At 38.0% G+C, this 461,373-nt stretch carries 436 protein-coding genes, 6 pseudogenes, 6 riboswitches and 2 other annotated features (2 of these 450 running past the window's edge); of the genes and pseudogenes, 206 read left to right on the top strand and 236 right to left on the bottom strand.

What is annotated here, in order from left to right:
• Window positions 1–266, bottom strand: the 5' portion of a protein-coding gene (locus tag ACY3XC_RS07305; protein WP_464867970.1) for a hypothetical protein. Its footprint begins 1,195 nt before the window's first position; only the first 266 of its 1,461 coding nucleotides appear in the window; it begins with the start codon at window positions 264–266; its stop codon lies off the left edge, out of view.
• A complete protein-coding gene (locus tag ACY3XC_RS07300) occupies window positions 253–906 on the bottom strand; it encodes an IS607 family transposase (protein ID WP_464867969.1) in 654 nt (217 codons plus the stop codon). Before ACY3XC_RS07300 ends, ACY3XC_RS07305 begins: the two co-directional genes overlap by 14 nt.
• A gap of 111 nt (window positions 907–1,017) precedes the next feature.
• Here ACY3XC_RS07300 and ACY3XC_RS07295 point away from each other — a divergent pair.
• The 5 genes and pseudogenes from ACY3XC_RS07295 to ACY3XC_RS07275 form a co-directional block, all read left to right on the top strand.
• Window positions 1,018–1,206 (top strand): annotated as a pseudogene (locus ACY3XC_RS07295) (GIY-YIG nuclease family protein); the annotation flags it as partial.
• 402 nt (window positions 1,207–1,608) lie between these two features.
• A complete protein-coding gene (locus ACY3XC_RS07290; RefSeq protein ID WP_464867968.1) occupies window positions 1,609–2,940 on the top strand; it encodes a CoA-disulfide reductase in 1,332 nt (443 codons plus the stop codon).
• Window positions 2,941–3,236: 296 nt separating this feature from the next.
• Window positions 3,237–3,521: a hypothetical protein gene (locus tag ACY3XC_RS07285; protein ID WP_464867967.1), complete on the top strand. Its 285-nt coding sequence runs from the start codon at window positions 3,237–3,239 to the stop codon at window positions 3,519–3,521.
• Between the two features lie 97 nt (window positions 3,522–3,618).
• Window positions 3,619–3,990 (top strand): hypothetical protein, encoded by a 372-nt coding sequence (locus ACY3XC_RS07280; RefSeq protein WP_464867966.1) that lies wholly within the window; start codon window positions 3,619–3,621, stop codon window positions 3,988–3,990.
• Window positions 3,991–4,363: 373 nt separating this feature from the next.
• A complete protein-coding gene (locus ACY3XC_RS07275; RefSeq protein WP_464867965.1) occupies window positions 4,364–4,924 on the top strand; it encodes a CBO0543 family protein in 561 nt (186 codons plus the stop codon).
• Window positions 4,925–5,344: 420 nt separating this feature from the next.
• Here the strand turns inward: ACY3XC_RS07275 and ACY3XC_RS07270 are convergent, their stop codons facing one another.
• Both ACY3XC_RS07270 and ACY3XC_RS07265 read right to left on the bottom strand, forming a co-directional pair.
• Window positions 5,345–6,523, bottom strand: coding sequence for an alpha/beta fold hydrolase (locus ACY3XC_RS07270; RefSeq protein ID WP_464867964.1), 1,179 nt, complete (start codon window positions 6,521–6,523; stop codon window positions 5,345–5,347).
• 452 nt (window positions 6,524–6,975) lie between these two features.
• Entirely contained in the window at window positions 6,976–7,338 is a 363-nt protein-coding gene (locus ACY3XC_RS07265; RefSeq protein ID WP_464867963.1) for a hypothetical protein, read from the bottom strand.
• A 351-nt stretch (window positions 7,339–7,689) separates the two neighbouring features.
• Between ACY3XC_RS07265 and ACY3XC_RS07260 the strand changes: the two genes are divergently transcribed.
• The 4 genes from ACY3XC_RS07260 (at window position 7,690) to ACY3XC_RS07245 (ending at window position 10,553) form a co-directional block, all read left to right on the top strand.
• The gene (locus tag ACY3XC_RS07260; RefSeq protein WP_464867962.1) at window positions 7,690–7,953 is read left to right on the top strand and encodes a hypothetical protein; all 264 of its coding nucleotides are present in this window, start codon (window positions 7,690–7,692) and stop codon (window positions 7,951–7,953) included.
• A gap of 24 nt (window positions 7,954–7,977) precedes the next feature.
• Window positions 7,978–9,567: a GMC family oxidoreductase gene (locus tag ACY3XC_RS07255; RefSeq protein ID WP_464868051.1), complete on the top strand. Its 1,590-nt coding sequence runs from the start codon at window positions 7,978–7,980 to the stop codon at window positions 9,565–9,567.
• 526 nt (window positions 9,568–10,093) lie between these two features.
• Complete coding sequence (locus ACY3XC_RS07250) at window positions 10,094–10,228, top strand: BA3454 family stress response protein (protein ID WP_152597475.1); 135 nt, start codon at window positions 10,094–10,096, stop codon at window positions 10,226–10,228.
• Between the two features lie 166 nt (window positions 10,229–10,394).
• Window positions 10,395–10,553, top strand: a complete 159-nt coding sequence (locus ACY3XC_RS07245) for a hypothetical protein (protein ID WP_193747801.1) — start codon at window positions 10,395–10,397, stop codon at window positions 10,551–10,553.
• Between the two features lie 237 nt (window positions 10,554–10,790).
• On the opposite strand, the pseudogene ACY3XC_RS07240 reads toward ACY3XC_RS07245, so the two are convergent.
• Window positions 10,791–12,007, bottom strand: a pseudogene (locus tag ACY3XC_RS07240) (IS110 family RNA-guided transposase).
• 409 nt (window positions 12,008–12,416) lie between these two features.
• On the opposite strand from ACY3XC_RS07240, the gene ACY3XC_RS07235 reads away from it, so the two are divergent.
• A complete protein-coding gene (locus ACY3XC_RS07235) occupies window positions 12,417–12,971 on the top strand; it encodes a DUF3231 family protein (RefSeq protein ID WP_464867961.1) in 555 nt (184 codons plus the stop codon).
• A 239-nt stretch (window positions 12,972–13,210) separates the two neighbouring features.
• Here the strand turns inward: ACY3XC_RS07235 and ACY3XC_RS07230 are convergent, their stop codons facing one another.
• Window positions 13,211–13,393, bottom strand: a complete 183-nt coding sequence (locus tag ACY3XC_RS07230; RefSeq protein WP_464867960.1) for a hypothetical protein — start codon at window positions 13,391–13,393, stop codon at window positions 13,211–13,213.
• Window positions 13,394–14,835: 1,442 nt separating this feature from the next.
• On the opposite strand from ACY3XC_RS07230, the gene ACY3XC_RS07225 reads away from it, so the two are divergent.
• Window positions 14,836–15,528 carry a hypothetical protein gene (locus tag ACY3XC_RS07225; RefSeq protein ID WP_464867959.1) on the top strand — a complete coding sequence of 231 codons (693 nt, stop codon included), beginning with the start codon at window positions 14,836–14,838 and terminating at the stop codon, window positions 15,526–15,528.
• 785 nt (window positions 15,529–16,313) lie between these two features.
• Window positions 16,314–18,113 (top strand): group II intron reverse transcriptase/maturase, encoded by a 1,800-nt coding sequence (gene ltrA, locus ACY3XC_RS07220; protein ID WP_464867958.1) that lies wholly within the window; start codon window positions 16,314–16,316, stop codon window positions 18,111–18,113.
• A gap of 250 nt (window positions 18,114–18,363) precedes the next feature.
• On the opposite strand, the gene ACY3XC_RS07215 is transcribed toward ltrA, so the two are convergent.
• The gene (locus ACY3XC_RS07215) at window positions 18,364–19,170 is read right to left on the bottom strand and encodes a hypothetical protein (RefSeq protein ID WP_464867957.1); all 807 of its coding nucleotides are present in this window, start codon (window positions 19,168–19,170) and stop codon (window positions 18,364–18,366) included.
• Between the two features lie 390 nt (window positions 19,171–19,560).
• Here ACY3XC_RS07215 and ACY3XC_RS07210 point away from each other — a divergent pair, with 390 nt between their 5' ends.
• Window positions 19,561–19,722, top strand: coding sequence for an IS3 family transposase (locus ACY3XC_RS07210; protein ID WP_464868050.1), 162 nt, complete (start codon window positions 19,561–19,563; stop codon window positions 19,720–19,722).
• A 373-nt stretch (window positions 19,723–20,095) separates the two neighbouring features.
• Here ACY3XC_RS07210 and ACY3XC_RS07205 read toward each other — a convergent pair whose 3' ends face one another.
• Window positions 20,096–21,298: an MFS transporter gene (locus ACY3XC_RS07205; protein WP_464867956.1), complete on the bottom strand. Its 1,203-nt coding sequence runs from the start codon at window positions 21,296–21,298 to the stop codon at window positions 20,096–20,098.
• A gap of 24 nt (window positions 21,299–21,322) precedes the next feature.
• The gene (locus ACY3XC_RS07200; protein WP_464867955.1) at window positions 21,323–22,093 is read right to left on the bottom strand and encodes an MBL fold metallo-hydrolase; all 771 of its coding nucleotides are present in this window, start codon (window positions 22,091–22,093) and stop codon (window positions 21,323–21,325) included.
• A 129-nt stretch (window positions 22,094–22,222) separates the two neighbouring features.
• On the opposite strand from ACY3XC_RS07200, the gene ACY3XC_RS07195 reads away from it, so the two are divergent.
• The 18 genes from ACY3XC_RS07195 to ACY3XC_RS07110 all read left to right on the top strand — a co-directional run bounded on the left by ACY3XC_RS07195 (window position 22,223) and on the right by ACY3XC_RS07110 (window position 39,876).
• Window positions 22,223–22,639 (top strand): Lrp/AsnC family transcriptional regulator, encoded by a 417-nt coding sequence (locus ACY3XC_RS07195; RefSeq protein WP_464867954.1) that lies wholly within the window; start codon window positions 22,223–22,225, stop codon window positions 22,637–22,639.
• A 552-nt stretch (window positions 22,640–23,191) separates the two neighbouring features.
• Window positions 23,192–24,088: an RCC1 domain-containing protein gene (locus ACY3XC_RS07190; RefSeq protein ID WP_464867953.1), complete on the top strand. Its 897-nt coding sequence runs from the start codon at window positions 23,192–23,194 to the stop codon at window positions 24,086–24,088.
• 217 nt (window positions 24,089–24,305) lie between these two features.
• Window positions 24,306–24,890, top strand: a complete 585-nt coding sequence (locus tag ACY3XC_RS07185) for a hypothetical protein (RefSeq protein ID WP_464867952.1) — start codon at window positions 24,306–24,308, stop codon at window positions 24,888–24,890.
• Between the two features lie 450 nt (window positions 24,891–25,340).
• Window positions 25,341–25,451, top strand: a riboswitch (TPP riboswitch).
• A 114-nt stretch (window positions 25,452–25,565) separates the two neighbouring features.
• Complete coding sequence (gene thiM, locus ACY3XC_RS07180; RefSeq protein WP_464867951.1) at window positions 25,566–26,375, top strand: hydroxyethylthiazole kinase; 810 nt, start codon at window positions 25,566–25,568, stop codon at window positions 26,373–26,375.
• Between the two features lie 18 nt (window positions 26,376–26,393).
• Window positions 26,394–27,200 (top strand): bifunctional hydroxymethylpyrimidine kinase/phosphomethylpyrimidine kinase, encoded by an 807-nt coding sequence (thiD, locus tag ACY3XC_RS07175; protein ID WP_464867950.1) that lies wholly within the window; start codon window positions 26,394–26,396, stop codon window positions 27,198–27,200.
• Window positions 27,201–27,210: 10 nt separating this feature from the next.
• Window positions 27,211–27,870, top strand: a complete 660-nt coding sequence (gene thiE / locus ACY3XC_RS07170) for a thiamine phosphate synthase (protein WP_464867949.1) — start codon at window positions 27,211–27,213, stop codon at window positions 27,868–27,870.
• A 24-nt stretch (window positions 27,871–27,894) separates the two neighbouring features.
• Window positions 27,895–28,000: riboswitch (TPP riboswitch) on the top strand.
• Between the two features lie 80 nt (window positions 28,001–28,080).
• Entirely contained in the window at window positions 28,081–28,590 is a 510-nt protein-coding gene (thiW, locus tag ACY3XC_RS07165; RefSeq protein ID WP_464867948.1) for an energy coupling factor transporter S component ThiW, read from the top strand.
• Window positions 28,591–28,613: 23 nt separating this feature from the next.
• A complete protein-coding gene (locus ACY3XC_RS07160; protein WP_464867947.1) occupies window positions 28,614–29,699 on the top strand; it encodes a LuxE/PaaK family acyltransferase in 1,086 nt (361 codons plus the stop codon).
• Window positions 29,696–31,144, top strand: a complete 1,449-nt coding sequence (locus ACY3XC_RS07155; protein WP_464867946.1) for an acyl-CoA reductase — start codon at window positions 29,696–29,698, stop codon at window positions 31,142–31,144. Before ACY3XC_RS07160 ends, ACY3XC_RS07155 begins: the two co-directional genes overlap by 4 nt.
• 11 nt (window positions 31,145–31,155) lie before the next feature.
• A complete protein-coding gene (locus ACY3XC_RS07150) occupies window positions 31,156–31,896 on the top strand; it encodes an ABC transporter ATP-binding protein (RefSeq protein ID WP_464867945.1) in 741 nt (246 codons plus the stop codon).
• Window positions 31,893–32,642: an ABC transporter permease gene (locus tag ACY3XC_RS07145; protein ID WP_464867944.1), complete on the top strand. Its 750-nt coding sequence runs from the start codon at window positions 31,893–31,895 to the stop codon at window positions 32,640–32,642. Before ACY3XC_RS07150 ends, ACY3XC_RS07145 begins: the two co-directional genes overlap by 4 nt.
• Window positions 32,643–32,658: 16 nt before the next feature.
• The gene (locus ACY3XC_RS07140; protein ID WP_464867943.1) at window positions 32,659–33,675 is read left to right on the top strand and encodes an ABC transporter substrate-binding protein; all 1,017 of its coding nucleotides are present in this window, start codon (window positions 32,659–32,661) and stop codon (window positions 33,673–33,675) included.
• A 14-nt stretch (window positions 33,676–33,689) separates the two neighbouring features.
• Window positions 33,690–34,460 (top strand): 3-oxoacyl-ACP reductase, encoded by a 771-nt coding sequence (locus ACY3XC_RS07135; RefSeq protein ID WP_464867942.1) that lies wholly within the window; start codon window positions 33,690–33,692, stop codon window positions 34,458–34,460.
• 329 nt (window positions 34,461–34,789) lie between these two features.
• The gene (locus ACY3XC_RS07130; protein WP_179159576.1) at window positions 34,790–35,467 is read left to right on the top strand and encodes a FadR/GntR family transcriptional regulator; all 678 of its coding nucleotides are present in this window, start codon (window positions 34,790–34,792) and stop codon (window positions 35,465–35,467) included.
• Between the two features lie 16 nt (window positions 35,468–35,483).
• A complete protein-coding gene (locus ACY3XC_RS07125) occupies window positions 35,484–36,653 on the top strand; it encodes a trans-sulfuration enzyme family protein (RefSeq protein WP_464867941.1) in 1,170 nt (389 codons plus the stop codon).
• Window positions 36,654–36,719: 66 nt separating this feature from the next.
• Complete coding sequence (locus tag ACY3XC_RS07120; RefSeq protein ID WP_464867940.1) at window positions 36,720–38,045, top strand: ABC transporter substrate-binding protein; 1,326 nt, start codon at window positions 36,720–36,722, stop codon at window positions 38,043–38,045.
• Between the two features lie 65 nt (window positions 38,046–38,110).
• Window positions 38,111–39,043 (top strand): carbohydrate ABC transporter permease, encoded by a 933-nt coding sequence (locus ACY3XC_RS07115; protein WP_464867939.1) that lies wholly within the window; start codon window positions 38,111–38,113, stop codon window positions 39,041–39,043.
• Window positions 39,043–39,876 (top strand): carbohydrate ABC transporter permease, encoded by an 834-nt coding sequence (locus tag ACY3XC_RS07110; RefSeq protein ID WP_464867938.1) that lies wholly within the window; start codon window positions 39,043–39,045, stop codon window positions 39,874–39,876. The genes ACY3XC_RS07115 and ACY3XC_RS07110 overlap by 1 nt, the downstream gene beginning before the upstream one ends.
• Window positions 39,877–40,108: 232 nt before the next feature.
• Here the strand turns inward: ACY3XC_RS07110 and ACY3XC_RS07105 are convergent, their stop codons facing one another.
• Window positions 40,109–41,365: a YeeE/YedE family protein gene (locus ACY3XC_RS07105; protein WP_464868049.1), complete on the bottom strand. Its 1,257-nt coding sequence runs from the start codon at window positions 41,363–41,365 to the stop codon at window positions 40,109–40,111.
• Between the two features lie 868 nt (window positions 41,366–42,233).
• On the opposite strand from ACY3XC_RS07105, the gene ACY3XC_RS07100 reads away from it, so the two are divergent.
• The 4 genes from ACY3XC_RS07100 to ACY3XC_RS07085 all read left to right on the top strand — a co-directional run bounded on the left by ACY3XC_RS07100 (window position 42,234) and on the right by ACY3XC_RS07085 (window position 46,621).
• Window positions 42,234–42,572, top strand: coding sequence for a TIGR04076 family protein (locus ACY3XC_RS07100; protein WP_464867937.1), 339 nt, complete (start codon window positions 42,234–42,236; stop codon window positions 42,570–42,572).
• A gap of 5 nt (window positions 42,573–42,577) precedes the next feature.
• Window positions 42,578–43,624 (top strand): aldo/keto reductase, encoded by a 1,047-nt coding sequence (locus tag ACY3XC_RS07095; protein WP_464867936.1) that lies wholly within the window; start codon window positions 42,578–42,580, stop codon window positions 43,622–43,624.
• Window positions 43,625–43,683: 59 nt separating this feature from the next.
• Window positions 43,684–45,138 carry a Na+/H+ antiporter NhaC family protein gene (locus ACY3XC_RS07090; protein WP_464867935.1) on the top strand — a complete coding sequence of 485 codons (1,455 nt, stop codon included), beginning with the start codon at window positions 43,684–43,686 and terminating at the stop codon, window positions 45,136–45,138.
• A gap of 268 nt (window positions 45,139–45,406) precedes the next feature.
• The gene (locus ACY3XC_RS07085; protein WP_464867934.1) at window positions 45,407–46,621 is read left to right on the top strand and encodes a metallophosphoesterase family protein; all 1,215 of its coding nucleotides are present in this window, start codon (window positions 45,407–45,409) and stop codon (window positions 46,619–46,621) included.
• Between the two features lie 366 nt (window positions 46,622–46,987).
• On the opposite strand, the gene ACY3XC_RS07080 is transcribed toward ACY3XC_RS07085, so the two are convergent.
• Entirely contained in the window at window positions 46,988–47,737 is a 750-nt protein-coding gene (locus tag ACY3XC_RS07080) for a response regulator transcription factor (RefSeq protein ID WP_464867933.1), read from the bottom strand.
• Complete coding sequence (locus ACY3XC_RS07075) at window positions 47,712–49,484, bottom strand: sensor histidine kinase (protein ID WP_464867932.1); 1,773 nt, start codon at window positions 49,482–49,484, stop codon at window positions 47,712–47,714. Before ACY3XC_RS07075 ends, ACY3XC_RS07080 begins: the two co-directional genes overlap by 26 nt.
• Window positions 49,485–49,708: 224 nt before the next feature.
• Here ACY3XC_RS07075 and ACY3XC_RS07070 point away from each other — a divergent pair, with 224 nt between their 5' ends.
• The 16 genes from ACY3XC_RS07070 (at window position 49,709) to ACY3XC_RS06995 (ending at window position 65,354) form a co-directional block, all read left to right on the top strand.
• On the top strand, window positions 49,709–51,058 hold the full coding sequence (locus tag ACY3XC_RS07070; protein WP_464867931.1) for an ABC transporter substrate-binding protein: 1,350 nt from the start codon (window positions 49,709–49,711) through the stop codon (window positions 51,056–51,058).
• Between the two features lie 60 nt (window positions 51,059–51,118).
• Window positions 51,119–52,057, top strand: coding sequence for a carbohydrate ABC transporter permease (locus ACY3XC_RS07065; protein ID WP_464867930.1), 939 nt, complete (start codon window positions 51,119–51,121; stop codon window positions 52,055–52,057).
• A gap of 1 nt (window position 52,058) precedes the next feature.
• Window positions 52,059–52,895 (top strand): carbohydrate ABC transporter permease, encoded by an 837-nt coding sequence (locus ACY3XC_RS07060; protein ID WP_179159585.1) that lies wholly within the window; start codon window positions 52,059–52,061, stop codon window positions 52,893–52,895.
• 46 nt (window positions 52,896–52,941) lie between these two features.
• On the top strand, window positions 52,942–53,298 hold the full coding sequence (locus tag ACY3XC_RS07055) for a cupin domain-containing protein (RefSeq protein WP_221827469.1): 357 nt from the start codon (window positions 52,942–52,944) through the stop codon (window positions 53,296–53,298).
• 39 nt (window positions 53,299–53,337) lie between these two features.
• Entirely contained in the window at window positions 53,338–54,423 is a 1,086-nt protein-coding gene (locus ACY3XC_RS07050; protein WP_179159587.1) for a Gfo/Idh/MocA family protein, read from the top strand.
• Between the two features lie 15 nt (window positions 54,424–54,438).
• Window positions 54,439–55,353: a sugar phosphate isomerase/epimerase family protein gene (locus tag ACY3XC_RS07045; RefSeq protein ID WP_464867929.1), complete on the top strand. Its 915-nt coding sequence runs from the start codon at window positions 54,439–54,441 to the stop codon at window positions 55,351–55,353.
• Window positions 55,346–56,581 carry a Tm-1-like ATP-binding domain-containing protein gene (locus ACY3XC_RS07040; RefSeq protein WP_464867928.1) on the top strand — a complete coding sequence of 412 codons (1,236 nt, stop codon included), beginning with the start codon at window positions 55,346–55,348 and terminating at the stop codon, window positions 56,579–56,581. The genes ACY3XC_RS07045 and ACY3XC_RS07040 overlap by 8 nt, the downstream gene beginning before the upstream one ends.
• Complete coding sequence (locus tag ACY3XC_RS07035; RefSeq protein ID WP_464867927.1) at window positions 56,574–57,419, top strand: phosphoenolpyruvate hydrolase family protein; 846 nt, start codon at window positions 56,574–56,576, stop codon at window positions 57,417–57,419. Before ACY3XC_RS07040 ends, ACY3XC_RS07035 begins: the two co-directional genes overlap by 8 nt.
• Before the next feature lie 143 nt (window positions 57,420–57,562).
• The gene (locus tag ACY3XC_RS07030) at window positions 57,563–58,486 is read left to right on the top strand and encodes a DMT family transporter (protein WP_464867926.1); all 924 of its coding nucleotides are present in this window, start codon (window positions 57,563–57,565) and stop codon (window positions 58,484–58,486) included.
• Between the two features lie 136 nt (window positions 58,487–58,622).
• Window positions 58,623–60,980, top strand: coding sequence for an FdhF/YdeP family oxidoreductase (locus ACY3XC_RS07025; RefSeq protein WP_464867925.1), 2,358 nt, complete (start codon window positions 58,623–58,625; stop codon window positions 60,978–60,980).
• 29 nt (window positions 60,981–61,009) lie between these two features.
• Window positions 61,010–61,825 (top strand): formate dehydrogenase accessory sulfurtransferase FdhD, encoded by an 816-nt coding sequence (fdhD, locus tag ACY3XC_RS07020; RefSeq protein ID WP_464867924.1) that lies wholly within the window; start codon window positions 61,010–61,012, stop codon window positions 61,823–61,825.
• Window positions 61,826–62,095: 270 nt separating this feature from the next.
• Window positions 62,096–62,416, top strand: coding sequence for a ribonuclease E inhibitor RraB (locus tag ACY3XC_RS07015; RefSeq protein WP_464867923.1), 321 nt, complete (start codon window positions 62,096–62,098; stop codon window positions 62,414–62,416).
• 25 nt (window positions 62,417–62,441) lie between these two features.
• Complete coding sequence (locus ACY3XC_RS07010; protein ID WP_464867922.1) at window positions 62,442–62,888, top strand: DMT family transporter; 447 nt, start codon at window positions 62,442–62,444, stop codon at window positions 62,886–62,888.
• A gap of 567 nt (window positions 62,889–63,455) precedes the next feature.
• Complete coding sequence (locus ACY3XC_RS07005; RefSeq protein WP_464867921.1) at window positions 63,456–63,908, top strand: hypothetical protein; 453 nt, start codon at window positions 63,456–63,458, stop codon at window positions 63,906–63,908.
• A 53-nt stretch (window positions 63,909–63,961) separates the two neighbouring features.
• On the top strand, window positions 63,962–64,567 hold the full coding sequence (locus ACY3XC_RS07000) for a hypothetical protein (protein WP_464867920.1): 606 nt from the start codon (window positions 63,962–63,964) through the stop codon (window positions 64,565–64,567).
• A gap of 217 nt (window positions 64,568–64,784) precedes the next feature.
• Complete coding sequence (locus tag ACY3XC_RS06995; protein WP_464867919.1) at window positions 64,785–65,354, top strand: dihydrofolate reductase family protein; 570 nt, start codon at window positions 64,785–64,787, stop codon at window positions 65,352–65,354.
• 164 nt (window positions 65,355–65,518) lie between these two features.
• Here ACY3XC_RS06995 and ACY3XC_RS06990 read toward each other — a convergent pair whose 3' ends face one another.
• Complete coding sequence (locus ACY3XC_RS06990; protein ID WP_464867918.1) at window positions 65,519–65,869, bottom strand: hypothetical protein; 351 nt, start codon at window positions 65,867–65,869, stop codon at window positions 65,519–65,521.
• Window positions 65,870–66,182: 313 nt separating this feature from the next.
• Between ACY3XC_RS06990 and ACY3XC_RS06985 the strand changes: the two genes are divergently transcribed.
• The 6 genes from ACY3XC_RS06985 (at window position 66,183) to ACY3XC_RS06960 (ending at window position 71,889) form a co-directional block, all read left to right on the top strand.
• Window positions 66,183–66,989, top strand: coding sequence for an RQC-minor-1 family DNA-binding protein (locus tag ACY3XC_RS06985; RefSeq protein ID WP_464867917.1), 807 nt, complete (start codon window positions 66,183–66,185; stop codon window positions 66,987–66,989).
• A 191-nt stretch (window positions 66,990–67,180) separates the two neighbouring features.
• Window positions 67,181–68,740: a spore germination protein gene (locus tag ACY3XC_RS06980; RefSeq protein WP_464867916.1), complete on the top strand. Its 1,560-nt coding sequence runs from the start codon at window positions 67,181–67,183 to the stop codon at window positions 68,738–68,740.
• A gap of 118 nt (window positions 68,741–68,858) precedes the next feature.
• Window positions 68,859–70,052 (top strand): Ger(x)C family spore germination protein, encoded by a 1,194-nt coding sequence (locus ACY3XC_RS06975; protein ID WP_464867915.1) that lies wholly within the window; start codon window positions 68,859–68,861, stop codon window positions 70,050–70,052.
• Complete coding sequence (locus ACY3XC_RS06970; protein ID WP_464867914.1) at window positions 70,049–70,273, top strand: hypothetical protein; 225 nt, start codon at window positions 70,049–70,051, stop codon at window positions 70,271–70,273. Before ACY3XC_RS06975 ends, ACY3XC_RS06970 begins: the two co-directional genes overlap by 4 nt.
• Before the next feature lie 43 nt (window positions 70,274–70,316).
• The gene (locus tag ACY3XC_RS06965; protein ID WP_464867913.1) at window positions 70,317–71,426 is read left to right on the top strand and encodes a GerAB/ArcD/ProY family transporter; all 1,110 of its coding nucleotides are present in this window, start codon (window positions 70,317–70,319) and stop codon (window positions 71,424–71,426) included.
• A 235-nt stretch (window positions 71,427–71,661) separates the two neighbouring features.
• A complete protein-coding gene (locus tag ACY3XC_RS06960) occupies window positions 71,662–71,889 on the top strand; it encodes a hypothetical protein (protein ID WP_464867912.1) in 228 nt (75 codons plus the stop codon).
• Window positions 71,890–72,011: 122 nt separating this feature from the next.
• On the opposite strand, the gene ppsA is transcribed toward ACY3XC_RS06960, so the two are convergent.
• Window positions 72,012–74,636: a phosphoenolpyruvate synthase gene (gene ppsA / locus ACY3XC_RS06955; RefSeq protein WP_464867911.1), complete on the bottom strand. Its 2,625-nt coding sequence runs from the start codon at window positions 74,634–74,636 to the stop codon at window positions 72,012–72,014.
• 515 nt (window positions 74,637–75,151) lie between these two features.
• On the opposite strand from ppsA, the gene ACY3XC_RS06950 reads away from it, so the two are divergent.
• From ACY3XC_RS06950 to ACY3XC_RS06940, 3 genes are all read left to right on the top strand, one after another.
• Entirely contained in the window at window positions 75,152–76,264 is a 1,113-nt protein-coding gene (locus ACY3XC_RS06950) for an FtsZ/tubulin family protein (protein ID WP_464867910.1), read from the top strand.
• Window positions 76,265–76,477: 213 nt separating this feature from the next.
• The gene (locus ACY3XC_RS06945) at window positions 76,478–76,675 is read left to right on the top strand and encodes a DUF6199 family natural product biosynthesis protein (protein ID WP_179159613.1); all 198 of its coding nucleotides are present in this window, start codon (window positions 76,478–76,480) and stop codon (window positions 76,673–76,675) included.
• Window positions 76,676–76,930: 255 nt separating this feature from the next.
• Window positions 76,931–78,715 (top strand): acyltransferase family protein, encoded by a 1,785-nt coding sequence (locus ACY3XC_RS06940; RefSeq protein WP_464867909.1) that lies wholly within the window; start codon window positions 76,931–76,933, stop codon window positions 78,713–78,715.
• Window positions 78,716–78,790: 75 nt separating this feature from the next.
• Here the strand turns inward: ACY3XC_RS06940 and ACY3XC_RS06935 are convergent, their stop codons facing one another.
• Window positions 78,791–79,096 carry a hypothetical protein gene (locus ACY3XC_RS06935; protein ID WP_464867908.1) on the bottom strand — a complete coding sequence of 102 codons (306 nt, stop codon included), beginning with the start codon at window positions 79,094–79,096 and terminating at the stop codon, window positions 78,791–78,793.
• A 446-nt stretch (window positions 79,097–79,542) separates the two neighbouring features.
• On the opposite strand from ACY3XC_RS06935, the gene sstT reads away from it, so the two are divergent.
• The 3 genes from sstT (at window position 79,543) to ACY3XC_RS06920 (ending at window position 82,387) form a co-directional block, all read left to right on the top strand.
• A complete protein-coding gene (gene sstT, locus ACY3XC_RS06930) occupies window positions 79,543–80,781 on the top strand; it encodes a serine/threonine transporter SstT (protein ID WP_179159616.1) in 1,239 nt (412 codons plus the stop codon).
• 144 nt (window positions 80,782–80,925) lie between these two features.
• Window positions 80,926–81,029: riboswitch (TPP riboswitch) on the top strand.
• Window positions 81,030–81,136: 107 nt separating this feature from the next.
• On the top strand, window positions 81,137–81,823 hold the full coding sequence (tenA, locus tag ACY3XC_RS06925) for a thiaminase II (protein WP_464867907.1): 687 nt from the start codon (window positions 81,137–81,139) through the stop codon (window positions 81,821–81,823).
• 126 nt (window positions 81,824–81,949) lie between these two features.
• Entirely contained in the window at window positions 81,950–82,387 is a 438-nt protein-coding gene (locus ACY3XC_RS06920) for a universal stress protein (protein WP_179159618.1), read from the top strand.
• A gap of 46 nt (window positions 82,388–82,433) precedes the next feature.
• On the opposite strand, the gene ACY3XC_RS06915 is transcribed toward ACY3XC_RS06920, so the two are convergent.
• Window positions 82,434–83,018 carry an HAD-IA family hydrolase gene (locus tag ACY3XC_RS06915; protein WP_464867906.1) on the bottom strand — a complete coding sequence of 195 codons (585 nt, stop codon included), beginning with the start codon at window positions 83,016–83,018 and terminating at the stop codon, window positions 82,434–82,436.
• A 221-nt stretch (window positions 83,019–83,239) separates the two neighbouring features.
• On the opposite strand from ACY3XC_RS06915, the gene ACY3XC_RS06910 reads away from it, so the two are divergent.
• From ACY3XC_RS06910 to ACY3XC_RS06885, 6 genes are all read left to right on the top strand, one after another.
• Window positions 83,240–83,674: a hypothetical protein gene (locus tag ACY3XC_RS06910; protein ID WP_464867905.1), complete on the top strand. Its 435-nt coding sequence runs from the start codon at window positions 83,240–83,242 to the stop codon at window positions 83,672–83,674.
• 382 nt (window positions 83,675–84,056) lie between these two features.
• Entirely contained in the window at window positions 84,057–84,389 is a 333-nt protein-coding gene (locus ACY3XC_RS06905) for a heterocycloanthracin/sonorensin family bacteriocin (RefSeq protein WP_464867904.1), read from the top strand.
• Window positions 84,390–84,567: 178 nt separating this feature from the next.
• On the top strand, window positions 84,568–86,487 hold the full coding sequence (locus ACY3XC_RS06900) for a putative thiazole-containing bacteriocin maturation protein (protein ID WP_464867903.1): 1,920 nt from the start codon (window positions 84,568–84,570) through the stop codon (window positions 86,485–86,487).
• The gene (locus ACY3XC_RS06895; RefSeq protein WP_464867902.1) at window positions 86,484–88,430 is read left to right on the top strand and encodes a TOMM precursor leader peptide-binding protein; all 1,947 of its coding nucleotides are present in this window, start codon (window positions 86,484–86,486) and stop codon (window positions 88,428–88,430) included. Before ACY3XC_RS06900 ends, ACY3XC_RS06895 begins: the two co-directional genes overlap by 4 nt.
• 23 nt (window positions 88,431–88,453) lie before the next feature.
• Window positions 88,454–90,028 carry a SagB family peptide dehydrogenase gene (locus tag ACY3XC_RS06890; protein WP_464867901.1) on the top strand — a complete coding sequence of 525 codons (1,575 nt, stop codon included), beginning with the start codon at window positions 88,454–88,456 and terminating at the stop codon, window positions 90,026–90,028.
• A gap of 113 nt (window positions 90,029–90,141) precedes the next feature.
• Window positions 90,142–91,062, top strand: coding sequence for a patatin-like phospholipase family protein (locus ACY3XC_RS06885; protein ID WP_464867900.1), 921 nt, complete (start codon window positions 90,142–90,144; stop codon window positions 91,060–91,062).
• A 168-nt stretch (window positions 91,063–91,230) separates the two neighbouring features.
• Here the strand turns inward: ACY3XC_RS06885 and ACY3XC_RS06880 are convergent, their stop codons facing one another.
• Window positions 91,231–91,791 carry a MerR family transcriptional regulator gene (locus tag ACY3XC_RS06880; protein WP_464867899.1) on the bottom strand — a complete coding sequence of 187 codons (561 nt, stop codon included), beginning with the start codon at window positions 91,789–91,791 and terminating at the stop codon, window positions 91,231–91,233.
• Window positions 91,792–92,050: 259 nt separating this feature from the next.
• Here ACY3XC_RS06880 and ACY3XC_RS06875 point away from each other — a divergent pair, with 259 nt between their 5' ends.
• The 3 genes from ACY3XC_RS06875 to ftsZ (ACY3XC_RS06865) all read left to right on the top strand — a co-directional run bounded on the left by ACY3XC_RS06875 (window position 92,051) and on the right by ftsZ (ACY3XC_RS06865) (window position 97,365).
• Window positions 92,051–92,221, top strand: coding sequence for a hypothetical protein (locus ACY3XC_RS06875; protein WP_179159627.1), 171 nt, complete (start codon window positions 92,051–92,053; stop codon window positions 92,219–92,221).
• 173 nt (window positions 92,222–92,394) lie between these two features.
• Window positions 92,395–95,565, top strand: a complete 3,171-nt coding sequence (locus ACY3XC_RS06870) for an ATP-binding cassette domain-containing protein (protein WP_464867898.1) — start codon at window positions 92,395–92,397, stop codon at window positions 95,563–95,565.
• Between the two features lie 549 nt (window positions 95,566–96,114).
• Complete coding sequence (gene ftsZ / locus ACY3XC_RS06865; protein WP_464867897.1) at window positions 96,115–97,365, top strand: cell division protein FtsZ; 1,251 nt, start codon at window positions 96,115–96,117, stop codon at window positions 97,363–97,365.
• A gap of 80 nt (window positions 97,366–97,445) precedes the next feature.
• Here ftsZ (ACY3XC_RS06865) and ACY3XC_RS06860 read toward each other — a convergent pair whose 3' ends face one another.
• Entirely contained in the window at window positions 97,446–97,682 is a 237-nt protein-coding gene (locus ACY3XC_RS06860) for a hypothetical protein (protein WP_464867896.1), read from the bottom strand.
• Between the two features lie 315 nt (window positions 97,683–97,997).
• Between ACY3XC_RS06860 and ACY3XC_RS06855 the strand changes: the two genes are divergently transcribed.
• The 4 genes from ACY3XC_RS06855 to ACY3XC_RS06840 all read left to right on the top strand — a co-directional run bounded on the left by ACY3XC_RS06855 (window position 97,998) and on the right by ACY3XC_RS06840 (window position 100,312).
• Window positions 97,998–98,900 (top strand): TIGR01777 family oxidoreductase, encoded by a 903-nt coding sequence (locus ACY3XC_RS06855; protein ID WP_464867895.1) that lies wholly within the window; start codon window positions 97,998–98,000, stop codon window positions 98,898–98,900.
• A gap of 46 nt (window positions 98,901–98,946) precedes the next feature.
• On the top strand, window positions 98,947–99,096 hold the full coding sequence (locus ACY3XC_RS06850) for a putative holin-like toxin (protein WP_464867894.1): 150 nt from the start codon (window positions 98,947–98,949) through the stop codon (window positions 99,094–99,096).
• A gap of 321 nt (window positions 99,097–99,417) precedes the next feature.
• Window positions 99,418–99,555, top strand: coding sequence for a hypothetical protein (locus tag ACY3XC_RS06845; RefSeq protein ID WP_464867893.1), 138 nt, complete (start codon window positions 99,418–99,420; stop codon window positions 99,553–99,555).
• 340 nt (window positions 99,556–99,895) lie between these two features.
• On the top strand, window positions 99,896–100,312 hold the full coding sequence (locus ACY3XC_RS06840; protein WP_179159633.1) for a DUF1284 domain-containing protein: 417 nt from the start codon (window positions 99,896–99,898) through the stop codon (window positions 100,310–100,312).
• Window positions 100,313–101,032: 720 nt separating this feature from the next.
• On the opposite strand, the gene ACY3XC_RS06835 is transcribed toward ACY3XC_RS06840, so the two are convergent.
• Complete coding sequence (locus ACY3XC_RS06835) at window positions 101,033–101,728, bottom strand: response regulator transcription factor (protein WP_464867892.1); 696 nt, start codon at window positions 101,726–101,728, stop codon at window positions 101,033–101,035.
• A 145-nt stretch (window positions 101,729–101,873) separates the two neighbouring features.
• Between ACY3XC_RS06835 and ACY3XC_RS06830 the strand changes: the two genes are divergently transcribed.
• From ACY3XC_RS06830 to ACY3XC_RS06810, 5 genes are all read left to right on the top strand, one after another.
• The gene (locus tag ACY3XC_RS06830) at window positions 101,874–102,818 is read left to right on the top strand and encodes an alpha/beta hydrolase (RefSeq protein WP_464867891.1); all 945 of its coding nucleotides are present in this window, start codon (window positions 101,874–101,876) and stop codon (window positions 102,816–102,818) included.
• A gap of 46 nt (window positions 102,819–102,864) precedes the next feature.
• The gene (locus ACY3XC_RS06825) at window positions 102,865–104,505 is read left to right on the top strand and encodes a flavin-containing monooxygenase (RefSeq protein WP_464867890.1); all 1,641 of its coding nucleotides are present in this window, start codon (window positions 102,865–102,867) and stop codon (window positions 104,503–104,505) included.
• 532 nt (window positions 104,506–105,037) lie between these two features.
• Complete coding sequence (locus tag ACY3XC_RS06820; protein ID WP_464867889.1) at window positions 105,038–106,135, top strand: NAD(P)H-dependent flavin oxidoreductase; 1,098 nt, start codon at window positions 105,038–105,040, stop codon at window positions 106,133–106,135.
• 210 nt (window positions 106,136–106,345) lie between these two features.
• On the top strand, window positions 106,346–106,942 hold the full coding sequence (locus tag ACY3XC_RS06815) for a copper resistance CopC family protein (RefSeq protein WP_464867888.1): 597 nt from the start codon (window positions 106,346–106,348) through the stop codon (window positions 106,940–106,942).
• Between the two features lie 155 nt (window positions 106,943–107,097).
• Window positions 107,098–107,679 carry a cupin domain-containing protein gene (locus tag ACY3XC_RS06810; protein WP_464868048.1) on the top strand — a complete coding sequence of 194 codons (582 nt, stop codon included), beginning with the start codon at window positions 107,098–107,100 and terminating at the stop codon, window positions 107,677–107,679.
• Window positions 107,680–107,791: 112 nt separating this feature from the next.
• On the opposite strand, the gene ACY3XC_RS06805 is transcribed toward ACY3XC_RS06810, so the two are convergent.
• Window positions 107,792–108,004 carry a hypothetical protein gene (locus tag ACY3XC_RS06805; protein ID WP_464867887.1) on the bottom strand — a complete coding sequence of 71 codons (213 nt, stop codon included), beginning with the start codon at window positions 108,002–108,004 and terminating at the stop codon, window positions 107,792–107,794.
• A 149-nt stretch (window positions 108,005–108,153) separates the two neighbouring features.
• Between ACY3XC_RS06805 and ACY3XC_RS06800 the strand changes: the two genes are divergently transcribed.
• Together ACY3XC_RS06800 and ACY3XC_RS06795 are read left to right on the top strand one after the other, a co-directional pair.
• Complete coding sequence (locus tag ACY3XC_RS06800) at window positions 108,154–108,447, top strand: RNA polymerase alpha subunit C-terminal domain-containing protein (RefSeq protein ID WP_464867886.1); 294 nt, start codon at window positions 108,154–108,156, stop codon at window positions 108,445–108,447.
• 66 nt (window positions 108,448–108,513) lie between these two features.
• Window positions 108,514–109,359 (top strand): alpha/beta fold hydrolase, encoded by an 846-nt coding sequence (locus ACY3XC_RS06795; protein ID WP_464867885.1) that lies wholly within the window; start codon window positions 108,514–108,516, stop codon window positions 109,357–109,359.
• Between the two features lie 71 nt (window positions 109,360–109,430).
• On the opposite strand, the gene ACY3XC_RS06790 is transcribed toward ACY3XC_RS06795, so the two are convergent.
• Window positions 109,431–110,402 carry an NAD(P)-dependent alcohol dehydrogenase gene (locus ACY3XC_RS06790; RefSeq protein ID WP_464867884.1) on the bottom strand — a complete coding sequence of 324 codons (972 nt, stop codon included), beginning with the start codon at window positions 110,400–110,402 and terminating at the stop codon, window positions 109,431–109,433.
• Window positions 110,403–110,563: 161 nt separating this feature from the next.
• Here ACY3XC_RS06790 and ACY3XC_RS06785 point away from each other — a divergent pair, with 161 nt between their 5' ends.
• From ACY3XC_RS06785 to ACY3XC_RS06730, 12 genes are all read left to right on the top strand, one after another.
• On the top strand, window positions 110,564–110,971 hold the full coding sequence (locus tag ACY3XC_RS06785) for a RidA family protein (protein ID WP_464867883.1): 408 nt from the start codon (window positions 110,564–110,566) through the stop codon (window positions 110,969–110,971).
• Between the two features lie 221 nt (window positions 110,972–111,192).
• Complete coding sequence (locus ACY3XC_RS06780; RefSeq protein ID WP_464867882.1) at window positions 111,193–111,642, top strand: GNAT family N-acetyltransferase; 450 nt, start codon at window positions 111,193–111,195, stop codon at window positions 111,640–111,642.
• Between the two features lie 153 nt (window positions 111,643–111,795).
• Window positions 111,796–111,945 (top strand): hypothetical protein, encoded by a 150-nt coding sequence (locus tag ACY3XC_RS06775; protein ID WP_464867881.1) that lies wholly within the window; start codon window positions 111,796–111,798, stop codon window positions 111,943–111,945.
• Window positions 111,946–112,116: 171 nt separating this feature from the next.
• Window positions 112,117–112,359, top strand: a complete 243-nt coding sequence (locus ACY3XC_RS06770; protein WP_464867880.1) for a hypothetical protein — start codon at window positions 112,117–112,119, stop codon at window positions 112,357–112,359.
• 253 nt (window positions 112,360–112,612) lie between these two features.
• Window positions 112,613–113,113: an N-acetyltransferase family protein gene (locus tag ACY3XC_RS06765; RefSeq protein ID WP_464867879.1), complete on the top strand. Its 501-nt coding sequence runs from the start codon at window positions 112,613–112,615 to the stop codon at window positions 113,111–113,113.
• A 190-nt stretch (window positions 113,114–113,303) separates the two neighbouring features.
• A complete protein-coding gene (locus tag ACY3XC_RS06760) occupies window positions 113,304–113,888 on the top strand; it encodes a hypothetical protein (protein ID WP_464867878.1) in 585 nt (194 codons plus the stop codon).
• Window positions 113,889–114,311: 423 nt separating this feature from the next.
• Window positions 114,312–114,971, top strand: a complete 660-nt coding sequence (locus ACY3XC_RS06755; protein WP_464867877.1) for a DUF429 domain-containing protein — start codon at window positions 114,312–114,314, stop codon at window positions 114,969–114,971.
• Between the two features lie 45 nt (window positions 114,972–115,016).
• Window positions 115,017–115,880, top strand: coding sequence for a PhzF family phenazine biosynthesis protein (locus ACY3XC_RS06750; protein WP_464867876.1), 864 nt, complete (start codon window positions 115,017–115,019; stop codon window positions 115,878–115,880).
• Between the two features lie 24 nt (window positions 115,881–115,904).
• Window positions 115,905–117,158: an MFS transporter gene (locus ACY3XC_RS06745; RefSeq protein ID WP_464867875.1), complete on the top strand. Its 1,254-nt coding sequence runs from the start codon at window positions 115,905–115,907 to the stop codon at window positions 117,156–117,158.
• Between the two features lie 175 nt (window positions 117,159–117,333).
• The gene (locus ACY3XC_RS06740) at window positions 117,334–117,474 is read left to right on the top strand and encodes a hypothetical protein (RefSeq protein ID WP_464867874.1); all 141 of its coding nucleotides are present in this window, start codon (window positions 117,334–117,336) and stop codon (window positions 117,472–117,474) included.
• A 71-nt stretch (window positions 117,475–117,545) separates the two neighbouring features.
• Window positions 117,546–117,806, top strand: coding sequence for a DnaA N-terminal domain-containing protein (locus ACY3XC_RS06735; protein WP_464867873.1), 261 nt, complete (start codon window positions 117,546–117,548; stop codon window positions 117,804–117,806).
• 21 nt (window positions 117,807–117,827) lie between these two features.
• Entirely contained in the window at window positions 117,828–118,004 is a 177-nt protein-coding gene (locus ACY3XC_RS06730; protein ID WP_464867872.1) for a hypothetical protein, read from the top strand.
• 253 nt (window positions 118,005–118,257) lie between these two features.
• Here ACY3XC_RS06730 and ACY3XC_RS06725 read toward each other — a convergent pair whose 3' ends face one another.
• Window positions 118,258–120,570, bottom strand: a complete 2,313-nt coding sequence (locus tag ACY3XC_RS06725; protein WP_464867871.1) for a thiamine pyrophosphate-dependent enzyme — start codon at window positions 120,568–120,570, stop codon at window positions 118,258–118,260.
• 18 nt (window positions 120,571–120,588) lie between these two features.
• Complete coding sequence (locus ACY3XC_RS06720) at window positions 120,589–121,599, bottom strand: 2-oxoacid:acceptor oxidoreductase family protein (protein WP_464867870.1); 1,011 nt, start codon at window positions 121,597–121,599, stop codon at window positions 120,589–120,591.
• A gap of 385 nt (window positions 121,600–121,984) precedes the next feature.
• Here ACY3XC_RS06720 and ACY3XC_RS06715 point away from each other — a divergent pair, with 385 nt between their 5' ends.
• Window positions 121,985–122,455 carry a hypothetical protein gene (locus tag ACY3XC_RS06715; RefSeq protein ID WP_464867869.1) on the top strand — a complete coding sequence of 157 codons (471 nt, stop codon included), beginning with the start codon at window positions 121,985–121,987 and terminating at the stop codon, window positions 122,453–122,455.
• A 93-nt stretch (window positions 122,456–122,548) separates the two neighbouring features.
• Here ACY3XC_RS06715 and yeiL read toward each other — a convergent pair whose 3' ends face one another.
• The gene (gene yeiL / locus ACY3XC_RS06710) at window positions 122,549–123,211 is read right to left on the bottom strand and encodes a transcriptional regulator YeiL (RefSeq protein WP_464867868.1); all 663 of its coding nucleotides are present in this window, start codon (window positions 123,209–123,211) and stop codon (window positions 122,549–122,551) included.
• A 136-nt stretch (window positions 123,212–123,347) separates the two neighbouring features.
• Here yeiL and ACY3XC_RS06705 point away from each other — a divergent pair, with 136 nt between their 5' ends.
• The 3 genes from ACY3XC_RS06705 (at window position 123,348) to ACY3XC_RS06695 (ending at window position 126,512) form a co-directional block, all read left to right on the top strand.
• Window positions 123,348–124,499, top strand: coding sequence for an MFS transporter (locus ACY3XC_RS06705; protein WP_464868047.1), 1,152 nt, complete (start codon window positions 123,348–123,350; stop codon window positions 124,497–124,499).
• A 386-nt stretch (window positions 124,500–124,885) separates the two neighbouring features.
• Entirely contained in the window at window positions 124,886–125,626 is a 741-nt protein-coding gene (locus tag ACY3XC_RS06700) for a TerC family protein (protein ID WP_464867867.1), read from the top strand.
• A gap of 73 nt (window positions 125,627–125,699) precedes the next feature.
• Window positions 125,700–126,512 carry a VOC family protein gene (locus ACY3XC_RS06695; protein WP_464867866.1) on the top strand — a complete coding sequence of 271 codons (813 nt, stop codon included), beginning with the start codon at window positions 125,700–125,702 and terminating at the stop codon, window positions 126,510–126,512.
• A gap of 136 nt (window positions 126,513–126,648) precedes the next feature.
• Here ACY3XC_RS06695 and ACY3XC_RS06690 read toward each other — a convergent pair whose 3' ends face one another.
• A complete protein-coding gene (locus ACY3XC_RS06690; protein WP_464867865.1) occupies window positions 126,649–127,350 on the bottom strand; it encodes a Na-translocating system protein MpsC family protein in 702 nt (233 codons plus the stop codon).
• Between the two features lie 143 nt (window positions 127,351–127,493).
• Between ACY3XC_RS06690 and sda the strand changes: the two genes are divergently transcribed.
• From sda to ACY3XC_RS06675, 3 genes are all read left to right on the top strand, one after another.
• Entirely contained in the window at window positions 127,494–127,640 is a 147-nt protein-coding gene (gene sda, locus ACY3XC_RS06685) for a sporulation histidine kinase inhibitor Sda (protein WP_464867864.1), read from the top strand.
• 319 nt (window positions 127,641–127,959) lie between these two features.
• On the top strand, window positions 127,960–128,448 hold the full coding sequence (locus ACY3XC_RS06680; protein WP_464867863.1) for a GNAT family N-acetyltransferase: 489 nt from the start codon (window positions 127,960–127,962) through the stop codon (window positions 128,446–128,448).
• Between the two features lie 100 nt (window positions 128,449–128,548).
• A complete protein-coding gene (locus tag ACY3XC_RS06675; RefSeq protein WP_464867862.1) occupies window positions 128,549–128,971 on the top strand; it encodes a DUF1801 domain-containing protein in 423 nt (140 codons plus the stop codon).
• A gap of 78 nt (window positions 128,972–129,049) precedes the next feature.
• Here ACY3XC_RS06675 and ACY3XC_RS06670 read toward each other — a convergent pair whose 3' ends face one another.
• Window positions 129,050–129,886, bottom strand: coding sequence for an RMD1 family protein (locus tag ACY3XC_RS06670; RefSeq protein WP_179159663.1), 837 nt, complete (start codon window positions 129,884–129,886; stop codon window positions 129,050–129,052).
• Window positions 129,887–130,054: 168 nt separating this feature from the next.
• Here ACY3XC_RS06670 and ACY3XC_RS06665 point away from each other — a divergent pair, with 168 nt between their 5' ends.
• Entirely contained in the window at window positions 130,055–130,189 is a 135-nt protein-coding gene (locus tag ACY3XC_RS06665; protein WP_256989159.1) for a hypothetical protein, read from the top strand.
• Window positions 130,190–130,229: 40 nt separating this feature from the next.
• Here the strand turns inward: ACY3XC_RS06665 and ACY3XC_RS06660 are convergent, their stop codons facing one another.
• A complete protein-coding gene (locus tag ACY3XC_RS06660; protein WP_464867861.1) occupies window positions 130,230–130,955 on the bottom strand; it encodes a cell wall hydrolase in 726 nt (241 codons plus the stop codon).
• 295 nt (window positions 130,956–131,250) lie between these two features.
• On the opposite strand from ACY3XC_RS06660, the pseudogene ACY3XC_RS06655 reads away from it, so the two are divergent.
• Window positions 131,251–132,046, top strand: a pseudogene (locus tag ACY3XC_RS06655) (MFS transporter).
• Window position 132,047: 1 nt separating this feature from the next.
• On the opposite strand, the gene ACY3XC_RS06650 reads toward ACY3XC_RS06655, so the two are convergent.
• The 3 genes from ACY3XC_RS06650 to ACY3XC_RS06640 all read right to left on the bottom strand — a co-directional run bounded on the left by ACY3XC_RS06650 (window position 132,048) and on the right by ACY3XC_RS06640 (window position 133,253).
• The gene (locus ACY3XC_RS06650) at window positions 132,048–132,518 is read right to left on the bottom strand and encodes a divergent PAP2 family protein (protein WP_179159666.1); all 471 of its coding nucleotides are present in this window, start codon (window positions 132,516–132,518) and stop codon (window positions 132,048–132,050) included.
• 144 nt (window positions 132,519–132,662) lie between these two features.
• Window positions 132,663–132,920 (bottom strand): HPr family phosphocarrier protein, encoded by a 258-nt coding sequence (locus tag ACY3XC_RS06645; protein WP_179159667.1) that lies wholly within the window; start codon window positions 132,918–132,920, stop codon window positions 132,663–132,665.
• 90 nt (window positions 132,921–133,010) lie between these two features.
• Complete coding sequence (locus ACY3XC_RS06640) at window positions 133,011–133,253, bottom strand: glutaredoxin family protein (protein WP_179159668.1); 243 nt, start codon at window positions 133,251–133,253, stop codon at window positions 133,011–133,013.
• A 178-nt stretch (window positions 133,254–133,431) separates the two neighbouring features.
• Here ACY3XC_RS06640 and ACY3XC_RS06635 point away from each other — a divergent pair, with 178 nt between their 5' ends.
• A complete protein-coding gene (locus tag ACY3XC_RS06635) occupies window positions 133,432–134,154 on the top strand; it encodes a TerC family protein (RefSeq protein ID WP_464867859.1) in 723 nt (240 codons plus the stop codon).
• Between the two features lie 56 nt (window positions 134,155–134,210).
• Here ACY3XC_RS06635 and ACY3XC_RS06630 read toward each other — a convergent pair whose 3' ends face one another.
• Window positions 134,211–134,981, bottom strand: coding sequence for a class I SAM-dependent methyltransferase (locus tag ACY3XC_RS06630; RefSeq protein ID WP_464867857.1), 771 nt, complete (start codon window positions 134,979–134,981; stop codon window positions 134,211–134,213).
• A gap of 168 nt (window positions 134,982–135,149) precedes the next feature.
• Between ACY3XC_RS06630 and ACY3XC_RS06625 the strand changes: the two genes are divergently transcribed.
• Window positions 135,150–136,028 (top strand): proline iminopeptidase-family hydrolase, encoded by an 879-nt coding sequence (locus tag ACY3XC_RS06625; protein WP_464867855.1) that lies wholly within the window; start codon window positions 135,150–135,152, stop codon window positions 136,026–136,028.
• A 60-nt stretch (window positions 136,029–136,088) separates the two neighbouring features.
• On the opposite strand, the gene ACY3XC_RS06620 is transcribed toward ACY3XC_RS06625, so the two are convergent.
• Window positions 136,089–136,637: a hypothetical protein gene (locus ACY3XC_RS06620; protein ID WP_464867853.1), complete on the bottom strand. Its 549-nt coding sequence runs from the start codon at window positions 136,635–136,637 to the stop codon at window positions 136,089–136,091.
• A 369-nt stretch (window positions 136,638–137,006) separates the two neighbouring features.
• On the opposite strand from ACY3XC_RS06620, the gene crcB (ACY3XC_RS06615) reads away from it, so the two are divergent.
• The 6 genes and pseudogenes from crcB (ACY3XC_RS06615) (at window position 137,007) to ACY3XC_RS06590 (ending at window position 144,305) form a co-directional block, all read left to right on the top strand.
• Complete coding sequence (gene crcB, locus ACY3XC_RS06615) at window positions 137,007–137,393, top strand: fluoride efflux transporter CrcB (RefSeq protein ID WP_464867851.1); 387 nt, start codon at window positions 137,007–137,009, stop codon at window positions 137,391–137,393.
• Window positions 137,390–137,746 carry a fluoride efflux transporter CrcB gene (gene crcB, locus ACY3XC_RS06610; RefSeq protein WP_464867850.1) on the top strand — a complete coding sequence of 119 codons (357 nt, stop codon included), beginning with the start codon at window positions 137,390–137,392 and terminating at the stop codon, window positions 137,744–137,746. Before crcB (ACY3XC_RS06615) ends, crcB (ACY3XC_RS06610) begins: the two co-directional genes overlap by 4 nt.
• Window positions 137,747–137,865: 119 nt before the next feature.
• Window positions 137,866–138,993: pseudogene (locus tag ACY3XC_RS06605) on the top strand (NADH-dependent flavin oxidoreductase).
• Between the two features lie 195 nt (window positions 138,994–139,188).
• The gene (locus tag ACY3XC_RS06600; RefSeq protein ID WP_464867849.1) at window positions 139,189–140,526 is read left to right on the top strand and encodes an MDR family MFS transporter; all 1,338 of its coding nucleotides are present in this window, start codon (window positions 139,189–139,191) and stop codon (window positions 140,524–140,526) included.
• Window positions 140,527–140,951: 425 nt separating this feature from the next.
• Window positions 140,952–141,203: a binding site (T-box leader), on the top strand.
• Between the two features lie 92 nt (window positions 141,204–141,295).
• Window positions 141,296–142,567, top strand: a complete 1,272-nt coding sequence (ilvA, locus tag ACY3XC_RS06595; RefSeq protein ID WP_464867848.1) for a threonine ammonia-lyase IlvA — start codon at window positions 141,296–141,298, stop codon at window positions 142,565–142,567.
• A 148-nt stretch (window positions 142,568–142,715) separates the two neighbouring features.
• Window positions 142,716–144,305, top strand: coding sequence for an amidohydrolase (locus ACY3XC_RS06590; protein ID WP_464867847.1), 1,590 nt, complete (start codon window positions 142,716–142,718; stop codon window positions 144,303–144,305).
• 40 nt (window positions 144,306–144,345) lie between these two features.
• Here ACY3XC_RS06590 and yyaC read toward each other — a convergent pair whose 3' ends face one another.
• Entirely contained in the window at window positions 144,346–144,948 is a 603-nt protein-coding gene (gene yyaC, locus ACY3XC_RS06585; protein ID WP_464867846.1) for a spore protease YyaC, read from the bottom strand.
• 210 nt (window positions 144,949–145,158) lie between these two features.
• Between yyaC and ACY3XC_RS06580 the strand changes: the two genes are divergently transcribed.
• Complete coding sequence (locus ACY3XC_RS06580) at window positions 145,159–145,620, top strand: flavin reductase family protein (RefSeq protein ID WP_464867845.1); 462 nt, start codon at window positions 145,159–145,161, stop codon at window positions 145,618–145,620.
• An 86-nt stretch (window positions 145,621–145,706) separates the two neighbouring features.
• Window positions 145,707–145,937, top strand: coding sequence for a hypothetical protein (locus ACY3XC_RS06575; RefSeq protein ID WP_464867843.1), 231 nt, complete (start codon window positions 145,707–145,709; stop codon window positions 145,935–145,937).
• Window positions 145,938–145,963: 26 nt separating this feature from the next.
• On the opposite strand, the gene ACY3XC_RS06570 is transcribed toward ACY3XC_RS06575, so the two are convergent.
• Window positions 145,964–146,506, bottom strand: a complete 543-nt coding sequence (locus ACY3XC_RS06570) for a GbsR/MarR family transcriptional regulator (protein ID WP_179159718.1) — start codon at window positions 146,504–146,506, stop codon at window positions 145,964–145,966.
• A 272-nt stretch (window positions 146,507–146,778) separates the two neighbouring features.
• On the opposite strand from ACY3XC_RS06570, the gene ACY3XC_RS06565 reads away from it, so the two are divergent.
• From ACY3XC_RS06565 to ACY3XC_RS06550, 4 genes are all read left to right on the top strand, one after another.
• A complete protein-coding gene (locus ACY3XC_RS06565) occupies window positions 146,779–148,065 on the top strand; it encodes a quaternary amine ABC transporter ATP-binding protein (protein ID WP_179159719.1) in 1,287 nt (428 codons plus the stop codon).
• A complete protein-coding gene (locus tag ACY3XC_RS06560; protein WP_179159720.1) occupies window positions 148,035–148,886 on the top strand; it encodes an ABC transporter permease in 852 nt (283 codons plus the stop codon). Before ACY3XC_RS06565 ends, ACY3XC_RS06560 begins: the two co-directional genes overlap by 31 nt.
• A 1-nt stretch (window position 148,887) precedes the next feature.
• Window positions 148,888–149,772 (top strand): glycine betaine ABC transporter substrate-binding protein, encoded by an 885-nt coding sequence (locus tag ACY3XC_RS06555; protein ID WP_464867841.1) that lies wholly within the window; start codon window positions 148,888–148,890, stop codon window positions 149,770–149,772.
• A 197-nt stretch (window positions 149,773–149,969) separates the two neighbouring features.
• Complete coding sequence (locus tag ACY3XC_RS06550; RefSeq protein WP_464867840.1) at window positions 149,970–151,238, top strand: S8 family peptidase; 1,269 nt, start codon at window positions 149,970–149,972, stop codon at window positions 151,236–151,238.
• A gap of 43 nt (window positions 151,239–151,281) precedes the next feature.
• Here the strand turns inward: ACY3XC_RS06550 and ACY3XC_RS06545 are convergent, their stop codons facing one another.
• Both ACY3XC_RS06545 and ACY3XC_RS06540 read right to left on the bottom strand, forming a co-directional pair.
• Complete coding sequence (locus ACY3XC_RS06545; RefSeq protein ID WP_464867839.1) at window positions 151,282–152,193, bottom strand: EamA family transporter; 912 nt, start codon at window positions 152,191–152,193, stop codon at window positions 151,282–151,284.
• 157 nt (window positions 152,194–152,350) lie between these two features.
• Window positions 152,351–152,755 carry a hypothetical protein gene (locus ACY3XC_RS06540; RefSeq protein ID WP_464867838.1) on the bottom strand — a complete coding sequence of 135 codons (405 nt, stop codon included), beginning with the start codon at window positions 152,753–152,755 and terminating at the stop codon, window positions 152,351–152,353.
• A 178-nt stretch (window positions 152,756–152,933) separates the two neighbouring features.
• Between ACY3XC_RS06540 and ACY3XC_RS06535 the strand changes: the two genes are divergently transcribed.
• The gene (locus ACY3XC_RS06535; RefSeq protein ID WP_464867837.1) at window positions 152,934–154,526 is read left to right on the top strand and encodes a long-chain-fatty-acid--CoA ligase; all 1,593 of its coding nucleotides are present in this window, start codon (window positions 152,934–152,936) and stop codon (window positions 154,524–154,526) included.
• A gap of 92 nt (window positions 154,527–154,618) precedes the next feature.
• Here the strand turns inward: ACY3XC_RS06535 and ACY3XC_RS06530 are convergent, their stop codons facing one another.
• Both ACY3XC_RS06530 and ACY3XC_RS06525 read right to left on the bottom strand, forming a co-directional pair.
• Complete coding sequence (locus ACY3XC_RS06530; RefSeq protein ID WP_464867835.1) at window positions 154,619–155,236, bottom strand: RraA family protein; 618 nt, start codon at window positions 155,234–155,236, stop codon at window positions 154,619–154,621.
• A gap of 128 nt (window positions 155,237–155,364) precedes the next feature.
• The gene (locus ACY3XC_RS06525; protein ID WP_464867834.1) at window positions 155,365–155,556 is read right to left on the bottom strand and encodes an aspartyl-phosphate phosphatase Spo0E family protein; all 192 of its coding nucleotides are present in this window, start codon (window positions 155,554–155,556) and stop codon (window positions 155,365–155,367) included.
• Between the two features lie 182 nt (window positions 155,557–155,738).
• On the opposite strand from ACY3XC_RS06525, the gene ACY3XC_RS06520 reads away from it, so the two are divergent.
• Complete coding sequence (locus ACY3XC_RS06520) at window positions 155,739–156,335, top strand: class I SAM-dependent methyltransferase (protein WP_464867832.1); 597 nt, start codon at window positions 155,739–155,741, stop codon at window positions 156,333–156,335.
• Window positions 156,336–156,364: 29 nt separating this feature from the next.
• Here the strand turns inward: ACY3XC_RS06520 and treR are convergent, their stop codons facing one another.
• From treR to treP, 3 genes are all read right to left on the bottom strand, one after another.
• Entirely contained in the window at window positions 156,365–157,081 is a 717-nt protein-coding gene (gene treR, locus ACY3XC_RS06515; RefSeq protein WP_464867830.1) for a trehalose operon repressor, read from the bottom strand.
• A gap of 12 nt (window positions 157,082–157,093) precedes the next feature.
• On the bottom strand, window positions 157,094–158,761 hold the full coding sequence (gene treC / locus ACY3XC_RS06510; protein WP_464867829.1) for an alpha,alpha-phosphotrehalase: 1,668 nt from the start codon (window positions 158,759–158,761) through the stop codon (window positions 157,094–157,096).
• Window positions 158,762–158,840: 79 nt separating this feature from the next.
• The gene (gene treP, locus ACY3XC_RS06505) at window positions 158,841–160,265 is read right to left on the bottom strand and encodes a PTS system trehalose-specific EIIBC component (RefSeq protein ID WP_464867827.1); all 1,425 of its coding nucleotides are present in this window, start codon (window positions 160,263–160,265) and stop codon (window positions 158,841–158,843) included.
• A 480-nt stretch (window positions 160,266–160,745) separates the two neighbouring features.
• Here treP and ACY3XC_RS06500 point away from each other — a divergent pair, with 480 nt between their 5' ends.
• On the top strand, window positions 160,746–161,156 hold the full coding sequence (locus ACY3XC_RS06500) for a VOC family protein (RefSeq protein ID WP_179159730.1): 411 nt from the start codon (window positions 160,746–160,748) through the stop codon (window positions 161,154–161,156).
• A 154-nt stretch (window positions 161,157–161,310) separates the two neighbouring features.
• On the opposite strand, the gene ACY3XC_RS06495 is transcribed toward ACY3XC_RS06500, so the two are convergent.
• The 6 genes from ACY3XC_RS06495 to ACY3XC_RS06470 form a co-directional block, all read right to left on the bottom strand.
• On the bottom strand, window positions 161,311–161,703 hold the full coding sequence (locus ACY3XC_RS06495; protein WP_464867826.1) for a thiol-disulfide oxidoreductase DCC family protein: 393 nt from the start codon (window positions 161,701–161,703) through the stop codon (window positions 161,311–161,313).
• A gap of 110 nt (window positions 161,704–161,813) precedes the next feature.
• A complete protein-coding gene (locus tag ACY3XC_RS06490) occupies window positions 161,814–163,004 on the bottom strand; it encodes a M14 family metallopeptidase (RefSeq protein WP_464867825.1) in 1,191 nt (396 codons plus the stop codon).
• Window positions 163,005–163,162: 158 nt separating this feature from the next.
• Window positions 163,163–163,834: a DUF2642 domain-containing protein gene (locus tag ACY3XC_RS06485; RefSeq protein ID WP_464867824.1), complete on the bottom strand. Its 672-nt coding sequence runs from the start codon at window positions 163,832–163,834 to the stop codon at window positions 163,163–163,165.
• Window positions 163,835–164,006: 172 nt separating this feature from the next.
• Window positions 164,007–165,182 (bottom strand): hypothetical protein, encoded by a 1,176-nt coding sequence (locus tag ACY3XC_RS06480; protein ID WP_464867823.1) that lies wholly within the window; start codon window positions 165,180–165,182, stop codon window positions 164,007–164,009.
• Window positions 165,183–165,245: 63 nt separating this feature from the next.
• Window positions 165,246–165,791 carry a hypothetical protein gene (locus ACY3XC_RS06475; protein ID WP_464867822.1) on the bottom strand — a complete coding sequence of 182 codons (546 nt, stop codon included), beginning with the start codon at window positions 165,789–165,791 and terminating at the stop codon, window positions 165,246–165,248.
• Between the two features lie 153 nt (window positions 165,792–165,944).
• Window positions 165,945–167,012, bottom strand: coding sequence for a CotH kinase family protein (locus ACY3XC_RS06470; protein WP_464867821.1), 1,068 nt, complete (start codon window positions 167,010–167,012; stop codon window positions 165,945–165,947).
• 707 nt (window positions 167,013–167,719) lie between these two features.
• On the opposite strand from ACY3XC_RS06470, the gene ACY3XC_RS06465 reads away from it, so the two are divergent.
• Both ACY3XC_RS06465 and ACY3XC_RS06460 read left to right on the top strand, forming a co-directional pair.
• Window positions 167,720–168,904 carry a hypothetical protein gene (locus ACY3XC_RS06465; protein ID WP_464867820.1) on the top strand — a complete coding sequence of 395 codons (1,185 nt, stop codon included), beginning with the start codon at window positions 167,720–167,722 and terminating at the stop codon, window positions 168,902–168,904.
• Window positions 168,905–169,138: 234 nt separating this feature from the next.
• The gene (locus ACY3XC_RS06460; RefSeq protein WP_464867818.1) at window positions 169,139–170,494 is read left to right on the top strand and encodes an arsenic transporter; all 1,356 of its coding nucleotides are present in this window, start codon (window positions 169,139–169,141) and stop codon (window positions 170,492–170,494) included.
• A 195-nt stretch (window positions 170,495–170,689) separates the two neighbouring features.
• On the opposite strand, the gene ACY3XC_RS06455 is transcribed toward ACY3XC_RS06460, so the two are convergent.
• The gene (locus ACY3XC_RS06455) at window positions 170,690–171,280 is read right to left on the bottom strand and encodes a VanZ family protein (protein ID WP_464867817.1); all 591 of its coding nucleotides are present in this window, start codon (window positions 171,278–171,280) and stop codon (window positions 170,690–170,692) included.
• A 222-nt stretch (window positions 171,281–171,502) separates the two neighbouring features.
• Between ACY3XC_RS06455 and ACY3XC_RS06450 the strand changes: the two genes are divergently transcribed.
• The 11 genes from ACY3XC_RS06450 to ACY3XC_RS06400 all read left to right on the top strand — a co-directional run bounded on the left by ACY3XC_RS06450 (window position 171,503) and on the right by ACY3XC_RS06400 (window position 181,354).
• Complete coding sequence (locus tag ACY3XC_RS06450) at window positions 171,503–172,177, top strand: helix-turn-helix transcriptional regulator (RefSeq protein WP_464867816.1); 675 nt, start codon at window positions 171,503–171,505, stop codon at window positions 172,175–172,177.
• A gap of 30 nt (window positions 172,178–172,207) precedes the next feature.
• Window positions 172,208–172,855: a GTP cyclohydrolase I FolE gene (gene folE / locus ACY3XC_RS06445; RefSeq protein ID WP_464867814.1), complete on the top strand. Its 648-nt coding sequence runs from the start codon at window positions 172,208–172,210 to the stop codon at window positions 172,853–172,855.
• A 6-nt stretch (window positions 172,856–172,861) separates the two neighbouring features.
• Window positions 172,862–173,062, top strand: a complete 201-nt coding sequence (locus ACY3XC_RS06440) for a CDGSH iron-sulfur domain-containing protein (protein WP_464867812.1) — start codon at window positions 172,862–172,864, stop codon at window positions 173,060–173,062.
• Window positions 173,063–173,227: 165 nt separating this feature from the next.
• Entirely contained in the window at window positions 173,228–174,028 is an 801-nt protein-coding gene (locus tag ACY3XC_RS06435; RefSeq protein ID WP_464867811.1) for a hypothetical protein, read from the top strand.
• A 193-nt stretch (window positions 174,029–174,221) separates the two neighbouring features.
• Window positions 174,222–174,941, top strand: a complete 720-nt coding sequence (locus ACY3XC_RS06430) for a YebC/PmpR family DNA-binding transcriptional regulator (RefSeq protein WP_179160850.1) — start codon at window positions 174,222–174,224, stop codon at window positions 174,939–174,941.
• Window positions 174,942–175,008: 67 nt separating this feature from the next.
• The gene (locus ACY3XC_RS06425) at window positions 175,009–175,644 is read left to right on the top strand and encodes a pentapeptide repeat-containing protein (protein ID WP_464867810.1); all 636 of its coding nucleotides are present in this window, start codon (window positions 175,009–175,011) and stop codon (window positions 175,642–175,644) included.
• A 127-nt stretch (window positions 175,645–175,771) separates the two neighbouring features.
• Entirely contained in the window at window positions 175,772–176,527 is a 756-nt protein-coding gene (locus tag ACY3XC_RS06420; protein ID WP_464867809.1) for a GTP cyclohydrolase II, read from the top strand.
• Window positions 176,520–177,623, top strand: a complete 1,104-nt coding sequence (gene ribD, locus ACY3XC_RS06415) for a bifunctional diaminohydroxyphosphoribosylaminopyrimidine deaminase/5-amino-6-(5-phosphoribosylamino)uracil reductase RibD (protein ID WP_464867808.1) — start codon at window positions 176,520–176,522, stop codon at window positions 177,621–177,623. The genes ACY3XC_RS06420 and ribD overlap by 8 nt, the downstream gene beginning before the upstream one ends.
• A 1-nt stretch (window position 177,624) precedes the next feature.
• Window positions 177,625–178,197 (top strand): 5' nucleotidase, NT5C type, encoded by a 573-nt coding sequence (locus ACY3XC_RS06410; protein WP_464867807.1) that lies wholly within the window; start codon window positions 177,625–177,627, stop codon window positions 178,195–178,197.
• Window positions 178,198–178,423: 226 nt separating this feature from the next.
• Window positions 178,424–179,902 (top strand): SulP family inorganic anion transporter, encoded by a 1,479-nt coding sequence (locus tag ACY3XC_RS06405; RefSeq protein ID WP_464867806.1) that lies wholly within the window; start codon window positions 178,424–178,426, stop codon window positions 179,900–179,902.
• Window positions 179,903–180,199: 297 nt separating this feature from the next.
• Window positions 180,200–181,354, top strand: a complete 1,155-nt coding sequence (locus ACY3XC_RS06400; RefSeq protein ID WP_464867804.1) for a glucose-1-phosphate adenylyltransferase — start codon at window positions 180,200–180,202, stop codon at window positions 181,352–181,354.
• A 117-nt stretch (window positions 181,355–181,471) separates the two neighbouring features.
• On the opposite strand, the pseudogene ACY3XC_RS06395 reads toward ACY3XC_RS06400, so the two are convergent.
• The 3 genes and pseudogenes from ACY3XC_RS06395 to cccB form a co-directional block, all read right to left on the bottom strand.
• Window positions 181,472–181,798, bottom strand: a pseudogene (locus ACY3XC_RS06395) (hypothetical protein); the annotation flags it as partial.
• A gap of 15 nt (window positions 181,799–181,813) precedes the next feature.
• On the bottom strand, window positions 181,814–181,981 hold the full coding sequence (locus ACY3XC_RS06390; protein WP_464867803.1) for a hypothetical protein: 168 nt from the start codon (window positions 181,979–181,981) through the stop codon (window positions 181,814–181,816).
• 138 nt (window positions 181,982–182,119) lie between these two features.
• Window positions 182,120–182,479 carry a cytochrome c551 gene (gene cccB, locus ACY3XC_RS06385; protein ID WP_464867802.1) on the bottom strand — a complete coding sequence of 120 codons (360 nt, stop codon included), beginning with the start codon at window positions 182,477–182,479 and terminating at the stop codon, window positions 182,120–182,122.
• Between the two features lie 165 nt (window positions 182,480–182,644).
• Between cccB and ACY3XC_RS06380 the strand changes: the two genes are divergently transcribed.
• Complete coding sequence (locus ACY3XC_RS06380) at window positions 182,645–184,780, top strand: heavy metal translocating P-type ATPase (RefSeq protein WP_464867801.1); 2,136 nt, start codon at window positions 182,645–182,647, stop codon at window positions 184,778–184,780.
• Between the two features lie 41 nt (window positions 184,781–184,821).
• Here the strand turns inward: ACY3XC_RS06380 and ACY3XC_RS06375 are convergent, their stop codons facing one another.
• The 7 genes from ACY3XC_RS06375 to ACY3XC_RS06345 all read right to left on the bottom strand — a co-directional run bounded on the left by ACY3XC_RS06375 (window position 184,822) and on the right by ACY3XC_RS06345 (window position 191,782).
• Window positions 184,822–185,226, bottom strand: a complete 405-nt coding sequence (locus ACY3XC_RS06375) for a VOC family protein (RefSeq protein WP_464867800.1) — start codon at window positions 185,224–185,226, stop codon at window positions 184,822–184,824.
• Between the two features lie 148 nt (window positions 185,227–185,374).
• Window positions 185,375–185,698 carry a hypothetical protein gene (locus ACY3XC_RS06370; protein WP_464867799.1) on the bottom strand — a complete coding sequence of 108 codons (324 nt, stop codon included), beginning with the start codon at window positions 185,696–185,698 and terminating at the stop codon, window positions 185,375–185,377.
• Window positions 185,699–185,764: 66 nt separating this feature from the next.
• A complete protein-coding gene (locus tag ACY3XC_RS06365) occupies window positions 185,765–186,931 on the bottom strand; it encodes an MFS transporter (RefSeq protein WP_464867798.1) in 1,167 nt (388 codons plus the stop codon).
• A 261-nt stretch (window positions 186,932–187,192) separates the two neighbouring features.
• Window positions 187,193–188,830, bottom strand: a complete 1,638-nt coding sequence (locus tag ACY3XC_RS06360) for a PhnE/PtxC family ABC transporter permease (RefSeq protein ID WP_464867797.1) — start codon at window positions 188,828–188,830, stop codon at window positions 187,193–187,195.
• Window positions 188,823–189,584 (bottom strand): phosphonate ABC transporter ATP-binding protein, encoded by a 762-nt coding sequence (locus ACY3XC_RS06355; protein ID WP_464867796.1) that lies wholly within the window; start codon window positions 189,582–189,584, stop codon window positions 188,823–188,825. The genes ACY3XC_RS06360 and ACY3XC_RS06355 overlap by 8 nt, the downstream gene beginning before the upstream one ends.
• A 13-nt stretch (window positions 189,585–189,597) precedes the next feature.
• On the bottom strand, window positions 189,598–190,506 hold the full coding sequence (locus ACY3XC_RS06350) for a putative selenate ABC transporter substrate-binding protein (RefSeq protein WP_464867795.1): 909 nt from the start codon (window positions 190,504–190,506) through the stop codon (window positions 189,598–189,600).
• 352 nt (window positions 190,507–190,858) lie between these two features.
• A complete protein-coding gene (locus tag ACY3XC_RS06345) occupies window positions 190,859–191,782 on the bottom strand; it encodes a DNA-3-methyladenine glycosylase family protein (RefSeq protein ID WP_464867793.1) in 924 nt (307 codons plus the stop codon).
• A gap of 68 nt (window positions 191,783–191,850) precedes the next feature.
• Here ACY3XC_RS06345 and ACY3XC_RS06340 point away from each other — a divergent pair, with 68 nt between their 5' ends.
• The 6 genes from ACY3XC_RS06340 to ACY3XC_RS06315 all read left to right on the top strand — a co-directional run bounded on the left by ACY3XC_RS06340 (window position 191,851) and on the right by ACY3XC_RS06315 (window position 196,804).
• Window positions 191,851–192,366 (top strand): methylated-DNA--[protein]-cysteine S-methyltransferase, encoded by a 516-nt coding sequence (locus ACY3XC_RS06340; RefSeq protein ID WP_464867792.1) that lies wholly within the window; start codon window positions 191,851–191,853, stop codon window positions 192,364–192,366.
• Between the two features lie 105 nt (window positions 192,367–192,471).
• Complete coding sequence (locus tag ACY3XC_RS06335; protein ID WP_464867791.1) at window positions 192,472–192,612, top strand: hypothetical protein; 141 nt, start codon at window positions 192,472–192,474, stop codon at window positions 192,610–192,612.
• 115 nt (window positions 192,613–192,727) lie between these two features.
• Entirely contained in the window at window positions 192,728–192,931 is a 204-nt protein-coding gene (locus ACY3XC_RS06330) for a spore germination protein (RefSeq protein ID WP_464867790.1), read from the top strand.
• 108 nt (window positions 192,932–193,039) lie between these two features.
• Window positions 193,040–194,551: a spore germination protein gene (locus ACY3XC_RS06325; RefSeq protein WP_464867789.1), complete on the top strand. Its 1,512-nt coding sequence runs from the start codon at window positions 193,040–193,042 to the stop codon at window positions 194,549–194,551.
• A 25-nt stretch (window positions 194,552–194,576) separates the two neighbouring features.
• The gene (locus tag ACY3XC_RS06320) at window positions 194,577–195,683 is read left to right on the top strand and encodes a GerAB/ArcD/ProY family transporter (RefSeq protein ID WP_464867788.1); all 1,107 of its coding nucleotides are present in this window, start codon (window positions 194,577–194,579) and stop codon (window positions 195,681–195,683) included.
• A gap of 2 nt (window positions 195,684–195,685) precedes the next feature.
• Complete coding sequence (locus tag ACY3XC_RS06315) at window positions 195,686–196,804, top strand: Ger(x)C family spore germination protein (RefSeq protein ID WP_464867787.1); 1,119 nt, start codon at window positions 195,686–195,688, stop codon at window positions 196,802–196,804.
• 53 nt (window positions 196,805–196,857) lie between these two features.
• Here the strand turns inward: ACY3XC_RS06315 and ACY3XC_RS06310 are convergent, their stop codons facing one another.
• Window positions 196,858–198,168 (bottom strand): nucleobase:cation symporter-2 family protein, encoded by a 1,311-nt coding sequence (locus ACY3XC_RS06310; protein ID WP_464867786.1) that lies wholly within the window; start codon window positions 198,166–198,168, stop codon window positions 196,858–196,860.
• Window positions 198,168–198,761 carry a xanthine phosphoribosyltransferase gene (locus tag ACY3XC_RS06305; protein WP_464867785.1) on the bottom strand — a complete coding sequence of 198 codons (594 nt, stop codon included), beginning with the start codon at window positions 198,759–198,761 and terminating at the stop codon, window positions 198,168–198,170. The genes ACY3XC_RS06310 and ACY3XC_RS06305 overlap by 1 nt, the downstream gene beginning before the upstream one ends.
• A 115-nt stretch (window positions 198,762–198,876) precedes the next feature.
• A riboswitch (purine riboswitch) is annotated at window positions 198,877–198,978 on the bottom strand.
• Between the two features lie 210 nt (window positions 198,979–199,188).
• Between ACY3XC_RS06305 and ACY3XC_RS06300 the strand changes: the two genes are divergently transcribed.
• Window positions 199,189–200,187 (top strand): NAD(P)H-dependent flavin oxidoreductase, encoded by a 999-nt coding sequence (locus tag ACY3XC_RS06300; RefSeq protein WP_464867784.1) that lies wholly within the window; start codon window positions 199,189–199,191, stop codon window positions 200,185–200,187.
• A gap of 21 nt (window positions 200,188–200,208) precedes the next feature.
• Here ACY3XC_RS06300 and ACY3XC_RS06295 read toward each other — a convergent pair whose 3' ends face one another.
• On the bottom strand, window positions 200,209–200,496 hold the full coding sequence (locus ACY3XC_RS06295) for a hypothetical protein (RefSeq protein ID WP_464867783.1): 288 nt from the start codon (window positions 200,494–200,496) through the stop codon (window positions 200,209–200,211).
• A gap of 263 nt (window positions 200,497–200,759) precedes the next feature.
• Between ACY3XC_RS06295 and ACY3XC_RS06290 the strand changes: the two genes are divergently transcribed.
• Window positions 200,760–201,950 (top strand): glycine C-acetyltransferase, encoded by a 1,191-nt coding sequence (locus ACY3XC_RS06290; protein WP_464867782.1) that lies wholly within the window; start codon window positions 200,760–200,762, stop codon window positions 201,948–201,950.
• 58 nt (window positions 201,951–202,008) lie between these two features.
• A complete protein-coding gene (locus ACY3XC_RS06285) occupies window positions 202,009–202,986 on the top strand; it encodes an L-threonine 3-dehydrogenase (RefSeq protein ID WP_464867780.1) in 978 nt (325 codons plus the stop codon).
• 317 nt (window positions 202,987–203,303) lie between these two features.
• On the opposite strand, the gene selD is transcribed toward ACY3XC_RS06285, so the two are convergent.
• Window positions 203,304–204,356: a selenide, water dikinase SelD gene (gene selD / locus ACY3XC_RS06280; protein ID WP_464867778.1), complete on the bottom strand. Its 1,053-nt coding sequence runs from the start codon at window positions 204,354–204,356 to the stop codon at window positions 203,304–203,306.
• Window positions 204,357–204,563: 207 nt separating this feature from the next.
• Here selD and ACY3XC_RS06275 point away from each other — a divergent pair.
• A pseudogene (locus ACY3XC_RS06275) lies at window positions 204,564–204,749 on the top strand (Rdx family protein); the annotation flags it as partial.
• 98 nt (window positions 204,750–204,847) lie between these two features.
• Here ACY3XC_RS06275 and ACY3XC_RS06270 read toward each other — a convergent pair.
• Window positions 204,848–205,240, bottom strand: a complete 393-nt coding sequence (locus ACY3XC_RS06270) for an Hsp20/alpha crystallin family protein (RefSeq protein WP_464867777.1) — start codon at window positions 205,238–205,240, stop codon at window positions 204,848–204,850.
• A gap of 96 nt (window positions 205,241–205,336) precedes the next feature.
• Between ACY3XC_RS06270 and selA the strand changes: the two genes are divergently transcribed.
• Window positions 205,337–206,743: an L-seryl-tRNA(Sec) selenium transferase gene (gene selA, locus ACY3XC_RS06265; RefSeq protein WP_464867775.1), complete on the top strand. Its 1,407-nt coding sequence runs from the start codon at window positions 205,337–205,339 to the stop codon at window positions 206,741–206,743.
• 110 nt (window positions 206,744–206,853) lie between these two features.
• On the opposite strand, the gene ACY3XC_RS06260 is transcribed toward selA, so the two are convergent.
• Window positions 206,854–206,994 (bottom strand): small acid-soluble spore protein P, encoded by a 141-nt coding sequence (locus ACY3XC_RS06260; protein WP_179160818.1) that lies wholly within the window; start codon window positions 206,992–206,994, stop codon window positions 206,854–206,856.
• Between the two features lie 111 nt (window positions 206,995–207,105).
• On the opposite strand from ACY3XC_RS06260, the gene ACY3XC_RS06255 reads away from it, so the two are divergent.
• Window positions 207,106–207,378, top strand: a complete 273-nt coding sequence (locus ACY3XC_RS06255; protein WP_464867773.1) for a hypothetical protein — start codon at window positions 207,106–207,108, stop codon at window positions 207,376–207,378.
• Between the two features lie 46 nt (window positions 207,379–207,424).
• On the opposite strand, the gene sspO is transcribed toward ACY3XC_RS06255, so the two are convergent.
• Window positions 207,425–207,574: a small acid-soluble spore protein O gene (gene sspO / locus ACY3XC_RS06250; protein WP_045521763.1), complete on the bottom strand. Its 150-nt coding sequence runs from the start codon at window positions 207,572–207,574 to the stop codon at window positions 207,425–207,427.
• 355 nt (window positions 207,575–207,929) lie between these two features.
• Between sspO and acnA the strand changes: the two genes are divergently transcribed.
• On the top strand, window positions 207,930–210,641 hold the full coding sequence (acnA, locus tag ACY3XC_RS06245; protein WP_179160816.1) for an aconitate hydratase AcnA: 2,712 nt from the start codon (window positions 207,930–207,932) through the stop codon (window positions 210,639–210,641).
• 339 nt (window positions 210,642–210,980) lie between these two features.
• Window positions 210,981–212,687, top strand: a complete 1,707-nt coding sequence (gene abc-f / locus ACY3XC_RS06240) for a ribosomal protection-like ABC-F family protein (protein ID WP_464867772.1) — start codon at window positions 210,981–210,983, stop codon at window positions 212,685–212,687.
• A gap of 85 nt (window positions 212,688–212,772) precedes the next feature.
• Here the strand turns inward: abc-f and ACY3XC_RS06235 are convergent, their stop codons facing one another.
• Window positions 212,773–213,804, bottom strand: a complete 1,032-nt coding sequence (locus tag ACY3XC_RS06235) for an NAD-dependent epimerase/dehydratase family protein (RefSeq protein ID WP_464867770.1) — start codon at window positions 213,802–213,804, stop codon at window positions 212,773–212,775.
• A 144-nt stretch (window positions 213,805–213,948) separates the two neighbouring features.
• Here ACY3XC_RS06235 and ACY3XC_RS06230 point away from each other — a divergent pair, with 144 nt between their 5' ends.
• The 9 genes from ACY3XC_RS06230 (at window position 213,949) to ACY3XC_RS06190 (ending at window position 220,403) form a co-directional block, all read left to right on the top strand.
• Complete coding sequence (locus ACY3XC_RS06230; RefSeq protein WP_464867769.1) at window positions 213,949–214,737, top strand: class II aldolase/adducin family protein; 789 nt, start codon at window positions 213,949–213,951, stop codon at window positions 214,735–214,737.
• Window positions 214,738–214,874: 137 nt separating this feature from the next.
• Complete coding sequence (locus tag ACY3XC_RS06225) at window positions 214,875–215,408, top strand: redoxin domain-containing protein (protein ID WP_464867768.1); 534 nt, start codon at window positions 214,875–214,877, stop codon at window positions 215,406–215,408.
• 151 nt (window positions 215,409–215,559) lie between these two features.
• A complete protein-coding gene (locus ACY3XC_RS06220) occupies window positions 215,560–215,691 on the top strand; it encodes an FbpB family small basic protein (RefSeq protein ID WP_034672833.1) in 132 nt (43 codons plus the stop codon).
• 73 nt (window positions 215,692–215,764) lie between these two features.
• A complete protein-coding gene (locus ACY3XC_RS06215) occupies window positions 215,765–215,908 on the top strand; it encodes an acid-soluble spore protein N (protein ID WP_045521758.1) in 144 nt (47 codons plus the stop codon).
• A 137-nt stretch (window positions 215,909–216,045) separates the two neighbouring features.
• Window positions 216,046–216,261 (top strand): small acid-soluble spore protein Tlp, encoded by a 216-nt coding sequence (tlp, locus tag ACY3XC_RS06210; protein ID WP_464867767.1) that lies wholly within the window; start codon window positions 216,046–216,048, stop codon window positions 216,259–216,261.
• A gap of 118 nt (window positions 216,262–216,379) precedes the next feature.
• Complete coding sequence (locus ACY3XC_RS06205) at window positions 216,380–218,725, top strand: AAA family ATPase (protein WP_464867765.1); 2,346 nt, start codon at window positions 216,380–216,382, stop codon at window positions 218,723–218,725.
• A 4-nt stretch (window positions 218,726–218,729) separates the two neighbouring features.
• Window positions 218,730–219,158: an acyl-CoA thioesterase gene (locus ACY3XC_RS06200; RefSeq protein ID WP_464867764.1), complete on the top strand. Its 429-nt coding sequence runs from the start codon at window positions 218,730–218,732 to the stop codon at window positions 219,156–219,158.
• Between the two features lie 24 nt (window positions 219,159–219,182).
• A complete protein-coding gene (locus tag ACY3XC_RS06195) occupies window positions 219,183–219,473 on the top strand; it encodes a hypothetical protein (RefSeq protein ID WP_464867763.1) in 291 nt (96 codons plus the stop codon).
• Between the two features lie 18 nt (window positions 219,474–219,491).
• Window positions 219,492–220,403 (top strand): Gfo/Idh/MocA family protein, encoded by a 912-nt coding sequence (locus ACY3XC_RS06190; protein ID WP_464867762.1) that lies wholly within the window; start codon window positions 219,492–219,494, stop codon window positions 220,401–220,403.
• A gap of 49 nt (window positions 220,404–220,452) precedes the next feature.
• On the opposite strand, the gene ACY3XC_RS06185 is transcribed toward ACY3XC_RS06190, so the two are convergent.
• From ACY3XC_RS06185 to plsY, 5 genes are all read right to left on the bottom strand, one after another.
• A complete protein-coding gene (locus ACY3XC_RS06185; protein WP_464867761.1) occupies window positions 220,453–220,746 on the bottom strand; it encodes a HesB/YadR/YfhF family protein in 294 nt (97 codons plus the stop codon).
• 70 nt (window positions 220,747–220,816) lie between these two features.
• The gene (locus ACY3XC_RS06180) at window positions 220,817–221,572 is read right to left on the bottom strand and encodes a lysostaphin resistance A-like protein (RefSeq protein ID WP_464867760.1); all 756 of its coding nucleotides are present in this window, start codon (window positions 221,570–221,572) and stop codon (window positions 220,817–220,819) included.
• A 41-nt stretch (window positions 221,573–221,613) separates the two neighbouring features.
• Window positions 221,614–222,765, bottom strand: coding sequence for a CapA family protein (locus tag ACY3XC_RS06175; protein WP_464867759.1), 1,152 nt, complete (start codon window positions 222,763–222,765; stop codon window positions 221,614–221,616).
• A gap of 461 nt (window positions 222,766–223,226) precedes the next feature.
• Entirely contained in the window at window positions 223,227–223,403 is a 177-nt protein-coding gene (locus tag ACY3XC_RS06170) for a hypothetical protein (protein WP_179160802.1), read from the bottom strand.
• Between the two features lie 114 nt (window positions 223,404–223,517).
• On the bottom strand, window positions 223,518–224,105 hold the full coding sequence (gene plsY, locus ACY3XC_RS06165; RefSeq protein WP_179160801.1) for a glycerol-3-phosphate 1-O-acyltransferase PlsY: 588 nt from the start codon (window positions 224,103–224,105) through the stop codon (window positions 223,518–223,520).
• Window positions 224,106–224,263: 158 nt separating this feature from the next.
• Between plsY and ACY3XC_RS06160 the strand changes: the two genes are divergently transcribed.
• The 6 genes from ACY3XC_RS06160 (at window position 224,264) to ACY3XC_RS06135 (ending at window position 232,851) form a co-directional block, all read left to right on the top strand.
• Entirely contained in the window at window positions 224,264–226,003 is a 1,740-nt protein-coding gene (locus ACY3XC_RS06160; RefSeq protein ID WP_464867758.1) for a glycosyl hydrolase family 18 protein, read from the top strand.
• Between the two features lie 257 nt (window positions 226,004–226,260).
• On the top strand, window positions 226,261–226,782 hold the full coding sequence (locus tag ACY3XC_RS06155; RefSeq protein WP_464867757.1) for a sensor histidine kinase: 522 nt from the start codon (window positions 226,261–226,263) through the stop codon (window positions 226,780–226,782).
• Between the two features lie 106 nt (window positions 226,783–226,888).
• The gene (locus ACY3XC_RS06150) at window positions 226,889–227,302 is read left to right on the top strand and encodes a CoA-binding protein (RefSeq protein WP_464868046.1); all 414 of its coding nucleotides are present in this window, start codon (window positions 226,889–226,891) and stop codon (window positions 227,300–227,302) included.
• Window positions 227,303–227,581: 279 nt separating this feature from the next.
• Window positions 227,582–229,561: a DNA topoisomerase IV subunit B gene (gene parE, locus ACY3XC_RS06145; RefSeq protein ID WP_464867756.1), complete on the top strand. Its 1,980-nt coding sequence runs from the start codon at window positions 227,582–227,584 to the stop codon at window positions 229,559–229,561.
• The gene (gene parC, locus ACY3XC_RS06140) at window positions 229,558–231,996 is read left to right on the top strand and encodes a DNA topoisomerase IV subunit A (RefSeq protein ID WP_464867755.1); all 2,439 of its coding nucleotides are present in this window, start codon (window positions 229,558–229,560) and stop codon (window positions 231,994–231,996) included. Before parE ends, parC begins: the two co-directional genes overlap by 4 nt.
• A 96-nt stretch (window positions 231,997–232,092) precedes the next feature.
• On the top strand, window positions 232,093–232,851 hold the full coding sequence (locus ACY3XC_RS06135) for a hypothetical protein (protein WP_179160796.1): 759 nt from the start codon (window positions 232,093–232,095) through the stop codon (window positions 232,849–232,851).
• A gap of 302 nt (window positions 232,852–233,153) precedes the next feature.
• Here ACY3XC_RS06135 and xerS read toward each other — a convergent pair whose 3' ends face one another.
• Window positions 233,154–234,239, bottom strand: coding sequence for a tyrosine recombinase XerS (gene xerS, locus ACY3XC_RS06130; RefSeq protein ID WP_179160795.1), 1,086 nt, complete (start codon window positions 234,237–234,239; stop codon window positions 233,154–233,156).
• Window positions 234,240–234,457: 218 nt separating this feature from the next.
• On the opposite strand from xerS, the gene ACY3XC_RS06125 reads away from it, so the two are divergent.
• Both ACY3XC_RS06125 and ACY3XC_RS06120 read left to right on the top strand, forming a co-directional pair.
• Window positions 234,458–234,754: a hypothetical protein gene (locus ACY3XC_RS06125; protein ID WP_464867754.1), complete on the top strand. Its 297-nt coding sequence runs from the start codon at window positions 234,458–234,460 to the stop codon at window positions 234,752–234,754.
• 81 nt (window positions 234,755–234,835) lie between these two features.
• A complete protein-coding gene (locus tag ACY3XC_RS06120) occupies window positions 234,836–235,096 on the top strand; it encodes a DUF2533 family protein (protein WP_179160793.1) in 261 nt (86 codons plus the stop codon).
• 36 nt (window positions 235,097–235,132) lie between these two features.
• Here ACY3XC_RS06120 and ACY3XC_RS06115 read toward each other — a convergent pair whose 3' ends face one another.
• Genes ACY3XC_RS06115 through ACY3XC_RS06105 form a run of 3 tightly spaced genes read right to left on the bottom strand, consistent with a single transcriptional unit; the run spans window position 235,133 to window position 238,753 of the window.
• Complete coding sequence (locus ACY3XC_RS06115; protein ID WP_464867753.1) at window positions 235,133–236,221, bottom strand: Ger(x)C family spore germination protein; 1,089 nt, start codon at window positions 236,219–236,221, stop codon at window positions 235,133–235,135.
• Window positions 236,214–237,293, bottom strand: coding sequence for a spore germination protein (locus tag ACY3XC_RS06110; protein WP_256989260.1), 1,080 nt, complete (start codon window positions 237,291–237,293; stop codon window positions 236,214–236,216). Before ACY3XC_RS06110 ends, ACY3XC_RS06115 begins: the two co-directional genes overlap by 8 nt.
• Before the next feature lie 11 nt (window positions 237,294–237,304).
• Window positions 237,305–238,753, bottom strand: a complete 1,449-nt coding sequence (locus ACY3XC_RS06105) for a spore germination protein (protein ID WP_464867752.1) — start codon at window positions 238,751–238,753, stop codon at window positions 237,305–237,307.
• Between the two features lie 120 nt (window positions 238,754–238,873).
• On the opposite strand from ACY3XC_RS06105, the gene ACY3XC_RS06100 reads away from it, so the two are divergent.
• Both ACY3XC_RS06100 and ACY3XC_RS06095 read left to right on the top strand, forming a co-directional pair.
• Entirely contained in the window at window positions 238,874–239,713 is an 840-nt protein-coding gene (locus ACY3XC_RS06100) for a DUF2935 domain-containing protein (RefSeq protein ID WP_464867751.1), read from the top strand.
• Window positions 239,714–239,789: 76 nt separating this feature from the next.
• The gene (locus tag ACY3XC_RS06095; RefSeq protein ID WP_179160857.1) at window positions 239,790–240,155 is read left to right on the top strand and encodes a carboxymuconolactone decarboxylase family protein; all 366 of its coding nucleotides are present in this window, start codon (window positions 239,790–239,792) and stop codon (window positions 240,153–240,155) included.
• A 51-nt stretch (window positions 240,156–240,206) separates the two neighbouring features.
• Here the strand turns inward: ACY3XC_RS06095 and ACY3XC_RS06090 are convergent, their stop codons facing one another.
• The 5 genes from ACY3XC_RS06090 to ACY3XC_RS06070 all read right to left on the bottom strand — a co-directional run bounded on the left by ACY3XC_RS06090 (window position 240,207) and on the right by ACY3XC_RS06070 (window position 245,885).
• On the bottom strand, window positions 240,207–241,391 hold the full coding sequence (locus tag ACY3XC_RS06090; protein ID WP_464867750.1) for a DHH family phosphoesterase: 1,185 nt from the start codon (window positions 241,389–241,391) through the stop codon (window positions 240,207–240,209).
• Window positions 241,392–241,402: 11 nt separating this feature from the next.
• Window positions 241,403–242,314 carry a CBASS cGAMP-activated phospholipase gene (locus ACY3XC_RS06085; protein WP_464867749.1) on the bottom strand — a complete coding sequence of 304 codons (912 nt, stop codon included), beginning with the start codon at window positions 242,312–242,314 and terminating at the stop codon, window positions 241,403–241,405.
• A 254-nt stretch (window positions 242,315–242,568) separates the two neighbouring features.
• Complete coding sequence (locus ACY3XC_RS06080; protein WP_464867748.1) at window positions 242,569–244,305, bottom strand: aromatic amino acid hydroxylase; 1,737 nt, start codon at window positions 244,303–244,305, stop codon at window positions 242,569–242,571.
• Window positions 244,306–244,331: 26 nt separating this feature from the next.
• Window positions 244,332–244,628 (bottom strand): 4a-hydroxytetrahydrobiopterin dehydratase, encoded by a 297-nt coding sequence (locus ACY3XC_RS06075; RefSeq protein WP_464867747.1) that lies wholly within the window; start codon window positions 244,626–244,628, stop codon window positions 244,332–244,334.
• 153 nt (window positions 244,629–244,781) lie between these two features.
• The gene (locus ACY3XC_RS06070) at window positions 244,782–245,885 is read right to left on the bottom strand and encodes a metallophosphoesterase (RefSeq protein ID WP_464867746.1); all 1,104 of its coding nucleotides are present in this window, start codon (window positions 245,883–245,885) and stop codon (window positions 244,782–244,784) included.
• Between the two features lie 180 nt (window positions 245,886–246,065).
• Here ACY3XC_RS06070 and ACY3XC_RS06065 point away from each other — a divergent pair, with 180 nt between their 5' ends.
• Window positions 246,066–247,217, top strand: coding sequence for a glycoside hydrolase family 18 protein (locus ACY3XC_RS06065; RefSeq protein WP_464867745.1), 1,152 nt, complete (start codon window positions 246,066–246,068; stop codon window positions 247,215–247,217).
• Window positions 247,218–247,259: 42 nt separating this feature from the next.
• On the opposite strand, the gene trhO is transcribed toward ACY3XC_RS06065, so the two are convergent.
• The 4 genes from trhO to ACY3XC_RS06045 all read right to left on the bottom strand — a co-directional run bounded on the left by trhO (window position 247,260) and on the right by ACY3XC_RS06045 (window position 250,243).
• Entirely contained in the window at window positions 247,260–248,207 is a 948-nt protein-coding gene (trhO, locus tag ACY3XC_RS06060; protein WP_464867744.1) for an oxygen-dependent tRNA uridine(34) hydroxylase TrhO, read from the bottom strand.
• A 146-nt stretch (window positions 248,208–248,353) separates the two neighbouring features.
• The gene (locus tag ACY3XC_RS06055) at window positions 248,354–249,133 is read right to left on the bottom strand and encodes a DODA-type extradiol aromatic ring-opening family dioxygenase (protein WP_464867743.1); all 780 of its coding nucleotides are present in this window, start codon (window positions 249,131–249,133) and stop codon (window positions 248,354–248,356) included.
• Window positions 249,134–249,152: 19 nt separating this feature from the next.
• Window positions 249,153–249,572, bottom strand: coding sequence for a DoxX family protein (locus tag ACY3XC_RS06050; protein WP_464867742.1), 420 nt, complete (start codon window positions 249,570–249,572; stop codon window positions 249,153–249,155).
• A gap of 26 nt (window positions 249,573–249,598) precedes the next feature.
• Window positions 249,599–250,243, bottom strand: a complete 645-nt coding sequence (locus ACY3XC_RS06045) for an alpha/beta hydrolase (protein WP_464867740.1) — start codon at window positions 250,241–250,243, stop codon at window positions 249,599–249,601.
• A 198-nt stretch (window positions 250,244–250,441) separates the two neighbouring features.
• Here ACY3XC_RS06045 and ACY3XC_RS06040 point away from each other — a divergent pair, with 198 nt between their 5' ends.
• Complete coding sequence (locus ACY3XC_RS06040; RefSeq protein WP_464868045.1) at window positions 250,442–250,969, top strand: helix-turn-helix domain-containing protein; 528 nt, start codon at window positions 250,442–250,444, stop codon at window positions 250,967–250,969.
• A gap of 42 nt (window positions 250,970–251,011) precedes the next feature.
• Here the strand turns inward: ACY3XC_RS06040 and ACY3XC_RS06035 are convergent, their stop codons facing one another.
• From ACY3XC_RS06035 to ACY3XC_RS05925, 23 genes are all read right to left on the bottom strand, one after another.
• Complete coding sequence (locus tag ACY3XC_RS06035) at window positions 251,012–251,950, bottom strand: MBL fold metallo-hydrolase (RefSeq protein ID WP_464867739.1); 939 nt, start codon at window positions 251,948–251,950, stop codon at window positions 251,012–251,014.
• A 91-nt stretch (window positions 251,951–252,041) separates the two neighbouring features.
• Window positions 252,042–253,196: a thiolase family protein gene (locus tag ACY3XC_RS06030; RefSeq protein WP_464867738.1), complete on the bottom strand. Its 1,155-nt coding sequence runs from the start codon at window positions 253,194–253,196 to the stop codon at window positions 252,042–252,044.
• A 45-nt stretch (window positions 253,197–253,241) separates the two neighbouring features.
• Window positions 253,242–254,009 (bottom strand): 3-hydroxyacyl-CoA dehydrogenase, encoded by a 768-nt coding sequence (locus tag ACY3XC_RS06025; protein ID WP_464867736.1) that lies wholly within the window; start codon window positions 254,007–254,009, stop codon window positions 253,242–253,244.
• 21 nt (window positions 254,010–254,030) lie between these two features.
• Window positions 254,031–255,167 carry a CaiB/BaiF CoA transferase family protein gene (locus ACY3XC_RS06020; protein WP_464867735.1) on the bottom strand — a complete coding sequence of 379 codons (1,137 nt, stop codon included), beginning with the start codon at window positions 255,165–255,167 and terminating at the stop codon, window positions 254,031–254,033.
• A 193-nt stretch (window positions 255,168–255,360) separates the two neighbouring features.
• Window positions 255,361–256,929: an AMP-binding protein gene (locus ACY3XC_RS06015; protein WP_464867734.1), complete on the bottom strand. Its 1,569-nt coding sequence runs from the start codon at window positions 256,927–256,929 to the stop codon at window positions 255,361–255,363.
• 40 nt (window positions 256,930–256,969) lie between these two features.
• Window positions 256,970–258,190: an iron-containing alcohol dehydrogenase gene (locus ACY3XC_RS06010; RefSeq protein WP_464867732.1), complete on the bottom strand. Its 1,221-nt coding sequence runs from the start codon at window positions 258,188–258,190 to the stop codon at window positions 256,970–256,972.
• Window positions 258,191–258,236: 46 nt separating this feature from the next.
• Window positions 258,237–258,983: a carboxymuconolactone decarboxylase family protein gene (locus ACY3XC_RS06005; protein WP_464867731.1), complete on the bottom strand. Its 747-nt coding sequence runs from the start codon at window positions 258,981–258,983 to the stop codon at window positions 258,237–258,239.
• A gap of 37 nt (window positions 258,984–259,020) precedes the next feature.
• The gene (locus tag ACY3XC_RS06000) at window positions 259,021–260,253 is read right to left on the bottom strand and encodes an ABC transporter substrate-binding protein (RefSeq protein WP_464867730.1); all 1,233 of its coding nucleotides are present in this window, start codon (window positions 260,251–260,253) and stop codon (window positions 259,021–259,023) included.
• 391 nt (window positions 260,254–260,644) lie between these two features.
• On the bottom strand, window positions 260,645–261,664 hold the full coding sequence (locus ACY3XC_RS05995) for a zinc-binding dehydrogenase (protein WP_464867729.1): 1,020 nt from the start codon (window positions 261,662–261,664) through the stop codon (window positions 260,645–260,647).
• Window positions 261,665–261,714: 50 nt separating this feature from the next.
• The gene (locus ACY3XC_RS05990) at window positions 261,715–262,125 is read right to left on the bottom strand and encodes a MaoC/PaaZ C-terminal domain-containing protein (RefSeq protein WP_464867728.1); all 411 of its coding nucleotides are present in this window, start codon (window positions 262,123–262,125) and stop codon (window positions 261,715–261,717) included.
• A 14-nt stretch (window positions 262,126–262,139) separates the two neighbouring features.
• Window positions 262,140–262,538 (bottom strand): FAS1-like dehydratase domain-containing protein, encoded by a 399-nt coding sequence (locus tag ACY3XC_RS05985; protein ID WP_464867727.1) that lies wholly within the window; start codon window positions 262,536–262,538, stop codon window positions 262,140–262,142.
• A 43-nt stretch (window positions 262,539–262,581) separates the two neighbouring features.
• A complete protein-coding gene (locus tag ACY3XC_RS05980; RefSeq protein WP_464867726.1) occupies window positions 262,582–263,172 on the bottom strand; it encodes a TetR/AcrR family transcriptional regulator in 591 nt (196 codons plus the stop codon).
• Window positions 263,173–263,272: 100 nt separating this feature from the next.
• The gene (locus ACY3XC_RS05975; RefSeq protein WP_464867725.1) at window positions 263,273–263,980 is read right to left on the bottom strand and encodes an ABC transporter ATP-binding protein; all 708 of its coding nucleotides are present in this window, start codon (window positions 263,978–263,980) and stop codon (window positions 263,273–263,275) included.
• On the bottom strand, window positions 263,973–264,740 hold the full coding sequence (locus ACY3XC_RS05970) for an ABC transporter ATP-binding protein (RefSeq protein WP_464867723.1): 768 nt from the start codon (window positions 264,738–264,740) through the stop codon (window positions 263,973–263,975). The genes ACY3XC_RS05975 and ACY3XC_RS05970 overlap by 8 nt, the downstream gene beginning before the upstream one ends.
• A 2-nt stretch (window positions 264,741–264,742) precedes the next feature.
• The gene (locus tag ACY3XC_RS05965) at window positions 264,743–265,702 is read right to left on the bottom strand and encodes a branched-chain amino acid ABC transporter permease (protein ID WP_464867721.1); all 960 of its coding nucleotides are present in this window, start codon (window positions 265,700–265,702) and stop codon (window positions 264,743–264,745) included.
• Window positions 265,703–265,705: 3 nt separating this feature from the next.
• Window positions 265,706–266,572: a branched-chain amino acid ABC transporter permease gene (locus tag ACY3XC_RS05960; RefSeq protein WP_179160765.1), complete on the bottom strand. Its 867-nt coding sequence runs from the start codon at window positions 266,570–266,572 to the stop codon at window positions 265,706–265,708.
• Between the two features lie 42 nt (window positions 266,573–266,614).
• Window positions 266,615–268,243, bottom strand: coding sequence for an AMP-binding protein (locus ACY3XC_RS05955; protein ID WP_464867720.1), 1,629 nt, complete (start codon window positions 268,241–268,243; stop codon window positions 266,615–266,617).
• Window positions 268,244–268,311: 68 nt separating this feature from the next.
• Window positions 268,312–269,523, bottom strand: coding sequence for a CaiB/BaiF CoA transferase family protein (locus ACY3XC_RS05950; protein WP_464867719.1), 1,212 nt, complete (start codon window positions 269,521–269,523; stop codon window positions 268,312–268,314).
• A 17-nt stretch (window positions 269,524–269,540) separates the two neighbouring features.
• Entirely contained in the window at window positions 269,541–270,323 is a 783-nt protein-coding gene (locus ACY3XC_RS05945) for an enoyl-CoA hydratase/isomerase family protein (RefSeq protein ID WP_464867718.1), read from the bottom strand.
• Between the two features lie 15 nt (window positions 270,324–270,338).
• Window positions 270,339–271,625, bottom strand: coding sequence for a dihydrolipoamide acetyltransferase family protein (locus ACY3XC_RS05940; RefSeq protein ID WP_464867717.1), 1,287 nt, complete (start codon window positions 271,623–271,625; stop codon window positions 270,339–270,341).
• 3 nt (window positions 271,626–271,628) lie between these two features.
• A complete protein-coding gene (locus ACY3XC_RS05935) occupies window positions 271,629–272,606 on the bottom strand; it encodes an alpha-ketoacid dehydrogenase subunit beta (protein ID WP_464867716.1) in 978 nt (325 codons plus the stop codon).
• 12 nt (window positions 272,607–272,618) lie between these two features.
• Complete coding sequence (locus tag ACY3XC_RS05930; RefSeq protein WP_464868044.1) at window positions 272,619–273,596, bottom strand: thiamine pyrophosphate-dependent dehydrogenase E1 component subunit alpha; 978 nt, start codon at window positions 273,594–273,596, stop codon at window positions 272,619–272,621.
• Between the two features lie 22 nt (window positions 273,597–273,618).
• Complete coding sequence (locus ACY3XC_RS05925; RefSeq protein WP_464867715.1) at window positions 273,619–274,764, bottom strand: acyl-CoA dehydrogenase family protein; 1,146 nt, start codon at window positions 274,762–274,764, stop codon at window positions 273,619–273,621.
• A 182-nt stretch (window positions 274,765–274,946) separates the two neighbouring features.
• On the opposite strand from ACY3XC_RS05925, the gene lpdA reads away from it, so the two are divergent.
• Window positions 274,947–276,335: a dihydrolipoyl dehydrogenase gene (lpdA, locus tag ACY3XC_RS05920; RefSeq protein ID WP_464867714.1), complete on the top strand. Its 1,389-nt coding sequence runs from the start codon at window positions 274,947–274,949 to the stop codon at window positions 276,333–276,335.
• A 97-nt stretch (window positions 276,336–276,432) separates the two neighbouring features.
• Window positions 276,433–277,011, top strand: coding sequence for a TetR/AcrR family transcriptional regulator (locus tag ACY3XC_RS05915; RefSeq protein ID WP_464867712.1), 579 nt, complete (start codon window positions 276,433–276,435; stop codon window positions 277,009–277,011).
• Window positions 277,012–277,104: 93 nt separating this feature from the next.
• Here ACY3XC_RS05915 and ACY3XC_RS05910 read toward each other — a convergent pair whose 3' ends face one another.
• Window positions 277,105–277,353 (bottom strand): hypothetical protein, encoded by a 249-nt coding sequence (locus ACY3XC_RS05910; RefSeq protein ID WP_464867711.1) that lies wholly within the window; start codon window positions 277,351–277,353, stop codon window positions 277,105–277,107.
• Between the two features lie 142 nt (window positions 277,354–277,495).
• Between ACY3XC_RS05910 and ACY3XC_RS05905 the strand changes: the two genes are divergently transcribed.
• A complete protein-coding gene (locus ACY3XC_RS05905) occupies window positions 277,496–278,863 on the top strand; it encodes an aldehyde dehydrogenase (RefSeq protein WP_464867710.1) in 1,368 nt (455 codons plus the stop codon).
• Window positions 278,864–278,911: 48 nt separating this feature from the next.
• Here the strand turns inward: ACY3XC_RS05905 and ACY3XC_RS05900 are convergent, their stop codons facing one another.
• From ACY3XC_RS05900 to pruA, 9 genes are all read right to left on the bottom strand, one after another.
• On the bottom strand, window positions 278,912–280,519 hold the full coding sequence (locus ACY3XC_RS05900; protein ID WP_464867709.1) for an amidohydrolase: 1,608 nt from the start codon (window positions 280,517–280,519) through the stop codon (window positions 278,912–278,914).
• 38 nt (window positions 280,520–280,557) lie between these two features.
• On the bottom strand, window positions 280,558–281,889 hold the full coding sequence (brnQ, locus tag ACY3XC_RS05895) for a branched-chain amino acid transport system II carrier protein (RefSeq protein WP_464867708.1): 1,332 nt from the start codon (window positions 281,887–281,889) through the stop codon (window positions 280,558–280,560).
• Window positions 281,890–282,123: 234 nt separating this feature from the next.
• On the bottom strand, window positions 282,124–283,494 hold the full coding sequence (locus tag ACY3XC_RS05890) for a sigma-54 interaction domain-containing protein (RefSeq protein ID WP_464867707.1): 1,371 nt from the start codon (window positions 283,492–283,494) through the stop codon (window positions 282,124–282,126).
• A gap of 161 nt (window positions 283,495–283,655) precedes the next feature.
• The gene (locus ACY3XC_RS05885) at window positions 283,656–284,348 is read right to left on the bottom strand and encodes an amino acid ABC transporter permease (RefSeq protein WP_464867706.1); all 693 of its coding nucleotides are present in this window, start codon (window positions 284,346–284,348) and stop codon (window positions 283,656–283,658) included.
• A 43-nt stretch (window positions 284,349–284,391) separates the two neighbouring features.
• Window positions 284,392–285,186 carry a transporter substrate-binding domain-containing protein gene (locus ACY3XC_RS05880; protein WP_464867705.1) on the bottom strand — a complete coding sequence of 265 codons (795 nt, stop codon included), beginning with the start codon at window positions 285,184–285,186 and terminating at the stop codon, window positions 284,392–284,394.
• Window positions 285,187–285,208: 22 nt separating this feature from the next.
• A complete protein-coding gene (locus ACY3XC_RS05875; protein WP_464867704.1) occupies window positions 285,209–285,931 on the bottom strand; it encodes an amino acid ABC transporter ATP-binding protein in 723 nt (240 codons plus the stop codon).
• 239 nt (window positions 285,932–286,170) lie between these two features.
• Window positions 286,171–287,445 carry a Glu/Leu/Phe/Val family dehydrogenase gene (locus ACY3XC_RS05870; RefSeq protein WP_464868043.1) on the bottom strand — a complete coding sequence of 425 codons (1,275 nt, stop codon included), beginning with the start codon at window positions 287,443–287,445 and terminating at the stop codon, window positions 286,171–286,173.
• A 58-nt stretch (window positions 287,446–287,503) separates the two neighbouring features.
• On the bottom strand, window positions 287,504–288,706 hold the full coding sequence (locus ACY3XC_RS05865) for an ornithine--oxo-acid transaminase (protein WP_464867702.1): 1,203 nt from the start codon (window positions 288,704–288,706) through the stop codon (window positions 287,504–287,506).
• Window positions 288,707–288,718: 12 nt separating this feature from the next.
• The gene (gene pruA / locus ACY3XC_RS05860; RefSeq protein WP_464867701.1) at window positions 288,719–290,263 is read right to left on the bottom strand and encodes an L-glutamate gamma-semialdehyde dehydrogenase; all 1,545 of its coding nucleotides are present in this window, start codon (window positions 290,261–290,263) and stop codon (window positions 288,719–288,721) included.
• A 206-nt stretch (window positions 290,264–290,469) separates the two neighbouring features.
• On the opposite strand from pruA, the gene ACY3XC_RS05855 reads away from it, so the two are divergent.
• Both ACY3XC_RS05855 and ACY3XC_RS05850 read left to right on the top strand, forming a co-directional pair.
• Window positions 290,470–291,894 carry a sigma-54 interaction domain-containing protein gene (locus ACY3XC_RS05855; RefSeq protein WP_464867700.1) on the top strand — a complete coding sequence of 475 codons (1,425 nt, stop codon included), beginning with the start codon at window positions 290,470–290,472 and terminating at the stop codon, window positions 291,892–291,894.
• A gap of 99 nt (window positions 291,895–291,993) precedes the next feature.
• Complete coding sequence (locus tag ACY3XC_RS05850) at window positions 291,994–292,368, top strand: hypothetical protein (RefSeq protein WP_464867699.1); 375 nt, start codon at window positions 291,994–291,996, stop codon at window positions 292,366–292,368.
• A gap of 47 nt (window positions 292,369–292,415) precedes the next feature.
• On the opposite strand, the gene ACY3XC_RS05845 is transcribed toward ACY3XC_RS05850, so the two are convergent.
• From ACY3XC_RS05845 to ACY3XC_RS05825, 5 genes are all read right to left on the bottom strand, one after another.
• Window positions 292,416–292,688: a DUF1292 domain-containing protein gene (locus tag ACY3XC_RS05845; protein WP_464867698.1), complete on the bottom strand. Its 273-nt coding sequence runs from the start codon at window positions 292,686–292,688 to the stop codon at window positions 292,416–292,418.
• A gap of 85 nt (window positions 292,689–292,773) precedes the next feature.
• On the bottom strand, window positions 292,774–293,298 hold the full coding sequence (locus tag ACY3XC_RS05840; RefSeq protein WP_464867696.1) for a type 1 glutamine amidotransferase domain-containing protein: 525 nt from the start codon (window positions 293,296–293,298) through the stop codon (window positions 292,774–292,776).
• A gap of 85 nt (window positions 293,299–293,383) precedes the next feature.
• On the bottom strand, window positions 293,384–294,247 hold the full coding sequence (locus ACY3XC_RS05835; RefSeq protein ID WP_179160748.1) for a DUF3307 domain-containing protein: 864 nt from the start codon (window positions 294,245–294,247) through the stop codon (window positions 293,384–293,386).
• Window positions 294,248–294,267: 20 nt separating this feature from the next.
• Window positions 294,268–295,047 (bottom strand): hypothetical protein, encoded by a 780-nt coding sequence (locus ACY3XC_RS05830; protein WP_464867695.1) that lies wholly within the window; start codon window positions 295,045–295,047, stop codon window positions 294,268–294,270.
• A 107-nt stretch (window positions 295,048–295,154) separates the two neighbouring features.
• Window positions 295,155–297,431 carry an ATP-dependent DNA helicase gene (locus tag ACY3XC_RS05825; protein ID WP_464867693.1) on the bottom strand — a complete coding sequence of 759 codons (2,277 nt, stop codon included), beginning with the start codon at window positions 297,429–297,431 and terminating at the stop codon, window positions 295,155–295,157.
• A gap of 124 nt (window positions 297,432–297,555) precedes the next feature.
• Between ACY3XC_RS05825 and ACY3XC_RS05820 the strand changes: the two genes are divergently transcribed.
• Complete coding sequence (locus ACY3XC_RS05820) at window positions 297,556–298,296, top strand: YqcI/YcgG family protein (RefSeq protein WP_464867692.1); 741 nt, start codon at window positions 297,556–297,558, stop codon at window positions 298,294–298,296.
• Between the two features lie 19 nt (window positions 298,297–298,315).
• Here the strand turns inward: ACY3XC_RS05820 and ACY3XC_RS05815 are convergent, their stop codons facing one another.
• The 14 genes from ACY3XC_RS05815 to ACY3XC_RS05750 form a co-directional block, all read right to left on the bottom strand.
• Window positions 298,316–299,557 carry a glutamate-5-semialdehyde dehydrogenase gene (locus ACY3XC_RS05815; RefSeq protein WP_464867690.1) on the bottom strand — a complete coding sequence of 414 codons (1,242 nt, stop codon included), beginning with the start codon at window positions 299,555–299,557 and terminating at the stop codon, window positions 298,316–298,318.
• Window position 299,558: 1 nt separating this feature from the next.
• Complete coding sequence (gene proB / locus ACY3XC_RS05810; RefSeq protein WP_464867689.1) at window positions 299,559–300,677, bottom strand: glutamate 5-kinase; 1,119 nt, start codon at window positions 300,675–300,677, stop codon at window positions 299,559–299,561.
• A gap of 354 nt (window positions 300,678–301,031) precedes the next feature.
• A complete protein-coding gene (locus ACY3XC_RS05805; RefSeq protein ID WP_464867688.1) occupies window positions 301,032–303,281 on the bottom strand; it encodes an AAA domain-containing protein in 2,250 nt (749 codons plus the stop codon).
• 136 nt (window positions 303,282–303,417) lie between these two features.
• Window positions 303,418–304,773, bottom strand: a complete 1,356-nt coding sequence (locus ACY3XC_RS05800; protein WP_464867687.1) for an aminotransferase — start codon at window positions 304,771–304,773, stop codon at window positions 303,418–303,420.
• A gap of 16 nt (window positions 304,774–304,789) precedes the next feature.
• Window positions 304,790–306,256 (bottom strand): CoA-acylating methylmalonate-semialdehyde dehydrogenase, encoded by a 1,467-nt coding sequence (locus ACY3XC_RS05795; RefSeq protein WP_464867686.1) that lies wholly within the window; start codon window positions 306,254–306,256, stop codon window positions 304,790–304,792.
• A gap of 134 nt (window positions 306,257–306,390) precedes the next feature.
• Window positions 306,391–307,665: a PucR family transcriptional regulator gene (locus ACY3XC_RS05790; RefSeq protein WP_464867685.1), complete on the bottom strand. Its 1,275-nt coding sequence runs from the start codon at window positions 307,663–307,665 to the stop codon at window positions 306,391–306,393.
• Window positions 307,666–307,739: 74 nt separating this feature from the next.
• The gene (locus ACY3XC_RS05785) at window positions 307,740–307,958 is read right to left on the bottom strand and encodes a hypothetical protein (RefSeq protein WP_179160738.1); all 219 of its coding nucleotides are present in this window, start codon (window positions 307,956–307,958) and stop codon (window positions 307,740–307,742) included.
• 29 nt (window positions 307,959–307,987) lie between these two features.
• Window positions 307,988–309,457, bottom strand: coding sequence for an NCS1 family transporter (locus tag ACY3XC_RS05780; RefSeq protein WP_464867683.1), 1,470 nt, complete (start codon window positions 309,455–309,457; stop codon window positions 307,988–307,990).
• A 160-nt stretch (window positions 309,458–309,617) separates the two neighbouring features.
• Entirely contained in the window at window positions 309,618–311,036 is a 1,419-nt protein-coding gene (hydA, locus tag ACY3XC_RS05775) for a dihydropyrimidinase (protein ID WP_464867682.1), read from the bottom strand.
• Between the two features lie 15 nt (window positions 311,037–311,051).
• Entirely contained in the window at window positions 311,052–312,338 is a 1,287-nt protein-coding gene (gene preA / locus ACY3XC_RS05770; RefSeq protein ID WP_464867681.1) for an NAD-dependent dihydropyrimidine dehydrogenase subunit PreA, read from the bottom strand.
• 78 nt (window positions 312,339–312,416) lie between these two features.
• Complete coding sequence (locus tag ACY3XC_RS05765; RefSeq protein ID WP_464867680.1) at window positions 312,417–313,781, bottom strand: NAD(P)-dependent oxidoreductase; 1,365 nt, start codon at window positions 313,779–313,781, stop codon at window positions 312,417–312,419.
• A gap of 555 nt (window positions 313,782–314,336) precedes the next feature.
• The gene (locus ACY3XC_RS05760; RefSeq protein WP_464867679.1) at window positions 314,337–315,026 is read right to left on the bottom strand and encodes an oxidoreductase; all 690 of its coding nucleotides are present in this window, start codon (window positions 315,024–315,026) and stop codon (window positions 314,337–314,339) included.
• A 69-nt stretch (window positions 315,027–315,095) separates the two neighbouring features.
• Window positions 315,096–315,569 (bottom strand): branched-chain amino acid aminotransferase, encoded by a 474-nt coding sequence (locus ACY3XC_RS05755; RefSeq protein ID WP_464867678.1) that lies wholly within the window; start codon window positions 315,567–315,569, stop codon window positions 315,096–315,098.
• Between the two features lie 123 nt (window positions 315,570–315,692).
• Complete coding sequence (locus tag ACY3XC_RS05750; protein WP_464867677.1) at window positions 315,693–317,222, bottom strand: DHA2 family efflux MFS transporter permease subunit; 1,530 nt, start codon at window positions 317,220–317,222, stop codon at window positions 315,693–315,695.
• A gap of 187 nt (window positions 317,223–317,409) precedes the next feature.
• Here ACY3XC_RS05750 and ACY3XC_RS05745 point away from each other — a divergent pair, with 187 nt between their 5' ends.
• Window positions 317,410–318,333: a TetR/AcrR family transcriptional regulator gene (locus ACY3XC_RS05745; RefSeq protein WP_464867676.1), complete on the top strand. Its 924-nt coding sequence runs from the start codon at window positions 317,410–317,412 to the stop codon at window positions 318,331–318,333.
• Window positions 318,334–318,491: 158 nt separating this feature from the next.
• Entirely contained in the window at window positions 318,492–318,830 is a 339-nt protein-coding gene (locus ACY3XC_RS05740; RefSeq protein ID WP_464867675.1) for a hypothetical protein, read from the top strand.
• Window positions 318,831–318,876: 46 nt separating this feature from the next.
• On the opposite strand, the gene ACY3XC_RS05735 is transcribed toward ACY3XC_RS05740, so the two are convergent.
• Both ACY3XC_RS05735 and ACY3XC_RS05730 read right to left on the bottom strand, forming a co-directional pair.
• On the bottom strand, window positions 318,877–319,362 hold the full coding sequence (locus ACY3XC_RS05735; protein WP_464867674.1) for a PaaI family thioesterase: 486 nt from the start codon (window positions 319,360–319,362) through the stop codon (window positions 318,877–318,879).
• Window positions 319,363–319,419: 57 nt separating this feature from the next.
• Complete coding sequence (locus ACY3XC_RS05730) at window positions 319,420–320,289, bottom strand: cation diffusion facilitator family transporter (protein WP_464868042.1); 870 nt, start codon at window positions 320,287–320,289, stop codon at window positions 319,420–319,422.
• A 201-nt stretch (window positions 320,290–320,490) separates the two neighbouring features.
• On the opposite strand from ACY3XC_RS05730, the gene rluF reads away from it, so the two are divergent.
• Window positions 320,491–321,207 (top strand): 23S rRNA pseudouridine(2604) synthase RluF, encoded by a 717-nt coding sequence (rluF, locus tag ACY3XC_RS05725; protein ID WP_464868041.1) that lies wholly within the window; start codon window positions 320,491–320,493, stop codon window positions 321,205–321,207.
• Between the two features lie 111 nt (window positions 321,208–321,318).
• On the top strand, window positions 321,319–323,133 hold the full coding sequence (gene pepF / locus ACY3XC_RS05720) for an oligoendopeptidase F (protein ID WP_464867673.1): 1,815 nt from the start codon (window positions 321,319–321,321) through the stop codon (window positions 323,131–323,133).
• Between the two features lie 65 nt (window positions 323,134–323,198).
• On the opposite strand, the gene ACY3XC_RS05715 is transcribed toward pepF, so the two are convergent.
• Window positions 323,199–323,771, bottom strand: coding sequence for a hypothetical protein (locus tag ACY3XC_RS05715; protein ID WP_464867672.1), 573 nt, complete (start codon window positions 323,769–323,771; stop codon window positions 323,199–323,201).
• A gap of 483 nt (window positions 323,772–324,254) precedes the next feature.
• On the opposite strand from ACY3XC_RS05715, the gene ACY3XC_RS05710 reads away from it, so the two are divergent.
• Complete coding sequence (locus ACY3XC_RS05710) at window positions 324,255–325,961, top strand: hypothetical protein (protein ID WP_464867671.1); 1,707 nt, start codon at window positions 324,255–324,257, stop codon at window positions 325,959–325,961.
• Between the two features lie 83 nt (window positions 325,962–326,044).
• Here ACY3XC_RS05710 and ACY3XC_RS05705 read toward each other — a convergent pair whose 3' ends face one another.
• On the bottom strand, window positions 326,045–326,914 hold the full coding sequence (locus tag ACY3XC_RS05705; RefSeq protein WP_464868040.1) for a DUF1259 domain-containing protein: 870 nt from the start codon (window positions 326,912–326,914) through the stop codon (window positions 326,045–326,047).
• A 186-nt stretch (window positions 326,915–327,100) separates the two neighbouring features.
• Window positions 327,101–327,538 (bottom strand): universal stress protein, encoded by a 438-nt coding sequence (locus ACY3XC_RS05700; RefSeq protein ID WP_179161327.1) that lies wholly within the window; start codon window positions 327,536–327,538, stop codon window positions 327,101–327,103.
• A 186-nt stretch (window positions 327,539–327,724) separates the two neighbouring features.
• Here ACY3XC_RS05700 and ACY3XC_RS05695 point away from each other — a divergent pair, with 186 nt between their 5' ends.
• Complete coding sequence (locus ACY3XC_RS05695) at window positions 327,725–330,427, top strand: cation-translocating P-type ATPase (protein WP_464867670.1); 2,703 nt, start codon at window positions 327,725–327,727, stop codon at window positions 330,425–330,427.
• A 53-nt stretch (window positions 330,428–330,480) separates the two neighbouring features.
• On the opposite strand, the gene ACY3XC_RS05690 is transcribed toward ACY3XC_RS05695, so the two are convergent.
• Complete coding sequence (locus ACY3XC_RS05690) at window positions 330,481–331,527, bottom strand: VanW family protein (protein ID WP_464867669.1); 1,047 nt, start codon at window positions 331,525–331,527, stop codon at window positions 330,481–330,483.
• Window positions 331,528–331,759: 232 nt separating this feature from the next.
• Window positions 331,760–332,332 (bottom strand): DNA-3-methyladenine glycosylase I, encoded by a 573-nt coding sequence (locus ACY3XC_RS05685; protein ID WP_464867667.1) that lies wholly within the window; start codon window positions 332,330–332,332, stop codon window positions 331,760–331,762.
• A 225-nt stretch (window positions 332,333–332,557) separates the two neighbouring features.
• Between ACY3XC_RS05685 and ACY3XC_RS05680 the strand changes: the two genes are divergently transcribed.
• Window positions 332,558–332,968, top strand: a complete 411-nt coding sequence (locus ACY3XC_RS05680; protein ID WP_464868039.1) for a CHRD domain-containing protein — start codon at window positions 332,558–332,560, stop codon at window positions 332,966–332,968.
• An 85-nt stretch (window positions 332,969–333,053) separates the two neighbouring features.
• Here ACY3XC_RS05680 and ACY3XC_RS05675 read toward each other — a convergent pair whose 3' ends face one another.
• The 14 genes from ACY3XC_RS05675 to ACY3XC_RS05610 all read right to left on the bottom strand — a co-directional run bounded on the left by ACY3XC_RS05675 (window position 333,054) and on the right by ACY3XC_RS05610 (window position 352,026).
• Window positions 333,054–335,006, bottom strand: coding sequence for a TRAP transporter permease (locus ACY3XC_RS05675; RefSeq protein WP_464867665.1), 1,953 nt, complete (start codon window positions 335,004–335,006; stop codon window positions 333,054–333,056).
• Entirely contained in the window at window positions 334,993–335,511 is a 519-nt protein-coding gene (locus ACY3XC_RS05670) for a DUF1850 domain-containing protein (protein ID WP_464867664.1), read from the bottom strand. Before ACY3XC_RS05670 ends, ACY3XC_RS05675 begins: the two co-directional genes overlap by 14 nt.
• Window positions 335,512–335,587: 76 nt before the next feature.
• The gene (locus tag ACY3XC_RS05665) at window positions 335,588–336,580 is read right to left on the bottom strand and encodes a TAXI family TRAP transporter solute-binding subunit (RefSeq protein WP_464867663.1); all 993 of its coding nucleotides are present in this window, start codon (window positions 336,578–336,580) and stop codon (window positions 335,588–335,590) included.
• Between the two features lie 155 nt (window positions 336,581–336,735).
• Window positions 336,736–337,716 carry a proline dehydrogenase family protein gene (locus ACY3XC_RS05660; protein WP_464867662.1) on the bottom strand — a complete coding sequence of 327 codons (981 nt, stop codon included), beginning with the start codon at window positions 337,714–337,716 and terminating at the stop codon, window positions 336,736–336,738.
• Window positions 337,717–337,878: 162 nt separating this feature from the next.
• Complete coding sequence (gene ftsZ / locus ACY3XC_RS05655; RefSeq protein ID WP_179161319.1) at window positions 337,879–339,021, bottom strand: cell division protein FtsZ; 1,143 nt, start codon at window positions 339,019–339,021, stop codon at window positions 337,879–337,881.
• A gap of 289 nt (window positions 339,022–339,310) precedes the next feature.
• Entirely contained in the window at window positions 339,311–340,231 is a 921-nt protein-coding gene (locus ACY3XC_RS05650; protein WP_464867660.1) for a DUF1002 domain-containing protein, read from the bottom strand.
• A 139-nt stretch (window positions 340,232–340,370) separates the two neighbouring features.
• A complete protein-coding gene (locus ACY3XC_RS05645; RefSeq protein WP_464867659.1) occupies window positions 340,371–341,918 on the bottom strand; it encodes an NAD(P)H-hydrate dehydratase in 1,548 nt (515 codons plus the stop codon).
• Window positions 341,919–342,315: 397 nt separating this feature from the next.
• The gene (locus tag ACY3XC_RS05640) at window positions 342,316–343,146 is read right to left on the bottom strand and encodes an IclR family transcriptional regulator (RefSeq protein ID WP_464867657.1); all 831 of its coding nucleotides are present in this window, start codon (window positions 343,144–343,146) and stop codon (window positions 342,316–342,318) included.
• Between the two features lie 71 nt (window positions 343,147–343,217).
• Window positions 343,218–345,395: a malate synthase G gene (locus ACY3XC_RS05635; protein ID WP_464867655.1), complete on the bottom strand. Its 2,178-nt coding sequence runs from the start codon at window positions 345,393–345,395 to the stop codon at window positions 343,218–343,220.
• Between the two features lie 45 nt (window positions 345,396–345,440).
• Window positions 345,441–346,889, bottom strand: coding sequence for an FAD-linked oxidase C-terminal domain-containing protein (locus ACY3XC_RS05630; RefSeq protein WP_464868038.1), 1,449 nt, complete (start codon window positions 346,887–346,889; stop codon window positions 345,441–345,443).
• A complete protein-coding gene (locus tag ACY3XC_RS05625; RefSeq protein WP_464867653.1) occupies window positions 346,879–348,231 on the bottom strand; it encodes a (Fe-S)-binding protein in 1,353 nt (450 codons plus the stop codon). Before ACY3XC_RS05625 ends, ACY3XC_RS05630 begins: the two co-directional genes overlap by 11 nt.
• A gap of 1 nt (window position 348,232) precedes the next feature.
• Window positions 348,233–349,549 (bottom strand): FAD-binding oxidoreductase, encoded by a 1,317-nt coding sequence (locus ACY3XC_RS05620; RefSeq protein WP_464867652.1) that lies wholly within the window; start codon window positions 349,547–349,549, stop codon window positions 348,233–348,235.
• Between the two features lie 274 nt (window positions 349,550–349,823).
• On the bottom strand, window positions 349,824–350,606 hold the full coding sequence (locus tag ACY3XC_RS05615) for an NAD-dependent protein deacylase (protein ID WP_464867651.1): 783 nt from the start codon (window positions 350,604–350,606) through the stop codon (window positions 349,824–349,826).
• Between the two features lie 226 nt (window positions 350,607–350,832).
• Entirely contained in the window at window positions 350,833–352,026 is a 1,194-nt protein-coding gene (locus ACY3XC_RS05610) for a MalY/PatB family protein (RefSeq protein WP_464867650.1), read from the bottom strand.
• A 242-nt stretch (window positions 352,027–352,268) separates the two neighbouring features.
• Here ACY3XC_RS05610 and ACY3XC_RS05605 point away from each other — a divergent pair, with 242 nt between their 5' ends.
• The 3 genes from ACY3XC_RS05605 to ACY3XC_RS05595 all read left to right on the top strand — a co-directional run bounded on the left by ACY3XC_RS05605 (window position 352,269) and on the right by ACY3XC_RS05595 (window position 355,520).
• Window positions 352,269–353,876: a ribonuclease J gene (locus tag ACY3XC_RS05605; protein WP_464868037.1), complete on the top strand. Its 1,608-nt coding sequence runs from the start codon at window positions 352,269–352,271 to the stop codon at window positions 353,874–353,876.
• 248 nt (window positions 353,877–354,124) lie between these two features.
• Window positions 354,125–355,252 (top strand): CAP domain-containing protein, encoded by a 1,128-nt coding sequence (locus tag ACY3XC_RS05600; RefSeq protein WP_464867649.1) that lies wholly within the window; start codon window positions 354,125–354,127, stop codon window positions 355,250–355,252.
• 73 nt (window positions 355,253–355,325) lie between these two features.
• A complete protein-coding gene (locus tag ACY3XC_RS05595; protein ID WP_095246793.1) occupies window positions 355,326–355,520 on the top strand; it encodes an alpha/beta-type small acid-soluble spore protein in 195 nt (64 codons plus the stop codon).
• A gap of 51 nt (window positions 355,521–355,571) precedes the next feature.
• On the opposite strand, the gene ACY3XC_RS05590 is transcribed toward ACY3XC_RS05595, so the two are convergent.
• On the bottom strand, window positions 355,572–356,426 hold the full coding sequence (locus tag ACY3XC_RS05590; RefSeq protein WP_464867648.1) for a dimethylarginine dimethylaminohydrolase family protein: 855 nt from the start codon (window positions 356,424–356,426) through the stop codon (window positions 355,572–355,574).
• 98 nt (window positions 356,427–356,524) lie between these two features.
• Here ACY3XC_RS05590 and ACY3XC_RS05585 point away from each other — a divergent pair, with 98 nt between their 5' ends.
• The gene (locus ACY3XC_RS05585; RefSeq protein WP_464867647.1) at window positions 356,525–356,893 is read left to right on the top strand and encodes an SET domain-containing protein; all 369 of its coding nucleotides are present in this window, start codon (window positions 356,525–356,527) and stop codon (window positions 356,891–356,893) included.
• A gap of 104 nt (window positions 356,894–356,997) precedes the next feature.
• On the opposite strand, the gene ACY3XC_RS05580 is transcribed toward ACY3XC_RS05585, so the two are convergent.
• Window positions 356,998–357,501, bottom strand: coding sequence for a response regulator (locus ACY3XC_RS05580; protein ID WP_464867646.1), 504 nt, complete (start codon window positions 357,499–357,501; stop codon window positions 356,998–357,000).
• 84 nt (window positions 357,502–357,585) lie between these two features.
• Entirely contained in the window at window positions 357,586–358,620 is a 1,035-nt protein-coding gene (desA, locus tag ACY3XC_RS05575) for a Delta(5) desaturase DesA (RefSeq protein ID WP_464867645.1), read from the bottom strand.
• Window positions 358,621–358,843: 223 nt separating this feature from the next.
• On the opposite strand from desA, the gene ACY3XC_RS05570 reads away from it, so the two are divergent.
• Window positions 358,844–359,239, top strand: a complete 396-nt coding sequence (locus ACY3XC_RS05570; protein ID WP_464867644.1) for a hypothetical protein — start codon at window positions 358,844–358,846, stop codon at window positions 359,237–359,239.
• A gap of 71 nt (window positions 359,240–359,310) precedes the next feature.
• Window positions 359,311–360,648 carry an NAD(P)/FAD-dependent oxidoreductase gene (locus tag ACY3XC_RS05565; protein WP_464867643.1) on the top strand — a complete coding sequence of 446 codons (1,338 nt, stop codon included), beginning with the start codon at window positions 359,311–359,313 and terminating at the stop codon, window positions 360,646–360,648.
• Window positions 360,649–360,750: 102 nt separating this feature from the next.
• On the opposite strand, the gene ACY3XC_RS05560 is transcribed toward ACY3XC_RS05565, so the two are convergent.
• On the bottom strand, window positions 360,751–361,668 hold the full coding sequence (locus ACY3XC_RS05560) for a ketopantoate reductase family protein (RefSeq protein WP_464867642.1): 918 nt from the start codon (window positions 361,666–361,668) through the stop codon (window positions 360,751–360,753).
• Between the two features lie 124 nt (window positions 361,669–361,792).
• Between ACY3XC_RS05560 and ACY3XC_RS05555 the strand changes: the two genes are divergently transcribed.
• Window positions 361,793–362,608, top strand: coding sequence for a S1C family serine protease (locus ACY3XC_RS05555; protein ID WP_464867641.1), 816 nt, complete (start codon window positions 361,793–361,795; stop codon window positions 362,606–362,608).
• A 59-nt stretch (window positions 362,609–362,667) separates the two neighbouring features.
• On the opposite strand, the gene ACY3XC_RS05550 is transcribed toward ACY3XC_RS05555, so the two are convergent.
• The 6 genes from ACY3XC_RS05550 to ACY3XC_RS05525 form a co-directional block, all read right to left on the bottom strand.
• Window positions 362,668–364,014, bottom strand: a complete 1,347-nt coding sequence (locus tag ACY3XC_RS05550) for a multi antimicrobial extrusion protein MatE (RefSeq protein ID WP_464867640.1) — start codon at window positions 364,012–364,014, stop codon at window positions 362,668–362,670.
• Window positions 364,015–364,175: 161 nt separating this feature from the next.
• Window positions 364,176–365,714: a DUF4145 domain-containing protein gene (locus tag ACY3XC_RS05545; RefSeq protein WP_464867639.1), complete on the bottom strand. Its 1,539-nt coding sequence runs from the start codon at window positions 365,712–365,714 to the stop codon at window positions 364,176–364,178.
• A gap of 125 nt (window positions 365,715–365,839) precedes the next feature.
• The gene (locus ACY3XC_RS05540; protein WP_464867638.1) at window positions 365,840–366,310 is read right to left on the bottom strand and encodes an aminodeoxychorismate lyase; all 471 of its coding nucleotides are present in this window, start codon (window positions 366,308–366,310) and stop codon (window positions 365,840–365,842) included.
• Window positions 366,300–366,680 carry a hypothetical protein gene (locus tag ACY3XC_RS05535; RefSeq protein WP_464868036.1) on the bottom strand — a complete coding sequence of 127 codons (381 nt, stop codon included), beginning with the start codon at window positions 366,678–366,680 and terminating at the stop codon, window positions 366,300–366,302. Before ACY3XC_RS05535 ends, ACY3XC_RS05540 begins: the two co-directional genes overlap by 11 nt.
• A 221-nt stretch (window positions 366,681–366,901) precedes the next feature.
• Entirely contained in the window at window positions 366,902–367,405 is a 504-nt protein-coding gene (locus ACY3XC_RS05530) for a DinB family protein (RefSeq protein WP_179161296.1), read from the bottom strand.
• Window positions 367,406–367,727: 322 nt separating this feature from the next.
• A complete protein-coding gene (locus ACY3XC_RS05525) occupies window positions 367,728–368,042 on the bottom strand; it encodes a hypothetical protein (protein ID WP_464867637.1) in 315 nt (104 codons plus the stop codon).
• Between the two features lie 468 nt (window positions 368,043–368,510).
• Here ACY3XC_RS05525 and ilvB point away from each other — a divergent pair, with 468 nt between their 5' ends.
• The gene (gene ilvB / locus ACY3XC_RS05520) at window positions 368,511–370,169 is read left to right on the top strand and encodes a biosynthetic-type acetolactate synthase large subunit (RefSeq protein ID WP_464867636.1); all 1,659 of its coding nucleotides are present in this window, start codon (window positions 368,511–368,513) and stop codon (window positions 370,167–370,169) included.
• A gap of 121 nt (window positions 370,170–370,290) precedes the next feature.
• Here ilvB and ACY3XC_RS05515 read toward each other — a convergent pair whose 3' ends face one another.
• The 19 genes from ACY3XC_RS05515 to ACY3XC_RS05425 all read right to left on the bottom strand — a co-directional run bounded on the left by ACY3XC_RS05515 (window position 370,291) and on the right by ACY3XC_RS05425 (window position 388,819).
• Complete coding sequence (locus ACY3XC_RS05515) at window positions 370,291–370,695, bottom strand: PaaI family thioesterase (RefSeq protein ID WP_464867635.1); 405 nt, start codon at window positions 370,693–370,695, stop codon at window positions 370,291–370,293.
• Window positions 370,696–370,831: 136 nt separating this feature from the next.
• Window positions 370,832–371,677 (bottom strand): 3-hydroxybutyryl-CoA dehydrogenase, encoded by an 846-nt coding sequence (locus ACY3XC_RS05510; RefSeq protein ID WP_464867634.1) that lies wholly within the window; start codon window positions 371,675–371,677, stop codon window positions 370,832–370,834.
• Window positions 371,678–371,707: 30 nt separating this feature from the next.
• Window positions 371,708–372,484 carry an enoyl-CoA hydratase/isomerase family protein gene (locus ACY3XC_RS05505; RefSeq protein WP_464867633.1) on the bottom strand — a complete coding sequence of 259 codons (777 nt, stop codon included), beginning with the start codon at window positions 372,482–372,484 and terminating at the stop codon, window positions 371,708–371,710.
• A 22-nt stretch (window positions 372,485–372,506) separates the two neighbouring features.
• Window positions 372,507–373,289 (bottom strand): enoyl-CoA hydratase/isomerase family protein, encoded by a 783-nt coding sequence (locus ACY3XC_RS05500; RefSeq protein WP_464867632.1) that lies wholly within the window; start codon window positions 373,287–373,289, stop codon window positions 372,507–372,509.
• Window positions 373,290–373,327: 38 nt separating this feature from the next.
• Window positions 373,328–374,515: a CaiB/BaiF CoA transferase family protein gene (locus ACY3XC_RS05495; protein WP_464867631.1), complete on the bottom strand. Its 1,188-nt coding sequence runs from the start codon at window positions 374,513–374,515 to the stop codon at window positions 373,328–373,330.
• A gap of 33 nt (window positions 374,516–374,548) precedes the next feature.
• Entirely contained in the window at window positions 374,549–375,316 is a 768-nt protein-coding gene (locus tag ACY3XC_RS05490; RefSeq protein WP_464867630.1) for an SDR family NAD(P)-dependent oxidoreductase, read from the bottom strand.
• 12 nt (window positions 375,317–375,328) lie between these two features.
• Entirely contained in the window at window positions 375,329–376,117 is a 789-nt protein-coding gene (locus ACY3XC_RS05485; RefSeq protein WP_464867629.1) for an enoyl-CoA hydratase/isomerase family protein, read from the bottom strand.
• A 27-nt stretch (window positions 376,118–376,144) separates the two neighbouring features.
• Complete coding sequence (locus ACY3XC_RS05480) at window positions 376,145–377,053, bottom strand: acyl-CoA dehydratase activase (RefSeq protein WP_464867628.1); 909 nt, start codon at window positions 377,051–377,053, stop codon at window positions 376,145–376,147.
• 110 nt (window positions 377,054–377,163) lie between these two features.
• On the bottom strand, window positions 377,164–378,468 hold the full coding sequence (locus tag ACY3XC_RS05475; RefSeq protein ID WP_464867627.1) for a 2-hydroxyacyl-CoA dehydratase subunit D: 1,305 nt from the start codon (window positions 378,466–378,468) through the stop codon (window positions 377,164–377,166).
• A 39-nt stretch (window positions 378,469–378,507) separates the two neighbouring features.
• On the bottom strand, window positions 378,508–379,662 hold the full coding sequence (locus ACY3XC_RS05470) for a 2-hydroxyacyl-CoA dehydratase subunit D (protein ID WP_464867626.1): 1,155 nt from the start codon (window positions 379,660–379,662) through the stop codon (window positions 378,508–378,510).
• Window positions 379,663–379,705: 43 nt separating this feature from the next.
• Window positions 379,706–380,476, bottom strand: coding sequence for an SDR family NAD(P)-dependent oxidoreductase (locus ACY3XC_RS05465; protein ID WP_464867625.1), 771 nt, complete (start codon window positions 380,474–380,476; stop codon window positions 379,706–379,708).
• Window positions 380,477–380,527: 51 nt separating this feature from the next.
• Window positions 380,528–381,667, bottom strand: a complete 1,140-nt coding sequence (locus ACY3XC_RS05460) for an acyl-CoA dehydrogenase family protein (protein ID WP_464867624.1) — start codon at window positions 381,665–381,667, stop codon at window positions 380,528–380,530.
• A 31-nt stretch (window positions 381,668–381,698) separates the two neighbouring features.
• Entirely contained in the window at window positions 381,699–382,937 is a 1,239-nt protein-coding gene (locus ACY3XC_RS05455; protein WP_464867623.1) for a thiolase family protein, read from the bottom strand.
• Between the two features lie 77 nt (window positions 382,938–383,014).
• Window positions 383,015–383,635, bottom strand: coding sequence for a TetR/AcrR family transcriptional regulator (locus tag ACY3XC_RS05450; RefSeq protein WP_464867622.1), 621 nt, complete (start codon window positions 383,633–383,635; stop codon window positions 383,015–383,017).
• Between the two features lie 172 nt (window positions 383,636–383,807).
• Window positions 383,808–385,460, bottom strand: coding sequence for a class I adenylate-forming enzyme family protein (locus ACY3XC_RS05445; protein WP_464867621.1), 1,653 nt, complete (start codon window positions 385,458–385,460; stop codon window positions 383,808–383,810).
• 529 nt (window positions 385,461–385,989) lie between these two features.
• Window positions 385,990–386,595 carry a TetR/AcrR family transcriptional regulator gene (locus ACY3XC_RS05440; RefSeq protein WP_464867620.1) on the bottom strand — a complete coding sequence of 202 codons (606 nt, stop codon included), beginning with the start codon at window positions 386,593–386,595 and terminating at the stop codon, window positions 385,990–385,992.
• A 208-nt stretch (window positions 386,596–386,803) separates the two neighbouring features.
• Complete coding sequence (locus ACY3XC_RS05435; protein ID WP_464867619.1) at window positions 386,804–387,556, bottom strand: GNAT family N-acetyltransferase; 753 nt, start codon at window positions 387,554–387,556, stop codon at window positions 386,804–386,806.
• 37 nt (window positions 387,557–387,593) lie between these two features.
• Window positions 387,594–388,283 (bottom strand): NUDIX hydrolase, encoded by a 690-nt coding sequence (locus ACY3XC_RS05430; RefSeq protein ID WP_464867618.1) that lies wholly within the window; start codon window positions 388,281–388,283, stop codon window positions 387,594–387,596.
• Window positions 388,284–388,321: 38 nt separating this feature from the next.
• Window positions 388,322–388,819 (bottom strand): hypothetical protein, encoded by a 498-nt coding sequence (locus ACY3XC_RS05425; protein WP_464867617.1) that lies wholly within the window; start codon window positions 388,817–388,819, stop codon window positions 388,322–388,324.
• Between the two features lie 240 nt (window positions 388,820–389,059).
• On the opposite strand from ACY3XC_RS05425, the gene ACY3XC_RS05420 reads away from it, so the two are divergent.
• On the top strand, window positions 389,060–389,887 hold the full coding sequence (locus ACY3XC_RS05420; RefSeq protein WP_464867616.1) for a formate/nitrite transporter family protein: 828 nt from the start codon (window positions 389,060–389,062) through the stop codon (window positions 389,885–389,887).
• Between the two features lie 50 nt (window positions 389,888–389,937).
• On the opposite strand, the gene ACY3XC_RS05415 is transcribed toward ACY3XC_RS05420, so the two are convergent.
• From ACY3XC_RS05415 to ACY3XC_RS05375, 9 genes are all read right to left on the bottom strand, one after another.
• Window positions 389,938–390,906: a ribose-phosphate diphosphokinase gene (locus tag ACY3XC_RS05415; RefSeq protein WP_464867615.1), complete on the bottom strand. Its 969-nt coding sequence runs from the start codon at window positions 390,904–390,906 to the stop codon at window positions 389,938–389,940.
• Window positions 390,907–391,374: 468 nt separating this feature from the next.
• Window positions 391,375–395,208, bottom strand: coding sequence for a hypothetical protein (locus ACY3XC_RS05410; protein WP_464867614.1), 3,834 nt, complete (start codon window positions 395,206–395,208; stop codon window positions 391,375–391,377).
• Window positions 395,205–397,373, bottom strand: a complete 2,169-nt coding sequence (locus ACY3XC_RS05405) for a hypothetical protein (RefSeq protein ID WP_464867613.1) — start codon at window positions 397,371–397,373, stop codon at window positions 395,205–395,207. The genes ACY3XC_RS05410 and ACY3XC_RS05405 overlap by 4 nt, the downstream gene beginning before the upstream one ends.
• 23 nt (window positions 397,374–397,396) lie before the next feature.
• A complete protein-coding gene (locus tag ACY3XC_RS05400) occupies window positions 397,397–400,756 on the bottom strand; it encodes a tubulin-like doman-containing protein (RefSeq protein ID WP_464867612.1) in 3,360 nt (1,119 codons plus the stop codon).
• A 25-nt stretch (window positions 400,757–400,781) separates the two neighbouring features.
• Window positions 400,782–403,004, bottom strand: a complete 2,223-nt coding sequence (locus tag ACY3XC_RS05395; RefSeq protein ID WP_464867611.1) for a vWA domain-containing protein — start codon at window positions 403,002–403,004, stop codon at window positions 400,782–400,784.
• Window positions 403,005–403,216: 212 nt separating this feature from the next.
• Entirely contained in the window at window positions 403,217–403,969 is a 753-nt protein-coding gene (locus tag ACY3XC_RS05390; protein ID WP_464867610.1) for a hypothetical protein, read from the bottom strand.
• A 202-nt stretch (window positions 403,970–404,171) separates the two neighbouring features.
• The gene (locus ACY3XC_RS05385) at window positions 404,172–405,986 is read right to left on the bottom strand and encodes a LysM peptidoglycan-binding domain-containing protein (RefSeq protein WP_464867609.1); all 1,815 of its coding nucleotides are present in this window, start codon (window positions 405,984–405,986) and stop codon (window positions 404,172–404,174) included.
• Between the two features lie 278 nt (window positions 405,987–406,264).
• A complete protein-coding gene (locus ACY3XC_RS05380) occupies window positions 406,265–406,966 on the bottom strand; it encodes a lysophospholipid acyltransferase family protein (protein ID WP_464867608.1) in 702 nt (233 codons plus the stop codon).
• Between the two features lie 138 nt (window positions 406,967–407,104).
• Window positions 407,105–408,811: a 2-isopropylmalate synthase gene (locus ACY3XC_RS05375; protein ID WP_464867607.1), complete on the bottom strand. Its 1,707-nt coding sequence runs from the start codon at window positions 408,809–408,811 to the stop codon at window positions 407,105–407,107.
• A gap of 55 nt (window positions 408,812–408,866) precedes the next feature.
• Window positions 408,867–409,086, bottom strand: a binding site (T-box leader).
• Window positions 409,087–409,301: 215 nt separating this feature from the next.
• On the opposite strand from ACY3XC_RS05375, the gene ACY3XC_RS05370 reads away from it, so the two are divergent.
• The gene (locus ACY3XC_RS05370) at window positions 409,302–409,655 is read left to right on the top strand and encodes a DUF1516 family protein (RefSeq protein WP_464867606.1); all 354 of its coding nucleotides are present in this window, start codon (window positions 409,302–409,304) and stop codon (window positions 409,653–409,655) included.
• Between the two features lie 64 nt (window positions 409,656–409,719).
• Here ACY3XC_RS05370 and ACY3XC_RS05365 read toward each other — a convergent pair whose 3' ends face one another.
• The 7 genes from ACY3XC_RS05365 to ACY3XC_RS05335 form a co-directional block, all read right to left on the bottom strand.
• Complete coding sequence (locus ACY3XC_RS05365; RefSeq protein WP_464867605.1) at window positions 409,720–410,178, bottom strand: GNAT family N-acetyltransferase; 459 nt, start codon at window positions 410,176–410,178, stop codon at window positions 409,720–409,722.
• A 57-nt stretch (window positions 410,179–410,235) separates the two neighbouring features.
• Window positions 410,236–411,504, bottom strand: a complete 1,269-nt coding sequence (locus ACY3XC_RS05360; RefSeq protein WP_464867604.1) for an MFS transporter — start codon at window positions 411,502–411,504, stop codon at window positions 410,236–410,238.
• Window positions 411,505–411,773: 269 nt separating this feature from the next.
• Window positions 411,774–412,757: an NAD(P)-dependent alcohol dehydrogenase gene (locus tag ACY3XC_RS05355; RefSeq protein WP_464867603.1), complete on the bottom strand. Its 984-nt coding sequence runs from the start codon at window positions 412,755–412,757 to the stop codon at window positions 411,774–411,776.
• A 177-nt stretch (window positions 412,758–412,934) separates the two neighbouring features.
• On the bottom strand, window positions 412,935–414,458 hold the full coding sequence (locus ACY3XC_RS05350; RefSeq protein ID WP_464868035.1) for a malate:quinone oxidoreductase: 1,524 nt from the start codon (window positions 414,456–414,458) through the stop codon (window positions 412,935–412,937).
• A 233-nt stretch (window positions 414,459–414,691) separates the two neighbouring features.
• Window positions 414,692–414,883 carry a twin-arginine translocase TatA/TatE family subunit gene (gene tatA, locus ACY3XC_RS05345; protein ID WP_464867602.1) on the bottom strand — a complete coding sequence of 64 codons (192 nt, stop codon included), beginning with the start codon at window positions 414,881–414,883 and terminating at the stop codon, window positions 414,692–414,694.
• Between the two features lie 19 nt (window positions 414,884–414,902).
• Entirely contained in the window at window positions 414,903–416,618 is a 1,716-nt protein-coding gene (locus tag ACY3XC_RS05340) for a GMC family oxidoreductase (RefSeq protein ID WP_464867601.1), read from the bottom strand.
• A 49-nt stretch (window positions 416,619–416,667) separates the two neighbouring features.
• Window positions 416,668–417,423, bottom strand: a complete 756-nt coding sequence (locus tag ACY3XC_RS05335; protein ID WP_464867600.1) for a gluconate 2-dehydrogenase subunit 3 family protein — start codon at window positions 417,421–417,423, stop codon at window positions 416,668–416,670.
• 110 nt (window positions 417,424–417,533) lie between these two features.
• Between ACY3XC_RS05335 and ACY3XC_RS05330 the strand changes: the two genes are divergently transcribed.
• Window positions 417,534–418,259, top strand: a complete 726-nt coding sequence (locus ACY3XC_RS05330; RefSeq protein WP_464867599.1) for a hypothetical protein — start codon at window positions 417,534–417,536, stop codon at window positions 418,257–418,259.
• Window positions 418,260–418,737: 478 nt separating this feature from the next.
• On the opposite strand, the gene argH is transcribed toward ACY3XC_RS05330, so the two are convergent.
• The 4 genes from argH to ACY3XC_RS05310 form a co-directional block, all read right to left on the bottom strand.
• Window positions 418,738–420,261, bottom strand: a complete 1,524-nt coding sequence (gene argH, locus ACY3XC_RS05325; RefSeq protein WP_464867598.1) for an argininosuccinate lyase — start codon at window positions 420,259–420,261, stop codon at window positions 418,738–418,740.
• A gap of 214 nt (window positions 420,262–420,475) precedes the next feature.
• Complete coding sequence (locus tag ACY3XC_RS05320; protein WP_464867597.1) at window positions 420,476–421,000, bottom strand: CBO0543 family protein; 525 nt, start codon at window positions 420,998–421,000, stop codon at window positions 420,476–420,478.
• 104 nt (window positions 421,001–421,104) lie between these two features.
• A complete protein-coding gene (locus tag ACY3XC_RS05315; RefSeq protein WP_464867596.1) occupies window positions 421,105–422,055 on the bottom strand; it encodes a ribonuclease H family protein in 951 nt (316 codons plus the stop codon).
• A gap of 265 nt (window positions 422,056–422,320) precedes the next feature.
• Window positions 422,321–422,884, bottom strand: coding sequence for a class I SAM-dependent methyltransferase (locus ACY3XC_RS05310; protein ID WP_464867595.1), 564 nt, complete (start codon window positions 422,882–422,884; stop codon window positions 422,321–422,323).
• A 170-nt stretch (window positions 422,885–423,054) separates the two neighbouring features.
• Between ACY3XC_RS05310 and ACY3XC_RS05305 the strand changes: the two genes are divergently transcribed.
• Entirely contained in the window at window positions 423,055–423,882 is an 828-nt protein-coding gene (locus ACY3XC_RS05305; protein WP_464867594.1) for an MBL fold metallo-hydrolase, read from the top strand.
• A 404-nt stretch (window positions 423,883–424,286) separates the two neighbouring features.
• On the opposite strand, the gene ACY3XC_RS05300 is transcribed toward ACY3XC_RS05305, so the two are convergent.
• Both ACY3XC_RS05300 and ACY3XC_RS05295 read right to left on the bottom strand, forming a co-directional pair.
• Window positions 424,287–424,994: a DNA alkylation repair protein gene (locus tag ACY3XC_RS05300; RefSeq protein ID WP_464868034.1), complete on the bottom strand. Its 708-nt coding sequence runs from the start codon at window positions 424,992–424,994 to the stop codon at window positions 424,287–424,289.
• Window positions 424,995–425,098: 104 nt separating this feature from the next.
• A complete protein-coding gene (locus tag ACY3XC_RS05295) occupies window positions 425,099–425,401 on the bottom strand; it encodes an MTH1187 family thiamine-binding protein (protein ID WP_179159808.1) in 303 nt (100 codons plus the stop codon).
• Window positions 425,402–425,446: 45 nt separating this feature from the next.
• Between ACY3XC_RS05295 and ACY3XC_RS05290 the strand changes: the two genes are divergently transcribed.
• Window positions 425,447–425,800, top strand: a complete 354-nt coding sequence (locus tag ACY3XC_RS05290; RefSeq protein ID WP_464868033.1) for a hypothetical protein — start codon at window positions 425,447–425,449, stop codon at window positions 425,798–425,800.
• Window positions 425,801–425,848: 48 nt separating this feature from the next.
• Here ACY3XC_RS05290 and ACY3XC_RS05285 read toward each other — a convergent pair whose 3' ends face one another.
• The 13 genes from ACY3XC_RS05285 to gucD all read right to left on the bottom strand — a co-directional run bounded on the left by ACY3XC_RS05285 (window position 425,849) and on the right by gucD (window position 438,488).
• On the bottom strand, window positions 425,849–426,520 hold the full coding sequence (locus tag ACY3XC_RS05285) for a TetR/AcrR family transcriptional regulator (protein WP_464867593.1): 672 nt from the start codon (window positions 426,518–426,520) through the stop codon (window positions 425,849–425,851).
• Window positions 426,521–426,645: 125 nt separating this feature from the next.
• Window positions 426,646–426,801 carry a hypothetical protein gene (locus ACY3XC_RS05280; RefSeq protein WP_464867592.1) on the bottom strand — a complete coding sequence of 52 codons (156 nt, stop codon included), beginning with the start codon at window positions 426,799–426,801 and terminating at the stop codon, window positions 426,646–426,648.
• Between the two features lie 83 nt (window positions 426,802–426,884).
• Window positions 426,885–427,565: a hypothetical protein gene (locus ACY3XC_RS05275; protein WP_464867591.1), complete on the bottom strand. Its 681-nt coding sequence runs from the start codon at window positions 427,563–427,565 to the stop codon at window positions 426,885–426,887.
• 33 nt (window positions 427,566–427,598) lie between these two features.
• Entirely contained in the window at window positions 427,599–429,554 is a 1,956-nt protein-coding gene (locus ACY3XC_RS05270; RefSeq protein ID WP_464867590.1) for an oxidoreductase, read from the bottom strand.
• 20 nt (window positions 429,555–429,574) lie between these two features.
• Window positions 429,575–430,318, bottom strand: coding sequence for a (Fe-S)-binding protein (locus ACY3XC_RS05265; protein WP_464867589.1), 744 nt, complete (start codon window positions 430,316–430,318; stop codon window positions 429,575–429,577).
• Between the two features lie 2 nt (window positions 430,319–430,320).
• Window positions 430,321–431,598, bottom strand: a complete 1,278-nt coding sequence (locus ACY3XC_RS05260) for a 4Fe-4S dicluster domain-containing protein (protein WP_464867588.1) — start codon at window positions 431,596–431,598, stop codon at window positions 430,321–430,323.
• Window positions 431,599–432,447, bottom strand: coding sequence for a hypothetical protein (locus tag ACY3XC_RS05255; protein WP_464868032.1), 849 nt, complete (start codon window positions 432,445–432,447; stop codon window positions 431,599–431,601).
• Window positions 432,422–433,444: an electron transfer flavoprotein subunit alpha/FixB family protein gene (locus ACY3XC_RS05250; RefSeq protein WP_464867587.1), complete on the bottom strand. Its 1,023-nt coding sequence runs from the start codon at window positions 433,442–433,444 to the stop codon at window positions 432,422–432,424. The genes ACY3XC_RS05255 and ACY3XC_RS05250 overlap by 26 nt, the downstream gene beginning before the upstream one ends.
• 80 nt (window positions 433,445–433,524) lie before the next feature.
• Window positions 433,525–434,256 (bottom strand): cupin domain-containing protein, encoded by a 732-nt coding sequence (locus ACY3XC_RS05245; protein WP_464867586.1) that lies wholly within the window; start codon window positions 434,254–434,256, stop codon window positions 433,525–433,527.
• A gap of 80 nt (window positions 434,257–434,336) precedes the next feature.
• Entirely contained in the window at window positions 434,337–434,762 is a 426-nt protein-coding gene (locus ACY3XC_RS05240) for a Rieske (2Fe-2S) protein (RefSeq protein WP_464867585.1), read from the bottom strand.
• A gap of 24 nt (window positions 434,763–434,786) precedes the next feature.
• Window positions 434,787–435,914 carry an amidohydrolase family protein gene (locus ACY3XC_RS05235; RefSeq protein WP_464867584.1) on the bottom strand — a complete coding sequence of 376 codons (1,128 nt, stop codon included), beginning with the start codon at window positions 435,912–435,914 and terminating at the stop codon, window positions 434,787–434,789.
• A 74-nt stretch (window positions 435,915–435,988) separates the two neighbouring features.
• Complete coding sequence (locus tag ACY3XC_RS05230) at window positions 435,989–436,927, bottom strand: DMT family transporter (protein WP_464867583.1); 939 nt, start codon at window positions 436,925–436,927, stop codon at window positions 435,989–435,991.
• Window positions 436,928–437,021: 94 nt separating this feature from the next.
• A complete protein-coding gene (gene gucD, locus ACY3XC_RS05225) occupies window positions 437,022–438,488 on the bottom strand; it encodes an alpha-ketoglutaric semialdehyde dehydrogenase GucD (RefSeq protein WP_464867582.1) in 1,467 nt (488 codons plus the stop codon).
• Window positions 438,489–438,966: 478 nt separating this feature from the next.
• Here gucD and ACY3XC_RS05220 point away from each other — a divergent pair, with 478 nt between their 5' ends.
• Together ACY3XC_RS05220 and ACY3XC_RS05215 are read left to right on the top strand one after the other, a co-directional pair.
• Complete coding sequence (locus ACY3XC_RS05220; RefSeq protein WP_464867581.1) at window positions 438,967–440,532, top strand: glycine betaine uptake BCCT transporter; 1,566 nt, start codon at window positions 438,967–438,969, stop codon at window positions 440,530–440,532.
• Window positions 440,533–440,797: 265 nt separating this feature from the next.
• Window positions 440,798–441,229: a DUF192 domain-containing protein gene (locus ACY3XC_RS05215; protein WP_464867580.1), complete on the top strand. Its 432-nt coding sequence runs from the start codon at window positions 440,798–440,800 to the stop codon at window positions 441,227–441,229.
• 91 nt (window positions 441,230–441,320) lie between these two features.
• Here ACY3XC_RS05215 and ACY3XC_RS05210 read toward each other — a convergent pair whose 3' ends face one another.
• Window positions 441,321–442,592, bottom strand: a complete 1,272-nt coding sequence (locus ACY3XC_RS05210) for an L-lactate MFS transporter (protein WP_464867579.1) — start codon at window positions 442,590–442,592, stop codon at window positions 441,321–441,323.
• 52 nt (window positions 442,593–442,644) lie between these two features.
• Complete coding sequence (purT, locus tag ACY3XC_RS05205) at window positions 442,645–443,814, bottom strand: phosphoribosylglycinamide formyltransferase 2 (RefSeq protein ID WP_464867578.1); 1,170 nt, start codon at window positions 443,812–443,814, stop codon at window positions 442,645–442,647.
• Between the two features lie 208 nt (window positions 443,815–444,022).
• Window positions 444,023–444,124: riboswitch (SAM riboswitch) on the top strand.
• A gap of 77 nt (window positions 444,125–444,201) precedes the next feature.
• On the opposite strand from purT, the gene ACY3XC_RS05200 reads away from it, so the two are divergent.
• The 4 genes from ACY3XC_RS05200 to ACY3XC_RS05185 all read left to right on the top strand — a co-directional run bounded on the left by ACY3XC_RS05200 (window position 444,202) and on the right by ACY3XC_RS05185 (window position 447,488).
• On the top strand, window positions 444,202–445,329 hold the full coding sequence (locus ACY3XC_RS05200; protein WP_464867577.1) for a 5-methyltetrahydropteroyltriglutamate--homocysteine S-methyltransferase: 1,128 nt from the start codon (window positions 444,202–444,204) through the stop codon (window positions 445,327–445,329).
• Window positions 445,330–445,435: 106 nt separating this feature from the next.
• A riboswitch (guanidine-I (ykkC/yxkD leader) is annotated at window positions 445,436–445,534 on the top strand.
• Window positions 445,535–445,600: 66 nt separating this feature from the next.
• Window positions 445,601–445,942 (top strand): DMT family transporter, encoded by a 342-nt coding sequence (locus ACY3XC_RS05195; RefSeq protein ID WP_464867576.1) that lies wholly within the window; start codon window positions 445,601–445,603, stop codon window positions 445,940–445,942.
• Window positions 445,942–446,256 carry a DMT family transporter gene (locus ACY3XC_RS05190; RefSeq protein WP_464867575.1) on the top strand — a complete coding sequence of 105 codons (315 nt, stop codon included), beginning with the start codon at window positions 445,942–445,944 and terminating at the stop codon, window positions 446,254–446,256. The genes ACY3XC_RS05195 and ACY3XC_RS05190 overlap by 1 nt, the downstream gene beginning before the upstream one ends.
• 218 nt (window positions 446,257–446,474) lie before the next feature.
• Entirely contained in the window at window positions 446,475–447,488 is a 1,014-nt protein-coding gene (locus ACY3XC_RS05185) for a TDT family transporter (protein ID WP_464867574.1), read from the top strand.
• 161 nt (window positions 447,489–447,649) lie between these two features.
• On the opposite strand, the gene ACY3XC_RS05180 is transcribed toward ACY3XC_RS05185, so the two are convergent.
• The 7 genes from ACY3XC_RS05180 to ACY3XC_RS05150 all read right to left on the bottom strand — a co-directional run bounded on the left by ACY3XC_RS05180 (window position 447,650) and on the right by ACY3XC_RS05150 (window position 452,834).
• Window positions 447,650–448,072 (bottom strand): hypothetical protein, encoded by a 423-nt coding sequence (locus ACY3XC_RS05180; protein ID WP_464867573.1) that lies wholly within the window; start codon window positions 448,070–448,072, stop codon window positions 447,650–447,652.
• Window positions 448,073–448,130: 58 nt separating this feature from the next.
• The gene (locus ACY3XC_RS05175; protein WP_464867572.1) at window positions 448,131–448,631 is read right to left on the bottom strand and encodes a DnaB-like helicase C-terminal domain-containing protein; all 501 of its coding nucleotides are present in this window, start codon (window positions 448,629–448,631) and stop codon (window positions 448,131–448,133) included.
• Window positions 448,632–448,660: 29 nt separating this feature from the next.
• Window positions 448,661–449,374 (bottom strand): DnaB-like helicase C-terminal domain-containing protein, encoded by a 714-nt coding sequence (locus tag ACY3XC_RS05170; RefSeq protein ID WP_464867571.1) that lies wholly within the window; start codon window positions 449,372–449,374, stop codon window positions 448,661–448,663.
• Window positions 449,374–450,333, bottom strand: coding sequence for a DnaD domain protein (locus tag ACY3XC_RS05165; protein WP_464867570.1), 960 nt, complete (start codon window positions 450,331–450,333; stop codon window positions 449,374–449,376). Before ACY3XC_RS05165 ends, ACY3XC_RS05170 begins: the two co-directional genes overlap by 1 nt.
• A 138-nt stretch (window positions 450,334–450,471) precedes the next feature.
• Window positions 450,472–450,738, bottom strand: a complete 267-nt coding sequence (locus ACY3XC_RS05160) for a hypothetical protein (RefSeq protein WP_464867569.1) — start codon at window positions 450,736–450,738, stop codon at window positions 450,472–450,474.
• A gap of 174 nt (window positions 450,739–450,912) precedes the next feature.
• Window positions 450,913–451,698: a YibE/F family protein gene (locus ACY3XC_RS05155; protein WP_179159838.1), complete on the bottom strand. Its 786-nt coding sequence runs from the start codon at window positions 451,696–451,698 to the stop codon at window positions 450,913–450,915.
• Window positions 451,695–452,834: a YibE/F family protein gene (locus tag ACY3XC_RS05150; protein WP_464867568.1), complete on the bottom strand. Its 1,140-nt coding sequence runs from the start codon at window positions 452,832–452,834 to the stop codon at window positions 451,695–451,697. The genes ACY3XC_RS05155 and ACY3XC_RS05150 overlap by 4 nt, the downstream gene beginning before the upstream one ends.
• Before the next feature lie 347 nt (window positions 452,835–453,181).
• Between ACY3XC_RS05150 and ACY3XC_RS05145 the strand changes: the two genes are divergently transcribed.
• A complete protein-coding gene (locus ACY3XC_RS05145; protein WP_464867567.1) occupies window positions 453,182–454,093 on the top strand; it encodes a LysR family transcriptional regulator in 912 nt (303 codons plus the stop codon).
• A 215-nt stretch (window positions 454,094–454,308) separates the two neighbouring features.
• On the opposite strand, the gene ACY3XC_RS05140 is transcribed toward ACY3XC_RS05145, so the two are convergent.
• Window positions 454,309–455,349, bottom strand: a complete 1,041-nt coding sequence (locus ACY3XC_RS05140; protein WP_464867566.1) for an NAD(P)-dependent alcohol dehydrogenase — start codon at window positions 455,347–455,349, stop codon at window positions 454,309–454,311.
• Between the two features lie 625 nt (window positions 455,350–455,974).
• Here ACY3XC_RS05140 and ACY3XC_RS05135 point away from each other — a divergent pair.
• Window positions 455,975–456,385, top strand: coding sequence for a MerR family transcriptional regulator (locus tag ACY3XC_RS05135; RefSeq protein ID WP_179159842.1), 411 nt, complete (start codon window positions 455,975–455,977; stop codon window positions 456,383–456,385).
• A gap of 88 nt (window positions 456,386–456,473) precedes the next feature.
• Here the strand turns inward: ACY3XC_RS05135 and ACY3XC_RS05130 are convergent, their stop codons facing one another.
• From ACY3XC_RS05130 to ACY3XC_RS05115, 4 genes are all read right to left on the bottom strand, one after another.
• On the bottom strand, window positions 456,474–457,385 hold the full coding sequence (locus tag ACY3XC_RS05130) for a nucleoside hydrolase (RefSeq protein WP_464867565.1): 912 nt from the start codon (window positions 457,383–457,385) through the stop codon (window positions 456,474–456,476).
• Between the two features lie 15 nt (window positions 457,386–457,400).
• Window positions 457,401–458,306, bottom strand: coding sequence for a ribokinase (gene rbsK, locus ACY3XC_RS05125; RefSeq protein WP_464867564.1), 906 nt, complete (start codon window positions 458,304–458,306; stop codon window positions 457,401–457,403).
• A gap of 67 nt (window positions 458,307–458,373) precedes the next feature.
• On the bottom strand, window positions 458,374–458,892 hold the full coding sequence (gene paiA / locus ACY3XC_RS05120; RefSeq protein ID WP_179159845.1) for a spermidine/spermine N(1)-acetyltransferase: 519 nt from the start codon (window positions 458,890–458,892) through the stop codon (window positions 458,374–458,376).
• 25 nt (window positions 458,893–458,917) lie between these two features.
• Window positions 458,918–459,370 carry a MarR family winged helix-turn-helix transcriptional regulator gene (locus ACY3XC_RS05115; RefSeq protein WP_464867563.1) on the bottom strand — a complete coding sequence of 151 codons (453 nt, stop codon included), beginning with the start codon at window positions 459,368–459,370 and terminating at the stop codon, window positions 458,918–458,920.
• A gap of 109 nt (window positions 459,371–459,479) precedes the next feature.
• On the opposite strand from ACY3XC_RS05115, the gene ACY3XC_RS05110 reads away from it, so the two are divergent.
• The gene (locus tag ACY3XC_RS05110) at window positions 459,480–459,920 is read left to right on the top strand and encodes a GNAT family N-acetyltransferase (protein WP_464867562.1); all 441 of its coding nucleotides are present in this window, start codon (window positions 459,480–459,482) and stop codon (window positions 459,918–459,920) included.
• A gap of 185 nt (window positions 459,921–460,105) precedes the next feature.
• Here the strand turns inward: ACY3XC_RS05110 and ACY3XC_RS05105 are convergent, their stop codons facing one another.
• Complete coding sequence (locus ACY3XC_RS05105; protein ID WP_464867561.1) at window positions 460,106–460,627, bottom strand: ECF transporter S component; 522 nt, start codon at window positions 460,625–460,627, stop codon at window positions 460,106–460,108.
• Window positions 460,628–460,933: 306 nt separating this feature from the next.
• Here ACY3XC_RS05105 and ACY3XC_RS05100 point away from each other — a divergent pair, with 306 nt between their 5' ends.
• Window positions 460,934–461,373: the 5' end (the start) of an endo-1,4-beta-xylanase gene (locus ACY3XC_RS05100; RefSeq protein WP_464867560.1), read on the top strand. Its footprint extends 793 nt past the window's final position; the window shows 440 of its 1,233 coding nt (coding positions 1–440); its start codon is at window positions 460,934–460,936; its stop codon lies beyond the right edge, outside the window.

Genomic DNA, 461,373 nt, shown 5'->3' with positions numbered 1-461,373 from the left:
AAGGGCAACAATTCCCTTTGCGAGGAAATGGAAGCTTCTGCTTCAAGAAACGCATCCCTCATATAGCGGGAGTTATTTAGAAATAGTGGCTTCGCTTTCGCAGCGGCATTCTTTCGATCCAATCCATCAAAGATGCGTTCGCGAATAAATCGTTTAGCGGATTGAAATTTACGCATGAGTTCGTCCAGAATCATTGATTCACCTACCGGTGGATTTGAGATACTCCCTGTGAATGTAATGGGCTGTTCATATTCACTCTTTGACATCCTGATCCTCCTTCTCCAACTCTAAAAGCGTCTTTTTCATTTTCTTAGAACCTCTTCGTCCATATAATCTAGCGGAAAATGATGTCATGATTGAAATAAGGTCTTCGACCATTTCCTCATTAAGCTCTTTTTTTTCCTGTTGTTCAACTGTGATAATTTCAACCCCATGTGACCTACAGTAAACTTCCAAATAATTGTACCCAAATCTGGCAAACCGATCTTTATACTCGATAACTAAATATTGAATCGGTTCTTTATCAATAATAGATAATAATTTTTTTATTCCTTTCCTGTTTTCATTAATTCCACTGGCAACTTCTTTTATTATATGTGAAATGGACATTCGGTTGTCTAAGGCAAAAGAGGTAAGCCTTCCTACTTGGCGATCTAAATTTCCTGTTATCTCTTGTTTTTTTGTAGAAACTCGCGCATAAATGACACAAATGGATTTTAATTTTATATTCTCAGATTCGACAGCATCCAAGCCAATTAGCTTTTCTAAATCGCTTTTTAGATACCTTCGGTGACCGCCGCTTGTTTTATAGACTTTAATATTACCCTGTTCTTCCCAACGTAATATGGTGGTTCGAGTAATATTTAAAAATTCCCGCGCCTGTTTCTGCGATAAAAAAATAGACATAGAGAATCACCTCTACATCTATTTTACTACTATTCAGAATCCTTTTTACAATATGTTTTTGTACATATTATTACACTTTTTTATATTTTATTTACAGCTGTTTTTACCACCAATAAAGAGCTGCAAAAAGAATGGAACCAGTACGGAAGAGATGCTTTCAAGATAGACATCCTAGAAAAATTAAAAAAGGATGATAGGCCCTATTTTAACGAAAAAGAAGCTTTATTGGCACTTGAAGAAAAATGGCTAGAAAAGTTACAACCATATGGAGAACGTGGTTATCACCAAAAAAAGTCTTAATTTGTGCAGCCCTTATATCTTATCAATATCTTTTTCATACTGTTTAATATATTATCCTTATTGCGCTAACGGGTAGCTTGAGTTGATATACAAGTAGGGGGTGAACAGTTTAGTTGACGGAATCGAGTCCCAAGGGTACGACGTTCCCCGACTACCGTAATAATAAAACCATAAACAAAAAGGTCAACCAGAAAATCTGGCTAACCTTATATTAGGACTGGTGATTTAGTTTAACAAAGAAAATACTAAAAGTCGGTTCCTTTACAGGAATTCTACTTTTATATATTGAATTTACTAAGCGTTGTAAATCCGCATTCCTGACGCTACCCCTATATGGGGATAAATCTTTCTTCATGTTTAAAAATCAGTAATAAATGGAAAATAAAGAAAGGAGGGATGAGTATGAAAGTGCTTATTATTGGTGGAGATGCAGCAGGGATGAGTGCTGCAATGCAAATTGTACGAAACAGTTCTGGACATGAAATCACTGTTTTAGAAAAGGGTGGAGTGTATTCGTACGGACAATGTGGCCTACCTTATGTGATCAGTGGGAAGATTGAGTCAACAGATAAGTTAATAGCACGTACACCGTCTACTTTTAAAGAGAAATATGGCATTGATGCACGAGTATATCATGAAGTCCAAAAGGTTGACACGAAAAATAAAATGGTAAGTGGAATAAACCATAGTAATGGTGAAACGTTTAGCTTTCCGTATGACCGCCTTCTTATTGCAACCGGCGTAGGCCCGGTCATTCCAAAGTGGGAGGGTGTTAAACTTCCAGGTGTCTTCACATTAAAGGCAATTCCTGATGCAAAGACAATCATGGATTATCTTGAGAAAGATATAAAAAATGTGACAGTTATTGGTGGCGGATACATTGGACTTGAAATGGCTGAAAGTTTTGCGGAGCTCGGCAAGAAGGTAACGATCATTGAAAGAAATGAGCAATTAGCAAAAATATTTGATAAAGAAATGGCAGAACTTATCCATGAAGAAGCATTGAAGCAAAACATTGTGTTAAAAATGGGTGAATCTGTTGAAGCATTCCGTGGTAGTGAGCATGTTGAATATGTGAAAACCGATAAAGGGGAGTATGAAACAGATTTAGTATTAGTCGCTATAGGTGTGAAGCCAAATATTTTATTTTTAGAAGGGACTGGAATCAAAACAAGTGTTAATGGTTCTATTCAAGTAAATGCGTATATGCAAACAAGTATTAAAGATATCTATGCTGCAGGAGATTGTGCAACACAATATCATCGAGTAAAAGAAATGGAGGATCATGTCCCATTGGGAACACATGCCAATAAGCAAGGTCAAATCGCCGGATTAAACATCGTTAATATACATAAAACATTTAAAGGTGTTGTAGGCACTTCAATCATAAAATTTTTCGATTTAACTTTAGGGAGAACAGGAATAACAGAAACAGAGGCAAAAATGCTGAACATTCCATGTGGTTCTGTAACAATTAAATCAACAGATATCGCTGGATATTATCCTAATAATAAAAAAATGAAATTGAAACTTGTCTATCATAAAGAAACATATAAAGTTCTCGGTGGGCAAATTATTGGGGAAAATGGGATCGACAAACGAATCGATGTTCTAGCAACTGCAATATTCCATTCGATGACAACCGATGAGCTGCTTGATTTAGATCTTGCGTATGCACCTCCATATAATGGTGTATGGGATCCTATTCAGCAAGCAGCTAGAAGAGTAAAGTAGCTTTAATACTAACTATTAACTATATAAGGTACAATCGGGGTGCTTTTCCTTAATAACAATCTTCAGCAATCAGGCGCATTTCCTAATAAGGAATGTGTCTCTTTTTTTTTTCAGATTTAAAGGATATTAAGTAGACCAGGAAGAATACCACTAGAATTATGTGAAATATTACACTTAAAGTAACGAAGCAGGTTTGTTCAAGAAAACACTGAAAGCGCAAGGTTAGAAAGTGGTCGAAGCAACACAAGCCCTTTTGGCATAACATAGATCAGATACAAAATAAGGGAGTAGATCTTATGATTAGTAATATTGAGAATGGTGGGAATGACTCTAATTCTGTTGATATCTTACAATTAGTTGGACAATGGTTAACTACAACAGAAGATGCAATTTTCCTTCTTTGGCAAGCAATTGCATTAGAAAATGATAAGGTACAGCAAATTCTAGACCAAAAAGAGAAAGAACTACAAGAATTGCAACTACAACAAACCCTACAACAAATGACACAGACACAGGAAAAAATAAGACTTTTACAAAAACAAATAGGAAATAGAGCTAAACAGGATCAACGATTAGGTTAACAGAATGACTGAAATAAGAATAGAAAAGATTATATGATACCTCTCAATTTTTTATTTATAGTAAATAATAATGAGATTTATATATGGGGTGAAGTTCATGAATAAGAATAAAAGAATTTACAGTACCACTTCTGTCCTTCCTACAGACAACAATAACGCTAATGATTCAAATTCAACTTTAGGTAAATTTGAATATAAGCCACCTAACAATACTGGGGTAATCCTAGGTATAATTGCCGGTACATTGACTACAGTGGCAGACGCTTTGGCGACTATTGGAGCAATCATTCAATTAAATATAGATGTTTCTGCCGATTTTCAATCACAAATAAATGATTTTAAGTCAGATCAAGAGAAGGATAAGATGCAGAAAGAGATTGATGATCTCAAGGGACAGGTGAAAGAGATTGATGATCTCAAGGGACAGGTGAAACAGCTTGAGAAATTAATTAAGAGTAACCAAAATTAAGAGGTTACTCTCTTTTTATTTATTTTCTTGATTTTGTATGGCTTGTCCAGAGTTTCATATTAACACCAGAAAATACAATATTCGAAGTGGGGATTCTTGCAAAACCATAAAGAGAAATAGAAGAAGAAAAAGATTTTGAATTTAGGGGTGCGATGTTTACCAGGCATTGCTTTAATGTTTGATTAACGAAGAAGATTGTGAAGTATTTTACTTAAAGTAACGGGTGCGTTTATAGAACAAGGGATTGCTGCGACGGTCCTTTTTTGTTTTTTAGCTAACGTAAGCAGGTTAGTGCAATAAGGGAAATCGAAAATACATTTGAAGGAATTTGGAATAATAACAGGAACAACAAATTAAGGAAGGGTTCATTCGAATGAATGGTAGAGTGTTTTTATTTAATGATGTACAAGATAAAAGGTTGGATTTTTTAGCGTCATATCATGATTTTTGGACAGAACATGCCTTTTTAACTTGGCAATGGTGGTTTCTATTGATAACAACCATTTTAGTGTGGATTTTATGGATGAAGAAAGTTGATAAAAAGCGAATTCATTTGATTTTAAATTATGGGTTAATTATTGGAATCATTTCACTAATATTTGATATGATTGGAACTAATCATGGTGCGTGGGCATACCCAATTCGTTTATATTGGTCGTTTATCCCTCCTTTACTACCTTTTGATTTGACTTATATACCCGTAGTTAATATGCTAATATACCAAAGATATGGGAAAAAATGGACTAACTATCTTACAGCTAATTTTATTACTTCTGCTATAATATCTTTCGTCATTGAGCCGTTTTTCCAAGGTATTGGAATTTATGTTACTTACCATTGGAAACATATTTATTCTTTTCCAATTTATATTTTATTGGCATGTTTTGTAAAAGTTGTGGTTGAATTTATAAATAAAAAGCAAACCCAAGAGTAAATATTTTGATTTAGTAAAAAAACACATTTTAACAAAATTGCAGATATAAAATTATAGTAAAACCAGTGTATTACTGTAAATAAAAGCAATCCATTAATGCTTTTATATATTGTGAAGGAGTACACTTAAATTAACGGGTGCAAGAGTTGAAGAACGAGGATTGCTGCGGTGATCCTTTTTTTGTATTAAGCTAACGAAGCAGAAGAGTTTAATAAACGAATAATTAAATGGAAAACAGAAAGCCGAAACTCCTGAAATTGCAGGGTTCCGGCTTTATTGGCTATAATCTTCCGTAGGATAAAAATACCATGTTATTTGATGATCCCAAGTTTATCACTACCATCAGGTCTCAGAAAACTGATCAACGATACTGGGTACAAGACTCGGCTTCAACCCGAAGGTATTTGGCTCGGAACTCAATTATATCTTAACCGGTTCTTTTACTTCATAGATATCTCCATTTTTATCTCGATAGTAGCTTCCTTTTTTTCTATTCTTGATTTTACCTTTCTTCAGCCACTCACTGGAATACTGGAACAAAAGCTGGGCATTTGTTTCCCACATTATTTGATGTCCCGCGCAAGCAATTTTAAACATCAACTTATTATCATCAGGGATGTCGGAGTAGAGCTTTTTGACGTTAAACGTTGTCGCTGGCACTCCTGTATCCTGCATCACTGTTTTATCATTCTCACCGTAGATAATGCATACGGGCACCGACTGACCAAGGGTTCCATGGCTTACGGCTTCAGTGTTCCAGGACCAGTGGGTGAAGTTTCTGAACCGCAGTACGCCTTCCGTGCGTTGGACATCTGGTTTTCCCCAGCTTCCGCCAATCTGGTCGATTTCCATAAGCGAGCTCCACACAATATCCACCATCCCGTCTTCCCGCTGGTTGGGACAGTTAATTATTTCATTATCCCAATAGGTCTTAAAATCCTTTTTTGTTTGCACAGTCATCGGGACTCCTGGTACCGGAAGGGTTGCTGGTGCATTTGTTAAGCCGTTGGGTGGGTAGATCGGCGCACTGAAAAATATGGTCTCCACCTTGTCCTGGTGTTGTACCGAATAGGGACCGACCGCGAACGCACCTGCTGAATTACTAATGAAAGCGACCTTGTCCACATCTCGATTTTTAATGATCCAATTGACAACTGTGTCTAACTCGTCCCATTCACTCTGTGAGCTAATGGGTACAAACGGGTAGCTTGAGTTGCAAAACTGATCCTCCGGTATCGGGTTGGGCATCAGAATTTGTCCTTGCTGCAGCCTGCTAGTGTTGCATGGATCTTCCATTTGAGGGATTGGAGATAGGAGGGATCCTTGGAGATCGAACATAAGCACGTCAAAGCCTTCTTGCGCCAACGATTGAGCCCAGCTGTAGTTGTAGTTATTATGTTGCAAATCAAATGTCGTGATCGACGGGATACTCCTTCCATGAACCATTAGCACACATTTCCGTCTTCCATGAAGAGGGGTGCCGTCAACCTCCCGTACAAATAGCTGGACATCTTTACCATCTGTTGCTGGCGCTGTCGACCGATGCGTGATTCCGAAGTCATTACGGATAATGTTAGTTGGACTTGAATTTATTTCCATAATATTTTTCTCCTTAATAATATTGTTTTTTGATGGGGTAACTATCACTTCGAAAATTCTTTACGCTATGATGCAAGGCTTTGATTTTGCCTCATTACATTCGATAATAGATTATGACAAGTTAACCGTCTGGCTGTATTGCTAAGAGTTTATTTAAAATCAATTTTCAAGCATGATATTTGTGATTATTCCACATGTTTTCTTGTACTAGGAACACAAATTCTTGTCATGTTCAACGATATATCTTAATCAAAATCTTTCCCGTCTTGATACGGTCATCCCCAAATATATTATTAGGAATTGATTTTAAATTATTCTTTTTTTGTTCTTCCCTCTTCCTTATACGAACGGGAGGTTAGTTGAACAAGAGTTCATTTAAGGTTTAAAACAGGGATTATAAAAAAAGAAAGCACCATTGATTCAAGTGCTTTCATCGAGAACATTATTAATGATTAAATAGGATTTGGTGGAAGGAATGGAATGGGGCGTAGAGAAGTTACAATATCGCTATTCGGTTTCAGGTGAATCTGCATGTTTGCTTGTTGAGCCGCTAAATCGGCTGTGATTGCGGCGAAGCTGTCTAAGACGTCAGATGTCGTCGAACCGAATGTAACTGGTCCTTTGATAGCCGCAGTCAGTGTGTTCCAGCGCGTGACAATGGGACGGATTGGGTCGGTGGGTGTATAAAGATTGAGCGCTGCGCGGTGTGGTACAGTCGCCGACACTACTCTCGGCGTCTGAATAACGCCATCAACGTTGTAGGTCAGTATGCCAGTGCTAGGAGCAAATGAGACAAGCGTGGCAAATTGGTTCATATTGGTTCCTCCTTTTATTAAGATTCTATTTATCTTATGCTTGTACTACAAATCAGTATGGATACTTATATCAATAGAAATGTAAAAAAGGCATTACGTAAAAAACCCTGCACAATCGAAAAAAAATTGAGAAGGGTGTGACTGGATTAAGTTCAGTATGACAGTTTCTTAACCATTTTCATTCTTTTTGGTGCAGCTCTGCTGCATGGGTGGCTAAAGAATTTAAAAGTATTTGCTATTCTTTATTGGAGTAATAGTCAGTTTTGAAAAAAAAGGCAATTAAACTTAATGATCTTGTCCACGCACATTTAAGTGAAAATGCATCTTCTAAGTATGAAAGGAGATGAATATATGTCGACAAAGAAGCATAAAAAAGCTGAATCTGATAAATCCTATATATTTGATTATATAGTCATTGGTGCAGGAACTGCAGGAGGAATAATTGCTAAAGAACTAACCGATGACATAAAAACTTCCGTCTTGGTACTTGAAGCAGGAACGAATATGACAAAAGAGAAGAGCAGTCCTTCACTTGAGAGAGCACTAATCTTATCTAGTGATAATAAATCCTCATTTAATATTCTGTCTAAATTGGAGCCAGCTCTTGGACGTTAACTTCGATTATCAGGAGGCAGATTAATAGGGGGAAGCTCAGAACATAATGCGATGTATGCGGTTCGTGGAAGTAGCGACCTTTATGATGAGTGGGCAAATCTACTTCAAAATCAAGGAGAACAATGGAGTTATGAGAATATTCGTGATTTGTTCATAAAAAATGAAACCTATACCGGAATGACACAAGAGTCTGACGAACGAGGAAAAAATGGTCCGATATTTATTAGACAACAAATCATTCCGAATGATGGACTCATAAAAACTTTAGCCAAAGCTACATCAGATATTTTAGGAATACCAATTGTTAAGGATTATAATACTGGCATAAGGGATTGTACATTTTATAAATCACAGGTTACTCAAAAAGAAGTAAACGGTATGTTCTTTCGTTCATCTACTGCTACAGGATATTTAAATAGTAGCATAGTATCACAAGGTAACCAAATCAACCCGGATGAATTTGGAATTGGTAAGAGGAAGTTGGTTATTTTTTCTAAATCAACAGTGAATAGGATTCTGTTTAAACAAAGAAAAGGGATAAACATTGCTGTCGGTGTAGAATATGTTAAAGATGGTGTGTCACAAATATCTTATGCTCGAAAAGGAATCATTGTCTCTGCAGGCAATTTTTCTTCAGTTATCCTACAGCGTTCAGGAATCGGAAGATCTAACGAATTGGCGGAAGCCGGGATTTCAACATTAATTGAGAGCCCAAATGTAGGTCACAACTTTCAAGCTCATTATTCTGTTGGTATGGGTGTAGAAGTTGAAACAAATAGACTTTTAGAAGTATTATCTGCTGATCCTAACACACCAATTGCACTTGGTGCGTTTAAACAGGTGAATGGTTCTGGACGCCGGCTTCAATTACTTGGGGTACCAGTACCACTTTTTGTCCCAGTTCAAGAGGTGCTTATTAATAATTGGGGTTTTGACCCAAATAGATTCAGCAATATTATGAGTATTGGAATAATCGACCTGAATCCTAAAAGTAGGGGTTCGATTACAGTAGCACATAGCGATCCCGAAGCGTATCCTTCGGTTACATTTAATCCACTCGAAAATCAGGATGACTTGAAATTCATGGTGGATCAATATATTGAAACATTCAATATTATAATGAAGGCTCGGGAACTAGACCTAGATGGACTGTATAAGGTTGTATATCCTCCTGAAAATATATTCCATTTACCAAATGAAGAAGAAAAGAGAACCAAGCTTGCTGCATATGCCAAGGCTTCTTATACGAGTTTTGACCATTTTGGAGGACAATGTAAAATGGGGAAGAACATTCAAGAAGGAGTTGTCGACGGATTTCTGAATGTTTTTGGTACAAGAAATCTAAAAGTCGCTGATCTTTCGGTTGCTCCAATCTTGCCAGACGGCAATACTTCCATATCTGCTCAAATGATAGGGTTAAATGCTGTGAGGTTCATTGAAAATAATCCCCATGCTTACGTTTTTGAAGATGATGAATTTGAGGATATTGAAAGTAGCACCATAATAATCATCCACCGCATTCACATCAAGATGAAAGTAGTGACAAAAGCAGTAGTTAGCATTAAAAAAAACAAGGAAAGACCGTTTCTAGCGTTCTTGGTGGCGGTCTTTTAGATTGGGATTTTTTAATGCATTGAATGAGACATATACATAGCTGAAATTGGATAGACTTGTTTGACAATTGTTAGTTTGTGAAAAATTACACTTAAAGTAAAGGGTGCGTTAGTTTAATAAATAAGTAAGAAAACCATCTTATCTAAGGTGGTTTTTTAACTTTGTGGTTATTTAATTTGAAGGATTAAAACAAAAAGGTAATTTAAGATCGGTATCAGGAGCCAGCCTTTTTTAGTTTTTATATTTCGACATTTTTCTGCATTCTAAGAAGTGTAACAAAATTCATAAGAGATTAGAATCATAAAAAGTTTGTTGATTTTATTGACTTTGCCAGTCAATACAGTTGCTAGTGAGTATATTAATTTTTGTTAAGTTGAGAATTTGTCAAATCTTGACCTTTTTTTTAGCTTTAATAACTTTCGCATTATTTGTAAAATATAAAAAAGTCAAAAAGCATTTGTAGGAATAACTAAATGAAATTGGATTTTTTAGTGAAGTGAGAATTATAAAAAGGGGAAAGAACAAAATGTACAAGTATACAATCTATGTAACACATAAAGGTAAAGTTTATCAAACCAACGTAATAGCTACAAAAAACCAAACAGAAGAAGAAGTTTATCGTATAGCAAAAGAACAAGTTCTTAAACAATGGGAAAGTTAAATAAGGGATCCTGGGATTAAAAGGATTTCGAATGGGACTTCCACTTGAAGAATAGATTTTGTATAGCTTCCTTTACTTGAATATCCCGCTGCCAATAGCGGCTTTGAAGGATTTTATGAAGAATACTAATTATATATAAATTATAATAAGAGGAGTTGGTGGGTTTATGAAGAATATTAATAACCTTACTATAGAGGAGTTGGAAAGACGTATTGCTCATTTTGAGGATCGTCTTACGGATTTTATTATTACCGAGGATCAAAGAGAGTTAATCAAAGAAAGCTTAAGGGAACTAAAGAACGCTAAAGAGCGCAAGGCTTCCTAAACTTTTTAAATAAAATAATACATATAAATTAAAGAGCATTATCTGTGGAACATATATAGATTTTTATTAATTTTTTCACCATTTGGAGAGAAAAATGTATAAAGTTCTTATTAAGCTACCATGAAAATTAACTTCTGTGACATCCGAAAAATGGCAATACTTAAATAGACGCAGCTCATTCATCTTTTTAAAAGGGGAGAGCGTCTGATCTTTGGTGTCTATATACTTGTTTATGGATTAGGAAGCCTCTGTTATTGTAACTGTATAACCTAAGTTTTCTAGTCTTCGAACCGAATGGCGTACAATTGAAACCTGTCTTTTTTTATCAAAGTAGTCTTCGCCTAAGTCTACATACATTTCTTTTCTAGTTAACAGGTAATATGCGATCCGCAATATCGCATGGGCAACTACTATAGCTGATCTTTTCTTGCCTTTTCGTCCTGCTGTTCGACGATACAATGCACCAAGATAGTTTTTTGAACCCCTGACTGATTGAGCTGCTTCAGTTAATGCTGATCTTAAATACTTATTTCTTTTTTTAGTTTTAGTTGATTTTCTTTTCCCAGCACTTTCATTATGTCCAGGTACCAGAGCTGCCCATGAACAAAGATGAGCCGCAGTTGGAAATTGTTTTTTAACATCAGTACCGATTTCAGCTAGGATTTGTTCAGCCATTCTTCTGGCGATTCCAGGAATCGAATCCAGTCTTCGATATCTTGTTCATAAGAGCTAACTCTTTTGGCTATCTCTTGATCTAACATTTCAATTTGCTCAGTTAGGAAATCAATGTGAGTTAAAATCGTTTTGAGCATTAATCGTTGATGTGGATTAACATAGCCCTGAAGTGCTAATTCAAGTTCTTCTTTTTTCTTTTTCATTGTACGACGAGCGAAGTTTGCTAGTTTCTCAGGATCATCCTCGCCATCAGCTATAGCTCGAAGCATATCCTTTGAGGAAACACCCATAATATCAGATACAACTGAACCGAGTTTGATAGTGGCTCCTTCTAAAACTTTTTGAACCCGATTATGTTGTCTTGCACGTTCTTCTATAATACTACGGCGATAACGGACAAGTTCTCGCAGTTCCCTTTGAGTCCGATTTGGAATGAAACTAGCTTTGAGTAAACCATGGCGAAGAAGTTGTGCAATCCATTCGGCATCTTTAATGTCGGTCTTACGACCTGGGAGTGCCTTCATGTGTTGGGCGTTCACAACTAAAAACTCAATTCCTTCAGATTCTAGTAAATTAACAATAGGTTTCCAATAAACACTTGTACTTTCCATTGCGACATGGGTGCAGTGATGTTCCTTAACCCAGTCTATTAACTTGAGTAGAAAAACTGTTTTTGTAGAAAACGTTTGAATCTCCTTTCCATCAGGTGTCAAAATACACGCAGTGATATTATCCTTATGAACATCCATACCACATGCTCTTTCAATGATTACATCCATTGAAGTTCTTCCTTTCTAGGCTTGTAAAATTGGAGGCTGGTACAACAATCAGAATAAGGATTAATCTACCATGAGTGCTTCCCGTAAGGGAGCGACAGTTTGTGATGCACCATGGTCGTTGGAGTCAGACTAACGGATGGGCTCTAACGCACCAAACTTAAACGACCTTCCTCTCCCAGCCTTAGAACAAGTATGGACACATTCAATACATTTTCATTCTTTGTGGTGAAGAGCTGTTTTTTAGCGATTCATGGATGGCTAACGGGTAGCATTACTTTAAGAAAAGGATGCCTTATTATTTGTTACTTTTTTCTTTTTTTAGGTTGAAATTTTGCTGGTGTCGCCCTCTGAATATAAAACCTTTCTATACAAACAATATTTGTATAATACCAGCTCAGGAGGGATTCGTATGGTAAATATATTGGAAACAGTTATTGATGCCATGAAATCACTGACAGTTCAAGACGAAGACCAACCACTTCATGTCGGAGAAGTGATGTCATGCTGGATTTACTTAGCAGGACTAGAATTAGCTAAAGTATCTGTTCAATCAGGTATAAATACCACAACAGATGATGAACTAAAAGCAATACTTGAAGAAGATATGAAATTAGGAACCAGTCAAAGGGAACGACTCCATGATTTCATGATTAAGGAAGGAATTCCTCTACCTCCTACACCTGAAGATATGCCAATATCTGACCCTAAAAGTATTCCACTTGGAGTTAAATTAACGGATGATGTCATAGCAAATGAATTATCTTTAAAAATTGTAAGTTTAATTATGCGTTCTGCTGGTGCTGCATCCGAATCGATTCGTACAGATGTTGGTTTATTATTTATTCAGTTTCAAACAGAAAAATTTGCCTTCGCAACTAGATTAAAACATTTAATGCGTAAACGCGGATGGATTAAAGTGCCACCTTTTTACGTTCCACCTGGTTCCCCACAACCCTTAAGTTAGGGGGAGTGTAGATAGTACATTAGATAAACGTGAACAATTAATAAGAAGCTAATTAACGAGTCCGATTCTTCAATATGAAGGTCGGCTTTTTCCTATACCACAAGAAAGTTTGTGAAATTTTGTACTTAAACTATCGGGTGCGTTTCTGTAATGCCTTTAATTAAAATTATCATGGCTCCCTCTTTTGGGGAAGTCGTTTTTAATAAGCGTTTAGCCCCAATCGGAAAGGGGCTTTTGTATCACCTTTTCTTCAATATGTCACCAATCCTTATTAATTGAGTAATGATAATAGAAAGTAAAATAATAAGAACTAGACCTATTGGAATAACACCTGTTCCATCTTCAAATAGCATAGCGAGTAAAAAAAGTATTACAACACTTCCAATTGCAATTAGGATTGTCATTGAAATATATTTCCCCATAAAAAAACCTCCATTTCTATCTAGTCAATTCCACTTTATAATAATTCAGTTATTAAGACTATATGTATCTTTTTTTTACTTTAGCTAGGATTATTGGTGGGATATTTTTATTCTATTTTAGGAATTGAAATACCATTCATCTAAATTTTATGGCTTCCACATTTGGGAAAGTCTTTTTTTATATCCAAGTAACATAACCAAATATAAAAGATTGTGAAAATCTGTACTTAAACTTAAAGGCAGGATAGTTCAATAAAAATTCACATAGTCCACTAAATAACCAGCAATTGTAATTTTTACAAATGTTAAAATAATTTAAAGACCTAAATTTATCGGGGGGATTAATAGTGAGATTATTTATACAATTTTTCCCTTTACTGTTTGTTTAGGGGTATTAAATTATATGTTTTTATCAAAAAGTTTTGGGTTAACGATTATTCTTTTAATCTGTGGAATAGTTGCAGCCATTGTTAATTTAATAAAAAGAAAAAATAGAACAATTGCTATTTTAAGTATTTTTGTTGTTATTGGATTACTGACAATATTTACACACCTAGTTAATTCGGGGGTATAACAAACATAGTTTATCCAACTAACGGAGCAGATATATACAGTATCAACTCAAAAGATGTTTTAAGAATGCACCTTTTATCATTGTTTACATGTATTCATAGATACGGGATTTAATAACTTGAATTAAGCCCTTTTTGAATAACTATTAATCCTGGGATTAAGCAGTCCCCTCATCGGGCAACAAGTCTATCTTTCATCCCTACCGCGCTTTCGCTTACTAGCCTTGAAGTTTAGTGTGGAAGGAGTACACTTCCACACTAAACTTCAAGGGCGTATCTTCCCCGTGTAAGACAGCTCTATTTCCATATCTTTGAATACGTTGAATACGGTAGAAATTCATACTGTATATAAGAAGCAGTTTAGTTTAATAACAGTTGAATAAATTGGGGAAAATCCATATATGAAATGTCTTTTTAGAAAGGTCTTTAAAATGAGATTTTTATATTGGTTAGTTAAGGTAGTCTGGTATTTAGTATTAACCGTTATAGCAACTACTTTCTGGAAAGGTTTCGGTTGGTGGTTTTTAATAATTTGTGCAATCGTATTGATTCTGGGGGATGAATTGATAAGAAAATCACTTAAAAAGTAACATCCAGGGAGAATCATAATGGAAAACTTAGCGGAGAAGCCTGACAATTTGAAGGGACAAATGAGAGGGAATTTTTGGCACCTTTGCCCATGATTATTATTGCATTAGGGAATAGCTAAGTTAATGAATTTACAGGTTCTTGAGTAAAATAAGAAATAAAAAAGCCTTATCGAAAGTTACCAAGTAATCATCGACACAGGCTTTTTTTAGTAAAACAAAGTCATTTACTCGCATTTTGAATATTGGCAACACTTTAGCGTAAGTAGGAGGAATCAATAAAATGTTATCAACAATCTTTGGGATAATTTTAGGCTTAGTTAGTTTGCTTGTGATCCTCTTTGCTCTCATTGGATTCGGTGGTGATGTGATAAAAGGGAAAGGAAAAGAGATCATGTGGGCATTGATTTTCCTCATTGTTGTAGCTGGTCTTCTTGCCTGGGGTTCAGTTGCTTTATTGACAAAAGAAGAATCCAAAAATGAACCAGTCAAGCAAGAGGCGGTCAATGAAGAAACGGATGCAAAGGATAAAGAAGAAGCAAAAGCCAAAAAAGAGTCGGACGAGAAAGCTAAGATAGAAGCAAAAGAAAAAGCTGAGGCAGAAGCTAAAGCCAAAGCTGAAGCAGAAGCCAAAGCTGAAGCAGAAGCAAAGAAGGAAGCTGAAAATTTAGTAGCAGTCGTACACCTTGATGATGTGAAAGACCTTCCTAAGTACACAATCGAGACGTACAAAAATGGCGACGAAATGCCAGCGGCTAACGGTTCGACAATGAATTGTACTTACCCGACATGTTACAGAGTCACATTTGACGTAAATGGCTCAGGACAGAATCCAACAGCTGAATACAACTCTTTAAGAACGAAGCTGGAAGACCGAAGCATTTTGGACAATAGCTATGACGGACCAGAGCTGGCAACGATAAAAGCGGATTACTGGACAAAAGATGGCATGATTACTGCAAGGTTTTATAAGTGATTATAGGTTGAACTTACCTGGGCGAACATTAACAAAGTATCGCCTTTTTGTTTGACTAACGTAACAGATTGTGAAGTAATGTACTGCGCGAAACGTTTCCTTATAAGTGCAAAAACACGAAATAGGAGAATTGCTATTAAGCAATTACAACTGATTAACTGAAACTTGGAATGAAAGCCGTCATGTTGAGCTGAAACGAGTTATCTGATCCTCCTACATGCACATAATGATAGTAGTTAGAATGTGTATGAAGCTAGGTAAAGTCGGCTGAAATGAACCTAAGTTGCTTACCCAGAATATGGTTTGTGATAGGCCGGGATGCTACAAAATATCTACGGTGAGAATGTCCAATTGGACTGACGAACTTGCGGATGTACGGGTCTAGAAATTAATACGCTCGAAAGGCGTATGCTGCGAACGCAGTGTCAAACACCGAAAAGTACGAGTAGTGTATAGGAACTTCGGGATATCTAACAAATGAGGATATAGGTTGGCAGGCTTAAAGTGAGCACCTACGGATATATGTAAAGCTAGGTTAATCGGTACGTTGTAATTAAGAAACATCTACTATTAAACGACTACTATCGGGATGGTGTCTATAAGATAATTATTTATCGAAGTGACTTTATTCTTGCGAAAGTAGGGACACAGTACCGTTGAACCGTGTAACGAACGTGGAGTGATAGTCCCAAGTCTTCTCTTTGAAAACTAACATAACTAAATGAAACTCACATGGTCGAGTAAGATGATGGGATTTTCCGCAAGGAAGGAGAAACAATCCATCGGTGAGTACAGCTTTACGACATGCAGAATATTACGGTATGCAAGACATATTTGATGACCTTTATGAGCGAAGTAAAAACAATGCTACAAAGGGTTTAAGGCTATATGAACATATCATATCAAAAGACAATATCTTATTAGCCTTTCGGAACATTAAAGCGAATACAGGTTCAAAAACAGCTGGAACTGATGGCATCACGATTGACCAATACAAGATTGAAAACGCTGATGAATTTATCGAGGAAATTCGAAAAACATTACAGAATTATAAACCTCAAACGGTACGAAGGGTTGAGATACCAAAACCTAGTGGCAAGAAACGCCCATTAGGAATTCCAACCATGAGAGATAGATTAATTCAACAGATGTTCAAACAAGTATTAGAGCCAATATGTGAAGCTAAATTTTATCACCATTCATATGGTTTTAGACCAAATAGGTCTACTCATCATGTAATGGCTAGATGTCAGTTCTTAGTCAATAATGTGAAGTTGCATCATGTAGTAGACATTGATATACAAGGTTTCTTTGACAACGTGAACCATTCAAAGTTAATTAAACAAATATACAACATAGGCATACGGGACAAAAGAGTTTTAACGATTGTCTCGAAAATGCTAAAAGCACCAATAAAAGGCGTAGGTGTTCCAACTAAAGGAACCCCGCAAGGGGGAATATTATCTCCTCTTTTATCAAACATTGTTTTAAATGATTTAGATTGGTGGATAGCTAACCAATGGGAATGCTTAAAAACGAAACAAACTTATACACCTTGCGGTAAATTAAGGGCGTTAAAGAGAACGAATCTCAAACAAATGTATATCGTCAGATATGCAGATGATTTCAAGATTTTCACGAATTTCCCTAAGTTAGCTATCAAGATATACCATGCCACCAAAGGATACCTAAAGAATCAATTAAACCTTGATATATCAACTGAAAAATCAGCGATTACTAATCTTAGAAAGAGAAAATCTGATTTTCTAGGTTTTTCTCTCAAAGCAGTAGCCAAGCGTAATAAGTATGTAGCCAACACACACGTTATGGATAAAAAGATGAAAAATATACTAGAAAAACTTAGATGTTTAATTCGCAAAATCCAAAATAAGCCAACGCCACATACTGTCATGGATTATAACGCTTATATTCTCGGAATTAAAAATTACTTCAAGGTTGCGACTCATATTAATATAGATTTTGGAAAAATATCCTATCTTCTATTGAAAACCATGTATAATCGTCTAAAGCCAATTGGCAAATATGGAAAACCTATTAAGCCATCAGACACATACAAGAAACTTCATAAGAATAATTTCAGAACATATAAAATTGCGGGTGCATATTTATTTCCTTTAGGAGATATTCAAACAAGGAATGCCATGAACTTCAGCCAAGATATATGTAACTATACAAAAGAAGGAAGGCTTAAACTTCATCAAAATCTTAGAGCCGACGTTGCCATAGAAATTAACAAAATGTTACAAATACCTTACGGCAAGGACAATTTAGAAATTGCAGATAACAGAATTTCAAGGTACTCAATGCAATTAGGTAAATGTGCAGTAACAGGGGAATTTTTAATATCTAATCAGGTACACTGTCATCATAAGATACCTCGACATATGGGAGGTACAGATGAGTTTAATAATCTTGTAATCGTACATAAAGATGTCCATAGATTAATCCATGCTACAAGTGAAAAGACGATTGAACGATATAGGAATATTCTTCAATTAGATGGAAAACAATTGAAGAAGCTAAACCAATTTCGTAAAGTTTGTAATTTAGTTACTTTAGTTTAAAAGAATAAGATGGAACGCCTAATGCGGTGAAAGCCGCACGTTGGGTGTGGAGCAGGGGAAAAGGTGGAGATTACATCAAATCCTTACCTATTGCTATTAAAGTAAAGAAGCAGTTTAGTTGAAGATGTAATTGGAATATTTATGAAGTTTTGGATTTCATATTTGTTAAAATATCACAAAAAAAAAAGAGTGCAAGTCTTAATTCTTACACTCTTTTGATTTGTGATAATTCTTGCCTTTTATTACTTATTTAACAAGTAGCAACAACTATGTCTACAGGGAGTGGTTGTGGTCCTTGGGAATAAGTCACTCCAGTGAATGGATTCTGGATAGTAAGTGTAACAGTATTTGAAATCTGATCAATGAAGAGGAGATATGGTACATTAGTGCCACTGATAGTTCCAGCCCCTGTCCCAGCTGCATTTCCTAGACCACTTACCAGCAAACCACCCGCCCGACACTCTACAGCAAATGTTCTAGCTGTAAATGTTTGTCGGAAATTTGGTAAAGTAATAGGTGTGGTCTGTGCTGGTCGATTAAAATCGTAAAAGAAATTATTACCTTCTGGTGAACAACCTCCACAAATGTCAGCAAAAACTGTATAGGTAGTGTTATTAGTTACTATGATACCAGAAGGACTTGTTGGTGGAACAATTGGAAAAGCAACGTTACTAAAACCAATATCGATGGGAGTAGTTAAACTACAAGGACAAGCGGGGGTGGTATCCTCTGCTGGCAAACCACCTAAAAAGTCTAATACATCCTCAGTTTTAAACTGAAGCAGCATTTCCTTTTTAATTATGGTTTGAAGCATTCTTTCTGCACTTCGATTGGCTTCTAATAATTGATCTAAATCTTCTGCAATTAGGTCCTCGTTTACAGCTCCACCAGGAGTAAGCGGCGACCCTAGAGCTGCTTGAAGCTTTTCTGCTTCAGCATTTATCATATGAGCTAGTCCTAGTTCTTCAAAAGCAATTGAAGCCAAAAGTAATGAAAGTACCTGGTCATTTGTAATCGAAATGTTGGGTGTAATATTAGGGATTATTGGAAAAGACAATATTATTCACCTCCTTAGGTATTAAGTTGTAAAAGAATCAGTAGAACAAAGGCTTGTACAACCTTTCTTCTTTACCATTTTATTCAATTAAGTTTTGAAAGACTGTGTAATTGTCCAAGTTATTCTACTAAACAAAGAAAGGGCTACAACAACACAGTAGACACTTAAACTGAATATGGGACTGTGATTTGTTTCACTTAAACTATAGGGTGCTTTTGTTTAACAAAGGCTGCTACGGTTTTTATTCCATTAACAGAGCAAAAATAGTTCAAAAAACCCCTTCTTGAATATATAGAAGATAATGAAATTGGTGGCCATAAAAAGGAAATCCTCGTTGTGGGAGAAGACTTTCAATCATGCTATAAAGAGCATATTCAAAAATATCCAACCATGGTAGGGTTTGTAAGAGGAAAACACTTTACTAGTTTGGAAGAATTAACAAGTGAACTTAGGGACTATGTTCATTGGTTTAACCATATTCGATTTCATAGAACATTAGGCAACCTAAGCCAGATTGAATACAAACTTGGACACCTAAACAAAACTGACTAGTTTAGTGTTGACATTCCAAAAGCCTTTTCCTTGTTCAACGAAGGAATCGGTTAGTACAATAATCCTTTCATTATTTTTGGGAAGTTAGGTTACGAAAAAATTTTAAAGCTTGAAAGACTATTATTCAGCCCAATTTATTATAATAGTTATATCAATATCAAATACTCTAAATTAGTCAGGTATTGTGTTAGGCATAAACGGATGACCAGAACTGTATCCTCTCAAGCGATTGGGACAAGAATTTCATCTATAATGTGGAAAAACAGTTGATAGAAGGAATTATAAATATAAATCACTTTCTTAGAATTGTTAGAGAAATTATATTCTAATGTATAAGGCCTTTACATAATGGATGTCCTTAATCAAACATTTATCAACTAGATTCAGCCGCACGCATCCGATACGTTTGTTCTTTTTTGCCGTGCATGTAGTAATAGAGGACAGATGTTGCAACGCCAATAATTCCTAAAATTGAATACAAGACGCTATAACCAGTTGCTGGAATGACAAGACCAAGTAAATATGGCCCAAATCCAGCTCCAGCCTCAAAAAATATTAAGAATGTGGCAGTTGCGATTCCTACTCGGTTAGAAGCGACTGAATTAACTGCGATTACCTGTGAGGCTGACTGAAGATTACCGAATCCCAGACCAATTAATGCAGCTGCCAAAAGAAAGGTTCCACTGTTATTCGCAGAACTAAGTAGAAACATTCCAGCTCCGAAGATGATAAAGGCTGGGTACATAATAACGTTTGCCCCTTTTTTATCCATTAATCGGCCGGTGAACAGACGTGATATAAAGACAGCTGCTCCATATGCAACAAAGAAAAAGCTAGCAGTCTCTCCTAAATCGATTTCGATTGCATATATACTTATATACGTAAGAATGCTTGAGAAACAGAATGCAAGCAACAGGATAATGACAGAAATAGGAAGTGCCCTTGGCTCGATGAAGCTAGATAGCTTAAATTCGAACTTCACACGTTTCGTTTCTGTCTTTTTTAGTATAGGGGCATTATAGAAGAAGGCCGTTGCTAAACTAACAATCCCTAATAGAAGACAAAAGCTAAAAATCGTATCAAAACCGCTATGCTGAGTCATATAGAGGCCAATGAACGGCCCGATTCCCGTTGCCAGTGTTGCAGCCATACTAAAGTAGCCGATTCCTTCTCCTTTCCTTGAGGCTGGAAGGGAGAAGACAACAACTGTACCAATAACTGTACTTGCTATACCAAGTGTAAAACCGTGGATAAATCTGGTCAGTATAAGAAAAGTAATCCCATAATCTATGAAGTATAACAATGTAGTTAATGTGAAAAAGGTCAACCCGATCGTTAAAATTCTTTTTGGTCCGGTTGACTGCATAATCAAACCAGTTATTAAGCGACCCAATAAAGTACCGATGATGAAAATACCAGCTACAAGCCCTCCTTTGCTTGCAGTGGCATCAAATTCATCGATAGCATATAAGACGATAGTCGCATTTAATAGGAAGAACATTAATGTTAAGAAAAAATTGATTGAGGAAAGAATAATAAAATTCTTCGTCCAAAGTGCAGGTCTAGTTTGTTCCATTATTCTCTTTCCCTTCCTATAATCTTAAAATAAGTATGATTCTCCGTCATCTGGAACCAATACATTGGAAGAGATTCCTTCTTTATGAATAAAACCTTTTAATTCATTTCTTGATAATGTCCAATGGTTAACAGCTTCCATGTGAACAGAAATAATTTTTGCGACAGGAGCGGCTTTATACACTTCATAGATATCATCTTTCCCCATTACTAGAGAACCACCTTGAATGAATTGATTATCTCCAGCATTGACGACAATGACATCTGGTTTATGTGTGTCGATTTCTTCTTTTACGCCTTCATACCACACAGTATCACCAGCAATATATAATGTTTTCTCGGTTGGGTGTTTAAGTACGACGCCACAAACTAGACCAGCAAGCTTTAAGATTTCGCCTCTTCCGTGCTCGCCTTTTGTTTTAATTAATTGGATACCCTCAAAGACTGTATCATCTTGTAAAGCCTCTACATTTTGAAAACCAGCGTTTCGAATTCCAATGGCATCAGCTTCATTTTGGGAAAATATTTTAATTTCTTTTGGCAATAATTCTTTAGCTGCATCATCCCAATGATCATCATGCAGGTGAGTTACGATGACTGCATCTACGTCAATAATATTTTCAATGGATATTGGTAAGCTAACTAAAGGGATACTTTTGTCGCCATCTGGTGCATTTGAAGCTGGATTTGGCATTGGAGGGTAAGCTCCTTTTTCAGCTAACATCGGATCGATTAAAAACCTTTTCCCTGCATATTCAACAATGATCGTTGCATTTCGAACTTGTTTTATATTCATATATATTTACTCCTTTTGTTTAAAGTTTTGATTGAACAATGTATAGTTTAAAACATGTCCTATTGACGGATACATAGATTAAATAAGGTCTTTTGGCTATTTTACTTTATTATTAAAGGAGTTAAACAAATGTTAGATAACACGGATAAGCAGATCCTAGATGAACTATCCAAGAACAGTCGGATTACTATGAAAGAATTGAGCGAGAAAATCCATTTATCAGGACCGGCTACTTCAGCAAGAGTTGCAAAATTAGAAGATAATGGAGTGATTGAAGGTTATACGATTAAAGTTAACCAATGTAAATTAGGGTGTTATATATATGCTTTTATTACGATCATTACTCAAAGCACTAATCATCAACCTTATCTTTCATTTATAAAAACACAAGATAGATACATAATAAATAACTACAAAATAAGCGGGGATGGTTGTTATATACTTGAATCTAGATTTCCATCCAACGAACTATTAGATCAATTTTTGCTAGACTTAAACAAATATGCAAACTATAAATTGTCCATTGTTATAAATAAAATGGGATAGTTGAAGTCACTATATGGTTGGTTCTTTCCTTCAAAAAAGGTGAACAATTTTGAGTGTGAAAAATCCAACTTAAATGGGTGCTTACGTTGATAGAGAAGGATGAAAAACAAACTGAGCCATTTACTGCGCAGAACAACGATACTATTCAATAGAAAATGATATTCCACAATCAGCGTGATTGCGGAAAACCAAAAGCCTAAATCCTCGATAAAAATAAGAAGGATTTAGGCTTTTTACTTCAAAATCGTTGGCGTTTTCTATTGGTAAGTAGTAAATTTCTTTGCAACTGCTGGTAATAAACATGGCAGAGATTTTACGAATTTACATGGAATCATACTTAAACTACTAAAAAGGATAAAATGTAGATAATATTATTATAAAAGAAGTCTTACTCAATTTGGCTAGATATATAGAATAAACACCTAAAATGACAACTAGAAACGGTTTATTTTTCACATAAACATATGGTTGCTTAGATTTGCGGAGCAATCGGAATGTTACATATAATCGTCAGGAAATTACAGGAATGATTTAATTCATGGAGGTAAAACTATGGATTTTATACCACCGAATGAGACGTTGTTAAAGGTGAAATGGGACCGAAAAGGAACCATAGCGGCGGGGCGTCGACATACAGTTGGGCTTAAGTCAGACGGTAAGGTGGTTGCTGTTGGTGATAATAAATTTGGTCAATGTGATGTAAGAGGCTGGCGCGAAATTGTGGCGGTCGTAGTAGGTAATGTTCATATGGCAAAGAATACAGGTAATACTCATACCATTGGTCTTAGATCTAACAGGACAGTGGCGGCTGTGGGGTGGAATAAGCATGGCCAATGCGATGTAAACGATTGGCGCGATATTGTAGCGATAGCGGCGGGCTGGGCTCATACCATTGGGCTTAAATCGAATGGCACGGTAGTGGCGGTTGGACGAAATAATGATGGTGAATGCAATGTAAGCAGCTGGCAGGATATTATGGCGGTCGCTGCGGGCGACTGGCATACTCTCGGTCTTAAATTGGATGGTACGGTAATTGCCGCGGGGAATAATCGGTATCGCCAATGCAATGTAAGTGGCTGGTCCACTATCGTGGCGATTGCGGCGGGTTACCTTCATACCATTGGTCTTAAATCAGATGGAACGGTGTGTGCTGTGGGATTGAATAAACATGGCCAATGTAATGTAAGTAGCTGGCGCGATATTGTGGCGATGGCAGCGGGTAGTAATCATACCATCGGCCTTAAATCGGACGGTACCGTGGTAGCTGTGGGTTGGAATAAGTATGATCAATGTAATGTAGGGGATTGGCATGATATTGTGGCGATCGCGGCAGGCTGTGCCCACACTGTCGGGCTTAAGTCAGACGGTATGGTGGTTGCTGTGGGTGATAATGAATATGGCCAATGTGATGTAAGTAGCTGGAGTGGCATCCAACTCCCCGGAAATTAAATCCCTGAAATTTCTTACATTTTTAAATAATCCAAAGGAAAAGATACATTTTTGTTGAATTTAATGTTCTCCAAGGTTAAACCCTATCCAGTGGCAAACCTTATAATATTAAATGCAAAAAAGACCATAAGAACCTTCCCCATGGTCACTTGGATGTTATAATTAGTACATCTGAAAGTACAAGCATAACTATATGATGATTTAGGAGAGAAAAATATTGTCAAAAGAATTGTTAAACAAACATACCGCAGGGGTTTTGGGTGCTGTGATTAAGCAGCCACATTGGCAAAAGGATGAGCTTACTAGCAGACTTAAACAAGTATTAGACGAAATGAGACATAACGCAGGATCACAGGAAGTATACCTAGAGTCGCTCTTAAGAAACGTAACATTTCTATTCGAAAACACCAATCGTGCACTTTCTTTATTAAAGGTCTGTGTGGAAGAAGAAAAGTTTATGACCCAGGAAAACTTTCAACAAGCCATGTTAGAGGTTCCTAAACTAGTAAATGAGACTAATTTCTTGGTTGAAAATATGCCTCGTTTTAAGGAACTTGTCTATAAGGGTTCAACGCTTGAAGAGCAAGCAGCTCATGGTGAATTGGTTTACTGTGAAAGCAAGCTTGTTAACGATATGGTTATAGATTTTATCGGAACCTTCCTGCATCCGAATAACAAGGACTTTATGAGCAACCTTATGGAGTATGCTTCTGATGTAGTCGTGGAAACTGTCATGCAATTTTGTAAAGCTTATTCCGGTCTCATGTTAAAAGAAATAAACTCAAATGAAATGGTCCAATAAAGTTTGTGCTGGCACCACCCGGTAACAAGCAAAAGGAAAATAAGCGGAGATTTTCCGGTTAAATGCAAAATGGAGCTCGTTTCGGGATAAATAAACGGAGTTTTTCCGTCTAAACAAAGCAAAATCTACCTTTTTCGTATTTTTTGGGCTAATAGACGGAATCTCTCCGTCTATTTAAGTCTTTTTTGATAATTATTACCTATTAAGGGGAAATTCTCCGCTTATTTATCAGCTTGGGTGCAAAATCCAACCAGATCCCAGACCGCAGTGCAGACCTCTTGATCCTAGATGCGGGAATCAGCCGCTTTTTATCGACCAGCGTAGTATTCATAACAGCGCTGCAATTGACAGCTAAGCCCGATAGAAGTCTCGCTTCATAATCGTATTGGTGAAAAATACTTTACATTCTGAAACCAGAAGACTATCATAGAAACTAATTGTATAAGATTTTTTCATTACTAGGGGTGCCCTGTCGTACGGGCTGAGATAAAAACGGTAAGTTTTAGACCCTTTGGACCTGATCTGGATAATACCAGCGTAGGAAAGTAGCCAAGTGAAATTACCTTTTTCTCTAACTATTTAAGCCAGGTCCAATTATCATGGATCTGGCTTTTTTGTGTTTAAAAGAATGATAGGAACATTTTTAACAAGGATTCATAAGGAGGAGGTACTGCAATGAATAGCAGCGATTTAAGTTTCATTTTACAAAGAGTCAGAGAGGAAAACCCGCTTGTACATAATATTACGAATGTTGTTGTGACAAACTTTACAGCCAATGGGCTCCTTTCCCTTGGGGCATCTCCGGTTATGGCTTATGCTCCAGAAGAGGTAGCGGATATGGTATCTATCGCTCGTGCCCTTGTCCTGAATATCGGGACATTAAACAAGGAAGTGGTCGGCTCGATGATACTCGCCGGAAAAAAAGCAAACGAGCTAGGAATTCCGGTTATCTTTGACCCGGTTGGAGCAGGTGCTACTCGTTTCCGAACGGAAATGGCGCAAAGGATACTCAACGAGGTGAACATCTCTGTATTGCGCGGAAATGCCGCAGAAATTGCCAATGTCCTAGGAGCAAAGACGGAAATCAAGGGCGTAGATGCTAGTGAACAGCAACAAGGAAATAGTCTGGATTTAGCCTTATTGGCTGCAAAAAAGCTGAATACGATTGTCGTGATAACAGGAAAAGAGGATGTACTGACAGACGGCGAGACGACCTATCTGGTTTCTAATGGGCATCCGCTGTTAACAAAAGTGACCGGTACCGGCTGTTTGTTAACCTCTGTCATCGGAGCATTCGCAGCTGTGGAAAGGAATCTTTTACTCGCAGGATTATCTGCGGTTACCTTTTATGGCATTGCTGCGGAAAAAGCAGTAGAAAAGGCGGGTGACTTAGGACCAGGCAGTTTCCAAATCGAATTCTTAAATCAACTCGCACAGGTTTCTTCAGAAGATATTCATCAATTCGCTGCATTTAAAAAGTTATAAGGGATAGGAGTGAGCAAAATGAAAAAGGTATTAACCATTGCGGGTTCAGACAGTGGCGGCGGTGCAGGAATTCAGGCAGATTTAAAGACGTTTCAAGAGCTAGAGGTTTTCGGTATGTCTGCTCTAACAGCTGTAACGGCCCAAAATACGTTAGGGGTCCAAGCTGTCTTTCCGATGACACCTGAGGCAGTCATTCAACAAATACAATCGATTGGGGAAGATATTGGTACGGATGCTCTTAAAACAGGAATGCTGTTTAACGCTGAAATCATTAAAGCTGTTTCAGAAAAAATCAACTACTATAAGTGGAATAATGTAGTGGTGGATCCTGTTATGATTGCGAAGGGCGGCGCGTCGCTGCTACAAATCGAGGCCATTTCGGCCTTGAAACAATATTTGTTACCACTTGCGATGGTGATTACACCGAATATTCCTGAGGCAGAAGTTCTGACCGATCTTTCCATTCGTACCGAGGAAGATAAGAGAGAAGCGGCTCAAAAACTTTATAATCTAGGGGTTAAGAATGTGGTTATCAAAGGCGGGCATGATGAAGACCAGAACGAATCGACTGATTTATTGTTTGATGGAAAGAATTTTACAACGTTTACAAGTACAAGAGTGAAAACAAAGAACACACACGGTACAGGCTGCACTTTCTCAGCGGCTGTCACAGCAGAACTTGCCAAAGGTTTACCTGTTGGTGAAGCGGTTTCGAAGGCGAAGAATTTTATCCAGGCAGCGATTGAAGATCAACTTCAAATTGGTCAGGGTCATGGACCAACCAATCACTGGGCATATCGAAAAAGAAATGAAATGAATAGGTAGGAGAGCAGCCATGATGATTAACAATCAGGAATCCATCAGAGAAGCATTGAAGGTTTACTTTATAATGGGAAGTCCAAATTGCAAAGGCAAACCAGCCCAAGTTTTAAAAGAAGCGATTGAAGGTGGAATTACACTTTTTCAGTTCCGCGAGAAGGGGATTGGTGCGTTAACGGATGCTTCAAAATATGAACTGGCCAAAGAACTGCAGCACATCTGCAAAGAGCACCAAATTCCTTTCATTATTAATGATGATATCGAATTGGCCATTACGTTGAATGCGGACGGAGTGCATATTGGTCAAGAAGATGAAGATGTTGTGAATGTTAGAAAGAAAATTGGCGATAAAATCATTGGTGTTTCCGTCCATAGCTATGAAGAGGCGATGGCCGCATTAGGAGGGGGTGCCGATTATTTTGGAATCGGTCCTGTTTATCCGACGAAAACAAAGGAAGATGCCAAACCCTCAAACGGAACGAAGCTAATCCAAGAATTGCGAATGAAAGAAGTAACCATTCCGATAGTTGGAATTGGCGGAATAACGGCGGAAAATGCCGGGGCTGTTATCAAAGCAGGTGCCGATGGTGTATCGGTTATTACTGCGATCAGCCATGCGGATGGTGTAACAGAAGCGGCTAAAGCCTTAAGGAAAAACGTATTAGAAAGTTTATAGGTAAGTATTTTATTAACCATTACATACCTGCACTGGGGGAGCCGGAATTGGCTGAGATTAGACAGAATCGTCTTAAACCCCTGAACCTGATCTGGATTGCACTAGCGGAGGGAAGTGAAGGATACATGATTACCGCCATTTTGCCGGTAATGGTATATCTATGAACCTGACTTCCCCCATTGATATTAAAAACTTGGAGGGATTTTTTTTATGAGAAAAACACATAAACTCACTTTAACCGCGATGTTGATTGCGATTGGAACACTTTCTAGTAATGTCTTATTTATACCGATTGGCTTCACAAAAGTGTTTCCGATTCAGCATTTCTTGAATGTTTTGTCTGCCGTTCTATTAGGCCCGATTTATGCAGTCGCACAGGCATTAGGTGTCTCAATCTTACGAAATATTATGGGAACTGGATCAATCTTTGCTTTCCCAGGCAGTATGGTTGGTGCCTTATTGGCTGGGCTCCTCTTTATGAAAACCAAAAAGATCTACATGGCATTTTTCGGTGAGGTCATCGGTACGGGCATCATTGGAGCCATGCTAGCCTATCCGATTGCCACACTCCTACTAGGTCAAAACGCAACAGTATTTGGATTTATTCCGTTATTTATTTTTAGCTCGATTGCGGGTGCACTCATTGGCTGGATGATTCTTTCGATCTTCTTAAAGAAGAAGGTTGCCATCTTTACACAAAATGGAACGTCAGTGAAATAATCTACTGGAAAGGAATTACCTATATGGAACAGCAGCAAATCATCAACGATTTACTTTCGATTCTTCAATCAGACTCGCTTGGAGATGAAGATTTTAATCAAATGGCTTTACAGAGCTTTGCCTACCAATATACCAATAACCTTCCATTTCGGAAATTCTGTCAGCAAAAAGGGAAAACCCTTCGCACGGTTAAATCATGGAGGGATATTCCAGCAGTGCCGATTAATGCTTTCAAAGAAGTTCCGCTTAGCTGCATACCACCTGAAGAGGCTGAACGCTTTTTTATGACGAGTGGCACCACAAAAGGCGTAAAAGGGAAGCATTTTCATCCTACGCTCCAAGTATGGAATGCTTCGATGAGACTGAATTTTAAAAAACGTTTTATGTACGGGATGGAGAAATTTCGCATGGGTATTCTGTTCCCAACCGAAGAAGAAATGCCAAACTCTTCATTAGCGCGGTACTTAGCCCTAGCAAAACAGGAGTTTGGAACAGCACAGAGTCAGTATCTATTAACGGAAAATGGGATTAACCTTACTCTGCTCATACAAGAATTGGAGCAGGCGGAGCGATCAGGTGAGCCGTATGCTTTATTAGGAGCGTCGTATAGTTTTGTTCATCTGCTTGAGGAACTAGAAAAACAGGGACGCCATTTTCAATTGCCGCCGGGAAGCAGGGTTTTAGATACAGGTGGATTTAAAAATCAATCAAAAGAATGGGACTTAGATGACTTTTATCATCAGATTTCGAGTTTACTAGGAGTACCTAGGATCGATTGTATCAATATGTATGGCATGACCGAATTAAGTTCACAGCTGTATGATTCAGGAAATGAACACGTTCCTTCAATTAAATCGGGTCCTCATTGGCTGAAAACGAGAATTATTCATCCGTTAACGGGGGAGGAAGTGAGCGAGGGGGAGCGTGGAGTGATCGTGCACTGTGATCTTGCCAACTTCAATTCTGTCACGACGATTTTGACTGAAGACGTAGGAATGAAAGTAAAGGATGGATTTCTTCTCTTAGGCAGAGCGCAGGGAACAGAAGCGAAGGGCTGTTCCATTGCCGTAGAGGAATTTATCCAAGCAGCGAAGGGACCATTGCGATGAGAGAAAGAGTCGGATATCTTCCTGATATCGGGGAAGAAGTGATTGCAACTAAAATTCTCATTTTTAAGGGAAAGAATCAGCAGCTTGAAGTGGAAGCGCCCCTTCTGTCTACCTCTCAAATGCAAAAAGTTGCGAAAAAGGTTAAAAAAGCAAGTGAAGAAGTACTGAAATCGATGACCATCACTGAGATTATTTCGATCATTGACCAGGCTGTCGAAGTCATGCTAGACAGGAATTCACCTTTCAGAAAAAAAGCAGAACAGCTGTTACCGATTGTTACAGGTTACGATGAAGAAATGATCCGACTTGGTTTCACTTCCTTTTTGAAGAAATTTCGAAAGCAGGAGCTGCAGCGTTTCGTTGTCGAGGACTTAGGTAATCCCTTGCTGCTGGATGATTTTCAGCCTCGGGTAAAAAGAGGATTTTCCAAAGCTGTTGGGCCTGATTTAATCCTCCATATTTGGGCTGGAAATGTACCGGCACTCCCGTTGTGGAGTCTGATTTCGGGTTTATTGGTGAAGTCAGGTAACATTGGCAAGGTATCAAGCTCTGAGCCGTTGTTTGCAGGTTGGTTTGCTCAGTTACTGGTCGAAATTGCTCCTCAATTAGCTGATTGCTTCGCCGTTGTTTGGTGGAAGGGAGGAGACGAGGACATAGAAAAGGAGATGTTCGCGTTACCAGATGTAGTGGTCGGTTATGGAAGTAATGATTCATTGGAATCGATGAGTCGAAGAATTCCTGCCTCCACTCGCTTTCTTCCCTTCGGTCATAAAGTGAGTTTTGGAATCATCGGCAGCACAGCCCTTGATTCACGAAAGGCTTTAACGACGGCTCATCATGCAGCATTCGATATCATACAATTTGACCAGCAGGGCTGTTATTCTCCCCATATTTTCTATGTGCAAAAAGGGGGGAATGTCTCACCTGCTGAGTTTGCCCAGTATATGGCTCATGAACTTGAAAGCTTTGAAAAGAGATACCCAAGGCGGACTCTTGCATTAGAAGAAATGACAGCTGTAACGCAATGGCGTAATCAAGAAGAAATAACGGCCTTTACAAGTCCCAATAAAGTAGTCTTTGGGCAAATGGACCATCATTGGACTGTTGTTTATGAAGAGAATGCACCTTTCACTCCCACCTGCTTGAACCGTGCCGTGAAGGTCATTGCTTTTAATGAAATAGAAGAGATTATGACGAGCATCAAGCCCTATCGCCAGTTTCTTCAGACGGTTGGTGTGGCAGCTGCACCGAAAGAACTTTTTCGCTGGGCTCGAGAGTTAGGGAAGTCTGGTGTCACTAGGATCAGTGCATTGGGAAAGATGACTTCTCCTGAGCCAGGCTGGCATCACGACGGCCGTTTTAATTTACTTGATCTTGTTCAAATCGTTGATATTGAGCAGTCAGCAGAAGAGTATGCGGAAAATTTTGCTCCATATATCGATTAGGAGGGTGTGCAATGAGTTTCTTGCGTTTACAGGATGTTCACTACAGCTATGGAAACAAGCACTTGATTGTCGATGCTGTAAATTTAGAGTTAGAAAAAGGCAAGTTTCATAGTTTACTGGGGAAAAGCGGCTGTGGTAAAACGACTTTATTAAAGCTGGCTGCTGGTTTATTGGTCCCTGACAAGGGTTCCATTCAATTACAAGGTATGCCGATCAAGCCTTCAGAAAAAATAGGATTTGTCTTTCAATCCCCAACGCTATTGGAATGGAAAACAGTCATCGAAAATGTCCTTTTACCTGTCTCTCTTAAACGCAAAGTGACAAAAGAGGATGTTGAAGCAGCGGAAACACTTTTAGCGTTAATGGGTCTTTCTAATTATAAAAAGGAATTTCCAACTATGCTCTCTGGCGGGCAGCAGAGTCGTGTTTCCATTGCCAGAGCGCTGATTCAAACCCCGTCCATGCTATATTTGGACGAGCCGTTTTCAGCTCTTGACGCTATTACAAGAGAAGAGCTTCAAAATGATCTCCTGCGGCTTTGTGAACTCCATCAAATGACTGTGTTATTTGTTACTCATGATATTTCAGAAGCGGTCTATTTGTCGGACCGGATTGCGGTGATGGATAAAGGAAGAATTATTTATGATTTGTCAGTCGATTTACAAGGACGTCAAGATGCTGAAATTAGATATTCTCAACCTTTTAATCAATTATGCTTGCAGATTCGTACGGCCATTAGTGGGGGAAAATGATGAAAAAAGTACCGATTTATTCCTGTTTATTATTCATCTTGATTCTATTCATTTGGGAAGGAATTGCTTCGCAAATGAATGAACTGATCCTTCCAGCCCCGTCTGTTGTTGTCACCACGCTTCTAGAAGGATTAAAAAGTGGTTATTATACCCCGCATCTGATTCGAACAAGTCTTGAGATTGTCATAGGATTGTTTCTTGGGAGTTGTTTGGGAATGGTCGCTGGGATTTTGATGGGGGAGGTCGAGTTCCTCCGCAAGCTATTATTTCCCTATGTGATTGCTAGTCAAGCTGTTCCGAAGCTTGCCCTCGCACCACTATTTATTCTTTGGTTTGGTTTTGGGATGACGTCAAAGGTCGTAATCACAGCTTTAATATGTTTTTTCCCGTTAATGGAAAATACCGTCACAGCAATTCAATACACCGATCGACAAAAAATTGAGCTGTTTCGGGTGCTTGGCGCAAACAGATGGCAAATCCTATTTAAACTAAAAATACCGGCTGGATTGCCGAGTATCATTGCTGGTTTTCGTGTTGCAGCTATTCTTGCTGTGGTTGGTGCCGTAGTTGGTGAATTTATCGGCGGCAGTGAGGGATTAGGTGCCTTAATTATCGCTTCACAAGGGATGATGGACACACCCTTGATGTTTTCGGTATTGATATTGGTCACCATCCTTGGAACTTTTCTTTATCAAATCACTTATTTAATCGAACAAAGATTATTGAGATATAAAAAACAATCATAGGAGGGGAGTTTTTCAAATGAAATTAAAAGCAATGATTACTGTCGCAGCCATTATTCCACTATTGATGCTGGTTGGTTGTGCGTCAAAAAATACTGACAAGCAAGCCGCTAAAAAAACACAATTAGATAACGTAACAGTGGCAAGCTGGAGCCAGCCGATTTCAGAACAAACGAATTTGCTTGTTAATGAGGAGAAAGACTTCTTTAAGGATCAGGGGTTGAAGGTTGAATTCATCCCAGGTGCCGGAGGAGGAGACGCGATCAAAAATATACTTTCAGGACAGGCCGATATTGCTTTCACAGATCCAGGGTCGCTCTATTTTGCATTAAATCAAGGGGCAAAATTAAAGGTTATTTACAATATTTATCCGCAAAATGTATTTAATGTTGTTTCTTTAAAGGGAAGCAATATCCTGAAACCAGAGGATCTTAAGGGGAAAAAGATTGGCGTCTACAGCCTTTCAAGCGGGACAAGACAAAATCTGCTTGTGCTGTTAAACCAAGCTGGTCTTTCCGAAAAGGATGTCACGATTGTTGAGACGGGTCTATTGAATTTTGCTCCGCTGATCCAAGGTCAGGTTGATGCTACAGCTGCAACCGACACTGGCTTGGTGACCGCAAAGGAAAAGGGTCTTGTCGATGTAAATGTAATGGAAGTAAAAGATTATCTGAATGTCCCTAGTGATATCTTTGTAGTAACGGAACAAACGTACAACGAGAAAAAGGACCTGCTGAAAAAGTTTGTAGAAGGCTATCAAACGAGTGCAGAGTGGATGATCGACCAGCCAGAGGATGCGGCTGAGTTAGCCGTTAAATATGCCATTGATGGCAAGGATAAAAACCATAATTTAGAAATCATCCAACTACGAAACCAAGCTAGTATATCAGAGGCAACCAGCGTAAGAGGTTTGGGCGCTTTAGAAGCAGAAGTGTTACAGCAGGGTGCTGATACATATAAAACGCTGGGACTAATACAAAAGGATTTACAAATGGCAGATGTGATCGTTGAAGACTTCATCCCTAAACAGAAATAGGAGGCAGGCCGTATATGAGGAAATTTGATCATAAAACCGTCTTGGTAACAGGTTCGAGCAGGGGGATCGGTGCTGCCATCGCTAGAGGTTTTGCCGCAGAAGGAGCAACCGTTATTGTGAATTACCTTCAAAATCAGCAAGCTGCAGAAAAAACCGTTGCCTCCTGCCTTGAGCTTGGCGGTGATGCTTGGGCGATTCAGGCAGATGTAACGTCTGAGTCTGCTGTTAAAGGGATGATGGAGGAAATTGAGCTTGAAGTTGGCAAATTAGATGTAATCGTAAATAATGCCTTTAAACCATATGTGTTTAATCCGGATAAGCGAAAAATGTTCTCGCAACTAAAATGGGATGATTATCAAGAACAAATCGATGGAGCACTAAAGGCTGCCTACTATGTATGCCAGGAAGGTATCCCTTTGATGAAAAAACAAACAAGAGGCAGTATTGTTAATATCGTGACCAACTTGGTGGAACGGCCAATCGTTCCTTATCATGACTATACTACGGCTAAATCAGCATTAATTGGGTTTAGCCGAAATTTAGCAGTTGAATTAGGTGCCTTTGGAATCAGAGTTAATTGTATTGCACCTGGAATCGTGTATCCAACCGATGCAAGCCGTGAAACAAAGGAAGAAGTAAAGGAAATGATCATTGCGCAAACCCCGCTAAGAAGAATCGCTACTCCTAGCGATATCGTTGGTCCCGTACTGTTCTTAGCATCCGAATGGAGTTCATTTATGACAGGACAAACACTGTTTGTCGATGGCGGGTTGGTCATGAGTTAGTGGGATTTTGTGCCTGTCACCAACTCAAGGGTGGGTCTGCACACGCCCAAACAGAAAGGGGGTGATGCTGGATGACAGTTTTAACTAATAATAGACCTTCTGCTCTTCTATATTGAACTGAGTGTCTCTGCCTTATGTATATTACGCTTAACCCTTGCCCCATACAGCAAGGGTTTTTACCTATAATTGGAGCTTTGGCACCAGCAAAGTCTGTCGGATTTTGACCAAAAGATAGAATTGACTTATTTAAATATTCAGAATAAACTTAACCTATCCGATAGGTTGACAGTCATAGAGCATGAAAATCTAATTCTTAGAAGGTGACAGTCATGAAGAGTATTAAAAAGGTGTCAATGCATGAGATGATCGCGGCTGAAATCAAAAGATATATTCGCGAGCATCAATTAAAGAGGGGAGATAAACTTCCTTCCGTAGCCGAATTAACATCTATCCTTGGTGTGAGCCGTTCGAGTATTCGCGAGGGCTTACGGTTCCTTGAAGGCTTTGACATCATTGAAGTTCAAAATGGAAAAGGAATTTTTGTTAAAGATGGTGATGCCTTAAAGATTGAGGCGAAAATCGACGTGGAGCAGGAAAAAAACTCTCTATTACATATAAGTGAGCTGCGAAGAGCACTAGAGGGGAAGGCGGTGGAGTTAGCAGCCATCAGGGCCTCTGAAGCGGAAATTGAAGAAATGGATCGGATACTAACAGAAGTCATTGCCCTAAAGGATGCAGGACTAGACTCATCCGAAGTGGATTGGGAATTTCATAAAGCCATTTATCGGGCGTCACATAACCCGCTATTAGAGAGTGTCGCTGAATCAGTCTCTGACACGTTTAACCGGCTTTGGAGCAAACCTTTTGGTATTGTTCATATTTTTACAGATACGATCCCTTTTCACAGGACCATGTTGGATGGGATTAAGGACAGGGACCCTGCTTATGCGTTACAAGAGTTTAATAAATTTATAGACATAGTGGAAGATACTCTACGAAAAATATAAGAAAGAAGGAATAGGCATGACGACACAGTCCTCAAATGAACATATTGTCACTCATATCGGTGATGAATATGAGCGGTTTCATGGAGCAGTGGTTCCACCCATCTATCAGAATTCGCTGTTTGTATTTGAAAACTTCGAGCAGCTGACAGAAGCGATGAAAGATGAGCAAAGCAGTTATCTGTATTGGCGCGGCACCAATCCAACGGTTGAAATTGTGGAGAAGAAAATGGCTGCGCTGGAAAAAGGGGAGAGGTGTAAGTTGTTTTCTTCAGGGATGGCCGCCATCTCATCAGCGATCTTAACCTTTATACAAGCAGGCGACCATGTTTTGAGTATCAGCAATATATACGGTCCTACAACGAAGTTCTTTACCTATCTTGAAAAATTCGGCATCTCTCACACGAATACCCTCAACACAGACCTCGAGGCAATACAGTCATTGATTCGCCCCAACACCAAAGTAATCTACCTTGAAAGTCCGACGACCATGTCCTTTAAGCTTGTTGATTTGAAGTCAATTGCATCTCTTGCTAAACAGCGTGGGATTAAAACCATTATTGATAATACCTGGGCTACACCTATTTTCCAAAATCCTATTACCTATGGAATTGATATTGTTGTCCATTCTGTTTCGAAGTATTTAGGAGGGCATAGTGACCTTGTTGGCGGCGCCTTAATTACGAGCAAGGAGATCATGGATCATCTTTTTTATCATGAATATCAGCTGTTTGGTGGTGTCATGCCGCCTTATGAAGCATGGCTTTTAATGCGCGGGCTCCGGACGCTGCCAATTCGGATGAAGGCACATCAGGAAAGCGGGTTGAAAATCGCTTCGTTTTTAGAAGAATCTCCTGCTGTCAAAGTGGTCAATTACCCTGGGTTAGAAAGCTCGCCAGACTATAAGCTTGGAAAAGAGCAGTTAAAAGGTTATACAGGTTTGATGAGCTTTGAGCTCAAGAATAACACGTACGAATCGGTCCGAAAGGTGATTAATAGCCTAAAACATTTTCAAATCGGTGTTTCCTGGGGTGGATTTGAAAGTCTCGTGATTTCACCAAACTATGGCTATAACGTCGAGCAATTAGTGAAAGGCAGGTTGGATCCGGGGTTGATACGAATTTCGGTCGGTTTAGAGAATGTCGATGAGTTAATCGAAGATTTAGAGGCAGCATTAAAACTAGTTTAACCATTGGTATAAAAGGGGACTGCCCTTTTGTATATAACCACAAACATTTCAAGGGGGAGTAATGGTATGCATCATCTCAAAAAGGGATTTTGGGTTCTTGTTTCATTCATGTTGTTTGTTGGCATCTTAGCAGGCTGCACAAGTTCAGAGGTAGATAACACTAGCGAGAAAGACGATAACAATGGAAAAGTCACATTAAGGATGATTGAAAGTATTACGAGTCCAGCCAGGACGACACTCTTAAAGGAAATGATCGCTAAATTTGAAGAGGAAAATCCGAACATTAAAGTTGAATTGATTTCTCCTCCTTTGCAAAGCGCTGATGAAAAAATCACACAAATGCTGATGGCAAAAGAGGATATTGATGTATTAGAAGTGCGTGAGCAGACGGTTAAGAACTGGGCAGCAAATCAATTTATTGAAGACCTATCCTCCTTTACAAGCAAGTGGGAAGACTGGAATTCGTTAACGGAAACGATTAAGCATGGAGCAACAGCTGTTGACGATAAACCTTATTATATCCCTTATGGTGTATATGAAAAAACGTTATTCTATCGGAAGGATTGGTTTGAAGAAGCTGGAATTGAGGTTCCGGAAACGTGGGAAGAGTTAGTAGACGCAGCCATTAAATTAACCGACCCTTCAAAGAATCGCTATGGCTATAGCTTCCGAGGCGGTGCAGGCTCTTCGGATTATATTGAATTTATGACATGGTCATTCCTCGGGGAAAAGATTGCGAAAAAGGATGCGTATTTCACAACTGATGGTAAGGTCATGTTTGATACACCAGAAGCCATGCAGGTGCTCGATACCTTTGTTGAAGTATATAAGAAAGCGTCTCCTCCTGATTCGATCAGCTGGAGCTACCCGGAAATGGTTCAAGGCTTTACTTCCGGAATGACTGCAATGTTAATTCAGGATCCAGAGGTCATTGTAACCGCTGAGGAAAATATGAAAGAAGGAACATGGGATACAGCTTCACTGCCTAAAGGAACTCCATCAGGGGTGGCGCAGCAGTCGGCAGGAACAGCAGGCTGGGGAATTGGTGCATTCTCCAAGCATAAGGAAGAGGCATGGAAGCTTGTATCTTTCTTATCAAGTCCTGAACAAAATTTATTTTTCGCCAAGGAAAACTCACTTATTCCGATTCATTTAAGTGCCGGTGACGACCCCTATTTCAAAGAGGGCTACTTTAGCTCTTACATTGAAATGAATACAAAGCCAGAAGAATTCTTAATCGCTGACCGTCCTGTCCACTATAAGGGATATGCTGAATACCGTGCCTTGGCTGAAAAGGACATACAAGCTCTGTTATTAGATAAGGTATCAAAAGAAGATGTATTAGCTAAGTGGACTGATTTTTGGAAAAAGGAAAAAGAAAATCATAAATAAAGAAATGGAGGGCAGTGGGAAGAACTGCTGCCCTTGTTTCTTTTTTGGAGAGGAGAATATGAAACTTGAAAATTCAAACTGAAACAGTTACAGAAAGAGGCCTGCCATTGTTTCGTATGTCAAAACATGGTCTTTTCATATTCCTTTGTTTACTCCCAGCCATCATACTTGTTTCTATCTTCACCTATTATCCCTTGTTAAAAGGGGTGATCATGGCATTTCAAAATTATTCTGCCTATGATTTAATGAACATTAAATTTATCGGTCTAGAAAACTTCAAAACAATAATGGCCGATATAGGATTTAAAGAGTCACTCGTTAATAGTTTCTATTGGGTCTTTTTCTCGTTAATTCCTCAATTCTTCATTGGATTTATCGTAGCATTGATGTTGAGAAGGAAGTTCAAGGGCAGAGGGGTTTACCAAGCATTTATCTTTTTTCCGTGGGCGATGTCGGGTTTTTTAATCGGATTGATTTGGCGCTGGATGCTAAATGGACAAGGCGGGGTGATTAATGACCTGTTGATGAAGTTTGGAATCATTGATAGCGCTATCCCTTTCTTGGCCGACCCCACCTGGGCTATGGTTTCTGTTATTGTTGCAAATGTCTGGTACGGGATTACCTTCTTTGCGATTATGATTTTAGCTGCCTTACAATCGATCCCTGAAGAGTTGTTTGAAGCAGCAAAGATTGATGGTGCCGGCTATTTCCAACAGCTTTTTAACATTACCATCCCATATATTTTGCCAACACTGATTGTCACAACGTTGCTAAGAGTTATTTGGATCTTAAATTTTCCTGATTTAATCTACTCCCTTACAAATGGCGGACCTGCGGGTTCAACACATATTCTATCGACCTTTATGCTGGAGAAAATCATGTATGGACAAAACTACGGACAAGCTGCTGCTGTTGGGGTTATTATCATTTTTATTTTAATTTTCTTTTCAATCTTTTATCTGCTAGCAACGAAATTCAATAAAGCGGGTGATTTTTAATGATGAGACGAGTAAACTGGAAAATGTTGGTTAAGGGTGTTTTCTTATCCATATTTCTTGTCTTCACGGTATTCCCGCTGTATTGGATTTTCGTTACTTCATTAAAACCGTCGAATGAAATGTTTACATTTCCGCTCCAATATTGGCCGAAAAACGTTACATTCGAAAACTATATCAATATCATTAAGATTTCAAACTTCGATGTTTATATTATGAATAGCTTGATTCTCTCCTTGGTTTCAGGCGTTATTTCCTTAATTATTGCTACACTTGGAGGTTATGTTCTAGCCCGGTTTGAGTTTAAAGGTAAAACGCAGGTCATCTTTGCTTTCTTCATTACCCAAATGATTCCCTTATTTATAGGGCTGGCACCATTATATTTGTTAATGTCCAAGCTGGAGCTGATTAATCGACTGCCTTCGTTAATGCTCATGTATACGGTGATGATGGTGCCGTTTTGTACGGTAATGATGAAGGGCTTCTTTGAAAGGATTCCGTCAAGTTTGGAGGAGGCAGCCATGATTGATGGCTGTTCACGGATAACAGCGCTATATAAAGTAATCATTCCTGTCATGCTGCCAGGATTGGCTGCAACATTCATTTTCGCATTTGTGCAGTGTTGGAACGAATTGTTTCTTGCGGTTATGTTCATCGATAAAGAAGAGGCCAAAACGATTCCAGTGGCCATGAACTCGTTTATTACGAAATTTGATATTGATTGGGGATCGATGTCAGCCGCAACCGTATTATCTGTTATACCAACACTGCTGTTGTTCGCTTTTGCTCAGAAGTATATTGTTGAAGGGATGACACAAGGTTCTATTAAGGGGTAGTCATCTGTACTATCCCTTGTTGTATGTAGTTTCAGTTTCTTGGGTAAGTAATACATTAAGAGCCTTAATAAGAACACCCGATTTACTACTGGAAAACAATTGGCGGGGATCCAGAATAATATGATCCATTAGAAAACAAAATTATGCCACTTGATAGAGTGACTTTAAAATAGAATAGATAGACAAGGAGATAAAAGTGCCAGGACCAATAGGGTCCTGGCACTTTTATCTTTTAACAAAATGTATCTTTTGAGGATGGATTTTTCAATCCAAACATAGGTCGAATAAAGAGGGCTGCGAAAGTTCCGATCAACGCCATGATCATCCAAACCCATCCATGAAGGCTGAAAGATGAGATCCCACCGAAGTAGGCTCCAATGTTACAACCGAATGCAAGACGAGAACCATATCCCATCAATAGTCCACCAAGAATCGAAGCTCCGGCTACACCCGGCTTTATTTTCTTTGGTTTAAAAGTACCTTGGAACGATGCTGAAATAAATGCACCTAAGATAATTCCAAAATTCATCACACTAGTAGAATCAGATAAAACGGAATTTTTCAATGCCTCGCTGTTTGCACCTGTAAAATAACCCCAGCTTGTCACTTCGACGCCAAAAGCATTTAACGTTTTGCCGCCCCAAAGTGCGAAAGCAGAAGTGATTCCCCATGGTGTTCCTCTTACTGTTAAGGTTAATGCATTAAGGATGGCTAATACAATGGCAGCTGCTAATAATGGCCAAGAACCTCGAATAACCTTTTTCCACCCTGTTGTGGTCGGCAGTGGCTTCATCATTGGCGGATTTTTCTTTTTAGCAATCTGAATCGTGATCCAATAAATAACGGCAAACAGGATCAATTGAACCAGCCATGCCCCAAAGTATCCAAGCCCTGTTGATGTGGCTAAAGAAATAGGTGGAAGTGTTGGTGTTTCCTCCATCCAGAAGGAAAAATGATAGGCACCTAAGGTCGAGCCAGTAATAAAAGCAAAAAGGGTCAAGACCATAGAGGAGGTACCCCCGCCTAGATTATAGAGTAATCCCGAAGCACATCCATTTCCAAGCTGCATGCCTATTCCAAATAGAAAAGCACCGAATAAAACGGGTATGCCTACAGGTGAAACATATCCAGCAGGAGTACCACCGGTAAAGCTAAAACCAGTACTTAGAATAATGGCAAATAATGTAGTCGAGAGGGCAAACATTAGCATATGTGCTTGCAGTCCCTGAACATTTCCAATAGAAACTAATCGGCGGAACGCTGACGTAAAACCAAAACGAGCGTACAGTAGCGCTGCTCCAAGCATCAAACCAATGATGAAAAGAACACCTTGTGTCCAATTTGCTGAATAAACAATCGCTGCTAATAGGAGAAGGGCTGCGATGATGCCTGACAAAACTAGCTTTAGCTGAACAGAATTAAGGCTTGTAACAAAAGTTGCTGATTTTTGATTCCACGATGTATATTTCGTCTTTGTTGTTGCATCCAATGTTGTTTGCGACAAGTTATTCACCTCATAACCTATAAGTTTAGTGTGTTTTATGGATACCCCATTATATAAACAAATTTTTAAAAAGTAAATGGAAAAACTAAGGAACAAGGCAGGAACATGTCGTTACTATTGCCTATGAGATAGGAAAGGTTTAATTACTAGTTTGGTTATAACAGTTCCTCAATGATAGTTAATACTCTAGTAGAAAATAGAATAGTAGCATAGGTACAAAGTTGTTTCCGGAACCCATGCAAAAATAGTGTTAAATTGTTTTAATATTAGCATTATTATTGACACTTCAAAACTAGGATGATATCATTTTCTAAACCAAAGACGAGGGAGTAAAACTGTTAAACGATCTCTCAGCGAATCCGGGATGGTGTAAGCCGGACAGACACGAGACAGCAAATGGGCCTCCGAGGGCGAAGTGAAAGATAGTTTATTTAGTAGCTTAGACGCAGAGCCAGCGTTATAGGGCTAAGAGTGTGTAGGCACTCTATTGAGTGGGTATGGTGATACATATCAAACAAGGTGGTACCGCAGGTTATAACACTTGTCCTTGAATTTTTATTTAAGGCAGGTGTTTTTTTTGTGCAGTTAAAACTGAATGTTGATTTCATTGTGTTTGAAAATAGACGGAAGATTTCCGTCTAAATTGAAAAAAGGCCATATTACCTTAAAAATAAGCGGAGTTTTTCCGGTTATAAGATCGAAATCTTTGGAATTAGTCGTATTTAAAGCAGCTAACCGGAATTTCTCCGCTTATTACTGCTACTTCATCTACATCTATATACATTAACCGGAAATTCTCCGCCTATGAATTCTCATAGCTTTACAAAAATCAATATAGAAAGGAAAAGGTGCTATGGATGATAAATTTACGCTCTATAACTTAAAGGTAGAGGTGGTAGGTACAGATAAACCAATGGTATGCAGTCATACGGAAGGTGACTACTTCTTAGTTGTAGGGGAAAATCTGATTTTCCCGGAGACGAATTCATTTTCTATGTATGCCTTAAGCGCTATTTTGCCATTACTGCCTGCAAAGCAGCGACCATTACATAATAATGACTGGATGTTGTCTGATAGTTTGATAGCCTGCCCAGATCCAAACTGTGGGGCAAGATTTAAAATAACTCGTACTGAAACGAAAACATTTAGTCATGCAGAATGCACAATAGAACCTATACATAAAGGAGAGTAACTACAGTGGCAGAACGATTACAATTAGCAAAAGATTATAGTATTAGCAGAGTGATCAACGGGTGTTGGCAGCTATCGGAAGGCCATAGCTTACAAGCAAAGTTAGATATGCAAGATGTTAAAAAGGCCTTCCATATGCTGGCTGAAAGAGGATTTACGACATTTGATTGTGCAGATATCTATACGGGTACAGAAGAACTTCTCGGTGAATTTTTAACGGAACTTAAAGAAGGGAGCACCCTTTCTCCGCATGATATTCAAATTCATACCAAGTATGTACCGGATATCAATTTGCTTAGTGAGGTCGATTATAATTACACAGAAAAGATCATTGACAGAAGCCTCAAACGTCAAAAACGAGATGTGTTGGATCTTGTTCAGTTTCATTGGTGGGATTACAGTGTGCCTGGATATATCGAAAGAGCGAAAGATCTGTTGAAACTTAAAGAAAAAGGAAAAATACGTAATATTGCTGTTACAAACTTTGATACGAAGCATTTGCGCGAAATCGTTGATGCCGGTATTCCTATTGTGTCTTGTCAAAATCAATACTCGGTTTTTGATAGACGTCCAGAAAAAGAATTACTAGATTATTGTAAGAGCAAAGGAATTTCCCTGCTGTGCTACGGTACATTATCTGGCGGATTGTTAGCGGAAAAATGGATTGGCCAAACTTCGATTCAACCCGAAACGCGCTCTCACGTTAAATATTTTCAGGTGATTGAAGATACCTTGGGCTGGGATGGCTATCAGGAATTGTTGGTATTGCTGCAAAGAATCGCTAAAAAGCATTCTGTCAAGGTTTCTCAGATTGCTACAAAATATATTTTAAATCAACAAGGTGTCGGGGCATCTATTATTGGAGTTAGAAATAGCAGACATGTTGAATCAAATACGCAAATATTTGGTTTCGAACTTGATCGTACCGATATCGAAGAAATAAAACAATTCTTAGACAACTATCCAATAGTAGACGGAGAACCGTTTGAGTTAGAGCGTACGGTTGATTCGAAATATCGTAATATTATGAAGATGAATTTAAATGAAGAATAAATGAAAATGGATGTTTAGTTGAGAATAGAAAGTTTAGTATAGAAGAGGAGAGTTCTGGTATGAATAAAAGACTTGAATTTAGAGGTGGCTGGGGCGCTGCATTTATTCCAGTCGTGATATTTTTGTTTTTCTGTATCTTGTATTTTATTGTGTTTAAAGCGTTTGAAATGTATGCACTCGCCATGGGGGCTTTCGTCGCACTGATGGCAGGTTCTGTTTTTGTGAAAAAGGGTAACTATGATCGTTTCTGGGATTCAGTCTATGATGGCGTAAAGGAAGCTGTACCGATTACCATTCTGCTATTTGTGATTGGGATGTTCTCGGCACTGATCAAAGAGACGAATATTTCGGCAGGTTTCGTATGGCTTGCCAATGTGCTCGGCGTGGATGGAGGTTTATTCACCGCATTTACATTCTTAGCTGTGTGTGTCATTGCGACTGCTACCGGATCATCGATTGGAACCATGTTTATCTGCTTCCCTATTTTCTATCCAGCAGGAGTATTGTTGGGCTGTGACCCTGCTATCCTTGCGGGCGCCATCGTCAGTGCTACTATTTTTGGAGATAACCTGGCACCCATTTCAGATACCACCATCATCTCTGCAGGAACGCAAGAATTTACAAAAAAACAAGGCTTTGCTGACATCGGCGGCTGTGTTGCCTCACGACTGAAGTATTCCTTGGTCGCAGGTGTGATCTCGTTTGTTCTGTTCTGGATCTTCGGCGGCGGCGGTACGGTAGGAGCGGGCGCAGCCGAAATCCTCGAGGCAAACATGAATCCAACTACTCTTGTCATGCTGGTACCAGTCGCCATCATGTTAACGGTGGCAATTATAACACGCAATATCTATAAAGCTATTACTATAGGGATCGTTTTAGGAACCATCACGGCATTAGCATTTAACCTCTTAACTTTTGATCATGTTATTTCCGTTGCAGATGGTGCACCAGCAGGATTCCTAACGGGCGGTATTAGCAGTATGATGGCAACGGTCACGCTGGTCATTTCCGTTTACGGTATCATGGGTGTACTAAACGGTGCGGGTGTGCTTGAAAAAGTCACAAATGGCATCCTTAACAGCAAAATGGGCCGAACAGTACGTGGTGCTGAGTTTGCGATGATGTTAGGCATCTCGTTTACCACGTTGATTTTCGGCGGTGTGACCAGTGCATCGATGACCACCTTTGGAAAAGTACAGAATGAGATTGGCAAACGTGTTGGTCTCCATCCTTACCGCCGAGCCAATCTACTCGATGGTTTTGCAAATGCCATCGTGCTCGTTGTCCCGTTCTTGAGTGTTTTTGTGTTCCTCGGTGCTTTATTGTCGGATGGCTATGATTTTATTCCGCCTCTATCCCTGACACAAGTCAGCAGCGGTATGATTTATTGCATGGTACTGTTCTTGGTTCTATTGTTCTCGATCATAACGGGATGGGGCCGCCAATTTGAAGGCTCAGAAGGGAAAGCGGTTAGCAATCCCCAAGAACATACCAAGCAAAGTGCAGTTATGTAGAGGGAGATTTTATCAGCACTCAAAGTCATGTTTCTGGTGTTAATAAGGATTTACGGGTAAAGAGCTCATTCGTGTGAGCTCTTTTTGTTATGGACTTAAATATTCCACAATCTCAGGTCAAATTGTTCAAAATTAAAACATATGCAATCTTTACCAAATTTACATTAATAATTTACATAGTAGAAACACAGAATCAAAACTTCCTTGTTACTCTTTTTATAGATGTACTTTTTATTATATTTTTAAAAAAGGATGTGGAGATTTAATTATGAGTAAATATGACTTGAAAATGGGATTGGACAGACGGCGCTTTATCAAAATTGGCGGGTTGAGTACATTGGCATTAACACTAGGGTCAGCGGGTATTCCGACTAATATGTTCACAGATACCGTACATGCCGCAGCAAATGAGGATATCAAGCTTCAATTCAAACCGGACGGAAAATTTAAAATTGTTCAGTTTAACGATAGCCAAGATGATGAAAACATTGACCGTCGTACGATTGAGTTGATGGAAAAAGTCCTTGATACTGAAAAACCAGATTTTGTTGTCCTTAACGGTGACAACATTACAGGCGGTTGTGATACACCTCTTGAGATGAAACAAGCGATAAATAATGTGGCACAACCTATGGAGAAGAGAGGGATAAAGTGGGCGATTACATATGGAAACCATGATGAGGACTCCACTCCAAAAAGTGGCCTTAATGAAGAGGACATGCTCGAAATTTACATGTCTTATAAATACAATTTGAACAAGGCGAGTGTAAAAGATATTACTGGAACCGGGAATATGAATCTCCTTATCAAAAATTCCAAAGGTACAGATGCTGCTTTTAATCTTTGGTTGCTTGACAGTGGAAGATATGCTCCTAATACTATTGCTGGTCAAGACTTTGAGGGATATCCAACCTGGGACTGGCTGCGTTTTAACCAAGTAAGCTGGTATAGCGAAACCTCTAAAAACTTAGAGAAACAATGGGGTCACAAGGTTCCTTCGCTTGTATTTATTCATATTCCGCTTTGGGAATATCGTTATATGTGGTTTGCGAGTGTAGATAGTAGAACGGACGAAAACCACGCTAATGCTGTGAACAAGCATAATATTGTCGGAGAAAGAAATGAAGAGGAATGCCCAGGCCCGATCAATAGCGGCATGTTCTCAGCAATGCTTGAGAGGGGAGATGTCAAAGGTGTTTTCTGTGGCCATGATCATGTAAACACCTACATGGGTAACTATTATGGCATCCTGCTTGGTTATGCCGGAAATGTTGGTTTTGGTACATATGGTCTTCCGGGTGCAGATCGAAATAGATTACGCGGTGCAAGGGTTTTTAATTTGGATGAAAATACTGCAGATGTGCTGGTAGAAACACATATGGTGTTTGCAAAGGACTATGGTATCGATCTGAAAGCCAATGACCAGAGCATTTCTCCAGGTCCAATCGATGTAAGCAAAAAGAAAGAAAAAGTAGTTAAATAGTTTGACTTAAAACGGCTGGTAACAGTTCCTAACCGTTTTATTTTCGAGGTGACACACTACCGGCGAGGGAAGGGAAGTAGCCATGACGTCCTAATTTTTTTCCTGGATAGTGTTTCAACAAGATAAACAGCACAAGTAAACCCCTTTGATTTTATCCATCAAAGGGGCTTTGTATTGGTTTTTTCGTAAAAATAATAAGTTAATTGACTTGAAAGGTTCTGAAATTCATTTTTTGTGTTTGTCGTTGGTTTTCTTTTTGCAATGGGATCGCTTGTCTTCTATCAACCGTTACAGATAGCTATCATATATAAACAAGATAAACCCCGATTAACTTTCGGGGTTTATCACTTTTCTTCGGATTTATACCTATTCATTAGTAAAGTATTGTTTCCGAAATTCATTGGGTGTCATGTTGTATAATCTTTGGAATGTTTTTGCAAAGGATTTAGGATCCTTATATCCCACAAGAGTGCCAATTTCATATATTTTTAGATTAGGGTTTTTGGTTAATTCACATGCTTTCTCCATACGAATCCTTGTTAAATAATTTAAAAAAGTTTCGCCCGTGACAGATTTAAATACTTGACCAAAATAGTGATCGGTAAGATGTAAACGGTTAGCAATTTCCTTTAATGTTAACGGTTTCATTAGATTAGACAATATGTAGGATTGCGCACCTAAAACCAGTCTTTCATGATAAGTGGTTGGGTCGTTATCAGATTCTGGCTCGACCTTTTTGGTAGGGTTCATGTCCGCCTTAATTCTATCAATTGCATCCATAAGTTCATCCGTATCGATTGGTTTTAGAATATATCCTTTAGCATTGTATCTCATCGCTTTTTGAGCGTAAGAAAACTCCTCGTATCCACTCATAATGATCACATGTATGTTCGGTTCCTTTTCATATATATGCTTGGTTAACTCAATACCATCCATTTCAGGCATACGGATATCCGTTAAAATAATGTCCAGTTTCTCTTTTTCCATCCAAAATATAGCCTCTTTCCCATTCTCGGCCGTGCCAACCACATCGATATTTCGCTCATGCCATTCATCCAATGATTTCAAACTATCCGATATAAGCCAGTCATCATCTACTATTAACATTTTGAGCATCATATACCTCCATTGGGATTGAAATGGTAACGGTTGTACCCATATTTACCTCACTATCTATTGTAATACCAAAAGAACTGCCGTAATGCGAATGAATTCTTGTTTGTACATTGTAAAGCCCGATTTTATTCTTATATTTCGCGAGGTTTTCGGAGCTGAATTTAAGCTGGTGACGAATCTGTTGTAGCATGAAAGAATCCATTCCGACTCCATTATCTTTAATTGTAAATAAAATGGTTGAGCCTCTGTTTTCCCCGATAATCTCTATATTTCCGGATGATTTTAAGGGGTCAATCCCATGAATGATCGCATTTTCAACGATAGGCTGCAGAATCCATTTCACCGATAGATATTCATCTAATATTGGATCGATAGAGATACTGTAGTTTAATGGTTCTCTCATCCGTACCTTTTGAATCTCTAAATAACTGACGATATAATTGATTTCCTTTTTGATTGGGATTTTTTCTTCAAATGAACTTATACTAGATCTCAGTAGTCTTCCAAGTAGCACAATCAGACGGCTAATTTCAGGTTCTCTTTTTTTACGGGCCAAAGAATTAATCGTTTCTAAGGTGTTATAAATAAAATGGGGATTAATTTGTAATTGTAATGCGGTAATTTCTGCTTCTTTCTTTAATTTTTCTTCGTGTTTAACTGCTTGAATTAATTTTTTTATTTCCCCAATCATCGTATTAAAACCTTTTCCGAGGTCACCTATTTCATCCTTTGAATGGACAACAAACCTTTCATCAAGGTTTCCTGATTCCACTTTTTTCATCACTCTGCCAAGATTCTTAATAGGTGTTGAAATTCGATGGGATATAAATAAGGATGCAAGTAAACAAATGAATGCAGTTGTGATCGTAATAATCATTGCGATTTTTTTTATTTCATTGACTTTTCCATAAAATGCATTTTTCTCAAAATACTCTGATACGTACCATCCTGTTTGTGGGAAATACTTCGTGAAAACAATAAATTCTTTTCCAGAATGATTTTTAATGGTAGATCCAGATGTAGATGCTGCTACGTCCTTATATTCCAGATTAATCTCTGGTTCTAATACATAACCATGACTGTCATGAATAAAGGTACCCGAACTATTAAAAGAACTGCCTCCATCATTACGTAGAATGTCTTTTAACAGATCTTCTTTAAAATCGATGATAAGAAATCCGAATGACTTAATCTTTCGATCCCAAACTTTTTTAACATAAGAATAAACCTTTTGCTTCTTATCTAAATTCGAATAGGGTTGAACGTGCAGGTCTGTAATTTGTGGAGTGACATCATTGTTTTTTTCTATTTCTTTGATCCATGGAAGATTCTTGAAGTCCTTATTTTTAAATTGTAAATCATGAGAATACCCATAATTGTAAATAAAGCCATTGTTGCTGACGATCATGATTCCTTCCGTTTCTGGTCTTATATTTTGAATACTTAAAAGTAATTCATCAAGCTCAATATAATATTTTGGGTGGTCTATTGGATTTGTGTTTGTGAGAAACTCAGAAAAAATCTTACTTTGAGTAATCCCTTGATCCATTCGTTCCAAGTCCTTCATGAATGCTGAAAGAAAACTCATCTTTTGCTCCAATACATCATCTGCATGATATCGTAAATTTTCATATAAATTATTGGAATATTTATCATAAGCAAACCAGCCAACAATGCCCATTGGAATAAATGAAAAAAGAACAAATGTCATAAATAGCTTTAAAAAGATAGAGTTAATGAATTTCATTATTTTCCCCCGAATGATAGACAGTATTGTCATCTATGAAATATTAACCACGATTCACCCCCCTTTTAACCACCTCACACACCATTGAAAGAAAGTTTAAATCATTTAGAATTATTAATATATTAACGTTACTTATATTCTATGGAAAGGAGCGTGAAATGTAAAATAATAATTTACTATTCTGTTACAATGAAAACTAATATGAAAAAGGGATGGGGATGTTTATGAAGGGGAACAAACATAAGATTTCTTTTTTACTAGTGTTATTGATGATTCTTACAACAGCGTGTCAGTCTCCGACATCATCAAGTCAAGATCAAACAAAAACAGATTCAAAGGAAGTAAAAAACGAATCAGCAAGTGGGAATAATCATGTACTTGATCTATTAATACCTAACTACTATAACGATGTTGAAAAGCAGCAATGGGCTAGCGTTGTTGAAAAGTTTAAGGAAATTAATCCTGATATAGAGGTAAACATTACAAATGGGGATGTACAAGTAGAGTCTGGAAAGCTTCCTACTCTCTTACAATCAGGGATCGAACCTCCGGATGTTATCTTAATGAATGCAGGTCCAGGAAGGGTATCGATTCTATCAGATGTAAATCTAATCCAACCATTAAATAAACTTTACGAGAAGAATAAGTGGAAGGATGACCTTAGAACCTTTGCATATGACCTGATTTCTAAAGGGGATAACATTTATGAGGTTCCTCACATGATTGATGCAATTGGAATGTTTTATAACAAAGATATTTTTAAACAGAATGGTGTCGAAGTTCCTACTAATAAAGACGAATTTTTGAAAGCGCTTCAAACTCTTAAAGATGAGGGCGTTGCACCCATTACAGTTGGGGCAAGAAATGGGTATGCGATTGGTTGGATTTTCGGAGTCATGATGGAAAGTGTAATGGGAACAGAACAAGTAGTGGAATTATTCTATGGTGATGGAAAATGGAATGACCCTAAAGTCGTAGAGGTTGCTGAAATGATCTCTGATTGGGTTGATAAAGGCTATATAACGAAAGAATCTGTTACACAAACCCAAGCCGATTCAAAGTTTAGATTTTTATCGAAACAAGCTGCCATTGAAGCTGAAGGTACGTACCTCATTACGGATTTAGCGGATCAAAAGCTTGAGGAAAGTGTAAATATGTTTATGATGCCATCCTTTGTTGATGGAGATGTCGCGCAGCCGGTCGGTGGAATTGGATTAACATGGGTAGTTCCTACAAAGGCGAAAGACGTAGAATATGCTGAAAAATGGATGGACTTCATTCTATCTGAAGACTATAGCAATATCGTATTAAATTTACCTGACTATAACTTTATCCCAGCTTCTAAGGCTTCAGAAAGCATTGAACCTGTTGGTGACGTATTAAAATCTGCAATGAAATCAATTGAAGATGGTTCTGGGTATAATCCAAGTGTGTTTATGGGAGTAGAAGCGAAGGAAGCTTATTACCAAAACCTACAAGGGCTTGTTGGTGGATTAGTTACACCACAAGAGGCAATGGACAACATTGAGAAGGGTGCAGAAAAAGACCGCGCGAATGGATTTAGTTTAAAATAACGGTTTGAGAATGGGACTTGGTCGTGTGAACAGGTCCCTACGAAGAAGGGAGGTCATTACATGACTCAATCAACGCCATTAATAGAAATGGATAAAAAAAGTGTAGTTGCTGTCAATAGTAAAACAAAGTTGAAGATCAAGAAAGCCATAACAATCGCATCTTTTCTTCTGCCAGGATTGATATTATATGCCGTTTTTATGTTATATCCGATGATTGACGCTGTTCGATTTAGCTTCTTCGATTGGGATGGAGCATCACCAAGCATGAACTTTGTAGGAATCGAAAATTATGTCCAGCTGACAAAGGACGACGTTTTCTTAAAATCATTAGGTCATAACCTATTGTGGGTGGTACTAAGTCTTACTCTCATGGTGGTTCCTACCTTAGTGTTGGCGGTATTAATCAGCAGGGTGAAAAAGGGAAAAATGTTCTTTAGGGCAGGATTTTACCTGCCAAGTGTTCTATCCTTAGCCGTTGTTGGAGTACTTTGGTCGAAAATCTATGATCCAATGATGGGACCCATTAATGTCTTTCTGAAATCAGTTGGGTTAGAGAGTTTGGCAAAAAACTGGCTAGGGGAACCGTTATTTGTAATTCCTGCTCTCGTCATTGCAAGTACATGGGCGTTCTATGGATTATATTTAATTCTCTTCCTTGCAGGTCTTCAAAGTATTGACTACAGCCTATATGAAGCAGCAGATATTGATGGTGCTGGCCCGATCAGTAAGTTTTGGAATATTACCATTCCAAGTTTGAGAAATACCTTAAATGTTGTCATCAGTATGGTCATCATCCACGCCCTTAAAGGATTTGCATTAATTTGGATCATGACCCAGGGCGGACCATTCTATATGAGTGAACTTGTATCGACATATGTGTATAAAGCTGCATTCAGTATGAACAAAGTGAGCTATGCAACAGCTGGTAGTGTGGTGTTGGGGATTATTGTAATCGCATTCACAATTGGCTTTAACTATTATCGAGAAAGGACTGAATAGTATGGGTACGCGATTAAAACAGCTAAAAGGGTCCCAGGTAACTCTCTGGATTACATTGTCAGTTTTGTTGCTTTTCATCACATCTCCTATCTTTTACGCGGTATTAGCTAGTTTTAAATCGAATATGGAGATCTTTAGTTCGCCTTTCTCATTACCTAAATCATGGAATTTCGATAATTATATCGGTGCTTGGAATTTAGGAAACTTTAAAACTTACTTTTTAAATAGTGCATTTATCACAATTGGTGGCATGGTACTCGTTGCACTTGTAGCAGCACCAGCAGGTTATGCGTTTGCACAGCTTACTTTTAAAGGAAATAACCTACTCTTTTATTTAGTCTTATTGGGTATGGCACTGCCTGTTCAAGCCATTATCATTCCAATCTTCTTTCAACTTAAATCTATGGGAATGGTAGACACTTTAACTGGCGTAACCTTAGTGTCTGTCGGACTTGCACTTCCGTTTTCCATCTTCCTCATGAGGAATACATTTCGGGATGTTCCGAAGGAACTTCGGGAATCTGCTGCCATTGATGGTGCAGGGGAATGGAGAACGTACTGGTCGGTTATGTTACCTTTAGCAAAACCAGGACTTGTTGCACTCCTTATCTTTACTTTTATGAATATTTGGAATGACTTCTTACTTCCGCTTGTCCTATTAATATCACAAGAAAAATTTACGATTTCATTAGGTCTTTATTCTTTCCAAGGAGAACAATCTACTAACTTTGGATTAATCTTTGGAGGCACTGTTATTAGCATGATCCCAAGTATTATTGTGTATCTGATCTTCCAACGTTCCTTTGTTGAGGGAATGGCTAGTGGAGCAAATAAATAATACTTGTAGTTTCATATAAAAATGAAAACAAAAGGAGAGATTTTTAATGGCTACGATTACTGACTTAAATGAGGCAAAACACTTAATTCAAAACGACTGGGGTTCCATTCAATGGCTATGCGGCCAGGAAATCGATCCGGAAGCTGAAATGACTTTTGGAATGGTTTATATCAATGCTGGTGTTTCAAACCCACGACATATCCACCCGAATTGTGAAGAATTTATATTCGTCTTATCTGGAGAGTGCGATCATTCTTTAGGTGATGAAACGTATCATCTTAAACCTGGAATGATGCTGCGTATCCCAAGAAATGTCCCTCACAATGCTACGGTTACTAGCTGGGAACCATGTCGAATGATCATCGCGTATTCGGCACCTGATCGACAAACGATTGGTGAGTAAGACTGACGAAAAATTGTAATCAAAAAAGGAGACCAAACAATGGAACCAATTAAATTTAACTATGAGTATAGTAACAAACTTCGTATAGGCTTTATCGGCTGTGGTGCACATGCCTACCGTAACGTATATCCTACGTTTGATTATGCACCCATTGATCTTGTTGCTGTTTGTGATTTAAATCAAGAAAGAGCGGACCTTTACAAGACCCGTTTTGGAGCAAAAAGTGCTTATACCGATTATATGGAGATGATCAAAAAAGAAGACCTCGACGCCGTATTCATTGTTCTGAATTTTGATAAGAACGGTCATCCTATTTATCCAAAAATCGTTCCAAATATCCTTAAAGCAGGTCTGCCTGTATGGATGGAAAAGCCACTTGCTTATACGGCAAAAGAAGGCGAAGAATTATTAGAGCTAGAGGCTAAGACTGGCCAAACGGTTCTGGTTTCGAATAAACGCTACTTCTATCCAACTTTCGTTAAAGCAAAACAAATCTTAGAATCTAGTACTTTTGGAGAAGCGGCATCGGTTTCAGGAAGATATCCATTAACATTATCTCCGTTTGAAGAGAAGCTTGGAGAAAGAACTGGACTTCATTGGTTCTTGGATATTTGTCACCCAATGTCAGGCATTCATTACTTAATGGGTGATGTGAAAGAAATGATGTTTATCGAACACCAGCCAAGTGGGAATGTTCAAACTCTATTAAAATTCAAGTCCGGCGCGATCGGTAATCTAGATCTGCCTTCTACACAAGCGGACACGAGTCCATTTGAACGCTATGAAATTATTGGAAACAAGGAAAATGTCGTCATTGATAATGCAATCCGTCTTGCTTATTACAGGGGATCGAAGGGCAGCGGAGAGTACGGAAAGGCTCCCCATTACATAGGGGATAATCCGTTAGAGGGTCCAGTTCATTGGGAGCCAGAATTTTCTCTAGGGCAGCTTTATAACAAGAACCTATTCTTACAAGGAATGGTTCAAAGTGTAAATCATTTTGCTCATGCGGTATTGAATGATAGAAAAGTAGAACGTGCAACATTAAGCGATGCAGTTCATTTAACTAAGATTTTTGATGCTTATAAGAATAATCGTTCTGGCAACTGGATCACAATTGAGTAAATGGGGGGATATAAGATGAATTTTAGCATTTTTACAGATATGTTAGGAACGGAATCATTTCAAGAGTCATTGGACCATGCAATTAGCTTAGGTTTTACGAATATAGATTTAAGAGGAAAACTAGATGGATCTACCATTGACGATATCACTCCCGAAAAAGCGCGGGTAATAAGTGCGCTCATTCAAGAGAAAGGTTTACAGGTTAGCAGCCTTAGCTCTTGGGCAGTTAACTCCTGTACGTTCTCTGGACCGCCTAAATATGATAATCATGATGAAGATCACCATAAGCAAATGGGAGAGGTACTTAACCGTTTATTTGACTTAGCTGATATTTTTTCTACTAATTTTATTCGTATTTATTCCCTTTACCGTCAAGAGGATTTCAATCTACTTTCAGATGAAGAGAAAGATACGCAATATCGTCATAATGCAAACGTGATGTTAAGACATGCTGAACAAGCTAAATCTAGAGATAAAATCCTTTTAGTAGAAAATGAACCACCAACATTAACTAACAGTTGTAAAGAACTTGGAATTCTAATGAACTATACGAATCATCCGAATTTAAAGGTTAATTGGGACGTATTGAATGGATGGAGAGCAGGGGAGTATCCTACTGTTGAGAGTTATGAGCATATAAAAGGTCATGTTTATCAAACTCATTTAAAGGGTGCATACCGATTAACAAATTCCATTACAGTAGAAAATCCTACGGGTACTTTCGGTAATTTTGCCATCGCTGGAAAAGATGATTATGACCATAATCTAGTAATGAAGGCCATTTCCGAAAATGATCCTCAAGCCATCTTAACCATTGACACCCATTATCCGTCATTTTATGTACAAGATCGAATTGGTGAGGTAGAAGTTGTACGTCAAACAAAGGAATTCTTCGAAGGAATCGTAGCAAAGGAGGGTGCACATGAGTAAGAAAATTGTTTTAGTAGGTTCATTGGATACAAAGGAAAATGAGTTTCTATATGTCAAAGGAATTATTGAAGAAAATGGACTTGAAACAATTTTAGTGAATACGGCTGTGTATCCTTCCTTTACCGAAGGAGATGTTTCGAATGAGGAAGTCGCGAAAGCTGGCGGCTCCTCATTGGAGGAGTTAAGAGAGAAGAATGATCGTGGTACCGCTGTTACCGTTATGGCGAATGGTGCAAGAAATGTAGTAAATAGATTAGTAGAAGAAGGCAAGGTTGGTGCTGTGTTCGGAATGGGAGGAACAGCTGGAACTACGGTAGGCGCAACAGCCATGAAGGATATTCCAATCGGAATTCCAAAGCTATTAGTTTCAACCGTTGCTTCTGGAAACACCAGACCTTATGTGGGTGAGAAGGATATTATGATGCTGTATTCTATTGTGGATATTGCAGGCATTAATAGTCTTTCTTCACTCATCTTAAAGAATGCAGCCAATGCACTTAGTGGCATGGTTAAAGGAAATACAATTAGTATAGAAGTGGAAAAAAAGCCAATGATTGGTGCAACCATGTTCGGGGTTACGACACCATGTGTGAATCAAACAAGAGAAATCCTAGAGCGAAGTGGATATGATGTTCTCGTATTCCATGCCACTGGAGCTGGTGGGGACTCCATGGAAGCATTAATAAAGGAAGGTTTCATTAAAGGAGTTGTAGATATTACAACAACTGAATTAGCTGACGGACTTGTTGGTGGAATCTTTCAATCTAGTGAATCCCGCCTTGAAGCTGCCGGTCAAGTTGGAATTCCACAGGTAGTTTCAGTTGGAGCATTGGATATGGTTAACTTTGGTCCTCCAGAAACAGTTCCTGAGCAATTTAGGGATCGGAAATTCTATCAGCATAATTCAACCACTACGCTCATGAGAACAACGATAGAAGAAAATCGTAAACTGGGTGAAATCATCGCTCAAAAATTAAATAAAAGCACATCACCAGTTATCCTTGTTTTTCCAAAAGGCGGCGTTTCCCTATTAGATTGTGCGGGGCAGCCATTCGATGGTCCAGAAGAACGTGATGCGTTATACAACGCCATTAAGGAAAATTTACATGAGCATATTACGTTTATTGAAGTAGAAGAGGATATCAATCATCCAAGTGTTTCTGAATTACTAGCAGCAACATTATTAGAACAAATAGGTGCAAAGAAAGGAGATGCGACACATGTCTAAATCGAGAGTGGAAGTTATTCAAAAATTAAAGCAAAAAATACAAAACAACGAGGTTATTATTGGTGGAGGAGCAGGTACCGGCCTTTCAGCAAAAAGTGCAGAAGCAGGTGGCATTGATTTAATTATCATTTATAACTCAGGTCGATATCGTATGGCTGGTCGTGGGTCGTTAGCTGGATTAATGCCATATGGCGATGCTAACCAAATTGTCGTGGAAATGGGCAATGAAGTATTAACAATTGTTGAAGATACTCCCGTATTAGCTGGAGTTTGTGGTACAGACCCATTCCGAAATATGGATGTATTCCTAAAGCAACTGAAGGAACAAGGGTTTACTGGGGTACAAAACTTCCCTACAGTTGGACTTATTGATGGCCAATTCCGTCAGAATCTAGAAGAAACAGGGATGGGGTATGACTTAGAGGTTGATATGATTCGCAAAGCTCACAATATAGGACTCGTCACTTCTCCTTATGTTTTTAATGAAGAAGATGCGATTAAAATGGCAAAAGCAGGAGCAGACATTTTAGTGGCTCATGTCGGTCTTACGACCAAAGGTGCCATTGGTGCACATACAGCCATGGATATTGATGATGCTGTTGAATTAGTTCAAAAGATTCTCGATGCTGGGAAATCAGTGAATCCAGATATTATTGTATTGTGTCACGGCGGGCCAATCTCTGAGCCAGAAGATGCAGCATATGTATTAAGGCGAACAAACGGAGTTTCTGGATTCTTCGGAGCTTCTAGTATTGAAAGATTACCAACGGAACAAGCCATTTCTGGTCAGGTAAAACAATTCAAAAATATTAATCTAAGTTCAAAGGTTCAAGCGTAAGTGAATAACTAAAGTACGATTTAACTCGTCTCTATTATTCTAATCAATGACCATTGTAATCTCGTATTTTTGTGCGTAATTGCAGTGGTCTTTTTATGGGAAATTGGTAAATGAGGAAGATTTTTTAGAATGGGGATTAATGAATGAGGCAGAACTATCTATACTTATTATTAATAGCCATGATGGCCATTTGGGGGTTTAACGTAATTGCTGTAAAAATCGTAGTCTCTGAGTTTCCACCTGTAACAATCACAGCATTTCGTGTATTTATTGCGTTTCTTGCACTAGTACCATTCATCTTTTATAAAAAATTGTATCGTAAATTAACAAGGAAAGAATGGTATTACGTAATTGGTATTTCTACTTTTGGTATATTTGGTTTTCAATATTTTATGTCTGTTGGATTGAATAATACAACTGCAACAAATGCTGGAATTATTCTAGGAGCATCACCTATTGCAACCGCAATTGCAGCAGCGATTTTTCTCAAAGATAAATTAACCAACCAAAGGGGATTGGGTTTTGTATTAGGTTTTATCGGGGTTACCGTTATTATTATGGCAGGAAGCAATGAAGGCTTTGCAATTTCAATGGGTGATTTGTATTTGTGTGTCGCAGTAATTGTGCAGACGATTAGCTTTGTATTGATCAAGAAGGCATCAGAAACTCTTAATACTACTTATATGACTGGAATGACCCTCTTAATAGGTTCATTTATTATATTGATTATTGGATTTATCACTGAACCCAACGGAATCTCTCAAATCCCAGGGGGAAGCGGTGTTGCTTGGGGATTATTAATTTTCTCTGGTTTTGTTGCCACTGGATTAGGCTACTTAATTGTGAATTCTGCCATCCAACAGGTTGGAGCTGGAAATTCTGCCATCTTCCTAAATCTTTCTCCATTTTTCTCAGTGATCTCTGCCTATTTTGTTTTACATGAAATTATTTATATGTCCCACTGGGCTGGATTTGGTTTAATCGTAATCGGTGTACTACTAGGTGCTGAAATCGGGCAAGTCAAACCAAACAAAGAAAGTACAGTAGGAACCACCATAAAGGCATAGTATCTTAATTGGTACCTGACATCGAACTAGTTAAAGACTATCCACCTCGGAGAATTACCCTAAGCATAAGAGGGACTCCTTGGTGGTTTCTTTATTGGATTCGTTAAACTTTAGAAAGTTTAAGGAGGAAATATAAATGGGAAATACACTACATCCAGGACCACAAAAAAAGAAAAAATCACCTGCTCCTGAGCATTGGGTAAGTCCTATTCCTTTTGGACTCGGAAAAATAAAGCCAAAACATATTCGTGATACGATAAAAATCGCTTGGGATAACCAAGATAATTTAGGCTATGCAGCCAATATTATAACAAAAGGTGTTTGTGACGGATGCGCACTTGGTGTGTCTGGTTTATATGATCAGACATTGGAGGGACTGCATGTTTGTACGACACGTATGAATGTACTTAGGTTAAATACAATGCCTGCCATTATGCCTGATATTCTTCATGCGGATATTGAGGAATTAAGAAAATATGATAGCACTGAGCTCCGTAAGCTTGGTCGGATACCCTATCCGATGATTCGCAGAAAAGGAGAACGGAATTTCTCCAGGATTAGTTGGGATGAAGCTATGGATTTCATAGCGGACAAAATGGAGAAGTTAAATCCAAAGCAATATTCGTTTTATTTAACTGCTCGTGGAATTACCAATGAAAGCTATTATGTTGCCGCAAAGGTAGCACGTTTTCTTGGGACCAATCATATTGATAACGCTTCCCGTATTTGTCACGCACCAAGTAAGACGGCCTTAAAACGTTCGATTGGTGTAGGGGCTTCCACCTCTAATTATTTGGATTGGATCGGAACCGATGTCTTATTGTTTTGGGGGAGTGTGGCTTCAAACTCTTCACCTGTATCTTCAAAATACATGCTTGAAGCAAAGAAGAAAGGCACCAAAATCATCGTTGTAAACCCATACCGGGAGCCAGCAATGGATAAATATTGGATTCCCTCAAATCCTGAGTCTGCACTATTCGGAACGAAAATTGCCGATGATTTCTACCAGGTCAATATCGGCGGCGATATTGCTTTTATGCACGGAATTATGAAGCATTGGTTTGATATGGAAGAAAATGAATATGGATCCGCAATAAATCATCAGTTTGTTACAGAACATGTGAATGGGTTTGAAGAACTAACGAATAAAGTAAAAGAGCAATGTTGGGAAGAAATTATTGAATCTTCAGGCGTTTCAAAAGGACGGATTATTGAATTAGCGGAACTATTAGCAAACAGCAAAAACGCTGTCTATGCTTGGGCCCTTGGACTAACTATGCACTCTTTTGCAACAGACAATATATCACAAGTGGCAAATTTGGCACTGCTTCGTGGCCATTTAGGGCGTAAAAATGCAGGTCTCATGCCATTCCGCGGACACTCAAGTGTTCAAGGGAGCGGCGAAATGGGGGCAGATCCATTCGTGCTGCCTGGTGGTGGTTGGGATGCCAAGAATGTAGATAGGATCGAAAAACTTTGGGGATTTGATCTTCCGAAATGGCAGGGAGATATCGTTGGGGTGACATTGGAAAACATTGTGCTTCCCGAAGACCATGAACGGAAAGTGAAGCTTTATTACTTATCTGGCGGTAACTTCTTAGAGACGATGCCGGACCCAGACTTCATTGAATATGCCTTATCAGAGCTTGATGTTCGGGTGCACCAAGATATTATTCTAAATACCTCCACATTAGTCGATGCCAAGGAAGCAGTTATCGTACTCCCAGCGAAAACCCGTTATGAGCAAGAGGATGGCGGGACCAGCACGTCTACTGAACGTATGGTTTATTACTCACCTGAAATTACAGGTAACAAAAACAAAATCGAAGAAGCACGTACTGAATGGAAGGTATACATTGACCTCGCAAAGCGAGTAAAGCCTGTGACTGCACACTTGGTTGAATTTGCCGATGGTTTTGCGATTCGAGCAGAGATTGCGAAAGCAAACCCAGATTACGATGGAATCCAACACTTGAAAAAGCAAGGGGATGTATTTCAGTGGGGCGGTGCTTGGTTATGTGAAGATGGAATTTGTCCAACGCCAGATGGTAGAGCAAACTTAATTCCAGTTGAAATTCCTGATCTAAAAAAAAAGCCAGAACAGTTTATTATTACTTCCCGCCGGGGCAAACAGTTTAATTCGATGGTTTATAAAGAAGTTGACCCATTAAACGGTGCAGGCCGCTATGATGTACTAATGAGTCCTGTTGATGGTCAAAAATTAAGTATCGCTGAGGGAGAAGGAATCGTTGTTTACAACGGATTTGGTATCTTCCAAGGTACTGCGAAGTTCGTTGATATTGCACCTGGGAATTTAGAAGTACACTTCCCAGAAGGTAACTTCTTGCTGCCGCGGGGCAGGTACGAAAAGTTTGCAGGCATCCCAGATTACAATATTACGGTAAATGTTGAAAAGGCCGAGAGGTATAACGCTCGTAAAGACACTCAATATCTAGAAAAGCCAATTGCGGATCTTGAAACGGAAATTAGTTAAGAGGAGAAACATAGAAAGGGGGCACAATATTGTTAAAGGAAATTACAACTTCTCAAAACATTGTCAGATACAATGGACAAAGCTTTTTTGAGGAAGAGGATGACATTGCGGTTGAAACAGCATTAACAATTATTCTAGATGGTAATGAGTTTGCCACTATGGTTTGTACTCCATCAGAATGGTACGAATTGGTGGTCGGTTTTCTTGCATCCGAAGGTGTTATTCGCTTTTATCAAGACATCGAATCCCTCCACATCGATGAAGAAAGGGGATTCGCATATGTTGAACTTTTGAAAAAACATTGTATTCAAAAGGATTTACACTCAAAGCGATTTATTGGTTCTTGCTGCGGAAAAGGACGGCAATTTTACTTCCATAATGACATGAAGACCGCAAAGACAGTGATGACGAAATTGACAATTACACCGGAACAATGCAGGGACCTAATGAAGCAGCTGCAGGAGAGTTCATCACATTTCCAACAAACCGGTGGTGTTCATAATGCTGCATTATGCACCAGTGATGGAATCGTTGTATCTAGAACAGATATTGGACGCCATAACGCCCTAGATAAACTATTTGGTTATTGTATAATGAATCGAATTTCATTAAAGGATAAAATCATTGCCTTCAGTGGTCGAATTTCTTCTGAAGTTTTATTAAAGGCAGCTAAGATTGGTGTTGGAATTATCCTCACTAAATCGGCTCCTACCAATTTAGCCTTAGATTTAGCAGAGGAACTTGGCATTACGGCAGTTGGGTTTATACGGGGAAACGGATTCAATGTATACACCCATCAGGAACGGATTCAAGGGTTTGAATATAATCGGTCATCTTCTGTCTAATATGTATTTATCCGTTCTATTTGAATACAAAAGACGGCACTTTTATATTCATAGAAAGTCTCGCATTCGTATATTTCTATGTAACGGTGCGAGTATAATGGCACCGTTTTTTTTATTTGGGTTTTTAACAATCCTTGAATATTTTGTACTTCCCGAAATGCCGTTGTTGCTTTTATTTTTTTTGAACAATAAAGATTTATGGTTGGTCGAAAAGAAATAAGTGAATTATAATGAAAAGAATAAATGTACTAGAATATGGAGGAAAAACGAATGAAATTTCCAAATGATGCTGATGGAGATGCTTTACATAGTCTTTATAAAGATGGATTAGATTTTAAAAAACAACAATCAGTGGACTTTTTTGTTGCTGTGCCTGATAAAGCAACAGGTGAAGAATTAACGCAAGTACTAAAAGAAGAAGGATTCAATTGTTTCTTAGAGCAAGACGACGAAACGGAAGAGTGGGCATGTTGTTGCTCTAAAAGAATGTTATTAAATTATAAAGAATTAATTAAAATCCAGAATAAATTAAATAACTTAAGTAAACCACATGGTGGGTATTCTGACGGTTGGGGCGTTTTTGTAGACTAAAAGGCTTAATCAAGGTGGTAAAAAGATGCAGATGTTTATTTACTTATTATTAGCCATCATTGGCGGGACTTTTATAGGAACACAAGCGGGGATAAATGGTGTTTTAGGCAAAAAAATTGGCGTAATTGAAGGCAGTTTTGTTTCGTTTTTTATCGGAACAGTCATTCTCTTATTACTTGCTATTTTTCTAGGTAAAGGAGATTTATTAAAAGTAACAACCGTTCCGAAATGGCAGCTATTAGGTGGAGCCCTTGGTGTTGGATATGTAACGATTATGGTCGCCGTAGTACCCAAAATTGGAGTAGCCTCAGCTATTACAGCTGTAATTGTTGGACAGTTATTAATAAGCGTGACACTTGATCACTTTGGGGTCTTCATCAAACAACCGATACCCATTGATTGGTACCGCGTTACAGGTTTAATTCTATTACTTATCTCGCTATTTTTGATATTCAAGGGGAATATTAAATAGTTTTGTAAAGATGAAATAATGCTTGAAGAATTATTATCGCAAGTACTGCATGCCCATTAGTTTAAGATTCTTTTATGATTAACGAAATCGTCCCTAGTACTCCACATACTTGGGATGTTTTTATTGTGCGCTCCTAAGACCGTTCCTTTGGCTCTATAATTCAGTATTTTGTCATTTTTTCTCTTACTTTGTGGGAGGAATTAATGATAGATTTATTATGGCTGTACCTAATACGAAAGGAACAGCTGTAATTGAAAGGAGGCCAAAAGAATGGGCTAGGATACGTATTTATTTGCTTCAAAAAAGATTGGGAGCAGGTATAATCGTCTATTGATTTTTTCTATAAGGTTTGACATTCCACAAGTTCTAATTTCAACTCGAAATTTCTCCTATTTTCTATCATATTTCAGATTTTCCTTCCGTTGTTATGAACCAAGTCTATTATTTTTTGAATTCCAAAAATACTTATTTTTAAATCTAAATATGTAAAAAAGGAATATTTTTCAATGGCATTATATTGGAATTCTTTTACTTAACCGATTACCAAACAAAATTGGAGGTTTTGTCATGGAGGAAACACAGAATAGTATTCTTTCAGAACTACAACATTTAACTAAGAATCAACAAGAATTAATGATAGGGCAGAAGGAACTAATAGGTCGTATAGAAAATTTAGAAAAAGGTCATAAAAAGTTAATGACAGCCAGTACCAAAAATACGAATAAAGTTTATGAAGAAATAAAAATTTGGGAGCAACAATTAAAGGTTCGGATAGAAAATTTAGAAAGTATTAAAGAGATTTTTTCTTTGGGGCAAAATGAAGTAAAAGAATTAATTTTAAAAACGACAGCGTATATGTCAGAACGGATGTCTGTTTCGGAAAGACTGATGATGGAAATTGAATGGTTAAATGAAAGTGAGCGCCAAGAGCTTCAGAATAAAATCAATGAAAAAAATATATTAAGAAGAGGCAATACATGGTCCGAGGATTGGGATGATGATCCGTATAATGATTACTAAAGTAGAATCAAATTTTGTTTAATTGAATGATCTTAAAAAACGGAGGTTTTTTTATGGAAGAAAAACTAAATATTATTATATCAGAACTAGGAAATTTAAATAAAAGCCAGAAAGAGTTAATAACTCGTGCAGATAAAATGGAAAATGGCCAGAATCAATTATTGAACCGTACAGAAAATTTGGAAAAAGGTCAAACTGAATTAATGAGTCGCACTGTAAATTTAGAAAAGGGGCAGATGGAATTAATAGACCGCTCGGGAAATTTAGAAAAGGGAATGACCCAATTAGTAGGTAGAACAGAAAATTTAGAAAAGGGAATGACCCAATTAGTAGGTAGAACGGAAAATTTAGAAAAGGGAGTGACCGAATTAATAGGTCAAACAGAAAATTTGGAAAAAGGGCAATTGGAACTAATTACAGGTCAGAAACATTTAACTACTCGAATAGAGAATGTAGAAAAAGGTCAGGACAAATTATCAACCGGACAAAATGAAATAAAAGACTTAATTAAGCATACAACTACTCTTATAACTGAAAATTTCACATACATTAGAAAGGATATGAAAGCAATCGCATCGGATGTTAACTCAGATGTTGAGCTTTTATTTAAAGAGATGGCTGATGTAAAGAGAAAAGTAAATAAACTAGAACAGAAATAACCCCTATTACTTCAGAAGATGAGTATTAAGAGGATGACTCATTTAAGCCATTCAATGATCATTATGGGCACCTATGAGAGGACCTTTTGAGACATTCTTAAGAAAGAAATCAGCAATTTAGTAAAAAAACGGAGAAATATTCCACATCTCTTTGAGCTATCTATATAAGGATTTGGAGCAAGGAATAATAGTGAAATCACGAATAGGAGCAGGAATTATGTCTATTGAAGTAAAACAAAGAAAAATAATTTTAGATTTAGCTGTTACGTTAGATGGTTTTATTGAAGGGAAAAATGGAGAAATTGATTGGTGCATTATGGATTCGGAAATGGGGTTTACTGATTTCTTACATCAAATTGATACTATTTTATATGGGAGAAAGAGCTACGAGTTATGGGGGCAATATACACCAGAAACAGAAGTGGCGGAAGCGGAAAGAGAATTGTGGGAGTTAGTACATAGTAAACAGAAATATGTGTTTTCCAGAACGCAAAAAGGGACAGATGATAAAGCAATATTTATAAATGACCAGATTCTTGAAGAAATCAATACATTAAAGAATAAGCCTGGTAAAGACATCTGGTTATATGGAGGATCCAGTCTAATTTCTACTTTTATTAAATTAGGGCTTGTGGATGAATTTAGATTATCTGTTCACCCTGTAGTTTTGGGAGAAGGAAAACCGCTGTTTATGGATTTACAAGAGAGGGTAAATTTGAAATTGGTTAACACCAAATCATTCTCATCAGGCGTTGTCCAGCTAATCTATCATTTGAATAGGGATTAATTGCATTACACCTATACATTTTAGATAAGGGTTGGTGATTTTATTGGAAACAATCCAATCTATGTTTAAGCATTTACATTGGGCTAATCAACGAATTCTTGAAACCTTACAAAACGGTAAAAGAGGTATCGATTTCTTACGATGCCTCTTAAACATAACAAGTATTATTTTTGTATTGCTTCTACATTCGGTGTTTTAATAAATGAAAATTTAATTAAACCAAGGATTAAAAATAACATACTGATTGCCCAAAGAACCCCGGATATACCAAGACGCAACGATATTTCTTCCGATGCCATTGGATGATTTACATCAAAACTGATTACACTTATGGCTTGGCTGACAGCCCAGCTGAAGAATAGTAAAAATCCTATTACCAATGTATAGGCCATGCGAAATGGTTTCCGTTTTTTTGAAAACAACAATACTAAAACGACCATAAACGTAACACCTATTATGATAGAGAAACCACCTATTAACATTCCCATTGTTTCCTGTTCCATCGGCATTCCCATTTACACCCCCAAATTACCATTATTGTTAATATTAACATAAAATTCCATTTGAGACCCTTGTAGAGAAATAGGAGACTAATATAAAAATTGAGGACCTTTATAGGAATTTAATGATAAAATTAATTACTAGAATAATTAGGGAGTGTGAAACACTATTGGGTTAGTAGCTGGATTCATAGTTTAATAATTAAAAAAGGGTTTTCCACTGGCGATTACAGGGTAAAATCCTTTTTGTCTTCCGGTTAAAACCATATTATCCCGGCAATACATGTAATAGAAAATGACATGATTTTAGATAAAATGGGGGAGAGGAATGGGTAAAAAAGTAAAGAGAGTTGGATACGAACTTAATGCTAATGGAATAGAGTCTTTGCCTGATAGTGAAATTAAATCAATTTTACGGGGAGCAGACGATTTGATTATGAGCGGAGGCCGTGCGATGCTTGCTAAAATCTTAGCGGGTTCAAAGGACAAAAAGCTTCTAGAGCTAAAATTGGATCAAAGTCCTGTATACGGAGCATTTAAAGGTATTTCTCAAAAAGAAATTCTTGCAAAAATTGACTGGATGATTTTGCAAGATTATTTAGAAATAGAATATAATTACAGACTTCCACTGCTTGTTTTTACGGAAAAGGGCTGGGATATTGAACGGGAGATCTATGCAGACGAACTAATGGCAAAGTTGATAAAAGCTGCCGAAAATCATACATATGAATTTGTCGAAACATTAAAAGAGCGAAACAGGGGTATGATTCTCTTGTTGTTAGATAAAATTGCAGAATCAGGCAATAGGGAATTAATCACCATACTAAAAGCATGGCAAATGATAGAATTTAAAAAGGTTAAAGCAAAAATCCAGGAAGTTATGGAAGTATTAGAGAATGGAGAAGATCAACCTAAAACGGAACATAAACAAGAGGTTATCTCGTTTGGGGCAAATAAAAAATGGCTTGCCATCCCAGCGGCTATTCGCAAAAAACTTGAACGTAATGTTTGGTGTAGTCATTGTACGGATGTTGTACAAATTGTAGACTATGTCGTCAAAAATTCACCACCAGGGATTGTCTTAGAAGGTAAATGTCGAAAATGCGGCAAGGATGTCGCAAGATTTATCGAATAAAAAATGAGTGCCAGTGCCAATCAGTTGATCGGTGCCAGGCACTCATTTTAGTTTAAAAAACCATAAGAACCGTCCCCATGGTCCCTATTTATATTTTCCTTTTAAGGTATAAAATTCCTTTTAAATACAAACCTATAAGATAAGGTTTTAAAACGATTTAACGGGGAAAAAGGGTGAAGATGATGAGGCGTATGAGATGGAAGCTTTCGAAAGCTAAAATGGCGACTAACGCCTCAGCAGAGAGAACAATTACTCAAAAACAGGATCTGCTAGCTGATAACTTAATAGGAAATGAAAACAGGCTAAGATCTATTTATAAAGATTGTTCAGATGTTATCTTTCGCTCTTTTTTCATAGGTAGAAAAGATAAGGCACTTTTGATTTATATTGATGGTCTGTCGAATATACAAGAATTAGATGACAATGTTCTTTCTCCACTGATGCAGATAACAGAGGAGGAATTGTTTAACATAAAGAGTTTAATTGAAACAAAAATATCTGTATCCAGTGTCAAAGAAGTCAGTACATTTTCTGAGGTCCTAAAAGAAATTTCCTCAGGAAATCCAGTGATACTGGTAGATAAGAGGAAAACAGGTTTTTCACTCGGACTCCCTAAATGGGAGACGCGTTCAATTGAAGAAGCGTCAGCAGAGATGGTTGTCAAGGGACCTCGTGAAGCATTTGTTGAAACTTTAAGGGTAAATACATCGTTACTCCGAAGAAAAATAAGAAGCCCCGAACTAAAAATTCAATCTATGGAAATTGGCCGTTACACCAAAACAAATGTTGTGATTTCCTATTTAGAGGGAGTAGCGGACAAGGAATTAATTGAAGAAGCAAAAAACCGATTAAGCCGGATAGACATTGACGGAATATTGGAAAGTGGCATGATCGAAGAATTTATAGAAGATAACCCGTATTCCCCTTTCCCACAGGTTTTGTCAACCGAGCGTCCAGATGTCGTGATCGCGGCTTTACTTGAAGGGCGTGTGGCTATACTCGTTGACGGAACTCCCTTTTCAATCATTTTGCCTACGACTTTATATTCTTTGTTGCAATCAGCTGAGGATTATTATGGACGATTCATGATTGGGACTGTGATACGCTGGCTTCGTTACCTTTTCCTAGTGATTTCTTTACTTTTGCCCGCTTTGTATGTAGCCGTGATCACCTACCACCAGGAGATGGTTCCGACTACTCTTTTGATTAGTATGGCTGCTTCACGTGAGCGGATTCCATTTCCAGCTCTCGTTGAGGTATTAATCATGGAGATCACATTTGAAGCACTTCGTGAAGCTGGACTAAGACTTCCTAAGCAAGTTGGAGCAGCGGTAAGTATAGTAGGGGCACTCGTTATAGGAGAAGCATCTGTTTCTGCTGGAATTGTTTCTGCTCCGATGGTGATTGTCGTCTCGATTACAGGAATAGCTTCATTTACGATTCCACGCTATTCAGCTGCTATCGCGATTCGAATGCTGCGCTTTCCGATGGTTTTATTAGCTGGAACACTTGGACTACTTGGTATAATGCTCGGGATTATTACCATTATCATTCACTTATGTACGCTGCGTTCTTTTGGTGTACCATACCTTAGCCCAATGGCTCCAATGCAAGGCGGGGAGTTGAAGGATGTTCTTTTTCGTGCACCATGGTGGAAGATGAATTCAAGACCTCACTTTACTGGGAAGCATAACAAAAATCGACAATCCCCTGGGCAGAAGCCTGAACCAACTAAAGGGGACGAAAAATAGTGAATTGTGTCTTTCATGAATGTATGAGGTGAAACAAGATGATTGAAAAAGGAAGAATAAGCTCTTTGCAGATGGCTATCATGATGCTGCCGACTATTATTGCTACGGGCATTTTCTTATGAATAAAATGTTTTTAATCAAAGCAAAGAAAATAACGATAATCTTTACTATCTGGCTTTTTCCCCTTTTGCTTACAGGCTGCTGGGACCGTGTAGAAATCAATGATTTAGCACTTGTGTTGGCAACAGGAATTGATATAAGCGAGGAAGGAGAAATTGAGCTTTCCGTTCAGTTGGCCATTCCAAAGGCAATGGGCGGAGGGCAGGGATCAAGTGGTGGCCAAGGGGGGGATCAGCCGACGACAGTTGAAAAAGTAACTGGCAGAACGATTTTCGATTGCCAATCCAAGCTTCAGGCAAGTACTTCCCGCCGTCTTTTTTGGGGACATAACCGAGTGGTCATTATTGGGGAGAAATTAGCTGAAATTGGGATTCAGAAACACATAGATTTTTTTGCCCGTCACCCAGAACCGCGGCTTAGAGCGTATGTATTTGTCAGTAAAGGCAAGCCAACTGATATTTTGAAAATAGTACCTGATTTTGATGACAGTTCATCTGAAGTCGCAAGAGAAATAGCAAAATTTGAGATTGGAATGAGCGTGACCTTGAAAGAATTAATAGAGATGTTAAGTGGGGATGCAAATACGGCACTTCCTTGGATTGAAGTTGAAAAGGAAGTTCAAGGGAAGGGAGGGGTACAAGTGTATGGAACGGCTGTTTTTAAGAAGGATAAAATGATTGGTCGAATGGATGAGGAGCTATCACGAGGGTTATTATGGCTAAGAAATGAAATTAAATTGGCTGCCGTAACCATCAAACCAGAAGATGCTGAAGGTCAGATTTCATTTGATCTCCTTCGTTCTCGTACGGAGTTGATCCCGAAAATTGAAAACGATAACTGGAAAATGACGATTAAGGTTACAACAGAAGATGATGCAGTGGAAAATGAAACGAAGTTAAATCTAATGAATCCAGAGGTTGTGAAAAAGCTTCAAAAACAAATGGAAGCTGAAATCAAAGAGCGAATTCGCTTGGCACTTGAACAGGTTCAAAAAGAGATGAAGGTTGATATTTTGGGTTTTGCAGAAATATTTCACCGTCAATATCCAGATCAGTGGTCAAAAGTAAAGGATCAGTGGGAGGAGAAATTTCCGGAAATAAATATTGAAATTCAAGCGAAGGCGTATATAAAGAGACCTGGTTTGTCCACTTCACCTCAGGGGATATCGGAAGAAGAGGTACGAGAAAAATGAATATAGCGTCAGTATTCGGGATTACTGTTGTGGTTATTCTTATGGCATTATATGAATGGCCGAAAATGGAAAAAAACAAAAAAAGGGAAAAACGGACCTTTATAGCGTTAACGATGGCAGGATGGCTGTTGGCTGTCCTTCTCGTTTATTTTCCGGATATGCCGGGACCCAATCAATTTATTGATAAGATTTTTAGGCCTCTAGGAATGCTGCTTCAATAATATGTAATAGAAATTTTATTACCTTAATGAATAGGTGAAGAAAATGATTGAAAAAGGAAAGATTTCAGCCCAACAGATGGGAATCATGATGTACCCTGTAATCGTTGGGACAGGAATCATATCTGTTCCGGCAGCTACGGCGAAATATGCCCATAACGACCTCTGGCTCTCGCCGTTTTGGGCATCCTTCTTAGGTTTTATTCCAATTTATATCGCCTTTCAGCTACATAAGTTTTATCCAAAGCAAACCATTATTCAATACAGTGAACAAATTACTGGAAGAATCCTTGGTAAGATTCTCGGATTTATATATTTGGTCTTTTATTTACAAATGAATGGCGGGGGGATTAGAATTTATTCGGAGTTCATTAATGGAGCTTTTTTACCAAAAACACCGCAAATTTTGGTTAGTTTAACGATGGTTCTCGTTTGTTCCTTTGCCGTACGGGGAGGGATAGAAGTATTGGCTAGGGTTGCCCAGTTTTTCATTCCACTTTATGTATTATCTATAGTAATCCTTATCATATTGCTTCTTCCTGAATTAGATTATAAAAATATGCTGCCAATTTTGGAAAATGGGCTTATGCCGTCATTAAAGGGATCTATCGTACCAGGCGGATGGTTTGCTGAATTTTTACTCGTTGCATTTCTATTTCCCTATTTATCTGACACTGAAAAAGGAAGAAAATGGGGAAAAATCTCTGTATTTTCTGTCTTGATCACATTTATCGTAACAAACTTTCTTATTCTTTTTCTATTTGGGGGAACTACATCAAGGTATTTATATCCACTATTCTCAGCATCTCGGTATATTAGTGTTGCTGGCTTCTTGGAACATCTAGAGTCAATCCTCATGGCGATGTGGGTAGCGGGGACGTTCATCAAATTCTCAGTCGTCTTATATGCCATTGTATTATGTGCGGCTCAATTGCTGAACCTATCCGATTACCGGCCAATTGTATTTCCATTAGGTTTTCTGAATATATTGTTCTCCATGTGGGGAACTCCTAACAAAATGGTTGAAAGCGAGTATAATTTTATCGTATTCCCTATTTATTCTTTTTTTGTACAAATCCTTATTCCACTAATGCTGCTTATAATAGCAGTTTTACGGAAGAAAAGGTATCCTACTTCCAGGGGTTCTGGGAGTTGAACGTGGAAAAGTGAAATGGAATAAGGTCTTTCCCCAATAATGAAATCAAAAAGATTTTCCGGGGATCTGAGTGCCAGTACCAATCAGTTAATCGGTGCCAGGCACTCATTTTAGTTTAAAAAAACCATTAGAACCGTCCCCATGGTCACCCTTGGTCACATGGTCATGAAACCTTATTCTGTTGAATATAATTTAACAAGTTGTGATGGTGTAATAGGGAGGGACGGTAGGTAATTTGGATAAGTTAAGATATAGGCAATTGAAGGCATTTGTAGAATTAGATTATAAGGGCAGACATGATGATATTCCTCAATTCCATTTTCATCGAGAAGATTTAAAATGGTTATTTGAAATGGCAGAAAAAGCAGCGATTTATGAGCGATCCTTAAGAACAATCGCACAAGATAATGGGAAGGAATCTAATGAATTAATTGAAATGGCAAGTAAGGCATTAAGAATTTAGAGGCACTTTTTAAGGTTTAAAATGAAACAAAACATGCAGCATTTAGTATCATTTCAATAGCAGCACCGCTCTTGGTAATCACATGAGCGGTGCTATTATTTTATATTAGACTTATTCAGCGATTACAATATTTCGATATACCCATCTGTTCCATGTACACGAATTCGCTGCCCATCTTTTATTAGTTTGGTAGCATTTTCCACTCCAACAACTGCCGGTAAGCCATATTCACGTGCGATAACTGCTCCATGGGTCATCAGTCCGCCAACTTCGGTGACGAGACCTTTTATGGAGACAAATAACGGTGTCCAGCCAGGGTCTGTAAAAGAGGTGACTAAAATATCTCCATCTTCTAAATCAGCATCTTCCATGTTTAAAATGACACGTGCCCGGCCCTCTATTACTCCGGAAGAAACAGGCAGACCTACGAACGACTGTGCTGGAAGATTTTCTCGTTTGTACTGACCTGTAATGATTTCACCATCAGACGTGATCACACGTGGGGGAGTTAGTTTTTCATAAAATTTATACTCGTCTTTTCGTTTGTTGATAATCTGTCTGGTCGCAAGCTCTGCTTGCTGCTCGACCATGCAACCCGGGTAATCCAGTTTGTTTGTACGTACGACTTCTTGAAGCTCTTCAAAAGTGAGATAGTAGATATCTTCTTTTTCATGAATAAGCTTGGATTGTACGAGTTGTTCGGCTTCTTTCAGTAAAGCCTGCTTATAAACGAAGTAGCGATTAATCATCCCGTATTTAGGATATTCACGATATCCGATGGAATTCCGTAGCAGTCGAATCATTTGTTTTGCCTCTTCGGCTTTATGATCACCATCCGGTAATTGCTTCAATCGATCTACTATCTCTTGTTCTTTTTCCAAAGCAACTTGCAGCCCTTGCTCAAATTTTCGTTTGCCAGCACCAGGCTTATCTGTTTTGATGTTACTCAGAATCAATGGGACAAGTGTTGAAGGTTTTTCACTCCAACGTGTTTTCGTCAGATCGATTTCTCCTGCACATCGCATTCCGTATTTCTTGAGATAAGCGATTATTGCATCTTGGCTTTCCTGTCCACCCTCAAACTTGACCAGGTCATCCAAAAAGGTATCATCTTTTACCTGCTGTAAATAAGCAATTACTTCTGGATAAGGACGAATCACATCTGCAACATCCAATAACGCCAGACCCATTTCCGAAGTAATATTGTTTGATACAGATAGAGAAAGTGTGTCTGCAGCGTTTTTTTCACCTAACCACTCGTTCATTTTTTCATTGATCCATGATGAAGCATTGAAAGCAGCCATGATCACAGCAGAACTTTGAGGGTCAAATAAAATCTTCTTTAATTGCTGGATATCTTCTAGAATGAAATCTAATAAATCCGTTCCTGATTTCGTTTGGATGTTTTGTTTTAACTCATCTATTGATGCTTGATTGCTCTTAACTAAATCAGAAACGATGGTCGGAATGTTTTCTATTTCTGCCAGCATATTTGTATTGTTTCTGCTTGGACTCGGTGCTTTTCTATCATTTGATACTGATTTTACGAAATCTCCGCGCTCTAAAAGTGTCATCAGTGCGTCTTTTATGAGCGGATCGTATTGACCCAGGGTATTTACTACCATTTCCAGCATAGGTGTGACATCAACAAACAATCTTCCACCAGCTGTACGCATCGGTGCAGGAGTCGTTAACAGGTAAAAAGACAATCCCAATGGACTCATGGGGTCGGTCATCATTTGTTGATGGCCAACAGAAACATAGACGTGCTTTTCTTGATCGTTCACTTCGGGAATGGGGTATAAGGTAGTAATGGGACGACTCTGGACGATATAAAAGGTATCATCAACCAAACACCATTCAATATCCTGTGGGCTGCCGAAATAAGCTTCGATTTGTCTTCCGATGCGTGCCAATTGTAAAATTTGATTTTCGGTAAGTGTTTGAGTTTTTTGTTGATCAGGGTTGATCTGTTTTGTCTCTGTTCCGCCTTCTTTTACTCCATAGATAGCCGCTTTTTTAGCTGCGATCCTCTTATCGACGATTTTATCTTCCTGTACTTTATAACAATCGGGGGAGACCAAGCCAGCGACCAATGCTTCTCCAAGTCCGAAACTGGCATCGATGGATAGAATTTTTCGGTTTGAAGTAATCGGGTCAGCGGTGAATAATACTCCTGATGCCTGTGGGAAAACCATTCTTTGAACGATAACAGATAAATAAACCTGTCTATGGTCAAATCCGTTCTGCATACGATAGATGACCGCACGATCCGTAAACAGAGATGCCCAGCATTTGCTGATATGCTGCAAGATTGCTTCGGTTCCGATGATATTTAAATAAGTGTCTTGCTGGCCAGCGAACGAGGCGTGTGGTAAATCCTCCACAGTCGAACTAGAACGCACGGCATAAGCATGTTCATCGCCAAACTGGGAGAGATAGTGAGTAACTTTTTTCACAACATTGGATGGAATTTCTACTTTTATAATGAGTTGTCTAATCTTCCTGCAGATTTCACCTATTTGATTTCGATCCTCAACTTTTAACAGTGTTAGTTGATCCAACATTGCTTGAAATGTTTCGTTTTGTTCGATGGCTTTCTGATATCCCAGTGTTGTTACACAAAATCCTTCTGGTACTTGGATTCCTTTAATTTTTGATAATTTTCCTAAATTTAACCCTTTGCCGCCAACGAGCGAAAGCTGTGTATTTTCCATTTCCAGAAAACCAAGAACCAATGAACTCATTCTACATCTCTCCTAAGTAATCGTTTTACTTAATTCGAATCAATGATTCCTCCAACCAAATCTAAAGTTCTATTGCATTTTAGCAGTAGTAAAGTGGAATAAACAGTCTATTTTGCCCATATTTTATCTGTTATAATTAAAGTAGGAAGAGTTCAATCTTCAAAAAAGTAAAGTAAGATCATCCCCGGTCATCGGTTCGAATCTGATTAATAGGTCTTCAACAAATCGGACACTTTAATGAAATACTAAAGCCTAATTTCTCACTTAAAATACCGAGAAATTAGGTTTTTTTATATTTGGATTTCCTTATCGTTGTAAATCCGCATCCTGATACTACTCCAATAGCGCATGACTTAGATATGACAAATAAAAAGGGCAGGGACCAATTTTGGTCATAATATGCTCATCTAAATAGTAAAAATGGTATGAGGATTGTTTTTCCAACTCCATATTTGGTTAAAGATTCTTTTAAATTGTACAACTTAGATTATTAGTTTACTAAGGAGGCGTGTTTCGTGAAATCAATTGGAATCTTGGGTGTAGGTCAAGCAGGCGGGAATATTGCAGAAATTGCATCAGCCTTGAATTTTCCAACAGCTCTCATTAATACGAATCAAAGAGATGGTGTTGTAAATACTCGAGTAGAAAAAAAGTTTTTTGTTCCAGGATACAATGGTGCCGGTCAGGATCGTTCATTAGGATTACGTGCGCTTCAAGAAAATTATAAGGAGATTATTGATTTTGTTAACAGTTCCTTTAAAAACATCAAGCTTCTATTAGTGGCTTTTTCAACAGACGGGGGCACGGGTTCAGGTATGAGTCCGATGTTAATTGATCTGTTAATCGATCAGCTGCCTGGTATCAAAGTGGGAGCGATAGCGGTTATCCCTGAACGGAATGTATTAGCGGGAAATCGCATTAATACCGCGGAGTGCATCGAGGAACTTTCCAATATCGAAGGCATTTCTTCTGTATTCCTCGTCGATAACGATCAAATGCGTAAATTGAAACCACAATCCAGTAAACACGAAATTTACCTTTCTGCTAATCTTCAAGCTATAGAGTCTATTAACCATCTTCTGAAAATAACGAAGAAGAGTTCCTTCTTTGGCAATTTTGATGAAACAGACTTAATGAATATCCTTGGATCCAGAGGTGTTACGATTATTTCTTCCGCTCCCATTACGGAAGCGAAAAATACCTCGGAGGTATCAAAGAAAGTACAGGTTTCATGGGAGAATTCAATTTTCTGCCCTGTTGAATCACAAGGAGTCATTCGTGCTGGGCTAATCTATGAAGGGCCAGAGAGTATTTCAAAGCTGATAAATGTACCGTCCATCTTTGAAAGAGTGGGGGAACCGCTGCAATTATTTGAAGGAACCTATATCTCGGAATCCGACCCTACCATCACAACTATACTTGCTGGACTATCCTTCCCAACTCGCCGGATGCTCGCCGTAGAGGAATCAATAGAAAAGAATAAAGAACGCTTACAGGACCTTGTAAAAAAGGAAAATACTCAAAATTACGAGTCTGGAATCCGTTGGGCCTCCAACTTAAAACTGATCAAACAGGAAAGAAAGCCAGTATCGATCACTTCCAAATTAAATAAGTACCAAAAGAAATAACCATGAGTCAAAAGAATCACAAGACAGTCGCCGAAAGATATTTTTTAAATATAAATATTAAGCATTTAAAATGTGGTAGATTTTCAAAAATTTGATGTCAGGCACCAGTCAATTTATTGATTGGTGCCTTTTTCTCTTTTTATAAAGAGATGAACGTAACAACTTGTTTTGGCGTATGTTTTAGTATGAGGGAGATAAAGGGGGAAGTAATAATTGTTAGCGCTTGGAATATTTCTAATCATTATAGGTGTTAGTATGGTTATTGAACCTTCACTTTTTTGGTTATTGACCGAAAGGTGGAAATCCAATGATGGCACAGAGCCTTCCAGGTTGTATAGTTTGTCAACCATGTTTGGCGGTATCATTATTACGGTTGTCGGTTTCTGTTCGGTTATTGTCGCTTTCCTTTAACCATTTTTACCTCTTAGTAAAAAAGAAAGACCTCCGGGCTTATTAGCACAGGGGTCTTGTTCATTTTTTTAGTGCCATTTTCCCGAACTGTATAAAAGTGTGAGAAATGTTCCTATAGCCCATGCTTAAAATTCATAGACTTTTACTTAAAAGCATACTCATTAATAGTAATCGACCCTTAAGGCGGAATAGAAAATGTACATGTTTTTCAACGTATACCCATCTTTTTTCTAAAATGAATTTGGAGAGGATGCAATGTCAATCTCAAGCAACAATAAACGCAGATATATGCCGGGGATTGATGGACTTAGAGCTGTTGCTGTCATGGGTGTTATTCTATACCATCTCAATATCCCTTGGTTTCAGGGCGGGTTTTCAGGTGTAACGGTTTTCTTTGTTTTGTCAGGTTACTTGATCACAGACATTCTTATTGATGAATGGAATAAAACGAATAAAATTGACTACCTTCGCTTTATGATTCGACGTTTTCGCAGACTGGCTCCTGCCGTATTGGTGATGATTTTTACCGTTACCTTATGGGTGATATTTTCGAATCATCCTTCGTTCGACAAATTACGTTCAGATTTTTTGCCTTCGCTTCTTTATATGACAAATTGGTGGTACATCTTTCATGAAGTTTCCTATTTTGATAGCTTCGGTCCTGCATCACCCTTTACTCATCTATGGTCTCTGGCCATTGAGGAGCAATTTTATCTAATATGGCCGCTGCTGATGATTCTTGGTTCTACTTTTATAAAAAAGAAAAGGTTTCGTGTGCTGGCTGTACTGGCCGGGGGCGTCATTTCAGCTTGGTTAATGGCATTCCTTTATATACCTGGAGAGGATCCTTCCCGTGTCTATTATGGAACAGACACAAGAGCTTTTTCACTTCTTCTAGGAGCAGCACTTGCTTTCGTTTGGCCAAGCCAGAGATTATCTAAAACTTTACCAAGGCATGCTAGTATCGTTCTTGAGATTGTAGGAATAACAAGTTTATTGCTGATTATCACACTATTTGTGATTACATCGCAATTTGACCCGTTTCATTATCAGGGCGGCATGCTACTTTTATCAATCATTACCACTTTAGAAGTAGCGGCATTAGCTCATCCAGCTAGTAAGCTCGCAAAATGGCTCAGTGTAAAGCCTCTCCAATGGATGGGGGTTCGATCCTATGGCATTTATTTGTGGCATTACCCGATTATTATCTTAACAACACCGATTGTGAATACAGATGGATTAAACCTTTGGAGAATCATCTTACAGATATTTTTCACATTGATACTATCAGAGTTATCCTATCGATTTGTGGAAGTACCGATTCGGGAGGGGAAGTTAAAAACGCTTCTTACAGGTTTAAAAGGTCTGCCAATCAATCATCAAAGGATCGTTTTAGGAAGCTGTGCTGCATTGATTGCATCATTTGTAGGAATATGTGTGGTATTTGCTTCGAAAACAACTGTCGTGGTTCCGTATCAAGAAGCCTTAATAATAGAAGCATTCAAAGAAATAAAATTTAACGAAGATCCAGCCAAAGTTCCTGTGCCTGAAGAGGAAATAACGAAACCAGAGCCTGATTTGAAGATCATTACGGTTATTGGAGACTCGATTCTTCATGATGTCGCTCCATACTTTAAAAAACATTACCCCGAAGCGACAATTGATTACCGTGTCGGCCGGCAAATGTCAGAGGTGCCGGAGGTGATTAGAATGCTTGCGGGAAGTGGGCAATTAGGGGAGTATGTATTTATCCAGCTTGGCACCAATGGGTCTTTTGTTAAAACAGACTTAGTAAATTTAATCAAAGATCTGGAAAATAAAAAAGTATATTTAGTAAATTGCCGCGTACCTAGGCCATGGGAAACGAACGTGAACCAAACCTTAGAAGAAGTTGTTAAAAGTGTACCCAATACTGTTCTCGTAGATTGGTATAGTGCCAGTGAGGGTCATCCAGAGTATTTTGCACAGGATGGCGTTCATTTAACGAGAACAGGCGGAGAAACATACGCTAACCTACTAGTCGAACAAATGGAAGAGTAACCATAATACGTCCAAGTATTAACATCAAAAAGAACCTCAGAACTGAAGCTGAGGTTCTTTTTGATGGAAAAATTCCTATTTCTTTTCGACTTTTACTAATCCTTTACCTACATTATCTTTTTCAAAATACACAGTGACCATATCATCAACTGTTATTTTTACACTTGAATCAATGATTTCAGCTGAAAAAACAATCTTGGTTCCATCTTCACTCTTTCCGTAGTATTGATTGTCGATAATTTCCGTAATTTTATAATCAACTATTTTGTATTCAGAGGAATCATTGCTTTGATTGATCACTGGGCTGGTTTGGGATTTTACTATAAATAATACGAATAATATGGTTATAAGAATGGCAAGGACGATGACTCTTTTTATCATTTTAACTTAACCTCCTTTATGTATTTTATGAGATGGGGGGAGAAAGTAAATCCTCCCATTTTCCTCTAGACTTTCTACCTATTCCCAAAATAATTTCTATAATATGGCAACACAGGGTGATAGATAGTTGGTGCATTTGTTAAAAACGAACATTAAAAGTTTATGAAATGCTTACATACATTAAAAAACGAACGATATATCAAAAATAATAGTTAATATTCACATTTTATTGATTTTTGACGTTACACTTGTTATACTAATCTTACAAATTAGCTATTGTAATATATCTAAATATTCATTATAATTCTATTTGTTAGAATTTATAATTTCCAAGAGGGGAAGAGGATACCTTAAATTGTTATAAATAGATGGGCGAATTGTCAGCTCACTGATGGGTACTTTGTAACGGTGATAAGTGGTCTAATACGAGATGGAGGGGTACATCTATGAAAAATTTATTAAAAAAGTGGAATCAAATTAGTCTGGTAAAACAAATATCTATTGGTTTATTGATTGGTATTATCCTGGCGGTTGCGATTCCAGAAGTGGCAAAACCAGTAGTCATTTTAGGCTCATTATTTGTTGGTGCTTTAAAAGCTATTGCACCAGTATTGGTACTCTTCCTGGTAATGTCTGCTATTGCTCAGCATAAGAGTGGTCAGCAAACGAATATGAAATCGATAATTTCCCTATATCTATTAGGAACGTTTCTAGCTGGATTAATTGCGGTTGTTGTAAGCTTTATTTTCCCTGTTAATATCACACTTACGAAGGGTGCCGAGGATTTGGTGGCTCCGGGCGGTGTGGTAGAAGTTCTCAAAACTTTACTGCTGAATGTTGTTGATAACCCAGTTAATGCCATTGCAAATGCAAATTATATCGGTATTTTAGCATGGGCAATCGTCCTTGGTTTAGCTTTAAAAAATGCTCCTGATTCGACAAAAACAATGATTTCTAATTTTTCAGATGCCGTATCCAAAATGGTTACATGGGTTATCAAGCTTGCACCATTAGGAATCATGGGTCTAGTGATTGATTCCATTACAACAAACGGACTCGAGTCTCTATTAAGCTATGGAAAATTACTTGTTGTTTTGATTGGATGTATGCTCTTTGTAGCGTTCGTTGTCAATCCGCTCATCGTATTTGTGAATGTCCGTCAGAACCCATACCCGCTTGTATTCAAGTGTGTAAAGGAAAGTGGAATTACTGCATTCTTCACACGCAGCTCTGCGGCCAACATTCCGGTAAATATGAAATTGTGTGAAAAACTAGATTTAGATAAAGATACTTATTCCGTATCCATTCCATTAGGTGCAACAGTCAATATGGCTGGTGCTGCCGTTACGATTTCTGTTTTAACACTAGCTGCTGTTCATACACTAGGTATTCATGTGGACATTCCTACAGCCATTATCCTAAGCGTATTAGCTGCTGTAGCTGCTTGCGGTGCTTCAGGTGTTGCGGGCGGCTCACTATTATTGATTCCTTTAGCATGTAGCTTATTTGGAATCTCCAATGATGTTGCGATGCAGGTAGTGGGAGTAGGCTTTATCATCGGAGTTTTACAAGATTCTTTTGAAACAGCACTTAACTCCTCTACAGACGTTCTTTTCACAGCAACAGCTGATTATAAGAAAAAGCTTAAAGAAGGCAAAAGAGTAGATATCAAAAAAGTAGCATAATGATTATCCCTTTTGTGCAGACAGGCAGGAACCTGTCTCACAGAAGGGATTTTTTTATGGATAAAGTGGATTATCTTTTAAGCTTAGATGTAAATTGATTGACTTTACTGAAAACTGAGTGTAGAGTGAAAATTAAATTAATAGGAAGACCACTAGGGGAGCCGATTTGTGGCTGAGACAAGAGTTATCTTGGACCCTTTGAACCTGATCTAGTTCATACTAGCGTAGGAAAGTGGAGTCTGTGTTTGGATAAATCATTATTCAGCCGCTCCATTTTTGGGGCGGTTTTTTCGTGTTTTGATCTTCAGCCGCCCTTTCGTGTCTTCTCTGTTAAACCAATAAGGGGGATAATATTATGAGTTTTTCAGCAGAATTAAGAAAAGAAGCAAATCCAATCTTTCAAGCGATTTTTGACCATCCTTTTGTTCAGGGAATTGCCAAGGGGGAATTAAAAAGCGAGCAATTGATTCATTATGTGAAACAGGACTTTGAATATTTGAATTCTTTTATACGAATCTATGGAATTGCAGTCTCCAAATGTGAGAGTCGTGAAGAAATGGAGATGTTTAATAAGCAGATTTCTTTTATCTTAAACAGTGAAATCCATCCACATAATAACTTTTGCCAAGTAGCGGGTGTTCCTTACGAGGAATTACACGGATTTCCATTATCTCCATCAGCACATCAGTATATCCGTCATATGCTAACAGTTGCACACGAAGGAACATTAGGGGAAATTCTTGCAGTGTTATTGCCGTGTCCGTGGACGTATTGGGAAATTGGGAAGAAATTATTAACTGAGGTGAATCCAGATCCTTCACACCCTTTTTATGAATGGATCAGTTTTTATGGTACTATTACCGATTCGATAACCATTAAGTTTTGTGCCCGTCTAGATGAGTGGGCAAAGGGAGCAACAGAGAGGGAAAAGGAAAAGATGAAGGAACATTTCTTAATCAGTTGTCAGCTTGAATATATGTTTTGGGACATGGCCTATAAACTTGAAGAATGGCCAGTGAAAATGATGGAATCGGTGAAATAATGTCCTGTACAGAGATTTTTTATTTAATTGGAACAAAGTTGTCACTATCTCGGCACCACAAATAAAAATGACAGACGTATAATAAAAGTAGGAAATAAAGTTATTATTCTTGAGAGGATGAGAGTAATGTTAACGGATTATTCAAGAATCGTAGTAGCATATGACCATTCTGATTTAAGTAAAAAAGCATTGAAAATGGCAATGAATCTGGCAAAACAAGATATGAAAATTGAATTAGTAGTTTTTATGGTCACACAGCCTGTAAGACCAATGGTTTACACATATGGTTATGCATTTGAGGCAATCCAGGACTCGCAGCGTGAGGAAGTTAATGCCATACGTAAAGAAATTGACGAAGAAATTCAATCGCTGCCGAATAAGACAAAATCAGTGGTAATGGAAGGTAATCCTGGAGTAATGATTGTTGAGTTTGTAAAGCAAAATGATGCCGATCTTGTCGTAATGGGAAGCAGAGGTTTAAGTGGACTGAAGGAACTATTCTTGGGAAGCGTCAGCCATTATGTCGTACAAAAGGCACCATGCCCAGTGTTTATTGTAAAATAAATCACTATTATAAAAAAAAGCTTGTAGAAAAGTCGATGAGACCATTCTACAAGCTTTTTTTATTGAGGATAGAAGCAATAAAATCCTCGTAGGTTTCTAAATGAACATCAGCTTCGATGTTTTGATTTTGAAAGGCAACTGTTTTAATCCCTAATTTTCTTGCCGGAAGTAAATCTAATTCCCTATCTCCAACTACCAAATCAATTTGATGATTTTTCAAGACATATTCGTAAGAAGAAGGGTGAGGTTTTCTGTCAAATCCTTGTTCTTCAACGGAGACAATTTCTTTAAAGTAGCGGGTTAAGTGATATTTCTCCAGAAGATAGATCGTAGATTCCATATCACGATGGGTCACAATAATATTGTTATCAGCGGCTGATAAAACTTCCTCTAAATGCTCAAAAGGCTTACTGTGTTCTTTTGAGTACTGTTTATCAATACGCTTATATTCTGCTCGTTTATCCTCATCAATCCCATAATGTTTAAAGGCAGTTAAAGAATCTATCTTTAGCCATTTTAAAACTTCAACAGCTTCAAGGTCCTGCTGACTTAGTTCTATAAAACCCTCAACCAGTGCTGGATATGTATCAAAAAGTGTTCCATCAAAATCCCATAATATATTCAATTTCATCCTTCACTCCAATCGTCTAATCCTAAACACTTTCAAAAATATTACTGTATCATGATTTTATCGATAATTCCAATTTGACACCTAGGAGTGAATCGTTTTATTCTATCTCTATTAAAATTTGATTAATTGCTTTAAAGATTTAAAAATTATGTGTAAGATTGATAAGTATAGAGAAAATTCAAAATACGATGAAGTAGTTCTTAAAGGGAAGTGTACATAACATGCTTAAAATCTGGAACATCGAGAAAATCATTGAAGATACATTAAATATGCACCATTTAGAGATAGACTATGAAATTAATAATAAACTACCTGTACCTATGAGTTACAACGTTTCAACCAATACGATTAAATTTAATTACCTTCAAGTTAACGGGTATATTAGCAAAATCAGAATGAAAGAGACAGATGAAAATCTTGTGAAAATAATTCTGTATCATGTAATTGGTTATTACTTGGATTTTAAGAAAAATAAACATGATCTTAAGACTCTCAAGTATGGTGAAGACGATGAAATAGCAAAGTTAAAAACTCAAATAGAGATGAATGCTTGGATTTATGGGAGAAAATTGGTCCCGGAGGATCTCTTACAGTCTTATGATCAAGTAAGAGAATTAGATAAAGCGCTAATAAACGGTCAATTAACGAACATTTAATAGAGCTGAGGGACGGAAAGATGCTTTTTCGTACCATTGTCAAAAAATGATAATTGATTCAAAATGAATAGGTGCAAATAACATTATTATGTCAACTAATTGAAAATCCCTTTTGTGTAGACAGGTTAGAACTGTTTACACAAAAGGGATTTTTTTTCGAAAAAGTTTTATTCTTTTTCGATAATATTACTGAAAGATAGAATATGCGAATGGATTTTTCAACGAAACCTTTATAATTAGGCTTTTGTAATGGTAGCAATACCCACCTATTGTACATATTTTGTGGGGAAGGTAATGCAGTGTATTTACCTATTTATAAGTTTGTTCTTTGCCCATTTCAATTAGCTGCGGCCTTTTTTAAATATATAAGGAGGTAATAAAAATGAATGATTTCCATAGTCAACTCCAGGGATTAAATCTTGGCGATTTCCAAGCGACCCAAGCAGTTCCTTATGACCAGACCCCATACTATAATGATCAGGATCGAATTTTCCTAGGTGTGGGTGGTTTTGGCCGTTGTTCTAGCTGTTTTAGTTGCTTTAGCTGTTTCAACTGCTTTAATTGCTTTAGTTGTTTTAACTGCGGAGGCCATCGTTGCGGCGGTCATCGCTGTGGAGGACATAACTGCGGAGGCGGTCACCGGTGTGGCGGCGGAGGCGGTCATCGTTGTGGCGGTGGCGGCGGTCATCGTTGTGGTGGCGGAGGCCATCGCTAAAGCGGGTGCTCGTTTTCAATCTATAACGAAAACTCCAATTGCATATGAAGAGGAGAAGAGTCCCTACAATGGATGTAGGGGCTCTTCTCTACAACCATTAACATAAGGGACAAATTGAGATACATAGGATGATAGTGATGATAAATATGAGAAAAAGCTTCGGCTAAGGAGGAACGTAATGACGAATATGAACCCTTCTATGCGTTTGAAAGTGAAAAGGGACACGTTTTTTCTCCCTGATCCAAACAGTGGTGTGTTTTTTCGGAACAATGTAAGTTCGTTCCGTATGGAAGGCAGTATGATTGATCAATGGGTTGAAAAGCTGATCCCCATGTTTAATGGCGAGTACACCTTGGAGTATTTGACTAACGGTTTGCCGGTGGCTTATCGAGATAGAGTGTTTGAAATTGCAGAAGCCCTTTATCGAAATGGGTTTGTTCGAGATGTGAGCCAAGACCGTCCGCATCAATTGAAAGAACAGGTTCTAAAAAAGTATGCTTCACAAATTGAATTTGTGGATAATTTGCTTGATTCGGGTGGGTTTCGATTCCAGAACTATCGTCAAGCAAAAGTGTTAGCAGTAGGTTCCGGTCCTTTTTTTGTTTCGTTGGTTGCGGCGTTACTTGATTCCGGATTGCCCAAGTTCCAAACGTTGATTACTGACAGTGTTCAGACCAATAGACAGAGGTTGATGGAACTCGTGGCACATGCCCGGAAAACAGACCCTGATGTGGAGATCGAGGAGGTCACTCTAAACAAGCAGGGGGAAAGTACTTGGGAGGAAATAGTGAAACCGTTTGATTATATTTTATATGTGTCAGAACAGCATGATGTAGAGGAACTCCGACTTCTACATAGGGTTAGCAAGGAAGAGAAGAAAGTGTTTCTCCCTGCTATCTGTTTAGAGCAGGCGGGTTTAGCGGGTCCGTTAGTACATGCAGACTCAGAGGCCGACTGGGAGTCTGCTTGGCGCCGTATTCACCAAGGGGCTCTCTTTAGAGAGCAGAAATTTTATGGTTCTTCTTCGACACCCTTAGCCATGCTTGCAAATGTCATCGTATTTGAGTTGTTTAAAGACGTTACGGGTGTGACCGAAAAGGAACAGAAGAATCAATTCTTTCTTCTAGATTTGGAAACGTTAGAAGGAAACTGGCATTCGTTTCTGCCTCATTCACTGGTGACAGGACAAATATCTTCCAGATTGGTTGAAGATTTAGATATGCGATTAGAACAAGCAACCGAAAGAGGAGATCCGGGTAAGTTACTCCTATCCTTTAACCATTTGACCTCTAAGGTATCCGGAATTTTTCACATTTGGGAGGAGGGTGATTTAAAGCAGCTGCCATTGGCTCAGTGCCGAGTTCAGCCAGTCAACCCATTGGCAGAAGGGCCAGCTGATCTATTGGGTGATATTGTCTGTACAGGTCTGACACATGAGGAGGTAAGAAGGGAAGCGGGTTTGTCCGGAATTGAAAACTATGTATCACAACTAGTCGGATCGCTCGATCTACCTCCGGACGTGAAGGTGGGCGCAGGTGAAACATTCTCGGAAAGTGTTTGCCGGGGATTACAAAGATTCTTGGACGAAGAGTTGATCAAACAAAGCCTTGCAGAGGATTATTCCGTCTTCCCGGTGCAGGTAAGTACGGTAGAAGATGAACGCTGTCAGTATTATTTGCAGGCACTGAAGACGTTGCGGGGAGCACCGACTATAGGAATCGGCGAGGAAGTGTCTGGATTCCCGGTTGTGTGGATTGGTACCCATGACGGATGGTATGGCAGTGTCGATTTGAATATCACAATGGCATTACGAAATGCACTGCAACAGGCAATTTTCAATGTGCAAAATGAAGAGGAATTCGTTATGGCACGATCACTGGAGGTTTCGTCCGTGATTCTGGATGAAAAAGTACCACTAAGCATTAAAATTCCTGCGTGTGAAGAGAGTATACAATCCAAAAACTTGCTGAATGCTATGGAAATCTTGGGACGGAACGGAAAGCAGTTGTTTGTATATGAACTAGAACTAGAACCATCTTTGAAAGAGGGATTGGCAGGGATATTTGGGGTATTGGTTCAAGAGGAGGGGTTAACGTGAGTGCTGTCATGTTGGTTGTAGGAGAAGGACTGCTGGCAGACCACATATGTGAAGAACTTTCCTCTCAATACTTGGTATTTCGCCAAACTGATTTCGGAGCAATCGTACCCGGAAGGATTGATTTGGCATTGGTGTTACATGATGCATGGAATCCCTCTGTTCATCAAAAAGCAGAAGAGGTGTTTCATCGAACCCACACTCCCTGGCTGAGAGGTTTTGTTTCTTTTGGAGAGGGCGTAATTGGACCACTTGTTCGCCCGGGTATGCCAGGGTGTTCTCAATGTACAGATCTGAGGCGTCTTATGACAGGACACGACCGGATAGAGATGTGGGAAATACAAAAGAAGTTGCAGGGAACAGGTGGAATGCAGGGGGAACCTTGGGCCGCACGTATGAGTCTTTTTCACATGGCGCACCTAGTAATGGAAGAAATCCAAAGAATTATCCAAGGTAATCAGGCCCAATCTGAAGGCAAGGTATGTTTTATCAATCTGAAAACATTGAAGAATTCCTGGCACAAGTTTCTGCCCGTCCCCTTGTGTCAGGTTTGTAGTTCATTACCTGATGATACACCAGCGATGGCTCGGATTTCTCTGCAGCCAAGTCCGAAGGTTACGAGGGACAGTTATCGCAGCCGTTCGTTGGATGACCTGAATGAGGTTCTCGCTAATGACTATCTTGATCAACGCACAGGCCTTTTGAATGATAAAATGGTTAACCTTGTGCACACATTTGCTGATGTAAGTGTAAATTTGCCTTTATTCGAGGGGGATGAACGAACAGCAGGCCGAACGAACTCATTCACGGTTAGTGAATTAACGGCCATTTTAGAAGGGTTGGAGCGGTACTGTGGACTTGAACCCCGTGGAAAACAGACCGTGGTTCATGACAGTTATAATCATTTGAAGCATCAAGCACTCCATCCGATTGAGGTTGGTGTGCACGCAAAAGAACAGTATGAGAGAGCTGGTTTTCCATTTACAGAATTTGATCCAGATCGCCCAATTGATTGGGTATGGGGATATTCGTTTTTGCAAGAGCGTCCGATTCTGGTTCCAGAGCTGCTTGCCTATTATAGTTTGGGCTCGGGATCACGAGGATTTGTCTATGAAACTTCCAATGGATGTGCGCTGGGCGGAAGTCTAGAAGAGGCCATTCTCTACGGTATTTTGGAAGTAGTGGAACGTGATTCGTTCCTAATGACTTGGTACGCGCAGATGTCCCTCCCGCGTCTTGATCCAGCCTCCATTGAAGACCAAGAGCTTCAGTTAATGATAGAACGGATGCGTGCCGTCGCGAAATATGATCTATATTTGTATAACTCAACGATGGAGCATGGAATACCAAGTATTTTGGCCATAGCGAAAAACAGAAAAGAAAAAGGGATGAATCTTATCTGTGCGGCCGGATCTCATTTGGACCCGGCACGAGCGGTGAAAACGGCGGTTCACGAATTAGCTGGTATGATGCTGTCTTTGGATGAGAAATTAGAGGCGAACCAGGAAGAATATGTACGAATGCTGCACGATTCTACGTTGGTGCAGCAAATGGATGATCATGGAATGCTGTACGGTTTGCCGCAAGCAGAAGAGCGCCTGCATTTTTTGCTGGACGATCGTCGTCCATTGCGATCATTTAATGAGGAATTCCATTGGAAGTCAACACATCTAGATCTTACCGATGATCTTCAGGATATCATTCAAGTGTTTCGTAGTTTAAATCTCGATGTCATTGTGGTTGACCAGACGACACCGGAAACGGCTCGAAACGGACTGTATTGCGTAAAAGTGCTAATTCCGGGGATGCTGCCGATGACATTTGGACATCACCTTACACGCGTAACAGGGCTGGATAGGGTATTCAGGGTCCCTATGGAACTTGGATATTCGCAAGAACCGCTGACACCTGAACAGCTTAATCCACATCCGCATCCGTTTCCATAAGCGCATCACTAGGGGGATAGAGTATGAGTCTAGATGAGTTTTTGCACAATTTGCATTTTGATATTGAGAAGGCAAGCATAGCTAATTGGGAAGTAGATTGGGAGGATAAACCACTTCCTTATAAACTATACCGCGGAATGCCTGTGGTCCCATTATCTCTAGAAGTACCATTGACACTTGATGAAATAAAGCAGCCCTTCATGCCTGACCTGCGTAAAATCGGGCATTTTCTTTGGTATGTTTACGGACTTACTCAATTTAGCCAATCAGTCTTTAGCTTGGATGCTACAGACCATTCAGACGTCATGCAATCGTACAGAAGGTTTGCTCCCTCGGGTGGTGCGTTGTATCCAAATGAATTATACGTATATTTAAAAATCGAGGATTTGCCAATTGGGGTATATCATTACGATGTGGCACATCATCGCTTAGTATTGCTGCGGGAAGGAAATTTTGATTCCTATATAGCTAGGGCTCTTGGGAATCGCTGTGACATTTCAACGTGTTTTGGGACCGTTTTTGTATCGACTATGTTTTGGAAAAATTTTTTTAAATACAATAACTTTTCCTACCGTCTCCAGGGATTGGATGCAGGCGTGTTGATGGGACAGTTGTTGGAAGTATCGAAACGGTTTGGCTTTGAATCGGGGGTATACTTCCAATTTCTTGATCGGGCCATGAATCATTTGCTTGGTTTATCTGAAAAGGAGGAGTCCGTCTATTCGGTCATCCCCCTATCAGTTGAACCTACCATATGGTCAGCAAACGGGAGTGAAAAAGACAGAATAGTTTCTGCTGCGGAGTTGTCCCGAGAATTGCCACAGATTCAATCAAACCACTACGTCCGTTCACAGAGGGTTAAAGAGTATCCAATGTTAACGAAGTTAAATGAAGTATCCATGCTGGATTCTACAACTTTGTTTCCGTTGATCGACGTCAAGGAGAATGGGAGTTGTGAGGGTGAAGGTGTAGCTCTTCCACATGCACAGAGGCTGCCGTATGATTTTGGGTCTGTTTGTCGAAAGCGATTTTCTCCAGACATGGATTTCATTTTAGGAAAGGTAAGTCAACTCGAACTAGCAAATCTTCTATACGAGGCGACGGATTCTTTTCTGTATCGAAATGATTTGGATACTACTCATCAGAAGCACGAGTCACGTGTCTCACTAAATGTCTGCGTGTATAATGTTGAAGGAATTTCTAATGGTGCGTACAAATATAACAGCACTGCCCATGCATTACTTCAGGTTCATCCTGGAGATCATCGACTCCTGCTGCAATCTGGTATGTCGTTAAATAATGTGAATTTGCTCCAAGTACCACTCTGCATACATGTCACAGGAGTTAAGGATTACTATAAAACTACTCTCGGATACAGAGGATATCGAATCCAACAAATGGAGGCAGGTATGCTCGTGCAACGATTACTCTTATCGGCAGGAGCCAGTGGAATGGGAGGGCACCCGCTCCTCGGATATGATTCCAACCTGTGTGATGAACTTTACAAGATGGAATCACAAGGAAAAACCCGCTTAATCCAAATTCCAATCGGTCCCTATCGACAACGCCCTTGGCTAATGGGAGGGTTATATAGCTAATAGCTTTACTAATTCCAAAGTCGCGATTATCCTTTAATTTAAGGACGTTGATTATTGTTCCCTGGACTCTAAAGTAAAGTGAAATTTAAGAATCTTATAGAGGAGGTAAATAGTTGAAGGCAGATGCTGTTTTTGAAGGTGGTGGAGCCAGGGGAATTGCATTTGTTGGAGCGATTCAAGCGATGGAAGAGGCACAGGTAGAATGGCAAAGAATAGCTGGGACATCAGCAGGAGCCGTAATCGCTGCTCTTTTAGCAAGCGGCTATAAAAGCTATGAGATTAGAAAGCATCTTCAAGAACTTGATTTTTCAAAACTTCGCGGCAGGACGATCTTGAATCGAATTCCCATTTTTGGCAGCTTACTTGGACTAGTGTTTAATCTTGGAATCTATAAAAATGATTATTTGGAAACATGGATGGATTCACTTCTTTTAGAAAAAGGAATTAAGACATTTGCAGATCTTCCAGAGGGAAAGTTAAAGATTATTGCTTCAGATGTATCGAATGGCCAAATGCTTATTTTGCCAGATGATTTAGATCGTTATAGGATGACGCCTTCAGATCTAAAAGTTTCAACTGCCGTTATGATGAGCGCTTCTATACCATTTTTCTTCCGTCCAGTTATTTGGAAATCAAAAGACCGTAAAAAATCCTATATTTTAGATGGCGGCTTACTTAGTAACTTCCCAATATGGATATTCGATACGGATAATCCTCGGTTTCCAACCTTTGGCTTTCGTTTTGTGAAAGATAAAGTTAACATAGATGCCGTTATTCCAACCCCGCTTCACCTTTTCAAAAATATATTTAAAACGATGCTTCAAGCCCATGATTTACGACATTTAAACGAAGAAACAAATGAACGTACGATTAAAATTTCGTCTGGGAACATCAACACAACTGATTTTGAATTGAATGAGGCTGAAATTGATTTTCTCTATAAATCAGGCTATACTTCCACAAAAAACTTTTTGGCAAAGTGGGATTTTGAACAACATAAGATCAAAAGAATGCAAAGTGCAATAAGGAATTAATGAAGTATCACCATAAGCAAAACTCCAATTTACAACATTAAGGAAATACCAATATTAAAAGCCCAATTTCTTAGCATTAAATTGAGAAAGTGGGCTTTTTTCACTACTCCAGAAAAGGTCCAATATATCAACCCAAAGTCTGATTTGTGCCTAATCACTTTATGACAATCATTTCCACCATTTCCACCATTTCTTTTGATGGGCTGCTGCAATTTGCTGTCTTGTTTCTTCCAACATCATTTTGCTATTTTCCACCAACAATTGCTCTGAACGTTCTGTATACTTTACTATTTGGTTGATCTTTTCCTCTAGATAAGCCTCCCTTACGGCTTTCTCCTTCAGAAGCTTGATTAAATCCATGTTAATTTGCTCCAAGTGTTCAATGCGATCCAACAGCTCATCTAGGTTATTATTCTGAATCTGAGTTATTTTATGTTCAGGTGGATTATGTAATGGTTCTTCTTGCGTAGGTGCTTCCGTTTTATTTTCTTCAGAAATCGCTGCCATAACAGCCTGTGCTGAAAGTTCCAGCGTCATATCCTCTTGCTTACTGATTTCAATTAATTTACGGATAGCGGTAATATCCTTATCAAAATATCCTCTGTGGCCTCTATGATTGCGGTGAATCTGATATCCGTGTCCTTCTAATAGAGTGGCATACTTTCGTAATGTATGGCTATCGATTCCAAGCAATTCTTGTACGTGACTTGGTGAATATATTTCCGACAAATCAATACACCTCCGCTATTAGACATCTTAATGTAAGTCTCTTTGCAAGATACAGCCATTATACCAAGCTATTTTTAATAAATTGTCGAACCAGCAGATAGTAAACGATTTGTAATTAGACTGTTAACTCCTCTTAATATAAGAAACAACGAATCAAAAAAAATTTCATTCCATTTAATTTTTCGTGATGTATATCACATCGGAGCAGTGTAGGTATCCCTTAAAATAAACGTAAGTTACTAACAAAGGGGGAAATAAAATGTTTCTTACTTGGTTGATGTGTATCGGTTATTTTATAGGTTCCTATTATATTACCGTTGTTATTTTTGATAAACTTAAAGAGAGAGATGAAGCTGATTTAGCTCAGTTAGAATCTCAACTCCAAAACATGACCTTGAATACTACACAATCTTTGAATCAAGCAGTTTAGTTTTACAAAGGTAAAACAAATATAATATAAAAAGCCAAAAGGCATCTGATATATTCAGGTGCCTTTTGGCTTTTCTTATAGAAAATTGAAAACGTTTTTACTATAACTACTGTATTAACTAGCTGGTATGCTATTATTAATAAATGAAATTGAGAGAATGGAGAGGGCAGCTATTGAAAATTAGTTCATTAATTGCAAACAATATTAACAAATTGGATGCAGTAATACCTGAAGATCGTTCATTAGGGATTGCGGGTTTGTCTGGCTCAGGGAAAACGACTTTTTGCCAAACCATTGGAGAGGAATCCAAGAAGCGTCTTGTTTCCTTATTGCCCAAGGCTGAATATCAGTATCTATTTTCCACTATTATGGAGACGAACTTCAGTGCAATCAAGATGGAAGATATGCCTTTAGTGCTATTCCTCGGAAAATCATCGATATCTTCTAATCCACGTTCCACGATTGGAACACATACGGGTGTATTTAAAGAGATACGCGAGAGTTTTGCGGAAAAATACAATCTTTCTCCAGAAGTTTTCTCTTTTAATAATGCATTGGGCTGGTGTCCAGATTGTAAAGGACGCGGTACCACCAAAAATGTCGAATGTCCAAAGTGTAAGGGCAGACGTTATAATCAAGAAGTTGAGCAGTATAAGCTTAAATTATTCGAACAGCCACATAGTATTTCCGACATCAACAACTTAAGCATTGAATCCATTCTTTCATTAGCTGAAGATTTACGTCTTAGTGAAGGAAAAATACATATTCTCAAAAATATTGCCAATATGAATATCGGCTACTTAACCTTAAACCGGATCATGGGTACCTTGTCTGGCGGAGAAATTACCCGGCTTTACCTGGCTGAATTCATGGCTGCAAGTGAAAATACAGTTATTATTATTGATGAAATCTCCGTGGGACTTGATCACGAAACATTACTGAAAATCTTAGATCAGTTAAGACAATTAGGCTTTAAAAATCAAATTTGGCTCATTGACCATTCTGACACGGTGCTTGATGTAAGTGACGAACAATTATTCTTTGGTCCAGGCAGTGGTAAATACGGAGGTAAAATTGTCGAAGAATCCCCACGTCCACAACCAATCGTTTGGGAACGAAATCCAGCACCGCCAACAGAATACTACCAATTTAAAGATCTTTACTTCCGTAATATTCAAATGGCTGAAATTCAGATTCCCCAAAATAGACTTGTTACCTTTACAGGTGAGTCTGGAAGTGGTAAATCCACGCTGGTCAATGAGTGTATTGCAAAAGATTTTCTAAAGCGATATCCAAAAGACAAATTGGTGATCGTAGGGCAGGATCGAAATCAATCGATTACCAGCCGTTCAACCGTTGCGACCTTTCTTGATATAAAAAGAAAACTGACAAAATACAGTGAAGATATTGATGATATTTTTCAGCGTTCGATTGAAGATATCATTGATGAACTGCCGAATGAAGATATCGCTCATAAACGCTTGAGCCTATTAATTAAACTGGGCCTTGGTTATTTGACCTTAGAGAGAAAAACACAAACATTATCGACAGGTGAATTTCAATGTGTTCATTTAGTATCTGAACTGTTTGCTAACACTAGAAACCCACATACACTGTTTATTTTCGATGAGCCTTCAAAAGGTTTATCACAAAACATCTTAAACCAATTTATCGATAGTGTTAGGGTCATTCTGCAGGATGAATCTGTCTCCATCATGATGATCGAACACAATTCCTATATGCTTGATAGCTCAGATTATATTGTTGATTTTGGAAAAAGACAGCTAGAGCCAGTTCATCATCTGGATGTTTTAAGTCATGATGATTATTATCTTCAAAAGTCTAGTGATGATCTTGCTGCTTCATTCCAAATATCTTCAACTCTCACTATTCAAAAGGGCATTAACTATGTAGAGGAAAATCATATTGCTTATTTTAAAAATGCAGAAAACGTTTATAAGGGCGGCATTTTAAAAAGCTTATCATCCATGGCCCGTCTGATTTATGGTGAATACGAAAGTGATACCATTGCACCTGTTATCGCCATCGACCTTGAAAGACACTTGTATAGTCAATATAGTTTCCTCTATGAAATTGGCGGCTTGATTAATCATATCGTCGCTTCACATCACGCTAATAAAGATACAAGAAGCTTTGATTTCTACAATCAAGATAATCATTGCCCATGCTGTTCGGGTCGCCGGGAAATTGAAAAGTTTGATATTGATGTTGTGATCCAAGATAAAACCGTGCCTTTCTGGGATGGATTATTACATCCAGACGTGATGGAGGTTCTAAAATGGTACCAATATCCGAAATTGGAATTCCTTTTTGATGAGATTAAGAATGAGCTTGGTCAGGATATTAGTAAGAGCTTTAATGAGATGACAGAAGCGGAAAAGCATACTTTTTTATATGGGTATTGGGAAAAGTCCTTTTACGATAAAGCTGGCAAGGCTTCAAGAACCTGGGAAGGCTTTAATCTCATAATTGGCCGGTATATGTTTATTTCGAAATCGATTATAAAAGAGCAGATGAAAGAATCGAAAGAGATGATTACCTGTCCAGTTTGCCAAGGAACCGTTTTAAATCATCGTAAGAAACTAAAATTCAGCGAAAACGATATTCGAGAAATTATCCAAATGCCACTTGATCAGGCTATCAAAGCAGTAGGGAAGTTACCAGAACTTGAAAAGCTTAAAGCTATTGTTGGTGGAGAGATGGTACTCACTGAAGATGTATCCTTATTACCTAGAGAAACACAAGTAGCATTGAAGATGCTTGAACTCGAACTAGCAAGCTTCGTTGGTTACGAAGTGGTTTTACAAAACGCCTTACCGTTTTGGGACAAGATAAAAAACAATATCGAAGCCATATGCAGCAATAATCTCGTTACCATTTGTGATTTCGAAGCTATTACCGAAACCAGAGAAAGTATTATTGATAAATATTTCACCAATGGCAAATACAAGAAACTAACGTATGTCTATGAGGCGTTTGGATACAAGAAAATTGTTACCCAAATTAATAAAATTAAAGCCGCTCATAAATGTCCTTTCTGTAATGGAAAAAAGGTTATTTCCGAGGATGGCCTTCATGATGGAGTCCACAAACTATCGGTTCCATGTGTAAGCTGCCATGCGAGCGGGATCAATGACGAAGGCCAAAAGGAAATCGTCGAAGGTATCGATGTCCAAACATGGCTCACAGGTACAGTAAAAGACGTTGTTGCAGAAAACTTACTTACCGAGGAAGTTCATGACATTCCCATTTTCAATCGTATCCGCGAGTTAAATAAACGAGATATGATGGCCGTTTACCAAGCACTCGAGCAAAATAATTAAAGGGAACATGGTAAAAAACTCATTTGCACTTTGAGGCAAATGAGTTTTTATCATTTATTTAATAAATAAATCAAAACCGATTGTAATCAACCATCCCACACAAAGAGTAACTGAAAGATATGTACCAACATAAAGTAATAATTCCGCCATACATCCTCCTTCTCTTCATTTTCCTATTTCCACTTAGACAAAGTCATTATATCAAGGCGTTTTTAAAAATTTGTCGAACCAAGGGACAGCAATCTATTTGTAAATAGACTGTAAACTTTCCTTAATAATAGAAATAGTTTGAATATAAACAGGACCAAACTCCCCCGAAAAGGAAAATTATGACTGCTTTTATCAATGTTGAGGAGTGTGCTTTTTCCCATTTTTTAGCCCTAAATAATAGGTAACACTTAACTAGACAATGAAATTAATGTTCCGTAGACTAAACACTATATCATTTTTCTACTAATTTTTTTGGGGGTACGGGTATCTAACCTCCTAATCTACTAAACCAATATTAGACGAAGGTTAGTAGTATTTTGATAACAGGGAGGAAAGAGAATGTTAGAATTTGACACAAATATAGACCATTTAGCCAATATTAAAGTTATAGGTGTTGGTGGAGGAGGCAATAACGCTGTCAACCGCATGATCGAGGATGGGGTTGGGGGAGTAGAATTTATTGCTGTCAACACTGATTCACAAGCCATTAAACAATCAAGTGCAGCGATCAAGATGCAAATCGGTTCCTCTTTGACCAGGGGTTTAGGAGCAGGGGCAAACCCGGAAATAGGTAGAAAAGCGGTCGAGGAAAGCAAAAATCAAATCGAAGAAGTCTTAGCTGGAGCCGACATGGTTTTCGTTACAGCTGGAATGGGCGGCGGTACTGGAACAGGTGCAGCACCGGCCATCGCTAGAATTGCAAGAAAGATGGGAGCACTGACAATCGGGGTGGTAACACGTCCATTCAAGTTCGAAGGCTTCAAGCGTGCAAAAAACGCTGAAAGTGGAATAAGCGCCATGAGGGAAGCGGTGGACACCTTAATTATCATTCCCAACGATCGATTATTGGAAATTGTAGATAAAAAAACACCGATGATTGATGCCTTTCGTGAAGCGGATAATGTCCTGCGTCAGGGTGTACAGGGGATTTCCGATTTAATTGCAGTTCCCGGTTTAATCAACCTCGATTTTGCAGACGTAAAAACGGTCATGTCCCATAAAGGAACGGCCTTAATGGGAATTGGGATTGCGAATGGCAGCAATCGTGCTGCAGAAGCAGCAGAGAAAGCCCTAAACAGTCCATTACTGGAGACATCTATCAATGGGGCTCATGGTGTCATAATGAACATAACAGGCGGCAACAATCTAAGTCTGTTTGAAGTGCAGGAGGCAGCCGAAATCGTGGCTTCCGCTTCCAACGAGGAATTAAATATGATCTTTGGTTCGGTCATTAACGAAAACCTAACAGATGAAATTATTGTAACCGTTATTGCTACTGGATTCACGGAGCAAGAGAATACCGATTTACATAAACCTGCCCAGGTACCAGTGGAAGAAAAGTCGATTACTTATCAAAGAGAACAAAACTATGATTATCATCAAAGAGAACAGCACTATGAACCTCATCAAAGAGAAGTAGAATATGAACCTTATCAAAGAGAACAAGACTATGAACCTTATCAACCTGAACCTATCAACTATGTAGAAGAGGAACAGCCTTATAAGCAGCACTCAGAAGAACAAGATGATTCTAGTGATATTCCAACATTCTTACGTAACCGAAAAAAGCGCTTACGTTCTTTTCGATGATTGAACCAAATTGAATTTGCACTTAAAAAAACGCTTGGATTTTCCAAGCGTTTTCATATACCGTTTTTTTACTGATAAAATTACGCCATTGGCAGGCTTTTAAATTTTGTAACTGTCTCTACAAATTCTTCTTGACCATCAATAACCTTATACACCCTAGCCTCATCAAAATGAACGGTCTTCCAAGAGCGTAACTCACCATCTCGATATCCTCTAGCCATGAAGTTTTCCAATGACTTCTTTGTAGCTCCTTGATAGTAGGTTTTTCCGATAAAAGCACCTTTAAAATATTTGTGAACCATATACGTATCAAACATTCGTGTATCCTCCTATTTTTTAACAGAGTAATTATTTACTAGAATAATTCGTTTATGAAAAGGTAATTAAATATATTTGCAACATCGCTATGTTGTTTACAAGAGGAATAATATCATCAAAATTAGTGAGAGTCTGTGAATATTTTGTGAAACATTTCACGAAAGGTGTGGTGTTTTTTTCCAGAAGTATAAATAACCAGATGCATGGACAATTCGAGGTTTTTATACATGCGATTATTTTTGGAAATTCTGAAAATATATAGTTAGTAATGGTATAATTTTCTAAATAGTAGAGAGTTATTATGGAGGGGAAAAATGAAAATTGTCGTTGCTGGAGGATCTGGTTTCATTGGTCAGACGTTAACACAATTGCTGCTAGCTGAAGGGCATAGTGTTGTAATATTAACTAGGAAGGAAAGAAAATCTTCCGGAAAGATTGAATTTGTAAGGTGGCTGGATGAAGGGGCTTCACCTGAAAAAGAAATAAGGCATGCAGATGCGTTTATTAACTTGGCTGGTGTGTCCATTAACGACGGAAGATGGAGTAAAAGCCATCAGAAACAAATCTATGAAAGTAGGATGACTGCAACAGATGAGTTACTTAGAATCATTTCCTTACTTCAAGAAAAGCCTTCAGTCCTGGTAAATGCCAGTGCAATTGGGATTTATCCATCCTCAAAAAATGCTGCCTACACTGAAAATTCATTGGAAACGGCAACTGATTTTTTAGGGAGGACCGTACAGGACTGGGAAAACAAAGCTCAGCAAGTAGAGAAATATTCCATTCGTGCAGTATTCATGAGATTTGGTGTGGTTCTTGGTAGGGAGGAAGGTGCGCTGCCACTTATGGCGATGCCGTATCGATTATTTGTCGGCGGAAAAGTGGGTACAGGTGAACAATGGGTATCTTGGGTGCATGTTACGGATGTAGTACGCGCTATTCTCTTTGCAATTACTAGTAACCATTTAAGTGGACCGATCAATGTAACAGCTCCAAATCCACTTCGAATGAATGAATTTGGAAAAAGTATTGGTTCTGTATTACATCGACCACACTGGCTTCCCGTACCTTCATTCGCTATGAAAATAGTGCTGGGGCAAAAAAGTGCCCTTGTTCTGGAAGGGCAGCATGTTATCCCTCAAGTTTTACAAGAGAACGGGTTTGAATTCAAGTTCCCAACACTCTGCTTTGCCTTAGAGGATTTACTTCAAAAGTAAGTTACGAATGTATGTTCTTATTTGGTATGATTTATGCTATACTTAAATGGCAATAGGTAAGGTTGTCTCAAAGGCGGTTGGCAAGCTCCCATCGGAAAGGGGGTGTTGCTGTTTGACGATTTTCGAAACGTTCATGATTATGATTGGTTTTGCTAGTTTAATCGTAGCCATCCTGACGTTTGGTCAAAAAAAATAATCCACCCTTGAGTTTTGGAGGCTCAGGTGGATTATTTATTCTCATTAACAAGTCGACCCTTTTGCGGGTACCGTCTATTGCAGGACCTGACATGTAGCAGCATGTCGGTCTTTTTATTTTATGTTCGTACTTATATTTATATTATAACGAAATATAGGAAAAAAGAAACATAAATGAATATTTTTGATGAACGGAGAATCTGCAGAATACGCCTCTTTCTAAATTTTTCAATCAATTAATTAAAATTTCATGCACATTTTTGAACTTTCAACATATAGTAACTCTTGTGAGAATTTTTTTAATGGAAGGAAGAAAAAACATATGAATAACGATGTAATTAAACAATCTACTAAAATCGAGAGTAATGCAGGAGGAAATGGATATAAGGTTATTGAAATTAACGTAACTGATCCATCTGAAAATTCTTTTGCGGTAGTTACTCCTGTTAAAATGAAATAGGAGACTACATTAAAACCTTAAGAAAAAAAGTTTTAATGCCAGCTTGTACAGGATAGTCAGGAGCCTGAGAAACCGGAGCACAAGCTTCGATGGAGGCGTCGTGGGCATCGGTAATTGAACAAGCTAATAGAATTCAATAAAAGAAATGGCTCAGTATAGAAAAATGAACCATTTCTTTTATTACATAAACAGGTACAAAACACTGTACAAATTTGAGTACATATTCGGCTTCAATTTCAGGAAACCGAGGAGGAAGTAGTAAAAAATCAAAAGTACCAAGTTATAACAATATCTCATTTATTAAATAGTAGATTATGAGGAAAAAGAAGGGGTGGAAGTTATGTTTAAGCTGCGAGGTCACCATCTGTTTTGCTTACTTGGTTATAGGGGAATGGGATATTCTGAAGAATATGTCATCAATATGACGCATTTGCATCAAACTTTAAGAAACAATCCCAAGACGTTAATTAAACTAGTAAAAGGACCTGATCAGTTGTGCGAAAAATACCCCAACTCAGGTAAATACCACTGCCAAGATGCTAGTATCTATGAAAGAGATGCGGCCATTTTAGAGAGAATGGGCCTTAAGATCGGACAAATTTTGAAATGGGAGGACATTGAGTCAGGTATTCGAAATTTTGTCGTTCCCGCTGATATTCAAATTGTTTGTGAAACTTGTTCCTGGCGGTCATATGGAGTTTGTGAGGAAGGTATCCAAGAGATTCATTCTGGGAAGAGCTTGAGGGAAGTGAAATAAGCCCTTCCCGTTGACTTAAGCCCCAGTTTGTATTTTAATTGCTTTAGTCTAAAAGAATAAAATGGAACGCCTAATGCGGTGAAAATCGCACTTTGGGTGTGGAGCAGTGGAAAGATGAGGATTACTTCAATGTATTACCTATTGCTATTGTCTCTGTTAAAACTGAATGTTGATTTCACTGTATTTTTTTAGTTAGGTGGTTTCGCAAAGATTGTTTTTTTTATTATTGGTTAATAACGTTTTTTGCTTAAGTCGCCCTGGTTCGCACACCATGACTCTTAAAATCAACGAACTTGTCTGAAGTTACCACAGGTTCGGACACCAGGACTATTAGATTCATCAAACTTGTCTGAAGTTGCCACAGGTTCAGACACCATGACTCTTAGATCCATCGAACTTGTCTGAAGTCACCTCAGGTTCAGACACCAGGACTCTTAAATTCATCGAACTTGTCTGAAGTTGCCACTGGTTCGGACACTATGACTCTTAGATTCATGGAACTTGTCTGAAGTCGCATCTGGTTCGGACACCATGACTCTAAAGTTCATCAAACTTGTCCGAAGTAGCGATTAATTTAGAGTAATTTGTACAGAAAGCAACAAAGTTTACGAAAAGAGCCTTGAGTTAATAGTTAAACCTCTACGAACACAAAATTTTTTGTAGTCGTAGAGGTTTAACTTTTCAATATAAAAATGATTCTATTAAGTAAACGCTTCCACCCTAAGAAATAATCCCTTTTCTTAAAAGTACACCCACCGCATGGGAACGGTTGTGAGCACCAAGTTTTTTGATCGCAGATTTTACATATTGTTTTACGGTTAATTCACTAATATCCATCGTGGCTGCCATTTCCTTCATGCTTTCTCCCCACGAAATCTTCCTCATTACCTCTAATTCTCTTTTGCTTAGGTTTGGTGATTCTTTTAATTCTTCGGACTGCTCCATATATTTTCCAACCATTCTCCCATAGTCAGTGAGTGAGGAGAGGGTTTGTTCGTCTAGTAATGCATCCTCGGAAAATTCCGTCGTACAAATATAGCCAATGACGATTGAACTGAAACTAATCGGGACAACAGCCATAGAGTTTATATTCGACGTAAGAATATACTTACTGCTTGTTTGTTTTAAAAATTCAATTCCAGAACAATACTTCGCTTTCCTCTCTAAAATCGCAGTATGGATGATAGGCAAAGTACGAACATTATCGCGAATTTCGTTAATATAGACGATGCCGGTTGAATTTAACATTAAAACTCCTTCCCCAAGATAACCTAATGGAGAATAGCGAAATAGATAAGCATTTCGTACAGGGTAGAGAGACATGTAGACTTCAAGAATCTTATACAGTTTTTCTTCATGACATGCTGCTTCTTCAAGTTGTACAATCTTTTCCATCAAGGTATGCTGCGATGGCAAACTATCATCTCCTTTTGGGGGATTGGACACCTATAAAATTAGGAATATTCAAATTATACAAAAGATTGTAACATTTAGATAGTACTAATAGGTGCTAATCCCTAAAAAGGATTTAAATCTTTTTACAAGGAAAGGATGATGACCAATGGCAAATTTAAAACCACAGTCCCTTATGTATTTAGAAGCGTTTAAGCAAATGCCGCCGATTGCTTCATTAGAACCACAAACAGTCAGAGATATGTTTGCTATGGCACCCCCAGTAGAGGTAGAGCTTGCACCCCTTGCGAAGATTGAAGACAGACTTGTCCCAGTTGATGGTGCAGAAATAAATGTCCGAATTTATACCCCGGAAGGTCAAGGTCCATTCCCGATTTTTGTTTATTACCATGGCGGAGGATGGGTAATTGGTGATATTGCTATATCGGATGCTAGCTGCAGAATGCTTGCGAACAAAACTGGGAGAATTGTGGTTTCAGTAGATTATCGCCTTGCACCGGAACATAAGTTTCCTGTTCCTGTTGAGGATTCATACGCAGCTCTGCAATGGGTAAGTGAAAATGCTGCGTCCTTAAATGGAAACGCTTCCAATATTGTTGTAGGTGGTGATAGTGCTGGAGGTAATCTTGCTGCTGCTATGACCTTGAAATCAAGAGATGAAAATGGACCTGCTATTGCTGGCCAGGTGCTAATTTATCCAGTAACTGCACTAAGCTATGATTCTCAATCCTATCAGGACTTTAAAGAAGGATTTGGTTTAGATAGAGACCTAATGATTTGGTTTGGCAATTATTATATCCGAAACGAAGAGGATGCAAAAAATGTTCTTGTTGCACCGATTCTTGAGGAGGATTTACGTAAGCTGCCACCTGCTTATGTACTAACAGCAGAGTTTGATGTCTTAAGAGATGAAGGGGAAGCCTATGCCGAGCGGCTTAAGGAAGCTGGAGTTACCGTTGAGACTTCACGCGAGGAAGGCTTAATCCATGGATTTTTCACAAATATGGCTGTTTTCCCTGATGATATCAAAGGTGCAATCGATAAATTTGCGGCATTTTTAAGTAAAGTTGACCAAGAGGTAAGTAGAGTCTAATTTTCATAGAAGAAAAATCTGAACCTTAATTTAGGAGGGAATGCTTTTGACATCTGCAAAAGAGACTAATTTTGATGCGGTAGTAATTGGTGCAGGCTTTTCAGGAATGTATATGCTTTATCGTTTACGTGAATTAGGATTATCGACTCGTGTTTATGAAGCAGCAGATGGGGTTGGCGGCACCTGGTATTGGAACCGTTATCCAGGAGCACGCTGTGATTCTGAGAGTATCTATTATAATTATACTTTTTCCGAAGAGCTATACCGAGAGTGGACATGGTCCTCTCGATATCCAGAGCAGCCCGAAATCTTAAAATATCTTAACTTTGTCGCTGATAAGTTTGAGTTACGACCTGATATTCAGTTTAATACTCGCGTTCATGCAGCCCAATATGACGAAGAGAATAAGATTTGGCAGATTTCTCTAAATGATGGTAGCACTGTTACTGCGAAATACTTTATTACTGGAGTGGGTTGTCTTTCTGCTTCGAATCTTCCTAAATTTAATGGCTTAGAAAACTTCAAAGGAGACTATTATCACACTGGACATTGGCCACATACAAAAGTTGATTTCACTGGCAAAACAGTTGGTATTATTGGGACTGGTTCGAGCGGAGTTCAGGCGATTCCTGCTATCGCAAAAGAGGCTGCCCATTTAACTGTTTTCCAACGGACACCGCAGTATAGTGCTCCAGCGAGAAATCATCCGTATGATCCTGAGTATATACGTCAAGCAAAAGAAAATTTCCAAGAAATCAAGCGGCAAATGCGCGAGTCTACTGGAGGAGCGCCTGGTGACATACCGACGAAATCAGCGCTTGAGGTAACACCTGAAGAACGTCTGGAGAAATATGAGGAAGCATGGCGAATTGGCGGTCAAGGAATTTTCACCTCCTACTATGACATTACCGTCAATGAGGAGGCAAACAAAACGGCTTCCGAATTCATCCGTTCAAAAATTCGCGCGATTGTTCAAAAGCCTGATGTTGCTGAAAAGCTGATGCCTTCGTATTACTACGGAACAAAGCGGCCAATCATCGACACCGATTACTATGAAACCTATAATCGAGATAATGTTTCTTTAATAGATGTTAAGAAGAATCCAATTGAAGAAATTACAGAAAAAGGGCTGCGTACGACTGAAGGCGAGTATGAGGTTGATGTCCTTGTTTTTGCTACCGGTTTTGATGGCATGACAGGTCCATTGTTAAAAATGGATATCCGTGGTAAAGACGGAGTATCATTGAAGGAAAAATGGAATGGGGGAGAAAATACAAGAACCTACCTAGGTGTTGCGAATGCCGGATTCCCTAATTTCTTCATGATTACCGGACCAGAAAGTCCTTCCGTTTTGAGTAACATGCCGGTTTCCATTGAGCAGCATGTAGAGTGGATCTCCGATTGTATTGAATATATGTGTGAAAATAATATGGAAACAATTGAAGCAAACGTTGAAGCCGAGGAAGCCTGGAGTAAGCATTGCGGAGAGGTCGCAAATGCAACGCTCTTCTCAAAGGCAGATTCCTGGTACACTGGTGCCAACATCCCTGGAAAGACGCGTAGATTTTTAATCTACTTAGGTGGTGTCGGAGCATACCGCGAGAAATGTGCTGAAATCGCGGCCAATGGGTACGAAGGCTTTCATTTTGAAAAAGCTCCGGCTTCTATTCAAGGTAGTATTAAATAGAAAGATTTGACGTAATGAGATTGTAGTTCGTACAATCCTTCATTTAAATTATAGTTAATGAACGAATCGAACGGGCCCATATATGATGGTCTCGTTTTTTCTTTGTAAAAGCTAAATGTTGATTTTACTGTGTTTGGAAAATAAGCGGAGAATTCCCGCTTAAATTGTGAAATAGCCATTTTTACCTTCATAATAAGCGGAGTTTTTCCGCTTATGGTATCCAAAATCATTGGATTTTGTCTAATTTAAAGCAGTTAACCGGAATATTTCCGCTTATATCTGCTTCTTAAGGTTCCTTTATATACATTAGCCGGAAATTCTCCGCCTATGAATGATCAACCATACACGAAAATCAACAATGAATAATAACACAGCCTTACTTTTAATAAAAATCATTTTGATATTTATTGTATAAAGCTGTTAACCTTACCATTATTTTCACTAATATAGTAAACTTATATTATGTTTATATTTGATGCACTTTACGAGAGCTTTTTTAATAAAAAATAATAGTTTACTAGAGGTGTAAGGGATGATTAAGAATATAATGACAAAGCTTCTAAAAATTGAGTTTCCGATTATCCAAGCCCCTATGGCAGGAGGCGTAACATCTTCAAAATTAGTGGCGGAGGTTTCAAATTCCGGAGGCCTTGGAATGATTGGGGCCGGCTACATGACACCGGGCCAAATCCGTGAGCAGATCAGAGAAATAAAGCAGTTAACATCCAATCCATTTGGCATAAATCTTTTTGTTCCTAACGAATTTAGTTGGACTGAAAATGAAATAAAAGCAGCATCTCAACTTTTACAGCCCATTTGTGAGCAATTACATATTGACCAAAATGATAGAATGGAAATTCCAACATCTAATCATTTATTTGAAACATTTAATGAACAAATCAAAATTGTCATTGAAGAAAAACTCCCTGTGTGTTCATTTACTTTTGGTGTTCCTTCCATTGAAGTGATCGCTGAGTTAAAATACCATAACATTATTCTAATGGGAACAGCAACCACTGTGGAGGAAGCGCTAGAAATTGAAAAGTTAGGGATGGATATGGTTGTTGTCCAGGGCAGTGAAGCGGGTGGTCACCGGGGGAACTTTAGGGGTGAAGACCAAGCGAGTTTAATAGGTTTAATGTCATTGATTCCACAGGTTGTTGATCATGTTAGTATTCCTGTGATTGGTGCTGGAGGAATTATGGATGGGAGAGGGCTGATGGCCGCCCTATGCTTGGGAGCAAAGGGCGTTCAAATGGGTACAGCTTTCTTAACCTGTATAGAAAGTGGAGCTCATAAAGTTTATAAAGAAGCCATTCTTCACGCAAAAGAAGACCAAACGGTGTTAACACGATCTTTTTCAGGCAAATGGGCAAGAGGAATTAATAATAAATTTATTGCCGACTTGAAGAATCATGAAGAGTCTTTACCCAATTTTCCTGTTCAAAATACTCTAACCCAACATATTCGAAAAGCTGCTTCTTCCCAAAATAACCCAGACTTCCTTTCACTCTGGTCTGGTCAAAGTCCTAGATTAGCCAAAAATCAAACTGTTGAAGCTTTAATGAAAGATATTATATCTGAAGCAACAAATATAAATAAACACCTTACTAATATAACAGTTGATTAGTGATTCTAACGACGTGCGATTGTTCTATATGGACATTCGCCTTTTTTTATCTAGACAAGGACTATCTGTGAAACTTTTGTGAAATTGTTCATAGGCATTAAAACTACATACTCAACGTGTTAATATGAATATGCTAGGATTCAAGTACTAGTTTAGTCATAAATCGATTATATTAATTACATCATGTATAAGAACGAAAGGAGCCTTACCTTGAAAAAAATCATTTTATTCTTGTTCTGTACCTTGCTGATTCTACCTTCATTTGTAAGTGCACACACAAGTTTATCTTCATCTAATCCATCAGAAGGACAAGTTGTAACAGAGAACCTTGAACAAATTATTCTTACGTTTGGTACTTCTATCGAGGAATTAAGCACGATGGATTTGGTTAGGGACGGAAATAAAATTCCATTAGAGGAAATCAAAGTTGAAAATATGCAATTGACTGGAACACTTGCAAAACCATTAGAGAATGGCTCTTACATAATCCAATGGATGATTGTCGGGGAAGATGGCCATCCGATAAAAGGTGAAATTAATTTTGTTGTTCAAATGGATCAAAATGCAGTAGAGGCAAATCCTGTTACTCCCGAGGAGAGCGAAGCAAATCTAGAGGATGACAGTCAGACTGATCAAATAGAACAAAATAGTGAAGATCAAAATACAGCATCAGACACAGTAGAGAAAACGGACGAGCAAAATGATAACGACTCACCAACCATGTTAATTACAGTTTTTATTATCTTAATTGTGATATTTGGAATTGTACTTTTATTTTTTACCGGGAAGAAGAAGCGTAAATCATAAATATACATCGTTTATGATTAACAAAAATTTTATATCTTTAAAGACAAGGAATTTATATTTCTTGTCTTTTTTATTGTGATACTCAATCTATACGTACATTTCGTCACAAAAGTGAATAGAATACCTAGATTATTATTTTGAAGGGAATGAGCAAGATGTACTATGTTCCTTATACCTACCCATATCCATATCAAAATCCGTATTATGTGAACGTGCCAATGTATGACTATGGAAGGCAAGATTTGTATTGGGGTTATCTGAATGAGTTAGATTATGCAAATCGATATCAGTATTGGCAATCTATAAATCAGAGAAATATAGAAATTAAAGATTATGGGAAACAACCATTTGTAGTGAATATTGAGGAAGCTACTAAACAAAACAGTACATTTCGAACAACTTTATGGACAGGGAGTTATCTGCAGGTTACTTTGATGAGTATCAACATGGGGGAGGATATTGGATTAGAGATGCACCCCGATGTTGATCAATTCCTACGTATTGAAGAGGGTCATGGAATCGTTCAAATGGGTGATTCAAAAGATAATTTAACTTTTCAAGCAAAAGTATCTGATGATTTTGCCATCATGGTACCTGCAGGCAAATGGCACAATGTAACCAATACAGGGAATACACCACTGAAACTTTATTCGATCTATGCTCCACCTGAACATCCATTTGGGACTGTTCATAGGACGAAGGCAGATGCAATGGCTGCAGAAGAAAATCATGAATAACAATTAGGATTTTAACTAAATAATCCGATACTCAAATAAATGAGGCGTTGATTCAAGATGAATTGACGCCTCATTTATTCGTACTAGTTTCGCATGCAAAAAAAACACCCGATTATTCGGATGCATATTTGATGATTCCATGTAAATAAACGGAGTATTCCCGCTGTACACATTCTCTTAACTTAATCTTTCCTTCACTTTCTAATTCTCCAACCCATTTCTCAATCTTTTTTTCATCTTCTTTAGTGGACTTCGGAATCTCGGTTGAAAATAAATTACTTTGACTGGCATTGCGAAGATTTTTTAATAAATCAACTTTATTCATTGGGCCAACCCCTTTATCTATTAATTCGACATAAAGGACGTTTTCTCCTTTGAATTCAACAAGAATATTTAGAGTCGTTTCAATAGGAAAATTTTATGAGAATGGTATATGATGTACTTACTTAAAAACTGAGGAGGAAATTTTGTAAAATGACAACTTCAGAAAAAACTTTAAGAGTTTGTGTCAAAGGACACAAGTATTACAAGAGTAGTGATTGTCCAACCTGTCCGACTTGTGAGGAAGAACGAAGACCTGAAAGCGGATTTCTTTCAATACTCTCATCACCAGCAAGACGAGCATTGGAAAACAATGGAATCACTTCTATGCAGGACTTATCAACCTATACTGAAAAGGAAATTTTGAAATTTCATGGAATGGGGCCAGCTTCTTTACCTAAACTTAGGTCAGCATTAAAGGAAGAAGGCTTATCCTTTAAAGAATAAACAAATAAGGAAATTGCTTCTATTTAGGTTTAAAGGCAAAAGGTCACTCAAAGGGGAGAGGTCAAAATGGAAAATATCATTTTAGAGTTGAATGGGGATAGGGTAAGTTATTTTGTGGATGGAAATAGTAGAAATCCAACGATTGTCTGCCTGCACGGATTAGCTGGCAGTGCAAATTATAGTTTCGCAGAACTAAGTAAGAAATTATCTAATCATTTCCATCTGATTTTAATTGATCAACCCGGGCATGGGAAAAGCACATCTTTTAAGAATGAAGAAGACTATTTATTTTCGAATTTGGCCTCATGGTATGAAAAGGTATTTGATTCCATATTGGACAAACCATTTTATATATTAGGACATTCATGGGGAGCAGATGTAGCCTTACATTATGTTAAAGATTTTCCTGACAAAATTAAGGGAATTATTCTACTTGATGGTGGTTTTACTTTTCCAGAATTTCAAAAGGAAATGACATTTTCTACAGCCTATGAAGGATGGAGCACCTATATCGATAATGCCAATTATGGTAATTGGGAAGAGATTCTCGCAGAGTACAGTACATACACAAAGCGTTGGAATGCTGCCATTGAACAGTCACTAACTTCCATATTCTCTAAGAAAGAAAAGTATGAACTCATCGCCTCGAAATTTACTATTTTATCCATCATAAAGGCATTTTTTAAAGAACCTTTTTCAACTACATATCCTTATATTAGATTGCCTATATTATTAATTCATGCAACAGAACCAAAAGAATTACATGCAGCAAGGGAAAAAGGAATAGCCCAATTAAAGAAGGATATTAAAGAGACTACTATTATTAAAATAGAGGATACCAGCCATATGATTCAATGGGATAACGCAGAGGAAGTTAGTTCTGAAATAATAAAATGGGTGAATAACCAATAAGCAAAACTTCTCAATCCATGATAGAAACCCCCAGAGAGATTACTTTGGGGGATATTCCTTCTTGAAGGTATTTATTCCACTGTAATGATAACTTTTCCTTGAGCATGCCCTTGTTCAAAGTATCTAAATGCTTCGGGAACCTCACTTAATGTGTACCGTCTATCAATGACAGGTTTTACTTTACCGGATTCCATCATCTCTTTCAGTAAAATAAGATCCTTTTGATTAGCTCTTTGTAAAAAGGTCCCCATTTTTTTACTCGAGGTCTTTGAAATCCAAGCTCCCACTGTCATAGCCTGAAACATTTGAAACCCGGAACCTCCAACGTGAACAAATATCCCATTAGGTTTTAAGGCACGCTTATAATCCGAAAGGGGTTGGTGACCATTAACACCAAGAATTAGGTCATAGGTATTCTTACTTTCCGTAAACCTTTCCTTTTTGTAGTCAATGACGTGATCTGCTCCAAGCGATTGCAAAATATCTAAATGTCTTGTACTACAGACACCTGTAACCTCTGCCCCCAATGCTTTGGCAATCTGTACGGCAAAAGTCCCCACACCACCAGAAGCACCATTAATTAATACCTTTTGTCCTGATTGAATTTTGCCTTTATCCCGGAGACCCTGTAAGGCAGTGACTCCTGCCATCGGTGCAGCCGCCGCTTCTTCAAAGGACATATTGACTGGTTTTAAGGCTAATGCCATTTCAGGAACTGCCACAAATTCAGCATAAGCACCCCAGCCACTGCTGGACAAATCTCCGAACACTTCATCTCCAGGTTGAAATTGGCTAACATCTTTGCCAACTGCTTCAACCGTCCCAGCTACGTCACCACCGGGAATGGAGTATTTTGGTTTTAGAAGACCAAAAGCTAAACGGGCCAAGAATGGTTCTCCCTTTAAAAGAACCAGGTTTCCAAAATTCACTGATGCTGCATGAACTTTGACTAATACTTGATTGTCATTAGGAATAGGTTTTGCAACCTCTGATACTTTAAGAACATCTGGTGGACCATATTTTTTATATACTATCGCTTTCATAAATGCCCCTCCATTGAAAATATTAGCTTTTAAAAAAATATCTCTGGAAATTTAAACACCTAGCTAAATAGATATTCCAGTTGGAGGACTTTCACTACATAATCCATGTTAATTTGTTACAATTACACTATAGAAATTAGAATATAAGGAGGAAGGTCAAAATGACCAAAAAAATATCACTCATTCATTCTACCAATTTAGCCCAAGTCGATTATGCCTACGCAAGTCGAATTCCTGTGGGAATGGATATTCTATTTCTAGCTGGAGCCTGTCCGCTTACAAAAGAGGGAATCGTACCTGAATCAAGTGATTATGAAATGCAAGCAAACCTTTGTGTTGAGAATTTGAAAGAGGCATTGAAAGAATGTGGAGCCTCATTGAAAGACGTTGTCTATACAAGAGTTCTTGTTGCTACTCAAAGTCAATCAGATCTAGTAACCGCCTGGGATACGATTCGAAAAGAATTTGGTGATCATGATGTTCCAAGTACTTTATCTGGGGTTACGGTGTTGGGATACAGAAATCAATTGGTAGAAATTGAGGCAGTAGCTGCAGTAGATAAAAAATAAAGGCTCTTTTCGTAAACTTGTTGCTTTCTATACAAATTACTCTAAATTAATCGCTACTTCGGACAATTTTGATGAACTTTAGAGTCATAGTGTCCGAACCAGAGGCGACTTAAGCAAAAAACGTTATTAACCAATAATAAAAACAACAATCTTTGCGAAAACAGCCAAAATAAAAAAAGGGGAACGGAATCCGTTCCCAACAAAATTGAGGGGATCGTATTATGCAGAAACACAAAATCATCATTACTCAGTTTGATCCGAAGTATGCAGACCAAACAGTACAAATGTGGAGAGAGAGCAAAGAAAAGGCTATTGGTCAAAAGGAAATTCACAGCTTTGAAAATCACGTAAACTTTTTAAATCATATATTGACTAAACACTTTCAAATAGATTTAGCGTTAATGGATCATAAAGTAGTTGGTATGATTGCCTATAATCATACTGAAATAAGTCAGCTATATATACATAATAGTTACCAAAGTATTGGAATAGGCCAAACATTACTAGAAATAGCCAAACGTAATTCAGAAGGAAGATTAACATTATATACATTTGAAGTGAATAAAATGGCACAACGATTCTATGAAAAACATGGATTTAAAATAATTGGCAAAGGGCATGAAAATGAAGAAAATTTAGCAGATATTCTATATGAATGGAAATCCACTTAAATCGCTATCATTTCGCCTTAGGACTATCGCTATTTTCTAATTATTCACTATTATTTTCCTATTCCGCCTATTATGGAAGCGCTTTTATGTGAAGTGATTCACATGTATAATAAGAGTATAAGAAATCCATTAACCGTATCTGGAGGAATCAAGATGCTAACAGAACTTTTTCTTGAATTCAAAAACTGGTGGTTTGGCGAGGCAATGTATAATGAAGAAATTGAAGAATTTGAACGGATTGAATCCAAGCATACAAGAGTTCATCATGATGAAGATATTTATGAAATGATTCGAATACATTAAATGAAATAGATTACTTTCCAAAGAAGACATCTAGTTTAGAAGTCTTCTTTTTTTATATTCTTAGGTCAATAATATTCATAATCTGTTTGAATTTAGAGTGATTGAAGTCCATATACCTATGCTATTCTTAATCTACTAGGTAATATAATTTACATCCTTGGAGGGTTAAGAATGAGTTGTGGTTGTTCCTCACATATTAGAGATGGAAAAGACGTCGTTGATCATGTAAAAAGTAAAGGGAAAGATAAACTTGCTCCAACAGTTGCACATAAGATTAACTGTAAGTGTGGAGAAACGTTTATGTTAGAAACAGTTGTTATGAATTGCCCAAAATGTGAAATGACCTATGCCGTAACACCTTGCGGGTCAAGTGATAGTAACAATATCAAGCTTGCTGGCATAAAATACGCTTAAAAAAATACGATCATTTTAAACTTAAGGTTGCGGCACGCAGCCTTTTTTTTATGCTCTAAAATAGCCTGATGATGAGATTCATTTTTAGAAATCATTGGCATCACCTTTTTTCCATCGTATAATCTTCATTATATTAACAATTTTTGAGTATACAAGCATGAAATGATAACAGAGGGATAGGATAGAACAAATTATCTTCATTTCTACTTACTTTTGAATATTTCTACAAATTTTTCCGATGGAGGTGTTAAGTATGTTGAAATTTGAAGAACTTAAATCCATTGAGACCCATATAGATTCACTCTCTGAACTTTTGGTTAAGGTGGTGGATGGCGGGGCATCAATAGGCTTTTTACCGCCTATGAAGCTATCAGATGCGAGAAAATATTGGCAAACTGTATTAAAACCAGATACTATATTATTTATCGCAAAAATAAATAATGAAATTGTCGGAACTATCCAACTTCATTTATGCACAAAGCAGAATGGTCTTCATCGAGCTGAGATAGCAAAATTGATGACAGGTCCCAATTCTAGACGTAAAGGAGTAGCGCGTTCCTTAATGAAAGTAGCTAAAGAAAGAGCGATTAATGAAGGAAGGACTTTACTAGTCCTGGATACAAGGGAAGGGGACCCTTCCAATTTCCTTTATCAATCACTTGGATATATTCAGGCAGGAAAAATTCCTAACTTTGCCCTTTCAGGTGAAGGAGAGCTGGATACCACCGTTTTATATTATAAAATTTTAAACTAATATTTAATGTAATCCTTATGAAAAATCCCCCTGGATATATTAATATCTGGGATTTTTTTTGCCCAATATAACATAATTTTTAGAAATATCGCCATAATATTTACCTCAATTTCCTTAATATGTATATATAATAAATGTGAATGGAGTTGTTCTGGTTCTAAAAACATTAATTTAAGGGTGGAAATCAAAAATGAAGTATAAAAAGGCTGTCAGTCTGCTAGTTTATGGCATATCTATTTTAGCTATAATTGCTACAACTGCAGGAATCTTTTCAAAAAGCGGTCCTGGCGAATATGAGCATATTTCTATACGCGGTGAAACAGTCACGATTTTCGGTAAAGGTATTTATCAGGATATGTCAGCGGATGTAGCAATTCAAGGAATCGCACAGGATGTTGTTACATTGTTCATTGCCATCCCATTCCTTTTGACTGCACTATATTTTGCAAGAAAAGGTTCATTAAAGGAGAGAATAATGCTTTCAGGATCGCTGCTCTATTTCTTCCTGACCTACCTCTTTTATTTAGCTATGGCGATGTTTAATCCCTTGTTTTTAGTATATGTCCTGTTATTATCAGCAAGTTTCTTTGCACTGACCTTAACGCTATTTTCACTATATTTTGAGAATCTTAGTAAGTATTTTCATCCAAGGCTTCCTGTTAAGTTTTTAGGTGGATTTTTAATTTTTAATGCCGTAGTTATAGGTAGTTTGTGGCTGCAGGTTGTTCTTCCTCCCCTTTTTAAAGAAGTGATTCCCATCGATTTAGATCATTAAACAACCCTAATTGTTCAAGGATTTGATTTAGCACTATTTCTGCCAATCTCGTTTATTTCAGGCATCTGTTTGATTAAACGGGCTCCTATTGGGTATTTATTAGGGCCAGTATATTTAGTTTTTTTATCATTATTAATGACCGCTCTTACAGGTAAGATTACTGGAATGGCTCTTGTGGGAGTTAACGTGTTTCCTGCGATATTTATAATCCCTCTAATCAATTTAACGACGATTCTTTGTATAATCATTTTCTTTAGAAATATGAATTATAAAGTAAACCGAGATATTGAAATGAATTTATAGGTAATAGATTGAAAATTGTTGGATTTATTCATAAGATGGTGAAATAATAGCTGCTGTTTGCTAGAATTAGTGAATAGCAGCTTTTTTTATTAATACCAAAATTGAAAGAGACGATATTCCATGAGAATTATAGGTATTGATTTGTCTGGTCCGAGTAATCACAAGGATACAGTTTTAACAGTATTTGAAAAACAGGGTAGCGAACTAAAATTTATTAAATTAATGAGTAATATCGGAGACCTAGATATCTTGGAAGAAATTAAGATTCAAAGTAAATTAGATGAAGTCATTATCGGAATGGATGCTCCCTTGTCATATGAGGATGGAGGCGGAGACAGACAAGGGGATAAGCTGCTGAGACAGTTTATTATTTCGCTGGGAATGAAATCTGGCTCCATCATGCCTCCCACTCTCAATCGAATGGTCTATCTTACATTGAGAGGGATTAAACTAACAAGAGAAATTGAAAATATGAAGACTTTTTATCCAATCTCCATTGTAGAAGTTCACCCAGGTGCCGCCATTGGATCAAGACTTACTAAAGAAGATTTGCACTATGTTTTGAAATATAAAGAAGACTTGCCATCGAGAGGTTTTATTCGAAACTGGCTGGGTGAGCAGCAATTAAGGCAGCTTCCTAAATCTATTGAGGAAGAAAGCCATACCATCGATGCATGTGCAGCTGCTTTAAGTGCATGGCATTGGCGGGACCCATTATTCAAACCGAAATGGCTGCTTCCTGCAAATCCACCGCTACATCCTTTTGATTATTGCTGTTGATCTTGTTTTTTCCATAATTGAGCTAGTCTGAAAGGAGTCATGATGGTGAAATATTATATTGTTGATGTTTTTGCCGAAAACAAATATGAGGGAAATCAATTGGCTGTTTTCATGCCAGAGGGGAAAATGGAACCAACCGAAATGAAAAAAATTGCTCGAGAAATGAACTTTTCGGAAACAACCTTTATTATATCGGGCTTACAGGAAAATGGAGGTTATGATGTTAAGATTTTCTCTCCTAATTCTGAATTACCTTTTGCAGGGCATCCAACCCTCGGAACAGCCTATGTTATCAAGAACTTATTAGACCGTTCAGATAGTAGTAAAATTAAACTTAATCTACCTGTTGGACAAATACCAGTTGTTTTTGAAGATCAATACGCCTGGATGACCCAAAACCAACCTGAATTTGGAGCTAATGTGGAGATTGATAGAATTGCAGCTATACTACAAATTAATAGAGAAGATATTAATGCTGATTATCCGATTCAAGTTGTATCAACCGGATTACCAAGTGTAATTGTCCATTTGAATTCATTGGATGCTGTAAGTCGGTGTAAAATTTATCATCGAGCCTATGCAGACCTTTTGAAGGATATGGGAGATGTTAATTTACTGGTTTTTACAACTGAAACTGCAAGTCCAGAAAACGATATAAATGTTAGATTATATATGCCTATACCGGGATATCTAGAAGACCCAGCAACAGGAAGTGCTAATGGAAATTTAGCAGCTTATTTATTGGAACATAACTTTTTTAATTCCAATGAAATAAACTATCGTGTCGAACAAGGTGCTTTTATTGGCAGGCCATCGTTACTAAAGATAAGTTCCAAAAAGACCGATGACCACTATATCATCCAAGTCGGCGGGCAAGTGATTGTAGTTTCGGAAGGTAAGTGGTATTAATCATCAAGTGAAGGGATATATACTATGCAAACATTGCCACAAACACAACCGGTAAAGAAATACATACCACTTTCGTTTTTTGTTATTTTTCTTGGGTACCTCGTTTTTGGGTTATCTGAGAATATCAAAGGACCAGCAATACCACAAATGCAAATCGATTATGGAATCGATGAATTGCAGGTTGGTTTTCTGCTGGCCATCAATTCTATTGGTTTTCTAATAGCTTGCAGCTTTACTGGTGCTTTTTCATCAAAAGCAGGCATTAAGCTTACGAGTCTGCTAGCCTTTGGAACTATGGCTATTTCAGGTGTTTTTATTTACTTTTCTAGTAATTTTGCCATTTTTTCCGTTTCTTATTTCATTATGTATTTAGGTAACGGGATGTTAGAAATTGCGTTGGCGATTTTGGCGGCAAGAATTTTTACAAAAAATACTGGTTTTATGATGAATCTATCTCATTTCTTTTATGGACTTAGTTCGACGGCTGCTCCATTGATGGCTGCGGGCTTGATGGGTGTGACATTTTTCGGGGGGCAAGAGCTAGGATGGCAGGGAATGTATTTTTTCATGCTCTCCTTGTGTATCATCCCTATGATCCCTGCATTTTTTAGTACACTTCCAGTTGATAAAACAACAACTCATGAACGCCTGCCTATTAAGATGTTTTTAAAGGATCGGGTAGCTTGGTTCATTATTATCATTCTTTCATTTGGAGTAATCGTAGAACTTTCGATTGCTGGCTGGCTTGTTAACTTTCTAGAGAGATCATTTCAATGGAGTTCAACGGCGGCGTCTGGCATGCTATCCATCTTTTTTCTTTGTTTTATGGTAGGAAGGTTAATTTTAGGTTTTATCACCGATAAAATTGGATTTATGATCTCAATCATTGTTTTTTCCGGTCTTGCTGGAATTACGACCATTCTGGCCACATTATTCGGCCCTTCAGGGGTATGGTTATATGGTGCAGCTGGCTTTGGGATTGCACCCGTATATCCGACGGTAATGGCGCTTCTCGCAAAAAGATATCCTAATGGGATTGACGCTGCGATTACCGTTACGGTAACCATTATGGGCATTGTAGTAGTCATCAGTAATTTATTCTTAGGTGCGCTGATTGAATTTTTTAAAAGATGGTTTACCAGTTTACAAGGAGCTGAAATGGGCTTAATGAGAGGATTTCAAGCTGGATTTATCTTCATTGGAGTCTGTGGGTTATTGTGCTCTGTTTTTAGTATTATTTTGTATCGGTATTTGAAAAAGAGAAATGAAGTGATGTAAACGAGGTAACCATGGGTTGCCTTTTTTAGTTGAAGGGGCGGAAAATATGATGGCAAAGCAATCAGGAAACGATAGAAACTGGACTGTTCGAAGTTGTACTAATTCCTGTTAACACCCAATAAAAAATTTTTGTATAATATAATTGTATCTATATATTTCAATGGTGAATTCAGAATTGTATGATGCATTTTTTTCTAGATTAGATAACGTCGTGTCCGCAGCACCTGAAGGTTGGGGATTTAAGGAAGCTTTATTGGATTCCTATTATACGATTGAATGGGTTATTGATGAAGAGGATGAGAAGGATGAAGAATAAATTTTGTTGAAAAAGTGGGATAATGTATGGTAAAAAGCAAGAAAAATTCGAGTAATAAGGAGTTGTGGTAAATGGATTTATGGACTAAAGTTCTATTGAATATTAGTGAAGAAATTTCCAAACCAAGTTTTGATACCTGGCTGTCAGGTACCATTGCAAAAATCGATGATCATGTCATAACTGTTATAGCTAAAAACAAATTCGCTGCCGACTGGTTAAAGTACCGCTATGAAAACTTAATTTCTAAAACAGTCAAGGAACTTACTGATGAGATTTATGATTTTAAATTTTCTTATATTGGGGAAGAAATAAAATTTATTTCAGCTAAATAGGTGAAGGCAACACCTAATTACATGGTTATTAGCAAAGGATTTTTAAAAGATGTTTATTACTGCCAAACAATAGAAGAGGTTAAACAAATCCTTGAAGAAAACTTATCGCCAGAAGAAATTGAAAAGAATATTCAACAAGAACGTGTTAGAATTTTCAAGATAGAAAACGAGATTAAGATGCTAGAAGTTAACATTTAAAATTGGTGTTGATAAAGGGATTACCTACTCAGAGGGGACCTTTGTAAACCATCATAATGGTGACCGAATATTTGAGGAGACGGAGATTTGGGTAAGAATTAATAGAGGATTGTGCCCCAATATAAGAGGATATAAGAATTTGGGTAACAATAAACTCACTATTGTACCTGTAATTGAAAAATATGTGTAATTTGGGTAACAATAAATCCTAGAATTAAAAATCCCAAGTGATTTGCCATCACCTGGGATTTTTTTATAGATATGGACTCTCATGCTTCGCTTTCAACATATTCCAACGGCGGTCTACTTCCTTATCAAACATCTCCAGCATGTCTTTGCTATTTTCATTGAGTAAGTGTTTCGTTTTACCCATTAGCTTCAGCCATTCAGATACAGCTAATCTTTTATTTTTTTCCTCGGGGTTATAGGTAACAGTTGTAATGCCATGCTCCACTTCATAAAGAGGGAAGAAGCAGGAGTTAACCGCAGCCTCTACGATTGTTTGACCTAATTCATCCTTTGATTTCCAGTTCAATGGGCAGGTAATTAAGATTTTTCCATATACCAAGCCTTCGTTATTCGCATACCACTGTGCTTTCGCGGCTTTCTTTAAGAGGTCCCGGTCAAATGCTTCTGTCCCCGTAAATACATATGGGATATGCGTAGCAGCCATGATTTGAGCGGTATCCTTGTGATGGAATGGCTTTCCATTTTGGAAGCCGCCAATATTCGATGTACTCGTCATATGTCCCATCGGAGTAGAGTAGGAGAGCTGACTGCCTGTATTCATGTAACCCTCATTATCATACTCAAGGATAATCATTTTATGATTACGTAAAGCCGTTCCAATTGCAGGGCCCATACCAATATCCATTCCACCGTCACCGGTAACCATAACAAAGGTAAAGTCATCACTTAGACCTAATTCTGCCAACTCACCGCGTCTCTTTCTTTCATGGAACATTTCTACCAGACCGGAAAGGGTAGCAGAGCCATTTTGGAAAAGGTTATGGATGTAGGTGGCTTTATGAGAGCTATATGGGAAGCCTGTTGTTACTACCATCGCACAACCTGTATGGAATAAAGCGACAATATCTCCTTCAATTCCTTTAAAGAACAATTCCAATCCAGAGAAGATGCCGCAGCCTGGACAAGCGCCGTGACCAGAAGCAAGACGTTTTGGTTTCTTCGTTAGACTCCGCATTGGCGGAATTTTCACTTTTAGTTCACCGGTTTTTTCATCAGGAGTTACCGTAATTAACCCCGTGTTCAAGTCTTCTTTTTTCATGGGATTTAGAACACGTTTTGGAGCAAATTCTGGGTCCCCTGGATTATGCCCAAAGTAGTCAAACTGCTTTTCTGCAAAGCCTTTTTCCGCAGCATCTATAGCCAATTGGAAAAAATGTTCAGCATCGTCTGCATAAAAGTCTTTTCCGCCTAATCCGTAGATGCGGTTGATTACTTTTGTATGTGCATTACCAACGGTTTGCAAGGCAGCTCTTAATTCGAGCGCCATATTGCCGCCATGTGCTCCGTATGAGTCTGCACGGTCACCGACGGTAACGGCCTTAATGTTTTTCAAGGCTTCCGCTAATTGTTTTTGAGGGAAGGGACGGATCATATTTGGAGAAATCACCCCAGCTTTTATCCCCCTTATGCGAAGGCGGTCGACCACGTCTTTACAAACCTCTGCCGCTGAATTCAGCATAAATACTGCCACCTCAGCATCTTCCATACGATATAAATCAAGGATTGGATATTCCCGACCGGTTAATTCTGCATATTCTTTTGAAATTCTTTCAAAAACAACCTCGGCATTGTACATCGCTTCAGATTGTTGATAGCAGTTATTAATATAGTCCGGTTCATTCATATAAGGACCGATGGTAACAGGATTCTCACGGTCTAAGGCATGAGGGAAGTTCGTAGGATTCTCCCCGATAAATTTTTGAACATCACTTCTATTTTTTATCACCTGTACCCGGCGTTTTTGGTGGGAGGTGAAATACCCATCGAATGAAACGATAACAGGCAGTCTAACGGCTGGATCTTCTGCTAGTTTTATCGCAATAATGTTCATATCATAGACAATTTGTGGATCACGTGCCATCAAGATTGGCCAACCGGTATTCAAACCAAAATATAAATCAGAATGATCTCCATGGATATTTAATGGACCGGATACAGAGCGGTTAACTAAATTTAATACCATTGGAAATCGGGTTCCGGATTGAACAGGGAGCTGCTCTAACATATAAAGAAATCCATTAGCGCTCGTTGCGTTAAAAACTCGTCCGCCTCCAGTAGAAGCCCCGTAACATATTCCCGCTGAACCATGTTCTCCATCTGCAGGAATCAAAACGATATCATGTTCGCCTCTAGATTTCATCCCATCGAGGAATTGAGCAACCTCTGTGGAAGGGGAGATAGGGAAATATCCCATTACATGGTAATTAATCTGATGTGCTGCATAGGCAGCCATTTCATTGCCAGATTCAAAGACAAAACTTTGCTCAACACATTCTTTTTCAGTTTTGAGCTTTTCCTGGTTTATTTCAATGGACATAAGATCCCTTCCTTTCCATTAGTTTTGAGTGACTAAATCAAATAGATGGGGTACACGGTTTTTGTCTGCATAGCCGTCATTGTATTCTCTTTCCCCTGAGAGCGCTTCCACAGGGCAAGCCGTTACACATTTTAAACAGCCTTTACAGTATTGATAGTCAATACCACTGAGGAACATTTGTGGACGGCCTTTTTTGTCTGGTTTTTCCTCCCAAACAAAGCAAAAGTCTGGGCAGGCTGTATCACATGCAGCACAATTAATGCATTTATCCTCGTGAAAATGGGGGAGCATCCCAGCGCGTGAAATACTTAAATCCTTTAACATGCTGTTACCTGGATTTAGAATCATACCGCCGAGTGCCTGAGTTTCATATCCAAGCACTGGTACTGGTCTTGAAAAAGGGATAGGTTCCACTCCATCATCCGGAAGGTAGGTTTTGAATTCTACTTCATCAAACCCACGGTCAAACGTCCGAATATTTGGCTCAACCAGGTGTGGATATTTTTTTTCAAAGGTTCGCCGAATCGTTTGTTTCATCGAATCAGGGTCTAAAAAGTCCAAAATCCGATAAAGTGCACCCAGCATAGCGGTGTTGGCTTTTGTTTGTTCATCTAAAGCGATTCCAGTTGCATCAATAATGGCAATGGTACCGCCTGTAATTTTCATGAGTTTCTTAAGTTCGTCAGGGGATTTTTGTGAGTTTACTAGGATTGTACTGTCTGGATAGATCCCGCTTGTACAATCGATGGTCTTAAACAGGGCATCATGGAAAATGCCGACAACATGAGGGCGTTCTATTGGTGTGGTGTCTCGAATGTTTGTTTCCGGTGCACAGAAACGAATGTGTGCTTTTACTGGAGAGCCTTTTTTCTCTGAACCGTATGATGAAAAACCGATTCCATTTAGTCCGTTTCCAACAACTCCATCCTCGGAAAGCATTTTTCCTGCCAGATTAGCTCCTAAACCGCCAATCGACTCAAGACGGATTTCAAAAAAACCTAGATCATTTGTTTTTTGCAATTTTGACAAATGTATTCCCCCTATCTGTAAAACGGAGTTTAGTATAGAATATTATAAATATTCTATATATTAAGTTATTTCTATTGTAACAGGGCACAAAAACAATTACAACAGATATTTCTAACGAAGGGTATTACCCCTAATGGTGTTGGAGTTGTTGTTTGAATACAATGTTTAAATTGATGACGTGATATAGTACAGAAAGAGTTTTGTTATATAACAACCAGATTGGTGAGGAGGGTTTTAAAGATGATCATAATAGGGGGAGTTGTTTCTAGGTCACTTGAGCCCAGTTCATACATATACTGATTTAAGTTAGAATAAATATTTCTCCAAACCTGTTGTGATATCCGTGTTTTCGGTAAGAATTTACTACGAACAGGAGGGGATGTTAGTGAAATTTACGATTCAGTATATACCCCTGAGTAAAATCAAGCCAGATGTATCACTAAAAATTACTGAACACGTAAAGAAACTGCAAAGATTGATGTGGGACTGTATGTTTGTTTTGGTCGTCAGAAAAAATCGAAAAGATAACAACTACACAATCATAAGCGGGCAAGAGCGTTATGAATCGCTTCGAAAACACACAAAAAGTATTTATGCTCCATGTATCGTTGATAAAAGTACTCCTTCCGGAAGATTAACTTGGTTTCATCGTTTAAGAAGGAAACAACCGCTAGATGATTTTCCGCTAATGCCATCAAGCTGGTCCATCGTACGGTCCTTTTTAAAGCAAGAACCTCGTTTTAAACAATTATCCCGATCCCAACAAATTAGAGTCCTTCTTTTAGCTGCACACTATAAAAAAACGGTTATCTATTCAATGAAAATGACCGTAGATGATATTTTGAGAGACCGTTAAATTCCAGCATTTAGAAACTGTTCTTTTTATAAAAAGTCGATTCCCTATAAAATAGAGATCGACTTTTTTTACTTACTGGTACTAATGAGGAAATTAAACTTCTTTTGCTAATTCTTGCAGCCGTTCTTTGTCTCGAATCTTGTAGCAGCGTGATTGTTTTTCGATGATATTTGCATCGCATAATTGAGATAATACATGAAGTAGATGGCGGTAGGAGACACCAAGATATTCACATACTTCTGTGTGTTTTTCCTTGTATAAATCATGGTCTGCTGATAAAAGGATGAAGGCAGCAAGCCGGTTAATCAGCGGAAATGCTTGATTCTGCGCATACCTAGATGTAAACATCGTCTGCTTTTTACTTAAAAAAATGCATAAATATTTTAAAAAAGTGGCGTCCTTTAATAGTTTATCTTTACAGGCATGTATGGGTATGGCATGACAAACTACCTTAGTTGCTGTTTGAATACCTTTCGAATAACGTTCCGCATTTAATAATTCAATTTCTCCCATGAAGGTTGGAGCATGTAAAAAATTAAGGAGTGACACTTTACCATTTTTTTGAGTGACATATAATTTCGCCTTTCCCTCAACGAGATAGAACATATAGTCAGGATAGGATCCCTCCTTAAAGATAAATTCACCTCGTTCAAACTGACACACCTGGATAAAAGGGGTAATCGGAAAGGAAAAGAGCGATTCAATAGGATATTTTTCAATATAGAAACTTCGCATTGGTTCGATTAAAAACTGCATTTCTACCTCCGTAAAAAATATGAGATATCTCATATTATTGTAAGTATTTACGTGCTATGATGCAATGGATACGGAGGGGTCAAACTTGAATAATCAACAAACACTTAAACATTTAACAAATCCAAGAAAGTTAGTAATGAGTAATCAACGCTGGATGTCACTGAACTTTTTTGTATTTTTCTTAACTTGGGGAATATTCTTACCTTATTGGACTGGATGGCTCGTACAAGCAAAAGGACTCAGTGTAACCGAAGCGAGTATCATTATGGGATTCGGCTTATTAGCACGAGGGGTATCATCGCTGTTTGCTTTTCCACTAGCATCTAAGTTTATGAGCAGTCAAACCGTTGTTTTTGTTCTGACAGCGAGTTCACTTGTTGCTGCAATCCTTTATATACCTTCTTCGTCCTTTGTCACACTTTTGGTTGTAACGTTGTTTTTTAGTGCCGCTTTTCCACCACTGCTTCCTGCTCTTGATACAGCAGCAGGAAACTTGGTCCAACAAGGTGACGTTCATTATGGAAAAAGTCGATCGTATGGTTCTATTGGCTTTATTGTTTCTGTGCTCATCATTAGTATGGTAACGGGGTTTTTCGGGGAACAAGCTATTCTAACTAGTATGGTAATAGGGCTTTGTTTGATGCTATTCATGCACCTGTTGCCGACACCTGCAGTATTAGCAGTAAAGCCGACTGTGAAGGAGCGCAAGGGGTCACTTACATTCAAAGGTTTATGGCAGATAAAAAGTTTTCCGATAGTTCTACTTATTGTCATATTGCTGCAAGGGGCACATGCTTCTTATTATAATTATGGTTATATTTATTTGCAGGATTTAGGTGTGAATAAATTTTACATCGGAATGATCATTAATATTGCAGTTATATTTGAAATTATTTACTTTTTGAAGGCAGATCACATCTTAAAAAAATGGAAGCCTTCATCATTATTAATTCTTGCTGCTACAGGATCCACTTTACGCTGGGTTCTCGTATTTGTATTTCCTAATGTATGGATTTTTATGATTTCACAAAGCTTGCATGCACTTTCTTTTGGTGTAGCTCATTACGCGTTTATGCTTTATATCACGAAAAATTTACCAAAACAGCAAATACCGAATGCACAAGGAATTTATTCAGCACTAGCATTAAGCTTTAGTACGGCAGTTTTAACACTGATAGGAGGCTTTTTATACGAAGTCTCACCTACACTTTCGTTTTTATCAATGATCATCTGTACGGTACCAGCGATATTTATTTTATTAGCGACCCGAACAAAGTATCAATATTAACAAATACACCTCCCATTACTTCAAATGGGAGGTATTTTTATTAAAGTAAATCTGCTTATCCGAGAGTATTTTCTGTTATGTGAGAGTAAATCTGCTTATCCGAGAGTAATTTTCGTTATGTGAGAGTAAATATGTTTATCCGAGAATAAATTTAGTTATGTGAGAGTAAATCTGCCTATCCGAGAGTATTTTCTGTTATGTGAGAGTAAATCCTCTTATCCAAGAGTAAACCTCCGATTATTCAATTGCATTTCGTTCCCACGTGTAATATTAAATTTATTTATGTAATGGAATTTTTTATCAATGAATTTGTGCAAAATAGTACTAATATAGAGTAAACATAATTTATACTATTATTACGCTGCAAACTTACATAGGGGGATAAAATGGAATTTTCTTTGTTAGTAGAGTATGGATGGGTTTTACTTATTTTGATTTTGTTAGAAGGCCTATTATCTGCAGATAATGCTTTGGTATTAGCGATTATGGCGAAGCATTTGCCAGTGGAACAGCAAAAAAAGGCGATAAATATTGGGTTATTATTAGCCTTTGTATTTAGGATTGGTGCTATTTTTATTATTTCGTTTTTGTTTCATGTTTGGTGGATTCAAGCGATAGGGGCTGCGTATTTAATCTTCATCGCATTAAAACATTTGCTTAAAAAGGATCATGGCGGTAAAGAGAAAGCAGGAAAAAGTTACCGAGCTACTGTAGCTCAAATTGCATTAGCCGATATAGCCTTTGCAGTTGATTCAATTTTAGCTGCAGTCGCTCTTGTTATCGCCTTACCCGGTACGCCAATGGGCGAAATCGGAGGAATGGATGGCGCGCAATTTATTGTCATCTTAATCGGTGCAATCGCTGGATTAATCGTGATTCGATTTGCAGCTGGATTCTTTGTTAAAGTCCTGACACAACGCCCTAGCCTCGAAACAGCAGCGATGTTACTTGTTGGCTGGGTCGGAGTTAAGCTGTTAATGCATACCCTTGCACATCCAGCATTACACATTATTCCTCATGATTTTGTAGAAGGACCGATTTGGAATACCATCTTTTGGTCTGTTATGCTCCTTATTGCATTAGGCGGCTGGTTTTTATCTGGTAAGAAAACAGGACAGTCTACGTAAGGAACAACATTATACAGAAATGGCTTGGAATCATATCAAGCCATTTTTTTATGTATTTGGAAAGGGGAGCAATATGACATTATCATTTGATCATTTAGTTTGGTTTAAACATAAACCTGAAAATGCGATACAACCTCTATCAGAACAAGGAATCCGAGTGGTTCATGGCGGCCGTCATGAATCATGGGGAACCTATAATACACTCAGTTATTTTGATTTAAGCTATATAGAATTTTTGGGGATTGAACAGTTATCAATTGCTGAACAACATGATGAGAATCGATTAATTACCCAAATTGTTCAGCAGCTAGCTAAAGAGAATCGAGAAGGTCCTGCTAAAATAGCGATTCGTACAGATCGGATAAACGAATTAGCCACAAAGCTAAGAAAAGAACGTTTTACCGTACATGGTCCACTTCCAGGAAAACGTGTAACTGCAAGCGAAGAAGAGATCAAGTGGAATCTTCTTTTCATCGAGGACCAACCTAATCAGCTTTCATTTCCATTTTTCATCCAATGGGAAAAAAGTGATGAGGAAAGATTGTCTTCGTTTAAGAAAAAAGGAATGGCAGGAAGGCATACTGGCGAAAATTCAAAACTTGAAAGTGTTGGATTTGTTGTAAGGGATTTAGAAGAAACGATAACAACTTGGGGGAAGTTATTAAATCTAACCCCGGGTGAAGAATTCAGGAACGATGTCTTACATGCACGCTGTCAAACATTAGAATTACCTGGAACCCATCTCTTATTCTGCACACCGCTTGGAAAAGGACCAGCAGAAATAACTTTACAGGAAAGAGGGGAAACACCTTTTCTAGTGAGCTTAAATGAAACCAACCAAATCAGCTTTTTTAAACTGTTACATGGCTATTGGAGATTTAAATAGTTAGACCATTCATAATTCTCAGTTTGAAATGGATTCTCATAAAAATAGGATCATGGAAATATTCATGAATACAGCAAAAATGTAATAAAAAAAATCACAGTGCACTTTGCCTCTGATTTTTTTCATCGCTATTATATTATTTTGTTGGATTGGTGACCAAAACAATAACACTCTTATCTAAATCAAAGTCCCAGTCGACAAAAATATCGATGACTTTGGTATTCAAGATCCCTTCAAAATGGTTATTGTTATGAAGCAATCCTTTTTCGAGCGTTCGCTTTGCTAACCTAAGCTGTTCTCGCATTCCTTGTCTGATTAACTGCTTTTCAATTCTAACCAATATTCCATTACGTATAATAAGAACAGTCCGATGATTCAATTGGCAGGCATAAATCTCTTCGGGCTTCTTTTCTGATTCGGAGCTTAAATTAATAATCTCTGTAATCAGTTCAGCTTTACCTGTAAATTCTTCTTTAATAGGTGCATTGATAGCCGTTAAATCATTACATATCCCTGTGAACATCGCGGATTTATTATGTAAACCCCAGTCATAGTAAAATTCTCGTATTTCCATACCGGTAACAATCTTTATATAGGCTTTTATTTCAGGAATCAGTGTTTGCATAACTAAATCCCTAGTTTGCTGAACACTTTCATCTTGTTTTTGATTCATAAGTACCTTTTCTGTTGGAGATAAGAAATTCCGAATATAGAAAATAATAAAGGTTTTACCTAGTGAAACGTGCACCGATTCTGGACCTTTACCAAAATTGTCTCGAAGGATTTTACCAATGTAACTGCTTAGCTCGGTTGTTTTTTTATATGTTTCTGTTTCCATAATCGTGTCTCCTTTTAAAACTAGGTCGTATACCCTAGGTTACCCTTTTTATTGGAAATAATTAGCATGGTTTGTACCTTCGAATAAAAATATAATGTTAGTAGGTGAAGGGACAGAAAGCCATTCGCTTTGAGGAGTAGGATATGTTTTCAAGCATGGGCAACAAGGTTTTAATAGACACATACTATAGTGCAGTAAGGCTAAAGCTAGACGAGGATTTTATAAAATTGTTAGAAGAAGAAATAGATAGAAGAGGGATACAATTAGATAAGGTTGAAAGAATGGTATAAACCATAGCTTTTTGACTTACGATTATTTGAACCTTCTTCCAACTGTAAATAAGTTGGAATGCAATAAGACCAGCGAATGGCTTCTTGCTCTTCACTTCTTTTATTGAAAAAGTGGCTATAAAAATATCAGACTACTTATACTTTTTAAAAAGATAGGCATTAGTCTAGCTTTTTCTTATAGTAATTTTGATTAAGTGGTTATTTTCCCTAATATCTCATTTAATAGTTTTGTATAATTCTATATAATGAGAATTAGTAAAAAAATATTAACTGGACAGAGAAAATCTGAAAATATATTTTTGATAATGGAGTGCTAGAAATGTTAATTATCCGTAACGTAACGATGAATGATTTACCTGACCTTGTAATTATTGAACAAATTTGCTTTCCTATAGAAGAAGCAGCAACGGAAGAAGCGTTTAAAAAACGTATTCAATTAATTCCAGATAGTTTTTTTGTGGCGGAAGAGTGTGGGGTGATTGTGGGTTTAGTCAATGGCCCAGTGATTGAAACGGAATTTATTACAGATGATCTGTTTGATGAGATTAAGGCAAATCCAGCATTTGGCGGGCATCAAACGGTTTTAGGTGTAGCAGTGACTCCTCATTTCCAAACCCGGGGTGTGGCAACAGCATTACTAGGACATCTTGAAAATGATGCATTATCAAAAAAACGTGAAAGTATAACATTAACTTGTAAAGAAGATTTAATTCAATTTTATGAAAATTTAGGGTATAAAAATAGGGGTGTTTCAAAATCAGAGCACGGCGGGGTAACATGGTACAACATGATTAAAAAATTGCAATAATGCAGTTTTTATAAGTTGAATATGAACTTATTACATATGGAGATTTCACAGAAATCCAAAGTAATAATTGGAAGACTTTTTAAGGAAAGGCGTGAAACATATGTACGAATTAAAAACAAAAGAAACGGACAATAGTGTCATTGAATTTATCGAACAAGTGGAGAGTCCTAAAAAACGTGAAGACGCATACAGATTATTGGATATTTTCACGGAGACTACCGGATTTGAAGCGAAAATGTGGGGCCCAAGTATTATTGGTTTTGGATCCTACCATTACAAATATGAATCTGGTCATGAAGGTGATGCGCCGCTAGTCGGCTTTTCCCCGAGGAAAGCCAAAATTAGTTTATACTTTGCACCAGGTGAACCAAAAAGGGAAGAATTATTAAAACAGTTTGGTAAACACACTACAGGGAAAGCGTGTGTGTACGTTAATAAAGTTGCAGATATTGATGTAGATGTTTTAAAAGCATTAATTAATGAATCCGTATCCTTTTTAAAAGAAATGTATTCTTCCATATAACGCAGATGAGTCCCTTATTTACAATCCTAGCGATTGCAGAAGAAGGGACTCTATTTCATTTTCCTTAAAGAGTCATTATCAAGGAAGTAAGCCGGCTATTCCTAATAGTGAAAGAACAATTTCAAATAGGATGAGGATGACAATAATCCATTCGACGAATAGTCCGCGAATCGAGTGACTGATGGTCGAAAATCCATCCATTATGTTGTAAAGAATTTCCGTTTTACTTTTCAAGATTTTATACCGATCATTTAATTCGAAGAACTCCAGCATCCTGTCATAAAATTCACCTGCTGTACTGCTTGTCCAAGTGATATCAGGCTTATCAAGAATCATGATGTAAGCAAGGGTATTATACTCGTGACGGATAATTTTAGCCGTCGTTCTAGCTAATTCCTTATTTCCAATTCTCAGCTTGCCTTTCTCCAGACGGTCAATCATCGTTTCGAGTTTATCATTAATTTGACCCAGCTGTTCCTCGGTCTTTTCCAATGCCACCGATTTTGCCAGGACAGTAGAAATTAATTCAGGATAGTAACTTTCATATTCAGGAACGACCACATACTCGTCTGTTAACTCAATGCTTTCGGTTTCCTTGATGTGCAAGCTGTAATCATCGCTATATCTGTCTACACTTTTGACATCAATGTCCGGCTCGAAGGAGTGGAGGTAGTTTAAAAAAGCGGTTACTTCATTTGGAGTAGAATGATTAATGAAAACAATGCTGCCAAAGGAAAAAACAAGGACCATTTGAGATTCGTCTACATTTTGGAAGAGGATTGATTTTAATATATCACCTTTTAAAATTAACGGCTCCTCCCAGGTGAATTTCTTCGGTATCCCACAATGAATGGCAATTTTGTTTAAATCTATTTCATGTGTTATCGCAAAGGCTTTAAAGGTTAAATCTCTCATATTCACCACTCTCTTCTTTTTTATTTAGTATATGAACCATAGTGTTAAATTAATGAAGGGTTAGTGAAAAAAGTAGCTATGTATATGTTACATACATAGCTACTTTTTAAATACAATGTAATACTTTCTCCGTAAACACAAATAATAAAATATAAAGGAGAGATGTTGATGGATGAATTAAAGGACTATGTTGCAGCTGACTTGTCATCAAATTTAGTGAGTGAAATCAAATCACTTGAAGAAAAGCTTAGCGACCAAGCGAATAAAGAAGTAGTGGTTATTGCTTACGAAAAAGACAAATAAAAACAAAAAAAGAGCCGTTTAAAAATGACGGCTCTTTACTCTATTTTGCAAATACATGATTTCCAACTGTTTTTACTACTTCACGGGTAGTGATCCATGTATCCGTTGCGATATCTGGATTATAAAAATATACGCTATCATTCAATCGATCTTGTCGAGTTAATGCTTCTTCAACTGCTCGAATTGATTCATCTGATGCTTGATTATTAATTTCACCATTTTGAACGGGTGAAAAGGCATAAGCGTCACCGACTACTTCATTGATTACTCCTGATATTGTATTTGGAAATTCAGGTGAATCCACTCGGTTTAATACCACAGTTGCAACGGCTACTTTTCCTTCATAAGATTCACCTTTTGCTTCTGCCTCTACTAATCTTGCAAATAGATCTTTCTCTTCATTTGAAATAGAAACCGCTGGTGTTTCTGGATCTTGTTCTGGTTCTGTTTCTGGATTTACTACTTCAGGCTCTGATGTTTCCTGTTCAGTAGTAACGGCTGCGTCCACCTTTTTTTCTTCAGATTGTTTTTCAAAAAGGTCCGGTTTATAGGGAATGAATTCTTTTTCGTCATCGAATTCACTATTTTCTTGTTTCATTTCATACATGATTGGACCATATGCATAAGCTTGTCCAAGTTCAGTTAGGCTGTCTACATTTACAACTTGATATTCCGTAATCGCTTCAACTGTAGGATTGTGTACTCCTATAAATGCAAATGTAGCTACACAAGCTACCGCAACTTTTTTAAAATAAGTGTTTTTCATGTGTGCTACCTCCTGTTGTTTTGTATGATATAACACTAACATGGGCAGGCACACGTTATACAGAACGATAAGGTTACATTTCTTTATAGTTTGATGAACAACATTACAGTAGAGGTGACAATATGACAATATGCCTATTATCCTGTCATATTCAACCCATTTTTGCGGTATAGAGGAAGATCTTGGAACCAAGGGGAGGGTTCTTCCGGCCTTGGTATTTCGGAAATGAAAATATATAGGCATTGTGATACGATATACCATATTAAATTAATAAATATATTGGAGATGGATTTACATGCTAATTTGGAAGCGTAATTTGTGGGTGCTATGGATTGGGGTATTTTTCACTTCAGCTAGTTTCTCCATGGTTTCCCGTTTTTGCCTATTTTCCTGCTTCAAATTGGTGTGCATGAACATACAGAAGTTTGGTCGGGTCTGTTATTTAGTGCTGCTTTTTTTGCCGGAGCGATTGCTTCTCCGTTCTGGGGGAGAGTGGCAGATAAATATGGAAGAAAGCCGTTGCTGATCCGAGCAGGATTAGCTTTATTTGTTGTTTATACGTTAACTGCTTTTGTTACAAATCCATATCAGCTATTAGGGTTACGAATTACGCAAGGATTGCTAAGTGGCTTCATTCCCGGAGCCATTGCTCTTGTCGGAACCAATACCCCTAGCAACAAAGTTGGATATGCATTATCTATGATATCCTCCGCTTCAGCATCTGGGGGAATTGTTGGTCCTTTATTAGGTGGAGGAATTGCTTCCTTAGTAGGGAATAGAGTGGCGTTTGGCAGTGCAGGAATGTCATATTTGGTATCTTTTTCTGTGCCGTATTCCCAGCACTAAACGGCCTGGTGGTTAGGTCAACACCAAAAGATTTCCGCGGCCGGGCATTTGGTTTACATCAAACCTCTAACCAGATAGGCGGGATGATTGGCCCGATAATCGGCGGAATCCTCGGTGGTTTTTTTCCTGTTCAAACGGTTTTCGTTGTAACGGGTATTTTACTTCTCGCTGCAACAGGTATGGCTTATTGGAAGTCTAATGATTTAAATCGCGAGCTGAAAACGAAAGTCGTAACCGAGAAGTAATTTAAAAAGGATATAAATAGTATGTAATGAAGCCAACAATGATGCCAGTTATTGCACCAAAAAAGACCTCTGTTGGCTGATGCCCTAGTAATTCTTTTAATTTTTCTCTAGACTCCGGTTTCTTTAAATTGGGGTCTTTTAGCGTTTCAATCAGACTGTTAAAATCAGATAAGAGGGTGTTTAGTATTTCAGCATGATATCCTGCATGCCTTCTAACACCCATCGCATCGTGCATAACGATTGCGGAAACCACAACACAAATAGCAAATTCAGTTGACTTAAATCCTGACATCAATCCAATAACAGTCGTTAAGGAAATAATCATGGCAGTATGAGAACTTGGCATTCCACCAGTACTAAACATTAAATTCCATCTTAATTCCTTTGAGGCTATAAAGTGGATCGGAATTTTTACGAATTGGGCAATGAACATCCCTGAAAATGCAGCCAAAATAGGACAGGATAATAACATAATAACCCCCTAGATATTTATGTATGTTCTCTATTATAGTATCAAATAATCGCTTATTTAACCGGAAGAGTTATGAAGAAAATGGGACCAAGGGGAAGGTTCCTCTGGCCGAAAAAGGCCAGGAGAACCTTCCCCTTGGTGTTTTTAATTTAATGTTTCAATTGTCGCTATTAATTGTTGCATTGCTTCTTGATCATCAGAGCCCGAAGCTTCTAAACTAATCTCGGCATTGTAGGGGATAGCTAAAGATAAAACGCCCATTATCGATTTACAGTTAACTTTATGACCATTGTAGGTAAGGTAAATATCAGACTCGAATTGTGACGTTACCTGAACCAATTGGTTTATTGCGCGACTGTCTAAACCTGACTTTCTGTTTAGTTGAATTGTTTTTAAGACCATTGAGGAAACACTCCTTATCATTCTGGTTAATTCACACTCTTTTATGTATGAAAGATTCAATCCAAATATGACAGCGTCCCCTTGGTACTGCTATATCCCTAGAATTTCACTTAATTTCTCTTGATCAAAACCCAAAACAACCTGTGATCCATTTTCATCCTCAACGACAGTAGCAGGTGTTGCAGAGGCCCCTAATTCAACAATTTCATCAAGGTACGCAGGATTTTCTCTGATATTTCTATCCTCAAATTCAATCCCATTATCCTTTAACCATAATTTTTCAGCAGTACAAGGACCGCAGCCTTCTTGAGTGTAAATCACAACTTTACGCATATCCATTCCTCCTTAAATCATTATATTTACCATCTTAAACTTTTCATTAATAAAAGTCTCATTTCATGTTTATCATCATGTAGTGTTCATATAATCATTTACTTAACATACATATACAGTAAGAAGACAAGCTGTTGTATATATTGAAAAACAATGAAAAGGAGATAGGAACAAGGGGATGGAGTTCTTACAAGAAATCATAACGAATTATGGTTCATTTTTATCATTAGATGCCTTGGTAGATGTATTAACAGATCCCGCAAGTTGGGGAATCATTGGCACCCTGGTCATTCTAGAAGGGTTATTATCAGCTGATAATGCGTTAGTACTTGCTGTTTTGGTAAAGCACTTGCCTGAAGAACAACGAAAGAAAGCACTTTTCTATGGTATTATAGGAGCTTATCTATTTCGGGTAATTGCGATTGGAATTGGTGTTACTTTAATTAATATTGGCTGGATCAAGATCGTCGGCGGTCACTATCTCCTTTGGCTGGTCCTCCAACACTTTATTAACAAAAGAGATGGAGAGGATGAGATTCAAACCAAACAAGTGGGTTTTTGGAGCACAGTCTTAACTGTAGAGCTTATGGATATCGCGTTTAGTATCGATAGTGTGATAGCTGCGTTTGGTGTATCAAATCAAGTTTGGGTCCTTTTTTTAGGCGGAATTTTAGGAATATTAATGATGCGTGGTGTAGCACAATTATTCCTAGCGTTGATTGAAAGAATACCTGAATTTGAAACCACTGCATTTATCTTAATTGGAATTATTGGATTAAGAATGATTGCAGCAGCCTTTGGTTTCCAAATGCACGAAGTTATCTTCTTTAGTATATTAATCGGAATCTTTATAGGGACATTCCTTGTACATTTTTTGAAAGGAAAGCTGACAACTAGATAAAAGTATGGTGAAAATGACTATCATGTTGCGAGTACTATTGATAGTCATTTTTTTATTTATTTCAATCCCATTACACGAATTCTTTTGTAATCAGCTATCCATTTACCATCTATATATAAAATTTCTTTTAATTTGTTCTCCACCTTTGTTATTATACTCTCGGTTCTTTCGTCATCAATACCTTCAAAAAAAGTATTTCCAAACATTTTAATCCAATTCCTTAATCCATTTTCACCATCTAATGGAGTTGGCCTATCAAAGTGCTCTGCAAAGGTAACCCTGAACCCTGCTTCTTCCATCAAAGATGTATATTCACCAATACTAGGATAATACCAAGGGATTTGTTCCATGTTAAATTCAATTCCTGATTGATTTATTTGGTTAATAATTTCATTGGTAATAATCTGAACATTTCCTTTACCTCCAAATTCAGCAACAAATCTTCCACTAGATTTTAAGCTGCGATAAATGCTTTGCAAACCAAATTTTGGCTGTTTTACCCAATGGAGAGTTGCATTAGAGAACACTGCATCAAATTCCGATTTGAACCCTAAATCTGTCACATCTCGTACGACAAATTTTATTTCGGGGTATTTCACTAATGCTTGGTTAATCATATTTTGTGAATTGTCTATCCCGACAACATTTCCTCCAATATCATACATTTTTTTTGCCAAATCACCTGTCCCACAGCCAAGATCAAGTATTTTCTCTCCTTCTTTTAAAGCTAATAAATCAATAAGATTATTTCCGTACTTTGAAACAAATGAGTGGTTTTGATCATATAGAGTGGCATTCCAATTGTCTTTGTTGCTTTGAGTTTTCAATTTCGATTTCTCCTTTATCTATTAAATTTGTAGTCATGAGGTATGCTCAAACATTCTAATAAAAAAATTATTACTGAATGATTAAAAAGTTTTCTAAATTATTATAAAATAAGATAATACTAAAAAGTTGTTATTTACACTTTTTTTACAATTAAGGGGGCAGGGTTTATGCGTGAAGAGGGATACATAAAGGTAACTGGCGGAAGAGTTTGGTATCAAAAGTTTAATAAAAATTCAGGAGGGACTCCGCTCATCATTTTGCATGGAGGTCCAGGTTCATCAAGCTACTCATTAGAAGGTTTACAGGCACTCCAAGAAGATAGACCTGTTATTTTATACGATCAATTAGGCTGTGGAAGGTCAGATCGCCCGACTGACACATCCCTATGGCAGCTTGACCGCTTTGTGGAAGAATTAGCGCAGGTAAGAGAAGCTTTAAATTTAGACGAAGTACATATTTTAGGTCACTCGTGGGGTACAACCCTAGCGGCCGCATATTGTTTAACAAAACCAAGCGGGGTAAAGAGTGTTATTTTTTCAAGTCCTTGTCTTAGTGCTCCGCGTTGGGAACAGGACCAGATCGAAAATCTTAAAAAACTTCCTTTAGAAGTCCAAGAAACAATTAAACAATGTGAGGAAAATGGAACCACCGATTCAGAGGAATTTAAAGCTGCCATTCAGGAATTTAACAAAGCATTTGTTTGTCGGGTACAGGAAGAACCAGACCCTGAATGGGTTAAAAAGGGAGCAGGATATCGAAATCCGGAAATCTATAATATTATGTGGGGTCCATCTGAATTCAGCGTAAAAGGTAATTTAAGGTCTTTTGATTGTACTTCCAGATTGAATGAAATAAGCTGTCCTATCCTATTTACATGTGGAAGATATGATGAGGCAACACCTGAATCAACGGAGTACTTTAGTAGCCTTGTACCAAATGGGGATTTTCATGTTTATGAGAACAGCGCCCATATGCCTTATTTTGAAGAAAAAGAAGAGTTTTTACAAGTTGTAAGAAATTTTTTTAATAAAATCGATCTTGATTAATTTTTAAAAAAATCCACCATATTGGTGGATTTTTTAGTTCAATGTCTAATTTACTAACTATTACTCGTTCATTCCATCCCGATCTATAGCTTCGACTTCTTCTACTGCTATTTGTAATTCCTGATCTATAGCCTCGACTTCTTGTTCTGCTACTTGTAAATCATCCTGATCTAAAGCTTCTACATCCTGTTCTATAGCTTCGACAACAAGATCTACTGCTTCAACATCATCATTTTGAAGTGAAACGGCAGATTGTTGTGCCGGATACCGAAATAAGTCTACATCTTGAACAATAGATGGATCATAATACACAAATTCAACTTGCTGGTTATTATCAATTTTCTGTTTTTTAGACTTCGTATCCCTAACATAGATATCTGAAGATTCATCCTTACGATACTTCTTTTTTTTAAAAGACTTGTCCTTATAACGGATGTCTGGAGATTCATCCTTACGGGACTTCTTCTTTTCGAACTGCTTGTCCTCAACATGGATGTCTGAAGATTCATCCTTATGGTGCTTCTTCTTTTCGAACTTCTTGTTCTCAACATGGATGTCTGAAGATTCATCCTTATGGTGCTTCTTTTTATTCTTTCCCTTAGGTGACATTCGATTACTCTCCTTATTTATTTTTGTTTGCAATCATATTAATGGTGTAAATAATGGAATTTCTTTTGAATCGTTTTCACTATTCGCACCTTTAAATTGAAATTTCCATTATCAGCATATGCATCTGGTTAATAAGATTCCTGCACTATTCGTCCAAAAGTACACAAGAAAAAGGCTAAAAAAGAAAAATATGGTATAATTCGGTGTAGATGTGTAGAATTTCGAATGGCTGGTGGATAAAATATTCGGACATTCTCTGACATAGGTACCAGTGAGTAGCGTGGAGGAACTGCTTTACCACCAACATCAAGCTTGGGCTGTTAAAGAGGGTTTAAAGCATTTTCTTCATTTGAAAGAAGGCTGAAACGATTGAAACTATTATCCGTTATGCTTGGTGGATTCTTTGGAGCAATAACTAGATACAGTATCGGGGAATGGATACAAACTGCTAATGGATTTCCTCTGGGAACCTTATTAATAAATCTCTTAGGTTGTTTTTTACTTAGTTGGATCCTAACTGTGATAACGATAAAGAAGCCTATTAGTGTCAAATTTACTTTATTTATAGGTACGGGGTTTATCGGTTCATTCACCACTTTTTCTACTTTTTCAGTTGAGACCAATCTGTTATTTCATAATGGGCTTGTTGTTTATGGGGTCATTTATATTTTAGTAAGCATTATTTTCGGAATATTGCTTGCTTACCTTGGCTTTAAATTGGCTTATATTAATGTAGAAAAAGGGGAAACACATTGATTTGGTTAATCGGTATAGGCGGTTCTTTTGGGGCAGCCGCTCGATATTTATTGGGTAATTTTATAAATAGAAAAAAGAAACTCAGTCCATTCCCACTGGGGACTTGGGTAATCAATATTACGGGTTCCTTTCTATTAGGGGTATTGGCCAATCTTCATCTGTCGAATGATATCAGTGATGGGGTATGGTTTTTTGTTGGGATCGGGTTTTGTGGAGCTTACACCACTTTTTCAACGTTCGGTTATGAAACGTTAACTTTATTACAATCAAATAAAAAAGTTTTGGCAGGTATATATGTTTTATCATCCGTATTTGTAAGTATCTTAACAGCGGCGATAGGTTTTATTATATAGTTGGGACTTCGTCTCTGCGAGAGTAGAACGTTGTAGACAAAATGAAAAACGGTTATTTTCTATAAAGTTAACTGAAAATAAGAGAGGGGAAAATGGCAATCTAATTTGGGGGTACAGAACTGTTGAATTCTAAATATGGACCATTATTTAAGTCATTTACATTTAAAAATGGAGTAAAAATAAAAAATCGAATCGTAATGGCACCAATGACGAATTGGTCATCGAATCCTGATGGAACTGTGACAGAAGCAGAAGTCAATTATTATGCAAGGCGCTCCGGCGGAGTAGGAATGGTCATTACCGCATGTACATATGTTACTGCGAATGGAAAAGGATTTCATGGTGAATTTGGCGGGGACAGAGATGAATTAATTCCTAGCTTACAAAAGCTAGCGACTGGAATTAAAGAGCAGGGAGCTACAGCCATTTTACAAATTTTTCACGGCGGAAGGCAGGTACCACCTGAATTAATTCCTAATGGTGATGTAGTTAGTGCAAGCAGTATCCCTGTAGAAGGAGTCGGAAAGCCTGTACCAAGAGAGTTATCTGAAAAAGAAGTAGAATCCATTGTGCTTGACTTTGGTGAGGCTGCCCGACGAGCGATTGAAGCAGGTTATGATGGTGTTGAAATCCACGGCGCAAACGGCTACTTAATTCAACAGTTTTTCTCTCCTCATTCCAATCGCCGAGAAGACCGCTGGGGAGGCAGTCTCGAGAAGCGCTTAACCTTCCCGTTAGCAGTAGTCGATGAAGTATAGAGAGTGGCAGCTGAGCATGCAAAGGTCCCATTCATTGTTGGTTATCGCTTTTCACCGGAAGAGTCCGAAACTCCAGGCATCACAATGGCCGATACACTTGTCCTGCTGGATGCTCTTGCAAAAAAAGACTTAGATTACCTTCATGTTTCTTTACAAGATTTTTGGTCAACTCCTAGGAGAGGGGTGGATGATACCCGTTCGCGAATTGAAATTATTCAAGAACGAGTTGGTGACGTTGTGCCTGTGATTGGTGTTGGGTCTATTTATACTCCGGATGAAGCTCTAAAAGCTATCCAAACAGGGGTTTCACTGATTGCTTTAGGCCGGGAGCTCATTATCGATCCAGATTGGGTGCAAAAGATTGCGGAAGGTAAAGAGACAGAGATTGTTACAAAGATTAACAAAGATAACCAGGAACAGTTAGTGATCCCAGATCCACTGTGGCAAGCTATCATTCATACACCTGGTTGGTTCCCGGGAGTTAATTAATAGAAAGAGTTCATCCCTAATTTGGATGAACTCTTTTACTGTTTATATTCAACATTATAGGTTCATCAGAATGAACTGATAGTATCCTATTTTGGTTCGGACTTTAGATAAAAATGTATGTGAAAGATTAACCTTTTGTTTTATAGTATAAGTGTAAAAAAATAGAAATTAATACTATCTTCCAGGAGGAGCAAAATGAATAAGAATGCATATGTCTTTATAGGGCTAGTTATTACAACTCTCATATCAGCCCTTGATACAAATATCATGCAGACTGCAAGTCCAACCATCGTTAATCAACTCGGCGGCCTAGAATTGTTTTCTTGGATATTTGTTGTCTATATGTTGGTTAGTACCATCACTGTTCCTCTTTACGGTAAATTATCAGATATGTATGGTCGAAAAAGACTATTAATGATAGCAGTAGCTTTATTTACAATTGGTTCCATCCTATGTGGAATCGCAAATTCTATGGTCACGCTAATTATTTATCGTGGTATACAAGGTTTAGGTGCTGGTGGAATGATCCCGCTCTCGATGATTATTGTAGGGGATTTGTTCACCATTGAAAAACGAGGGAAAATACAGGCTGTTTTTAGCGGTATATGGGCATTATCTTCCATCATTGGCCCTATATTAGGATCCTTTTTTGTGGAAGCTTTGACATGGAGATGGATCTTTTTTATTAATATTCCCATCGGTATTGCAAGCATCCTTTTTCTACTGCCATATAAGGAAGAAGCAGAATACAAAAAGGCGCATATCGATTATAAAGGTTTCTTCCTTTTCGGAATTTCTATTACGCTTTTATTATTATCAACTAGCTTGAGCAAACCTTTCTGGTATATCATTGGCGGTGTACTTGGATTCATCCTATTTGTTCTTGTCGAAAGGAAGGAGAAACATCCATTTCTTCCGGTTGCCTTATTTAAAAACAAAGGGCTATTATCGACGAATCTTTTCATGTTAATGTATTGTCTCTCCTTCTATGGGACATCAAACTTCATTCCATTGTATTTGCAAGAAGGTAATCAAATGAGTATTTATAAGAGCGGGTTAATATTGTTAAGTATTGCCGTTGGCTGGATGTTTGGCAGTACTCCGGCAGGAAAATGGATTATCCGCTATGGTTATAAGGTTTTGTTTATCATTGGCAGTATTGTAACCACCATTTCAGGTTTAGCACTCTATTTATTTATCCAAGATTTATCCTATATTGGTTTATTTCTCCTATTAACGATACAGGGATTTTGCTTTGGATTATTGTTTGCCCTAGGAACGATAGCATCTCAAGAATTTACAGAAACCAATATTAAAGGGATGTCTACGTCCCTGCAAATGTTTTTAAGAAATATCGGAACTTCGGTTGGAGTTACAATTATGGGATTGCTTATTAACCATGCCGCAACCCTAATTATAGGAATGAAAAATGTATTTCTATATGCCCTTATTTTGAGTTTCATTACCATTTTCCTTAGCTTTCGAATTCCGGAGAAATCATCATCTATAGGAGAGACTGCATTGACAAAATAAGCTTGAATAATATATTAGAACAGATAAATAATAGTCTTAGTGTTAACATAACACTAATCTTCAATGTGGAGGGATATACTTTGAATATACTCTTTAGCATACTAAGAGCTTTAATGCTTTTCGGAATTAGATTAACCTACTTCATTAATTATCTTCAGTCAAAGTTGAATTTTATGTTAAGGAAGCAGGTCAAGCTGAGCCCAGTGTATTCATAAAGTATTGTCTGTTTCGCATTGTCGTAAGGAAAGGTGAGCATAGCCCTATGCTTGCCTTTTTTAAATGAAAAAATGTCCATTATACCACTTCCAATTCCAGTGATGCTGCATATTTTTTATGTAAGCGCTTTAAAAATTAACAAAATAATTAAAATAGTCAAATAATATTGACGAAGCCCATTTACAGTGATAATCTTATTAATAATTTAAAAAGAATCAATGACGAGAAGAGTAGGATTTGCTGTTTGTCCCTAAGAGAGTCGACATTTGCTGAGAGTCGATGGCAGGGCTTATCTGAAAATCATCTCCGAGATGTGTAGCTGAAAATCTGAAAGTAAGCTATACCGGAATAATCCGCCGTTACATGGGACACGTATAATCATAATACGTTGATCGAGAGCCGCAGCCTGGTGATTTTTGCTGCGGAAGTAGGGTGGTATCGCGAGTTAACTCGTCCCTATTCAAGGGGCGGGTTTTTTGTTGTTTACAAAAACCTATAAGAGCCTTTCTAAAATGATGGCAAATTTTTTAAAAAGAATGAGGAGGAAAGTGAAATGAATCAACAAGTTGACCAAAAAGAAAAAGCCTTTCAAGTAGAGGATATCATTATTGCAAGCCACACCATTAAGGATGTGATTTCGCCAACTCCTCTACAGTATAATCACTTATTATCAGAGCGATATGGCTGTCATATTTATTTGAAGAGAGAAGACCTGCAAAGTGTTCGTTCCTTTAAAATCCGCGGTGCTTATAATCGCATCAAGAAGCTGACAGAGGAAGAATTAGAAAATGGGATTATCTGCGCCAGTGCTGGAAACCACGCACAAGGTGTCGCCTATTCTTGCAATCATTTAAAAATTAATGGAAAAGTCTTTATGCCAAGTACCACGCCTAAGCAAAAAGTGAATCAAGTGAAATTTTGGGGTAAGGAAAATGTAGAAATTGTTTTGGTTGGAGATACCTTTGACGACGCTTATGAAAAAGCGATGGAATGCAGTCAGGTTGAAAATAGAACGTTTATCCACCCGTTCGATGATCCAGACGTTATTGCTGGTCAAGGGACCGTAGCAGTAGAACTGTTGAATGAATGCCCAGAAAAAATCGATTACCTATTTGCGGCAATTGGTGGTGGAGGCCTTATCTCGGGTGTTGGTACGTATATGCAGCATTTCTCACCTGAGACAACATTAATTGGTGTCGAGCCGCAGGGAGCCGCAGGAATGAAGGAGTCGATTTCAAAAGGTGAAGTAACTTCATTGAAAGAAATTGACCCATTTGTTGATGGTGCAGCGGTGAAGACTGTCGGTTCAATGACCTATAATATCTGCAAAGAGTTCGTGAAGGATATTGTTGTTGTTCCTGAAGGAAAGGTTTGTACGACATTACTAGCACTTTATAATGAAAATGCGATCGTCGTTGAGCCTACAGGTGCGTTGTCAATTGCAGCGTTAGATGAATATGCCGACGAAATAAAAGGGAAAACAGTTGTCTGCATCGTCAGTGGAGGTAACAATGATATCGGTCGTATGCAGGAAATTAAGGAGCGCTCGAAGCTCTATGAAGGACTGCGACATTATTTTATCGTCCAATTTCCACAACGCCCAGGTGCATTACGTGAGTTTCTCGATGATGTTTTGGGACCAAATGATGATATCAGCCATTTCGAATACACTAAAAAGAACAATCGTGAAACCGGACCAGCTTTAGTCGGGATTGAACTAAAAACCAAAGAGGATTACGTTCCATTAATGGAACGGATTAAAGCAAAAGGATTTGTCTTCCGCGAAGTTAATAATGATAGTACCTTGTTCCAAATGCTTGTATAAAAACAAAGAGCCCGCTAATGGGCTCTTTATTATTTTTCATTACTACCTTTCTAGCCGCTGCTCAAATTCTATTTATTTCATAGCACTTTAAATGAATTTTCATTTATAATTGATTCAAGATAATAATAAATTACAAGGTGGGGGCTATGTGTCGAAGACAATATACACAAATGGGTTAATTTATACGCTGGACACCAATCAACCTGTGGTTGAGTCGGTTGTGGCAGAGAATGGCAGGATTATAGATTTAGGTTCACATCACGAGATGAGCTTACAATGGGGAAGAGCTGGAGCAAGAGTAGTCGATCTCCAGGGGAAAATGGTTACCCCTGGACTGATAGACAGCCACTTACACATGTCAGGTGTGGCATTTAATTTTTTGGACTTAGATTTAACAGGGGTTACATCGAAATCGGAAATGCTCGATAAAATAAAGCAAAAAGCGGATAGTGTTCCTCCTGGAAAATGGTTAATTGGTATGGGCTGGGATGAGAATCTATTTACAGAAGGATCTATTCCTACTATTGAAGAACTAGATTATGTGGCACCACATTGTCCTATTTACCTAAAAAGAATTTGCCACCATGCATTTTTAGTAAATAGTAAAGCACTGGAAATGAGTCAGTATCATCCTTTGATTGAAGTACCGAAGGGCGGCAGTGTTGTATTGGATCCACATACAAAAAAGCCTACAGGAATGCTTTTGGAATCTGCTTCACAGATCGTAACCAAACATATCCCAGACAAAACGTATGATGAATTAAAAAATGGTTTGGGTCATGCGATGAAATTTGCTATCAAAAAAGGCTTAACCAGCGTACATACCAATGATCCTGCCTACTTAGGCGGACTTGAGCAAACCTATCGTATGTATGATGAATTAATTAATCAGGAACAAAAAGGGCTCCGCTGCAATCTTTTAGTTGATTATCCTTACCTGCCTGCATTAAAGGAAAAAGGAATGTTTGCTGGATACGGGAATGAGAAATTGCAAATTGGTGCCATTAAAATATTTGCAGATGGAGCATTTGGACGAAGAACAGCTTTGCTTTCGGAGCCTTATCATGATGATCCAAGTCAATTTGGAGAAGCCATGCAAACGCAGGAAGTTCTTTTTAACATTGTTAAAGATGCAAGGGAGCAATCCATGCCAATTGCTGTTCATACGATTGGTGATAAGGCGTTGGAAGATGTTCTCGATATCCTGGATCAATTTCCAAAGGTGAACTATCGTGATCGGATTATCCATACTTCGTTAGTCAGGGAAGATTTAATCGCACGATTAGCGGATCCAAGTATCGTTGCAGATATTCAGCCGCGATTTGTTGTGGGGGATTATCCATGGATAATCGACCGGATAGGGAGGGAGCGAGAAGCTTATTTATACGCATGGAAATCCCTGCTATCAAAAGGGGTTATTTGTGCGGGCGGCTCTGATGCACCCGTTGAGCCTGTTGATCCATTGCTTGGTATTCATGCTGCGGTTACTCGGACAACACCTGGGAAGCCTGACATATGGAATGAAGATCAGAAAGTTTCGATGCTTGAAGCCGTAAAGTTATTCACAATCGGTGGAGCCTATGCAACAAATGAAGAAGCAAAAAAAGGTACCCTTTCAAAAGGAAAGTTAGCGGATATGACGGTGTATTCTAAGAATCTCTTTACATTGGAGAATCCTGATGAACTTTTAGATACGAAGATTGAAATGACCATTATCGATGGGGAAATTCAAGCATAAAAAGGAAAGAGCATCGATGTAGATGCTCTTTTACTTATTGTCACCTAAAAGTGAGAATCGGTTGGTCTGCAGGATATTTGAAATATTGCCTAATCGTAAGTGATATTCCTTTTGCAATTGAAGTAGCCATTGTATAAATAAGATTTAGGTCTGTACAGAGGAGCGAATTTTTTAAAGCAGGATCATTCTCAAGGACGACGCCTGTTATACTGCAATTTCCGATGGGAGGAAGATTATTTCCAAGACCAATGCCAGGAACTATGGGTCCTTCATTGACCACAATTGAGTTCACCATTTCTTCACTGCCAAATACACTATCAACGGCAAGAACAAAACTATTTTTTCGAAATGGGAAGGTGGTTACATCAGGAACGATTCTTGTCGCATCTAATGGAGACTGAAGGTTTCCCAAAACAGTTAAGTGTTCAGGATAACTGTTCTTTAGCAGAGTTCCTACAAAAGGGCCAAGGCTGTCACCACTAATTCGGCTAGAGCCAATCCCCATTACATAAATATGCTGTGTTCCCTCTGGAATAAGGGAATAAAGTGCCTGCCTGATGAAAAGAGGTGCTAATCTATGATTATACGGAATAACTATATTGTGTGGAGAACGTAAACTGATACTAACAGAGCTGCTACCCATATTTTGAACACCTCACCATCGTTTATATCTTCAAATTCTTCATTCCTATCTGATTTTCCTTCTATAATTATTAAAAAACAGAAATGCAGTCAATATATTAGACACTAGTTACCAAAGATAATAAGATTAAGAAAGAATGTTCGTTTATAAGTTACTAGCTTACTAGATGAGCAATCAGAGATTTGTAAGAGAGAGTAGGGGTGTAGAGAAATGGATGATCGTTTTTTTCGAAATGCAATGGGGAAATTTGCGACGGGGATAACCGTTGTTTCAACTGAAGTTGATGGTGAGGCACATGGAATGACAGCGAATGCTTTCGTATCTGTCTCGTTAAGTCCTAAACTAATCCTTGTATCAATTGATAAAAGAGCAAGAATGTTACCTCTTATCCAACAATCCAAAAAATTTGGTGTAAGCTTTTTATCTGCTGATCAACAAACAGAATCCATGCGGTTTGCCGGGCAAATCAAAGAGGAAACTCCTTATAATTTTGAACAATTCGGCGAATTACCTGTTATCGAAGGGGCACTTGCAAACCTGACTTGCAGCCTTTACAACGAAGTTGAGGCAGGGGACCACATTTTATTTATCGGTGAGGTTACTGATCTTAAGGTGAACGAAGGGGACCCGTTATTATATTTCGGAGGCCAATACCGCAAATTAGAGGCATAACTTACTTTGAGAAAGCTGTCCATGGCAGCTTTTTCTTATTGTGGTTCTAGTACAATATTGTACAATAGGAACAGGAGGGATTGACCTTGTTTAAAAAGTTACGAATTACATTAGGAATTGTTGTTTTATTATTAGCTGGATTCGGATTACTGACAAAAAACTTCGTGGCACAGCCTTTCATGATGCTGGGGTTAAGTGCCTTTATTTTGGTCGGCGGATTAGACGAACTGAAACAAGGACGAAAACGCCGTGGATATATAAGCATTTTTCTATCTGTATTTGTTTTAGCCATCTTAGTTCAATCTTTCACTTCATAAAACGATGTAAAAAAAACGGAGGAATCTTATGATTTCTCCGTTTTTTTGGGAATAAATTCAAAAATCTCTTTGGATTCAAAACTATCCACTAATCGGTTGAGCCATTCATAATATTCTATTGCAGAGGTTAGTTTATCAAAATCTATGTTTGCTTGGTCTTTTACATTTGTGTCCACACGTTCATCATCAAGCAGGGATTGAATTTCACTTAGAGATTTCTGCATAGCGCTTATATTTAGGGATATCCCTGCGCGCCACTTTATGGTAAAGAAATCGATGAAGGTTTGATACCAATCTGGCTCCGCCTGATAGAGGTCTTTCCTGATCCCTTTTTTCCAAACCTTTCCCACCATCTTTAACTCCAATAAGCTTCGGACAGAGGTACTCATACTCGTCTTACTCATTCCAAGCTCTTCCTTCATTTCATCAAGTGTCAACGGACCTTCCTGAAAGTACAATGCCCCATATAATCGGCCAATTGATTCGGTAACTCCATATAAATTCATATTTTTAGAAATCGCATCAATTACCCGTTCACGCGCGAGTTCTAGCTCTTTTTCACCGTTCATCCTGTCATCACACCAATCTTTATACGTGTCCTTTTATTAGACTATCATGTTTCAATAAAAAGTAAAGAATCCACATAGGGAGGATATGGAAGCATTTTAGAGGAATATTAAGGATTTTATATGTGCAGTACGTACAGTTTTTTCTGTACGTACTTTACGAGCGAATATGGCAAATTACCAACTTTGCCCTTAATGTGAAATTGGCACTATAATAGGTAGGTAAGACCAGAAAGTGGTGTTAACTAGCAACATAGATAGATAGGGGTGAACAAATGACTAATAATCCAATAAAAATAAGGGTTCAAAATGTCACAAAAGTATTTGGAAAGTCCAAAAAAGCCATTCAACTTTTAAATGAAGGTGAATCGAAAGCGACTATTCTAAAGAAAACCGGAGCAACGGTTGGGGTTAGTAAAGCAAGCTTTGAGGTGGAAGCTGGTGAAATCTTTGTCATTATGGGCTTATCTGGAAGTGGTAAGTCAACGCTCGTCCGGATGCTAAATCGACTCATCGATCCATCAATTGGGGAAGTGTATATTGACGGTGAGGATATTGTAAAAATGAACAAAGAACAATTAAGAGAGGTTCGCCGCAAGAAAATTAGTATGGTATTTCAAAAGTTTGCACTTCTTCCTCATCGAACCATCCTTGAGAACGTGGAGTATGGCTTGGAGGTCCAGGGGATTCAGAAAGAAACGCGCTCACAGCAAGCGATGAATGCATTAAAGCTGGTTGGGCTTGAAGGGTATGAACATCAATATCCTCAACAATTAAGCGGCGGCATGCAGCAAAGGGTTGGATTAGCAAGAGCATTAGCAAATGATTCGGACATTTTATTAATGGACGAGGCTTTTAGTGCATTAGATCCATTAATTCGAAAAGATATGCAGGATGAACTTCTTGACCTTCAGTCAACAATGAAGAAAACGATTGTATTCATCACGCATGATCTAGATGAGGCACTAAGAATTGGTGACCGCATTGCCTTAATGAAGGATGGTGTAATTGTTCAAATTGGAACGCCTGAAGAGATTTTAATGAACCCTTCAAACGACTATGTTGAGAGATTCGTAGAAGATGTTGACTTATCTAAAGTCTTAACTGCTGGTCATGTCATGAAACGAGCGGAAACAGTTTCGATTGAAAAAGGTCCGCGAGTTGCGCTTCAAATCATGAAAGACCTAGGAATTTCGAGTATTTATGTCGTTGATAAGAAGAAAACCTTACTTGGGGCGGTAACGGCCTCACAAGCAAACAAGGCAATCGATTTTCGACAAGACTTAACAAATATTTTAAAAGAGGATGTAACGACTGTTTCACCAGATACGTTACTAACCGATTTATTTGAAAAGGTCTCAGTAGCCACGATACCCGTTGCGGTGGTAGATGAAAACAATAGGCTAAAAGGGATTCTTGTCAGAGGAGCAGTCATCGGCGCCCTGGCGGGTAATAGTCAGGACAATAACCAAATAAATACCGCAAAGTCTGAGGCAGCGGCAGGTCAATCAGTCAAGGAGGTGAAAATAACATGGAACAATGGCTCCCGAAACTCCCAATAGCTGTTTGGGTAGATGATTTTGTTAATTGGCTGACGACAAACTTAGAAGTAGCTTTTGATGGGGTCACCACCATTTTAGAGTCGGTAGTAGAAGGGATGGTGGCAGGATTTGGTTTTATACCATCCTATGTATTTATCATTTTATTAACGCTCCTTGCTTGGAAGGTGTCGAATAAGGGGATTGGTCTCTTTACATTAATTGGTTTATTTCTAGTAGATAACCTTGGATACTGGGAGCCAATGCTTGAAACACTTGCACTTGTGTTAACCGCTGTTTTTATCTCGATTTTATTAGGGATTCCTATGGGTATATGGGCTTCACAAAAACAAATGGTAAAGAACGTTGTGGTGCCTGTTCTTGACTTTATGCAAACGATGCCTGCTTTTGTCTACTTAATTCCTGCTATTTTCTTTTTTAATATCGGTGTGGTTCCAGGAGTAGTGGCATCCGTCATTTTTGCTATGCCGCCGACGATCCGTTTAACTATCTTGGGTATTCAACAAGTACCGGCGGATATTATTGAAGCAACAGAAGCATTTGGTTCAACCACCGCTCAAAGATTACTAAAGGTTCAATTGCCACTGGCAATGCCAACAATTATGGCGGGGATCAATCAAAGTATTATGCTCGCCTTATCAATGGTGGTTATCGCTTCCATGGTCGGGGCACCAGGTCTTGGTGCAGATGTTTACCGTGCCGTCACACAAATTCAGATTGGTAAAGGGTTTGAGGCAGGGCTATCCATAGTCGTGATTGCGATCATTCTCGACCGAATTACTCAAAATATCGGAAAAAGTAAAAAACAAGGGGGAACTGTTTAAAATGAATAAAAAATGGATGGTTACGTTATCGGCAGCTTTATTAACAGTAGGTCTTGCAGCTTGTGGATCAGATAAAACAAGTAACGAGGCAGGAACAGTAGGGGAAAAGGTAGATTATGAGATTATTGGGATTGACCCAGGTGCCGGTCTAATGAAGGCTTCCGCTAAAGTCGTTGAGGAATATGCACTAGAAGATTGGACTCTTGTTGAAGGATCTAGTGCCGCGATGACGGCTGCATTAAAAAAGGCTTATGAAAAAGAAGAGCCAATTATTGTTACCGGCTGGACACCACATTGGAAATTTGCTTCCTTCGATTTAAAATACTTAGAGGATCCAAAAGGGGTTTTTGGTAAAGACGAAAACATTCATAGTATTGCTAGAAATGGTTTAAAGGATGATCATCCAGGTGCCTATCAAGTTCTGGATCAGTTTACGTGGACACCTGATGATATGAATGTTGTGATGAATAATATCGTAAACGGAGAAGATCCTGAAGTTGCAGCAGCTAAATGGGTTGAGGAAAATGCTGACAAAGTGGCTGAATGGACAGATGGGGTAAAGAAAGTTTCTGGAGAAAAAATCAAGCTCGGTTACGTTGCCTGGGATAGTGAAATTGCCAGTACAAATGTCATCGGTAAGGTGTTAACGGATTTAGGCTATGACGTAACACTTACTCAGGTTGAAGCGGGACCGATGTGGACTGGTGTTGCAGATGGAAGCTTAGATGCTCATGTGGCTGGATGGCTGCCTTCAACACATGCCGATTACTATGACAAGTACGAAGGTGAGTTCGAGGATTTGGGAGAAAACCTTAAAGGTACAAAACTAGGACTAGTGGTTCCTGCTTATATGGATATTGATTCAATTGAAGATTTAAAAGAATAGAAGATTTAGAATGGAAGGGACCCTCAAAAATGGGGGTCTCTTTATTCGTTATAGGCACTAAAAATTTAGTAATTACCCCGTATTATTTCCCAACTTCCTATGATAAATGATATATTGATTAATTTGAAATTTCTAAATAAACTCAATATTACAGCCACTAAAAAGCTGTACATAGAAAAATTGAGAGGGGAAATAAGATGAGAAAGAAAAAAAGGATTGCCTCTGCATTACTAGCACTTACAATGGGAGTTTCACTGTTTGCCTCAGCTGCGTATGGTGAGGTAACAGACTCAAAGGAAACTTACCGGGTCATTATTAAAGGACCAAGCTCTGATAAGGAAAAAGCAAAAGAAAGTACGGGAGTACGATGGGATTTCGGTTCTGAAGGCTATTCTACTACGGTGAATGCGAAGCAATATCAAGCATTATTAAAAAATAAGAATTTAACAATAGAAAACGTACCAGAAGTTCATTTGGATCGAATTGAAAACGCTTCAAAAGATAAAATCGGTACAACCGCTATTACATCCCTGCCAAGTGACCGGACACCGTGGGGTATGCAAGCCATTTACAATGATCCAAATATTACAAGTACATCTGGGGGAGCTGGGATTAAAATAGCAGTTTTAGATACTGGCGTTTATATTAATCATTATGATTTAGTTGGAAGTGGTGAACAATGTAAAGACTTTACCCAATCTTCCTCAGCACTAGTAAATGGAACTTGTACGGATCGAAACGGACACGGTACACATGTAGCAGGAACTGCACTTGCTCATGGAGCATCAGACGGGTTAGGCGTATACGGAGTGGCACCGCAAGCTAAACTTTGGGCATATAAGGTATTAACTGACAGTGGATCTGGATACTCGGATGATATTTCTGGAGCGATTCGTCACGTTGCAGATGAAGCCGTAAGAACAGGCTCAAAAGTAGTTCTTTCGATGTCACTTGGCTCCAGCAGTAAAGACACGATGATTGCTAGTGCAGTTGATTATGCATATAACAGGGGAGTTCTAGTGGTTGCTGCTGCAGGAAATGATGGCTATGCTTCAAATACAATTGGATATCCAGGCGCATTGAAAAATGCTGTTGCCGTTGCCGCTCTAGAAAATGTTCAGCAAAATGGCACTTACCGAGTAGCCAATTTCTCTTCACGCGGAAATCCTTCAACAGATGGTGATTTTATCATCCATGAGCGTGATGTAGAGATTTCTGCACCGGGTGCTGCCATTGAGTCAACTTGGTACGATGGGAACTATAATACCATCAGTGGAACTTCAATGGCTACCCCGCATGTATCAGGGTTAGCTGCAAAAATCTGGTCCTCTAATTCGTCTTGGTCTCATACTCAGCTTCGCTCCGAGTTACAAAGAAGAGCAAAATTATACGATATTAAAGGTGGATACGGTGCAGCAACAGGGGACGATTATGCTTCAGGATTTGGTTTTGCGAGAGTAAGATAATCATAGAAAAAAAGCCATCTGAAATTTAGATGGTTTTTTCAAATTACCGTTTTACTGCGGCCAATATAAATATTGTTATAATGATAGAAAATGCCCCCAACCATTCAATTGGACTAAAGGGAACATGAAGCCAAGCCACTGCAAGGAATGCAGCCGATAGTGGTTCAATACACGCTAAAAGGCTGGCTTCAGAGGCCTTTATGTATTTCAGGCTTTGCATAAAGCACAAGAATGCGATTAAGGTACCAACAATAACAACAAAAGCAACCGCAATAAAAGAAGTGAGTGACCAGTGACCTTCAAATCTCCACGGAGGATGAATAAAGCACATAACAATACCACCAAGCATCATTCCCCAGCCAACGGTTAAAGTCGTACCCCGTTTGGACAGCAGGCTGACAGGAAATAAGGTATAAAAGGCAAGCGCAAAGGCAGATAAAATTCCCCAGCCAAAGGCAGGACCAGAAATTGCAAGTGTATGGATATTTCCTTTTGTTACTAGCAAAAATGTTCCACCCAGCGCTAAAACAATCGCAATCACTTCATGTTTTACAGGTAATGTCTTTGCCCGGAAGCATAAATATAAGGCGATGATAACCGGTGCAAGGTATTGTAATACTGTAGCAGTAGCTGCATTTCCGTGTTCGATTGCTGCAAAGAAAGTATATTGTACCCCAAGCATTCCAATGATTCCAAATGCTACTAGTTGAAAGATATCTTGTTTGCTTTTCCAAATACTCCATATATTTTGTTTCCCAACAGTATGAGAATAAAAGAGCAAGCCCATTCCAGCCAATAACAAACGAACGACCACGAGCCAGCTTGAACTAAAACCTTGCTGATGAAAAAGAAATTGAGCGACTGTTCCAGATACACCCCACGCTGTTGCCGCAATTAACACTAAAACAATTCCTCTTGCCCTCGGGTACGACATAACAGCACCCAGTGTATTCATAAAAATCCCCTCCAAAAACAACCATTCTATAAATTTAGCAAAAAAATCAATCGTTTAAAAGGGGGGAATGGATAAATTTGTAGGGAATTCCTCCAATATTTAAGATTTTTCAAAAAAGAAAGGCCACTAACCCATACATGGCTCATGGCCTTCCCGTTTATCTTGGCGTTAACGTTTTTACTGAAATGGCAGGGGAATAGGAGGTAACAATACATCCCTCTAGATTCTTTTCATCTAACAACCCTAGTTGAAGTGCAGACTTAATTTTGACATCATCCGGTTTCTTTACCACTTGAACGAGATCGGTCATTTGTAATTCCTCTAGCCTTTTTACCGTTACTTCTTCATTATATTTTTCAATTTTCCTCATTTGCCGCTGCAGCTTATAGCCATTTATCGTGATTTCGGCCTTATTATTGGGACCGACAAGTTTATTAAAGTAATCATGAAAAGTGTCCTTTAATTCATTCAATTCCAAATCGATTTCCTTTTTCTTTTTGCTAAGCTCATAATATTTAACCAACATTTCATCTGTAATGAAGGAATCATTCTGTTTAACCAAGATTCTCTCCTCCTCATCGAACGTATATTCTAATTTATTAGCCTTCAAAGGGAATTAGTACGATTAACTCTCTACAATATTTTTAAAAAAGTTACTATTTATGGCATTTTTTTCAAAATATAATATGATAGAATAGTATTAGTTGGAAAATTCAAATTACTAAATTGGGGTGAAGAGAATGAACGTGCCATTAGTACTAACTCATTTCCTAGATCGAGCGGTTGCTCAATATGGAGAAAAGACAGCTGTATATTGTGATGAACGGGTATTTACGTACAAGGAATTGAATGCAAGAGTGAATCAGCTTTCACGTGGTTTACGTGATTTAGGTGTTGAAAAAGGAGACCGTGTAGCCTATTTGGCACCGAATACGGTTGAAATGCTGGAAGGATTTTATGGGGTATTTCAGCTTGGAGCGATTATGGTACCCTTAAACATACGGTTAATTCCAGAAGATTACTTATTTATCTTAAATCATAGTGAGTCAAAGATCCTTTTGGTTGATCAAGACCTCTATCATTTAATCACCCCAATCAAGGACAAGCTAACCACAGTTGAACATATCATCGTTCAGTATAAAAATAAGGAAACTCCAGAGGTAGATTACGATAGCTGGTTAGCAGGATATTCCGGTGCAGCCATTGAGCGGGCTGATTTAGATGAAGATGATGTTTGCAGCTTGCTTTATACAAGTGGTACAACCGGAAATCCAAAAGGAGTCATGCTGACGCACCGAAACAATTATTTGCATGCTCTGAGCACGATGCACCATTTGCGTGTTAGTGATAAAGATGTTTATCTGCATGTTCTTCCGATGTTCCATGTAAATGGCTGGGGTTCACCTTTTTATTATACTGCCAATGGTGCTGCCCATATTTGTTTAAAAAGAGCCACACCTGAAGCCATATTTAAGGCAATTGAATCCTTTAAAGTGTCTGTACTGCACATGGCGCCAACGGTGTTAAATTCACTTTTACAATATTACGAGAAAACTAGACCAACGATTGAACAAGATGTACGCGTTGTCATCGCAGGTTCTGCACCACCGCCAGCGTTTGTTACCCGTGTGGAAAAGGAACTAGGCTGGGAATTTATCCAAGTATACGGGATGACGGAGTCTAGCCCATTGAGCTTAATTTCTACCATTCGAACTCAGCTTTCACACTTACCTTCAGAGGAGAAGTCTAAAATTAAGGCGAAAGCAGGAGTCCCAATGATTGGCAGTGATGTAAGAGTTGTCGATGAGAATGGAGATGAAGTAACCCAAGATGGAACGCAGATTGGTGAGGTTGTAACACGAGGTCATGGTGTCATGTTAGGTTATTGGAAAAATCCAGAAGCAACGATGGAGGCAATCAGAAACGGATGGCTGCATACTGGTGATATGGGAACAGTTGATGAATATGGTCATATCGACATTGTCGATAGGAAAAAGGATATTATTATTAGCGGCGGGGAAAACATTTCATCCATTGAAGTAGAGGGGGCTCTATATGAGCATCCTGCTATTCTAGAGGCAGCGGTTATCGCAATCCCACACGAGAAATGGGGAGAAACACCACATGCATACGTCGTTTTAAGAGAGAATGAGATTGTCAGTGAAGAGGAGATTATCAAGTTCTCTAGAGAAAAATTAGCCCATTTTAAAGCAGTAACAGGAGTTACCTTTGTTAAGGAGCTTCCCAAAACAGCTTCAGGAAAAATCCAGAAGATTCACCTCCGTAATGATTATTGGAATGCGAAGGGGAAAAGTGAACGGTTTGTTAATTAAAAAATTAACAAGGAGAAGGGGGCTTGAGAAATCAAGCTTCTTAAAATAGAATACTAGTAAAGGTATTGGTTCGTAACAGAACCAATACCTTTTTATTTTGATAGTAATTGATCGAGGTGTTTCCGTATTGCTTCAGGATTTCCGGAAATACTTTTTTCTCTCGTTTCATCTTTTTTCATTTTATCTAAGGATTTAAGCAAAATCTCTTGTTCTCTTGCTTGAGGAATCACAACCACTCCATCTGCATCTCCTACAATGATGTCACCGGGGTTTACAGAGACACCACCACATGAAATCGGCACATTCATTTCACCGATACCCGCTTTATAACTTGCAGCAACTGTCGTGCCCCTAGAGAAGACAGGGAAATTTAGAGCTTTAACTCCTGCAATATCACGGATTACACCATCCACTACTAAACCGCCAATTCCCAATGTCTGTGCCATGCCCACAACAAAATCTCCAGCGATTGCTCTGTACTGGTCTCCCTTGGCATCCACAACTAAAATATCACCAGGTTTTGCCTTTGAAATAGCTTCTAGAACCGCGAGATTTTCACCAACAGGAATCTTTACTGTGAAAGCTCTACCGGCAGCCTTGTACTCTTCTTTAAGTGGTTTAATAGCGGGATGAAAATTAGTCAACCCATCCATGGCATCTGATATACAAGTGGTTGGAACACTAAGAAATTCCTTAATAATATTTTCCATTATCATTTCTCCTCCCACTTATAGTCTATGTGTATTTATTATCACATTGTGCATAATTCCCCTGACTTCAGGCATGGGGATATAAGCATATCACTTGACCTTTCAATCGATTTGAAATAAACTGCACATTAAATGCCATTCAATTCATTCAGATGAAAATCAATTGAGATGTAAATGGCTAAATATTGATCAAGCTTTTGGCTGGCCTCAATTGTTTTTTGACTGCATAATCCTTCATTTAGACCTATCATGACCATTTCTTCTCTAAGTATTTCAATTTGATCACTTAGTTCGTAAGGGCATAGTTTTATAGGCATCATTTTATCACTTCCATATTTAATATTTATACACATATAATTGTAATGATGTTAAATATATACAATATATCAATAGTATAAGAAAAAAGGACTAATTTAACAGTGAAACTTCTCACATATCATAGGATATTTATCTACATTAAAACAAGATTTAGGCAGATAGGATTTTACTTTTGGAGTTGGAAATGATGAGTAGTAAATTTGCAAAATGGTATGATATCTTTATGAGTCCCTTGGAACAGAGAAAGTTTAAGAGGATTCGGAGTGAGTTACTAAAAGGTGCGAGTGGGAAGGTGCTTGAACTTGGTTCGGGGACAGGAATTAATTTTCCATTGTATGACAATGTTGATACAGTTATTGCCATCGAACCAAGTCAGCCTATGATTGACCAGTCCTTATCAAAACAGAAATCGGCTGTAGTTCCTATAGAAATCGTTCATGCAAGCGCGGAGAATCTGCCCTTTGAAGATTGTACATTTGATACCGTTGTGGCAACATTGGTATTTTGTACAATTCCAAATGTTGAAATGGCCATTAATGAGGTAAAAAGAGTATGTAAACCAGATGGGAAAATCCTCCTGTTCGAACACGTAAAAATGGAAAACCCTGTGCTTAGCAAAATGCAGGAAAGCTTAACACCATTTTGGAAAAAAGTCTGTGATGGCTGCTGTTTGAATAGGGAGACATTAAAGGCATTTACGAATCAGGGATTGGAAATAGAGAGAGTTGAACATTTTTATAAAGATCTCTTTGTTGTGGCTACATTAAGAAATAGACAATAATGAAAAACCTCAAATTGCTTTGAGGTTTTTTACTGTGATCTACGTGCAAAATCAACAAAACGAAATTTGTCAGGTCGATGCCTTGATTCTGTATATTGAAAAAGGGAGGCATCCTCTAAATAAACATAGTTTTTAATCACAACGATATTGTGAAAGCCTTCTAAGTCTAAAAATGAACGATCTTCTGCAGTTGGTTCCTCGACGACAATTTCCTTTTTTGCAAAACTAATCTTCAAGTTTAATTCATTCTCCAGAAAGGCATAAATTGAGTCCGCACAAATTTCCTCTGTAATAGAAGGAACAAATTTAGCTGCTAGATAATCTTTATCAAGAATGATTTTCTTGCCGCCAATTTCCCGCGTTCGAACAACCTTCCACACTTGATCTTTACCGGAAAGCTGAAGTTGCTGCTTAAGATAGGCATCAGGCTTGATAATTAACGATAATTCATTGACAATCGTTCGTGGCTTTTTTTCCATTTTGTCTGCAAGTTCCTTAAAGCTAACCAAGCCTGATACCGGAAAATCAAACTTATTAATATCAATGACAATCGACCCTTTGCCCCTGACTTTTTGGATATAGCCATTTTGTGCAAGCAGGTTTAACGCTTTTCTAATCGTTTCTCTAGATGTATCGTACTGTTCCTTCAATTCATTTTCAGAGGGGAGAAGGGAGTTCGGCGGGATTGCCCCGCTTTTAATTTGATCCACAATCGTATTAAAGATAATTTGATACTTATTTGTCATAAAAATCTCCCATTATTTTTTCAAATGATAAACAATGGACTCGTAAGGTCGTAACTGTATTTCCTTCCTAAGTGGTGCTGAGTCCTCATAATTTGAGAGTAACACACAGTTTGACAAACCATCAATGTCTAACTTTCCTTGAAGCGCATAAGTTGTGTCTTTTCCATAAAAATTATTTATAACCAACAGCATCTCATTTTCGGTTTCTCGAACAAAAGCAAAAATGGATTTATGGTCTTCAGAAATCATTTCGTAATCGCCATTCGTGATGACATCATACACTTTTCGTAATCGAATGAGTTCTTGATAGTGATAAAAAATGGAAGTTGAATCCATTATCGCTGTTTTAGCATTAATTTCTTTATAATTTGCCGCAGTTGGAATCCACGGGGTGCCAGTAGTAAAACCAGCATGTTCACGATTATTCCATTGGACAGGTGTACGAGAATTATCCCGTGATTTTTGCTTTAAAATCTCGATAATTTCGTTTTCCGCCACTCCCTCATTTTTCTTAATTTCAAAGATATTAAGTGACTCGACATCACGGTAATCCTCAATCTTGTCGAACTTCGGATTGGTCATCCCGAATTCTTCCCCTTGGTAGATATAAGGAGTTCCTTGCATCATATGGAGAGTCGTCGCAATCATTTTTGCTGATTCTTTATGGTACTGTTGAACATCCCCAAACCTTGAGACCGCACGGGGCTGATCATGGTTGCACCAGAAGAGGGCATTCCAGCCGCCGCCTCTAATCATTTCAATCTGCCAATCTGACAGAATGTTTTTCAATGCTTGGAAATCAAAATCCGCCTTCGTCCATTTGTCTCCATTTGGATAATCCACTTTTAAATGATGGAAGCTAAACGTCATATCGAGTTCTTCTTCACTTGGATTTGTGTACCGAATGCAATTATCGATGGACGTAGATGACATTTCGCCAACTGTCATGATGTCATATTTTGAAAATACTTTTTCGTTCATCTCATGAAGGAACTCATGAATTCTGGGTCCGTCGGTATAAAATTTACGTCCGTCACTGTCATCTTGAGGGAATTGTTGGTCCTTTGATATTAAATTAATCACATCCAACCTGAATCCATCGACACCTTTTTTCAGCCAAAAGTGCATCATTTCATATAATGCTTCACGGACTTTTGGATTTTCCCAGTTTAAATCCGCCTGGGTCACATCAAATAAATGGAGGTAGTACTGTCCTGTTGTTTCATCCCATTGCCAGGCTGATCCGCCAAATTTTGATTCCCAGTTAGTAGGAGGGAGGCCGTCTTTACCATCCTTCCATATATAAAAATCGCGGTATGGATTGTCTTTTGAGGATTTTGCTTGTTGAAACCACTCATGTTCAGTGGATGTATGGTTGATGACAATATCCATAATGATTTTGATTCCGCACTTGTGTGCTTCTGCAAGAAGTTGGTCAAAGTCAGCCATCGTACCATATTCTTCTTGGATGTTGTAATAGTCGCTTATATCATATCCATTATCTCGCTGGGGGGATTTATAAATAGGAGTAAGCCAAAGAACATCTACACCTAGCTCCTTTAAGTAGTCGAGCTTTTCAATGATTCCTTGGATATCACCGGTACCATTACCGGATGTATCATTAAAGCTTTTTGGATAAATTTGATATACTACTGCTTTTTTCCACCATGATGTTGACATGATACACACCTGCCTATATTTTTTGAGACGCTAATATGGAAAAGGAGGGAGATGGTCTCCCTCCTAAAAAATTGGAGTATTACTTTTTAAAAGAAAATTTGTTCATACCAGTTTTTGCAAAGATTACCGTTAAAATGAACGGAAGTACAATCGCAACCAACATAGCAATTGCAAACATCATCATATGCTGCGGCTGAATAGAAAGGAACCCAGGAAGTCCGCCAACACCAATAGAGTTAGCCATTACGTCACTACCTACAGAAATAACTGCCGCTGCTAGAGAACCGATCATAGCCGCAAGGAAAGGGAAGCCGTATTTTAAGTTAATACCGAACATTGCTGGTTCTGTTACTCCTAGGTAACAAGAAATAGCAGCTGGAATCGATACTTGTTTTTCTTCTTCATTCTTACGATTGATATAGATCATGGCAAGTACAGCAGAACCTTGTGCGATATTTGATAATGCAATCATTGGCCATAAATTCGTTCCGCCGAGCTCCGACATTAATTGAAGATCAATCGCATTTGTCATATGGTGTAAGCCAGTGATTACAAGAGGTGCATAAGCAAAACCAAAGATAGCAGCAAATAACCAGCCAAATGCAGAAGTTAAGCTTGAATACACTACATCAGAAATCCATGAACCGATTGTCCAACCGATAGGACCTAAAACGATATGTGCGATCAATACAGTTGGTATTAATGCTAAGAATGGAACCACAATCATTGAGATTGAATTTGGAACCATTTTTCTAAGTCTTAATTCTAGGAATGAAAGTACAAATCCGGCCAAAATAGCAGGGATTACTTGCGCTTGATATCCAATCATTTCGATTTCGGCAAAGCCAAAATTCCAAGTTGGAATAGTTTCTGCACCAGCAACGCCATAGGCATTAAGCAATTGAGGAGAAACTAAGGTAATACCAAGGACGATACCCAGGATAGGCGTAGCACCCATTTTTCTTGCAATGGACCATGTGATTCCGACCGGAAGGAAGTGGAATACCGCTTCGCCAATCAGCCATAAAAAAGCATGGACACCAGCCCAGAATTGTGAAACTTCAACAATGGATTTTGTCCCATCTTCAAGTAATTTAATATCACCAATAACATTTCTAAATCCTAGTATTAAACCACCCACAACAAGGGCAGGAATTAATGGTGTGAAAATGTCTGCTAGATGAGCAATCATTCTCTGCAGCCAATTCATATTTTGCTTTGCTGCAACTTTTGCTTCATCTTTTGTTGTTTCACTTACCCCAGCTACTTTAACAAAATCATTATAGAAGGTAGAAACATCATTGCCAATGATTACCTGGAATTGTCCTGCTTGGGTAAAAGTACCTTTTACGGGTTTAATAGCTTCAATTTTCGTTACATCTGCTTTGCTTGGATCATTTAATACAAAGCGCATTCTGGTTACACAATGGGTAACGGCTGCAATGTTTTCCTTACCCCCAACGTGTTCGAGCAGTTCTTTCGCTGACTCTGTGAACTTCGTCATTACTTTTTCCCCCTGTAAGAGACTTGCAGTCTCCAATTTCTTTATATAGTTTATTATTTCCTTGTATTTACAGGTTGATGTGTACGATTGCAACCTAATTCATAACATGTATATACAAGTTTTTTGATTACGTTTTCATATTAACTTGTATATACAAGACTGTCAATAAAATAATTTTACAATTAATAAAAATGGTAAGTTATGATTTACTTATTATAGGAGGTTTTATTACAAGTTCATAACTTTTAAACTTTAACGCTTTAAACTGTTGAAAGAATTTTCAAAAAATGCTATGATGTACTTGTTTAAATTCTTCTGAGTTTAGACCTCCTAAAACTGGGGCTTAGCCTTGACCACTAAGCTCATCTTTTGCCTTTGACAACTGTTCAAAGGTATTTTTTTTGAATTTTGAATAAAAACTCTATTTGGTGAAAAACTAATATATTGTTGCTTATTAAAATTTTTAGGAGTGTGTTTAATGTGAAGGGACAAATTACGCCATATTTATCTTTTGATGGGAATGCGAAACAAGCTTTGGAGTTTTATAAAGAAGTATTAGGGGCTGAAATAATTGGTATCCAAACATTCGGTGAAGCTGATTATCCCACACCGCCAGAAGCGGCTAATCGTGTTATGCATGCAAAGCTAAGCAAAGGTGACATCTCACTTATGTTTTCAGATACCTTCCCAGGTAAGTCGGTTGTTGTGGGGACCAACGTTTCACTAACGCTTGAGCCTGAAAGTGAAGAGGAGATTCAAAGTCTGTATGACGCTCTGAGGAAAGGCGGAAAGGCACTTATGGAGCTGGAGGATACGTTTTGGGGTGCAAAATATGCAAGTGTTCAGGATCAGTTTGGGGTTATTTGGGAATTGAATTATCAAAAGTCTTAATTACAAGCACTTTTCGAAGTGCTTTTTTGTTTGCAAAAAAAAAAGAAAGTGGTGGGGCCACTTTCTAAAGGAGGTATTGTATCATGGGTTAATATAATATATGTACCTCTTAGTACAGGCATGTAGTGAACATGTCCCTATTTATAAATTTTTTTTAATCTAAAAACCTTTTTTTCATTTCCAAGGCAGGCAGCATACAGGTATCCATTTTCCCAAACCATTTGTAACGATTTTTCGCCAAAATGTCATATAGGAAATCTCTAAAAAAGGGAGGGAGGACTTTAAAGATTGTTAGGTATTTCCAGTTACCATCCAGGTATTTAGAAATGCGTAATGCTGCACTCGATTTTATATAAACTTTTTCATTTTCAATGACGATCATACTGTCAATTTTATTACTAATCCCGTATTTATTTAAAAGCATCTGTCCGGTTTCACTTTGGAGAGAAGCGAACTTAAAATGAAAATTTGAATCCCTTTTGATAATGAATTGTACACCGCTATTACAAAGGTTACATACCCCGTCAAATAATACGATACTTTCCATATGTCACCCATTTCCTTTTTGACAGATTCCTTTATTACATTATATAAAAAATCCTAAAACAATTTCAAAAATGAAGACCCATTTCAAATGAGAAATAGGCCTTCCTTCATTTACATATACAATCCAGCCAAGAATATCCCTAGTGTCTCCTCATAGATCTCGTCAAATTGGGAGAGAGGGAGGGGGTTGGTTCCACTGCCGAGCTCGACGGTAAATCCAGGCCGACGCCAATCTTGTATGAACCAATCCTTATATCCAGCATAACTCTCAATGGTTTTAACCGGAGTGTACCCACTGACTCTAGCAAACTCGTTAACTAGAATTTCGGATTCCGGCGGTTCAAGGTTTTCGAATCCCCAGTAAATGACTTCACCCTGGGTATGAAAGGCCAATACTCGTGCAAAATCGCGTTTCCTCGTCAAATCAGCCATCGCAATGGCTTCAGGCTCCGATAAAGGGTGTTCACCTACATAATCCCTTGGCCCAGGTTGACTAGGATTCCTAGCTTTCTCTAATTCCCAGCGGGCAGGGAACTGGTCATTTAGATCAACGCCTCTAATATTGGCTTTCCAACCTGAAAAATCAGTACTGCCCCGATTAAGTTCTATCACTCTATTTCTCCACGTTTCATTTTCAGGAGGACCATTCATGACAAGACTAACACCATCAGGATTAACCATTGGTACAAGAGATAGCAGCGTTTGTTGGTATAAAGGTGAGGTAGATAGACCACGAATGGAGCTTCCATTCGTAAGTGATAAACAGTAATCATTTAAAAACGTCATTAAGATAGGAGTGGTGATCCATTCATTTGCATGAAAAGAAGCATTATAATGAACTCTTTTACCGCCATTTCCAATAAGAACTTCGGGAATACGATTGCCAAGGACTGAATTTCCGGCGTTTGTTACACGGAGAAAGGGGTAAACATTCTGCAAACGAGCTACATCATTTATCATTCTGCTGAAATCATAATGCTGCTTTCCTTGTACCAGCCTCCAGGTTATCCTAAGCGGAACCCTGATGTTTTGCCCAACAGACAGTCGATTCGGATTTATATTAGGGTTAGCAAGCAGCAGGGCATCAAGTGAAAGATTACGCCTTTGGGCAATCCCCCAAAAAGAATCACCACGTCTAATCTGATAATTCTGTGCAGCAAAACCGGGAATTCGAATCCGCTGTCCTGCTGTAAGCTGGCTTGGTTCAATATCTCGATTAGAATCGATAATCAGCTGAAGATTTATTCCATACAGTTGGCTGTAATACCATAAAGAATCTCCTTGCCTCACATAGATATCCATGTAATCCTCCTGATAGTTATAATTGTATTATTAAGAATGTATGCATCCATGGTGAGCCTTTATGTAAGATATCATGCTTTTCTAAGGTCGTACCACGAACAAATAAAGAGTGTCAGGGACACTCTGTAGGTAGTTATGTGGAGAGCTAAACTTATTGTTTACGTCATATGGACGGTTTTGATATGCTGAAGATTTAAATAGACCGGGTTTCCTTTAGCTGTTGTCAATTCAATGAAATTATTTTTTATTCCCGTGATTTTCCCCATGACATTCTCAGTTTCCCCAATATTAAATACAATTAATGTTCCAACTAATTTTTCAATCTGGACTTCAAAAGAACGTGCGAATGTTATGTTAGATGGATTAACTGGCAAATTCGCATTGCTTAAACCATAGGGACGCTGGTTACTTGTGTACGGAATTAACCATTTTAAGTGATTGAGGGAGATAAACATCGTTTTGTAAATAGGGGAGTAGAAAACAAAATAATTGTTCATAATGCTGATAATGTAACCGTGAACGGCTTGTTTACTGGTCACATAAATTTCTGTGAAAATCCCCTTTGCTGCTGTAAGTGTTTTTCGTAATGAAATTTCCTCGCTAGGGTTAAATATAGGAGATTGGTCATCTGATAGAGTAATGATTTCATCAATTTCCTCTTTTTTTGGAAACTTCCAATTTTGAATATGAACGGTAGGGATGTATAAATAATCGTAACCATTGTAAATAACCCACAAGTCACTGCCGATGTCGATTAAGATTCCGCTGATAGGCTTATTTCCTGAGATTTCTAGTTTTATATAGGTACCAATATGGTCTTTTATTTTCATTTAATCACATCCTTTCTAGTAAAATGATTCTACAATAAGAGAGGGCCGCATAATGGAATCTACTAGGATAGATGCCCTGCTCTTTATTGTAAAGTTTCTGATGGTATTCGGCACTGGAATAGAGAATTTTGGTTTACGGATAATCATTTGCTGCCATATGGTAGGGGAGTGATTAAATACGTTTTTGTGATTGATTCCGATTTGGCCACCCAGAAAAGATGGATCTGCGGTCAAAATCACGCATTGCTGGTTCACCAGAAAAACGAGATGCCCCAACTTCTTGTGCCTTAGGTTTTTTATCCTCATTTTTACTTTCTACTTGGTTTCTTTTTGTCTTTTCTATTTTCATTAGAGGATTCGTATCAATCGTTTCTTTTACTTGTTTCACTTTATTAATTAACTCCTGTGAAGATTTCGCACTTACTTCATTTTTCGTTACAGGTTCAGATTTCTTTTGCTCGCGAACAGGTTGTTTTACTTGGGCCCTTTTATCAACAATGGAACCAGCTGGTTTTTGGATACTTTCTTTATAGTTCTTAACGATGTTTTGAATAACCACTTCTGATTTTTGATTTTTAACTTCCTCTTGATGCGTTTGAGGTAATTCAGTTTTTGACCATTTACCGTCCATATGGCTGTTTTGTCTTACATTTTGAGGAATGCTCTCATGTGCATTTTGCTTTTTTTCATCTTTTACAATTTTCATGTCATTGCTAATCATTGCGATTGGTAATGAGTTTTTAATAGGTTCTGTCCAAACCCTTTTTTCCGTTTCCGGTTCTATTATATTCATTACTACCGGTTGCTGAGGTGTTGATTCCTGTTTCTCGAAAACTTGAGTTTCCACATAATTGTCGTTTGTATCTTCTGTTTTACTATCGGAAACAGCTGATTCCGTTTCATTTTTGTTTTCCTCTTGTTTTTCTTCTTTCCGAAAGCCTTTTAATATATTTGAAATGTGAGAGATTTTGATTAAAATTCGGTCTTCGCCATTAATCAAGGTAACGAAGTCAGCATCGACAATACTTAAAACGCCGGCAAATGATTGCTTATTTAAGCACAGTATAGATACCCATGAATTCTTTAATGAGCTTAATAAGTCCGCTAAACTCTGAGTTTGCATAAATTCAGTGGTGATGTCTTCACCTTTATACTGTTTCGTATTTTTAGTTATCGCCTGAATTTTGTCAATGCTATAGTAATAGACGTATTCATTTTCATCTTCAATGATAATATGATCGGTCTCTACGCCCATTAATTTTCCTTTTATAATTTCTTCACCAACGTAAAGATTCACATTAAAGCCTTTTAGTAAATCAACAGTTGATGAAAAATTATCTGATCCCATTTAAAGTTCCTCCTTAGGGTAAATTTGTCGCTTCTCTTTAGAGAAGCGACAAGTGTTTATTTGTCATTGTCTTACTTGTGAATTTTCTGCACGGACAACTCTTTGTCTCACTACTTGCTTTTCTGTTTGAGACATTGTATTTTGCTCAGAACCTTGATCTTTACTTTCTTCTTTGTTTTCACTTTCGACTTTTAATCCATAACTAATGTTTCGGATATGCCACATAGATACGCGGACAACTTCCTCTTTACTAATTAACGATAGAAAGTCCTTATTTATTTCGCTAATAACACCTTCTAATTTTTCTGGACCTCCACGGTTAATTCTAACCCATTGGAACTTTAGGCTGTCTAAAAGACCCTGAAAGTTTGCAGCGCTTTTGAATTCAAAATTCTCAGGAACCTCAATTCCAGCATCCATTGTATCCTTTGAATTTTCGGTTACACTTTTGACATGGTGAGTATTGTAATAAATCACCCCGTCATCCTTTGTTAACACTACTAGGTGATCGTCAAGGACGGCCATTAATTTCCCAATCCTTGATTCTGGACCTCCTCTGTCAACCTTGATCGTCTTCCCCACTAAAGACTTCCACATGTCGTTATTCACAATATTTATCCTCCTTTAAATAAATAAACTTTTACACTGCATTTATATGTGTCACGGTGTGATGTTGTACTAAACGACGAGCCTTTTTTCTTATCTTTTTGAAAAAATAGGCAAAAAAAAGGTATATGAATTTCATATACAGTGTTAAATAGGTCATAAAAATGCCAGCTCTTTTTTTAAATAACCATTTCTATTCATAATAAACGTTAGAATGACATCAATTTCTTTATCAAAATATTCCTCGTCCATATTTATATAGGGATCTTTCCTAATAAACGGCTTCAATTTTTGAAACTGTTCTTCAATAATCGGTTCCAATGTTTCCACATTAAAGTGATTTTCTAAGATGGAAGACATGATTTCCTTGTATCTTGATCTATATGGGTAAATATGGAGAAGCCTGCCAGTCAAGGTATTATAGCCACTAATGGGAACAAAATCGTGTTCAAGCATTCTTCCATGAAGGTCTCTTCCCCAGGTCCCATCATAGTCCCAAGGGGTTATTTCAAACAGGTTGTTTTTGGTATTTAGATAAAGAGCATAGTTATGGATAAAGCCATCAAAGTTCTGTGTACATACAACACCGGCAAGCCATCTTAGGTATTTCTCAATATCCAGGATTTTCCCAACTTCCTTTTCAAACTCCTCATTAGGAAAAGTGTTAATCATTTCGATGAAGTCTTCTAACAGAGATAAATCTTTTGGTTCTCCATATTTTATCGTGTATCCCTCATCTAAACTGGTTTTTAGTTCGTTCTCAGGCGAGAGTAAGGAAAAGTTTGCAAAATAATTAGTGGCATATATGATGGGTCCAACTGGAAGATTTCTTTTTTTCAAAAGATGTTGATCAAAAGATTCCAGTTCTAAATAAATTCCTTTACAAAAACCATTTATATAAAGAAGTACGTGCTTAGAGTGTGGCGAAATTACACCAATAGTATCGAAAAAATCAAGAGAGAGCTTATTGCGGCTTAGTGAAATATCATCGTATTCTGCATTAAGATGAATTTCATGCGCTCCATTGAAGAGATAAGGGTTTTGAAAAATAATATTATAGGACTTTTTCTTCTTCTTTCTAATAACATTTCCCCGGTAGGTGATTCCGATCTTGTATTGATTATCGTCAATTTTTAAGACTGCAGGGAAATGCTCATTCTCCCAAATATCATCTTCCATTTTCTGAAGCCATTTTGGATTAATGAAGATTTCGTATTTTAACACGTTAATACTCCTATACATACATTTTTTCTAGATAGTATGCAGCTCCCCAGTTGAATGTGCAGTACAAACATCCAATATTTTGATATAGGACAAATGTGGACAGGTAAATATTAGTGAAATGAATTTTAAAAATATATGTTTGTCTATATCAAGGTCTACATTATTACCATAAATTAGAAGTGAATATAATATTTTTATGGAAAGTGGTGGAAAAACCCAGATGAAGAAGGACATGAATCAGATGCTGTCAAAAGCTAAGGATAATGGCGTCGTTTTATTTCTAAATAACAATCCAGATGAGAAGCAAGACAAAAAATGTTTCTGTGAGGATTCAGATTCAAGTGGCAGCAAAGGGTCAGACGGAAGTCGGGGGTCTAAAGGAAGTAAGGGCTCAAGTGGCAGTCATGGGACTTGCGGCAGTAGAGGCAGCAAGGGATCTGATGGAACTAGAGGGTCCAAGGGTTCACGCGGTTCGGGTGGAAGTAAAGGATCCAAAGGCTCGCGCGGTTCGGGTGGGTCTCGACGAAAGAAAGGTCCTAAAGGCCCGAAAGGTCGAAAAGGTCCTAAGGGTCCTAAAGGAAGAAAAGGCAAACACAGTTCGGGTGGAAGTAGAGGATCTAAAGGCTCGCGCGGTTCGGGTGGAAGTAAAGGATCTAAAGGGACACGTGGTTCTAGCGGCAGAAAAGGATCTAACCGCGGTTATAGTTATGGCGGTAAAAACTCTGGTGGAACGAAAGGCAGCAAAGGATCTCGCGGAAGTAAGGGCAGCAGAGGTTCCAGTGGTTCCCATGGATCTCGTGGCGGCAAAGGTCCTAAAGGCCCTAAAGGTCCTAAAGGTAAAAAAGGACGTCGTGGTTCAGGTTGCAGCAGAGGTTCCAAGGGCTCACGCGGCTCTGGCAGAAGTAAAGGTTCCAAGGGCTCACGTGGCTCTGGTGGAAGTAAAGGTTCCAAGGGCTCACGTGGCTCTGGCGGAAGTAAAGGTTCCAAGGGCTCACGTGGCTCTGGCGGAAGTAAAGGTTCCAAGGGCTCACGTGGCTCTGGCGGAAGTAAAGGTTCCAAGGGCTCACGTGGCTCTGGCGGAAGTAAAGGTTCCAAGGGCTCACGTGGCTCTGGCGGAAGTAAAGGTTCCAAGGGCTCACGTGGCTCTGGCGGAAGTAAAGGTTCCAAGGGCTCACGTGGCTCTGGTGGATGTAAAAGTGCATATGGCGGGTATGGTTATGGTGGCAAAAAAGGATCAAAGGGCAGTCAGGGTTCTAGCGGTAGCAAAGGATCCAAAGGATGTAAAAGCTCACACGGTTCCAAAGGATCAAAGGGCAGTAAAGGATCGCACGGTAGCAAAGGACCCAAAGGCAGGAAAGGATCGCACGGCTCCAAAGGGTCTAAGGGCAGTAAGGGGTCTAGCGGTAGCAAAGGATCCAAAGGATGTAAAAGCTCACACGGTTCAAAAGGATCAAAGGGCAGTAAAGGATCGCACGGTAGCAAAGGACCCAAAGGCGGGAAAGGCTCGCACGGCTCCAAAGGGTCTAAGGGCAGTAAGGGGTCTAGCGGTAGCAAAGGATCCAAAGGCAGTAAAGGCTCACACGGCTCCAAAGGGTCAAAAGGCAGTAAAGGCTCACACGGTTCAAAAGGGTCCAAAGGCAGTAAAGGCTCACACGGTTCAAAAGGGTCCAAAGGCAGTAAAGGCTCACACGGCTCCAAAGGGTCAAAAGGCAGTAAAGGCTCACACGGCTCCAAAGGGTCAAAAGGCAGTAAAGGCTCACACGGTTCAAAAGGATCCAAAGGCAGTAAAGGATCGCACGGTAGCAAGGGCTCAAAAGGAAAAAAATAATATATCTCAAACCGGTACTATCGGAGTACCGGTTTTTTGTGGCTGCCAGAAAATCGTAAGATAGTTGCCTATTAAGGCACCCTCTAGGCATTGGTTTAGCTACTAAAAGTTAGGCGTCTATCCGACCATTATTTTAATAAAATTTCTAGATACCTGCTGATTTACATAAATTCAAGATATTCGTTTAGTTCAAGCCCCTAAGGAACTACGTATGATAAAGCAAAGGACAAGAGAAGACAGAAAAAGGAGAAATCTTAAAATGAAATTTTAGACAATTGAAAGGAGAGAAATAACTTATATGTATCATCCATCGACGGTGATCATTACTATACTTGCCTTTTTTCTAACAATGTTGATGATATTCATCCGTCCGAAAAATATGAATGAAGCAATTCCAGCAACCATCGGTGCTATAGTGGTTTTATTTAGTGGCAGTGTGTCAATACCAGATTTACTTGATATCAGCTCTAAAGTAACCGGAGCTGCCGTTACGATTATTGCAACCATTGTAATGGCAATCGTACTTGAGAGTTTCGGCTTTTTTAAATGGACGGCTGCACTTATGTTAAAAGTATCAAAGGGTTCAGGAATGAGACTGTTTTGGTACACATTACTACTTTGCTTTTTAATGACACTATTCTTTAACAATGATGGCAGTATTTTAATTACCACTCCAATATTAATCTTAATACTTAAACATTTGGGACTAAAAAAACAACAAATGATTCCATACCTTTTAAGTGGTGCATTAATCGCAACTGCTTCAAGTGCACCTATTGGTGTTAGTAATATAGTAAATTTAATCGCACTAAAAATTATTGGAATGGATTTATATCTTCATACAGCAATGATGTTTGTCCCAGGAACAATAGGGTTGTTATTCTTATCCTATTTATTATTTCTTGTTTTTAAAAAGGACATTCCGAAAGAACTACGGTACCATTCCTACTCCATTCCACTACATCAAAAAAACCGCTATCACCCTTTGAAGAAAAACTCTGAAGAGATATTTGACAAGCACAAAAAGCTCATGATTCAGATGCTCATATTTGTTTTTATTATGCGAATCAGCCTTTTTGTTGCCTCATTCATAGGAATATCTGTTTCTTTAGTAGCAGTAGTGGGATCAATTATCCTTTTAGTTTGGAGATGGGTCCATATCGGTGTAAGTCCTAAGGATATGCTTTTTAAAACACCATGGCATATACTAATATTCGCATTCAATATGTATATCATCATTTATGGCCTTCATAATATTGGTCTCACTGCCATCTTGGTTAATCATTTAAGTGAACTTGTGCAAGGCAGCTTGTTACATGCAAGTATCACAATGGGAACTTTGACAGGTATATTATCAAACCTTTTCAATAACCATCCTGCATTAATGGTTGCCACTATAACACTAACTGAGATGGGATTGGATCCACTTACACTAAAAACAGTATACCTAGCAAACATTATTGGCAGTGACATAGGTTCATTATTACTCCCAATTGGCACATTAGCAACTTTAATATGGATGCATATCCTTAGGGAAAATAAAATACAAATAACTTGGATGGATTACTTACGAGTCACAATCATTGTTATTCCTCCAGCATTAATCTTTACCCTTATTAGCTTGTATTTATGGCTGTTACTTGTATATGTATAAAAATCATACTAGAGGATTCACCTTTTGTTGGTGCAAATTTTCTTGAATGGTTGGGAACAAGTATAGTAAACGATTACATCATAATGATTGTAAAAAGTTATACGGATAAAATTCATATGTATCATTTGAGTACCATGTTAAAAAAAGGCATACCAAATAGAGCTAACAGGACTTTGTGGATGGTCCTGTTGGTTTTTATTTTTGAATGTAGACTTTAAATATCTTTGTAAAAAATGGATACAACAGATAACCAATGAAAAATCCAAGTACATTTAAAATGAGGTCATCAATATCCAGGCTGCCTCTCAGAGTAATATATTGCAGTAACTCTATCAATGAAATAACAAGTATAGGAATATAAACCAATTGGAATATCGTGCGAACTTTCATTTTCAGAAAAATTCCAAATGGTATGAACAAGCCAACATTTGCCGCCAAATTATAAAAGGAAATCAATCCGTTCACTTTTCCGGATAAATAATAGATGATGGTGGAAAAGGGCACAAGGTTAATAGCCTGATAGATTTGGTCACTAGGTCGAAAAAATAGCAAAATGAATAAAGCAAGAGAGTAGAGTAATAATAGAATACGAACTTTTGAATAGGGAAGATCTAAGGTTTGTTTGCGAATAAATAAGACTAAGCAGAATACTGCCATAACTAAACAAAATAAAATAACACCTAAAACGACCGGGTGAAGATAGTCCATTAATTGGAAAAGTACAGGAGACAATATAAGAAATAGTGTAATAGATACAATCAAGGATAATAGAAATGACTTTTTCATTGAACGGACCTCTTTAACGATTTCTTTCATTATATCACCCATTCCATTATTCAAGGAAGGATAGTGGCTACCCAAGATATTAAAATACACGTTGAATCAGTCCTTTCAGCCGAAAGGGCTTTTTTGATTATCCAAATTAATCAAATTTTCCAATAAAAAACTTGAACTATTATATACGTCCTTGAATATATTTATTCAAAGGTGAAAAAGGATGGGTTGTTGATGAGTATCCTCGTTAATCATTTGTCAGAACCGCGCCGTAAAATCATTGGCCTGTTAAAAAATAAAGGTTCGTCGACGAATAGCGAGCTCGCTGGAAGTTTGGATATTAGTGGCGAAGCCGTACGTCAACACCTCGTACAACTAGAAAAAGAAGGGTGGGTTACACGCTTTTCTGAGAATAACGGTGTTGGTCGTCCTTTATGGCAGTACCGCTTAACCACAGCAGGGGAACATCTATTCCAAAAAAATTATGATCATTTAACGATTGAGGTTTTCGATACATTAACACTTTTAGGAGAAGATGTACTAAAAAACTTGCTATCTGCGATGATTGCGGAAAGAATTCACCAGTGGGAACCAAAGTTAACAGGATTAAGTACGATCGAACGCCTAAACGTATTAAAGGACTTTTATAAGAAAGATGATTCTTTTATGGAAATTGAAAATAAAGATGATTCTTATTCCCTTATTGAGCGTAACTGTCCATTCCATAATGTTGCCATGAAGCGGCCAATACTTTGCAGTGTAAGCGTTTCTGTTTTAACGCACTTATTAGGGTGTTCGGTAAAGAGAGAGAAGCGACTGCAAAATGGTGACGGATGTTGTGCTTTTCGGGTTCTATTGAATGAACCGATTTCTGAAAACACATCACGTATCATCATAGAGGATGAGTAATCCTACAAATCAAAAAGGGATGATGTGGTCATGAAGAGTGAGCAGCTGCTTATTTTATGTGAAAAGTTTCCACATTTATTTAACAAACAAACAGTGGAGGAACATGGTAACTTAGCCAATGTTACTGCCTTTGCTGAAGCAATAAAACAATTAATTACACTTTGCGGGGATGACCCAGAGCGTAATGGATTACAGGAAACTCCATATAGAGTTCTTAAAGCCTTCCTTGAGTACACGGAAGGATATCATGAAGACCCTAAACTTCATTTAGAAAAAACTTTTGATATCCGCCATAAGGGGCTTATTCTAATAAAAGATATCGAGTTTTATTCTTTATGCGAACATCATTTTTCTCCATTCTTTGGAGTTGCACATATTGGCTATATCCCAAAGGAGAAAATAACTGGACTTTCCAAAATGGGGCGTTTGGTGGAAGGCTATGCTAAAAGATTTCAGGTCCAGGAGCGACTTACCACACAGATAGCAGAAGCCATTGAAGAAGTATTAGAACCAGAAGGAACAATGGTTGTCGTAGAAGCGAAGCATATGTGTATGTGCAGCAGAGGAATTAAGAAGGCGAATACTGTTACCACAACATCAAGTATTCTTGGTATCTATGAAAACCGACCAGATCTTCGGGCTGAATTTTATTCACTTATAAAAAACGCAAGGGAGTAAGGATATATGGAAAATAAGATCAAAATTTCTGATAATGGTCCATTGGAAGTAAGCGGTGATTTTCAATTATTTGATTCAGAAGGCAATGAGTATACGAAAAAGGCAAAAGTTTATCTTTGCAGGTGCGGACTGTCCAATAAGAAACCATTTTGTGATGGGTCTCATAAAAGAGAGGGATTTGAAAGCAGCCCAAGAGCTTCAGGATAATAATTAAATAATTAGAACCGGATGACATCCATATGATGTCATTCTTTTTTTGAATTTAAATCTTCATTAAGAGCCTTTTTTCAAAAAAATTGACGACGCAGGAGTTTGTCTTTAACCTTTATAACCTTAATTAAATACTATAGTAATAAAAGGCAGGTGAGTAACATGTATTTGGTTGGCTTTTATTCACCAAAGGCGAAATCAGGTGTTACGGAATTATCCTTATCCATTTATCATTGGCTTAAAATGAATACTGATTTATCAGCTGCATTTATTTCATATGGGACATTAGAAAAGGAAGGTCTTTCTGAAGAGGTAATCCATGATTTTTCTAAATTGACACTTACAGAACAAAAACGAATCGTAAAGAAAATGAAGAAAGAGTTCGATATTATTATCTATGATGCTTCGAGTCAGCTTTCTGAAGGAGTATTAAAGCTTTTGCCAATTGTGGATAGATTATTTGTTATCGGTGAAGAAAATACAGATTTTGCTGTCAAACTCCATCAAATCATCCAATTTAACAAAATTTTTGATAAAAGTGTAAAGAATTTCATTCAGCATTTAAAAGGCAATAAAACCTTTATTATTCGTGAAAATAAGGAAGGTCGTGTCATAGGCTTTAATTACACGAAAAAAGAAACAAATGATATTGGTCAAATGGTATACAGAGATTATGTAACGAGCTATATAGAGGAAAAATTTATTGAAAAAAATGAAAAAATCTATAAAAAGATTAAACTAATTCCAAAAGAGACTTTGTTTCGTGGCTTATACGAGCTTGGAATTGATTTTGAGAAAGCATTACTTTTTCACGAATATGTTCTTTTACGGGAAGCATTAGGACAAAATTATCATGAAGCACTCGAAAATCTTTTCCCTCTATTAATCAATTCCTCCTTTGAAGAAATCCTAGAAAAGTTTCAAAATGAAATCAAATTTATCACAAAACTAAAATTATCCTAAAAAAGTCAGGAACCGAATTTCCTGACTTTTTTATCGTTACAATTATAAAGTATGCTTATTACTACTTAACAAATGGTCCAAATACGGTATAATATTATTTGCAATAACCTATGATTTTAGAAAATGGTTGAAGATGCAATCTATTTCTATTACTATTTTTATGTAGAGTCAATATTGAAAGTGAGTGGACATTATGGGCCGTAAATGGAACAATATTAAAGAAAAGAAAGCCTCAAAGGATGCAAATACAAGTCGTATTTATGCAAAATTTGGCGTTGAAATTTATGTAGCAGCTAGAAGGGGTGAACCGAACCCTGAATCCAATCAAGCTTTAAAATTTGTATTAGAACGTGCTAAAACGTACAATGTACCAAGACATATTATTGACCGTGCGATCGACAAAGCTAAAGGCGGTTCAGAAGAAAGCTACTCTGAGCTTCGTTATGAAGGTTTCGGTCCTAATGGTTCAATGGTTATCGTTGACGCTTTAACCAATAACGTGAACCGTACAGCATCTGACGTTCGTGCTGCATTTGGTAAGAATGGCGGAAACATGGGAGTCAGCGGCTCTGTTGCTTATATGTTTGATGCCACAGCGGTTATTGGTCTTGAAGGAAAAACAGCTGATGAAGTTCTTGAAATCTTGATGGAAGCTGATGTTGACGTTCGTGACATCTTAGAAGAAGATGAATCCGTTATCGTTTATGCTGAACCAGAACAGTTCCATGCTGTGCAGGAAGCATTTAAAAATGTGGGAATCACTGAATTCTCTGTCGCAGAATTAACAATGCTGGCACAAAACGAAGTGACTCTTCCTGAGGATGCACAAGCAAAATTTGAAAAAATGATCGATGTTTTGGAAGATCTTGAAGATGTTCAACGAATTTATCACAATGTCGATTTAGGTGAATAGTATTTATGCAGACCTTTGTTTTTACAAAGGTCTTTTCTATTAGATTATTGGTAAGGATGGTTTTTAAATGGCAAACACTTTTAAAATTCAACAACCCAAAATACCAGATGATTTAACATCTACAAGTTTTCAACCAATGGAAGAGCCTTATTATGAAATGAGTATCATAAGTGATTGTTCCATTATGAGTGAAGAAATACATAGAATACGTTTCGAACAAGTCATTTTTAAAAATGTTACTTTTACAGATGTTGCTTTTAAAAGTATCGAATTAACTGATGTTATTTTTGATCACTGTGATTTATCCAATACAGATTTTAGTGATGGAAGTATTCATCGTGTTGAATTTAAAGACTCTAAAATCCTTGGCCTTAATCTTTCCGATGCCTCACTCGGAAATGTTTTGTTTCAAAATTGCAATGCAAATTTGATATCGTTTGGGTATTCCAAACTTAAGCAGGTACGTTTTGATTCTTGTTTACTTCGCAATGCTGACTATTATGAATCCAATTTTAATAAGGTGGCATTTAAAGAATGTGATTTAAATGAGGCCAATTTTGAACAAACTCCTTTGAAGGGGATTGATTTAAGTACCTGTACCTTTGATCAAATAAATGTTTCTTTAAAAGATATAGCTGGCTGTGAGGTTACAGCACACCAAGCCTTAGGATTTGCACGATTATTAGGATTGATAATAAAATAGGAGTTATTAGGGAGCTCGTTAGATTGCTCCCTCTTTAGGGTTATAAGAAAGTTAAACACATCGTGCCCGAGGATAAGCATGAAATAAAAATGAATATGACAAACTAATAAAAAAAGGGGATCAATAAATGAAACAAGGTCTGGATTCTAAGGTACTTTCAGTATTAGAAGATAAAATCCAATTAATTAAAACGAATAAAGGTGCAATTTATTTAGTTGGACCTATAAAGCTTCCTGTTAATTTATACGGAGAAACAGTGGAGTTCAAATGGTACTGCTGGTTAAATTGTAATGAGGTTACAGAGGATTTCGAAAGGATTATCGATAAATTATCATCTTCCAACTTAGCTGAATTTCAACAGTCAAGTGTCTTAGTATATGGGGACTTTGAATATGGTGAGGATGCGATTATTCGTATGCATTCCATTTGTCACACAGGTGATATTTTTGGCAGTAAGCGCTGTGATTGCGGCTACCAGCTTAAACAATCGATGAAAATGATTCAGGAACATGGAACAGGTGCATTGTTCTATTTAGCTAACCACGAGGGAAGAGGAATCGGCTTATTTAGTAAAGCAATGGCCTATGTGTTACAAGAAAACGGATATGACACCGTAGAGGCGAATGAAGGACTTGGATTTGTTGATGACTCAAGAAATTACAGTGACGCCATTCAAGTTCTAAAGGCTATTCGTCAAAAACCAGTAACCTTAATGACAAACAATCCCAAAAAGTTAAATGCATTAAAAGAAGCTGGTTTAGAGGTTTCAGGACGTCAGCCTTTATGGGGAGATATTTCTGAATATAATGAGAAATATTTACAGACAAAAATTAAAAAGTCAGGTCATCTAGAAGAAGATAAAAGGACTTATTCAAATGACTAATCATGAATTTTATATGGATTTGGCCATAAAAAATGCGCTGGCGATGAAAGGCCAAACGGACCCGAATCCATTGGTCGGTTCAGTAATTGTAAACGATAACCGTGTAGTAGGAATAGGTGCTCACTTGAAGGCTGGAGAGCCGCATGCTGAGATCCACGCAATTCGGATGGCTGGCGAAAAAGCAAAAGGCGGTACCATTTATGTGACACTGGAACCATGTTCCCACCATGGAAGGACAGGTCCTTGTGCTGTAGCGATTGTAGAAGCAGGAATTAAAAAGGTTGTGATTGCAACCCTTGATCCAAATCCGGTTGTTTCAGGAAATGGTGTGAAAATCTTAAAGGATGCCGGAATCGAAGTTATTGTAGGTGTCCGTCAAGAAGATTCACAAAGGATGAATGAAGTTTTCAATAAATTTATTGTCGAGAAAAAACCATTTGTTACATTGAAAGCAGGAATCACGCTTGATGGGAAAATTGCCACGCATTCCTTTGATAGCAAATGGATTACTTCTGAAGAAGCACGAAGAGATGTCCATCATCTTAGAAATGAAAACATGGGCATCCTTGTTGGCGTTAACACGGTCATAAAAGATAACCCAGAGCTAACCACCCGGATACCGAATGGCCGTAATCCTATTCGAATCGTTTTGGATTCAACTTTAAGGATCCCTTTGGAATCGAAGGTGATTACAGATAACCTGGCTGAAACATGGATATTTACAAGCGAGAATTTTGACAAAGAAAAGCGAAAAGTTCTTGAAAACTCTGGAGTTACTATTTTTCAAACTACCGGTTCTAAACATGTTAATCCAACTGAAGTTCTTCAAATATTAGGTGAAAAACTTGTTTCCTCTGTTTTAATTGAAGGAGGAGGAACGGTTAACTGGTCATTTTTAGAAAATAAATTAATTGATAAAGTTGTCCTATATATCGCTCCGAAAATAATCGGCGGGCACAACGCTCCATCTTTCTTAGCGGGAGCAGGAATGGATAAAATGAAAGATGCCGTGCAATTATCCAATTTATCTGTGCAGCAAATAGGCTCTGATTATAAATTTACTGGATATCCGATATATGCTCACGAGGGGCTTTGATATGAAATTTGGTTTTGATATTGATGATACTTTAATCAACCTGAGAGAACATGCATTTACGATTTATAAAAAAAAGTTAAACAAGAATGTACACATTGAGGAATTCCACGCTTTAAATAGAGTTGAAATTCATGAACCCTTTGGATTAAATGACGAACAGGGAAAAGAAATGTGGAACAGTTCATTAGAAGAGGTCTATTTTACAAATTGTCCTCCTTTTCCACATGCAGTCGAAACGCTTCAGGAACTTGTTGAGAAGGGGCATGAGGTTTACTACATAACCGCGAGACCGAAAGAACATGGAGAACGGACGAAAAAATGGATGATTGAACAGGGTTTCCCTGTTCGGGATGACCGTTTTTATTATGGAATGCTGGATCACGAAAAGGTTCAAATCATCAAAAAATTAGAGCTGGATTATTACTTTGATGATAAAGCTGAGGTATTAGATACTCTTTCACATGATTCCTTAAAAGTGTTTGTAAGGGACCAGTCCTATAATCGACATTTACACTATCCCCGAATAGTAAATTGGACAGACTTAAATGAAGTATTAAAAAATGAGCTTGAATAGAGAAGACAGAAGGGCATTTCAGACCCTTCTGTTTTTTACTTTTCACAGATTCAGGCAGAAAATTAGAGAAAAGGAGAGTAAAACGAAAAAAAAGATGAATGTGTGCGTTTACATTCAATTTCACAAATTTGTCACAATCATTTATACTGTGATTTGTTCACAACGGCCCTGACTTTCATGAGAGTTGAAAGTCAACAAAAAATATAGAATTGAATAGAGGTGCTTCATGAAAAGTTACACACTTAAAGAACAATGGTTCGGAAATATCAAGGGGGATGTATTATCCGGAATCGTGGTCGCGATGGCATTAATACCAGAAGCAATTGCCTTCTCACTTATTGCTGGCGTGGACCCAATGGTTGGATTATATGCATCATTCTGTATTGCAGTTGTCATCGCATTTGTAGGAGGTAGACCGGGGATGATTTCCGCTGCAACGGGTGCAACTGCTTTGGTCATGGTGACGTTAGTTGCAGATTATGGGTTGCAATATCTGCTTGCTGCAACCATCCTAACGGGCGTGATTCAAATCGTCATGGGTGTTCTCAAATTAGGACGGTTAATGAAATTTGTACCGCGTTCCGTTATGATTGGATTCGTAAACGCACTCGCCATCTTAATTTTTTCTGCACAATTAACACACTTTGCTGGAGAATCTTGGGCAATGTATGCGATGGTCGCCGGAGCCTTAGCCATCATTTATATCCTTCCACGTTTTACCAAGGTGGTTCCATCTCCATTAGTGGCGATCATCACCATTACCGTAATTGCAGTAATGACTGGCAGTGGTGTACGTACGATTGGTGATATGGGGGAATTAACGCAGACTCTGCCATTTTTCTTAATTCCAGATATTCCGTTTACTTTTGAAACATTAAAAATCATTTTCCCTTATTCACTATCCATTGCCATTGTTGGGTTAGTGGAATCATTATTAACAGCTTCGATTGTAGATGATATGACGGATACAACAAGTGATAAGAATAAAGAAGCAAGAGGACAGGGAATCGCAAATATTGTTTCCGGATTTTTCGGCGGTATGGCTGGCTGTGCCATGATTGGTCAATCCGTTATTAACGTGAAATCTGGAGGTAGAGGCAGGTTATCTGCGTTAGTAGCTGGTGTCTTTTTAATGGTCTTAATCATACTTTTAAATGATTTCTTAGTTCAAATTCCAATGGCAGCATTAGTTGGTGTGATGTTCATGGTTTCCATCGGCACATTTGATTGGGGAGCCTTAAAAAACATCCGCAAAACTCCAATCTCTGACACAATTGTTATGATTGCGACCGTAGGGACGGTTCTTGTGACTCATGATTTATCAAAAGGTGTTCTGGTAGGAATTTTATTAAGTGCCATTTTCTTCGCTTCAAAAATTTCAAAAGTAAAAGTATCCACATTAGCTTCAAAAGGTTCACATAAAAAAGTCTACACTGTCTCAGGTCAATTATTTTTTGCATCTGTAACAGAATTTGTGGAAAGCTTTCATTACAATGAGAATGTAAAAGAAGTAACGATTGATTTAACTCAAGCTCATTTATGGGATGATTCGGCTGTAGGGGCCATTGATAAAGTAATCATAAAATATCATCAGAATGGCATAAAAGTTCAGTTAATAGGTCTAAATAAAGAGAGTAATAAATTGATAGAAAAGTTAGCAGTTCATACTAAGCCAGGTAATCTTGAAAAGGCAGTCGGACATTAAAATAAATAAAAACACGCTGATTGATACAAAATCAGCGTGTTTTTTTGCGATAAAATCCATTCACACAATTTTCATATTTTTCAATTATTACATCGTTCATATTCGACATAAACAGTTTGTATTTGTTGCTTGTCAATGACTATTTCCTGATTATTTTTGATAGATAAAAGAAATAACGTCGAATAAATGATTAACCGGTCGCAATTTATAGATATTTTCCATTTAACACTGGTGCTACAATGAGGGCAAGTAAGTATTACATAACGGAGATTGTTTTTAGAAAAAGGAGGGAACCCCATGCCAAGAAAACAATGTGTTGCCATGTTGCTGGCAGGAGGGAAGGGAACACGGCTGAAGGAATTAACTCAGAATTTAGCAAAGCCAGCTGTCCCCTTTGGAGGCAAATACCGAATTATTGATTTTGCACTTAGTAATTGTAAAAACTCTAGCATTGATACAGTTGGAATCCTTACACAATACAAACAAGAAACCTTAAAGAATTATATTGCGGATGGTGAAAAATGGGGCCTTAATCGAAAAATTGGCGGTGTTGCTATACTGCAGCCTACTAAAAAGGATAATGAAGATAACAGCTATGAAGGGACCGCACATGCCGTTTACGAAAACCTCCGCTATATTGAAAATCAAAACCCGGAATTTGTACTCATTCTTTCTGGTGATCACATTTATAAAATGGATTACAGTCAAATGGTAGAAGAGCATAAGCGATCTGGTGCGGATGCTACCATTTCAGTCATTAAAGTCCCATGGAGTGAAGCCAGCAGATTCGGTATCATGAATATTGATCCTGAGTCAAATCGGATCATCGAATTTGAGGAAAAGCCTGTTCATCCAAAGTCTAATCTAGCTTCCATGGGGGTTTATTTATTTAATTGGCCAATATTAAAGGAATATCTGGAAATCGAGGAGTGCAATCCATTTTCTTCAAAAGATTTTGGTAAAGATGTTATTCCATCTATGATTAAGGATAACTGCCATTTACATGCGTATCACTTCAATGGCTACTGGAGGGATGTTGGTACCGTCCAAAGCTTTTGGGAAGCACATATGGACCTTTTATCGGTAAATACGAACCCGATACTTAAAAATGAAGAATGGATTATTTATACGAACGGAATGTGCCATCCACCTATGTATTTGGATGGCAATGCTTCCCTGCACCAATCCATCATAAATGAAGGCTGCAAGGTTTATGGAAAGGTTGAAAATTCTGTGCTGTTTTACGGTGTGATAGTAGGCCATGGGGCAATCATTAAGGATTCCGTTATTTTACCTAACACGATTATTGGTGAAAATGCTGAGATCTACCGCTCAGTTGTTGGAAGCGGGAGCATAATTTCTGCAAATGCAAAAGTAGGATCTTCAACACCATTTAGTGAAATCACTTTAATAGGAGATAACCAAACGATCAAACCACTCGTTTATAAGTAATGGTAATGCGGAATCTACGAGGATTTCGCATTTTTTATTGCTATTAAAGGGAAAATTAGATATATCTACACAAATTTATACAGGCGGCCACAATCTGAGATTGTGGCCGCCTGTTGTTTATTTTAGTTTATTATATTCATTTTTAATTTCTTCAACTGTTTTCTCAATTTCCTCTCCCCAGTGATCGTTCACAGTTTTAAAAACGACCTTTCCATCTTTATCAAGCATCCCGTAACCTCTATATGCAACATCACCATTTTTCATACCCATGAAATCAATTAATTCCAAATCAGGATCAGAAACAAAGGGGAGGCTCTTACCATAAATACTTTCTAATTCTTTGTATAATTGAAGTTGTTCCTCAGGTAAATCTTTGCTAAGTACATACATTTCTACATCCATGCCTTCTAATTTATCGATATTTTCATGCAACTGAACTAGTTGCTGGTGGCAGAGTCCTCAGGTGTAGGAAGTAATAAAAAAGAATACCGTTGGTTTTGTTAAGGGAAACGTTACTTCCTTCTGATCCTGGTTATGTAATGTGATGGGCTCGTTAAGTGTCTTTTGTCCACACGCTGTTATAAGCAGCATCGAAATGAGGGCCAAGACCATTAATTTAAACTTCATATTTTTCTCCTTACCAAATTTTATTGTGATTAACTACTTTATTGTAGTGTAAACTATTTTATCAATCAAATAATTACTCTTATCGTTATTCGCTCAAAAAAAACCAGATTGGAATTTCCATTCTGGTTTTTCCCTGCTTTATTTTTTCTCTGCAAGCCATGAAGCAACTGCAGCTGCGTCGTCCCCCTTAAGGAGTCCTCCAGGCATACCGCCTTTACCATTTTCAATAATATCTAAAATTTCATCTTTGGAGTATTGTGAGCCGATTTTATCTAGATCAGGAGCTCCTCCACTTTTTAAATCTCCACCATGACAAGAAGAACAGCTTTGTTGAAATAGAGCCTCTCCATTACCTGCATCAGCGGTTTGTTCCTGTTCATCGTCTGCTGGTTCCTCAGTAGGTGTTGTATCTTGTTCAGTTTCATCATCACCGCCTCCACAAGCTGTAAGAAAGCCTATAAAAGCAACACAAATTAAACTATAGAGCAGTTTTTTCATTTTATTCACCTCCATAAAATAGTTTTTCTTTTATTGCAGCCGAATATTCTGCTTTAATATTAAAAAATTCGTTTTTTGATGAAAACATTCAAACAATTGTTTGACCGTTTTCATCAAAATTGTATATACTAATAATCAAATGAACGTTTGAATGAGGTGGGAATCATGAGTAATGCGTTAGAAAAAGAAAATGAAAAAACGGTTTATCGTGTCCAAGGATTCACCTGAGCAGGCTGTGCCACTAAGTTCGAAAAGAACGTAAAACACCTGGATGGTGTTTCTGATGCAAATGTAAACTTTGGTGCAGCAAAATTAACCGTTTATGGACTTACCACCATAGAGGAAATAGAAAAAGCAGGAGCCTTTGAAAATATAAAGGTTGTTCCAGAGAAACAAAAAGTAGTAGAGAAGAGAGTACCGTTTATACAAAAACATTCAACTGTCATCATTTCTTTCGTTTTCTTACTGATTGGATGGTTTTCAGGACAAATGAATGGGGAAGAGAGCATCCCTTCGATTTTAGCGTATGGTGTGTCTATTTTAATTGGCGGTTATCGGTTATTTAAAACAGGGATTAAGAACTTATTCCAATTGGAATTTGATATGAAAACCTTGATGACCATCGCTGTCATAGGTGCTGCATTTATTGGAGAATGGGGTGAAGGAGCAACCGTTGTTATCCTCTTTGCAATAAGTGAAGCGCTTGAATCGTATTCAATGGATAAGGCACGGCAATCGATCCGATCCTTAATGGATATCGCGCCAAAGGAAGCATTCATTCGAAGAGGAAATAAGGAGCTCACAGTTGAAGTGGAAGACATTCAAATTGGTGACACTCTAATTGTAAAACCAGGACAAAAAATCGCCATGGACGGGATTGTGGTTAAGGGTTTATCTGCCGTAAATCAGGCCGCCATCACTGGTGAATCTGTCCCAGTTGCTAAATCAATAGATGATGAAGTCTTCGCTGGAACGCTAAATTCGGAAGGGTTACTTGAAGTTAAAGTTACCAAACATGTTGATGACACAACGATTGCGAAGATTATTCATCTCGTTGAGGAAGCCCAAGCGGAAAAGGCACCATCACAAGCGTTTGTAGATCGCTTTGCTAATTATTACACACCTATTATTATGCTAGTCGCATTAGGTGTCGCTGTGGTTCCACCATTATTCTTTGGTGGTGAATGGGATAAATGGATTTATCAAGGTTTAGCCGCTCTTGTGGTTGGCTGTCCCTGTGCATTAGTTATATCCACCCCCGTTGCGATTGTAACGGCAATTGGAAATGCTGCTCGAAATGGTGTTCTGATTAAAGGCGGGATTCATTTAGAAGAAATGGGAGCAATCAGAGCCATTGCCTTTGATAAAACAGGAACGCTAACGGAAGGAATTCCAGTTGTTACTGATTATCTCCCCCAGCAGAATACAGATGCTAGCGAAGTATTAACCATTATTGCAGCTTTAGAAAACGGTTCTCAACATCCATTAGCTTCAGCAATCATCAAGAAAGCAGAACAGGAAAATCTGCCTTATAGAGAACTTGCTATAGAAGACTTCTCCTCCATAACTGGTAAAGGGTTAAAAGGTAAGGTCAAAGGAAAAATCTATTTTGTAGGAAGTCCAAAGTTATTTGATGAAATCTTACTAGATGGAATTCCAGCATATTTGAAAAAGACCATTTCCAACCTTGAAAATAAAGGCAAGACGGTCATGCTTGCAGGCACTGAAACAGAAATCTTAGCTCTCTTGGCGGTTGCAGATGAAGTAAGAGGAAACAGTAAATCCGTCATAAAGAAACTACACTCTTTAGGTATTCAAGAAACCATTATGCTAACAGGTGATAATACTGGGACTGCAAACGCAATAGGAAGTGAAGTAGGAGTCTCAAATATAAAATCAGAGTTGCTGCCACAAGACAAATTAGCCTTCATTAAAGAATTAAGAAACAAATATGATCGTGTAGCAATGGTTGGAGACGGAGTTAATGATGCACCAGCATTAGCTGCTTCCACTGTTGGAATAGCGATGGGCGGGGCAGGGACGGATACTGCACTTGAAACGGCCGATATTGCTTTAATGGCCGATGACTTAGGTAAGCTTCCATTTACGTTAAGACTTAGTCGAAAAGCTTTGAATATCATTAAGCAAAATATTACATTCTCCTTAGGAATTAAGCTTGTTGCATTGCTACTAGTCATACCTGGCTGGCTTACACTCTGGATTGCTATATTTGCAGATATGGGTGCTACCCTGATTGTCACATTAAATGGATTAAGACTTCTCAAAATCAAAGACAAATAATTTAGGGCTTCCCAAGTGATTGGGAAGCCTCTTGATTATTTCTAACTAACAGTAAACATCCAGGTTACTCCAAATTTGTCTTTCACCGAACCATGAAGTTTCGCGAAAAATGTTGGTTGAAGATCATGAAGAGTGTTTCCGTCTTCTTTAAGTACGTTCCAAGCTCTAATCGCATTTTCCTCAGAATTAAGCTCTATACTAATACAAACTTTCCCAGCATCTTGTAAATCCTGCCTATAATCGGAACCCAGAATATAGCCGTTTTCGGTTATTTTCATTTCAACATGTAAAACAAGGTCTTTATCATTTTCAGCGATAGGGAAATCAGGGCTTGGTGGCATATCCCCATATTTTTGAATAGTAATGATTTCTCCATCAAAAGCTTTTTGATACCATTTAAAAGCTTCATCGCATTCTCTGTTAAACATTAAATAGGGTTTAATCATTTTTTAGTCTCCTTTAGTAATTACAATAATTTTTACCTTATACTCCAATTATTATAATCGAACATTAGTTCGATTATCAAGTATTATTTAGGTTTTCTTCGTTTAAATGGTAAAAAAAGAATAAGCTGTCAATGTTACTTGACAGCTTTTAAGGTTCATCCCAATAGCGGACACTTTCTGTTTTCGATGTAGGATCTCTTTTAATTACATTTCCTTCTTCATCATAATAAACTTCATATTCCTGATAGATTTCCACGTAATACCCGTCCATTTGTTTAACACTATCAAGCCTATTCTCCAAAACCGGTACATCGGTTGGCGGTTCTACGTCAACAGGCTGTGCCACAGCTGGTTCACTGGTGGAATAGGAATAGCCGCTATGGATAAATGAGTACGGCGAATCAAGATAGCCTACCAGAGCAACAATGATACATAGGAATAAAAACGTCGTGAAATGAGAGAGTATTTTCATTCATCTCAACTCCTTTTAACAAGTACATCCTCGTAACCTATCTTATGCATGTCCTAATTACATATGCTAGTTTGTTTTTAAGACTAAAACTTTTGAACGATAAAATTGATACACGATTAAGGCTATGACTGAAATAATTGCACCAGATATATAAGGTAAGCCGATAGAAAGTGAAAATAACCAACCGCCGAGGGGAGGTCCAACAATTCTGCCTAATGAATCAAAGGAGGAAAGCAGTCCAGTTGCACTTCCATGACCAGAATCTGTAGTTTTGGTCAGCAGGGAAGAGACACTTGGGCGAATGACGCCGTTTCCAATCCCAAAGATAGATAAAAATATAGCAGCAGTTGCAAAACTGTTTACTAGAAGGATTAAAGCAAAACCAACCGCCGAGACAATAATTCCACCTTGTATCACTTTACCTTCACCGTATTTCTTTGTTAATCTGCCAACCAAACCGCCTTGTACCATCGCACCAGCAAATCCCATAATCATGAATATATAGCCTAATTGTATCGCTCCTAGTCCCGCTTTTTTTGCAGCAAAATAGGCAAATGTCGCTTCTAAACCAGAAAGAGAAAGAGAGATTAACAACTGTAATAAAAACAATATGGATGCAGGACCAGTAAATGCTTTCCATCGTGATTGTGTTTTACTTTGGTTCATCTCAGTACTATTTTTTTGTAAGGATTCTTTCAATAAAAAGAAAATAATGACTAAGGTTATTAATGAAGATGCCCCAGCTAAATAAAAAGGCATACTCATGCTTGTTTTAGAAAATATTCCACCAATGGCAGGGCCAAATACAAAACCGAGTCCAACTGCTGCCCCTATAATGCCCATCCCTTTACCACGATTTTCGGGGGTCGTTATATCAGCAACATAGGCCATTGCAGTTGGCATATTAGCAGATGATAACATTCCGCCAATAATACGCGCTGCAAATAACATCCAAAGCTCTGTAGCCATCGCCTGCATAAAGAAGGATAACGATAAACCTGCAATGCCCATCATCATGATTGGCTTACGTCCGATTCGGTCGGATAATTTTCCCCAAAATGGTGCAAAAATCAGCTGCATGAGTGAATAAACAGCCATTAATAATCCGAGTTGTGTAGGGGATGCCCCCATCTCTTCTGCATAAAAAGGCAGAACAGGGATGATGATTCCAAAACCGATCATCACTAAAAACATGACTAAAAATAAAATAGGTAACGCTCTTTTTGTTTCCAAATACTCCAACTCCTATATGATCTAAACACTTCAAATCCATATGTATAATATTGATTAAATTTTGGGTGCTATGCTTAGAATAATAGAAAACATGAATCCAATACAAGTAATTCAATTTTTTATTTCATTTAATTTTGCAAAACAGCCAAAAGGAATCCATTTAAGCAGCTATCATTTAGATAGTAACGAACTAGCAGTTACTAGCAATTGATTAGCAGAGAAAACAAAAAAATAAGCACAAGCCTGAAATGACTTGTGCTCTTATTTAACTGCTTTTCGAGTAGTTTCTGACGCAAAATCTGCAATGATGACGAGAATCATATAAAAAAGTAACAATAAGGTAATTTGTGTATAGTCAAAATAACTCATCGCAAGTTTAAACTCCATCCCCAGACCGCCAGCACCAACAAAACCAACGACAATGGTCGTTCTCATAATTACTTCCCATCTATAGAGAATATAAGTGAGAAATCTAGGCAGGACTATTGGTAGAATTCCATAAAATAAAATTTCTATTTTTGAAGCTCCAGCGGTTGCTAGATTACGGATAGGTCTTGGATCCATATCTTCGACAACCTCTGCCCATAGTTTACCGAGAATACCAAAGTTGTGCAGGGCCAAGGCAAATGCTCCGGGTAGGATACCAGGTTTAAAAATGAAAATAATCATCATCGCCCAGACTAATTCTGGAACTGATCTTGAAAAGATATAAAAAAGGCGGATAACAGCATATAGAATTCTGTTATACCAGTTCCTTTGTAACGTAAGACTTCCATTAGCTATATTTCTTGCGGCTGGAATAACGGTAATGAAAGCGACAACCGTTGCAAATCCTATTGCCATGATACTCATTTCAAGAGTCTCCATTGTCAGCTTCAACGCTAATGCCCAGCTTTCTCCATTAAGGAATGCTGGGTTATCTTGATTGATTCCAAGGAGTCCACCGAAAAACTTACTAGCATATTCCAGGTTTTTCTCTGATAATAATTCTCCTAAATTAGCTTTTTCACCAATTGTGATATAAAACCAGGAAGCGGCAATTAAGATAAGTGCAAATTGGACGGAAAGCCATCCTGAATTCAGTCCTTTTCTTCGTTTATGCTCCGTTAATTCTTTTCGAACCAAACTACTCCAACCATCAACAAAAATCACGAGAGCGATGAGGAAAAAGACAAATGTCCAAACGGAATCATACTTCAAATCTGCAAGTGCTAATTGGATTTGAAAACCGAGACCGCCAAGGCCAACAAAGCTCATAATTGCTGAGGAACGAATGGCGCACTCAAAACGGTACATTGTATAACTGATAAAATCAGACCAAACCAATGGGAAATAGCCATAGGTAAGTGTTTGCAGGCGGGTGGAACCTGCTGATAGTAAGGCAAGAATAGGCTGCTTTGGAACATCATTTAACATATCTGCAAATATCCGCCCTAGAATCCCACCGTAAGGAATCGCAAGTGCCAGGATTGCGGCATAGGGGGATAGTCCAACTGCTGCCACAAAAAGCCAGGCCCAGATTAATTCATGAATCGAACGAGTAAAACCTAAAATTCCTCGAAAAAAAACGATGGAAATAATGCGCGAGAACCTGCTTGAAGTTAATGTTCCAGAGGCTAATACACCAACAATCAAAGCATAAACAATAGCTAGCGACATCCCTGCAACAGCATACGCAAGGGTAATCCAAGCAGATTCTAATCCGACTAATAAAAGTCCAGGGTCCAAATTTGGCTGGATTAGCCCTTCAATTATTTGCAGCATCGTAGGAATCCCGCCAGCATGGTAAAGATCTGAATTCCATTGAATAGAGGTAAGGCTCCAAGCGAAAACCGTAATCAACAGTAGAGTAAGAATGAATCTTTTATGCAGCCTAAGGGAGGGGACTAGCTTAGTCATCTGAATCCTGCTCCTTTAGTTGATATAATTCATTTAATAATTCATCGGTTACTTCTTCTGTTGGCAAATCAAAAAATATTTCACCATTTTTGAGAGCAATGATTCTCTTAAAGTATTTTTTGGCGTATTCTACTGAATGCAGGCTGGCAAGTAATGTTTGATTTTCCTCTTTAACGATTTTTGTCAGCATGTTGAGCACATCATCTGCCCGTGCAGGGTCGAGAGAGGCTACTGGTTCATCTGCAAGAATGATTTCTGGGTTCTGTAGCATTAATCTTGCCATTGCCACACGCTGTTGTTCACCGCCTGACAGAGTAGCCGTTATTTCGTAAGGTTTGTTATCTAAACCGACTCTTTCAAGTGCTGTTAATGCTGCTTCTTTATCCTGGGGGACAAGCAGGGAAAATAACGATTTGAATAGACTCCACTCTGATAATTTACCAGCGAGGACATTATGAATAACGGCAAGAGGACCAATTAAATCGAACTGCTGACGAATGACACCTATTTTCTTGGCAAACCTTTTGCCTCGTTTATATTCTTTGAGGTGTTTACTGTCAATGAGGAGTTCGCCGTCCTCAAGTGATAAAAGTCCCGCAATCGAATTCAATAAAGTCGTTTTTCCAGCACCGCTAGGTCCAATTAAGGCAACCAATTCACCTTGCTTGATAGAAAAAGAAAGGGAAGATAAGGCTATCTTCCCCTCAAAATATTTTGATATTTTTTTAGCTTCAATCATCGTTTTAGATGACATGTAACAACACCTACTACTTAATAATCTCTAATTCTTTGGCAACCTTTTCAATCTTTTCATAGTTCTCATTTTTTGTTTCAATAAATTTGTCAGTCTGGAACAAATCAGCAATCTCTGTAGTGTCGCCTGGCATAGAAAGTAATGATTCTTTTACCTTTTGCTTAACATCACTCCCAAATACCTCTCCAACATTGCTATTAATTGTCCAGTTATAATCATAATAATCTGGTGTAGTATAGAATACTTTCACTTTGTTTGTATCTACTTTTCCTTCTTTTACAGCTGCTTCCCACACAGAAATGTTTAACGCACCAGCTTGGAAGGAACCTGATTCGACTAACTTGTATGTTGTATCATGGGAGCCGGAGAAGTTAGGCTTTCCATTAAAGTCAGTATTCGCATCAATGCCTTCTTCAGATAAGAAAAAACGCGGCATTAAATGTCCTGAGGTAGAGCTTTCACTGCCAAATGTGAAGGATTTTCCTTTTAAATCGGCTAATATATTAATACCTGAGCCTTCTTGGGTAATGAATACAGATTTGAACTCAGCGTCACGTGGTCGTTGAACAATGGACTCTGCATCAGGCACTAGGTTTCTTGCCTGCACGCTTGTTAAACCGCCAAACCATGCTAAATGTATTTCCCCACGTTGGAATCCTGTGACGAGTGCTGCATAGTCAACAGAAGGTACAAATTCGACTTTCATTCCCGTTTCTTCGCTTAACTGTTTTGCAACAGCTTCCATTCCTGTTTGTAGGAAGGCTGCATTTTGATCGGGAATCGCACCAATTTTAAATACTTCCTCGGTTTTTGTATCTTTATTTTCTTCATTACTTTCTTTTGCTATTTCTTCAGTTTGCCCACAAGCTGCCAATGAAAGAACAAGCATAAATAAAATAATACCAGATAACCATTTTTTCATAAAACTATCCACCTCAAGTATTCTCTAGTTTATTACTGTGATTTTTCTTTGCCTACTTGATTATAATGAATAGTTTCCTTCTATTAAATTCATTTTATCTATTATGTAAATTAATATTAATCTATATTTTCTATAGGAAAATATTAGGTTAATAGGGTCAATACCTTGAAAATAAAGAAAACTCCCGCACAACATACGGGAGTTTAATATTTATTAGGAATTTATCGGTTGTGACCATTCTTCGACATTCCAAACTTCTTGTTACCCCATCCTCATAGAAATCTGGCTCGTGACAAACCAGAACGACACTATTTACAAGAAAAATACTGTAAATATATTGGAAATAAAATGATTAATAAAGAAATCTCCATAAATAGAAGGTTGCGTACGATTCCCAATTTGTCCAATTTACTGCTAATTCCATAATTTCATCTTTGGTGGGTTTTAATTCTTTACCAAGACGAAGTTTAATTGCATTGTGCAGACCAACATCATCAATTGGAAAAGCACATGAATACCTCAAACATCGCATTAACACATAATTTGCGGTCCAAGGACCAATACCTCGTATTTTGACTAACGTTTTCTCGGCTTGCTGATGACTTCCTACATTTAATAATAATTCCTTCGTTAATGTTCCTTGGACCATTAGCCCCGCAACCCCAATGAGATATTCTGATTTCTTTTTTGTCATCCGTAAGCTCTCTAATTCCGAAGGTGAAAGTGTCGCTATATCCTTTGGGGAAGGGAATATCCAATAGGTGACACCATCATGAATAATACTTCGACCGAATTTTTCAACTAAACGTCTTTTTAATGTGTAGGCAAAAGATAGGTTAATTTGCTGCCCAAGGATGCCCCAGCAAAGAGCTTCAAATAAATCAGGAATTCCAATAATCCGCAGGCCATAGTAGGAATCAACAGCTGGACCAAGTAGTGGATCCTCCTTTGCCAATGTATAAAAGGGACGTAAATCTCTATCTAAATCAAACCATTCTCTAACATAACGAGCAACTTCTGCACGAATTGCTGTGGTAGTCGGTTTACTTTCTCCCAAAAATCGTATGTTTAAATAGTTGTCATCTACAGAACTAACTTCAATAATTAGTGTTTCTTCTCCAATTTGAATAGCTTTACTAATACGATTATTCTGGATGTGAAAGAGGCACTCGTTACTGTTTCTTGCTAGATAATTTACATTTTCATTAAAGTTGAATTCTTTCGGTAAAACCAGTTTTAATTCCCCGCAGTAATCCGCCCATGTTTGGATCACCATTAAAATCCTCCTCTTTTCAATGCCTTAATAAAGTTATACCATAGAAGATAAATAACAATGGAGGGTTTATGATGAAACCTACACTATATTGGACAAGGCTGGTTTATGAAAATTGGAAACTATATATGGCAGCAACTTCTAAGGGACTCTGTTACGTTGGTTCGCAGGATAAACCATTCGAGGAATTGGAGGTCTGGGTAAACAAGCATTATCCAGAAAGTCCATTAGTTCAAGATGATATCGTCATGCAGCCATATGTTGCTGAGTTTAAAGAATTTTTCCAAGGTGGACGAAATTCTTTTACCATTTCTCATGAATTAATAGGAACAGATTTTCAGACAAAAGTGTGGAATGCACTTTGTAAAATCCCTTACGGTGAAACGTGGACTTATTCCGATATTGCAAATGCAATTCAAAGGCCATCCGCAGTCCGAGCTGTGGGCACTGCAATTGGGGCAAATCCAGTCCTCTTAACGGTACCGTGTCATCGAGTTATTGGGAAGAACGGTAAACTTACTGGTTTTCGTGGTGGATTGGATATGAAGGAACAGCTTTTAAAAATAGAAAAAGAAAATGCGAAATAAGCAACAGGGATTTGACCATTAAAAATGGAATAGATGTGGATGAAAAAGGCATGATATTCTTGGACATACTATTTTTATGAACTAAGAAAAAGAGGTGCTTATTTCATGGAACAAATCCAGGAAGTTAGATTTTGCGAAAATTGCAGCAGAGACACCGTACATATGGTAAGAGAAGACCCACTAGAAATCGAGTATATTTGCAAGGAATGCAACGATCATCAAGAATTGTTTAAATCATTTTTTTAAGAACCATCAGGAACAATGAAAGAGCCTGATATATATTAAGGCTCTTTCATTGTTTGTTATGAACCCTACACCTGCGCGTACATAAAATAAAAGTAACACCAAGGAGGGGGTTACTTTGGTAACGAACCATAATAATGTTTCAATCGGGACGATTTCTGGCGGCATTGTTAACTTTGGCGGAGCTATTTACATTTCGCCCATTTCCATTACCAAAACCATCGGCGGCTCTGGCGAAAACAACACAAGCCCCGATTCTGAAATGGGTTCAGAAATGGATTCCGAAAATGAGCCGATAATGAAATTTCCAAAGCGATGCTAACGTATGCATCGCTTTATTTTTTTGTAAAAAAGTGACGTGGTATAAAGCGGTTTATTTGGTAAATAATACATTAAGCGAATGTCTTGAGACGGTAGAGGGTGCTGCAAAATGTTCTTTAAAAAGAAGAATTCACTATCACAAGAGAAAAAGAAACAAGTTAATAACGAGTATTCAATTCCTGCAACAAGAGAATTGATGTCAGCTGAATTTAAAAAAAGACTTCAGCATAGTGCAGATATTTTGGAGAATGAAATAGGAAGTTCACGGATTACCCTATTCTCCATTGGTTCCTTAATCGATAAAACTATGCTGCATCAGGATATTATAGATCCTATCAAAGACCTAACCACCAATTCAATTCAAATCGTTATGGAGCATTTATCAGTTGGTGAGATAGAAAAATCAAATCAGATGGACCGGGTGGTCAATTCTGCTTTAGACGGAACTGTAATCATATATTTAGAAGGAGATCCATCCGTACTATTAGCAAAAATCCCTTCAAAAGTGGGACGTTCTTTAGCATTTGCCCAAAATGAATCTCAGGTTATTGGTCCGCAGGTTGCATTTAATGAAAGCTTAATGACAAATATATCTTTAATTAGAAATTATATTAAAGATACATCATTGTGTATTGAAGATATGAAAGTAGGGGTTCATACTAATAAATCGGTTTCAATCGTCTACATAAATGGTATTACTTCTGAACAAATGGTTGGGATAGTAAGGCGTAGGATTCAAGAGCTAAAAATAGATGGACTTCTTGACAGTTCGATGCTAGAACAGCTTATCGCAGAGAACTCATTATCGTTATTCCCACAAATGGCGTTAACGGAGCGTCCTGATCATGTATGCGATTGGCTGCTTAAGGGGAAACTGGCTATCCTTGTTGATGGCAGTTCATTAGCCATTGCTGGTCCCCAGTCATTTATGGAGTTTTTTCAAAGTATGGAGGATAGTAATGTAAATTGGCAAATTGCAACATTCTTACGACTATTAAGATTTACCGCCTTATTTCTATCCGTTTTCTTTACAGCTATTTATGTTGCTGCCCTAACCTTTCACTATGAGATCGTCCCACAAAATTTGTTGTTTACACTTGGTGAATCAAGGGCAAAGGTGCCATTTCCACCCATTATAGAAGCGTTTCTTTTAGAATTTATTATCGAATTATTGAGGGAAGCTGGTGCCCGTCTACCGACAAAAGTGGGACAAACGATGGGGATAGTTGGTGGTATCGTAATTGGAACAGCTGCTGTAGAAGCAGGATTTACAAGCAACATCCTCATTATCATAATTTCCTTAGGCGCTCTTGGTTCATTCGTTACACCAAGTTATACAATGGGGAATGTAATAAGGATCCTCCGATTCCCTCTCATTATTTTAGCAGGATTCTGGGGTTTTTATGGAATTATGTTCGGTTTTTGTTTTTTACTCCTGCACCTTTTAAGACAAACAAGCCTTGGAAGTCCTTATCTTGCACCATTTTATCCGCCTCGTTTTGCTGATTGGAAGGACAGTATCATTCGATTACCATTATCCTTCACCTACAAAAGGCCGGACCTAACTAGGGCTGAAGATGAATTCAAATATGACCCTGTAAAGGCAAAAAAACATAATTGACCTTGGGTAGCGGGTGTGTGACGGTATGAAAGTTCAATATCAAGCAAAGCCACAATATATTATAAGTACCTTTATACTTTTTTTTATTATCCACTCAACCCAAGTGGGGATAGGAATACATGGATATCAACGGGTTATTTTCCTGGAGGCAAAGCAAGACTCCTGGATATCTGTCATTCTAGCCGGGATTTTCACTCATCTAGTAGTATTTGTTATTATAAAGACTTTACAAATATATGGACCAACAGATATTTATGGCATCCATAATGAAGTGTTGGGAAAATGGATTGGAAAGATCGTTAATAGTTTATATATCCTTTATTGCTTATGGGTATTTGTTGTTATTTTAATTAACTATATTGAGGTTATGCAAACATGGGTTTTTTCCACCGTACCTACATGGTTATTTTCAATCTCTATCCTGTTATTGGTTATATATGGGGTTACAGGCGGTTTTCGAGTCATTGTGGGAGCGTGTTTTTTTAGTATTTTGCTTTCATTCTGGATAGTTAGTCTCATTGGTTATCCTTTACGTTTTGCTGAATTTCACCATCTTCTACCGGTTTTGGAATCGAATATTCCATCGATTCTAAAGGGGGCTCAAAAAATGACTTTTACCTTAATAGGGTTTGAGATTCTGTATGTTGTTTACCCATTCATGAAGGAACATGGGAAAGTTCCTAAATATGCTCATTTAGGAATCGCTGCAACAAACATCTTGTACTTAATCGTTATGCTCATAAGTATCATCTATTTCAGTCCTGGACAATTAGAAAATACGATTTGGGCAACTCTTTCTTTATTTAAAATTGTAAAACTTCCTTTTATCGAGAGAACGGAGTATGTAGCCGTTTCTTTTTGGCTTCTTATTATCCTCCCAAACCTAATGCTATACTTGTGGGCAGCTCTTCGCGGTGTAAAGCGCACTTTTGAAAAAAAAACGAAAGGTGTCATTTGGTTTTTTAGCTTTGTTATTTTCCTTGCCAGTTTGTTTATTAATACACGCACTAAAATCAATCATTTTAACGACTTTTTTTCCAGCATCGCCTTTTATATTTCGTTTTGTTATCCCTTTTTTCTTTATAGTTTGGCTTTGATAAAGAAGAAAATGACATCCCTAAAGGAGAAATAAAAATGAGGAAAAAAAGGTGGCTTGGGAATTGGATATTTACCTTTTTATTGATGTGTGGCTGTGCAGAACCAAGAGTACTAGAAGAAGTTGGTATTGTTACTACTTATGGCCTTGATCTTGGAAAAAATGGCACTATTTTAGGAACGGTGGTTGGGTTAGAAATTGATCCTTCAGCGCCTAACGAAGTTGTTAATATAGAAACTGAGGCATTTTCAATAAGGGGTATTCGTAACAATGCAAATAGAAAGACCTCTAAAAGGCTGGTCTCGGGGCAGCTTCGTGTAATTATAAACGGTGAAGAGTTGCTTAAACAAGGAAACACAGGGATAGCAGAATCTGTGGCAAATGACCCATCCGTAAGTGATATGACATACTTGGCGATGGCAGACGGGACAGCTCGTGATTTATTAAATGTAAAAGCTAAACATATTCCTGATATTGGAAATCATCTATTTAAGCTCATCGATCAAAACACAAAAGGAAAAATGATGCCCTCAGCTACCCTGCAAGAAGTTTTACATAACCATTACTCAGTTGGCAAAGAACCTATTATGCCAATTTTAAAAAAAGAAAAGGAGGGTATTGGATTTTCAGGAGTAGCTTTGTTTAAGGGAAGTAAATTAGTTGGAAAAGTAAGTACTGATCAGAGTTTTTATCTAAACTTGATCATTGATAAATATAAAAGCGGAATCAAAGATGTTGTGATAAATAGTTCAAAATTAAAGCCCAGGAACCGTCGACTAAATAAGACCGTTGCTTCTATCGATTCCCTCGCCAGCAGTAGTGATATTAAGCTAATCAACAAAGAAAAAGTGGAATTTGATCTAGATATTAAACTTACTGCAAGGCTGCTTGAAGTTACTAGTCAAATTGATCTTGGTAATCAAGAAAATATTAAGCTAATCGAGAAGGAAATTACGAAGAGTATGATAGAGAAGATTGAGAAACTTATTGCTTATTGTCAAACAATAGATTCTGATGTATTTGGACTAGGAGAAATATATAGAACTTCAATAAGGTACTCAAAACTTACAGATGAAAAATGGTATAAAATGTTTAAAGAGGCTAAAGTTAATGTAAATCTAGATTTTACTGTGAAAAGAACGGGGCTTAATCAGTAAAAAAGCTGCCTGTAGTTCATATTGAACCAAAAGCAGCTTTTTTAAAATTACTCTTATGCAGCACTCTGACTGCTTGGATTTGTTGTTTGACTTTTCTTAGTAGGTTTACCAACATTAAACACAATATTTAAGAAAATGGCAGTCAAACTTCCAGCTACAATCCCATTATTGGTCAGTATTTTTACACTTTCGGGCAGCTGTGCGAATAAATCAGGAACTGCGGTAACCCCAAGTCCCATCCCCACAGAACAAGCAATAATTAAGAGATTTTCTTGTGAAGCAAATTCTACTTTACTTAACATCTTGATTCCGTAAGCAATCACCATTCCAAACATTGCCACCATGGCTCCACCTAAAACAGAGGTAGGAATAACAGTGGTTAAAGCACCAATTTTTGGAACGAAACCTAGGATTATCAACATTGTGCCCATGGTATAAATAACATTTTTACCTTTGACACCAGTAAGCTGTAAAAGCCCAACGTTTTGTGAGTAGGTAGTATAAGGGAAGGCATTAAACAGGGCTCCAAGCATAATTGCAAGACCTTCTGCACGATAACCCTTGGTCAAATCACTTTCTTTGAGTTTTCTTTCAGTGATATCACTAAGAGCAAAATAAACACCTGTTGATTCTACTAAACCTACAATTGCAACCAGTGTCATGGTAATAATCGGTGTCCATTCAAAGGTAGGAGTACCGAAATAAAAAGGTTTTACCATATGGAACCATGAAGCATCACCAACTGCTGCGAAATTTACTTTTCCCATTAACGAAGCAATGATTGTACCACCCGCTAACCCCAAAAGAATCGAAATGGAGCGAATGAAGCCTTTTGTAAAACGATAGAGTAGAATAATGAATAATAGCGTTCCAAAAGCTAGGCTTAAATTTGAGAGGCTGCCAAAATCAGGGCTGCCTTGTCCACCAGCGATGTTGTTCATGGCTACAGGGATAAGCGTAATACCGATAATTGTAACAACCGAACCCGTAACAACAGGAGGGAAGAACTTAATTAATTTACTAAAGAACTTCGCGATAATCACAACAATTAAACCAGAAATAAGGATGGAACCGTAGATGGCTGATATCCCATATTCTCCGCCAATCGCAATCATTGGACCAACCGCTGTAAACGTACATCCTAAAACAATCGGTAAGCCAATTCCGAAAAAGCGATTCTGCCAAACTTGTAAAATGGTCGCAATTCCGCACATCATAATATCAATCGAAACTAAATAAGTTAGTTGTTCACCAGTTAAATTTAATGCGCCGCCGACGATAAGAGGGACGATGACAGCTCCTGCATACATCGCTAACACGTGTTGAATTCCTAAAGATGCGATTTTGAACGGATGTTGTTTCATTAGAACAATTCCTCCATATTCTCAAGTTTAAACGTTACTTCCCCGTTGGATAGTGAGGCGATTCTTGCTAATGATTCCACCCTTAATCCTAGCTCTTTCAATTTTGCTGCGCCAGGTTGGAAGGACTTTTCAATGACAATACCAATGCCAGCAACCTCAGCGTTTGCTTGATTGACCATTTCTACTAAGGCAAGTGCAGCCTGACCGTTAGCAAGGAAGTCATCGATAATTAACACCTTATCGTTTTCATTAATAAACTTTCGCCCAATCGCAAGTTCACTCGTTTCGTTTTTAGTAAATGAATGAACACTTGCTGTCAGTAAATCATCCGTTAACGTGACTGATTTTCTTTTTCTCGCAAAAACAACAGGAACATTCATATATAATCCGGCCATAACAGCAGGGGCAATTCCAGAAGACTCAATCGTAACAATTTTTGTAATTCCTTCATCTGCAAAAAGCTGGGCGAATTCTTTACCAATTTCATTCATCAAGCTTGGATCTATTTGATGATTTAAAAATGAATCAACCTTTAACACATTTTCATTAAGGACTCTGCCGTCCTTTTTAATCTTTTCTTCTAGTAATCTCATGTTTATCCCCCTAAGAAAAAATAAAAAAGCCCAAATGTCATTGCTCACATCAAAATTTGAGTGAGGCAATGACATTTGGGCTTTATATCCAAAATGTATGGAATATAAAAAAGCGCCGTAAGCATTACCCACTCATAGTCGGATTGATAACGGCAATCCGGTAGAAACTTGCAGGCCATATCCCTGCGATTATATGAGTGAAACTTTTAAATTTATTCTCATTATACCATGGTGAAAAAGGATAGCAATGGTTTTTTCACCAAAAGACGAACGAAATAATTTTTTACAAGCTTATCGTTCGTGTTGTGAAAGCGCTTTATTATTTATTCTAAAAGCTCTCACTCCACGATTGAATAACCATTCATTTTCCGTTACTATTAAAATAGGAATTTTATTCAGAAAATTCTAAACTAAAAGGAGAGTAGACATGCAAAAAACAATCCCTGAAAATTGGTGGAACCAGCTAAAACTGCCTGTTATCTCTGCACCTATGTTTTTAGTGTCGGGCCCAGAACTAGTGAAAAATTGTTGTATAAATGGTGTTATTGGGTCATTCCCAGCTCCAAATGCAAGACCGATTGAGGTACTTGATCAATGGATGGGTCAGTTAAACGAAGAATTAGAACAAGCAAGGACAGCAGATCCAGAGCGTAAAATTGCACCATGGGCCATGAATATGGTTGTACATAGTACCTATAGCCGTCTTCAGGATGAATTGGCGTTAATAAAAAAACACAAACCGCCATTAGTGATCACTTCTTTAGGGAGTCCAAAACATGTTGTTGAAATTGTACATGAATATGGAGGACTGGTTTTTTCTGATGTCAGTGATCTAAAGTTTGCCCGAAAAGCTGCTGAAACAGGTGTTGACGGTTTGATTTTAGTAGCAAGCGGTGCCGGTGGACACAGCGGACAAATTAACAGCTTCGCTTTTGTTGATATGGTCCGCACCTTCTGGGATGGAATTATTGTGCTGGCCGGTGCTATCTCAACTGGTAAGGGGATATTAGCCGCACAGGCAGCTGGAGCTGATTTAGCTTATATGGGAACACGATTTATTGTAGCAACCGAAAGTATGGCACAGGATGATTACCGTGAAATGCTTGTGAAGTCGACACAGGAGGATATCATTTTAACAGATGCTTTTTCTGGAGTTAAGGCAAATATGCTCATTCCAAGTATCGTTAAGGAAGGGCTGGATCCAGAACAACTGATTAAAAAGGAAAAAGTGGATTTTGATGGATTACAAGGTAAGTCAGATGCCAAAGCGTGGCGTGATATCTGGTCCGCAGGCCACGGTGTAGGAGCAATTGATAAAATTGAATCGGTATCAGATATTATCATTCGCTTAGAAATGGAATACCAAGAAGCGCTGGAAAGAGTTAACCAAACTTCTGCGAAATTAAGCAGATTAACTTTAAAATAACAAAAAGAACCTATCCCCATACTAAAGGGAAGGTTCTTTTTTCTTGACCATTTTAACTACTTTATAGCCTGGCTTTACTTTCACTCGTTTTGTTTCTTTATCTGTTTTCACCTGATATAAGGTGAATTTTTTTGGTATGTGCTCGAGCAGTTCTATTTTTTTGATATTTTCTTGACGGTAGTATTTTTGAATTTTACGAATTTGTTTTTGTTGTTTCTCTCCAAAAAGCAAATCATAAAGGTAAATGAAAATAAAGACAAAAACACCACCAACGATAATGGTGTAAAAAAAAGATGACAATAGCTCCACGTGGTACATCCTTTCTATGGTTAAACAAGAGTATGCCTTCATTATACATTTTTTCCTCCATTTGAAAATAACCTGAATTCGAATTGGATAACCTAAAAATGAAAATTTTTTTATAACGAATGTCCTCTAGGTATGCACATTATGATAAAATCGTGATAAAGTATATTAAAGAAATCCTTTTACACTGGTATTTATCGAACACCAAACTGTCCGCCTGAGACGGACAAATGTTTTTCTATTAGCGACAATAAGGGGGAATATATGTGTCAAGTACGATTTTGGAGCAATTTTTAAATGAAAACCTTGAAGATTTAAAAGGAAAGGGTTTATACAATGTCATCGATCCATTAGAAAGTCCAAATGGTCCAATGATTACAATAAATGGTAAACAATTAGTCAATCTTTCTTCTAATAACTATTTAGGATTGGCAACAGATGAACGATTAAAGCAAGCTGCAGCGGAGGCAATTGAAAATTACGGTGTAGGAGCCGGAGCTGTTCGGACGATTAACGGAACTCTAAAGCTTCATGTTGAGCTGGAAGAGAAGTTAGCAGAATTTAAACATACCGAAGCAGCAATAGCTTACCAGTCAGGCTTCAATTGTAATATGGCCGCCATTTCAGCTGTTATGGACAAAAACGACGCCATTTTATCCGACGAATTAAACCATGCTTCCATTATTGATGGCTGCCGTCTATCAAGAGCGAAAATTATTCGTGTAAACCATTCGGATATGGAAGATTTGCGGGCAAAGGCGAAGGAAGCAAAGGAATCTGGTCAATTCAATAAAATCATGGTTATTACCGATGGTGTTTTCTCAATGGATGGGGACATTGCTTTATTACCTGAGATCGTAAAGATTGCGGAAGAATTTGACCTCATTACATATGTAGATGATGCACATGGATCAGGTGTCCTCGGTGATGGAGCGGGAACCGTTAAGCATTTCGGCTTGTCTGATAAAATCGATTTTCAAATTGGAACTCTTTCAAAAGCTATTGGTGTAGTAGGTGGCTATGTTGCAGGGAAGAAGAATCTAATTGACTGGTTAAAGGTTCGGAGCCGCCCATTCCTTTTTTCAACATCGTTAACTCCTGCGGATGTGGCAGCAAGCAAGAAATCGATTGAAATCTTAATGGAAAGCACCGAGCTTAACAAAAAGCTTTGGGAAAATGGAGATTATCTCAAAAAAGGCTTAAAGGAATTAGGCTTTAATATTGGAAACAGTGAGACTCCAATTACTCCATGTATTATTGGTGACGAGGCATTAACGCAGCAATTCAGCAAACGTTTGAATGAAGAGGGAGTCTATGCTAAGGCGATTGTATTCCCTACGGTGCCAAAAGGAACAGGACGTGTTCGTAATATGCCAACAGCTGCACATTCGAAAGAAATGCTTGATGAAGCCATTGCTATATATGAGAAAGTCGGCAAGGAAATGGGCATTATTTAATCATAGAAACCCTTAAATGGGCTAGATATTATGACAAATGTGAAGAGGACGGAGAAGAATGAAACGAATTTTAATTACAGGTGCATTAGGGCAAATCGGTTCTGAGCTTACGATGAAATTACGGGAAACGTATGGTCCGGATAATGTTATTGCTACTGATATTAAAAAGAATGACAGCGAGGCAGCAGAGAGCGGTCCCTTCGAAATTGTTGATGTAACAGATTTAAATAGAATGGGTGAAGTAGCAAAGAAATATAAAGTGGATACGGTTATGCACTTAGCCGCATTACTTTCTGCTACTGCAGAGGCAAAGCCCGTTTTAGCTTGGAATTTGAATATGGGCGGTTTGATGAATGCACTAGAAACAGCGAGAGAGCTTAATGCACAATTTTTCACTCCAAGCTCAATTGGTGCATTTGGTCCTTCAACACCAAAGGATAGCACGCCACAGGACACGATTATGCGTCCGACCACAATGTATGGAGTAAACAAGGTAGCTGGCGAGCTTTTAAGCGATTATTATTATCAAAAATTTGGAGTCGACACAAGGGGACTACGTTTCCCGGGCTTAATTTCTTATGCGGCACTGCCTGGCGGGGGAACTACAGACTACGCGGTTGAAATTTACTATGAAGCCATTAAGAATGGCCGGTATACATCCTATATCGACAAAGGGACTTACATGGATATGATGTATATGCCTGATGCCCTTAATGCCATTATCGATTTAATGGAAGCGGACCCATGCAAGCTTATTCACCGCAACTCGTTTAATGTAACGGCAATGAGCTTCGACCCAGATGAAATTGCAAATGAAATTAAGAAACATATACCTAGTTTTGAGCTGACGTATCATGTTGATCCTGTTCGTCAAAAAATTGCTGACAGCTGGCCAAATTCAATCGATGCTATTGCTGCAGAAGAAGAGTGGGGCTTTAAATTCGAATATGATTTAGCGAAAATGACAGAAGATATGATGAATAAACTAACAAATAAACTTACTGTGAACAAAACCAAAGTGAACGGAATCCAATAATTGATTAGATAGATGACCTGATTTATTGGGTTATCTATTTTTTTGGTTCGAATATGAGAGGTTTACCCATTAAATTGTTGAACCTGTACGCTTTTTTGTAGAACCTGTATGTTTTTTGGTAGAAACTGTACACTTTTTTGTAGAACCTGTACACTTTTGTATAACCAGTATGCTTTTTTGCAGAACCTGTACACTTTTTTGCAGAAACTGTACACTTTTTCGTAGAACCTGTACACTTTTTTGTAGAACCTGTATGCTTTTTTGTAAAAACTGTATGGTTAAAAAAACAAAAAAACAGCGAAGCAAACGCCACGCTGTTATCTTTTTGCATAAATTAATTTCTCTTTTTTCTCGGTAACCCTGCCTACAATGGCGGCATGGTGTTTTCCAACAGAATGAAGGTCATCCACATATTTGATCGCTTCATCTTCACTAATGGATACGAGCAGCCCCCCAGAAGTGATAGCATCACATAGTACTAACTGTTCCTCGACGGACAGGTCCTCATAGTCTACATCGTTAAGTGTCCATTTATGATTGGATTTTGATCCCCCTGGAACAACTCCATCTCTCGCTAACTCTAATGCACCTTCAAGAATTGGAACTTTAGAGTAGGAAATCTCAAAGCTCACATCGCTTCCGCGTGCCATCTCACTGCTATGTCCTAACAATCCAAATCCGGTTACATCCGTGACTGCATGAGGATGATAGTTCATTAACATTTGTGCAGCCGTCTTATTTAATTCTGCCATTGTTTCTGTAACCATTTGTTCTTGTTGAGGTGTTACCACACTCCGCTTAATCCCGGTAGTGATAATTCCAACGCCAATCGGCTTCGTTATTACCAATACATCTCCAGGCTTCGCTCCAACATTCTTCCATATCTTATCTGGATGAACAATTCCCGTAACAGAAAGACCAAATTTAGGCTCTTGATCGTCAATAGAATGACCTCCAACCGTTAGGGCACCTGCTTCCTTTACTTTATCTGCCGCACCGCGGAGAATATCTGAAAGCATCTCTGCACCAAGCTTCTTTATTGGATAGCCTACTATATTTAAGACTGTTTTTGGTTCGCCGCCCATTGCATAAACGTCACTTAATGCGTTAGCCGCAGTAATCTGTCCAAACATATAGGGATCGTCCACAATTGGGGTAAAGTAATCGACCGTCTGAATTAAGGCAATCGAATCCGTTAGTTGGTAAACACCTGCATCATCAGAAGTTTCATGCCCCACTAGTAACTCTGGTACAGGGTCTTGCTTTGGTAAAAGGCGCAAAACTTGCGCTAGGTCCTCAGGACCAATTTTACATCCTCAGCCTGCTTTAGTTGATAAAGAGGTTAGGCGTATTTTCTCTTGCTCAGTCATAAATCCACCTCCATTTATTAGTATAACTGTTTCCATTTAAAATCGCACATACTAGATAAAAGCAAAAGATTTGCAAGGAAAAACTCCTTGAGATAAAATGTTTTTACTATAGAGAAGTAGGAAATTAGAATTACATGTCAGGGAGGGGTAAAAATGAACAACTATCACGTAATTGTAGAATTTTGCATGCAATGAAACTATGCACCAAAAGCCGCGAGTTTCGCGGAAGAACTTTTTACACACTTTAACCGAAAGATTGGAAAAATGGAATTAATCCCTGTTTCAGGAGGAGCATTTGAAATAACTGTCAATGGGGAAAAGATTTATTCCAAACTAGATACAGGTTTATTCCCTGACACTGAGGATATCATTAATACAATATCAGAAAAATAAAAATAGCCCTCATATCAAAATTAGATATGAGGGCTTATTGTTTTCTATAATGATATTATGTTAACTGAATGATAAAAAATCATGCCATAAGATGCAACTTAGGGCAGTGTGATATAACAATTTTTTCCTAAACCTTTTTCAGATTTTGATATGAGAACCTCTAAAATTCCATTAATATAATGGGCTGTTACTTTTTGATTTATAACCTGAAAGGGGAACTGGATAGTACGAACTCTATTATGTTGATTAGAAGGAGTGGAAGGTTTATCAGCCGTAATAACGAGCTTACTTTCCTCTATATAAACTTTAATTTCAGAGCTGTTATATTCGTTTAGCAACGCCTCAACAATCCATTCTTGATCTGTTTCGTATAGATCGATTCGAAATTGAGTCAGATCATCCTGTGTAGTTAGAGGATCAAGGCAGTAGTTTTCCAACCACCTTTCCACAAGGTCAAAATCAATTGGCGGTATATTTTTTTTGGATTTCATAACGATCCCCCTTGCTCGGTTTATTTTATTCATTCAGAATGAAAATGTGAAATGTTATAATAGGAACAAAGTAGGAATAGTAAAGGAGTTTTTTCCGTGAAAGAATGGTTACGTTCAATTCCAGCTGTCCATGAATTGCAAAATCATGAACAGTTCGAAGCTCTCCTCAAGGAGAATCATCTAGATGTTACTCAACTGACAAAACAATTAAAAGAGGCAATCGATCAAATTAGGCAGTTACTATTAAATGGGGACTGGAATGGTACAACTCCAGGCACCAATCAATTTATAAATGAAGTTTTTCAACTATTAGAAGTAAATATAAAAAAACAATTTTCTTATACAATCGAAAAAGTAATCAATGCGACTGGAACGATTCTTCATACAAACCTTGGAAGAGCGAGGCTAAGCAACAATGCTATCAATCATGTAGTGGAAACCGCACAAAATTACTCCAACCTTGAATATAAGCTAAACGAAGGAGAGCGTGGTTCCAGACACAGCCATGTAGAATCTCTGCTTAAAGAAATTACTGGTGCTGAAGCAGTAATGGTCGTCAACAATAATGCTGCTGCCGTTTATCTTGTTTTAAGAGCGCTTGCAGAAAATAAAGAAGTTATTGTATCAAGAGGTCAGTTAGTAGAAATTGGCGGTTCATTCCGTATTTCCTCTATTATGGAAGAAAGCGGAGCAAAATTAATCGAAGTCGGAACAACAAATAAAACTCATTTATATGATTATGAAAAAGCGCTTAATCCTGAAACGGCGATTGTCATGAAAGTACATACAAGTAATTTTAAAGTGATTGGTTTTACCAAATCAGTGGAAACAGAAGATCTTATACAGCTTACAAATCGTGCTGAAGATGTTATTTTTTATGAAGACCTTGGCAGCGGTGCACTATTTGATTTTAGAAAACATGGAATCGGTGAAGAACCTGTTGTGAAAGAAGTCATTGAAATGGGAGCAGATCTTGTAACGTTTAGTGGGGATAAACTGCTTGGTGGACCTCAGGCTGGAATTATTGTTGGGAAAAAGAAGATTATTGATCGATTAAAAAAACACCAATTAGCCCGAGTAGTTCGGGTCGATAAAATGACTTTAGCCGCACTAGAAGGGACGTTAATTGATTATGCACGCGGGGAACAAGGATTCCAAAACATTCCCACCATCCGTGATTTATTGGTTTCTATTGATGAATTAGACGAAAGATCGCAGAGGTTTGTTACAAACTTGTTACAAGGTACAGATTATTTTCAGGCGAAAATTTTTCCTAGTACAAGTCAGGTTGGCGGGGGAACGATGCCTGATGTTCAACTTCCAACCATGGTCATTTCTTTAAAACACCGTTTACTTACTGCAGAACAGGTAGGAAGAAAATTGAGAACACAATTCAAACCAGCGATTATCGGACGAATTCAAAAGGATGAGTTTATCCTCGACCTTAGAACCGTAACAGAGGATGAAGAACAGCTTTTGCTTCAATCATTAATACAATTATAAATCTAACCCCCTCTACGGTCTAGAGGGGGTTAGAACTATTATTTTGGTCCTATCTAGATCTCGGTCACATCGCTGTTCTATTTGTCTAGCTGCAGGCGCCTTCCGCTTTTCTACATATCATGGTGTGAATTATGTTTTGCACGTGTATGGTTGCGATTCTTTACTTTTTTTGATCCACTCATGGGCTCAGGCTGGCCAGATATCTTTGGCTGATTTCTTCTCATATCCTTGCCGTCGTTTTTGTTCACCATTTTTCATCCCTCCTATAATGTTAGGATGTAATGCTGCAGACATTTTATGCTGAATATTTTTTGTTCAAGGTGCGCAATTTAACGTTATAAATGTTGGAGGGGAGTGATATCGTGACTCAAAAATTTCCGTACAATAAGGATAAGCAGCAAGCTTTTCAAGCTGCTCAGCAGGGATATGAAGAGGCCCAAGGACTTGCAGCAACCATTATTAGTGATAGTGCAAGTTACGGACATCAATTGAAGCATTTAAAAGAAGAAGTGAACGAAGCCTATCAGCAAATTGAAAATGCACTTGAAGTTGCTTCCGAACACCAACGAGCACAACTTGAGCGTTTTCAACAGGATTTGCAAAGCATCGTAACAGAAGTAAATCTTCCTGAATAAAACCAAGGTTAAAAAGCAGGGGGAGAGCTCCTGCTTTTTTAACTGCCTATTGATTCTTTTTTCGTTTTTTATTATTCATTTTTTCCTTAATGGTTAGAGGTTCGTTTGCCATTTCTTCGTTAAAACCTGCACCCTGCCCCTGGCCTTTAGCAGCATTCGCACCAGGAATTACATGATTTGACTTTCTTCTTTGCATCCCAATCACCTCCTAGGAGAATTCAGTAGAATTCTCTTCGATAGTGATAATATTTCCTTTTAAGGGAAAATAAATGACAACAAAAAAGTTTTTTGAGATAATAAAAGCGTTAACAATTCTAATCTTTAACATTTTCCTGTTATACGGCCTTATAAGATTTTTCTAAATATTTCGAACACTTTACATAAAAAACATAAGAAAAACTTATCACGTACAATAACTTTCTTGTTATTTACTTATGTAAAAGGTTGTATTAAGATTAGAATTGTGAGAAAAGTAGGAATGAATAGGAATATTCAAACTTTTCGACTTTTCGTTAATTTAGTTAATGTATGACGAATGAGGGGGCTTTACAATGGTGAAAAATGACGTATTTAACGCACGTACTTCTTTTGAAGTTAACGGTAAACGCTACCACTATTACCGCTTAAGTGCACTTGAAGAGGCTGGTATTGGCAAGGTTTCTAAATTGCCATATTCCGTAAAAGTATTACTTGAATCTGTGCTTCGTCAATACGATGGCCGTGTCATCGCAAAGGAGCACGTTGAAAACTTAGCAAAATGGGGAACAGATGAGCTTAAAGAAGTGGACGTTCCATTCAAGCCATCTCGTGTAATTCTACAAGACTTCACTGGAGTTCCAGCAGTCGTTGACCTTGCTTCATTAAGAAAAGCAATGGCGGACCTTGGCGGGGATCCAGATAAGATTAATCCAGAGAAAACTGTTGACCTTGTAATCGACCACTCTGTACAGGTTGATGCTTACGGTTCAGCTGACTCATTACGAGTAAATATGGATTTAGAATTTGAACGTAATGCAGAGCGTTACCAGTTCCTAAGCTGGGCTCAAAAATCTTTTAATAACTATCGCGCTGTTCCACCTGCAACGGGTATCGTACACCAAGTTAACCTTGAGTACTTAGCAGATGTTGTTCACGTAGCAGAAACGGCTGACGGCGAATTAGAAGCATATCCAGATACATTAGTTGGAACTGACTCGCATACAACGATGATTAATGGTCTAGGCGTTCTTGGATGGGGCGTTGGCGGTATTGAAGCAGAAGCAGGAATGCTTGGACAGCCTTCATACTTCCCAGTACCTGAAGTTGTTGGGGTTAAGTTAACAGGTGAGCTTCCAAATGGCGCTACCGCAACTGACCTTGCTCTAAAAGTAACTCAAGTACTTCGCAGCCAGGGTGTAGTTGGCAAATTTGTTGAATTCTTCGGTCCTGGAGTATCTGTACTTCCATTAGCAGATCGTGCAACAATTGCGAACATGGCTCCTGAATATGGTGCAACATGTGGATTCTTCCCAATTGATGATGAATCACTAGCTTATATGCGTTTAACTGGCCGTGAAGAAGAGCAAATCAATGTTGTCGAACAATATTGCAAAGCAAACGGATTATTCTTTGATCCAACTCTAGAGCCTGTTTATACAAATGTAGTTGAAATTGATCTTTCTATTATTGAAGCAAATCTTTCAGGTCCTAAGCGTCCACAAGATTTGATTCCACTTTCAAAAATGAAAGAAGAGTTCGTAAAGGCAGTTTCTGCTCCACAAGGAAACCAAGGCTTCGGCTTACAAGCGGATGAGCTTGAAAAGTCAGCTGTTGTTAATTTCCAAAACGGTGACGAAACAACAATTAAAACAGGTGCCGTTGCAATTGCTTCTATCACTAGCTGTACAAACACTTCTAACCCATATGTATTAGTGGGTGCAGGTCTTGTTGCGAAAAGAGCAGTTGAACTTGGAATGGAAGTTCCTAAGTTTGTTAAAACTTCATTAGCACCAGGTTCTAAGGTTGTAACTGGATACCTTCGTGATTCTGGATTACTTCCATATTTAGAGCAAATCGGCTTCAACCTTGTTGGGTATGGCTGTACAACATGTATCGGTAACTCCGGTCCATTAAAAGAAGAAATTGAAAAAACAATTGCTGAAAACGATCTATTAGTTACATCTGTACTTTCAGGTAACCGTAACTTTGAAGGACGTATTCATCCGCTTGTAAAAGGTAACTATCTTGCTTCACCACCATTAGTTGTTGCTTATGCTTTAGCTGGTACAGTGAACATTGACTTTGCTTCTGAATCAATTGGTAAAGACAAAGATGGTAACGATGTATTCTTCAAAGATATTTGGCCATCAACTGCTGAAGTAAATGAAGTGGTGAAACGCACCGTTACTCCTGAACTATTCCGCAGTGAATATGCAAATGTATTCGGAGATAATGAGCGTTGGAACGAAATCAAAACTAGCAATGAGCCATTATATACTTGGGATGAGGATTCCACTTACATTGCAAACCCGCCATTCTTTGAGGGGTTATCACCTGAACCGGGTACTGTTGAACCATTAACTGACCTGCGTGTAGTAGCAAAATTTGGGGACTCTGTTACAACTGACCATATTTCACCTGCAGGAGCAATTGGTAAGAACACTCCAGCTGGTAAATATTTATTGGAAAAAGGCGTTCAGCCACGTGACTTTAACTCATACGGTTCTCGTCGTGGTAACCACGAAGTAATGATGCGTGGAACATTTGCAAACATTCGTATCCGTAACCAAATCGCACCAGGTACAGAAGGTGGAGTAACTACTTACTGGCCAACAGGCGAAGTGACACCGATCTATGATGCTTGCATGAAATACAAAGAAAACGGCACTGGACTTATTGTACTTGCTGGAAAAGATTACGGAATGGGCTCTTCTCGTGACTGGGCTGCAAAAGGTACAAACCTTCTAGGCATTAAAACAGTTCTTGCTGAAAGCTTCGAGCGTATTCACCGTTCTAACCTGGTGTTAATGGGTGTTCTTCCACTTCAATTTAAAGATGGCGAAAGCGCTGAAACACTTGGTTTAACTGGAAAAGAAACAATCGATGTCCAAGTTGGAGAAGACGTAAAACCACGTGATTTACTAAAAGTTACTGCAACTGACGAAAATGGCAACAAGAAAGAATTTGAAGTACTTGTTCGCTTTGATTCCGAAGTTGAAATTGATTACTACCGTCATGGCGGTATCCTTCCAATGGTACTTCGCGAAAAATTACAAGAAGCATAATACTCAAACCACCATGCAGCTTTTGCATGGTGGTTTTTTAGATGGGAAATGATTGACAATTTCGGTTTAGGTAAAATACAATAAAAATAACAAACGTAAAGGAATGATAAAGAGGAATGAAGTTATAATCTTATTTTTTCAGCACATTTATTCGAATAGCGAAAAATGGTGAACCTGAAGAATAGGATTAGTCTATCCTTTTTTAGTCCTGAACGTTTATATTTCAATCAAACATCGTTAGTAAAGGCCTTTATAGGTTTATTAACGTATGCTTTTTATGATTGCGTAAACGACATGACTCAAACACTCTCTTCAGGTTCAATGGAAGGGAGTTTTTTTATGAACAAAAATAATTTATCGATAATAAAAGCAACTGGAATAGAAATGAACTTTAATCTAAGGAAAATCCTAGACAATATTTCTTTTGATATAAAAAACGGAGAAAGAATTGGTCTCGTCGGTTATAATGGCACCGGCAAAACAACATTGGCCAATATCCTTACTGGTAAGCTCATACCAGATAAGGGTTTCGTTGAAAAATCGCCGGAATTAAAGATTGGTTACCTGACGCAGTCCATTGATTACGAAGGCAATGAATTTCAAAATTCTCTATCAGCTGAGGGAGAAATCTTGCAGCACTCAAGTGAATTAGGACTGAAAAAGGTTTATGAATGGGAAGAGAAGCGTTTAAACCATTTAAGTGGTGGTGAAAAGTTGAAACTCGCATTATCAAACGTGTGGGCTTCCAAACCAGGATTCTTAATTCTCGATGAGCCAACCAACCACCTAGATTTTAAAGGGATAGAATGGTTGATTGAAGAGTTAAAGAAATTTAAAGGACCCGTGCTGATAATTTCTCACGATCGTCATTTTTTGGATAAAACGGTGACACGGATTTTTGAGATAGAGAATAAAAAGATTAACTTTTACAATGGTAACTACAGTGATTATCAGAAGGAGAAGCAGCACAGGCTGGAAACACAAATGCACCATTATGAGGTACAACAACGCAAAAAAGAAGACATAGAAATGCAAATGGAGCAATTATCTTCATGGTCAGAGAAAGCTCACAGAACATCAACAAAACAAGGCAGAGATTATGGACATAAAGAATATCACCGAGTTAAGGCGAAAAAACGTGATGCCCAGGTGAAATCAAAAATGAATCGTCTCCAGAGCGAGCTTGAAAAAAACAAGGTTGACAAACCTCTTGAGGAGAAAAAGGTCAGATTTCAGTTTGATACGAAAGGAAATAGAGGTAAAAGTATTATTGAGGCAAAGAGTGTAACAAAGACGTTTGAAGCAAGATCCCTATTTCAAGATTCTCATTTTTATATTAATCACGGAGAGCGTATTGGTTTATTAGGAGAAAACGGCTGCGGTAAAACAACCTTAATTAAGATGCTCCTTGGTGAAACACCAGTTACTAGCGGTGAGCTTTGGAAAAGTGAATCTTTAAAGGTTGCTTACCTAAGTCAGGATGTTGACGACTTACCAGCTGATAAAACTGCCTTAGAGGCATTAGGGTTTACTGACCGAGAAAACATACTCAAGGCGAGGACATTATTTGCCAATCTCGGATTAAAAGAACAGTTTATTACGAAGCCCATCAGAACTTTGAGTCTCGGAGAGAGAACAAGAGTGAAGTTAGTTGACATGCTTATGAAGGAATATGATGTTCTAATCTTGGATGAACCAACCAATCATTTAGACTTACCAAGCAGAGAGCAGCTAGAAAAAACACTAAATGAATTCACAGGTACGATTATTACCGTTTCGCACGATTACTATTTCTTGAATAAGCTTTGTGATAAGCTCCTGGTATTTGATAATCAGAGGATAAAGCGTTTGGAAATGAAGCCAGAAGAGTACTTTAATAAAAATAGCGGAGAACCTATTAATGTTAAAGAAACGTTAATGATAATAGAAAATAGAATTTCTTTGATTTTGGGTGAACTATCACTAATTGACCAAAAAAATCCTAAATACGTAGAATTAGATCATGAATTCAACGAACTATTAAAGCAAAAAAGAAAATTAATGTAAAATATGCATAAGAATAGCCCCTATTGAAGGGGCTATTCTATTATATCTGCGATAAATCAGATATATTTGCGTTCATCGATACTTCTTATTTTCTAGACCACAATTCAAGCAATTCTTTTTCACGATCTGCACGCATTCCAGATTTCCATTCGTTCTCAGACAGATTACGCTGCTTTTCCCATTCATAAATTTCCGCTAAACTTTCCTCAATAGGCCGGAAGCTGAGTCTGCTTTCAATTGCTTTCGAAATATTAACGGTAAAGGCGCCATTCCAAGGTTCTTTAAGCTCCGGTTCAAGTGGGAAATCTTCCGGCACCCAAAGCGGCATTTCCGTCCATGGGGCAACCTTATTATCAAGTAGAAATTTTTCAGAAGCCCAAACGACTTCAGCATTAGCTCCTGTTATCTTCATGCAAGTATCGAGAAAATCGTTCATGGTAAGGTTATAATCTGGTCCGGTTGCATTAAATGTTCCTGCTGTCTCATTCGTCATTAACTTTAATATCCAATTTGAAAGGTCTTTATTATCAATCACCTGTACAGACCTGTTTGGATTACCTGGCGCTAATACTTTACCGCCTGCGGCAATTCTATGTATCCAATAGGGAATTCTGTCGGTATAATCGTTAGGTCCGATTAATTGACCAGCACGAATATTTGCAACACGCCCAGGCATATTATTTTCGGCAACAACTTCACATAAAGCCTTAAATTGCCCGTAATACTCATAATATGCACCATTTTTAGAAAGCTCATCGGCTTCCCTTAATGACATATCATAAACAGGATAAGATTCATCGAAGTTTTCCTGAATCCAATCTTTGTAAACAGAAATACTTGAAATAAACGTGTAATGCTTTACCCGGTCTTTTAGTAGTTCGGTGGACTTTAATACCGAGGAAGGAATAAATCCACTTGTGTCTAATACAGTATCCCAATAGCGGTTTTTAAGTTCGTTTAAGTCACCAAAACGATCACCAGTAATAATATCTACATCTTTAAACCCTTCATTTTGATTACCACGATTAAATATAGTCACCTCATGGTTTTGCCTTTGAGCAGCCTCGACAAATGTTCTACCTAAAAAGCGACTTCCCCCTAAAACAAGTATCTTCATAATCAAACTCCTCTCCGTGATTTCATATTAACAAATTTTCGTAAGATTGTGGTAATTTAATCTAAGCATAAAACTCTACTATCATTTAAGAGAAGGGTATACTATAATTAAACAATTGTTTTCATAACGGAAAGCAGGGTTTAGATGATTATCGAGATTAAATATAAAAAACTAATATGTGATATCGGAAAACGAGTATATGAAAAAGGGTTCATTGCAGCGAATGATGGAAATATTTCTGTCCGTATTGGCGAAAATGAGTTTTTAATTACACCAACTAATATAAGTAAAGGCTTCTTAACCCCTGATATGATTATAAAAGTAGATAGTAAAGGGAATGTCCTCGAAGGTGATTATAAACCTACTTCGGAAATGAAAATGCACCTGCTTGTTTATCAAGAGCGTCCGGATGTAAACGCAGTTTTACATGTTCATCCCCCGTATGCAACTGCCTTTGCTATCGCAGGAATTTCTTTAGATCAGGCCATTATGCCCGAAGCTGTCGTATCCTTGGGGACAATCCCATTAGCCCAATATGGGACACCATCAACGGATGAAGTACCTAAGGCAATCAAAACACATGTCTACGAACATCAAGGTGTATTATTAGAAAACCATGGTGCCCTGACATGGGGGAAGAATTTAGAAAACGCCTATTATTTAATGGAATCTTTAGAGTTCACAGCAAAAATTAATTGGATCTCTAGACTATTAAAAGGTGATCGTGAACTTTCCAAAGAAAATGTCGCTAAGCTTATTGATATTAAAACCATGATGGGATTAAAAGGTGTTTCCCCAAAGGGTGTTGATGTCCCTGAAGGAACGAATGCAAAGAAAGTGACCTCCGTGAATGAACAGACATTATCTGAAAGAGATATTAACCTGATTGTAGACCGGGTAACAACCAGTGTCCTTAACGCCTTAAATAAGTAATTTGATTTGCTTTTCTAGTATAGTTTTACTAAACTGTTTTTAAATTGTCACATATTTGGCGGATACAACCTTTATTTCAACTGACTTTATAGTGTAAAATCAATGTAGCATATTATTGAATCAAGGGGGTTCGGGATATGGTCAAAAAAGTAATTGCTGTTGTTGTGTTAATAGCCTTACTTGGAGTTGCGATTGTGCAGGCTATGGATAAAAAGGCTGAACCCGATATTGCAAGTCAAGAAGCTGCGAATATGGGTGGATTAAAAGTCGGGGCAAAGGCACCTGATTTTGAACTTAAAACCTTAGCGGGAGATACCGTTAAACTATCTGATTTAAAAGGAAAAAAAGTTATGCTCAATTTCTGGGCCACTTGGTGTCCGCCATGTAAAGCAGAAATGCCAGCCATGGAGGAATTTCATAAAGAAGCTGGGGATGAGGTTGTTATTTTAGCCGTAAACATTGACCCACATTTAGATGTAAAAGCTTTTGTAGATGAAAATGGTATTACGTTTCCGATTCCTTTAGATGCCGAAGATAAAGTAAACGAAACGTATCAAGTCCTATCCATTCCAACAACGTATTTTATCGATACAAAGGGCAATATTGGAAATAAATATATCGGGGCCATGAATCTCGATGCAATGAAACAGTATACAAAGGATCTGAATTAGACATTGGATAAACGAATCCAATGTCTTTTTATGTTCTAACAAAGTAACGCTTTAAAGCATATTTTTCTTGTAATTTTCAAAAAGTTGTAATAATTGAAACCGTTTCTGGGCATAATAACTGTTAGAATAGGTCATAAGGAAGGTGATATACATGAGAAAGCCTAGAAAACGTTCCTTTGCAGAACTTGTATCCGAAAATAAAAGTCAACTTTTGAAAGATAGAGCTGCGATGGAAAAAATAGAAATGCGTTTAGAAGAAAAGCGACTTGGAAAAGCCGAGTAATGTAAACTCACATAGATTACCAATCATGTTCCTCCTTTAAAGCGGGCAAAATGTTTAAGGAGGAGGGATAAACATGAGTAATCCGAAAAGGGATAGTAAACACTTTGCTCCTAACCATATTGGAACAAAAGATAGGGGTTTTGGAGGAAACAAAGGGAAAACCCATCAAGATACATCTGGTAAGCATGCGCAAGTCATCCAAACTAAAGGTGAATAAATAAGTGGTTAAGACTCGTCAGGCAGTAGCCCGCGGGTCTTTTTTGTGATTTTTTCCAAGCAAAAATTTCTGTGATATTTTTTTCACTTCGATACAAACTATATCTGTAACACGACACCACCTAGGAGGGAAATTCTATGACCTATAATAACAAACCGAAGCCAGACGACCGTAGTGATAATGCTGAAAAGCTTCAAGCAATGATACATGATACACTAGAAAACATTGAAGCTGCAGAAGATTCAAAGGCATTCACTGATAGCGAAACACAACTCAAGCAGATTGATGCGAAAAACGAAAGACGCCGCGAAAGCATCGAATCCTACCGCGCAGAAATAAAGGATGAAGTTTAAAGTAAGTTCAAGGACCTGTTAATTCGTACAGGTCCTTTAATTATTGAATCTTTGAATTTCGTGTCGATGGACAGGTTGTGGTAAGATAAAAGGGAAATTTTGAAGAAGAAGTGATCCTATGATACGACAACAAACAAGTCCACCCATTAACCAAACCGAACAGATGATTCAGTGGGAAACAGAACTGAAGGAACATGGGTTTATTGCCAATGAAAATGAGCTGTTAACTGCTATAAGAAGCCAATCAAACCCCATACTTTTATCAAGAATGTTAACAATGGCCGCATTTTCGCGACTTGCCCGCAAGAACCAGGATACATTAGCTTTTGCCTGGTTACAAAAAGCATTAGAAATACATCCAGAGAATGAGATGGCAAAGTCCTATTTCATTCAATACGATTGGAAAAAGAAAAAAGACATTTTAGATATCCTAGATTTCCCTGCAATAAGAGAAACAGATAATCGAACAGCAAAGAAAAAAGTTGCTGAACAATACATACAAATTTGCAAAACCTTCCTAGCAGAAGCAGATGATCATGTAGAGGACCTTACCGAGAAGAGACATCTTGCTGAGGAAATGAGAAACGAACCACTTTCTCTTCAATATAAAAAACTCGCTGATTTACTTACTGCTGCAATCGAAGTTAACGGAAACCTTTTAAAGGCTGCTGAGGAATATGAGGAATCGATTAAGGGTGTTTTTCATACGGCAACCTATTATGAGGATTTAAAATTACATTTGTCCAGCCTCGAAGATATCAAAAAAGACTGGCAACATCTCTTTATTGTCGAAGAAGACGTCCAACAGGATTCAGAAAATGCCTTGGATCAATTAAATGAAATGATCGGGATGGACATCGTAAAAAAGCGCGTCAATGATTTTTACCAGTTTCTAAAATACCAAAAGAATCGAAAAGAGCTTGGATTCCAAACGAAAGATGAATTAAGTCTTAATATGGTGCTGACAGGAAATCCAGGAACAGGGAAAACAACCATCGCACGTTTATTAGCTAAAATCTATCATGAGCTTGAGGTGCTGCCTCGCCCTGAAGTGATTGAGACCGACAGATCACAGCTCGTAGGAGCTTTTGTAGGTCAAACAGAGGAAAACGTACGCGCGGTTGTGGAGAAAGCGATTGGCGGGGTTCTGTTCATTGATGAAGCCTATAGTTTAAAACGGGAAGGGCAAACTGGAAATGATTATGGACAAACAGCGGTTGATACCCTTGTTTCATTAATGACGGGAAAGGAATACGGTGGGAAGTTTGCCGTCATTATGGCGGGATATCCTGATGAAATGCGTATTTTTTTAGATGCAAATCCAGGATTAAGAAGCCGATTTCCTCAATCGAACCTCATTCATTTACCTAATTATTCCAATGGGGAATTACTATCGATTGCTGAAAAAATTGCCTCAGAAAACGATTATATTCTTACGGAAGAAGCGAAGATTGAAATTAACCATCGCCTTGATCAAGAACGGGTGGATGATACTTTCGGTAATGCGCGATCCGTTCGCAATATTGTGTTAGATGCCATTTTTAAAAAGGGATCAGATCATCCGCAATCAAATGAGGATATTCTTGCTTACACGCTTTTAGATAAAGAGGATTTTGAAAAAGAACAGATTGAAAATCGAGAATCTCCGTTTGAGAAATTAGAGCGATTAATTGGCTTGAGCGAACTAAAAGGTGAATTAGAGACACTGGTTTCCTTTGTTAAAATGCAGCAGTTTAGAAAAGAAAAAAGGCTACCAGCCGTACCAATTCAGCTTCATTCCGTTTTCACTGGAAATCCAGGCACTGGTAAAACCACAGTGGCTAAAATATATGCTGAGCTCCTCCGTGAATGCGGAATGTTAAAAAGAGGTCATTTGATTGTAGCGAGCAGAGCTGATTTCGTGGCAGGTTATGTGGGTCAAACAGCAGGCAAAACAAAGAAAAAGATCCGCGAGGCTCTTGGCGGAGTATTATTTATTGATGAAGCCTATTCACTCTTAAGCCAAACAGCAGGTGATTTTGGTAAGGAAGTAGTCGACACTCTTGTTGATGAAATGACCAAGCATAATGAAAATCTTGTTGTGGTCCTTGCAGGTTATCCAAATGAAATGGACCGGTTATTAGAGAGTAACCCTGGGTTACGTTCGAGATTTAAGAAATTCTTCCTGTTTCCTGACTATTCAGCTAAGGAGCTTCTGGCAATTATCGAGACCTATGTAGAAAGCTTCCAATACCAATTAAGTGAAGGGGCAAGGGCTCTTTTGAAACAAAGTATTGAAAATCATACCTTCAAGGGGAACGGAAGATTTGCTACTAATTTGGCTGATGAAATGATACAAGCACAAGCAATGAGGCTTATGGGAGTAACAGGGGAAGAGGATTTATTAGAAAAGGCCATCCATATTGAAAGTGAAGATGTGGAAAAGGCGCTTACTAAATTTCAATTGATTAGGGAAGAGGAATAAAGAAATGGACAATGTATTTATTTCCACAAGAGAAATTCAACTTTTATATGCAGATACGGACATGATGGGCGTCATTTATCATGCCAACTATTTAAAGTATTTTGAACTAGGGAGAAGCGGGCTGATTGAGGATCTTGGTTATAGTTATGTGGATATGGAGAATGCAGGATATTTCGCGCCTGTATATGACATCCAAGCTACCTATAAAAAACCGTTACGCTACGGTGATAGAGGCTTTGTAAAGACGTGGATTGAAAAAAATGACGGGCTAAAAACAGTCTATGGGTATTCCATCATAAATGGAGACGAGGAAGTATGTGCGCATGGGACTTCGACTCATATTGTAGTCAAAAAGGACAACTTTAGACCGATTGCATTCAAGAAGGCGTTTCCTGAATGGTACTTGAAGTATGAAGAGATAAAGAAGAAGTAAACGTAAGAGTTTTGGGGTGATGATATGGCATTTGGAATCAAAAGACAGGAAGTAATAGAATGGAAACAAAAAATTGATGAGGGTGAAATCGCATTCTTAACCCATTATTGGCTGGATGATCGCTTTCCAGGTTGTAACACCGTTACCAAGGTAGGCTGCCTTGACCTAGAAAAACTTGCTGAATGGGGAAGAAAATATGGGTTACAAAAAGAATGGATTCATCACCGCCGTGACGGTTATTCCCATTTTGATTTAATTGGAGCAAGACAAAAAGAAATACTAGATAAAGAAGGATTACATCACCATATTTGGTGATAGCAGGGAGATGAAACCATGTTAAAGTTAGGAGTCATCGGTCTTGGGGATATAGCGAAAAAAGCTTATTTGCCTGTTCTTAGTAAGCAAGCTGATGTGGAATTCTATCTTTTCACAAGAAACACTGACGTTTTAACGGAAATAAGTAATCAATACCGATTTCCACACATTCATTCAAGTCTTACTTCACTAATAGAAAGTGGAATAAAAGGAGCATTTGTCCATTCGTCAACGGAATCTCATGAGCAAATTGTAAGAGAGCTCTTAGAGAATGGTATCCATGTCTATGTCGATAAACCTATAACCAACCACTTGGGATCAACCAAGGAACTCGTGGAACTTGCCGAGAGAAAAGGTCTTATCTTAATGACTGGATTTAACAGACGGTTTTCCCCATTTTATCAAGCAATGACAGAAATTGCTCAACCAAATATGGTTATTTTGCAAAAAAACCGCCACGCACTGCCCAGCGATATTCGCTCATTTGTCTATGATGATTTTATCCACGTCTTAGATACGGTACGGTACATTATGAAAGGCGATATCCAAGAAACAATCGTTAATGGAAGAGTAGATAATGGGATGCTTTACCATGTAGTTGTTCAATTTATTTCTAAGGACATGACAGGTATCGCGATTATGAACCGAGACAGCGGGGCAGTAGAAGAAAGATTAGAAGTAATGGGACCTAACGAGAAAAGAATTGTCCATGATTTAGATAAATTAACGATTTATCGTGATCATAAGGAAATCGCACTTTCTTTTAACAATTGGGATTCTACCCTATTTAAAAGAGGATTTGAACAGATTGTTAAAGAGTTTATTAATGCGGTAGGAACTAACTGCTTTCCATCTGTTACTGCCAGGGATTCCTTACAGACACATGAAATATGCGAATTTGTTGTTCAACAGCTGGAGAGCAGGCAATAGAATAAGCACACATGAAAGTACCATCATTCATGTGTGCTTATTTTTTTGATTATGCTTTTTTATAATCTAAAACAGGCTCTTCATATTTTGCATGATACTCAATGACTAAATCATGGTCATCAAAGTACCATAAGTCTTTTTCTTCAATATAAAAAGTAACTCCGTCTTCAGTTGTTTTTGCTCCAATATCAACGGGTTCGTCATTTGATATACCAAGTGAAAACCCACTTTGTACGGTACTGCATCCGCCATATCGTACATAGAAACGTACAAAATCACCTGTTTTAAGATTTAGTTCTTGTTTGTACCACGCTGCTGCATCACTGCTGATTTGGATTTTCATTTGTTGCTCCTTTCAAAATACCTATGTTGTTATTATATAATAAAGCAAATGCAAATATCGATGATGTTGCTTATAAAGGAAGTTGAAGCCAGTCATTTAGGTAAAAGAAAATTAATACAAATGAATGAGCAAAAATAGATGGCAAGATGCTTTTATATTTAATGGTTAAACGTGCAAATAAGAACCCTAAAATGAGATATAACAGAACAACCGCCGTAGAAAATCCAAATATAGTTGTATTCATCGCAAAGGTAATACTTGTAAATAGCATAGCAGATGTTTCATTTGTTATCTTAATTAATTGTGAGAGCAGAATACCTCGCCACATCACTTCCTGTAGTGAAGCATGAATAAGAGAGAATGTAAAAAGAGAAAGGAACATGTTTAAATCTGATCCACTAATATTAATAAATATGAAAGTGAGACCGACAGAAAGAAGTAACAAAATAATATAGAAATGCTTATTGGTGTTTTTTACCTCTGGTTTATTAAAAAAGAAGCTAATTTTTTTATTGAATTGCTTGATAACATAACATATAGATAGGATAGGGATAAGGAACAATACCTGGTTTATAATTACCCTATAGAATGGAATGTATTGATACCCTTCAATAAATTTATCCGTATAAAAGAGAAGTAGATTTCCACCAAAAAAGGAAATCATCACCCATGCAAATAAACGCTTTTCTTCCTTCAGGAAAGCGAGCAATAGGAATAGGCCAAGGAGAAACCAAGTAAATAGACTATAGTAGCCTCTTGTGAAGAAATAAATTAAAACGATAAACAATATTGATAATATATATCCTTGATAGTTAAATTGTTTCATTTGAAACTTCCTTCCAATTAAAACGGGTTAATGGCCCCGTATTAACGGAGCCATTGGGTCATATGGTCTTTAATTTCCTGGTATTTAGCAGCAGCATTTTGCAATCCAAAGGAACCTGCATTTTCTAATGGTACAACTTGATAATTTTTACTACCTTGGCTTGAAACATAGGTAGGATAAAAAGCCGGATTTGTTAATTCAATTGTTTTCCCTGTATTCGTAATATGTTTCGTGATTTCAACCGTTGCCATGCCGCCAATATCTTTATAGTCTCTTACTTGTCCTGAGATAAAGTTACCCAATGAATATATAACCAATGACTTTCCGCCATCTTCAGTATTAATCCATTCCATAGGCTGAAGGACATGGGGATGAGAACCAAAAATGATATCTACTCCTTCGTTCGCAAGGAAATTTGCCAAATCCTTTTGCTCATTGGTCGGAATTCGTTGGTATTCATTACCCCAATGGATACTCATAATCACAACATCTGCTTCCTTCTTAGCCCGCCCAATTTCATCATTCATAAGATCTCGATTGATAAGATTAACTAGAAAGTCCTTGCCATCTGGAATGGGTATTCCATTTGTTCCATAGGTATAAGATAGAAATGCTAATTTTATACCATTTTTATGTATGATTCTTAACTTTTTGCGGTCCTCTTGATTTAGAAAGCTTCCAACATGGGGGAGTCCAATACTATTTAAATAATCGACAGCAGAAAGAATTCCTCTTTCTCCTTTGTCTAACGTATGGTTGTTAGCGATTGAAACAATATCAACCCCCGAATGAACGAGAGCATCTGCGACCTCATGTGGACTATTAAACGTCGGGTAACTTGATACACCTATGTCAACTCCACCTAACATACTCTCTTGATTAGCTGTTAGAACATCCGGTGATTCCAATATGGTTTTAACATGTTCGAAGATAGGGTTGAAATTATACTGCGTTCCATTATACGCATCCTGATAAACGGTATCATGAATCAAAATGTCGCCGATGGCACCTACAGTAATCCTTTCTGTCAGAGTCCTGCTCATAACAGGCTGCAATCTCTGTGTATGTTCCTTTGCAGTGTGTTTTTTTTCTGTTGCATTCTGTTTATTACGCTGTTCAATTAGGAGTACAGCAGCAACAAGAATACACATAGAAATGATCATAACAGACGAAATAATGGCTTTCTTTTTCATAGCTTCTCCTTACTAATCTGTTTTGAGGCAAAATATTTTCAACCATTCTACCAATACTATAATATAATTATGTGCTATTTTTCGACTTTTTCCTGCAATTTATGAAAAAATATTAAGGAAGTGATAGGTTTGTTCAAGATTACGGAGAGTGCCCGCAGCATATTGGAAGGAATTATCCTGAGGGAAAAGCAATCTCCAAATGAGGAACTACTCGTTCGGTTGAGCATGGGGATTGGCTGAGGAGGTCCCAAACTAAATCTGTCTCTGGAAGAGCGGAAAATTACTGGTGATCTTCTATTTGAATTTGAAGGGCTAAATATTCTCATTCATGAACAGGATTATGTTTACTTTGACCATACTAAACTTGATTATGTAGAGGATGTTCTGGGAAAATACTCATTTAAATTATTAAAAATATAAAAACGGAGTTTCGAAAAGCGGAACTCCGTTTTTTCTGCTGTTTATTCATCCATTTCTTCAAAAAAATCAATTAGCTCATCAAAATTCCTTGTTACCTTGTATGGAAATTTTTCTGGGAGATCATCCATTAAACACTGATAAAATTCAACCACAAATTCTTGATATGCGGCGTCTGAAACGTCCGTTGAAAACATATAGGTTTGATTAAGATCAGACATAAAATCCCCTCCTTGAGTACCTTTACCTTTATTTTACATTAGAATAAGGAAAGAAAATGACTGGAAATATGAAATTTTCATGAAAAATGGCTTTAAGGAACCATTTAAGATTCCTTAAAGCCATTTAATTTTAGGTTCCGTTTTATTCATGATTCGCTTAATATTAGCACGGTGTCGATAAATGACAAATGAGGCCAAAAGTATTACTGCAATAAGAAGGGGAAGGTCTCCATCAATTGCAGCATAAATCACAGCACAAATGCCAGCAAGCATGGATGATAATGATACATATTTAGTAATGTAAAGACTGGCAAAAAAGACAACGAAAATAGTTAAAAACATAAGTGGTGCACAAAACAATAATACGCCGCCAGATGTTGCTACTGCTTTGCCGCCTCTGAATCCAGCAAAGATGGGATAAGTGTGTCCAATAACAGCAAAAACACCAGCGAGTAAAGGATTGATTTCATCAAGTCCAAACAGTACAGGTAAGGATGCCGCTAAAGTACCTTTTAGGATATCAGCCACAGTAACAGCTAGACCAGCTTTTACTCCTAAGGTTCGAAAAGTATTGGTTCCCCCTAAATTCCCACTTCCATGCTCACGTATATCTGTTTTATAAAAAACTTTCCCAATGATTAAACCTGACGGAATGGATCCTAGCAGATAGGCTAGTATCAAGACTAAAATAATTTGAACCATCAACGATTTCTCCTTCTATAAATAATGCATGTCCTGTTATTTTACCATGTAATGGTGAAAAAACACTACTACCGCTTTTAACTAATTCAAAAAGTGCTAAAAAAATTCCTTCTCAATTTTTATTTAATACCGTACGATAGATGTGAGGGGGAAGAACTTTGGAACAAATTGAATACCGTAAGAAGAAATCATTATCACCAAAATGGATCCTGGGAGGATTGATGATCGCAATTTTAATGATTGCATCTTCTATTCTTTTTTTATTATATCCGTTTGCCTCTAAGGAAAGATTAACTTATTTTACCGAAAAAAATCCAATCCTTTTTGAAGGAACTCAAAAGGGAAATGCACTACTAGAGGGGAATTCTATCTTTCTCCCACTTACATTTATGCAAGAGCACATAGATCATTCTATTATTTTTGATGAAAAATCTAAGTCCGTCATCATTACGACAACAGACAAAGTCATTCAAATGCCTACAGATTCCTTAACTTTTTTTGTAAATCAAAAACCAGTGGATTTGCAGGTATCACCGATTATTTCAAAGGAAGGTCAAATATTTGTGGCGATCGATCCCCTGCTTTCCTATTATCCTATCCAATATACAGTTTTAGAAGATACGGGTGCGGTTTGGGTACAAAAAGATGGTGATCAATATATACAAGGAGAAATAACGTCAGAAGATGTTCACCCTGAAAAATTGAGATTACGAACAGAGCCATCATTACAGTCACCGTATACTGCGGAAATGTCTAAACAAGAAACCGTCATGATAGAGTCCGAGGAACAGGATTATTATTTAGTGAGAAAAGAAAATGGATTAAGTGGGTACATCCACAAGAAATATGTTAAGAGAAACAAAGAAGTTACGATTACAATCTCACAGAAAAATGAAGTATTAGAAATTCCTAAAATTAATGGACCGATTCAATTAACCTGGGAAGCCGTTTATAGCAAAAATCCAGATCATACGCTAATTCCTGATATGCTGGGTTTGAATGTAGTGTCTCCAACTTGGTTTTCCTTAACTGGAAACGATGGAAGCATAAAAAATTTAGCTTCTTTAGAATATAGTAAATGGGCACAGTCAAGGGGTTATCAGGTATGGGGGTTATTTTCGAATTCGTTTGACCCAGTGCTCACACATGAGGCATTAAAAGATTTTGAAACAAGGCAAAAGATTATCGTACAGCTGCTTCATTTCAGTCAAATGTACCAATTACAGGGAATTAACTTTGATATAGAAAATGTAAAGCAGGAAGACGGGCACTTAGTCACTCAATTCATGAGGGAAGCAACACCTTACTTACACGAAGCAGGCTTAGTCGTTTCAATGGACATAACCTTTTATGCAGGCGAAAATAATAACTGGTCTTCTTTCTATGAAAGAAGTAAGCTCGCTGGTATTGTAGATTATCTGATTATTATGGCTTATGACGAGCATTCTGGTTCATCCCCGGTATCTGGAAGTGTTTCAAGTCTCCCTTGGGTGGAGAAAAATCTACAAAACTTGTTGACTGAGGTTCCAAAAGAGAAGCTTATTCTAGGTGTGCCATTATACACCAGGCTTTGGAAGGAACAACAAAAAGCGGACGGGTCGACGGAGGTTAGCTCTCAGGCTTTGTCCATGATGAAGGTGAAAGAATGGCTTGCTGAGAAAGGCCTGCAGCCTGTTTATGATGAAGAAAGCGGTCAAAACTATGTAGAGTATTACGCGGAGGATGAGAAGGCTACCTATAAAGTTTGGATGGAGGATGAATTATCACTATCTAAACGCGCAAACCTTGCTTCTACTTACCAGCTAGCTGGAGTAGCTTCCTGGTCTAGAAATTTCGGTGATCAGACTGCTTGGACAGCAATAAATATGGACCCTAATAAAGCATTAACACAGAAATAGACCGGCATGGCTGGTCTATTTCTTTTTGTTTTCATTTAAAATAATATTCTGTCTAAGATAAGAACAATTAGAGTCTAATTTATTACAAATATATGGAGAATTTTCAAACCCTTTCAATACCGATTGAAAAGATTTGCTATCTCGAAATATAATTTAATTATAAACTTTTTAGAAAATGTCATTAAACACCGATCAAGTCAACTGTGGACTGATCGGATTTCTTATATTTATCTAAGTAATATAAAAGGGGTGATAGTATGTCACGAACTAATTATGATGTTCGAAAGCTCTATCAAACGAACAAAGAAAAATGTCCTTTTTCTGTTTCAGATTCAATTGAAGAAGCGCTGTCAGTTTTTTTCTCTATCCTTAGGAACCAAGATATTCATGTAGATTTCGAATATCGCGGCCTGCAAATTGCCTACGGAGTTCCCAGTGAATTCAGTCAAATTGTATTACATATTTTAACAAGTGCAAGAGAAGCTTTTGATAGGAATCATATCCAAAGTCGAAAAATGAAAATACAGATTTGCACGAAAGAGGACCTTATAGTTGTGAAGTTTACTGATAATGCAGGTTGTATCGATTCTGCACAAATCTCAAGGTTATTCGAACCCAATTTCACCACTAATGAGCATGGAACTGGTAATGGTCTTTATATAACGAAAATGATTATTGAAAAGATGAATGGTTTCGTAAAGGTTGAAAATACTGAGGATGGAGCAAGATTTAGTCTTTCTATTCCAAAATTTTCTTCCGAAAATTATGCAGCACTATAACAATAATGCTTCCGACCTCTCGGGAGCTATTATTTTTTATAAACAATCTAATTATGTTATAGTTAGAGTAGATAGTAAAATTAAGGAAATAAAGGAAGTGTATTTAATGGCAGTCGAAAATCCATCATTAGAGGAAATAGGCGCAATTTTAAAAAAATCTAAACGTATCGCTGTTGTTGGTTTAAGTAATAAACCAGACAGAACCTCTTATATGGTGTCAGAGGTGATGCAAAAAGCAGGTTTTGATATTATTCCTGTGAATCCAAGTGTTGATGAAGTGCTAGGCGTGAAAGCGGTTGCTTCTTTAAAAGACATTGAAGGACACATAGATATTGTCAATGTTTTCCGCCGTTCAGAACAATTGTTTGATGTAGCAAAAGAATTCGATGAAATCGATGCAGATGTGTTTTGGGCTCAGCAAGGCTTAGTAAATGAAGAAGCTTATGAGTTTTTGAAAGAAAAAGGATATACAGTGATTATGGACCTTTGTATAAAAGTGGCACACGCTTTAACAAAATAATCATTTGCTGGAAAAAAGCTGCTAAAAAATTAGCAGTTTTTTTCTTTTCTTGACTAAAAATACTGTTACATAATTATGTTGTTTTAAATTAGACATTTGCCAAATCGAAATAAATCGCTAAAATAAAGCATAGACGCTGAAAACATGTGGTACAATTAAAGCGGCAAACATTCGTTCTAAATTATGGAAATCAACTTTTACACGAATGATAAAAATTACTCATAAAGATAGCAAGTAGAAAGTGTTTTTTCTTTTGTAGGGAATGAAAGGGGTATTTTAGTGGCAAGTAATCAGAAAGCTTTTGAATATAATGATGATGCCATACAGGTACTAGAGGGACTGGAGGCCGTCAGGAAGCGACCAGGAATGTACATCGGGAGCACTGATACACGCGGATTACACCATCTTGTATATGAGATAGTCGACAACTCTGTCGATGAAGCTCTCGGAGGATTCGGGGACCAAATCATTGTAAAAATTCATAAAGATAATTCAATAAGTGTAATGGATAAAGGACGCGGAATGCCGACGGGCATGCATAAAATGGGGAAACCAACTCCTGAAGTCATTTTAACAGTCCTCCATGCTGGGGGTAAATTTGGTCAAGGCGGTTACAAAACCAGCGGTGGTTTACATGGTGTTGGTGCCTCAGTCGTGAATGCATTATCCGAATGGTTAACTGTAACGATAAAAAGAGATGGTTTTGTTTACGAACAACGCTTTGAAAATGGGGGTAAACCGGTCACAACCTTAGAGAAAATCGGGAAAACGAATCAATCAGGTACAACGATTCACTTTAAACCGGACCCGACCATCTTTTCCACGACCACTTATAATTTTGAAACATTATGTGAGAGGTTAAGAGAATCGGCCTTTCTTTTAAAAGGGTTAAAGATTGAAATCATCGATGACCGAAATGACTTTCATGAGGTTTTTCATTATGAAAATGGAATAGAAGCCTTTGTCACTTACTTAAATGAGGAAAAAGATGTCCTTCATCCGGTCATTAGTTTTGAAGGAAGCCACAATGGGATTGAAGTGGAATATGCTTTTCAATTTAATGATGGCTATTCAGAGAACATGCTTTCATTTGTAAACAATGTCCGTACGAAAGACGGCGGAACGCATGAAGTAGGTACGAAAACGGCGATGACTCGTATTTTCAATGAGTACGCCCGAAAGGTTTCCCTTCTAAAAGAAAAGGAAAAGAATCTTGAGGGTGCAGATATTCGTGAAGGATTATCCGCGATTATTTCTATCCGAATTCCTGAGCAGTTATTACAGTTCGAGGGTCAGACCAAGGGGAAATTAGGAACGAGTGAAGCTAGATCGGCTGTAGACGCAGTGGTTTCTGAACACCTTACGTATTTCCTTGAGGAAAATCCAGACATTAGCTCGTTATTGATTAAAAAGTCGATTAAAGCTTACCAAGCCCGAGAAGCAGCAAGAAAAGCACGTGAGGACGCTAGAAGCGGTAAAAAACGGAAGCGTTCGGACGCTCTATTATCTGGAAAGCTTACACCTGCTCAATCAAGAAACCCGCAAAAGAATGAGATTTACTTAGTTGAGGGTGACTCCGCAGGCGGTTCTGCAAAACAAGGCCGTGACCGACGCTTCCAAGCTGTACTTCCACTGCGTGGTAAGGTCATTAATACTGAAAAAGCGAAGCTGGCCGATATTTTTAAAAATGAAGAAATCAATACGATTATTCATACCGTTGGGGCTGGAGTAGGTTCTGATTTTAATTTAGAAGATGTGAATTATGATAAAGTCATTATCATGACGGATGCCGATACAGACGGTGCGCACATCCAAGTGTTACTGTTAACCTTTTTCTATCGGTATATGAAACCACTCATTGAAGCAGGTAAAGTGTTTATCGCACTGCCTCCATTATATAAAGTGAGTAAAGGAACAGGTAAAAAAGAAATCATCGAGTATGCCTGGAACGAGGATGAACTTCAAGGTGCAATTAAAAAAGTTGGCAGAGGCTATATAATCCAGCGCTATAAAGGTCTTGGCGAGATGAATGCCGACCAGCTTTGGGATACAACGATGAATCCAGAGACACGGACATTAATACGTGTGAAAATAGATGACGCGGCAAGAGCAGAGCGACGAATCACTACTCTAATGGGTGATAAGGTTGACCCTCGCCGTAAATGGATTGAAAGCAATGTGGCCTTTGGTTTAGAGGAAGATGATAGTATTTTGGAAAATGAAAATATTACGGTCGCTGAGGAGGAATCTGAAGAATGAGCTCAAATGAGATATTCCGTGACTTACCTTTAGAGGATGTAATTGGCGATCGTTTTGGCAGATATAGTAAGTATATTATTCAAGAACGTGCCTTACCAGATGCAAGGGATGGCTTAAAACCAGTACAACGCAGAATACTGTACGCGATGCACGTGGAAGGTAATACACATGAAAAGGGCTTCCGTAAATCAGCAAAAACAGTAGGTAATGTAATTGGTAACTATCACCCACACGGTGATTCATCTGTTTATGAGGCAATGGTGCGGATGAGCCAGGACTGGAAGGTTAGAAATGTCCTCGTCCAAATGCATGGAAACAACGGAAGTATGGACGGAGATCCTCCTGCTGCGATGCGTTATACGGAGGCTCGTTTATCTGCCATTGCTGCAGAGCTGCTTCGTGATATTGAAAAGCAAACAGTCGATTTTATTCCTAACTTCGATGATACTTCAAAGGAACCTACCGTATTACCAGCCATGTTTCCAAATTTGTTGGTAAACGGGTCAACAGGGATATCTGCTGGGTACGCAACCGATATTCCACCACACAATCTCGGAGAAGTCATTGACGGCGTCATCATGCGAATGGATCATCCAGATTCAACCGTTGATGAAATAATGACCGTCATTAAGGGACCGGATTTTCCCACTGGAGGTATCATTCAAGGGATTGAAGGTATTAAAAAGGCCTATGAAACTGGTAAAGGGAAAATCATTGTTCGCAGTAAAGCAGAGATTGAGGATTTACGCGGCGGCAAGCAGCAAATTGTCGTGACGGAGATTCCGTATGAGGTCAATAAAGCAAATTTAGTTAAGCGAATCGATGAATTTCGTCTCGACAGAAAAGTCGAGGGAATATCAGAGGTTCGTGATGAAACAGACAGAACTGGCCTCCGAATTGTCATTGAATTGAAGAAAGATTCTGATGCAAATGGTGTCCTGAACTATCTTTATAAAAATAGCGATTTGCAAGTCACATACAATTTTAATATGGTTGCTATTGCAAAAAAACGTCCAAAATTATTAGGAATTCGTGAAATGTTGGACGCTTATATTGAGCACCAAAAAGAAGTTGTGGTTAGAAGAACAAAATATGAACTAGACAAAGCAAATGAACGTCAACATATCGTTGAAGGATTAATGAAGGCCTTATCCATCCTTGACGAAGTGATTGCGACAATCCGTGCATCAAAAGATAAACGTGATGCTAAAGATAATTTGATTTCAAAATTCGCATTCACCGAGGCTCAAGCGGAAGCCATCGTTTCATTACAGCTCTACCGTTTAACCAATACCGATATTACCGCACTTCAAAATGAAGCGGAAGAATTGGCTAATAAAATTGCAGAATGGACTGCCATTTTATTAAGTGAAAAAAAACTATTATCGGTTATTAAAAAAGAATTAAAAGACGTCAAAAAGCGATTTGCTGACGCTCGTCGTTCTAAAATAGAAGCTGAGATAGAAGAATTGAAAATAAACCTTGAAGTTACTGTACCAAGCGAGGATGTCATCGTAACAGTTACAAAAGAAGGCTATATTAAACGTACAAGCCAGCGTTCTTACGCTGCTTCAAATGGGCAAGACTTAGCGATGAAGGACTCTGACCGGTTATTAGCTCAGCTGGATGTGAACACCAAGGATGTAGTCTTGTTGTTTACGAATAAAGGGAATTACTTATACTGTCCTGTCCATGAACTTCCAGATATCCGCTGGAAGGACATTGGACAGCATGTTGCCAATATCATTCCGATCGAACGGAACGAAGATATTATTCATGCTATTCCGGTAAAAGATTTTGAGATTGATGCTTATCTGGTATTTGTCACAAAAAATGGAATGGTCAAGAAAACAGAGCTTAAGCAATATAAGGCACAGCGATATTCGAAGCCATTAGTAAGTGTCAATCTTAAGGATGATGATCAAGTCATTGATGTTCATCTAACCGATGGAACAAAAGAATTATTCTTAATATCTAATTTTGGCTATGCACTTTGGTTCCACGAAGAAGAAATTAGTATTGTCGGCGTCCGTGCTGCCGGTGTAAAAGGTATTAATTTGAAGGATGGAGATGTTGTTGTTGGCGGGAAGGTACTTTTTCCTGACACTAAGGAATCCATTGTCATTACCACTCAACGTGGTTCTATGAAACGAATGAAGCTGAAGGAATTTGAAAAAGCAACACGAGCTAAGCGCGGCGTTGTTATTTTACGAGAATTAAAAGCAAATCCTCATCGTGTAGTTGGTTTTGTCGTTGCGAATGACGAAGATACAGTCTTCATTCAAACCGAAAAAGGCCACACGGAAACGATCGTAACATCTGAAATTCGCTTTAATGATCGTTATTCTAACGGATCTTTTGTCCTTGATGAAAACGATAATGGAAAAGTAACAACCATTTGGAAGGTAGAAGGTCCAACGAAAGGGGAAGAATAAAATAATATCAAAGACTCCCAAAATTCCGGGAGTCTTTTTCATGTTTTTACCAATATTGGGGCATACTACCTGTATCAGATTTTGGAGGGGAAAAGAATGAAAAAAGAATTACTACTCGTTGCTGCTGCATTTTTTCTCATGTCTGTTACTGCCATAACCGGTGTTCATGCCTTCGAAGAAAAAGCTAAAACAGTTACCATTTCAAAACATGAATCTGACATCACTGGAGATGGAACCAATGAAAGTATTCAGTTAATAGGTGTTCCTTATCAAGGTGAAGAAGATTATTTAAAAGAGATTTATATTGATATATCTACTACGGATGAAAAACAGTACAGAATTCCACTAGAAAGTGGATCGAAAGCATCTTTAAAGCTGGTTGATCTTAACCAGGATGGAGTGAAAGATTTATTTTCAAATGTATTAACAGGGGGAAGCGGAGGCATAACTCTGAATTATTTATATACATTGAAGGATAATTTGAAAAAAGAATTAAAGGTTCCAGAACCATTAGAAATGGCCAGTACCTTTGAAAATGGCTATAAGGCGAAAATAACCATTATGCAAACAGGTAAAACCTATGAATTTGATTTAAAGGATCGAAAAAAATATTATAAAAAACTAGGACTTTATTATAAAGGACGATTAAATGAACCAACGGAATTAACCGTAAATTCATTTCATACGTTAAAGCCAGTTAAATTAGCTACAGGCGAAGTTGTATTAAATGGAGTACAAAGAATTACAGGGCTTGCAAATGCCGATACGATTGCTTTTGTGGAGTCAATATGGAAATATGGTGATAATAAATGGAATCTCAATACCACGAATGTGCAGAGTAATGAAGAAAAGTAAGCAGAGCAGGGGGGCAAAAAATCTTAAATACTCGTTTATAACACAAATGACACAGGGAAACCTGTGTTTTTTTTGTACCTTTTGGGGTTATGATGAGTTTTTAAAAAGAACTCACGAACAGGCGGCTAGAGCTGGAAATGGCAAAAAGGGATTCGTAATAAATTTTTAAACTTAAATTTTCATTCCGTCTCATTAACTTAAGTATACTTGGTATTTGAGATATAATTGAAATTTGTTACCATAATAATATTATGTAAACTAGAAAAAATTGAAAAAGTCAGCAGCTAATACTGCTGACTTTGTTATGATTGTTCTTTCGGCATATCCATTTTATCGACGGCAATTTTTAAATCGTCATTCTTAATATGGGTGTAAATCATCGTGGTTTGAATGGATGAATGCCCTAATTGCCTTCTTAATTTTGGTACATCGTTAATTTCAGCGTGATATCTTGTTGCAAATGAATGTCTTAGTTTATGTACTGATAACGACGGTTTACCAAATGCAGCTGCATACTTTTCTATTAATTTTTCAACTGCTCGTGCGGAAAGTCTTCGCGATTTTCCTTTTGGGCCTATTGGTGCTGCGATAAATAAAGCTTTATTATTCTTATCAACTTGGTACTTAACTGTTCTAACAGATAGATATGCTTGCAGATCAGCCATAGCAACCTGACTAAAGAACACGAATTGCTCTTTATTTCCTTTTCTTATTACTCTTACACAGTACTTTTTGTAGTCAATATCATCTAATTCAATGCCAATTAACTCTGACAGACGAAGTCCCGAGCCTAAGATTAATGAAACAATTGCCGTATCACGTTCTTTATTTAATTGATGAAAGTTATATAGTTTTTTGTTTTCTTTATTCAATTCACTATAATCATTTGCTACAAATAAACGAAACTTTTCGTATTCATCACCAAGAAGAATTTTGCCTTCCATTTTAGCAGCTTTTGTTTCCATGCTGTCTTTTACTTCATTAAATTCAATTTTCGCCATTACATTACGGTTCATATAAGGCTTTAAATCAGGGGTTTCGGCAATGTTCTGGAGATAATTAAATAGGGACTTCAGTGCTGATAACTTCCGATTAATTGTTAATTCTTTATTATTCAGTTCGTAATGCAGGAAATTTAAAAAACTTTCAACCTCAATAACTGTCATTTGCTCTAATCGATTTAATGGAATATCTTTTGGAGCTCCAATAAATAATTGCTCACTGATCATCCAATTAAAAAAGATTTTGTAATCATGGCAGTAATTAAACAAAGAGGCCGTTGAAAGCTTTCGTAATTTATGATTGATATATTCATCAACATACCAGGGCAAGTCGGATAAGAGGGACTGCAGCTTTTTAAAATTTTCTTGTTTTGACTGATTTACCATAAAATCACCTCACTACTATATTTTACTAAATCACTATAATTACGTCAAATTTATATTTTACGTAATTAAGTAAAATGATTAAATTACTTCATTATTTATCAATCCTTGTCTTTTGTTTTCTATATCAGACTCTTCCCTTCAATCTTTTGAAATTCCTTTCTGTTAATCATGTAATTCCTTTATAATATATTTATGTTGATATTAAAGGAGTTTTTTTAATGAATAATAAAGAATTAGAAGAAAAAATAATTCAGAACTATCAAGGCGAGGAAAAAATGATGATTCTCGTATTTGCACAATGGTGCATCAATCATGATTTAAATCCTGAGGAATTGTATTTGCGTGCATACCCTAATCAGGCTCCTAACATGGCTTTAAAAGATGCAATGGAATTAGTGGTTTCAAAAGATGAAGCTGGAGAAATTGACGATGAAACACTACTTGGTGTCTTAGCATTGTTTGGAAACGATGACCTTGCGTTTGTTGTGACCGAGGAAATTGCTAAAATGAAATGAGCTCTTGAATAAAAAACTGAAGTCCTCCATCCTTTTGAATTATGATATGATAAAAACAGTTAACATTTGAGGAGTGAAAACATGAGTGTACATAAAGACTTAATTAAACATGCGAAAAATCAAAATCAGAGTTACCAGGAGTTTCAAGCTTTGGATGATCTGCGTGAACAATATATTGAAGAAGCTGTTGAATTATGTAAACAAGGGAAACCTTTTACAACAGACAAGATAAATGAAGTAACAAATAAAATGAACAGAATTAATTTACGAATCATTTCACTTAGAAAAAATGTTACCGTTGAGATGGTTCACGAATATGTAAACTCATTAGAAAAAAAATAATCCACTCTCTTGGTGGATTATTTTTCTATCCCCTCCCTACTTCCACTTTCCTGAACCGTTTAAGATAACATTAGCTTCGACATTTATGTTCATTTCCTGGTAGGCTTGATACTGATTTAATGCTTTCCATTCATGGAATGTCATTTTATTACGTACATATCGATTAATTCCAAGAGGGTCTACCTGGAGTTTCTGCAATTTTAATATCAGTTCCTTTCCTTCCTGATTAATTTTCTTAGTAATAATGTTTTCAATTTTTTTTTGTATTTTTGGATCGGAAATGTCCTCTTTCCCCGTATATTCTATAACATCCCCTATTAATTCTATATATATATATGCCTTCTTTCTTGTTGCGGGCACTTCAATACGGTGATTATTTAGCTCGTAATTAAGCATGATTGAGGCTTCACCTTCCTCTCCTACATCGATTTGTTCGACAAAAACACCTTTTTGCATTTCTTCTCGAAAAAGGAAAAGATATCGGGCTTCAGAGGGCTTAAGTATTTCAACAAGTTTATCCTCGTGGAATAAGCCAATACCATTATAGGCAATGTTATTTTTCTCAATTTTAAAGACTGGCAGAATTGGGTCTATTCCGTCATCATAATAATCTCTAATAAATTGATAGATATTATAATTTGTTCTAAAATTTTCTCTATTCAATTTTGTTAAAAACTGCTCTAGGTATGTTGCATTTTGTCCTTCGTTTTTTATCTGCAGCATGAGAACTTCACTTGCTTCCCCTTCAGCTAAAGCCAACTTTAATCGAGTACCGATACTTGGATCACGAACTAGGGAATGTAAATAAGGCAGCATCCCATCTTTAGCCAATTTCTGCCCAAACATGGAAACACGAACCTGGCCGCTCTCTAGTTTAAAATTAGTCTTAAATCTTACTTTTTCTCTAGCCTCTTTACTTGATTTTTCTTCCACCAGGATTGTTTTTCGATCATAGTTGCCGTCTTTTGTTATGATTGGGAAAGTAACCGTTAATTTTAAGGGATTACTTTCGTTCTCCGTGAGATCATAGCCTACCGCATTTATAAGTGCTAAATCATCTATTATCCGTTGCTCGGCACAGCCAGTTAGTAAAGTGATGATTAAAACTCCAAATAGCTTATTCATTGGCTGGGTTCCTGTTCATTTTTTTCGTGAGTAATACCGTTAGTAATAAAAATATTGGTACTAAAAATGCAATTGCAGAAGCAGCATAGGTAATATACAATAACCATTGTTCTACGTCTTTGATAACCTTTGGTATAAAAGACACAAAGAAACCTATTATTAATATGCCAATAAGAATAAAATCAGATTTTATCCTTTTAAATTGGTATTGCAATAGTTCTTTTGCACCCCATAAGTACATGACGGTCGTCATTAGTACCTTTAAACCAAAAACTGAAAAAGTAAAATTTTCTACCCTTTCAAGGACAGGAAAAGAGATATACCCCAACAAGGTTACTACCGGGTACATTTCCCTTAACAACTGCTCAAAACTGAAAAAACCAAAACTGACGAAGGTCACTCCAAAATATATAAGTGATGTAATTGTATTTCCTGCTAAGAGTGATATTAATCGTTTTCTCTCGATCATATGGATAAATAAAATGGATAGTTCATAGCCTAATAGGGCTGTAAAAATAGACATCCCACCATTCAGCACATCTGTTTCACCTTTAAAAATAAATGGAGTTAGCCGGATAAAGCTAAATTCTGGCAGGTGGAAAGCTAATAAAAAAACAGTCCAAACGGTGAAATAAAATAAAACAACCGTTGCTTTTGCAATTTGATAGAGCTCTTTTCTTAACAACATATATATTAATATAAAGCCCATTGAAAGGAAGTAAATAAGGGACACATTTTGGTAAAACAACATTTTAAGGATCATTGAAAACTTAACCATGACAAATACTCCTAATAGCATCCATACTAAGGCAATAAACAAGCAAAATGGCAGTGTTATCCACTTTGGAAAAATGGCTATGATTCCAAACATTGACTTCCCTTTACTTAATTTAAAGACGAGCCAAATGAGAATAAGATTGAGATTTACAATAAAAGAAATAATGATAAGTCCAATCCACCCGTTGGTCCCAAAGGCTTCGGCAACAAGGCGGGGTAAAGAAAATAATGTAACACCAGACTGGATTAAATAAATCAAAATCGATGCTTGAAAGGGTGATAACTTTTCTTTCATTGACAATATCGTTAACCCCTTTCAGCTTTTTTTTTAAATGGTCCCCTTATTAATGAATATTTAAAAAATCGAGGGTACATAGGCGATATCGGTAATAGGTAGGGAGAGTTTAAATTGGTCAGGCAGCTTAAATGGATAATCAAGATCCCCATACCAAAAATAATCCCTAAGTTCCCCCAAAATCCTGAAAGTATAATAAACCCAAAACGCACAATTCTAATCGATGTACTTAATAAATAACTGGGTACCACAAATGACGCGATGGCAGAAGCCGCTACCACAATAATGAGGATATTGCTGGTAATCCCTGCCTGCACAGCTGCCTGCCCGATTACAATACCGCCAACAATACCGATTGTCTGTCCAACTTTTGTAGGAAGCCTGGCTCCTGCTTCTCTCAACAGCTCTAACAGGAATTCCAAAAAAAGAGCTTCAATCACAGGTGGAAATGGAACTTTACTCCGCGACTCCAGCAGTGTTGGAAGTAATGCCTGCGGAATCATTTCGTAGTGATAAGTTGTAACCGCTACATAGAAGGCCGTAAATATCAGGGTAACTAAAATGGCGATATACCGTGTAACCTTAATAAAAGTACTGACAATCCATCTTTGCCCGAAATCATCCATTGATTCCATAAATTCAAAAAAACTTACAGGAGTGCAAAAAGCAAACGGGCTATTATCCATTAAGCCTGCAATTTTTCCATCAAACAATTTATACGCAATTACATCTGGTCTCTCTGTTGTATAAAATTGTGGAAATGGTGAATTAGGATGTTCATCAATATATTGAACGAGCATATTCGTATCTACAATTGCATCGTTTTTTATTGAAAGAATTCGTTTTTTAATTTCTTCTATATCATCATGGGATGCTTCACCTTCGATATATAGTAAATAAACCTTCCTTTTCGCCTTATTTCCTACGTGTAATTTGATTGTCTTAAGTTGTGAACTCATCACTCTTTTTCGAATCAGTGATAAATTAACATCAATTGATTCAACAAATGCGTCATGCGCACCTAGAATAACAGATTCCGTTTCAGAAGGTGCAATAGCACGACCTGTATCTTCAATAAAAGGGAGCTCATATGCATGTTTTTCAGTAAATAGTATTCCATTGCCAGATAATATCGCTTCTTCAACCGAATTTATATCTGAAAGTTCCTTAAATCCGGAATGATTTAAAAAGGTCTGTAACTCTTCTAGTGTGATATTTCGAATGGTTGCTAGAAATTGCTCATACTGGTCTTTATTAATCAAATAGCTAAAGTAATAAATTTTTACTGTTAGATGTGGAAACTCTGTGACACATAAATCAGAACTACTGTTAAACTTGGATATAAATTGCTGATAGATTGAATCGACACCTACTATTGGTGCATCCTTCAAATCCGTATTTCCTTTTTGTAACTTCTGCAGCTTGAAGTCCTTCAAAAAGCGATTGCGATCTTTGCGCATTCGCACCCGCCCCATCTTTTTCTTTTATTTTTTGCTAACAATGGTAATTTATTCATTTTATCGAAATTTTCTTAATAACTTATAAAAGGAATAAAAGAACTTATATACAGGAGGTTATCGGTGAAAAACTTAAATCCATTTACTCCATGGGAAGAGCATTATTTTTGGGTAAATATACTTTTAGATCATGCCATTTTTATAAGGGATTATTTGTCACCAGTAGAGGTAAACCTTGTGAAAGAAGCCGTAGACTATATTGGAAGATTTGCAGAGGTAAGAAACCGACTAGAGCAAATTCCAAAACCGAGTCATGTAGGATCTCAGGAATTGGTTGAATTCTCCAAATTATCCGGTCTGGTTTCCTATGATTATTACCGGTTTGAAGGAAAGCTCCTTAACCTGCAATTAAATAATAAAATACTCATTAACATAACCCCAACGTATTTTAACGGGACATTAAATGAAAACGGTGAATATTTAAGGATTCTACAGTACTACATGAATGGAACAGATTATCCTCCCCTGCCTTTAGTGGATTTATTGGACCTATGGCTAGAAGATCAGATTGGCCACGCTGCATTATTAAATCGAGGTCTTGATGGTATAGAGCTTATTCTTCATGAAAAAGTGAACACACTGAGTAAACTTTTTTCTGCACATATGTTAAAAAATGATGCGATAAAAGGTTATTTACGGTTTATGCCTCCCCACTTTCCTATACAAATTGCCTTTGCGCGTGAAGTCAGTAGTACTGTCCTAGCATTTAACCTATTAGTGGAGAACGTCATTACACTATATAAAGGAAAAGAAGTTTTAAATGCAACAACGATTCGGTTCTTAGAGCACCATTTTCCTGAGTCCTGTTATTTTTTAACGAAGCTTAGTGCCTTTGTACCTGAAATGGAAAGACCCCCTTGCTCCTTAACAGCCTATTTTAAAAACTACCACAACAACTTTTAATGTTGGTTAATCCCTTCTTTGTTTGCTCATACTAATTTTGGATTCATGATAATTAGAAATGGAGCTGAACATAAAGATGGAATTTGAAGCTAGAAATAGTACTGAGGCAGCCCTTCACGAGTATAAAGCAGGCTTAGGTGTATTTACTCAGAAAATGCCTGAATTTGCTAGACACTTCAATGCTTTTACAGAAGAATGCTTTAAGGAAGGTGCTTTATCACAGCGTGAAAAACAATTAATTGCATTAGGCATTAGCTTATATACTCAGGATGAATATTGTATCATCTACCATACAAAGGGTTGTCTTGATCAAGGCTGTTCAGAACAAGAAATTCTTGAAGCTGTAGGAGTAACGGCGGCATTTGGCGGCGGAGCTGCCATGAGTCAGGCGGTTACACTGGTACAGGAATGCATCACGGATTTAAATCAACTGAAACAATAATATTCTTTTAAAAAGCCCCACCTTAGAACATTTGTTCTAAGGTGGGGCTTTTTAGTTCTTATTTTCTCTTACCTCTTTCATGAGGTACTTAACAAAATCATCGTCTTTTACTAGCCAGACTTCATAATTTCTTTTTAAGTAACTTTCCCCATCTTCAAAATTAGCAAAGGTTTGCTCTATTCTATTTTGATTTCGTTCAATTGCCCATTCCTGGTCATTAAACTGATAGAGCAGGTAGATATCTTCCCTTCTATTTTTATACAGAGTGCCAAAAGAGGAGTCTTTCAGGTTATAGCGATTTCGTCTGGCATCTTCCGGAACTGGTTCTAAATGAAAGGTTTCAGTCACAAAGTTTTTATAGGCTTCTTCGGTTAATGAGCACCCAGATGCCTTTGCATGTCCGCCTCCTCCATATTGCCCTGCCACAGCGGAAACATCCACATGATCATGTATAGTTCGAAAACCCATTCGTTTTCCGCCAATATTTAATATCGCTATGTAATCAAGATGAGGGTATTCTTTCCCCAATTCATTCCCTAGCTCTGAGTGATAGGATTCAGCGTAGACCACACCTGCATAAAGTCCATCTATTTCTGTCTGAACCAGCTCTCTCCTTTTCCTGCGAATATAGCGATCAATTTTATCCTCTTCCATATCTAATATTTTCTTTTCAAACTCATCAAAGTGAAAGTGTTCACTTGTCTGAAGCCGTGTGATCATTTTTTCCTCAAATTCATCCATTGAGACAAGGAAAAATAAAGCATTCAGACGTTGGGCATCGTGATTTTCATTTTTTTCCCACTCCCACGTATCATATTGTCTCACTAGCTCGACAAATTCAGTTATGGCGTCTGACACTTCAATGTGCTGATGGGAAATAAGATAATGATACAAAAGTGAGGTTGCTGATGTTAATTTTCCTTCCTCGTCCTCGACAACCACATGACCCCATGGATAGTCATTGTAATGCAGTGCGGTTTTATGATGATCTATTAACTGTACTTTTCCACCATCTTGATAAAACTCATTAATCCGCTGTTCATTTTTTTCATTAACAGACAAATCGGTAATAAACAAAAAAGTATTTTTATCCTCGTTATCGAAAAACCATTCTACCTCTCGATTTAAACCAGAAATGGAATTGTAGCGAACCTTTACATCTTCACCAAATGCTAGTTTTGCTAGAATTCCACATCCCACACCATCAAGATCATTATGAGACAACAATTTATACATGACCTTCACCTCTACTTTCCTATAAATGAAAGGATTTCATCTTTCTGCTTTTGAAAAACACTTCTTCCTAAGTCACTTAGTACATCCATATACTTTATCTCATCAAAAGGAACTTCCTCTCCCAATTCTTCATTTATACGCAGGTATTGATCCCTTAGTAGCAGCTGGCAATGATAGGATACAGATTCTGAGGACAAATGAAGAGCTAAATCAAGAAGTTTCGGTGTTACCTTCATTGATGGGAAATGGAATGGGAGCCATTGTCTTATCCCCCAATACTTTTCATTGTCGTTTGTAAAATCAATAGTTTGTAATCCTGTTCCAATCGATAATATGTTTATTTCATCCATAGTTTTTTTAAAATAATGAATAGATTCGGTAAGGCCTACTAATGAAGGATTATTCGCCCATAAACCGCCATCAATGGATAAATATTGATCACCTATTTTGTTTGGAGGAAAATAAACAGGTGCTGAGCATGATGAAAGGACAGCATCCCAAAGTTTAATCGACAAATCTTCACTTTCGGGATGACCATAGTTTGAGCGGTGAATAAACGGTTTTCCATGAGTAATGTCCACTGCTGGAATAAGAAGCGGTTTGGGAATATCCTCCATTTCCACTTCACCAAATGCTTTTTTTAAAAGGTGTCTTAGTGATCGGTCACTATAGACACTTTTGAAAAGCCCAACCTTTGCCTGTCTAGTAAAAATCTTTTCACCATAGTACTTGTAACTTTCATATACTTCTTTCATATTTTTATTTAGCGAAACAGAAGCGGCGATGATTGCCCCAGTACTTGTACCAGCCACTACATCAAATAGTTCTCCAACTGGATGACTCACTTCTTCTTCCAATGCTTGTAAAATGGCTATAGCAAAAATACCTCGAATTCCACCGCCATCTATACATAGTAATTTCATTACATTTCACCTAAATTTAACCTTCTTTTTACTACAGTTTGCCCTTCCTTCATTCCACTTATCACTTGTCACCTATTATATTTCTTTTTTGTTTGCATTAATAGTTTCCTTTGTTTGGGCAATCGCAGAAATCACTGAGCCGACAGCTTGGATCCAGGCCCCGAAAAGCTCTTTTAGTTGATTCTCCATAGAATTTTCCGCCCATCGATTCAACCTTTTATAAGTATATTCAATGGGCGGAAGGTTGTTAATTTTTATTCCGTCATGACCTTGGTTAACATAAGCCCTCTCTCAATTAACACAGGGTATTCGTCATGTATAAGCTTTATCTCTTCAAGCTGTTCTTTGAGCAACAACTGTTTTTCTGGCAACAGATTATTTTTTACCAATAACTCCATTATCTCAATTCTTAATAACCAATCTTCCTGATAATCTGTTGTTAATTTTTCAATCACTTCTGTTATAACAACTTCAATGTCAGAATCAGTATTTTCACGGATATTTCTAATTTTCCCATACAATTGTTCCAGCTGAGATAATTCTCTTTTAGCCAGCGGTTTCGACTCTACTTCTTCCAAATCCGCATAAAATTGCTCAGAGTCCGCTGCACCGGCAAAAACAGAAGATATTTTCTCTCCAACCGCCAAATCGTACGTACCCCATTCGGGCTGGAATAAAGTTTGATCAGCGAAGGAAACCGTACAGTCTCTAAAAGAGATGAATAGGAGATTGTCTTCTTTTCGAATCCAATGTACTGGAGCTCCCACTACCTTAACTCCACTCTCATACTCAAGGGTACATTCTTTTCCAATCTCTATTCCAATTTCTCCAAGCTCGGCATCAGTAAGCTTCTCAAGAGGTTTTATCACGTTTACGATTCCTCCAATTGGTGCTCCAAAGCCATCGTGGTGTGTCGTTTTACCGTGTCCTTTCAATTCAGTATGGTTATATGCCAATGCTGATGGACCCTCTGTTTGGATGTATATCGCTTCACCTTTTTCATCCTTTATGATGATACGTAATGTACCGGTTAGCTGCAGCCCTGAGCTATATTGAACCGTAGCCGTATGATTCGAACGAAGTGCTTTCTCTAAGCCCTCTGTCCCTCCAATTTTAAAGGCCATGGTTTCCGAAAATTTATTCACAGCATCGATTAATTGATCAAAGCTGTCACATACAAAAAGCTGTGGCTGTGGTTTGGTAATATCAAAACCTGTTTCAATAACGCGTTGCAGGTTAAATGGTAGTTTCTTAACTGAAGCTGTTAAGCTGCTTCTTCCTTCCGAAACAGAAGAGAGAAGGCCAGCACCATAGATTTGTGGCTGGTTGACACTGCCAATTAGGCCGTATTCAACCGTCCACCAATATAAACGTGATATTTGTTCTGCTTCTGATAATTCCGTTACAGCTGACTGTTTTTCTTCAAAGTTGGCTTTAGCTTCTTCGATTTCTTCTTTTGTTGCTTTTCCACTTTCTAATAAATTCGAATAGGTACGCACTGCTTCAAATAATTCATGCTCCTCACTTGTGGCCAATGCTTTTGATCCAATTTGTCCAAATAGCTTTACATATTCAGAGAACTTCTCTTCACAAAGGATTGGTGCGTGACCTGCTGCTTCATGGATGATATCTGGTGCTGGTGTATATTGAATGTTTTCTAGTTTACGAATGTCTGAGGCAATCGGCAGGATACCATGTGCCTGAAAGTCGAAAAAAATAACGCCTGGTATAAAACCATCAATATTGGCAGCCCCCCAACCGAAGGGTTTTAACGCTTTGTTCATATCCATTACATTGGGTATTTTCTCTACGGATATCCCTGAAGCCTTTAACCCGCCAACATATGCTTGATGGGCAGTATCCTTTAAATAGTTATGGTTTTGTCTCATCACATAGCGCCATACAGCATGATCGATCGGAGTATATTTTTCATATTGTTGATCAACTACGTATTTTTGTAGGTGTCTTGGAACTTTCTTTACTTCTCCCATTTAGAAATCTCTCCCTTAGAAGGAAATTAACCTTTCATTTGTAAATAATACTCATCATACTTTGTTGCTAAATCAAAATCCAATGCGGTTAAACCCCTTGCATTCCATGAGGAAATCCTTAAAGTAACGACCTTATAGTCTATTGAAATAAATGGATGGTGGTTAACCTGCTCAGATAGATTTGCGATTTGCTGGACAAAATCGATTCCTTTTAAATAGTCGCGAAAACGATACTTTCGTTCAATCCATTTTTCATCCGTTAATCTCCAGTTTGGAACGGAGGATAACTTTTCCTGAACCTCAGAAGGGGTTAGTTTTTCCATTCGCTTCTCTCCTTTATGGCAATAAAGCGCTTTTATAAAATTTGCAGTCATCAATAAATATTATTCAAATAGAGAATAAAAAAACACTGTCAGTTTGTCTTTTATATCTAAATGTAAAAAAATCCACCTGAAACAGGTGGATTCCTACAATTTTTATCTTGAGGGATTAAACGTAACGTTAATTTGAACAATTTCTGATCGTGTTCCAATTCGGATAGGCAGTCCCCATACACCATAACCCGAGGAGACTATGGATTGCAGCTCCCCTCTCTTCAGATAGCCCCAATCATTTTCAAAAATCATATTCGTAATCAGATTTCCAGGTGCCACCTGTCCTCGATGTGTATGGCCAGATAGAATCAGATCCACTCCATTTTTTTCAGCGATATCTAAATCATAAGGCTGATGTTCAAGAAGGAATACGGGTTTTTTAACATCGACCTGCTTCATTAATGCAGGAAGCTCAGCTCTAACAACATCCTGATATCCCCGGTCTTTTCTGCCCACTAGGACTATCCCTTCAGGAAGGTTCAGCACCTCATCATCTAATACCTTCATTCCACTATTATTAAAAATCTTCACTAAATCTACATCATCACGATCATGATTTCCTAAGGAAGCATACACAGGCGCTTGTATTTGTTTTAGAATCTCTGGAATACATTCTTCAAGAAAAGGTGTGATATCGTCATCGATAATATCCCCTGGAAAGAGGACCAGATCAGGTTTTTGTGAATTTATATATTCTACTAATTTTTTTGCCTGCCCGCTGCCGGATAAATCCCCAAAATGCATATCTGAAGCCATAATAATTTTCAAGCTTTGTTTCCCTTCAACCTGTTTCGGGATATTAATCTGATATGTTTTCGCTTTAGGGCTGTAAGCATTAAATATTCCAAAAAAGAAAGAGCAAACAATCACAACAAGTACGGTGTATCCTGTCCTTTTAACAAACTTTTCTTTCTGTATTTTTGTAAATCTTCTTAAAAATACCGCTAAATTAGCTAAGGGAAGCAGCAATATTAAAAAGTAAAATAACGACAGCCACGCTGCACCAAGCCAAGTAAAAAATAAACTCTCATCTAACCATCGTGAAAAAACAAAAGAATAAGCAAAAATAACAAGGACAACCCAGAATATTATTTTTATACTCTTTCGATCTCCGCTAATGTTTTTTAACCATACCCAAATATTGTACCCAATATAAAAAATCAATAAATTATATAGTAAGATAATTCCTACTCCAACAGCCCACACAGAAGTGAATCTCCTTTACACTAGAAGTCTTACTACCATTAGACAATATTTGAGCTTAATTAACAATAAATTTGGTTTCAAGTTTACCAATTATTTGCAAGGCGGATATTACCATCTCTCCTTCCTCTCTTTTTTTGATACAATTTTAAAGTATGAGAATAATAGGGAGGAAAACAATCTATGAAAAAAAGCAAAATCCTCCTAGCCCTGGTAATCTTACTTACCTTTACAGGGGGAATATTTACAGGAGTCATATATTCAAAAAATAAAACAGAACAAGCGTCGCAACTGCTTAAAATAGAAAAAGCTTCAGAATCAAATATAACCCTCGAACAAAAAGCAATTCCAGAGGAGAGTTTAGAGGAATCTAAAGTGTTATTAGGTTATGTACAGGATTTTCGTGATCCCAATGTGGTTGATTATTCCAAACTAACACACGCAATCTTCTCGTTTGCTCATCCAACACCCGATGGAGGAATTTTGCTAAATGGCGATTCGGCCATCAATAATTTACGAGCCATGGTTAAGGAAGCTGACAAACACAATACAAAAGTAATCTTAGCGGTTGGCGGCTGGTTTCATATAAATGGCGGGGAATCCTATGAACCATTTAAAGCAGCCATCAGCAATCCTGATTCTAGAACGAAACTAGTAAATGAACTTACTAGTATGGTAGATCGTGAACATCTAGACGGTATCGATATCGATTTCGAACATCCTCGTTCAAAAGCTGATGCAGCAAACTTGGCAGCATTTGCAAAGGAACTTAGCGCTCAGCTTCATCCAAAAGGTAAAGAACTATCAATTGCTGTTTATGCGAAAATTCATGCGGTGACAGGCACCGAAATGGGCTTTGTCGTCTATGAACCATCAACTTTCCAGCATGTTGATCATGTCAATATCATGGCTTATGATGGTCAGTGGGATGGCGGCTACAATGCGGCCAATTTATCTCCTTATCCGTTTACGGAGAAAATAGTAAACTATTGGGCTAATTTGTTTGATCAAAACAATCTGCCGAAAGAAAAGCTTGTTTTAGGTGTTCCTTTTTATGCTCAGCCTGAAGACCCCGCTATTAAGCAGGTTTCTTATGCTGCTATTATCAACAGTGATCCCGCTAATGCTGCGAAGGATACGGTAAGTATGAATGGAACGACTTATCATTATAATGGTGTTGAAACGATTAAAAAGAAGACGAATTTAGCACTTGGACACGGCTTTGGCGGCATGATGCTGTGGGAAGCTGGCCACGACAGCAAGGGAGCTCATAGCTTAACAACCGTAATATTTGATGAATTAGTTAAATCAAGCGATGTATTGGCTAAGAAATAACAAAAGGCTGCACACCCATACTTTGAGCGTGCAGCCTTTCTTTTATGTTTGGAGGTTCAGTAATCTTTCATTTACTTCTTCTTCCGTTAACCCATGCTGAGCAACATATCGATTTCGCGGATGTGTTCTGCATTCATGTGAACAGCTGCGTAAATGACGGTGTTCGTTTTCTTCAGAACTTAAGATCTTTTTGTTACACTCAGGATTTGCACAGTTCACATAACGCTCACAAGGCTCCCCAGTGAAATAATCCTTCCCAACAACCACATGCTCCTTTTGATTTACAGGAACGCTGATACGCTCATCAAACACATAGAGCTGACCATCCCATAATTCTCCTTGAACTTCTGGGTCTTTTCCATAGGTAACAATTCCACCTTCTAATTGTGATACATCTTCAAAGCCTTCATTTAGAAGCCATCCTGAGAATTTTTCACAGCGAATGCCGCCTGTGCAATAAGTAAGAATCTTTTTCCCTTCAAATTCTTCCTTATTTTCTCTAATCCAGTCAGGCAAATCACGGAAATTTAAAATATCCGGGCGTACAGCACCTCTAAAATGGCCTAGGTCATATTCATAATCATTCCGAGCGTCAATCACAACAGTATCTTCTCTTTGCATAGCTTCGAAAAACTCTTTCGGTTTTAAATGCTTTCCTGTGGTGACATGTGGATCAACATCGTCTTCTAGGCGTAAAGTAACAAGCTCTGGTCGAAGACGAACGCGCATTTTTTTGAAAGCATGCTCAGTTGCTTCATCAATTTTAAAGATGGTCCCTGCAAATAGCGGGTGCTCATCCATCCATTTCATATAGGCGTCTGTTTGCTCAGGTGTACCTGACACAGTACCGTTAATACCTTCTGCTGCTATAATAATCCTGCCCTTTAAGCCTAAGTCATTACAGTACTCAAGATGCTCTTGCTGCACTTCTTCTGGATTCTCTATCGTGACATATTTATAATACAATAACACTCTAAACTCTTGATTCATATTTACCACCTTATTAACTTTTATACATTACTTATATTATTAACCGAATAATTATATCAATAATCCTCCCTATATTTCAATTGATAAGAATTATTCTAACTTGTAAAAAAATAACACTAACGTTGAGTTAGTGTTATTTTTAACTATCAGCCAAATTGCCATACGCTATGACTGAGGTTTCCATATCTGTAGCTGCGATGTAATAACTTCGCTTCTTTGTTATCATCTGCTGCCCCCATGGCGTAAAAAATTGGAACAAAGTGTTCGTTTCCATATGGAGGTACAGCATATTGTGCATTCGGAGCAAGTGAATCGTATTTAAACAAGGAATCTGTATCCCACGTATGAAGATGATGGGCTAACCAATCATCGAACTCCATTGCCCATTGGTCGATTTGTCCATTGTCTGCAAAATTCACGGCTCTCAAGTTATGAACCGTTCCTCCGCTGCCAATGATTAAAACATCTTTATCACGCATTGCAGCCAGTGATTTTCCAATTTCATATTGTTCTTCCGGAGTAAGAGCAGGATTAACAGACATTGCTATAACAGGAACATCTGCATTTTGGTAAAGTAAACGAAGTACAACCCATGCCCCATGATCCAAGCCGCGTTTCGTTTCTACTTCAAAAGGAATTCCATTTTCTTTGAATAAATCAATTATTTCATTAGAGATTTCCTGTGAACCTTGCGCTGGATATTTAATGGTATATAGCGCTGGGTCGAATCCGCCGAAATCATAAATGGTGTCATATTGATCCACTTCGCTTACTTTTTGTGCTCTAGACTCCCAATGGGCTGAAAATAAGACAATCGCCTTTGGGCGAGGTAAAGACTTTCCCAGTTGATTTAAAAATTGAGTGTACTCGTTGTTTTCAACCGCAAGCAATGGTGCACCATGAGCGATAAAGAGTGATGGCATCATTGTACTTTTCCCTCCTGTATTATAGTGATTGTGGTGTGTTTTTTTGACCTTTAAATAGCACTTTATCTAAAGCGAACATTTTGCTGTCATTAATCGCAATAAATAATGCCATAACTAGTAATGCTAAATCTAATTCCCAGCCAGCACCTTGACCATTACCTAAAAATCCGACTGCTAATTTCCCTTTGACAATTGCTCCAAGCATTAATAATACCAATAATGCTGATACAATTCTGCTTCCTAAACCAACCAATAATGCAAGTCCACCAACCATTTCTAACACAGCAACACCATAGGCAAGAACACCTGGTACGCCGATGGAATCAAACCAGCCAACGATATTTTCAATTCCTCCTTGGAATTTCACTAATCCATGAACAAAAAATGTAACCCCTAATACTAAACGTAAAATTAATGTACCTGCTTCGAATTTCTTCATTATTTTTCTCCCTCTCCTTAAATAAATTAGTTTTCTATATCTTTTAATAACCAGTTTGTAAAATCTTGATGGTTTTTCAATGAAACACTATGTCCTTCTGGATAGGTGTTAAACGTTACTTTAGCACCTAATTGACGGAAATATTCGTTATTGGCGACTCCCCATTCGAATGGAAGAACTTGATCCATTTCCCCGTGTGAGATAAATAGTGATACTTCATCCACAGGCTTGATAGTATACTCTTCTTTTACGAAAGCAGGAATATAACCACTTAGTGCAACAATACCTTTTATTTTACTTCCTAATGTTAAGCCTAGCGTCATGGCTAAAATCGCACCTTGACTAAAACCTAACAAGTATAAATGTGATGTATCTAGTGGATACTGTTCGCAAGCATAGTCGATAAAACTCGTAAGCTTACTTACTCCTTCATCGAACACTTCCCGGTGTGGTTTGCCGTAGCCTTGAATCGTGAAGTAAGCAAAGCCTGGCGGCTGCGAGAGATGACCTCGAATACTAAAAATGTAAAACTGTTCTTCTAATCCGTTTACCAAAGACAGCATGTTTTGTTCATTACTGCCTATTCCATGCATGATAAACAACGCAGGATATTTTTTATCAGGATGGATCTCTTTCGGGCGGCGAACTTCATAAATCATAGGTGCATTCATATATATCATTCCTTCCTTCAAGTATTTTAATAGTTAATAAAGATTCATATTAATAAACATATACTCAAAAAAATAAAATGTTTTTAGATATGAACATTTGTTGCTTATAGGATAACAGCGAATCTTGTGGATTGTCAACATTATTTTTGCTAATATATAAATATGTTCTATATTAGGAAACCATAAAGGGTGATCAAACTGGATATCGGTGCAAAAATTCGTGCAATAAGAAATCGAAAAAAAATCACAATAGCTCAAATGTGTGAAGGGACTGGCCTATCAAAAGGATTTATCAGTAATGTAGAAAACAATAACACCTCTCCCTCTATTAGTACTCTGCAAACCATTGCCAGCTATTTAGAAATTCCTTTACCCTACTTATTATTAGAAAAAAAACAACATTTACGCGTGGTTAGAAAAGATTCTAGGACAACGACTACGTTTAATCAGTTAAAAATTGAGAATATATCTTCAATGGGTGGTTTAAGCTTAAGGAGTGTGGAGTTTCCACCAGGAGCTTCAATTGGGGACGCACATGCGCATGAAGGGGAAGAATGTCATTTAGTGTTAGAAGGTAAAGTATTAGCGGAGCAAGGAGAAGATTCTGTAACTTTAGAAGAAGGTGACTCCTTCAGCTGGAACGCAAGTGTTCCACACACAGTGAAAAATATCGGGGATTGTAAAGCGGTTGTGTTGATTGCAGTATACTCAAACAAAGAACAATAATGTTTAAAGGCAGGGTGTCCATTATCGGGACACCCTTTGATATTAAATACTCTCGTAATACCATGTACCATCCTGAAGAAACTTTTTACATTGGTGGTTTAAATATAAATACTCCAAGTGAGCAAGTGTTTCCCCAACAGCAAAGCGAGTTTCATGAATATTCAAATTTCGAAACAACTGTTGATTAACCTCATAAATGGTTGCTGGCTGTTTAATAGCATCATACGTCTCCGCTATTCTTTCAAGATGATGTACCAATAATTCTTCAATTCTTTTATTGGCATTTCTAAATGGCTTCCCATGAGAAGGAACACAAAAGTCAACGTCCAAAGCTTTAATTTTTTCCAACGATGTCATAAACGATTGTAATGGATTTCGATTACCACGGAACCAGTATGAAATATTTGGTGAAATTCTTGGTAAAATATGATCGGTTGAAAAGAGGATACTTTTCTCCTTATTAAACAAAGTGATTAGCCCATCAGAATGACCCGGTGTAAAAATAACTTCATATTCGTATTTGCCGAATACGATTTTCATTCCTTCTTCTAGGTAATGTTGAATAGTTGGGTATGGTTTTACTTGCGGGTTAAAGCTTTTTTCATCAGTCGTTAACACCTGTGATAAATTTTCAGGAAGCCCGCATCTATCATAGTTTTCATTTACAACAATTAAAGAATCTGGTTCCCAATATGTTAATCCAGCTTCTGCTTCCATTTCAGACATCCACACCTCAGCATTTGTAAGCTGTTGGAGGGAACCGGCATATCCAAAATGATCGGGATGGTAATGCGTTAGAATGATGTCGGTAACATCATGTTTTCCTATGATAGGTCTCCAACTATCCCTAGATACTTCATTATTTAATCCTGCATCGATGATAGTCCATCCTTTTTCCCCTTCTGCTATAAAGCAATTTACATGATTTAGCCGAAAAGGCAGCGGGATGGTGACTTGTGTTACACCTATTTCATTTAACAAAAACTCTTCTCCCCTCTCTAATTTTCTAGTAATCTGCAAAAAGGAATAAGCAGCAAAAAAGTCTCTTTGCTACTTACTCCCTCCCTACTTCTCATTCAGTAATTCTTTCAATAATCGTTCCATTCGCCATACCGCCGCCTTCACAAATTGCCTGTAATCCATAACGGCCGCCTGTTCTTTCTAATTCATGCATCATTGAGATCATCAATTTTGCACCTGTTGCTCCAAGTGGGTGACCTAGGGCAATGGCTCCCCCATTTGGATTTAATTTCTTTGGATCTGCCTTAATCTCCTCTAACCAGCACATTGGTACTGGTGCGAACGCTTCGTTTACTTCGTAGGTATCCATATCCTCAATGGTCAGCCCAGCTTTGGCTAAAACCTGTCTAGTCGCCTCAATTGGACCAGTCAGCATTAATGTTGGATCAGATCCTACTACGGAACGTGCAACAATACGGAATCGCGGTTTAAGTCCTAATTCCTCTGCTTTTTCCCGGGACATTAATAACACAGCCGCAGCACCATCACTCATTTGGCTGGCGTTTCCTGCATGAATTTTTCCATCTTCTTTAAAGACTGTTTTTAACGCTGCTAATTTTTCAATCGTAGACCCTTTACGCGGTCCTTCATCCTGTTTCACAACAACTGTACTTGCGTCCTCAAGTGTTACTTCCAAAGGCATGATTTCTCTGTCAAATCTACCTTCTTCTTGTGCGATTAGTGCACGATTATGGCTTTCAACTGAAAATTCATCTAACTGAGTGCGTGTAAATCCCCATTGATCAGCAATTCTTTCCGCAGATAAGCCTTGGTGAATCATTTCATATTTAGAAGTAAGTGTTTCACTCCAACCTGACTGCTTACGAGTTGCACCTAGTGGAACTCGTGTCATACTTTCAACTCCGCCTGCAATGACAATATCCATATCCCCACTGAGAATGGCTTGGGAAGCAAAGTGAATCGCTTGCTGGCCAGATCCGCACTGACGATCTAATGTAGTTGCTGGTACATGAATTGGGAAATCTGCCATTAACGTTGCTGTACGCGCAATATTCAGGCCTTGTTCTTCCACCTGGGAAACACAGCCTAAGATTACGTCCTGGACGATTCCTGGAGAAATGCCAGCACGATTTACTAATTCCTTTAATACCTTTGCTGCCAGTTCATCTGGACGGACTGAACTCAATAGTCCTTTTCTTTTGCCAACCGGTGTACGAACACCCTCTACAATCACAACTTCACGCATTTTATCTTCCTCCAATTTGAAATAAATTTTGAAAAAATTTTTGATCTATCTTGGAGCCATGCGAATGGCGCCATCTAAGCGGATGGTTTCCCCATTAAGCATGACATTTTCGATGATAGACTGAGTTAATTGTGCATATTCAGAAGGGCGGCCAAGTCTTGATGGGAATGGTACCTGCGTTTCCAAGGCAGCTTTAGCCTGTTCAGACAATGAACCAAAAAGTGGTGTTTCAATTAATCCAGGTGCGATCGTCATGACTCTAATACCGGATTTCGCTAAGTCGCGTGCAATTGGCAATGTCATTCCTACCACCCCGCCTTTAGAGGCACTGTATGCAGCCTGACCGATTTGACCATCAAAAGCTGCAACAGAGGCGGTATTGATGATCACCCCTCTTTCTCCTTCTTGATTCGGCGAATTATTTACCATTTGGGCAGCAGCAAGCCGGATTACGTTAAAGGTACCGATTAAATTAATTTCAATTACTTTTTTAAAATTATCAAAACTATGCGCTTGATTTCTGCCTACTGTTTTTTCAGCAACTGCAATACCTGCACAATTCACAACCGTATTGATACTGCCAAATTGAGCAATCGCAGAATGGATGGCATTTTGAACATCTTCCTCGCTCGTTACATTTGTTTTGTAGAAAACAGCATTTCCCCCTAATTCTTCAGCCAAAAGGATGCCTCTTTCTTCTGAGAGGTCCAAAATAGCAGCTCTCCCGCCGTTTTTAACAATATTTCGGACTGTTGCTTCTCCAAGTCCCGAAGCACCGCCTGTTACCAAAGCAATGGAATCTTGTATTTTCATATTCCTATCCCCTTTCTCCCACTAATAACCTAGTTCCTTCAAAATTTCCTTTGAATGTTCCCCAAGACCGGGTGCATGCCGTCTTGTACGAATAGTTGAATTTGATAGTTTAATGGGATTACCTATTTGTTTGATTACTCCCATTTCTGGATGTGTGATATCTTCAATCATTTGACGATGTTTAATTTGTGGATGATCTGCGAGTTCTTCTGGAGTTAAGACTGGGGAGATACAGGCATCAATACCCTCAAAAAGCTCAAGCCATTCTGTTAATGTTTTTTGATGGATGGCTGCTTGAACTTCCTTCTTCATTAAGCGCTGCTGTTCTAGGGGTTCATCTAGTTGGTCAATTAGTTCTTGCTTACCGATTACCTTACAAAAATTCTTCCAAAACTTATATTCAAGTGCTCCAACGGAAATAAATCGATCATCTCTTGTTCTATAAATCTCATAACATGCTTTCCCGCCGTTTAAGGTCAGTTCCCCGCGATTCGGCATTTCACCGGAAGTCCAATAGTTTGGCAGAATCGTATGCATCCATGAAAGAGCACCATCTAGCATGGAGATATCAACAAATTGACCCTTGTTCGATTTCTTTGCATCGATAATAGCTAATAGGATACCAATAGCAGCCATTAACGCTCCCCCTCCAATATCACCTATTTGAACGGATGGGATAAGCGGCTTTTCATTCGGTTCGCCTTGTAAATGTAACAGTCCTGAGTAACTCAAGAAATTTATATCGTGTCCTGCCTCTTTTGCGTATGGACCAGATTGTCCATAACCGGTTATCGCACAATAAATCAGTTTTGGATTATGTACCTTCAATTCCTCAAACCCGAGCCCCAGTCGATCCATAACCCCAGGACGGAATGATTCAATCAGGACATCCGAAGTTTTGATTAAAGAAATAAAAGCCTCTTTATCTTTTTCGTCTTTAAGGTCAAGGGCAATGCTGCGTTTATTGCGGTTTAGCGAGATAAACATAGCACTTTGATCATCGTTTACCCTTGGTTCGTACCAGCGGGCATAATCTCCGCTTTTAGGGTCTTCCACCTTTATCACGTCTGCTCCGTAATCAGCAAGCAATAATGTGCAATAGGGTCCGGGAAGAAGCCTTGTGAGATCAAGGATTCGAATACCTTCAAGAGGTAACAAACTATCATCTCCTTTTTATTCAAGTACCTAATAAATGATACCGTTTACATCTATATTAAATAATAACAATTTTCAAATAATTTTACAAATGACTAATCTTTTTAATAAGAAATTTGAGAGATTAAAAAAAGAGGTGTCTTTAAAGCTGTTATACAAACAACTTCTAAAGACCACCTCTCTCGTCAATGATTAATTACTTTTTAAGAATTTTTTCATTATCCCAAGTCTCTGAAGTAATCCCATTATTTCCAAACTTGCGCAATTGGACTTTTTGAATTTTCCCTGTAGCGGTCTTTGGCATTTCTTTTACAAACTCAATATAGCGTGGAACCATGAATTTCGCCATATTAGACACGCAATATTGATAAAGTTCATCTGCTGTTACTTGTATTCCTTCCTTTAAAACTACAACAATTTTCACATCGTCCTCTGAAAGTTCTGACGGGACAGCTATGGCTGCACATTCTAGGACCGCAGGGTGTGCATTTATGATGCTCTCAACTTCGAATGATGATATATTCTCTCCTCTTCTTCGAATCGCATCTTTCTTTCTATCAACAAAGTAATAATATCCTTCTTCATCACGGTAGCCAAAGTCACCAGTATGGAACCATAGATTTCTAAAAGCTTCTACAGTTTCCTTAGGCATATTATAATATCCTAGTGAAAGTGTATATGGTTTTTTAGAGCGTACAACAAATTCCCCGGCAGTACCCACTGGCACTTCATTATCAAAATCATCAACAAGTTTAAGTTCATAGTTCTCATTTGCTTTTCCACATGAACCCGGTTTAAATTTCCCATATTCAAAACTTGTCAAAAAGGCTGTCTCTGATGCTCCGTAAACCTCAACTACCTTTGCACCAAATCGTTCCTCGAAGCGATCAGACAAGGCAGAAGGTCCTATGTAGACTGATCGCAATTTATGGTTCTTATCATTTATATTAGGCGGTTGATTTAATAAAATTGGAATCATAGCGAATATGACGTGGCCAACTGTTGCATTAAAATATCTTACATCATCCCAGAATCCACTTGCACTAAACTTTTTCACTATGGATATTTCAGAACCAGCTACTAAAGTGGCCATTAGACCAAGTTGGTGGGCAATCGTGTGAAAAAGCGGAAGTGGTGTATATAAACTATCTTCCGTTTTATAAGCGTTCACCTTCAACCAATCTGTAGCGACTAGAAGGCAATGTCTATGAGTAACTAAAACACCTTTTGAAGGCCCAGTAGTTCCAGATGTAAACATAATAGATTGAATATCTGTATAATGTAATTTAATATCTAATGGGTTACAGTCACCATTGAGTAGATCTTCAAAGGAAATTACCGGAAGGTTATCACTATTATTTATCTCGCCAACAACAATGATTTTTTCCATTTTTTCAAGACCGTCAAAAACGTTTTTAACTTCCTCAAAATATTTTTCCTCAACGATTATGAATTTTGAATCGGATTGATTCAATTGATATTGAAGTAATTGTTTTTTATGCGCAGTATTAATGGGTACCTCTACTCCACCACATTTTAATATACCAAATGCAGAAAATACAAACTCCTTACCGTTATCCATTAACATTGCCACTTTGTCGCCTTTTACAATTCCAAGGTCTTTTAAAGAGTTGGCAACGCTATTAGTGATTTTGTCAACTTGATTATAGGTAAAGGTCTCATCGCGAAATCGCAAATAAATTTTATTAGGGTACTGTACAGCTCTTTCAGTTAATAATTCTCCTACTGTTCCTTGGTAATACATAGTATCCTCCTATCTTTCTATGAATTTCTCTTTTTAATTATTACCATGCCTTTTCTAGCAATTCGATGACATCTTCCCTGCCATTTATTTTTCTAGGATTTGTTGCAACAATAAAGTCTTCTAAAGCGTCTTTTGCTAATAAATCAAAATCTGTTGTTTCTACAACTGTATCTCGGAGTCTCCAAGGTAAATCTAAGTTCTTAATAAATTCTCTTATAGCAGGAGCCGCATTGCTTGCAGCAATCTCGTCATTTTCATCATATTTTGCAGCACCAATCACTCTAGCAATCATTGCTTGTCTCTCTTTTGTAACATCCAAATTATATTCCATAACAGTAGGTAGCATTACACAGGAGGTGACACCATGTGGGACACCACATCTACCTCCTAGTTGATGCCCAATTCCATGGCTTAACCCTAAATTAACATTTGCAAGTCCAGAAATAGATAACCATGCACCCATTTGACAATAGCTTCTAGCATTTAAATCAGTTGGGTCTTCTTTACATTTTGGAAGATAGGTGGTTAATAATCGTAATGCCTCTTTACCAAGTGCATCCGTAAATGGCATATGATCATTAGAACAAATCGACTCTACTGCATGATCTACAGCTCTAATTCCGGTAGAAAGCCAGAGCCAATCTGGAGTATGAAGTGTCAATACAGGATCATGTATTACTGCAACAGGTGTTAACTGCGGATCAATGGCACCTACCTTAACCTTTGTTACTTCATCCGTCATGCCTGCTATGTGAGTAAATTCTCCAGCTGACAATGTTGTTGTAATCGCAATATGCGGAAGTGGTTTTGATGATAACGGCCTAAAAGTTAACTCACCTGTTTGATAATTAAATTGTATTGGATACTCATTTAACTTTTCGATTGAATGGATTTCTTCAGCTAGCACCATTGCTACACTTTTTGCAGCATCAACAGGGCTTCCTCCTCCAAAACTAATAATGCCATCCGCATTTGTCTTACTCATATCCTCCGCAATATCCAATACCATTCGTTTAGGGACATGCGCTTTGCATTCCGAATAGACTCCTGCAACATTATCAACACCGATAATATTCTTTAACCTTTCAACAAGTGGAGTTTTATTTGCTATTGTGTTCCCCGTAATAATATACGGGTTCTTTATTCCATTTATTGCAAGAAGTTGAGGCAGTTGTTCTACAGAATTTTCTCCAAAGACCACATTGTTCATTGGCAGTAATAAGAAATTACCTTGTAATGTTTTTTCTAGAACTTTCTCCAATATGTTGCCTCCTCAAATTGAATATTGTTATTTTTTAGTAAATTTTCTATTTTGCAGCTGTTAACCTATCTAATTCTTCAATCAAAATAGGCATACCTTCTTTAAATGTACCCATTCCTACTTCAGCCGCTAATTGATAGACCTCTAGAATTTCTTCTTTTGTTGCCCCATATTTTAATGCATTTTGAACATGAACTCTTAACCCAGGTGTATATAAATGTGTAGCAGATGCATCCCCTGCAATATAAATGAATTCTTTTTGTTTTGGTGTTAATGGACCTTTTTTCCACGGAATTGTAGAGAACTTAATATAAACTTCAAAGAATTCGTCATCTAGTAGAAGCAGACCATCCCAAAAGGCATTCCAATAGCCACGTCCTTTAATAAATTCCTCTTTAAGTTTACTCTTACGTTCATTAAGTTCAGTATCGATAACTTCATTCTTATTAATCTCTTCAATAAGAAGAGGGAGACCTTCAAGAAAAGTATGCATCCCTATTACACTTATAAGCTGAAATACTTCCAAAATTTCTTCTTTTGTAGCGCCAAATTGCATAGCCTTTTGAACGTGAGTTTTAATTGCTGGTGTGTACAAGTGTGAAGCATTAGCATAAACAGATAAATAACAAAGCTCTTTCGTTTTAGGATCTAGTGCACCTTTCTTCCATGGGACTGATGTAAATTGTAAGAAAGCTTCAAAAAACTCTGGGTCTTGATCTAATAAACCATCTAATGAATCATCCCAATATCCACGAACTGATTTAAATTTCTCTTTTAACTCTGATTTTAGCATTTATAACTCCTCCAATTTCAAAATAGAATAATTATTCCTAATATTTAATTTTCTTTTCTTTTACATCATAAGTAATTGGTTTTGTAATCGGTACGATATTGCCATCTTTTGCCTCTGTAATATAGATGGTTGTATTACCAAAATGGCTGTCAGAAGTATAGGTTATCGCTGGATAGAGTGAACCTTCCCAATTATCAAGGGTTTCAAGTTGTTTTTTCAAATTATCACGAGTTAATTCATCACCACTACGCTTAGCAGCTTCAACAAAAATTTGTCCCATTGCCCATCCCCACATAGCAAATCCACTTGTTGACGACTTCGGAAAATCTTTCTTATACTGATCTACAAAAATTTTCATGTCAGGATCTTCTGAAACTGCAGGAGTAGGAATAGAAGTGGTGCTAATTGTTCCCGTCCAAACATCTTCACCCACAAGATTAAATAAGTTAGGATCATCTCCGCCCGTTGAAGAAGCAGCATAAAGTACATCTTTCAAACCCATTTTATGCAATTCCTTTTTTAAATTTGCGGTAGTACTTGGTCCAGAACCCATTACAACTGCGTCAGGATTAGATTCTTTTACTTTCTGAGCAATCCCGCTAAAATCTGTATCTGTTGGAAGGTGAGGTCCTTCTCCTACAACTTCAACATCAGGATAACGTTCTAAAGCTCGTGCTATGCCATCCAATGTTTCTTTACCTGCGTCATTATTTAAATAAGAGACAAAGATTTTCTTTACTCCTTTTTCCTTAATTAAATAGTCGACGAGGATATCGATTTCGACTGTATAATTCACTACGTTACCAAAGATATTTGGATCAGTAGGATTAAATAATACTTTTGATCCTGAAGTTACTCCTATTAGTGGAAGATTTCGTTGCTTTAAGTAAGGAACAATCGCCATCGTTTGGATAGTCCCCACATTTCCAACTAATGCAAATACCTTATCATTTTCTTCCAAGCGCTTCGCATTCTGAACGGTTGTTTTAGCCTCAAACTTATCATCATAAGCAATTAACTTAATTTTCTTACCGTTTACGCCCCCCTCTTCGTTTGCGTAATTGAAGTAAGATTGCAGCCCTTGTCTAACAGCGTCATAAACACCATAGGCCCCAGATTGAGCTCCAATCTGACCTACGATTATTTCATTTTCTGAAACCCCCTGGCTGGTTTTAACAGAGGAACTTGAACCTTGACTCCCTCCAGCTCCACATGCAGTTAAGAGAAGAAGAGTTACAATTAGTAACCAAACAATATTTTTCTTAATCATTCATGACCCTCCTCTATTCATTTTGGATTAGGATGTAAATTTCCTTGTAGAACACAACATTTGAAACGCTTTCATAAAATTTTATTAACGTGGATGTAATTCGTATGGTGGAATTATTACTAATTCAAAGAGGTGAAATTTTTAACTTATTTGGGTTACCGTGATGAGAGGAAATACTAAGTAGAACTACTATTAGAACTAAAGACCTCCTTTTTAAATCACTGTTCAATTTTTGATGCATGATTTTTTTTCTTAACATGAGGTTAGTATAATTCATCTAGTATCTTCTGGTCAATTATTTTTTTGAAAATTTAAACTATTATAAAAAATAGTTTCCATATTACTTTCTTGCAATAGAATCTAGTGAAGTTTCATTATTTTATCTGCAAAATCATGAGGGGATATTTAAAATGATTTTTCCAAATTGTTTTCCATCGTACATTCTTCTATGTGCTAAATCAATCTCTTCTAAGGGGTAAACGATATCTAGTGAAGGTTTTAAATTGTTACACTCATATAACTTTAACATTGCGGCAAATTCTTCAGGATTCCCCATCATGGTGCCCATAATCGTTAGCTGCTTCATAAAAATACGTGGCATAACAAGATTACTTACCGGACCTAATGTTGCTCCTAAAGAAACAATTCTGCTGCCTGGATTAGCAAGACTAATTAATTCATTAAATGTCTCTCCTCCAATGCTATCAACAGATAGATCAGCCCCATCAGACATTACTTTTAATTTTTTCACCCAGTCTTCAGAATGATAGTTTATCCCTCCGGCCGCACCAAGTTTTATAGCTTTTTCTAGCTTTTCGTCACTACTAGAAGTAACAAATACATTCGCACCCTTTGCCACAGCTATTTGCAATGCAAAAGTTGCCACGCCACCCCCAATACCCGGAATGATAACACTATCACCTTTCTTAACTTTCCCTTTAGAAACTATTGCGCGATAGGCCGTTATCCCTGCCAAGGGGATAGCGGCAGTCTCTTCCCAGGATAAATTTCTAGGTTTTGGAAAGACATTTTCTGAAGATATTTTAATATATTGAGAGTAAGTTCCATCCAATGGCAAACCTAAAACTGAAAATGATGGTCCATGGACAGCAGGATTGTCTCCCCAATTGATTGTTGGGTTAATGACTACTTCGTCTCCTAAATTAAATCCTTTAACTTCCTCCCCTAATTCCACAATGATTCCAGCCCCATCAGATCCGATAATCGAAGGAACTTGAATGTTTGGGTAAAGCCCTAGTCGTATAAAGACATCACGCCTGTTTATAGCTGCTGTAATTAAGCGAATTAGAACATCATTTGGACCTAGTTTTGGTACTTCAATATCTTCATAAAACAGCTCTGCCATTTTTGTTCCTGGTTTAACTTTATCCTTTAAGATCATTGCTTTCATGTTCGTTCCTCCTTTCATCGTTAATCTAATTCTCCAAGTTTAGGAGAACATTATTCTACAAAATGTTCTCTATCTTTCTGTAATTTTTTCACTTCAAATTTTGCTTTCACTTTAACTTCACCATCTTCGTTACTTGCAGTTGCTTCACAGATCCATCTATCCTCTGCTTCATCTATAATACAGCCCTTAACCGTAATTTTTTCACCTGGTCTGGTTATAGATTGAAAACGGACCCAAAATTTTGCAAGTTCATTTGATGAAAACCAGTTTCCAATTGCTTGACCAATAAACCCCATAATCATCATTCCATGTGCAATCACATCACCGAATCCAGCCTTTTCTGCATATGGAACAACTGTGTGCAGCGGATGGAAATCCCCAGACGCGCCTGCATATCTAACAAGCTGAGTGTGTGAAATTTCTTCTTTTTCGAGAGGTTCAAATTGGTATCCTACTTTCATTAAAATCAAACCTCCTATTTCATTTCGATTATGGTGGTTCTGCTAATTAACACCAGTTCACCATTTTGATTAGTAAATTCTCGTTTAACAATAATAAAGTTCTTATTGCTTTTTATAAAATGATCCTCAACCACTCCGTTTACCGTCAATTCATCGCCTGGTACTATTTCCCCTAAATACTCATACTCTTGTTCACCGTGTAATAGTTTATCTTCTTTCAAACCCAGTTGTTTAGGTATAGGGTTTTGACTTAATCTAAATTCAATGACGGTAGGAAATGTAGGTTGAATTCTTTCTCCTTGTAAAAAGTCATATTGATTGTCATCAATTGCTAATGCAAGTTCTCTAATTTTCCCCTTTTCAATTGGGAATGAATAAGGCTCTAGTTCACGACCGATTAAATTTGTAGACATAATCCACCCTTCCTTTAACTAATAAGACCCCTATTTAGATGTTTTATAAAAGTATTCTAAGTATATAATCAGCATGGATGTTGGCTATTTCTTCCGGCTTCATTTTACCGTCAGGTTTATACCATGATTGAATTGAATTCAGAGCGCCTAGAATGATCAACCTTGTCATTTTAACGTCAACTTTTTGAAATCCACCATCATTAATCCCTTCTAGGATTAACTCATCAAAAATATGATTATACTCATCACGCTTTGCTAGAATTTTTTCCAAAAACTCACTTGAAAATGTTTGATCCAGCTTACCTGCAACATTAAACATTGCTTTTTCATTAATTTCAAAAATGATATAATCAATAATTACTTTTCTCATTTTCTCTATAGATGTAAGATCGCTATTTTTAATCTCTTTTATTTTTTCAATGCTTGGATCTAATATCATTAAGTGACATTCAAACAATAACTCTTCTTTATTTTTGAAATAATAATACATAGACCCTTTTGTCATTAAGAGCTGCGAGGCAATTTCCTCCATTGTTGTCTTTTCATACCCTTTTTCTGATATTATCGATGAAGCAGACCTTAATATTTCATTTTTCTTTTTCGCCATTTTTTTCTGCCGTAGACTTGTACCCATACCTATCTCTCCTTTGTTCTTGAGGACATCAAAATAATAATCGAAATACCTTTAAGGCAATTTTCCTTTTATTTAGTATAATACAAAAATAATAATACCGTCATGCAGTCCCTAAATAAGATTCTTTTACTTTTGGATTTGAAGCTATTTCATGTGAAACTCCCTCTAGTGTAATCCTCCCATTTTCAAGAACATAAGAATAATGTGATATGGACATCGCCATGTTAGCATTTTGTTCAACCAGCAATATCGATTTTCCCTCATTATTAATTTCTTTAATAATTTCAAAGATTTCTTTTACTAAAATTGGAGCTAGACCCAGCGAGGGTTCATCTAAAAGTAGAACAGATGGATTTCCCATTAGTGCCCTGCCAATAGCCAGCATTTGTTGTTCTCCACCACTTAATGTCCCGCCTTTTTGATCTAGCCGGTCTTTTAATCGTGGGAAATAGGAAAATACACGTTCATAATCTTTTTTAAAATTCCCCTTATCTTTTCGATGATAAGTCCCTATCTTTAAATTTTCTTCAACCGTGAAATCAGGAAATATTCGACGGTTTTCTGGGCAATGTATGATTCCAATCCGAACAATTTCACTAGCAGATTTTTTTAGTAAATTGACCTTGTCCATTTCAAACTCTCCCTTTGTTACAGGGATCAGTCGTGAAATTGCCTTTAATGCTGTCGACTTCCCAGCCCCATTTGCCCCTAGGAGGGAGACGATTTTTCCAGGAGGAATCGTAATATTAACTCCTTTTAATGCATGAACGGGTCCATAGTGGACATGTATATCTTTTAGCTCAAGCATGTGTTTTAACCTCCCCTAAATAGGCTTCTATTACTTTTGGATTTTGAATGATATCTTTTGGAAGTCCTTCAGCAATTTTTTCTCCAAAATTAACAACAGTAATATAGTCAGATACTTTCATGACTAATGACATATCGTGTTCAATAAGCATCACTGTATAATTCATTTTTTCCTTCAAAAACAAGATAAGTTCACTTATTTTTTCTGTTTCATAAGGATTCATTCCTGCAACAGGTTCATCAAGCAAAATGATTTTTGGTTCCGTTATGATGGCTCTTCCGATATCGACCATCTTTTGGAATCCAAACGAAAGATTCTCTAATTTTTCGTTTGCCAAATGAGAAATACCAAGTAGATTCATAATTTCATTTGCTTTTTCAACCGCTTCCTTTTCTGAATTCCTAATTGACTTCAAGTTAAATGCCAGTGCAAAGATGTTTTTATTAAGCAAAGGATGAAGTCCTGTTAGCAAATTTTCAAGAACTGTCATTCTCGGGAACAACTCGACATTTTGGAAACTTCTGGTTATTCCTAAGGGTGCCATTTTATGGGGTTTCTCTGAAAGAATAGAATTGCCGTTGAATATTATTTCTCCAGATGCTGGTTTATAAAATCTGCTGATACAATTAAAAATGGTTGTCTTTCCTGCACCGTTTGGACCAATTATCGAATATATAGTCTTTTCCGGTACCCGAAAAGATAAATTATTGATTGCTGTTAAGCCCCCAAAACGGACAGTAACATCTTGAAATTCCAGCATTGTCACACCACCTCATTTTTGATTTCAGGTGTTTTTAATTGGACTGTATTTTTTTTGAATTGAAGAAAGGAAACCAAGCCATTCGGCTTAAACATCATTACTATGACAACAGCAATACCTATTACAATATTGGTTATTCCAATATATGAATCTGAAAAGTGAGGCAAAATGGAAAATAGTATAGCACCTATAACAGCCCCAGAAATTGAACCTAGTCCGCCTACAACAATCATGGCTAATAGTAGGAATGAAGTCAAAATTGAAAAATCATCAGGGCTTATAAAACCATACCAGTATCCATTCATGCCACCTGCAATTCCCGCAAAAAAAGCACTGATTGTAAACATTATGGTTTTATAAAAAGCTAGATTCACCCCAATGGACTGAGCTGCAACCTCACTATCCTTAATCGCAATAAATGCCCTCCCCATTCGACTGTATAGGATATTTTTCATTAGCCATATACAAAAAACAGAAATAAAGCCTAAAGAATAGAAGAAAAATAGTTCATTTTGCATAAAAGGAGGTCTTGAGACCATCAATCCAGTATATCCACCAGTTAATCCTTCCCAGTTTAAAGCTATTTCCGGAATAGATAATCCAAAGCCTAATGTTGCAACAGCTAAAAAGTGACCACGGAGACGCACAGCAGGCAAACCAATTAAAAAACCAACTATTGCTGTGATTCCACCTGCTATAAGTAAAATAAGAATAAATGGAAGATTTATGGAATTAGCTAGAATTGCCACTCCGTATGCTCCGATTGTTAAAAAACCTGCATGGCCAACTGAAATTTGACCACCGAACCCAATTAATAGATTTAAAGCATTTGCTGTTACGATAAACGTACATGCAGTTATAAAGATTGTAAGAAAGTAATTAGATTGTCCTACTAAAAATGGAAAAATAATAATCACAACTAACGCAATTAGCCAAGGCCATATATTTCCTATTCTTTTCATAGATCACACCTTCTTCACAGTTTGTTTTCCACCAAATATACCCTGCGGGCGAATGTATAAAATGATAATGATGAGGAGGAAGGTGTATACAATCTTCATTTCCGGAGAATAGTAGTAGCTGACTACATTTCCGAATACTCCGACAATTAACCCTCCAATGATAACCCCTGGCATAAAAATAAAACCTCCTAATACAGCTGATGCAAAAGCCATAATCAGGATTTCAAACATCATTGTTGGACTTAAGAAGGTTAACGGGGCAGTCATCATTCCTGCTACGCCGCCTAAAACTGTTCCGATAGCCCAGGTAGACATAAACACAAGCGGCACTTTTATTCCCATCAATCTTGATGCAGTTAAGTCTTGTGCAGAGGCTCTCATGGCAAGACCAATTTTAGTAAAATTAAATAAAACATATAAAACTCCCATCAAAAGCAGGGTAGAAACAATGATAAAAATGTCATTTCTTGTAATTAGCACCGACCCTAGCGAGATTACCTCATCACTAAATGGTGTTGGAAAACTTTCAGGTTGATGTCCCCATAGTAACCCTGCAACCCCATTGATAATGAGAAAAAGACCGAGAGTGATCACAATTTGATTTAAATGATCAGCAGATTGAACGCGATTCATAAAAACCGCATAAATTACTGCTCCTAAAAGGAGGGAGATTATTAATGCTCCAATAAAAGATGTAAAATAGGAGAAGTTATACTTAGTAAGGAGACCAAAGCTAATAAATGTAGTCAGCATAGCCATTTCTCCTTGAGCAAAATTAACAACCATTGTGGTTTTATATATTAATACTAAACCAAGAGCAGCGAGTCCATAGATACAGCCCATTATTAATCCACTCATAATAATTTGCATTCTAATCTCTCCTAAAAAAGTAATATGAGAAGTGCTAATTCATCATTGTAGTTGTACAATCCCTTTTGAAGTCACCCTCATTTTTCCGTCTTTTTCGCAATCCCATGACCTTAACAAAGAACCCTTAACATTATTCTCTCGCAAAGAAGTTTTTAATATTTTTCCTGTAGGAGTTCTCGGTAATTTATCATAGATTTCTATATATCTTGGTACCATGATATGGCCTGAACATTGAAAACAATATTCTACTATATCTTCGCATGAAAGATTAGAACCTTTATTTAATACAATACATGCTTTAATATCATCTTCACCTATGGGCGATGGAACAGCAATTACCGCAGATTCGGCAATATCTTGGTGGTTATTTAACATGCTCTCCATTTCAAAAGATGAAATATTTTCACCCTTTCTGCGAATTGCATCTTTTATTCTATCGAGGAAATATAAATTCCCTCCTTCATCCTGGTAGAATCGATCCCCAGTGTGGAACCACAAATTTTGCCATGCTTCAACTGTTTTATCTGGTTTATTATAATAGCCCTTCATGACAATGTGGGGAAGCTTTGGTCGAACTAACAGCTCTCCTGCTTGCCCAGGTTCGCAAGGATGGTCATACTCATCTACAATTAAAATATCTACAAATTCCTCCAAAGGTTTTCCACATGAGCCTGGGCAATCTTCATCCATTTCTGTTGCGGTAACTGCATTCCATTCCGTTGAGCCATATGCTTCAATAAGCTTTAATCCAAATCGCTGCTGAATTTCTATATAATTTTCTTTCGGAGCAGGTATTGCATAAACTGCCCGTACAGGATTATCTGCATCATTTTCACGAAGAGGCTGATTATAAAGCATTGTCATAACTCCTCCAACTGCAGGAAATAGGGTAACTTCGTGTTCACGTATATCATTCCAAAATTGTGAAGCACTAAAGTGATTTTTCAATACCATTTTTGCACCTGAAATGATACAACCAAGGGTAATAAATCTTGCAGCAACGTGATAGAAAGGGAGAAAATTCAGTGAAATATCTTCAGACGTATATCTCATGATATCGGCCTGAAACAATCCCATAAAATACAAATGGTGGTTAGAAATTAAAACACCCTTTGAGGGCCCTGTGGTTCCAGAGGTATAAATAATGCAAGCCGAATCATAATGGTTTACTGGGTTTCTACTAATTTCTTTGTTTAACTCTATTAATAAATTTTGTTGATAAACCAATAATTCATCCCAATTGTAGGTTTTCCAGAGGTTGTTAACTGTAAATTGTTCTTTTCCATGAAATATTACTGTTTGTATTTTTGTTATACCAATTGCAATCTTTTGAAATTCATCATAAAACTCTTCATTGAGAAAAAGGAATTCTGCACCTGAATCATTAATTAAATATAATAATGTGTCACCTTTATAGATAGTATTTATAGGAATTTCAACCGCCCCTATTTTTGCGAGAGCAAACCATAAATACAAATTGTCACGACATGTTGGCATTAATACCCCAACATGGGAGCCTTTTCTAATCCCTATTCTTAATAAATGTGAAGCCAACAGATCTACATTTTGTTTCATAATTTGATATGAAATCTCTTCTTTACCTTCTATTAAATCAAGAAAAAAGGGACTGCTTCCTCTTTTTTCTGCACTAGACTCCAGCAAATTAATCAAAATCCGCTCCTGATATGGAGTAGATTCAGCATAAGTGTGCAGCATCAGAATCCTCCTCAAACTTAGGATTAAATAATAATACCTTTACGAACCAATTCAGCTATTTCCTTTTCCGAAAAATTATGTTCCTTAAGGACTATTTCTGTATGGGACCCTTGTTTTGGCGGTGAGAAATATTTTTTTGTACTATTCTCAATATCGGAACTTTGTAAACCATAATTTATTGGCAAACGCATTTTCGGGAAAGTACCTGCTCCTTTATCTTCCAGAGAAATATATTCCATCAGATTTCGATTTTGAAAGTGAAGATCATTTAAAGCTTCCTCTGTGTTTAATACAGGAGTTACACAACAATCAACCTTGTCAAACAAAGAAATCCAATTTGTCAGTGTTTTTGTTTTTATTTTGTTTTTAAGCTCAACATATTTAGAATTTTCATCATTTGCACTAGAAAAAGCTTCATTCCTTAATTCAGGCATTTCCAAAGTCTTGCAAATTTGTTCCCAAAATTTATCCTCCACTGCACCAAATGATAAGTAACGATTGTCTGCAGTTTCATATACATGGTAACAAAGGACTCCGCCACTCAATAACTCTGATCCTTTTTTGCTTATTCTTCCAGTAGCCAGATAATCAATGTAAGGATTCAGCATCCAACTAGAAATGACGTCATACATAGAAACATCTATGTATTGTCCCTCGCCTGTCATTTGTCTGTGATATAGAGAAGATACAATTCCCAGTTTGGCAGACATTCCTGAACCTAAATCTGCAAATTGTGTTCCCGGAATGGCAGGTGAAGAGCTTTCCTGATTTCCATTGACATCAAGAAATCCAGATAAACTTAGAAAATTGATGTCATGACCAGCCATTTTTGACCTTTCCCCTTGTTGGCCAAATGCAGAAATAGAACAATAAATAATATCTGGTTTTATCTCTTTGATTGAAGAATAATCTATTCCTAATTTATCAACCGTCCCAGGCCGGAATCCTTCAATGATAATATCCGCCTTTTCGACCAATCGAAAGAATATTTCCTTTCCTTCTTTTGTTTTCAAATCAAGTGCTATGCTTTTCTTATTGTAATTAGTAGTGAAAAAATAACTGCTGAATTCTGGAGCATTTTTAAGTGAGGGACCAATTTCACGCAGATAATCACCTGCGTCTGTATCCTCAATTTTAATAACCTCGGCCCCAAGTTCGGCAAAGTATTGTGTCGCATATGCTCCTGGTAACAGTCGTGTTAAATCAAGTATCTTAATACCTTCAAATGAAATCACAGTTATATCCCTTCTTTTTATCTGCCATTGAATTGTGGTTTTCTTTTTTCCAGGAATGCCCGCATACCCTCTTTTTGGTCTTCAGAGCTAAAAAGAAGGGCAAATTCCTGAAGTACATATTGTATTCCTTTATCAAAATCCATTTCAGCTGCAACATTGACGGATCTTTTTATGGCTGCGAGAGATAATGGACTTTTTTCAGCTAGTTCATTTGCAAAAGCTAATGCTTCAGTGAATGCTTCACCATTCTCTACTAGACGGTTTGATAAACCCCATTCGAGTGCTGTCTCTGCATCAATTAATTTTCCTGTCATAAGGATTTCTTTTGCTCTAGCTCTCCCAAGCCACCGTGTCAGCCTAATTGTTGCTCCAGCACCTGGAATGACACCAATATTTACCTCTGCTAAACCGAATTTTGCCGTTCTATCAGTAATAACAAAATCACAAGCAAGGGTTAACTCAGTCCCACCAGCAGGAGCATATCCATGTACCGCTGCAATCACTGGTTTTTCTATTGATTCAATTTTCTTAAACATTGATATCCATTCTTGTGTTTTTTCTCTTACAACTAATGATGTATCATTTGACATTTCATCAATATCCGCCCCAGCACTAAAAGCTTTTTCCCCTGCACCTCTAAAAATAATGGCTCTAACTTCGGCATCGTTTTCTGCAGCTTCAAGTGCAGCAGTTATTTCTCTAATCATCCCCATATTCATGGCATTATTTAACTTTGGGCGATTTAACGTAATAATGCCTGATTTCTCAATCTTATCGTATAAAATAAATTCATAATCCATATTGTTCTTCTCCTTTTAGCGCATTAACAAAAGTGTAGGCGAATTAATAATTCTTTTTATCGACTTAATAAATAATCCTGCGGCTTCACCATCAATCATTTGATGATCAACAGTTAAACTATAAGGGCAACACCGGCCAACCACAATTTCATCCTTATCATTAACAATAGGCTGTTTCGTGACCGCACCTATCCCCAAAATTCCAAGCTCTTTTCTGTTTAATATCGGTGTCCCAAATTCTCCGCCATAACTTCCTACGTTCGTAAGTGTAAATGTACTTCCAGATAAATCTTCCATTGTTAATTTATTGTTTCTTGCATTTTCGGCGATCTCTAATAATTCTTTGTGGATGAGAAGTAAACTTTTTTTGTTTGCATCTTTAATAGAAGGAACCAGTAAGCCTTTCTCTGTCGAAACTGCCACTCCAATGTTTATGTTCTTCCAAATTATTAACTCATCATTTTCAACGGTGCCATTCAAGTGTCTGTGTTCCTCTATGGCTAGTGCAGCAACTTTAATAAAAATTGCTGCCCACGATGGTTTTAGTGATTGAGCTTCTAGGTCCTCTTTCATCTGCTGGAAGTATGGCCACATTTTATCAAGTGAAATTGATCCCATTAATGTCATTTGGGCTGATTGCTGAAGACTTTCTGACATATTACGCGCAATTGCTTTTCGAATAGGGGTTAATTTTTCCCTTGAATAAACAGTCCTTTCATGCGGTGCATAATCTATTTCTGGAATGGATTCAGCAATATTAAGTTTTTTGTTTTTACTTGCTTCCAAAACATCCCTTGATATAATAGCTCCATTCGGCCCTGTTCCAGAAACCGTTTCTAGTTTAATACCTAGTTCGCGTGCAATTCTTTTTGCAGCTGGCGATCCTATGATTCTATTAGACTTTTCAGGAGTAACATGAATAATTTGAGAAGTCATTTTTTTCCTTCTAGCAGCAGGAGATAAATGTTCATTAGGAGTATGAGCCGTTACTACTTCAGGATTTTTGCTTTTAATAGGTTGTTTGCTAACAGGGGGTAATTCTTTATTATTGTGTTCCTCTTCAATAACATTCTCAGCAATAATGTATCCAATTGTATCCGTCATATTTGCAGTTTCACCTGGTAGTAACATTATTTTTAACATCCCTGAAGCGGGGGCTAGGATATCAGTATTTACTTTTTCTGTCTCTACTGTGGCAATTATTTCATTCTTTTCGATAAAAGCCCCTTCTTCTTTCTCCCAAGCTGTTAATACAACTTCACCATCTTCTACACCGATTTTTGGAATTGTAATTTCAATCATGATTTATTCTCCCTTCATCACTTGCTCCACAGCGGAAATTAGCTTTGCTTCAGATGGTAAAATAAAATCTTCTCCGCGGCCAACTGGAAGAGGGACAAATTTTGATGTTACTCGTTTGATTGGAGCATCTAAATAATATAGAGCATGTTCTGAAATGAGTGCAGCAATTTCAGAACCGAATCCAAATGGAGCAGGAGCTTCGTGAACAATCACTAGTCTGGATGTCTTTTTCAAAGATTGAATAATCATCTCTGAGTCAAGCGGCATCACTGTACGCGGATCGATAATTTCAATATCAATCCCTTTTCCCTCAAGTTTTAAGGCTGCCTTTTTTGCCAAATGAACCATCGATCCTAGGGCAACAACCGTTACATCCGAACCTTCTCTAACAATCTTTCCCTTTCCTATTGGAACAAGGTATTCTTCATCTGGGATTTCTTCCTTTAGGCTCATTAGTGATTTTTGCTCAAGAAAAATGACAGGATCGGGATCACGAATTGCACTTTTTAATAGCCCTTTTACATCATAGGCGTTAGAAGGGTAAACAACTTTTAGACCAGGTACGTGACCGAACATACTTTCAAGTGACTGGGAATGATGCATTCCTGTTCTGAATCCACCTCCTGCAAGTGTTCGAACCACTAGTGGAATATTCACTTGACCTCCGTACATATATCTCATTTTGGCAGCATGGTTCATAAGTTGATCCATTGCCAGATAGATGAAATCCATAAACATAATTTCAATAACTGGACGAAGCCCTACTGCCGCTGCCCCGACGCCTAAACCAGCTATTGCCTCTTCACTAACTGGTGTATCCTTAACACGTCGTTCTCCATATTTCTCCAATAACCCTCTTGTAAGACCAAAGGATCCTCCAGTGTCAGCTACATCTTCACCAATAATAAACACCTTTTCGTCTCTACCCATTTCTTCATCTAAAGCCTGGGTTATAGCCCATCTATAATTTATTTTTGTCATTTTCATTCTCCCTTAAAATAATGAATCGTCAGCATAAACATTTCTTAACAAAAATTCTTCATCAGGGAATGGGCTTGCTTTTGCAAATGCAATTGCCTCATTTATTTTTAGTTTTATATCATTTTTTCCTTTTTCCAAATCCTCTACTGTTACTATTTTTGCGGAAAGGATTTCTTCTTCTATCTTTTTAAGTGGATCACGTTTTATCCAACTTTCAATTTCTTCTTTTGTTCGATAAACCTGAGGGTCACCTTCATAATGGCCACGCCATCGATACGTCTTAAATTCTATTAAGCTAGGACCTTCTCCCTTTCTTGCTTGACCAATTGCTAATTCAAGGTGGCTATGTACAGCTTCAACATCATAGCCGTCGACCGTATATCCTGGTATTCCATAGGCTTCAGCCTTTTTACCAATGTCTTGCTGTTTCATCCCCTTTGAAATCGGACTTAATTCCGCATACAAGTTGTTTTCGCAAATAAACACGATTGGAAGATTCCAAGTAGCTGCAAAATTTAAACTTTCATGAAATGCCCCTTGTGGCACAGATCCATCTCCAAAGCTGCAAATCGTAATATTATTTGAGCTTTCATAGTATTGCTTAAAAGCCGTTCCAAGGGATATTGGCATCCCAGCACCTAAAATGCCTGTTGAACCAATTAGTCCTTTAGAAAAATCAGCAAGATGAGCTTCTCCACCTACACCTCCACATAATCCATCTTTTCTTCCCATTATCTCTGCTAATAGTTTTCCGGGATCGACCCCTCTTGCTAAGAAATAGGACTTTGATCGATGATAAGGAATGATATAATCTTTATCAGTGAGTAAGGTGCATAGTACAGAACCTACAAGTTCTTGACCAACTCCTGAGTGGAGCCATCCATCTATTTCGCCTTTACTAAATAAATCTATCGTGGCTTCTTCAAAAGTTCTTGTTAAAAAGGCATTTTCATATATCTCGAGCAACCGCTTCTTTGATAACGTTTTCATTTTAATCAAGAGTTTCCCACCTTTAACATCCCATTTTTCTGGCAATAAAAAGCTTTTGAACCTCGCTTGTACCTTCTCCAATTTCCATCATCTTAACATCTGCATAAAAACGCGAAATTGGATATTCAAGAGTAAAGCCATATCCTCCATGAATTTGAAAAGATTCATCTACTACTTCTACTGCAACCTTACTAGCAAATAGCTTTGCCATTGAAGCTATCTCTTCTACGTTATTTTGCTTTTGGTCTCGGGCACATGCTGCCATGTAAGTCAATGACCTAGCTGCATTGACCTTAGTTTTCATTTCTGCTAATTTAAATTGAATTGCTTGGAGTTTGGAAATAGGCATTCCGAATTGTACACGTGTCTTAGCATGATCTAATGCCATATTTAAAGCTCCCTCAGCCATTCCAACACTACATGCGGCAAAAGCAAGACGACCAACATCCATTCCAGTAAGCACGTGACGAAGTCCTTTTCCTTCCTCACCGAGCATGTTTTCTAATGGAATTTCACAATTTTCAAAGAATATCTCCCTTGTATCACCATGTTTCCAACCAATTTTCTCAATTTGTTTTCCAACAATTAAACCTTTAGAATTTCTTGGAACAATAAAGGTACTAAACTTCTTTCTGCCATTTTCTTCACCGGTAGCGGCTAATACAATCATTCCATCACTAAGTTTTGTACCTGAGTTTGAGATAAATGTTTTTGAGCCATTTAAAACCCAGTTTTCACCTTGTATTTTTGCAGTCGTTGTTGCGGAAGCAAGATCTGACCCTGCTCCTGGCTCAGTCATCGCTATGGATCCAATAACCTGTCCTGAGGTTAGTCGAGGCAGCCATTCAGCTTTTTGTTTTTCGCTGGCAAAACGAGAATAGACTTCAATTACTAAATTTTGAACTTGTAAGATAAGTGGAATAGTTGAATCATATTTTGCCATTTCTTCGAGAGCTAGAACATAAGAAACAGTGCTAACTTTGTTACCGCCATATTCTTCTGGAGCAAAGAAACCAGCAAATCCCATATCTATTAACTGTTGTAGGATTTCATAGGGAAACTCACCTTTTTTAAAAAGTTCTCCGACCTGAGGAGCAATTACTTCCCTGCCAAATTCATCAGCCGTTTGTTTAATCAGTTTTTCTTCCATTGAAAGTTCAAAATTCAATTTATTCCCTCCTAGTTAAATTAATTAAATATTTTCAAAATTCATACTACATCATCTTTCAATTTTTGTCTATAAATTTATTTTTTGAACGACGGTTGATTTTTTTGAAAATTCAGTGTTATAATTCGGATAATATACTGGTGAATAATGGTTACATTTTCTGTGAGAAAGGTAGATGGGTTATGAGTGGGAAAAATCTTGATACAGTTATTATTGGGTCTGGACCTGGAGGCTATGTAGCAGCTATTAGAGCCGCGCAACTTGGACAGCATGTAACAATCATTGAGAAAGACAAAATAGGTGGGACCTGCCTAAATTCCGGTTGTATTCCATCAAAATCATTGATTACAATTGCAAAGAAATGGGCTGACTACAAAAAGCATCAACAAATTTTTAATAGTCTAGACAATTCAAACAAGATTAATATAGAAGAGCTTCAAAAATATAAAAACAAAACCATTACGAAACTTCAAAGAGGAATCTCACATCTCCTTGAAAAAAACAAGATTGAAATAATAAATGGTGAGGCAATGTTTACTAGTAATTCTTCCATATCAGTCAATGAAAATGGTGTAACATCAACGTATTCTTTCAATCATTGCATTATTGCCACTGGATCTGAACCTAGAGAACTACCGAGCTTCCCCTGGGGAAATAAAATTCTCTCCTCATCACACGTACTAAATTTGCATCATCTTCCTGAGGATATTGTAATACTTGGTGGTGGATATATTGGGATTGAACTTGGGTGTGCTTATGCTAATTTAGGTGTAAAGGTTACAATCATTGAGGAACAGGAGGATATCCTTCTGTTAGCAGATTCAGATATCAGAAAAGTATTAAAACAACAGTTAAAGAAAAAGAATATTAAACTATTATCCAGTGCAATTGCAATGGAATATCAGGAGGAAGGACAAAAGGTAACAATCACAGTGCAAACAAAGGATAGTACTTTACAGATAAATGCAGATTATCTCATAGTATCAGCCGGGAGAATTCCTTGTACGTATTCACTCGGACTTCATAATACTAATATTGATTTATCTGAGAATGGGTTTATTAATGTGAATCCTTCCATGAAAACCAGTGTACCTTCCATCTTTGCTATTGGGGACATTGTAAAGGGTCCAGCTCTTGCACATAAAGCTTCCTACGAAGGAAAATTAGCAGCGGAAGTAATCAGTGGTCATCATTATTCTGTGGACTATAAAGCAATCCCTCTAATTATCTTTTCAGACCCTGAAATTGCATTGACTGGACAAACTGAAAGCAATGACACCACACAAGAATATACGTTTCCAATGGGAGCAAATGGTCGTGCCCTAACTTTAAATCAACCAGAAGGCTTCATTAAAATGTTTTGTCATAAAGAAACAAGACAAATAAAAGGTGCCGCTATTATTGCGCCAAACGCATCAGAAATTATTTCTGAAATAACGGTTGCAATTGAAGCAGGCTGGACTGTAGATGATTTATCTTTGGTCATCCATCCTCACCCAACTATTAGCGAAGCTATTATGGAAGCATCCGAACTTGCAGCTGGTTTGCCCATTCATGTCCCTAGTATGTAGGAGGATTATTTATGATAACAATCGGTTGGAGGCTAGTGGTAAATTATTACTTTTATGATTTATCGAATCAAATTCAGAAAATATTAGGTACTTCACTATGAAGAAACTTATATTAGAAGAATCAATTAGTTTATTTAATAAATTGGGTTATCAGTCTACCTCTGTTGAGAAGATTGTATCCTCACTAGGGGTCACAAAGGGAACTTTCTATTATTATTACAAATCGAAATACGAATTACTTTTTGATATTCATCGAATTCATATTGACCAATTGCTGGAAAAACAAATAGAAATTTTGAATAATTCTCTACTTACACAAAAGGAGAAATTGATGTCTATTATCGAATTACTTATATACAATACTCCTGATGAGCAAAGTCTTCAAAATATAGTTTATAGAGAAATGAGGCACTTAAAAGTACAGGATTTACAATTGATCAAGGAGAAAAGAGAGGAATTTGCAGCTAATATTAGAATGATTGTTGAAAATGGCATAAGAGTAAATGAATTTAGGGAGAATACCCATTCCTTATTCGCAACTTTTTTGTTACTTGGAATGTGCAATTGGACCTACAACTGGTTTGGACCAGAGAGTGCCGTAAAGGAAAAAAATATCATTAATTCATACTACGAGATTATTACACGAGGAATTAGTGAAAGTTCAATTTCTATTTAATAATTTGCCTATTTTTTTCATGGCACTTCAATAAAAAATCAAACTCCCTCCTTTTGCTAACAAGGTGGGAGTTTGATTTTGATATTTAGAATTTTAACCTATTTTTTCTTCATTATCTGAATTTAATAGCGCTCTTTTATTAGATGTAATTGGGGTAAGATTGGATCGTTTTAATAAATAGTTTAAATGATCCAGCGGCATTGACCCGTACCCTTTACCGTCTTCAAGTGTAAATTGAATCGTAATCCCATTATTGGTGGTTACGGTTAATGAATCCGCAGAGTTAAAATTCCCCTTAATACTTTGAGAAATTTGATATTTCATTCCTGTTTCAATAGACATTTGCTATCTCCTTCGCAAGTATTTAGTCATAGTATTCTCCGATTATTATTATCCATACAAAAATATTCCATTTTGCCTCATTCAAATCTGGTTATTAAAAAAAGATGTGATAGAATATCATTATCTGTGAGGAGGTGTGAGTATGGAAGGTTTTAGTCATTTATTGAAGGCACAGCGGGATTTCTTTCTATCAGGAAAAACAAAAGATGTATCGTTCCGAATAGAAGCATTAACTTCATTAGGAAACTTGATTCGCTCACATGAAACGGAAATAATGGCAGCACTTAAAAAAGATTTGAATAAGAGTGATTTTGACTCTTATATTAGTGAAATGGGTATTTTACTCGAGGAAATCCGCTTTACTCTCAAACATATTAGAGAATGGACTCAGCCTAAAAGAGTTAAAACAGCCCTCCCTCAAATGGGTTCTAAGGGCTATATTTATTCTGAACCTTATGGGGTTGCATTGATAATTTCTCCATGGAATTATCCTTTACAATTAGCCATTGCTCCTCTAATTGGTGCCATTGCAGCTGGGAATTGTGCTGTACTAAAACCCTCTGAACTAACACCAGAAACTTCAAAACTTATGGCAGAACTTATCAATAAAACATTTCCTGAAGAGTATGTTGCAGTCATCCAAGGTGATGCCGTTACCACTCAGACCTTATTAAAAGAAAAATTCGATTATATCTTCTTTACTGGAAGTGTTTCTGTCGGAAGGGTCATTATGGAAGCGGCCGCAAAGCACTTAACCCCAGTTACCTTAGAATTAGGCGGAAAAAGTCCTTGTATCGTCCATCATGACGCGAATCTTAAATTAGCTGCAAAACGGATTGCCTGGGGCAAGTTTATCAATGCTGGTCAAACATGTGTAGCTCCTGACTATTTATATGTTCACAAAGACATTAGGGATGAATTTATAAAAATCTTCAAACAAAGTATTAATGAGCTATATGAAGATATCATTAAAAATGGGGAATTTACGAGAATCGTCAGTGAACGTCATTTTAAACGCGTATCTGACTTCCTTTCAAGTGGAGAAATTCTCCATGGCGGTAATTATTCTATCGATACTCTTACCATTGAGCCGACAGTCCTTGGCAGTGTCACGTGGGATGATCCGGTAATGCAAGAGGAAATTTTTGGGCCTGTCCTCCCTGTCCTTGAATACGATAATGAAGCATCAATGATTCATAAAATTAATGAACACCCTAAGCCATTAGCTCTTTATATTTTCTCTGAAAGCAAAGAATTCCAAGGAACCATCTTAGATTCTATCTCGTTTGGCGGCGGCTGTATAAACGATACCGTCATGCATCTTAGTTCTCCCTATCTTCCTTTTGGCGGTGTAGGTGAAAGTGGAATTGGTGCCTACCATGGCAGAGGCAGCTTCGATGTCTTCTCCCACCAAAAGAGTATCTTAAAACAAACAACTACCTTTGATTTACCATTTAGATATCCGAATAGAAAAGATGCACTTAAACAAATTAAACGCTTTATTAAATAATGCCGTGCAAAAAGCCTTGCAGGTTGCGTTCTGCAAGGCTTTTTCACATTATTTATTTGATACTCCCTCAAGCTGATAGACTAGTTCTCCACCCATGTAGGTTTCTAGCACTTTTATTTCATCAATCTTTTCTGGAAGTAATTCAAGAATATCTTGATCCAATATGATAAAGTCTGCCTGATAACCCGGTTTCAGCTGTCCGATATTTGGAATTCCAGAAATCTCCTGTGCCGCTCTTGTGTATAGGGTAATCGCTGTTTCAATATCGACCTTTTGTTCCTGACCTGTATCAGTTCCATCATAGGCTTTTCGAGTGACAGCTGACTTGAGTCCAACGAATGGATTAACAGGATCAGCCCATGCCGTCGCCGGTGCATCCGATGAAAAAGCTACCTTCACTCCTGCCTGTAACATCGCCTGAACAGGATAGGTACTCTTTGTGCGCTCTGCTCCCAAGTTTTTCAAATAACTCTCAATTTCGGCATAAAGAAAAATGGGCTGAGTTACAAACGCAATTCCAGTTTCCGCTGCTCTTTGAAGGGCAAGCGGTGTCGGCATTGCTGCATGCTCAATTCGAATCGACGGAGTTCCCTTTAACCATCCTTTAGTACCATAGAAAGTATCAACAATTAGATCAATTGCCTGCTCACCCATTGCATGTACAACCAGCTGTACATTATTTTCTACGGCAGCCTCTTTGGCAGCCAATAACTCTTCCTTCGTCGTCATCTGAATACCATAATTTTCTCCACCACCTAAAAATGGTGGATTTACCCATGCCGTTTGTCCTGAAACACTTCCATCTGAAAATAATTTAATACCGCCGATGTAAATTTGTCGTTGATTATCCGTATTTTCACTCGTTAAAATGGTCTGTCCTTTTAAATCCTCCCATTCATAATGAATAACCGTGCGTTGTTTTAATCCCTTCTCCACTGCAAGATTATACATTTCATAGTAATCAACAGGCTCTGCCTTCCCCATAAGTTCAGAAATCGCAGTTATTCCTTTTGATAATAAGATCGGACTTAATTCAGCTAACAATTCAGCATTTTCTCCGATCGTTTTTGCCGGCATGATGTTTGTGACTAAGTCTTTAGCATTTTCACGTAATACCCCTGTCGGTTCACCATTTTCATCACGATCAATTTTTCCGCCTTGTGGATCTGGTGTATCCTTTGTTATTCCAGCTAATTCTAAAACCCTGCTGTTCACAGCAATAATATGTGCACATGTACGAGTAATAATAACAGGAACATCCGCTGCAGCTTCATCTAAATCCCAGCGAGTGGGTGAACGCCCCTCCAGCAATTTACCTTCATCATACCCCCAGCCTTCAATCCATAAATCTGGACTCTTGGCAGCACGTAAATTTCTTATTTTTTCCTTTAACTCAGCAATTGAATGCACATTAGGAGCAGTACAAGCAACTTGCTTTGATGCACTTGCCAAGTACAATGGATGTAAATGAGCGTCAATTAGACCTGGAAGGACACAACTTCCATTCAGATCAATACTTTCCCCATCTATTTTTTCTAACTTGGACTGGTCACCCGTCCATACTATCTTGCCATCGCGTACCACCATCGCATTTACAATGGGCTGCTCTGAATTAGAAGTAAAAATTTTTCCATTAATAAAAGCTGTCGTCAGCATATATTTCTCCTCTCGTGTTCCCTAAATGTTTTTTAAACTTAGTCATTGTTTACTGGGTTAATGTCGAGACTTATGCCTTCTTTTTTAGAAAACAAATTATGGACGAATGCACCTGCAAAGAATCCAATGACAGCTGGCAGCAGCCAAGCAAAGCCAAATCCACTAAATGGTATCCTTGAAATCCACTCATTTGCAAATGAAACGTTCATACCAAAGGCTCCTAATGTTTCAAATACACTAATTAATAATGTTAAGATAACAGAACCTTTATACGCGCCTGCATTTGGAATATATTTACGAAATATCCCTAAAAAGACTAGTAAAATAGAAATAGGATATAACCCTAAAAATAATGGAAGGGAAAAGTTTATAATATTTTCAACACCTAGCAATCCCACAGAAACACCAGAAATACAAACCAATACGACCCAAGTTTTGTACCTTACTTTGTTATTAGTCAATTGGCTGAGGAAGTCTGCGATAGCAGCTGTTATACCAATCGCTGTTGTCAAACACGCTAATGACACTGCAACCGCAAGAGCGATTGTACCGTAATCACCAAGCAATTGATTAATAAGGCCAGTAAGTAAAGCTGTACTTTCAATGTCTGATGGAAACAAATCACTGCCTGCTGCTCCTAGGTATAATAAACCTCCGTAAACAATTAAAAGTCCTATACCAGCGATAACTGTTCCGTTTATCACAATTTTTCTCATATCAGTAGATTTGGTATACCCTTTACCGACAATGGCTGCGATAAAAACTGATGCACATAATAGTCCGGTAAATACATCACCAGTCTGATAGGCTCCAATAAAAGAATGACTAAAAGAATTTTCGAGGTTCGTATTAATAGGTGTACCTATCGGATCAAAAGTTCCTTTCAAAACAATAAATAGGAGAATGGCGAATAATCCCGGGGTTAGAAATCTCCCTACTTTATCTAATAGATTTGATTTATCCATTGCAAAATAATAGGTGAGGGCGAAGAAAACAATCATCGTACCTGACACCGGAAAATCAGGAAACAGTGTTTGGACACCAATTTCATGTGTGGTAGCGGCAGTACGAGGTACCGTAACGAGCATGGCAATAAAAATCATACAAATAAGGTTAAATGCCTTATGGAACCATGGACTTATGGGGTTGGTTAAGTTTTCAAATTTCCCCCCTGCATTTAATACTGCAATAAGAGCTAATAATGGAAGGATAATTCCAGTAAGAACAAAACCTACTAAAGCGATGGACCAGTCAGACCCCGATGCAAATCCAATCGAAGGCGGGAAAATTAAATTCCCTGCTCCAAAAAATACGGCAAAAAAAGCAAAGCCAAAAATAATACTGTCTCGCAGAATCTTGTTTGTTTTCATCAAATACTCCCCTTTGTTGTCTTTAGATTTTTAAAATAATTTTCAAACCTTCTCTCCACCCTAAAATAAGTTATTAGAATATATTAATTATTCCTTTATTTATAATTATGCAAGTTCTATACCAAGATATTAAAAGGGCAGAAATCTAACTTATCCAACAGGGAAATATGATAAAACGTCCTTAAAGTAAAAATATTTTTACTGCATTCGTAAAAATATTTTTACTTTAAGGATTTAGCTTAGTTGGTATTTGTCTATTTTATATTTTAATAATTGTTTAGAGATTCCAAGCTTTTTTGCTGCCTCTGTTATTTTTCCGTTTACGTGATTCAATTCGCGGCTTATTAGATCTTTTTCATACTGTTCAACTGCATCTTTCAAAGATTGATTTGATTGATCATTTCCTTTTTCTGACCGAATCTTAGTAAAATCTCTAATTCTTTTAGGGATATCATCAATGGAAATGGTATTGGCAGTTGTGTTATTAAATGCCGTTTCAACCGCATTTTTTAGTTCCCGTACATTGCCTGGCCAGCTGTAACCATTAAAACACTCACGGACCTCTTCCTGCACACCTTCAATTACTATATTCATATTGTTGTTATAGAAATTAATAAAGTAGGATAATAATATTTCTATATCTTCTTTTCTCTCGTTCAATGGGGGTAAATCTAACTGGACAACTCCCAGCCGATAATAGAGATCTGCACGTAATCTTTTCTCAGAGACTAGGAAATCAGGATCCTCATTTGCTGCCGAAATGACCCTTATGTTTACCGTAATGTTTTTATTTCCACCGATTCTTCTAATTGTTTTTTCCTCTATCGCTTTTAATAGCTTTACTTGTAGAAAAATATCTAATGAATTTACTTCGTCTAGAAACAAGGTTCCCCCTTCTGCTTGTTCGAATAAACCTGGCATATCAGCAGCCCCAGTAAAACTGCCCTTAACCGTACCAAATAAGGTGCTTTCCATTAAGTTTGGGGGAATAGCCCCGCAATTTACAGAAATAAACGGACTGCCGTACCGATCACTTAAATTGTGAATGGCCTGTGCGACCATTTCCTTCCCAGTACCCGTTTCCCCGTAGATTAATACTGTTGAATTGGATATCGCAATTCTTTTCATTTTATTTTTAATGTTTTCCATCATTGGGTTGACACTAATGATGTCATCAATGGTATAGTACGTATTATTTCTTCGGTACACCTTGTGGTGTGCTAATTTATCTAGTGATTGGATGTTATCCTTCGTGTAAAAATGTTTAGAGAATTCAATAGCTCCAATAATTTTTCCGTTTTCTATAATTGGGTAGGTTGAATTGACAGTTATTAATATATTTCCATTTTTGGTTACTAGTTCTTGTTTAACATTGGATACAGCCTCACCATCTTTTAACACCTTCATGATGGTACTTGTTTCATTTGTAAGGTTTTTATAAAACGCTGTGATATGATTTCCCATAAACTCCTCTGGTCTAAGACCCATTTGTATGAGGACATTCAGATCGACGACATCGTAAAAAATGATTACACCTTGATCATCAACAACAAGAATATTGTCAAAATCGGTTAAGTTCTTAAAATAATCTATATTTATATTCAAAAGAGTTCCCCCCCCCATTTACAAGCCATATTAACACGAATAATTATTTCGATTTGTTTGAACATTCGAGATATTTACTATTCCAGTATATCGTAAAAACAACAATATTAATATACACAAAAAAACAGTAGATTCCGTTTAGAAATCCACTGTTTAATCCTCTAACTTTCTAACGTAATTCCTTTCGTTCTTTTAATACTGCGTTTCACTGTTTTCTCAGGATCGTATCTTTTTTCTAATTTACCAAAGATAAATGTAAACAATCCCACAAGAACAAGGTAAAATAAACCCGTCACGATATACGTTTCTAATGGTCTAAAGTTGGATCCTGCAATTGACATGGTTGCTCCCCATAAATCAGTCATCCCAATATAGGCAACAAGTGCTGATTCCTTGAGCAATAGAATAAACTGATTTCCAAGTGCTGGAATGGCTCTTTTGAATGCCTGCGGCAGGATGATTCTTCTCATTGCCAATTTGTAGTTCATTCCTAGTGAACGAGCTGCCTCCATCTGCCCTTTATCAATGGATTGAATGGAACCTCGGAAGATCTCAGAAATATAGGCACCGTTATGGAATGCTAATGCAATTACTCCTGCCCAAAATTGCGGTAAAGTTAATATCGAAGAAATTCCAAAATAAAGGATACAAATTTGTACAATCATCGGTGTGCCGCGAACTAGAATTAAATACCCCTGTGCAATGAAGTTAAGTAGTTTACTATTTGAAATGCTAAAAAAGGCAAAAACAAGACCAATGATACTCCCTAATAAAAGAGAACTGACCGTCACCTTTATTGTTATAAGCAGTGCTTCAAATAGTGCGTTATAGTTTGATAGAAAGATCTCTAGCATGTGAACCACATCCAGTCGAAAAATTTACTGCCAATCATAAATTTTATTCCTCTGTTTCCATTAGATCATATCCAAACCATTTTTTTGAGATTTCCCCGTAAGTACCATCTTCTATGATTTCTTTTAATGCAAGGTTGATTTTCTTCGTCAATTCTTTGTTGTCTTTGTTTACAGCAATTGCTTGATTATCGACTTGCATCAACTTATCAACCGGCTTAACTTTTAGGTCTCCTTGAGCAGCTGCTACTTTTCCAAAAATATCATCAACAATTACGGCATCCACACGGCCAGTAGCTAAATCCATCAACGCAGTCATATCACCTTGAGAATAGGCCATTACCTTATCTGCATCTGTTAATTCTTTGGCAAGCTTTTCATAGATTGTTGCAGGTGTTACCCCAATTTTCTTACCCTTTAAATCTTCTTTTGTCTTAATGTCATTATTATCATCTCGTACAAAGATTCTAGAGCCTGATTTGTAATAAGCATCCGTGAAATCAACTGCCTTTAAACGTTCTTCTGTTACGGTCATACTTCCAAGAATGGCATCAAACTTTTCATCTCTCAACCCCTGAATGATTGTCTCAAATGGAAATGTAATCGCCTTCGGTTTCATATCCATTTTTTCCGCTAAAGCTTCACCAATTTCAACGTCAAAACCTGTAAGTTTATCATCTTCTTTATAATTGAAAGGCTTAAATAAACCGCTCATGGCATAGACGAACTCTTCTTGTTTTGGTGCACTGTTTGCTTCTTCTTTTTTAGAACCACATCCTGCAAGGACGATAGAAACTAGTAAAAGGGCTGCTAAAATACTACTAAGACTTTTCTTTTTCATTTAAAATACCCCCAGAATTATTTTATAAGATACTACTTAAAAACTGTTTTGTTCTTTCGTTTTGCGGATGATCGAAGAAATTCTTAGGGTGTTCCTGCTCTAAAATCTGCCCGTCATGCATAAAGGCAACTGAGTCTGCAACTTCACGTGCAAACCCCATCTCATGTGTAACCACAACCATTGTCATCCCATCATTTGCCAGCTGTTTCATTACTTGCAGGACCTCACCAACTAATTCGGGATCAAGTGCTGATGTAGGTTCATCAAATAACATGATTTTTGGTTTCATAGCCAGAGCCCTCGCGATGGCTACCCTTTGCTTTTGCCCTCCAGACAGACTATCAGGATAGACATCCGCTTTGTCTCTTAAACCGACTTTATCAAGCAGGGTGTACGCATGCTTTTTGGCTTCCTCTGCATTCACTTTTCTTACATAGACAGGTGCTTCAATAATATTTTCCAGGACTGTTTTATGAGGAAACAAATTAAAGTGTTGAAAGACCATTCCCACTTCTTCACGAACCTTATTTAAGTCTGTTTTAGCTGGTGAAATTTGTTCACCTTGGATCTGTATTTCCCCCTGATTTAATATTTCTAAGAAATTAATGCACCGAAGCAATGTACTTTTCCCTGAGCCGCTGGCACCAATTAAAACCACCACTTCTTTCTCCCTGACGGTTAAATCTACTCCCTTTAAAACGGTTAAATCTCCAAAGGATTTAACTACTTTTTTTAGTTTTATCATCTCTTGACCCCATTTCCTTCCCCCGCATATGTACATATTGAAGGTTTTTACACTTCAATTATTAATGCAATTTTTGTGCCAATTTTCTAAATCTTTAGAACTGTGTATTTAATAGCCTATTATCTGAATCTAGGTGAAATCTAGTAAAAGATATTTTACTTACTGTAAAAAATTTTACTATCTAAATAAAAAAATACCCTTTCCTACTAATAGGAAAGAGTATTTTGATAGATTCAATATTAAACCCAGCCTCTGAATTGGGATGCTTCTGCTACTCTCTTAATCCCAATCATATATGCTGCTAAACGCATATCAACTTGATGAGTCTGAGACTGTTGATAAATTGTGTCAAAAGAACTAACCATTACCTTCTCAAGCTTTTCCATGACCTCTTCTTCAGACCAATAGTAACCCTGATTGTTTTGTACCCATTCAAAATAAGAAACCGTAACCCCGCCTGCACTTGCAAGAATATCCGGAACAAGAAGAACTCCACGCTCTGTTAAAATCTTAGTTGCTTCAAGAGTGGTCGGTCCATTTGCCGCTTCAACTACAATACTCGCTTTAATGTTAGCAGCATTCTCTTCAGTGATTTGGTTCGAAATCGCAGCAGGTACAAGGATATCACAGTCTAATTCAAGTAATTCCTGGTTGCTGATTGTGTCCGTAAACAGCTGTGAGAATGTACCGAAACTATCTCTTCTATCAAGTAAATAATTGATATCAAGTCCGTCTGGATCGTAAACTCCGCCGTATACATCGGAAACAGCGACAACCTTTGCACCAGCGTCATACATAAATTTAGCTAAGTAGCTGCCTGCGTTTCCAAAACCTTGGATGACCACTCGAGCCCCGATTAACTCTTTTCCTTTTTTCTTAACCGCTTCGTTTATACACATAGTCACACCACGGGCAGTTGCGGTTTCACGTCCATGAGAGCCACCTAATACAAGAGGTTTACCAGTAATAAATCCTGGAGAGTCAAACTCACGGAGACGACTATATTCATCCATCATCCATGCCATAATTTGTGAGTTGGTATAAACATCCGGTGCAGGAATATCTTTTGTTGGCCCAACAATCTGACTAATCGCACGAACATAACCTCGGCTTAATCTCTCAAGCTCTCTGAATGACATCTTTCTTGGGTCACAAATGATACCGCCTTTACCGCCGCCATATGGAAGGTTCGTAATCCCACACTTTAAACTCATCCAAATCGATAAGGCTTTTACCTCCGCTTCATCCACATCAGGATGAAAGCGAACGCCGCCCTTTGTTGGTCCAACCGCATCATTATGCTGTGAACGATATCCGGTAAATACTTTTACCGTGCCATCATCCATTCGCACCGGAATTCGGACGGTTAATAAACGAATCGGTTCTTTTAATAATTCATACATTTCGCTATTGTACCCTAACTTCGTTAATGCTTCTTGTATGACGGTTTGCGTAGAGTAGAATAAGTTTAAAGATTCTTTTTCCTTTTGCTGCTCTTTTGACATTTCATTCATCACAGTCTTAACAGACATGCCTGACACCTCTTAGTTTAGTAATATGGAAATAAAGTTCTTAAGCTAAAACCTTTGCGATTTTCTCTACTGCCCAATCAATTTCTTCCTTTGTAATGATAAGCGGAGGCGCGAAGCGAATAACGGTATCATGTGTTTCTTTACATAATAAACCCTCTTCTTTTAATTGCTCGCAGAAAGGTCTTGCTTCTTCTGTCAGCTCCACACCAATAAATAAACCTCTGCCTCTTATTTCTTTAATCATAGGATTATTGATCGTTTTTAATTGGTCTAGGAAGTAGTTACCTAATTCAAGTGAACGTTCTGCAAGTTTTTCTTCCTCGATTACTTCTAATGCTGCAAGTGATACTGCACAAGCGAGTGGATTTCCTCCGAAAGTAGAACCATGTGAACCTGGATTAAATACTCCCAATATATCAGAATTGGCAACAACACAAGAAATCGGGAATACTCCGCCACCAAGTGCTTTTCCTAAAATTAACATGTCAGGGTTTACTTCTTCCCAATCTGTCGCAAACATTTTTCCTGTACGCGCCAAGCCGACTTGAATTTCATCTGCAATAAATAATACATTGTTTTCATTACATAAGTCAGACGCTGCTTTTAAGAATCCATCCGGAGGTAAAATGATTCCCGCTTCACCTTGAATCGGCTCAATTAAGAATGCTGCCGTATTAGGTGTGATAGCTGCTTTTAATGCTTCAAGATCTCCATAAGGAATTAGATTAATTCCAGGAAGCATCGGTCCAAAACCGCGCTTATATTCAGGATCAGAGGATAATGAAACAGCACCCATTGTCCGTCCATGGAAGTTGCCTGTACAAGCAATAATTTCAGCTTGATTCTCAGCTATTCCTTTTACATCATAGCCCCAGCGGCGTGCAGCTTTAATGGCTGTTTCTACTGCTTCTGCACCAGTATTCATTGGAAGTGCCATTTCTTTGTTCGTTAATTTACAAATTTTTTCATACCAAGGACCAAGCTGATCATTATGGAATGCGCGTGACGTTAATGTTACTTTATCAGCTTGGTCTTTTAATGCTTGAATGATTTTTGGATGACGGTGTCCTTGGTTTACCGCAGAATAGGCACTTAGCATATCCATATAGCGGTTTCCTTCTGGACTTTCAACCCAAACTCCCTCCGCCTTAGAAACTACGATTGGCAGTGGATGATAGTTATTAGCACCAAATTTTTGTGTTTGCTCAATAATTTCTGTTGTTTTATTTAAAGTAGTATTCATTCTGTTTCCTCCTTATAGCGTTTCAGATGTTGTTTTAGCTTGCATGTGAAGAAGTAAATAATCAGGTCCTCCAGCTTTTGAATCGGTTCCTGACATGTTGAAGCCGCCAAATGGCTGGTACCCAACAATAGCTCCTGTACATGTACGGTTGAAATAAAGATTTCCTACATGGAATTCCTCACGGGCACGTTCAATATGCTCACGGTTATTAGAAATTAAGGCACCTGTTAGTCCGTAGTCTGTGTTATTAGCAATTTTCATCATATGGTCGAAATCACGAGCTTTCGAGAAACCAACAACTGGTCCAAAAATCTCCTCTTGCATGATTCGAGAATTTTCATCTAAATCTGCGACAATCGTTGGTTGAATATAGTAACCCTTGGAGTCATCGCCTTCTCCACCAGTCATTAATTTTCCTTCTTGTTTACCGACTTCGATATAATTCATGATTTTCTTAAATGATTTTTCATCAATCACTGGACCCATATAATTAGATAGGTCTTCTGGGTTACCAAGTGTAAGTGTCTTTGTTAACGCAACAGCTTTTTCAAGTACTTCGTCATAAACATCTTGATGAACAACCGCTCGGGAGCCTGCTGAACATTTTTGACCAGAGAATCCAAAAGCGGAGTAAACAATACTAGCTGCTGCTAATTCTAAGTCAGCCTCTTTATCGACAACAACCGTGTCTTTACCGCCCATTTCAGCAATCACGCGTTTAATCCAAATTTGCCCTGGATTAACTTTTGCAGCTCGTTCATTGATTCGGCAGCCTACCTCACGGGAACCAGTGAAGGATACGAAACGCGTTTTTGGATGATCCACTAGATAATCTCCAATTTGAGCTCCGCTGCCAGGTACAAAGTTTAATACTCCCTTTGGCAATCCAGCCTCATGCATAAGCTCTACAAATTTTGCAGCTACAATTGGTGTTGAGTTTGCAGGCTTGAGAAGAACCGTGTTTCCAGAAACAATAGCTGCAACGGTTGTTCCAGCCATAATTGCCAATGGGAAGTTAAATGGTGAAATAATGATCCCCACGCCTAGTGGAATGTAGTGATATTGATTGTATTCACCATCACGGCTTTGAACAGGAAAACCTTCTTTAACACGCAGCATTTGACGACCGTAATACTCGATAAAATCAATCGCTTCAGCTGTATCTGCATCCGCTTCCTTCCATGGCTTTCCAGCTTCTTTTACAAGATAAGCAGAAAATTCATGTTTACGGCGACGTAACATAGCTGCAGCACGGAATAGGATGTTGGCACGGTGTTCAGGCTTCCACTTTTTCCAAGATTCGAATGCAGCTAATGCCGTTTGCATTGCCTTTTCCGCAAGTTCTTGGTCTGCCATGGAAACACTGCCGATGACTTCTTCTTTATTTGCTGGATTAATAGATTGAATTTTTTTATCAGTTGTAATAGATTCTCCGCCAATCACAACTGGATATTCCTTTCCTAGCTGAGATTGAACGTAGGAAAGAGCTTGTTGAAATGCTTGTTTATTTGTTTCATCTGCAAAATTAGTAAATGGTTCATGCGTATACGGTTTCATTCATTTTTCCCCCTTGATGTTTGTTCAAAATATAATAATGCAAGTATCGTGCCAAATGTAAAATGCTATATAAATAAGGTTTTTATATTATTTACTGCAAAATATTTTTGCGCAAAATTATTAATTACTTCGAAACGCAAAAATATTTTGCACTGTTTAGCATTTTCTGTTTTAATAGAAACATAAACAATAAGGGGAATACTCTCATGGAAAATATGAAAATGACCATCCAATATTTGCAATATCTTAATTCGATGTATAAAAGGATTTTGGACGAAGTGGATGTTGGGGTCCATGCAGTAGATGCTTCGGGGAATACGGTTATCTATAATAATAAAATGGCCCAAATGGAATCGATGGACATCCTAGATGTTATGAATAAAAATTTATTAGACGTCTTTATGTTTAAAGAAGATCAATCTAGTACACTTGTAAAAGCGCTCCAAGATAGAAAAGAGACAAAGAATGTTAAACAAACTTATTTTAATAACAAAGGCCGTGAAATTACCACCAACAACAATACGATTCCTATTTATGAAAACGAAGAGCTGCTGGGTGCAGTTGAAATCGCCAATGATGTGACAAAGCTGGAACGTTTAATGAAAGGGAATATCACACGTAAAGGAAATACAAGATACACCTTTGATAGTATTACAGGAAACAGTACAGCTATTAAGGAAGTGATTGAAGGTGCCAAGCGTGCAGCACGGACCTCTTCTTACGTCTTAATTGTGGGAGAAACTGGAACTGGAAAAGAATTGTTTGCACAGAGTATTCATAATGCAAGCAGCCGATTTTCCGGCCCTTTCATATCTCAAAACTGCGCGGCATTGCCTGATAATTTAATAGAAAGTCTTCTATTCGGGACCAAGCGCGGTGCCTTTACTGGGGCGATTGATCAGCCAGGATTATTTGAACAGGCAAATGGCGGTACCTTGTTACTGGATGAGATTAATTCACTTACTCTAAATCTTCAGGCTAAATTGCTTCGTGCACTTCAAGAAAAAACCATCCGCCGGGTCGGGGATACAAAGGATACCCCAATTGATGTTCGGGTGATTGCAAATACCAACGAGGACCCAATTGATGCAATAACCAATAATCATTTGCGTAAAGACTTATATTATCGTCTTGGAGTTGTTACTGTCTTTATTCCGCCTTTAAGAGAGCGTAAAGAGGATATTCCACCCCTTGTCCAACATTTTATCAAGAAATACAATGACCGTTTTCAAATGAATGTAAAGGGCTTATCAGAAGAGGTGAAACAATCATTTTGGGAGTATGATTGGCACGGGAATGTTCGAGAGCTTGAACATATTATTGAAGCGGCGATGAATATTATTATGGAGGATGAAGAAATCATTGGATACTCGCATCTCCCGTTTCAATATCGCAGCAAATTGCATGTAAGAGAAAGGAACACTCCTTCTGTCTCCGTGGATATGTTTTTGAAAGAACGAACCGATATGACAGCTTCACTAAAGGAGCAAATGGAATACTTTGAAAAGTCCTATATTGAACATGTCTGGAAAAATAATGATTACAATATTTCAAAAACTGCAGATGTACTAGGATTAAGCCGTCAAAGCCTTCAATATCGGATGAAAAAACTGAAAATAAAGCAAGATTAACAAGATATTCTAAAAATGTCGGAAATTATTCAAAGTATTTGAAGGAAAATGTCGATAAATAAAGGAATATATAAGTAGACCAAAAAAGGAGGAGAATGAATGAAGAAAATTTTATCCGTTTTATTTATGAGCTTGGTTGTTTTATTGATTTCTACAAACGCCGGGGCTTCTGTACAGGCAGAAGAAAATCATTTGTGTGAATGTATAACTGAAGAAATTACCGGTGTAGAAAAGAATATTATAGTGTCGAACCTATTAAAAAGTAATCAGTTTAAAGAAGCGAAAAATTTTATTATTAATAATGGATTTTTATGGGATGGTGTACATTCAGTTGAGGTGATAAGAAATATTACTTGGAATGGTGTAATCATTATAAGTATACCTATATTTACAGAAGATGGTGTAGAAATGACAGCAGGTTTTATAGAAGGTAATTTTATGGGTGTGTTTCCATCAGAAACACATGTTGAATAACTTTTATCAAGAAAAGCTGGCAAAAGCCAGCTTTTCCTTTTTATTGATTATTCTTCTTCCTCATCCATAATCTCATCAAAAGCAGTAGAAACTTTATCAAATTCCTCATCGCTTTCGATGGCCATTAAATCTCCATCCTCGTCGACTTTTAGAAAGAAAATATCAATGTCGTCTTCCGTTTCTTCTTTAATATCTTCGACAAATCCTACCGCCACATAATTGGTACCTTCTATATTGATGGAAGCCAGTACTTCTACTTCCTGCTCCTGCTCTGTTTCATCACTAATCGTAAACACTTCGCCTACTTCAATATTAGCCATGTTATATTCTCCCTCTCATTTTAAGAATAAGCATTTCATTCAATCAGTATCTCTAAAAAAGCTGAAAAAAATGCCTAGAGATCACTTATTTTTGCTCGATTACCTTAATAAACTCCCGCAAATAATCTGGTAAATCTGGCGGTCGTCTGCTAGAGACGAGGTGTCCATCAACCACAACCGGTTCATCATACCAGGTTGCACCCGCATTTTCCATATCATCCCTAATTCCGGGCGTACTAGTTACCTTTTTACCCTGCAAAATTTTTGCCGAAATTAATACCCAGCCAGCATGGCAGATTTGTCCAATCGGCTTGTGCTTTTCTTCGAAATACTGAAGCAGTGAAAGTACTTCAGGAAAGCGGCGAATCTTATCTGGTGCCCAGCCTCCTGGCACCAGAATGGCATCGTAATCCTCCCCTTTGATATCACTATAGGAGTAATCTGATTTAGCCGGAACACCATATTTTCCTATGTACTCTTCCCCCGCCTTTTCACCCGCTAAGTGAACAACGGCTCCCTCTTCTCTTAATCTGAGTATTGGATACCATAGCTCAAGATCTTCAAAATCATGATGGACAAGACTAACAACTTTCTTACCTTCTAAACGCATAATACTTCCCTCCTCCTTCCAGTTATTATGACATAAAAAGTCCAAACCAACAAAAAGACACCACTCTTCTAATAATCAGTGGTGTCTACGTTAAAACTTCCCGCAACAGGATACCAAGGGTAATTCCTATGAACATCGATGTAAGTGTACCCAATAGAAAGTATTCTGCCCAGTTCCGGTCATCCATTTGTTTGAATCGCGCAATGGACTTGGCTGCTACGATAAAGCCAATCGCTGGATAAGCACTGTAAAAGGTTAAAACTAAAACTAGTAATCTCTCAAGGTAGCCAATTAATTTCCCACGTGAAAGATCATGCTTGCCAAAAATCGTATAGTTGTATTCCTCAGCCAACGCCCTATTCCCATTATAATTCTTTGTATATAGAGCTTCTTGTCTTTCATTTTTAAACGTATATTTACCTTCGAAGGTTAATAGCTGATTAGGCAAAGAGCCTAAAAGAATCTTTATTAAATACCCGCTTACAGTCGTTGCGAAAATAATCACGATAAGGGTGAATAACACAGCGTTTACGGTGCTCAATTTTTCCCCATCCAGAAAAAATTTATGAATTCCTGCAAGATCTATCCCTAAAAAGAACTGCCCAGCAAGCAAAATACAAACTAGATGCAGCAGTTGATCAATAATAAAGAAACTTACCTGATTTAAGTTTTCTTCGTTACTAAATTTGATGGTATTCTGGAGCTTAATTTTTAGAAAATCAATGAAATAATGGCTAATACCGATAAATAGTAATAGGATAATTAGGTTGTTAATAATACCGATTTCTTTATTATTAAACATGTAAAAGACAATCAGCACTAGTCCATTCATCAGAAAATGGTGGCCGATATGCTTCTTAATATAATTGATTTTATCCTTTACCATTTCATCTGTTTGCAGATAAAAGTCTGCAATGAGATGGGCGAGAATAAGGCAAAATAATAACATGAATACTCCTCTCTATTGGGTCATTGCTTTATCAAATTTATTTTTAAATGATTTCTAATTGATTCCATTAATGCTGAACTTAAAGCTTGTGGTTTTACCGGATTATCACGATAAGATTTTTCCTGTAGAGAGTCAAGGATGGTAATCAATTGATAAAAAACAGTTAGTATTTCTTCACTTTTCCCTTTTTTATAATGGCTAGAGATAGTTGGTGCCGTTTTCCCGAGCAGTTTTCCTACTGCTTTTTGCTGCTCCAAAATAAGGTAAAATGTACAAACCTGCTCCTGAATTTGTGTTTGACCCTTCATCATGAGTAACTGGACACGTAATAATGAATTTATTAATATTTCAAACTCTGACCGAAACTGATTATACTGAAAACCTGGATTTTGATAAAATTGATCAAGTTCAAACTTAAATAAAGGTCTTACTTGTTCCTCCTTCAATAAATCATTCGCATACCTTGCCTGTTTGATTAAGGGATGGATCCACTTCTCTATATCTACTTCCTCTAACTCTTTGTCACTATCACCAAAAGACAAGCCAATATATGGCGGATGATCACGGTATTTCCAAATCCTGCTTATAAAAAAGGCCAAAATATAAGCAGTGGAATATCCATAACCAGCAAAGATGATCTCATCGCCCGCTCTGTGCTTTACTTTAACATGACCGATTTTCTCAGACCAAACGTTAACCCAGCATACCAACTCATCTAAGTAATTAGTCAATTTATCTCCCATGTCACCAGACGAAGAGTTACTGACATCGAGAATAAAGATTGAGATAGGATAGTTCATATTTTACTCCTTTATTACAAAATTAGATTATATAGTCTAATTTTATAAAAGTTAGAGTAAATAGTCAAACATATGCTTTGGTTGATAAACCTATCTAACATCGGGAATTAAATAACAACAAAACTTCTCCATTCTTGGGGGATAAGGTCTTGATATTGTCTTTGTAGAAATCGATCATCTACCAAAACAATGGTCCCATGGTCCTCTTCCGAGCGAATTAATCTCCCGCCAGCCTGTAACACTTTATTCATACCGGGATAAACATAGGCATAGTCATAACCGTTTCTTTCCTTTTTGTTAAAATGATCTTTAATAAGATTCCGTTCATAACAAAGCTGTGGAAGACCTACACCCACAACCACCACACCATTTAAGCGATCACCCTTTAAATCCACTCCTTCTGAAAAGACTCCGCCAAGAACGGCGAATCCAATTAATGTCTCAGGTTGATTGGGTTTGAACTTTTTCAAAAATTCTTCCCTTTCCTCCTCAGACATTCCTGCACCTTGAAGCAAGGTATTAGTCTCTGGAAATTCTTTAATAAACTCATCATATACAGCAAGCAAATATTGATAGGAAGGGAAAAAGATTAAATAATTTCCTGGCCGATTTTGAACTAAGGAATGAATCATGGTTACAATGGCTGGCTTCGTTCTCTCTCGGTCTCGATATCTAGTCGATAACGGCTTTATAAAAATATCCGTCTGTTCCTCTTTAAATGGCGAAGGTATCGAAAGTAAATAATCCTCATCTTGACCGCCAAGAATATCCTGATAATAAGAAAGAGGTGAAAGTGTTGCTGAAAAAAACACCTTCGAGCGATAGCCTTTTCCCATTTTCTGAAGCAATTTTGATGGATCAATACAAAATAGCTTTAGGGTTACATCGTTTTTGTTCTTTTCTCCATAGATAACATAGTGATCATCGAGTAAATCAACTATTTTCAAGAAAGAATTCACCTGGAAGTACAGCTCCAAAAGGGTAGGAGAAGTTTCTTTTAATAAAACGATTTCTGCCTCTTCTTTAAAATGGTTCAGCAGCAGTACCAATTCTTCGTCTAACTGGTCTAAGGTAAATCCATTCAACTCACTGCCGTTCTTTTTCAAAGAAATAAACCAAGAATTGATTTTTGAAACACTCTCATAAATTACTTTATTGACGGTTTTAAACTCCTTTTTCAATTGAAGAAATAACTCTTTGTTAAGTGAGGCAGAGAACATCTCTCTACCACGATCAACTAGATTATGTGCTTCATCAATTAATAAAAGTGTGGACTTCTTTTGCTCTTCGAACAGGCGCTTTAATGATACACGCGGGTCAAAAATATAATTGTAATCACAAATAACAGCATCAGCAACATACGCAAGATCAAGAGAGAATTCAAAAGGACAAACGGTATGTTTACGCGCATAGTTTTCAATTACCTCACGATTCATACAGTTTTCATTGGCTGCGATATCTAAAATGGCCTCATTTATTCGATCATAATACCCATCAGCAAATTCACAATAATCCTTTTGACATTTTGTTTCATCCTTAAAGCAAACCTTGTCTTTGGCTGTAATCGTAACATATTTCAAACAAAGCCCGCAGGACTCCATTCGGCCGACCGCCTCTTCCGCGGTAGTCCGTGTTATGGTCTTAGCGGTAAGATAAAATATTCGATTTAAGTGCCCTTCTCCAATCGCTTTGATTGCTGGGAACAAGGTGGATATTGTCTTACCAATCCCAGTTGGTGCTTTTACAAACAAACTCTTTTCATCAGAAATAGTCTTATAAACACCACCAGCTAATTTCCTTTGGCCAGAACGGTAGGTTTCAAATGGAAAAACCAATTGTTTACTGCTCTCATTTCGTTCTTTCCGATGATCATGCAGAAATTTTGCATAGGGATAATAGCTCTCTGCTACTTCCTGAACAAACCCCTCTAGATCAGCAATGGAAAAGCATTTTTTCAAAAGCCTCTTTTCATCACTTTCAACCTGTACATATGTAAGCTGTACAGATATCTCCTGTAAATGTTGATCCTTTGCATATATATACGCGTACATTTTAGCTTGAGCCCAATGGACGGGAAGGCCGTCATCTCCCAGATATTCTAAGTTCTGTGAAGTGGATTTAATTTCATCGATAATCACTTCTCCATCCCGGTACAATAATCCATCGCATCTTCCATCAATTGAAAAAATAAGGTCCTTGACGGGGAAGTCTGCTCGAAGATAGACCTCCTTTTGATCAGATTCTTGATAGGTACGTTGGATTTTTTGGTGAATTCTCGTTCCCTCTAACATCGTGGACTGTGACCTGAATCTAGAATCAATACTTCCACTGCTATAAACATGTTCCACGAGCGTTCTAACCGCTATTTGAATGGTATTTGACAAGAATATCACCTGCTCAAAATCAGAATATATGTTTGTATAAAAATTATAACAGAATCCCAAGCATTTTGGGACACTCACTCGAAAATCTACTCTCACATAATCTAATGTGGAGAGGAGTAAGGATATGTATTTAGTTACTAAGGAAAACGTTCACTATATGGAGCTTGAAGCCTGGAAAAAAGATGCCATTAACAAATTCGATGAGAAAATGATCGATAAAGAAAAACCTTTTCCATGTATTCCAGCGACAACGGGATATCAATTAAATCGGTTTTGCTTTGGATTTGTATCAAATCCAGAAAAATCAATAACATCCAAAGAATTGGCAGCTGTGTTAAAGGATTACTTGAGTATTTATAAATCTATTGGTACCTATACATCATTAGTCATTTTTTACGAGCCTTCTCCAGAAAGAGCCGGGAATCCCTCAGTAGAACAATTTGAACAGTTGTTTTGGGAACAACTGATTCAGCTCAGCAAACTCGATGAAGTGGAATGGCCGCGGCATATTCCCGCCAATCCAATGCAAAGCTTGTGGGAATTTTGCTTTCACGGCGAACAATACTTTATGTACTGCGCGACTCCTTCGCACATTAATCGAAATAGCCGCCATTTCCCCTATTTCATGCTAGCGATAACGCCTAGATGGGTACTAGAAAAATTCACATCATCACCCCTACAGGCTGAAAAAATAAAAACAAAAATAAGAGACAGATTAACCAATTATGATTCCATTTCGATTCATCCTGATTTAAACACATATGGGCAAAAAGATAACTATGAATGGAAACAATATTTCCTCCGGGACGATGAAACAACATTATCAAAATGCCCCTTTCATAAAAAAAATAGAGAACAAGAATGAACTTGTTCTCTACTATTTATTACGAACGAATTTGTCCTGTTCCTTGAACAATTGCCTTTGAGGTCGTAATGGCCCGTAGCCCCATTGGTCCTCGTGCATGTAGTTTTTGTGTACTAATGCCAATTTCCGCCCCATAACCAAATTGTTCCCCATCAGTAAAACGAGTTGAGGCGTTGTGATAGACAACAGCCGCATCCACTGCCTGTAAGAATACCCGTACATTATTATCTTGTTCACTTATGATGGCTTCAGAATGCTTTGTACCATACGTGTCAATATGATGTATGGCTTCCTTCACATCTCTAACCAATTTCACTGCTAAAATTGGCGCTAAAAATTCTGTACTCCAATCCTCTTCCATTGCACTTTTTACGAATGGATATTGTGCTGCTAGCACTTCGTCACCACGGAGTTCTACTCCCTTTTCGTTAAGAGAATGTAGTATTTCGGAAACATACGGCCAACTTTCATGAATAAGCAGGGTCTCAGCTGCATTACAAACAGAGACACGGTGCATTTTTGCATTAATAGCAATATCAATGGCCATTTGCTTTTGAGCAGTTTCATCAATAAAAACATGACAATTGCCAACACCTGTTTCAAGTACAGGGACAGTTGCATTTTCAATCACGGATTGAATTAAACCGGCACCTCCACGGGGAATTAACACATCAAGATATTGATTTAGTTTAAACATTTGCGCTGCCGTTTCCCTGCTTGTATCCTCGAGCAGTTGAACAGCATCAGCTGGGATTTTACCATCAGCAAGAGCCTCACGCATAACCTTTACAAGTGCCTTATTAGAATGAAGAGCGGAGGTACTTCCCCTTAAAAGAACAGCATTTCCCGCCTTTAAACAAAGGCTGCCTGCATCTACCGTTACATTTGGACGAGCTTCATACACCATGCCGATGACACCGAGCGGAACCCGCACAGTATGAATCTGTAAACCATTTGGACGCTCCCAAGCCTCGATGGTTTCCCCGATAGGATCTTCAAGTTTAATTAACTGATGAATCCCTTCAACGATCTGTTGTATTCTCTCTTCTGTTAGCAATAACCGATCTAATAAAGAAGGGGTAAATCCTTTTTCCTCTCCCGCTCGAATATCCTTCGCATTTTCTGCTACGATCCATTCCTTCTCTCTCAATAATCGGTCTGCCATTTTCGCTAAGGCTTCATTTTTTTCTTCCGTTGAAAGAATAGAAAGTACCTTAGAGGCTGACCTTAACTTCTTAGCCTTTACTAATAATTCACTCATACTAGACCTCATTCCACTGCAGACTAACCCAGTTATTACGATGAATCGCCTCTGCACGTTTATTGATTGAAAAGTTTTTCGTCTTTTCTCCAGGTAAGCCCTTTACCATTTGTAAGTTTTTTGCTGAATAATAGATTTGACCTTTACCTATTAATTCACCTCTTTGATTGTGTACCTCGACAACATCCATTGCATTAAATTCACCGATAACGTTCGTAACGCCAACTGGCAGCAGACTTTTTCCATTTGTAACAATGGCTGCTTCTGCCCCTTCATCAATCTCAACAATGCCAGCGGTTTGAGAATGGAAAGCAATCCATTGCTTTTTCATTTGCATTTGGGTTTCGAAGGAGCCGCCAATATAGGTCCCGTCTCCTTTACCCTCTAAAATGCTCGAAAGCTTTTCCTTCCCCTGCCCCTTCCCGACAAAGACGCTGACACCGAAGGATAGAGCTTTTTTCGCTGCTAACAGCTTTGATTTCATTCCACCTGTTCCGACCGAAGAACCACTTTCTCCTGCCTCTTCAAGGAGTTCTTCATAAACCCTTGGGATAAAATCATACTTCTTTGCGTCCTTTACTACTTTGGGATTACCATTATATAGACCATTTACATCGGTTAAGATGATTAGAGCATTTGCATGCAAAAATCCGCTTACGAGCGCTGACAGCATATCATTGTCACCAAAGGTCAATTCCTCAATCGAAACCGAGTCGTTTTCGTTAATAATCGGTAAAACGCCCCTTTGTAACAGTTCAGATATCGTGCTGTATAGATTGTGAAACCGCTCCAGACTATAAAAATCCTCTCTAGTTAGTAAAATTTGAGCAGGTACAATACCAAACTCTTTAAATTGTAAAATATAATGCTGCATTAATAGTCCCTGTCCAACTGCTGCAGCTGCCTGCTTTCCTGCTGTACTTTTTGGTCGAGCCGGATACCCAAGTGCTCCAAACCCTGCTGCTATTGCACCGGATGAGATGAGAATGACATCGTGCCCTTGTTCTTTTAAATGAGCAAGTGCCTCGATGTGATCACGGATTTTTTCTTCAGATATCGTGCCTGATGCTGTTGTTAGCGAGCTGCTTCCTATTTTTACAACCACGAGTTGTTTCTTCATCCTACTCTTACCCCTCTTAAAAAAAAAAAAAAAAAACACGACTCTTCTGTCCCTATAAAAAGGACGGAAAAATCGTTTCCGCGGTACCACCTTCATTGATGCTTTTAGCATCCACTTAACTCCGTAACGAGGGAAAACGGCTTATGTTTACATAAGCGGCTTGATAGGGCAGGTTCAATCTTTTTCCCGTGAGAAACCTTACAGCCTTTGGGTTTCACTCTCTTTCACGTTTCCAAGTTTACTAATCCCATACCATTAACAATTTGTAATTTTATTTATTATCTATAGAAAAGACTGAAATGTCAAGGGTGTTTTTTGAATATTTAAATTTCATTTTTACGTTATGTTTTTGTTCTATAAGTCATTTGTTACTAACTGTCCAATCAAATAATCACATATCTTTTCTGAATTTAATCTTGCTGCGATATAGGGGGGCTGCAGACCTTTTCCTCTTCCTAACGGAAATCCGAGCCAGAGAATATGCTGATCCATGAGGATAAACGGGAAGGTGTATCCTTCCTCCTGCCAAGAATCTGGCTGTAATTCTGGGCAGGGCTTTTCAGAAATTACGATAAGCGTTGCGGTGTGATGCCGATTAACTAAAACATTTACCCATGATTCAGGTAAGACAATATTTACAGGCAAGGAAATAATGATGGAAGTCCTTGCATTTTCTATGTCCTTGAGGACCTTTTCTAATTTTAGTGCATGTATCCATTGTAATTTAGGAAGCTGATTTTTTATCCAAGTGCCAATATCCTTTGTCCTAACACTTTGTTGATGTTTTTCTTGATGTTCAACTAGTTGTCTAATCGTTTTCCTATTATAGACATGCTTACGGATAAACGCGATATTACCAACATGAATAAATTTCCCCTTTGTTCTCGTAATGGCAACATTGATAAGCCGTTCACTGTCAATTCCAGTTAATAGCATCCCTGCACGTTCCTGTGGGTTAGAATCAACTGTATCGAAAATCATAACATCTCTCTCACTGCCTTGAAAGCGGTGAACAGTTGCAGAAACAATATCTGCAGATAACACTTCTGTTTGATATAAATCCTGCAGTAGGAGGTCCATTATATTTGCTTGCGCTCTGTAGGGGGTTACATATCCAATAGACCTAGCGCCGCCTAGGTAGGTTTCATGAATTAATTGAAAGGAAATCAGCGCCTGCCAGATATTTGATCTAGAATTAGAGCTTTTTTCCGTTAAAGAAAATGCGCCCATATAGCTTGTATCTAATAGGATTGACGCACGTCCTGGAAAAGGACATTTTTCTACTATCTGATTTCTACTGCTATGGACACTTGCATGGTCACCAACTAGAGAATGATAAATGTATTGATTGGTAAAAGCTGAGATATCTGGGTGCATCCTCCGCTGTTCTTTTAATAAAAATAAGTGTGGATGAAGTTTTCCAGCCTCAACCCAATCCACCACACCCGCTCGATGAAAAACATCCTCTTTTAACCATTTTGTTACAAGTGAGTCCCGAGAGGAGGCAATCGGTGGTAATTGTTTAAAATCTCCACAAATGATTACTCTTTTACCAAGTGCAGCAGCAAAAGCAGCCTGTGGTACGTAGGCCATACTTGCTTCATCTAGAATGACTACGTCAAATTCACGGCCATAAATAGCGGGATCACTGGCAGCTTTAGCCAGTGTGGAACCCACCACCAATGCATCCTTTACAAACTCTATTTCCTTTTGGCGGATTTTTTCTAGCACTCTTGCAAGCTTTTTCTCAAGCTCCAATAACTGATTGGAGTCCCGTTTACTAAAGGAACGTGCTAAATCCTGTTTTAAATTCTTCCGTTCTTCCACTAAAACATCTTTATCTTCAACAAGACTGTGTTCTTGCTTCTTGAGAAGCTGACTGGTCGTAAGCGCTTCTTTGCTGTCTTCTGCCACACTCGTATTATATCCGTAACGAAGCACGTCCCCTTCGCGAAACCGGTCCTTCTTTTTTATGAATCCTGAAATTTCTCTTATTAATACGTCAACTGCCTGGTTACTGTGTGAAAGGATAAGGACCGTTTTATCTTGGAAATATTTATTAGCCGCAACTCGTGCTAATGTATACGTTTTACCGGTCCCAGGGGGTCCCCAAACAAAAGTGACGGGGTTGTACTTTGAACGTAATACCAATTCATGAATATTACTTTTTATCTTTTCTTCGGGATGCTTTGCAGGCATCGAGGGGTTCATTAATCGATTGACTCTTACTCGTTTTTGCTTACTTTTGTTTATTTCATCTAAACGTTCAACGAGCTGTTCAAGCAGCTCCCAAGGATCATGATAAATATACGCCTCCGGGATTAAATCACCCAGCAATTGCTCTAATTGAACAATTATTCCCTTTCCCTCGGATGAAAGGACTCGTCCACCTTGCTTTATTCCTCCCCATACAAGTGTGATGGAAGATCCAACTGGAACTTTTAATGAGAAAGCAGTGTCAAAGTAATAGGTAAACGTACCATCATTGGATAATAATCTGCCACTTGTTACTCTGTATTTGTTGCTGCCATATTTTTTTAAGTAAATCATTTCATTATGTAGTGCCTGCTGCCATTCTTTAATATTCATTACAGTCTTCGTCATTTTCTCATCCTTCTAATAAAAAAGCTTCTGATAAAATACAACCATAAATGGTGAATCTACTATAGCATGTTTACGATGCAAAAATAAACTTAAAGAAGTCCTAAGTGTTTTTTCAGCACTTAGGACTTCTTTAAGTTTATTTGATTTTATTAATTGAATCACTAACCGTTTTGATAATGAATTGTATATCTTTCAGTTCGATATTTAAAGGAGGTGATAGAGCTAATACATTATTGTACCCCGCCACTGTTGCACCGTTTTTACCAATTAATAACCCTTCCTGTTTGCATGAAGCAATTACTTGATTCACTTGAGCAGCATCTAAAGGTTCCTTTGTTTTCTTATCCTTAACTAATTCAATTCCAACTAATAGACCTTTACCGCGGACATCACCTACAAATGGGTGATTTTGAAGAAGATTTGTTAACTCATTTACTACCTGGTTCCCAAGGTCACGAGAACGGTCAAATAAATTTTCATTTTCCATAATCTCTAGGTTCTTTAATGCTAAGGCGCAAGCTGCCGGATTACCTCCAAAGGTGTTAACGTGACGGAAGTAATCATATTCTTCTGTACCCTTAAAGGCTTCATAAATTTCTTTCCGAACAGCTGTAGCTGAAAGCGGTAAATACGCACTTGTAATGCCTTTAGCCATTGTGATGATGTCAGGCTTTACATCATAGTTCATAAAGCCAAATGGCTTTCCAGTTCGACCAAACCCACAGATAACTTCATCTACAATTAAGAGAGCACCGTGTTTTTCACAAACCTGTTTGGCTGCCTTCATATAGCCCTCAGGCGGAACTAGGATTCCCCCACCGGTAATAATCGGTTCCATGATCATCGCGGCTATCGTTTCACTTAGTTCCCACGTCATCGTTCGGTCGATTTCTTTTACTGATGAAAGTTCCATCGGATCCTTTACATTCGTATCGTCGCGATAGGAATCAGGCGGAGCTACATGAATAAAACCAGGAGCTAAAGGCTCGTATTTATACTTTCTTTGCGCCTGACCTGTTGCCGCCAAAGCTCCCATAGAATTCCCGTGATAGGCACGGTAGCGCGAAAGTATTTTGTAACGGTTAAATTCCCCTCTTTGCTGATGATATTGACGGACGATTTTAAAGGCGGTTTCATTGGCTTCAGAACCGCTGTTTGAGAAAAAGATTACATATTCATCACCTAGCATATCATTTAACTTTTCAGCAAGCTTAATGGCTGGGATATGGCTTTGAGTAAGGGGAAAATATGCCATTTCCTTAAGTTGTTCATATGCTGCATCTGCAAGCTCTTTTCTTCCATAACCTACATTCACGCACCATAGTCCAGCCATTGCATCTAAATATCGCTTCCCATCCGCGTCACTTACCCAAGACCCCTCAGCCTTTGTGGCCACGATGGTTGCATTAGGATTATAAGGCTTCATAGAATGCCATAAATATTTATCATCTTGAGCAAGTAATTCTTCATGTGGACGACCCGTTTGAACCATATCAGCCCCTCCTTTTCTATCCATCAAACCGTGATGTAATCATTTTTTTACGTGTATAAAAGTTTAAACCGTCTTTACCGTTCACATGAAGATCGCCATAAAAGGAATCCTTCCAGCCTGAAAACGGAAAGAATGCCATTGTCGCAGGAACACCTACGTTGATACCTAACATACCCGCATCCGCTTCTTCACGGAATTGCCGGATTGCTTTTGCATTATTGGTATAAATCGTCGCTCCATTGCCATATCTCGATTTGCGTATATACTCCAATCCCTCGTCTAAATCACTCGCTCGCAGCAGACTTAATACCGGGGCAAATATTTCATCCTTGGCGATCGTCATTTCCGAAGTAACATGATCGAAAATGGTCGGTCCTAAGAAATTCCCTTCCGAATGGTCACTCATTTCTCTGCGTCCATCACGAATTAAATCAGCACCCTCAAGCACCCCTTTTTCAATATATCCGAGTACCTTATCAAGATGTTCCTTTCTAATAACGGGAGTTAATAACACCTCGTCATCCATCCCGTTTCCGATAATCAACTCATCTGCTTTTTTCGTTAATGCCTTAACGAATGGTTCATTGTCCCCGACAACCACCACCGCACTGCATGCCATACAGCGCTGCCCAGCACTTCCAAATGTTGAAGAGATAATATGTTGGACCGCCTTATCCAAATCGGCATCAGGCATAACAATATGATGGTTTTTGGCTCCGGAAAGGGCTTGAACTCTTTTTCCCTTGGAGGCCGCCCGTTCGTATACATACTTCGCAACCGGCTGGGAGCCCACAAACGAGATCGCAGCAATATCTTCATGATCAAGTAATCCATTAACGACATCATGAGCACCATGGACCACATTCAATACACCAGGAGGGGCACCAGCTTCAGAGAACAACTCTGCTAGTCTATTAGCCAAGATCGGCGTACGCTCAGATGGCTTTAATACAAAGGCATTTCCGCAAGCAATCGCTAATGGGAACATCCAAAGTGGAACCATCATTGGAAAGTTAAATGGAGTGATTCCTCCGACAACCCCTACTGGATAACGGAACATTTCGGAATCGATTTCCTCTGCGATACCTGATAAGGTTTCCCCCATCATCAGAGTCGGTGCTCCTGAAGCAAACTCTACACACTCAATTCCACGCTGCACTTCTCCATAAGCCTCTTTGTATGCCTTACCATTTTCAAGTACGATTAATTTTGCCAGCGCTTCATGGTTATCACTTAATAGACTGTGATATTTAAAGAGGATCCGTGCTCGTTTCGGAACGGGCACTTTCTTCCACTTGTTAAACGCTACTTTTGCTGCTGCTACAGCTAAGTTCACATCCTCTCTCGTAGAAACAGGCACTTTTGTAAGTAATTCATTTGTTGCTGGATTCGGCACATTAAGGGTCTGATTACTGCTTGAACTTACCCATGCACCATTAATAAAATTCTGCAGCAGTGTTGTATCTTTTTTGGTCACGCTCATACGTTTCCCTCCATCAATAAACTAAAATAGCTAAACCTTTTAAAGTAATTATCTATTATTATAGAAAGTTGTTCATTAGACATTCTGTAAGGTAACCATTACTTTTTCTTCCACAAAATGAACACTTTGTATTGTTAATCCATCAATTGTTTTTTACTTTGCAAGATGTGGGGCGATAAATAATCCTTAACAAGCAGCATGAACTCAAATGCCACTCGTTTTTCATGATTCATAAAATCCTTACCAAGAAGATTCTCTAACTTTTGGAGACGGTGGTATAGAGTTTGTCTGACAATAAAGAGCTTATTGGCTGTTTCTTGCTTTGACCCATTACACTCTAAATATACTTTTAAGGTCTCTAATAGCTTGCTATTATACGTTTGATCATGATGAATGACTGGTTGAAGATATTCCATGACAAGTTCTTGTAAATCCATATGCCTGCTCATTTGAGAAATAAGTCGATATAAATGTAAATCTTCATAAAAATAGGTTTTTTCCTTAGCCATTTCCTGTTGGATTCGGAGGGTTTCTTTTGCAGTTAGACAGCTCTTATGAATATCTGTTAACCGATCAACAAATTTACCTGCTGCCATAAATATTTTGGATGTGTTCTTCTTCCTCAGAAACTCTGAGTCTTCAATAGCCTCAATTGCTTTTTTTATTCGCTCCTTAACATTTTTATTAGGTCTATTATTTAAAAGAATAACAATCAGTTCATTTCTTTTTTCAACAGAAAATAACGCAAAGCCATTTTGTTCAAAAACAGATTGAAATAATAACTTTATATACGTAACATCCTGATTCGATTTCTCCTTAAACGTGTGCACCTTGGCTAATAAAACCACAGCTTCAGGTGATTTCAGTTTAATCCCATATCCGTGTAAATAATCATGAATACTGTCTAAAGTATGCTCGCCCTCTAACCAGCCTTGGAGCCACTCATTTTCTTCTGCCCTCTTCTTTTCTTCAATAAATAATTTTCTCAAGTCACTAATCTTCCTATATTGTTTGTGAATAATCATGGTATGAATATCCTGGGTAATTTCAACGAATGGAACTTCTTTTTGAAAAATGACAATGGGAAAATTATTCTGATTGGCAATCCTAATCGCTTCAGCTGGAATCTCTGACAAATAAGTTCCCATCTCTATACAAAGACCTGCTGCATGTATTTCTATCAGTTGGTTAAGAATGGAAACAAATAGGTCCTCATTTCCTTTCCAGGCAACACCAGTTGATAAAATCAGCTCATCCCCATTTAAGAGATTACGAATATTGGTGACTTCGACAACATGAACCCATTTTACAATCCGATTTAGACCCTTTTCCCCAGCAATCATGATTGCTTGTTCATAATGCTTCCGAGATAATATATCTGAAACCGTTAATGGTAAATGCTCAATCATCCTATTACTCCTCTACAAAGAAACAAATTCTCAAAAAGGATTGGTATAAGCTACCAATCCCCATCAATCTAAACTCACTTTATCCCCAAATTCTGTTTAATGAGTAAACTCGAAAAATACTTTCTTGCATTTGCGGTTCCAATAAGCAATGTTTCTTTTTCTTTACTTGTTGGATGGTAAAATTCAACCGAAGCACCATCTAAATGCTCATGTACAGCATTAATTCGAAAACCCTTCTGAGTGAAAAAATCAAGCTTATCTCTTTCATTAAGATATTGTTGATAATCCGACATTGTACCCTCCTACAAATAAGAAATTTTCATTAATCAAAATTTAAATTGGCAGGCGCTTCCTCTATGACAGACTCAAATTCTTCTTCAATGATCCAATCACGTCCAACTGAGATTCCTAGATATTTATCATCACTCGGATCCTCAAGTTCAGCCTGTTGATACTTCTTAAACCACCAGAATTTTGCAAGCACATAATATATAGCCGCTCCAAGTAAGAACCCTACTAAAAAACCATACGCCGGGAATAAATAGGAGATATAACCGCCAATAATCCAAGCAATAAAGCCTGCAAGATTCACGCCGCCCCAATATCTAAATTGTCCATCGTCTTCGTATAGCTCTGGAACATTCACTCGTCTTTTGCGGATTAAATAATAATCAGCAAAGAGAATTCCAACGATTGCAGACAATATACCGCCTACGATTAGCAGAATCGGAATGATGACTCCAAATAACTCCCACGGTTGGACGATTGTTCCTACAATACCTGCTGTAATAACACCCGCCCAAAATGGAAACTTCGGCCCGCCTACATTGGAGAAAATAGTTGCTGCAGGTACTACATTTGCGGCAGTATTCGTTGACCATTGGGCCAATACAATCATCAACAGTAAAATGGCAAGGACAATCCCGCTTGCTGACTCTTGAAGGGCAACTACTGGGTCTGCATTTAATACTGCAATGTAGGATACTGCACCAATTACAATCATAAAAGTTTGTGTGATTGGCATTGCGATAAGGTTTCCAATTAAAGAACTTTTATTTCTCTTAAACCAGTTCTTTTCATTTACTGGAGCTTTCATGAAGCGTGAAATCGATGGAATATCCGCACTCAATGTTGCCCAGAATCCCATGTTGCTAAAAATAACCACCATAAAAGCTGTAAACGCCGCACCACCAGTAACAGGTGATTCTACCCAGCTCCAAACATCTCTTCCAGCAGCCTGTGCTTGGTCAGATAATGAGGAATACATCCAAATAGCGATTAGGATAATAATGGGTGCCGCTAAATCTGCGAACCTTTCAATTGACTTAATCCCTAAAGCAGTATTAATCAATTGGACAATTGCAAAAATAATGAAGCAGACAAACCAATTATCAAACCCAGATAATATATTTAAAATGCCGTTCATCGCTGTCGCACCAAAATACGTGTTGATTCCAAACCAAGCCGAAGCGGTTATGCCCCTGGTTATTGATGGAATGTGGGTTCCAATTGTTCCAAATGGCGCTCGCATATACACAGGAAATGACAAACCATGTTCGATGCCGATATCAGCAATTAAGGATATGAAAAATCCGATAGCGAGTGAGCCAATAATCGTTGCAAGTATAACTAGCGGTAATGAGAGACTTTGGACCCCTGCACCGCCAATGGCAAAGGTAGCAAGTACCACAACCATCCCTACCCACATGAATGAATATCCTAACTTTGTGACTTTCCTGTCTTTTTGTTGAATTGGTAATAAATCAGAAGACTTTAAGTGGCTTTTTTTCATATGAACACTCCTTTTTCGGTTTAAGATACAAAAATGTAAACATCCATATTTACATAACCGACTTTCGACAGAGGTTTTAAAGTGCAATTGCCTGCCTAAGCAAGCAATTGCAGGAGTCGTTCAACAATGAATGGAGAAAATTGTATTCTATATATTGCTGCTAAATGGATAAGGTTTCATTTTGGTTTATTGGAGTATACCCATTGTATTTGGCTCTCTTTAAATATTGGCCGGTTCCTGGTTTTCCTACAAACTGCTTATCACGCACGACAAATTCACCTCGTGATAAAACCGAAACTGGTTCTCCCGTGACTTTCATTCCTTCAAAGGCATTGTAATCAACGGCCATATGATGCGTTTCAGCGGAAATAACCCGCTCTGCCAGTGGATCAAAAATGACAATATCCGCGTCTGCTCCAACGGCAATACTGCCTTTTTTCGGATATAAGCCAAATAATTTTGCGGCTCTTGTGGATGTAAGATCAACAAACTGATTAAGACTTATTCGTCCTTTCCTCACCCCCTCAGAGAATAATATAGATAGTCGATCTTCAATAATTGGCCCGCCATTTGGAATCTTAGTAAAATCGTCCCTGCCTAAATCCTTCTGGCCTTTAAAATCAAACGAGCATTGATCAGATCCAAGCGTCTGAAGCTGACCGCTTTTTAACGCATTCCACAGTACCTCTTGATTCCATTTCTCTCGTAACGGAGGTGACCAGACATATTTGGCACCTTCAAAATTCGGTCTTTCTAGGTAGCTTTGATCAAGAACTAAATACTGTGGGCAGGTTTCACCCCAAACATCAAAGCCCCTGCTGCGCGCTTCGGCAATTTTTTCAACCGCATCGGCACAAGAAACGTGAACGACATATAATTGCGAGTTTGCCAGCCCGGTCAGTTTTGCAGCTCTTCCAGTCGCTTCCCCCTCTAATTCTGGCGGTCTTGTTAAGGCATGATAGATTGGTGCTCTGTTTCCTTCTGCAATCGCCTTTTTCGTTAAATAATCAATTACATCTCCATTTTCCGCATGGACCATGACAAGTGCCCCATGTTCCTTTGCTGAGACGAGAGTTCGGAAAAGCGTTTCATCATCTGCTTGGAGAACGTTTTTGTAAGCCATAAATACCTTGAAAGAGGTGATACCTTCTTCGTTAATCACATAAGGAAGCTCATTTAAAACATTCTCATTGATTTCTGAAATCATTAAATGAAAACCATAATCGATGACAGCTTTTTCTTCTGATTTTGCATGCCAGGTTTGAATTGCATTTTTTAACGAGTCACCTTTACTGGTTAAGCAAAAATCTATTATGGTTGTCGTTCCGCCAAAAGCTGCAGCAATGGTGCCCGTTTCAAAATCATCCTTTGTCACGGTTCCTCCAAAAGGCATATCTAAATGGGTATGAGGGTCAATGCCCCCAGGAAAAATGAGACAGCCCTTTGCGTCGATAACTTCAGCACTATTTGCTGAAAGATTGTTGCCAATTTGAGAGATTTTTCCTTCTTCTATTAGGATTTCTGCTGTAAAGGTATCTGCTGCAGTTACAATGGTTCCATTTTTAATCAGTTTTTTCATACCATTTCTCCCTTCTCATTTGTTACTATCAACCTTACATTTTGTTGCTAGATTCAAGGTTGACTGTCTTTCATTCCAGGACATCGGTGGTAATTCATTAGCCACTTCGACCATATCGATTGCCCCGTCTACCGGGCAGACAATGGAACATAGGTTACAGCCAACACAATCTTCCTCTCTAACTTTTAGATAACTTCTACCGTTCTCGTCAATTAACCTATCAATACATTGATGGGATGTATCCTCACAGGCAATATGGCACTTATTACAGTTGATACAAACATCCGTATTGATTTTGGCGACGATATTATAGTTAAGGTCTAAATTACCCCAATCCGAATACCTTGGAACAGATTTTCCAATGATTTCAGAAACTGACCTTATACCTTTACTATCTAAATAATGGCTAAGTCCTTCAATCATGTCTTCGACAATACGGAATCCGTGGTGCATGGCAGCGGTACATATTTGCACACCTGTAGCACCCATTAACATGAATTCAACGGCATCCTGCCAGTTGGAGATTCCGCCAATTCCTGATATTGGGACGTTTATATTTGCATGACGTGCACATTCCGCCACCATATTAAGGGCAATCGGTTTAACAGCAGGACCACAATATCCTCCGTGTGCCCCCTTTCCTGCAACATGCGGGATGGTATTCCATGTATCAAGATCTACCCCCATCAAACTATTAATCGTGTTTATCATACTGATGGCATCTGCACCGCCATTACATGCCGCTTCAGCAGTAGCGGTTATATCCGTAATGTTTGGCGTTAATTTTACGATAACAGGTGTTTTTGCCACTTCCTTTACCCAATAGGTCTGACGTTCTACAAGTGCTGGTACTTGACCAGAAGCAGAACCCATTCCACGTTCAGCCATACCATGCGGACAGCCAAAGTTTAATTCGAGACCGTCAACTCCGACATCTTCAACCCGCTTAACTAATTCGTGCCACTTTTCTTGCTTTGGTTCCATCATTAAGGATGCGATGATAGCATGGTTAGGAAATCTTTTTTTGGTTTCATAGATTTCTTTTAAATTCACTTCTAATGGCCGGTCGGTTATCAATTCAATATTATTGAATCCTGCCACCCGTTGTCCGTTAAAACTTATGGCAGCAAACCTAGAGGAAACATTCAAAATTGGGTCACCTAATGTTTTCCAAACTGCCCCGCCCCAACCTGCTTCAAAGGCTCTCTGAACTTGATACCCTGAATTGGTAGGAGGTGCTGAAGCAAGCCAAAATGGATTCGGAGATTTTATCCCTGCAAGATTAATACTCAAATCAGCCATATTGAAATCACCCCTTTAAAGTAGAAATGCTTTAGTATTGGAAAGCGCTTACATATTTATATCTTTTTATATGACCATTTACTGTGCTGTTTCCACGGCCGTAAATTGCTTATGAATACTATAGGCAGCTTGTTTTCCTTGTTGAGCTGCAGTAACCACCATGGCGTCTCCTTTGCCCTTTCCAAAAACAACATCACCGCAAGCATATATTTTAGGATTAGAAGTTTGATAGGTTTCTTTATTTACTTGCACCACACCATTATCATGCTGCAGTCCAAAACCTTCAATTAGTTCCAAATGCCTTGTTTGTCCGATAGCTTTGATGACAGCATCCACTGGTAAAACATGTTCAGATCCTTCAACAGGAATCGGTCTCCTGCGCCCGTCTTCATCTGGCTCACCAAGATTCATTTTGATACATTCAACCCCGGTTACTCTTCCATGTTCATCACCAATAATTCTCTTTGGTGCGGTTAACCAGCGAAATTCAACACCATCTTGTTTAGCAAATTCATATTCAAAATCATAGGCAGTCATTTCTTCTGCGGTTCGGCGATATAAGATTTTTACATTTTCTGCACCCAATCGTACAGAACAGGTAGCACCATCAATAGCGGTATTTCCTGCACCGATGACAACAGCCCGTTTTCCGATAAAATCCTTCGATAATCTTCCACTTTTTGTTTCCTTGACAAACTCAATTGCATCGTATACTCCGTCTAGATCTTCTCCTTCTATTCCTAAGTTAGGAACATGTGACATACCTACAGCTAATACGATGCAATCAAAATTTTGAAGTAATTCCTTAGCGGATACATCTTTTCCTACCCTTGTATTTGTTTTAATTGTTACATTAAGTTTTTCAACCTGTTCTACTTCCCAATATGAAATTGTCTGTGGCAGCCTGAATGAGACAATACCATAAGTATTTAAACCGCCAGCTTTTTCTGCTGCTTCTAATATCGTCACCTCATATCCAAATCTGGCCAATTCTCTTGCTGCTGAAAGCCCTGCTGGTCCTCCGCCAACAACAGCAACAGATTTACCATTAGCTGTTCCAGGCTGAAAAAGAGGTTGTTCATTTTTTATCGCCCAATCTGTGGCATATCTCTGCAGGTTTCCAATCATAATCGGTTTTGTCGAATGGTTTAAGACACAGGCCCCTTCACACAGCTCCTCAGTTGGACACACTCTAGCGCAGCTCGCACCAACTGGATTGGAAGTCATTATAGTTTTGGCAGAGCCGAGTAAGTTTCCAGTCGAAATTTTTTTTATAAAAGTTGGGATATCAATGCCTGTCGGACAGGCCTTAATACAAGGAGCATCATAACAATACAGGCAGCGATTTGATTCTTCCAATGCTTCTTGATTTGTAAGTGGACGTTCTACTTCTTGAAAGTTAAGGTCCAGATTGGTATTGGATATCCTCTGTATTTTTTCCAATAAAAAACCCTCCTTTATTTAAAAGTGAATTTACTGAAAATTCCGCATCTAAATTTCATTTTACAGGCAGTAAAAAATCATTACATTATACAATTTGTAAAATGATGCTTGTATTCTACTAACCAATGTGTGAACTAGATTCTATACAACATTTATGCGAATCTATTGTACTTGATGATGATTTGAAGGGAAAAATCGATGAGTAATGTAGTAGATAAATGAAAGATATTCTTGTACCATTCTTAACCTTTTACCAATTTATCACAGATGAACAAAATATTTTGTAAAATTACATCGAACCTATTATTAATATATTTGAGGTAATTGTCTTTTAAAAAATAACTTAAACTCAATGACTATAAAGGAAAAATGAAGTTAAGGTCTAAGAGGCTTACAACTATCGATAATTGTTTTCCAAAATAAAAGTTCTCGACATTTGCAAATTATTTGCCGAATGTTTTTGTATATGATCAAAATTAAAGTAACACCAAAACTAGCAGATGAAAATGATGAAAAAAAGGATCATTCGTTTTTGAATGATTCCTTTTATTTAGCTTAAACCTTTCTCCATTCTGAAAACCCAACCATTGAATCAATCTCATGTGAAAGATAAACGTTATTCCATTTTTTATTTGACTGCGCCACAAAAGCCATCGCAGCAGCAACCTTCCTTGCTTGTATCCCTCGATAAGGACGAAGTGGACCTACCATTAGCATGTTCATTACCCCACTAGCCTTTTCTGCGAGTTTCTCTCCAAACCGAAACTCTTCTCGCTTCCCTAACAATAATGAAGGTCTGAAAATATGTAGTGAAGGTAAGTTTAACTTAGACAGAGTTTCCTCAACATCCCCTTTTACTCGACTGTAAAAGAAATATGACTTGGGATCTGCCCCCATGGAACTTACAATTAGAAACTTTTCAGTGCCATTTTCCTTTGCTAATTTTGCAGCCTCAACAGGATATTCATAATCTACTTTACGAAAAGCTTCCTTTGTCTTCGCTACTTTAATCGTCGTACCCAAGCAGCAAAAAACATCTGACACTTTAAATAGGTGATGGTACTTATGTAGTTCATTGAAGTCAACGATATGCTCTTCACATATTTTAGATTCAAGTTCAATTGGTCTACGAACCAACAACAGTATTTTTTCATATTGATCTGACTCATTCAATATCTTCACCAGCTCTTTTCCAATAAGACCCGTTGCTCCAAGAACAAGTGCCGATTTTTTACTTGAACTCATAAAAATCTCCTCTCTAACAATCGCTTTGTTAATCCTGCGGGTCCTCTAAGCAGTGAAACAACCAGCATATCAGCTGGTTGTTTGTTTAATTGTATGAACTAAAGTATTTAAAAACTGATGGATTAACTGAAAGGCCTCATGAATAGACAGATTCTCTGTATAACCATCTACATAATTTAAGGCAAAATTCAAATCCCATAAACCATCATCATGGCTAAACATTAAATCAAATTTTGCTTCATCGCCCTGTAAAGAGTTATTGAGCTGGTCCTTTAACATTTTCTCATACTTCTTTTGAAGCTTTAAACCCAGCATGACATCATATGTACCAAAAACATCATCAACCTCCAGTGACACACCCTCAACACCAATCTGTTCAAACAAAGTTGACTCCACATAAATAAATTCGTTTTTATGTTCTTTTAAATAGGTAATTGGCTGGTTTAAAAAACTAGATGATTCATTAGCAATCATCGTTTCAGTTTCCTTGCTGCAACGTTCAATATAAGCATCAGTAAAATTCCCGTTTTCTTTATTTTCCATTTGACGCCCTCCTATTATAGGTAATCCCACTTTTACTATAGAGTCATGTTAAATAAAAAAGCAAATTTTACAATATAAAAAAGACGCCTAAACCCAATTAGAGTTTAGACGTGAAGTATACTATTAATTTTCTACAAGTTTATTAACTACCTTTTTCCCTGCTGGATTTTCTTCTATATTATCTTCTGCTTGTTTCGCCCGTTTCATAAAGAAAGCAAGGATAAGTGCAACAGCAGCAATAAAGGTGGATACGAAAAAGGCGAAATTTATACCATCTAATGTTGCGCTCATCAGGATTTGCTGCTGCATTTCGGCTAGTGCTGCTGCCGTTGGCTGCTCAGTCAAGTTTGCCATAGCTGCTTCACCAAGCTCGATAGCCTTTGACTCTGTACGGTTTGCCATGACGGTTACCAATAATGCTGTTCCAATTGCTCCAGATACTTGCTGAAGTGTATTGTTCATGGCAGTACCGTGTGGGTAAAAACGCGCAGGCAATTGGTTTAACCCGTTTGTAGAAACTGGCATCATCACCATTGACATCCCAAACATACGGACTGAGAATAAAAGCAGTAATTGAGTATACGTTGTCTCTAGTGTTAATTGGCTGAAAAGATAGCTTGTTACCACCGTGATGACTAAGCCAGTTATTGCTAAAAGACGTCCGCCAAATTTGTCGAATAGTTTACCGGTAATTGGTGACATAAGCGCCATAATGATTGCTCCTGGCAGCATCATTAGCCCTGCATCAAATGGAGATATGCCGCGTACCGTTTGAACATAAATCGGCAGCAAAAGCATCCCCGAAAACATAGCCATCGTAAGTACCATTGAGATAACAGATGATAAAGCAAACATAGGGAACTTAAAGATCCTATAATTAAGCATAGGCTGATCTTGTTTTAGTTGACGTAAGATAGACACTAGCAATGAAATAGCTCCAATCGCAATCGTCAAATAAACTTGTGGACTGTCCCAGCCTTGCTTTCCAGCTGAACTGAACCCATAAAGTAAGCCGCCAAAGCCCACGCTTGTAAGTAAAACAGATAAGAAATCAAGTTGAATATTAACTTTTTCTTTTTTATCCTTTAATAAGAAGAAGCCGATTAATAGAACAATTACTGCAATTGGTGTTACAAAGTGGAACAACATTCTCCAGTCATAGTTTTCTATTAACCAACCAGATAATGTTGGTCCAATTGCAGGTGCCCCCATTAAAACTAATCCAAAAATCCCCATTGCTGCTCCTCTTTTTTCAATAGGGAAGCTTACTAACATGACATTCATTAAAAGTGGCATCATAATCGCTGAACCCGCTGCCTGCGTCATCCTGCCTGTTAGTAAAACCGGAAATACATGTGCCATCCCAGCAAGGATGGTTCCTACAGTAAATAAGCCCATGGCAACTAAGAAAAGTTTTCGTACAGAATATTTTTGAATTAAAAATGCGGTAGTTGGTATTAATATTCCATTTACTAACATGAATCCAGTTGTCAACCATTGCACAGTTGAAGCATCTACTTCTAAGTCAGCCATTATGGATGGAAGTGCAATATTAAGTAAAGTGTTATTTAAAAAAGCAATAAATGCCCCAATCATCAGGATTACAATAATCCCGTATGGGGGACGTTTTGTTTCATTTTTACTGTGTTCCATGTTTAAATACCCCCTATAAACCCTTTGTACATTTTTTTATACCTGCGTTTCACGCTTTATTAATAATATACCGACAGTTCATTTTTTGCAATCAAAAAATACTACAAAATTATGGGTTTGTAATACTATTCTTTATATTGTAGTATATTTTTATACAGGTAGTATATTAAGGATTATAGGTGATAAAATGAATGATCGGAAACAGCATGTTATTAATAAAGCTCATCAATTATTTATTGAAAAAGGATTTCAAGCAACATCGATTCAAGATATTTTAGATTTTAGCGGGATCTCCAAAGGGACTTTTTACAAATACTTCTCATCTAAAAGCGAATTATTAATCGCCATTTATAAAGCAGTTTATAAAAAAGTTCAAAAGGAAAGAAATGATTTATTAATTGGGAAAAGCCCTTCAGATATTGAGGTCTTCATTAAACAATTAGAAATACAAATGCTTTCAAATAGAAAAAATAAGTTAATTGCTCTCTACGAGGAAGTAATGTCAACCAATGATGCAGATTTGAAACAATATATCCGCATCGCACGATTACGTTCACTAAGATGGATGTTTAGCAGGTTTATTGATATCTTTGGTAAAAAAAATAAACCATACTTATTTGATTGTGCCATTATGTTTCAGGGACTCCTGCAGAACAACCTCCAATACAATCGCTTGGCAACTGATTCAAATGAGAAAATTAGCACTGTCGTTAGATATAGTGTGAATCGTTTAGTTAAAATGGTTGAAGAAGTAGCTAAAGCTGACGAACAATTGCACCAACCTGAGCTTTTAGAAAAATGGCTTCCGGGGCTGCAGAAAAATAATTATGAATTGATTGATCAATTTTATAAAATCGTGGGTCCAATGAGAAATTGCATCACAAAACACTTTCAAGATAAACAGGACCAAGAAAAGTATCATGAACTGCTGGATTTCATCCAAGAAGAAATCCTTCACACCAGAGAACCAAGGAAGTTTCTAATCGAAAGCGCCTTACAATCACTGCAAAACAACCCAGGTTTCATTTGGGAAAAAGAACTGCAACAGCTAAACCAAATCATAACTGCCTTCTTTCAACATCTGAAGGCAGATCAAGAAGAAGAAAACTAAAAAATTCTCCGTTATGAATATTAGAATTTTTTAGACTAAGCGTTTGCCCATGCATTTCTAGGTAGTTTTACGTAAATTAGTAAAAACAAAGGTTTGTTTTACAATTTACGTGGAGGAGCAGTTTGTTACTGCTTTAAAAAGCAACAGGAGGTGCTACTATGGGAGAGTTTTCACCAGACAACAATCAAACACCCGCAAAAGAACATAAGGAGTCTATATTTGATTCTTTCAAGTTCTGGGGCACAGGACTTCGGAACAGAAAATCCCTAAGTATAGATATAGAAATTAGTCCTATTAAGATTGAAGAGGAAGAAGAAATAGTTCAACAAGAAGTAATTGACCAACAAAAAGTAATAGATCTTCCCCCGAAAAAAAACTCAAATACATCTGGTCCTAACAATGTTAAACTCTACGACACAATAAGTGGTAATCATATCATCTCAAGGGGCTGGGATGGAAATAATATGGGGGTATTCAAAATCAGGAGAAAAAATTAGACAAAAAAAGGAATGGAGCATATTAAAAACTCCTTCCTTTTTTGTTTTATTCTTGTTTAAAAAAAGTATTTGGCATAACTACGGCAATTACCTCGCCTCGGGCACAAACTACATTATTGGCAAATACCTCTGTCTCCACCTTGAATTTCTTAGGGTGTATCTCATGAACGACTCCAATCGCCTTTAGAGGTACTCCGTGGGGTGTCGGTTTAACAAAGTCAACCTTCAATGAAGCGGTTACAAATCTAGGAGGCTCAGTTCCTTCTCCTGCCTCACAACCATTCTTTTTGCGTAAAGCTAAGGAGGCTGACCCTGTACCATGACAATCAATGAGAGAGGCGACGACGCCTCCATAAACAAATCCAGGAAGTGCTATATGCTTGGGTTCTGGAGAAAAAATCGTTACTGTTTTTTCTCCTAGCCAGCCTGTTCGGAAATGGTGCCCTTCCTGATTTAATCTGCCACAGCCATAACACCAAGCAAAATCATCCGGATATTCATCTTGAATTGCATTATGTACTTTTTCAACCATGCTATATTCCCCCTTTTCAGAAAATTATAACATATCAATTATAAACTATGAATGTCATTATTTTGGTTCAACATGAACATGTACATCATAAACCTTGTGTTTTGCTATTAATTCATCTTCTACCTTTGTAGCAATATCATGGGCATTTTTAACATCTAATGTGGAATTAACAAGGATGACAACGTCAACAACAACGTTATTCCCGTAATTTCTTGCTTTAATTTCTTTCACACCCTTTACGCCCTGACAATGATGGATGGTCTGTTTATATATTTCTATTTCCTTTTCATCAAAACCATCGGTTAAATAGAGCGAGGCTTCTTTAAAAATGTCCCAGGCAGTTTTACAAATGAGGAAACCCACTATTACTGCTGCTAAAGGATCCAGCCATGGCAGTCCAAACTGTGCTCCGATAATACCAATGAACGTGCCGACGCTTACCCATGCATCAGAAAGATTATCCTTAGCTGCGGCCATGACGGATTGGCTGTTAATTTCGGTTGCTAGTTTTTTATTATACCGATAAACAAAGTACATAACGAAAGCACAAAATAGTCCCGTCCATGCAGAGATTACGTCTGGAGATTCCTTATGTGCGTAAAACATACTAAAAATAGCGTCGTAGGCAACTTTGAGTCCCACTGCCATCATGATAAAGGATGCGACCATAGAAGCTACGGTTTCTGCTTTCCAGTGTCCATAAGGGTGGTCATCATCTGCAGGCCTTTGCGATAGTTTAAGACCTATAAGAACAGCAAGCGATGCAACAATATCGGTTACGTTATTCAAACCATCTGCTTTCAATGCCTCTGAATTTGCTATATATCCTACGGCTAGTTTTAATGCAGACAAACATATATAGGCAATAATACTTATAATAGCTCCACGTTCTCCCCTTTTTAAATCCAAAAATCCTTGTTCTTCAATCATTTTCCTCACCCACTTTATATCTTCATCTATATTATCGAACAAAAACATCTAGTGGGTCTAGAGAAACCTTTTTCCCTTGTTCGAAATATATATCAGGTATGAAAAAAAGTTGGGATTGGGAAACATTAAAGTAGGCTAAACCTTGAAATTAAGCTAGCAGTTAAGTATTCTAAGAACATATTGAACGAATTTAAGGATGTGTTTAACCTGCGATTAAATAAATTTATATCTGAATCCGGAAAAACCTCAAGGCGCGGTGCAGATAAATGGATAGAAGAAGGAAGAGTTACGATTAACGGGAAAGTGGCTAAGGTTGGCAGTCAAGTAGAGCCTGGTGATGTAGTTCGTGTAAACGGGGAAACCATTAGGGTAGCCAAAAATAATGTTTATATCGCCCTTAATAAACCTGTGGGGATTACAAGCACAACTGAACGACATATCAAAGGTAATATCGTTGATTTAGTGAACCATCCGCTTCGAATTTTTAACATTGGAAGACTAGATAAAGATTCAGACGGATTAATCCTCTTAACGAATGATGGAGATATTGTTAATGAAATACTCCGTGCGGAGAATAAGCATGAAAAGGAATATATCGTTACGGTGGATAAGCCGATTACTTCGGAGTTTTTAAAGAAGATGTCAGAAGGAGTTAGCATCCTTGATACGAAAACTCTTCCATGTAAGGTGGAGCAATTATCTAGGTATGTTTTTAGAATTATTTTGACGCAAGGGTTAAATCGTCAAATTCGACGAATGTGCTCCGCACTCGGTTATTCCGTTGTTCGTCTGCAGAGAATTCGGATTATGAATATAAACTTGGGCAGCCTCCCTATTGGTCAATGGAGAGATTTAACGAAGAAAGAAAAGAATCAATTATTTAGTGATCTTAATTATGAACCTAGAGAATGGTGAAAAATGGAGTCAAACCTTAAACGGTATGACTCCATTTTTTTAGTTGCTATAATTTTCAAATAATATATGATATTACTTAGAGACACGAAGGAAAAGCAGGAGGAGATATTTATGGAAAAGACTGTTGAAAAACGACTTACTCGCTCAGAGGTTCCAGAGGATTTAACGTGGAATCTTGATGATTTATTTGCTTCTGAGCAGGCATGGGAAGCAGAACTTGAAGTGATTGAAAGAGATATTGTAAAGATTGAGGCATTTAAAGGGACATTACATACTAGTTCAAAAGAGTTATTAGCTTGCTTGATTGCTCAGGAAAATCTATTTATGAAAATGGTCAAAGCAGCAACGTATGCTAGCTTGAAGCAATCCGCTGATGGGACTGATCCGGTCAATCAGGCGAATTCATCAAAATTAGCTGCATTACGGACAAAAATGGTTGCCGCATTATCATTTATCAATTCAGAGATTCTTTCACTAGAAGAAGGAAGTATAGAAAAATACCTTCAAGAGAATTTGGAACTTCAACCTTTCCAAAAAGATTTACTCGATATGCTTGAAACGAAAAAACATCGACTTTCACCCGAAACGGAAGAAGTGTTAGCGGCTTTAGGTGAGGTTCATGGTGCCCCTTATACCATTTATAGCATGGCAAAATTAGCAGACATGAACTTTGCCGCGATCGCTGATAGTGAGGGAAATGAATTATCGGTATCCTTTGCCTTATTTGAAAACCGCTACGAGTTTTCTGCAGATACTGAAACACGCAGAAAAGCCTATGACTCTTTCGTTTCAACACTAAAACAATATAGAAACACAATCGCAGCTGCCTATTCAGCGGAAGTAAAAAAGCAAGTAACACTTTCTCGATTAAGAAACTATCAGTCAGTTGAACAAATGCTCTTAGAACCGCATCAGGTAACACTTGATATGTATAACAACCAGATTGATATTATCTTTAAAGAGCTGGCACCTCATATGCGCCGATTTGCACAGTTAAAGAAAAAGGCATTAGATCTTGATGTCATGAAGTTTTGTGATTTGAAAGCACCCTTAGATCCTGATTTTAACCCAGAAACAACCTATGAAGAAGCTAGTCAACTAATCTTGGAATCTTTAAAGGTAATGGGACCAGAATACAGTGAAATGATTGAAAAGGGCTTCAAAGAGAGATGGGTAGATCTTGCGGACAATATTGGGAAATCCACTGGTGCCTTCTGCTCCAGTCCTTATGGTTCTCACCCATACATTTTGGTTACATGGCAGGACAATATGCGCGGATGCTTCACCCTGGCACATGAATTCGGGCATGCAGGCCATTTCTACTTGGCTAACAAAAAACAAAGAATCATGAATGTTCGTCCATCCATGTATTTCATTGAAGCTCCATCAACCATGAATGAGCTTTTATTAGGGCAGCACCTTTTAGCCAATAATGAAGACAAACAAATGCGTCGCTGGGTTGTCCTTCAGCTGCTAGGCACGTATTATCATAATTTTGTTACCCATTTACTAGAGGCAGAATATCAACGCAGGGTTTATGCATTTGCTGAAAGCGGAAAAGCACTTACTGCTAATTCTCTTTCTGAACTGACTAAGAATGTACTTTCTGAATTCTGGGGGGATACTGTGGAAATCGATGAGGGTGCAAGCCTAACATGGATGCGTCAGCCTCACTATTACATGGGCTTGTATCCATACACCTATTCTGCAGGATTGACCGCTTCTACTACAGTGGCACAATTAATTCAGGAAGAAGGCCAGCCCGCTGTTGACCGCTGGCTCGAGGTACTTCGTGCAGGTGGAACAATGAAACCTCTTGAGCTGCTAAAACGTGCTGGAGTAGATATGTCGACACCTGACCCAGTCCGTAAAGCAGTAGCATATGTTGGTTCACTAATAGACGAATTAGAAAAATCATATTCATAAAAGAAGTGACAGGCAACCTCCAATTTTCCGGAGGGCTCCTGTCACTTTTATACTTATCCTTTACTTTACTTCCCAGTACCTACTTCTTCATAATTCCCCTTCCAAAGCGCATAACCGAGCCAAATTAATGCAACTCCCGCAAGTGGTTGGGCAACATTTGATCCGTAAGGAATAAATTCTAAAATGGGTACCAATGCTAATAAAAGCGCGCCTCCTCTAGGCAGGATTGCTTTCCAAGCAGTCACGAGTCCGAATAATAACATACCCCCAAAAAAAGTAACCATCGATAAGGTCAAACCTAAATTTATCATTTCAGGAGGGTCACCTGATACTATTTCTGGTGCTACCTCTTCCAAGGCAGGCACTACGAATGCTCCTACCCAGCCAAACCCTGCCCATAACACCGCTCCAATAAAAGAAATAAGAAAAATTATAAAACCAACAATTCCAATAGCATTCATTTGTCGTAAATAAATCCCTGCAAGTGCTAATAGTAAAAATGCCATTCCAATTAAGTTAAGGTAGGAACCAATTGCCTCTAAAGAAGAAATATTATACCAAATAGCCATAGAAAGGAATAGAACCCCTGTAATAATAGAACTTACTCCAGTAAATCGTAAAAAGGATGTTAAATTCACCTAAATACACCTCTTCCAATTAATTTTCCTCATACTTGGAAATCCGTGTTCACACCCAACCAGATTACTGAATAGTACATAATGACTGACCCTCACATCCTTTATCCTCTTTGGCAGCCCTCCTTGATTTAATTTGCTAAAAAATGGAGTACAATAAAGCATACGTTAGGAAAATGAAAAAAATGATAATAATTTAAATAGTAAAAACGTGGAAAAATTTGATTTTATTTAACATAAAAGTTCCCTTACCAAAAACAATTGGAGGGAACTTTATTTTTCTAAAAAAATATCACTACCTCTGCTTTATGTTTCATGTAGCTCACAAGATTGTCCACCCCAGGCGTACAACTGTACACGAGTGGTGCCTGTCTCTAAATAATGTCGCCAAATGTTGTCACCGGCCAATATTGAAACTTTATTCCTATATATTCGTATATAAAGAGAATCAGTAAAAAGATAATTGATTATAAAGGGGAATTGGTTATGGGGAATATGTTTTTGTTTGTGCTGATTGTTGCTATTGTGTCTGCTCTAGTTCTTATACCGATTTATAAAGATGATAAGTCCGCCGATAGGAAAAGTAATAAAAAGGGTTCTAATGGTGATAGAAAGCTTTTTCCCGAGATAATTATCGCTGTTATTGTTATTCTGATCCCTTCTGTTTTTGCTTACTATTATTTTACGAATTATGATAGGAACCTCTCATCTTTATGGGTGCTTGCTATTATAGTAACAGCCTTAGGTGCGGTATTTTCCACTGGAATAGAGAGAAAAGTAAAAGCACTGCTGTTTGCAGCAAGCCTGATCGTTGGAATTTACTTTCTCACTGCCTTTCTGTTTAATGCGGATGAAAAATATGAGATTGCTCAAATGGAGCAAGAAGTGGAAATTAAGTCCTTTGACGAGAAAGAAACACCTGCTAGTGTACCACCTGAATTCGCCCGTAATAAAATGAAAAAAGCTTTTGGTCAAGTGCCAAATACGAGCTATTATGAACTGGGAAATCTTCAAATTCAAAAAGTAAATGGAGATTTTGTCTATATCGCTCCTGTTGAGTTCTCTGGTTTTTTCAAATGGTGGAAAGGGAAAGAAACTCCTGGTTATTTCACTTTAAGTGCTACAGATTCTTCTGCTAATCCTAAATTCGTAAAATCAGCTATGATCTATACCCCCTCTTCATATTTTAATAAGTCCATTGAACGCCATATTCGTATGCAGTACCCAAAAGATATTTTCTATGGTGATGTTCAATTAGAAATTGATGATGAAGGAAAACCTTATTATATCCGTTCCTACGGAGAATTTATTTCTGCGCGTAATGGTTTTGATGTTAAAGGTGTTGTGGTAGTGGATTCTAGAAACGGCGATACAAAGTCTTATTCGATAGCAGAAGTTCCAGAATTTATTGATGGTGCTGTTTCACCAGAAATTGTCAGCTTGCAAAACAGTTACTTCGGAAACTATATTCATGGATTTTGGAACAGTTTATTCGGTAAATCCGACGTAAAACTTCCTTCTGATGAAGGTACAGAGGCTAATGTTAGCCCGATATTCGACCAAAATGGTGTAATGCATTATTTCACTGACTTCACAAGTCCAAAAGAAGGCGTCGATTCCATGCTGGGCTACTCGCTGACAAACTCTCGTACGGGTGAAGCAACCTATTATACAGGGAATCCTGAAGAATCCTATATGGATTCACAAGGTGCCTTACAAATTATTGAAAAGAAATTCATTGAAAAGAAATGGCATGGTGAAATGCCTGTAATCTATAACTTCTATGGAGAGGCAAGCTGGTTGACACCTGTACTTGATTCTAATGGATTTTTGCAGAATTACTTTATCGTTTCAGCCGCTAATCCAGAAATTTCCGTGTACGGGGTTACCCCTAATGAAGCTTTAAAACAGTATAAAACTGCCCTTCAAAGAGGCGGCGGTTCAGTTGATGGAAGCTCGAAAGCCGATGAAAAACAGATTTCAGGCACTGTACTCCGTGTATATAAGGAAAAGACAGGTGATTTCACCGTTGTTTCATTCCTTTTAGACAACAAGAAAAGCTATATCCTATCCTCTGAAAGAGAACCATTGGTCATTTACTTAAAAGAAGGAGACAAAGTAAATGTCACCTACTTGGATACAGATGAAGACTTCCTTCCAGCAAAAGAAATAGTAATTGAAGGATTAGAATAATCTATAAAAAAAAACACGATGAAAGCTATGAGCTTCATCGTGTTTTTTCATGATTTTAGAATAAATAAATAATAGAAAACAGGTTATGATTTACTTGGTCTTACTTCTCTTGTTGTCAACACTTGTAATGCATCCCTTACATCTCTTGCAAACTCGACAGGACGATCTATTTTTTCAAAATGAATGTACATGAGCCTTGGATTTTCAAAAAGCCAGTGATTATGAAAAGCAGTTACAATAATATTATGTTCACGAAGAATACTGATAAATGGGTTCAGTTCTTCTTGGAGAATGACTGTTTCACCGCTGCATAGTGCCCTGCCGTCTGAAGAGAGCGATTCAAATACAAACATTTGCGGCAAAGCTAGAAAGGACCTGGTTCTCCTGCCAAGTATTCGCGCCAAAATATTAGTACGTGAATTCATCACCAGACAAACACCATCTTCGAATGTGCTCATACCTCCAAGAATATCGCTAAATTCTTCGCACAGTTCCTCTGCCCTTCTATTTGTTACCTGTCGAGCCCGACCCGAACGACCCATGTTACGTGTAGTTAGGACATCTAGGGCATCACGGACTTTTCTTGCAAAGTCCAATGGTTCTTCAATAGATTCGAAGTGAATATACATTAAGCGCGGTTCATCAAAAAGCCAGTGATTGTGTAAGGCAGTCACAATGATATCATCTTCTCGCAGTCTAGAAATAAATGGATTAACCTCATCTTGGAGGATGACCGTTTCCCCCAGACATAATGCTCTACCTTCTCCATTTATACCTTCAAATGAAAATGCCTGTGGCACAAACATAAAGGATTCAGCCCGACGGCCCAATACAACCGGATGAATATTTGTTCGTGATCTAGTTGCAGTACATACCCCATTTATGACGGAAGGAGTTGCATCTAAAATTCTAGCGAATTCCTGACATAGTACACTTGGCTCCATGCTATTCATATTGTTCAATACTTATCATCTCCTGATTGAAATTCTCTCAGGATAAGCTATTCCAAAAGCCATATTTGGACAGGGCTGGGACCTAGTTTAAGAAAAGATTGCACAAAAAAACACCATCAATAAAATGACGGTGCTAGTTAATTTATATAGTATTCGTTTCGAAGGTCTAACCATTAATTTTTACTACTATTCTTTTTGCGGGATGATTAACACTGGGATCTTGGTTTCATGCAATACACCTGTGGATACACTTCCTAATACTGTACCTCGAATCAAGCCCATTCCCCTTGACCCCATTACAATATACTTTACATTTAGATCCTTTGCTAACTGACTTATTTGATAAACGGGGTCTCCAACTTTCATTAAAGCGACGTAATCAATATCTTGACCCTCTAGATGATGTACTGCACTTTCCATCTCCTTATCAAACAATTCTGTCTGGTATTCTCTAATCATTTCCTCACCGATAAATAATCTTGTATGAATAGTATGAAAGGATGGTTGTACATTTACTAAATAGAGTTTACTTGGAGTTGCCTTTGCCAATTTGACGGCTTCGTCTAATGCTTCAAGGGAATTTTTCGAACCATCAATTGCGACTAAGATTCGCTCTTTCATCATTCTTCCCCCCTATAATCATAGTACTTCTCAACTTAATTGTACCAATAGATCCATCACATAATTTTATAATAATTGAACTATTTGTGAACTTGTTACTACTTACACTTTTCTACAGAAAATCGGCCCTTATTGTGGTTAAATTAAATTAGAGATATTTACCAATATCTAGTGGAAGGTGAAGATGTTATGTGGTTTACAAAAAGTAGTGATGCAGTCGTTGCTGAGTTGGTCACGGATCCTTCAACTGGTCTTTCAACAGAGGAAGCTAACAAGCGCTTGGAAAAAATAGGTCCAAATGCCTTTAATAAGAGTAAAAAGCCCTCAATGATAATGCTATTTTTTGAGCAAATCAAAAGCCCGTTAATCTACATTTTAATCGTAGCAGCTATCATCTCAATAGTGGTGGGTGAATACAGCGATTCCGTCATCATTGTCCTGGTTATTTTGCTTAATGGTGTTATAGGTGTTATCCAAGAAGCAAACGCTGAAAAAGCATTAGATGAACTGAAGAAAATGACTACTCCCAAAGCCATTGTTAAACGAGATGGTAACTTAAAGGAAATTCCCTCGGAGCAGCTAGTTCCGGGAGATATTGTGTTGATTGATGCAGGAAGGTTTATACCAGCGGATTTACGCTTAATTGAAACCGCCAATTTAAAAATTGAAGAATCCTCCTTAACAGGAGAATCTGTTCCAGTGGATAAAGATGCCAGCTGGCGCTCAGAAGTAGAAATTCCTATTGCTGATCAACACAACATGACGTTTATGTCAACACTGTCAACGTATGGCCGTGGACTTGGAGTCGTTGTTCATACAGGAATGAAAACAGAAATAGGAAAAATTGCCGGTTTGCTCGGAAACCAGAAACGCGAACTTACTCCCCTGCAAATAAAACTTGCTGAACTTAGTAAAATCCTTGGAATCGGCGCTATCCTCATTTCTGCCGTTCTCTTTCTAATTGGTTTTTTCCAAGGAAGAGACCTCTTAGATATGTTTTTAATTGCAGTTAGCCTTGCAGTTGCGGCCATCCCAGAAGGACTTCCAGCCATTGTTACGATTGTGCTTGCATTAGGTGTACAACGGATGATTAAACGGCGGGCAGTGGTGAGGAAGCTCCCTGCAGTTGAAACACTTGGTGCTGTTAGTGTCATTTGTTCTGATAAAACAGGAACACTTACCCAGAATAAAATGACCGTAACCAACGTCTATGTAAATGGTTCGTATGTTCCATTATCCCATTTTTCGGTAAAAGACCCCCACGAAAAGCTTTTTCTAGAGGCAATGGCATTATGTAATGATGCTGTTGTCACAGATGAGGAACAAACAGGTGACCCAACTGAAATTGCACTTGTAGCTGCAGCAAAACAGCTTGGTTTTGAAAAACAACACCTAGATATGGCCTATCAACGTGTTTTCGAGATTCCATTTGATTCCGAGCGGAAAATGATGACAACTGTTCATAAGCACGATGAACGGTATCTCGTAATGGTAAAAGGGGCATTAGAAAGCATCCTTCCACTCACATCCCATATTGTATATGCTGGAAATATATATCCCTTTACCATCAAGGAAAATGATCAAATCAACAACAAGGTAAACACAATGTCAGAAGAAGCATTGCGCGTATTAGCCATTGCCTATAAAGAAATCACCTCACTAGATGACCTTATCCCAGAGAAGCTCGAAAGTAATCTTATTCTCCTTGGTCTTACAGGAATGATTGATCCACCTCGAGAAGAAGTGAAAAAATCGATTGAACAATGTAAGAATGCTGGAATTCGTACGGTTATGATTACAGGTGACCATCAAAAAACTGCTATTGCGATTGCAAAAGAGCTGGGAATTGCCATGGATGAAAAAGAATCTATGTCCGGGTTTGAACTGAACACTCTAAGTGAACACGAATTCAAGGATAAAGTGAAAAATATATCTGTTTTTGCACGTGTTTCACCTGAACACAAAGTAAAAATTGTCAAAGCACTAAAAGCAAACGGTGAGATTGCTTCTATGACTGGTGATGGTGTTAATGATGCACCCTCCTTACAGCAGGCAGATGTTGGAGTTGCTATGGGGTTGAGCGGGACGGACGTTGCAAAAGGTGCTGCCGACATCGTACTGACGGATGATAATTTTTCAACTATTGTAGCTGCCGTTGAAGAAGGAAGAAATATCTATCAAAATATAAAGAAATCGATTCTATTTTTACTATCATGCAATTTAGGCGAAATCGTCACCCTGTTTATTGCAATCTTGCTAGGCTGGCCTGCTCCTTTAACGGCTGTTCATATTTTATGGGTAAACTTAATCACCGACACCCTGCCTGCAATCTCTCTTGGCCTAGACCCTGACGATCCGGATGTAATGAAAGAGAAACCACGATCCATTAAGGAAAGTATTTTCGCTCATGGAAGTGGCACATTTACAGTAACAAATGGATTGTTGATTGGGATTATAACGCTGTTTGCGTTTATCGCAGGGCTGATGATTTATACAAAGGCTGATTCCATTTTCACCATCGACTTCGCCCATGTCCCAAAGGATGCTCTCATGCACGCGCAAACGATGGCTTTTATTACTTTAAGCATTTCACAATTATTTCACTCTCTTAATTTGCGAAACAACCATAAATCGATATTCCAAGTGGGCTTATTTACTAATAAATATTTAGTTGGTTCCATTTTATTGGGAATCTTTATACAAATTGCATTAGTAAACATTCCAGTTTTTAATGAAATCTTTGAAATTAATGTATTAACTTTAAAGGATTGGTTGTTTATCCTAACACTTTCACTCCTGCCTGTTATTTTTAATGAACTCTACAAAGCAGGAAAACGGATTTTCTTCCCTTCATCAGAGGATTTCCAATCTAATAAAACCACAAACTATTAAGCAAAAAGAAAAGACGTGTGAGGTGAGGTTCACACGTCTTTTCCTATTATATCTTATCGTTTTTGAAGTAAGCTTTGATAGGCTGCAGTTGTTCTAACTTCAACTGTGAGGGTACCATTTCCATTGTAAATCGCCTTAATCAGGAACGGGACACCCGCTGTATTCTTAAATTGAAAATCTTTTCCACCATATGAAACCGTTGCATCTCGCCCTGAAGGTACATACCCCACTGTCAAGGAATGATGATGCCATTCTACATATTCGATAGCTAATTGATCAACTGCATTAAACATGGTTGAAGATGTTTGACAAATTCCGCCGCCAATTCCCATGACCAATTCCTTATTCACAATTTCTTGAGCAGGCTGATAGCCATGTGCAGCATCACTTGGTCCCACTGTATGATTAAAGGAGAAAATATCCCCTGTTCCAACAATGACATTATCTATAGCCTGCGCAGACAGTTCGATGTTTTTGTTCCTCCCTGTTACGCTAGGATTAAATTTAGTTGTGTACGTTGCAACCACCACTTCAGATAAATGGGCTGCGTCTTCAGGCTTATAGCCGCTTTCAGTAACATAGATTGGCAGAAAAACATCGCCGCCATTGACTGAAGCCTCGATTACTTTCGTCACTAGTTCTGCTTCTTCAAGAACCACTCTTGGCTGCCCTTTAATTACTTGACCGTTTGCATCAATTTTATCCAGTATCATCTTCGAGTCATAACCAGGAGTCTTATCTGTTCCCCGTGCTAACTCCTTAGCCCATTGCTCAAGTTCCTGTTTATATTTTTCATTATCACTTCCAAAACCCATATCCACTGGGATGAGGCTTTTTAAAATAGTTTTGGTATTTGGGTCAATGACATTTACCACCTTCGGCTTTTTCGCTTCTTCCTCAACTATTCTCTTTGCTTCCGCTTCTTCAGCGGCTTTTCTTGCTGCTTCCTCTGCGGCCTTTTGCTCTTCAAGCTTCTTCTCAAGTTCTGTTACTTTGTGCTCAAGGTCTGCTTCTTTGCCATTTGTTTTCTCCGCACAGCCTGCTAATCCTATTAAACTGCCAATTAATATGAATGAAATCACCCAGGTCCGTATAGCCATAAACAACTTCTCCTCTTTTCCCAAAATCTCGTCATCCCCAACGAAACACTTTCGAATATTCAGAAAAAGAATTTCGCTCTCATTCTCTTAATCTATTCCACTTTCTGACACAAAATTCCTGCTAACTCCCTGTGACAAATTCCTTAAATTGGATACACTTATTAGACGAATATCATCCACATTGGTTTCAAAAATTTTGAAATAAGTTTCACATAAAGAGAACACCCAGGATTTAAGTACTTTTTCCCGAGTGCTCATTATAGCAAATACATGATTCTATATGATCATTTACCATCCCAGTCGCTTGCATAAAGGCATAACAAATGGTTGACCCAACAAATTTAAAGCCTCTCTTTTTCAAATCCTTACTTAACCTATCACTAATGTCTGTCGTAGCGGGAACTTCTGATAAATCTTTAAAGTGATTTTTTATCGGTTTACCATCTACAAAAGACCAAATATACTCGCTGAAAGAACCAAACTCTTCACTTACCTTCAAGAATGCCTTTGCGTTTGTAATGACACTATTTATTTTGAGTTTATTTCTAACAATGCCATCATTCTGTAAAAGTTCATTAATTTTCTTATCATCATAATGAATAATTTTACTTGGTTCAAAATGGTCAAATGCTTTGCGATAATTTTCCCGTTTCTTCAAAATCGTGTACCAGCTTAATCCTGCTTGTGCACCCTCTAAGTTCAAGTATTCAAATAGTAATCGATCATCATACACTGGCACGCCCCATTCATAATCATGATAATCAATATAAAGTGGATCCTGATTCACCCAACCGCATCTTTTCATTACATCATTACCTCCAAATTTGCTCTTATTAAACAAACTTATCTTTTTCCACCATATTAATCAACATTTGCCAAAAAAACAGCCATCGTATGTTAACAATTTTTTATATTTTTATAGAGTGGAATGGTTTCGATAATATAGGACATTCGTACAAGCAATTGATCCTCAAGAAAATATGATACATAAATTATATTTTTTTGGAGGATATATATGGAAAATAATCAACTGTTTTTTGCGATATTAGAAGGTTCAGAAGAGGTCCCACCTGTTCGAACAGATGCTTTTGGGTTTGCAAAATTTAAAGTTAGCAGAGATGAAAAAAGGATTGGATATCGCCTAACTGTAAATAATCTTGATAATTTCACTCAGGCTCATATTCATTTAGGGAGAAAAGGTGTAAACGGTCCTGTTGTCGTCTTTTTATTTGGTCCTGCTGACCCTAGTATTAGTGTAAAAAAAGGAGTCGTTGAAGGAATCATTACAGCAGATGATCTTGTTGGTCCCCTAATGGGACAATCACTTTCAGATTTAATAGAACTTATGAGAGATGGAAAAACATATGTCAATGCCCATACAGTCCAAAATCCTGACGGAGAAATCCGCGGACAAATCAAACAGTTTAACAACCATTGCTAACATCACATATTGACAAGTTCTACTCCTCTGAATACAAAGAACTCGTGACCCTTAAATACCGGGCCACGAGTTTTTAACTTTATATTCAATTTTGTACTTTAGGAATTTGATCTCGTTTGTAAAAATATTGCAAAGCAAGCAAGGCAGCAAATAGAACTAACCCAACAATATCTGTTGTTTTTTCCGGATAGATTAAGCATAATCCTGCACCAAGGGAAACAATTCGTTCAATCCAGTTCATTTTTCGCATCCAGAAACCAATGACCCCTGCGCTAATTGCAATCATACCCGTAAAAGCTGTAAATACTACCCATATCAAATTTATCCATGTTGTATCAATCATCAGTAATTCTGGTGACAAAACAAACATATAGGGAATAATAAAAGCTGATATGGCAAGCTTTGTTGATTCCACTCCCGTTCGAAAAGGCTCTCCACCGGATATTGCCGCTGCTGCAAAGGCAGCCAGGGCCACTGGAGGAGTAATATCAGCCACAATACCAAAATAAAACACAAACAAGTGAGCAGATAAATCCGGGACTCCTAACAAAATGATTGCTGGAGCTGCAATGGTAGAGGTAATGACATAATTAGCTGTCGTTGGAGAACCCATCCCTAATATCAAGGAAGCAATCATTGTTAAAAACAAGGTAGGCAGCAGTGCCCCTCCTGCAAAATCAAGAAGGCCATTCGCCATTTTCAATCCTAGTCCTGTTTTCGTTACCACACCGACTATGATCCCTGCAGCAGCACAGGCCGCAGCAACACCTAATGCGGATCTGGCCCCATCCACCAAGGCATCAATGATTCCTTTAAACCCAATTCTTGTATTCTTCTTTATCGCACTTACCACAACCGTTATGACAATCGACCAAAGTGCAGCACGAATGACACTCATTCCTGAACTTAACAAAAGAACAATGGCAATAATGGGAAGTAATAAATAGAGTTTCCCCAGAACTTCTTTCCTGTTTGGCATTTCTTCTTTTGTTAACCCGCGAAGACCAATTCGCTTTGCTTCGAAATGTGTCATAATCCAAATACCTGTAAAATAAAGCAGCGCTGGGATGGCCGCTGCCTTTGCTATCTCCCAGTAACTAATACCTCCGATGAATTCAACCATTAAGAAAGCCGCTGCTCCCATAATTGGCGGCATTAACTGTCCTCCAGTAGAGGAAGACGCCTCAACTGCTCCTGCAAACTCTTTTTTATAACCTAGTTTTTTCATCATCGGAATTGTAAAGGCACCGGATGTCACCACGTTCGCAACCGAACTGCCGCTTATCGTCCCCTGTAATGCACTTGAAAAAACAGCTACCTTAGCAGGACCACCAACACTCCTTCCGGCAATCGCAATCGAAAGGTCGTTAAAATACTCCCCAACCCCTGTCTTGATTAAAAAGGAGCCAAATAATAAGAACAAAAAGATAAAGGTAGAGGATACGCCAATCGGTGTACCAAGAATACCTTCCGTTGTAAAAAACATCGTCTGTACCAGTCGATCCAATTCTAGCCCTCGATGCGCAATTACACTCGGCATATAAGGCCCAAATACCGCGTATACCATAAAAATAATTGCTATAATCGTAATCGGCAGTCCAACCGTCCTCCGAGTAGCCTCTAATACAAGTAAAATAGCCGAAAGACCAACAAAAAAATCAATCTGTGTGATATTCCCCGTCCTTAAAACCAAATCATCAATCATGGCTGGCCAATAGGCACCAACAATGACAGATATTATTGCCAAGATGATATCATACCAAGCTACCTTATATTCTTTTCCCCTATTTTTCTTTCGTGCTGGAAATAATAAGAATATAAGTGCAAGTGCAAAGCCCAAATGAATGGAGCGTTGAAGCTGAGCTGTTAACATACCGAATATACCTGTATAGACATGGAATAATGAAAAGGCAAGTAATCCAGCAAATGCAATCCAGCCAGCAGCCCCTTTTAGCTTTCTAGTTCCTGCCTCCGGATCATATTTTTCCAAAAGCTCCTGCTGTTTTTCTTCAGACAAGGCGGAATCATATTGACTCAAGGATATTCACTCCTTTCCATAACTTCAAAAAGTTCAATTTACGGATTTCAACTTTTACAGATGTGCCAGGTTTTATCGAACGCGATAATGGAAATTCCATGTTTTTATAAATTACCTTATGGTTGGCACGAACCTGTCCGATTCGTAAATAAAAAAAAGGAAAGTCTCGTTTCATATTTTTGATGTAATAAGCTCCATCCTTTTCCTCAAAGGTTTCTCCTTCCTCAGCATTTGATGGCATCCCAATCGCAAAATCCTCATACTTCAGCTCATATAATTGGATCAGGTAGTCCGGAGTAATTTTAAAGCTTTCAATGACATCTGATAAATGAATGGAATGTGTGTATTTGATTTGAAAAAGAGTTTCTTCTTTTAAAGGAATGTAAGCAAGTTCCGCTTGGCTGTGATTTGGTTGGAAGACAATAGCTCGCTGGATAGGTATGAATGCTAAGATAAGGATAATAAAGAAGACTAATACATATGGGATTATTTGAAGTTTCCGCATTTCCCCCTCCAATCCAGTAGAAAAGGTGGCCGGCTGTTGGATAGCCGGCCAGGTAATTTTAGAAAAATGGAATGATTTACTCTGCTTTGACGCCTTTTTCATCAAAGTATTTCTGTGCACCTGGATGAACCTCAATCCCCACACCATTTAAGGCATTTTCGACCTTAATTAATTTCCCTTTTGCATGGGTCACTTTATCAAGATTTTCAAAGATGGCTTTCGTAACGTCATAAACAACGTCCTCTGAAAGATCACTGCTTGCTACTAACATCGCTTGAACCGCTACAGTTATTACCGCAGACTCCAATCCATATGTTCCTGAAGGAATCTCTTCCTTAACATAGAATGGATACTTTTCTATAAGACTATCGATTTTGTCTTGTTCAATCGGAACAATGACCACATCCTCTGTTGCCCCAAGACTTTCAACCGCTCCCGTAGGTGTTCCTGCTGTTACGAAAGCTGCATCAATCGTACCATCTTGAATCCCCTGTGTAGATTCATCAAATGATAGATCTTGTTTTTCAATATCGTCAAATGTCATACCGTGTACTTCAAGGATCTGCTCGGCATTCGCTACTGTACCAGAGCCTGGTGCACCAACAGATACCTTTTTACCTTTTAGATCTTCAACTGAAGCAATCCCGGAATCCTTGGTCGTAACAATTTGAATGGTTTCTGGGTATAACGTAGCAATCGCCTGTACGTTGTCTACTTTATTGTTTTCAAACATTAATTTTCCGTCCACAGCATACGAGGCAATATCTGTTTGGGAAAAGGCAATTTCAGCATCGCCATTCTTCAGGGTGGTCATGTTCTCAGCAGAAGCACCGCTTGTTTCAGCATTTGTGTCAATACCAGTTGCATCTTTAATAATTTCAGCAAAAGAACCTCCTAACGGGTAGTAAGTTCCCCCTGTACCACCTGTTAATATACTAATAAATTCTGGTTTAACTTCTTCTTCATTTGCCGGTTTTTCAGCACCATCATCTTTGTTTCCGCACGCTGCAAGAATCATAGAGAGTGTTAAGAGAATGACCATCGACAGATAAAATCTTTTCTTTTTCATAAGATTTTCCCCCTTTTTATAAAATCCAGTCCATCTCTCAATACTTATTGTTCATGAGGTACAAACTTGTCAATTTTATCAATAATAGTCCTTTAGACCTATATTAATCATAAAAAGAAAAACCCTCTCAATGGAAAGGGTTTACACATTACATATTAACGTTTCTTCTTAGCATTTTTCGTCAATCTTCCTAATAAAAATGCCCCTGCAGCTACCCCTATCATCGTGTTTGTTTTTTTGTTAAACACTTGCTTTGCAACTAGATTTAAGTTTTGAGGTCTTTCTGCAAGTCGTCTCATGAAATATCCGTACCAGTCATTTCCAAATGGAACATATGTGCAGAAGTTATAGCCTTCACTTGCCAATTGTAGTTGAAGTTCTTTTCTAAATCCATAGAGCATTTGAATCTCAAATTGCTCATTTGGGATGTTGTTCCTCTTAACAAATTCCTTCACATGGTTAATAATGTGATGATCATGTGTTGCAATAGAAGTGAATTTGCCGTTTAATAAATGCCACTCGATTAATTTAATGAAGTTTGCATCGATATCTTTCTTATCTTGGTAAGCGTATTCAGCAGGCTCCTTATATGCCCCTTTCACAATCCGAATACGGTAGTTTTTATATTTTTCAAGATATTCATCAGCACGCAGCAAATAAGCTTGAATAACCGTCCCAACGTTGTCATATTCCTTAGACAACTCATCCAATACATCAAATGTAGGCTGAAGATGGCCGGTATCTTCCATGTCAATGTTTACAAATATACCATAGTTGTTTGCTCTATCAACGATTTCTCTCAGATTACTTAAGCAAAAGTTGAATTCGATATCCAAACCTATTTGCGTTGGTTTTAAAGAAATATGCGCATCCACTTTATGTTCATGAATTGCTTCAATAACGTTAAGAATTTGTTCCTTCGCTTCTGTTGCTTCTTCTTCTTTAAAGACGAATTCACCTAAGTTATCAACGGTACAAGAGATACCGTGTGCGTTTAACTCTTTAATACTTTTAATTACCTCATCGATATTAGTACCTGCAACGACACTTTGTGCACCCATTTTTAAGCCATACTTCTTTGCTGCACTATTTAGAAATTGGTTTTGAGATAAGCCTATAAAAATATCCTTCAACATAGCGTTTGCTCCTTGCTGTTGTGATTTCACTATTATTTTAGCATAATTGTTTAAATTTCACCCTTAAATTTTCAAAAAAATTTGTCGAAAATGAATACGCTTTATCCTGACACTAAAAAAGGCCGCCGAGAGATTATTCTCGAGCGACCTTACTTGTACGCTTTATCTTCTATTTCGATTACGCAGGAATGTTGGGATATCTAACGCATCTTCCGATTGTTGTCTTGGCTTATCATGACTTTGTGCTGGCTCTTCTTGAACACTTTGCTCCCGTCGTGAAAATCCTTGTGACTGTGGTCTAGAATTAGTCTCCCTCGCAGGAACAGCAGCACTTTTTCTAGAAGAAAGTTCTGTTTCGGAAAAACCAGTTGCGATAACCGTTATCATAATCTCATCTTTAAAGTCTTCATTGATGATTGAACCGAAAATCATATTTAATTCTTTGTCTGCAGCAGAGGATACGATATCTGCAGCTTCTTGAACTTCATAAAGACTTAAATTACTGCCACCCGTAATATTCATTAGTACACCCTGTGCTCCATCAATCGAAGTTTCTAGTAATGGACTAGAAATGGCTTTCTTCGCTGCTTCCACTGCGCGGTCTTTCCCTTTAGCTAAACCAATACCCATTAAAGCTGTCCCTTGATTGGACATAATGGTTTTAACATCAGCAAAATCGAGGTTGATTAGTCCCGGAACAGCAATTAGATCGGAAATCCCTTGCACACCCTGTCTGAGCACGTTATCAGCTTCACGGAATGCTTGAATCATAGGAGTCTTTTTATCAACGATTTGCAGCAAGCGATCGTTAGGTACAATAATCAATGTGTCTACAGCTTCCCGCATTAAATCAATCCCAGCTGCTGCATTGGTTGCACGCTTACGACCCTCAAATCCAAATGGACGTGTCACAACACCAATGGTTAACGCACCGAGTTCTCGGGAGATTTGGGCAATAGCTGGCGCAGCACCAGTCCCAGTTCCTCCGCCCATACCAGCGGTAACAAAGACCATATCTGCTCCTTTTAATACCTCTTGAATCTGTTTTCTACTTTCCTCGACTGCATTCCTGCCAACTTCAGGATTAGCACCTGCGCCTAATCCTCTAGTTAAAGTTGCGCCAATTTGCATTTTAATTTCTGCTTTTGATAATTTAAGTGCTTGAGCGTCTGTATTAACGGCAATAAATTCTACACCTTGAACGCCGTCCTCTATCATCCGGTTAACAGCATTATTACCACCGCCGCCAACACCGATTACTTTTATTCTAGCTACTTGATCTATGTCCATTTCAAAATCCCACATGTAGATTTCCTCCTGCTCCCGCATAATTCTTTTGCCTCATATTCAAAATTCAAAAAATTCAAATGAGTATTTTTAAGTTTGAAGCTTATAGCAGATTTATTACGCTGATATAAATTATAATCCAGCTAAAGCATATTTTTGTGAATTTTGTCGAAACTTTAATCTTAAATTCTATTTTAACAAAAAACTGGGGATTTTTATATAGTCCTGTAGTCATTCCTCTTTTTTTTATCATTAAAATTTTGTTACAAACGTACAAAAGGCTCAGTTCAACGACTGAGCCTAAAAATTATGAGAATATACTTTTGATACTTTCTATTAATTCTTTAAAGAAGTCTGCTACTTTCTGCAGAAAATTCTTGTCGCCTACTGCTTCTTCAATCCGCTGCTGGATATCCTGAGTAAGGTTTTCAAGCTGTGATTTAACATTATCGAAATTAATATTTAAATCTCTCATTTTTTCAAATAAGTCTAGTAAGAGCTGGCGGTCTTCGGCACTTAAGTTAATTTCTAATGTCTTTAATTTTTCATCAATAATTGCAGCAAGTTCTTCTTTTGTTGCAGGATTCTGCTCTGCTATTTCCTTTTTTATTTCAGTTAATAGCTCACTAACCTTATCCTGATCTAACCCTTCCTTTTTAGCCAAGTCAGTTGCTAGATTCAACTCTTCATTCGCAACCTCTGTCCGTTCTTTATTTAATCCTGCACCTTCTCCTGCATCATAGGCTTTATAGATTCCTACCAACGCAGAATGTCCACTTACTTTAACCGGAGAAGCCACATCCACAACGGCATCCTGAATTCCAGCCGTCAGTAAGGCGTTGGCATACATTTCATTGGTAACTTCTGTAATATTTTCGGGGGTAACCTGATTTATAACAAGTCCTTCACCTGAATCCTTTCTCGTGATTTTAGCGGAGGAATACATATTAGAGTGTGGATCCCCTTTAATATAAGTAACAAGATCTTCTCCTGTTACAGTAATCTCTTTGACCTTGCTCGTATCCTTTACCTTTAACAGCTCTCTAACTTCATCCTTTTGAGCCTCAGACAATGCTTCTCCGTATACGACTATCGGCAGCCCAAACTTTTCGTTGATACTTTCTTCATTATTGCCATTCGTATCGGCGAACACCTTGCTTGTACTACTTACTGACAATAGTAAAGCAAGAATAACAACAAATGCCGTCACCTTATAAAAACGTTTCATATTATCTTCTCCTTAACAAATTTCTAAGTTGCTTCAACCTAAGAGACGGATAAGCAGGCAAATAGGTTTCAGTAAAATCATCTTCCAATTTTATTACCAGTATCTATTTTAGTTCAAAGTTATAAATTTAGTACACGACTTAAATCTCATTTAGAAGCTTCTTTACCCCATCAATGATATCAAAAGGCATTACGCCATAGTGCGATAGGACTTTTGCTTGCTCCTCACCAGCACGTGCATGTAAATAGCTGGCAGAAATTAGAGCATGTAAAGGTGAAGCTCCTTGAGCAAGAAACGAGGCAATAAGTCCTGTGAGAATATCACCACTCCCGCCCTTTCCTAAAGCATCATGTCCGTACGGATTGATATATAGGTCTCCATTAGGTGTGGCGATGACCGAACGGTGGCCTTTCAATAGTAAATAAATAGAATGCTCCTTCGCAAAATGGCTGGCAACTTCAAGTCGATTTTCTTCCACTTCTTTCACCGTTTTATTTAACAGCTTTGACATTTCACCTGGATGAGGCGTCATTATTACTTTACCTTTATAGTTATCCAGCACGTCCAATTGGTTTCTGAGCAAGTATAATGCATCAGCATCAATCACAACGGGCTGATTGGTTAGATGGGATAATAATGATTTCATCCATGCCTCCCCTTCTTGAAATCTACTCATTCCCGGTCCAACTGCAACACTGTCAAATTGATGAAGCATGGGTGAGATAGTGTGAATTGCCTCATCAGAAAAATGTCCACTCTCAGAAGGCAAAGGCAGTAATAAAGATTCAGGATTTTGTGCAGCAACCATTGGATAAATCGTACCTGGAACAGCTAATGTGACTAATCCTGCCCCTGAATGTAGGGCAGACTTTGCTGAAAAGATTGGTGCACCGACAAATTGCAGAGAACCGCCTAAAATCAGTGCATGACCGAAGGTCCCCTTGTGACCATATTTGGATCTGACTGGAACGGAGGCAATAGCCAGTTCTTCAGTAATGAGCCTAGGCATTTCAAGCCCCAGTTCTGCAACAATCGAAGGTGGTACAGAAATATCGACTGCCTTCCATTCCCCAACATATTGTGGTCCTTCATTTAAAAAGAAGCCTTTCTTAGGGAACACAAAAGTAATAGTCTTGTCTGCTTTAATTGCGACACCCTCTACTTTCCCATTTTCACTGTTAACACCTGATGGGATATCGACCGAAATAATGGTTTTCTTACCTGCATATTTATTAATCAGCGTAATAACATCATGAAGAGGTTGTCTAACAGAACCATCTACACCTGTCCCTAAAATGGCATCAATTATGATGTCTGCTTGATTCAATTCATCCCGAAGTGTTTGTAAATTGTCTTCTTGGAGTTGGAATAGAGGTAATCCCCTTTTTATGTAAACATCGAAATGAATTTTAGCGTCCCCTTTTATTCTTTTAGGATCAACTAATAACCATAATTTCGGACTTAAACCATTATCAAAGAGTCTGCGGGCAATAACAAAACCATCTCCGCCGTTGTTACCACCTCCAGCCAAAACAATCACTCTGGTATTTTTATCAGCAGTATATTGGAAAATTTCCTCCACTACCCTGGCACCTGCATTTTCCATTAACACAGCACCAGGTAAGCCGAGTTTTTCAATGGTGTATTGATCCATTTTTTGCATATCTTTTTGTCCAGCCACAAACATAATCACCACTCCAGTTTTATGTAAGAGTATTATAGTTTAACTATAATGTAGTATGATGAAAATGGAAAATTATAAATAAAAGACCAAATAAAAGCTCTATATAAACAACTTTGGGAGCGAATGGAAACTGATTTCAAACCGGAAGTCTTAGATACCATTTTAAAGAAATAAGACTAGAAGAGCTTCCAAAGACACTGCCTATCATTTTACAAGGGCAGGCAAGAGGTCGTTTTATTGTGAAAATATAAGTAAAAAGCCGCAACCCCATATAATGGATTGCGGCTTTTTACTGTAACTTAGAATAGGGGATTAGGTTCACGTCTGTTTCCTTGGTACCTCGGTTTTTTAGCTTGTGCAGGCAGCTGATGCCTCTTCTGATTCCCGTTTACCTCGTTTTTCACCTTGGACGGGCATCATTTGCACCCTCCGATTCCCGCTTGCCTCGTTTTTCACCTTGGATGGGCATCTGATGCCCTAGTCTCGCTGATAGCTGCTGGCTTGTTTGAATCATTAGGGGACCGAGTTGATTCAACTGCTTAGAGGTCATCCTCGTGGTTGGTCCCGATATACTCACAGCGGCGACTACGTTTCCGAGATGGTCAAAAATCGGAGCAGCGATACAGGTTATCCCGTATTCATTTTCTTCCAAATCCAAAGCATAACCCCTATGCCTTATTTGTTTTAACTCTTGTAGGAATGCTTCGATTGAAGTAATGGTATGGTCTGTATGATAGGGCATTCCTTTTCGGTCCAGGATTGAAAGGACATCATTTTCAGGTAAATGAGCCAGAATGGCCTTCCCAACAGACGTACAATGCATCGGAGCTCTTTTTCCAACCTTTGAATGGGTTCGTAAGGTTTCCGTTCCTTCTAATTTCTCAATGTAGACGACTTCCCCTTGGTCGTAGACAACAAGATGAATAACTTCATTCGTTTTATTTTCTAGTTCCTTTAGAAAGGGTTTCGCTTCAGACCTTATATCGATTGACTCTAACAGCTTCGAGCTAATATCCAGAAACTTATAGCCAAGCTTGTATTTACCTGTTTCACGATCCTGTTCGATATACCCGTATTGAACAAGTGTGGAAAGGGTTCTAAAAACAGAGCTTTTATTGATATCGATTTGATTCGCAATCTCTGTTACACCAAGTCCGCCTTTTTTCATTCCCACTAGAGCGATAATATCCAGTGCTCTGCTTACAGACTTCACCACATTATCTCTTTGCAAACTTGCTCACCTCTTTAAGCAGAACTTTGTCAGGGCAATTTATGAATAAAAAGCCCTGACCTCAACATGAATTAGGATCTGATTGAAAATTTAGCTTTCGCTTCTAGTCGGCGGCTGTGCAAGATGGGCTCAGTATATCCACTTGGCTGGTCATAGCCCTTAAATACAAGATCACAAGCAGCCTGGAACGCAACAGAATGATCGAAATCAGGTGCCATTGGTCTATAATTAGTGTCCCCAGCATTTTGTTCATCCACTACCTTAGCCATGCGTTCCATTGTTTCTACCACTTGTTCCTTCTTGCAAATTCCATGGTGCAGCCAGTTCGCAACATGCTGGCTGGAAATACGGAGAGTGGCCCGGTCTTCCATAAGTGCAATATTATTAATATCTGGTACCTTTGAGCAGCCTATTCCCTGCTCAACCCACCTTACCACATAACCTAGTATCCCTTGAGCATTATTATCAAGCTCTGCTTGAATTTCTTCTTGACTCCAATTTGTATTTTCAGCAACAGGAATTTGCAAAATATCATCTCGTAAATCAGAAATGCTTCCTATAAGATTATTTTGTACTTCCTTCACGTTTACTTTGTGGTAATGAAGTGCGTGCAGGGTTGCAGCCGTTGGAGATGGAACCCACGCTGTATTTCCTCCAGCCAATAAATGTCCGATTTTTTGCTCTAGCATATTCTTCATTAAATCAGGCATCGCCCACATACCTTTACCGATTTGTGCTCTTCCTTGGAATCCCGTAGACAGACCATTGTTAACATTTGATTTTTCATAGCTTTGCAACCAAAGTGTGGATTTCATTTCATTTTTTCGAATCATCGCACCTGCCTCCATGGAAGTGTGCATTTCATCGCCCGTCCGGTCAAGGAATCCAGTGTTTATGAATACTACACGTTCCTTAACTTCCCGGATACACGCTTTGAGATTTAACGATGTCCGGCGTTCCTCATCCATTACACCTATTTTTAATGTATTTCTGGCTAATCCTAGTAAATCTTCTGTCTGATTAAATAGCTCATTGGCAAAAGCTGCTTCTACTGGACCGTGCATTTTTGGCTTTACAATATAAATGGAACCTGTTTCGGAATTTTTGGAGCTAGTGTTTCCAATGATAGAATGCTTGGCACATAAAGAGGTAACAACAGCATCGATAATTCCCTCTTGCACTTCATTACCGTCCCCATCAAGAATTGCATTATTGGTCATCAAATGCCCGACATTTCGAACGAGCATTAACGCAGTTCCAGGCAAAGTGAATTCACTGCCACTAGGTGACAAATAACTGCGATCAGGATTCAGTTTCCGTGTTAAGGTTTTATTTCCTTTTGTAAAAATGGCGGAAAGTGTACCATTATTTAAGCCCAGCCAATTCCGGTATACGAGTACCTTATCCTGTGCATCCACCGCTGCCACAGAGTCCTCGCAATCCATGATCGAAGTGAGTGCCGATTCTAGGAGAATATCCTTTACACCTGCAGCATCTGTTTTTCCAATTGGATGGCTGTGGTCAATTTGGATTTCAAAATAGTTATCATTATTTTTCAATAAGACCGCAGATGGCTGGGTTGGTTCACCTTGATAGCCAGCAAATTTCTCTTCATTTTTCAAACGGGCTAGATCCCCATTACGTAAGGTTACCATTAAACTTCCTTGGTCTATGGAATAGCTTACAGCCTCTTTATGTGACCCAACCTGCAAAGGAACACTCTGGTCAAGGAATTCTCTAGCAAACGCGATGACTTTCTCCCCGCGTACAGGATTATATCCACCTTGTGCCTTGGCACCATTTTCATCACTTATGACATCCGTACCATATAATGCATCGTATAAACTTCCCCAGCGGGCATTGGCTGCATTAATCGCATAGCGGGCATTATCAACAGGCACGACTAATTGAGGACCAGCTTTACGAGCAATTTCATCATCTGCCCCTTCAGTAGAAATGCTAAAATCCTCAGGTTCTGGCAGCAGATAGCCGATTTCCTCTAAGTAAGCTTTGTAGCTATTAAAATCGAATTCTTTATTTTCCCTATGCCAAGTATTAATTTTCCTTTGAAGTTCATCTCTTCTTGCGAGTAATTCCTTATTTTTCGGAGTCAGATTGGTGATAATCCTCTCAAAATCCGCCCAAAATGCCTTCTGATCTACTTGACTGCCTGGCAAGGCTTCAGAATTAATAAACTCATAGAGTTCACTCGCTACCTGTAAATCTCCCACTTTCACATAGTTAACCATTTACAATTCCTCCTACTTATTGTTTATTATTACGAAACAGCGTTTCTATGAAAGAACATTCGCTTTCATTTCTTTTTTTACTTCAACACAACGGCCTGGGGTGGGAAACAGTTTCCCGGCATTTAAGAGATTATCTGGATTAAACACTTCACGTATATTGGTTTGTGCAAGGATTTCCTCTTCTTTAAAAACAAAGCGCATTTCTTCACGCTTTTCAATCCCAACCCCATGCTCACCAGTTATCGTACCGCCAACATCTGCACAAGCTTTCAAACATGCACTTCCCGCTTCTAATGCTTTTTCGGTTTCTCCTGGCCTACGTGCATCAAATAGAACAAGTGGATGGAGATTTCCATCGCCTGCATGAAAAATATTGGCAATCCGTAAACCAGATTCATTACTTATTTGAGCAATTTTTCGCAGGACTTCCGGGAGCTTACTCCTGGGAATGACCCCATCCTGTACTAAATAATCAGGAGAAATAGCACCCATTGCCCCAAAGCCTGTTTTACGATTGGCCCACCATCTTCCTCGTTCTTCCTCATCCTTAGCGGCTCGAACCTCACGGACATTGCTTTTTTTACAAACCTCTAAGATTTGGTTGATTTGTTCTTCTATTCCTGCCGCAATTCCGTCAACTTCAATCAATAGTACCGCTTCAATATTCTTTGGATGACCTACAGGGAATGCTGCAGCCTCCACCGCTTCAATCGCTGTTTTGTCCATCATTTCCAGTGCCGCCGGAACAATACCTGCTGAAGTAATATCTGATACAGCCTGGCTTCCATCTTCGACCTTATCAAAATAAGCTAATACCGTCTGTTTTCCTTCTGGGTTTTTGAGAATTCGCACCGTAATTTTCGTGACTATTCCGAGCGTTCCTTCTGAACCAGTCAATAGCCCGAGTAAGTCGTATCCGGGCTCATCCAGCACTCCATTCCTGCCAATTTCGATAATCTCTCCATTTGGCAGCACTACTTCGAGACCAAGAATATGGTTAGTTGTTACTCCATATTTAAGACAGTGTGCCCCGCCTGCATTTTCTGCGACATTCCCTCCAATTGTGCAGCAATATTGACTAGAAGGATCAGGAGCATAATAATAGCCTTTATCAGAAATGGAGTTTGTTAGTTTCAGATTGACGAAGCCGGGTTCAACCACCGCTCTCCTATTTTCAAGGTCTACACTGATTAGTTTTTTCATTCGAACCATGCTGATGATCACTTCACCATTTATTGGAATTGCCCCGCCGCTTAACCCTGTTCCCGCACCGCGGGCAAGGAAAGGCAGCTTATTTTCAGAGCAATATTTAACTAATTTGGACACTTCACCTGTATTTTTTGGAAAAACAACAGCCCTTGGCAAATGCTTATGAATCGTAAACCCATCGCAATCATAGGCAAGTAAATCTACTTTTTTATATAAAATAGAACGAGTAGCTCCCACGATTGCTGCGAGATTAATAATATGCTTGTCAGTGGTTTCAATTTTCATGACTGACATCATTCAAATCCCCTTCTTCTTTTTGATAAGCCCAATCGAGCAGCTGTACGGTGTGGACAATCTTCTGATTTCTTCCGTATTTCTGGACACCTAATGCCATTTGCATCATGCAGCCGGGGTTCCCCATCGAAATCATTTCAACGTCTTCAGGGACATTTTCCATTTTACTTTTAAGCACTGCATCAGCCATTTCAGGATTGGTAATATTATAGATTCCGGCACTTCCACAACACCGGTCTGCATTTGGCATTTGAACCATATCTACGCCTGGAATGTCGAGGAGAATCTCTCGAGGTTCTTTCCTTACTCCTTGGCCATGTGCTAAATGACATGCATCATGATAGGTGATGCGCATATTCATCATTGCTTTTGGCTTTTCATATCCAGTGTCATGCAAGTATTTGGAAATATCTACTACCTTCTCTTCGAATTCTTCAGCACGTTCTTTCCACTCTGGTTCATCACGAAATAATTCTGCATATTCCTTCATCATGCATCCGCAGCCAGCTGCATTGACAATCACCTTTTCCGCATTCCCAAATGCTTCAATATTCTGCTTCGCCAGCTTCCTGCCCAACTCTCTGTCACCGGCATGAACATTCAAAGCACCACAGCAAGTTTGGTTTTTCGGAATACTCACATCATTTCCATTCCTAGTGAGCACATTGATTGTGGACTCATTGATATCACTAAAAAAAACGTCCATTACACAGCCAGTCAGCATTGCCACTTTATGCTTTGTTTCACCTTTAGCTTTTATTTCGGAAGTGAATTTTTTACGAATAGACCCCTTTACTTCCGGCATGATTGATTCCATTTCCGTTAAATGCTGCGGCATGATTTGAATGAGCTTTGTTTTTCTGACCACTTTTTGCATGCCGCTTTTTTGATAGAATCGTAACAGACCTCCGAGCGACCGTAAGCGATTATGATGAGGGAACACGCCATGAAGAAAGAACTTGGTCACCGCTCCCTTCCACCCCTTAAGTGGCATAGCTTGCCTGATTTGGCCTCGTGCTTCCTCTATGAGACCGCCAACATCTATATCAACAGGACATGCCGTGGTACATGCACGGCAATCTAAACAAGAAAAAACTGGCTCCGCAAAATGTTCATCCACATTCAACTTTCCCTCAGCCACTGCTTTTATTAGATAAACACGACCGCGCGGGGAATGCTGCTCTTCACCACTTTGTTCATATGTAGGACATGATTCTAGGCACATACCACAATGAACACAATCCGCCCACTTACTTTCCTGTGGAGGGTCACGCCACAAATAGTTTCCTAGAGAAGAAGTGCAGTGCAGGTCTTGTTTTTCTTTTACACTCATGTTATATCCCCCCGACGAAACGACTTGGGTTTAAGGTTTGGTTAGGATCAATTTTTTGTTTGATGCCTTTAAAAAGAAAATGGGATGCAGTCTGATCTCCCCAAGCATTTACGATTTTGCGTAGCGAGAATGGCAGGTGCTTTGCTACCGCATATCCTCCTAGATTTACAGCTTGTTCTCTTATCAGTTTAATAGCAGAAACCACATCATCATTTGCACCACGAATCGTCATTTGGCATAATCCCGTTCCTAACCCTCCATGTGCTTCGATGGAAACATGACAAGAATCTCCGATTAGTTCTGCATCTTTTACTATCTTTATGACATCTAAATTAGCCACACCGATTTTGAGTACTGCCTCTGTAGATGGTAGATGTGTTAATCCATTAGGTTGGTGGTGATAAAATCTATCCCAGAAGAATTTTGCTTCATTTTGTGAAAGGGATGTTAGTGTAGTTTTTTCAGGTGCAATACTCCTGATAACATTTTCTTGGTAGTGTACTGAGCTCTTCACATCTTCAAACGAAATAAGCAATGTCCATTGATTAATGTTTGTCAATTTCCCAGCTAAGGAGGGGGTTAGGATCTCGAGGCTGATGGGTTCAATCATAGAATCAAGCACCTTGACTGCAAATGCCTGAATCTCTTCTAGATTATTTTCAAGAAAGGATACGAAAAGAATAGATTCATATTTTGGTATCGGCCGCAGTTTCATTGACACCTCGGACACGACACCAAGCGTTCCCATTGCACCGATAAATAACTTATTCATATCATAGCCGGCAACGTTTTTTACCACTTTTCCACCAGAACGGATTAGTGTTCCATCGGGGTAGACCATTCTAAGACCAATAACATTGTCCCGCGCTGAACCGTACCCCATTCTTTTTGGTCCGCTATCATTGGCAGAAATGATTCCTCCAATAGTGGCATGATTTGGATAGAAAGGATCAAGTGGAATTTTTTGATTGTACTGTGCCAAATAGTTTTGAATTTCTTGGAAGGGTGTCCCCGATTTCACAGTTAATGTCATATCTCCAGGATTATGCTCAACGATTCCAGTATATTGAGCTAATGACAAGAGAATGTCTGCTTTTTCTAACAGCCCGCCGTATCCTCTTTTTGTGCCATTTCCCATGGTGGTAATGCTGTATTTATTAGTATTGGCAAATTCTAAAATAGCCGAAATTTCCTGTTCTGTTTTTGGTATTAACGTTACTCTTCCAGTATTTCCAAGTGAATGATGTTGTTCTTCGTCACTTATCTGTAATTCTTGAAAATACGCCTTTATTTTAGCTAGACTTTCGTCGGTAATCAATCCATTCACCTCCAATTGTTGCGTAATAACAAACACCGTTTCTGTTTTATTGCGAAATAATCTTAGTATTCATTCTCTTTAATTTTATTTTTGCTCCACCTAATTGTCAACCTATTTAGAAAATTTAAACAAATAATCAAAAGCCCCCATTTTTATTCTTGGGGGCGCTTAAATATTATGCTTTTTTCAATTCAAAATTTGCTTTGATGTATCCATTTATTGCAATGCCAGCTATTATTTGTAAAACGATATTTGAACGCAAAAAATCCACCACTTAAGAAATTGGTGGATTTAAACTATTGTTAATTTTAGTTAATGTTTCTCCGATGGAGTCATGGATGACATAGGAATCCTTAACCCTGTCATAGGGTGAATCTCCTTTATTGACAATGATCAAAGGAGTACCTTCTCTCCTGTATTGTGGGAACGTGGAGAATGGAGTCACCTTCAAACTTGTTCCTAACACCAAAAGACAATCCGCTTGATTGATGATGTTTATGATTTCATTGAAACCATCAATAGAAAACCATTTACCTGAATCTCCAAAAAGGACTACATCGGGCTTGATATATCTTTCCTTTTTAGTAGGAGTACTACAATGATTGCAAATATAAAAGTCGTCCATGGTGCTTAGTCTGTTGCTCATTTCTTCAGTTGAATAGACGTGTTGGCAATTTTGACAGGAAGCTGTTTTCATGGTTCCGTGAAATTCAATTACCTGTTTAGAACCTGCTTTTTGATGGAGACCATCAATATTTTGGGTGATAATGCTGCTAACTTTTCCTTCGTTCTCCCATTGTGTTAGGACCTCATGCCCTTTATTAGGGAGTGCTTCTGGGTGGTAAAGATTCTCAACAGTAAACTGATAAAATCCCTTTGGGTTTTGATAAAAATTATCGAGTGAAAGAATATATTCGGGTGCCATCTGATAAATTCCTGTTTGTGAACGAAAATCCTTGATACCTGATTCGGTACTTATTCCTGCACCCGTTAGGACGACTATGTTCTGGGCATTTTTTATGAGGTTCGTGCAGGTTTGAAGCATGCTGCTCTTCATATCAACACTCCTCCGAAACTTAGTGCTTTTCAATGCATATCAACTTGTGTAATACGCGCTATCATCTTGCTAGCATTTTGCTATACGACAGTATTATTGGCTATCCGCCAGTATTTTCTGCCATCCGCCAGTATTTCTTGCCATCCGCCAGTATTTTCTGCTATCCGCCAGTACTTTCTGGCTATCCGCCAGTGTTTTCTGCCATCCGCCAGTAAAACTTATTTACCTATTTTAAATCTTCAAACTCTCTAGCGATTCTTTCGAAGGCTTCTTTTATCATCGGTCTAGGTGAAGGAATACAAATTCTTTGATGTTGCAAACCTTCATCACCGAACATTTTCCCATCCTCCAATAAGACATTTGCTTTGTTATAGATCCGGTCATGAACTTCGTCAGGTGAAATCCCATATGCACTAAAGTCCATCCACATGATGTAGGTTCCCTCTGGAATTCTCACCTTCACTTTTGGCATCTTTTCCGCTAAGAAATTTACTGCCCACTCCATTGTGCCATCAATATATTCTTTCAGCTGTTCTAACCAATCTTCTCCGTCATGGTAAACTGAGAGAAGCGCCGAAACGGTAAATGGTGAAGGTAAATGCATGCCCATTACCCCATTATAGGTTTTTCTCAATTCTGGGTTGGTGATAATGACATTCGTACAATGAAGTCCAGCCAAATTAAAGGTTTTGTTAATCGCTGTGAACGTAATGATATGATCTTTATACTCTGGAACTACTTTTGCGATTGGAGTAAAGGTTTGACCCTGTCGAATGATATCTCCATGAATTTCATCGGCTATAATCAATACATTATTTTCCACACAGATAGCAGCAAGTTTTCTAAGTTCATCTTCATTAAACACTCTTCCTGTTGGATTGTGTGGGTTACATAGAATAAACATTTTCGTCTTTTCATCTTTTACCTTTGCTTCGAAATCTTCAAAATCTATGGAATAATAACCTTCTTCATCCGCTATGAGTGCATTATTCAAAAGCGTTCTTCCATTGGCATTTATTGAAGAAGTAAAAGGAGGATATACAGGTCGTTGGATAATCACGCCGTCATCAGGCTGTGTAAACGCCCGAACTGCAACATTTAACGCATGAACGGTACCTGGACTATAAACGATTTCTTCCTTTTGAAACTCCCAATTATGTCTCTTTTTAAACCAGTGCTGTATGGCTTCAAAATACTCATCAGGAAATACAGAATAACCAAAAATTCGATGATCCACGGTTTTATGTAATGCGTCTATCAAGGGTTGGGGCACGGGTAAATCCATGTCAGCTGTAAACAATGGGATTGTGTCTTCATCATACCTTTCAGTAAGACCTATTTCTTTAATAATCTGACCGCCATCCCATTTTATGGAGTAGGTCCCTCTCCGATTTACAATCTCATCAAAGTTATATTTCACTTAGTATCTCCCTTTCATTTTCTTCCTAATTTTATTTTGTACATATCCAAATGGTAAACCATAAATGTTTTTATTTCCAATTTATTGCTGACTTCCTCGAAAATGCTCTTTTTCGATATAAACGACTTTAAAAGGGAATACTATTTGTATCTAATTAACACTGGGAGGATTCAGATTTGAGAACCAATCAGAATACATTATCCATTTTTGCCTTAGGCGGAATAAATGAAATTGGTAAGAACATGTATGTACTGGAATACGGTGACGATATTTTGGTGATTGATTGCGGGGGTAAATTTCCAGACGAGAGTTTAATGGGAATTGACTTAATTATCCCTGATATGACTTATTTAGAGGAAAATCAACATAAAATCCGCGCAATGATTGTGACTCATGGACATGAAGATCATATCGGCGGAATACCTTTCTTTTTAAAAAGATTAAAAGTACCGATTTATGCTACTCGATTTACACTTGGACTTATCGAATTAAAGTTGGAAGAGCATCGCCTGCTTCGGGATAGTGAGCTTGTAACGATCCATTCGGAATCCACTCTTGAATTTGGAGAAATCGGTGTTTCCTTTTTCAAAGTCAGTCATAGTATTCCTGATTGTCTTGGGATTGTTTTTCATACACCAGAAGGTAATGTCGTTCATACGGGTGACTTTAAATTCGATTTAACACCCTCAAATGACCAATATAGTGACATTCATAAAATGGCTCAGATTGGCCAACAAGGTGTGATCGCCTTAATATCCGAAAGTACCAATGCCGAACGGAAAGGTTTATCTCCTTCAGAGAAAATGGTCGCTGAGCATTTAGTGGAGGCATTTATGAAGGCAGAGGGAAAAATCATCCTCTCTACCTTCGCCTCTAACGTTAACCGTGTTCAACAAGTTGTGGAGGCAGCAATAAAGACGAATCGAAAGCTTGCCCTGCTTGGACGAAGTATGGTAAACGTGGTTGATGTTGCACTTGAACGCGGGTATTTAAATGTTCCGGATGGAATGCTGATCTCTGCAAATGAAATCGAACAATTCCCACCTGATAAGGTAGTAATTTTATGTACAGGAAGTCAAGGAGAACCCAATGCCGCACTTGCACGACTATCAACAGGAAATTATCGGGACGCAACGATTTACCCTGGGGACACCGTTATTCTAGCAGCTTCGCCTATTCCTGGTAACGAAAAGGGTGTTTCTCGAATCATTGACAACTTATTTCAATTGGGAGCTAAGGTCATTTATGGCTCTGGAAGTTCAACCGGTATGCATGTTTCGGGTCATGGCTACCAGGAAGACTTAAAGCTCATGCTTACTTTAATGAAGCCAACCTATTTTATCCCAATCCATGGTGAATATCGAATGCTCCATCATCACCGGCAGTTAGCCGAAGCGGTTGGGGTTGAAAAAGGGAATACATTTATCATTAAAAATGGTGATGTGGTTGATATTGAAAATTCAGTTGCTCGTCAGACTCGAAGTATTCCAGCTGGAGACACGTATGTAGATGGGATTAGTGTTGGCGATGTTGGGGAAATTGTCTTACGTGACCGCAGACAACTCTCTGAGGATGGAATGCTCGTTGTTGTCTTAACCATTAGCAAAACCGATCGGAAAATTATTCAGGGTCCGGATACGATTACACGTGGATTTGTCTATGTAAAGGAATCAGAGGATCTGATAAGAGAAATTAACCGCCTGGTTAAGAAAGTGATTCTTGAATTAGAAGCAGACAATATTCGCCAGTGGAATGTCATGAAGCAAAATATTAAAAAGTCGGTCGGTCAGTATTTATTCAAGCATACGAAGAGAAAGCCGATGATTCTCCCGATTATCCTTGAAATTTAATAAGCGTTTTTTAATAAAATGTCAGGCACTAAGTTTTGTGCCTGACATTTAAATTTTTGAGCATCGCAGATATATTTGATTTAACGCAGATATATTCTGTTTATCGCAGATATAATTTAATTAACGCATATATTTTCTGTTTAACGCAGATATAATCAGAATAACGAAAATTAATCTTGATTTCAGAACGAAATTATTTTACAGTTAAGCGAAATTGGCTATACTCCTAATAGAATTGGAGGAATATTATGTTTCGTTTTCTTAGATTAATTGCTATTTTATTTTTGATATATATTTCTTGGCCTTTTATAGCAAAACAGCTGGATAACTCCGAAATTCAAGCTGGTTTCGTGTCGTCATTAAAAGAAAATCTTGAAGTACCAGAAACCATTAGCATTTTATATGATGATATCCAGCAGATGTTAGAACAGCTTGGCTTTCAGCTAGGTGAAATGCAGCAGAAACAAGAAAAATCCAAGGAAAATCCGTTGGATAAAGTTGAGTTAACACCCCCTTCTGTACAAATCTTTTCTGTTCATAATGTCGAGCTTGGAAATGAAAAGACTGACATAGAGCATAATTTGGGCATAGCAAAACGGGTTTCACTTAATGAATACGGAACAAATTGGCATGCCTACCATGAAAATTACCAAGACTTTTTTATGATTATGTACGATGAAAAAAACAAAGCTGCCGGTCTTTTTACGAACCAGGATTTATTAGCTTCCACCAATGGAATCAAAATCGGCAGTTCGACAAAAGAAAGTGTTCGCAGCATTCTTGGCGAACCGATTACGAAAATTCAAAAGGGTATGGTCATTTATCAGCTCCAAGAGGATAATGACAATGATTTATTTTTATTGGATGATTCCTATGTGACCATTTTTTATGATAAACATGAGCAAGATACCGTCACAGCCATTCAAATCATTAGCAAAGCATTAGAAGAAAATAAAAAAGATTTTTATACGGAAGCAACTCCGACCTTAAAAGAAGGCTTTGAATATCAAATGTTTGATATTACCAATGCTGCACGTGTCAATCATCAGCTCCCTATTTTAACTTGGGATGAACATGTTAGAGAAACGGCTCGAGAACATAGTACAGATATGGCAGAAAATGATTATTTTGATCATAAAAATCTTGAGGGACAAACACCTTTTGATCGAATGAAAGAGGATGCAGTTGCTTTTCATACGGCTGGAGAAAATTTGGCTTATGGTCAATTAAGCAGTATTTTTGCCCATGAAGGACTCATGAATTCGCTGGGACATCGGGAAAATATTCTGCGCCAGGATTATGAGTACTTAGGCGTTGGTGTCGCTTTTAATGAAAAATCACAGCCTTATTACACGCAAAATTATTATGCTAAATAATACAAATGAAGTAGGGTAAAATAAACACGAGCAATTCCAGATTGCTCAAAAACTTCGTCGGGAGTGATGTATCATGGCTAGAAACAAACTAGTGGTTCCTGGTTCAGAGAACGTCCTGAATCAAATGAAGGAAGAAATCGCCAATGAGTTTGGAGTTCAACTTGGTGCTGATACGACCGCACGAGCAAACGGTTCAGTTGGAGGCGAAATGACGAAACGTCTTGTTGCCTACGCTGAACAATCATTACGAAATCAACAAGGTCAATAACCTATTGATTTCTATAAAAAGGCTGTCCGAGATACTCGGACAGCCTTTTTCTTACCCTCTCAAGATAGGAAGTGTGCAGCAACGGAAGGAACCACCGGATTTAATAATTTCTGTAATATCCACTTCAATCACTTCAAATCCTCGATCTCGCAGTTTTTCATTAACTTGTTTATTAACGGGTAAACTTAAAATTCTCTTGTTACCAATATTTAATACATTGGTTCCTAATGTAAATTGTTCTTCCTCTGTTACCTCAATTAATTCATAGCGGGATGAAAAAAGATCGATATCTTCCTTTGTCAGTGCTGGCGGATAAATCAGGGCCACTTCAGGAGATAGCACATTAAAAACACAATCCAAATGGAGATATTTTTCCTTGAACGGGATGGCTTTTACATCAAATTGATTTAGCAGACCTTGCAAATGTGCTACTGCTTCTTGATGGGTCCGATTACTTAAGCCAACGTAAATGGTTTTTCCATCAATGACTACATCGCCACCTTCAATTCTGTCCTCAGCCAAACTATAATAAGACATTTCCTCATCCTCTAACCATCGTTTTAATACAACTTCTTCACCAATTCGAACATCATGTGCCATCTTCGCGACAAAAATGGTTTGCCCTAACGTAAATCCGATATCTCGTGTAAACACTTGCTCCGGGTATTTTTTATGATAAGGTAATAAAATAACCTCGACACCATGTTCTTCTAATGTCCTTACGAATTCACGATGTTGTGCTAGTGCAGTTTTAATATGTATACCTTCATCCTCAAATTCCTTTTGTGTTTCATTGATGACTTCACGAATGGTCATATATTGTGGCGCACAAAGAATCACCCGCTTTAACACATCATACTCATTTGCACAGTAAGTCTTATGATTGATCTCTGGTGTTTCAGTCATTTCGTTACCTCCCAAAAAGATTAACTAAAACAAATTTACCCATTCTGTCATAGATTAATACTAAATTGATTTATTCAAAAAATGGTGGTGATGACTCTATGTTCGAAGTAAAGAAATCAAAGTATGGCAGAGGGATTTTTGCAACCCGTGATATAAAGAAGGGGGAACTAATCCATGAAGCACCTGTGATTGTTTCCCCTAAGGATGAGTATAAGTATTTGAAAAAAACGATCATGATTGAATACGTGTTCTGGTGGGGCGAAGAATATGAAGAATGTGCGTTAGCGTTAGGTTATGGTTCCCTATTTAATCACTCCTTCACCCCAAATGCTTTATACAAACTCAATTTAAAAAATCAGACTATTGATATATATGCCTATACCAATATTAAAAAAGGTGATGAAATTCTAATCAATTACAATGGAGATCCCGAGGATGATGAGCCAGTGTGGTTTGAGGTATTTTAATTTCCCACTCGTACGTATTCATTCTTTTACCAGCCTTCCTTACTAGAAAAATCATACCATTTACTACTTAAAAAACAAAAAAAGCATCCAATGTGGATGCTTTTTCAGCCTGTCGGTAACTTTATTTTATCCATAATAGATGATAAATAGTTTCGGACAGATCCTTTATTAATACTTTGAGAGGATTTCTGTGAGAGTGGATCAGCTTCACCGATATCCTCGTCCATGAGTTCTTTAGAATAAATTCGCTTCCCATCCATAATACTCCGAATAGATAAAGCTAACTCCTCGCTAGGATTGTCTTTAAGTAGATAGCCTCGTACATCCGCTTTCAATGCACGTTGAAAATAACCTGGTCTAGCAAAGGTTGTAAGAATAATCACCTTACAGCCATCGACCTGTAAAGACTCTGCAGCCTCTAGTCCACTCTTTTCAGGCATTTCTATATCCATAATACAAATATCCGGCTGTAATTGGTTCACAAGCATCATTGCCTCTGCCCCATTGACTGCACTACCAACAACTTCGATATCATCTTCAAGATTCAGCAGATTCCGCATGGCCTCTAAAAGCAGCTCCTGATCTTCTGCAATTACAATTCGAATCATTATCTATCTCTCCCTCATCGAGCAGCTGCTAGTCATGCAGGAGACTCTCCTCTACGTCCGGAGAGTCAGCCATGTTGAGTAACCTTAAAGTTCAGGTTTTGCTTGAACAGAAATACGTTTCTCAGCTAAAGCTTTAACGTCCTTGAAGGCTACAAAGTTCTTCGCCTTTTCATCCCATAAACGGAAACGAAGTGACTTTAAGCTTGTTACAAGTGAAATCGTTGGTACGTTTTGTAATGGAGTCGTCTCATTATGAGCCTCTTCTAGTTTATAATTCGGAACCCTTGGGCTTAAGTGGTGAACATGGTGGAAACCAATATTACCTGTTAAAAATTGCAGAAGTTTTGGAAGCTTATAAAAAGAACTTCCTTCTACCGCGGCCTTAACATATTCCCAGTCTTTATCTTCTTCAAAGTAAGAATCCTCAAAAGTATGCTGCACATAAAATAACCAAATACCAGCTGAACCAGAAATCATGAAAATAGTACCTTGTACAAGTAGAAATGACTGCCAGCCAATTGCCCAAGAAAGCAAGGCAATCAAAGCAACAAGAATCACATTTGTTAAATACGTGTTCATTCGTTCTTTCTTACGAGCACCTTTTCTGTTGAAACGATTCTTAAGCATGAATACATAAATTGGTCCTAACCCAAACATAACAAGTGGATTACGATAAAAACGATACGCTATACGTAATTTAAGCGGTGCTGCCAAATATTCATCAACAGTTAGTGTCCAAATATCCCCTGTACCACGCTTATCCAAGTTACCACTCGTTGCATGATGAACGGAATGTTCGTGTCCCCATTGATCAAATGGGAATAATGTTAAAACTCCCATTGCGGTACCAACTGCTCGATTTGCAGTTCTGTTTTTAAAAAATGAATGATGGGTACAATCGTGAAATATGATAAAAATTCGTACTAAGAATCCTGCTGCAAGCACAATTGGTACTAATGCTAACCAATAAGAAACAGCTAAGCTTTGATATGCAAGAAACCATAATAGAATAAACGGTCCAACCGTGTTTATGATTTGCCAGATACTTTCTTTTGTTGTTGATTTTTCAAATGGAGCAACCTGTTTTCGTAAATTCTTCGTATTTTGTTGTACAGACATTTTTTTAATTCCCTTCGGTTTGTGTCGTTAAACCAAGTATAGGGAAATAAAATCATTACGGTAAGTACCAGGTGTCATGTGCAGAGTATGACAAATGTCACATAAGGTTGTCTATTGCCCCAAAATTTCAAATCTGTGCTATAATAAAATAACAATGTTTTAATCAACTAACGCAGTGGTGTAAGGAATGAGGCTACTGTTTAGAACAAAAGGGTGCTAATAAATGAAAAATCAAATTGATACAATTTATATTTTAGAAAATCCCGAAAAGAGTATTATTAAATTTGCAACTGGCTACCAGCTTAAATATGATGACATCATAAAAGATGTTTTTGGGGTTGCCTGCCTTAATGATTTACAAATGATGATCCAGTTTAACAAGCCTTTCCAGGATAGCATCTGTAACAGTAAAAGTATTAACTTAAAGGAGCTCTCCCTAAAACAAGTTATTCGGATTGCTTCGAGAAATGAACTCCTTCAATTAAGAGAACAATTGATGGAGCAGCTGGGAGATTTACCGATACCTCGTCCTTTTGATACAACCATACAACTCCAAGAAGGTATTTTTCACTGGGATGAAACCAATTCTCTATACATTTCAGAAAAACTTGGCGCCTAACTTAAGTAACCCCATAGGGTTGCTTTTTCTATTGTCCTTTTTATTAATTATTATGGCAGGTGGTAAATTTCGTGTCTTCAAAGAACAAAGCAATCATTATTGGCGGGGGTATTTCCGGAAAATTAGCCGCACGTGTGCTGTCGGATATTTATAAAGTAGTGGTCATTTTGGAACGTGATCTAGTGCAAGCAGGACCTTCGCCAAGGAAAGGTGCTCCACAAGGCGAACATTTACATGCCCTTCTACATGCTGGTGAATATGGACTAGAGGAGTTATTACCTGGTATAACCGAAGATTTCCATCGTACTGGGGCTGTTAAAATCAACTCAACCATTGATCTCGCATGGTTTCACCATGGTGCTTGGAAGGTTCGCTATGACGGCGGGTACAGCACCACACTACAGACGCGGCCGCATTTAGAATGGCATATTGAACAATATATAAAAAGAATTCCTAATGTTGTTTTTTCTTACAATCAAGTGGTCGAGGATTTTTTATATAATGAAGAACTAAATCAAATTATCGGTGTTCAACTAAAAGATGAATCAATAATAGCTGATCTTGTGGTCGATGCCAGTGGGGTTAGAAGTCTTTCTTCGAACTGGTTAGGTAAACACGGGTTCGGTATTCCTGAGGAAAAAGTTGAAATCAACTTAAGCTATGTGAGTAAACAATTTGGGCTATCTGAAAATCAAGTCAGGGACTGGAAGATTAAAATGGTATACCCTAACCCGCCTCAAGAAAAAATAGGTGGAACCATTTCAAAGGTAGAGGGAAATCGTTATATTGTTACTCTTATGGGCTACCATAACTCAGTAAATGATAAAAAAGTATTAAGAGATGATAGCGGCTTTATAGAAATGGTCAAAAAACTGCCTAGACTAGATATCTATCAAGAAATAGAAAATGCCACTCCCTTAACCAAAACATCACTCTACCGTATCCCGAATATCAAATGGAGACGATTTGATAAGGTAGAAAATTCACCAAATGGATTAGTGCAGATTGGTGATACGGTTTGCAGAATAGATCCCGTTTTTGGTCAAGGAATGAGTATTGCCATATTAGAAGCACTTGCGCTGCAAAAACTGTTACAGAAGCATGAAGGGGAACTACATAAAGTTCCAGCGGCGTTTCACAAAAGTGCTGCGAAAATCATTTCCCCTATTTGGAATATGGTCATTACAGAAGATTTCCGATATCCTGCGACGAAAGGTAAAAAGCCATTTGGTCTTTCTTTACAGCAATGGTATGCAAAAAATATCTTTCTTTTATCCTTACAGAATCAAGAAATTTACAACTCGTTTGTCAAAGTAATGAATCTAGTTCGACCGATAACTTCTTTAATGAAGCCAGGTATCATTAAAAGTGTATTGATATTTGCTTTTTCAAGGTCCCGTAAATCTTAAATACCAATGACAAAAAAGCCGTCCTCCATATTCAGAGAACGGCTTTTAAAAACATAGCCAGGACACGAATTACTCTTTTTAAATAACAAAGAGGTTACTTTTTCAATAAGTACTTTCAATGGATTTAATGGAGTCATATAGTTTTTTGTTTATAGGGGTTGGTACTCGATGTTTTTGCCCCATCTCCAATACTGCTCCCGCAAATAAAGCCACCTCGCTATAACGACGCGCTTCCAAATCCTGCGCCATGGAAGGTTTCCCCTCTGGGCTTAAAGTAGCTAACACACTTAACCAATAATTCAGGTCTGCCTCACTAAGATTAATCCCCTCGTATTCAGATAAGGTAATTACCTCTCTCATTGCAGCGATCATGGTTTCCCTCGCTTCGCCTTCACGTTGAACTTCACCATAATTGCTTTTATAAACAGCGACGGTTTGATTGACTCCAACATTCAGCATAAATTTTCCCCATAGCCGCTTATTCATATTGGTGTCAATTTCATATGGAAAATCAATTTTATCAAAAAAAGCCGCAACAGTCTTAACCTTTTCAGATATCATTCCAGGCTTCTGATCACCATAGCAAAGCATTCCTAAATGGTCGTATGTAAGTTTATTTCCTACCTTTACCGCATCCATTCCTTGGGCCACACTATAAAGGATCCTATCCAAACCATATACTTGACCAATGATCCCTTCACTAGTAATGCCATTTAAGGCGGATAAAATGATCGTGTCCTTTCCTATATGGTGTTGGACAGCTTGGATAGCATCATGTAAGCCCTCATATTTTACTGTGAAGATCAGTAAATCTGCTGGTTCACAGGGTTCTTCGGGAGTTACATAGTGGAAGTCACAAAGTTCACCATTACAATATACATGTTCTTCTTTATATTTATCGATTCGCTTACGGTCGGCAATAATTCTTACATCTTCCTTCGGCATTCTCTTGGCGAAATGGCTCCCAAATAAGATTCCTAATGCTCCTAATCCGATAATAGATACTTTTTTTATTTCCATCTTTTAAGTCCTCTCCGCTTTTTTATTCATTTTATCATGAAAATTGTAGTGGATAATAATGATTCGTTTTTCATTTATTATCGCTATAATAGGAATATATAAAATTCGTAATGAGGGATAAACCGTGGATAACGAAAAGAACGACCCAAAACATACAGAAGACGATATCGACTGGGATACCTTTTTTAATCCTGATGATAAGCAGGAATGGGAAAAAGAGAAACTTCAAAAGAAGAAACGGAAAAAGTTTATGGTAAAAATCGTTAGTTCCCTGCTCGTGCTAGCGCTTTTGATAAGCGGCTTAGAGGTGTGGGTTAATATATTTAACCTCCCTGCTATCAACTTTGTTAAAGTGTCAAATCAATTATCAAAGCATCCTGAAGTGAAAGAATATAAGAAATCCGTTGTGACGATTGAATGGGATGGAACAAAAGGAACGGGTTTTACGGTCACAGCTGATGGATTAATTGTTACCAATGAACACGTTGTTGACCGCACAAATAGAGTAAATGTCCATTTCAAATCAGGAGATTCATATAGTGGCAAGGTAGTCGCGAAACACCCCGAAATAGATGTTGCTATTATAGAAATTGACGCAGAAAACCTCCCTTTTCTTCCACTAGCTATCAACACGGATTGGGAAAGATGGGTTGGCGAGGAAATCATCTTTATCGGAAATCCGTTAGCCTTTACCCAAATTGCCAATCAAGGTACAATCATAGGAAAAGCTCACTTAACCGACTGGGATGTACCGGTTATGATGATTGAAGCTCCTATTTATAAGGGGAATAGCGGAAGTCCGATACTTAATCAAAATGGTGAAGTCGTTGGAGTGATTTTTGCCACCTTGCAAAATCCTGAAATAGAGACAAAAGAAATTGTTGGAGTCGCCATTCCCTCATACCACATAAAGAAAATCGTAGATCAGTTATCAGAATAATGACCAGCAGCTAATTGTAGTTCATATATATTTTGGGATACATTTAATAAAGTCAAAGACTACCGATTCCTTCCTGCTCTAGAAAAAATCTTTATTCGAAACCTATTATATTTACCTTCTTTTCGTTCTATGGCGTGGACAAAGCTGCTTACGACCATTAATTCAGCTAAAAATCCAACTGAAATTGCAATCGCGCCGATTGCTCCATTCCATTGAGCTGCAAAATTCACGCCAATGATTAACGCAACCACTGTAACGATAAAATTGGCAGACTGAGAATAAATCGTTACTTTTGTTTGCTTATATATCATCAGTAAACCGTTAAAGAAATCTACAAATGGAAACACAAGCGCCATTAACATTGTAACCTGGAGCACTTGTAAACTTGCATCCAATAGTCTCCCGTTCACCCCAATCACATGCTCTAAAAATAGTCCTCCCAGCGGGGTAAAGGATAATATCCCAACCAATAAAAAAGGGATAAAACCAACCACTAGTAAAAATTTTTTTACAATGGCGTTATGGTCTCCATAAAAATTGATGACAATTTGATGGATATAGGTGAAAAAACTTAAAATTAATTGAGTCACACTCAAGGCGATGGCGTAACTAGCGATTGCCAGTTCAATATCAATTGTTTTCCCTAAAGAAATATTAATTGCCGGACCAATCATAACGACAATCACGGAAGAAAACATAAGTGGACTATAAAATTTAAAAATACTTCTCTTCGACTCTATTTGTTGTTCGTGTTTTTCAGGCATTTTACCTATTAACTTCCTAGCTTCAATGAAACTGATGATACATTCAATGATCATCCCTAATAAAAAGATAATCGCACCTGATTTTCCTGTAATTTGACCACTCTGAATAAAATACAGTGACAACAAATACATCGCAGCAAGTCTTATGACCATTCCAATCGTTAACCATTTCGTTTGTCGGTTATAAATAATAATTCCCTGTGCTAAACAACGAAGTGCAGAAAATATTGTAACAAATATGAGTACTTGATAAATCCCCTTAATATCGTCCACCATATTCGCTTTAGCTCCAAAGATTTTCGCAAATATAAAATCTCCTGCCGGAGTATAGGCAACTGAAATGGCCACTAACATTAAACTAATGATGAGGTAAAAAGCAAAATGAGACATTAATTTATACGAATCTTTATCTCTCACCAATGAAGAACAAGTTTGACGAAGTAAATTTCCCAGCCGTTCCGTAATGACAAACAGACTCATGGCAATTGCATAACTAGCTAAAATAAATTCAGAATTTTCTGCTCTAACTAATGTACTGTTGATTATAATATGGGATATCGTAACAAGACTGGCTGACAATCCTAAAGGAATAAAGAAAATAAACAAGGATTTCATACTCAGGTTTTCATCTGTTTTTTTCATTTTCTCCAACACCTTTTAGTTAGAATATCTTCCTAAATTTATTTCGATACTCTAAATTTATTCCAATTTATTATAACTCTTCTGGTTACTTGGGTATACTCAATTTTTAGAAAAACAAAAAAACACCGTCAATCACTCTTCGGATGCCGGTGTTAAAAAAATCAATTGTCACTTTCGAGTAATGGAATTTTCACCTCTACACCTAAACGTGTAAGGAGTTTCGCGAGAGTTTCTAGTCCGGATTTAGGATTGATTTTGGTTTCAAGGTAATAGGTAGTCTCTGTTCGTTTAGATTGATAGGTATGCACTTGGGTAAATGGTCTATTATCTTTATGAATGGGTTTAAGCGCTACAGCAAAGCGTTTACCATTATCCGTTGCCCCAAGGACTACACCTTCTTCTACTAGTTGATGAAGAGGAAGATGGTGATCTTCAATCCAGTTTAAACCTTCTTTCCATAGTGCAGGTACACTTTCACCACGAATAACCGTGTTCCCTTTTCCAAGCTTAACATTGATATACAAGAATTCCCACTTTTTATTGCTTGTCCGAACAGACTCCTCCACCTCTAGTGTTAAGGTTTTTTCATTTACTTTTTTCTTCAGTTGCTCAAATAGCTTTTCAACGGTACCAATACCAACATTTTCGTATTTTGCAAGAATCACAAGTTCCTTTGGAAGCTGCCCGACACTTTCAATTTGATCATCGTTTAATTGTCTTAATAAGCTCGGAATCCCAGTGAATTCTGTTGGTGTAAGCAGAACCTTTGAAAGTTCCTCCGTAACCACGATATGGTCAGCCTTGTAAAAGAAAAACAGTTCCCCCGATCGTTCAAGTGAAAGCTTCCTTCTGATTTTTTCTTCCTCAATAAAGGTCTTTAACTCCTCAAAGAGTATTTCATCATTCTTTTCACTGTAGCGTTTTACATGTTTGTGAAGACCAGCCAGATTACTTGGCAGCTCACTCATAATCCGTGCTTGTTGCTCTGCTCCTAGTCTTATTAGGAAGGTTTCGGATTTTTCAAATCTTTGCGGAAGTAAGAAAGCATCCCGAAGAAAGTATGGAACCTCTAGTTGTCTGCCATTAAACGATAGCGTACGAATAGGGGTGAATCCTGGATTTACCTCTTCACTTATTGCGAGAGGCGTTTCCACACTTACCGCCGCTTCTGCAAGAGCAGGCTCAGTGGTGAGTTTTTGAACAGAATGAGAAAGAAGCTCTTCAAGTGACTTGAGTCGAATTTCTAGCTCAGACATATCATATCTATTTTCCATATGAGGAGATGGATCTTGATAATCTGGAACTGTAATATCTACTGGACCATACACCTCTACATACCATTTAACGATTTTGTATAATGCCTCCCATGATAACAGCGCCTCGGAAAAACGGAACATTCTCGAATTATGGGCAGCTTGATTTCCACTTTGCCTAATTAAATGCAATGCATCTTGTACTTCTTTCATTAGATACCCTTTATCGCTCAGCATATCAAGGTGATCTTTTAAATTACCACGAGGATCAATAGGCAATTGTTCCACATTAATAACCTGCTGCAAAATATTTTCCACAAAGACACGAGCATGTGTCAGCATGGTTCTTGGGCTTGAAAAAATACTATTTTCTAATTCTCTTGCAACTAGAGCTAGTTCTTTGGAAATAGGCTCAATAAATTGATAAAAATAGGATTGATGTTCCATATGATGGCTCCTTCGTACATATAATAGATTAATTTTATCATATAGAAGCATACTTGGAATATACTAGCAGATTCACCTATTAAGAAAAGCCGTCTCAACTAGAGAGCGGCTTAATTATTGACATATTAATTTGTAAAAACGGTCGCAATGATTTGGTCGTAGGACATGTCGCTATTGACTGTATATGAACCTGGTCGTAAAGCGTTCTGCAGCCCCCTGGCTTCAATATCCTGAGTGAATTTGAAAGCGTCTGGAATTAATTTTGCTTGAAAGAGTGCGTTAGCGACATCGATACTAGTCATCCCATCTGCAACATTAACTACGACTTGGATTACAGCCTTTTCTTTTGTATCAGCTGGTTTTGTTTCAGTACTCTTCGCAGCCTGCAACGTCTTTTCAAGTTCTTCCTTTGTTTGTACGACATAACCTTCAGATTCAAGTTTATCCTTCATCTGTGACGCAGTTAGTTGAACTTTTTCTGAGGATTTAGCAGATACTTTTTGTGTGGTCTGATCATCAGTGAAGTAAACAATACCACAAATCGTTGTAGTAATAAGGATTCCTGCTGCAAAGCTGCTCAATAAGTTAATTCGCATTGGCAACTAGTCCCCCTTCATCCTTTATTTTCAGATAAGGTGATAGCAGCTGTTCAATTTCAGTTTCCGGTACTTCTTTTTTCTCAGCGATGCTTTCTATCGAGTAATTACGTCTATATAAGTCTATTACTTCACGCATAAAAAGCTTTTCATCTGCAGAAAGTTGAATTCCAGATTCTTTTATGACCACTTCTATGTCTAGCTCGATATCTCGGATTGAGTCTTGAATGCTATTGATTTCTTTCATTATGGATACATGTACTAAATCAATTTGCTTTTTCTCTACCTTGGAGTCACGATATGACTTAACTAATGAAAAACCCAGCAATATTGCAGAAAGCAGAAATAATCCAAATAAAGTCCATTCCATCAAAATATTACCTCCTTGTTTTTTAATAGAACAACACAAGAATCTATTATACATCCAAAATAAATAAATTTCGATTTTATTCTACAAAATACATCAAAAGTCTGAGTCAATTGTCAAAAAGAGGAGAATAAGGAATTCATTTGTTTTATTTTTTTGTAGAAGATGGGACAAAAAAAAGCACCCACAAACTGGGCACTTATTGAATAAGGACTATGTAATTCTTAGATAGATGGTGCTTCCATTCCCATGAGGCTCCATTCTTCTCTTGAAGGACCATAAATTCCAGGAACCTGTAAACCTGCTTGACGCATAAGGACCGTCATTTGACCGCGATGGTGAACGATATGCTTGATGAGCATATTAAGCATTACGGCTCTTGGCAGTTCCATTCCAAATACGTTTTTCATTTCGCTTAACGATTGATCTGTCCATTGCTTTCCAATTGCCTCACCCGTGTTAGCACTAACATTTCGGAATGTCTCTGCAATTTCCCTAGCCGAGGTTGGAATATTGTTTTCGTCTTTTACCGCTTCAACGGTTACACCAAACTCAATAAGCATTCCTGGTGTACTTGAAACAATATGCCAAGCGATTGCACCTAATGTGCGGTCGTCTGCTGAAACTTTTTGTTGAAGCGACTCATCTGTCAAGGCATCTAACACCTTTTGAGTTGAAGCTGCTTCTTGATTCCATTCATCGATAAAATGTGAGATTGAAGTATACATGCCATTTCCTCCATTGCGATTTGTTTTTTTAATACAATAGAATAATATACCATTTCTGCTAATAAAACAAAATTCACCGTAAAAGATAGGGTTTTGTATTGACATTACATCTTATGAAATTATTTAATTTAAGGATTTTACCAATCGGCACAGTACACCATATAGTGGGTTTCAAAATTGAAGTTTTTGAGGAGATTTTCAAGAATGGCTTTGGTCCGGTCTACTTCCCAGTAATAGTACTCATCATAAGAGGTACTTCCGAAAAATGGACCTGTCCTTGTGGGTAATTCATTATGTGGTGTTTTTCTTTTCAATAAAACGTTTACGCATGAAGTATATAAATCCTGCAGGTTTTCCTTTGACACTTCATAGGAACACATATCATCTTTTCCATTTGGACAGTTTCTACAAACCAATGATGAATTTGATTTGCTTTTCGCCATGTAGCAATCTCAGCTCTTATACACCGCCAGGAAAAGTCTAATTCCTCAAAGTGCTTAATGTAATCCTTTATCTTCTCGTAGATGGCGCCCTTTTCTACTTCTAGCTCACTTAGATGGATATCAGCTGAACGAATTTCAGCCAAATTCATACCTTCAATCCTTGGAAAAGAATATAAATGCATATCAAGTCCCATTATTACCCTCCTAAAAATTTAGATTTTTAAATAGAAATCTTCAACAGAGCAGCTATACGTTTTTTTGGTGATCACCTCCTAAATATTAGGTTGATCAAGAAAGGTTTTAAGAGAACAAAACAAGGTAGGAATTGAGCTATCAATTTACTTAAATTTGCAGGAAATCAGAATGAAGATATTAAGAGGAGTATTTGAAGATTACTGAATAATAACAGAAGTATAGCATGATAAGATTAAGACGGATATAACATAATTAACAATTCACAAAACTGTAACAATTCAGTGTTTAAATTAAGATTAATTCATATTCACAAACACCCCTCCATATAAATCCTACTCCTTTTACTTATTTCATTTCATTTGAAAACTTAAAAATACTCAAAAAACCTTGAAACAATGATTTACTTCACATACAAGTCATTCTCAATAAATTAGAATATTCTTTAAAAATAGAAATCAGGTGAAGGAATGTCATTAGTAAAAGAATTTTCAGATGTAGAAGTATTATTAAACTCTTTCAGCTCACTTGGGGTGGACTGTTTCTTTGGCAGTGATGGCCAAGAATTTATGGTCTCGAAAGACTCCAATGTCCGATATTATCAGATGATGCATGAGCAGGCTGCCGTTCATGCTGCTGATGGCTACGCACGAGCAACAGGTAGACCCGGAGTGGCCCTGCTGACATCTGCTTTTGGAGTAACCAATGGAATTACGGGGATCGCAACCGCCTTTAGTGACTCTGTACCGGTTGTCATAATAGTAGGTCAAATTAAGCAAGACTCGCTAAATAAAGAAGCGCTTCAGGAAATAAATATTTCAGGGCTTACAATGGCAATCACAAAGCACTCTTTTAAAATTAACGTAAATGGTTTTAACGAAGTTCTGATGAAAGCACTAACGATAGCAGCTGATGGCAGACCAGGTCCTGTTTTAATTGAACTCACCACAGATACTGATGTAAAGGATCTTCCAACCCAGCGTCATAGTCCAACAAAAGTCAACCAGATCAACTTAGATAAATCAATTAAAGCCGCAAAAGATTTAATTGAAAGTGCCAGAAAACCTGTTCTCTTTATCGGTGGCGGTGTTATTGCTTCGGGAGCAGCCCATGAATTAAGGGAGTTTGTAGAGCGGTCTCGAATCCCTGTTGTAAGTTCCCTGTTGGGAATAGGATCAATGCAAGCAGGAAACCCATTATATTTGGGAATGTTAGGGATGCATGGAACATTCGCTGCCAATAAAGCCGTGCACCATGCCGACCTTTTAATTTGTATTGGAGTTCGTTTCAGTGACCGTGTGACGGGGAGAATTAGCGGTTTTTCACCAAAGTCTAAGAAGATTCATGTCGATATAGACCCGGCTGAAATCAATAAGATTATAACTGTAGATCTACCAATTGTCAGTGACGCCAAAGAGTTCATATTAAATATAAAACATCCTTTAGATTATCAACAAATTAACAGAAATGTTGAAATCTGGACAAACGAAGTGGTTGAATGGAAACGCACAGTCCCTCGATTTGATAAATCAAACAGTCTGCTTAAACCCCAGACAGTAATCCGACTCTTAAGTGACGATTCCAATCAGGATACCGTAGTAGTTACGGATGTCGGTCAGCATCAAATATGGACGGCTCATCATTATGCATTTACTCAGCCAAGAACACTTATTACATCTGGCGGTTTAGGAACGATGGGCTACGGACTGCCGGCAGCCATTGGAGCAGCTGCAGCTAATCCTGGAAAAACCGTAATTTGTGTCTCTGGTGATGGCAGCTTTCAAATGAACCTGCAGGAATTGATTACGATAGTGAAATACCAACTTCCAATTAAAATTGCGATTCTAAATAATGGCTACCTAGGCATGGTTCGTCAATGGCAGGAACTGTTTTATCAGGGACGATATTCAGCAGTCAAAATGATTTCTCCTGAATTTGCCCAACTCGCCCAAGCCTATGGTGTAGAAGGTTTTAAAGCCATGACTGAGGAAGAAGCTCGGGAGATTATTGCGAAGGGCTTTCAGCGTACCGGACCTGTTCTCATGGAGTTTAATATAATAGAAGAAGAAAACGTCTATCCGATGGTACCTCCAAATCAAAACAACCATCAAACCATCCTATCTCGCTAATAAAAAACGCCAACCCTTATGTATAAAAGGTTTGGCGTTTTTCTATGGTAATCATGAATGTACAATCCAACTGTCCGCCTGAGGTGGACAGTGTCCACGGTGGGTGACAGGCACCAAATTATTAGGATTTTAAGTTAGCAAATATGCCAGTCGCTTTGGCGACTAGTTCATTATTGTCGTTGAAGATATAACAGTCGAGGTGATTAAGGGTTCTTCCCTTTTTTATCATGTGTGCATCTGCAGTGAGGTAGTCTCCTTTTGCTCCTTTTAGATATGTTGTTTTTAGATCGACTGTTACTACGGATTGGAGATTGATATCATCTTCTTCAAAGATATTACATGTATTACCCATTGCTAAGTCTGCCAATAAACTAATAATTCCACCCTGTACATACCCAACTGTATTTAATAGTAATGGCTGAACAGGCAAGATTACCTTTAAGTTGCTATCACTAATTTTTTCGTATTTACATTTGAGCAAATGATCAAATGGATTTTTTATATACTGTGTTTCCAGCTTCCTCACCCCAAATATATAATAAAAAAACAGGTCGAATTCACAAAGATAGAATTCGACCTTCCTTTAACTGTGCACCACAGGCGTACAAATCAGGTGATTTGTCCACGAGCGGTGACAGGCACCCAAAAAAACAAGCGAATTTTTAATAATCGTAGAATCCGCGGCTGGTTTTTCTGCCGTAGTGTCCTGCCCGAACTAGTTTACGTAGTAAGGTGGCTGGGCGGTATTTGGAGTCGGCTGTTTCTTGATAGAGTGTGTCTAACACCATGAGCATGACGTCGAGCCCGATCATGTCGGCGAGTGCTAGTGGTCCGATTGGGTGATTTGCTCCTAATTTCATACCAAGGTCGATGTCTTCCTTGGTTGCTACTCCTTCTTGAAGGACGAAAATCGCTTCGTTTATCATTGGCGCTAAGATACGATTTACTGCAAACAATGGAGCTTCATTCACTGTTATTGATTTTTTCCCAAAGCTTTCACACAAATCTTTGGCGATCATATAGGTTTCATCCGAAGTATCATTGCCACGGATAATTTCGACTAGTTCCATAAGCGGTACTGGGTTAAAAAAGTGAGTCCCGATGACCCGTTCTGCCCGTTTAGTTGCAGATGCCATCTCCGTAATACTTAATCCTGATGTATTGGAGCAAAAGATTGTTTCAGGTTTGCAAATTTGATCAATATTTTTATACAACTCTTTCTTTTTCTCCATATTCTCGATAATAACCTCAAAAACTAGATCTGCATCATTCAAATCTTCTAATCTAGTAGTTGCAGTAAACCGATTTAATATGGTTTCTACAGATTCATCCAGCTTCTCCTTTGAGGAAAGCTTCTCTAAGCTCTTTCTGATAACTCCCATTCCTCTAGTTAAAAAATCCTCTTGAATATCCGTTAAAATAACTTGGAAACCTGCGCAAGCTGCTACCTGAACGATACCAGATCCCATGCTTCCGGCCCCAATTACACCGATGGTTTTAATAGACATGTTATAACCTCCAAAAGTTTTTCCAAAAAATTATACCCATTTAAATTCAGGTATCCGTTTTTCTAAAAATGCATTCACACCTTCTTGCATATCATCACTTGCAATCAAGTGGGCTTGAACCATGGTTTCTTGTTCTAAAAATGCCTCCCAAGGGAGCTGTACCGAATGGTTCAACATTTTCTTCACATATCGATTACTTAATGGCGGTCCCTTCAAGATTACCTGGGCAAATTCACTTGCTCCCTGAAGTAAATCACCTTCAACTACTTTATTAACAATCCCCCACGTCTTTGCCTCTTCAACACCTAAAATCTTCCCGGAAATAATCCATTCCTTGGCAATGGCAGTAGGCACACGTTCGGATAATAGCTTAATTAAACCTAAATCTGGAATCACTCCAATATTCACAAAGCTTAAACCAAACCTCGCAGAGGAGTCCGCAACGATAAAATCTGAAGCGAGTGCTATGCTAAATCCTGCTCCTGCCGCATATCCATGAACAGCAGAAATCACATATTTCTCCATATTTAAAATCACACGGGTTACATTTATCGCATTTTCTAAATAAGCAGCAATTTCGCTTTGCTTTGTAAACTGCTGCATCGTTTCTAAATCACCCCCAGCACAATAGGATTTTCCTTCACCTGATAGGACTATTACCTTCACCTCGGGATTTTTATCTAAACTTAGTAGTGCTTCTGTTAGATCCTCTACCAAATCAACAGATAAAGAATTTAACTTTTGAGGTCGATTGAGAAAAATAGAACCAATTCCATTCTCAATTTTTACGATTATAGGTTGAGCCATTGTTATTTCTCCTCAATAATATTTATTTTCCATGAAATTGTGGCTTCTCCTTCGCTAAGAAAGCTCGCGCACCTTCCTTTTGATCTTCGGTGGAACAAAGGCTTTTAAATTGGACAGCCTCAAGTTCTAAAGCCTCATCCATCGGTAAATCTAGACCCTTTGTAATCGCCTTTTTGGCAGCTTTAATAGCCAGTGGTCCCTTCTTTTGAATCTTCGCTGAAAGAGTATGTGCTTGACTTAGTGCTTCGCCTGCTGGAACGAGAATATCAACCAAACCAATTCGGTATGCTTCACTTGCGTCGATGTTATCTCCGGTAAAAATAAGCTCTTTCGCCTTTCCTGCTCCTACTAATCTTGGTAAGCGCTGAGTCCCTCCATATCCTGGAATAATTCCTAAATTCACCTCCGGCTGTCCAAATACCGCTTTGTCACCTGCAACCCGAATATCACATGCCATCGCTAATTCACAGCCAGCTCCAAGAGTGAACCCCTCAATCGCAGCTATCACCGGCACTTCAAAATTTTCAATCATATTAAAGATTTGATGTCCTGATTTCACAAGTTCATATCCTACTTCAGGAGTCATCTCAATAAACTGCTTGATATCAGCTCCGGCCACGAACGCTTTGTTACCGCCACCGGTTAAAATTACGGTTTGAACATCAGAATTCTCCCTAACCATTTCCAAAGTCTGAGCAAGCTCCTCCATAATCTGTGCACTAAGTGCATTCACTGGCGGATTTTCAATCGAAATAACAGCCGTTTTATTTTCAACATATAATTTTACAAAGAGTGTCTTTAACAAAGCTTTACCTCCTATATTCTATTAAAAAATGAACTCTATTAACTGAACAGACCAGTCTTGTCAAACTCTTCGATTTCCTCTTGAGAGTAGCCGAGATTTTTCATCACCGCTACAGTATTCGCCTCTGATAGTGGGATACCAGCGTGACGATACTGAGGAATAGACTCAGAAAATTTAATTGGATTGCCAATCTGTTTTATTATTGTCCCATTTGGTCCAGGTACTTCAACCACCATTCCTCGCTCTTCAACAAGTGGTCCCTCTAATACTTCACCTAGTGAAAGAACCGGCTCAACACAGGCATCAGCAGCACTAAATAATTCCATCCACTCATCTAACGTCTTCGTCTTTAAAATCTCACTAATCTCCTTTTTGATTTGAGCCACATTTTCTGGCTCCACTCCTCCAGCAGCCAATTCAAGTCTGCCAAGGGTTTTACAAAAGGCCTTGAAAAATTGTGGCTCAACTCCGCCAAAACTGATGTATCTGCCATCCTGGGTTTCATAGTAATCATAAAGGGAACCCCCATTAAGAAGATTTTCCTCCATCCCAATATCTTTTCCATTTACTAGATAACTAGCACCTTGCATAAACGAATTAAACGCAATCATGCCATCTGTCATCGAAACATCGATATGCTGACCATTCCCTGTTCGCTCTCGATAGATGACGGCCGAAAGAATTCCAATAATGGCATTGTTAGAGCCGGAAGCAATATCGGCTACTTGTATTCCAATCAACGGAGGTCCTGATTCTCTCTTTCCTGAATAAGAAGCAACACCTGACATGGCTATGTAGTTAATGTCATGACCTGCACGATCCCTCATAGGTCCTGTCTGACCGTATCCTGTTAATGAGCAATATATTAATCTAGGATTTACTTTTTTTAGACTCTCGTAATCGAGGTTCAGTTTCGACATCACACCTGGGCGGAATTGTTCGATGATAATATCGTACTCTCCTATAAGTTGGTGAATCACATCTACTGTGCGAGGGTCCTTTAGGTTGAGGGTCATGACCTCTTTGTTCCTGCTCAATTGTGCTGATACAGCTGACAGCTCTGTTCCAGGCAGAAAAGGCGGTAAAAAATCGACTACATCTGGTCGCGTTCCCGATTTTATCCTAAGGACCTCCGCTCCCAAATCTGCCAAACACATGGTGGCATATGGTCCTGGAACCAATGTACTAAAATCTAATATTTTTAAACCTTCAAGTGCTCCAACCATTTTTTTCTCCTTTCCATGGTCCCTGTATTTTGTTTACTTCGCAGGCAGCTGTGCTGCACCGTCTAGCATAATCGTTGTTCCATTTAGATAAGGATTCTCAACAATATGTCTAACCGTCGCTGCATATTCAGATGGTTTGCCGAGCCTTTTTGGGAAAGGAATATGCTGCGAGACCTCCTGTTTAAAACTTTCAGGCATTCCACTAGACATTTGCGTATCGAAAAGACCTGGTGAAATCGCAACGATCCTCATTCCATAATCCCCAATCTCCCGTGCAATCGGAAGCGTCATTCCCACTACACCAGCTTTTGACGCACTATACGCAGCCTGTCCGAGCTGACCGCCAAAGGCAGCCGCAGAAGCAGTATTAACAATAATGCCTCTTTCACCGTTTTCATCAGGTTCATTCCTTAGCATTTCTTGGACTGCATACCGAACCACATTCATCGTACCGATTAAATTTACCTGTATTACCTTATTAAACTTATCCATTGGAAAAAGTCCCTTTTTAGAGTGGACCTTTGCGCCAAAAATAAGTCCGGCACAATTAACCGCAACATGAATCCCACCAAAAGTATTTGAGATTTTTTCTACAGCTTCACGTACAGAATTTTCATCGCTCACATCAGTCTTGCAGAAAACAACGGATTCACCTAGTTCACGTGCAAGATTCTCTCCGCGGTCTTCATTCATATCTAAAATTCCGACCTTTGCACCTTGTTCGACAAACAACCTTGTACAAGACTCACCAAGTCCCGAAGCACCGCCGGTAATAATAAACACACGATTTTCGATTTTCATTTTTATCTCTCCTTAATAGCCCTTAAATTCAGGTTTACGTTTTTCTGCAAACGCTTTTAGTCCTTCTGCTAAGTCATAGGAGCGGACATGCTGCCTTAAATGAAGCATTTCATGGCGTAATGCTGCGTCCTGAGTTTGATCAATCGATGCGTTGGCTACCTCCTTCATCCGGCGGAGCACCAATGGACTTTTTGCAGCAAGTTTCTCCACAAAAGACTCAACTTTCTCAACAAGCTGTCCGTCTGCAACTACCTTATTAACCAAACCAAATCTCTCCATTTCTGCAGCCGATAGAAAATCACCGCTAAAAAGAAGATATTTAGCTCGATTAAGCCCGATTTTCTTTGGTAAAACCGCAGCTCCACCCGCACCTGGAAATACGCCAAAGTTAGAATGAGCATCACCAATTTTGGCACTTTCTGATGCATATACGATGTCACAGCACATGACAAGTTCCAGACCTCCTGCAAGTGCTAACCCATTAATTGCAGCAATGACAGGTTTTGGCATTTTACGAATAAGTCCGCAAACCTCATCGAACATATCAAGAAAATCCTTCGTACCAGGTTCCGAATTATTTAAAGAGGAAAGGACATTTTTAAGATCAGCTCCAGCGCAAAAGGCAGAACCTTTTCCAGTTAGGACAACAGCCTTAACACTACTATCAGCTTCGCATTCTTTTAACACTCTATCTAACTCACCCAACATGGTGGAAGATACCGAATTCATATTCTTTGGACTATCTAAAATAATCCAAGCGCCGGCACCGCGACGCTCAAATTGAATATTTTGGTATTGCATGATTTTCTCCTTTCGAAAAAAGTTATATCAGTTTTTGTTTAATTGATAATTCTGAACGGAGCAAGTACCGCAATCTTTAGCTGGTGCCCGAGCATTATCTAAATCTTGTTCCTCTTCTACCTTTTTCCGAATCCCTGTTGCAAAGTCGTTTGCAAATAACGCAGCACCCAAAGCTCCAATAATCTGGGGTTCATCAGGAATAAAAATAGACTCACCTAAGGATTTTTCTAAAGCATGAACCAATCCAATATTTTTGGCTCCTCCACCCGTCATCATCACTGGCTTCTGCAATCCAACACGCCCAACTAATCCTTTCATTCTCCCTGAAATCGCCTTATGCATACCTGAAAGAATGTCTACGGTTGTGTGACCTTCTGCTACTAAGGAAATAACTTCTGATTCAGCGAATGTTGTACACATCGAGCTGATTTTAATATCCGCATCTGATTGCATCGACAACGGTCCAATTTCAGTCAATTCAACGTCCAGCGCTCTCGCAAGAACTTCGAGGAATTGACCGGTCCCAGCTGCACATTTGTCGTTCATCGCAAAATTTTTAACATTTCCTGACGGATCGACCGCGATTACCTTACTGTCCTGACCACCAATATCTATGACTGTTTTTACTTCTGGATAAAGATAGTTGGCTCCCTTAGCGTGACAGCTAATTTCTGTAAGATTCTTACCGGCAATTTCTAACCTTTTCCGTCCATAACCCGTGCTAACGGTATAAGCGATATCATCAAGGACCAATCCTGCCTTTTCCAAAGCTTCATCAATTGCCATCATAACGGCTTTTTGACTTACAAAGCCCAATTGTTTAACGCTATGGGAAACAATCTGTCTGTTTCCATCAATTATTACAGCTTTTCCTGTTAAGGATCCGCTATCTACACCCATTGTATAAAAGGAAGAACCATCACTTTTCGATGTCATCAAACTCTCTCCTTTATCATTCTGTTTTATCTTTAAGGGATTCATTCTCCCTGATTCAACAACTTTATAACCTGTCCGGGAACCACTGTCCCAGACAGATATAGAAACTATTAACCTCTGCTTTTTTGTACTTCGAGACTTTCAATCAGTGCTTCAATACGAGTATTAACGAGTTCTTCCTTGTAGAAGGAATCGTCAACCATATCTCCTTCAAAGGAAGTAGATTGAATGCCCATCTTTTTATTCAAGTTTTCAGCTAACAAGAAATGCGAACGGGAGAAAGATCGACAAGTTCTTGCTCCATGGAAGACAATCCCGTCAATGGAATAATCTTTAGAAAGTGTCATCATTCGCTCTTCGGTAATCGGGTAGCCAAGGTTGAGCTGACATTCAAGGTGATTAATCGCAATTCCCCTTAACGGATGTTCAGGATCGATTGTATCAGGCTCATGCCAGAAGGCCATATGTGTATAACGGCCCGCAACAACTGTGGCATCATAGCTTGCGAACTTATCGGCCATCCAGCCCAACTTATTCCAATTCATAATTCCTTCCCAGAAAATACGATACTTTTCATTCGGTACAGCACTAACACCGTTGTCGAGTCTCTCTTGAACCTCGTCTTTAACCGCTTGCATAGCTTCAATTGTTCCTGGCCATGCGGTGAGATAATTGACCGGTGCAATTTGAATGGACCAGTCAAAGAAGCTGGCAGGAGCTGGTTTCGCCTTACAAAGTTCCATCGCTTCCATTCGAAGCTGACCAACTTTCTTAGTGACACCCATTAACTCTTGAAATTTATCCCAGTTATACGGTTTTCCGCTTACTACCTCTAAAAACTTAATTAAATCTTCAAACTGTCTAACCACGTATTTAACATTTTCCTCAAATTCTTCACCTTTCATATAGGTAGAACCGTTACGTCCCATATGATATGGAATAACAACATTAAACCAAGGAATTTTTTTACCAAAAACACGCTCAATCGCCCAATCCCATTGCGGACCAGTTGAACAGCCTGGATAACATGTAACAATCGCATCAGGTGCCGGAATTTCCGTTGCAATTGGACCTGGGTTTAAATCCTCAGGCACCCCTAATTCAGCAAACATTGCACAACCCATTTGTGTTCTTGCATAAGAGCAAAGTTCACGATTAAATCCGCGGTTCTCAGCAAAGGTTTGCGGTTCTTTTTCTTCGTGTCTAGCTGCTACACGAGCACCGTATCCTTCTCCGTGAATCCATGCCATATCCTGTGCTGCCATGAATGGTCCAATCGGAAGTCCAGTAGTATAAACCACCTTTTTACCAGTCTTTTTTGCATTGATAAGATCTTCCCAATACTCATTAACAAGCTTGTTAACCAATTTTCCGGACTTTAATCGATTCGCTCTTTTCGCTTCTTGTACTGCCATCTATCATCATTCCTCTCGATTTTAGTTGATTTTTCTTTATTAAACAGCCATTTCAACAAAAGCTTCTAATCTTGTTTTAATAGTTTCAATAGAATCTAATTCATGTGAGATTTCTAGGAGTAGGTGTGGGATTCCAGCTGCCTGCATAGCATCTTTGATATCTGGATAGAAGAACATATGTGGTTCACAAAATTGTGTCATCACAATGACAAGTTGATCCGCTTTGTGCTTTCTCATCGAGTCAACAAGATATTGTGGCCAGTCGGTTTTAGGATCACATCTAGTTGGGCAGGGGACGTTTGTATTTTTATTAATATAATGAGCGGCGATTGCTGCCAATGGTTCTTTGTCCTCAGCAATATTGTCACTGATATATCTGTAGCCATGAAAAAGGTCATCTCCAACCACAACAGCACCAGATTGTTCAACAAGTTCTAATATTTCATTTTTTGGTGCGCCGCAGAAACTTCCAGATAAGAAGACTCGTACTCCTTCTTCCTTAATAGAATCCTTTTTAGCCTGAAGCTTTGGAATTAGGTTCACTAAGATCTCGTTATGTTCTTCTTTCGGAATCACCATGCTTGATTTAATAATGGATAGCATCTCACTAGATGTTAGCAGCGAAGGATGTAATGATTTTAACTCGTATATCTCACGAATAAGGCTCCGGTTTTTGTTATAGATACGAATGCTAGTTAGGATGTCCTCGTCACTAATCTCTTTATCTGCGAATCTTTCTATGTCACGTTTTAGTTCAGTTAATCCTGTAACAATATCTCCTTGTGTCCACTCTTGGTTGCCAACAGGCAAGCGGAAAAACATATTATTGACCTTCGGAAGAAGATTCCCAACTACTTCTGAACCACCGACAGCCTGGATACAATAATCGCCTCCGACAAATCCATCGAGGAAGTCTAATTCACCCTTCGCTGCTTGATCGACGATACTGCGAGTCGGTCCACAGAAATAAGAAGGATAATAGGCATGCCCTGAAGTAATCGGTTCTTCCTTCACTTGAAGGACAATCGGTAAAGCACCGGCTGCATGAAGTAATTCTTCTGGAAAGTGCATGATGTAACAGCCGATGATTTTGGAGCCAGTTTCCATTTTCCATTCTTTTGCTCTTTCATAAGGGTCCGCTGCTACTTGTGCTAATTTGTTTAAGATTTCATCTGATGATAAATTTTGGTACATAATTGTGTTCCCTCCTATTTTTCATTAAAAGAATGATCAAGCACTACCCTGCAAATGAAAGACCGCCGTTGATACTTAAGGTTTGACCTGTAATTCTGTCGGATTCAGGTGAGGCAAAGAAAAGTGCAGCCTCTGCGACATCCTCAGCATTTGGTAAACCAAGCTTGGCACGGTCAACAGCTTTTTGAAAAACATGACTTGCTTCTGTAGCCATTACTGCATCAAAACCTGGAGTGTCTTGGATTACGGTTAAACAAAGAGCATTCACGCGAATCTGCCAGCGTGCAAACTCATTTGCCAGCGCTTTGTTCATCAGTACAAGACCTGCCGCCGCCGATCCAATCAGGGACTCTCTTGGGGTCGCAATTCTTCCCGCGTCAGAGGTAATGATGACAATCTTTCCATAATTCTGCTCTCTCATATGATCGAGCAATGCCCGTATTGCATAAAGCCTAGATGATTGTTGGCTATTTAAACAGCCGTCATAATCATTTGGGTCTAATTCGTGAAAGAATTTTGCATATTGAACGGTGGCACCGCCATTTGCTATTAAAATATCAATCTTTCCCATTTCAGCAACAGCTCGGTCTGCCATCTGTTTGACAGAATCATAGACAAACAAATCACATTCTAAAAATATTGCCTTTCTGCCCAGTTCTTCAATTTCGGCAACCACCTGCATTCCTGCTTCGTGATTTCTACCACTTACCACAATATCTGCTCCACTTTTTGCAAGCTTCAAAGCAGTTGCTTTTCCAATTCCATTTGTTCCGCCTGTTACGAGGGCAACTTTTCCTTCAAGATTTGTAATCATGGTTTTCTCCTTTTTTTGACAAGGTTTAATATTCAGATATTTTCACAAAGATTAAGATTGGAGTACACGGCCGATGGCCATAACCTCTGCCTCTTTCGTTCCTTCATAGATTTCAAGAATTTTCGCATCACGGTACCATTTTTGAACTTTGTATTCCTCCATATAACCGTACCCGCCATGAATTTCAATCGCCGCATTTGCGCAAAAGACAGCAGTCTGTCCTCCTAAGTATTTTGCCATAGCTGATAGTGTAAAGTCAGGTTTTCCAGAATCAACAAGCCATGCCGATTTATAGACGATATTTCGAAGTGCCTCAACTTTGACAGCCATCTCTGTTAATTTCGTCATTGTCGCCTGGTAACTGCCAATTGGGTTTCCAAAGGCATATCTTTCTTTTGAATATTTGATAGCTTCATCAAGGCATGCTTGCGAGATTCCCAATGCCTGAGCGGCAACCATCATCCGAGTAATATCAAAAAAGTGCATGAGCTGTGGGAATCCTTTCCCATCCGTACCAACAAGATTGGACTCCGGAACGCGGACATTTTCAAAGGAAATTTGTGCCGTATCACTTGAGCGAATCCCTAATTTTCCATGTAGCTTACTTCTTGTGACACCTTCACTATTTGCGTCAACAATGATTTGCGAGAAGCGCTTATGTCTTTTCTCATCTGGCTGTGTAATCGCTTGGACCACCATAAAATCACTGACCGTACCATTTGTAATAAAAATTTTACTGCCATTGATGATGAAATCATCACCGTCCCGCACTGCCCTAGTTTGGTAACCAGATGCATCCGTTCCGGCATTTGGCTCCGTAAAAGCTCCTGATGAAACCCAATCACCTTTACAAACCTTGGGTAAATATTTTTTCTTCTGCTCCTCGGATCCGTATAGATAAATGGCTTCACATCCGAAGCTTGCCGTAATAATATTTGTACCAATTCCCATGTCGACTCGGGAAAGCTGTTCCGTAATGATGGCCTGACCTAATATCCCCATTCCAGCACCGCCGTACTCTTCAGGTATCCATGCACCAACGAGTCCTAAGTCTGCTGCTTTTATTACGATTTCAGGGGTATATTTCTCTTCTCTATCACATTCCGCTGAATGAGGAGCAATTTCATTCACTGCAAATTTGTAGGTCATATCCTTTAGCATCGTCAATTCTTCCGTTAAATTGTAATCCACCGTTCCTCTTCCTCCTCTAGAATCCTAATGCTCATGCTTTTTCTAAAATATGAATGCACATCGCGGCTTCTTCGACTCCAATACTGCCGCCGCCATTTTCAGTAAGGCCTATTTTTGCTCCAATTACCTGTCTGTTTCCTGCTTCTCCTCTTAGCTGGGTAACAACTTCGTAAATTTGTGCAAGACCGGAAGCTCCGATTGGATGACCCCTGCTTTCAAGTCCACCACTCGTATTGATTGGAATTGATCCTCCTAGAGTTGTGGCACCTGATTCTGCTAGTGCCCCGCCTTCACCAGGAGGACAAAATCCCATCGCTTCACTTTGGTGCAGTTCACCATAAGCCGTAGCGTCATGTAACTCAGCTAAATCAATATCCTGTGGACCAAGCCCTGCTTTTTCATATGCCTCTTTTGCAAGCCTTTCACCGATATCCTCACCATCAAGGTCTCTATCCGTACCTTGACCATGGACGGAAGCAAGAATTTTTACTGGACGTGATTTCTCTAATTTTTTCAAGAATCTTTCAGAACAAACGATAACTGCCGCTGCCCCGTCCCCAACCGGCGCGCACATACTGCGAGTCAAAGGATATGTAACAGGACTGTCATTCATAACTTCCTCGATGCTCATTCTGTTCTGATACTGCGCTTTTGGATTGAGGGAAGAATGATAATGGTTTTTCGCTGCAATTGCTGCCAGTTGCCTTTGTGTCGTACCATATTTGCTCATATGCCAACGAGTCATCATCGCATAAACATCCATAAAAACACTTCTTCCAGCACCAGGTGCTGATTCTTCAGGAGGAAGTGCAACTTCTAGGTTTTTTCCATATTCCAATAACGTATTGATTTGCTTATCAAAATTTTCTACATCCATACAGCTTGAGTATGCGGATAATGATTTTGCTTTGTCTGGGTTAGTTAACTTTTCAGAACCGACAGCAATTGCGACATCATACATGCCAGCTCGAATTCCGGTATATGCTAGGTGCAGTGCAGTTGAAGATCCAGCACATGCATTTTCCACATTGGTTACAGGTATTCGGTCAATTCCCATTCCCCTGAAAACTACCTGACCGCGTATGGAATGCTGCTTATCAAACATTCCCCAAAAAGTATTTGAAAAGAATCCAGCCTGTAAATCCTCTTTACTAATCCCAGCGTCTTCCAAAGATTGTTGAATCACCTGCTCCGCCATAGTCCTGACTGTCTCACCAGGGTACTTCCCAAATTTATTCATCCCAATCCCGATAATATAAACATCTTGCATGTTAATCCAAACCTCCTTTTCTCTATTTCATATGTAACTTTTTTATAGAATGCAGCACCTGCTACTACTCTAGTATTCTAGACTTCAATCTTAAATACTGCTTTATAGCACAAGTCTGTTAATGACTCTGCAGCCTTTTGTGTTTCCATTTGACTAGTAGGCTGTCGCATTAAATGATGGCAATATCCTTCAAACATACACGCCAGTGCTCGAATCGTGACATCGATATTCATATTGTGACAGTAACCCTTTTTCATGGAGCCTTTAATATCACGCTCAATCCGTCTAAATAACCTTTCACTTATTTTCAACCATTTCTCTTTAAAGTGTTGGTCCACCATCATCGCTTCTTTTAATGCCAGGAGTACCCCGCTGTTTTGATTGTAAAAGTCTAGTATTTTTTGAGCTTCCATTCTCATGGCTTCATATAAATTTACAGATAATGTTTTGGTCTGGGCATCTTTGTCTACCTTTTCTAATAGCTCGTCTACTAATCGGTCTAGGAGGTGATTTTTATTTTTGAAGTAATGGTAAAAGGTTCCATGTCCTACATTTGCTTTTATCGTAATATCTTTGACAGTCGCTTTCATGTAACCGATTTCAGTAAACACATCCATAGCACATATCATGATTTGGTCCTGATTCAACGTTTTACGTCGGTCTGGTTTCGTAGTCTCCTGAAATTTTGCCATTTTCATATTTAAAACTCCCATTTTTTCATAAATTTTACCTTTATCAACATTGTAGTCATATATGACACGAATGTCAATATAAACTGACAATTCAAAAATATAAAAAATTTATGGAACTTTTACTGATCATATAGATACAAAAAAATAGGGTGTTCCTAAATTGGAACACCCCAGTACCTTAAATTTGAGTTAAATTGGTATTTTGTTGAACTTCACCATTTTTGACCATTTCTTGAAGCTTGAATTTCTGGATTTTCCCTGCTGCTGTTTTTGGAAATTCTTTAACAAAATACCAATTCCTTGGTCTCTTAAAGCCAGCCATATTTGCTTTACAGTATTCAGTAAGTTCAGATTCTGATGGCAGATTATCAAAGGAAGTTGGGATGATAAGCGCTGTGACTTGTTCTCCCCAATATTCATCCGGCATGCCAACTACTGCTATATCAGCAACCATAGGGTGGTCTCGTAACAATGATTCCACTTCGCTCGGATAAATATTAACACCGCCGCGAATAATCATATCCTTTAATCGACCTTTAATTCTAATAAAACCTCTTTCATCCATAGACCCTATATCACCTGAATGTAACCAACCATCGTCTTTCAGAGTAGCGGCTGTCTGTTCTGGCATATTGTAATAGCCAATCATAGTCTGATACCCTCGGCAGCAGATTTCTCCGTCCATTCCGAGCGGGAGGACTTCCCCAGTAGCCGGATCAGCAATCTTAACCTCAATATACGGATAAGGCTGCCCAATAGTTTCTGCCTGGTCCTCTGGTGAATCGTCGAGATGGGTTTGTGTTGTTCCGCCGTGCATCTCCGTCTGTCCACAGACTATTGACATTCCACAGCCAAGTTCTTCCTTTACACGTTGAACTAAATAAGGCTCAACCTTTGATGCACCAGAAAGAATAGAGTTCAAGGTTGAGAGATTGTATTTTTTGCGATCAGGATGATTTAAGATAGCTTCTACCATGGTTGGCACTAGGAGTGCAAAGGTACCTCCCTCTTTTTCGATCAAATCTAGAAATAGTCCTGGATCGAACGCATTAACAAGTACATGCGTCCCCCGTTGTTGCAGTGTTCCAAGTACAGCAAACCCACACCCCCCCATATGGACAAGCGGCATAACATTTACCCATACACCGCCAACTTCCATACCTGCGCGTTCCGCCATAAATTTAGTACTGTTGGTTATCCCCTTATTGTGAAGGATTGCACCTTTCGATTTACCAGTTGTACCAGATGTATACATAATTACAAAGGGATCATCTGCCTTCACCACTGGAAAAATAGTTGATTGGCTGCCGGTAGTCATGAATTCCTCAAAATCAGAAAAACAAATCACTTCGCGCAGTAACGGTAAGTCTTTACGGACATTGAACACAGCTTCAAGCATGTTATAACCACGATATTCATCAACAAGGAAAATTCCCGTTGCTTCCGATTGACGTAACAAGTAGTCAAGTTCCTTCTCCCTTAAAGCTGGGTTAACAGTCACTAAGGTGACTCCTGCAATCGCACATCCAAATTCAAGCAGTACCCATTCTACTTCATTTGGTGCCCAAACCGCAACGTGCTCTCCTGGTTTAAATTTGGTAAGCAAGGCTGAAGCAACACGTTCAGAATCAGCTAAAAGCTGAGAGTATGTCCATCTTCTGCGCTTCGCCGGATCCGCAACCCCTTCAACTAGTGCAATCCGGTCAGGAACCTCTGCTGTTACTTCTCTCAATGCCTGAGCAACAGTCCAATCGTGCAGCGGACGCGTAGTGTCAGCTGGCCAGTAAGACTCCGTTAATACTGTAGCATTATATACCTCGTGTTTCGCCAAATAAATCCTCTCCCTTTGCATCCATATAGTAAGCTCCATTTACCCAGTAGAATCTATAGGTGCGTGAAAAACGAATTTGTCATGATCCTCCTTTACATGAGCATTTTTATAGTTAGATCAATAAGTATGGTTTCAATAGTGTTGTTGCCTATGTGCTGATACGATAATAGTCCTTCAAAAAAAGATTTTTTCATTTTCAAAAGGTTTACATTTGAAAATTCACTTTTTTGTTTTCTTCATCACCTCCTTAAATGTTCGTCAGATTTACATTGAATTCCTTTAATTTCCGAAAAAATGACCCAACCATCAATTATGACAACACAGTCATTTTTAGGCAAAAAGAATCAAATATACGATTTAAAGTACAATCTTACTTTAAAAAGTTTATTTGTCTCTGCAAAAATGAAATTAAATTGAAAGCGCATACATAAATATTATTTTATATTTGTTTCCGAAGATTCACTCAAGCGGTCAAAAGAATAAGCAACAAAATGATAGACTCTGCTGCTTATTCTAGTAAGTCAAATGATTATTCCTTAAATACAGCTTTATAGCATAAGTCGGTCAATGATTGGGCTACCTCTTGGATTTCTGCTGGTGTTACCGGCTGTACCATTAAATGATGACCATAACCCTCAAACATACAGGTTAATGCTCGTATCGTTACGTCAACATTAATGTCGTGACAGTATCCCTTTTGGATTGAGCCTTTAATGTCCCGCTCAATTCTCTTGAAAAGGCTTTCACTTATTTTAAGCCATTGTTCTTCAAATTGCCTGTCAACCATGAGGGCTTCCTTTAATGCCAATAGGATGCTGCTGTTATTTACATAGTACTCTAGAATTCTTTGAGCTTCATATTTCATTCTTTCGTAAACAGTTAACTGCATATTCTTTGGCTGTACATAATCATCGACCTTCCCAGCCAAGTCGTCTACTAGTTTACTCAGAAGGTCCTGCTTATTTTTAAAATAGTGATAAAAAGTTCCATGTCCCACATCAGCCCGTGAAGTAATATCATTCACAGTGGTTTTCATGTAGCCCATTTCGGAAAAAGCCTCCAAAGCACCGCTAATAATCTGCTCACGTATCCATGCCTTTCGACGGTCAGTTCTTGAATAATTTTCAGCTTTCATATTTTTCTCCTATTTGAATCAGATTTCTATATATAAAATTGTAGTCATTCATGACTAATGTGTCAATATATAAAAACTATTCAGAGAATTATTTTCTTATAGATTGCGAAATCCTTGAAGAATGGTAAAAAATTGTTCCGACAAAACAAGAGTCACTAACTTAAAGAGAAAAAGACTCGCAGATATTTGCCAGTCTTTCTTCATTTATTTAATCATCAACTTTTTGGGTATAATATTGATAGCCAAGGTATTGATAGTTTTGCCTCTTATACATTTCCTTTGGAGTGTCCTGACCATCCGCGACGAGGATGACGGTCTTATCATGAAAGGTATCCATCACAAATTTCTGGATTCTGCTGCCGATTCCTTTCTTTTGAAAGGCTTCATCCACACCTAAGTTATCTATTTCAACTGTATTTTCTGAAATAATTACATCCACTGCACCAGCTGGCGTACCTTTATATAAAGCTATCAGCTGCATGATACTAGGATCTTCAAATATACATTTATTCAACTCTACCTTTTGATTAGCGAAATTACTGCCAAATACGATATCCTGCTGATACTGTAAGGATAGAAAATCCCTCAGGTTTTTTTCTGTTACAATTTGAACCTCAATGTCGGGGTTAACCTTCACTTCCGGAAACCGATTTGGTTGAATAGCATATAGTTCGAGAAAACCAATATCATAATTTTTTTTATTTAAGTAATTCACTAACTCAACTGGGACCTTTTTATCGACAGGAAATTTGAACTTCACATGTTTCTGACCGTTTCTGTGATGGTACTCTCTTAAATAACTTTCTGCGTTTTTAAATTCGACCAGTGTAGGAAATGTTTTAAACTCTATATAATTACTATCATATCTTGATAACATTTCTGGAAAATGAAAATGTTTGTATAGATTATTCTCTGCTACTACATGACTATGAATAAAGATATTTTCAAATGTAATTTGCATGAACCAGGTCCCCTTCAGCAGAAGTATTAATTCTATTCTATAAATTTTTTATCAAATGAATTAGACGCATTAAATCGTCTTTTGATACGGACATCTTTAAGACACCGCTTTTTTGAAAGTCAATGATTGCTTGAAGTGCAAGGATGGTTGGTGGTGCAAGTTTAATTTCTTTAGTTTGAAAGGCAGATAGTGCATCTTCTGGCTTAATCCAGACTGCTTCATCAATTTCCTTTTGATCTGGTTCTGGATATTGACCTTCGGGAAGCTTTGCTAGAAAGAAACGGGTATCAAAACGAATCGGACTTTCCTCAGGTGTGATAATTTGACCAAAATAGGTTAAACATTGAGGATCAAAATAAAGATTTTCTTGTTCTAACACTGTAATAAAAGGTTTTTCACCTTCTAGAAGATTTTTTCGGTATTTTACTAGCTTTTCCTTTGGCAATAGAACTGGCAAACCGTCTTTCCTGTCACCCAACAAAATCCCAGCTTCTTCAAATAATTCTCTTGCTGCAGCTATATAATGTGAAAGACTAATAGAAAGCTGGGTATCATCACGATTGACATAATCATTTTCAACATATGCATCATGTTTTTCTACGGCTCCTCCGGGAAAAACGTGAAATCCCCCCATGAACCTCATCGTGATTGGCCGTTTTGTTAAATACACCCTTGATGATTCGTCCATCAATACAACTGTTGAAGCCGGTTTTGGTGTTGCTGCCATCGAAGAATCCACCCCCACTATTTTAAAAAACACTCATTTCATTCTTGCTTTTTCCAATATTCAGTTATAAACTCTTGCAGCATTTCATTTAAACTCGACTTTTTTTGCTTTTTTAACCATTCTACCTGATTGATGGGCAGATTTACTTTTAGACTAATATTCTCATTGGGCATTTCAACCTTTCTAATTTCTTCCAATGTAACTCCCTCTTCTACATTAGGAAACCATGAACTACTCTCATTCACTCGGTCAAGATCTGCAAATTCATCAATGTCATTAAGGTCACAGAATAAATTAAGCTGCGGCAATCCTCCAGACAGGCTTTTTAAATGCATGATGGAATCAATTAATCTGCCATTTTCTAGTTCTATCTCAATAATTAAATTTTGCTCTTTTTTATATTTTCTCTCCGTAACTTCACTTACAACCAAATCCAATTCAAGCGTGTATCCCGAGTGTGATTCAAAGATATAAATCGCACTATTAAAGATATGTATATTCTCCCCATCTATTTTTACCGATTTTACAACAGCCATTAACCATTCCTCCAAAAAGCAGTAACAATAATAATCTAATTTTATACCAAAAGAGGAGACTTGTTAACTTAATAAAAAACCGCACTAACTAATATCCACCTTGTGGAAAAATCAACTTAATAATTCATAAATAATGTTAAAGAATTGTTCACAGCATATTGTGCCGTATTGCGCTAAAATGAAGACAAATAAATATGTGACGTTCTTCACAATATATGCAGGTAGAAAGGAAATTCGGTCATGTCACTATACAAACCCGATCAAATACTAGAAATATCAATTAAAAATGGAATCAAAAAGACGAGTTATCCGTTAGTAACAACCCTTCTATTAGGATTCCAAGCTGGTGCATTTATTTCATTAGGATTCCTGCTATATATACGTGTGACAGCACCTCTATCTGAAGGTATATCCGGACTTAGCGCGATTTTAGGTGCCTCAGTCTTCCCAATCGGACTGATTCTTACGTTAATTGCAGGCGGAGAACTGCTCACTGGAAATATGATGGTGGTTCCGCTGGCAAGATATTCAAATAAAATTAAAACGAAACAGGTCCTGCAAAACTGGCTTCTTATCACGATCAGCAATTTTCTCGGTGCCATCTTCGTGGCATACTTTTTCGGACATATTGTAGGTTTAACGGAAACAGGCGTCTATTTGGAAAGTACAGTTCATATTGCTGAACACAAAATAGATGCAACCTTTCTTCAGGCTTTTGTCTCAGGTATCGGCTGTAACTGGCTTGTAGCTGCAGCTGTGTGGCTATCCTATGGAAGTGATGATATGATTGGAAAAATTGCAGGCATTTGGTTTCCAACTATGGCATTTGTCGCGATTGGATTTCAACACGTCGTTGCCAACATGTTTGTCATTCCAGCAGCAATATTTGCTGGACAGCTTACTTGGATGGATTATCTAAATAATTTCATTCCTGTCTTCTTAGGCAATGCCGTTGGCGGAGCCCTCTTTATCGGTATGGCGTATTGGTTTGCTTACAAAAAGTATGAATATACTGTCATTGATGGGGCTAAAAGGACTGGAATCTTAGACAAAAAAATTGGATTATAAATATTTCACAGAAAGAGAGCCGTGGATATCACGGCTCTCTCTTCTTTCATTTATTCAAATAAAGGACTTACTGCTCTTTCATTATGAATCCGGTCAATAGCCTCTGCTAGTAATGGGGCTACAGACAACATCGTAATTTTATTAATCATCTTTTCTTCGGCTTGCTCAATCGTGTTCGTGATCACTAATTCTTGAATAGCTGATGATTCAATTTTTTGAACAGCTGATTGTGAGAGAACAGCATGTGTACAGCAAGCGTACACTGCTTTTGCCCCATGCTCTACTAAGGCATTGGCAGCTAAAGTCTGCGTTGTAGCAGTATTAATTAAATCATCAACAATAATCGTATTTTTCCCCTCAACATTCCCAATGATCGCAAATATTTCGGAAACATTAGGTTCAGGACGTCGTCGGTCAATGAGGGCAATGGGGGCATTTAAAATATTGGCCATTTTCCTTGCTCTTCCAACAGCACCATTATGTGGTGCAACAACAACTACATCCTCAAGTCCCTTTTTCTCAAAATACTGAGATAGAATCGGAATTCCAATTAAATGATCCACTGGAATATCAAAAAATCCCTGTACCTGTGGTGAGTGAAAATCCATCGTCAGTATTCTGGTAGCACCTGATTTTTCAAGTAGGTTTGCAATTAATTTAGCTGTAATCGGCTCGCGGGATCTAGCTTTTCGATCCTGACGTGCATAGCTATAGTAAGGAATAACCACATTGATCATTTTCGCTGAAGCTCTTTTTAAAGCATCAATCATAATGAGCAGCTCCATGATATGGTCATTATTCGGGTGTGAAGTCGATTGAACGACATATACGTCAGAACCTCGTACACTTTCTTCTATATTCACTTGAATTTCTCCATCACTAAATTGAGTGACCGAGCTCCTCCCAACCTCACAACCTAAATGCTTAGCCATCTCCTTTGCTAAGCTCTGATTTGAATTTAGTGCAAACAATTTAATACCTTTTTTCGATTGATATGACACTTTATGTCCCCCATGCATTATTTATTTACAATTCCTTAACGACTTATTTACCTATTTTACATGAAATGCAGTCATTAGAACAATATTTCATCCATGGAACCTTCGAACTTTATCTAGATTTATCAAAATATATATTGGCAAGAACAAAACTCGGAAGGCAATTGAAAGATTTGTTCTTCATACAGGTGCTGAAGCACAAACCCTAGTTGGTTTCTAAAAGATTTGTTCTTCATACAGGGTCTGAAGGACGAATCCTAGTTAGCTTCTAAAAGATTTGTCCTTCATATGGAGTCTGAAGGACAAATCTTAGTTGGCTTCCGAAAGATTTGTCCTTCATATAGGGATTGAAGGACAAATCCTAGAGGGCTGCTGAAAGATTTGTCCTTCATATTGTGTTTTTAAAATAAACCAACATTTTATCGAACAGTATCCTAAATTTTAAAAAAGCTTAGTGTAAACTCTTTTACACTAAGCTTTTTCAAATGATTACATCCCAACTTCATCAGGTACATACAAGTCAAATGGAGTTGCGTTGTATGGGAGTATGGATAATCTCTCTTCTATGAGCCGGTAACCTCTGCCATATGGGTCTTGCCGGTTTTCGAGTTGTTCTTTGAGCATGCTGGCATACGGAACTTCTCCCATTTTTGTCAACATGTCTACTTCTACCCATGAGGCAAATCCCTCAAGTTCCTCGATTTGCAGCTGATCCATTTGTAAATTCTCATATTGCCAAATATGGGTTAATTCATGCGCTAAGGTGGAAAGTGTATGGATTCTCGGTGAGCCATTTTCAACTAAAACCCTGAGTTTGCCATCACCATCCATGCTGGCTTTACCAGTTAAACGAGGATTACCTGCTTCCGGAATAAAAGGTAAACCGCTCGTCTTGTGAATATCCGCTGCACTTAACACGGATAGCGCTATATCTTCAGGTAAGTTTACTAAATATACATCGTTAAAAAATTGACGAACTTCTCTATAAAGCGGTTCAACTCGTAATACATGATCGATAGCAGACTCATTACAAGTAAAGCACCTTTGTCTGCCATCACTAAGTTGATGGGTTTGGGCCGCAGTAACCGTCCTGCCACAGAACACACATTGTGTTTCAGTGCTGGTGATTTTTACGATATCTCCATCTGCCATACGTCCTAGATATTCTGTTCGAACTTCTCTAATTTTTTTCCTCGTTAACAACGTATCTAAAATCGCAAACGTTTCGTATAAGGCAAGTTCCTTAGGATATTGGCCGTAACCAAAATAGAGATAATCACTTTTCCCGTTACTTTCATTTACTAACCAAAATAAATAGTCATTTAAAAGATCAAAGATTTTTTCCCAATTATGATGAATGGCTTCTAAAATACCCAGATGCACAGGTGAATCTTCAATAATGTATAGCGTGATCTTCCCTTCTTCCTCAGGATTATCTTCGACTTGGAAGGAAGGTGATATTACCTGTACTTTTCTGGACTGGGAATCTGTCTGATCAAAGAATGATTCATTCAAACGGGCACATGCCTTCACAAAATGGTGTGTATCCGGGAATAAGGATAAAAACAACTCATTCAGTAATAGCGCGAGGGTAAATTCTATTTTAGCAGAATTTTCAATTTTCCCCAATTTTGAACTTAACTCGATACGTAAAATATGACCGTTCTTATAATGCCTTGTTAACTGTTCATCTTGATGATAAGAATGGACCTTCACCGATTTCAAGTTTAACATTTCACTGAATTCTACATAACCGCTTGTGTTAACCCTCACATCGGCTTTTAGTGCTCCAATAAAGACGTCAAACTGTTCAAAAGAAATATTTTCACTCTCATAATTGCGTTCTTCTGACATCTGGCTTATTTTATACTCCGTAATAGGACGGTAGTATTTCTGCTCAAAAATGTGTTCAAAGGTGACTTCCACGACTCCATGCTCTACATCCACTTTTTGGATTTTATAATGTTCGCCATTAAATGAATGGTATTGGCCAGGAAGGTATTGTTGATAGATATGCCCTTCAAAAATCTCAGAAAGACACTTGTTGTTATGCTTAATCTGAATAAAACGAAACCCTTTTGGTAAAATCTTTTCCTTAACTGAATACGGGATCCTAAATCGTGTCTTCTTTACAAAATCCTTTTCGGAAGTATCAAAGGTTACTAGTTCCTCTGATTCAATCGTAAATCGGTATGCTAATTTAGGACCAAAGGCGTTTGAGAACAACTCGTGAACACCTTCGACAATCGAGCGGTAAGAATCAATTTTCGCTCTTCTTAAATAGCTCTCTACTTCCTCTTCCATGATATAAAAATGACATAATCGCTCCAACAGACAATAACCAATGCTCCAGAGTGATTGAGATAAGCGAGGCGCTAAAGGGGCAATGGTCCGATTGGTACTCATATAGAAATCCAACTGATCTGCTAAGTAATCTCGAATTAAATAAGGCGGGCTGATGATGTGAACGAAGGAAGACACTTTACCTGTTCCTTTCCACAAATTTAACCCCCCCACTAAATTGTAGTGATTATCACGAATGAGAAGAAGAGTAAAATCATCATTCGGAATCGAAAGGTTACTCTCCTGGATCTCAATCATTTTAACCATTTGGTCCAACGATACTAAGTCAAAACCAAGATCAAATAACGCCTTCTTCATATCCATGATTTCTTGTATACTTTCATTAACATTGGTGTTTTGTTGATTAATGAAGTGTATTGGTTCAATATTCGCCTTTAAAGCTGGCATGGATAAGACTACTTCCGCTTCTAAGTGACGATGTGAAATTTTTGGCAGAATCTTATGCTGAAACCATTTTACACCTTCATTTTTCCAAACCATATAGTGTAAGTTTTGACTTGTGCTGGACGAAGCAACGATATCTCTAGGCTCACATTGCAGGAGTGATCGGACGGTATGTTCTAATCCTTCATACCACTCTGTTAAAATGATATATTGTGGTTTTTTTCCAATTAGCTCCCTCACATTTAGGTTAAAAGCATGAATGATGGTGGAATAGGTTGGAATCAGCTTTTCTGCTTGTAACAACAATACTCCTTCCAATCTTTTTGTTTTTTCTAACTGTCGTAAGTAATGCAAAAATTGTTTCTCCTTTAAGTTAACAGGTGAAACAATTAATACATCGGAATTCGTGTTTTGTTCGAGGGCATTTAGGTAGGTGCTGACCTTCCATAACTGGTCCACCCCTGACACTTCTCTAATTCCCGTTGACACCCATTCTACCGCTTCCTCTGCTGCACCTTGGCTGTGGGTAATGATCAATATCTTCTTATTTTTGGCCAGCAAATGATATAAAGCCGGAAAGAAATACGAAGAGAAATCGTTGTAATTGACATCCTCAATCATTACATCATGTTCTTGAATGATTTCTGACATCATTGTCGTATAGCTTTCATCGATGATGATGTTCTTTTTCTTTAATCCTTCACAGATAGAGTGAATAATTAACTGATGTTCCTGGTCTGGCGAGATATTATCATAGGCGAAATGATCTTTTCGATGATGAAAATGCTCATTTTCTCTTACGATCCCAGCAGCCAGCAATCGGTCTTCCCATAATTCCTTGTATTGATGAAATAATTCCTCAAAGGTTGTAAGTCTTCTAGAGACAGCATCATTACCAGCAATAAAACCTTCACTATATGGAATCTTTTGACCATTTAAAAACCAAGCAATCTCCATTAATAGAACAAAGGAGATAATCGGATAAGCAGGCAAATACTGAATCATCGAAAGTTCGTATACATTGGCAATAATAAGAAGCACCATAAGAAGTAGCGGGAAAATAGCTGCAAACTTGAAAAAGGCAGATAGATAGGTCCACTCCTTTTTTAGATAGATCTTTCCCCGGCTTTTAAAATAAACGAGCGAAACTGCGCCCTGCTCCAATAGCTTTGTTTTCGATCTGTCCATAAGTTCTTGCGGATAAAAAATAGAACCAGCCTTTTTCATTAATTTCACAAAGGGTTTCAATAAGCGCGTATTTCCAAGAGTCGTATAAGGCAAACTTCCGGCAATTTTCCAACACCATTTTACACTCAAAACCGAGAACAAAATCGTTAAATTTATCAACAGTTGGATATTCGATAATAGAAAGGGCATTCTTTCCTTAAGAAATTCTTCGTATATACCTGTAATCCACTCATCCAATAGAAGCCAGGATAAACAGATAAATAAAGCCGCTAGCGGAAAGACAAGTTGTTTATAGCGTTGTTCCTGGGAAAAATTAGCCGTATATAGAAGCGTGATACTGAGACATAAAACCAGAAAACTTCCTAACACTTCAAGGTATACGTTCATAGTTTATACACCTTATCTTCTTGGACTCGAATTTGGTCAAGTTCATTAATATATGTTGATTGGTATTGTTCGACGGCACTGCCGAGATACACTTCAATTCTATGTCCGTTTGACTCCTGTACCCCTAGCTGTTGTAACGGAGAATAGATAGGATTCTCGATGATACTTTTTTCAAATTTAATTCCTGGTACTCTAATTTCGTGTTCAGTAGAAATCGGTCCTTTATTCATCTGAAGGATATGAAGCAACCGGTTCGTCCTCTGAACGAATTCGTCTAATTTAACTAGATGGTAGCGGTAAAGAAGATTCTCTTCCTTCTTTTTTTCCCCGAGCAAGGATAATTTATCGAGATATTTACGTAACGAAAAAAGCTTGAATAAATGGTTTAAGTAGTCATTATATTTGTGCTGAGCCTCGACTTGCATTTGATAAATGTTCTCGGTATACTCATAGGTTTGTTCTTGAAACTTCCATATGTGAAAATAAGATATTCGTTGAGTAAAAAAATACCCGCAATAAGTAACAAGAAGCGTGACAACAAAACCAATACCGTAAAAATAGGCTGGTACCTTAGCAGATTCATTTGACCCAAGCATATGCAGGAAAGGAATGAATAGGATGATAAAAGTCAGGATACTCATCATCAGGAACTGATGCTGATTTGGCAGTAACTGGAGAAGAAAATGCATTTGGTTTTTCGCGTGTGTCACAAAACTTTTCCATTTAGAAAGAGCTTCAGATATTCCTGGAGCTGAATGGATTACATCCCTTTGGACCACACCAATTTTTTGGAGGATGTCCTGTTTATAGTCATTGATTTCAATCGTTTCTTCCTCTTCTAGAAAGTCATTTCTCCTTTTTAACACATTCAATTTCCTTATAGCTTCTCTGGAATTTTCTAGCAGTTCATTTTCGCGGTTAATGAGAATGGTTTCAGCTTTATAAAGCTGATCCTCCCATTGATCATAGAATTGATAGGTAATTTTGGACCTCGCTGACAGTGGTTGATGAACATCTCTTCTCTTTTCCATACTTGCTGCCGTATATGGGGGGAAATCATCGTCTCGAAATCGATTAGTATGAAATTGGTTTTGGAGCAAAAATTGATCCTCTAATTGCCTTTTTGCTGTTACCAAACTCTTAAAATAATGATTAAGTAATGTTTCCAGCCTCTCATTTTCCAATGAAATCTGAATCACACTGGTACTTCCCTTATCCAACCGTTCAATTAGGTTTGGATGTTGGCTGATTGTGAGAAGATAATAGGCCAGTTCCATATAACCTTTCATTCGTTCCCGATGAGAACTTCGAACGATTTCCTGACGAATCAAACGAATATCACCGATTTCACTTTGGATACCCACATGAAACTTCAAACTGCTTGAAAGCTCTCTTGAAGGAGTAAAATACGTTAAAGAAGGGGTTAATGGCAGTGTGCGTATTTGCTTAATCTTTTTCTCAAAATCTTCCATGATGATATCGAGCTGACCCTTGGACATCCATTCATCATTACTCATCTTCTCTCGACGCAACAACAAAAGATCTTTCTTTTTGTCTATCTTTTTCGCTAGGCAGGTTGTGACCCGCTCACATTTCAGCTCTAAAGCCTCCATGAATTCTGCACCGGGCTGGTCTAAGATAATATCTTGAAGTTGAATGGGTTCCCCCCATTCTTCATCGAGTTGATTAATTTCCTCCTCACAGAAAGCATTACCCACGATTGGCCACTCATTGCTTTTTAACAGATAGCCATAATGGTCAAGTTCCCAATAGCGTTTTAACCCTTCCTCTATTGGTGCATAATTAGAAGTTCTCTTGATCATGTCAACTAAATGTAAAATGCTTTGAGTCGGATAGAATCCCTTGTCCTTTAAAGGGTCAAGCAGGTCTTTCCTTATTTTCGAGAGATGAGTGGTGAGTCTTAACACCCTATTTAACTCATCATCTAAGTTTAATAGAATAATCAACTGCCAATCCTTAATTCGATGACGGTCCAGATGTTCAATCATTGTTTCAACTAGCGGTAAAAAAAGAGGATAAGAGGCCGGTGCCTCTTCCTCCCAATAAAATGTTAAATCGTTGTTATTCTGCAGCTTATAAAAGAATGGCTCAACCAAATGCCAGTCCTCATATTTTTTGCCGAAATTTATAACAATTGAGTGCATCAAGTATCACTCCTTTTTAAAAGCTATACTAAAACTCGTTCTTGATTTAGAGAGTTAAGTTTATTATTAATATCATTTAACCATTTTTGGTACTCTTCTGAATCCTGTGGTGTTCTTTGTCTGACCTCGGATTCCTTCCAAAGCTGGTAAATCAAATTGGCAGCGCCCCGTTTGGCAGACTCCGTTCTCTTAACCTTTTTGAAGTATTCACAGATCTCCGTTAACAGACATTGTCGTAAACGGTCTGCTCGCTCCATTAAGGAAGGATTGGAGATAAATTCCTGGTCATACGCCAAGACCAAATCTAGGATATTCCCTATTCCAGCTTTTCTTACTTTTGAAATTTCTATGGCTCCAATAAAAAACAAGTGTTCATTGATGTTTCGGTTAATCCTGATTTGAGTTTCTTGTGTTTCTTGGAATCTTTCTAGAATTTCATCATAGATAACAGGATTATGAGGTAATGCTTCATGAAGTAAATAGGTATCTTCTTCTACCTTTTCTCCAAATTTCAATAATAATTTTGTGCCTTGATTTCCACTATATTGATAGACTCTCTTTCCGTCTGAGTTGACTAACTGGAGCCAGCCATAGATCACCCCTAGTAATAAAGCACGGTCCGTACGATTGGTTTCAAGCTCAGCTCGTTCCGGATTTAAGTCAGGCATATACGCAGGGAGATGCCAATTTCTGTCCAAATGAGGCGTAATCGTTCGATTTTCATCCTCATTCAGCTTACTTACCAAACGGTGATAAGCCTCATAATAAACACCTGGGGGTTTTCCATTTTTTCCGGCAGAAAATTTGGTAAAGTCACTGACTGATAATCCATAGTGGGCACGATAACAAACGATTTCATTCCGCTTAAAGGCATCATCCACAATTTGCTTTTCGTTAAATAACTCATTTTGCAGCTGCTCCGAGAGCAGGTTAAAACTTTCCGTATGGAGTCCCCAATATTTCAAACTTCGATAATCATTTGTAATCGGAACATAAGGTTGTGCTAGTTCCTCTATTGCCTTCATTCTTTTATAAAGATACTCATCTGGGTCAAGCCCTAATCGACCAGCCTCAATTTTGAGTGCTTGGGTGATGGTTAAATCTAATTTATCATGGTGTTTACTCGCTAATTCCTTTCGGCAAAAGTTTAAAACATTCTCTTTAAAAAATATTTCCACCTTTGTTTCCTTATAAAACTCCTCAGCCCCCCGATTGTTTTTCCGCTCAATAAAACGCTTGTAGAGACTCTGATAAATACTCTGGGAGATACTGTCTGGCAAAAAACCATGATCAACTGACTGACGAATACGATCCCACGTTTGCTCGAGCATTTCCTTATTTGCGAGAACATACATTTTCGTTGGATCGCTCACACCATCAAACTTCCTTGCTAATTGATTTATTTCCATTAGGAGCGTTTCTCTTGTTTCAATTAAATGATCAAAGAATCTTTGCCAATCCTCAATCATTTCCTTGATAGATTGATTAAGAGCTGAGTAGACTAGTTCTAACAACATGGAATATTTATAGCGATTAAGGGTACCTAGTTGATGAGTTGCCTTTTCCGTATACTCATCAATAAAATCTTTATATTGATTTCGAAATACACTGGAAATAAAGCTCTGTTTTAACGCTTTATCCACACGTCGAACCGCGTCATCTACGTCACCATCGCTGCGATCTAAATCATAAATATATTGATAGCGGCCAATCTGTTCTTTAAATCTGCGATTCTCCTCTTTTAATTGGGAAATCTTCTTTATAAGCTTATTGTGAATACTGTAAAGAAGATATCGCACCCCAACTGGATGTATAGGTGAATCTTTTTTTAGAATCCATGTGTTCAGTTGATACCTGCTTCCATTCCCGCCATTTGGCGCATGATAATCTGAGTCAATAATCTGATAGACAATAAAATGACTATATTCATTAATTTTTTTATGAATTTCTTTGGCATAGTCTTCTAGGGCGGATTCCATTCGATTAATTTCTTGTTTTGCTCGATCCTTTATTTTAAGTTTTCCTTCATCAAGTACACAATGATCTTCATAATCCTCTTTTAATTCCACATCCTCTCTCAGGACTTTTTTTGCATATTCCTCTACCTCAGCCAAGAAAATATCGGCCTTCGAAGCGCCTTTTTTACCTTTATCCTCAATTTCATGAACCTGGAATTCAAGCTGACGGAAAAACGGGTTCGGTTTTTCTTGGTCATTCACAATCTGCTCAAAGTACTTAACATAAAGCTCTCTTATCTTTGGTTTTTCATTATTAATTCCATTTCTTAAGTCATCGTCATGCCGCTTCTTTTCATCATTAAATAACTTATCTAATCGAAGCCATGAGTCATCTAATCCACTGACTGACCATTTTAAACCACAATAGTCAACAATCTCTTCATAAGGATAGGTTAAGGAAGCAACACCTGCACCGCAGTACCGTGCTTGACCGTTTGATTCGACCAAACTTCTTATTTGGTTATCCTCTTGTGAAAAGCTTCTTACTGATATCGGGCTAAAGAGTTGGAGATACACAGAACGTGCAACCTGGTCCATATACTCCGAAACATTTGTTAAATGCTGTCCTTTTGTGTTTTCGTAATCAAAAAGAAAACAAAAATCATAAGGAAGATGTTTATCTGTAATCGCATGTGCGGTTCTTCCCTCTAAATCAATTTGATTCGGTCGATATTCGAGTTCAATCGTCACATTTTGTTTGTGATTACCCGAGGCGCTCAGGCTTATCGCGTTCAGTTCTTTTAAGCTGGCGTATCCATTCCCCTGGACGGCTTCCCACTCCGTTTGGTCAACCGTATTACTTCTTACTAAAATATCAGGAAGTAAAAAAACGCCGCGAATGAGTACACTTTCCGAGTTTAACTTACGCTCTAGCATTTCACGCAGATAGAGGGCGATTTGAAGAAAAATCCCTGATCCGGTCCCGCCCACTAAGGAACTAATAATAATGACTCGGACATTATACGATTGGGCATGACTGTCGACAGGGAAAATTCGTTCAATCCCATCCCACATGGCATTTAATTTCCCTTGTGACATCGCTGAACGAAAAGCAAGTCTTGATACCGCCCGAACTTGGCCGGCTCCATCTGTCATCGTTTTCCGTTTGATCTGGGGATTATTCGGAAACCATTTTAGTACCTCTTTATTGGCCTGAAGATATTCATTAACTGAATGGCTTGTGCTTGTTTGGGTTGCACTAAATCTTAGGTGCTCTAATTTTGAAATGCTATTCGCATCCGTATCAAACGCATGAATAGCGACTCTTCCCCGCTGCTCGGGAGGAACACGGCCATATACCATATTGGCAATATTACTCCCTATTCCGCCTAAACCGATTAATATAGTTGGAACATTAAAACTCATTTGGTTACCACCTCTTAAAGTACTTTTAATGGGATTTAAATATATAAACTGAATGGTCGCTGCTTCTCTCAATTTGAATCTCATCGTTATGATAGATTGGTATATCTGCCTTTTTACTTCTTTCTTCAAGCTTTTCATGTCTCACAATGAGGTTAGGGTCCTGAGATTCTTTCACGAGTAAAACACGGTCCTTTTTTCGATCTGCCTTAAATGTTAAATCATTAATCGACTTTTTTTCCGCCAAATAGGGAACAAGCCATCTTTTAACCCAATTGGTATGGAAGTTTTCTGTCATCCCGCGAGCATCCCGCAGTCTCTCTCTTTTCCTGCTTTGCTTGTATTCTAATGAAATCCGGTTTTTGTCAAACCTTGGTTTTATGATGATTCCAATAATATATACAAAGAGAGCCAGCCAGAGTAATGCTTTTACCGCATCCTTTCCATATTTTTTCAGTGGTGAGATATCTTCAATGGTTAATGTAAACGTCTCTTTGGCGACTTCATTAGGATACTGACCGGGAAGGGTAACATGAAGCGTCACATCACCTGCCGATGTTCGAAAAATCGGCGATAAACCCTTAGGGTAGATAAAAATTTGATTCCCTTTTTGTTCTTTTTCAATTTTTAGCTGACTGGAGGTTTCTATTTTTAGTTTATTGAAAACCTTTTTAAGCTCTTCCGAAGTCATTTCCTCTCCATTCACCATTGGAGTAATCACAAAGGGAGCTGCTTCGTTTAACTTATCTAACGGTGTCCTCCAGGTATCAGTATTGGCCACAAGGCTCAACTTTCGTGCTGGGTTAATTTGAAGGCTCAATTCCTTTACCTTTTGATAGAATCCTTTAATATTAACTTTTACGTTAACAGGAATTTCTTGCTTTTGTGGTAATGTGAAATCCCCGATGAATTTATTAACCTTAGAATCATATTTAAGGGGGAGCTTCACTCCATCCATTTCAGCTTCTACTTCAAACAAACTTTTCACATCTATATCGCGTAAATCGATTTCTTCAACATTACTCTCACTTTTCAATAGAGTCGCTTCAAGCCTCATCTTACTGCCTGCAAAGAAAACTTCAGGATCACTAGTCAGTTTCCCATCACCATTGTTCTTTTTAAAGTCAACTCTAAAATCAATCGCCGGTTCTGCTAAAATCTTGATCGATTTCTGTTGTTCCTCCAATAGCGGCTTATCAAAAACTATTTTGTATGTGCCTCTTTCGATAACGCCGTCACCCTTCACGTTTTTGAAATGCGTGAATGTTCCTTTAATGGGTGGATGTAATTTTGCTGGGTCATTGGGGGTAATAACTTTGTATGGACCCTCCATTCCTTGTTCAAGCCGTTGGTTGTTCATATAAAATTCCTTAAAGGAAGCATTCTCTTCAGCCGACTGTTCAATGAGAGTAATTCTCCTTAACGGGAATGGAGACTCTAAGACTAATTGGTTCCCGTCCCAAACAGGATGTAAATCAAACTTCTCCTGTTCACTTGGATCTCGATTGGTCATGAGAGCTGCGACCTCATTAATTCGTTGAATGATATCTTGCTCACCATTGCTCACTAACACATTCCCAGCTGAACTTTCTGTCCATTGTCTTTTTAAATCAGCCATGATTTCTAACTCATCACTGCTCAAATAGGACTCAATGGGAATCAAGGTGCTGTGAAAACTTGCACCAGTTTGATCCATTTTCTCTTTTAACTCTCTCAAGCTTTCAAAAAGGCCCCTCTTGTTCTCTTCAATTTGTTCGGTGGTTAGTTTTTGTTCAAGATGGTTCAGTTCATTAAAAATTCCATCCGTCAGAACGATTAGCCAAAAATCAGAGTTTTTATTGCTATCAACAGCTTTTTTCAATTCATTTATGGCTGTATGCAAAGATTCTAGTGGAGTACTTCTTTTCCCCGTCCATGCTCGAATCTGATCAATTTCGTGCTGACGGAGTCTTTCATCTAATTCAATCGGCTCCGGTACAGTTGGTGAACTCATCGAAACAACCCTTAACTGGTCCTGTTTTTCTAAGAGCGCAACAAAGCTTTGAAGAGCGTAATTCGCATATTTCCAATTATCAATAGGATCATTTCCAGACTGTTCCCACATACTGCCTGAATCATCATAGACAAGCGCGACTATTTTATTCTTAGGAATATTGGAATCACTTTTCGCTTCCACCGCTGAAGCTAAAATGCAAAAGGAAAAAATAAACAGAACTTGCATGATAACAAGATGTTTATACTTACCTATCATTCTTTGAACTCCTTTCACTAACGAGCGCTCACGGTAAAATAACCCTTTTTGAATAATTACTCCTATCCTATTCAAAACATTTATAACGCATGACCCAATTGTAAAGGTTTAGCCAAAAACCTGTACAAATCATGGAACCTCTACTTAAACCATCAGGATAACAAAGAAAACTCCCATTCAATTGAATGGGAGTTTTCATATTTTAATAACGGTTACGACAAGTATTTTTTTGGGTTGAATTCTTGTGTATCGTAATCACAATCCTTAACAAACGGACATAGATTGCATTCATGTACGTTGCTCGTCTTAAAGTAGTTAGAAGGATCCTCAATAGAATATTTCATGACTTGTAAATAGTTAAGACCTTCCTGTAAATCTTCAGAAGTCGGCTTGAAGACATGCTTCTTTCCGTCCATAAGTGTGACCACTTCTACTCGCTTTGGTGTTCTTTTTAATACCTTTTCAGAAAAAACGATCGACAAATAATAGTAAAGCGATAACATTTCTGGCGCAGCGTCGACTAGGTACTTTTTTATCACATAGGAGGAATCAGACCACTCAGCAACATCAAAGGTTAATGATAAGTCAACTTCCAGTTCCTCAATATATGTATTTAGTTTTTCAAACAAAAATAAGGCTGGTGTTCTCTTCGATTCGGTTGTGATATTTTCCATTAGGTAATCTGTTATCTTGGCGATGACCAAATAATACTGAATCCTGGATTCAAATATTTGGGGAGAAACCTTACTCCAATATTCATCAATCAGCCTTAACACTTTTCCTGAATCACGGTGTTCGGCTGGAAGCTTGTAAAAGGAATACACAACTTTATTCACGACATGTTGGACGACTTGTCTCCAATTTATAGACTTTTTTCTCTTCTCAATAAACTCAAAGTAAAATTTATATGGACAGGTGATGAAGTCTTTTAAGTTCTCTTCTGTTATCGACTGTATTTGATTCATTAACATCCCCCGCAAAAAATCTATTTGATTTGATAATAATTGATAATGATTATCAATGTCAACCAGTTCTTAAAATTTAGATACTAAATTAATTGAATTATTAAATAGTAGAGTAAATAGTCCTCCTGTCTTAAGACAAGGGGACTATTTACTTTGTAAAATGTTGCTCTAAAGAAAGTGCAACTCGATTTATAAAAACATCCTACAGAAATGTAAGTGATGTGCTAATTTCACGTATATGGTTCTGATCTGCCCAAAGGATAAAGTAATTATATTCTGTTCCATCAATTAAAACTGGTGATGGATACTTAATGATAAGTGCTGCTTGATTTCTCATTTCGGCTGGCTGGTCCTGAGACGGATAAATGAAGCAGGATGATTGACTTTGGATTTGTGTGTGTTGAATGGTCGGTTGGGTGCCATATGGGTTGAGTTGGTGGAAGGCTTCATTTTGACAAACCACTTCAATCGGTTGGTCAGAGGCTATGGCTGCAATTTGAAAGAAACCATCCTCTCCTTCGTATCTTTCATCGTTCACTCGGTTCCAATGGGATGGATATTGGAAACGAACCTTATAGACTGAATTGGAGTATGTTTTTTTGAGAAAAGGGATTGGTAATGGTGACCATTGCAATGCGGTAATTGAGCGGCCTTCTACAAGTTGGATCGGAACAGGATGAGTTAAATCCACCGCCCAGATTTCACTGGAACTGCCTTGCTGTTTACATCCAGAAAGATAGGCAATTTTCCTGCTATCTGGTGACCAGGTCACTGGGGTCGCAAAGCAATCGGAAATCGCCCTCGTAACTTCGTTCATTCCTTGTCTTCCAGCCGTCCTTATCAGCGAGAAATATCCAATGTTTTCGAAAGCAGTTGCACTATAGGCAATACTTGAAGAATCCGGTGACCAGGTTGGGAAATAATTTTTCGCTAATGGACCTCCTTTTACTTCTAACACGTTTCCAGTCGCAAGATTTACACTATAAATGATCGAAATACTAGCACCTGGGGTCGTATATATAGCATAGGTTCCGTCAGGAGATAGTCGAACATGATTAAGTCGTCCCCCTGTATTTCGAGTGATTTGGACTTTCCCCGTTCCATTAGTTTTGATGCGAAAAAGCTGGCTTACTCCCTTGGTATCTGCTGCTTGAAAGAGTAATTCAGTCCCGCTTGGAAACCATTGTGCGTCTGTTGCACCATTACTATTTAGGTTTCGAGCACGATGTGTGGTGACATTGTAAAGAACTAACCCATTCGCTTTTGTATAAACAATTTCTTGGCTATTTGGAGACCAATCTAGAAAAACACCTAATCCGTCTGAAAACTGGTCAATTCGCGAAATACTTTTATCAACTAAATTAAGAATGGTGAGGATTCCACTTTTTCCAACAAAGGCGATCTTTGTGCTGTCAGGTGACCAAAATGGAGTCGAATATGATTCTGCTAATCCATTAGTGATCTGTTCATTTACACCATTACTAGGATTATAGATCCAAATATCATAACTGCCACTTCGATTGGAGGTATAAGCAATTAAACCTCTGTCACCGGGAGGAGCGTATGGAATGATGAGTTGCATCCCTGGTGAAATAACGGTAGATGACAAGTTATTAACCTTCATAATTAACTCGAAGTTTCTATGGCCACCTGTTATGACGTTAAAACGGTTTGCAATTTGGAATAAGGTATCTCCCGGCTGGACCACATAATAAGGAACACCGGGCGGTACCTTCAACAATTGACCAGTTTGGATTACGTAAGGGTGCTGAAGCTGATTTGCTTGGATAATAACGGAAGCTGGAACCCCAAAGTTTTGTGAAATTTGATAAACCGTATCTCCTGGTTTCACACGAATGACATCCACACCAGGGGGAACAGAAAGCTGCTGCCCCACAAAAATCGTGTTTGGCGAGGACAGATTATTCCCTGCAATCAGCGATTCTACCGGTAACTCCCAGCGTCTCGCAATCTGATAAAGGGTATCCCCATGACGGACTGTGTAAAATAATTGCATGAACATACCTCCAATCTATTTAAGTATCATTTTATGTTTTGGTTGGCTTTATCAAAGGATGGTATGATTTGTTCTACTTGCTGAGCACCATATAATTTGGATAATCACCCTCCTGCCTATTCTATTCAACTTTGGATGTAAAGTTTCGTCTATAGAAATTTTTCAATTCCTCTAAATTAATTTGCTAGTAACAAAATAAAACCAGGAAAGATGAATTCACATCCCCCCTGATTTTTATAGTTGAATATATTTTGGACCCATGGAAAAAACGAACTATATCACAAATGTTTTTTTATTTGTGCCAGAACTTCTGATGCGAGTTCATTTGTATCTTTATAGTATTTTGAATTAATCGGTTCCGAATAATGCACTGATACTATTGGATTGGTATGTTTCTCATTTTTCTCAGACAATTTGTATGAATCCTTGATGGAAACAGGAATCACCTTAACTCCTGATTTAATAGCAATTCTTAAACTTCCAGATTTAAAATCACCAACTTGAGGTCCCCTACTTCTCGTTCCTTCTGGGAAAATGGCCATTGGCAGACCTATTTTTAAATTTTCAATTGCTTGATTGATGGCCTTTAAGGAACTACGAGCGTTATTCCTATCGATAAACACACAGCCACGCTCTTTCATCCAAAAGCCCAATAAAGGAATCTTCTCCATTTCCTTTTTAGCCACAAACGCCATCGTTTGAGGAGCTGTTGAATATAATAGGGGAATATCCATATTACTTTGATGGTTCCCGACATATAATACTGCTTCATCTAACGGAACATTTTCTATTCCAGTTACGGTTATTTCAGCACCTGAAATTTCAACTAATTTTTTTGTGCATTTTAAAACTAACTTATTAATTAGCTCTAATTTTTCCTTGTTTTTACCGGCTTTATTTAGTCTATTAATCGTAAATGTTTTATTTGCTTTACTTAGTATATAACCCCACAAATATCCCTGAAATAATAAAGTACGCATATTTCTCCTCGTTTCACCTTAATAGTAACCATTACATTATCACCACTCTATTGTATGATAATGGTTATCTTTTTTAATTGATTTATATCAAGGTTATTATTATTCCAACGAGAAATTTGTAGTTTAAATACCCCGGGTTTAACTTCTTTTATTAAAGGACAATCCTTTTTCAATTGGTACATTGAGAGTGGTTACCATGTTGTTAACGGCACTAAACAAAGCTTTTACAGAAGATGTCATAATATCAGCGTCAATCCCGCAGCCCCAATATTCAGTACCATCCATAGAAGTAATACCCACATAAGAAACAGCGTTTGATCGGGAACCACTTTCTAGCGCATGCTCCTTATAAACTAAATCTTTAAATTGGATATCAAGCTGGGTTTGAAGAATGCTGCTGATGGCATCAAGTCTCCCATTCCCGTCACCAGTAAATTCATGCACTTCGTTTTCTATACTGATTGATACAATCGTTTCGTAATGATTGCCTTGAGTAGGGCTGTAATTGATAAACGTGAGCGGAGCACTAATATTCACATATTCATGAGTGAAAATTTCATAAATTTCATCTGGCTTAATTTCCTTGTGCATTCGATCAGATTCATCTTTCACCTTATATCCAAAGTTTTCACGCATTTTTGCAGGCATATCAAGCCCATAATGCTGTTCAAGGATGTAGCCAATACCCCCTTTACCAGATTGGCTGTTAATTCGGATGATATCTCCTTCATACTCTCTGCCAATATCCATTGGATCAATCAATAGATAAGGTACGGTCCAGTACTGACGTTCTTCTTCCTCACGCCATTTCATCCCCTTGGAAATTGCATCCTGATGGGAACCTGAGAATGCAGTAAAGACGAGGTCGCCGCCATATGGATGTCTTTCATGAACTTTCATTCTTGTCAATTTTTCACATTTCTTGATAATTTCTCGGATATTTTCAAAATTAAGCTGAGGATCGACACCATGCGAATACATGTTTAATGCAAGCGTGACGATATCTACATTACCAGTTCTTTCCCCATTTCCAAACAGTGTACCTTCGACTCTCTGCGCTCCGGCAAGCATTCCCAGCTCTGCATCAGCAACTCCGGTTCCCCTATCATTGTGTGGGTGTAATGAAAGGATGACATTGTCCCGGTAATTTAAATGATCACCCATAAATTCAATTTGGCTTGCGTAAACATGTGGCATGGACATTGACACTGTAGCTGGAAGATTAATAATCACCCTGTTCTCACCAGAAGGCTGCCAAATATCAAGTACCGCGTTACAAACCTCCAGTGCAAACTCCATTTCTGTACCCGTAAAGCTTTCTGGAGAATACTGGAACTGGAAGTTCCCTTCTGTCTCAGCTGCATATTTTTTAAGCAATCTAGCACCTGTTACGGCAATATCGATAATTTCTTCATTCGATTTTTTAAATACCTGCTCACGCTGTGCTACTGAAGTAGAATTATATAAGTGCACCACCGCTTTGTTCACACCTTTAAGTGCTTCAAAAGTCTTTTTAATAATCGCTTCTCTAGACTGTGTTAACACTTGGACCGTAACGTCCTCGGGAATCAAATCCTGTTCAATCAATGTACGTAAAAACTGAAATTCTGTTTCTGATGCAGCAGGAAAGCCCACTTCGATTTCCTTGAAACCTACTTCCAAAAGCAGCTGAAAATATTCCAATTTCTCTTCAAGACTCATAGGGACAACTAATGCTTGATTTCCATCCCGCAGATCCACACTACACCAAGTAGGAGCCTCCGTTATGTACTCCTTCTCTGTCCATTTCAAACTTTTAACTGGGGGCATAAAATATCCTCGGGAATACTTTTCAATATTTCTCATTCAAAACAACCACCTTTTCAGATAATTTTATAAACATAAAAAAGCCTATCATCTCATAAGAGACGATAGGCTTTGCCTTCGTGGTACCACTCTTTTTGGCTCGTTTAGAAACAAACGAACCCACTTTAAGACTTAATGACGGCGGTCAACCGTTAAGACCTACATATCAGCCTTACCACTCCTGGGCGAGTTGGGGAATTTATTGACTGTCTTTCACCAGCCGACAGCTCTCTGGGCAATAAATATTCCTTATTACTCCCAATCATCGTGTTTTCATCATTTGAATTTTATTATTTTCTCTATCTTACAGTAAATTCAGATAGTTTCCAAGACATATTATTCAATTTTTGAAAATTATCGGAACCATTTTTTTAAGAACCTTTACCTATTTAAGAAAAAATTAATACTTAGTTTAGAATCCTTTTATATTTTCCTATTAGACTAGTGTTTGTAGAGCAAATCATTCAATTTATAAAAGGAGTAATTTTAAATGACACACGCACACTTAACATCTCTTGTATTGTCGCTAATTTTTCTAATCATCATTGCTGTTCTTCAAAACAAAGGTAAAAATATTAAGATATGGCATATGGTTTTGCGAGCTACCTACATTCTCGTAATCATCACAGGTTGTATTCTCATCTTTTCAGCTTATTCCATTCCACTATCTTACTATTTAAAGGCAATACTCGGTATAGTAATGATTGGTCTTTTCGAAATGGTGATTGTCCGGAAACAAAAAGGAAAGACAACAGACCTAATCTGGATTGCATTCTCTATCATCTTTGTTATCCTCTTTGTTCTAGGATTTACACTCCCACAGGGATTTGATCTAATAAAATAATAAAAAGGAGTGGTTCACGGTTCCTGACACCGACGAAACACTCCTTATATTTTTATCCACGATATTAAATGCCAGTGCTTTTTTCATAAACCTTGATCTGCCCGCCACTTGGTCCATACGCAAATCCATTATGTAACCAACCATATTTTTCATAAAAATTTTCTAGATCCGTCGTCAAATAAAGCTTCTTATACCCTTTTTTAGCAGCCTCGTTCAAACCGTGCTCCAAAAGCTTCGCACCGATTTCACGTCCCCGGTATTCTTTATCGACGAATAGGCATGCAAGCCACGGACATAAATCCTGGCGGCTATTAATATCATTTCTCAAAATAGCATACGTGCCAATAATATTTCTATTATCTACTGCGACATAGAATCTTGGAAGGTCTTCTGAAGTTTCAGCAGAATGAAGAATACAATCCTCATAAAACTTATAATTATCTTCAGTTCCCCAAACGTTCCAAAATACCTCAATGCCTTCCTTCAAAAATGCATTCTCCTTTTGAAGCTCAACCATTTTCATATACATATTCCCCTTTTACCTTTCTTGCATTGTGCGAGTCACGAATTATGTCATTCATTATAAAGCATTTAACACGATTTTTTCCTCGGCTTTTTCCTCTTTGATCATAATGGCTCCTGCCACTCCCATCAAAGAAAACAGAACAGGAATGATAAATCCATAATGATATCCAATATTGATAGAATCTTGAGGAAAAAAATCTAGTACCTTTCCGAAAACAATCGGCAACAAAACAGCACTTATAAATCCACCCATATTGGAGAATCCTGTCACAACCCCAACCTCTTCAATAGGAAAGGATTTCCTCACCACTGCAAATGTCAATGCACTTGCACCATTTCCAAAACCTATGAGGAAAAACAAAATGACTACTAGTATAAATGAAGGGTTCACACCTGATAGAACCAATCCTCCCCAACTTAAAAAGGTAACGATGTGAACAAAGGTATAAACTTTTTTCATTGTCCCTAGTCTGCTTGTTATCCAGCTAATTAAAGGGCCGCCAAGAATAGCTCCAAAGAGACCATACATCATTAGCTGGCTCGCTTCTGAACGGGATAAATCTAGTACATGGATTCCATACGGTACTCCCCATGAACCGATAAATCCTACATACGCCCCAACTAGCCCAAAGTGACATAGAAATGTTGCCCAAGCTTGACGTGCGGCAATCGTTCGGCGAAGAATCACCCAAACACTTTCTCTATTTTTGGCACTTTTCTTTTTCATTTCGATATCATCTTTAAAGATTCTTTTAGGTTTCAATACAAGCACTGTATATAGAAAATAAGATAATAATACTAAAATGATACCTATCGTGAGAAAAGGTGCTCTCCAGCCTGCGAATGAAATCCACACAGAAAAGGGAACAGTAGCCATTAATGAGCCTAGGCTCGAAAAAAGCGAGATTACACCCAATAATTTTACAAATTCGTTGGCTTTAAACCACTGGCTCAAAATGATAACCAGATTGACAAAAATCATCGAATCTCCTACACCAACCAAAAACCGAGAGAAAATCAATACATATTCATTTGGCGAAAAATTGTAAATAATGCAGCCTATGCCAGTAAGAATGGTGCCCAAAATAAGAAATCGATTGGGACCATACCTATCTGATAATAAGCCGACCGGAATTTGAAATCCTGCATAAGCAAAAAATTGAAAACTGCTCATGAGACCTATGACAGCAGCTGAAACATGAAAATCCTTCATTAACTGATCCGTTATGAGTCCTGGAGCAGTTCTCTGGCTAATTATGATAAAATAAGCCAATAAGACGGTACTAAACACGACCCATCTATAGCTGCTTTCCTGTTTGTTCATTTTAAAAATCCTCTTCCATATGTATTTTGATGTTAATAACATTATAAACTAAAGAATATTTCACTAGTGAACATCTGCCTATACTTGAAGGTTATTTATTGATTGATAAATGAGGCTAATCGTGCCCTTGGGTCGTTAAAATAGGAAGATGAGGGAACAATGCTGTGAGAACCGTTCCCTTGAACTGACAAATATCAATAAAGAGGGAACGATACTGAGAGAATCGTTCCCTTAAACTGATAATAACCAATGATGAGGGAACGATGCAATTAGGTTTTGTTTTGATCCACAGTTATGACGATATTTCCCTTTTTGTGTCCTTGCTCGACATATCTATGAGCTTCAACAATCTCTTCGAACGCATAGTTTCTATCAATGACCACTTTTACACTGCCGTTTTCCACAAGTTCTTTAAGAAAGTTTAGTGCTTCTGCAGTTTCAGGTGAATTTCGACTCAAAATTAATTTCTTCCTGGTTGTCAATTGAGTCCATAGCATTCTAGCACTTGGCAGAGGTTCAGTGACATTTATATAGGTACCGTCCCTTTTCAACAGTTTCATACAATCTGTAAAAGAACTCTTGTTTACGGCTTCAAAGATGACATCATACGTTTCACCGTTACTAGAAAAATCTTCTGTCGTGTAATCTATTACCTTATCAGCGCCCAGTGATTTTACCAATTCTACATTCGACGTACTGCAAACCCCTGTAACTTCTGCTTCAAAATACTTGGCAAGCTGTATGGCATTACTTCCTACACTGCCTGAAGCACCATAGACCAGCACCTTTTGACCTTTCTGAATGTTAGCTTTTCTAAGAAAAAATAAAGCTGTGCGGGCTCCAATTGGAATGGCCGCAGCTTCCTCATACGTGATATTGGAGGGTTTAATACTTACAGGACCATCTTCCGGCAGACACTTATACTCAGCATACGCACCAAACCCCGCTAGAGATGCTGCAAAAACCTCATCACCTTCCTTAAATCTTTTGACATTCTTCCCAACTGACTCGACTACTCCAGCTAACTCCATCCCCAATATCTCTTTTTTCGGTTGTTTGAACCCAAGTGATATTCGTGCCGGCAGCCAGAAAGCGGGAGGAACGGTAAAGCTCCGTGACCTAATATCTGCTACAGTTACAGTTGTCGCTTTTACTTTTACCAATATTTCATTTTCTTTGGGAATAGGTTTTTCTATCTCTTTCAGTTGAAGAACGTCTGGGGGACCATACTTTGTATAAACAATGGCTTTCATTCATCATCCTCCTACTCGGTATAGATTATTAATATCAGTATCTACTATTTATTAGAACAACAGTTTGACAAGATTTGATAAAGAAATAAAAAAGCAGACAGTTTACAAGTTGTGAATAAAACTTGCAAACTGTCTGCTTTTTGATTAAAACGCTTATTATTTTTTGCATCTAATGAACTAACTGTAAACCAGTTCTTTTTCTGTTAGGCCGAGCGACTGCTCAGTCGATGAATGAATTTCGCGTAGTAACGCTGGATTTTTCATTAGTGATACGCCATAAGAAGGAATCATTTCTTTGATTTTCGTTTCCCACTCACTGATATGCTGCGGGAAGCATTTTTTTAGTATTTCAAGCATTACCTGCACGGCAGTAGAAGCACCCGGAGAAGCTCCTAGTAATGCTGCAATCGATCCATCGGAAGCAGTTATGACTTCAGTACCAAACTGAAGAGTTCCTTTGCCTGCTTCAGTATCTTTAATAACCTGTACACGCTGGCCCGCTACTACTAAATCCCAATCCTCACTATTAGCGCTTGGAATAAATTCACGTAACTCTTCCATGCGCTGTTCTTTTGATAACATCACTTGCTGGATCAGGTATTTGGTCAAAGGCATTTCTTTTGCACCTGCAGCTAGCATCGTTAAAACATTATTCGGCTTTACGGAGGTTACTAAATCGAGCATAGAACCTTTTTTCAAGAATTTTGGCGAGAAGCCGGCAAATGGTCCAAATAACAAAGATTTCTGATTGTCGATAAATCTTGTGTCTAGATGAGGCACAGACATTGGCGGAGCGCCGACCTTTGCTTTTCCGTATACTTTTGCATGATGCTGCTCTACAACATCAGGATTATTACATACCATAAATATTCCGCTTACAGGGAAACCGCCAATATTTTTCCCTTCAGGAATACCGGATTTTTGCAGTAAATGCAGGCTTCCTCCTCCGCCTCCGATAAAGACGAATTTTGCAGTATGGCGTTTGACAGTACCGCTAAACTGATTTTGTACTTTCAGTTCCCATAAGCCATCGCTAGTGCGTTTGATATCATTAACACTATGATTATAATTTACATCTACATTTTTACTCTCTAAATGGTTAAACAACATGCGCGTTAACGCCCCAAAGTTAACATCCGTTCCAGAGTCAATTTTTGTTGCCGCAATAGGTTCATTCCATGCACGGCCTTCCATAATTAGCGGAATCCAGTCCATCAGTTTTTCCGGATCTTCAGAAAACTCCATCCCTTGGAAAAGTGGATTTTTTGTGAGCGCTTCAAAACGTTTCTTTAAAAAACTCACATTTTGTTCCCCTAGTACCAAACTCATATGAGGCAATTGTCTGATAAATTCCTGCGGATTATCTATCAGGCCACTGTTTACAAGGTAAGACCAAAACTGCATGGAAACCTGGAACTGTTCATTAATACGTATCGCTTTACTAATATCTACAGATCCATCAGGTTTTTCGGTGGTGTAGTTAAGCTCGCACAGTGCCGCATGCCCCGTACCCGCATTATTCCATTCGTTAGAGCTTTCCTCTCCCGCGTTTTCAAGTTTCTCAAACACTTTTATATCCCAATCTGGTACTAATTCTTTTAAGATCGTCCCTAAAGTGGCACTCATGATTCCGGCGCCAATTAATATGACGTCTGTTTTAGTTTCCCCGTTGCTCATTTTTATCAACCTTTTCACTAAAATTTGCAGAAAAAATATAAGCGTCACACCAAGGTAGGAGCGACCGAGTCACACACCTTTTCTGTCTCTATTACTACCATATACATTTTTTATATATTAATTATATACTATTATATGATAATTATAAATTATTTAAAAGATTTTAAAAAGGAAGAAATCCTCAACACGTTCTAGGTACACGTAAAAACCAAAGCCTTAACCCAGCTTTTGCAATGGTTAAGGCTTTGGTCTCCCTATTATTTCTGCTGTTTTTTACCACTTTCGAGGATTTCCTCTTCTTCATCGATGATGGAAGTGGCTGTTCGTCTGAATTCGGATAATGTTTTTCCAAACGCTGACCCAATTTCAGGAAGCTTTTTAGGTCCAAAGATGATTAAAGCGATGATCAAGATGATAATTAACCCTGGGATGCCTATATTCGATAGCATATTTTCCTCCTTATAGCCTTTATGCTAAAATCCCACCTTTTTGCTTATAGGATAGAATCCCTTCAGCCGCTCGATAAGATAATGCCCCAACTGTGCCGGTAGGATTATAGCCGCTATTATGCGCGAACGCAGTAGCTCCAACAACAAAGACATTCTCAGCATCCCACATTTGCAAATAATTATTTACGGCAGATGTGGCTGGGTCTGCTCCCATAATGATACCGCCTGTGTTATGGGTCGATTGATAGGTGGTAATATCATAAGGACCCAGTTCGTCCAAAGTATCAATATGGTCTGCACCCATTTCTTTCATGATTTCTACACAACGTTCAGATAAAAACTTGGCTAACTGGCGATCTTGCTCTTCAAAATCATAGGTGATCCGAACTAACGGATCGCCAAATTCATCCTTGTATGTAGGATCAAGGTCAAGAAAATGATGCTTAAATGGCATGCTTGCGCCTTGTCCGCCAACGGATAGAACCCGATTGGCATATTTGACCGAATTTGTTTTAAACTCTTTACCCCATGTCGGAGTACCTCGTGGAACCTTATTATTTGAAATCGGACGAAAACCGGTTTGAGAAATGGCAATTGAGCCTCCATGAATAAAATTAAGATTGGAGTGATCAAAGTTATCACCATTATAATCATCCACCGTCATGCCAAGTGCACCTGCGCCAGCAAAAGTATTAAATTCTTCCTTTTCAAAGAAGCCAGTCGCATTTCCTTTTTGAACTTGATAGGCGTAATTTTTCCCGATCACCCCTGCCCCTGTTGTTGGGTCATATGGGCGGCCAATACCCGATTGTAACAATAACCGAACATTATTAAAAACATAACTTGTTAACACAACAATATCGGCGGGTTGTTCAATCTCTTCTCCCGTTGTCGTATCCACATACATGACTCCGGTTGCTTTGTTCCCAGTTTTCAACACGCGTCTCACATTGGAGTGCGTGCGAATTTCAAATTTCCCTGTCTTTTTGGCAACTGGAATAACGGTCACAACAGGATCCGCTTTTGCTCCATATTCACAGCCAAATCTTTCACAATAGGCACAATATTGACAGGCTGCACGCGCTACCCCATCCGGATTTGTATAAGCTTCGGAAAGATTTCCGGAAGGCCGATTATAGGGATGGAGTTTTAAGTTGGTTGCTGCCTTTCTAAATTTCTCAAGTGCTGGTGTTGTTTTCATCGGCGGTGTTGGATACGGACTGGACCTTTTTCCGGCAAGAGGGTTTTCTTCCCCTGAAATCCCCGCCATTTTTTCAAATTTATCAAAATAAGGCTCCATTTCATCATAGGTAATGCCCCAATCTTGAATGGTCATATCCTTAGGAATCTTTTTTTCACCATATCGTTCTATGGTTTTGCTGCGAATTTCAAAATCGTAAGGAAAGAAGCGGTATGTTTGCCCGTTCCAATGAACGCCCGCACCCCCTAGGCCATCACCCAATATAAAGGAACCATATTGCCGCATTGGCAGAGCCCTGAGTTTTTCATTTCCTCTGAACGTAATCGTCTCCTTCGAAAGATTCTGCATCAGGTCGTACCTTAAGGCATAACGAAGTTCATCGTGTACCATAAAATAATCCTCAGTTTTTCGTTCTTTCCCTCTTTCCAATCCGACACAATTCAAGCCTTGTTTCGTCAGTTCGGCCGCGATAATCCCGCCAGCCCATCCAACGCCAACGATAACAACATCAACTTTTGGTAATTTCTTTGCCACTTCATTCACCTCATTCATATTCGATTTCGTACAATATCCCTATGTACTATTAATGTCCTAGGTGGTCCTTTAAACTTTTTGGAGGTATCACCTTAAATTCTTTATCAATGATTTCATAGTAGGTCATTTGACTGCCTGGATAATTCCGCATTTTCCAGCCATCCATGTTTCGATTTCCGCTGTACAATGGATCACTATAGGCACCCTCTAACGTACTGCTCCTCAGCATATTAAAAAAGCCGCTTGGAGAAATCGTGGTAAGGGTAACCTTGTCCTCTGCAAAATCGGTTAAAACATCGTCTTGCTCTTCTTCACTTAGTTCTACAAAATTCTTTTTATACTTGGTTAGACTGTGATTTTGCAATTCTCGTAAACCAATATCGAATAATTCACGTCGTCTAAGCCGACCTTGATAACCTTGGACTTTCTCACCTTTGAAGAAGGGCGGCTGCATGTATTCCCTTGCATTGAAGCCCCAGTCACCGCTCAATTGATGATCGATAAAGTAGGTAACACCTAAATCTTTCGCTCCTGGACCATTATCATCGGAAGGAAAAATACGCTCCGTTGCGGCTTCTACCATTCTGAATTGCTCTTGAGTAAAATACATCAATGCCTGAGTATAGTTTTCAGCCACCCGCGGGTTTTTAACATCTAGATTATTCGTTGTTTTGTCTTTAAATGGAAGTAAACTGCCTAATGCACCGCCTACAGCCAATCCGCCAACCGCAATACCAGAACTCTTGAGGAATTTTCGGCGTGATAGCGATTCTTTCTTTTCCTGTTGGTTGGAGTTTTCTGCCATAAAATCCACCTCCTACATTTTAAGGATAGATTACCCCAAAAAAATCCATTCATACATAAAAGTATGTTGGGCATAATAACGTAAAATCTATTATTTAGAGGTGGAAAATAATGAAAAAAATTTGGAAAAATGCGGCCTTTGTTTGTGCAGTCTTATTCCTTACTGCATGCTCAGGTCAACAGAATATGATGGATGAATCCGTTAAGGCAGAAGAAGGTCAGCATGAAACGCATAGTGCTCATCAAACAAGCGTCTATGATAAAAGTGTTTCAACCAGAAATATGAATGATGGCTTAATTATTCCTAGTGAAAACGGGGAAAAAAGACAGACAACGGATGAACATGGGGGAACCTCTCATGGGGCGGGAACAGATGTATACAGCATGATTGGAAGTTCAGGTTTGAATGATGGCGGGATTTCTTCTCATCTTGAATCAAGATTGGGCGGTGAAGGGATAACTGGTATTAAAGTGTTTGTTTTAGATGACACGGTCATTCTTGCACGAGCAACCCCAGAGGTGACTTCCAATCAATATGATTCTATGCAGGAGCATGTCCTTAATGGTGTCGATGGAATGTCTAGAAAAGACCAAAACAAAAAAGATGCTGCTAATATGAACAATACAGCTGCTCAAGATGTGGATGATAACCTAGAGAAGGCAAAAAGTTATATGACCAAGGTCTTCAATGGTAATGTCCAAACACTAACAGTAACAAATCCGCAAGCAGTTGTGCTAATTGAAAAGATTAAAAACAATTTAAAAGCGGATTCCGTTCCTTATGATGCTGTTTCACAAGATATTATTACCCTCGTAAAAATGACGAGGGAAAAATAAGAGGTTGGGAATAGTGCTAAAATGACTGCGTTTTTCTAAGATTGTATTATTAATAGGCTGTGTTATTATTCAGTGTTGATTTTCGAGTAGGGTTGATCATTCATAGGCGGAGAATTTCCGGCTATTGTAGATAAAGGAACCTTAACAAGCAGATATAAGCGGAAATATTCCGGTTAACTGCTTTAAATTAGACAAAATCCAATGATCTAGATACCATAAGCGGAAAAACTCCGCTTATTATGAAGGAAATAGTGGGATTTCACAATTTAACCGGAAATTCTCCGCTTATTTTCCAAACCAGTCAAATCAAACATTCAGCTTTAACACAGCCTTAAATAAAAACGAGTGTTTCACGGTTTTCTTGACTCCGATGAAACACTCGTTTTTTATAGCTAGTGTAAATATTGTTTTTCCACACAACAAACCAGTTAACTAGGACAGTCAATGTTTTGCCGACCCCAGCAGTTTGATTGTGTACTTATTCATTTGCTCCAGTCCATTTCGTAATAATCTCCTTAACCTTTATAGATGATGTGGTAAGGTGATTTTGTCTTGCATCTAACCAGTTTGCTAATTCTTCCTGTTCCTGTATTCGAACTTTAATTGTTTTTTCCATCCTGCTTGGACTTGGTCCACCTTGTAGATCTCGGATTTGAACAAAGTATTCAGGACTTAAGCATTGTTTTAATTCTTTTTCAGTTAAAACAGATTCCTTTCCTACAATCTTTGTTGATTGCTCGTTCAAAAGTTCCAATGTTAATGATTCTAAAGAAGTTTTTCCATTTTTTGTTAATTCCTTTACCGTTGAACTTACAACATGGTGTGCCTGACGGAATGAAAGTCCATCTTGTCGGACAATGGTATCAGCCAATTCAGTCACGTTCGCAAAGCTTTCTTTTGCTCTTTTTAAAAGTGTCTCTTTATTAACCTCCATAGTAAGTAAAACAGACGTTAATAAATCATAAATGCCGCCGAGTCTTTCAATTGCCTTCCAGATATACGGCTGCATATCATCTTCTGTGTCAACAATATCTCCAAATGGTGTATTATGCACCATAAGTAAGACTGTTTGACAATCCCCTGCTACACTAGATAAAAGTGCTCTCATATGCTCGATTGAAACAGGGTTTCTTTTTTGCGGCATAATGGAACTAATTTGTACATATGGTGCGGATAGAAGAAATGCACCATACTCCTGTGTCCCCCATAATAAGAAATCTTGCATGGATCTTCCTAAATTTAGTGCGGACAATTGAACAGCAGTCGCTGTCTCGGCTATATAATCCGCACCTGCAACGGCATCCCAGGCGTTATCAATCATGTCATCGAAGCCAAGGAGTTCTTTCATACGTTCCCGATTAATCGGAAACCCCGAAGTTGTTAAGGCTGCTGCTCCCATACTGCTGCGATTCACCGTTTTATAGGCTGCTTGAAGTCGATAGATATCACGTGTAAGCATATCGGTCATCGCATTTAAATAATGACTCAATGTAGTGGGCTGCGCCTGTTGGGTATGTGTATATCCGATCATCACCGTTTCTTTATGCTCGTCGGTCAATTCGATAAGTCCTTCGCGAAGTGTTAACGCCTTTTCTACCAATAGTAAAAGTTTCTTCCTTAGTATCATTCGGTAAATGGCAATCCCCATATCATTTCGGCTTCTTGCTATATGAAGGTTACCAGCAATATCGCCTGCATCTTCGATTAAAGAATGCTCCACTTCAAAAAATAAATCCTCAAACTCACCGGTATAGCTTCTTCTTTTGACATCTTCTATATCTAAATTAGAGATTGCTTTCGCAATTTTTTCTGCTTCTTCTTTTCCAACAAGCCCTTGCTCGACAAGCATGATTAAATGGGCATAATGAATTTCCACCATTGAGTCTATAAATTGTTGCTTTGCCTCATCATAGGCAGGTTCAAGTACCAAGGATTTATAGGATTTAGAAGGAAAAGTTGTACCTTCTTTTTTTAAGACTTGCTCACGAAGTGAGATTTTCACATTGGTCCATCCCCTCTGTTCATCAATATTTATAATTTAAAATATGAAAAAAATTTACATTTTGTGTTTTTGCCTAGGATAGAGGAAAATAGCGAGAAATTTTCATAGACCTTGTAAATAAAGAAAATGACGTGCGCAATGCACGTCATTTTCTTTATTCCTATCAATTGGATAAAGGTGGATAATTTGATGCTAAGTATATAGAAAAATAACTTTATTTCATTTTTTCAAGGGGGATTGGAAACATCTTTAACAAAAATAAAATCCAAATAACAGATAATACCCACGCTAATAGAGGTTTTTTATGATGTATGAACAACATTGGAAACATGACGATATTAAATATTACGGACCATGTCATACTCCAGCCATTATGATGTCTTATTAAGTATAAATAATGAAGATTTATGTATTCCAATATGGAATAAAGAAACACCCAGAATGAAACCCACAATCCTTGCTTCCATCTTACATTTGGAAAACGGCCTAGAAAAAGAAATATCGTTGATGGATACCCAATAAAAATAATCATTAGGTTAATGATGGTATGATTTCGTAGGATATTTTCCAAAAACATGGTTTCTTTATATGTCCACATCCAGTGATTATAAAAGATAAAATTTTTCAAAAGGTCCCCAATCATTAAAAATAAAATGGTTGGATAATAATCACTCCAATTTCTCCAATCACCCCATTTTATTGCTGCAAGAAGGAAAAGTGCGACATATAGTAAGAGCATTCTTTACACTCCATTTTTTATCTATAGTTTCCCCCATTTTGCCAGCAAATTACACTTATTTTAAATTTTAGCTTGACTCTTTTTAGAGTAAAAATGCTTTCTCTTTATACAATTTCCATGTTCTCAAATATTTCTTTCTTATATTCACGGCTTAAGAAATGTGCATTTTTATGGAGTGGATTTTTTTTACCACCTTTTAGTATTCCTACAAAACGTAAGTCTGCCTTCCCCTCCAAATTTTCTAGTAAGTCCTTTATTTCTTTCATATAAGGCTTTACAACTGGTTCAAAAACTGACTTTTCTAAATCAATATGTATTCCCTTCGCAAATGGCTCTTGGTCGGTAATAATAGAGGCCTTCTTAATGTTTTTTCTTTTAATCATCCGTAAGGCATCTAGCAGTGCTAGGTATTCACAAATAGTAGTTTTAGTCGTCTTGATATTTCTAACATTTGAGTAACCAGTTACAATTGTTCCAGTTACAATTGTTCCATTTTCAACTAGTACCATTCCAGTCCCCACAGTATTATTCTCAAAATTATAGGAACCATCCACGATAAAAATGGGATTAGTAGTTTTTAGATTTTGGAGAAATTCTTTATTTATCGACGTTATTAAATTTCCATTGATTCTCGGTTGCGGCTTAGCAACTGCATTTTTTTTCTTATGTGAATTTATTCTTACAATGTTACCATTGAGATTGTTAGAAACAAGATCACCTTTACGAAAGTAATTCAATATATCTTGGATATGGAAAAAGTCCTTATCTCCTACTGTGACATACGGCATTCCTTTTTTACAAAGGGATCTTAAGTTAACGTAGGAGATACGCAATGTCGCTAATGCTATCTCTCCAGGCACGTATTCTTTAATCGTTCTTCCCTGTTTATCACGGAATTCCCTTTCCAAACGTTCTTGTGAGGGTTTGTAGGTCTCTAACCATTTCAATACTTCTGTTTCTAGAAAACGATATTCTTGACCGATCAAATAGTGTGGCATGCCTTCCTTCAGGTATTCAGCCATTTGAGCTTTCGTAACTTTCAAAGATTTAATCATTTCATCCCTTAACAGTAAAACCGGTGTGGATGTGGAATTCTGTTTTTGTTTCGTAGTGACTATGATACTCACCCTCTATGTTTTTATGGTTTATTATTTCATCTAGATTTATTGGAATATAATAAAATTCGACAAATACTATTATTTCCCCTTCACTGTAGTCAAAACTATATTTACCTTTGGATAAACAAAATTAGGCTACCTTTTCAAAGTGTTCTGATAAGGTAGCCTAATGAGTTATGTATCATATCTTCAGTCTAACTGTTTATCGTTTTTGACAAAAGATCGATTGCCAGCCTTCTTGTTCGTTCTCTTCAAAATAAAGAACCTTCCAATCTCCAAATTCTGCTAACAACTCATTTGACTTTAGTTTATATTGATTGGAAACTCCTTGTTCCTCTGTGTAAGGTGATTGATAGTAGGTTTCCATAAAGAAATATCCGCCATCTTTTAAAACGTTCTTTACAATTGGAAACAATGAGCGATCTAGGTAATAGGACATTACAATAAAGTCAAAGGGGTTATTCGGCCAATTTAACGTATCCAAATCTGTTAGATCCGTTACTCGAGGCTGCACACTTAGATTATCTTTGGCTGCCTGTTCTTGGACATAGTTAATCGCAACGTCTGAAATATCAATTGCTTCGACTTGATTGTTCATTCCTGCAAGAAACAAACTGTTTCCACCAAGACCACAAGCGATATCCAAGGCCGTTCCTCCTTCCTTAAAATAAGAAGCCAGCTTCTTTAATCGTGGGTTTGGTTGAGGTTCCTTTAGCTGAGTTAATCGATCCATATGTTTCAAATTCCATTTGTCTTTTGTGTTCATGTCACAACCTCCTAAGTTTATTCCGAGATGACTCTCTTCCTATTTTACTAGATTTTAACATATTTCTACGTACAAAGAAGAAATAGTTTGATAATTCTTTTATATTAATGAATACTTATTCACTTTGTGTTAAAATTTGACAAAGGGATGGTATGAGGAGGTTTAAATTTATGTTATTAAAGAAGACTTTTAACCACAAGACGATACAGGGTGTTCAAGCAGCAAACGGGACGGTCGCATTTCAAGGGGTAAAATTAAATGTTCATTGTTTTGTCGTAGATGGGGTTCTCATTGATACGGGTTCCGCATCATTGGAAAAGGAGTTTAAACCGTTTTTTAAGCAACAAGATATCGACCAAGTGGTTATCACGCATTTTCATGAAGATCATACAGGGTGTGCAGCTTTTTTACAAAAAGAGTTGCAGCTGCCTATTTATATGAATGATATTAAGCTGGATTATTGTAAACAGAAGCCCGATTATCCATTGTATCGAAAGGTTTTCTGGGGAAAGCGCAGACCTTTTCAGGCTATAGGCATTGGCAAAACCTTTTCATCCCGCAATGCAGTTTGGGACGTGATAGATACACCTGGTCATGCTATTGATCATTTAGCCTTTTTAAATCGTGAAACGGGCCAACTATTTACTGGGGATTTGTATGTCCAGGAAAAGACAAAGGTTATTTTACAAGAAGAAAGCATTCCAACCATCATTGGTTCCTTACAGAGAGTAATAACCTATGATTTTGGGGAGGTATTTTGCTGCCATGCCGGCTATTTAAAGGATGGGCGTGCTGCTTTACAGAGAAAGCTCGATTATTTGTTAGATCTCCAGGGGAAAATTATCAAGCTCTATGAAGATGGCATGTCTCCAAGTCAGATTAGCCAAACCCTTTTTCCAAAAAAATATCCCATCATCTTTCTTTCTAGAGGGGAATGGGAATCTATGCACATTATAAATTCGATCATTCAAGACCATCATTTAAAAATCAAAGATTAATAGGCTTATAAATTTTAGAAAAAATTAGGACCATGATTGATATAAACGGCCAAATGATCTTCTTCTTTAAAAGGGACTTCAGCCATTACAAAGATTTCGAAAAAGAATGTAGAAAAGGGGATAAAAATCATTATAAAAATTGTACCAATGATAATATTTTTCTCACTGAAAGACTCCTTATAATCATGCTTCTTCCTCATACTATTCTATTAGACTTGACAAAATAATCCACTAAAAAACCAGGAACATCCTTTATTAGATAGTTCCTGGCTCTGGTTTCCTTTTAACATCCAAGTTAACATAATATTATTATGTGAAAAAGTTAGGGTACTTCTTGTATAATAACCCTTCGAAAGATGTATTAAGCTCTTGTTTCCGTTAGAGGTTTTACTCTTCTAACTATACTAACACCTTACATATTTGCGTTTGAAACCAAGCTTCCCTCTATCTAGTTCCTTTTGAATATTTTCGGAAGCTAGCAGGATGCTTGGTTTTTTCTTACCCCGGTTCATCTCAACTGGACCTACTGCCTTTGCGGTTTCAATTGCCTTTTCATGGAGCGGCAGATAGGAAATTGCTACTGTGTAAGTGAAATTATTCATAGCAGATTTCGTTCGATCAGGAGAATCGTGAATCGTTTTTTCCACCTGGTCAAGCATACTGGAAAGCTTGCTTGCGCTAAATTCACTATCCGGACGATTACCCAAAAGCCAGCAGTAACAGCTCCAGCCTGCCGACATTCTAAGTTCTTCTCCGCTTGCGATCCATTTATCGGCAACAACTTGTGCAATATCAGCTTCTGCCAAAGTGACTGCGACCACATAATCTGACAGCATATAAAAATACGCGCCATCGATCCAACGATCAAAATCAGCTTCCGTCATTGCTATTGGGTCAGCAATGATGCCGGCAAAATTCATGGCATCGTAGTTCCCAGTGGCGTATAGCTGCTCGGCCAATGGCTGATTAATCTTAATTTTTTTTGCAATCGGCTTCATTTTGCCTGTTGCTGCACCAAAAAGCGGTTCCTGTGCACCATTGCCTATGTACATCTTTTTCAATCTTTCATTGCTGAGAGCTTCCAGTTCCTGCATTACCGTTTCAAAATCCATCGTGTGCACTACCTCCTTTTCATCATCTATTTGATAAAAAGCATCTTAGTTAACATAATATTATTATGTATCATGTGCTTTATTTTTATAAACACTACGTTAAGCTATAATTTAGCCTGAACAGACTGTAACTTTCGCTCCATTGTATTTTCTTTGTCGCGCCGATCATCAATTCGAACATTCGTACATACTCTTTGTAAACCTTTCTGAAACGGTACCTCATGCAGTTCTTGAACAATCTCAAGCAATAATTTTAAATCACCTTCAATTAGCGTACTCATTGGGGTTAACTGATACTTCACTCTTCCTTCATACTGTTGTAGAACTTTTTGTATTTCAGCTACATACTCACTGACACTTGGTGTGCCTGTCCCAACCGGAATTACTGTAATATCAACAATCGCCATTCTTCTACCTCCTGATTTCTTCATACTTCATTAGGATATCATGAAATTAGGCGGGGGAAAAATCTAAATTTTGCTGACTGCGATAAGGATAACCTTGGTGCAGATGAAATTGATTTAGCAGATACATACTGTCAGGCTGACCCAAAAATGGTTTATAAAAGATTTTCAAGATTACTAGACTTATATCCTGTTACTACCTTTGTTGGTCATTTCCTTGATACCCAAAAGATAGCCTTGGCTAATGTGAAAGCAGCCATGGAAGCGGGAGTCACAAAGTTTGATAGCTCAGTAGGTGGTCTTGGTTGGATATCAATATTCAGCTTCAGCCACTTGGAATGTTTCAACAGAAGAATTTATAAAGATGCTTTTGCTTATGGGGTGTCAAACGGGAATAGATAAAAAAAGCCAGGAACCCATTTCGGATTTTCCTGGCTTTACATTATAATTTTAAGACAATTCTATCGGTTTTTTCAAAGCATTCACCGTTATTTTTCGAACATACTTCATCGTTTCCTCTACTGCCTCTTCAGGCTTATAGTCTCGGCGATTGTTTAAAAATGTCGTTAACATTCCCCGCCAAATAAGGATAGTCATATTACTAATTTCATCAATCTCATATTGGTCTAGATATCCTTCTTCTACGGCCTTTTGTAAAACAACTTTACTCCTTTTAGTAAGACTATATTCAAAAATTAATGGTTTAATTTCGTCAGAAAGTCCGGTTAGATCATTTTGATATACTTCAAAGTAATGGCTCAATAGCTCTTCAGGTTTTGCTCCTAAGTCTGAATTGAAGATGGCATGATAAATTTGAGGATTATTAAATGAATGCTTACAAAAACATTCCCAGCTTAATAAATATTTTTCTATACTATTCTCACTTTTAGACATATAATAAGAAAATTCCTTTATATAGGGATTCATAAATCTCATTGAAGCAAAGAAAATCAGATGGGAAAGTTCTTCAAAATAGTTATAGATTGTTGAACTTGTGTACCCCGCAATGTCAGCTATCTTTCGTATCGTGACATTCTCTATACCTTCCTCTTCAATAATTTGAGCGGTTGCATCAACAAAATATTTCCACATCCGCTTCATTTGTATCTCTTTACGTCCCATAGCCTAACACCTCAAAATTACTCATATTTAGGAGAACTTCCCTGTTGCGCACAAACCCTTTACATATGCTAAAATAATCTTTAAATAATATCTACTTCCCTTTAACCCTACAATATTTTAAATATTTAGTCAATCTTAAGAAAGCTTTGGTCGTTAAAATAGATAATTTCAGATAGAAACTTACAACCTTGTATGTTATTAAATATATTCCTTGCCTCATCTTCCTTGTCAAATTCAAACATGGTAATGTTGGAATTTGAATATACCGTCACTACCCACATAATAACTCCTCCATTTATACATACGTGGTTTTTTTCAAAGAAAAATAGTAGCGTATAACTAGGTCAAAGTTCCATTGATTAGGTTAAAGCATAAGGATAGCATCTGATGGTTTAATCCGGCGATAGGTTTCCGTTACTCGACCATTGGAAACTAAGGCTTTACGTTCCATCACCAGCTGCTTAAGTACATCTACAGTTAACTCTTCAGATATCTTAAGGGTGGATTGGACATACCCTTCTACATCAGAGCAACTTTCGATACTTAGATCTCCGTTATCAACTCTTCCACCTGCAGAGTATACTAAAGTACTGACGATCCGAGATTCAGCACTACTGATGGTTTCACGTAAGTAAGACTTATTAGAAGGCAGGGTATCTTCAACTAGGAGCCGGGTTATTCCACGATCATTAATTGCTTCCAAAATAAGTTCCGGGTCGTCCTCTAAAATCACTTCCTTATGGGTCGGCCAAATGTCCAACCAATAATAATTTAGATGTCGCTTTCCTACATAAAAAATGAAGAAGTCCGGGTAGATTCGTAGTTTATCAGGCTCGTTCCCTAACAAAGGACGGTAAAAATCGTAAAACCTTGTAATAGCTGCCATAAGGAGTCCGCTTGCACCAACCCCTCCACCAGGGCGCCTAACCACTATCCCTAAACGATCATTCTTATTAAAATGGGGGAAGATGTCCTCAAGGACACACGCTTGACCGTTAATTTTTATCGTAAAATCCAAAGAGTTGAGCACCTTTGTGGTGTGCAAACTTAGAGACCTCCCTTTTTGTCACTATGACTTCTAAAGGCTTGCTGCTAATTCGAGTCCCTCAAGAATGGCTTCCTCTACCGTTCTCGGTATTAGACTGTCGCCTATTCGATAGATATTAGGCACATGCTCTTTAAGCTGATGAAATAGATCATTTTCCTGTAAAAGACCGTATGCTAAAACAACCGTATCTACGTTTTCCTTTTTCAATTTTTGTCCTGTATAAATATTGGAGAAAATTACTGATTGTTCATCAACTTCGCTAAGCTTATATTGGGAGGTCATTTCAATCTCTTTTAAAAATAATTGAGTCATGGTAAACGTTCTTACTTTTTCCTGGATAGAATGACCTACTTGATAACAAGATGTAACCAGTTCCACTTCACATCCTAGATCTTTTAAATAAAGAGCAACGCCAACCCCTGTCATATCCCCTTTCCAATCTGCAACCACTACTTTTTTTCCTGGTTCCTTTTGTCGGGATAGGATGTCCCAAGCTGTTACCACATGTGGCAGGTCCATCCCTTTAGCATGCGGGACATATGGATTGGCGCCCGTAGCGATGATCACTTCATCCGGATTCAAAGCGAGAACCATTTCTTTCGTGACTTCTGTATTTAAACGAACTTCAACACGGAAGTAATCCAAATCACGTTTTAAATTTGAAATCAACTCTCCAAACTCTTCTCTTCCAGGAATTTTACGGGCCAGCTTCACTTGGCCTCCTAATTCATTGCTTTTTTCTAATAAAATTACTTTATGACCGCGCTCCGCAGAAATAGTTGCCGCCTTCATTCCAGCTGGACCACCGCCTACGATGATGACTTTTTTGATTTTATTCGCTCTCGGCATTTCGGCATACTGGAGCTCTCTACCCGTTACTGGGTTTTGCAAACAACTAATGGGAATGTCCTGTTGCATATGTCCGATACACGCCTGATTACAACCAATACATACCCGTATACGCTCTAACTCCCCGCGTAATGCCTTATTAGGCATGTGAGGGTCACAAATCATCGCCCGCGTCATCCCGACCATATCGGATTGACCGTTTGCTAGTACATTTTCTGCAATGACGGGATCATTAATTCGACCTGCTACAAAAATTGGTACTGAAACCTGCTTTCTAATCTTTGCCGCATGTGAGGCGAAATGTGCGGGAGGAACCGGTGCAGGAGGGACAATAAAAGCGGAACTAGCATAAGTTGCAGAGCTGCCGCCTGTTAAGTTGAAATAGTCAAGTCCACCAATTTTCTTATCAATATATTGTAATATCTCTTGTACTTCCCCGTATTTGGCGCCTTCATCCTCCAGGTCATCAACACTAAGACGTAAACCGACAACAAATTCTGTCCCTACCTTTTTACGAACCTCTTCCACAATTTCCTTTAAAAATCGCAAACGATTTTCGATCGATTGTCCGCCATATTCATCCTTTCTATAATTTAAGCGAGGTGACCAAAATTGACTAGGTAAATAACCATGTGATGCGACAATTTCTACACCATCCAACCCTCCTATTTTTACCCTTTCGGCGGTCTCGGCATAGCCTTTAATAATGTCTTTAATTTCCTCCCATTCAAGTTCTTTCGGAATTATACGGAAGCGGTCAGCAGGAATAGCTGAAGGAGCTACTGCAACCGAAGTTCCAGAAGGAAATACCTCTCTGCCTGGATGGAAGAGCTGAACAAACATTTTTGTACCATAAGCGTGGACTCCCTCAGCTAATTTCTTATAATATGGAATAACCTCGTCCTTAAACGCGCAAATCGTATCTGCGGTGAAAAATGCTGTCGGGTGAACAGCATTTGCTTCCACAATAATTAAACCTGCTCCGCCTTTGGCTCTCTCTTTATGGTAAGCAATTAAGCGGTCAGTAGGAATTCCATTTTCTACATAAGAAGTCATATGACCGGTACTTAATATCCGATTTTTTATCCAAAGTGAACCGATTTTTTTAGGAGTAAATAAATATTTAAATGTGGTCATTATATATTCTCCGCCCTTCCTTACTTTCCGCCACTTTCTACTAATGAATTTACTACCTCGGCAATATCCCTCGTAGCGATATTTGTACCACGTGTCTGGTTTAGGGATCCAATGGCTTCTTCCATCATGACGAGGCAAAAAGGGCAAGCAGTCATGGTTGCACATGCACCCGTATTGACTGCCTCTTCTCCTCTAATGGTGTTAATCTTCTCACCACGTTGGGCGGTTTCAAACATTGCTCCACCACCAGCACCACAGCAAAAGGATTTTTCTTTACTTCGTTCCATTTCGACGATTTCATATCCAAGCATTTCTAAAATGTCCCTCGGCGCATCAAAGATTCCATTTTGCCGACCCAAGTAACATGGGTCATGATACGTAACGATTTCCCGTTCTTGTTTTTCAGGTAATTTTAAACGCCCATCACGAATGAGGTTATAAATAAATGTTGTATAATGCGTAACCTCAAAATCGCCTCCCAGAGCAGGGTATTCATTTTTGAACATATTGAAGCAGTGTGGGCAAGTGGTGACAATAGATTTCACCTCATGCTCTTTGAGTGTTTTAATATTGTACTGTGCCAATTCTTGAAATAGGTTTTCATCACCCATTCGCCGGGCAACGTCCCCTGTACAACGTTCTTTCGTCCCTAAAATGGCGAAATCAACATTTGCTTTGTTCATAATATCTGAAAAGGCACGAGCGATTGCCTGAAGTCTTAAATCATAAGCTGCTGCACATCCTACCCAAAATAAAACCTCCATTATTAAGCTCCCTCTTTCTTTTTATTATTTTCTTTACTTTCTAACACTGGTACATTTAGACCTTTGCTCCAGTTCTCCCGATCAGACCATGGTTTTCCATAAACGTTATACTGTTCTTCCATTTTCACTAACGTATTTTCTGCTTCCTGCTCGATCACTAGATTTTGGACTAATCCGCGACGCATTGATAATATTAAATCTATATGATTGATTGAGACCGGGCAGGCTTCCACGCAGGCACCACAGGTTGTACAAGATTGAAGCTCTTCTGGATTAATAAAAGATAGTACTTCTTGATCTTCATGCATATGATCACGGATTTTCGTCACTATCGATCGAGGTGCCAATGGTTTACCGCTGTTATGTGCCGGACATTGGCTATCACAGCGGCCACATTCCGTACAGGCATCGGTACTTAGCAGCTGCCAACCAGTGAAATCTGTTATTTTATTTACGCCTTGTATTCTCATAGATTCATATCGTTGCTCTTCTGTCATTTCTTCTAAGTTATAAGGTGTGCCCACCTTCCCTGTACGCTTAACAGGTTGAAAAAGAATATTGATAGGAGCTGTCAGAAAATGAAATAATTTAGTGTACGGAATGATTGCTATAAGGATAAACGCTAATATGCAATGGCTTAACCACCAAATAGGATATGATTCCGCTGCAAAGAACGAATTACCTTTAAATAAAAGTGCAAGCCCATAACCAATAGGTGACCATGCTGCGTGGCTGATTTGTGTCTCGGATAGTCGAATTCCTTCTATTATATATCCTCCAATTCCGATGAGAAGTAATAGGAGGAGAAATGCTTGGTCAGCCATTCCATTCTTTAGTCTAGGTCGTACCTTTCTGGCTCTAACCACCATCGCCAGCACTAGACCGATAAGAAATAAAACACCAAAAATATCTAAAACCAACTCATAAACAAGATAAAAATTGCCCTGTAGCAATGGAATTTTAAAATCATAATCGATTACAACCAACACCGTGCCGATGAACAAAATAACAAATCCATAGCTTGTAAAACGGTGCATAAATCCATACAATCGATCTCTTTTTATCTTTTTCTGCACAATTGCAGTTTTATAGAAAAAATGAAAGTTTGTTTTCACATCGTTCCAACTAACTTTTTCCCTGACTCCTTTTCTCCATAAGCGGAACCGACGATAGAAACCATAAACAAAGACACCTATTGCAATCGTTGCGAGGGCATACATGGCGATTTTGTAATCGAAGGAAATCATCCAAAAAGTATCACGCTGTACTGTCTGCATCATCTAACCCTCCATTAACCATTTTTGTAATTTCTGTGATATAAAATGGATATTCTGCTCATTGACATTAGAAGCAACTTTTTCTCCTGATTGTTCCTTCTGCTCCTGAGCCAGCCCCATGATTTTTAGCAGCCGAAGCTCTGGAGTGAGACTGTCATTCGGGATGTCAAAATAACGAATATTCGGCTTTGGTTCAGATATCTTAACTACGCTTATATTCGATTCTTCTATTGGTTCTCTTAGGTCCTTGACCTCAATTTTCTTTTGTGTTTGGTACGAACGAGAATACCGAGGTATATAACGCTTTCTCCCTAACGAGTTAACCACACCAATCAAGATTGGTAATTGCACTTCATATGTTTGGACAATGCCTCTATCTTCGCTTCGTTTCACTTTCCAGGTTCTTTCCGATTCGATGTCTATATGGAAGATGTTTGTTAAGCATGGAATATATAAAAGTTCAGCCACCATTGCAGGTGTCACCCCTAAATTTTCATCATCACTGACAGAACCACACATAATGACATCAAAAGAGTACTTTTTTAATTCATCTGTGAGTAATCTTGCTGTTTCACCACGATGTTTCTTTAATTCTGGCTGCTGTATGATTACACATTTATCCAAATTATATTTGAGTAATCTTTTCTGATCGATCACTATATTCGTATCGGCTGCAATTAATACCGTAATATTTGCACCATTCTTTTCCTTGTATTCACAAGCCCACTGTAATGCTTGAAGGTCGGGTGCATTAAAGGTGTTGCTTTCAAACGAAAACTGCTGGTTTAGATAATCCCATTTAATGGATGCTGGATCCATTACTGGCTTAACCAATATGCACATGTTCAACATTTTCTTCACTCTGCCTTTCTGCTTGAAGAGATTGCACGAGTCCTGGAATGACTTCTTGATAGTCACCCACTATACCGATGTCACAGCGCTGAAAAATGGCAGCGGATGGATCATTGTTAATGGCAATAACATGTTTCACTCCTTTAATCCCTTCTAGATGCTGTGAAGAACCAGAAATCCCGATAGCAATATAAATATCAGCCTCAATTGTTGAACCACTAGCCCCAATCCTTTTTTCTCTAGGAATCAGTCCCAATTCATCTGCGACTTTGCTTCCTCCAATGGGAGCATTTAAGATTTCTGCCAACTGCAATATAGAGTCAAGCGAAGCTCCACCGTGCACTCCTCTTCCAATCCCTATGACTACTTTTGCTTCTGTTATTTTCAATTCTTTCCAATTCATTTGTGACTCAGATAGAAATGTAATAGGGCTATTTACTTCTAGTTTTATATCAATCTCTTGTACGATGGTCGGTTTCCCAACTTCTTGTATACCGTACAAGATCGAGCTTTCAAAGGTTAAGAATTGCAGTTTATTATCTAAAAACGTAACGAATTCATGAGCCTTTTCCTGATAAATTTCACGTTTAACCATGATGGTTGAGGAATCATTTTCATCCATCGTAACTTCCATTGCATTTGTGATAATGGGCATCCCAAAGCGAGTAGATGCACGAACAGCAACTTCCTGATAGAGCGGGTGCGATGAAAATAAGTATATTTCGTTATCATTACTGAAATTTGCCTGGATCATTCGGAATGCCTGAAAATGGTAATCTGCTACTTTCCAATTATTTAGTTCTAATTTGACATGATAAACTTCATCAAAGGGTAATTGCTCTAGTTCATTAGAAAACAAACCTGAGTGAACAACAATAGCTATCATTCTGGTTTTATCTGTTGCAAACGCTTTTGCTTGCTTCACCAATCCCCATGTTTCTTCAGTGAATTTAACACCGTTTTTTACCGGAAGAAAGCAGATAACATTGTAACTCATCTTCCCTTTCACCTCACTTAATCAAGAGTTGTCATCTAACCCATTTAGTCAAAAACTAAATGGGTTAGAAAACTTTCAATCTAGTTTTTTAATGCACGCCAGTTTACAGGAAACAGGGTAAAGTAGAATTCCACTTCTTCCGTTGTACCGTAGGTGATTTCTGCACCGTCTTTCATAAAATAGATATCTCCTTGCTTGGCTTCAATCTTTTCTCCGTTATGGGTGATGTACATACTGCCCTTTGAGACATAAATCATTTCATCATATTTGATTTGCCAATCAAAATGACAGTCTTTCATCCGGCAGATTCCCCCACCCATATTCGTAGAAAGTTTATTGATCACAGGGGCTATTTCTTGGACCTCACCTTCAATGCCTAATGGACTGTATTCCATTTCAGACCCTTTAATCAAAGTGACCAAATCTTCACCGGTATCCTCATAAACCACATTTTTCTTTACTTCTTTCCAATCAACAGGATAAGTTGAGAAGAAAAATTCTACATCAGAATCGGTACCGTACGTAATGACAGCCCCTTCTTGCATGAAGAAAATATCCCCTTGTTGTGCTTCGATTTTTTTGCCGTTATGTCCAATATACATGCTCCCTGTTTGTACAAAGATGATTTCATCATACTTAAGTTGCCAATCAAAGCTACATTCCTTAATCTTGCAGATTCCTCCACCCATCGTTGTTGATAAGGGGTTAACCGCTAATGCAATTTCTTGCACCTCAGCGTCAATACCGAGCTCACTGTACTCAATTTCCTCTGCTTTAAGTAAGGTTACTAAATTTTTTACAGCGTTTGTCATTTTCTTCCATCCTCCTTATTGTTTGAATTCCCTATTCATCTCGTGTTATGATTCTAATTGATTGGTGTCAGCCTATTAAATTAATGTGTGCAACGGAAATTTTTTAGGCTGATATTCTTTGGTTCTCTTTTTAGCTTCAATACAATGGAGCCTTCAGTTTCTTCAATAACATAGTTTCCGATTGAAACTTTATCTGGACTAAACAAAGATTTTCCTGTCTCTAAATCAAATTCCCAGCCGTGTAATGGACATCTAATAATTTGATTGTCACAACCATAAATAAATTCACCTGGATCAGATGGAAGCATAGCTCCACTAACTGCTCCGTAAACCATTTCCACACCCTGATGTGGGCAGCGGTTCCGAAAAGCATACAGCTGTCCATCAACATTCACCATGGCAATTTCTACTCCATCTACAACAACAATTTTACGCTGACCCGGCTTTAGCTCTTCTGCAGAACAAACTACTACACTCGTAAATGTACCTCTTTGCATTGTTTCCATCACATTGCCTCCCTTCATATTCTTTTATAGTCGATAAGTTTTTTTAGCGTTTTCGTAAAAGACTTTATGTTTTAATTCATCTGGGAAATGTAAGAATGCCCTGTCACTTTCGTCTCCGTCCCAATGAGGGTAGTCACTCGCAAATAAAAGCATATCTTCTGCCTTCGACATTTCAATTAATCTCACAATATCTTTTGGATGGAATGATTCTTCTATTGGCTGTGTACCTAAACGAACGTTTCTTCTGATATACTCACTTGGTAATTCCTTTACCCATGGAATTTCACTGCGGAGTGCCTTCCAGTTCTTATCCAATCTCCACATAACCGATGGTAACCAAGAAAAGCCATATTCGATAAAATTGAATTTCAAATTCGGAAACTTCTCGAATACCCCTTCGCAAACGAGACTCATAATTTGTCTTTGGGCGATAAGTGACAATGTTGTATGCCATTCTGCATAGGTTGAAGCAGGTCCTACTGCGCCAGGAGGAGCATATTCAGCCGTCCCCTCAGTATCCGGATGAAGTACAATTGGTAGATTGTATTCTTGGGCTACTTCATAAAGCGGCCAGAAATGGCGTTTTCCTAAAGGAATATTGATGCACTGCAAATTGATTCCTACAATTCCTGGTTTATGACCGATTCGTTTAATTTCTTGAATGGCCAAATCCGGGGCAACCGGCGTAACGGACATCGTCATCTTAAAACGAGAATCGCTTTCTACCCATCGATCATAAAGCCAATCGTTAGATCCTGATGTATAGCCAGCTGCAATCTCAACATTATGATAACCTGCCATCGTTCCATGTCCGATATTCAATATCCCGAAGGTGTGATTATGTTTATCTAATAAATCTTGTACAGCAAAGACCGGATCTGATCCAGGAACTCCGCCTCCTGGTGTAAGTGCATCCAAACGGAGGACATGATTAGGATTTGCATATCGTGCTTTTGGAAAGGTAAATGAACCTGCATTCATATTTGCCAGCATATTTTTTTCAAATTTCCCGATATTCATATGCCTTTGAACACCTTCATCTAAATATGGAATTAGTTCATTGAAATCATCTAAGTAAGGATGAATATCGCAATCAATAAGCCCTTTTACATTTTTTTTAGGCACTTCTTTTTCTTTTAGAACAGTTTCCAATTCCGTTCACCTCTCTAATTTTCTGATAAATTCATTCGAACACTGTCATAAAATGATCATGATCGTATAAAGGGTTAAACTTTTTCTTTTACTCTCTCAATCTCTACTTCTAAAGCTTTATTATTTTTGACCAAAAATTGTGGTTTTTTTAGGAAAAGTAACAACATTCCTATAAAAATCAGAAGTCCTCCTGCAATGAAACTTGGTGAAATGGCTTCTTTTAAAAAAAGCCAGCCGAATAGTCCTCCTATAATTGGTGCAAAGAAGTAAAACATTGATCCGACCCCTGCTTCCATAGATTCCATTCCTTTATTCCATAAAAAGAAAGCTGCTGCTGTAGCAAAAATGCCTAAATAAAGTATTCCCAATAGGATTGGATATTCTTTTAGTATATTAAAATCTTGTTTTTTAATATCAAGGAACATTGCAGGTGTCATCATAATAAGCGCGACTCCTGTAGCAAAAGTGGTGATTGTAAGAGCAGAATACTTACTCCCAATTTTTTTGACATCTACACTATATAAAGCCCATGCGATGGCACCAAGAACCAATAACAGATTTCCGAGCAAATGCCCTTTTCCAACTCCCTCTTCAAACCCAATCACCAGAATTAAACCAAAGGTGGCCATCACGACAGAGATGATTTTTTTCAATGTTAGCTTTTCCTTTATTAGGAAGTATGCTAAAAGCAAGGCAAATGCAGGAGAAGAAGATGAAACCAATGCCCCCATATGAGCCGATGATAAATGGGTACCGATGAATCCGCTTGCATTTGAAACAATATAACCAGTAAATCCTAACCAGATGATAAGTGGTAAATCCCTGCTCTCTATTTGCTGCTTCTTTTGAAAGAACCAAAACAACCATAAAAAAACAAAAGCAAGGAAATAACGAAGCCAGAGAAGAACAAAGGGGGAAACATACTCTAACGTATATTTACTAACAACGTACATTCCTCCCCACATGCCTGCTGCCGCCAATAAACACAAACTACCGACAAGAACCTTAGACATCGGACCAAACTCCCCCATAAGACAACAGAAGATACAGGGTTCAGATACTGGCTTGTATACTGTTATCGAATAACCTTATGAAATCTTTACGTATTTATGGTTTAACAAAAACAGTTTTAATGGAAGTAAAGAACTCAATCGCTGCTTGACCCTGTTCTCGTGAGTGTGAACTAGATTGCTTCATTCCGCCGAAAGGAGCTTGCAATTCAACACCGGCACTTTCGGCATTAATACGAACCAACCCTGCCTCCATGTCTTGAACGAAGGAAAGCATATTGCCAATGTTTTTAGTGAAAATGGAAGCACTAAGCCCGAATTTCACGTCATTTGCCACATCCAAAGCTTCCTCAAGAGTATCCACTTTCATCAGCGCTAATACAGGTCCAAAAATCTCTTCTTGAGCAATGGTCATATGAGATCTTACATTTTCAAAAACAGTTGGCTGAACATAAAATCCTTTTGCTAGTTCGCCTTCATCGATTCTTTTTCCCCCAAATAACAGTGTTGCACCCTCATCGATGCCTTTCTCAATATAAGATAACACTGTATTTAATTGGCTTTCGCTGGCACATGGACCCATCCATGATTCATTCTCTAATCCATTACCCACTTTTATTTCTTTTACTTTGGTTAGTAATTTTTCCTTAAATTCTTCGTAAACATCAGTGACAACAATAACCCTGCTCGTTGCCGTACATTTCTGCCCAGTAGAGCGTAGTCCTCCACTAATTGTTGCTTCTACTGCTAAGTCGAGATCAGCATCGGCAGCGACGATAACTGGGTTTTTCCCACCCATCTCTAATTGGTATTTTGCACCTCTATTAAAAGCACCTTGTCCAACTCTCTTTCCAACAAAGTCCGAGCCAGTAAAAGTAATACCATTAATATCAGGATGATCAATCAATCCCTGACCGATTACACTTCCAGGTCCTGTTACAATGTTCACTACTCCAGCAGGAAATCCGGCTTCATGAAAACACTCGATTACTTTGATAGCGGTTACAGCAGTTTCCTGAGCAGGTTTTAGAACTACACTATTGCCATATATGAGGGCTGGGGCCATTTTCCAAATTGGAATCGCTACTGGAAAATTCCATGGAGTAATGATTCCTACGACCCCTAATGGAGATCGCGTGGTGAACATTAATGCTTCAGAATCAGTAGATGGAATAATATCCCCTATTTTCCTCATACCTTCCCCAGCATAATATTTAAGGATATTAATACCGCGAACCGTCTCTCCTTTAGCTTCTGGAAAGGTTTTCCCCATTTCACGAGTCATGCTTTCAGCTATCTCATCCACTCTTTGTTCCATAATCGCAGCTGCCTTATAGAGATATTCTCCTCTGGAGGCACCAGATAATTTCCTCCATTGCCTTCCTGCTTCTTTGGCAGAAACAACAGCATCATTTAATTCTTTTTCCGTTGATTCTGGAACATAACCAACAATTTCATTTTTGTCAGCTGGATTTATGCTGGCATAAACTTTGTCATTTGAAGACGTAACCCAATCGCCATTAATGTAGTTTGAATACTTTCTAACTTTTGTGTGAATCCCCATTCTCCTTTAACCATCCCTCTCAAGTTTTGAATGATGAAAAAATCATGATTTTTTAATTATCATGATTTTCATAACAGTATATTAGCACACAGTAATTTATTTAACAATCTAAATTTTTAAAATATTTTAACCTTTCTATCACGCATGCAAACTCTCTTAAAACTAAATATGAAAATTCGTAATTTTTCAAAAAGATAATATTTTCTATAAATTTATCTTGTCTGCTTTTTGCATTTATAATATAATCACTGTCATGATAGTGTTTTTGAACACGATAATTAAAAAATCATGATTTCTTAATTGTGTGCTCATGCAAAATCATTGTAATTTTCTTATTGATCAGACATCATGTAAACGCTTTTAACAAAAAAAATTGAAAGGCTGTGATATTCCTATTCATTTATTAGAGTTTTAAAACAGTAATGGATATAGCTGAAATGTAAACATTTTTTATTAGAACATATTGGGGGGGAGTTCTTTGATTAACAAGAACAATATTATCGCTGTTGCCTCTATGAGCTTAACGTTAGCATTTATTATTTTGGGGATATTTTTTACAGATGGTTTAAACAAATTTTTCTCCTCTGTATTAAGCATTACAACCAATCATTTCGGTTGGTTCTATCTATCGGCAGCATTCTTGTTTCTTCTTTTATGTGGATATTTAATGTTTTCTAAATTTGGGAGTGTCAAATTAGGGAAGGATACGGACAAACCTGAGTATAGTACGAAGTCATGGTTTGCTATGTTATTCAGTGCGGCGATGGGTTGTGGATTAGTATTCTGGGGGGTAGCAGAGCCTGTCATGCACTATGTAACACCACCGCTTGGCGAAGGTTCAACTGCTGAATCTGCAAATACATCCATGAAATTTGTATTCTTTCATTGGGGATTTAATGCTTGGGCCATATACGCAGTTGTTGCTTTAGGACTAGCTTATTTCCAGTTTAGAAAAAACCTTCCTGGATTGATAAGTTCCATCTTTTATCCAGTTATTAAGGACAGGATCTATGGACCGCTCGGTAAATCCATTGATGTTTACGCTACTTTTATGACTGCCATTGGGGTATCTACTGTTCTAGGGGTAACAACATTGCAATTAGCTGGAGGTCTTAATACAGCTTGGGGTGCTCCCAACACTTTAACCTCCCAAATTATCATACTATCTATTGTAACCGCTCTCTTTATAGCTTCAGCTTACTCAGGTTTGAATAAAGGTGTTAAAATCTTATCAAACTTAAATATGATTATTGCATTTTCCCTCATGTTATTATTATTTGTCCTTGGGCCAACTTCGCAAATCATGAGGATATTCGTCAATTCGACTGGAGAATATTTACGAGATATTATACCAATGAGCCTTAGATTACAAACATTCTCTGAAGACGCGTGGATTGCAGCATGGACAATTTTTTATTGGGCATGGTGGAGCACATGGGCTCCATTTGTAGGTACTTTTATTGCAAGGATATCAAAAGGAAGAACAATTAGAGAATTTCTCATAGGGGTATTGGTAATACCAACTTTTATTAACTTTATGTGGTTCTCTGTTTTTGGTGGGTCCGCTCTACATTTAATTCACGATTTAAAAGAGACTGCGTTAGTGGAAGCGATAAATAGTGATGTTACCGTAGCCCTATTTTCATTCTTTGATTACTTCCCTTTTAGCTCAGTATTAAGCTTTATTGCCATTTTGTTAATCAGCAGTTTCTTTATTACTTCTGCTGATTCAGCTACTTTTGTTTTAGGAATGTACAGTGGGAATGGAACTCTGAACCCTTCCACCAAATTAAAAGTGATTTGGGGATTATTCATCTCAGCTTCAGCGATTGTTCTATTGATTAGCGGTGGTGTAACGGCCGTTCAAACGGTATCTACTGCGGTTGCATTTCCGTTTTATGTTCTCATGGTAATCATGTGTTATTGCATTTATAAAGCGGTTAGAAAGGAGAAACTTGGTAATCTCACTCATGAAAAAGGGGCAAAAGTGATTACAGCGATCACCTCATCTAAATCAGAGTTCCCACAAACAAAAGTAAAGTAAATATTTCAATATAAAAGGGAAGGAAGCGAACTTTAGCTTCCTTCCTTTTTATTAATGTTACGGGTATTCAATGGCTTTCCCTGTCCCGACATGTATAACTGTAATATCAACACTAGATTACTTGCCTGGGCAAACGATTATGTCATAGAAAATCAGGTCATAAGTTAAACTTTATAAAAATGTAACCAAAATGACTATATATTTGTAAACTAATTAAATATTTATAATTAGAATTATTTAGAGAAATGGATAAGGTGAGTGAATATTGAAATATCTAAGAAAATTAATCGGATACCTTTTTCGGCAAAAAAAAGAAGCAAGTCTTCGTACAAAAATAATTAAAGTGTCCAACGGAGGAAGAACAATCCAATTAACCGTTCAAGTTGCAGATACTCCAAAAATAAGAGACAAAGGATTAATGTTTGTTGAAAAATTACCTGAGAACGAGGGGATGCTGTTTGTGTTTTCCGAGGAAACATATGGCGGTTTCTGGATGAAAAACACCTTAATTCCTCTTTCAATTGCATTTCTTGATTCAGAAGGGAAAATTCTAAAAATACTGGATATGGTGCCATGTAAAGAGGAGTTATGTCCTACCTATGATCCGGAAATTACTTATCATTATGCACTCGAAGTGAATCTTGGATGGTTTGAAAAGAATCAAATCAAAGAAGGTGATCTTGTAAAACTTAAATAAAAACCATCACATCTCAAAGACATCTTAGATGTGCGATGTTCAGAAAAAGCTGCCCACTTTTGGCAGCTTTTTCATAAAGATAAACATGACTCTAAAAATTCCCCGCGTTTTTCATGATTTGATTTTCACTCATGGTCCTTAATTTCTTGATATCAAGACGAATGAGGATTGATACCGCCAGAGCGACAATAAAGATTCCTGAAAAGATTACTAATGTCCCCTGATAGCTTCCGGTTGTTTCCCTGACCCAGGATACAAAGATTGGTCCCGCTAAACCTGCTGCGGCCCATGCAGTCAAAATATATCCATGAATAGCCCCAAGCTGCTTGGTTCCAAACAAATCGCCAATATAGGCAGGTATAGAGGAAAAACCACCTCCGTAACAAGTCATAATCATATAAACGATTAAAGAAAATAGAACAGCTACTGTTATATTTGGAAGCATAAAAAAAGCAACAATTTGAAAAGCAAAGAATAGTGTGTAGACATTTGGTCTTCCGATGTAATCAGAGATGGCAGCCCAAACAATCCTTCCTCCTCCATTAAATAAACCCATGATTCCAACCATTGTTGCTGCACCAGTTGCTGTCATACCTACTAACTCTTGCGCCATCGGCGATGCAACAGAAAGAATCGCAATTCCACAGGTAACATTGATAAATAACATCAACCATAAAGCCCAAAACTGTCTTGTTCTGACTGCCTCATTGGCGGTTAACTGACGCAGATCCTCTTTCAATTTCATACGTTCTGATTTTTGTCCTGCTGCCTCGATACCTTTAGGTACCCAACCCTCTTTCGGAGGAGCAAGATACTGAGCAGAACAAAATATAATAATGAAGTAGGCCGCTCCTAGTAGATAGAAAGTGTTGGAAATCCCATAGTTCACAATTAAATAATTCATAATCGGACTGCTGATTAAGGAAGCAAATCCAAATCCCATAATCGCTAGTCCAGTAGCAAGACCTCTTCTGTCAGGGAACCACTTTACCAGCGTAGAAACCGGTGTAATATATCCAACTCCCAACCCAATTCCAGCGATCATTCCATAAAATAAATAGAGTAATAGCAATGATTCTAATTGAATAGCAAAACCTGCCCCTGCAACTCCAACTCCAAAAAACAAAGCACTTAGCGTTCCAGCTGCTCTCGGACCATACTTTTCTACAAAATGGCCTAAGAATGCTGCAGATAGACCTAAGAATAGAATGGCCAAGCTAAACGTGAAGGAAATTTGCTTTAATCCCCAGCCCATTTCTTGTTGAAGTGGTTTAGTGAAAACACTCCAAGCGTAAACCGAACCAATCGAAATATGTATGCCAACCGCCGATAGAGCGATTAGCCAACGATTTTTTGTATGCATTCATCCATCCCTCTTTCAAATTGTATTGTCTTGTTGCGGATGATCCAATGATTTATTCATCAAACGTGACAATCATTTTAGAAGCTGCTAATTCCGCTCGTTCTCTAGCCTGATCCACAGATTCCCCGTTGCTTAACACAACACCTATTCGTCGTCCCACTTTTGTTTCAGGTTTTCCAAATACCCTAACCTGTGTATGAGGGACGGATAAGCTTTCAGCGATTCCAGATAGTTGGTAGGTCTTACTTTCTTTTGTAGCCTTAATCGTATAACTTGCACCTGGTTTCAATAGCTGAACATCCGGAATCGGATAACCTAAAATCGCCCTTACATGTAAAGCAAACTCAGATAGGTCTTGCGTAACCATGGTAACCATCCCCGTGTCATGTGGTCGTGGTGACACTTCACTAAAATAAACTCCATTTGAAGAAAGGAATAATTCCACTCCAAAAACTCCGTATCCGCCGAGTGCATCTGTGATTTTTTTTGCAATTGCCTGCGCCTCAAGAATTTGTTCCTTTGACATGTCATGCGGCTGCCAAGATTCAATGTAGTCCCCATCCTTTTGCACGTGTCCAATAGGAGCACAAAAGGTTGTTCCGGAAGCGGAGCGGACAGTTAATAAAGTGATTTCAGAATCGAAATGGATAAATTCCTCTACAATCATTCGGGCTTTTTTACCTCTTCCTCCAGCAATCGCCTCATTCCATGAGCATTCTACATCCTCTATTGAATGGCAGACTGTTTGCCCTTTTCCAGAGGAACTCATGAGCGGTTTAATCACACACGGTGTCCCCATTTTAAGTACAGCATTTCTTAGTTCATAAAGTGTATCTGCAAAGGCGTACTTGGCTGTTGGAAGCCCTAATTCTTCGCTAGCCAAACGGCGGATTCCTTCCCTATCCATCGTTAAGTTCACGGCATTCGCTGTCGGTACGATACGGAAACCTTCTTTTTCAAGTTCCACTAGTGTTTCTGTCGCAATCGCCTCGATTTCAGGAACCACCAAATCTGGTTCCTCTCTTTCTATTACTCTACGAAGTGCTTCTCCATCAAGCATGTCCACCACATAAGAACGATGAGCAACCTGCATCGCCGGAGCATTTTCATAACGGTCAACCGCAATGGTTTCCAGTCCAAGACGCTGAGCCTCAATAATCGTCTCTTTTCCAAGTTCACCTGATCCAAGTAACATTACCTTTTTCGTCTGGATACCAAACATCTAACACAACCCCTATCGTTTGTCTTTTGATTATAATATCTTAAACTTTCATCGATGACAAGCAAATATTTTCAGTAAAACACGAACATTTTTTTAAAAATAAAGTATATAATTCGTATTTATAACAAAAAGAGATATCTTAATATTTATTTGTTGACAGATTGGCTGAACACGTGTAATTTTACAGGTAATTAAATAGGCAAGAATACTCTTATCAAGAGAGGCGGAGGGACTGGCCCTATGAAGCCTCGGCAGCAGACTTATCAAAAGTACTGTGCCAATTCCAGTAGAAAATGCTTGAAGATAAGAAGAGATTAGTTATGGCTTCCCCCTCTTCTTATTTTTAAGAAGAGGGTTTTTTATTATTTAGAAAGAGGGTAATAATAGATGACAAAAACACTAGTGAAAGCTCCGTTTAAAGCCGATCATGTAGGGAGTTTTTTGAGAACCGAACCTATTAAAGCAGCAAGAAAGGCTTTCGTAAACGGGGAAATTGATAGAGCAGCCCTAAAGGTAGTAGAGGACAAAGAAATTGAAAAACTAGTAGAAAAACAAGTAGAAGCAGGTCTTAAATCCATCACGGATGGCGAGTTTAGACGTTCATGGTGGCACTTGGATTTTTTAGCCGGTCTAAAAGGCGTAGAATTCTTTGAAAGCCAATATGTTAGTGCCTTCAAAGGTGCCAAAACAAGAAATAATGCGATTAAAGTGGTTAGTAAGGTCGACTTCGATAACCATTTTATGATTGAACACTTTCAATTTTTAAATGAAGTGGTTGAAAAATATGGGGATGGAAGCCAAGTAGCGAAGTTCTCAATTCCTAGCCCGAATATGCTATTCACTAGAATTCAAGGTGATGAATATTACAACGACAATAAAGAGCAGTTTTATGACGATACAGTCGCTGCATACAGGAAGGCCATTCAAGCATTCTATGATGCAGGCTGTCGGTACTTGCAATTAGATGATACGTCTTGGATTGATTTTGTCTCAGAAGATCGGATTACAACAGTGGTTGAAAAAGAAGGCATGGACGTACAAGATATCATCAAAAGAAGAGTAGCATGTATCAATGACGTGATTGCGGACAAGCCAGATGATTTGTTAATAACCATGCATATTTGCCGTGGAAACTTTAAATCCACCTACATTACAAGCGGAGGTTATGATCAGATTTCTGATGCAATTTTTGCTGAGTTAAATGTTGATGGACTATTCTTAGAATACGATGATCAGCGTTCCGGTGATTTTGAACCATTAAAAAGTTTTAAACGTCCTAATTTAACTGTTGTTCTGGGATTATTTACATCTAAATTTCCAGAACTTGAAAATCCTGACGCCATTAAAGCCAGGATCAACGAAGCTAGCCAGTCTATTCCTTTAGAAAACTTAGCATTAAGTCCGCAATGTGGCTTTGCTAGTACAGAAGAAGGAAATCTTTTAACAGAAGAAGATCAATGGAATAAGATAAAACATGTTATTAGCATTGCTAATAGTGTGTGGGGAACTATTTAAATTATATTGAATTAAATATTCACCTTCATTGCCTATAGTCTCTTTTATACATATTTTACTATTGAATAAATTTTAAATATGGATATAATTTATGGTAATTGTATACGTAAATGTTTTCTAGGGTTCCGCAGCCACTGTGTTGGTCTGGACCGAGAGAAAACTCACAGCCAACGCTGTGTCACGGAAGGATAAAAGCCTGGGAGATACTGTTTAACAGTGATCTCTTAGGCTTTTTTTGTTTTAAATAGATGATTATTGGAGGTAGTAGGTAATGAATACAAACTGGATTAAAGTGTTTATTGGGGCGTTTTTTGAAGTGTTTTGGGTGATAGGTCTCAAACACGCAAATGGCTTTTGGACGTGGACAGGAACTGTGATCTCGATTATTGTGAGTTTCTATTTAATCATAATGGCTGGACGAAAACTTCCGGTCGGTACGGTATATGCAGTTTTTGTAGGATTGGGGACAGCAGGAACGGTCATCTCTGAAATCATATTCTTCGGAGAACCCATCAAGGCGGAAAAAATGATGTTGATTATACTTTTACTAGCCGGTGTTCTTGGATTGAAGTTACTAACAAAAGATAATTCTCAAGAAGGAGCTGAGTTCTAATGGCATGGATATCATTAATCTTAGCAGGATTATGTGAAGCATTTGGTGTGGTTACCATAAATAAATTGAATAATAGTCGTAATTGGCAATCCTTATTACTATTAATTCTCGGATTTGGAGCTAGTTTTCTTTTTCTTGCCTACGCAATGAAAACACTGCCTATGGGGACAGCTTATGCAATATGGACAGGAATTGGCTCAGCTGGTGGTGCACTTTTAGGAATCATGATTTACGGAGAATCTAAAGATTGGAGAAGGATCGCATGTATTGCATTAATATTAGGTGCAACCATTGGGCTAAAACTTGTTGGCTAATATCTGGGGTTAGCTGCGAATAACTAGGTTAAGTTGTACAGGCACCATCCATTTTCTGCAGACCTCAAGATTCATTGATGATATACTTATAAAATATCTAAAACATAATGGTGATAAATGTGATTTATTTATTGATCTTGATCTGCTTCATAGTTTGTATAAGTTTATTTTTCACTTTTAAAAAAATATATATTCGAACTTCAACCATGGCGGTGGTTATGGCAATTGGGATTGTTACGCAAGGAGTTCTATTAAACTACTTTGGTATCCATTTCTTCCAACACATTTTTGGAAAAATTCTATCCATCATTAACCTTTCCCTATGGTCTGCCTTTATTTTCTCTTTTTTCATAGCTAGTTTGGATGGAAAATTTAAGAGCATTCATTATGCCAATGTGATCAATCGCTTTGGGATTGGTACTTGGGTTGCAGGCACTTCCATAAGTGGCATTTTATTTTATAAACAATTTTCCCATTGGGGATTCATTTCTGTGATTATTGCTTTTATAAATATTATCCTGTGGATTATTTATATTTGGATTAGTGTAAAAACGTTGATAGAAATTTCTCGGACAAAATCCTATCAGAATGTCCATGGCATTCTTCTGCTAACTACGGTAAGCACACAATCGATTGTCCTTTTACTTAACACCGTTTTTAAAGATTTACCGGATATCTTTAACCTATTTTTACTAATCATCGGATTTTGTTTTTATCTGGTTTGTGTTTTCTTTATTTTATCAAGATACCTAAAAACTTCTTGGTCGATTGAAATGGATTGGAACAATACAAACTGTATTCTACATGGGGCTATATCCATTTCTGGGATTGCCTGTTTGGTCACCGGCATCATTAGCATTGATATGATAAGATGGATATGGAGGGCCTCTCTTGTTATATTCATTGCGGTTGAGGCTATAGAGCTCTATAGGCTTTTTAAACGGATTCGACATTATGGGTTTAGAGGTGCGATCATAATTTATGATGTGTCACAGTGGAGTAGAGTTTTTACCTTTGCAATGTTCTATACTTTTACATCGGTTATCCATACCTATTTATTTGCTGGTTCTTTTGTTATTAATACAATCCTAAAGGCGGGTGTGTGGGTAGTTATCATTCTTCTATCGATTGAATTAATGCTTAGTTTACGTGATGCTATCAAAAACTATAAACCATCAAGGAGAGAAATAGATAAAGAAAACGAAGCAAGCACTCCCTACTTCAACTCTTAACTATTTACTCTGAATGAATGGTAGAAAACACCCACAAAGGTTGTGGGTGTTTAAGTGTTTGCCACAGGAAGAAAACCACATAAATTGATAACGGAACTGGGGTTATTAATGGAGCCCCTTTAAACCTTATAAGCATCATAATCGCTACCCTTTCTTTATCATCAATACTTCTCAAAACACCCCGCAATAGCAGGAAAGCTATTAAATTCGTTCCTCATATCCCGAAACGAAATCACATCTTTCCCTCTAGAAAGCTGAAAATCTAGTGAATATTCGTGACAGTTCAATGGGGTTTGATGAAATGTTTTGGTATAGAACTGGATGGCCTCTTGCAGGCTGGCTGCAAAGATAAAAACAAAATCCTTCTGGTTCATCTTCAGTGAGTAGCTGCGAATTTTACGAATACCTAATACATTGTTTTGAATCATTTCCCTTACTGTCTGATGATCGGCCTGTTCTAGGTCTATCTTGGACATATCATCATCCAATGAAATTTTCTCCTCTCCGTGTAAATGATGGATGTAATGGGCTAATGCAGATTCTTCAAAACATAAACTATCAAAGTAAGCATCTTTTACAAGCATGCGGGGACACCTCAGTAATCAATTTTTTTGGCTAATGAAAGTTTACAAGGGAATGACTCTATTCCTTTTGGTTCTCAATACTTCCTGTATGCTCGTTGTAATTCACAGCGATGGCAGCTACCGGGCCATTCCGGTTTTTCGAAACAATGATTTCTAAGGAATAATTCTGGGTTTCCTTTTCATAATACGATTCACGATACAGGAACAATATGACATCAGCATCCTGTTCCACACTGCCCGATTCCCTAATATCAGACATCATCGGCCGTTTATCCATTCTTGATTCCACCGATCGGTTAAGCTGCGCTAAACAAATAACGGGGCAATTAAAATCCTTTGCCATCGCTTTAAGAGATTTGGATATTTCCGTTACTTGTAAATGGGTGTTCCCTCCGTAAAATTGTCCAGAATGGATCAGAGTTAGATAATCGATAAATAGAATTGGTTTCTTGTGTGGAAATTTATTCATCATTTTTCTCGTTTTCGCTCTCATTTCCGCTATCGTTTGTCCAGTGCCATCAAAAATTTGCATATGCGTTTCAGTGAGATCTCCAATCACATCCGACCATTGATTCTTTTGATTTTCATTCAGCTTCTTTTTGGATCCCGCATTTTTCCACGGTTAAATCCCCCTGTGGAAGCAATTAAACGAGAAGTGATCAGCTTTTCAGGCATTTCCAGGGAGAATACGAGCGGCAAATAACCCGCCCAGCCCGACATTTTTGCAAAATGAAGCATGACATCGGTTTTCCCCATCGATGGTCTTGCTGCTAAGATTGTCACTTCCCCATCCTGAAATCCTCCCGTCACTTCGTCGAGCTTTTTAATGCCCGGTGTTGCACTTCTCAGTGTTAGTTGATCCTCCCATGGTGCCTCATAGATATCTGATAACGCCTGCTGTAAGGACGTGTGATCATCCATCTTTGCTTGGTTAATTTTATCCAATTCGCCAATAACCTTAGCAATCTCCCAATCATTTATGGCTGCCACATTTAAGATATTTCTCTTTTCCCGCTCCTTCCACAGATCAAGAATGATCTTCTCCACACCGTCAAATTTCTCCAACTCTGCAAACGATAGCAACTCCGAAAGATAAGACATTCCACCTAATGTATCGAGATTGGGTAAAGTGGTGAATGTGATTAAATCAATTTTCTTTCCTTCCTGGGTTAACTCCAGCATTCTTCGCATGATTTCTTTATGCCGTGTACTTCCCAGTTGTTCAGGATGGATTACGGTATCCTTAAGCAAGTATTCCGCCTTCAGCAAGCTTCCTAAAAAAGCCTTTTCTGCTATACTCATCACTCTTCACCTGCCGTAAGGTCAAGTACAAATCCCACTGGTATCGCTCTTCCTGCAGATAACGGTTGTGTTGTTTGCCTATGCTTAAGTACTGGCTCTTGGTTCTCATGGTAAGAATCAACTTCTTCAATCGTCAGTAACGATCCATTTTCCCAGTTTTTCAGAATCCCAATCACATAGCTCAGCCTTCGCTTGTTATTGGCACAGGCAATATTCATCGCTTTTAAAATCATTTCTTTCGGCTGTATAAAGCTAGAATCATCCAGCCAAGATAACAACTGCTGTTTCGCATTAACGTTGGTAAAACCAAATCCATTATCATCCCAAAACCCGATAATATCTTTCACATCTTGTTGATTCTTCTTTAAGGGATTTTTCATGGTTGAATTATTCGCTATGTCTTGATCAAGAGCTTTTTGTTGCTGGTTTTCTGGTTGCACAATGGGCATTACATCTTCAAGCTCTTCCGAAACAATGTCCAAATATGTATCGCCTTCATGTTGATTGATATCTTCATGGTCGTTACCTATTCTTACTTGCTCACAAAAGGAAATATATAAACTACGAATTTCCTGTTTCTGAATAGGCTCTGACACATATTGAATCAGTGAGGTATCCTCGACTTCCTTTAATTCGCTAGTAATACAATCCATGACTGGTTTTCCTGCTCTATACAGGTTGTCTTTCCCCCAGTTTCTAATCGCGAGTTCTCTCGTCACAGGATTGTAACGAATCACCTTGTGATGGTGAATGAATCGGTCCATCACTGTTTGAACACTCTCCATGGAGAAGCCCAAATCAAACGCCATTTGTTTTTTGGTAATCTTATAGATTCCAATTTGAGTTGTATTTGCATTCGTAAGTAGGTAAAGGTAAAATAACTTGTCCTCTGGGCTCATCTCTTCCAGCACAATCGGGTTCTTCCAAAAATCCGTATGTATTAATCTAAACTTTGCCATCTTCCATCACTAACCCTTCTTCTATTAAAATCTTTCATAGGTTATATATGAAAAATTGAAGAAAACGGACAGGGTGATTTTCATCTAGATGTGAATAGTTTGTGACAAATCAATACAAGGTTCCTATGACTCCTCTTTTTAGCTTTTGAAACCGTATGTGAAAAGAATCGAATCAATTCCTTCTACTGGTCCGGATTTACCTCTATACTTGGATAAAGAACTTGTTGTTGTTTTTCTTTTTGTTTTTCCTTTTCTTCTTCTTTTTCTTTTTGTCCACGTATCGTAAAACAGTGCATGAACGTATCGTCTAACTCCTAGAATTAGAATCAATTTATGTATCATTTTCATCTTCGTCGCGAACTTCCTTGCAGAAACCACATCTCTTCTTGTTTCAAAAAGAGTCATAATGCCTACGAACGTCCTGTTTTTGAATGCATCCATATACATATTTAAACCAAATTTTTTCATACTTTTTTACAAAAAAAAACACTCACAACCATTGATTAATCAAGAATTGTGAGTGTTTTAATAACAGGAGATTTCCTCCAAGACCTACTTCATTATCAACAAAGAGCATTGTTATGTATCTTTATTAATGATCTTGTTCTTTCCTCTTGGTTTAATTAAAAAATAAGAATTGATCCAAGCAGTAATCGGAATAATGAGAGCGACACCTATTCCCGCACAAAAAATGGTGATTAGTTCAGCACTAAATATTTTTGAATTGACAATTTCCCCCAGAGTATAATGTAAATCTTTAAACCAAATGAGCAGGGCCAAATAACCTCCAAAGAAAGCAAAAAATAACGTATTTGTACTTGTTCCTAAAATGTCTTTTCCAATACTAATTCCAAAAGCAAATAATTCTTTTCTGCTTATGGATGAATGATGGTGAAACATTTCCCTCATAGGAGATGAAATGGCTATAGCTGTATCTGTAATTGCACCAATGGTACTCATAATAATGACAGAAGCAGCTATTTTAACAAAATCCACCCCAATATATAGGGAAAAGTAGGAAAGTTCCTCAATTTCTTCTGCGCCAAATCCTTGAATCATAGCACTTTCTGTCACAATCAGAATAAAAAAGAGCAGTATAACAACTGTAATAATAGTAGAAATGAAAGCTGTAATTGTTTTGTTATTCACTTCATTAATATAAAAGAGATTAATGCAGCTAATAACGGTTGATGCAATCAATGTTAAGATAATAGGATCAGCTTTGGGTATGGTCATAATAAAGATAGTAAAAAAGATTACTCCAAAGTTTAGGAATATCGCAATGAATGACCGTTTCCCTTTATTACCGCCAATAAGAATCATCAGGATTAATAAAATGGCTGCCAGCAGCACTAATACATTCATACTCTTGCCCTCTTTCGATTAACGAAAAAAATGGTAGTATACAGCCCTATTGGGATTGTAATGACGATTCCTATACCGCCTGCCAAGGCACGTGCCATTTCCAAAGATAGATTCATGGAAAGAGTGAATATCAATGGGGAATTATTCTTAAAATACAAAATAAGCATTGGAATAGAACCACTGATATAGGCAAAAAACAAAATATTCGTCATGGTTCCCATTATATCTTTTCCAATCTCCATTCCTGAAGTTTTAAGTGCTTTTATTGGGATGTTGCGATCCTTCTCATACAGCCCAAAAATAGAAGAAGACATGGTAATGGCCACATCCATTACGGCTCCTAACGATCCGATAAATAACCCAGCCATAAACACTTCTTTATAAGGACGAGTTAAAAATTGCATTTCCTCATATCGAAGTCCTTTTTCAGCTGTTAACCACATCACAAGATAGGTTATGAACAGCGAGACAAAAGTTCCCAATAATGTTGCAACAATTGCGGCATATGTTTTTTCATTAAAGCCGTTAACGAGCAATAAAGAAATGACCGTAAATAATAGAACACTTATACTGCATATCCATAACAAACTGATGCCTGATGTTTTTAAATAAACATCCAATGCATAGGATAACAAAACGGCATTGACAGCCAAGCTGATAATAGAAAACAACCCTTGCTTTTTTCCCACGAAAAGGAGAGTGAAAATAAACATCCACGCTACCAACAATATGTATTTATCCCGCTTTACGTCCATTATGGTTCCACTTAAATCTGTATTTTCCTTTTTTTTCGTATCAATTGAAACAAATAATTCATTTCCAATATGATATTCTTGATCATACGCTCCTGATACGGAATACTCATTTGTTAAATGGATAAGCTGTCCTTTGTAATCACCATTTCTTATTTCGGCTATGATCCGTTGAGTGAAAAGACGATCTTTATTTTCATGCATATCGATCACTTCCGTAGAATCGCCCAACTCTATTTCAATGACCTCAGCTATTGGTCTTTCGTAAAATGAATGATTGTAATAGACAAAGAACACGGAGGAGACAAAAAGAAGTAAGATGATCGAATACCAAAATATTTGTTTGTAAGTCATTTTCTTAAATAGATTGACTATAACCTTCAAAAAAAAACCTCCAGCTTTTGGGATAAACTCTTTAACATAAGGGTATTACAAGTAAAACAACGACCTAAGATAACCTTAAAATAATGCAAAGGAGGTTCATATAACAAAGGTATATGGTTTACAATGGACTAAGAATAACAGGAATGATTTTGAACCGTCAAGGAAACACATACTATTCATTACTTTCTCCATTTTTCGCAAATTCTTTAGGAAAAGGATCGTAAACCTTTTAAGTCTGTAGAATTCCTTTTCTAAAAAGCTGTTTACAATATATAATTTAATAATAAATAGTTCCAATAATTCATGATGATTTTTTTCATGAAACGCATGAACGTGGAGTGGTGAAAATGGAAACGAGACAAATTCAATACTTTCTGGAAGTAGCAAAAAGAGAGCATGTAACAGAGGCAGCAGATGCGTTGCATATTGCCCAATCTGCCATTAGCAGACAAATTTCCAATTTAGAAGAGGAATTAGGTGTAGAGCTTTTTATACGTGAGGGAAGGAATGTAAAGTTAACGCCTCTTGGCAAAATATTTTATGAACGGATTAAACATGTCTGGTATTTGATGGAGGATTCAAAGAGAGAAATTAGAGAATATTTAAATCCTGAAAAAGGGACCGTTCGAATTGCTTTTCCGATTAGCATGGCAGCCCACACATTGCCTCACATCATTTATTCTTTTCGTACTCGTTTCCCCGAAGCGAAATTTCAAATGAGCAATGCCCTTTATTATGATTTAATAGATGGTGTTATACATGGACAATTTAATTTGGCGATGATTGCCCCCATGCCAAATCTGGAAAAAGAAAAAAAGATTAAAGGGGATATTTTATTCACAGAGAATATCGTTGCCCTCATCCCTCTTCATCATCGATTATCGGACCGGCCATCGATTCGATTACGGGATTTAATGAATGACCCCTTCTGCGTTCTTCCTGAAGGGTTTGTATTTCGTGAACAAGTTGTTCAAGCTTGTAACAGTGTGGGTTTTTCACCAAACATCGCATTCGAAGGGAAAGATATCGACGCATTAAAAGGGTTAGTATCTGCAGGTTTGGGTGTAGCCTTAATGCCTGAGATGACATTGGTAGATAACACACCAAGATCCACTGTCGTAATTCCCCTTTCAGATTCGAGACTCACTCGAACAGTAGGTGTCATCTACCCTGTAGAACGTGACCTGCTTCCAACTGAAAAGCTGTTTTATGATTTTCTTATAGATACTTATGAAAGATTGAATGAATTTAAAAACTAGCAAAACAATCGTAGGTAAAAAACACCAAAACAGTGCATAAAAAATGTGTCACAATTCTATGTAGTTTTTCCTACAAGGATTTCTGACACTGTTTTTATTGTTTAACATTCTAATATGGATCTACTTATTTTGCCTTAAAAAGGCATGTCACCCATTCTAAAAAAAAATGAGCTGCATATTTGCAGCCCTTTATTAAAACACTTGAATTACGCAACTCACATCGTGCAAATATCGATTACAAACCGATACTTCACATCTGAAGCTAGAACACGTTTATATGCTTCGTCAATTTGATTGGCCGAAACCACTTCAATGTTAGGAACGATGTTATGTTCCGCACAGAAATTCAACATTTCCTGCGTCTCACGGATGCCACCAATCATTGAACCTGCAAATGAACGGCGATGACCAATGAGAGAGAACACATTTAATGACAATGGCTCTGCAGGCGCACCAACATTTACTAGCGTTCCATCTAGCGCTAATAAGGAGAGGTAAGCACTAATATCGATTTTTGCACTTACCGTGTTAATGATTAAATCAAAAGTACCGGCAAGTTTCACGAATGTTTCAGGGTTGCTTGTGGCATAGTAGTGGTCTGCGCCGAATTGCAAGCCATCTTCCTTTTTATTCAATGTTTGTGACAGAACCGTAACTTCAGCACCCATGGCGTGTGCAATCTTGACAGCCATATGACCAAGACCGCCCAGGCCAACAACCGCGATTTTTTTACCTGGTCCAGCTCCCCAATGGTTTAATGGAGAATAGGTCGTAATACCTGCGCAAAGTAATGGTGCTGCTGCGTCAAGCTCAATGCTATCAGGAATTCTCACTACAAAGTCTTCCGTTACGACAATGTGAGTTGAATAGCCGCCTTGGGTAGGCTCGCCGTATTTGTCAACACCTGCGTATGTAGGAACATTGCCTTTTAGACAGTATTGTTCTTCTCCTTTATCGCAGTTCTCACATTCGCCACAGGAATCTACCATACACCCGACCCCTACTCGATCACCAACCTTGTACTTTGTGACCTCTTCTCCTACATCAGTGACAATTCCCGCAATCTCGTGGCCAGGTACGAGAGGATAATTTACTGGACCCCATTCTCCATGTGCAGTATGGATATCAGAATGACATATTCCTGCATATTTAATTTCAATTAGAACATCATGTAAATCAAGATCGCGTCTCTGAATTTCAGCAGCTCGAAACGATTTGTCTGGACCGTCGACAGCTCGTGCTTTAGCGGTTATCATAATAAAACCTCCAATAATTTATCATTTTTCAAGATAAAAAGTATGTACTGGGTAAATTTCTAACCAGCTTCTTTCTCTTGTAAAAACAATGTTAAACCTTAGAGTTAACTCTAGGTCAAGAGATTAATTAATATCCCTCTAAAAAATCTCACTGGCGAAAACAAGCCTTGTAAACTAGCCTATAGCAAACTATTTTTTTTGACTCTGTTATTATTCATTATTGATTTTCGTGTAGGGTTGAGAATTCATAGGCGGAGAATTTCCGGCTATTTATATAGAGCCAGCGTAGGAAGGTGATATAAGCGAAGATAATCCGGTTAACTGCTTTAAATAAGACAAAATCCATGGATTTGGATACAATAAGCGGAAAAACTCCGCTTATTTTTAAGGTAAAATGGCTATTTCCCAATTCAAACGGAAATTCTTCGCTTATTTTCTAAACACAGTGAAATCAACATTCAGTTTTAACAGAGCCTTTTTTTAAAAGTTAATCTTAATTAAACAGGGCAGATTTCTACTATTCTAATAAGTGACTTTGACATTTCTGTAAATACCGTGATAAAATCCACTCAATTCATAGAAGGAATCCGGGAGCCTATCGATCATTAAGAAAAGGAGATAAAGGATGAAGACATATTCAATCAGCGAAGTAGCAAATGAATTAAATCTTACCGTATATACCTTGCGTTACTACGACAAAGAGGGTCTTATGCCTTTTGTAGAACGGACAGCCAGCGGAACACGCTTGTTTAAAGAATCCGATATCGAAGCTTTAAGAATAATAGAATGCCTGAAATCTACTGGAATGCCTATTAAGGAAATTAAAAATTTCATTGTTTGGTGTTCTGATGGAGATTCCACGCTGCATCAAAGATATGCCATGTTTTTGGAACGAAAAGCTACTGTAGAAGCACAGATGGAAGAACTAAAAAAAACAATGGAAGTCATCGAGCATAAATGCTTATATTACAAGACTGCTTTGGATGCCGGCACGGAAGATATTCATAAAAACAATAAAATAGAGATTAAGAATTAACAGAAAACCACCTGTATTTCATAAATGTGTATATGAAATACGGGTGGTTTTCTAATTGTAGAATATTAGAGGTAATAAAAATTTATACCTAAAAAAGTCGATCTAGAAAATGGTTTAGAAACCTGTCTGCTTCTACTTGTGTACATACTTGAATTTGCTGCTCACCTTCAGCGTGCGCTACCGTTCTCCCGTATTCTTCCCCTTCTAAGACAACCTTAACATTCCATTTTTCCTTCTTAACGAAACCAGGGTCAATAACAACACCTACCGCAAGAGGGTCGTGTAAAGCACAGCCGCCAATACCTGGGTGGAACCTTTCATAGGATTGCATATAAAAACTGGTCATATCTGCAAAAAAATGGGATACATCTGTATCTAGGGCTCGCCAATCAGCTAACCTCGCGTTCGGCAATAGTGTCTGCATCGTCACATCAAGACCTACAACCGTTACTGGCAGCCCTGATGAAAACACACAATCAGCTGCATCCGGGTCAGAAATTATATTAGCTTCGCTATATGGGGTGACATTACCCCTTACAAAAACAGCACCACCCATGATGACTACATCTTTTACAAGTGAAGCTATTTCAGGTTCCTTTTGAACGGCGTGCGCCAGATTCGTAAGTGGTCCGACCGCAATGATCGTAATCTCGTGTGGGCGCTTTTTCACTTGGCTAATGATAAAATCCACAGCGCCTTCAGTTTCTGCTTCCCTGATCGGAGCTTTTTCGAATTTGTTACCCAGACCGTCTTCACCATGAACATGTGTAGGGAATTCTTTTCTAGCACGTTTTAGCGGTTTATCAGCTCCTGAATATACAGGGACAGTTTTTCCTAGTTGCTCTAAGATCACTAATGTATTGCGGGTGGTATATTCAATAGGCCCATTCCCAAAGCATGTTGTCAGACCAATGATCTCTAACTCTGGAGAATTTAATGCATAGGCCATCGCTAACGCATCATCTATACCTGTATCCACATCCAATATAACTGGCTTCATTAAAACTCACTCCAATTAAACCGATTTATGTACCTGTAAAAATTCTTCGACTTCCTTTTTGGTTGGCATCCCAGTTTGTGCCCCTAGCTTCGTAACCGAGATAGCCCCAACAACATTGGCAATTCGACACGCCTCTTCGATCTCAAGCCCCTCACATAAAGCTGTGGCCAATGCACCATTAAATGAATCTCCTGCACCTGTTGTATCAACAGCCTCCACCTGGATGCTGGAAATTTCTATTTTTTCACCATTTTTATAAATCATAACGCCTTGGGACCCTTTTGTTACAATACACTTTTTCTTTAATTTTTCTAATTCTTGATCCGTCCCGTCTACGGAAGCAAACAGCAGTGCCTGTTCATGTTCATTAGGTGTTACATAATCCACCAACTCTAGTAATTCTTTGGGAAGCTTTTGAATAGGTGCTGGATTTACTATCGTTAGGACCCCATGCCTTTTGGCAAGTTCTACTGCTCTAACGACACTTTCTAGGGGAATCTCTAATTGTAAGAGAAGAATATTGCTATTTTCGATTGCCTCTTCATGTTTTTCGATTACTTCCGGAGTTACATGGTTATTGGCTCCGGGTACAACAATAATACTGTTGTCTCCTTCGGATAATATAATAGTAGCAATTCCAGTAGAAGTATCCTTAACTGTCATAATCCTTTTAGTGTTTATTCCTTGGTTTGTTAAATGGTCCACTAGTGTTTTACCAAAAGAATCGTTCCCCACAGCGCCAATCATTGTTACATCCGCTCCAAGCCGGGCTGCGGCCACAGCTTGGTTAGCCCCCTTTCCACCTGGAATGGTATGAAAAGAATGACCTAACACCGTTTCTCCAACCTTAGGTATTTGAGTGGTACTCGTGACTAAATCCATGTTAATACTTCCAATTACGGTTATTTTTCTACCCGCCATATCCCACCATCCCTTTCTTTACTCGGAACATGCTACTACTAAAATTGCCTAAACATCATTAATTATGTCATTTAAGTGATTTAATCATGATAAAGTCTATTTGTTCTTCATCACCCATATAAAAGGAGTGAGCACCGGCTTGTACGAACCCTATTTTCTTGTAAAAAGCAATCGCGTTCTCGTTCCTTTCCCAAACACCAAGCCAGATTTTGTTTTTTTCTTGTTCCACCGCAATTTCTATCGCCTTATTAATGAGATATTTACCAAGCCCAAGTTTTTGAAATTTGGACCTTATATAAATCCTCTCGATTTCAAGGGAATCCTCCCCCATATTTTCTGACTGAGCATCCTTGGTATTCACTTTTAAATATCCAGCCACTTCATTATTAAAAATAACAAAGAAGAATTGCGAAGAAATAGTAGCTAATTCTTTTTCTAATTGGTTTAGGTTAAATGCCCTCTCCAAATAAGCATTCATATTTTCAGGTGAGTTCTGATCCTTAAATGTCTCAATAAATGTTTCGATACTCATTTCTTGAAGTATGGATAAGTCTTCAATGGTACAATGTTTTATATTTATACTCATAATAGTATGCCGCTCCTTTATCTAATCAATAATTTCTCTTGTTTCCCTTTTTTACATGTTCCCAGTCTTTTTCTATATTCTTTCTTACTCTTTGAAGAAGATTAAAAATGGTGTCTATTTCTCTTTCTGAAAATCCCTCTAATGCAACGGTATTGGAATAATTATGTTCTCTTTTTATAAACGGATACACAGTTTTCCCTTTCTCTGTTGGAAAGAGTTTTTTAATTTTCTTGTTATGTTGGTCGTCTTTCTTTTCAATAAAGCCATTCATTTTAAGTTTTTGGATAGCGCGTGCTGCTGTTGTTCGGTCCACTTTAATCATTTCAGCTACCTTTTCTTGAATGATTCCAGGGTTTTCACATATCCGCACAAGGTACAAATATTGCCCTTTCGTAAGCTCCAATTCTTTAAATTCAATATTACTTATCGAATCTAATGCTCTAGCGATCATTCCAATTTCGCGCAAAATTTCCTTCATAATTTCTCCTTAGATGAAGTTTTTGTTGCAATTACAACATATTTACTATAAATTAAATTTAACCTAATATTATTGTAAATACAACAAAAAAAATAAAGGATTGAAAATAATGAGGACAAAAAGAATAACGATGGAAGAAGATTTAAAAAAGGCATTTCAAATTAGAAAAGAGGTATTTGTTGAGGAACAAGGCGTACCCTTAGAGGATGAATTTGACGAGTTTGACAATCTGAATGGTCAATGTGAACATCTCTTAGTTTATTTCGAAGAACAACCTGTCGGAACAGGACGAGTACGATGGGTTGATGAATTTGGAAAATTAGAGAGAATTTGTATTCTAGAACCATACCGGAAATTCGGTCTAGGTAAGGTAATTATTACCGCATTAGAGGGAAGTGCACAGGAACGAGGCGCGAAGAAGGTCAAATTACACGGACAAACACAAGCAGAGGGCTTTTATAAAAAACTAGGTTATCAGAGTTCATCAAACATTTTTATAGAGGACGGAATTCCCCATTTATTGATGACGAAAGAATTATTTAATCGGTAATGAACTGCCTAGTGTTTACACACACTCCTCATATTTTAGAATTTCAGCAGCAAGGGCATTATATGCAAAAAAAAGCACTCACATCTATTGATAAATCAATAATTGTGAGTGTCTTTATCATTTTCAATAGATACTGTATTGTTAGTCTGGGTCGATCAAGAGCATGAACATTGACCCTATACGAATTAAACTCTTTTCCTTAAGCGAACTACAAGAGGTATAACGATTATACCTGCTATGGCAACCTGCATAATGTTTCCAGGGATGGAGCCGAATGGCTGTAACCAGTTACCATAAAGGAGCACTTCTGTAAAATAATAGCCAACCACTTTAATGATGAGTGCAGTAGCAACGGCCAGAGTGTTAACATAGATCCTTTTGCCCGGTACTTTTTCAGAAATAAGTCCGGCGACGAAGCCCATTGCACCTACAATGATAAATGTAAATGGTGCCCAAAGTGCCCAGCCAGAGAGAAGATCGAATAAGCCCATTCCGAACGCACCTGCTACTGCTCCCGTTTTTTTGCCGTAAACAAAGGCTGCTATAAAAAGCGGTACGTTACCGAGATGGATTAGGCCTCCGTTACCCATTATCGGGAGCTTTATGTTGATGAACATCGTAGCCACTAGGGTTAATGCGATGAAAAGTGAATTGATGACGATGGTTTTTGTTTTTGTTGATACTGTCGGTGCGGATAGTGAATTCATAAAGACAACCTCTTCTGTTTTTTTAAAATAATATCATACAATTCTATTTTTTTAAATAGAAAGTTCCGAATAGTACATATAGTCCCTAACCGCTCCACATCCACTTATTGGATTAATTGCTAAGAAAATAGATAGCGATCTTCTCTATAACTACCATAATTATTAAACTACTTACTTTAAAAACTATAGATGATCACAATAGTTAGTTTACTGAATATACAATGTTTGCTAAAATTTTGTTGAATTACGAATGCGTTTTCTTTTAATAGAACTGTGAGAAACGGTTATGAAAATGGAGGTAGTATAATGGTACAGACAAATGAATTTGCACACCGTATGGCGAGCAAGACAATCAAACTTGTCGATACATCAGGATATCCAGTTGCAGGAAAGGAAGTATCACTTAAGCTGACAAATCATAAGTTCTTATTTGGCTGCGGTATTTTCGATGCAATCGAAGTAGCAAACAAAAATGTAGCAGCAGACAGACTTGTATTTTTGGAAAATAAACTGGAAAAGTTCTTAGATGTATTTAACTCTGCAACACTACCTTTCTATTGGGGAACATTCGAACCTGAAAATGGAAAACCACGGACAAACGAATTAAAGGCTGCTGCTCAGTGGTTAAAAGAAAGAAATGTAGCAGTAAAAGGACATCCTCTTTGCTGGCACACCGTTACGGCCCCATGGCTTCTGGATATGAGCAATGAAGAAATACTGAAAGCACAGTTTGCTAGAATTGAACG

It is taken from the genome of Bacillus sp. CZDM1 (assembly GCF_055502545.1).
This window is presented reverse-complemented; position numbering and strand designations above follow the sequence as displayed.

Excerpts from the sequence above, each read along its gene's own strand:
- ACY3XC_RS07250 (WP_152597475.1), top strand. The coding sequence starts at position 10,094 with ATGTACAAGTATACAATCTATGTAACACATAAAGGTAAAGTTTATCAA.
- ACY3XC_RS05745 (WP_464867676.1), top strand. The coding sequence starts at position 317,410 with ATGAATGATCGGAAACAGCATGTTATTAATAAAGCTCATCAATTATTT.
- ACY3XC_RS06920 (WP_179159618.1), top strand. The coding sequence starts at position 81,950 with ATGTTAACGGATTATTCAAGAATCGTAGTAGCATATGACCATTCTGAT.
- ACY3XC_RS06965 (WP_464867913.1), top strand. The coding sequence starts at position 70,317 with ATGATTGAAAAAGGAAAGATTTCAGCCCAACAGATGGGAATCATGATG.
- ACY3XC_RS06580 (WP_464867845.1), top strand. The coding sequence starts at position 145,159 with ATGGATGATCGTTTTTTTCGAAATGCAATGGGGAAATTTGCGACGGGG.
- folE (WP_464867814.1), top strand. The coding sequence starts at position 172,208 with ATGAAGAGTGAGCAGCTGCTTATTTTATGTGAAAAGTTTCCACATTTA.
- trhO (WP_464867744.1), bottom strand. The coding sequence starts at position 248,207 with ATGAATCAAGAGTTTAGAGTGTTATTGTATTATAAATATGTCACGATA.
- ACY3XC_RS06450 (WP_464867816.1), top strand. The coding sequence starts at position 171,503 with ATGAGTATCCTCGTTAATCATTTGTCAGAACCGCGCCGTAAAATCATT.
- ACY3XC_RS06220 (WP_034672833.1), top strand. The coding sequence starts at position 215,560 with ATGAGAAAGCCTAGAAAACGTTCCTTTGCAGAACTTGTATCCGAAAAT.
- ACY3XC_RS06905 (WP_464867904.1), top strand. The coding sequence starts at position 84,057 with ATGAATGATTTCCATAGTCAACTCCAGGGATTAAATCTTGGCGATTTC.
- ACY3XC_RS06495 (WP_464867826.1), bottom strand. The coding sequence starts at position 161,703 with ATGGAAAGTATCGTATTATTTGACGGGGTATGTAACCTTTGTAATAGC.
- ACY3XC_RS05160 (WP_464867569.1), bottom strand. The coding sequence starts at position 450,738 with ATGACTCTTTTTGAAACAAGAAGAGATGTGGTTTCTGCAAGGAAGTTC.
- ACY3XC_RS05180 (WP_464867573.1), bottom strand. The coding sequence starts at position 448,072 with ATGCTTGTAAAAGATGCTTACTTTGATAGTTTATGTTTTGAAGAATCT.
- ACY3XC_RS06000 (WP_464867730.1), bottom strand. The coding sequence starts at position 260,253 with ATGATTAAGAAAAATATTGTTTGGTTACTAATTGTAACTCTTCTTCTC.
- ACY3XC_RS06860 (WP_464867896.1), bottom strand. The coding sequence starts at position 97,682 with ATGTTTGATACGTATATGGTTCACAAATATTTTAAAGGTGCTTTTATC.
- ACY3XC_RS06800 (WP_464867886.1), top strand. The coding sequence starts at position 108,154 with ATGACAACTTCAGAAAAAACTTTAAGAGTTTGTGTCAAAGGACACAAG.
- ACY3XC_RS05735 (WP_464867674.1), bottom strand. The coding sequence starts at position 319,362 with ATGGTTGAAAAAGTACATAATGCAATTCAAGATGAATATCCGGATGAT.
- ACY3XC_RS06645 (WP_179159667.1), bottom strand. The coding sequence starts at position 132,920 with ATGGTCTTAAAAACAATTCAACTAAACAGAAAGTCAGGTTTAGACAGT.
- ACY3XC_RS05820 (WP_464867692.1), top strand. The coding sequence starts at position 297,556 with ATGTATTTAGTTACTAAGGAAAACGTTCACTATATGGAGCTTGAAGCC.
- cccB (WP_464867802.1), bottom strand. The coding sequence starts at position 182,479 with ATGAAAAAACTGCTCTATAGTTTAATTTGTGTTGCTTTTATAGGCTTT.
- ACY3XC_RS06155 (WP_464867757.1), top strand. The coding sequence starts at position 226,261 with ATGTCACGAACTAATTATGATGTTCGAAAGCTCTATCAAACGAACAAA.
- ACY3XC_RS05850 (WP_464867699.1), top strand. The coding sequence starts at position 291,994 with ATGAAGAAAATTTTATCCGTTTTATTTATGAGCTTGGTTGTTTTATTG.
- ACY3XC_RS06525 (WP_464867834.1), bottom strand. The coding sequence starts at position 155,556 with ATGATGCCTATAAAACTATGCCCTTACGAACTAAGTGATCAAATTGAA.
- ACY3XC_RS06830 (WP_464867891.1), top strand. The coding sequence starts at position 101,874 with ATGGCAAATTTAAAACCACAGTCCCTTATGTATTTAGAAGCGTTTAAG.
- ftsZ (WP_464867897.1), top strand. The coding sequence starts at position 96,115 with ATGTTAGAATTTGACACAAATATAGACCATTTAGCCAATATTAAAGTT.
- ACY3XC_RS05790 (WP_464867685.1), bottom strand. The coding sequence starts at position 307,665 with ATGATTGAGCATTTACCATTAACGGTTTCAGATATATTATCTCGGAAG.
- ACY3XC_RS05605 (WP_464868037.1), top strand. The coding sequence starts at position 352,269 with ATGTATGTACTGGAATACGGTGACGATATTTTGGTGATTGATTGCGGG.
- ACY3XC_RS07045 (WP_464867929.1), top strand. The coding sequence starts at position 54,439 with ATGAATTTTAGCATTTTTACAGATATGTTAGGAACGGAATCATTTCAA.
- ACY3XC_RS05580 (WP_464867646.1), bottom strand. The coding sequence starts at position 357,501 with ATGATTCGAATTGTAATTGCAGAAGATCAGGAGCTGCTTTTAGAGGCC.
- ACY3XC_RS06840 (WP_179159633.1), top strand. The coding sequence starts at position 99,896 with ATGTTTAAGCTGCGAGGTCACCATCTGTTTTGCTTACTTGGTTATAGG.
- sspO (WP_045521763.1), bottom strand. The coding sequence starts at position 207,574 with ATGCAAAGAAGAAAGTCAAATCATGTAATTCCTGGTGCGAATGCTGCT.
- ACY3XC_RS05545 (WP_464867639.1), bottom strand. The coding sequence starts at position 365,714 with ATGGAACATCAATCCTATTTTTATCAATTTATTGAGCCTATTTCCAAA.
- ACY3XC_RS05800 (WP_464867687.1), bottom strand. The coding sequence starts at position 304,773 with ATGGTTCAAACGGGTCGTCCACATGAAGAATTACTTGCTCAAGATGAT.
- ACY3XC_RS06915 (WP_464867906.1), bottom strand. The coding sequence starts at position 83,018 with ATGAAATTGAATATATTATGGGATTTTGATGGAACACTTTTTGATACA.
- yyaC (WP_464867846.1), bottom strand. The coding sequence starts at position 144,948 with ATGGGTAGCAGCTCTGTTAGTATCAGTTTACGTTCTCCACACAATATA.
- ACY3XC_RS06900 (WP_464867903.1), top strand. The coding sequence starts at position 84,568 with ATGACGAATATGAACCCTTCTATGCGTTTGAAAGTGAAAAGGGACACG.
- hydA (WP_464867682.1), bottom strand. The coding sequence starts at position 311,036 with ATGAAAAAACTGATTAAAAATGGAACCATTGTAACTGCAGCAGATACC.
- ACY3XC_RS06805 (WP_464867887.1), bottom strand. The coding sequence starts at position 108,004 with ATGAATAAAGTTGATTTATTAAAAAATCTTCGCAATGCCAGTCAAAGT.
- ACY3XC_RS06410 (WP_464867807.1), top strand. The coding sequence starts at position 177,625 with ATGAAATTTGGTTTTGATATTGATGATACTTTAATCAACCTGAGAGAA.
- ACY3XC_RS05330 (WP_464867599.1), top strand. The coding sequence starts at position 417,534 with ATGAAAAAAATTTGGAAAAATGCGGCCTTTGTTTGTGCAGTCTTATTC.
- ACY3XC_RS06320 (WP_464867788.1), top strand. The coding sequence starts at position 194,577 with ATGAAAGTTCAATATCAAGCAAAGCCACAATATATTATAAGTACCTTT.
- ACY3XC_RS06095 (WP_179160857.1), top strand. The coding sequence starts at position 239,790 with ATGGAATTTGAAGCTAGAAATAGTACTGAGGCAGCCCTTCACGAGTAT.
- ACY3XC_RS05425 (WP_464867617.1), bottom strand. The coding sequence starts at position 388,819 with ATGGCTGTTGTAAAATCGGTAAAAATAGATGGGGAGAATATACATATC.
- ACY3XC_RS07235 (WP_464867961.1), top strand. The coding sequence starts at position 12,417 with ATGGTAAATATATTGGAAACAGTTATTGATGCCATGAAATCACTGACA.
- ACY3XC_RS06570 (WP_179159718.1), bottom strand. The coding sequence starts at position 146,506 with ATGAACGGTGAAAAAGAGCTAGAACTCGCGCGTGAACGGGTAATTGAT.
- ACY3XC_RS07140 (WP_464867943.1), top strand. The coding sequence starts at position 32,659 with ATGAAATTAAAAGCAATGATTACTGTCGCAGCCATTATTCCACTATTG.
- ACY3XC_RS06435 (WP_464867811.1), top strand. The coding sequence starts at position 173,228 with ATGTATTTGGTTGGCTTTTATTCACCAAAGGCGAAATCAGGTGTTACG.
- ACY3XC_RS06045 (WP_464867740.1), bottom strand. The coding sequence starts at position 250,243 with ATGAATGCACCTATGATTTATGAAGTTCGCCGCCCGAAAGAGATCCAT.
- ACY3XC_RS05830 (WP_464867695.1), bottom strand. The coding sequence starts at position 295,047 with ATGAACTATCCTATCTCAATCTTTATTCTCGATGTCAGTAACTCTTCG.
- ACY3XC_RS05885 (WP_464867706.1), bottom strand. The coding sequence starts at position 284,348 with ATGCTAGAGATCTTTCTATCAAACTATAACGCACTATTTGAAGCACTG.
- ACY3XC_RS05190 (WP_464867575.1), top strand. The coding sequence starts at position 445,942 with ATGGCATGGATATCATTAATCTTAGCAGGATTATGTGAAGCATTTGGT.
- ACY3XC_RS06990 (WP_464867918.1), bottom strand. The coding sequence starts at position 65,869 with ATGGGAATGCCGATGGAACAGGAAACAATGGGAATGTTAATAGGTGGT.
- ACY3XC_RS06460 (WP_464867818.1), top strand. The coding sequence starts at position 169,139 with ATGTATCATCCATCGACGGTGATCATTACTATACTTGCCTTTTTTCTA.
- ACY3XC_RS06625 (WP_464867855.1), top strand. The coding sequence starts at position 135,150 with ATGCGTGAAGAGGGATACATAAAGGTAACTGGCGGAAGAGTTTGGTAT.
- ACY3XC_RS07260 (WP_464867962.1), top strand. The coding sequence starts at position 7,690 with ATGTCGACAAAGAAGCATAAAAAAGCTGAATCTGATAAATCCTATATA.
- ACY3XC_RS07155 (WP_464867946.1), top strand. The coding sequence starts at position 29,696 with ATGAGAGAAAGAGTCGGATATCTTCCTGATATCGGGGAAGAAGTGATT.
- ACY3XC_RS05455 (WP_464867623.1), bottom strand. The coding sequence starts at position 382,937 with ATGCAAGATGTTTATATTATCGGGATTGGGATGAATAAATTTGGGAAG.
- ACY3XC_RS05755 (WP_464867678.1), bottom strand. The coding sequence starts at position 315,569 with ATGGAAAATAAAGAAAACGGGAATTTTACTGATGCTTATATTGAACGT.
- ACY3XC_RS06875 (WP_179159627.1), top strand. The coding sequence starts at position 92,051 with ATGTTTCTTACTTGGTTGATGTGTATCGGTTATTTTATAGGTTCCTAT.
- ACY3XC_RS05910 (WP_464867711.1), bottom strand. The coding sequence starts at position 277,353 with ATGTCTATTGAAACAGGAATGAAATATCAAATTTCTCAAAGTATTAAG.
- ACY3XC_RS06360 (WP_464867797.1), bottom strand. The coding sequence starts at position 188,830 with ATGACTAAGCTAGTCCCCTCCCTTAGGCTGCATAAAAGATTCATTCTT.
- ACY3XC_RS05195 (WP_464867576.1), top strand. The coding sequence starts at position 445,601 with ATGAATACAAACTGGATTAAAGTGTTTATTGGGGCGTTTTTTGAAGTG.
- ACY3XC_RS06135 (WP_179160796.1), top strand. The coding sequence starts at position 232,093 with ATGAAAAAAGAATTACTACTCGTTGCTGCTGCATTTTTTCTCATGTCT.
- ACY3XC_RS06065 (WP_464867745.1), top strand. The coding sequence starts at position 246,066 with ATGAAAAAAAGCAAAATCCTCCTAGCCCTGGTAATCTTACTTACCTTT.
- pepF (WP_464867673.1), top strand. The coding sequence starts at position 321,319 with ATGGAAAAGACTGTTGAAAAACGACTTACTCGCTCAGAGGTTCCAGAG.
- ACY3XC_RS05905 (WP_464867710.1), top strand. The coding sequence starts at position 277,496 with ATGGAAGGTTTTAGTCATTTATTGAAGGCACAGCGGGATTTCTTTCTA.
- ACY3XC_RS07060 (WP_179159585.1), top strand. The coding sequence starts at position 52,059 with ATGGGTACGCGATTAAAACAGCTAAAAGGGTCCCAGGTAACTCTCTGG.
- ACY3XC_RS05450 (WP_464867622.1), bottom strand. The coding sequence starts at position 383,635 with ATGAAAATGGCAAAATTTCAGGAGACTACGAAACCAGACCGACGTAAA.
- ACY3XC_RS06350 (WP_464867795.1), bottom strand. The coding sequence starts at position 190,506 with ATGAAAAAATGGTTATCTGGTATTATTTTATTTATGCTTGTTCTTTCA.
- ACY3XC_RS05360 (WP_464867604.1), bottom strand. The coding sequence starts at position 411,504 with ATGAACAAACAGGAAAGCAGCTATAGATGGGTCGTGTTTAGTACCGTC.
- ACY3XC_RS06005 (WP_464867731.1), bottom strand. The coding sequence starts at position 258,983 with ATGCTAAAATCAGAGTTAAAAGAGAAATTTAAATCAGTTCGTGGATAT.
- ACY3XC_RS05845 (WP_464867698.1), bottom strand. The coding sequence starts at position 292,688 with ATGGCTAATATTGAAGTAGGCGAAGTGTTTACGATTAGTGATGAAACA.
- ACY3XC_RS07245 (WP_193747801.1), top strand. The coding sequence starts at position 10,395 with ATGAAGAATATTAATAACCTTACTATAGAGGAGTTGGAAAGACGTATT.
- xerS (WP_179160795.1), bottom strand. The coding sequence starts at position 234,239 with ATGGTAAATCAGTCAAAACAAGAAAATTTTAAAAAGCTGCAGTCCCTC.
- ACY3XC_RS06555 (WP_464867841.1), top strand. The coding sequence starts at position 148,888 with ATGAATAAAAAATGGATGGTTACGTTATCGGCAGCTTTATTAACAGTA.
- ACY3XC_RS06345 (WP_464867793.1), bottom strand. The coding sequence starts at position 191,782 with ATGGTGATCCAAACATGGGCGGATTACTGCGGGGAATTAAAACTGGTT.
- ACY3XC_RS05585 (WP_464867647.1), top strand. The coding sequence starts at position 356,525 with ATGTTCGAAGTAAAGAAATCAAAGTATGGCAGAGGGATTTTTGCAACC.
- ACY3XC_RS07005 (WP_464867921.1), top strand. The coding sequence starts at position 63,456 with ATGGAGGAAACACAGAATAGTATTCTTTCAGAACTACAACATTTAACT.
- ACY3XC_RS05995 (WP_464867729.1), bottom strand. The coding sequence starts at position 261,664 with ATGAAAGCAATGATCTTAAAGGATAAAGTTAAACCAGGAACAAAAATG.
- ACY3XC_RS05600 (WP_464867649.1), top strand. The coding sequence starts at position 354,125 with ATGTTTCGTTTTCTTAGATTAATTGCTATTTTATTTTTGATATATATT.
- ACY3XC_RS05510 (WP_464867634.1), bottom strand. The coding sequence starts at position 371,677 with ATGTCTATTAAAACCATCGGTGTAATTGGGGCCGGAAGCATGGGATCT.
- ACY3XC_RS06700 (WP_464867867.1), top strand. The coding sequence starts at position 124,886 with ATGGAATTTTCTTTGTTAGTAGAGTATGGATGGGTTTTACTTATTTTG.
- ACY3XC_RS05365 (WP_464867605.1), bottom strand. The coding sequence starts at position 410,178 with ATGAAAATGGTTGAGCTTCAAAAGGAGAATGCATTTTTGAAGGAAGGC.
- ACY3XC_RS07145 (WP_464867944.1), top strand. The coding sequence starts at position 31,893 with ATGATGAAAAAAGTACCGATTTATTCCTGTTTATTATTCATCTTGATT.
- ACY3XC_RS06325 (WP_464867789.1), top strand. The coding sequence starts at position 193,040 with ATGTTCTTTAAAAAGAAGAATTCACTATCACAAGAGAAAAAGAAACAA.
- ACY3XC_RS07000 (WP_464867920.1), top strand. The coding sequence starts at position 63,962 with ATGGAAGAAAAACTAAATATTATTATATCAGAACTAGGAAATTTAAAT.
- ACY3XC_RS06565 (WP_179159719.1), top strand. The coding sequence starts at position 146,779 with ATGACTAATAATCCAATAAAAATAAGGGTTCAAAATGTCACAAAAGTA.
- ACY3XC_RS06115 (WP_464867753.1), bottom strand. The coding sequence starts at position 236,221 with ATGAATAAGCTATTTGGAGTTTTAATCATCACTTTACTAACTGGCTGT.
- ACY3XC_RS06855 (WP_464867895.1), top strand. The coding sequence starts at position 97,998 with ATGAAAATTGTCGTTGCTGGAGGATCTGGTTTCATTGGTCAGACGTTA.
- ilvB (WP_464867636.1), top strand. The coding sequence starts at position 368,511 with ATGTCATTAGTAAAAGAATTTTCAGATGTAGAAGTATTATTAAACTCT.
- treC (WP_464867829.1), bottom strand. The coding sequence starts at position 158,761 with ATGTCAACATCATGGTGGAAAAAAGCAGTAGTATATCAAATTTATCCA.
- ACY3XC_RS05785 (WP_179160738.1), bottom strand. The coding sequence starts at position 307,958 with ATGTCGGATTATCAACAATATCTTAATGAAAGAGATAAGCTTGATTTT.
- ACY3XC_RS05285 (WP_464867593.1), bottom strand. The coding sequence starts at position 426,520 with ATGGGACGTAAAGAGATACAAATGAAGCGGATGTGGAAATATTTTGTT.
- ACY3XC_RS05970 (WP_464867723.1), bottom strand. The coding sequence starts at position 264,740 with ATGCTGGAATTTCAAGATGTTACTGTCCGTTTTGGGGGCTTAACAGCA.
- ACY3XC_RS05210 (WP_464867579.1), bottom strand. The coding sequence starts at position 442,592 with ATGCATACAAAAAATCGTTGGCTAATCGCTCTATCGGCGGTTGGCATA.
- ACY3XC_RS05550 (WP_464867640.1), bottom strand. The coding sequence starts at position 364,014 with ATGAAAAAAACAGATGAAAACCTGAGTATGAAATCCTTGTTTATTTTC.
- ACY3XC_RS07290 (WP_464867968.1), top strand. The coding sequence starts at position 1,609 with ATGAAAGTGCTTATTATTGGTGGAGATGCAGCAGGGATGAGTGCTGCA.
- ACY3XC_RS07125 (WP_464867941.1), top strand. The coding sequence starts at position 35,484 with ATGACGACACAGTCCTCAAATGAACATATTGTCACTCATATCGGTGAT.
- ACY3XC_RS06170 (WP_179160802.1), bottom strand. The coding sequence starts at position 223,403 with ATGTCTGATCTTAATCAAACCTATATGTTTTCAACGGACGTTTCAGAC.
- ACY3XC_RS06845 (WP_464867893.1), top strand. The coding sequence starts at position 99,418 with ATGAATAACGATGTAATTAAACAATCTACTAAAATCGAGAGTAATGCA.
- ACY3XC_RS05485 (WP_464867629.1), bottom strand. The coding sequence starts at position 376,117 with ATGCAATACCAAAATATTCAATTTGAGCGTCGCGGTGCCGGCGCTTGG.
- ACY3XC_RS06730 (WP_464867872.1), top strand. The coding sequence starts at position 117,828 with ATGGTTATTAGCAAAGGATTTTTAAAAGATGTTTATTACTGCCAAACA.
- ACY3XC_RS06670 (WP_179159663.1), bottom strand. The coding sequence starts at position 129,886 with ATGAGAGATTTAACCTTTAAAGCCTTTGCGATAACACATGAAATAGAT.
- ACY3XC_RS06480 (WP_464867823.1), bottom strand. The coding sequence starts at position 165,182 with ATGGGATCAGATAATTTTTCATCAACTGTTGATTTACTAAAAGGCTTT.
- ACY3XC_RS05795 (WP_464867686.1), bottom strand. The coding sequence starts at position 306,256 with ATGAGCGTGACCAAAAAAGATACAACACTGCTGCAGAATTTTATTAAT.
- ACY3XC_RS05255 (WP_464868032.1), bottom strand. The coding sequence starts at position 432,447 with ATGTTGAACATGTGCATATTGGTTAAGCCAGTAATGGATCCAGCATCC.
- ACY3XC_RS06550 (WP_464867840.1), top strand. The coding sequence starts at position 149,970 with ATGAGAAAGAAAAAAAGGATTGCCTCTGCATTACTAGCACTTACAATG.
- ACY3XC_RS06305 (WP_464867785.1), bottom strand. The coding sequence starts at position 198,761 with ATGAGATTACTAGAAGAAAAGATTAAAAAGGACGGCAGAGTCCTTAAT.
- ACY3XC_RS05200 (WP_464867577.1), top strand. The coding sequence starts at position 444,202 with ATGACAAAAACACTAGTGAAAGCTCCGTTTAAAGCCGATCATGTAGGG.
- ACY3XC_RS05440 (WP_464867620.1), bottom strand. The coding sequence starts at position 386,595 with ATGAAAGCTGAAAATTATTCAAGAACTGACCGTCGAAAGGCATGGATA.
- ACY3XC_RS06535 (WP_464867837.1), top strand. The coding sequence starts at position 152,934 with ATGAACGTGCCATTAGTACTAACTCATTTCCTAGATCGAGCGGTTGCT.
- ACY3XC_RS06025 (WP_464867736.1), bottom strand. The coding sequence starts at position 254,009 with ATGAAAATACAAGATTCCATTGCTTTGGTAACAGGCGGTGCTTCGGGA.
- ACY3XC_RS07075 (WP_464867932.1), bottom strand. The coding sequence starts at position 49,484 with ATGAAATTCATTAACTCTATCTTTTTAAAGCTATTTATGACATTTGTT.
- abc-f (WP_464867772.1), top strand. The coding sequence starts at position 210,981 with ATGAACAAAAATAATTTATCGATAATAAAAGCAACTGGAATAGAAATG.
- ACY3XC_RS06405 (WP_464867806.1), top strand. The coding sequence starts at position 178,424 with ATGAAAAGTTACACACTTAAAGAACAATGGTTCGGAAATATCAAGGGG.
- ACY3XC_RS06340 (WP_464867792.1), top strand. The coding sequence starts at position 191,851 with ATGATGAAACCTACACTATATTGGACAAGGCTGGTTTATGAAAATTGG.
- ACY3XC_RS06205 (WP_464867765.1), top strand. The coding sequence starts at position 216,380 with ATGATACGACAACAAACAAGTCCACCCATTAACCAAACCGAACAGATG.
- ACY3XC_RS05415 (WP_464867615.1), bottom strand. The coding sequence starts at position 390,906 with ATGCATGGGGGACATAAAGTGTCATATCAATCGAAAAAAGGTATTAAA.
- sstT (WP_179159616.1), top strand. The coding sequence starts at position 79,543 with ATGAAAAATTTATTAAAAAAGTGGAATCAAATTAGTCTGGTAAAACAA.
- ACY3XC_RS06055 (WP_464867743.1), bottom strand. The coding sequence starts at position 249,133 with ATGATGCCATCACTCTTTATCGCTCATGGTGCACCATTGCTTGCGGTT.
- ACY3XC_RS05540 (WP_464867638.1), bottom strand. The coding sequence starts at position 366,310 with ATGCGAATTAACTTATTGAGCAGCTTTGCAGCAGGAATCCTTATTACT.
- ACY3XC_RS06335 (WP_464867791.1), top strand. The coding sequence starts at position 192,472 with ATGGAACAAATCCAGGAAGTTAGATTTTGCGAAAATTGCAGCAGAGAC.
- ACY3XC_RS06430 (WP_179160850.1), top strand. The coding sequence starts at position 174,222 with ATGGGCCGTAAATGGAACAATATTAAAGAAAAGAAAGCCTCAAAGGAT.
- ACY3XC_RS06770 (WP_464867880.1), top strand. The coding sequence starts at position 112,117 with ATGAGTTGTGGTTGTTCCTCACATATTAGAGATGGAAAAGACGTCGTT.
- ACY3XC_RS05685 (WP_464867667.1), bottom strand. The coding sequence starts at position 332,332 with ATGAAAAGATGCGGTTGGGTGAATCAGGATCCACTTTATATTGATTAT.
- ACY3XC_RS05335 (WP_464867600.1), bottom strand. The coding sequence starts at position 417,423 with ATGGCAGAAAACTCCAACCAACAGGAAAAGAAAGAATCGCTATCACGC.
- ACY3XC_RS06785 (WP_464867883.1), top strand. The coding sequence starts at position 110,564 with ATGACCAAAAAAATATCACTCATTCATTCTACCAATTTAGCCCAAGTC.
- ACY3XC_RS06195 (WP_464867763.1), top strand. The coding sequence starts at position 219,183 with ATGGCATTTGGAATCAAAAGACAGGAAGTAATAGAATGGAAACAAAAA.
- ACY3XC_RS05650 (WP_464867660.1), bottom strand. The coding sequence starts at position 340,231 with ATGAAACGTTTTTATAAGGTGACGGCATTTGTTGTTATTCTTGCTTTA.
- ACY3XC_RS05390 (WP_464867610.1), bottom strand. The coding sequence starts at position 403,969 with ATGAATCAAATACAGTCGATAACAGAAGAGAACTTAAAAGACTTCATC.
- ACY3XC_RS07035 (WP_464867927.1), top strand. The coding sequence starts at position 56,574 with ATGTCTAAATCGAGAGTGGAAGTTATTCAAAAATTAAAGCAAAAAATA.
- ACY3XC_RS05170 (WP_464867571.1), bottom strand. The coding sequence starts at position 449,374 with ATGAGTATAGCAGAAAAGGCTTTTTTAGGAAGCTTGCTGAAGGCGGAA.
- ACY3XC_RS06695 (WP_464867866.1), top strand. The coding sequence starts at position 125,700 with ATGACATTATCATTTGATCATTTAGTTTGGTTTAAACATAAACCTGAA.
- ACY3XC_RS06690 (WP_464867865.1), bottom strand. The coding sequence starts at position 127,350 with ATGGAAACAGAAACATATAAAAAAACAACCGAGCTAAGCAGTTACATT.
- ACY3XC_RS07135 (WP_464867942.1), top strand. The coding sequence starts at position 33,690 with ATGAGGAAATTTGATCATAAAACCGTCTTGGTAACAGGTTCGAGCAGG.
- ACY3XC_RS06050 (WP_464867742.1), bottom strand. The coding sequence starts at position 249,572 with ATGAAGAAATTCGAAGCAGGTACATTAATTTTACGTTTAGTATTAGGG.
- ACY3XC_RS07205 (WP_464867956.1), bottom strand. The coding sequence starts at position 21,298 with ATGGAACAAACTAGACCTGCACTTTGGACGAAGAATTTTATTATTCTT.
- ACY3XC_RS05665 (WP_464867663.1), bottom strand. The coding sequence starts at position 336,580 with ATGAAAAAGAAAAGATTTTATCTGTCGATGGTCATTCTCTTAACACTC.
- ACY3XC_RS07275 (WP_464867965.1), top strand. The coding sequence starts at position 4,364 with ATGAATGGTAGAGTGTTTTTATTTAATGATGTACAAGATAAAAGGTTG.
- ACY3XC_RS07230 (WP_464867960.1), bottom strand. The coding sequence starts at position 13,393 with ATGGGGAAATATATTTCAATGACAATCCTAATTGCAATTGGAAGTGTT.
- ACY3XC_RS06940 (WP_464867909.1), top strand. The coding sequence starts at position 76,931 with ATGTCAATCTCAAGCAACAATAAACGCAGATATATGCCGGGGATTGAT.
- ACY3XC_RS06075 (WP_464867747.1), bottom strand. The coding sequence starts at position 244,628 with ATGGAAAAACTAACCCCTTCTGAGGTTCAGGAAAAGTTATCCTCCGTT.
- ACY3XC_RS07030 (WP_464867926.1), top strand. The coding sequence starts at position 57,563 with ATGAGGCAGAACTATCTATACTTATTATTAATAGCCATGATGGCCATT.
- ACY3XC_RS05270 (WP_464867590.1), bottom strand. The coding sequence starts at position 429,554 with ATGACCACATTTAAATATTTATTTACTCCTAAAAAAATCGGTTCACTT.
- ACY3XC_RS05265 (WP_464867589.1), bottom strand. The coding sequence starts at position 430,318 with ATGGAGGTTTTATTTTGGGTAGGATGTGCAGCAGCTTATGATTTAAGA.
- ACY3XC_RS06030 (WP_464867738.1), bottom strand. The coding sequence starts at position 253,196 with ATGCGTGAAGTTGTGATTGTAGAGGGTGTTCGTACACCGGTTGGCAAA.
- ACY3XC_RS06080 (WP_464867748.1), bottom strand. The coding sequence starts at position 244,305 with ATGGGAGAAGTAAAGAAAGTTCCAAGACACCTACAAAAATACGTAGTT.
- proB (WP_464867689.1), bottom strand. The coding sequence starts at position 300,677 with ATGAAGAAACAACTCGTGGTTGTAAAAATAGGAAGCAGCTCGCTAACA.
- ACY3XC_RS05985 (WP_464867727.1), bottom strand. The coding sequence starts at position 262,538 with ATGTCTACAAATTTAATCGGTCGTGAACTAGAGCCTTATTCATTCCCA.
- ppsA (WP_464867911.1), bottom strand. The coding sequence starts at position 74,636 with ATGAGTTCATTGGTTCTTGGTTTTCTGGAAATGGAAAATACACAGCTT.
- ACY3XC_RS07130 (WP_179159576.1), top strand. The coding sequence starts at position 34,790 with ATGAAGAGTATTAAAAAGGTGTCAATGCATGAGATGATCGCGGCTGAA.
- ACY3XC_RS06975 (WP_464867915.1), top strand. The coding sequence starts at position 68,859 with ATGAATAAAATGTTTTTAATCAAAGCAAAGAAAATAACGATAATCTTT.
- thiE (WP_464867949.1), top strand. The coding sequence starts at position 27,211 with ATGATGATTAACAATCAGGAATCCATCAGAGAAGCATTGAAGGTTTAC.
- ACY3XC_RS06180 (WP_464867760.1), bottom strand. The coding sequence starts at position 221,572 with ATGAAACAATTTAACTATCAAGGATATATATTATCAATATTGTTTATC.
- ACY3XC_RS06085 (WP_464867749.1), bottom strand. The coding sequence starts at position 242,314 with ATGAAATTACTATGTATAGATGGCGGTGGAATTCGAGGTATTTTTGCT.
- ACY3XC_RS06765 (WP_464867879.1), top strand. The coding sequence starts at position 112,613 with ATGTTGAAATTTGAAGAACTTAAATCCATTGAGACCCATATAGATTCA.
- ACY3XC_RS07070 (WP_464867931.1), top strand. The coding sequence starts at position 49,709 with ATGAAGGGGAACAAACATAAGATTTCTTTTTTACTAGTGTTATTGATG.
- ACY3XC_RS05625 (WP_464867653.1), bottom strand. The coding sequence starts at position 348,231 with ATGAGTGTAAAAGAAAAACAAGACCTGCACTGCACTTCTTCTCTAGGA.
- ACY3XC_RS07010 (WP_464867922.1), top strand. The coding sequence starts at position 62,442 with ATGCAGATGTTTATTTACTTATTATTAGCCATCATTGGCGGGACTTTT.
- ACY3XC_RS05240 (WP_464867585.1), bottom strand. The coding sequence starts at position 434,762 with ATGGAAACAATGCAAAGAGGTACATTTACGAGTGTAGTAGTTTGTTCT.
- ftsZ (WP_179161319.1), bottom strand. The coding sequence starts at position 339,021 with ATGTGGGATTTTGAAATGGACATAGATCAAGTAGCTAGAATAAAAGTA.
- ACY3XC_RS05750 (WP_464867677.1), bottom strand. The coding sequence starts at position 317,222 with ATGGAACACAGTAAAAATGAAACAAAACGTCCCCCATACGGGATTATT.
- ACY3XC_RS06650 (WP_179159666.1), bottom strand. The coding sequence starts at position 132,518 with ATGTTATTATCCTGTCCTATTTTGGCTGCATTTTCAGGGATGTTCATT.
- ACY3XC_RS06790 (WP_464867884.1), bottom strand. The coding sequence starts at position 110,402 with ATGAAAGCGATAGTATATAAAAAATATGGTCCACCAGATGTTCTTAAA.
- ACY3XC_RS05300 (WP_464868034.1), bottom strand. The coding sequence starts at position 424,994 with ATGGATTTTGAAACGGTAATGCAGGAACTGGAAGCTCTCAGCAATGAA.
- ACY3XC_RS05310 (WP_464867595.1), bottom strand. The coding sequence starts at position 422,884 with ATGAACACAAAAGACAAATGGAATTTGAAACATATGGATCGATTAACT.
- ACY3XC_RS07225 (WP_464867959.1), top strand. The coding sequence starts at position 14,836 with ATGTTATCAACAATCTTTGGGATAATTTTAGGCTTAGTTAGTTTGCTT.
- ACY3XC_RS06600 (WP_464867849.1), top strand. The coding sequence starts at position 139,189 with ATGAATAAGAATGCATATGTCTTTATAGGGCTAGTTATTACAACTCTC.
- ACY3XC_RS05865 (WP_464867702.1), bottom strand. The coding sequence starts at position 288,706 with ATGAATACTACTTTAAATAAAACAACAGAAATTATTGAGCAAACACAA.
- ACY3XC_RS06235 (WP_464867770.1), bottom strand. The coding sequence starts at position 213,804 with ATGAAGATACTTGTTTTAGGGGGAAGTCGCTTTTTAGGTAGAACATTT.
- ACY3XC_RS07280 (WP_464867966.1), top strand. The coding sequence starts at position 3,619 with ATGAATAAGAATAAAAGAATTTACAGTACCACTTCTGTCCTTCCTACA.
- ACY3XC_RS06810 (WP_464868048.1), top strand. The coding sequence starts at position 107,098 with ATGTACTATGTTCCTTATACCTACCCATATCCATATCAAAATCCGTAT.
- thiW (WP_464867948.1), top strand. The coding sequence starts at position 28,081 with ATGAGAAAAACACATAAACTCACTTTAACCGCGATGTTGATTGCGATT.
- thiD (WP_464867950.1), top strand. The coding sequence starts at position 26,394 with ATGAAAAAGGTATTAACCATTGCGGGTTCAGACAGTGGCGGCGGTGCA.
- ACY3XC_RS05185 (WP_464867574.1), top strand. The coding sequence starts at position 446,475 with ATGGCAATTGGGATTGTTACGCAAGGAGTTCTATTAAACTACTTTGGT.
- ACY3XC_RS06175 (WP_464867759.1), bottom strand. The coding sequence starts at position 222,765 with ATGAAAAAGAAAGCCATTATTTCGTCTGTTATGATCATTTCTATGTGT.
- ACY3XC_RS06850 (WP_464867894.1), top strand. The coding sequence starts at position 98,947 with ATGGCAATAGGTAAGGTTGTCTCAAAGGCGGTTGGCAAGCTCCCATCG.
- ACY3XC_RS06150 (WP_464868046.1), top strand. The coding sequence starts at position 226,889 with ATGGCAGTCGAAAATCCATCATTAGAGGAAATAGGCGCAATTTTAAAA.
- ACY3XC_RS05700 (WP_179161327.1), bottom strand. The coding sequence starts at position 327,538 with ATGATGAAAGAGCGAATCTTAGTCGCAATTGATGGTTCGAAAAATTCC.
- ilvA (WP_464867848.1), top strand. The coding sequence starts at position 141,296 with ATGAATCAACAAGTTGACCAAAAAGAAAAAGCCTTTCAAGTAGAGGAT.
- ACY3XC_RS06105 (WP_464867752.1), bottom strand. The coding sequence starts at position 238,753 with ATGCGCAAAGATCGCAATCGCTTTTTGAAGGACTTCAAGCTGCAGAAG.
- ACY3XC_RS05260 (WP_464867588.1), bottom strand. The coding sequence starts at position 431,598 with ATGATGCAGACAGTACAGCGTGATACTTTTTGGATGATTTCCTTCGAT.
- ACY3XC_RS07270 (WP_464867964.1), bottom strand. The coding sequence starts at position 6,523 with ATGGAAATAAATTCAAGTCCAACTAACATTATCCGTAATGACTTCGGA.
- ACY3XC_RS06230 (WP_464867769.1), top strand. The coding sequence starts at position 213,949 with ATGATTATCGAGATTAAATATAAAAAACTAATATGTGATATCGGAAAA.
- ACY3XC_RS06120 (WP_179160793.1), top strand. The coding sequence starts at position 234,836 with ATGAGTGTACATAAAGACTTAATTAAACATGCGAAAAATCAAAATCAG.
- ACY3XC_RS05230 (WP_464867583.1), bottom strand. The coding sequence starts at position 436,927 with ATGTCTAAGGTTCTTGTCGGTAGTTTGTGTTTATTGGCGGCAGCAGGC.
- purT (WP_464867578.1), bottom strand. The coding sequence starts at position 443,814 with ATGTTTGGTATCCAGACGAAAAAGGTAATGTTACTTGGATCAGGTGAA.
- ACY3XC_RS05490 (WP_464867630.1), bottom strand. The coding sequence starts at position 375,316 with ATGAAAATCGAAAATCGTGTGTTTATTATTACCGGCGGTGCTTCGGGA.
- ACY3XC_RS05110 (WP_464867562.1), top strand. The coding sequence starts at position 459,480 with ATGAGGACAAAAAGAATAACGATGGAAGAAGATTTAAAAAAGGCATTT.
- ACY3XC_RS05410 (WP_464867614.1), bottom strand. The coding sequence starts at position 395,208 with ATGAACGTATACCTTGAAGTGTTAGGAAGTTTTCTGGTTTTATGTCTC.
- ACY3XC_RS05705 (WP_464868040.1), bottom strand. The coding sequence starts at position 326,914 with ATGAATAGCATGGAGCCAAGTGTACTATGTCAGGAATTCGCTAGAATT.
- ACY3XC_RS07160 (WP_464867947.1), top strand. The coding sequence starts at position 28,614 with ATGGAACAGCAGCAAATCATCAACGATTTACTTTCGATTCTTCAATCA.
- ACY3XC_RS06530 (WP_464867835.1), bottom strand. The coding sequence starts at position 155,236 with ATGGAAAATATTATTAAGGAATTTCTTAGTGTTCCAACCACTTGTATA.
- ACY3XC_RS06995 (WP_464867919.1), top strand. The coding sequence starts at position 64,785 with ATGTCTATTGAAGTAAAACAAAGAAAAATAATTTTAGATTTAGCTGTT.
- ACY3XC_RS05465 (WP_464867625.1), bottom strand. The coding sequence starts at position 380,476 with ATGATTACAAATCTTGAAGGAAAAGTTGCCCTCGTAACAGGCGGAACA.
- ACY3XC_RS05855 (WP_464867700.1), top strand. The coding sequence starts at position 290,470 with ATGGAAAATATGAAAATGACCATCCAATATTTGCAATATCTTAATTCG.
- ACY3XC_RS05530 (WP_179161296.1), bottom strand. The coding sequence starts at position 367,405 with ATGTATACTTCAATCTCACATTTTATCGATGAATGGAATCAAGAAGCA.
- ACY3XC_RS05875 (WP_464867704.1), bottom strand. The coding sequence starts at position 285,931 with ATGATAAAACTAAAAAAAGTAGTTAAATCCTTTGGAGATTTAACCGTT.
- ACY3XC_RS05670 (WP_464867664.1), bottom strand. The coding sequence starts at position 335,511 with ATGCGGAAACTTCAAATAATCCCATATGTATTAGTCTTCTTTATTATC.
- ACY3XC_RS06110 (WP_256989260.1), bottom strand. The coding sequence starts at position 237,293 with ATGAAAGAAAAGTTATCACCCTTTCAAGCATCGATTTTGATTTATTTA.
- ACY3XC_RS07090 (WP_464867935.1), top strand. The coding sequence starts at position 43,684 with ATGAATAAAAGACTTGAATTTAGAGGTGGCTGGGGCGCTGCATTTATT.
- ACY3XC_RS05115 (WP_464867563.1), bottom strand. The coding sequence starts at position 459,370 with ATGAAGGAAATTTTGCGCGAAATTGGAATGATCGCTAGAGCATTAGAT.
- ACY3XC_RS05165 (WP_464867570.1), bottom strand. The coding sequence starts at position 450,333 with ATGGCAAAGTTTAGATTAATACATACGGATTTTTGGAAGAACCCGATT.
- ACY3XC_RS06390 (WP_464867803.1), bottom strand. The coding sequence starts at position 181,981 with ATGAAGTTTAAATTAATGGTCTTGGCCCTCATTTCGATGCTGCTTATA.
- ACY3XC_RS05105 (WP_464867561.1), bottom strand. The coding sequence starts at position 460,627 with ATGAATTCACTATCCGCACCGACAGTATCAACAAAAACAAAAACCATC.
- ACY3XC_RS06760 (WP_464867878.1), top strand. The coding sequence starts at position 113,304 with ATGAAGTATAAAAAGGCTGTCAGTCTGCTAGTTTATGGCATATCTATT.
- ACY3XC_RS05760 (WP_464867679.1), bottom strand. The coding sequence starts at position 315,026 with ATGAGTTCAAGTAAAAAATCGGCACTTGTTCTTGGAGCAACGGGTCTT.
- ACY3XC_RS07150 (WP_464867945.1), top strand. The coding sequence starts at position 31,156 with ATGAGTTTCTTGCGTTTACAGGATGTTCACTACAGCTATGGAAACAAG.
- yeiL (WP_464867868.1), bottom strand. The coding sequence starts at position 123,211 with ATGCAGTTTTTAATCGAACCAATGCGAAGTTTCTATATTGAAAAATAT.
- ACY3XC_RS06680 (WP_464867863.1), top strand. The coding sequence starts at position 127,960 with ATGTTAATTATCCGTAACGTAACGATGAATGATTTACCTGACCTTGTA.
- ACY3XC_RS05400 (WP_464867612.1), bottom strand. The coding sequence starts at position 400,756 with ATGAGTTTTAATGTTCCAACTATATTAATCGGTTTAGGCGGAATAGGG.
- tenA (WP_464867907.1), top strand. The coding sequence starts at position 81,137 with ATGAGTTTTTCAGCAGAATTAAGAAAAGAAGCAAATCCAATCTTTCAA.
- ACY3XC_RS05990 (WP_464867728.1), bottom strand. The coding sequence starts at position 262,125 with ATGAAAGTAGGATACCAATTTGAACCTCTCGAAAAAGAAGAAATTTCA.
- treR (WP_464867830.1), bottom strand. The coding sequence starts at position 157,081 with ATGACAAATAAGTATCAAATTATCTTTAATACGATTGTGGATCAAATT.
- ACY3XC_RS07210 (WP_464868050.1), top strand. The coding sequence starts at position 19,561 with ATGGTAGGGTTTGTAAGAGGAAAACACTTTACTAGTTTGGAAGAATTA.
- ACY3XC_RS06970 (WP_464867914.1), top strand. The coding sequence starts at position 70,049 with ATGAATATAGCGTCAGTATTCGGGATTACTGTTGTGGTTATTCTTATG.
- ACY3XC_RS05645 (WP_464867659.1), bottom strand. The coding sequence starts at position 341,918 with ATGTTTGTGGCTGGACAAAAAGATATGCAAAAAATGGATCAATACACC.
- gucD (WP_464867582.1), bottom strand. The coding sequence starts at position 438,488 with ATGGGGATTCACACAAAAGTTAGAAAGTATTCAAACTACATTAATGGC.
- ACY3XC_RS05505 (WP_464867633.1), bottom strand. The coding sequence starts at position 372,484 with ATGGCTCAACCTATAATCGTAAAAATTGAGAATGGAATTGGTTCTATT.
- ACY3XC_RS05495 (WP_464867631.1), bottom strand. The coding sequence starts at position 374,515 with ATGGTTGGAGCACTTGAAGGTTTAAAAATATTAGATTTTAGTACATTG.
- ACY3XC_RS05915 (WP_464867712.1), top strand. The coding sequence starts at position 276,433 with ATGAAGAAACTTATATTAGAAGAATCAATTAGTTTATTTAATAAATTG.
- ACY3XC_RS05780 (WP_464867683.1), bottom strand. The coding sequence starts at position 309,457 with ATGAAAAAAAGCCACTTAAAGTCTTCTGATTTATTACCAATTCAACAA.
- ACY3XC_RS06485 (WP_464867824.1), bottom strand. The coding sequence starts at position 163,834 with ATGAAAATAAAAGACCATATTGGTACCTATATAAAACTAGAAATCTCA.
- ACY3XC_RS06775 (WP_464867881.1), top strand. The coding sequence starts at position 111,796 with ATGCTAACAGAACTTTTTCTTGAATTCAAAAACTGGTGGTTTGGCGAG.
- ACY3XC_RS05420 (WP_464867616.1), top strand. The coding sequence starts at position 389,060 with ATGTCACTATACAAACCCGATCAAATACTAGAAATATCAATTAAAAAT.
- ACY3XC_RS05945 (WP_464867718.1), bottom strand. The coding sequence starts at position 270,323 with ATGGATTATGAATTTATTTTATACGATAAGATTGAGAAATCAGGCATT.
- ACY3XC_RS05470 (WP_464867626.1), bottom strand. The coding sequence starts at position 379,662 with ATGTACCAAAATTTATCATCAGATGAAATCTTAAACAAATTAGCACAA.
- ACY3XC_RS06090 (WP_464867750.1), bottom strand. The coding sequence starts at position 241,391 with ATGTATAAATTGTTGTCTCATAATGATCTTGATGGTGTGGGATGTGGA.
- ACY3XC_RS06755 (WP_464867877.1), top strand. The coding sequence starts at position 114,312 with ATGAGAATTATAGGTATTGATTTGTCTGGTCCGAGTAATCACAAGGAT.
- ACY3XC_RS06640 (WP_179159668.1), bottom strand. The coding sequence starts at position 133,253 with ATGCGTAAAGTTGTGATTTACACTCAAGAAGGCTGCGGTCCTTGTACT.
- ACY3XC_RS07050 (WP_179159587.1), top strand. The coding sequence starts at position 53,338 with ATGGAACCAATTAAATTTAACTATGAGTATAGTAACAAACTTCGTATA.
- ACY3XC_RS06015 (WP_464867734.1), bottom strand. The coding sequence starts at position 256,929 with ATGTATTACCAAGGAACAGTAGGAGAATTATTAACTGAAAGAGCTGTA.
- ACY3XC_RS06635 (WP_464867859.1), top strand. The coding sequence starts at position 133,432 with ATGGAGTTCTTACAAGAAATCATAACGAATTATGGTTCATTTTTATCA.
- ACY3XC_RS05660 (WP_464867662.1), bottom strand. The coding sequence starts at position 337,716 with ATGTTGAAGGATATTTTTATAGGCTTATCTCAAAACCAATTTCTAAAT.
- ACY3XC_RS05570 (WP_464867644.1), top strand. The coding sequence starts at position 358,844 with ATGAAAAATCAAATTGATACAATTTATATTTTAGAAAATCCCGAAAAG.
- ACY3XC_RS06225 (WP_464867768.1), top strand. The coding sequence starts at position 214,875 with ATGGTCAAAAAAGTAATTGCTGTTGTTGTGTTAATAGCCTTACTTGGA.
- ACY3XC_RS05305 (WP_464867594.1), top strand. The coding sequence starts at position 423,055 with ATGTTATTAAAGAAGACTTTTAACCACAAGACGATACAGGGTGTTCAA.
- ACY3XC_RS05475 (WP_464867627.1), bottom strand. The coding sequence starts at position 378,468 with ATGGCAGTACAAGAAGCGAAAAGAGCGAATCGATTAAAGTCCGGAAAA.
- ACY3XC_RS06665 (WP_256989159.1), top strand. The coding sequence starts at position 130,055 with ATGGATGAATTAAAGGACTATGTTGCAGCTGACTTGTCATCAAATTTA.
- ACY3XC_RS06355 (WP_464867796.1), bottom strand. The coding sequence starts at position 189,584 with ATGTCATCTAAAACGATGATTGAAGCTAAAAAAATATCAAAATATTTT.
- ACY3XC_RS07195 (WP_464867954.1), top strand. The coding sequence starts at position 22,223 with ATGTTAGATAACACGGATAAGCAGATCCTAGATGAACTATCCAAGAAC.
- pruA (WP_464867701.1), bottom strand. The coding sequence starts at position 290,263 with ATGAAACCGTATACGCATGAACCATTTACTAATTTTGCAGATGAAACA.
- ACY3XC_RS05590 (WP_464867648.1), bottom strand. The coding sequence starts at position 356,426 with ATGACTGAAACACCAGAGATCAATCATAAGACTTACTGTGCAAATGAG.
- desA (WP_464867645.1), bottom strand. The coding sequence starts at position 358,620 with ATGTCTGTACAACAAAATACGAAGAATTTACGAAAACAGGTTGCTCCA.
- ACY3XC_RS06795 (WP_464867885.1), top strand. The coding sequence starts at position 108,514 with ATGGAAAATATCATTTTAGAGTTGAATGGGGATAGGGTAAGTTATTTT.
- ACY3XC_RS05145 (WP_464867567.1), top strand. The coding sequence starts at position 453,182 with ATGGAAACGAGACAAATTCAATACTTTCTGGAAGTAGCAAAAAGAGAG.
- ACY3XC_RS05940 (WP_464867717.1), bottom strand. The coding sequence starts at position 271,625 with ATGATTGAAATTACAATTCCAAAAATCGGTGTAGAAGATGGTGAAGTT.
- ACY3XC_RS05960 (WP_179160765.1), bottom strand. The coding sequence starts at position 266,572 with ATGCAAATTATTATGAGTGGATTAATAATGGGCTGTATCTATGGACTC.
- ACY3XC_RS06425 (WP_464867810.1), top strand. The coding sequence starts at position 175,009 with ATGGCAAACACTTTTAAAATTCAACAACCCAAAATACCAGATGATTTA.
- ACY3XC_RS06200 (WP_464867764.1), top strand. The coding sequence starts at position 218,730 with ATGGACAATGTATTTATTTCCACAAGAGAAATTCAACTTTTATATGCA.
- ACY3XC_RS07200 (WP_464867955.1), bottom strand. The coding sequence starts at position 22,093 with ATGAATATAAAACAAGTTCGAAATGCAACGATCATTGTTGAATATGCA.
- ACY3XC_RS05900 (WP_464867709.1), bottom strand. The coding sequence starts at position 280,519 with ATGCTGACGACAGCTTTTATTAATGGAAAAATTTTTACTTCTAATTCA.
- ACY3XC_RS07025 (WP_464867925.1), top strand. The coding sequence starts at position 58,623 with ATGGGAAATACACTACATCCAGGACCACAAAAAAAGAAAAAATCACCT.
- ACY3XC_RS05375 (WP_464867607.1), bottom strand. The coding sequence starts at position 408,811 with ATGAGAAATATTGAAAAGTATTCCCGAGGATATTTTATGCCCCCAGTT.
- ACY3XC_RS05560 (WP_464867642.1), bottom strand. The coding sequence starts at position 361,668 with ATGGAAATAAAAAAAGTATCTATTATCGGATTAGGAGCATTAGGAATC.
- ACY3XC_RS05355 (WP_464867603.1), bottom strand. The coding sequence starts at position 412,757 with ATGAAAGCCATTGTTTATACAAAGTATGGTCCCCCAGACGTTCTTCAA.
- ACY3XC_RS05975 (WP_464867725.1), bottom strand. The coding sequence starts at position 263,980 with ATGCTTGAGCTAAAAGATATACATGTCCACTATGGACCCGTTCATGCA.
- ACY3XC_RS06985 (WP_464867917.1), top strand. The coding sequence starts at position 66,183 with ATGGGTAAAAAAGTAAAGAGAGTTGGATACGAACTTAATGCTAATGGA.
- ACY3XC_RS06705 (WP_464868047.1), top strand. The coding sequence starts at position 123,348 with ATGAGTAATCAACGCTGGATGTCACTGAACTTTTTTGTATTTTTCTTA.
- ACY3XC_RS07300 (WP_464867969.1), bottom strand. The coding sequence starts at position 906 with ATGTCTATTTTTTTATCGCAGAAACAGGCGCGGGAATTTTTAAATATT.
- ACY3XC_RS06440 (WP_464867812.1), top strand. The coding sequence starts at position 172,862 with ATGGAAAATAAGATCAAAATTTCTGATAATGGTCCATTGGAAGTAAGC.
- sda (WP_464867864.1), top strand. The coding sequence starts at position 127,494 with ATGTTTTCAAGCATGGGCAACAAGGTTTTAATAGACACATACTATAGT.
- ACY3XC_RS07285 (WP_464867967.1), top strand. The coding sequence starts at position 3,237 with ATGATTAGTAATATTGAGAATGGTGGGAATGACTCTAATTCTGTTGAT.
- ACY3XC_RS05135 (WP_179159842.1), top strand. The coding sequence starts at position 455,975 with ATGAAGACATATTCAATCAGCGAAGTAGCAAATGAATTAAATCTTACC.
- ACY3XC_RS06455 (WP_464867817.1), bottom strand. The coding sequence starts at position 171,280 with ATGAAAAAGTCATTTCTATTATCCTTGATTGTATCTATTACACTATTT.
- ACY3XC_RS05695 (WP_464867670.1), top strand. The coding sequence starts at position 327,725 with ATGTGGTTTACAAAAAGTAGTGATGCAGTCGTTGCTGAGTTGGTCACG.
- ACY3XC_RS05480 (WP_464867628.1), bottom strand. The coding sequence starts at position 377,053 with ATGACATCGAAAAGTGATGGTTCTTCCTTTTATACAATGGGTGTAGAT.
- ACY3XC_RS05835 (WP_179160748.1), bottom strand. The coding sequence starts at position 294,247 with ATGTTATTATTTTGCCTTATTCTCGCCCATCTCATTGCAGACTTTTAT.
- ACY3XC_RS06215 (WP_045521758.1), top strand. The coding sequence starts at position 215,765 with ATGAGTAATCCGAAAAGGGATAGTAAACACTTTGCTCCTAACCATATT.
- ACY3XC_RS05320 (WP_464867597.1), bottom strand. The coding sequence starts at position 421,000 with ATGCTCTTACTATATGTCGCACTTTTCCTTCTTGCAGCAATAAAATGG.
- ACY3XC_RS05840 (WP_464867696.1), bottom strand. The coding sequence starts at position 293,298 with ATGCGTTTAGAAGGTAAGAAAGTTGTTAGTCTTGTCCATCATGATTTT.
- ACY3XC_RS06270 (WP_464867777.1), bottom strand. The coding sequence starts at position 205,240 with ATGAAATCCAAAAAAAATATACCGCCAATTGATTTTGACCTTGTGGAA.
- paiA (WP_179159845.1), bottom strand. The coding sequence starts at position 458,892 with ATGAGTATAAATATAAAACATTGTACCATTGAAGACTTATCCATACTT.
- ACY3XC_RS06185 (WP_464867761.1), bottom strand. The coding sequence starts at position 220,746 with ATGAAAATCCAAATCAGCAGTGATGCAGCAGCGTGGTACAAACAAGAA.
- parC (WP_464867755.1), top strand. The coding sequence starts at position 229,558 with ATGAGCTCAAATGAGATATTCCGTGACTTACCTTTAGAGGATGTAATT.
- ACY3XC_RS06285 (WP_464867780.1), top strand. The coding sequence starts at position 202,009 with ATGAAACGAATTTTAATTACAGGTGCATTAGGGCAAATCGGTTCTGAG.
- ACY3XC_RS06820 (WP_464867889.1), top strand. The coding sequence starts at position 105,038 with ATGATTAAGAATATAATGACAAAGCTTCTAAAAATTGAGTTTCCGATT.
- ACY3XC_RS05140 (WP_464867566.1), bottom strand. The coding sequence starts at position 455,349 with ATGATAACCGCTAAAGCACGAGCTGTCGACGGTCCAGACAAATCGTTT.
- ACY3XC_RS05395 (WP_464867611.1), bottom strand. The coding sequence starts at position 403,004 with ATGATAGGTAAGTATAAACATCTTGTTATCATGCAAGTTCTGTTTATT.
- ACY3XC_RS05370 (WP_464867606.1), top strand. The coding sequence starts at position 409,302 with ATGACACACGCACACTTAACATCTCTTGTATTGTCGCTAATTTTTCTA.
- ACY3XC_RS05815 (WP_464867690.1), bottom strand. The coding sequence starts at position 299,557 with ATGAGTGAATTATTAGTAAAGGCTAAGAAGTTAAGGTCAGCCTCTAAG.
- ACY3XC_RS05385 (WP_464867609.1), bottom strand. The coding sequence starts at position 405,986 with ATGCAATTATTTTACACAGTCCGTCATGGGGATACCCTTTATCAGATT.
- tlp (WP_464867767.1), top strand. The coding sequence starts at position 216,046 with ATGACCTATAATAACAAACCGAAGCCAGACGACCGTAGTGATAATGCT.
- ACY3XC_RS06490 (WP_464867825.1), bottom strand. The coding sequence starts at position 163,004 with ATGGATATCTATGTGAGGCAAGGAGATTCTTTATGGTATTACAGCCAA.
- ACY3XC_RS07040 (WP_464867928.1), top strand. The coding sequence starts at position 55,346 with ATGAGTAAGAAAATTGTTTTAGTAGGTTCATTGGATACAAAGGAAAAT.
- ACY3XC_RS06370 (WP_464867799.1), bottom strand. The coding sequence starts at position 185,698 with ATGAAAATACTCTCTCATTTCACGACGTTTTTATTCCTATGTATCATT.
- ACY3XC_RS05535 (WP_464868036.1), bottom strand. The coding sequence starts at position 366,680 with ATGGAATGGACTTTATTTGGATTATTTCTGCTTTCTGCAATATTGCTG.
- ACY3XC_RS06735 (WP_464867873.1), top strand. The coding sequence starts at position 117,546 with ATGGATTTATGGACTAAAGTTCTATTGAATATTAGTGAAGAAATTTCC.
- ACY3XC_RS06310 (WP_464867786.1), bottom strand. The coding sequence starts at position 198,168 with ATGAAACAACATCCGTTCAAAATCGCATCTTTAGGAATTCAACACGTG.
- ACY3XC_RS05595 (WP_095246793.1), top strand. The coding sequence starts at position 355,326 with ATGGCTAGAAACAAACTAGTGGTTCCTGGTTCAGAGAACGTCCTGAAT.
- ACY3XC_RS05615 (WP_464867651.1), bottom strand. The coding sequence starts at position 350,606 with ATGAAGAGCAGCATGCTTCAAACCTGCACGAACCTCATAAAAAATGCC.
- ACY3XC_RS06545 (WP_464867839.1), bottom strand. The coding sequence starts at position 152,193 with ATGAATACACTGGGTGCTGTTATGTCGTACCCGAGGGCAAGAGGAATT.
- ACY3XC_RS05980 (WP_464867726.1), bottom strand. The coding sequence starts at position 263,172 with ATGGGTACAAGTCTACGGCAGAAAAAAATGGCGAAAAAGAAAAATGAA.
- ACY3XC_RS06465 (WP_464867820.1), top strand. The coding sequence starts at position 167,720 with ATGGCGGTAAAAACTCTGGTGGAACGAAAGGCAGCAAAGGATCTCGCG.
- ACY3XC_RS05525 (WP_464867637.1), bottom strand. The coding sequence starts at position 368,042 with ATGGGACTTGATATGCATTTATATTCTTTTCCAAGGATTGAAGGTATG.
- ACY3XC_RS06125 (WP_464867754.1), top strand. The coding sequence starts at position 234,458 with ATGAATAATAAAGAATTAGAAGAAAAAATAATTCAGAACTATCAAGGC.
- ACY3XC_RS06420 (WP_464867809.1), top strand. The coding sequence starts at position 175,772 with ATGAAACAAGGTCTGGATTCTAAGGTACTTTCAGTATTAGAAGATAAA.
- ACY3XC_RS05130 (WP_464867565.1), bottom strand. The coding sequence starts at position 457,385 with ATGAAGCCAGTTATATTGGATGTGGATACAGGTATAGATGATGCGTTA.
- treP (WP_464867827.1), bottom strand. The coding sequence starts at position 160,265 with ATGACGAAGTTCACAGAGTCAGCGAAAGAACTGCTCGAACACGTTGGG.
- ACY3XC_RS06260 (WP_179160818.1), bottom strand. The coding sequence starts at position 206,994 with ATGGTGAACAAAAACGACGGCAAGGATATGAGAAGAAATCAGCCAAAG.
- ACY3XC_RS07080 (WP_464867933.1), bottom strand. The coding sequence starts at position 47,737 with ATGCTCAAAATGTTAATAGTAGATGATGACTGGCTTATATCGGATAGT.
- ACY3XC_RS06725 (WP_464867871.1), bottom strand. The coding sequence starts at position 120,570 with ATGTCCATTGAAATAAACCAGGAAAAGCTCAAAACTGAAAAAGAATGT.
- ACY3XC_RS07085 (WP_464867934.1), top strand. The coding sequence starts at position 45,407 with ATGAGTAAATATGACTTGAAAATGGGATTGGACAGACGGCGCTTTATC.
- ACY3XC_RS06890 (WP_464867901.1), top strand. The coding sequence starts at position 88,454 with ATGAGTCTAGATGAGTTTTTGCACAATTTGCATTTTGATATTGAGAAG.
- ACY3XC_RS05245 (WP_464867586.1), bottom strand. The coding sequence starts at position 434,256 with ATGACAAACGCTGTAAAAAATTTAGTAACCTTACTTAAAGCAGAGGAA.
- ACY3XC_RS05430 (WP_464867618.1), bottom strand. The coding sequence starts at position 388,283 with ATGGCAGCAACACCAAAACCGGCTTCAACAGTTGTATTGATGGACGAA.
- rbsK (WP_464867564.1), bottom strand. The coding sequence starts at position 458,306 with ATGGCGGGTAGAAAAATAACCGTAATTGGAAGTATTAACATGGATTTA.
- preA (WP_464867681.1), bottom strand. The coding sequence starts at position 312,338 with ATGGCTGATTTGAGTATTAATCTTGCAGGGATAAAATCTCCGAATCCA.
- ACY3XC_RS06400 (WP_464867804.1), top strand. The coding sequence starts at position 180,200 with ATGCCAAGAAAACAATGTGTTGCCATGTTGCTGGCAGGAGGGAAGGGA.
- ACY3XC_RS05250 (WP_464867587.1), bottom strand. The coding sequence starts at position 433,444 with ATGAGTTACAATGTTATCTGCTTTCTTCCGGTAAAAAACGGTGTTAAA.
- ACY3XC_RS06910 (WP_464867905.1), top strand. The coding sequence starts at position 83,240 with ATGCTTAAAATCTGGAACATCGAGAAAATCATTGAAGATACATTAAAT.
- ACY3XC_RS05740 (WP_464867675.1), top strand. The coding sequence starts at position 318,492 with ATGGGAGAGTTTTCACCAGACAACAATCAAACACCCGCAAAAGAACAT.
- ACY3XC_RS06935 (WP_464867908.1), bottom strand. The coding sequence starts at position 79,096 with ATGATAAAAAGAGTCATCGTCCTTGCCATTCTTATAACCATATTATTC.
- ACY3XC_RS05635 (WP_464867655.1), bottom strand. The coding sequence starts at position 345,395 with ATGGTTAACTATGTGAAAGTGGGAGATTTACAGGTAGCGAGTGAACTC.
- ACY3XC_RS05870 (WP_464868043.1), bottom strand. The coding sequence starts at position 287,445 with ATGAATGAAATGTCAAAAGAGCAGCAAAAGGAAAAAGAATCTTTAAAC.
- ACY3XC_RS07055 (WP_221827469.1), top strand. The coding sequence starts at position 52,942 with ATGGCTACGATTACTGACTTAAATGAGGCAAAACACTTAATTCAAAAC.
- ACY3XC_RS06620 (WP_464867853.1), bottom strand. The coding sequence starts at position 136,637 with ATGTCACCTAAGGGAAAGAATAAAAAGAAGCACCATAAGGATGAATCT.
- ACY3XC_RS06520 (WP_464867832.1), top strand. The coding sequence starts at position 155,739 with ATGATGAGTAGTAAATTTGCAAAATGGTATGATATCTTTATGAGTCCC.
- ACY3XC_RS05380 (WP_464867608.1), bottom strand. The coding sequence starts at position 406,966 with ATGCGTACTTTATTATTTCAGGGATATTTGTGGGGTTATATACTAAGT.
- plsY (WP_179160801.1), bottom strand. The coding sequence starts at position 224,105 with ATGGTTCAAATTATTTTAGTCTTGATACTAGCCTATCTGCTAGGATCC.
- ACY3XC_RS06675 (WP_464867862.1), top strand. The coding sequence starts at position 128,549 with ATGTACGAATTAAAAACAAAAGAAACGGACAATAGTGTCATTGAATTT.
- ACY3XC_RS06190 (WP_464867762.1), top strand. The coding sequence starts at position 219,492 with ATGTTAAAGTTAGGAGTCATCGGTCTTGGGGATATAGCGAAAAAAGCT.
- ACY3XC_RS06980 (WP_464867916.1), top strand. The coding sequence starts at position 67,181 with ATGAGATGGAAGCTTTCGAAAGCTAAAATGGCGACTAACGCCTCAGCA.
- ACY3XC_RS07110 (WP_464867938.1), top strand. The coding sequence starts at position 39,043 with ATGATGAGACGAGTAAACTGGAAAATGTTGGTTAAGGGTGTTTTCTTA.
- ACY3XC_RS06315 (WP_464867787.1), top strand. The coding sequence starts at position 195,686 with ATGAGGAAAAAAAGGTGGCTTGGGAATTGGATATTTACCTTTTTATTG.
- ACY3XC_RS05405 (WP_464867613.1), bottom strand. The coding sequence starts at position 397,373 with ATGCACTCAATTGTTATAAATTTCGGCAAAAAATATGAGGACTGGCAT.
- ACY3XC_RS06560 (WP_179159720.1), top strand. The coding sequence starts at position 148,035 with ATGGAACAATGGCTCCCGAAACTCCCAATAGCTGTTTGGGTAGATGAT.
- ACY3XC_RS05435 (WP_464867619.1), bottom strand. The coding sequence starts at position 387,556 with ATGCAAATTACATTTGAAAATATCTTTATTCATAGTCATGTAGTAGCA.
- ACY3XC_RS07265 (WP_464867963.1), bottom strand. The coding sequence starts at position 7,338 with ATGAACCAATTTGCCACGCTTGTCTCATTTGCTCCTAGCACTGGCATA.
- brnQ (WP_464867708.1), bottom strand. The coding sequence starts at position 281,889 with ATGAAAACAAACAAGATTCTGCGAGACAGTATTATTTTTGGCTTTGCT.
- ACY3XC_RS05935 (WP_464867716.1), bottom strand. The coding sequence starts at position 272,606 with ATGACAAAAATAAATTATAGATGGGCTATAACCCAGGCTTTAGATGAA.
- ribD (WP_464867808.1), top strand. The coding sequence starts at position 176,520 with ATGACTAATCATGAATTTTATATGGATTTGGCCATAAAAAATGCGCTG.
- ACY3XC_RS07100 (WP_464867937.1), top strand. The coding sequence starts at position 42,234 with ATGGATGATAAATTTACGCTCTATAACTTAAAGGTAGAGGTGGTAGGT.
- ACY3XC_RS05710 (WP_464867671.1), top strand. The coding sequence starts at position 324,255 with ATGGGGAATATGTTTTTGTTTGTGCTGATTGTTGCTATTGTGTCTGCT.
- ACY3XC_RS06745 (WP_464867875.1), top strand. The coding sequence starts at position 115,905 with ATGCAAACATTGCCACAAACACAACCGGTAAAGAAATACATACCACTT.
- ACY3XC_RS05930 (WP_464868044.1), bottom strand. The coding sequence starts at position 273,596 with ATGAAAACGTTATCAAAGAAGCGGTTGCTCGAGATATATGAAAATGCC.
- ACY3XC_RS05315 (WP_464867596.1), bottom strand. The coding sequence starts at position 422,055 with ATGATTAAATCTTTGAAAGTTACGAAAGCTCAAATGGCTGAATACCTG.
- ACY3XC_RS07120 (WP_464867940.1), top strand. The coding sequence starts at position 36,720 with ATGCATCATCTCAAAAAGGGATTTTGGGTTCTTGTTTCATTCATGTTG.
- ACY3XC_RS05690 (WP_464867669.1), bottom strand. The coding sequence starts at position 331,527 with ATGGCTATACGGACCTGGGTGATTTCATTCATATTAATTGGCAGTTTA.
- ACY3XC_RS05880 (WP_464867705.1), bottom strand. The coding sequence starts at position 285,186 with ATGAAAAAGAAAAGTCTTAGTAGTATTTTAGCAGCCCTTTTACTAGTT.
- ACY3XC_RS06780 (WP_464867882.1), top strand. The coding sequence starts at position 111,193 with ATGCAGAAACACAAAATCATCATTACTCAGTTTGATCCGAAGTATGCA.
- tatA (WP_464867602.1), bottom strand. The coding sequence starts at position 414,883 with ATGCTATCGAATATAGGCATCCCAGGGTTAATTATCATCTTGATCATC.
- ACY3XC_RS05630 (WP_464868038.1), bottom strand. The coding sequence starts at position 346,889 with ATGAAAATTGAAACCACTGACAAGCATATTATTAATCTCGCAGCAATC.
- lpdA (WP_464867714.1), top strand. The coding sequence starts at position 274,947 with ATGAGTGGGAAAAATCTTGATACAGTTATTATTGGGTCTGGACCTGGA.
- ACY3XC_RS05965 (WP_464867721.1), bottom strand. The coding sequence starts at position 265,702 with ATGAAAAGAATAGGAAATATATGGCCTTGGCTAATTGCGTTAGTTGTG.
- ACY3XC_RS07190 (WP_464867953.1), top strand. The coding sequence starts at position 23,192 with ATGGATTTTATACCACCGAATGAGACGTTGTTAAAGGTGAAATGGGAC.
- ACY3XC_RS06300 (WP_464867784.1), top strand. The coding sequence starts at position 199,189 with ATGCAAAAAACAATCCCTGAAAATTGGTGGAACCAGCTAAAACTGCCT.
- ACY3XC_RS05805 (WP_464867688.1), bottom strand. The coding sequence starts at position 303,281 with ATGACGAAGACTGTAATGAATATTAAAGAATGGCAGCAGGCACTACAT.
- ACY3XC_RS05295 (WP_179159808.1), bottom strand. The coding sequence starts at position 425,401 with ATGGCGATTGTTGATATTACAGTAATTCCGGTTGGGACAGGCACACCA.
- ACY3XC_RS06660 (WP_464867861.1), bottom strand. The coding sequence starts at position 130,955 with ATGAAAAACACTTATTTTAAAAAAGTTGCGGTAGCTTGTGTAGCTACA.
- thiM (WP_464867951.1), top strand. The coding sequence starts at position 25,566 with ATGAATAGCAGCGATTTAAGTTTCATTTTACAAAGAGTCAGAGAGGAA.
- ACY3XC_RS05155 (WP_179159838.1), bottom strand. The coding sequence starts at position 451,698 with ATGAATGTATTAGTGCTGCTGGCAGCCATTTTATTAATCCTGATGATT.
- ACY3XC_RS05280 (WP_464867592.1), bottom strand. The coding sequence starts at position 426,801 with ATGTGGGTAGTGACGGTATATTCAAATTCCAACATTACCATGTTTGAA.
- acnA (WP_179160816.1), top strand. The coding sequence starts at position 207,930 with ATGGTGAAAAATGACGTATTTAACGCACGTACTTCTTTTGAAGTTAAC.
- ACY3XC_RS07015 (WP_464867923.1), top strand. The coding sequence starts at position 62,096 with ATGAAATTTCCAAATGATGCTGATGGAGATGCTTTACATAGTCTTTAT.
- ACY3XC_RS06375 (WP_464867800.1), bottom strand. The coding sequence starts at position 185,226 with ATGATTAAACCCTATTTAATGTTTAACAGAGAATGCGATGAAGCTTTT.
- ACY3XC_RS07065 (WP_464867930.1), top strand. The coding sequence starts at position 51,119 with ATGACTCAATCAACGCCATTAATAGAAATGGATAAAAAAAGTGTAGTT.